General features: G+C 59.9%; 393 protein-coding genes, 9 tRNA genes, 6 pseudogenes and 1 riboswitch (2 of these 409 cut by a window edge). Of the genes and pseudogenes, 149 read left to right on the top strand and 259 right to left on the bottom strand.

Features of this window, described 5'->3' with window-relative positions; translation table 11 throughout:
* The 7 genes from JWU58_RS08490 to JWU58_RS08460 form a co-directional block, all read right to left on the bottom strand.
* On the bottom strand, positions 1-63 hold the start of the coding sequence (locus JWU58_RS08490) for an iron-containing redox enzyme family protein (RefSeq protein WP_404939496.1). Its footprint begins 699 nt before the window's first position; 63 of the gene's 762 nt are visible here — the first part of the coding sequence; it begins with the start codon at positions 61-63; the stop codon falls past the left edge of the window.
* A 79-nt stretch (positions 64-142) separates the two neighbouring features.
* Positions 143-2,602, bottom strand: coding sequence for an EAL domain-containing protein (locus tag JWU58_RS08485; protein ID WP_206421753.1), 2,460 nt, complete (start codon positions 2,600-2,602; stop codon positions 143-145).
* 137 nt (positions 2,603-2,739) lie between these two features.
* On the bottom strand, positions 2,740-4,557 hold the full coding sequence (locus JWU58_RS08480; RefSeq protein ID WP_076563770.1) for an ABC transporter ATP-binding protein: 1,818 nt from the start codon (positions 4,555-4,557) through the stop codon (positions 2,740-2,742).
* A complete protein-coding gene (locus JWU58_RS08475) occupies positions 4,550-5,152 on the bottom strand; it encodes a DsbA family protein (RefSeq protein WP_177433361.1) in 603 nt (200 codons plus the stop codon). The genes JWU58_RS08480 and JWU58_RS08475 overlap by 8 nt, the downstream gene beginning before the upstream one ends.
* A gap of 35 nt (positions 5,153-5,187) precedes the next feature.
* The gene (trhO, locus tag JWU58_RS08470) at positions 5,188-6,129 is read right to left on the bottom strand and encodes an oxygen-dependent tRNA uridine(34) hydroxylase TrhO (protein WP_016770934.1); all 942 of its coding nucleotides are present in this window, start codon (positions 6,127-6,129) and stop codon (positions 5,188-5,190) included.
* 155 nt (positions 6,130-6,284) lie between these two features.
* Positions 6,285-6,584 (bottom strand): BolA family protein, encoded by a 300-nt coding sequence (locus JWU58_RS08465; protein ID WP_122880394.1) that lies wholly within the window; start codon positions 6,582-6,584, stop codon positions 6,285-6,287.
* Between the two features lie 12 nt (positions 6,585-6,596).
* Positions 6,597-7,112, bottom strand: coding sequence for a DUF2059 domain-containing protein (locus tag JWU58_RS08460; RefSeq protein WP_206421752.1), 516 nt, complete (start codon positions 7,110-7,112; stop codon positions 6,597-6,599).
* Between the two features lie 191 nt (positions 7,113-7,303).
* On the opposite strand from JWU58_RS08460, the gene JWU58_RS08455 reads away from it, so the two are divergent.
* Complete coding sequence (locus JWU58_RS08455) at positions 7,304-8,698, top strand: class II fumarate hydratase (RefSeq protein WP_206421751.1); 1,395 nt, start codon at positions 7,304-7,306, stop codon at positions 8,696-8,698.
* Positions 8,699-8,806: 108 nt separating this feature from the next.
* On the opposite strand, the gene JWU58_RS08450 is transcribed toward JWU58_RS08455, so the two are convergent.
* Positions 8,807-9,766: a DMT family transporter gene (locus JWU58_RS08450; protein WP_206421750.1), complete on the bottom strand. Its 960-nt coding sequence runs from the start codon at positions 9,764-9,766 to the stop codon at positions 8,807-8,809.
* Positions 9,767-9,974: 208 nt separating this feature from the next.
* On the opposite strand from JWU58_RS08450, the gene JWU58_RS08445 reads away from it, so the two are divergent.
* On the top strand, positions 9,975-10,166 hold the full coding sequence (locus JWU58_RS08445) for a DUF6316 family protein (protein ID WP_123443761.1): 192 nt from the start codon (positions 9,975-9,977) through the stop codon (positions 10,164-10,166).
* Between the two features lie 49 nt (positions 10,167-10,215).
* On the opposite strand, the gene JWU58_RS08440 is transcribed toward JWU58_RS08445, so the two are convergent.
* Together JWU58_RS08440 and pap are read right to left on the bottom strand one after the other, a co-directional pair.
* Positions 10,216-11,400: a thiolase family protein gene (locus JWU58_RS08440; RefSeq protein WP_123443577.1), complete on the bottom strand. Its 1,185-nt coding sequence runs from the start codon at positions 11,398-11,400 to the stop codon at positions 10,216-10,218.
* A gap of 103 nt (positions 11,401-11,503) precedes the next feature.
* A complete protein-coding gene (gene pap / locus JWU58_RS08435) occupies positions 11,504-13,018 on the bottom strand; it encodes a polyphosphate:AMP phosphotransferase (RefSeq protein WP_016770941.1) in 1,515 nt (504 codons plus the stop codon).
* A 388-nt stretch (positions 13,019-13,406) separates the two neighbouring features.
* Here pap and mnmC point away from each other — a divergent pair, with 388 nt between their 5' ends.
* Entirely contained in the window at positions 13,407-15,386 is a 1,980-nt protein-coding gene (gene mnmC, locus JWU58_RS08430; protein WP_206421749.1) for a bifunctional tRNA (5-methylaminomethyl-2-thiouridine)(34)-methyltransferase MnmC2/FAD-dependent 5-carboxymethylaminomethyl-2-thiouridine(34) oxidoreductase MnmC1, read from the top strand.
* 3 nt (positions 15,387-15,389) lie between these two features.
* Here mnmC and JWU58_RS08425 read toward each other — a convergent pair whose 3' ends face one another.
* The gene (locus JWU58_RS08425) at positions 15,390-20,213 is read right to left on the bottom strand and encodes an NEL-type E3 ubiquitin ligase domain-containing protein (RefSeq protein WP_206421748.1); all 4,824 of its coding nucleotides are present in this window, start codon (positions 20,211-20,213) and stop codon (positions 15,390-15,392) included.
* 318 nt (positions 20,214-20,531) lie between these two features.
* Here JWU58_RS08425 and JWU58_RS08420 point away from each other — a divergent pair, with 318 nt between their 5' ends.
* The 4 genes from JWU58_RS08420 (at position 20,532) to JWU58_RS08405 (ending at position 25,810) form a co-directional block, all read left to right on the top strand.
* Entirely contained in the window at positions 20,532-22,304 is a 1,773-nt protein-coding gene (locus JWU58_RS08420) for an N-acetylglutaminylglutamine amidotransferase (protein ID WP_206421747.1), read from the top strand.
* Positions 22,305-22,307: 3 nt separating this feature from the next.
* Positions 22,308-24,056, top strand: coding sequence for an N-acetylglutaminylglutamine synthetase (gene ngg / locus JWU58_RS08415; protein ID WP_206421746.1), 1,749 nt, complete (start codon positions 22,308-22,310; stop codon positions 24,054-24,056).
* 166 nt (positions 24,057-24,222) lie between these two features.
* Complete coding sequence (locus JWU58_RS08410) at positions 24,223-25,413, top strand: osmoprotectant NAGGN system M42 family peptidase (RefSeq protein WP_024013890.1); 1,191 nt, start codon at positions 24,223-24,225, stop codon at positions 25,411-25,413.
* Between the two features lie 169 nt (positions 25,414-25,582).
* Positions 25,583-25,810 (top strand): YheU family protein, encoded by a 228-nt coding sequence (locus tag JWU58_RS08405; protein ID WP_003172962.1) that lies wholly within the window; start codon positions 25,583-25,585, stop codon positions 25,808-25,810.
* A gap of 5 nt (positions 25,811-25,815) precedes the next feature.
* On the opposite strand, the gene csrA (JWU58_RS08400) is transcribed toward JWU58_RS08405, so the two are convergent.
* The 3 genes from csrA (JWU58_RS08400) to JWU58_RS08390 all read right to left on the bottom strand — a co-directional run bounded on the left by csrA (JWU58_RS08400) (position 25,816) and on the right by JWU58_RS08390 (position 27,346).
* Positions 25,816-26,001 (bottom strand): carbon storage regulator CsrA, encoded by a 186-nt coding sequence (gene csrA / locus JWU58_RS08400; protein ID WP_024013891.1) that lies wholly within the window; start codon positions 25,999-26,001, stop codon positions 25,816-25,818.
* A gap of 133 nt (positions 26,002-26,134) precedes the next feature.
* On the bottom strand, positions 26,135-26,467 hold the full coding sequence (locus tag JWU58_RS08395) for a YnfA family protein (RefSeq protein WP_016770946.1): 333 nt from the start codon (positions 26,465-26,467) through the stop codon (positions 26,135-26,137).
* Between the two features lie 63 nt (positions 26,468-26,530).
* Entirely contained in the window at positions 26,531-27,346 is an 816-nt protein-coding gene (locus JWU58_RS08390; RefSeq protein ID WP_125926386.1) for an SDR family oxidoreductase, read from the bottom strand.
* 329 nt (positions 27,347-27,675) lie between these two features.
* Here JWU58_RS08390 and JWU58_RS08385 point away from each other — a divergent pair, with 329 nt between their 5' ends.
* On the top strand, positions 27,676-27,828 hold the full coding sequence (locus JWU58_RS08385; protein WP_003183939.1) for a DUF3309 family protein: 153 nt from the start codon (positions 27,676-27,678) through the stop codon (positions 27,826-27,828).
* A 72-nt stretch (positions 27,829-27,900) separates the two neighbouring features.
* Here JWU58_RS08385 and JWU58_RS08380 read toward each other — a convergent pair whose 3' ends face one another.
* The 10 genes from JWU58_RS08380 to JWU58_RS08335 all read right to left on the bottom strand — a co-directional run bounded on the left by JWU58_RS08380 (position 27,901) and on the right by JWU58_RS08335 (position 37,329).
* The gene (locus tag JWU58_RS08380) at positions 27,901-29,994 is read right to left on the bottom strand and encodes an LTA synthase family protein (RefSeq protein ID WP_016770948.1); all 2,094 of its coding nucleotides are present in this window, start codon (positions 29,992-29,994) and stop codon (positions 27,901-27,903) included.
* A gap of 314 nt (positions 29,995-30,308) precedes the next feature.
* On the bottom strand, positions 30,309-30,914 hold the full coding sequence (locus JWU58_RS08375) for an START domain-containing protein (RefSeq protein ID WP_016770733.1): 606 nt from the start codon (positions 30,912-30,914) through the stop codon (positions 30,309-30,311).
* Positions 30,915-30,954: 40 nt separating this feature from the next.
* Positions 30,955-31,209 carry a YkgJ family cysteine cluster protein gene (locus JWU58_RS08370; protein ID WP_016770949.1) on the bottom strand — a complete coding sequence of 85 codons (255 nt, stop codon included), beginning with the start codon at positions 31,207-31,209 and terminating at the stop codon, positions 30,955-30,957.
* A 163-nt stretch (positions 31,210-31,372) separates the two neighbouring features.
* Positions 31,373-31,846 carry a translation initiation factor 2 gene (locus JWU58_RS08365; RefSeq protein WP_123443583.1) on the bottom strand — a complete coding sequence of 158 codons (474 nt, stop codon included), beginning with the start codon at positions 31,844-31,846 and terminating at the stop codon, positions 31,373-31,375.
* Between the two features lie 78 nt (positions 31,847-31,924).
* A complete protein-coding gene (locus tag JWU58_RS08360; RefSeq protein WP_024013893.1) occupies positions 31,925-33,364 on the bottom strand; it encodes an aminotransferase-like domain-containing protein in 1,440 nt (479 codons plus the stop codon).
* A gap of 201 nt (positions 33,365-33,565) precedes the next feature.
* Positions 33,566-34,378: an OmpA family protein gene (locus tag JWU58_RS08355; protein ID WP_024013894.1), complete on the bottom strand. Its 813-nt coding sequence runs from the start codon at positions 34,376-34,378 to the stop codon at positions 33,566-33,568.
* Positions 34,375-34,737 carry a DUF4398 domain-containing protein gene (locus JWU58_RS08350; RefSeq protein ID WP_038860459.1) on the bottom strand — a complete coding sequence of 121 codons (363 nt, stop codon included), beginning with the start codon at positions 34,735-34,737 and terminating at the stop codon, positions 34,375-34,377. Before JWU58_RS08350 ends, JWU58_RS08355 begins: the two co-directional genes overlap by 4 nt.
* 9 nt (positions 34,738-34,746) lie before the next feature.
* Positions 34,747-35,568 carry a substrate-binding periplasmic protein gene (locus JWU58_RS08345; protein ID WP_206421745.1) on the bottom strand — a complete coding sequence of 274 codons (822 nt, stop codon included), beginning with the start codon at positions 35,566-35,568 and terminating at the stop codon, positions 34,747-34,749.
* 81 nt (positions 35,569-35,649) lie between these two features.
* Positions 35,650-36,579: an electron transfer flavoprotein subunit alpha/FixB family protein gene (locus JWU58_RS08340; RefSeq protein ID WP_056788298.1), complete on the bottom strand. Its 930-nt coding sequence runs from the start codon at positions 36,577-36,579 to the stop codon at positions 35,650-35,652.
* Positions 36,580-37,329, bottom strand: coding sequence for an electron transfer flavoprotein subunit beta/FixA family protein (locus tag JWU58_RS08335; protein ID WP_007908338.1), 750 nt, complete (start codon positions 37,327-37,329; stop codon positions 36,580-36,582). It lies immediately after the preceding gene.
* Between the two features lie 550 nt (positions 37,330-37,879).
* Between JWU58_RS08335 and JWU58_RS08330 the strand changes: the two genes are divergently transcribed.
* Positions 37,880-39,544, top strand: coding sequence for an electron transfer flavoprotein-ubiquinone oxidoreductase (locus tag JWU58_RS08330; RefSeq protein ID WP_024013896.1), 1,665 nt, complete (start codon positions 37,880-37,882; stop codon positions 39,542-39,544).
* A 185-nt stretch (positions 39,545-39,729) separates the two neighbouring features.
* On the opposite strand, the gene JWU58_RS08325 is transcribed toward JWU58_RS08330, so the two are convergent.
* A complete protein-coding gene (locus JWU58_RS08325) occupies positions 39,730-40,620 on the bottom strand; it encodes an AraC family transcriptional regulator (RefSeq protein ID WP_024013897.1) in 891 nt (296 codons plus the stop codon).
* Between the two features lie 190 nt (positions 40,621-40,810).
* Between JWU58_RS08325 and JWU58_RS08320 the strand changes: the two genes are divergently transcribed.
* Positions 40,811-41,863: an NAD(P)-dependent alcohol dehydrogenase gene (locus JWU58_RS08320; RefSeq protein ID WP_016770957.1), complete on the top strand. Its 1,053-nt coding sequence runs from the start codon at positions 40,811-40,813 to the stop codon at positions 41,861-41,863.
* 11 nt (positions 41,864-41,874) lie between these two features.
* Here the strand turns inward: JWU58_RS08320 and JWU58_RS08315 are convergent, their stop codons facing one another.
* The 9 genes from JWU58_RS08315 to JWU58_RS08275 all read right to left on the bottom strand — a co-directional run bounded on the left by JWU58_RS08315 (position 41,875) and on the right by JWU58_RS08275 (position 50,397).
* On the bottom strand, positions 41,875-42,678 hold the full coding sequence (locus JWU58_RS08315; RefSeq protein WP_016770958.1) for an IclR family transcriptional regulator: 804 nt from the start codon (positions 42,676-42,678) through the stop codon (positions 41,875-41,877).
* Positions 42,679-42,739: 61 nt separating this feature from the next.
* Positions 42,740-44,050 carry an MFS transporter gene (locus JWU58_RS08310; protein WP_122611459.1) on the bottom strand — a complete coding sequence of 437 codons (1,311 nt, stop codon included), beginning with the start codon at positions 44,048-44,050 and terminating at the stop codon, positions 42,740-42,742.
* 191 nt (positions 44,051-44,241) lie between these two features.
* The gene (gene dgoD, locus JWU58_RS08305) at positions 44,242-45,390 is read right to left on the bottom strand and encodes a galactonate dehydratase (protein ID WP_016770960.1); all 1,149 of its coding nucleotides are present in this window, start codon (positions 45,388-45,390) and stop codon (positions 44,242-44,244) included.
* A 60-nt stretch (positions 45,391-45,450) separates the two neighbouring features.
* On the bottom strand, positions 45,451-46,071 hold the full coding sequence (locus JWU58_RS08300; protein WP_122880402.1) for a 2-dehydro-3-deoxy-6-phosphogalactonate aldolase: 621 nt from the start codon (positions 46,069-46,071) through the stop codon (positions 45,451-45,453).
* Positions 46,072-46,090: 19 nt separating this feature from the next.
* Positions 46,091-47,080: a 2-dehydro-3-deoxygalactonokinase gene (locus tag JWU58_RS08295; RefSeq protein WP_206421744.1), complete on the bottom strand. Its 990-nt coding sequence runs from the start codon at positions 47,078-47,080 to the stop codon at positions 46,091-46,093.
* A gap of 777 nt (positions 47,081-47,857) precedes the next feature.
* Complete coding sequence (locus JWU58_RS08290) at positions 47,858-48,598, bottom strand: alpha/beta hydrolase (RefSeq protein WP_206421743.1); 741 nt, start codon at positions 48,596-48,598, stop codon at positions 47,858-47,860.
* Positions 48,599-48,604: 6 nt separating this feature from the next.
* On the bottom strand, positions 48,605-49,099 hold the full coding sequence (locus tag JWU58_RS08285) for a PAAR domain-containing protein (protein WP_073472301.1): 495 nt from the start codon (positions 49,097-49,099) through the stop codon (positions 48,605-48,607).
* Positions 49,096-49,758 (bottom strand): hypothetical protein, encoded by a 663-nt coding sequence (locus JWU58_RS08280; protein ID WP_110601673.1) that lies wholly within the window; start codon positions 49,756-49,758, stop codon positions 49,096-49,098. The genes JWU58_RS08285 and JWU58_RS08280 overlap by 4 nt, the downstream gene beginning before the upstream one ends.
* 159 nt (positions 49,759-49,917) lie before the next feature.
* Complete coding sequence (locus JWU58_RS08275; RefSeq protein ID WP_016770628.1) at positions 49,918-50,397, bottom strand: GNAT family N-acetyltransferase; 480 nt, start codon at positions 50,395-50,397, stop codon at positions 49,918-49,920.
* Positions 50,398-50,784: 387 nt separating this feature from the next.
* Between JWU58_RS08275 and JWU58_RS08270 the strand changes: the two genes are divergently transcribed.
* The 3 genes from JWU58_RS08270 (at position 50,785) to JWU58_RS08260 (ending at position 51,873) form a co-directional block, all read left to right on the top strand.
* Positions 50,785-51,129, top strand: coding sequence for a hypothetical protein (locus JWU58_RS08270; RefSeq protein WP_071173201.1), 345 nt, complete (start codon positions 50,785-50,787; stop codon positions 51,127-51,129).
* A gap of 44 nt (positions 51,130-51,173) precedes the next feature.
* Positions 51,174-51,431: a hypothetical protein gene (locus JWU58_RS08265; RefSeq protein ID WP_024013907.1), complete on the top strand. Its 258-nt coding sequence runs from the start codon at positions 51,174-51,176 to the stop codon at positions 51,429-51,431.
* A gap of 61 nt (positions 51,432-51,492) precedes the next feature.
* Positions 51,493-51,873 carry a Rho termination factor N-terminal domain-containing protein gene (locus JWU58_RS08260; RefSeq protein ID WP_206421742.1) on the top strand — a complete coding sequence of 127 codons (381 nt, stop codon included), beginning with the start codon at positions 51,493-51,495 and terminating at the stop codon, positions 51,871-51,873.
* A gap of 145 nt (positions 51,874-52,018) precedes the next feature.
* On the opposite strand, the gene JWU58_RS08255 is transcribed toward JWU58_RS08260, so the two are convergent.
* The 27 genes from JWU58_RS08255 to JWU58_RS08125 form a co-directional block, all read right to left on the bottom strand.
* Positions 52,019-52,948 carry a PfkB family carbohydrate kinase gene (locus JWU58_RS08255; RefSeq protein WP_206421741.1) on the bottom strand — a complete coding sequence of 310 codons (930 nt, stop codon included), beginning with the start codon at positions 52,946-52,948 and terminating at the stop codon, positions 52,019-52,021.
* The gene (locus JWU58_RS08250; RefSeq protein ID WP_122700192.1) at positions 52,941-54,407 is read right to left on the bottom strand and encodes a purine-cytosine permease family protein; all 1,467 of its coding nucleotides are present in this window, start codon (positions 54,405-54,407) and stop codon (positions 52,941-52,943) included. The genes JWU58_RS08255 and JWU58_RS08250 overlap by 8 nt, the downstream gene beginning before the upstream one ends.
* Before the next feature lie 202 nt (positions 54,408-54,609).
* The gene (locus JWU58_RS08245) at positions 54,610-55,608 is read right to left on the bottom strand and encodes an ADP-ribosylglycohydrolase family protein (RefSeq protein ID WP_206421740.1); all 999 of its coding nucleotides are present in this window, start codon (positions 55,606-55,608) and stop codon (positions 54,610-54,612) included.
* On the bottom strand, positions 55,605-56,318 hold the full coding sequence (locus tag JWU58_RS08240) for a GntR family transcriptional regulator (protein ID WP_016770970.1): 714 nt from the start codon (positions 56,316-56,318) through the stop codon (positions 55,605-55,607). Before JWU58_RS08240 ends, JWU58_RS08245 begins: the two co-directional genes overlap by 4 nt.
* 272 nt (positions 56,319-56,590) lie before the next feature.
* Positions 56,591-57,559: an L-arabinose ABC transporter permease AraH gene (araH, locus tag JWU58_RS08235; protein WP_122507882.1), complete on the bottom strand. Its 969-nt coding sequence runs from the start codon at positions 57,557-57,559 to the stop codon at positions 56,591-56,593.
* 12 nt (positions 57,560-57,571) lie between these two features.
* Positions 57,572-59,119, bottom strand: coding sequence for an L-arabinose ABC transporter ATP-binding protein AraG (gene araG / locus JWU58_RS08230; RefSeq protein ID WP_041479431.1), 1,548 nt, complete (start codon positions 59,117-59,119; stop codon positions 57,572-57,574).
* A 53-nt stretch (positions 59,120-59,172) separates the two neighbouring features.
* Positions 59,173-60,177, bottom strand: a complete 1,005-nt coding sequence (locus tag JWU58_RS08225; protein ID WP_016770973.1) for a substrate-binding domain-containing protein — start codon at positions 60,175-60,177, stop codon at positions 59,173-59,175.
* A gap of 137 nt (positions 60,178-60,314) precedes the next feature.
* Positions 60,315-61,133 (bottom strand): SDR family oxidoreductase, encoded by an 819-nt coding sequence (locus tag JWU58_RS08220; RefSeq protein WP_206421739.1) that lies wholly within the window; start codon positions 61,131-61,133, stop codon positions 60,315-60,317.
* A gap of 270 nt (positions 61,134-61,403) precedes the next feature.
* Positions 61,404-62,279, bottom strand: coding sequence for an SMP-30/gluconolactonase/LRE family protein (locus JWU58_RS08215; RefSeq protein WP_123443594.1), 876 nt, complete (start codon positions 62,277-62,279; stop codon positions 61,404-61,406).
* A gap of 133 nt (positions 62,280-62,412) precedes the next feature.
* On the bottom strand, positions 62,413-63,129 hold the full coding sequence (locus JWU58_RS08210) for a FadR/GntR family transcriptional regulator (RefSeq protein WP_016770977.1): 717 nt from the start codon (positions 63,127-63,129) through the stop codon (positions 62,413-62,415).
* Positions 63,130-63,230: 101 nt separating this feature from the next.
* Positions 63,231-63,791, bottom strand: a complete 561-nt coding sequence (locus JWU58_RS08205; protein ID WP_024013914.1) for a DUF1285 domain-containing protein — start codon at positions 63,789-63,791, stop codon at positions 63,231-63,233.
* A 14-nt stretch (positions 63,792-63,805) separates the two neighbouring features.
* Positions 63,806-64,411, bottom strand: coding sequence for a DUF4823 domain-containing protein (locus tag JWU58_RS08200; protein WP_024013915.1), 606 nt, complete (start codon positions 64,409-64,411; stop codon positions 63,806-63,808).
* Positions 64,412-64,538: 127 nt separating this feature from the next.
* Complete coding sequence (locus JWU58_RS08195) at positions 64,539-65,507, bottom strand: GTP 3',8-cyclase MoaA (protein ID WP_123443595.1); 969 nt, start codon at positions 65,505-65,507, stop codon at positions 64,539-64,541.
* A 138-nt stretch (positions 65,508-65,645) separates the two neighbouring features.
* Entirely contained in the window at positions 65,646-66,284 is a 639-nt protein-coding gene (locus JWU58_RS08190; RefSeq protein ID WP_016770981.1) for a TetR/AcrR family transcriptional regulator, read from the bottom strand.
* A 351-nt stretch (positions 66,285-66,635) separates the two neighbouring features.
* A complete protein-coding gene (locus JWU58_RS08185; protein ID WP_016770982.1) occupies positions 66,636-67,427 on the bottom strand; it encodes a TatD family hydrolase in 792 nt (263 codons plus the stop codon).
* A gap of 15 nt (positions 67,428-67,442) precedes the next feature.
* Entirely contained in the window at positions 67,443-67,799 is a 357-nt protein-coding gene (locus JWU58_RS08180; RefSeq protein WP_016770983.1) for a PilZ domain-containing protein, read from the bottom strand.
* A gap of 42 nt (positions 67,800-67,841) precedes the next feature.
* The gene (locus tag JWU58_RS08175) at positions 67,842-68,825 is read right to left on the bottom strand and encodes a DNA polymerase III subunit delta' (RefSeq protein WP_016770984.1); all 984 of its coding nucleotides are present in this window, start codon (positions 68,823-68,825) and stop codon (positions 67,842-67,844) included.
* Positions 68,818-69,450, bottom strand: a complete 633-nt coding sequence (gene tmk, locus JWU58_RS08170; RefSeq protein WP_206421738.1) for a dTMP kinase — start codon at positions 69,448-69,450, stop codon at positions 68,818-68,820. The genes JWU58_RS08175 and tmk overlap by 8 nt, the downstream gene beginning before the upstream one ends.
* Before the next feature lie 19 nt (positions 69,451-69,469).
* Positions 69,470-70,651, bottom strand: a complete 1,182-nt coding sequence (gene mltG, locus JWU58_RS08165; protein WP_039760154.1) for an endolytic transglycosylase MltG — start codon at positions 70,649-70,651, stop codon at positions 69,470-69,472.
* Between the two features lie 3 nt (positions 70,652-70,654).
* Complete coding sequence (gene pabC / locus JWU58_RS08160) at positions 70,655-71,470, bottom strand: aminodeoxychorismate lyase (protein ID WP_206421737.1); 816 nt, start codon at positions 71,468-71,470, stop codon at positions 70,655-70,657.
* Positions 71,470-72,714, bottom strand: a complete 1,245-nt coding sequence (gene fabF, locus JWU58_RS08155) for a beta-ketoacyl-ACP synthase II (RefSeq protein WP_038860467.1) — start codon at positions 72,712-72,714, stop codon at positions 71,470-71,472. Before fabF ends, pabC begins: the two co-directional genes overlap by 1 nt.
* Before the next feature lie 108 nt (positions 72,715-72,822).
* The gene (acpP, locus tag JWU58_RS08150; RefSeq protein ID WP_003175607.1) at positions 72,823-73,059 is read right to left on the bottom strand and encodes an acyl carrier protein; all 237 of its coding nucleotides are present in this window, start codon (positions 73,057-73,059) and stop codon (positions 72,823-72,825) included.
* A 196-nt stretch (positions 73,060-73,255) separates the two neighbouring features.
* The gene (gene fabG / locus JWU58_RS08145; protein ID WP_016770989.1) at positions 73,256-73,999 is read right to left on the bottom strand and encodes a 3-oxoacyl-ACP reductase FabG; all 744 of its coding nucleotides are present in this window, start codon (positions 73,997-73,999) and stop codon (positions 73,256-73,258) included.
* A 16-nt stretch (positions 74,000-74,015) separates the two neighbouring features.
* Positions 74,016-74,954 carry an ACP S-malonyltransferase gene (fabD, locus tag JWU58_RS08140; RefSeq protein WP_110601710.1) on the bottom strand — a complete coding sequence of 313 codons (939 nt, stop codon included), beginning with the start codon at positions 74,952-74,954 and terminating at the stop codon, positions 74,016-74,018.
* 123 nt (positions 74,955-75,077) lie between these two features.
* Positions 75,078-76,088, bottom strand: coding sequence for a phosphate acyltransferase PlsX (plsX, locus tag JWU58_RS08135; protein WP_083387041.1), 1,011 nt, complete (start codon positions 76,086-76,088; stop codon positions 75,078-75,080).
* A gap of 4 nt (positions 76,089-76,092) precedes the next feature.
* Positions 76,093-76,275, bottom strand: a complete 183-nt coding sequence (gene rpmF, locus JWU58_RS08130) for a 50S ribosomal protein L32 (protein WP_003179396.1) — start codon at positions 76,273-76,275, stop codon at positions 76,093-76,095.
* Positions 76,276-76,288: 13 nt separating this feature from the next.
* Positions 76,289-76,816, bottom strand: a complete 528-nt coding sequence (locus tag JWU58_RS08125; RefSeq protein WP_003204262.1) for a YceD family protein — start codon at positions 76,814-76,816, stop codon at positions 76,289-76,291.
* 105 nt (positions 76,817-76,921) lie between these two features.
* Between JWU58_RS08125 and JWU58_RS08120 the strand changes: the two genes are divergently transcribed.
* A complete protein-coding gene (locus JWU58_RS08120) occupies positions 76,922-77,500 on the top strand; it encodes a Maf family protein (RefSeq protein ID WP_123443601.1) in 579 nt (192 codons plus the stop codon).
* Between the two features lie 86 nt (positions 77,501-77,586).
* Here JWU58_RS08120 and sppA read toward each other — a convergent pair whose 3' ends face one another.
* Genes sppA through rluC form a run of 3 tightly spaced genes read right to left on the bottom strand, consistent with a single transcriptional unit; the run spans position 77,587 to position 80,209 of the window.
* Positions 77,587-78,576, bottom strand: a complete 990-nt coding sequence (sppA, locus tag JWU58_RS08115) for a signal peptide peptidase SppA (RefSeq protein ID WP_206421736.1) — start codon at positions 78,574-78,576, stop codon at positions 77,587-77,589.
* A gap of 24 nt (positions 78,577-78,600) precedes the next feature.
* A complete protein-coding gene (locus JWU58_RS08110) occupies positions 78,601-79,263 on the bottom strand; it encodes an HAD-IA family hydrolase (protein ID WP_041479448.1) in 663 nt (220 codons plus the stop codon).
* Positions 79,250-80,209, bottom strand: a complete 960-nt coding sequence (rluC, locus tag JWU58_RS08105; protein ID WP_016770994.1) for a 23S rRNA pseudouridine(955/2504/2580) synthase RluC — start codon at positions 80,207-80,209, stop codon at positions 79,250-79,252. Before rluC ends, JWU58_RS08110 begins: the two co-directional genes overlap by 14 nt.
* Before the next feature lie 699 nt (positions 80,210-80,908).
* Between rluC and rne the strand changes: the two genes are divergently transcribed.
* Positions 80,909-84,181 (top strand): ribonuclease E, encoded by a 3,273-nt coding sequence (rne, locus tag JWU58_RS08100; protein WP_130899996.1) that lies wholly within the window; start codon positions 80,909-80,911, stop codon positions 84,179-84,181.
* Between the two features lie 192 nt (positions 84,182-84,373).
* Here the strand turns inward: rne and JWU58_RS08095 are convergent, their stop codons facing one another.
* The 12 genes from JWU58_RS08095 to JWU58_RS08040 form a co-directional block, all read right to left on the bottom strand.
* On the bottom strand, positions 84,374-84,970 hold the full coding sequence (locus JWU58_RS08095) for a nucleotidyltransferase family protein (RefSeq protein WP_206421735.1): 597 nt from the start codon (positions 84,968-84,970) through the stop codon (positions 84,374-84,376).
* The gene (locus JWU58_RS08090) at positions 84,967-85,947 is read right to left on the bottom strand and encodes an XdhC family protein (protein WP_016770998.1); all 981 of its coding nucleotides are present in this window, start codon (positions 85,945-85,947) and stop codon (positions 84,967-84,969) included. The genes JWU58_RS08095 and JWU58_RS08090 overlap by 4 nt, the downstream gene beginning before the upstream one ends.
* Positions 85,948-88,269 (bottom strand): xanthine dehydrogenase family protein molybdopterin-binding subunit, encoded by a 2,322-nt coding sequence (locus JWU58_RS08085; RefSeq protein ID WP_206421734.1) that lies wholly within the window; start codon positions 88,267-88,269, stop codon positions 85,948-85,950.
* A complete protein-coding gene (locus JWU58_RS08080; protein ID WP_016771000.1) occupies positions 88,266-88,736 on the bottom strand; it encodes a (2Fe-2S)-binding protein in 471 nt (156 codons plus the stop codon). Before JWU58_RS08080 ends, JWU58_RS08085 begins: the two co-directional genes overlap by 4 nt.
* Before the next feature lie 299 nt (positions 88,737-89,035).
* Complete coding sequence (gene murB / locus JWU58_RS08075; RefSeq protein WP_206421733.1) at positions 89,036-90,055, bottom strand: UDP-N-acetylmuramate dehydrogenase; 1,020 nt, start codon at positions 90,053-90,055, stop codon at positions 89,036-89,038.
* Positions 90,052-90,516, bottom strand: a complete 465-nt coding sequence (locus JWU58_RS08070) for a low molecular weight protein-tyrosine-phosphatase (RefSeq protein ID WP_130927674.1) — start codon at positions 90,514-90,516, stop codon at positions 90,052-90,054. Before JWU58_RS08070 ends, murB begins: the two co-directional genes overlap by 4 nt.
* Positions 90,516-91,280 (bottom strand): 3-deoxy-manno-octulosonate cytidylyltransferase, encoded by a 765-nt coding sequence (gene kdsB / locus JWU58_RS08065; RefSeq protein WP_206421732.1) that lies wholly within the window; start codon positions 91,278-91,280, stop codon positions 90,516-90,518. The genes JWU58_RS08070 and kdsB overlap by 1 nt, the downstream gene beginning before the upstream one ends.
* A complete protein-coding gene (locus JWU58_RS08060; RefSeq protein WP_003179363.1) occupies positions 91,277-91,462 on the bottom strand; it encodes a Trm112 family protein in 186 nt (61 codons plus the stop codon). Before JWU58_RS08060 ends, kdsB begins: the two co-directional genes overlap by 4 nt.
* A 23-nt stretch (positions 91,463-91,485) precedes the next feature.
* Complete coding sequence (lpxK, locus tag JWU58_RS08055) at positions 91,486-92,496, bottom strand: tetraacyldisaccharide 4'-kinase (RefSeq protein ID WP_016771005.1); 1,011 nt, start codon at positions 92,494-92,496, stop codon at positions 91,486-91,488.
* Complete coding sequence (locus JWU58_RS08050; protein ID WP_016771006.1) at positions 92,496-92,924, bottom strand: ExbD/TolR family protein; 429 nt, start codon at positions 92,922-92,924, stop codon at positions 92,496-92,498. The genes lpxK and JWU58_RS08050 overlap by 1 nt, the downstream gene beginning before the upstream one ends.
* Positions 92,921-93,556: a MotA/TolQ/ExbB proton channel family protein gene (locus JWU58_RS08045; protein WP_016771007.1), complete on the bottom strand. Its 636-nt coding sequence runs from the start codon at positions 93,554-93,556 to the stop codon at positions 92,921-92,923. The genes JWU58_RS08050 and JWU58_RS08045 overlap by 4 nt, the downstream gene beginning before the upstream one ends.
* Before the next feature lie 101 nt (positions 93,557-93,657).
* Positions 93,658-95,892 carry a DNA internalization-related competence protein ComEC/Rec2 gene (locus JWU58_RS08040; protein WP_206421731.1) on the bottom strand — a complete coding sequence of 745 codons (2,235 nt, stop codon included), beginning with the start codon at positions 95,890-95,892 and terminating at the stop codon, positions 93,658-93,660.
* 136 nt (positions 95,893-96,028) lie between these two features.
* On the opposite strand from JWU58_RS08040, the gene JWU58_RS08035 reads away from it, so the two are divergent.
* Positions 96,029-96,547 carry a DUF2062 domain-containing protein gene (locus JWU58_RS08035; protein WP_016770668.1) on the top strand — a complete coding sequence of 173 codons (519 nt, stop codon included), beginning with the start codon at positions 96,029-96,031 and terminating at the stop codon, positions 96,545-96,547.
* 151 nt (positions 96,548-96,698) lie between these two features.
* Here JWU58_RS08035 and JWU58_RS08030 read toward each other — a convergent pair whose 3' ends face one another.
* The 4 genes from JWU58_RS08030 to JWU58_RS08015 all read right to left on the bottom strand — a co-directional run bounded on the left by JWU58_RS08030 (position 96,699) and on the right by JWU58_RS08015 (position 99,866).
* Positions 96,699-97,478, bottom strand: a complete 780-nt coding sequence (locus tag JWU58_RS08030; RefSeq protein WP_056788203.1) for an ABC transporter permease — start codon at positions 97,476-97,478, stop codon at positions 96,699-96,701.
* Positions 97,475-98,407 carry an ABC transporter ATP-binding protein gene (locus tag JWU58_RS08025; RefSeq protein ID WP_016771010.1) on the bottom strand — a complete coding sequence of 311 codons (933 nt, stop codon included), beginning with the start codon at positions 98,405-98,407 and terminating at the stop codon, positions 97,475-97,477. The genes JWU58_RS08030 and JWU58_RS08025 overlap by 4 nt, the downstream gene beginning before the upstream one ends.
* Positions 98,408-98,539: 132 nt before the next feature.
* A complete protein-coding gene (locus JWU58_RS08020) occupies positions 98,540-99,163 on the bottom strand; it encodes a glutathione S-transferase family protein (RefSeq protein ID WP_123443610.1) in 624 nt (207 codons plus the stop codon).
* A 43-nt stretch (positions 99,164-99,206) separates the two neighbouring features.
* Positions 99,207-99,866: a transglutaminase-like domain-containing protein gene (locus JWU58_RS08015; RefSeq protein WP_206421730.1), complete on the bottom strand. Its 660-nt coding sequence runs from the start codon at positions 99,864-99,866 to the stop codon at positions 99,207-99,209.
* Positions 99,867-100,113: 247 nt separating this feature from the next.
* On the opposite strand from JWU58_RS08015, the gene JWU58_RS08010 reads away from it, so the two are divergent.
* Both JWU58_RS08010 and JWU58_RS08005 read left to right on the top strand, forming a co-directional pair.
* Positions 100,114-102,561 carry an acyl-CoA dehydrogenase gene (locus tag JWU58_RS08010; protein WP_125917268.1) on the top strand — a complete coding sequence of 816 codons (2,448 nt, stop codon included), beginning with the start codon at positions 100,114-100,116 and terminating at the stop codon, positions 102,559-102,561.
* Between the two features lie 73 nt (positions 102,562-102,634).
* Positions 102,635-103,042, top strand: a complete 408-nt coding sequence (locus JWU58_RS08005) for a PA2817 family protein (protein ID WP_016771014.1) — start codon at positions 102,635-102,637, stop codon at positions 103,040-103,042.
* Positions 103,043-103,689: 647 nt separating this feature from the next.
* Here JWU58_RS08005 and JWU58_RS08000 read toward each other — a convergent pair.
* Entirely contained in the window at positions 103,690-104,688 is a 999-nt protein-coding gene (locus JWU58_RS08000; RefSeq protein WP_206421729.1) for a LysR family transcriptional regulator, read from the bottom strand.
* 89 nt (positions 104,689-104,777) lie between these two features.
* Between JWU58_RS08000 and JWU58_RS07995 the strand changes: the two genes are divergently transcribed.
* The 4 genes from JWU58_RS07995 to JWU58_RS07980 all read left to right on the top strand — a co-directional run bounded on the left by JWU58_RS07995 (position 104,778) and on the right by JWU58_RS07980 (position 108,832).
* Complete coding sequence (locus tag JWU58_RS07995; protein ID WP_123443614.1) at positions 104,778-105,404, top strand: alanyl-tRNA editing protein; 627 nt, start codon at positions 104,778-104,780, stop codon at positions 105,402-105,404.
* 90 nt (positions 105,405-105,494) lie between these two features.
* The gene (locus JWU58_RS07990) at positions 105,495-106,265 is read left to right on the top strand and encodes a 2OG-Fe(II) oxygenase (RefSeq protein ID WP_122700212.1); all 771 of its coding nucleotides are present in this window, start codon (positions 105,495-105,497) and stop codon (positions 106,263-106,265) included.
* Position 106,266: 1 nt separating this feature from the next.
* Positions 106,267-106,905: a LysE family translocator gene (locus JWU58_RS07985; protein WP_016773667.1), complete on the top strand. Its 639-nt coding sequence runs from the start codon at positions 106,267-106,269 to the stop codon at positions 106,903-106,905.
* A 187-nt stretch (positions 106,906-107,092) separates the two neighbouring features.
* The gene (locus JWU58_RS07980; RefSeq protein ID WP_206421728.1) at positions 107,093-108,832 is read left to right on the top strand and encodes a dipeptidase; all 1,740 of its coding nucleotides are present in this window, start codon (positions 107,093-107,095) and stop codon (positions 108,830-108,832) included.
* Positions 108,833-108,968: 136 nt separating this feature from the next.
* On the opposite strand, the gene JWU58_RS07975 is transcribed toward JWU58_RS07980, so the two are convergent.
* The 4 genes from JWU58_RS07975 to JWU58_RS07960 all read right to left on the bottom strand — a co-directional run bounded on the left by JWU58_RS07975 (position 108,969) and on the right by JWU58_RS07960 (position 109,381).
* Positions 108,969-109,044, bottom strand: a tRNA-Gly gene (locus tag JWU58_RS07975).
* A 3-nt stretch (positions 109,045-109,047) separates the two neighbouring features.
* A tRNA-Glu gene (locus JWU58_RS07970) sits at positions 109,048-109,123 on the bottom strand.
* Between the two features lie 104 nt (positions 109,124-109,227).
* Positions 109,228-109,303: transfer RNA gene (locus JWU58_RS07965), tRNA-Gly, on the bottom strand.
* A gap of 2 nt (positions 109,304-109,305) precedes the next feature.
* Positions 109,306-109,381 (bottom strand) — tRNA-Glu (locus JWU58_RS07960).
* Positions 109,382-109,764: 383 nt separating this feature from the next.
* On the opposite strand from JWU58_RS07960, the gene JWU58_RS07955 reads away from it, so the two are divergent.
* Entirely contained in the window at positions 109,765-110,523 is a 759-nt protein-coding gene (locus JWU58_RS07955) for a hypothetical protein (RefSeq protein WP_051600528.1), read from the top strand.
* A 254-nt stretch (positions 110,524-110,777) separates the two neighbouring features.
* Here the strand turns inward: JWU58_RS07955 and JWU58_RS27520 are convergent, their stop codons facing one another.
* The 4 genes and pseudogenes from JWU58_RS27520 to JWU58_RS07940 form a co-directional block, all read right to left on the bottom strand.
* Positions 110,778-111,641, bottom strand: a complete 864-nt coding sequence (locus tag JWU58_RS27520; RefSeq protein ID WP_371699606.1) for a methyl-accepting chemotaxis protein — start codon at positions 111,639-111,641, stop codon at positions 110,778-110,780.
* Positions 111,639-111,863: pseudogene (locus tag JWU58_RS27515) on the bottom strand (HAMP domain-containing protein); the annotation flags it as partial. The gene JWU58_RS27520 and the pseudogene JWU58_RS27515, both read right to left, overlap by 3 nt.
* 990 nt (positions 111,864-112,853) lie before the next feature.
* The gene (locus JWU58_RS07945; protein WP_123443618.1) at positions 112,854-114,254 is read right to left on the bottom strand and encodes an aminotransferase-like domain-containing protein; all 1,401 of its coding nucleotides are present in this window, start codon (positions 114,252-114,254) and stop codon (positions 112,854-112,856) included.
* 190 nt (positions 114,255-114,444) lie between these two features.
* The gene (locus tag JWU58_RS07940) at positions 114,445-115,206 is read right to left on the bottom strand and encodes an SDR family oxidoreductase (RefSeq protein WP_206421727.1); all 762 of its coding nucleotides are present in this window, start codon (positions 115,204-115,206) and stop codon (positions 114,445-114,447) included.
* A 237-nt stretch (positions 115,207-115,443) separates the two neighbouring features.
* On the opposite strand from JWU58_RS07940, the gene JWU58_RS07935 reads away from it, so the two are divergent.
* A complete protein-coding gene (locus tag JWU58_RS07935; protein ID WP_206421726.1) occupies positions 115,444-116,448 on the top strand; it encodes an NADP-dependent oxidoreductase in 1,005 nt (334 codons plus the stop codon).
* 126 nt (positions 116,449-116,574) lie between these two features.
* Here the strand turns inward: JWU58_RS07935 and pyrF are convergent, their stop codons facing one another.
* Complete coding sequence (gene pyrF / locus JWU58_RS07930) at positions 116,575-117,273, bottom strand: orotidine-5'-phosphate decarboxylase (protein WP_123443619.1); 699 nt, start codon at positions 117,271-117,273, stop codon at positions 116,575-116,577.
* Between the two features lie 262 nt (positions 117,274-117,535).
* Between pyrF and JWU58_RS07925 the strand changes: the two genes are divergently transcribed.
* Both JWU58_RS07925 and JWU58_RS07920 read left to right on the top strand, forming a co-directional pair.
* On the top strand, positions 117,536-118,285 hold the full coding sequence (locus JWU58_RS07925) for a response regulator (RefSeq protein WP_130887415.1): 750 nt from the start codon (positions 117,536-117,538) through the stop codon (positions 118,283-118,285).
* Positions 118,285-119,334, top strand: coding sequence for an ATP-binding protein (locus JWU58_RS07920; RefSeq protein WP_206421725.1), 1,050 nt, complete (start codon positions 118,285-118,287; stop codon positions 119,332-119,334). The genes JWU58_RS07925 and JWU58_RS07920 overlap by 1 nt, the downstream gene beginning before the upstream one ends.
* A gap of 1,239 nt (positions 119,335-120,573) precedes the next feature.
* On the opposite strand, the gene JWU58_RS07915 is transcribed toward JWU58_RS07920, so the two are convergent.
* The 9 genes from JWU58_RS07915 to JWU58_RS07875 all read right to left on the bottom strand — a co-directional run bounded on the left by JWU58_RS07915 (position 120,574) and on the right by JWU58_RS07875 (position 128,603).
* Positions 120,574-121,614: an AI-2E family transporter gene (locus tag JWU58_RS07915; protein WP_016773659.1), complete on the bottom strand. Its 1,041-nt coding sequence runs from the start codon at positions 121,612-121,614 to the stop codon at positions 120,574-120,576.
* A 69-nt stretch (positions 121,615-121,683) separates the two neighbouring features.
* Positions 121,684-122,490, bottom strand: coding sequence for a DUF4892 domain-containing protein (locus JWU58_RS07910; protein ID WP_206422168.1), 807 nt, complete (start codon positions 122,488-122,490; stop codon positions 121,684-121,686).
* Between the two features lie 115 nt (positions 122,491-122,605).
* Entirely contained in the window at positions 122,606-123,460 is an 855-nt protein-coding gene (locus tag JWU58_RS07905; RefSeq protein ID WP_206421724.1) for an alpha/beta hydrolase, read from the bottom strand.
* Positions 123,457-124,263, bottom strand: coding sequence for an alpha/beta fold hydrolase (locus JWU58_RS07900; RefSeq protein WP_041479594.1), 807 nt, complete (start codon positions 124,261-124,263; stop codon positions 123,457-123,459). The genes JWU58_RS07905 and JWU58_RS07900 overlap by 4 nt, the downstream gene beginning before the upstream one ends.
* 152 nt (positions 124,264-124,415) lie before the next feature.
* Positions 124,416-124,859, bottom strand: a complete 444-nt coding sequence (locus tag JWU58_RS07895; protein WP_016773655.1) for a hotdog fold thioesterase — start codon at positions 124,857-124,859, stop codon at positions 124,416-124,418.
* A gap of 31 nt (positions 124,860-124,890) precedes the next feature.
* Entirely contained in the window at positions 124,891-126,546 is a 1,656-nt protein-coding gene (locus JWU58_RS07890; RefSeq protein WP_206421723.1) for an AMP-binding protein, read from the bottom strand.
* 204 nt (positions 126,547-126,750) lie between these two features.
* On the bottom strand, positions 126,751-127,203 hold the full coding sequence (gene sixA, locus JWU58_RS07885; RefSeq protein ID WP_125926509.1) for a phosphohistidine phosphatase SixA: 453 nt from the start codon (positions 127,201-127,203) through the stop codon (positions 126,751-126,753).
* The gene (locus JWU58_RS07880; protein ID WP_122507621.1) at positions 127,200-127,547 is read right to left on the bottom strand and encodes a DUF4389 domain-containing protein; all 348 of its coding nucleotides are present in this window, start codon (positions 127,545-127,547) and stop codon (positions 127,200-127,202) included. The genes sixA and JWU58_RS07880 overlap by 4 nt, the downstream gene beginning before the upstream one ends.
* Positions 127,548-127,577: 30 nt before the next feature.
* Positions 127,578-128,603 (bottom strand): NAD(P)H-dependent glycerol-3-phosphate dehydrogenase, encoded by a 1,026-nt coding sequence (locus JWU58_RS07875; protein ID WP_024013958.1) that lies wholly within the window; start codon positions 128,601-128,603, stop codon positions 127,578-127,580.
* Positions 128,604-128,848: 245 nt separating this feature from the next.
* Between JWU58_RS07875 and JWU58_RS07870 the strand changes: the two genes are divergently transcribed.
* The 6 genes from JWU58_RS07870 (at position 128,849) to JWU58_RS07845 (ending at position 136,385) form a co-directional block, all read left to right on the top strand.
* A complete protein-coding gene (locus JWU58_RS07870; protein WP_206421722.1) occupies positions 128,849-130,924 on the top strand; it encodes a TonB-dependent receptor plug domain-containing protein in 2,076 nt (691 codons plus the stop codon).
* 1 nt (position 130,925) lies between these two features.
* On the top strand, positions 130,926-131,858 hold the full coding sequence (locus JWU58_RS07865) for an ABC transporter substrate-binding protein (RefSeq protein WP_206421721.1): 933 nt from the start codon (positions 130,926-130,928) through the stop codon (positions 131,856-131,858).
* Positions 131,855-133,759 carry an ATP-binding protein gene (locus JWU58_RS07860; RefSeq protein ID WP_137213916.1) on the top strand — a complete coding sequence of 635 codons (1,905 nt, stop codon included), beginning with the start codon at positions 131,855-131,857 and terminating at the stop codon, positions 133,757-133,759. Before JWU58_RS07865 ends, JWU58_RS07860 begins: the two co-directional genes overlap by 4 nt.
* 247 nt (positions 133,760-134,006) lie before the next feature.
* Positions 134,007-134,522 carry a 3-hydroxyacyl-[acyl-carrier-protein] dehydratase FabA gene (fabA, locus tag JWU58_RS07855; protein WP_024013962.1) on the top strand — a complete coding sequence of 172 codons (516 nt, stop codon included), beginning with the start codon at positions 134,007-134,009 and terminating at the stop codon, positions 134,520-134,522.
* 11 nt (positions 134,523-134,533) lie between these two features.
* Positions 134,534-135,754, top strand: a complete 1,221-nt coding sequence (fabB, locus tag JWU58_RS07850) for a beta-ketoacyl-ACP synthase I (protein ID WP_016773647.1) — start codon at positions 134,534-134,536, stop codon at positions 135,752-135,754.
* Between the two features lie 442 nt (positions 135,755-136,196).
* Positions 136,197-136,385 carry a hypothetical protein gene (locus tag JWU58_RS07845; RefSeq protein WP_016773646.1) on the top strand — a complete coding sequence of 63 codons (189 nt, stop codon included), beginning with the start codon at positions 136,197-136,199 and terminating at the stop codon, positions 136,383-136,385.
* Between the two features lie 68 nt (positions 136,386-136,453).
* Here the strand turns inward: JWU58_RS07845 and JWU58_RS07840 are convergent, their stop codons facing one another.
* From JWU58_RS07840 to JWU58_RS07810, 7 genes are all read right to left on the bottom strand, one after another.
* On the bottom strand, positions 136,454-136,996 hold the full coding sequence (locus JWU58_RS07840; RefSeq protein ID WP_016773645.1) for a DUF2058 domain-containing protein: 543 nt from the start codon (positions 136,994-136,996) through the stop codon (positions 136,454-136,456).
* A 26-nt stretch (positions 136,997-137,022) separates the two neighbouring features.
* On the bottom strand, positions 137,023-137,856 hold the full coding sequence (gene mazG, locus JWU58_RS07835) for a nucleoside triphosphate pyrophosphohydrolase (RefSeq protein ID WP_024013963.1): 834 nt from the start codon (positions 137,854-137,856) through the stop codon (positions 137,023-137,025).
* Between the two features lie 133 nt (positions 137,857-137,989).
* On the bottom strand, positions 137,990-140,233 hold the full coding sequence (gene relA / locus JWU58_RS07830; RefSeq protein WP_041479585.1) for a GTP diphosphokinase: 2,244 nt from the start codon (positions 140,231-140,233) through the stop codon (positions 137,990-137,992).
* Between the two features lie 101 nt (positions 140,234-140,334).
* Positions 140,335-141,711 carry a 23S rRNA (uracil(1939)-C(5))-methyltransferase RlmD gene (gene rlmD, locus JWU58_RS07825; RefSeq protein ID WP_206421720.1) on the bottom strand — a complete coding sequence of 459 codons (1,377 nt, stop codon included), beginning with the start codon at positions 141,709-141,711 and terminating at the stop codon, positions 140,335-140,337.
* Positions 141,711-142,613, bottom strand: a complete 903-nt coding sequence (cysM, locus tag JWU58_RS07820; protein ID WP_039757833.1) for a cysteine synthase CysM — start codon at positions 142,611-142,613, stop codon at positions 141,711-141,713. The genes rlmD and cysM overlap by 1 nt, the downstream gene beginning before the upstream one ends.
* 208 nt (positions 142,614-142,821) lie before the next feature.
* A complete protein-coding gene (locus tag JWU58_RS07815) occupies positions 142,822-144,246 on the bottom strand; it encodes a sensor histidine kinase (RefSeq protein WP_206421719.1) in 1,425 nt (474 codons plus the stop codon).
* Complete coding sequence (locus tag JWU58_RS07810) at positions 144,233-144,955, bottom strand: response regulator transcription factor (protein WP_206421718.1); 723 nt, start codon at positions 144,953-144,955, stop codon at positions 144,233-144,235. Before JWU58_RS07810 ends, JWU58_RS07815 begins: the two co-directional genes overlap by 14 nt.
* 206 nt (positions 144,956-145,161) lie before the next feature.
* Between JWU58_RS07810 and JWU58_RS07805 the strand changes: the two genes are divergently transcribed.
* Together JWU58_RS07805 and JWU58_RS07800 are read left to right on the top strand one after the other, a co-directional pair.
* Positions 145,162-147,915, top strand: coding sequence for a response regulator (locus JWU58_RS07805; RefSeq protein ID WP_073472548.1), 2,754 nt, complete (start codon positions 145,162-145,164; stop codon positions 147,913-147,915).
* 81 nt (positions 147,916-147,996) lie between these two features.
* Entirely contained in the window at positions 147,997-148,986 is a 990-nt protein-coding gene (locus JWU58_RS07800) for a 2-hydroxyacid dehydrogenase (RefSeq protein ID WP_197892568.1), read from the top strand.
* 6 nt (positions 148,987-148,992) lie between these two features.
* Here the strand turns inward: JWU58_RS07800 and JWU58_RS07795 are convergent, their stop codons facing one another.
* On the bottom strand, positions 148,993-149,451 hold the full coding sequence (locus tag JWU58_RS07795) for a hypothetical protein (protein WP_024013970.1): 459 nt from the start codon (positions 149,449-149,451) through the stop codon (positions 148,993-148,995).
* Positions 149,452-149,585: 134 nt separating this feature from the next.
* On the opposite strand from JWU58_RS07795, the gene JWU58_RS07790 reads away from it, so the two are divergent.
* Entirely contained in the window at positions 149,586-150,020 is a 435-nt protein-coding gene (locus tag JWU58_RS07790) for a hypothetical protein (protein WP_024013971.1), read from the top strand.
* Positions 150,020-150,424: an META domain-containing protein gene (locus JWU58_RS07785; protein WP_123443634.1), complete on the top strand. Its 405-nt coding sequence runs from the start codon at positions 150,020-150,022 to the stop codon at positions 150,422-150,424. Before JWU58_RS07790 ends, JWU58_RS07785 begins: the two co-directional genes overlap by 1 nt.
* 144 nt (positions 150,425-150,568) lie before the next feature.
* On the opposite strand, the gene JWU58_RS07780 is transcribed toward JWU58_RS07785, so the two are convergent.
* Positions 150,569-151,033 (bottom strand): TlpA disulfide reductase family protein, encoded by a 465-nt coding sequence (locus tag JWU58_RS07780; RefSeq protein WP_123443635.1) that lies wholly within the window; start codon positions 151,031-151,033, stop codon positions 150,569-150,571.
* A 113-nt stretch (positions 151,034-151,146) separates the two neighbouring features.
* Between JWU58_RS07780 and arsC the strand changes: the two genes are divergently transcribed.
* The 3 genes from arsC to JWU58_RS07765 are packed head-to-tail and all read left to right on the top strand — an operon-like array spanning position 151,147 to position 152,518.
* A complete protein-coding gene (gene arsC, locus JWU58_RS07775) occupies positions 151,147-151,500 on the top strand; it encodes an arsenate reductase (glutaredoxin) (RefSeq protein WP_130911305.1) in 354 nt (117 codons plus the stop codon).
* The gene (wrbA, locus tag JWU58_RS07770) at positions 151,497-152,093 is read left to right on the top strand and encodes an NAD(P)H:quinone oxidoreductase (RefSeq protein ID WP_041479575.1); all 597 of its coding nucleotides are present in this window, start codon (positions 151,497-151,499) and stop codon (positions 152,091-152,093) included. The genes arsC and wrbA overlap by 4 nt, the downstream gene beginning before the upstream one ends.
* The gene (locus JWU58_RS07765; RefSeq protein WP_206421717.1) at positions 152,093-152,518 is read left to right on the top strand and encodes a DUF2069 domain-containing protein; all 426 of its coding nucleotides are present in this window, start codon (positions 152,093-152,095) and stop codon (positions 152,516-152,518) included. The genes wrbA and JWU58_RS07765 overlap by 1 nt, the downstream gene beginning before the upstream one ends.
* Before the next feature lie 135 nt (positions 152,519-152,653).
* Here JWU58_RS07765 and JWU58_RS07760 read toward each other — a convergent pair whose 3' ends face one another.
* On the bottom strand, positions 152,654-153,328 hold the full coding sequence (locus tag JWU58_RS07760; RefSeq protein WP_016773632.1) for a DNA-3-methyladenine glycosylase I: 675 nt from the start codon (positions 153,326-153,328) through the stop codon (positions 152,654-152,656).
* An 81-nt stretch (positions 153,329-153,409) separates the two neighbouring features.
* Positions 153,410-154,234 carry a tRNA 2-thiocytidine(32) synthetase TtcA gene (gene ttcA, locus JWU58_RS07755; protein WP_056788114.1) on the bottom strand — a complete coding sequence of 275 codons (825 nt, stop codon included), beginning with the start codon at positions 154,232-154,234 and terminating at the stop codon, positions 153,410-153,412.
* A 425-nt stretch (positions 154,235-154,659) separates the two neighbouring features.
* On the opposite strand from ttcA, the gene JWU58_RS07750 reads away from it, so the two are divergent.
* Entirely contained in the window at positions 154,660-155,262 is a 603-nt protein-coding gene (locus tag JWU58_RS07750) for a Yip1 family protein (RefSeq protein WP_016773629.1), read from the top strand.
* A gap of 147 nt (positions 155,263-155,409) precedes the next feature.
* Positions 155,410-155,904: a SprT family zinc-dependent metalloprotease gene (locus JWU58_RS07745; RefSeq protein ID WP_024013976.1), complete on the top strand. Its 495-nt coding sequence runs from the start codon at positions 155,410-155,412 to the stop codon at positions 155,902-155,904.
* A gap of 109 nt (positions 155,905-156,013) precedes the next feature.
* On the opposite strand, the gene JWU58_RS07740 is transcribed toward JWU58_RS07745, so the two are convergent.
* Together JWU58_RS07740 and JWU58_RS07735 are read right to left on the bottom strand one after the other, a co-directional pair.
* Positions 156,014-157,195 carry a CaiB/BaiF CoA transferase family protein gene (locus JWU58_RS07740; protein ID WP_206421716.1) on the bottom strand — a complete coding sequence of 394 codons (1,182 nt, stop codon included), beginning with the start codon at positions 157,193-157,195 and terminating at the stop codon, positions 156,014-156,016.
* 145 nt (positions 157,196-157,340) lie between these two features.
* Positions 157,341-158,675, bottom strand: a complete 1,335-nt coding sequence (locus tag JWU58_RS07735) for a dicarboxylate/amino acid:cation symporter (protein ID WP_122707473.1) — start codon at positions 158,673-158,675, stop codon at positions 157,341-157,343.
* A gap of 347 nt (positions 158,676-159,022) precedes the next feature.
* On the opposite strand from JWU58_RS07735, the gene JWU58_RS07730 reads away from it, so the two are divergent.
* The gene (locus JWU58_RS07730; RefSeq protein WP_160767693.1) at positions 159,023-160,021 is read left to right on the top strand and encodes an AraC family transcriptional regulator; all 999 of its coding nucleotides are present in this window, start codon (positions 159,023-159,025) and stop codon (positions 160,019-160,021) included.
* A 95-nt stretch (positions 160,022-160,116) separates the two neighbouring features.
* On the opposite strand, the gene JWU58_RS07725 is transcribed toward JWU58_RS07730, so the two are convergent.
* The 3 genes from JWU58_RS07725 to JWU58_RS07715 form a co-directional block, all read right to left on the bottom strand.
* Positions 160,117-161,463 (bottom strand): ATP-binding protein, encoded by a 1,347-nt coding sequence (locus JWU58_RS07725; protein WP_073472181.1) that lies wholly within the window; start codon positions 161,461-161,463, stop codon positions 160,117-160,119.
* Complete coding sequence (locus tag JWU58_RS07720; RefSeq protein WP_016773623.1) at positions 161,460-162,137, bottom strand: response regulator transcription factor; 678 nt, start codon at positions 162,135-162,137, stop codon at positions 161,460-161,462. The genes JWU58_RS07725 and JWU58_RS07720 overlap by 4 nt, the downstream gene beginning before the upstream one ends.
* 148 nt (positions 162,138-162,285) lie before the next feature.
* Positions 162,286-162,891, bottom strand: a complete 606-nt coding sequence (locus tag JWU58_RS07715; RefSeq protein ID WP_206421715.1) for a hypothetical protein — start codon at positions 162,889-162,891, stop codon at positions 162,286-162,288.
* A gap of 143 nt (positions 162,892-163,034) precedes the next feature.
* On the opposite strand from JWU58_RS07715, the gene JWU58_RS07710 reads away from it, so the two are divergent.
* On the top strand, positions 163,035-163,826 hold the full coding sequence (locus JWU58_RS07710) for a dienelactone hydrolase family protein (RefSeq protein ID WP_206421714.1): 792 nt from the start codon (positions 163,035-163,037) through the stop codon (positions 163,824-163,826).
* A 143-nt stretch (positions 163,827-163,969) separates the two neighbouring features.
* A pseudogene (locus JWU58_RS07705) lies at positions 163,970-164,638 on the top strand (4'-phosphopantetheinyl transferase family protein); the annotation flags it as partial.
* 172 nt (positions 164,639-164,810) lie between these two features.
* Here the strand turns inward: JWU58_RS07705 and JWU58_RS07700 are convergent.
* Entirely contained in the window at positions 164,811-166,421 is a 1,611-nt protein-coding gene (locus JWU58_RS07700; protein ID WP_122707485.1) for an ATP-binding protein, read from the bottom strand.
* Complete coding sequence (locus tag JWU58_RS07695; RefSeq protein WP_024013985.1) at positions 166,418-167,140, bottom strand: response regulator; 723 nt, start codon at positions 167,138-167,140, stop codon at positions 166,418-166,420. The genes JWU58_RS07700 and JWU58_RS07695 overlap by 4 nt, the downstream gene beginning before the upstream one ends.
* An 855-nt stretch (positions 167,141-167,995) precedes the next feature.
* On the opposite strand from JWU58_RS07695, the gene JWU58_RS07690 reads away from it, so the two are divergent.
* A complete protein-coding gene (locus JWU58_RS07690; RefSeq protein ID WP_024013986.1) occupies positions 167,996-170,890 on the top strand; it encodes a ribonucleoside-diphosphate reductase subunit alpha in 2,895 nt (964 codons plus the stop codon).
* A 165-nt stretch (positions 170,891-171,055) separates the two neighbouring features.
* On the opposite strand, the gene JWU58_RS07685 is transcribed toward JWU58_RS07690, so the two are convergent.
* From JWU58_RS07685 to JWU58_RS07655, 7 genes are all read right to left on the bottom strand, one after another.
* Positions 171,056-175,921 carry a beta strand repeat-containing protein gene (locus JWU58_RS07685; RefSeq protein ID WP_206421712.1) on the bottom strand — a complete coding sequence of 1,622 codons (4,866 nt, stop codon included), beginning with the start codon at positions 175,919-175,921 and terminating at the stop codon, positions 171,056-171,058.
* Positions 175,922-176,211: 290 nt separating this feature from the next.
* Positions 176,212-177,558 (bottom strand): flagellar hook protein FlgE, encoded by a 1,347-nt coding sequence (gene flgE, locus JWU58_RS07680; protein ID WP_076563858.1) that lies wholly within the window; start codon positions 177,556-177,558, stop codon positions 176,212-176,214.
* Positions 177,559-177,589: 31 nt separating this feature from the next.
* Entirely contained in the window at positions 177,590-178,318 is a 729-nt protein-coding gene (gene flgD, locus JWU58_RS07675; protein WP_016773615.1) for a flagellar hook assembly protein FlgD, read from the bottom strand.
* A 15-nt stretch (positions 178,319-178,333) separates the two neighbouring features.
* Positions 178,334-178,777, bottom strand: coding sequence for a flagellar basal body rod protein FlgC (gene flgC, locus JWU58_RS07670; RefSeq protein WP_016773614.1), 444 nt, complete (start codon positions 178,775-178,777; stop codon positions 178,334-178,336).
* 3 nt (positions 178,778-178,780) lie between these two features.
* On the bottom strand, positions 178,781-179,191 hold the full coding sequence (gene flgB, locus JWU58_RS07665; RefSeq protein WP_016773613.1) for a flagellar basal body rod protein FlgB: 411 nt from the start codon (positions 179,189-179,191) through the stop codon (positions 178,781-178,783).
* 370 nt (positions 179,192-179,561) lie between these two features.
* A complete protein-coding gene (gene cheR / locus JWU58_RS07660) occupies positions 179,562-180,389 on the bottom strand; it encodes a protein-glutamate O-methyltransferase CheR (protein ID WP_016773612.1) in 828 nt (275 codons plus the stop codon).
* 46 nt (positions 180,390-180,435) lie between these two features.
* The gene (locus tag JWU58_RS07655) at positions 180,436-181,368 is read right to left on the bottom strand and encodes a chemotaxis protein CheV (protein WP_016773611.1); all 933 of its coding nucleotides are present in this window, start codon (positions 181,366-181,368) and stop codon (positions 180,436-180,438) included.
* Between the two features lie 82 nt (positions 181,369-181,450).
* Between JWU58_RS07655 and flgA the strand changes: the two genes are divergently transcribed.
* The 4 genes from flgA to JWU58_RS07635 all read left to right on the top strand — a co-directional run bounded on the left by flgA (position 181,451) and on the right by JWU58_RS07635 (position 184,056).
* Entirely contained in the window at positions 181,451-182,212 is a 762-nt protein-coding gene (flgA, locus tag JWU58_RS07650; protein ID WP_130899192.1) for a flagellar basal body P-ring formation chaperone FlgA, read from the top strand.
* Between the two features lie 162 nt (positions 182,213-182,374).
* Positions 182,375-182,701: a flagellar biosynthesis anti-sigma factor FlgM gene (gene flgM, locus JWU58_RS07645; protein ID WP_016773609.1), complete on the top strand. Its 327-nt coding sequence runs from the start codon at positions 182,375-182,377 to the stop codon at positions 182,699-182,701.
* A 48-nt stretch (positions 182,702-182,749) separates the two neighbouring features.
* Positions 182,750-183,217, top strand: coding sequence for a flagella synthesis protein FlgN (locus JWU58_RS07640; RefSeq protein ID WP_016773608.1), 468 nt, complete (start codon positions 182,750-182,752; stop codon positions 183,215-183,217).
* 92 nt (positions 183,218-183,309) lie between these two features.
* Entirely contained in the window at positions 183,310-184,056 is a 747-nt protein-coding gene (locus tag JWU58_RS07635; protein WP_041479276.1) for a flagellar brake protein, read from the top strand.
* Positions 184,057-184,129: 73 nt separating this feature from the next.
* Here the strand turns inward: JWU58_RS07635 and JWU58_RS07630 are convergent, their stop codons facing one another.
* The 4 genes from JWU58_RS07630 to JWU58_RS07615 all read right to left on the bottom strand — a co-directional run bounded on the left by JWU58_RS07630 (position 184,130) and on the right by JWU58_RS07615 (position 189,418).
* Positions 184,130-185,506, bottom strand: a complete 1,377-nt coding sequence (locus JWU58_RS07630; protein ID WP_122880442.1) for an MFS transporter — start codon at positions 185,504-185,506, stop codon at positions 184,130-184,132.
* A 69-nt stretch (positions 185,507-185,575) separates the two neighbouring features.
* The gene (locus JWU58_RS07625) at positions 185,576-186,817 is read right to left on the bottom strand and encodes a glutamine synthetase family protein (RefSeq protein WP_206422167.1); all 1,242 of its coding nucleotides are present in this window, start codon (positions 186,815-186,817) and stop codon (positions 185,576-185,578) included.
* Between the two features lie 307 nt (positions 186,818-187,124).
* Positions 187,125-187,817 (bottom strand): sensor histidine kinase, encoded by a 693-nt coding sequence (locus JWU58_RS07620; protein ID WP_016773604.1) that lies wholly within the window; start codon positions 187,815-187,817, stop codon positions 187,125-187,127.
* Positions 187,814-189,418, bottom strand: coding sequence for a tetratricopeptide repeat-containing response regulator (locus JWU58_RS07615; RefSeq protein ID WP_016773603.1), 1,605 nt, complete (start codon positions 189,416-189,418; stop codon positions 187,814-187,816). Before JWU58_RS07615 ends, JWU58_RS07620 begins: the two co-directional genes overlap by 4 nt.
* A 217-nt stretch (positions 189,419-189,635) precedes the next feature.
* Between JWU58_RS07615 and JWU58_RS07610 the strand changes: the two genes are divergently transcribed.
* Positions 189,636-190,988 carry a lysozyme inhibitor LprI family protein gene (locus JWU58_RS07610; protein WP_206421711.1) on the top strand — a complete coding sequence of 451 codons (1,353 nt, stop codon included), beginning with the start codon at positions 189,636-189,638 and terminating at the stop codon, positions 190,986-190,988.
* A gap of 184 nt (positions 190,989-191,172) precedes the next feature.
* Entirely contained in the window at positions 191,173-195,309 is a 4,137-nt protein-coding gene (locus JWU58_RS07605) for a CheR family methyltransferase (RefSeq protein ID WP_206421710.1), read from the top strand.
* Positions 195,310-195,384: 75 nt separating this feature from the next.
* Here JWU58_RS07605 and JWU58_RS07600 read toward each other — a convergent pair.
* A tRNA-Arg gene (locus JWU58_RS07600) sits at positions 195,385-195,461 on the bottom strand.
* 299 nt (positions 195,462-195,760) lie between these two features.
* Here JWU58_RS07600 and JWU58_RS07595 point away from each other — a divergent pair.
* Positions 195,761-195,994, top strand: coding sequence for a hypothetical protein (locus JWU58_RS07595; protein WP_016773600.1), 234 nt, complete (start codon positions 195,761-195,763; stop codon positions 195,992-195,994).
* Positions 195,995-196,014: 20 nt separating this feature from the next.
* Positions 196,015-196,194, top strand: a complete 180-nt coding sequence (locus JWU58_RS07590; RefSeq protein ID WP_016773599.1) for a PA3371 family protein — start codon at positions 196,015-196,017, stop codon at positions 196,192-196,194.
* Here the strand turns inward: JWU58_RS07590 and phnN are convergent.
* Positions 196,169-196,738: a phosphonate metabolism protein/1,5-bisphosphokinase (PRPP-forming) PhnN gene (phnN, locus tag JWU58_RS07585; protein ID WP_122746821.1), complete on the bottom strand. Its 570-nt coding sequence runs from the start codon at positions 196,736-196,738 to the stop codon at positions 196,169-196,171. The two genes, JWU58_RS07590 and phnN, sit on opposite strands and share 26 nt — an antisense overlap.
* 388 nt (positions 196,739-197,126) lie before the next feature.
* Between phnN and JWU58_RS07580 the strand changes: the two genes are divergently transcribed.
* Positions 197,127-197,453 carry an Arc family DNA-binding protein gene (locus tag JWU58_RS07580; RefSeq protein WP_003178899.1) on the top strand — a complete coding sequence of 109 codons (327 nt, stop codon included), beginning with the start codon at positions 197,127-197,129 and terminating at the stop codon, positions 197,451-197,453.
* Positions 197,454-197,709: 256 nt separating this feature from the next.
* Here JWU58_RS07580 and mgtE read toward each other — a convergent pair whose 3' ends face one another.
* Positions 197,710-199,152 (bottom strand): magnesium transporter, encoded by a 1,443-nt coding sequence (gene mgtE / locus JWU58_RS07575; RefSeq protein WP_016773597.1) that lies wholly within the window; start codon positions 199,150-199,152, stop codon positions 197,710-197,712.
* A 321-nt stretch (positions 199,153-199,473) separates the two neighbouring features.
* Between mgtE and JWU58_RS07570 the strand changes: the two genes are divergently transcribed.
* Entirely contained in the window at positions 199,474-199,986 is a 513-nt protein-coding gene (locus JWU58_RS07570; protein ID WP_206421709.1) for a cell envelope protein SmpA, read from the top strand.
* Positions 199,987-200,005: 19 nt separating this feature from the next.
* On the opposite strand, the gene JWU58_RS07565 is transcribed toward JWU58_RS07570, so the two are convergent.
* From JWU58_RS07565 to ltaE, 7 genes are all read right to left on the bottom strand, one after another.
* Positions 200,006-200,082, bottom strand: a tRNA-Arg gene (locus tag JWU58_RS07565).
* A 72-nt stretch (positions 200,083-200,154) separates the two neighbouring features.
* Positions 200,155-200,231: transfer RNA gene (locus tag JWU58_RS07560), tRNA-Arg, on the bottom strand.
* Positions 200,232-200,338: 107 nt separating this feature from the next.
* Positions 200,339-200,429, bottom strand: a tRNA-Ser gene (locus JWU58_RS07555).
* Positions 200,430-200,491: 62 nt separating this feature from the next.
* Positions 200,492-200,680, bottom strand: coding sequence for a carbon storage regulator CsrA (gene csrA, locus JWU58_RS07550; RefSeq protein WP_002554426.1), 189 nt, complete (start codon positions 200,678-200,680; stop codon positions 200,492-200,494).
* Positions 200,681-200,867: 187 nt separating this feature from the next.
* Complete coding sequence (locus tag JWU58_RS07545) at positions 200,868-202,109, bottom strand: aspartate kinase (RefSeq protein ID WP_016773595.1); 1,242 nt, start codon at positions 202,107-202,109, stop codon at positions 200,868-200,870.
* Positions 202,110-202,199: 90 nt separating this feature from the next.
* The gene (gene alaS, locus JWU58_RS07540; RefSeq protein WP_122612069.1) at positions 202,200-204,815 is read right to left on the bottom strand and encodes an alanine--tRNA ligase; all 2,616 of its coding nucleotides are present in this window, start codon (positions 204,813-204,815) and stop codon (positions 202,200-202,202) included.
* Between the two features lie 146 nt (positions 204,816-204,961).
* Positions 204,962-205,966 (bottom strand): low-specificity L-threonine aldolase, encoded by a 1,005-nt coding sequence (gene ltaE / locus JWU58_RS07535; RefSeq protein WP_206421708.1) that lies wholly within the window; start codon positions 205,964-205,966, stop codon positions 204,962-204,964.
* Between the two features lie 277 nt (positions 205,967-206,243).
* A riboswitch (FMN riboswitch) is annotated at positions 206,244-206,415 on the top strand.
* A gap of 103 nt (positions 206,416-206,518) precedes the next feature.
* Between ltaE and JWU58_RS07530 the strand changes: the two genes are divergently transcribed.
* Complete coding sequence (locus JWU58_RS07530; RefSeq protein WP_016773593.1) at positions 206,519-207,028, top strand: 6,7-dimethyl-8-ribityllumazine synthase; 510 nt, start codon at positions 206,519-206,521, stop codon at positions 207,026-207,028.
* A gap of 123 nt (positions 207,029-207,151) precedes the next feature.
* Here the strand turns inward: JWU58_RS07530 and astE are convergent, their stop codons facing one another.
* The 7 genes from astE to JWU58_RS07495 form a co-directional block, all read right to left on the bottom strand.
* Positions 207,152-208,159 carry a succinylglutamate desuccinylase gene (gene astE, locus JWU58_RS07525; protein ID WP_206421707.1) on the bottom strand — a complete coding sequence of 336 codons (1,008 nt, stop codon included), beginning with the start codon at positions 208,157-208,159 and terminating at the stop codon, positions 207,152-207,154.
* 12 nt (positions 208,160-208,171) lie between these two features.
* On the bottom strand, positions 208,172-208,462 hold the full coding sequence (locus JWU58_RS07520; protein WP_016773591.1) for a hypothetical protein: 291 nt from the start codon (positions 208,460-208,462) through the stop codon (positions 208,172-208,174).
* A gap of 56 nt (positions 208,463-208,518) precedes the next feature.
* Positions 208,519-209,865 carry an N-succinylarginine dihydrolase gene (astB, locus tag JWU58_RS07515; RefSeq protein ID WP_071173304.1) on the bottom strand — a complete coding sequence of 449 codons (1,347 nt, stop codon included), beginning with the start codon at positions 209,863-209,865 and terminating at the stop codon, positions 208,519-208,521.
* A 138-nt stretch (positions 209,866-210,003) separates the two neighbouring features.
* Positions 210,004-211,473 carry a succinylglutamate-semialdehyde dehydrogenase gene (gene astD / locus JWU58_RS07510; RefSeq protein ID WP_178372425.1) on the bottom strand — a complete coding sequence of 490 codons (1,470 nt, stop codon included), beginning with the start codon at positions 211,471-211,473 and terminating at the stop codon, positions 210,004-210,006.
* Complete coding sequence (gene astA, locus JWU58_RS07505) at positions 211,470-212,495, bottom strand: arginine N-succinyltransferase (RefSeq protein WP_024014014.1); 1,026 nt, start codon at positions 212,493-212,495, stop codon at positions 211,470-211,472. The genes astD and astA overlap by 4 nt, the downstream gene beginning before the upstream one ends.
* Before the next feature lie 51 nt (positions 212,496-212,546).
* Complete coding sequence (gene aruF / locus JWU58_RS07500; protein WP_016773587.1) at positions 212,547-213,566, bottom strand: arginine/ornithine succinyltransferase subunit alpha; 1,020 nt, start codon at positions 213,564-213,566, stop codon at positions 212,547-212,549.
* A 246-nt stretch (positions 213,567-213,812) separates the two neighbouring features.
* On the bottom strand, positions 213,813-215,033 hold the full coding sequence (locus JWU58_RS07495) for an aspartate aminotransferase family protein (RefSeq protein WP_122602132.1): 1,221 nt from the start codon (positions 215,031-215,033) through the stop codon (positions 213,813-213,815).
* Positions 215,034-215,337: 304 nt separating this feature from the next.
* Here JWU58_RS07495 and JWU58_RS07490 point away from each other — a divergent pair, with 304 nt between their 5' ends.
* A complete protein-coding gene (locus JWU58_RS07490; protein WP_206421706.1) occupies positions 215,338-223,101 on the top strand; it encodes a dermonecrotic toxin domain-containing protein in 7,764 nt (2,587 codons plus the stop codon).
* 13 nt (positions 223,102-223,114) lie between these two features.
* Here the strand turns inward: JWU58_RS07490 and argR are convergent, their stop codons facing one another.
* The 7 genes from argR to acs all read right to left on the bottom strand — a co-directional run bounded on the left by argR (position 223,115) and on the right by acs (position 231,197).
* A complete protein-coding gene (gene argR / locus JWU58_RS07485) occupies positions 223,115-224,095 on the bottom strand; it encodes a transcriptional regulator ArgR (RefSeq protein ID WP_024014018.1) in 981 nt (326 codons plus the stop codon).
* A 250-nt stretch (positions 224,096-224,345) separates the two neighbouring features.
* Positions 224,346-225,110 (bottom strand): ABC transporter ATP-binding protein, encoded by a 765-nt coding sequence (locus JWU58_RS07480; protein ID WP_007912705.1) that lies wholly within the window; start codon positions 225,108-225,110, stop codon positions 224,346-224,348.
* A gap of 27 nt (positions 225,111-225,137) precedes the next feature.
* Positions 225,138-226,250 (bottom strand): succinylglutamate desuccinylase/aspartoacylase family protein, encoded by a 1,113-nt coding sequence (locus tag JWU58_RS07475; protein WP_206421705.1) that lies wholly within the window; start codon positions 226,248-226,250, stop codon positions 225,138-225,140.
* A 1-nt stretch (position 226,251) separates the two neighbouring features.
* Positions 226,252-226,950 carry an ABC transporter permease gene (locus JWU58_RS07470; RefSeq protein WP_122507650.1) on the bottom strand — a complete coding sequence of 233 codons (699 nt, stop codon included), beginning with the start codon at positions 226,948-226,950 and terminating at the stop codon, positions 226,252-226,254.
* Complete coding sequence (locus JWU58_RS07465; protein WP_016773583.1) at positions 226,947-227,636, bottom strand: ABC transporter permease; 690 nt, start codon at positions 227,634-227,636, stop codon at positions 226,947-226,949. The genes JWU58_RS07470 and JWU58_RS07465 overlap by 4 nt, the downstream gene beginning before the upstream one ends.
* 91 nt (positions 227,637-227,727) lie before the next feature.
* Entirely contained in the window at positions 227,728-228,501 is a 774-nt protein-coding gene (locus JWU58_RS07460) for an ABC transporter substrate-binding protein (protein WP_024014020.1), read from the bottom strand.
* Positions 228,502-229,241: 740 nt separating this feature from the next.
* The gene (gene acs, locus JWU58_RS07455; RefSeq protein ID WP_016773581.1) at positions 229,242-231,197 is read right to left on the bottom strand and encodes an acetate--CoA ligase; all 1,956 of its coding nucleotides are present in this window, start codon (positions 231,195-231,197) and stop codon (positions 229,242-229,244) included.
* Between the two features lie 423 nt (positions 231,198-231,620).
* On the opposite strand from acs, the gene JWU58_RS07450 reads away from it, so the two are divergent.
* Positions 231,621-231,881 (top strand): DUF2790 domain-containing protein, encoded by a 261-nt coding sequence (locus JWU58_RS07450; RefSeq protein ID WP_016773580.1) that lies wholly within the window; start codon positions 231,621-231,623, stop codon positions 231,879-231,881.
* Between the two features lie 550 nt (positions 231,882-232,431).
* On the top strand, positions 232,432-233,682 hold the full coding sequence (locus JWU58_RS07445) for a ribonucleotide-diphosphate reductase subunit beta (protein WP_016773579.1): 1,251 nt from the start codon (positions 232,432-232,434) through the stop codon (positions 233,680-233,682).
* A gap of 242 nt (positions 233,683-233,924) precedes the next feature.
* Here JWU58_RS07445 and JWU58_RS07440 read toward each other — a convergent pair whose 3' ends face one another.
* From JWU58_RS07440 to dcm, 6 genes are all read right to left on the bottom strand, one after another.
* Complete coding sequence (locus JWU58_RS07440) at positions 233,925-236,762, bottom strand: Z1 domain-containing protein (RefSeq protein WP_206421704.1); 2,838 nt, start codon at positions 236,760-236,762, stop codon at positions 233,925-233,927.
* Positions 236,763-236,799: 37 nt separating this feature from the next.
* Entirely contained in the window at positions 236,800-237,792 is a 993-nt protein-coding gene (locus JWU58_RS07435) for a PD-(D/E)XK motif protein (RefSeq protein ID WP_206421703.1), read from the bottom strand.
* On the bottom strand, positions 237,789-239,303 hold the full coding sequence (locus JWU58_RS07430) for an ATP-binding protein (protein ID WP_206421702.1): 1,515 nt from the start codon (positions 239,301-239,303) through the stop codon (positions 237,789-237,791). Before JWU58_RS07430 ends, JWU58_RS07435 begins: the two co-directional genes overlap by 4 nt.
* A 36-nt stretch (positions 239,304-239,339) precedes the next feature.
* Positions 239,340-240,590, bottom strand: coding sequence for a type II restriction endonuclease (locus JWU58_RS07425; RefSeq protein WP_206421701.1), 1,251 nt, complete (start codon positions 240,588-240,590; stop codon positions 239,340-239,342).
* Positions 240,551-241,042, bottom strand: a complete 492-nt coding sequence (locus JWU58_RS07420; protein WP_206421700.1) for a very short patch repair endonuclease — start codon at positions 241,040-241,042, stop codon at positions 240,551-240,553. Before JWU58_RS07420 ends, JWU58_RS07425 begins: the two co-directional genes overlap by 40 nt.
* Before the next feature lie 146 nt (positions 241,043-241,188).
* Entirely contained in the window at positions 241,189-242,625 is a 1,437-nt protein-coding gene (gene dcm / locus JWU58_RS07415; protein ID WP_206421699.1) for a DNA (cytosine-5-)-methyltransferase, read from the bottom strand.
* 571 nt (positions 242,626-243,196) lie between these two features.
* On the opposite strand from dcm, the gene JWU58_RS07410 reads away from it, so the two are divergent.
* Both JWU58_RS07410 and JWU58_RS07405 read left to right on the top strand, forming a co-directional pair.
* Positions 243,197-243,706 (top strand): BRO-N domain-containing protein, encoded by a 510-nt coding sequence (locus JWU58_RS07410; RefSeq protein WP_206421698.1) that lies wholly within the window; start codon positions 243,197-243,199, stop codon positions 243,704-243,706.
* A 275-nt stretch (positions 243,707-243,981) separates the two neighbouring features.
* Entirely contained in the window at positions 243,982-244,971 is a 990-nt protein-coding gene (locus JWU58_RS07405; RefSeq protein WP_206421697.1) for a hypothetical protein, read from the top strand.
* 3 nt (positions 244,972-244,974) lie between these two features.
* On the opposite strand, the gene JWU58_RS07400 is transcribed toward JWU58_RS07405, so the two are convergent.
* Together JWU58_RS07400 and JWU58_RS07395 are read right to left on the bottom strand one after the other, a co-directional pair.
* Positions 244,975-245,664 carry a DUF6933 domain-containing protein gene (locus tag JWU58_RS07400; protein WP_206421696.1) on the bottom strand — a complete coding sequence of 230 codons (690 nt, stop codon included), beginning with the start codon at positions 245,662-245,664 and terminating at the stop codon, positions 244,975-244,977.
* A gap of 76 nt (positions 245,665-245,740) precedes the next feature.
* Positions 245,741-246,556, bottom strand: coding sequence for a sulfite exporter TauE/SafE family protein (locus tag JWU58_RS07395; RefSeq protein WP_206421695.1), 816 nt, complete (start codon positions 246,554-246,556; stop codon positions 245,741-245,743).
* Between the two features lie 112 nt (positions 246,557-246,668).
* Here JWU58_RS07395 and JWU58_RS07390 point away from each other — a divergent pair, with 112 nt between their 5' ends.
* Both JWU58_RS07390 and JWU58_RS07385 read left to right on the top strand, forming a co-directional pair.
* The gene (locus JWU58_RS07390; RefSeq protein WP_122700259.1) at positions 246,669-247,436 is read left to right on the top strand and encodes an AraC family transcriptional regulator; all 768 of its coding nucleotides are present in this window, start codon (positions 246,669-246,671) and stop codon (positions 247,434-247,436) included.
* A 93-nt stretch (positions 247,437-247,529) separates the two neighbouring features.
* Complete coding sequence (locus JWU58_RS07385) at positions 247,530-247,847, top strand: helix-turn-helix domain-containing protein (RefSeq protein WP_056788034.1); 318 nt, start codon at positions 247,530-247,532, stop codon at positions 247,845-247,847.
* Between the two features lie 37 nt (positions 247,848-247,884).
* Here the strand turns inward: JWU58_RS07385 and JWU58_RS07380 are convergent, their stop codons facing one another.
* A complete protein-coding gene (locus JWU58_RS07380) occupies positions 247,885-248,940 on the bottom strand; it encodes an MBL fold metallo-hydrolase (protein ID WP_206421694.1) in 1,056 nt (351 codons plus the stop codon).
* Positions 248,941-249,151: 211 nt separating this feature from the next.
* Between JWU58_RS07380 and JWU58_RS07375 the strand changes: the two genes are divergently transcribed.
* From JWU58_RS07375 to JWU58_RS07365, 3 genes are all read left to right on the top strand, one after another.
* On the top strand, positions 249,152-249,760 hold the full coding sequence (locus JWU58_RS07375) for a TetR/AcrR family transcriptional regulator (protein WP_206421693.1): 609 nt from the start codon (positions 249,152-249,154) through the stop codon (positions 249,758-249,760).
* Between the two features lie 232 nt (positions 249,761-249,992).
* Positions 249,993-251,312 carry a methyl-accepting chemotaxis protein gene (locus JWU58_RS07370; RefSeq protein ID WP_076563890.1) on the top strand — a complete coding sequence of 440 codons (1,320 nt, stop codon included), beginning with the start codon at positions 249,993-249,995 and terminating at the stop codon, positions 251,310-251,312.
* 98 nt (positions 251,313-251,410) lie between these two features.
* On the top strand, positions 251,411-252,115 hold the full coding sequence (locus JWU58_RS07365) for a CTP synthase C-terminal region-related (seleno)protein (RefSeq protein ID WP_206421692.1): 705 nt from the start codon (positions 251,411-251,413) through the stop codon (positions 252,113-252,115).
* A 148-nt stretch (positions 252,116-252,263) separates the two neighbouring features.
* Here the strand turns inward: JWU58_RS07365 and JWU58_RS07360 are convergent, their stop codons facing one another.
* Positions 252,264-252,590, bottom strand: coding sequence for a DUF2025 family protein (locus JWU58_RS07360; protein WP_123443657.1), 327 nt, complete (start codon positions 252,588-252,590; stop codon positions 252,264-252,266).
* A gap of 219 nt (positions 252,591-252,809) precedes the next feature.
* Between JWU58_RS07360 and JWU58_RS07355 the strand changes: the two genes are divergently transcribed.
* Both JWU58_RS07355 and JWU58_RS07350 read left to right on the top strand, forming a co-directional pair.
* Positions 252,810-253,943 (top strand): glycerophosphodiester phosphodiesterase, encoded by a 1,134-nt coding sequence (locus JWU58_RS07355; RefSeq protein WP_206421691.1) that lies wholly within the window; start codon positions 252,810-252,812, stop codon positions 253,941-253,943.
* Between the two features lie 156 nt (positions 253,944-254,099).
* Complete coding sequence (locus JWU58_RS07350; RefSeq protein WP_030142484.1) at positions 254,100-254,405, top strand: PepSY domain-containing protein; 306 nt, start codon at positions 254,100-254,102, stop codon at positions 254,403-254,405.
* Positions 254,406-254,587: 182 nt separating this feature from the next.
* On the opposite strand, the gene JWU58_RS07345 is transcribed toward JWU58_RS07350, so the two are convergent.
* The gene (locus JWU58_RS07345; protein WP_206421690.1) at positions 254,588-256,210 is read right to left on the bottom strand and encodes a methyl-accepting chemotaxis protein; all 1,623 of its coding nucleotides are present in this window, start codon (positions 256,208-256,210) and stop codon (positions 254,588-254,590) included.
* A gap of 276 nt (positions 256,211-256,486) precedes the next feature.
* Between JWU58_RS07345 and JWU58_RS07340 the strand changes: the two genes are divergently transcribed.
* Positions 256,487-257,509 (top strand): transporter, encoded by a 1,023-nt coding sequence (locus tag JWU58_RS07340; protein ID WP_016773564.1) that lies wholly within the window; start codon positions 256,487-256,489, stop codon positions 257,507-257,509.
* A 138-nt stretch (positions 257,510-257,647) separates the two neighbouring features.
* Here the strand turns inward: JWU58_RS07340 and JWU58_RS07335 are convergent, their stop codons facing one another.
* Positions 257,648-258,544, bottom strand: a complete 897-nt coding sequence (locus tag JWU58_RS07335) for a LysR family transcriptional regulator (protein ID WP_206421689.1) — start codon at positions 258,542-258,544, stop codon at positions 257,648-257,650.
* A 121-nt stretch (positions 258,545-258,665) separates the two neighbouring features.
* Here JWU58_RS07335 and JWU58_RS07330 point away from each other — a divergent pair, with 121 nt between their 5' ends.
* Positions 258,666-259,424, top strand: coding sequence for an SDR family NAD(P)-dependent oxidoreductase (locus tag JWU58_RS07330; RefSeq protein ID WP_130889002.1), 759 nt, complete (start codon positions 258,666-258,668; stop codon positions 259,422-259,424).
* Positions 259,425-259,543: 119 nt separating this feature from the next.
* Here JWU58_RS07330 and JWU58_RS07325 read toward each other — a convergent pair whose 3' ends face one another.
* Positions 259,544-259,981 carry a multidrug/biocide efflux PACE transporter gene (locus tag JWU58_RS07325; protein WP_206421688.1) on the bottom strand — a complete coding sequence of 146 codons (438 nt, stop codon included), beginning with the start codon at positions 259,979-259,981 and terminating at the stop codon, positions 259,544-259,546.
* An 89-nt stretch (positions 259,982-260,070) separates the two neighbouring features.
* Between JWU58_RS07325 and JWU58_RS07320 the strand changes: the two genes are divergently transcribed.
* Entirely contained in the window at positions 260,071-260,925 is an 855-nt protein-coding gene (locus tag JWU58_RS07320) for a LysR family transcriptional regulator (protein ID WP_206421687.1), read from the top strand.
* Positions 260,926-261,070: 145 nt separating this feature from the next.
* On the opposite strand, the gene JWU58_RS07315 is transcribed toward JWU58_RS07320, so the two are convergent.
* From JWU58_RS07315 to JWU58_RS07305, 3 genes are read right to left on the bottom strand one after another with little or no spacing between them, the layout of a single operon-like run.
* The gene (locus JWU58_RS07315) at positions 261,071-262,300 is read right to left on the bottom strand and encodes an RNA polymerase sigma factor (protein WP_206421686.1); all 1,230 of its coding nucleotides are present in this window, start codon (positions 262,298-262,300) and stop codon (positions 261,071-261,073) included.
* The gene (locus JWU58_RS07310; RefSeq protein WP_024014039.1) at positions 262,293-262,637 is read right to left on the bottom strand and encodes a YciI family protein; all 345 of its coding nucleotides are present in this window, start codon (positions 262,635-262,637) and stop codon (positions 262,293-262,295) included. Before JWU58_RS07310 ends, JWU58_RS07315 begins: the two co-directional genes overlap by 8 nt.
* A gap of 40 nt (positions 262,638-262,677) precedes the next feature.
* Positions 262,678-263,103, bottom strand: a complete 426-nt coding sequence (locus JWU58_RS07305; protein ID WP_024014040.1) for a YybH family protein — start codon at positions 263,101-263,103, stop codon at positions 262,678-262,680.
* Positions 263,104-263,245: 142 nt separating this feature from the next.
* Here JWU58_RS07305 and JWU58_RS07300 point away from each other — a divergent pair, with 142 nt between their 5' ends.
* Positions 263,246-263,731 (top strand): GNAT family N-acetyltransferase, encoded by a 486-nt coding sequence (locus JWU58_RS07300; protein ID WP_024014041.1) that lies wholly within the window; start codon positions 263,246-263,248, stop codon positions 263,729-263,731.
* A 142-nt stretch (positions 263,732-263,873) separates the two neighbouring features.
* Here JWU58_RS07300 and JWU58_RS07295 read toward each other — a convergent pair whose 3' ends face one another.
* The 3 genes from JWU58_RS07295 to JWU58_RS07285 form a co-directional block, all read right to left on the bottom strand.
* Complete coding sequence (locus JWU58_RS07295) at positions 263,874-264,362, bottom strand: GNAT family N-acetyltransferase (RefSeq protein WP_024014042.1); 489 nt, start codon at positions 264,360-264,362, stop codon at positions 263,874-263,876.
* Between the two features lie 88 nt (positions 264,363-264,450).
* Positions 264,451-264,936, bottom strand: a complete 486-nt coding sequence (locus JWU58_RS07290; protein ID WP_024014043.1) for a GyrI-like domain-containing protein — start codon at positions 264,934-264,936, stop codon at positions 264,451-264,453.
* A gap of 69 nt (positions 264,937-265,005) precedes the next feature.
* Positions 265,006-265,668 (bottom strand): LysE family translocator, encoded by a 663-nt coding sequence (locus JWU58_RS07285; protein WP_024014044.1) that lies wholly within the window; start codon positions 265,666-265,668, stop codon positions 265,006-265,008.
* Positions 265,669-265,806: 138 nt separating this feature from the next.
* Between JWU58_RS07285 and alaC the strand changes: the two genes are divergently transcribed.
* Positions 265,807-267,015, top strand: a complete 1,209-nt coding sequence (gene alaC / locus JWU58_RS07280; RefSeq protein WP_024014045.1) for an alanine transaminase — start codon at positions 265,807-265,809, stop codon at positions 267,013-267,015.
* Positions 267,016-267,209: 194 nt separating this feature from the next.
* On the opposite strand, the gene JWU58_RS07275 is transcribed toward alaC, so the two are convergent.
* Both JWU58_RS07275 and JWU58_RS07270 read right to left on the bottom strand, forming a co-directional pair.
* Entirely contained in the window at positions 267,210-268,562 is a 1,353-nt protein-coding gene (locus JWU58_RS07275; RefSeq protein WP_016773551.1) for a GntP family permease, read from the bottom strand.
* Between the two features lie 82 nt (positions 268,563-268,644).
* Positions 268,645-269,178: a gluconokinase gene (locus JWU58_RS07270; protein ID WP_016773550.1), complete on the bottom strand. Its 534-nt coding sequence runs from the start codon at positions 269,176-269,178 to the stop codon at positions 268,645-268,647.
* A 216-nt stretch (positions 269,179-269,394) separates the two neighbouring features.
* Between JWU58_RS07270 and gntR the strand changes: the two genes are divergently transcribed.
* Positions 269,395-270,426, top strand: coding sequence for an HTH-type transcriptional regulator GntR (gene gntR, locus JWU58_RS07265; RefSeq protein ID WP_024014046.1), 1,032 nt, complete (start codon positions 269,395-269,397; stop codon positions 270,424-270,426).
* A gap of 139 nt (positions 270,427-270,565) precedes the next feature.
* On the opposite strand, the gene JWU58_RS07260 is transcribed toward gntR, so the two are convergent.
* The gene (locus tag JWU58_RS07260; protein WP_206421685.1) at positions 270,566-271,438 is read right to left on the bottom strand and encodes a LysR family transcriptional regulator; all 873 of its coding nucleotides are present in this window, start codon (positions 271,436-271,438) and stop codon (positions 270,566-270,568) included.
* 122 nt (positions 271,439-271,560) lie between these two features.
* On the opposite strand from JWU58_RS07260, the gene JWU58_RS07255 reads away from it, so the two are divergent.
* Together JWU58_RS07255 and JWU58_RS07250 are read left to right on the top strand one after the other, a co-directional pair.
* On the top strand, positions 271,561-272,001 hold the full coding sequence (locus JWU58_RS07255) for a PACE efflux transporter (RefSeq protein WP_206421684.1): 441 nt from the start codon (positions 271,561-271,563) through the stop codon (positions 271,999-272,001).
* 125 nt (positions 272,002-272,126) lie between these two features.
* Positions 272,127-273,551, top strand: coding sequence for an MFS transporter (locus tag JWU58_RS07250; RefSeq protein WP_206421683.1), 1,425 nt, complete (start codon positions 272,127-272,129; stop codon positions 273,549-273,551).
* Between the two features lie 134 nt (positions 273,552-273,685).
* On the opposite strand, the pseudogene JWU58_RS27510 reads toward JWU58_RS07250, so the two are convergent.
* A pseudogene (locus JWU58_RS27510) lies at positions 273,686-274,111 on the bottom strand (methyl-accepting chemotaxis protein); the annotation flags it as partial.
* A 117-nt stretch (positions 274,112-274,228) separates the two neighbouring features.
* Positions 274,229-274,900 (bottom strand): annotated as a pseudogene (locus JWU58_RS27505) (PAS domain-containing protein); the annotation flags it as partial.
* Between the two features lie 826 nt (positions 274,901-275,726).
* On the opposite strand from JWU58_RS27505, the gene JWU58_RS07240 reads away from it, so the two are divergent.
* On the top strand, positions 275,727-276,149 hold the full coding sequence (locus JWU58_RS07240) for a GNAT family N-acetyltransferase (protein ID WP_125917179.1): 423 nt from the start codon (positions 275,727-275,729) through the stop codon (positions 276,147-276,149).
* A 115-nt stretch (positions 276,150-276,264) separates the two neighbouring features.
* Here the strand turns inward: JWU58_RS07240 and def are convergent, their stop codons facing one another.
* From def to JWU58_RS07225, 3 genes are all read right to left on the bottom strand, one after another.
* Positions 276,265-276,804, bottom strand: a complete 540-nt coding sequence (gene def / locus JWU58_RS07235; RefSeq protein WP_123443669.1) for a peptide deformylase — start codon at positions 276,802-276,804, stop codon at positions 276,265-276,267.
* Positions 276,801-277,757 carry a YihY/virulence factor BrkB family protein gene (locus tag JWU58_RS07230; protein ID WP_041479188.1) on the bottom strand — a complete coding sequence of 319 codons (957 nt, stop codon included), beginning with the start codon at positions 277,755-277,757 and terminating at the stop codon, positions 276,801-276,803. The genes def and JWU58_RS07230 overlap by 4 nt, the downstream gene beginning before the upstream one ends.
* A gap of 163 nt (positions 277,758-277,920) precedes the next feature.
* Positions 277,921-278,112: a CsbD family protein gene (locus tag JWU58_RS07225; protein ID WP_024014052.1), complete on the bottom strand. Its 192-nt coding sequence runs from the start codon at positions 278,110-278,112 to the stop codon at positions 277,921-277,923.
* Positions 278,113-278,306: 194 nt separating this feature from the next.
* Here JWU58_RS07225 and JWU58_RS07220 point away from each other — a divergent pair, with 194 nt between their 5' ends.
* Positions 278,307-278,684, top strand: coding sequence for a hypothetical protein (locus JWU58_RS07220; RefSeq protein WP_016775519.1), 378 nt, complete (start codon positions 278,307-278,309; stop codon positions 278,682-278,684).
* A gap of 160 nt (positions 278,685-278,844) precedes the next feature.
* Here JWU58_RS07220 and fadD1 read toward each other — a convergent pair whose 3' ends face one another.
* Together fadD1 and fadD2 are read right to left on the bottom strand one after the other, a co-directional pair.
* Positions 278,845-280,542 carry a long-chain-fatty-acid--CoA ligase FadD1 gene (gene fadD1, locus JWU58_RS07215; RefSeq protein ID WP_024014053.1) on the bottom strand — a complete coding sequence of 566 codons (1,698 nt, stop codon included), beginning with the start codon at positions 280,540-280,542 and terminating at the stop codon, positions 278,845-278,847.
* A 347-nt stretch (positions 280,543-280,889) separates the two neighbouring features.
* The gene (fadD2, locus tag JWU58_RS07210) at positions 280,890-282,578 is read right to left on the bottom strand and encodes a long-chain-fatty-acid--CoA ligase FadD2 (protein ID WP_024014054.1); all 1,689 of its coding nucleotides are present in this window, start codon (positions 282,576-282,578) and stop codon (positions 280,890-280,892) included.
* 225 nt (positions 282,579-282,803) lie between these two features.
* Here fadD2 and JWU58_RS07205 point away from each other — a divergent pair, with 225 nt between their 5' ends.
* Both JWU58_RS07205 and JWU58_RS07200 read left to right on the top strand, forming a co-directional pair.
* Positions 282,804-283,748, top strand: a complete 945-nt coding sequence (locus JWU58_RS07205; RefSeq protein ID WP_206421681.1) for an alpha/beta hydrolase — start codon at positions 282,804-282,806, stop codon at positions 283,746-283,748.
* A 43-nt stretch (positions 283,749-283,791) separates the two neighbouring features.
* On the top strand, positions 283,792-284,262 hold the full coding sequence (locus tag JWU58_RS07200; protein WP_003227420.1) for a MaoC family dehydratase: 471 nt from the start codon (positions 283,792-283,794) through the stop codon (positions 284,260-284,262).
* 140 nt (positions 284,263-284,402) lie between these two features.
* Here the strand turns inward: JWU58_RS07200 and JWU58_RS07195 are convergent, their stop codons facing one another.
* A complete protein-coding gene (locus JWU58_RS07195) occupies positions 284,403-284,870 on the bottom strand; it encodes a ferritin-like domain-containing protein (RefSeq protein WP_016773542.1) in 468 nt (155 codons plus the stop codon).
* Between the two features lie 206 nt (positions 284,871-285,076).
* Between JWU58_RS07195 and JWU58_RS07190 the strand changes: the two genes are divergently transcribed.
* Positions 285,077-285,313 carry a DUF3820 family protein gene (locus JWU58_RS07190; protein WP_003227425.1) on the top strand — a complete coding sequence of 79 codons (237 nt, stop codon included), beginning with the start codon at positions 285,077-285,079 and terminating at the stop codon, positions 285,311-285,313.
* Between the two features lie 30 nt (positions 285,314-285,343).
* Complete coding sequence (locus JWU58_RS07185) at positions 285,344-286,525, top strand: aminotransferase class V-fold PLP-dependent enzyme (protein WP_206421680.1); 1,182 nt, start codon at positions 285,344-285,346, stop codon at positions 286,523-286,525.
* Here the strand turns inward: JWU58_RS07185 and JWU58_RS07180 are convergent.
* The 4 genes from JWU58_RS07180 to zwf all read right to left on the bottom strand — a co-directional run bounded on the left by JWU58_RS07180 (position 286,522) and on the right by zwf (position 290,115).
* Positions 286,522-287,094 (bottom strand): peptidase associated/transthyretin-like domain-containing protein, encoded by a 573-nt coding sequence (locus tag JWU58_RS07180; RefSeq protein WP_206421679.1) that lies wholly within the window; start codon positions 287,092-287,094, stop codon positions 286,522-286,524. The two genes, JWU58_RS07185 and JWU58_RS07180, sit on opposite strands and share 4 nt — an antisense overlap.
* Positions 287,095-287,265: 171 nt before the next feature.
* Complete coding sequence (locus JWU58_RS07175; RefSeq protein WP_016773539.1) at positions 287,266-287,931, bottom strand: bifunctional 4-hydroxy-2-oxoglutarate aldolase/2-dehydro-3-deoxy-phosphogluconate aldolase; 666 nt, start codon at positions 287,929-287,931, stop codon at positions 287,266-287,268.
* A 17-nt stretch (positions 287,932-287,948) separates the two neighbouring features.
* Entirely contained in the window at positions 287,949-288,662 is a 714-nt protein-coding gene (pgl, locus tag JWU58_RS07170) for a 6-phosphogluconolactonase (RefSeq protein ID WP_024014058.1), read from the bottom strand.
* Positions 288,649-290,115, bottom strand: a complete 1,467-nt coding sequence (gene zwf / locus JWU58_RS07165) for a glucose-6-phosphate dehydrogenase (protein WP_016773537.1) — start codon at positions 290,113-290,115, stop codon at positions 288,649-288,651. The genes pgl and zwf overlap by 14 nt, the downstream gene beginning before the upstream one ends.
* 226 nt (positions 290,116-290,341) lie before the next feature.
* Here zwf and JWU58_RS07160 point away from each other — a divergent pair, with 226 nt between their 5' ends.
* A complete protein-coding gene (locus JWU58_RS07160) occupies positions 290,342-291,202 on the top strand; it encodes a MurR/RpiR family transcriptional regulator (RefSeq protein WP_169842436.1) in 861 nt (286 codons plus the stop codon).
* A gap of 122 nt (positions 291,203-291,324) precedes the next feature.
* On the opposite strand, the gene JWU58_RS07155 is transcribed toward JWU58_RS07160, so the two are convergent.
* The 11 genes from JWU58_RS07155 to edd all read right to left on the bottom strand — a co-directional run bounded on the left by JWU58_RS07155 (position 291,325) and on the right by edd (position 305,192).
* Positions 291,325-292,179, bottom strand: a complete 855-nt coding sequence (locus JWU58_RS07155) for a D-hexose-6-phosphate mutarotase (protein WP_039758108.1) — start codon at positions 292,177-292,179, stop codon at positions 291,325-291,327.
* 290 nt (positions 292,180-292,469) lie between these two features.
* Positions 292,470-293,819 (bottom strand): carbohydrate porin, encoded by a 1,350-nt coding sequence (locus JWU58_RS07150; protein WP_076563920.1) that lies wholly within the window; start codon positions 293,817-293,819, stop codon positions 292,470-292,472.
* A 221-nt stretch (positions 293,820-294,040) separates the two neighbouring features.
* Positions 294,041-295,201 carry an ABC transporter ATP-binding protein gene (locus JWU58_RS07145; RefSeq protein ID WP_076563921.1) on the bottom strand — a complete coding sequence of 387 codons (1,161 nt, stop codon included), beginning with the start codon at positions 295,199-295,201 and terminating at the stop codon, positions 294,041-294,043.
* 2 nt (positions 295,202-295,203) lie between these two features.
* Positions 295,204-296,049 (bottom strand): carbohydrate ABC transporter permease, encoded by an 846-nt coding sequence (locus JWU58_RS07140; RefSeq protein WP_016773534.1) that lies wholly within the window; start codon positions 296,047-296,049, stop codon positions 295,204-295,206.
* Positions 296,042-296,950, bottom strand: a complete 909-nt coding sequence (locus JWU58_RS07135) for a carbohydrate ABC transporter permease (protein ID WP_016773533.1) — start codon at positions 296,948-296,950, stop codon at positions 296,042-296,044. Before JWU58_RS07135 ends, JWU58_RS07140 begins: the two co-directional genes overlap by 8 nt.
* 119 nt (positions 296,951-297,069) lie before the next feature.
* Complete coding sequence (locus tag JWU58_RS07130; protein WP_024014061.1) at positions 297,070-298,371, bottom strand: ABC transporter substrate-binding protein; 1,302 nt, start codon at positions 298,369-298,371, stop codon at positions 297,070-297,072.
* Positions 298,372-298,489: 118 nt separating this feature from the next.
* Entirely contained in the window at positions 298,490-299,749 is a 1,260-nt protein-coding gene (locus JWU58_RS07125; protein WP_206421678.1) for a D-mannose isomerase, read from the bottom strand.
* A gap of 295 nt (positions 299,750-300,044) precedes the next feature.
* The gene (locus JWU58_RS07120; protein ID WP_071173345.1) at positions 300,045-301,514 is read right to left on the bottom strand and encodes an ATP-binding protein; all 1,470 of its coding nucleotides are present in this window, start codon (positions 301,512-301,514) and stop codon (positions 300,045-300,047) included.
* Complete coding sequence (locus tag JWU58_RS07115) at positions 301,504-302,235, bottom strand: response regulator (RefSeq protein WP_016773529.1); 732 nt, start codon at positions 302,233-302,235, stop codon at positions 301,504-301,506. Before JWU58_RS07115 ends, JWU58_RS07120 begins: the two co-directional genes overlap by 11 nt.
* Before the next feature lie 174 nt (positions 302,236-302,409).
* Positions 302,410-303,369: a glucokinase gene (locus JWU58_RS07110; RefSeq protein WP_016773528.1), complete on the bottom strand. Its 960-nt coding sequence runs from the start codon at positions 303,367-303,369 to the stop codon at positions 302,410-302,412.
* Positions 303,366-305,192: a phosphogluconate dehydratase gene (edd, locus tag JWU58_RS07105; RefSeq protein WP_071173347.1), complete on the bottom strand. Its 1,827-nt coding sequence runs from the start codon at positions 305,190-305,192 to the stop codon at positions 303,366-303,368. Before edd ends, JWU58_RS07110 begins: the two co-directional genes overlap by 4 nt.
* Before the next feature lie 220 nt (positions 305,193-305,412).
* Here edd and gap point away from each other — a divergent pair, with 220 nt between their 5' ends.
* The 9 genes and pseudogenes from gap (at position 305,413) to JWU58_RS07065 (ending at position 315,920) form a co-directional block, all read left to right on the top strand.
* Positions 305,413-306,414, top strand: a complete 1,002-nt coding sequence (gene gap, locus JWU58_RS07100; protein ID WP_024014065.1) for a type I glyceraldehyde-3-phosphate dehydrogenase — start codon at positions 305,413-305,415, stop codon at positions 306,412-306,414.
* A 199-nt stretch (positions 306,415-306,613) separates the two neighbouring features.
* On the top strand, positions 306,614-307,141 hold the full coding sequence (locus tag JWU58_RS07095; protein WP_206421677.1) for an RNA polymerase sigma factor: 528 nt from the start codon (positions 306,614-306,616) through the stop codon (positions 307,139-307,141).
* A gap of 108 nt (positions 307,142-307,249) precedes the next feature.
* Positions 307,250-308,215 (top strand): FecR family protein, encoded by a 966-nt coding sequence (locus JWU58_RS07090; RefSeq protein ID WP_024014066.1) that lies wholly within the window; start codon positions 307,250-307,252, stop codon positions 308,213-308,215.
* A 122-nt stretch (positions 308,216-308,337) separates the two neighbouring features.
* Positions 308,338-310,923, top strand: coding sequence for a TonB-dependent receptor (locus tag JWU58_RS07085; protein WP_206421676.1), 2,586 nt, complete (start codon positions 308,338-308,340; stop codon positions 310,921-310,923).
* Positions 310,924-311,032: 109 nt separating this feature from the next.
* The gene (locus JWU58_RS07080) at positions 311,033-311,629 is read left to right on the top strand and encodes a biliverdin-producing heme oxygenase (protein ID WP_206421675.1); all 597 of its coding nucleotides are present in this window, start codon (positions 311,033-311,035) and stop codon (positions 311,627-311,629) included.
* 161 nt (positions 311,630-311,790) lie between these two features.
* Positions 311,791-312,201 carry a YbaN family protein gene (locus JWU58_RS07075; protein WP_206421674.1) on the top strand — a complete coding sequence of 137 codons (411 nt, stop codon included), beginning with the start codon at positions 311,791-311,793 and terminating at the stop codon, positions 312,199-312,201.
* A 105-nt stretch (positions 312,202-312,306) separates the two neighbouring features.
* A pseudogene (locus JWU58_RS27500) lies at positions 312,307-313,650 on the top strand (methyl-accepting chemotaxis protein); the annotation flags it as partial.
* 102 nt (positions 313,651-313,752) lie between these two features.
* A complete protein-coding gene (locus JWU58_RS27495) occupies positions 313,753-314,508 on the top strand; it encodes a methyl-accepting chemotaxis protein (protein ID WP_371699605.1) in 756 nt (251 codons plus the stop codon).
* Positions 314,509-314,573: 65 nt separating this feature from the next.
* On the top strand, positions 314,574-315,920 hold the full coding sequence (locus JWU58_RS07065) for a CoA transferase (protein WP_206421672.1): 1,347 nt from the start codon (positions 314,574-314,576) through the stop codon (positions 315,918-315,920).
* Between the two features lie 105 nt (positions 315,921-316,025).
* Here the strand turns inward: JWU58_RS07065 and arcD (JWU58_RS07060) are convergent, their stop codons facing one another.
* Positions 316,026-317,453: an arginine-ornithine antiporter gene (arcD, locus tag JWU58_RS07060; RefSeq protein WP_129997499.1), complete on the bottom strand. Its 1,428-nt coding sequence runs from the start codon at positions 317,451-317,453 to the stop codon at positions 316,026-316,028.
* 437 nt (positions 317,454-317,890) lie between these two features.
* On the opposite strand from arcD (JWU58_RS07060), the gene arcD (JWU58_RS07055) reads away from it, so the two are divergent.
* From arcD (JWU58_RS07055) to JWU58_RS07000, 12 genes are all read left to right on the top strand, one after another.
* Positions 317,891-319,318 (top strand): arginine-ornithine antiporter, encoded by a 1,428-nt coding sequence (arcD, locus tag JWU58_RS07055; RefSeq protein ID WP_016773517.1) that lies wholly within the window; start codon positions 317,891-317,893, stop codon positions 319,316-319,318.
* 35 nt (positions 319,319-319,353) lie between these two features.
* Positions 319,354-320,610 (top strand): arginine deiminase, encoded by a 1,257-nt coding sequence (arcA, locus tag JWU58_RS07050; protein WP_016773516.1) that lies wholly within the window; start codon positions 319,354-319,356, stop codon positions 320,608-320,610.
* Between the two features lie 68 nt (positions 320,611-320,678).
* Positions 320,679-321,689: an ornithine carbamoyltransferase gene (locus JWU58_RS07045; protein WP_024014074.1), complete on the top strand. Its 1,011-nt coding sequence runs from the start codon at positions 320,679-320,681 to the stop codon at positions 321,687-321,689.
* 139 nt (positions 321,690-321,828) lie between these two features.
* A complete protein-coding gene (gene arcC, locus JWU58_RS07040) occupies positions 321,829-322,758 on the top strand; it encodes a carbamate kinase (protein ID WP_110602518.1) in 930 nt (309 codons plus the stop codon).
* A gap of 62 nt (positions 322,759-322,820) precedes the next feature.
* The gene (locus tag JWU58_RS07035) at positions 322,821-323,183 is read left to right on the top strand and encodes a DUF5064 family protein (RefSeq protein WP_122611762.1); all 363 of its coding nucleotides are present in this window, start codon (positions 322,821-322,823) and stop codon (positions 323,181-323,183) included.
* Between the two features lie 200 nt (positions 323,184-323,383).
* A complete protein-coding gene (locus tag JWU58_RS07030) occupies positions 323,384-324,892 on the top strand; it encodes a sigma-54-dependent transcriptional regulator (protein ID WP_110646607.1) in 1,509 nt (502 codons plus the stop codon).
* 450 nt (positions 324,893-325,342) lie between these two features.
* The gene (gene gcvH / locus JWU58_RS07025; RefSeq protein WP_016773514.1) at positions 325,343-325,726 is read left to right on the top strand and encodes a glycine cleavage system protein GcvH; all 384 of its coding nucleotides are present in this window, start codon (positions 325,343-325,345) and stop codon (positions 325,724-325,726) included.
* An 11-nt stretch (positions 325,727-325,737) separates the two neighbouring features.
* The gene (gene gcvP, locus JWU58_RS07020; RefSeq protein ID WP_206421671.1) at positions 325,738-328,590 is read left to right on the top strand and encodes an aminomethyl-transferring glycine dehydrogenase; all 2,853 of its coding nucleotides are present in this window, start codon (positions 325,738-325,740) and stop codon (positions 328,588-328,590) included.
* Positions 328,591-328,766: 176 nt separating this feature from the next.
* Complete coding sequence (locus JWU58_RS07015) at positions 328,767-330,143, top strand: L-serine ammonia-lyase (RefSeq protein ID WP_206421670.1); 1,377 nt, start codon at positions 328,767-328,769, stop codon at positions 330,141-330,143.
* 51 nt (positions 330,144-330,194) lie between these two features.
* A complete protein-coding gene (gcvT, locus tag JWU58_RS07010) occupies positions 330,195-331,319 on the top strand; it encodes a glycine cleavage system aminomethyltransferase GcvT (RefSeq protein ID WP_206421669.1) in 1,125 nt (374 codons plus the stop codon).
* A gap of 403 nt (positions 331,320-331,722) precedes the next feature.
* Entirely contained in the window at positions 331,723-331,935 is a 213-nt protein-coding gene (locus tag JWU58_RS07005; protein WP_003227496.1) for a cold-shock protein, read from the top strand.
* 98 nt (positions 331,936-332,033) lie between these two features.
* Positions 332,034-332,522, top strand: a complete 489-nt coding sequence (locus JWU58_RS07000) for an RDD family protein (RefSeq protein WP_024014082.1) — start codon at positions 332,034-332,036, stop codon at positions 332,520-332,522.
* A gap of 178 nt (positions 332,523-332,700) precedes the next feature.
* On the opposite strand, the gene nadA is transcribed toward JWU58_RS07000, so the two are convergent.
* The 19 genes from nadA to JWU58_RS06905 all read right to left on the bottom strand — a co-directional run bounded on the left by nadA (position 332,701) and on the right by JWU58_RS06905 (position 347,755).
* Positions 332,701-333,759, bottom strand: a complete 1,059-nt coding sequence (nadA, locus tag JWU58_RS06995) for a quinolinate synthase NadA (protein WP_016773509.1) — start codon at positions 333,757-333,759, stop codon at positions 332,701-332,703.
* A gap of 272 nt (positions 333,760-334,031) precedes the next feature.
* Positions 334,032-334,107 (bottom strand) — tRNA-Lys (locus JWU58_RS06990).
* 62 nt (positions 334,108-334,169) lie between these two features.
* On the bottom strand, positions 334,170-334,862 hold the full coding sequence (gene queC / locus JWU58_RS06985; protein WP_071173362.1) for a 7-cyano-7-deazaguanine synthase QueC: 693 nt from the start codon (positions 334,860-334,862) through the stop codon (positions 334,170-334,172).
* Between the two features lies 1 nt (position 334,863).
* Positions 334,864-335,511, bottom strand: a complete 648-nt coding sequence (gene queE / locus JWU58_RS06980; RefSeq protein WP_041479789.1) for a 7-carboxy-7-deazaguanine synthase QueE — start codon at positions 335,509-335,511, stop codon at positions 334,864-334,866.
* A gap of 167 nt (positions 335,512-335,678) precedes the next feature.
* Positions 335,679-336,518: a tol-pal system protein YbgF gene (ybgF, locus tag JWU58_RS06975; protein ID WP_024014085.1), complete on the bottom strand. Its 840-nt coding sequence runs from the start codon at positions 336,516-336,518 to the stop codon at positions 335,679-335,681.
* 6 nt (positions 336,519-336,524) lie between these two features.
* Positions 336,525-337,022: a peptidoglycan-associated lipoprotein Pal gene (gene pal, locus JWU58_RS06970; RefSeq protein ID WP_003178634.1), complete on the bottom strand. Its 498-nt coding sequence runs from the start codon at positions 337,020-337,022 to the stop codon at positions 336,525-336,527.
* 52 nt (positions 337,023-337,074) lie between these two features.
* A complete protein-coding gene (tolB, locus tag JWU58_RS06965; RefSeq protein WP_016773506.1) occupies positions 337,075-338,355 on the bottom strand; it encodes a Tol-Pal system beta propeller repeat protein TolB in 1,281 nt (426 codons plus the stop codon).
* Between the two features lie 17 nt (positions 338,356-338,372).
* On the bottom strand, positions 338,373-339,449 hold the full coding sequence (gene tolA / locus JWU58_RS06960; RefSeq protein WP_016773505.1) for a cell envelope integrity protein TolA: 1,077 nt from the start codon (positions 339,447-339,449) through the stop codon (positions 338,373-338,375).
* Positions 339,449-339,901 (bottom strand): protein TolR, encoded by a 453-nt coding sequence (gene tolR / locus JWU58_RS06955; protein WP_160767866.1) that lies wholly within the window; start codon positions 339,899-339,901, stop codon positions 339,449-339,451. Before tolR ends, tolA begins: the two co-directional genes overlap by 1 nt.
* A 23-nt stretch (positions 339,902-339,924) precedes the next feature.
* Complete coding sequence (gene tolQ, locus JWU58_RS06950; RefSeq protein WP_008080223.1) at positions 339,925-340,620, bottom strand: protein TolQ; 696 nt, start codon at positions 340,618-340,620, stop codon at positions 339,925-339,927.
* Positions 340,610-341,077 (bottom strand): tol-pal system-associated acyl-CoA thioesterase, encoded by a 468-nt coding sequence (ybgC, locus tag JWU58_RS06945; protein WP_041479792.1) that lies wholly within the window; start codon positions 341,075-341,077, stop codon positions 340,610-340,612. Before ybgC ends, tolQ begins: the two co-directional genes overlap by 11 nt.
* A 127-nt stretch (positions 341,078-341,204) precedes the next feature.
* Positions 341,205-342,266: a Holliday junction branch migration DNA helicase RuvB gene (ruvB, locus tag JWU58_RS06940; protein ID WP_024014087.1), complete on the bottom strand. Its 1,062-nt coding sequence runs from the start codon at positions 342,264-342,266 to the stop codon at positions 341,205-341,207.
* A complete protein-coding gene (gene ruvA / locus JWU58_RS06935; protein ID WP_024014088.1) occupies positions 342,267-342,875 on the bottom strand; it encodes a Holliday junction branch migration protein RuvA in 609 nt (202 codons plus the stop codon). It abuts the gene before it with no gap.
* Positions 342,876-342,989: 114 nt separating this feature from the next.
* Positions 342,990-343,517 (bottom strand): crossover junction endodeoxyribonuclease RuvC, encoded by a 528-nt coding sequence (ruvC, locus tag JWU58_RS06930; RefSeq protein ID WP_016773501.1) that lies wholly within the window; start codon positions 343,515-343,517, stop codon positions 342,990-342,992.
* A 155-nt stretch (positions 343,518-343,672) separates the two neighbouring features.
* Complete coding sequence (locus JWU58_RS06925) at positions 343,673-344,419, bottom strand: YebC/PmpR family DNA-binding transcriptional regulator (RefSeq protein WP_076563942.1); 747 nt, start codon at positions 344,417-344,419, stop codon at positions 343,673-343,675.
* 119 nt (positions 344,420-344,538) lie between these two features.
* Positions 344,539-346,314, bottom strand: a complete 1,776-nt coding sequence (gene aspS / locus JWU58_RS06920) for an aspartate--tRNA ligase (RefSeq protein WP_041479793.1) — start codon at positions 346,312-346,314, stop codon at positions 344,539-344,541.
* Between the two features lie 98 nt (positions 346,315-346,412).
* The gene (locus JWU58_RS06915; RefSeq protein WP_016773499.1) at positions 346,413-346,634 is read right to left on the bottom strand and encodes an FmdB family zinc ribbon protein; all 222 of its coding nucleotides are present in this window, start codon (positions 346,632-346,634) and stop codon (positions 346,413-346,415) included.
* Between the two features lie 130 nt (positions 346,635-346,764).
* Entirely contained in the window at positions 346,765-347,103 is a 339-nt protein-coding gene (locus tag JWU58_RS06910; protein WP_038861040.1) for a ribbon-helix-helix domain-containing protein, read from the bottom strand.
* 181 nt (positions 347,104-347,284) lie between these two features.
* On the bottom strand, positions 347,285-347,755 hold the full coding sequence (locus JWU58_RS06905) for a Dps family protein (RefSeq protein WP_016773497.1): 471 nt from the start codon (positions 347,753-347,755) through the stop codon (positions 347,285-347,287).
* Positions 347,756-348,066: 311 nt separating this feature from the next.
* Between JWU58_RS06905 and JWU58_RS27385 the strand changes: the two genes are divergently transcribed.
* Positions 348,067-348,669, top strand: a complete 603-nt coding sequence (locus tag JWU58_RS27385) for a cold-shock protein (protein ID WP_016773496.1) — start codon at positions 348,067-348,069, stop codon at positions 348,667-348,669.
* Positions 348,670-348,731: 62 nt separating this feature from the next.
* On the opposite strand, the gene JWU58_RS06895 is transcribed toward JWU58_RS27385, so the two are convergent.
* Together JWU58_RS06895 and JWU58_RS06890 are read right to left on the bottom strand one after the other, a co-directional pair.
* Positions 348,732-348,938, bottom strand: coding sequence for a SlyX family protein (locus JWU58_RS06895; RefSeq protein WP_016773495.1), 207 nt, complete (start codon positions 348,936-348,938; stop codon positions 348,732-348,734).
* 3 nt (positions 348,939-348,941) lie between these two features.
* Positions 348,942-349,367, bottom strand: coding sequence for an HIT family protein (locus JWU58_RS06890; protein WP_016773494.1), 426 nt, complete (start codon positions 349,365-349,367; stop codon positions 348,942-348,944).
* Positions 349,368-350,256: 889 nt separating this feature from the next.
* On the opposite strand from JWU58_RS06890, the gene JWU58_RS06885 reads away from it, so the two are divergent.
* Positions 350,257-351,606, top strand: a complete 1,350-nt coding sequence (locus JWU58_RS06885; protein WP_206421668.1) for an OprD family porin — start codon at positions 350,257-350,259, stop codon at positions 351,604-351,606.
* Positions 351,607-351,718: 112 nt separating this feature from the next.
* Here the strand turns inward: JWU58_RS06885 and JWU58_RS06880 are convergent, their stop codons facing one another.
* Positions 351,719-352,561 (bottom strand): mechanosensitive ion channel family protein, encoded by an 843-nt coding sequence (locus JWU58_RS06880; RefSeq protein ID WP_016773492.1) that lies wholly within the window; start codon positions 352,559-352,561, stop codon positions 351,719-351,721.
* Positions 352,562-352,713: 152 nt separating this feature from the next.
* Positions 352,714-353,199, bottom strand: coding sequence for a YajQ family cyclic di-GMP-binding protein (locus tag JWU58_RS06875; RefSeq protein WP_016773491.1), 486 nt, complete (start codon positions 353,197-353,199; stop codon positions 352,714-352,716).
* 140 nt (positions 353,200-353,339) lie between these two features.
* Here JWU58_RS06875 and JWU58_RS06870 point away from each other — a divergent pair, with 140 nt between their 5' ends.
* From JWU58_RS06870 to JWU58_RS06860, 3 genes are read left to right on the top strand one after another with little or no spacing between them, the layout of a single operon-like run.
* Positions 353,340-354,257, top strand: a complete 918-nt coding sequence (locus JWU58_RS06870; RefSeq protein ID WP_206421667.1) for a putative 2-dehydropantoate 2-reductase — start codon at positions 353,340-353,342, stop codon at positions 354,255-354,257.
* 45 nt (positions 354,258-354,302) lie between these two features.
* The gene (locus tag JWU58_RS06865) at positions 354,303-356,339 is read left to right on the top strand and encodes a sensor histidine kinase (RefSeq protein WP_206421666.1); all 2,037 of its coding nucleotides are present in this window, start codon (positions 354,303-354,305) and stop codon (positions 356,337-356,339) included.
* A 3-nt stretch (positions 356,340-356,342) separates the two neighbouring features.
* A complete protein-coding gene (locus JWU58_RS06860; protein ID WP_110602529.1) occupies positions 356,343-356,927 on the top strand; it encodes a cob(I)yrinic acid a,c-diamide adenosyltransferase in 585 nt (194 codons plus the stop codon).
* A gap of 123 nt (positions 356,928-357,050) precedes the next feature.
* On the opposite strand, the gene JWU58_RS06855 is transcribed toward JWU58_RS06860, so the two are convergent.
* The 4 genes from JWU58_RS06855 to secA form a co-directional block, all read right to left on the bottom strand.
* The gene (locus JWU58_RS06855; protein ID WP_206421665.1) at positions 357,051-357,995 is read right to left on the bottom strand and encodes a Nudix family hydrolase; all 945 of its coding nucleotides are present in this window, start codon (positions 357,993-357,995) and stop codon (positions 357,051-357,053) included.
* Complete coding sequence (locus JWU58_RS06850; protein WP_024014096.1) at positions 357,992-358,624, bottom strand: glutathione S-transferase family protein; 633 nt, start codon at positions 358,622-358,624, stop codon at positions 357,992-357,994. Before JWU58_RS06850 ends, JWU58_RS06855 begins: the two co-directional genes overlap by 4 nt.
* Before the next feature lie 159 nt (positions 358,625-358,783).
* The gene (gene argJ / locus JWU58_RS06845; RefSeq protein ID WP_024014097.1) at positions 358,784-360,001 is read right to left on the bottom strand and encodes a bifunctional glutamate N-acetyltransferase/amino-acid acetyltransferase ArgJ; all 1,218 of its coding nucleotides are present in this window, start codon (positions 359,999-360,001) and stop codon (positions 358,784-358,786) included.
* Between the two features lie 121 nt (positions 360,002-360,122).
* A complete protein-coding gene (secA, locus tag JWU58_RS06840; protein WP_038861039.1) occupies positions 360,123-362,864 on the bottom strand; it encodes a preprotein translocase subunit SecA in 2,742 nt (913 codons plus the stop codon).
* Positions 362,865-363,172: 308 nt separating this feature from the next.
* Between secA and JWU58_RS06835 the strand changes: the two genes are divergently transcribed.
* Positions 363,173-363,628, top strand: a complete 456-nt coding sequence (locus tag JWU58_RS06835; RefSeq protein WP_041479804.1) for a DUF721 domain-containing protein — start codon at positions 363,173-363,175, stop codon at positions 363,626-363,628.
* Between the two features lie 91 nt (positions 363,629-363,719).
* Here JWU58_RS06835 and JWU58_RS06830 read toward each other — a convergent pair whose 3' ends face one another.
* Positions 363,720-365,207, bottom strand: coding sequence for a helicase HerA-like domain-containing protein (locus tag JWU58_RS06830; protein ID WP_041480025.1), 1,488 nt, complete (start codon positions 365,205-365,207; stop codon positions 363,720-363,722).
* Between the two features lie 186 nt (positions 365,208-365,393).
* On the opposite strand from JWU58_RS06830, the pseudogene JWU58_RS27690 reads away from it, so the two are divergent.
* The 5 genes and pseudogenes from JWU58_RS27690 to JWU58_RS06810 form a co-directional block, all read left to right on the top strand.
* A pseudogene (locus tag JWU58_RS27690) lies at positions 365,394-366,425 on the top strand (HAMP domain-containing protein); the annotation flags it as partial.
* Between the two features lie 93 nt (positions 366,426-366,518).
* Positions 366,519-367,283, top strand: a complete 765-nt coding sequence (locus JWU58_RS27685) for a methyl-accepting chemotaxis protein (protein WP_425375757.1) — start codon at positions 366,519-366,521, stop codon at positions 367,281-367,283.
* Between the two features lie 216 nt (positions 367,284-367,499).
* On the top strand, positions 367,500-368,591 hold the full coding sequence (locus tag JWU58_RS06820) for an N-acetylglucosaminyl phosphatidylglycerol synthase (RefSeq protein ID WP_206422166.1): 1,092 nt from the start codon (positions 367,500-367,502) through the stop codon (positions 368,589-368,591).
* Positions 368,584-369,354 carry an N-acetylglucosaminyl phosphatidylglycerol deacetylase gene (locus tag JWU58_RS06815; protein ID WP_206421664.1) on the top strand — a complete coding sequence of 257 codons (771 nt, stop codon included), beginning with the start codon at positions 368,584-368,586 and terminating at the stop codon, positions 369,352-369,354. Before JWU58_RS06820 ends, JWU58_RS06815 begins: the two co-directional genes overlap by 8 nt.
* Positions 369,351-370,349 carry a glucosaminyl phosphatidylglycerol flippase gene (locus JWU58_RS06810; protein WP_110602535.1) on the top strand — a complete coding sequence of 333 codons (999 nt, stop codon included), beginning with the start codon at positions 369,351-369,353 and terminating at the stop codon, positions 370,347-370,349. The genes JWU58_RS06815 and JWU58_RS06810 overlap by 4 nt, the downstream gene beginning before the upstream one ends.
* Here JWU58_RS06810 and JWU58_RS06805 read toward each other — a convergent pair.
* Positions 370,333-370,509, bottom strand: coding sequence for a hypothetical protein (locus JWU58_RS06805; RefSeq protein WP_016773478.1), 177 nt, complete (start codon positions 370,507-370,509; stop codon positions 370,333-370,335). The two genes, JWU58_RS06810 and JWU58_RS06805, sit on opposite strands and share 17 nt — an antisense overlap.
* An 81-nt stretch (positions 370,510-370,590) precedes the next feature.
* Positions 370,591-371,439 carry a formyltetrahydrofolate deformylase gene (gene purU / locus JWU58_RS06800; protein ID WP_041479808.1) on the bottom strand — a complete coding sequence of 283 codons (849 nt, stop codon included), beginning with the start codon at positions 371,437-371,439 and terminating at the stop codon, positions 370,591-370,593.
* A gap of 337 nt (positions 371,440-371,776) precedes the next feature.
* Here purU and mvaT point away from each other — a divergent pair, with 337 nt between their 5' ends.
* On the top strand, positions 371,777-372,154 hold the full coding sequence (gene mvaT / locus JWU58_RS06795) for a histone-like nucleoid-structuring protein MvaT (protein WP_016773476.1): 378 nt from the start codon (positions 371,777-371,779) through the stop codon (positions 372,152-372,154).
* 98 nt (positions 372,155-372,252) lie between these two features.
* Here mvaT and sbcB read toward each other — a convergent pair whose 3' ends face one another.
* Positions 372,253-373,683: an exodeoxyribonuclease I gene (sbcB, locus tag JWU58_RS06790; protein WP_206421663.1), complete on the bottom strand. Its 1,431-nt coding sequence runs from the start codon at positions 373,681-373,683 to the stop codon at positions 372,253-372,255.
* Between the two features lie 267 nt (positions 373,684-373,950).
* Here sbcB and JWU58_RS06785 point away from each other — a divergent pair, with 267 nt between their 5' ends.
* The 6 genes from JWU58_RS06785 to JWU58_RS06760 are packed head-to-tail and all read left to right on the top strand — an operon-like array spanning position 373,951 to position 380,649.
* Complete coding sequence (locus JWU58_RS06785; protein WP_206421662.1) at positions 373,951-374,667, top strand: RDD family protein; 717 nt, start codon at positions 373,951-373,953, stop codon at positions 374,665-374,667.
* Positions 374,664-375,641 carry a stage II sporulation protein M gene (locus tag JWU58_RS06780; RefSeq protein ID WP_206421661.1) on the top strand — a complete coding sequence of 326 codons (978 nt, stop codon included), beginning with the start codon at positions 374,664-374,666 and terminating at the stop codon, positions 375,639-375,641. Before JWU58_RS06785 ends, JWU58_RS06780 begins: the two co-directional genes overlap by 4 nt.
* Positions 375,628-377,166 (top strand): DUF4129 domain-containing protein, encoded by a 1,539-nt coding sequence (locus JWU58_RS06775; protein WP_206421660.1) that lies wholly within the window; start codon positions 375,628-375,630, stop codon positions 377,164-377,166. The genes JWU58_RS06780 and JWU58_RS06775 overlap by 14 nt, the downstream gene beginning before the upstream one ends.
* Entirely contained in the window at positions 377,163-378,326 is a 1,164-nt protein-coding gene (locus tag JWU58_RS06770; RefSeq protein ID WP_206421659.1) for a DUF4350 domain-containing protein, read from the top strand. Before JWU58_RS06775 ends, JWU58_RS06770 begins: the two co-directional genes overlap by 4 nt.
* A complete protein-coding gene (locus JWU58_RS06765; RefSeq protein WP_122507718.1) occupies positions 378,323-379,324 on the top strand; it encodes an AAA family ATPase in 1,002 nt (333 codons plus the stop codon). The genes JWU58_RS06770 and JWU58_RS06765 overlap by 4 nt, the downstream gene beginning before the upstream one ends.
* Entirely contained in the window at positions 379,321-380,649 is a 1,329-nt protein-coding gene (locus JWU58_RS06760) for a DUF58 domain-containing protein (protein WP_206421658.1), read from the top strand. Before JWU58_RS06765 ends, JWU58_RS06760 begins: the two co-directional genes overlap by 4 nt.
* Positions 380,650-380,662: 13 nt before the next feature.
* Here JWU58_RS06760 and JWU58_RS06755 read toward each other — a convergent pair whose 3' ends face one another.
* The 4 genes from JWU58_RS06755 to JWU58_RS06740 all read right to left on the bottom strand — a co-directional run bounded on the left by JWU58_RS06755 (position 380,663) and on the right by JWU58_RS06740 (position 395,649).
* Positions 380,663-384,967 (bottom strand): Ig-like domain-containing protein, encoded by a 4,305-nt coding sequence (locus tag JWU58_RS06755; RefSeq protein ID WP_206421657.1) that lies wholly within the window; start codon positions 384,965-384,967, stop codon positions 380,663-380,665.
* Entirely contained in the window at positions 384,960-389,048 is a 4,089-nt protein-coding gene (locus JWU58_RS06750) for a Tc toxin subunit A-related protein (RefSeq protein WP_206421656.1), read from the bottom strand. The genes JWU58_RS06755 and JWU58_RS06750 overlap by 8 nt, the downstream gene beginning before the upstream one ends.
* A gap of 41 nt (positions 389,049-389,089) precedes the next feature.
* Entirely contained in the window at positions 389,090-392,806 is a 3,717-nt protein-coding gene (locus tag JWU58_RS06745) for a Tc toxin subunit A (protein WP_241196153.1), read from the bottom strand.
* A gap of 65 nt (positions 392,807-392,871) precedes the next feature.
* Positions 392,872-395,649, bottom strand: a complete 2,778-nt coding sequence (locus JWU58_RS06740; protein WP_206421655.1) for a hypothetical protein — start codon at positions 395,647-395,649, stop codon at positions 392,872-392,874.
* Positions 395,650-396,127: 478 nt separating this feature from the next.
* Here JWU58_RS06740 and JWU58_RS06735 point away from each other — a divergent pair, with 478 nt between their 5' ends.
* Complete coding sequence (locus JWU58_RS06735) at positions 396,128-396,505, top strand: DUF6124 family protein (RefSeq protein ID WP_123443701.1); 378 nt, start codon at positions 396,128-396,130, stop codon at positions 396,503-396,505.
* Positions 396,506-396,637: 132 nt separating this feature from the next.
* On the opposite strand, the gene JWU58_RS06730 is transcribed toward JWU58_RS06735, so the two are convergent.
* Together JWU58_RS06730 and JWU58_RS06725 are read right to left on the bottom strand one after the other, a co-directional pair.
* Positions 396,638-396,997: a PilZ domain-containing protein gene (locus JWU58_RS06730; protein ID WP_122507725.1), complete on the bottom strand. Its 360-nt coding sequence runs from the start codon at positions 396,995-396,997 to the stop codon at positions 396,638-396,640.
* A gap of 231 nt (positions 396,998-397,228) precedes the next feature.
* A complete protein-coding gene (locus JWU58_RS06725; RefSeq protein WP_125917090.1) occupies positions 397,229-397,615 on the bottom strand; it encodes a tetratricopeptide repeat protein in 387 nt (128 codons plus the stop codon).
* 172 nt (positions 397,616-397,787) lie between these two features.
* Here JWU58_RS06725 and pyk point away from each other — a divergent pair, with 172 nt between their 5' ends.
* Together pyk and JWU58_RS06715 are read left to right on the top strand one after the other, a co-directional pair.
* Positions 397,788-399,239, top strand: a complete 1,452-nt coding sequence (gene pyk, locus JWU58_RS06720; RefSeq protein WP_024014116.1) for a pyruvate kinase — start codon at positions 397,788-397,790, stop codon at positions 399,237-399,239.
* A gap of 201 nt (positions 399,240-399,440) precedes the next feature.
* Complete coding sequence (locus JWU58_RS06715; RefSeq protein WP_206421654.1) at positions 399,441-400,736, top strand: hypothetical protein; 1,296 nt, start codon at positions 399,441-399,443, stop codon at positions 400,734-400,736.
* Positions 400,737-400,873: 137 nt separating this feature from the next.
* Here the strand turns inward: JWU58_RS06715 and JWU58_RS06710 are convergent, their stop codons facing one another.
* The 4 genes from JWU58_RS06710 to JWU58_RS06695 form a co-directional block, all read right to left on the bottom strand.
* Positions 400,874-401,617: an enoyl-CoA hydratase-related protein gene (locus JWU58_RS06710; RefSeq protein ID WP_122612479.1), complete on the bottom strand. Its 744-nt coding sequence runs from the start codon at positions 401,615-401,617 to the stop codon at positions 400,874-400,876.
* Positions 401,618-401,645: 28 nt separating this feature from the next.
* A complete protein-coding gene (locus JWU58_RS06705) occupies positions 401,646-402,581 on the bottom strand; it encodes an iron-sulfur-binding ferredoxin reductase (RefSeq protein ID WP_206421653.1) in 936 nt (311 codons plus the stop codon).
* Positions 402,574-403,680 carry a GGDEF domain-containing protein gene (locus JWU58_RS06700; RefSeq protein ID WP_016773456.1) on the bottom strand — a complete coding sequence of 369 codons (1,107 nt, stop codon included), beginning with the start codon at positions 403,678-403,680 and terminating at the stop codon, positions 402,574-402,576. The genes JWU58_RS06705 and JWU58_RS06700 overlap by 8 nt, the downstream gene beginning before the upstream one ends.
* Before the next feature lie 262 nt (positions 403,681-403,942).
* The gene (locus JWU58_RS06695; protein ID WP_148046988.1) at positions 403,943-404,416 is read right to left on the bottom strand and encodes a hypothetical protein; all 474 of its coding nucleotides are present in this window, start codon (positions 404,414-404,416) and stop codon (positions 403,943-403,945) included.
* A 297-nt stretch (positions 404,417-404,713) separates the two neighbouring features.
* Here JWU58_RS06695 and JWU58_RS06690 point away from each other — a divergent pair, with 297 nt between their 5' ends.
* The 8 genes from JWU58_RS06690 (at position 404,714) to JWU58_RS06655 (ending at position 422,093) form a co-directional block, all read left to right on the top strand.
* Positions 404,714-406,237: a fumarate hydratase gene (locus JWU58_RS06690; RefSeq protein WP_024014122.1), complete on the top strand. Its 1,524-nt coding sequence runs from the start codon at positions 404,714-404,716 to the stop codon at positions 406,235-406,237.
* Between the two features lie 199 nt (positions 406,238-406,436).
* Complete coding sequence (locus tag JWU58_RS06685) at positions 406,437-410,918, top strand: SpvB/TcaC N-terminal domain-containing protein (protein WP_206421652.1); 4,482 nt, start codon at positions 406,437-406,439, stop codon at positions 410,916-410,918.
* Positions 410,915-413,680, top strand: coding sequence for an RHS repeat domain-containing protein (locus tag JWU58_RS06680; protein ID WP_206421651.1), 2,766 nt, complete (start codon positions 410,915-410,917; stop codon positions 413,678-413,680). The genes JWU58_RS06685 and JWU58_RS06680 overlap by 4 nt, the downstream gene beginning before the upstream one ends.
* A complete protein-coding gene (locus JWU58_RS06675) occupies positions 413,677-416,463 on the top strand; it encodes an RHS repeat-associated core domain-containing protein (protein WP_206421650.1) in 2,787 nt (928 codons plus the stop codon). Before JWU58_RS06680 ends, JWU58_RS06675 begins: the two co-directional genes overlap by 4 nt.
* A gap of 79 nt (positions 416,464-416,542) precedes the next feature.
* Entirely contained in the window at positions 416,543-418,303 is a 1,761-nt protein-coding gene (locus JWU58_RS06670; protein ID WP_123443708.1) for an ATP-binding protein, read from the top strand.
* Positions 418,303-419,631, top strand: a complete 1,329-nt coding sequence (locus JWU58_RS06665; RefSeq protein WP_206421649.1) for a sigma-54-dependent transcriptional regulator — start codon at positions 418,303-418,305, stop codon at positions 419,629-419,631. The genes JWU58_RS06670 and JWU58_RS06665 overlap by 1 nt, the downstream gene beginning before the upstream one ends.
* Positions 419,632-420,008: 377 nt before the next feature.
* On the top strand, positions 420,009-421,328 hold the full coding sequence (locus JWU58_RS06660) for an MFS transporter (protein ID WP_024014128.1): 1,320 nt from the start codon (positions 420,009-420,011) through the stop codon (positions 421,326-421,328).
* Positions 421,329-421,463: 135 nt separating this feature from the next.
* Complete coding sequence (locus JWU58_RS06655) at positions 421,464-422,093, top strand: flavin reductase family protein (protein ID WP_071173402.1); 630 nt, start codon at positions 421,464-421,466, stop codon at positions 422,091-422,093.
* On the opposite strand, the gene JWU58_RS06650 is transcribed toward JWU58_RS06655, so the two are convergent.
* Together JWU58_RS06650 and JWU58_RS06645 are read right to left on the bottom strand one after the other, a co-directional pair.
* Entirely contained in the window at positions 422,094-422,336 is a 243-nt protein-coding gene (locus tag JWU58_RS06650; RefSeq protein WP_016773447.1) for a hypothetical protein, read from the bottom strand.
* Positions 422,337-422,379: 43 nt separating this feature from the next.
* Complete coding sequence (locus JWU58_RS06645) at positions 422,380-422,733, bottom strand: putative quinol monooxygenase (protein ID WP_016773446.1); 354 nt, start codon at positions 422,731-422,733, stop codon at positions 422,380-422,382.
* Between the two features lie 397 nt (positions 422,734-423,130).
* On the opposite strand from JWU58_RS06645, the gene JWU58_RS06640 reads away from it, so the two are divergent.
* The gene (locus tag JWU58_RS06640) at positions 423,131-424,060 is read left to right on the top strand and encodes an AraC family transcriptional regulator (protein WP_016773445.1); all 930 of its coding nucleotides are present in this window, start codon (positions 423,131-423,133) and stop codon (positions 424,058-424,060) included.
* Between the two features lie 124 nt (positions 424,061-424,184).
* Here JWU58_RS06640 and JWU58_RS06635 read toward each other — a convergent pair whose 3' ends face one another.
* Together JWU58_RS06635 and JWU58_RS06630 are read right to left on the bottom strand one after the other, a co-directional pair.
* Positions 424,185-425,633, bottom strand: coding sequence for an aldehyde dehydrogenase family protein (locus tag JWU58_RS06635; protein WP_206421648.1), 1,449 nt, complete (start codon positions 425,631-425,633; stop codon positions 424,185-424,187).
* Positions 425,633-427,270, bottom strand: a complete 1,638-nt coding sequence (locus tag JWU58_RS06630) for a 5-guanidino-2-oxopentanoate decarboxylase (protein WP_123443712.1) — start codon at positions 427,268-427,270, stop codon at positions 425,633-425,635. The genes JWU58_RS06635 and JWU58_RS06630 overlap by 1 nt, the downstream gene beginning before the upstream one ends.
* A 218-nt stretch (positions 427,271-427,488) precedes the next feature.
* On the opposite strand from JWU58_RS06630, the gene JWU58_RS06625 reads away from it, so the two are divergent.
* Positions 427,489-428,370: a LysR substrate-binding domain-containing protein gene (locus tag JWU58_RS06625; RefSeq protein ID WP_123443713.1), complete on the top strand. Its 882-nt coding sequence runs from the start codon at positions 427,489-427,491 to the stop codon at positions 428,368-428,370.
* Positions 428,371-428,564: 194 nt separating this feature from the next.
* Here JWU58_RS06625 and JWU58_RS06620 read toward each other — a convergent pair whose 3' ends face one another.
* Positions 428,565-429,179, bottom strand: coding sequence for an NAD(P)-dependent oxidoreductase (locus tag JWU58_RS06620; protein ID WP_123443714.1), 615 nt, complete (start codon positions 429,177-429,179; stop codon positions 428,565-428,567).
* A gap of 45 nt (positions 429,180-429,224) precedes the next feature.
* Complete coding sequence (locus JWU58_RS06615; protein WP_123443715.1) at positions 429,225-430,103, bottom strand: MBL fold metallo-hydrolase; 879 nt, start codon at positions 430,101-430,103, stop codon at positions 429,225-429,227.
* Positions 430,104-430,216: 113 nt separating this feature from the next.
* Between JWU58_RS06615 and JWU58_RS06610 the strand changes: the two genes are divergently transcribed.
* Both JWU58_RS06610 and JWU58_RS06605 read left to right on the top strand, forming a co-directional pair.
* The gene (locus JWU58_RS06610) at positions 430,217-431,146 is read left to right on the top strand and encodes a LysR family transcriptional regulator (RefSeq protein ID WP_206421647.1); all 930 of its coding nucleotides are present in this window, start codon (positions 430,217-430,219) and stop codon (positions 431,144-431,146) included.
* 105 nt (positions 431,147-431,251) lie between these two features.
* A complete protein-coding gene (locus tag JWU58_RS06605; protein ID WP_016773438.1) occupies positions 431,252-431,428 on the top strand; it encodes a hypothetical protein in 177 nt (58 codons plus the stop codon).
* Between the two features lie 131 nt (positions 431,429-431,559).
* Here JWU58_RS06605 and JWU58_RS06600 read toward each other — a convergent pair whose 3' ends face one another.
* Positions 431,560-432,450, bottom strand: a complete 891-nt coding sequence (locus JWU58_RS06600; RefSeq protein WP_206421646.1) for a helix-turn-helix domain-containing protein — start codon at positions 432,448-432,450, stop codon at positions 431,560-431,562.
* Between the two features lie 175 nt (positions 432,451-432,625).
* Here JWU58_RS06600 and pobA point away from each other — a divergent pair, with 175 nt between their 5' ends.
* The gene (gene pobA, locus JWU58_RS06595; protein ID WP_206421645.1) at positions 432,626-433,819 is read left to right on the top strand and encodes a 4-hydroxybenzoate 3-monooxygenase; all 1,194 of its coding nucleotides are present in this window, start codon (positions 432,626-432,628) and stop codon (positions 433,817-433,819) included.
* Positions 433,820-433,896: 77 nt separating this feature from the next.
* On the top strand, positions 433,897-435,414 hold the full coding sequence (locus JWU58_RS06590; protein ID WP_071173411.1) for an MDR family MFS transporter: 1,518 nt from the start codon (positions 433,897-433,899) through the stop codon (positions 435,412-435,414).
* Between the two features lie 132 nt (positions 435,415-435,546).
* On the opposite strand, the gene JWU58_RS06585 is transcribed toward JWU58_RS06590, so the two are convergent.
* The 4 genes from JWU58_RS06585 to JWU58_RS06570 form a co-directional block, all read right to left on the bottom strand.
* A complete protein-coding gene (locus tag JWU58_RS06585) occupies positions 435,547-436,395 on the bottom strand; it encodes a cache domain-containing protein (protein ID WP_206421644.1) in 849 nt (282 codons plus the stop codon).
* Between the two features lie 114 nt (positions 436,396-436,509).
* Positions 436,510-437,367 carry an ATPase gene (locus tag JWU58_RS06580; RefSeq protein WP_024014139.1) on the bottom strand — a complete coding sequence of 286 codons (858 nt, stop codon included), beginning with the start codon at positions 437,365-437,367 and terminating at the stop codon, positions 436,510-436,512.
* Positions 437,368-437,483: 116 nt separating this feature from the next.
* Positions 437,484-438,476 carry an NAD-dependent epimerase/dehydratase family protein gene (locus JWU58_RS06575; RefSeq protein ID WP_206421643.1) on the bottom strand — a complete coding sequence of 331 codons (993 nt, stop codon included), beginning with the start codon at positions 438,474-438,476 and terminating at the stop codon, positions 437,484-437,486.
* Positions 438,477-438,575: 99 nt separating this feature from the next.
* Positions 438,576-439,463 carry a LysR family transcriptional regulator ArgP gene (locus JWU58_RS06570; protein ID WP_206421642.1) on the bottom strand — a complete coding sequence of 296 codons (888 nt, stop codon included), beginning with the start codon at positions 439,461-439,463 and terminating at the stop codon, positions 438,576-438,578.
* Positions 439,464-439,559: 96 nt separating this feature from the next.
* Between JWU58_RS06570 and JWU58_RS06565 the strand changes: the two genes are divergently transcribed.
* The 9 genes from JWU58_RS06565 (at position 439,560) to JWU58_RS06525 (ending at position 453,271) form a co-directional block, all read left to right on the top strand.
* Positions 439,560-440,162 carry a LysE/ArgO family amino acid transporter gene (locus tag JWU58_RS06565; protein WP_016773432.1) on the top strand — a complete coding sequence of 201 codons (603 nt, stop codon included), beginning with the start codon at positions 439,560-439,562 and terminating at the stop codon, positions 440,160-440,162.
* 176 nt (positions 440,163-440,338) lie between these two features.
* Positions 440,339-440,935: a superoxide dismutase gene (locus tag JWU58_RS06560; protein WP_016773431.1), complete on the top strand. Its 597-nt coding sequence runs from the start codon at positions 440,339-440,341 to the stop codon at positions 440,933-440,935.
* 329 nt (positions 440,936-441,264) lie between these two features.
* The gene (locus JWU58_RS06555; protein WP_016773430.1) at positions 441,265-443,316 is read left to right on the top strand and encodes a putative bifunctional diguanylate cyclase/phosphodiesterase; all 2,052 of its coding nucleotides are present in this window, start codon (positions 441,265-441,267) and stop codon (positions 443,314-443,316) included.
* 245 nt (positions 443,317-443,561) lie between these two features.
* On the top strand, positions 443,562-444,914 hold the full coding sequence (locus JWU58_RS06550) for an imelysin family protein (RefSeq protein WP_024014141.1): 1,353 nt from the start codon (positions 443,562-443,564) through the stop codon (positions 444,912-444,914).
* A 280-nt stretch (positions 444,915-445,194) separates the two neighbouring features.
* Entirely contained in the window at positions 445,195-446,619 is a 1,425-nt protein-coding gene (locus JWU58_RS06545; RefSeq protein ID WP_404940271.1) for a di-heme oxidoreductase family protein, read from the top strand.
* 27 nt (positions 446,620-446,646) lie between these two features.
* Complete coding sequence (locus tag JWU58_RS06540) at positions 446,647-447,711, top strand: imelysin family protein (RefSeq protein WP_024014143.1); 1,065 nt, start codon at positions 446,647-446,649, stop codon at positions 447,709-447,711.
* A 14-nt stretch (positions 447,712-447,725) separates the two neighbouring features.
* Entirely contained in the window at positions 447,726-448,826 is a 1,101-nt protein-coding gene (locus JWU58_RS06535; RefSeq protein ID WP_110603242.1) for a DUF1513 domain-containing protein, read from the top strand.
* A 256-nt stretch (positions 448,827-449,082) separates the two neighbouring features.
* The gene (locus JWU58_RS06530; RefSeq protein WP_206421640.1) at positions 449,083-450,231 is read left to right on the top strand and encodes an efflux RND transporter periplasmic adaptor subunit; all 1,149 of its coding nucleotides are present in this window, start codon (positions 449,083-449,085) and stop codon (positions 450,229-450,231) included.
* Between the two features lie 13 nt (positions 450,232-450,244).
* Positions 450,245-453,271: a multidrug efflux RND transporter permease subunit gene (locus JWU58_RS06525; RefSeq protein WP_206421639.1), complete on the top strand. Its 3,027-nt coding sequence runs from the start codon at positions 450,245-450,247 to the stop codon at positions 453,269-453,271.
* Between the two features lie 255 nt (positions 453,272-453,526).
* On the opposite strand, the gene JWU58_RS06520 is transcribed toward JWU58_RS06525, so the two are convergent.
* From JWU58_RS06520 to colR, 5 genes are all read right to left on the bottom strand, one after another.
* Positions 453,527-453,754, bottom strand: a complete 228-nt coding sequence (locus JWU58_RS06520; protein ID WP_016773424.1) for a hypothetical protein — start codon at positions 453,752-453,754, stop codon at positions 453,527-453,529.
* 2 nt (positions 453,755-453,756) lie between these two features.
* Positions 453,757-454,473 (bottom strand): lipopolysaccharide kinase InaA family protein, encoded by a 717-nt coding sequence (locus tag JWU58_RS06515; protein WP_130899986.1) that lies wholly within the window; start codon positions 454,471-454,473, stop codon positions 453,757-453,759.
* 3 nt (positions 454,474-454,476) lie between these two features.
* The gene (locus JWU58_RS06510) at positions 454,477-455,145 is read right to left on the bottom strand and encodes a class I SAM-dependent methyltransferase (protein ID WP_071173442.1); all 669 of its coding nucleotides are present in this window, start codon (positions 455,143-455,145) and stop codon (positions 454,477-454,479) included.
* A 149-nt stretch (positions 455,146-455,294) separates the two neighbouring features.
* A complete protein-coding gene (locus JWU58_RS06505; protein ID WP_123443727.1) occupies positions 455,295-456,578 on the bottom strand; it encodes a sensor histidine kinase in 1,284 nt (427 codons plus the stop codon).
* On the bottom strand, positions 456,568-457,251 hold the full coding sequence (colR, locus tag JWU58_RS06500) for a two-component system response regulator ColR (RefSeq protein ID WP_016773421.1): 684 nt from the start codon (positions 457,249-457,251) through the stop codon (positions 456,568-456,570). Before colR ends, JWU58_RS06505 begins: the two co-directional genes overlap by 11 nt.
* A 208-nt stretch (positions 457,252-457,459) precedes the next feature.
* On the opposite strand from colR, the gene JWU58_RS06495 reads away from it, so the two are divergent.
* Positions 457,460-458,203 (top strand): phosphatase PAP2 family protein, encoded by a 744-nt coding sequence (locus JWU58_RS06495; protein WP_206421638.1) that lies wholly within the window; start codon positions 457,460-457,462, stop codon positions 458,201-458,203.
* Positions 458,204-458,391: 188 nt separating this feature from the next.
* Here the strand turns inward: JWU58_RS06495 and groL are convergent, their stop codons facing one another.
* The 4 genes from groL to JWU58_RS06475 all read right to left on the bottom strand — a co-directional run.
* The gene (gene groL / locus JWU58_RS06490) at positions 458,392-460,038 is read right to left on the bottom strand and encodes a chaperonin GroEL (protein WP_016773419.1); all 1,647 of its coding nucleotides are present in this window, start codon (positions 460,036-460,038) and stop codon (positions 458,392-458,394) included.
* Positions 460,039-460,088: 50 nt separating this feature from the next.
* Positions 460,089-460,382, bottom strand: coding sequence for a co-chaperone GroES (locus JWU58_RS06485; RefSeq protein ID WP_007916610.1), 294 nt, complete (start codon positions 460,380-460,382; stop codon positions 460,089-460,091).
* A gap of 259 nt (positions 460,383-460,641) precedes the next feature.
* Positions 460,642-461,118 carry an FxsA family protein gene (locus tag JWU58_RS06480; RefSeq protein ID WP_016773418.1) on the bottom strand — a complete coding sequence of 159 codons (477 nt, stop codon included), beginning with the start codon at positions 461,116-461,118 and terminating at the stop codon, positions 460,642-460,644.
* Positions 461,119-461,189: 71 nt separating this feature from the next.
* A protein-coding gene (locus JWU58_RS06475) for a HugZ family pyridoxamine 5'-phosphate oxidase (RefSeq protein WP_095181796.1) crosses the window boundary here: on the bottom strand, positions 461,190-461,373 show its 3' portion. Its footprint extends 542 nt past the window's final position; only the last 184 of its 726 coding nucleotides appear in the window; its start codon lies beyond the right edge, outside the window; its stop codon occupies positions 461,190-461,192.

The following is a 461,373-nucleotide window of genomic DNA, read 5'->3' as shown; positions in this document are numbered from 1 at the left end:
CTTGCTCTCGCTGCAATCCTTGATGAGCTGTTGCGCCCAGGCAGGATAACTTGCAGCTTCCATGAGGGGTCCGGTTCGGTTGAATGTGTCGATCACTGTTCGGCTCCTTTTGAGTTGTGATGGCAAGGATCGGCGAGAGACTTCAACGGAACGTGCCAGGCGCTTTGAACAACAACGGCTGCGGTCTGGCAGGGCGACTTTGCAAACTGTCACAGGTAAATAACTGCGGGCGCTCGATGACATACCCCTGAGCGTAATCCACACCTATTTCAAGCAACGCCTGTTCGATCTGGTTAGTTTCAACAAACTCGGCAATTGTCTGCTTACCCATAACATGGCCGATGTGATTGATCACTTCGACCATTGCCCGATTAATCGGGTCGTCCAGCATATCCTTAACGAAACTCCCGTCGATCTTCAGGAAGTCTACAGGCAAATGTTTCAAGTAAGCGAATGAAGACATTCCGGCACAAAAGTCATCCAGAGAAAAGTGACAACCTAAGCCTTTGAGTTCATTGATAAAACGAATTGCGCTGCCAAGATTTGCGATTGCACTGGTTTCAGTAATTTCAAAACAAATCATTTCAGGCGGTATAGCGTAGTTAACAAACTGTTCCCGCAGGAAGTGCAAAAACGCGTCATCTCCTATAGTAATGCCTGACAGATTAATCGCACACATTGCCAGAGGAAGTTCATGTTCCTGTTCAATACACTGGGCAATAACCTTGAAAACATTTTCAACTACCCAGCGATCTAATTGGGTCATCAAACCATATCGCTCCGCTGCCGGAATAAAGCTGTCAGGCAAAATCATCCGCCCGGATTCATCATGCAAACGCAGGAGTATTTCGATGTGCCCGGCCTGGCCGGGTTGTGGCTTGAGCGGTGCGATCTGCTGGGCATAAAGGCAGAAGCGGTTTTCTTCCAGCGCCATGTGCAGGCGCTGCACCCAGGCCATTTCACCGAAGCGCATGGACAGTTCTGAATCATCGGCATGGTAGACCTGCACGCGGTTGCGGCCTTTTTCCTTGGCCATGTAGCAAGCCATGTCCGCCGCACGCAGGGAGGCCTCAAGGCTGGTGGGATTCTGTGCGATATGCACCAGGCCGATACTGACTGTGGTCAAAAACGGCCGCCCCTTCCAGACAAAATGCAGGTTCTGCACGGTCTGGCGCAGGCTTTCGGCAATCTTCTCGGCGATGTCCGGCGGGCAGTTCTCGAGCAAAATCCCGAATTCATCGCCGCCCAGTCGTGCCAGGGTATCGCCCTCGCGCAAGTCTGATTGCAGCAGCGTGCAGATGTGCCGCAGCAACTCATCGCCCGCCGCGTGCCCGCAGGTGTCGTTGACCAGTTTGAACTGGTCCAGATCGAGGAACATCAGCGCGTGCCGCCCGGGCTGGCGCGTCAGTTTGTGCAAGGCCTGCTCGAGGCGATATTCGAATTCGCGGCGGTTGGCCAGCCCGGTCAGCGCATCGTGAGTCGCCTGCCAGGACAGATTGGCGATGTATTGCCGCTCCTGAGTCATGTCGTGCAGCACCAGCACCGTGCCGCTGACATTCCCGGCATTGCGGATCGGCGCGCCGACCAGTGTCACCGACAGGGTGCTGCCGTCCAGACGCTGGATCAGCTTGGAATGTTCGCTGCCGCCGCTGAGCTGGCCGCTGAGAATGTGCTCGATCAACGTCAGGCCTTCGGTCTGGGCGTTATCGTCGAGCAGGTTGAACAGCGCCGACAACGGCAGCCCCGCCGCCTGCTCGGCCTTCCAGTGCGTCATGGCCTCGGCGGCGGGGTTCATGTAATCGATCGCGCCGTTGACGTCGGTGGTGATCACGCCATCACCAATCGACTGCAGCGTGATATGCGCGCGATCCTTTTCCAGTTGCAGCGCCTGGGCAAACTCATGGCGCTGCTTGAGCAGCTTGTGCGTGCGCCACAGCGCCAGCGCGATCAGACCCAGCGCGGTGGCCAGGTTGGTGAACAGCAGCAGGCGCATGATCACCCGCGAGCCTTCGCCCAAGGCATCGCTGAAAGCCCTGGCCGCAGGGGTGACTGCATCGTTGATGGCGAAGATCTGTAACTTCCAGCGCTGCACATCGCCGGGGCCGGCCTGGTTCTGCGCAATGCCTTGGTGCATCTCCTGCGCGACTTCGTGCAGTCGGTCGAGATAGGCATCGCCAATCGTCCAGCGATCGATCGCGGTTTCCAGATAACTGTAGTGGCGGAAATTGAGGTACAGCCAGATGACGCTGGAGACATCGTCTGGATGATTACCGCCCTTGAGAATGCCTTCGCGCGCCGCTTGCAGATCCGGCGGCTGACGATCCAGCGCCAGGCGCAATTGGTGCCCGCCTTGGGGCACGGCGATCGCCGTCAGGTATTTGCGATAGATCGCCTCGTCACGACTGTCGGCGTAGAGGTTGAGATAATAGATGGCGTCTTTCTGGCCCTTGGACCACAGGCTTTCGCCAGCGACGTAGCCACGCACGGCCGAAAGCACGTAAAGGCTCACGCCACCCAGTAATGCCTGGAACACCACGACAGCAATAAAGGGCCAGACGATACCCAACAACCGTGGTGTTCCCAGAGTCTGCTTTTGCTTCATGAGAGTCCTTGCATGAGCACTGCCCGCTCGCCTTCCGGGCGAATTCGCTATGACGAGACTAGGTGGGGTTCTCGTTCAAGGCAAGGCGCGGCGTTACACCGCGCGCAGAACCTCTGACAGGTCGGCGAGGGTTTCGATCAGTGCTGTTGCAAGTTGCCGTAGAGCTTGGCGTACAGACCGCCGTCGGCGATCAGTTGGCGATGGTCGCCGTCCTCGGCGATCTGCCCGCCGTCGAACACCAGCACGCGGTCCGCCTGTTTCACCGCCGACAGGCGATGGGCAATGATCAGCGTGGTGCGGCCATGGAGAAATTTCGCCATCGCCTGGTGCAGGTTGTACTCGGTGGCGGCATCGAGGGCCGAGGTGGCTTCGTCGAGAATCACCACTTTCGGCTCGGCGAGAATCATCCGCGCAATCGCCAGACGCTGGCGCTGACCGCCGGACAAACGCACGCCGGAACGCCCGACGATGCTGTCGAGACCAGCGGGCAGCGCACGGATGGTCGCGGCCATTTGCGCGATTTCCAGCGCCTGCCAGCAGGCTTCGTCGCTGCGCATGCGGCCCATGGTCAGGTTGGCGCGCACGCTGTCGTTGAACAGCGCCGGATGCTGCAGCACCACCGCGACGTTCTCGCGCACCGTCTCCAGACCGATCTCCTGCTGGGTCGACCCGCCAAAGCGGATGGTCCCGGCCGCTGGCGTGTACAGGCCCAACAGCAATTGCACCAAGGTGCTTTTGCCGCCGCCGCTGGCGCCGACGATCGCGACTTTTTCGCCGGGCAGGATCGACAGGTTCATCTGATCCAGCACCAGCTCGTCGCCGTAACCGAAGCTCAGGCCTTGCACCTCGATGCCGACGGTGTCGCGCCCCTTGAACGGATCGACGCCGCCGGGATACTGCGGCTCGTCGGCGCGCGCCAGCAATTCATTGATCCGCGTCAGCGCACCGCCCGCCGCGTAATAGGCGTATTGCAGATTGAGCAGCTGTTCGACCGGGCCGATCATGAACCACAGGTAACTGAACACCGCGAGCATCTGCCCGATCGACAGGTCGGAAAACAGCACGGTGAGCATCGCCGCTGCGCGGAAGATGTCGATGCCGAACTGGAACAACAAACCACTGGCGCGGTTCGAGGCGTCGGTCTTCCACTGCGAGTTGACTGCGTAGTTGCGCACCTCCTGCGCGCGCAAACCGAGGCGCCCGAGGAAATAGCCCTGACGGTTGCCGGCGCGCACTTCCTGAATCGCATCGAGGGTTTCGCTCAGCGCCTGAGTGAAGCGCGAGGTGCTGTCGTTCTCGAGTTTTTTCAGGTGTTTGACGCGCTTGCCCAACTGCACCGTGGCGTAGATCACCAACGGGTTGAACAGCAGGATCAGCAGCGCCAGCTTCCAGTGCATCCACATCAGAATGCTGGCGGTGCCGACCAGGGTCAGCATGGCGACGAGGAAGCGGCTGAGGGTTTCGCCGACGAATTTGTCGAGGGTATCCAGATCGGTGACCAAATGCGTGGTCACCGTGCCGCTGCCGAGGCTTTCGTATTCGCCGAGGGAAATGCGCTTGAGCCGCTCGATCAGGCGCACGCGAATGCGGTAGACGATGTCCTTGGCCAGGCGCGCGAACAGCCGCGACTGCAACACGCCAAAACACAGGGCGCTGCAACGCAAGGTCAGGGTCACCACCAGCATCAGGCCGATATAACCCGCCGCCTGCTGCCACATGCTCGGCAGAAAATGGTTCATGACTTTCAGCGCGGCATCGCCGTGGCCGAGCAGGACTTCGTCGACCAGCAATGGCAGCAGCAAGGGAATCGGCACGCTGCACAGCGTCGCCAGCACGGCCACGCCGTTGGCGATCCACAGGGATTTCTTGTGATGCAGTGCCAGACGCCGGACTTCAGCCCAGCTCAGCCGGTCGACACGCTCTACGGCTGGCGTGTCATCGGCACGGTCAGACACAGGCCGCGCGCTCCAGCCAGCGGCCGAGCAACGGCGACAGCTCGCTGAGCGGTTGATAGCCGTTGGTCAGCAGCGCCAGTTGCCCGTTGCGCTCGGCCAGCAGGGTCGGAAAACCGGCGATGCCCAGATCCTGTACCCAGGTGAAATCGGCCTGGGTCGCCTTGTGCTGATCGGCATGATCGAACAACGCCGCGAATTCGATACGCGGCACGCCGGCCTGCTCCGCCAGTTCGACCAGCACGCTGGCCTGGGTGACATCGCGACCTTCGGCGTAAAACGCCTGCTGGATCATCCCGACCAGTGTCCACGCGCAATCCGGCGCCAGACTGCGCGCGGTGACAATCGCGCGACAGGCAGGCTCGGTGTCGTAGACAAAACCGTCGGGCAACGCGCCATCGAACTTGAACGGCTGGCCGGTGGCCTCGGTGACCGCTTGCCAGTGCTCAAGAATGTAGCGCCGCGTGGTCGGCTCCAGCGCCGAGCCACTACCGGTGCGCAAACCGCCGACCACCAGATGCAGTTCGACCCCGGCTGCCTGCGCCTGCTCGACCAATGCCTTGGCCACCGGAGCAAAACCCCAGCACCATGAACACATCGGATCCATCACGTAGAGCAGGCGCGCAGACATGGTTAAGCCTCGGTGGATGCTTGCTTATAGTTGTAGCCGATCGGGTGCGGCTGGTTGCGCGCCTTGGCCAGTTCAATCTGCTTTTGCCGATCGATGGCGCTGCGCCGGGTTTTCTCGCTGAGCTTGTCCCAGCAGTGCGGGCAACTGATGCCGGCGACGTAGTGCTCGGAGGCGCGATCTTCAACGCTGACCGGCGTGCGGCAGGCATGACATTGATCGTAGTCGCCTTCCGTCAGGTCGTGACGCACGGTCACGCGGTTGTCGAAGACGAAGCAGTCGCCGCGCCACTTGGTTTCTTCCTGCGGCACCTCTTCGAGGTACTTCAGGATGCCGCCCTTGAGGTGGTAAACCTCTTCGAAACCTTCGCCGAGCATGTAGCTCGAGGCTTTCTCGCAACGGATGCCCCCGGTGCAGAACATCGCGACCTTCTTGTGCACGGCCGGGTCGAAGTGTTCTTTGATGTAGTCGGGAAACTCGCGAAAACTGGTGGTTTTCGGATCGATGGCGCCTTCGAAGGTGCCGATCGACACTTCGTAATCGTTGCGCGTGTCGATCAGCAGCACTTCCGGGTCGCTGATCAGCGCGTTCCAGTCCTGCGGCTCGACGTAGGTGCCGACCTTCTTGTTCGGGTCAACGCCTTCGACGCCAAGGGTGACGATCTCTTTCTTCAGCTTGACCTTGGTGCGATAGAACGGCTGTTCGTCGCAGTACGATTCCTTGTGGTCGATGTCGACCATGCGCGGATCGTTCTTGAGCCAGGCGAGCAGACCGTCGATGCCTTCGCGGCTGCCGGAAACCGTGCCGTTGATGCCTTCTTCGGCGATCAGCAGAGTGCCTTTGATGCCGTTGTCGACCATCGCTTGCAGCAGTGGCTCGCGCAGGTCAACGTAATCTTCGAGGGTGACGAACTTGTACAGTGCCGCCACGACAATCGGTTGTGTCATGGGTATTTCTCCAGGTGGCTACCCTCGCAAAGGGTGAACCGGATTCAAAAAAAACGCGCCGGCTAAGCGGCGCGTCGGGATTCTAGCAAAAAAGCAGCTTCAAGCTTCAAGCGGCAAGATGATCCGCTTTTAACTTGCAGCTTGAAGCTTGCAGCTTACAGCTTGCTTCCTCCCGCACAGGTCGGCGACGCCGGGGCGCCGTCGATCTCTGCCCATTCCTGCGGGGTGTAGGTGTGCAGCGCCAACGCATGGAACTCGCCCATCAGCTCGCCGAGCGTGCCGTAGACTTTCTGGTGGCGCTTGACCCGGTTCAGGCCTTCGAACTGCGCGCTGACCACCACCGCCTTGTAGTGGGTCTGTGACCCGCGACTGTGCATGTGGCTTTCATCCAGCACTTGCAGGTGCTCAGGCTGTAACAGGGCCAGCGTCGATTCGATGCGTTGTTGCATGGTCATCACGAACTCCGCTTACTTCTTCTTGGCTGGCGCCGCGGCCGGGGTCAGCTCTTTGGTCATGTCGTCGAGCAGCTTGTTGACCACTGGCACCGCGCTTTCCAGTTTGCCCTGGGTCATCTGCGCCGACTGCTGGGTCAGCTGCGGCATTTTTTCCAGGACTTTCTTGCCCAGTGGCGACTGGTAGAAGGCAACCAGATCTTTCAGCTCGGATTCGCTGAAGTTGCTGGTGTAGAGCTTGACCATGTCGGGCTTGAGCTTGCTCCAGCCGATGGCCTGGTCCAGCGCAGCGTTGGCCTTGGCCTGGTAGGTTTCGAGCACGGCTTTCTTCGACTCAGGGGCTTTGGTCTGTTCAAAGCGCTGGGCGAACATTTGCTGCACTTGCATGTACACCGGGGTACCCAGCTTGTCAGCGTGAGCCAGCGTCAGGAAAGCTTCGGCACTGGCGTTGTGGCTGGCGGTATCGGCAAGCACCTGGCCGCTGGCGCAAACCAGTGCAACCGCGGTACAGATGGCGCGAAGACGAGTCATCGAGTTTCCTTTAAGCAAAGCGAGGTCGAACCCCAAGGGCGACCATTCTGCGCCTAACAATCGCTGTGGCTCAACCCCCGGCCCTTGCCGCGCTTGATTGGCGGGGTTTTGCGGTCAACAATCGAGCCGATGGAACCACCCGGGCCGATGCCGGCCTAAATTGCGCCAACAGACCAACAGGAGTGTGCACGATGAGCCGTATCGAAACCGACAGCCTGGGCCAGATCGAGGTCCCGGACGACGCTTACTGGGGTGCTCAGACGCAACGCTCGCTGATCAACTTCGCCATCGGTCAGGAACGCATGCCGCTACCGGTGCTGCACGCCCTGGCCCTGATCAAGAAAGCCGCCGCACGGGTCAACGACCGCAACGGCGACCTGCCCGCCGACATCGCCCGCCTGATCGAACAGGCCGCCGATGAAGTGCTCGCCGGCGAGCATGACGAGCAGTTCCCGCTGGTGGTCTGGCAGACCGGCAGCGGCACCCAGAGCAACATGAACGTCAACGAAGTGATCGCCGGTCGCGCCAACGAACTGGCCGGCAACCCGCGCGGCGGCAAGTCGCCGGTGCACCCGAACGATCACGTCAATCGCTCGCAAAGTTCCAACGACTGCTTCCCCACCGCCATGAGCATTGCCACCGCCAAAGCAGTGCAGGAACAACTGCTGCCGGCGATTGCCGAGCTGTCCGGCGGCCTTGCTGAACTGGCGGCACGGCACATGAAACTGGTGAAGACCGGGCGCACGCACATGATGGACGCGACGCCGATCACCTTCGGCCAGGAACTGTCCGGCTTCATCGCGCAACTGGATTACGCCGAGCGCGCGATTCGTGCCGCGCTGCCGGCAGTCTGCGAACTGGCTCAGGGCGGCACCGCCGTTGGTACCGGTTTGAATTCACCACACGGTTTCGGTGAGGCGATTGCCGCCGAACTCGCAGCACTGTCCGGTCTGCCGTTCGTCACCGCGCCGAACAAGTTCGCTGCACTGGCCGGTCATGAACCGCTGGTAACGCTGTCGGGTGCGCTGAAAACCCTCGCCGTGGCCTTGATGAAGATCGCCAACGACCTGCGTCTGCTGGGCTCAGGTCCTCGCGCAGGTTTCGCTGAAGTGAAGCTGCCGGCCAACGAACCCGGCAGCTCGATCATGCCCGGCAAGGTCAACCCGACCCAGTGCGAAGCGCTGTCGATGCTCGCCTGTCAGGTGCTCGGCAATGACGTGGCGATCGGTTTTGCCGCCAGTCACGGGCACTTGCAGCTGAACGTGTTCAAACCGGTGATCATCCACAACCTGCTGCAATCGATCCGTTTGCTGGGAGACGGCTGCAGCAACTTCCAGCAGCACTGCATCGCCGGGCTCGAACCGGATGCCGAGGTCATGGCCAAACATCTGGAACGTGGGCTTATGCTGGTGACCGCGCTGAACCCGCACATCGGTTATGACAAGTCGGCGGAGATCGCCAAGAAGGCTTACAGCGAAGGGCTGACTTTGCGTGAGGCGGCGTTGCAGCTGGGTTATCTGACGGATGAAGAGTTCGATGCCTGGGTGCGGCCGGAGAACATGATCGAGGCTGGGGCCAAGGGCTGAGTCATTTAGCGCCTGAAAATCCGTCTTCGCGAGCAGGCTCGCTCCCACAGGAAAATTGCATTGCAAAGTGGGAGCGAGCCTGCTCGCGAATTCAGGCGCCGCCGATCTTCAGCCAGGCACAACCCTGGCCCGCCGCGCCTTGAGGCCGGCAATCAACGACGGCCCCAACGCCACCAGCGCCGAACCCAGCACCACCAGCACCGCCCCGCCGTAGCCCAGCGCATTGATCTGCTCGGCATGCACATAGTCCGGCCAGATCCGCGCCGCAATCGCCACCGCCACAAACGTCACCAACGGCGTGATCGCCAGCGTCGCGCTGACCCGCGATGCTTCCCAATGCGCCAGTGCTTCGGCGAATGCGCCGTAGGCGATCAAGGTGTTCATGCAGCACGCCAATAGCAGCCAGCCCTGCAACGGGCTCAGGTTCAGCGCTTCCAGCGGATGCACCCACGGCGTCAGCAATAACCCGCAGGACAGATAGATCACCATCATCACCTGCAACGAATTCCACACCGTCAGCAATTGCTTCTGGCCCAGCGCATAGAAGGTCCAGACTGTCGACGCCAGCAGCACCAAGAGCACGCCGGCGGTGTAGTCGGACAGCGAAGTCAGCAGCTCGGCCAGGCGCTGATTGAAGAACAGGCCAAAGCCGATCAGCAACACCAGCAAGCCGATGCCCTGGCCGATGCTGAAGCGCTCCTTGAACACGAACAGACTGGCGATCAGCAGCATGATCGGCCCCATTTGCACCACCAATTGCGCGGTGCCGGGGCTGAGCAGGTTGAGGCCCATCAGGTACAGCACGTAATTTCCGACCAGCCCCAGTACCGCCATCAGCACCAGCCAGCCACCCTTCGGCCCGAGCACCTTGCGACTTGGCAGGCGCTTGACCGACGCCAGATAGATGAACAGGCAGCCACCGGACACCATCAGGCGAAACCAGGTCACCGTGACCGGGTCCATCACCTGCAATACCTGTTTGAGCTTGATCGGCAGGATGCCCCACAGAAACGCGGTCAGCAGCGCCAGGAACAGTCCGTACACCCAGCGCCCCGATGAAATGTGCATGCGAACCCCAAAAGCCTGCTGACAAGAACACTCATTCTAGGCGTCCGGCTGCGCACAACACAGGGACAGTTGCCGGCAGGCCGCGAATGAAACTGTGCAGGTCGCAGCAGTAAACCGGCGCGCCGCCGTTGATCGGCCGGGCAGGCGCGCCAAGTGCTTCAGGCATAAGCTGATTGCAGACTTTTCAACGCATATCAGGGAGACCGACATGTACGCCATGCGCGCCGAGGACAGCGCCCCCGCCACCCGTTTTCGCAGCGACCGCGTGTGTCGGGTCAATGGCGAGCTGTATTTCAGCACCCGGGAAAATACCCTTGAAGGGCCGTATGACAGTCAGGTGATCGAGCGGGAGATTCAGGCTTATATAGCGCGGATGCAGCGGCAGGATTCCAGCCGCTGAACCGTGGCGCTGCCTGCTCGCGAAGGGGCCTGAACAGGCAACCAATCCTTTAGCGCACCGCCTCAAACAACCCACTCGCCCCCATCCCGCCACCCACGCACATGGTGACGATGCCGTAGCGCAAATTGCGTCGCTGCAATTCCCGGATCAGATGCCCGACCTGACGCGAGCCGGTCATGCCGAACGGGTGGCCGATGGAAATCGAGCCGCCGTTGACGTTGTACTTGTCGTTGTCGATCTCCAGCCGGTCGCGGCTGTACAGGCACTGCGAAGCGAACGCCTCGTTCAATTCCCACAGATCGATATCCGCCACCTGCAGGCCCTTGGCCTTGAGCAGTTTCGGCACCGAGAACACCGGGCCGATGCCCATTTCGTCCGGCTCGCAGCCGGCGACGGTGAAGCCACGGAAAAACGCTTTCGGCTTGAGCCCCAGTTCCAAGGCTTTATCCAGGCTCATCACCAGCGTCATCGAGGCACCATCGGACAGCTGCGAGGAATTGCCCGCCGTCACCGAACCGTCGTCGGCGAACACCGGTTTCAAACCGGCAAGGCTTTCGTAGGTGGTGTCCGGGCGGTTGCAGTCGTCGCGCTCGACGACGCCGTCGACAATCTGCACTTCGCCACTGTTCTTGTCCTCGACGCGGTATTTCACCGCCATCGGCACGATTTCATCATCGAACAAACCCGCAGCCTGGGCCTGGGCCGTACGGATCTGGCTTTGCAGCGCATAGCGATCCTGGGCTTCGCGGCTGACACCGTAACGGCGCGCCACCACTTCGGCGGTCTGGCCCATGGTGTAGTAGATGCCGGGAGTCTGTTGCTTGAGCAGCGGGTTGATCAGATGATCGGTGTTGACGCTTTTCAGGGTCAGGCTGATCGACTCGACGCCGCCGGCAACGATGATGTCGCTGCAACCGGAGGCGATCTGGTTGGCGGCAATCGCAATCGCCTGCAAGCCCGAGGAGCAGAAACGGTTGAGGGTCATGCCGGCGGTGCCGGTGCCCAGGCGCGACAGCACCGCGACGTTGCGGCCGATATTGTAGCCCTGCGCGCCCTCGTTGGAGCCGGCGCCGACGATGCAGTCCTCGACGCTGGTCGGGTCGATATCGTTGCGTGTCAGCAGGGCATTGACGCAGTGGGCCGCCATGTCATCGGGGCGGGTCTGGTTGAACTTGCCGCGAAAGGATTTGGCCAGGCCGGTCCGCACGCTGTCGACGATCACCACTTCACGCATGGCATACCTCATTGTTGTTGTCGGTTGAGAGTGGACCTGAGCATAAGTCCACCTTCTTGCCGACCGCGAGGATCATTCACCCGGCGTATGCGCGGCCATCGCCTCAGTCCTTGTGCTTTTTGGCCTTCTTGTCGGATTTCTCGAACGCGTCTTCCAGCGCGCGGTTGATGGTGCGCAACACTTTCACCCGCGCCCAGCGTTTGTCGTTGGCCTCGACCAGCGTCCACGGCGCGATCTCGGTGCTGGTGCGATCAACCATGTCGCCGACCGCCCGGCGATAGTCGTCCCACTTTTCCCGGTTGCGCCAGTCGTCCTCGGTAATCTTGAAACGCTTGAAGGAAATCTCTTCGCGCTCCTGAAAGCGCTCCATCTGCGTGTCCTTGTCGATGGCCAGCCAGAACTTGACGACGATGACGCCGGCATCGGCCAGTTGCTCTTCGAAGTCATTGATTTCGCCGTAGGCGCGCAGCCAGTCGGCCGGAGTGCAGAAGCCTTCGATCCGCTCGACCAGCACCCGCCCATACCAAGAGCGGTCGAACACGGTAAATTTGCCCCGCGCCGGAAGGTGTCGCCAGAACCGCCACAGATACGGTTGTGCGCGCTCTTCTTCGGTCGGCGCAGCGATCGGCACGATGCTGTACTGACGCGGATCGAGCGCCGCTGCCACGCGGCGAATCGCCCCGCCCTTGCCCGCCGCGTCGTTACCCTCGAACACCGCGACCAGCGCATGGCGACGCATGCGTTTGTCGCGCATCAGCCCGGACAGGCGCGCCTGCTCGGTGATCAGTTGTTCTTCATAGTCTTTCTTGTCCAGACGCTGGGTCAGGTCGAGGCTGTCGAGCAGGTTCAACTGATCGACCGGCGTGCCCAGCGGCGCGGCACTGACTTCGTGGGGATTGACGTCGGCGCGCTTGAGCGCACTTTGCAGGCCTTCGAGGAGAATCTTGCCCACCGCCAGGCTGCGGTAATTGGCATCGACGCCTTCGATGACATGCCACGGCGCGTAATCGCGGCTGGTACGGCGCAGCACGCGCTCGCCGTATTTGACGAACTTGTCGTAGGTCTGCGACTGCTGCCAGTCCAGCGGGCTGATGCGCCAACTGTGCAGCGGATCGTCGGCCAGCGATTTGAGCCGCGCTTTCATCTGCTTCTTGGACAGGTGAAACCAGAACTTGAAGATCAGCGCGCCTTCATCGCAGAGCATTTTTTCCAGACGCTCGGCGCCGGCGATGGCCTGGTCCAGACGCGGATCCTTAAACAGTCCGTGCACCCGGCCCTGGAGCATCTGGCTGTACCAGTTGCCGAAGAACACGCCCATCCGGCCCTTGGCCGGCAGCATCCGCCAGTAGCGCCAGGCGGGTGGCCGCGCCAGTTCTTCATCGGTTTGTTGGTCGAAGGTGCGCACTTCGATCAGGCGCGGGTCCATCCACTCGTTGAGCAGCTTGACCGTCTCGCCCTTGCCCGCCCCTTCGATGCCGTTGATCAGGATGATCACCGGAAAGCGTTTCTGCTGCTGCAACTCGAACTGCGCTTCCAGCAAGGCTTCACGCAGCGCAGGGACCGCCGCCTCATAAGTGTCTTTGTCGATGGCGTGACCGATTTCAGCGGATTCAAACATTGGACGGCTCCTTCCAGGGTTCAGCAAGACTAGCGGATTGGGCACGGGCGCAGGGCAGAAATTCCCATGAACTCAGGACGGGATGAGAACTTTGTGGTGAGGGGATTTATCGTTGACTGGCTGTGCAGTAGTCGTAGATACGGGAAGTGTGGTTTGGATCGGGAAACCGGGGTGGATGGTTTTGGGACTGCTTCGCAGTCCAGCGGGGATAAATCCCCTCGCCACAGGGTTCTTTTCACTGCGAGTCTTGTGGTTCTGGGACTGCTTCGCAGTCCAGCGGGGATAAATCCCCTCGCCACAGGGTTCTTTTCACCGAGAGTCTTGTGCTGGATCAGGTAGTACCGGCGCGATCGGCTAGAATGGCCGCCTTGTGTTTGCCGAGCCTGCCATGAAAGCCGAAATGCCCCACGCCCAACTCGACTGGGACGACCAGGGACGCCCACGTTCGCGGGTGTTCGATGACGTGTATTTTTCCGATCAGTCGGGGCTGGAGGAAACCCGTTACGTGTTTCTTGACCAGAACCGTCTGGCCGAGCGCTTCGCTGCGCTACCGGCGGATGGTCGGCTGGTCATTGGCGAAACCGGCTTCGGCACCGGGCTGAATTTTCTCTGCGCCTGGCAGTTGTTCGAACAGCACGCGGTGGCCGGCGCGCGTTTGCATTTTGTCAGCGTCGAGAAGTACCCGCTGGCGCCTGCGGATCTGCGCCGGGCCTTGGCACTGTGGCCGGAACTCAAGCCGTTGGCCGATCAGTTGCTCAAGCACTACGTGGCGATTCATCAAGGCTTTCAGCGCATTACTTTGGCCGAAGGTCGAGTGACGCTGACCTTGCTCATCGGCGATGCGCTGGAGCAACTGCCGCAACTCGATGCGCAGATCGACGCGTGGTTTCTCGACGGTTTCGCTCCGGCGAAAAATCCGGACATGTGGACCGCTGAGCTGTTCGTCGAACTGGCGCGCCTGGCCGCACCGGGATCGACTATCAGCACCTTCACCAGCACCGGTTGGGTCCGGCGTCTGCTCAACGCTGCCGGGTTCAAGATGAAGCGCACACCGGGCATCGGCCACAAGTGGGAAATCCTGCGTGGCGAATTTCTCGGCTGGCCCGCCGAGGTGGCGGCGCCCATACCGGCGAAAACCTGGTTCGCCCGCCCTGCTCCGTTGCGCGGTGAGCGCCGGGCGCTGGTGATCGGCGCCGGTCTGGCCGGCTGCGCGACGGCGTCGAGTCTGGCGGCGCGCGGCTGGCAGGTGAGTCTGCTGGAGCGCCACGCGGCGGTGGCGCAGGAAGCTTCGGGGAATCCGCAAGGCGTGCTCTATCTCAAGTTGTCCGCCCATGGCACGGCGTTGTCGCAGTTGATTGTCAGTGGCTTCGGTTACACCCGGCGCCTGCTGGAAAGCCTGCAACGCGGCAGCGACTGGGATGACTGCGGCGTGCTGCAATTGGCGTTCAATGCCAAGGAAGCCGAGCGCCACGGGCAACTGGCGGCGGCGTTTCCTGAAGATCTCTTGCAGTGGCTGGAACAACCCGAAGCGCAGGCTCGCGCCGGTGTCGGCGTGGCCCACGGCGGTTTGTTCTACCCCGAAGGCGGCTGGGTGCATCCGCCGGCACTGTGTCAGGCCCAGGCGATGCACGCCAACATTGAATTGCTCAGCCATCACGAAGCTTTGGAACTGCGCAAAGTCGCTGACCAGTGGCAAGCGTTCGACGGCGAGCGTTTGCTCGCCAGTGCGCCGGTGGTGATCCTGGCCGGAGCTGCCGAAATCAAACGTTTTGCCCAGAGTGCCGAATTGCCGCTCAAGCGCATTCGCGGGCAGATCACGCGTTTGCCTGAAACCGCAGACAGTCGTGCGCTGGCCACCGTGGTGTGCGCCGAAGGCTACGTCGCCCCGGCGCGTCTGGGCGCGCACACCCTGGGCGCGAGTTTCGACTTCAACAGCGACGACCTGACGCCCACGACTGCCGAGCACCAAGGCAATCTGGCGATGCTCGAAGAGATTTCCAGCGACCTGCTGAGCCGTCTGAACATCAGCGAGCAGCCAATTGAGAACCTTGAGGGCCGCGCAGCCTATCGCTGCACCAGCCCCGATTACCTGCCGATTGTCGGCCCGCTCGCTGATCTGCAAACCTTCAATCAAACCTACGCTGCGTTGAGCAAAGACGCCCGACAAGTGCCGGACCTCGCCTGCCCGTGGCTCGACGGTCTGTACGTCAACAGCGGCCACGGTTCTCGCGGGCTGATCACCGCGCCGCTGTCCGGCGAACTGCTCGCCGCGTGGCTGGACAACGAGCCGCTGCCGTTGCCGCGCAGCGTGGCCGAAGCGTGCCATCCCAACCGGTTTGCCTTGCGCAAACTGATTCGCGGCAAGTGAATATCAGATGTCCGGCATCACACAGAGGCCGAGGTCCATCAGGCGTATGGACTCTTCGGTCAGGCGCTTGATCACTGCCTCTTGTGCCTGCTCCTTTTCAAGCTGGAGGGCATTCGCCTGACTCACATAGTCGGCACTGAGCAGGGTGTCCGCCTGCTCATCGAGAGCACTCATGCGCGGCGCGAACGATTCATCGATCATTGAAAATTTGCGCGTAAACGTACGCTTCAGATAATCACGCCAGAACGTTCGCTCCTGCATGTATTTCAGCCATTGCGGGGAAAGTTCGGCAGTCATCACGCGATTCCTGGCGACCTCAAGATCAGCGGCTGTCACGCCACTCTGGGCATCGAACAGCATACCTTTCGGTTGACCGCGCAGCCCCAGCTCATCGGTCAGACCGATGCGATAAGCAAGGTTCATTTCCAGTGCATCGACCTTCGGCGCCCGGAGCGAATGCTCCAAGGCAATTTCTTCCAGCTTGTCCAGCCTGAACAGACTGCGGCCCAGTTCCAGCAGAGCTTTGGCAGTGACCTTGCGGCCGCTTGCCGCGCTGGTTACCCGCTCGACTTCCACCTCGACTTCCAGGCGACTGAACACCAGCGTTGCGTTGTCGGTGCAATGAAGCGGATCGGCAGCCGTGTCGAGCACTTGTTCACACAGCGGCCCGTCAGCTTCGGCCGCCTTCAGTACCGCCCAGACGCGTCGCTGCAATTCGGCGCTGGCCTTTTTCCCGTCCGCGGTATCGCCCAGTTGCGCCAGCACGGTGAACAAGCCATCGGCCTTCGGCTCGTTTCGCAATGCCGTCCAGATCCGCGTCTGTTCTGCCCACTCCTCGCCACTGTTCTTGGTCAACCAGAGCGAGCGGGCGTGTTGCTCGTTCATCCTGGCGATGTCATCGGGGAGGTAGTCCATACCGATGCCGAAATTATCGCGATAGTTTTCCAGATGCGTTTTGCTGCGTTCGGAAAAAGGATTCAGTCCCAGCTTGAGTGCGCTGGTGAAATGGCGTGTTTTCTGGAATAACCAGTCGGGCAGCTCTTTGATTTTATTCCCGGTCAGGTTCATCAATTCAATGTGGACGGAATTGGACAGGCCTTCTGGCAGTTCCGTGATGCCGGTGTCTTGCAGGGACAAGCGGCGCAGTTGCGTCATTTGACTGAAATCCGGGGTGGCGCCCAACGGATTCTTGTCCAGATTCAGGTAGCGCAACGTGCTCAGGTTGTTCAGCTTCGCCAGGGTCTGTTCGGTCAGCTTGAGCTGATTGTTTGCTAGGCTCAGCCGTTGCAGACGCGGCATGTGCGACAACACTTCAGGCAGCCGGGTGATCGTGTTGCTGCCCAGTTCCAGTAGCTCTAGCTGTTTGAAGGACTTGAGGAAGTACGCCACATCATCCCCCAGCGCCATGTTGCGCATCGACAATTGCTCTATGTGGTCAAAGCTCACCGACGGCGGCAATGTTGGCACCTTACCGATGCGCATGCCGTCAAGGTTGAGGGTACAGAGGCTTTTTCCCTCTTCGTTGGTGGCCCAATGAAAGCGTCGAAATCCTTCTTCGATCAACTCGGCGGCGATTTTCCGACTGTGCCGCGCTTCGGCCAGATCGCCACCCATGGCTTTCAGGGCCGCGGCATCTTCGCTCCAGACAAACAGCGCGTCACGCAGGGTTTGCAGATCCTGACGCAGGGCTTTGATGCGGGTCGCACGGCTCAACGGATCATCGCCCAGCTCATCGAGCAATTGGCTGAGCTGCTGCTGATTCAAGCGTGGATACAGTTTGCGCGCCTTGCGCAGCAGCGCCCGCGAATGCTCCGTCCCGGCAGCCTGATCGCTCTGCATGCAGGCCGGCTCGGCAAGCCGAGGCTCAAACGTGCCGCGAACCAATGTCTGCGCCGTCTCCTCGCGTTCATCCAGCGCCGCATCGAGCAATTTGCTGCGCAAGCGCACCGTGTCGGCCTGCGCAGACTCGCCCAACCCGGCGGCCGTCCGCTGACGCAACGGCAGCGCTTTGAGAATCGCGCTGTACAGATCCCCCGGCGCTGCTGCCACTTTGCCAAGTGACTTGCCGTCGCCACTGAACGCCTCGTAACCGGCAGCAGACTTCACCAGCGAGCAGGTATTTTCGGGTTTCGCAGAGGCATCGCCGATGGCTTCCAGGATTGGCCCGGCAAGTGTCTTGTCACGCACTTGCAAGCGCAATTGTGCATCCCAGCCGCTCATTCGTGGCAGCAACTGAATGGCCAGTTTGTCGGTATCGACATTGGCCAGGCGTGGCCAATGCAAACCTGCCAGAGCACGATCGAGTCGCACTGCGTTAATGTTTTGCCTGACGCGTTGCCCCATCCGTAACGGCACCTGCCCGGTCTCGCGCAGATGCAATCGTTCGATACTCGGCGCGCGCTCGATCAGCCGCTGCCCATGGCGCGTCGTAATGGCGGCAAAGACCTTGCGCAACTTCAGCACATCGTCCGCCTCGCTCCGGTCATAACGCTGATACATACGCTCAAGCACCGCCCGATGATCCGTCTTCAGCGCCGCGCCGAGCTTTTTCGCCAGCGCCGACTCTTCCAGACTGGCGGCGGTTTTACTGCCGAGCAGAGCATCGACTTCGTTCTGGTACAGGCCATCAATGACCGTTCGCAGCAACTGCCCCGCCGCCAGTTGTTCACGGCTGACTACCACGCTCAGAGCTTCGTCGGGCTCGCGGGTCAATGGATAAGTTGCCTCGACGCTGCCATCGGCGTTGGTCACCTCGATGTAGCGGTCGGTTGGCCAGCCCTTGAGCTTGGGCAATGCGTGCAATTGCTCGTCGGCGGGCTGGCCGGAATGTACTTCGCCGGCCTGCAGTTCGCGGGTTAGCTGGCGCAGTTGACGGGAGAGACGCACGCGTTCCACCGTGTCGCGCAGACGCTCCGGCAACGCCAGGTTATCGTTGAACGCCTGGAGCAATTGGTCATGACTGGTGCCACTGAGCCGACGCATGTTATCGAGGTCGCTGTCGCTGAATTCGCTCAGGTGCGGGTCGATGCGTTTGAGTGCGTACGCAGAACTGCCCCACTCCTCGGGCTCTTCGCCAGGAATGCGCCAGCCGCCCTCAACGTGTCGGGCCAACTCCGGGGCATAGGCGTCAGCGCGACTGGCATGCTCCAGACGCCACAGGCTGGCATCGGCATCGTAACTGCCGGCAAAGAATCGATGATCGACACGCCCAAGGGTTTTGCGGCCCACCTGATAAAACTCCTTGGAGCTGGCATCAATGGTGAATCCCGCCGGGAGTGAATGCTCATAGGCAACGAGATCGGGCTTCCACAAACGTGCCTTGCCTGCGTGATTGAGGATGGCCCGAAATTGCCCGAAGAACTCCGGGTGCGAGCGCAGCAGTTTGCCGCCCAGCGTGCCCAACGCCTTCTGCCCGCCGGCAAACGCCGTCATCAACGCGATGTTCTCCACCACGCTGAGCAGGTGCGAAAGCGCTTGCTGATGATCGCCACGCTGCCAGTCTTCGACCCCTTCAAACACTTCGCCGAGCAATTGCCCGACCGCAACGCCCATCATCAGCTGGCCAAGGACCGGCACAAACATGCCCGCCACTGACGCAATGGTCACGCCCAACTGGAGAAAATCCAGCAGACGTTTCTGGCGTGCGTCCTCATCGATATCTGCCGTCGGCACTGCCAGTTTGCGCGCATCGATCTGTAATTTGCCGACGTGACTCTGCACCATGAAATCAAAAAGCGGGACACTCATCGACAGTTGCCTGATGAGGCCCAACTCGCCTTTTTCCTCGAACGTTTTGAAGAAATCGGCCTTGTCATCCTCATCAAGGCATCGACCGAAATAATCCTTGTAGTCCGGTTTGCGCAGTTGTTGCGTGAGATAGTTTTTGAAGGCATTGAAGCTCGGATATTCGTACAACGCCCTCTCGGGCTCGCCCGCCATGTAGACCAGGCAACCATCCTCGGGATGCTCCTGCACCGAGCGCGCGCAGAACACCACGACGCCCCACACGCAGCTGTCCAGTATCTCGATGCCCTGCATGATCATCGGGTCGTTGCCGTGGCGCAGGGTTGCCGACGCCACGCCCTGGGCGTCAATCAGATCCTGCAGCATGCGCAATCCCTGCGGAGTGATATCAGCCTTGAGCGCGGCCAGATGAGCGTCGAGCTGCAACAGGCTTTTTTTCATCGCGCCAATGTCGCGGGTCAGGACACTGCTGGTCACGACTTTGCCGTCGGCATCGCGCAGGCCGAAGACTTGCTGGAAATGTTGCTGATATTTCTTGCCCAGGTCGAGCGTGCGGCACAACGCGGCGAACGCCTGCGGTGTCAGGCCCTGCACTCCCGCAGGCGCACTGGCAATGCGCACGACACTGCCGGACGGGAAACCATCGGCTTGCTCCTCGTCTTCAGTGAAGTTCTGCATCGCCGCCTGCAGCAGGGTTTGCGCGGCGTGTTTTACAACATCGATACCCGCCTGGTTGGTCGCCGTCGCGTCGCAGCCGCAATCGTCACCCGGCAGACTGAGCACATCCTGTTCGACGTCATAGACCGCCGGCCATTTGGCGTTCAACGCAGCGGTGAGTTCTGTTTTGCAGAAACTGCGCAACGATTGCAATCCGGCCAGATCCTTGGCCATTTTGAGCTGCAGGCGATGCAGCTCGCGAGCGGTCTGATCCAGCGTCGCCAGCGTGTCGGTCGAAGCCTTGAGCAAATAAGGCGGCAGACTTTTCTCCAGGGCCTCGGCCGTGTCGAGGTCTGCGGTGGCTTCCAGCAGCGTGCCGAGCACTGAAGATGGAGCAAGGTTTTGTTTCTGTTGCTGCACTGACATGGCAATAGTCCTTTATTGCTGTTGGGGCTTTCGACCTTAGCGATGGTGTGAATGAATTGATAATGGAAAAAACTGCTGGCAAATGCCGCAAACACACGCAGTTTTTCGGCCTATAAAACAGCCCGCTACCGCCCCGCAAAAAAAACCGGCTAACGCTGCCAGGGCGCCCTCTAGCACCGACCTGCAGAGGCCGTAGCGCCGCGCTTATAACTTATCGATCTAAAACTCCGCCTACCGTGACAGGTCAGTTTCTGAGTACCCGCACTTTTCGCGTGGTACGGCTTGACCTTCCCCAACGGAAAAACCGGTAAGGACTTTATGTGCGGATTAGCTGGCGAGTTACGTTTTGATCAACAACCTGCAGACCTTGCAGCGATCGAGAGAATCACCCATCACCTGGCCCCTCGCGGCCCTGACGCGTGGGGCTTCCATGCCCAAGGGCCGATTGCCCTGGGTCATCGACGCCTGAAAATCATGGACCTGTCGGACGGCTCGGCGCAGCCGATGATCGACAGCCAACTGGGCCTGTCCCTGGCGTTCAACGGTGCGATCTACAACTTCCCGGAACTGCGCGCAGAGCTTGAAGCACTGGGTTATGCCTTCTATTCGGGTGGCGACACCGAAGTGCTGCTCAAGGGTTATCACGCCTGGGGCGAGGGATTGCTGCCGAAGCTCAACGGCATGTTCGCCTTCGCCATTTGGGAACGCGATGCCAAGCGCCTGTTCATCGCCCGTGACCGTCTCGGCGTGAAGCCGCTTTACCTGTCGCGTACTGGCCAACGCCTGCGCTTCGCCTCGGCACTGCCGGCGCTGCTCAAGGGCGGCGACATCAACCCGATCCTCGATCCGGTTGCGCTCAATCACTATCTGAACTTCCACGCGGTGGTGCCTGCGCCGCGCACCTTGCTGGCCGGTATCGAAAAACTGCCGCCGGCCACCTGGATGCGCGTTGAGGCCGATGGCCGCACCGAGCAGAAAACCTGGTGGACCCTGCCCTACGGCCCGAATGAAGACGAGAAAAACCTCAATCTGGAAGACTGGGTCGATCGCGTCCTCGACAGCACCCGCGAAGCGGTGGCGATTCGTCAGCGTGCGGCAGTGGATGTCGGTGTGTTGCTTTCGGGCGGTGTCGATTCGAGCATGCTCGTCGGCCTGTTGCGCGAAGTCGGCGTAGAAAATCTGTCGACCTTCTCCATCGGTTTCCAGGATGCCGGCGGCGAGCGCGGCGACGAGTTCCAGTACTCGGACCTGATCGCCAAGCACTACGGCACCCGCCACCATCAGTTGCGCATCGACGAGAAAGAAATCATCGAGCAACTGCCCGCCGCCTTCCGCGCAATGAGCGAACCGATGGTCAGCCACGACTGCATCGCGTTCTATCTGTTGTCCCGCGAAGTGGCCAAGCACTGCAAAGTGGTGCAGAGCGGCCAAGGCGCGGACGAACTGTTTGCCGGTTACCACTGGTATCCGCAGGTCGACGGCGCGGCGGATCCTTATGCGGCCTATCGCGATGCATTCTTCGATCGCAGCTACGACGACTACGCGGCGACTGTGCAGCCGAAATGGCTGGTCGACCACGATGCGGCGGGCGACTTCGTCAAACAGCACTTTGCCCAGCTCGGCGCCGAGGCTGCCGTGGACAAGGCGCTGCGCCTGGACAGCACGGTGATGCTGGTCGATGACCCGGTCAAACGCGTCGACAACATGACCATGGCCTGGGGCCTGGAAGCGCGTACGCCGTTTCTCGACTATCGACTGGTCGAACTGTCGGCTCGCGTTCCGGGCAAATTCAAGCTGCCCGATGGCGGCAAGCAAGTGCTGAAAGAAGCTGCGCGCCGGGTCATTCCAAGCGAAGTGATCGACCGCAAGAAAGGCTATTTCCCGGTGCCGGGTCTCAAGCACTTGCAGGGCGACACACTCAATTGGGTGCGCGAGCTGCTGCTGGATCCGAGCCAGGATCGCGGCCTGTTCAACCCGAGCATGCTCGACAAGCTTTTGACTGACCCGCAAGGCCAACTGACCCCATTGCGCGGCTCGAAACTGTGGCAACTGGCGGCCCTGAACCTGTGGCTCAGTGAACAAGGAATCTGATTGATGAAACCCCATGCCACGTCCATCAACCAACGCCTGTTGCGTGGTCAGGCCCCCTCGTATGAACGTTTGCAGGCGCGCCTGGCCGAAGACGGCAGCGAGCCTGCCAGCGCCCCGATTGCCGTGCATTGCGGTTGGGGCCGGCTGCTGATCGGTCACACCTTTCCCGATCCGGCGTCACTGGCGCAGGAGCTGCTCAACGAGCAACCCGGCGAGCGCGATATCGCCCTGTATGTTGCCGCACCGCAGCAGATTCTCGGCCTTGAGCCGACGCAGCTGTTTCTCGACCCATCCGACACCCTGCGTTTGTGGTTCAGCGATTACCGGCAGGCCACGCGAGTGTTTCGCGGCTTCCGCATTCGTCGTGCGCAGAGCGAAACCGACTGGCAAGGCATCAACCGTTTGTACCAGGCACGCGGCATGTTGCCGATCGATCAGGAGCTGCTCACGCCACATCATCAGGGCGGCCCGGTGTACTGGCTGGCGGAAGACGAAGACAGCGGCGCGGTGATCGGCAGTGTCATGGGCCTCAATCATGAAAAAGCCTTCAACGATCCGGAACATGGCAGCAGCCTCTGGTGCTTGGCGGTCGACCCGCATTGCTCGCGCCCCGGCGTCGGCGAAGTGCTGGTGCGGCATCTGGTCGAGCACTTCATGAGTCGTGGTCTGGCTTATCTGGATCTGTCGGTGCTGCACGACAACCGTCAGGCGAAAAACCTTTACGCCAAACTGGGTTTCCGCAACCTGCCGACCTTCGCCATCAAGCGCAAGAACGGCATCAACCAGCCGCTGTTTCTCGGCCCGGGCCCGGAGGCGAATTTCAATCCTTACGCGCGGATCATCGTCGAAGAAGCGCATCGACGCGGTATCGACGTGCAAGTCGATGACGCCGACGCCGGGCTGTTCACCCTCAGCCATGGCGGCCGTCGCGTGCGCTGCCGCGAGTCGCTGAGCGATCTGACCAGTGCGATCAGCATGACCCTGTGCCAGGACAAAAGTCTGACCCACAAGGTGCTCAAGGCCGCAGGCCTGAAACTGCCGGCGCAGCAACTGGCGGGCAATGCCGACGACAACCTGGCCTTCCTCGATGAGCACCAACGGGTGGTGGTCAAGCCTCTCGATGGCGAACAGGGCCAAGGCGTCGCGGTGGATCTGCGCACCATCGAAGAAGTGCAGAAGGCTATCGAAACCGCCAAGCAGTTTGACAGTCGCGTGCTGCTGGAGAGCTTCCACGAAGGCCTTGATCTGCGCATTGTGGTAATCGGTTTTGAAGTGGTGGCGGCGGCGATTCGCAAGCCCGCCGAAGTGGTCGGCGATGGTCAGCATTCGATCGGTGCGCTGATCGAAGCACAGAGCCGCCGCCGGCAAGCCGCCACCAGTGGCGAAAGCAAGATTCCGCTGGACCACGAAACCCAACGCACGCTGCATGCTGCCGGTTACGACTACAGCAGCATCCTGCCGGCCGGCGAGCATCTGTTCGTGCGGCGCACGGCCAACCTGCACACCGGCGGGACGCTGGAAGACGTGACCGACATTCTTCATCCAACGCTGGTCGACGCGGCAGTGCGTGCGGCGCGGGCGCTGGATATTCCGATGGTCGGGCTCGATCTGATGGTGCCGGCGGCGGATCAGCCCGAGTACGTGTTCATCGAAGCCAACGAACGCGCCGGCCTCGCCAACCATGAACCGCAGCCGACGGCGGAGCGCTTTGTCGATCTGTTGTTTCCGCATAGTCAGCCGGCTGTCTCTTGAACCATCGTTGTTCCGGCTGACGCCTTCGCGAGCAGGCTCGCTCCCACAGGGGGAATGCATTCCAAATGTGGGAGCGAGCCTGCTCGCGAAGAGGCCCTGAACGTCACCACCAATTTTCCTCATCGAAACCATCGGTGTGCACAACCCATCAGGAGTTTCCATGACCATGACCACACAAATCCCTGAACCGGATCTGGCTTACCTGCAAAAAGTCCTGCTGGAAATGCTCGCCATTCCCAGCCCGACCGGTTTCACCGACACCATCGTGCGCTACGTCGCCGAGCGTCTTGAAGAGCTGGGCATTCCGTTCGAAATGACCCGGCGCGGCACCATTCGCGCGACGTTGAAGGGTAAAAAGAGCAGCCCTGACCGCGCGGTGTCTGCGCACCTGGATACCATCGGCGCTGCTGTGCGTGCGGTGAAAGACAACGGTCGCCTGACCCTCGCCCCGGTCGGTTGCTGGTCGAGCCGCTTTGCCGAGGGCAGCCGGGTCAGCCTGTTTACCGACACCGGGGTGATTCGCGGCAGCGTGCTGCCGCTGATGGCGTCCGGGCACGCCTTCAACACCCAGGTCGATGAAATGCCGATCAGCTGGGACCATGTCGAGTTGCGGCTGGACGCCTACTGCACGACCAAGGCCGATTGCGAGTCGCTGGGCATTCATGTCGGCGACGTGGTGGCCTTCGATCCGCTGCCGGAGTTCACCGAAAGCGGCCATATCAGCGCCCGCCACCTTGACGACAAGGCCGGCGTTGCCGCATTGCTCGCTGCTCTGAAGGCGATTGTCGACAGCGGCCAGGAACTGAACATCGATTGCCATCCACTGTTCACCATCACCGAGGAAACCGGCAGCGGTGCAGCGGCGGCATTGCCTTGGGACGTCAGCGAGTTTGTCGGCATCGACATCGCACCGGTCGCCCCCGGCCAGCACTCGAGCGAACACGCCGTGAGCGTGGCGATGCAGGATTCGGGCGGGCCGTATGACTATCACCTGTCGCGGCATCTGTTGCGTCTGGCCGATGAACACGAATTGCCGGTGCGCCGTGACATGTTCCGCTATTACTTCAGCGATGCGCACTCGGCGGTCACCGCCGGCCACGATATTCGCACTGCCCTGCTTGCTTTCGGCTGCGATGCCACCCACGGCTACGAGCGTACGCACATCGACAGTCTGGCGGCGCTCAGCCGCTTGCTCGGCGCGTATATTCTCAGCCCGCCGGTGTTTGCCAGCGATGCGGCGCCGGCCAATGCTTCACTGGATCGCTTCAGCCATCAGATTGAGCATGACACGCAGATGGAAAGCGAAACCCGCGTGCCGCCGGTGGACAGTCTGGTTGGGCAGCGTTCTGACAGTTGAGCCTTCGGTGAACAGATAACCGCCTTCGCGAGCAGGCTCGCTCCCACAGGGGATCGCTTTCAAATGTGGGAGCGAGCCTGCTCGCGAATGGGCCGGCAAGACCGATACAGAACTGGCAGACGAAACCCAATCCCCGTAGCATCCCGACATTGATTTGACCGAGGTGCCCATGCTCATTCCCCACGACGCGCTTGAAGTCGACACCCTCACCCGCCTGATCGAGGATTTCGTCACCCGCGACGGTACCGACAACGGCGATGACACCCCGCTGGAAACCCGCGTCCTGCGCGTGCGTCAGGCACTGACCAAAGGCCAGGCATTGATCGTGTTCGACCCGGAAAGCGAACAGTGCCAGCTGATGCTCAAGCACGACGTACCCAAGCATCTGTTCGACTGAAACCGTCAGCCAGCCTTCGCCGCGGCCTCCTTGCGCTTGATCCGGTCATAGACCTCGGCGCGGTGTACATGGACCTTTTTCGGCGCCTCGACGCCGAAGCGCACGCTGGAGCCGTTGACCGACAGAACACGCAGGGTGATGTCGTCTCCGATTGAAATCAACTCACCGACCACACGGCTGAGTACAAGCATGGGATTCATCCTTCAGGACTGGCAAACCCTGAAGATGCGCGGCTTACAGCGTCTTCACAATCCACGACGAGCAAATCAGTCTTGCCCTACAGCTGCCCACGCCCAGAGCTGTCAGACGCTTCGCACAAAAGCCTCAGGCGGCGGAAAAGCGCGGCCCGAACAGAATGATGCTGGCACCGACCACGCACAGAGCCATGCCAATCCAGTCCGAGCCCAGCGGACGCACCCGCTCGACCACCGCCAGCCAGCCAATCGAAGCAACGATGTAGATCCCGCCGTACGCGGCATAGGCGCGCCCGGCGTAGGCCGCTTCAACACGGGTCAGCAACAGCGCGAACAGGGTCAGGCTGAGCAACGCGGGAATCACCCACAACGCACTCTTGCCCTGGCGCAGCCACATGTAGAAGGCAAAACAGCCGGCGATTTCAAACAGCGCCGCAAGGAAGAACCACAAGTAATTGAGCATGGAGGCGTCTCGACAGGGTGACCGTGGCGGCCACCCTAACGACGCGGCAGGAATCGAACAAGATCAAGCGTTGTTTTGTTTGGCCTTGGCGCGCATTTTCTCGGCCATGGAAGTCATTTCGTTGTAGAGCAGTTGCGGATTCTTCTGTTTGAGCGCCCAGGCCATGCGCCCTTGTTCGTGAGGCAGAATCAGGAATTCGCCGGCGGCGACTTGCTGGTAGATGTAGTCAGCGATGTCGGCGGCACTGATCGGCGAACTTTCCAGCAACTTGCCGACCTGGGCTTTCATGGCCGGAGTCGGGCCACGGAAAGAATCGAGCAAGTTGGTCTGGAAGAACGATGGGCAAACCACATGCACCGCCACTTCCTGCTGTGCCAGTTCGATCAGCAGACTTTCCGACAACGCCACCACGCCGGCCTTGGCCACGTTGTAGTTACTCATTGCCGGGCCTTGCATCAACGCGGCCATGGAGGCGATGTTGATGATCTTGCCCTTGCTCTGTTCCAGCAGCGGCAGGAACGCCTTGCAGCCCTTGACCACACCCATCAGGTTGATCGCGATCTGCCAGTCCCAGTCTTCCAGCGACAACTCGCTGAAGAATCCGCCCGAGGCGACGCCGGCATTGTTGACGATGATGTCGATGCCGCCGAGCTTCTCTTCGCAGGCCTGGGCGAAGGCGGTGAGCTGGCTGTAATCGCGCACGTCGCAGCGCTGGATGAAGCCGTCACCGCCCGCCTCGCGCACCAGTTTCAGGGTTTCCTGCAGGCCGGGTTCACTGACATCGGACAAGGCCAGCCGCCAGCCTTCACGGGCCCAGCGCAGGGCGATTTCGCGACCCAGGCCTGAGCCTGCACCAGTGATCATCATGCGATTTTGCATAGCGGACAGCCTTGTTGTTCCGGGAGAGATGCGCCGAGTGTAGCGAAGGAACTTCGTTCACCCACGCTCCATCCAGTTGCTGAATGGAGGATCAAAAGATTCCAGCCGTCATCGTTCCGGTTGGTCTCATGCAGGAGCTGACGAGTGCAACGAGGCTGCGATCTTTTTGCTGGAAAGGAAATAACCGAGCAATCCAAATACATTAAAAAAACATTGAATTATTTTTCACCGGCGCAAGTCGGAACATGTAAGCCGGCTGGAATTTAGTTGCTCTCCAGCTGCCCACTGAGCATCAAGACTCTTCCAGACTCTGAACAAGGAAATCACCCATGGGCACAATTCTAATCATCATCCTGATCCTGTTGCTGATCGGTGGTCTGCCGGTCTTCCCGCACTCCAGAAGTTGGGGTTATGGCCCGTCGGGTATTATCGGCGTGGTGTTGGTCGTGCTGCTGGTGCTGTTGTTACTCGGCAAGATATGACGATTTGAAGCTGTAAAAAAAGAGGCCCTTTTGCAAGGGCCTCTTTTTTATTGCGTGGACTTTAAGGAGTGATCAGTCCGGCTTGCCGTGAATGACACCGGCGGTGTTATCGAGCAAGCTCTTGGTTGCGGTTTGCAGGAACGCTTCAAGTTTGAGTTTGAGTTCGGCAGTGCGCGGCGCGTCCGGTACAACTTCGGCGTGCGGGTTGGCGCCCAGCTGATATTTCCAGATTTTCGGGCCCATGTCCTTGTCACGCGGCAGCACCAGAATCTCATCGGCGGTGACGATGGCGGTGGTCTGCTCGCTGCCCGAAGGCTTGATCACGCCAAAACCGGTGTCGCCCTGCGGCAGGTTGAGCAGGTCGCGGCCCCAGCACTGGTGACGCACTTCGCCACCGAGGCGGCCCATGATGGTCGGCACGATGTCGATCTGCGTACCCACGGTGTGGTCGCGGGTACCGAACTTCTGCTGGATGCCCGGGGCAATCATCAGCATCGGCACGTTGAAGCGACCCAGGTCCATTTCGGTGATCTGGCGCTCGTTGCCGAAGCCGTGGTCGCCGACGATGACGAACAGGGTTTCGTTGAAGTACTTCTCTTTGCGCGCCTTCTCGAAGAACTGGCCGAGCGCCCAATCGGAATAGCGCATGGCGGTCAGGTGTTCGTTGAGGCTGCCACGGTCAGTGACGCGCTCGACCGGCAATGGCGTCGGCAAGGCGTACGGCGTGTGGTTGGACAGGGTTTGCAGCAGCGCGTAAAACGGCTTGCCGTTTTCCCGCGCCTTCAGTTCCTGCAGGCCACGATCGAACATGTCCTGGTCGGACACGCCCCAGGTCGGATCGGAGAACACCGGATTAACGAAGTCGTTGCGGCCAACGAAGTTGGTCATGCCCTGGTTGCTGAAGAAGCCCGACTGGTTATCCCAGGCGAAGTCGCCGTTGTAGACGTAGACATCGTCATAGTCGCGGGCGCTGAGCAGCTGCGGCAGGCCGGACAGTTTGTGGCTGCCTTCCGGGGTCTGCATCAGGTATTCGAAACCTGGCAGGTTGGGGAAGCAGGCCATGGTCGCGAACATGCCCTGATGGGTGTGGGTGCCGTTGGAGAAGAAACGGTCGAACAGCAGACCTTCCTTCGACAGCTTGTCCAGGTACGGGGTGATATTGCCCGGCGCGCCCAAAGCACCGACCGAGTGACCGGCCATGCTTTCCATCAGGATCACCACGACGTTCTTGATCGGCAGGGTCTTGTCGGCCGGCGGCATGTAGTCGCGGCGAACAGCGGCGATGTCGGCATCGACCAGTTTGTCGTCCGGCATCAGCAGCATGTCGCGCACCACTTGCTGCGCCTGTTCCTGCGGCAGGGTGGCTTTCCAGATGTTGTCGCGGTCTTCGCCCATGCGCGCCTTGGCTGCGGCGACCAGCGACAGCGTGCCGTTGAGGCCGAGCTGGTTGGCGAAGTTGGAATCGGTGGTGTAGACGTCACCCCAGCGCATCGGCGGGCCCTGACGCAGGGTGCCGCGAGCGGCGACCACGCAGATCAGCAGGCAAACCACGAACACCGCCAGGCGGGTGTACCACGGCGCAACCTGACGGGAGCTGACGCTGCCGCCGCTGAACGGTCCGCGCGGGCGGGTGGCGCGGTCGGCGCCTTTGAACGCCAGGGTCAGAATGACCGTGCCGATTACCCATGCCAGCAAGTAGCGCACCACCGGGAAACCGTACCAGAGCATGCTCATTACGGTTTTCGGGTCTTCCTTCACGTACTGGAACACCAGACCATTGAGGCGCTGGTGAAACTCGCGGTAGAAGTCCATCTCCATCAGGCCGAGGAACAGCGCGATGCTCGACGCGACGGTCAGCCACAGACGGAAGAAACCGCGCGCGGCCATGGCCCGGGCACTGAACAGTGCCAGCACCAGCGGAATGCACAGGTACACCACCAGGCGCAGGTCGAAACGCAGACCGTTGACGAACGCTTCAAGGAAGGTCGCGGCTGGGGTGTCGAGGATCATCTCGCGGTTGTAGACCAGCAGCGCAAGGCGCAGCGCGGAAAACATGACCATCATGACCAGTGCGCACAGCAGCGTGTAGGCCAGATGCGATTTGACGGTCGGTTGCAGCAGGCGAGCAGAAGATCGCTGCTGATTCAGGGCGTCCGGGTTTGCCATGTCGTTTTAGGACCCATTGGAAGTTGAAGTTGCAAAAATACAGCGGCGCCAGGCCCTCTATTGGTCAGTCCAGACCCCGGGGCGTGCGCGGTGCGCAAATGTTGCACGATCGTTCACACCATTGCCATTGATTACTGCCCTGCTCTTCGAGACTTTAATTCGAAGGGTTGGCAGCGCTATGGCAGGCAACAAGTGCGGGCGAATTGTCTTGGAGACTTTGTGAAAATTTCGTGCAACGCATATCTGGAAATACAATTTAGAGACAAAACAAAACGCCCCGAACCGGTCGGGGCGTTTTGCTTACAGCGAATTGACTATTTCTCGGCGCGTTCTTTCAGCGCTTTCAGGGTGTTGAATGGCGCATCCACCACAAACTTGTTGGCGACCATGGCCGGCACGCTACCGCCCGGCTCGGTGTGCACCTGATAAGTCACTTCAACCTGATCGCCCTTAGGCACGAACTTCCAGAAGCCTTTGACCTGCTGAACCCGCACGAAACCTTTTTCTTCCGGCAGATAGGTCGGTACGCCTTCAAGATTACGGGTCAGGCTGCCATCGGCGCCCTCAACGGTGGTGATCTTCAGCACCGAATCACGCGGGGTCACCGGCCACGGCGTGTTGAATTGCGAATAGGTCCAGCTCAGATCGCCTTCGTGCTTGAGCAGTTTCTGGCTCTTGCACTCGTGAATCCACGCGCAGGCGCCAGAGACGTCTTCCTGCAAGGCGCGCAGTTTGGCAACGGTGGTTTTCATCAGCGCGACGCCTTGGTAGGACTTGTAGTCCGAACCGGGTATTTCGCTCAGGGAAACCTTGATGCCGTCTTCGTTCTTGGCCACTTTCCAGTCTTCTGCCTGGGCGACCGAAGTGGCAAGTACGGCAGTCAGACCACACAACACAGCGATACGGTGCAGCGAACCCATAGTGTTATTCCTTATTGTTGAAGTTCCGTTCGTGAACACATCACGCCGCCGTCATCTGCTCCCACCAGCCGATCAATCTGATCGCTTCTTCCGAACTGCTGCCGCATACCTCGACATCCGCAGCGAAGCCCGAGCACACAGCCGGACGTTCCGGACGGCCGAAAATGCTGCACAGGTTATCGACCGACAGTTGCACGCAACGTTCGCCGGCGGGCTTGCCATCGGGCATGCCGGGAATCGGCGAACTGATGGAGGGGGCAATGCAGCAAGCGCCACAGCCTTCACGGCATTTCATGACGAACAGATCCTCGCGACGGGCGATGTGTAAAGAGACGGGAAACAGAGTAACCGCTAAAACGACTGTTTCAAATTGCTACAAGCGGCTTTTCAACGATAAGTGAAAGTGACCGGGCAGTCTCCGACGAAGCGCCTGCTCTGGGCGTCGCAGAGGGCTGCATCTATTGCTTGAATTCGAAATCCAGCGCCGCACCTTCCACATCGCGTCGCGCTTCGTTGCGCAGTTGCAACTGCATTTCGTTGCTGAGCAAACGGCCGTTGAGCTGGAAGCCGTTATCTTTCTCGCCAAACATCTGCGGCAGGATGGCCTCGCGTTTGGGCAGCTCAACGGTGCCCTGGGGCTTCAACTCTTCAACCATATCCTTGGGCAGGCTGAGATCGAGTTTTGCCGGCGGCAATTTGGTCTTGGCCACTTCGCTGGCGGGTTTCGATTTCGAAGCAACCGGGCGGCGCTTCTTCACCGTGACGTTTTTTTTCGCCTGGGCTTTTTTTGCCGGAGCCGCGGTTTTGGTGGCTTTGTTCGTGGTACTGGTCGCTGCCGGTTTTTCCTGGGCTGCGGCCGCCAGGACACCCGGCGCCTGGCCGATCATCAGCAAACCCAGCAGTACCCACGCGGCAGGAACAATCGCTTTCATGGACCCAACGAACTAACGGCAGAGGGCCACATGCTCGCCTGTTGTGCGTCACATGACAAGCCTCAGCGCCCTCCCCGTTCAGAATCCGCCAGCGGTTTCCTGACACAGTTGGGTGGCCAACAGACCCAGCGTCATCAGCGCCCGCTCCGCTTCGCGGTTCCACGGAATGCCGCAGTTAAGGCGGATGCAGTGGTTGAACTGCTCGGTATTACTGAAGATCAGCCCCGGCGCGATGCTGATGCCTTGTTGCAGCGCGCGGACATGCAATTCCTGAGTATTGACCCGCCCCGGCAAGCTCACCCAGAGGATGAAACCGCCCGTAGGCCGGGACATTTGCGTGCCCTCGGGGAAGTGCTGCTGCACCGCCAGCTGGAACGCGCTGAGGTTTTTCCGGTACTCCTGACGGATGTAGCGTAAATGCCGGTCATAACCGCCGTTTTCCAGATACGCGGCAATCGCCATCTGCGTAACGCTGCACGCCGAATGGGTGCTGAAGGTTTGCAGGCGCTGGATTTCCTGTTGGTATTTGCCGGCGATCATCCAGCCGATGCGCACACCCGGTGATAGGGTTTTGGAGAAGCTCGAGCAGTAGATCACCCGATCCAGGCGGTCGTAGGCTTTCAGCGCTTTGGTGCGGCCCTGCTCGAACATCAGTTCGCCGTAGATATCGTCTTCGACAATCTGAATGTCGAAATCCGAGGCCAGACGCAACAACTGTTTCTGCCTCTCTTCCGGCATGGTTCCGCCGAGGGGGTTGCTCAGGCGCGTGGTCAGCACCAGCGCCTTGATCGACCATTGGTTGGCGGCCAGTTGCAAGGCCTCCAGGCTCATGCCGGTGGCGGGATCGCTGGGGATTTCGATGACTTTCAGGCCGAGCAGATCGGCCAGTTGCAGCAGGCCGTAATAGGTCGGCGATTCGGCAGCGATCAGATCGCCCGGCCGGGTCAGCACGCGCAACGACATCTGCAAGGCGTCGACACAGCCGTGGGTGATCACCACTTCCGACGGATCGACAACCACGCCAGCGTCACGCATGCGGATCGCCACTTGCCGGCGCAGCGGTTCGAAGCCGGGGCTGAACATGTAGCTGAACGCCCGAGGGCTGTGGAAGCGGGTGACCTTGGCCAGTTGCTGATGCAGCGCGCGCACCGGCAGATAATCGACACTCGGCACCGCAGCGCCCAGCGGAAACACGCCTTCGCGGCGGGATTCGACCAATACCTGTTGAATGATGCTGCTGCGCGTCACCAGCCCCGGCCGTTCGACCCGGGCAATGTCCGGCGTCGGCGCGGTCAGCGCCGGGGTCTGGTGTACGTAGTAACCCGACTGCGGCCGGGCGCGGATCAGGCCCTGATCTTCAAGGTTGGCATACGCCTGCAACACCGTCGCATGGCTGACGTTGAGCTGCGAACTCATCTTGCGCACCGAAGGCACGCGCTCCCCCGGTTGATAGACACCACGGCGGATGTCTTCGGCCAGTTGCTGAGCAATACGTTGGTAGAGCAAGAGATTGGTCATGACGCAGCACTCGATTTCACGGGCATTTTATTCTTGTCTGAAACAATACCGGAACAGTTTAGAAGTGTACTGGGACAGTTGCCAGATTACTCGACCTTACAGTGCGGTGTCTGCCCCATCTGTACGGTTTTGCGCGGCAATCGACAGACACAAAAAAGCCCGGCACTGCATGACAGTCCGGGCTTTCCAGAGACGCAGCCCTCAGCGGGCGGCGCCGAGCTGGCCTTTTTCGTCAGAGAACACGATTTCTACGCGGCGGTTCTGCGCCCGGCCACGCTCGGAGGCGTTGGCATCGACCGGGAACTGGTCGCCGTAACCTTCGACCTGAATGCGTTTTTCGTCGATACCCAGATCGACCAGCACGTCAGCCACCGATTGCGCACGATCGCGGGACAGTTTGAGGTTTTCCTGTCTGCCACCGGTGCTGTCGGTGTAACCCTCGATGCGCACAACGCGCTTGGGATTCAGTTGCAGGAACTGGACGATCTTCAGTACGACGCGGTTGGCCGAGTTTTTCAGTTCAGCCTGGCCGGTGTCGAACAACACGTCGCCGAGGGTCATCACCAGACCCCGATCGGTCTGAGTGGTGGCCAGCGCCACGATCTGTTCCTCCAGCCACTTGCCCTGCTGCTGCACGCTGAGCAGTTTCGACTCGCGCAGAGCCAGTTGCAGTCGCTGGCGCTCAAGCTCGAGCTTGGCTGCGCGCTCCTCGTTGAGCGCCTGATTGGTGTGCTCGCGGGCGATTTCGCTGTAGCGCTGGCTCAGGTAGGCGTAATGCACCACGTCGGCACCGCTGCCCCAATAGGTCGACAGCCGATCGGCGCGGGCCAGGGACTCACCGGCGCGGATCACGTCTTTCGGCGCGATGCGCAGCACATTGGAATCTTCCTTGACCTTCTGGAAATCAGCGCCGGCCTGTTGCAGCGCAGCCTCGCTGTGCTGGCCGGCGCAGCCGTAGAGGCTGGCGCAACCGGCAAGAAGCAGAATGCCGAGAGCATTGGACTTGAGGCTCATTGTGCTTCCCCCAGTTGCAGCTGCTTGCGCAGGCGGACAATGCGGGTATTGAGCACATTCAGCTGTTCTTCACTTTTTTTCGTCAGCACCTTGGCCTCGGCCAGACGTGCATCCAGTTCGGCCTGCTCGGCACGCATGCGCGCGTTGCGATAGGACTCGTCGGCCATGCTGCCTTTGGCGCGGTTGTATTTTGTTTCGGCCAGTTGCATTTCCGGCACTTCGTCAGCGGTGGCGCCGACTGCCTTGGCCTGCACGATGGCTTGTTCGGTCAAACGCATTTGTTCACTGGGTGCCGGATCGGATGCGCACCCGGCCAGGGCCAGAACGGCCACAGCCGCGAAAAGAGGTCGAATACTCACTAAGAATCCCTACTGTTTTGGGGCACTGACAGGTAGTGGCGGCTGTTGCTGTTGCGCCTTCCAGCGCTCGATGTTGCGTTGCAACGCGGCTTCCGTCAGTCCGGACGCGGGCAATTCTGTCATCTTTTTGGCGAGCTGTCCGCGCAACCACGGATCGTTGCAGGCCGAGTTATGCGAAACCGCGAGGAACAGACCCGGGCGATCAATGGGTTGCTCGAACGCCAGCAGATCGCTGGTCATGCCCAATGTCTGCGCGGCGGCAAGGCCTGAGTAACGTCCGGCGAGGACATATTCCACCTCGCCCAACAGCAACTTCTGTAGTGCCTCGGTAAGGTTTGCTGTGCGGGTCAGGGTCAGATTCTGCTCGGCGAAAGTGCCGAATGCCTGGGTCATCCGCGACTTTTCCGACACCGCGCCGGCATGGCCTTTCAGGTCGCTGGACTCGGCATAGGTCAGCGTCGAGCCTTTGCGGGTCCACACTAGGTAGTCGTTTTCCAGCAGTGGCGGATGAATGAAGTCGAAGTTCTCCAGCTCATTCACGGTCAGCGGCGCGTCGGCCAGCATGTCCATGCGCCCGCTGCGCACTTCATCGAGGGCCTGTGAGCGTTTGCCGGCATACAGCAGGTCGACTTTGATGCCCAGATCCTTGGCCACTTGCTGCAACAGATCGGCACTGGCGCCGATCAAGCGCTTGGGGTTTTGCGGGTCCTGCCACAAGTACGGCGGCGCGTCAGGGCTGCCGGTGACGACCAGGCGCTCGCACTTGCCAGCGGCCATGGCCAAACCTGGCAACAGCACCAATCCCAACAACCATCCGCAGCGCAGATCCATGGCAAAACGCTCCCGCTTGAAATTCGAAACAAAAAAAAGCCCGACCAACAGGCCGGGCTCTTTATAAGTGAAGCCGCCGGATTAGACCAGCTTCTCCAGCTCAGGTACTGCTTCGAACAGATCCGCCACGAGACCGTAATCGGCCACTTGGAAGATCGGCGCTTCTTCGTCCTTGTTGATCGCAACGATCACTTTGGAGTCTTTCATGCCGGCCAGATGCTGGATCGCGCCGGAGATACCGACGGCGATGTACAGCTGTGGCGCAACGATCTTGCCGGTCTGACCGACCTGCATGTCGTTCGGTACGAAACCTGCGTCGACCGCAGCGCGCGAAGCGCCAACAGCAGCGCCGAGCTTGTCGGCCAGCGCGTACAGGTGTTTGAAGTTGTCACCGTTCTGCATGCCGCGACCGCCGGAAACGACGATCTTGGCAGCGGTCAGCTCAGGACGGTCGGACTTGGCCAGCTCTTCGCTGACGAAGCTCGAAGTACCGGCGTCGTGCGCAGCGCCAACGGCTTCAACGGCAGCCGAACCACCTTCAGCAGCAACCGGATCGAAACCGGTGGCACGCACGGTGATCACTTTGATCGCGGCGGTCGATTGCACGGTAGCGATGGCGTTACCGGCGTAGATCGGGCGCTTGAAAGTGTCAGCGCTTTCGACCGAAATGATCTCGGAGATCTGGTCAACGTCCAGCGCAGCAGCAACGCGCGGCAGGATGTTTTTGCCGTTGGAAGTGGCGGCAGCCAGGATGTGGCTGTAATTCTTGCCCAACTCTGCAACCAGAGGAGCAACGTTTTCCGGCAGCTGATGCGCGTAAGCGGCGTTGTCAGCATTCAGGACTTTGCTCACGCCAGCGATTTTAGCCGCGGCTTCGGCCACCGGGCCTGCGCCCTGACCTGCTACCAGAACGTGGATGTCGCCGCCGATTTTGGCAGCAGCGGCCACGGTGTTCAGCGTGGCCGGGGCCAGCACTTTGTTGTCGTGTTCAGCAATAACCAAGATAGTCATTTAGATTACCTTCGCTTCGTTCTTGAGTTTTTCAACCAGTTCAGCCACCGACTTGACCTTGATGCCCGCGCTGCGTGCAGCCGGCGCTTCGACTTTCAGGGTCTTGTTGGTGGAGGCGGTGGAAACGCCCAAAGCGTCCGGAGTCAGCACTTCGAGAGGCTTCTTCTTGGCTTTCATGATGTTTGGCAGGGACGCGTAGCGCGGCTCGTTCAAACGCAGGTCGGTGGTGACGATGGCTGGCAGTTTCAGCGAAACGGTCTGCGCGCCGCCGTCGATTTCGCGGGTCACGGCAACGCTGTCGCCGGAGACTTCGACTTTCGAAGCGAAGGTGCCCTGACCGTAGCCGCTCAGTGCCGCGAGCATCTGGCCGGTCTGGTTGTTGTCGCTGTCGATCGCCTGTTTGCCGAGGATCACCAGCTGCGGCTGTTCCTTGTCGACGACAGCCTTGAGCAGCTTGGCCACGGCCAGCGAGGTCAGGTCTTCAGCGGATTCGACGAGGATGGCGCGATCGGCACCCAGAGCCAGTGCGGTACGCAGCTGCTCCTGAGCGGTGGTCGGGCCGATGGAGACGACGACGATTTCAGTCGCAACGCCCTTCTCTTTCAGGCGTACGGCTTCTTCCACGGCGATTTCGCAGAATGGGTTCATCGACATCTTGACGTTGGCGAGGTCGACGCCGGAATTGTCCGCCTTGACGCGGACCTTGACGTTGTAATCCACAACGCGTTTGACAGCTACAAGAACCTTCATGGATTCCTCGTTACTCTCCGGTGAAAAGAAAGTCGCCTAGGCGAACCTGGCGGATGATGCTCATCGGGCGACAAGGGCACCTCTAAAAACGCCGGCTTGAATGTGAGGTGATTCACTTCGCGAAGGGAGGTGACCGTTCGTCAGGGGTGACTGTCGGGTCATTCATTCTTACGCTGTGTAAACTGCGCGCCGGACTTGCGCTGCGCATCACCGTCTACTGCCTGTGCCCTGTCTTTAGAGGTGCTCTTGAAACCGCCAGTCTGCCTACGGCGAGCGCAAAACCGCCCGTATCTTGACCGGAACGCCCATTCTGGTCAATACGCCAAAATGCCCTGTCATAAGCCGCGCTTCTTTGATTTATCAGGGCTGGAGGCGATTCAAACAAACGTTTGTATTGGACGCTCGGAGTGGTGTAGATATAATGCGCCGCCTAGAGAGAAAGGTGGATTCGCCAATATTCCCTTTGACGTTAACGTAAAGGCAATACGGATGCGAGATCAAACCTCCATATTAGAAAAAAAACTGTTGAGCCTTGAGTAGGAGATAGCCTGTGGAACGCGAATACATGGAATTCGACGTCGTCATCGTCGGTGCCGGCCCCGCTGGTCTGTCCGCCGCCTGCCGCTTGAAGCAGAAGGCCGCTGACGCCGGTAAGGAAATCAGCGTCTGCGTGGTCGAAAAAGGCTCCGAAGTCGGCGCACACATCCTCTCCGGAGCGGTGTTCGAACCCCGCGCCCTGAACGAACTGTTCCCGGACTGGAAGGAACTCGGCGCGCCGCTGAACACGCCCGTCACACGCGATGACATTTTCGTGCTGAAAAACGCTGACAGCGCGCAGAAGATTCCTGACTTCTTTGTGCCCAAGACCATGCACAACGAAGGCAACTACATCATCTCCCTGGGCAACCTGTGCCGCTGGCTGGCTCAGCAGGCGGAAAACCTCGGTGTGGAAATCTACCCTGGCTTCGCCGCTCAGGAAGCGCTGATCGATGAAAACGGTGTGGTGCGCGGGATCATCACCGGTGATCTGGGCGTCGACCGTGAAGGCCATCCGAAAGAAGGCCTGTACACCCCGGGCATGGAACTGCGTGGCAAATACACGCTGTTCGCCGAAGGCTGCCGTGGCCACATCGGCAAGCAACTGATCAAACGCTACAACCTCGACAGCGATGCCGACGTTCAGCACTACGGCATCGGCCTGAAAGAAATCTGGGAAATCGACCCGGCCAAGCATCAGCCAGGCCTGGTGGTGCACACCGCCGGCTGGCCGCTGGACATCATGGGCACCGAGAACACCGGCGGCTCGTTCCTCTATCACCTGGAAAACAATCAGGTGGTGGTCGGTCTGATCGTCGACCTGTCCTACAGCAACACTTACCTGTCGCCGTTCGATGAGTTCCAGCGCCTCAAGCATCACCCGGTGCTCAAGCAATATCTGGAAGGCGGCAAGCGCGTCAGCTATGGCGCCCGCGCCATCGCCAAGGGCGGCCTGAACTCGCTGCCGAAAATGGTCTTCAAGGGCGGCGCGCTGATCGGTTGCGACCTCGGCACCCTGAACTTCGCCAAGATCAAAGGCAGCCACACCGCGATGAAGTCCGGCATGCTCGCGGCGGAATCGGTGGCCGATGCGCTGTTCGCCGAGCAGGATTGCACCGTCGAACTGACCACTTACGTCGACGCATTCAAGAACAGCTGGCTGCACGAAGAACTGTTCGCCAGCCGTAACTTCGGCCCGGCGATTCACAAGTACGGCGCGATCATCGGCGGTGGTTTCAACTGGCTGGATCAGAACATCTTCGGCGGCAAACTGCCGTTCACCCTGCGCGACACCAAGCCGGATTACGCCTGCCTCAAGCTCGCGGCCGACTGCAAGAAGATCGATTACCCGAAACCTGACGGCAAACTGAGTTTCGACAAACTCAGCTCGGTGTTCATCTCCGGTACCAACCACGAAGAAGAGCAGCCGTGCCACTTGAAGCTGACCGATCCGAGCATTCCGATCAGCAAAAACCTGCCGCTGTACGACGAACCGGCGCAGCGTTACTGCCCGGCCGGCGTATACGAAGTGATCACCAAGGAAGACGGCGAGAAGCGCTTCCAGATCAACGCCCAGAACTGCGTGCACTGCAAGACCTGTGACATCAAGGACCCTGCGCAGAACATCACCTGGGTCGCGCCGGAAGGCGCCGGCGGCCCGACTTACCCGAACATGTAAGTCGAAACGCTGAACAACAAGGCTCCCGAAATGGGGGCCTTTTTGTTGCCCAAAATTCCTCTGCCACCACAAAACAACTGTGGGAGCGAGCCTGCTCGCGAAAAGCGGTGTGTCATAAAAAGATGATGTCGACTGATACACCGCCTTCGCGAGCAGGCTCACTCCTACAGGGGATCTTCAGCGGATCAGGCAGCGCGCTCTTCCCCCGGGCTGCGTTCGAAGTAACGCTTGTATTCGCGACTGAATTGCGACGTGCTCTGATACCCCACTCGATGCGCCACCTGCGCCACGCCCAGCCCCTCCGCCACCAGCAGCGTCTGCGCCTTCAACAAACGTAAACGCTTCAGATACTGGACCGGCGACAACAGCGTGCTGCGTTTGAAATGCTCATGAAACGTCGACACGCTCATGTTCGCGCAACTGGCCAGTGTCTCGACATTCAGCGGCTCGGTGTAATGCGCATGCAGATGGCTGATCGACGCCGCCACCCGGGCGAATTGCCCTTGTTGCTCGACCAACGCCCGCAACACATCCGCTTGCGGTCCGCGCAGCGCGACGAACAATAACTCGCGAACCCGTGCCGGGCCGAGAATCTGGCATTCCAGCGGATCGTGCAGACAGCTGAGCAGCCGTTCGACACAACCGCGCATGCCATCGTCGAGCACCACCGAGGTCATCGACTCCGGCGTCTGCGCCGGAATATGCCGACCCGGCGCCAGCCCCATGGCCAGCACCAGTTCGCCGAGCAGGACGCGATCGATCGCCACCGACACACCGAGCAATGGCGCATCGGGCAAGGCAAAGGTTTCGCATTCGAACGGCACCGGCAGCGCCTGGATCAGGTAATGCCCGGCGCCATATTCCATGGTCCGTGGGCCGAGGAACGCCAGTTTGCTGCCCTGGGCGATGATCATCAGGCTCGGCTCGTAGATATGCGGGCCACGGGCGACGTCGCAACTGGCGCGCAAAATCTGCACACCGGGCAGGCCGGTCTGGCTGTAGCCATCGCGCAGCGCCAGCGGTTCGATCAACGAAACCAGCCGGGCATTGGCATCAAGATGACGGGTCAACTGCATCGAATAGGTCTTCGTAAAATTCACGGAAAAGGGGATGAAAACATCATCGCAGATCCGCTGGCCAATGCGATCGCCGAAACCCGCATGCCGGAGGATTAGGCATGAGACCCGGAGAAATCGTCATGGCCGCACCCGCCTCTGGCGGCCAGAATTCACCGCCTCACTTGTCACTGTTTTTGCGAGGTCACCCATGTACACCGCCATCGGCTATGCCGCCCAATCGGCCACCACTCCCCTCGCCCCGATGAAATTCGAACGCCGCAGCCCGCGCGCCGACGACGTGGCGATCGAAATTCTCTACTGCGGCGTCTGCCATTCCGACATTCACCAGGCACGCAATGAATGGGGCATCGCCGTTTATCCGCTGATGCCTGGCCATGAGATCGTCGGAAAAGTCACCGCTGTCGGTGCGAATGTCACCCGTCACAAGGTAGGCGATCTGGTTGGCGTCGGCTGCATGGTCGACTCCTGCCGCAGCTGCGAAGCCTGCCAGGCGAACCTCGAGCAATATTGCCTCGAAGGCCCGACCATGACTTACGCCACCCCGGACCGGGTCGATGGCAGCAACACCATGGGCGGTTATTCCGACAGCATCGTGGTCAGCGAACACTTCGTTGTGCGCATCCCCGAGAAACTCGCTCTGGCCAGCGCCGCACCGATTCTCTGCGCCGGCATCACCACTTACTCGCCGCTCAAGCACTACGGCGTCAAGGCCGGTGACAAGGTCGGGATTCTCGGCATGGGCGGCCTCGGCCACATGGGCATCAAGTTCGCCAAGGCCATGGGCGCGGAAGTCACGCTGTTCACCCGTTCGGCGAGCAAGGCTGAAGAAGGTCGCCGTCAGGGCGCCGATCACGTCATCGTCTCCACCGACGCCGAGCAGATGAAGGCCGCGGCCGGCTACTTCGACTTCCTGCTCGATACCATTCCGGTGCAGCACGATTTGAACCCGTACCTCGACACCCTGCGTTTCGACGGCGTGCACATTCTGGTCGGCCTGATCGAGCCGGTGAACCCGCCCGTTCACGCCGGCAAACTGGTGATGAGCCGCCGCGTACTGGCCGGATCCTTGATCGGTGGTATCGCCGAGACCCAGGAAGTGCTGGATTTCTGCGCCGAGCACAACATCACCTGCGACATCGAAATGCTCGACATCCGCCAGATCAACGAAGCCTATGCGCGGATGATTGCCGGTGATGTGAAGTACCGCTTCGTCATCGACATGGCGACGCTGAAGGCTTAAACCTTCACGGCTTACACCTTCAAGCCCAGCTCCGCCGACAGCCGGGTTGTGACCCCTTTCAGCAGGGGGATCAACTCGGCCATTTTTTCCAGCGGCATGTACGGCACGGTGCTGGCGATACTGATCGCCGCGACGATGCCCTTGCTCGCATCACGAATCGGCGCCGCCACGCAGCGGATCGACGGTTCGTTGTCTTCCAGATCGAACGCGTAGCCACCGGCAACGTATTCGCCCATGCGCTGCTCAAGCTGTTCCCACGACTGCTGCGGATGCTGCGGCCAGAACTGACTTTTCCCACCTGCCGGCAGGCTGATGTCGTACAGCCGCCGCCAATCCTGCGGCGAATCATCGAGCATCAAGGCCTTGCCGATCCCGGTGCGCACCAGCGGCATGCGATGGCCAACCCGCGAGCGCATTTCCGGGCCGTTGCGTCCTGGATTCTTCAGCAGGTACAGCACTTCGTCGCCTTCGCGGATTCCGAGGTGCACGGTATCGCCAGTCAGTGCCGAGAGCTCGTCCAGATACGGCCCGGCCAGGGTCACCAGCGGCAACTCTTCACGGGCTTGAAAGCCCAGTTCGATCAGTTTCGGCCCGAGCAGATAACCGATCTGCGGCACCACGCGCAGATAACGCTCGTCGACCAGGCAACTGGCCAGACGATGGGTGGTGCTGCGCGTGGTGCCGATCAGCCGGGCAATCTCCTTGAGATCACGCGCGCCACTGGCCACCGCCTGCACCACACCGAGGCCGCGCAGCAGCGTCTGGGTGCCGGTGGGCGCGGCGTCCTTGGTTTTTTCCGGGGCGTCTTCCTGCATATCCAGCCTTTTACCGTTGAGCGAAGGAACGGGCGGCATTATGGTCGCCCGAGACTGAGCACTACAACTCGATACGCTCGACCTTGCCCACCAGCAGCACGTAGGACAAGGCACCGACCAGTGCGAGCACGGCGATGTAGGTGATCGCCGGCGCGAACGAATCGCCGCTGGCGAGGAAGCCGATCACGATCGGCGTAGCAATCGCCGACAGGTTGCCGATGAAGTTGAACACGCCACCGGTCAGACCGAGCAACCGCGCCGGTGCCAGCGTCGACACCAGTGACCAGGTGATCGACGCCAGACCGTTGCCGAAAAATGCCAGGGCGAGGAAGGCAATCACCAAGGGTGTCGATTCGACGAAGTTGGCGCCGATGATCGAAGTCGAAATCAGCAGCCCGCCAATGATCGGCAGCTTGCGCGCGAAGCCCACGGTGTAGCCGCGACGAATCAGGAAGTCGGAAAAGAATCCCGAGCACAACACGCCGACGAACGCGGCAAGAAACGGCAGCGATGCGAGCAGACCGGACTTGATGAAGTCCATGCCGCGATATTTCACCAGATAGGTCGGAAACCAGGTGAGGAAGAACCACAGCGTCGAGTTCAGGCAGAACTGGCCGAGGTAGATGCCCCACAACTTGCGCTTGCTGAGGACGATGCCCAGATCGGTCCAACTGAATTTGGCTTTGACCTTGGCCGCCTCGGCCTGGATATCGACCAGCCCGCCGCCTTCGCGGATCAGGTCGATTTCCGCCTGATTGGTGCCTTTGAAATCGCGCGGCTCGCGATACACCGCGTACCAGATCACTGCCCAGAGAATGCCCACCGCACCGGTGGCGACGAACACCATGTGCCAGCCGAATGCATGTTGCAGCCACGCCAGCACCGGGGTCAGGAAGGCCAGGCCGACAAACTGTCCGGAGGTGTAGAAACCGATCGCCGTGGCGCGCTCGCGCTCAGGAAACCAGGTGGTGACCACGCGGCTGTTGATCGGATAGGCCGGCGCCTCCAGCGCACCGACGGCCATGCGCAGCACGAACAGCGCGATGAAGCTGCTGACGAAACCGAGCATCACCGTGGCCACCGACCACAGCAGCAGCGCGACGCTGTAAAGGATGCGCGGCGGCACGCGATCGACCAGCCAGCCGCCGGGGATCTGCATGGCAGCGTAAGTCCAGCCGAAGGCGGAGAAGATCAGACCGACGTGTACCGGATCGATGCCCAGCTCACTGGTCAGCGCCGGCGCGGCAATCGACAGGTTGCTGCGGTCGAGGTAGTTGATGACCACGGTGATGAACAGCAACACCATGATGAAAAATCGCTTGCGGCTAGGCGTGACTAAAGACGCCTGCCCGGAGAGGGTGTGCGTTTGCATGAGAGATGCCTCTTTTTATGTTTGTTGAGGTCATGACGCAGATCTCCTCTCCCTCGGAGAACTGATCGTTCCCACGCTCCGCGTGGGAATGCAGCCCGGGACGCTCCGCGTCCCAGCAGCGGACGCAGAGCGTCCATTGAGGCATTCCCACGCAGAGCGTGGGAACGATCTGATGCTAGCGAGTCAGAGACTCACCACTCGGCAAAGCTGCCATCGGCATGACGCCAGATCGGGTTGCGCCAGCGATGGCCGACGGCGGCACGCTCGATCACGTACTCCTCGTTGATCTCGATGCCCAGCCCCGGGCCGTTCGGAATCTTCACGAAGCCCTGGTCGTAGTCGAACACGCGCGGATCCTTCACATAGTCGAGCAAGTCGTTGCTCTCGTTGTAATGGATGCCGAGGCTCTGCTCCTGGATAAACGCGTTGTAACAAGCCGCGTCGAGTTGCAAACACGCCGCCAGGGCGATCGGCCCCAGTGGGCAATGCAGCGCCAGCGCGACGTCGTAGGCTTCGGCCATGTTGGCGATCTTGCGGGTTTCGGTGATGCCGCCAGCGTGGGAGGCATCCGGCTGGATAATGTCGACGTAGCCTTCGCTCAACACCCGTTTAAAGTCCCAACGCGAGAACAGCCGCTCGCCGAGGGCAATCGGCGTGCTGGTCAGCGGCGCCAGTTCTTTCAATGCTTCGTAGTTTTCGCTGAGCACCGGTTCTTCGATGAACATCAGTTTGTACGGGTCGAGTTCCTTCATCAGCACCTTGGCCATCGGCTTGTGCACGCGGCCGTGGAAGTCGACGCCGATACCGACGTTCGGCCCCACCGCATCACGCACGGCGGCAACGTTGGCCAGGGCGAGGTCGACTTTCTCGAAGGTGTCGAGGAACTGCAGTTCTTCGGTGCCGTTCATTTTCACCGCCGTGAAACCACGGCTCACTGCTTCTTTCGCCGCACGCGCGGTGTCGGCCGGACGGTCGCCGCCGATCCACGAATAGACACGAATCTTGTCGCGCACCTGGCCACCGAGCAGATCGCTGACCGACACGCCGAGGGCCTTGCCCTTGATGTCCCACAACGCCTGATCGATACCGGCCAGCGCGCTCATGTGAATCGCGCCGCCACGGTAGAAGCCACCGCGATAGAGCACGGTCCAGATGTCTTCGATATTGCGTGGGTCTTTGCCGATCAGGTAGTCGGACAATTCTTCCACCGCAGCCGCTACGGTATGGGCGCGCCCTTCAACCACAGGCTCGCCCCAACCGGTCACGCCCTCGTCGGTTTCGACCTTGAGGAAGCACCAGCGCGGCGGAACGATGAAGGTCGTGAGTTTGGTGATTTTCATCTCTGCTCTCTTTTGTAAATGCAGCTTTTATTAGATGCAGCGCACACAGCGCCAAAATTCTCAACGCAGGGCTTTCCAGGCAGCCACGTAGGCCTTGGCATTGACCGCCACCTGATCGGGCGTCATGCCCGGTTTGAACAGGCCGGAACCGAGACCGAAACCTTTCACACCGGCGTCGATAAAGGCCTGCATGTTGTCCGGCGTAATGCCGCCGACCGGCGCCAGCACCGTGCCGGCTGGCAATACCGCGAGCCAGGCCTTGACGACCGCCGGGTTCATTTGTTCGGCCGGAAACAGCTTGAGAATGTCCGCGCCCTCAGCCAGTGCGGCGAAGGCTTCGGTCGGCGTAGCCACGCCCGGCGACAGGTACAGCCCCGCCGCTTTCGCCGCGCGCAACACCTTGGCATCGCTGTGCGGCATGACGATCACTTGGCCGCCAGCCGCTTTGACCTGCTCGACCTGCTCGGGGCTGAGCACCGTGCCGGCACCGATCAGGCAATCGGCGGGCAGCGCATCACGCAGGATGCGAATACTTTCGTACGGCGATGGGGAATTGAGCGGTACTTCGATGACGCGAAATCCGGCGGAATACAGGACTTCTCCGACAGCCGCCGCTTCCTGCGGTTGCAGGCCACGCAAAATCGCGATCAGACCGTTTTGTGCCAGTGCTTGCTTGAGCATGTCAGGCCTCCAGTCAGGGTTAACGGGATGAGGAATCGATCAGTCCGGCGGCGCGCGCCAGTTGCCATAAGCCACGTTCGGTAGCCTGCTCGGCCAGCGACACCTGAGCAAAGCCGCAGGCGTCGAGGGCACGGCGATAACGCGCGCACAGCTGCGCATTGCCGATGAGCACGATCGATGGAAGATTCGCTTGATTGCGCCGGCGCCGCTGCACATTGGCGAGTGCGGCGAGCTCATGGCCGATCATCAGGCCGGAGAGATAATCCGCCTGAGCGCTCGGGCTCAGTTCGCCGGTCAGGCCGAGGGTACGGGCGCTGAACAAGGTCGACAGCACACCGAGCTCGGCATCCGCCGACAGCGCGATTTGCACACCACGATCGAACGCCTGCGCATCGAAGGTCGCGCTCGGTTGTTGGGTACGACCGAGGATGCTGTGCTCGCTGAGCACGGCAAACACTTCGCCGGTCATGAAGGTGTCGAAATGGGTGATGCGGCCATCGACCACATCCACCCATTTCGAGTGGCTGCCGGGCAGGCCGATCAGCAGATCGCTACCCGCCTCGACCGGCAGACTTTGCAGCACGCCGAGGACTTGGGTTTCTTCGCCACGCATTACATTCGGCAGTCGCGAACGCTGAATCACGCCCGGGACGATATGCACCGGCGTACCGCGCAGACTGACAACGGTTTGTAGGGAATTTCCGAGATGGGCGACGTCGGCCGGCGTCTCGCAGTAAGCCGCTTCGCGCCAGCCCTGCGCACTGCCGACCATGCCGCAAGCGATTACCGGCAGATCCGGCTGCACATCAAGCCAGTCACCACAGGCCTCGTCGAAGGCCAGTTCAAAACCATCGGCGCATTCACGGCCGTGGATGATTCGCGGGGTCTTGGGCAACTGCATGATCCCGGACGACAGCGCACGCTGCTCCAGCACCACACCGTCCGCCGCGAGTTTGTAAGCACGTAATGAGGTCGTCCCCCAATCGAGCGCGATCAATTGCGCCTGCATCGCTTCACCTGTTTTGTTTTTGGCAGTGAGTGCGATGGACTATAAACCCGAGGGACGGGAAATCTCAATATATAAATAGCAATCCCACATTATGGGAAAATCAACAGTAACGGTATCACCTCACTCAAAGCGCCCCCTCTTGGGCTGCAACGATGGCGATCGAAGGGCCGAGTCAGGCTTGCACGGACAAAAATGCAAGGTTCGCCATGCCGCTGCGGTCGGGAAATACTCAGGGAGAGCGGCCCTCGAAAGAGGCAAGGCCGGACGGGATACTTTTTATTTTGCAGGTCCAGTTGTCAGCAAATCCGCGCTAGGTACCCGCATAATCTTCGAAAAATACGTCTTGTATGTAGTGGAGTGGACTCTATAAACACAGGAAAAGGAATCTCTGGCTTTTAAAAAGGGATCCAGTGTTTCCCCTTTCAGGCGCCTTTCTCCCCCCTCACCGTCTACCGACTCGTCAAAAAGGACATCTGCTCTATAGATTAACGAGTCCGGCGAAACCCTCTCGATAAACCCGAAGCCGGACTGTTTAATTCGGTGTGCCTGAGAGAAATCAAGGTCATTCGTCAACGAGCAGACCAGCCCACGCCCTATAGACGACTTGAACAGGCCGAGAAGTTCCACGTCGGACTTGAAATAAACTTGATAAATTCCGGTAGTACGAAGCCGCTCTGTCTTTTCGTATTTGAGGTTAGCAATGGGCCGACCATGATTCAAAGAACAAGCCGAGAGTACCGACATACATATTGTCAAGATTAAAACCTTCACAGGTAGTTACCCCTTAATCCATTTGAATATTGACTCCGCTACAATCTGTCGCGCTGACTTTCCACCGGGCAAGGCGTGAGCATACATAGAGTTGGCATCTGCGTGATTGATATCGAGCCGCCCCATGACGTTCGGTCCTTCGGAGATCTCCCACTGCTCACCGAAGTCTGCAACCAGATCTGACAGGTTCCAATCGACCGCAGCTGCCCTGATATTTACCCAATACTGCGCTTTAGGCTTGGGAACCTGACGATATATTTTCGAAATACCATATACGATTTTGCCGTGTCCTACGGGATCCAGGGTCACCAAAATTTTTATTTTGAAACCGCGCTCGGTTAAAATCGCAGACAAATGAGCACCGTTCCAGCCGCCCAAACTGTGGCCAATGATATAAATCGCAGTATTGCAACTTGGAATTTTTCGAATAACGTTACGCTCCAAATCCTCCTCACTCATAAATGAGTTATAACCAAGAGGCAACGTCGTACAAGATTTCTGTATTTCCAGCGCTTCGATGTCCGCGTCGACCATGTCTCGCACATAGTCGACATTGTGATTGGGACCATCAACGTAATACCGTTCCTGATCGCCAGCTCCACCAACAAGAAAAACCATTGCATCACGGACGCTTACTGTTACTTGCTTGACCGATTGATCTGTCTTGCAAGTAAGTGTATGACTCACCGGATCACTTTTCGCCATTGGCGGTGGTGGAGCCTCTGCTGTAGCACTTCCATTTGCCATCTCTAATTACTCCACAAATAATTTAATCGTCTCAGCCAGGTGCGAACTGACGGTATGGGTAAATCCCGCCGCATCCGTCACGCCAGACTCTTCACTGCCGTCACCCCGCTGAATGATGTAAGGGTGATAAGAGACCGGCTCTCCGGTGTCCTGATTGACTACTTGCAACCTGTCAGTGAAATGCACCGGCATCGGCAACAGCCCACTAAATGCGGCCCCTCCCCCACTTTGGCCGATGATCACCGTGCCCGAGCCACCGATCACGACATTGCCATGCCCACCAGTGCTATCGAGCATCGCGGCATTCAGGCCGTTAATGAAAACAGTGCCGGAGACCGCTCCGGTGATAGGGCTGCCACACGCTGATTTATCGGTCATGCGTGCAGCAGCGAGGCCGTCGAAGAATACGTTCGGCGAGCCGGAGACAATCGGATTGGTGCCGTGACCTGGCAATGGGCAAGCAGTCGGGTCGGTGACGCGTGCTGCGGGTTTACCACTCAATTCAAAGCTCCTTGCTTAAGGGGTGCCGGGGATGGCTGATAGATGTCGATGTCGGTCGCGGCAAAGCGCCAGCGATTGTCGACCGGGTCGAACAGAGCATGACAATGCTCACGGCTTACAGGTGATGTGGCGGTTTGCATGGCACGCCAGGCTTCGTCGGCTTGCCACCTCAACTCGGCAGGCGTTGCATCATCAAGTTCGTTGAGCCAGGCGTTGTAGTTGCGCAGGTGATTGCGCTCGAAAGCCGATTGCAGCAAGTCGCCCATTTCCACGCCAAGGTCCAGATGATGCCTGGAGGTCCAGCGCCCCACTTCGGAGTAGACGTGCCAGCCCATCGGGATCAACGCACCGTTTTTCAACAGAGAATGGCCGGCGAGAGCGACGAAGCCGCAACAGACGTGCAGCATCAGCCAGCCTTGATGGGCGTCGATAATCGCTGTGGGATCAAAGGTTCTCAGCGCTACCACGCGGTAGTCGCCAAGGTCGGCACTGCGCGTCATCAACTCGGCATCAAGCCGCGACACGAAAGCCCGTATAGCCACGCCGCCAGTGCGCTGGGCCATGCAGAGAATTTCCACAGCCTGTCGATTCGGGTCGTCAGAAGAGCCGGTAGTTTTCACCAGACCATACAGACGCATGGACGCCTGCAGTCCGCTCATAGCTGGTCACTCATTGACGCAGCGAGGGCTCCACAGGCGCGGAGAAATTTTGCCAGATGCATTGCAGGTGTCGTCCGTGAGCGCGCAAAAATGGCGCACAGAATGCCGGACTAGAGCGGTGGCGACAACTGAATCAGCAGTAGATTGCCATCATTGTGCTCAGCCCTCGGCAAATTCGCGCAACACCTTGCCATCCATGCGATACCGCACCCATTCCTCCTGCGGTTGCGCACCGAGCGATTTATAGAATTCGATGGCCGGGGTGTTCCATTCCAGCACGCTCCATTCGAAGCGGCCGCAGTCGTTGGCGCAGGCGATTTTTGCCAGGTGGCGCAGCAGGGTTTTGCCGGCGCCGCCGCCACGTTGTTCGGGGGTGATGTAGAGGTCTTCGAGGTACAGGCAATTGCTGCCCAGCCACGTTGAATAACTGAAGAAGAACACCGCGAAGCCGATCGGCAAGCCGTCGCGCAGGCAGATCAGGCCGTGGGCGGTGGCGCCTTCGCCGAACAGGCTGCGTTCGATGTCAGCGACGCTGGCGATGACTTCGTGACGGGCCTTCTCGAAATCTGCCAGTTCGGTGATGAAGGTGAGGATTTGCGGCGCATCGCTGGGGGTCGCCGGGCGGATTTCGATCGTCATGAACGGGCCTTGTCTGCAAATTAAAGCGCCATACTAAGGCGCGCAGCTGCGCTCGTCACATGGCAAACATACTGATCTGCCCAATTTGCTGAACACTGTTGCCCTTGTGGGAGCGAGCCTGCTCGCGAAAGCATTCTGTCAGTTGAATCAACGTCTGACTGAAATGACGCTTTCGCGAGCAGGCTCGCTCCCACAGTTGATATCGCGAATTCTGAAAGGATGCTTATGACCGTTAACTGTTTTGCGCCGCCGGAAACACTAGCGATCGGTATCGTCTGAACAGCAGCCACATGACCCCGGCGAAGACCGTTCGTCGATCATCAGGCACCAATCCGTCATCAGGGCTGACCAACCAAGTGTAAGGATTCCAATCACTGGAGAAGCCCTATGATCCCGTCAAGGTTGACCGCTTTAGTCTTCAGCGCCCTGCTCTGCCCTGCGGTGTTCGCCGCCTCGTCTACGGCAGCGGGCACTGGCCCTACCGATCCGACCCCGCCACGCGCGCCCGCCATTAACAGTGCCCCCGGTATGAATACCGATGGTTCCGGCGTGCCGCTGATCAATCAGCCACCCGCCACCGGCACCGATCCGCGCACTCAAGGCAGCGATCCGGGGCGTCAGGGTGGCATGAACACGCCTGATTCTCCTGCCACTGCGCCTGACAATGCCGGCCCCGGTGTCGGCTCGAAAACCACCACCGGTGGCTCCGGTTCCGAAGGTGCCGGTCAGTAGTTCGCCGACGCGAGCGCCCTATTCACTCCCATGAAGAGGTAACCATGAACGTCGACAAAGACCTGGAAAAAGAAGTCCTCACCCGCCTGCTGCACGCGCATCCCAATGGCTTGGGCAAGGAGGTGCTGGACAATTACCGGGGCGAGAAAGTCGTGGCCAGCGCCCTCGCCGCCCTGCAGGATCGCGGGCTGATTCATCATGGTCATGTGACCTTGAGCGAAGCGGGCGAACACTCGCTGAACCTGCCGATCAAGCTGAGTTCTGCCGGCGTCGAAGCGGCGCGCAAACTGGATCTGCAGTAGTGCCAAGCCGCTCGCCGTCGAAGCGGCGAGCGGCCGGATCCGCAACTTGAGGAGAAATCCCATGCCTCGTGGAAGCAAAGACAAATACACCAGCGAACAGAAGCGCAAAGCCGAGCACATCGAAGACAGCTATGAGAAAAAGGGCGTGTCGAAAGATGAGGCTGAGGCGCGCGCTTGGGCGACGGTCAACAAACAGTCCGGTGGCGGTGAGAAGTCCGGCGGCTCGGGGCGCAAGAAGCCCGCCAGTGCCAAATCGGGAGATCGCAAAGAGTCATCGCGCCGCGCGGTGGCCAGCCGCAAGGGCCATTCACGCAACAGCGAGACTTCGAAGGATACGCAGACTGTCGATAGCCTGATGAAAGAGGCCCGGGCAAAGAACATTCCGGGGCGGTCTTCGATGCGCAAGCAGGAGTTGATTGAGGCGTTGCGCAAGGCGAGCTAGAACGACGCCCACTGTAGGAGCTGCCGAAGATTGCGATCTTGTGCTTTTCAAGATCAAAAGATCGCAGCCTTCGGCAGCTCCTACAGAAGATTTGTGTACGACGTAGATCCAATGTGGGAGCGAGCTTGCTCGCGAAGGCCTCATGTCAGTCGCCGCAGGACTCGCGGATAAACGCATCCACCTCCGCCGTACCCGGCGATGTAGCCGGTCCCCAGCGAGTCACCGCCAGTGCCGCTGCCGCATTGGCCCGCCGCGCCGCTTCCGGTGCCTCCAACCCCTGCGCCAATCCAGCAATAAACACCCCGGCATGTGCATCGCCGGCGCCATTGCTGTCCACTGCTTTGACAGCAAACCCCGGCACCTGTCGACGCTCGCCACGCTGCTGAATCCAGCACCCCTGCGGCCCGTCACGCACAACCATCAGTACATTTTCCGGCAGCAGTTCCGCGAGGCGATCCATCGCGATACCAATCTCATCAGCTCCGGTAAACCGCAGCGCCTCGACACTGTTGCTGGTCCACACATCAATGCGCGGCAGCAACGTCTGCATCATCGGCGCGTCAGGTGACTCCACCAACGGCCCCGGGTCGAACACCACATTGACCGACGCCGGCAGCGCCAGCGTCCAGTCGAGCAACGCCTGCGCCTTGCCCTCGTGCAGCAGACTGTAACCGCTGAGATAAACGTAATCGCCGGGCTCGGCAGCCACGCTGTTCAGATCGTCCTCGGTCACCTCGCCTTCGGCGCCGATGTAGGAAATGAAGCTGCGTTCAGCAGACGCATCGGTCAGCGCCACGCACAGACCGGTATCGCGCTCGGCCGGTTCGCGGATGCCGATGCAGATACCTTCCGCCTGCATCGCTTGGCGCGCCAGGTCACCAAAACGCCCCGTGCCATGGCGACCGAGGTAAACCACCGGCAGACCGTTACGCACCGCAGCAGCCATCACGTTGAAACCGCCGCCGGCTTCGAACCCCGCCGACTGCGCCAGCACATCGCCGCCAACCTGCGGCAGTTTGTTTACGGCCATGACCAGGTCGATGATGACCTGGCCGGTGTGCAACATCTTAGGCATGAGCATTCTCGGGTTGCGCGGCGCGGCGATCTTTCGCGCCACCAAGTATCAGGTAAATGCCACCGGCGACGACGAAGGTCACGATCCAGCCGAGGCCGTTGTGGCCCAGCCAGGAGTCAGACAAAAAGCCCTTGAACCAGACGTTCTCCGCCGTGGTGCCGATGGTGGTAAAGCTGAAACCGAGGACGATAGCGATCGCCCAGGCACCAAACGCGCGCCACTCGATGCCGCCGCGATACCAGTAGGCGCTGCTCGGGCTGACGTCGAGCAGGTCTTTGGGGCTGTAGTAGTGACGGTGAATCAGGTCGACCACGAAGATCCCGACCCAGGCAGTGATCGGCACTGCCAGCAGGGAAATGAAGGTAATGAACGGGCCGTAGAAACTGTCGGCGATCAGCATGAAGTAGATCGAGCCGGCGAAGATCGCGACGATATCCACCACCACCGCGTAGACCCGTTTGACCTTGAGGCCCAGGGTCAGCGTGGTCAGGCCGGCGGAGTACACCGACAGGTTGTTCGACAGCAGCAGACCGCCGAACGCGGTGATCAGGTACGGCACGGCCATCCACGTCGGCAGCATGTCGCGGATCGCCACGATCGGATCAGTCGCCGACGCCAGATCATTGTTGCCCACCGACAACAAGCCGCCGAGAGTGATCAGCAGCACCAGCGGAATGCCCGCGCCGAACGCCGCCGACGCCACCAGGCGCACAGCCTTGACGCTGCGATGCTGATAGCGCGACATGTCAGCGCCAGCGTTGGCCCAACCGATACCAGTGCCGGCGGCCATGGTGCCGATGCCGATGATCATTGCGCTCAGCGGTGCTGGCGTGGCGTTGAACACCGCACTCCAGTCGATGGTCGCGCAGAGGAAGCCACCGACGAGAATGTTCAGCGCGCCGAACACGTACGTCGCCCACTTCTGGATCACCAGCAGGGTCGCGTGGCCGAGGCCGGACACCGACAAGGTCAGCAGGACGAAGATGGCGATAAAGATCAGCGTCAGTAGCGGCGCACTTTTCGCCTCGACCGGCGAGCCGAACAGGATCGAACACAGCGACAGCAGCACGAAGGCAGCGGTGGTGGTGTTGACGGTTTCCCAACCCAGACGCGACATCAGCGAAACCAGCGTCGGGCCGATGTTGCCGCGTACGCCGAAGATTGCCCGCGACAGCGTCAGACTCGGCGCGCGGCCACGACGCCCGGCAATCGAAATGATCCCGACCACGGCAAACGAACCGGCGGCACCAAGAATCGCGACGATGATCGCCTGCCAGATCGCCAGCCCGCGAAACGCCACCAGCGTGGCGCCCAGCGGCAGCCCGAGGATGGAAATATTTGCCGCGAACCAGACCCAGAACAGTTGCAGCGGATGACCGTTGCACTCGGCTTCCGGCACCGGCTCGATGCCACGGGTTTCCAGTTGCCCGACGCTTTGCCCGGCGGTTGATGAACTCATGAAGATGCTCCTGTTTGCCTTTTTTGTGGTTGTGGCAATGATGCAAAACGACAAGACAACCGGCCTTCCGAGGCCTGTCTGTGCGATCCATTGCTGTGTGAATTCTTTAAAAATGCGCCGCCCCTTTCGCGAGCAGGCTCGCTCCCACAAGGAAATGCATTCCAATTGTGGGAGCGAGCCTGCTCGCGAAGAGGCCAGCCAGTCAACGCAAGGCCAACAGCCCCTGCACCAACGGCTCAAGCTCGAGATGATTAACAGCTTTCACCGTCTCGATCATCGGCCGCGGCCAGCACTCAAGGCCCAGGCAAGCCCCGAGCATGGCGCCAAGAATCGCCGCGATGGTATCCGTGTCGCCGCCCAGGCTGGCAGCCATACACAACGCTTCGAATGCCGTCATTTCACCGATGGCCACTTGCTGGGCCAGGGCGAATGAAACCACCACCGACTCCTGCGACGCCACCGAAGTACCGATCACGTCGTAGAGCAGATCCGCCAGCAGCGCCTTGTCGCTGTCGACACTGATGCTGCGCGCCCAACTGATGCGCGAGGCGATGCGCCCGCCAGCCACCCAATGCCCGTGCGCTTCGGCTTGCTGCGCGATCTGCTGGCCGAGGTTCAGCGCCTCGCCGAGATCGACGTCATTGATGCCAGCGGAGACCACCGCCGCCACCGCCGCCGCACTGGAAATCCCCAGCGTGGTGTTATGCGTCACTTGGCAAGCCTGCACGACCGCCGCAATGAAGCGCTGCGGATCGGCCACGTTCGCGGCAATGCCCACCGGGGTGATGCGCATCGCCGCGCCGTTGGTGGTGCCATAACGCCCGGCTTCTTCCGGGGAATGCCCGGCGAGGATCATTTCAATGGCGCGCTTGGTCGACGGGCCGAGCAAGTCCTGCGAGCCTTTGGCCTGCATCTCGGCTTCCCATTCGATCAAGCGCTGGGCGAGAACCGCCGGTTCGATACGGCCGTGACCTTCGACCAATAACTCGCCGACCAGGATCGCCTGTTCAGTGTCGTCAGTGATGGAGCCTTTGGGCATGTTCGCGGCGATCGGTTGCAGTGGGCCGGCGTCTTGCAGATCAGTGATCTGGCCGAAGCGCGCCTTGATCGTTTCACGATCGAGCGATTGCGTCGGCATGCCCAGCGCGTCACCCAGGGCCAGACCATAGAAAGCGCCAAGCGCACGGTTGAGCGCGGTCATTTCGATTCTCCGAATTGCAGGTGCAGACGAAAGTGCACCGGGTCGAGCAGGCTTTCGACCTGCTCCATGAAACGGTTCTGCCGGTCGTAGGTGGTGCGCAGGGCTTTGAGAAACACCGTGCCGACCGGGCGACCGAGCAGCTCGGCGTCTTCGGCATTCAGCGGCTCGGCGCCGATCCACTGATCGCCGCGCTCGCCGATGTAGCCGTAGGCAGCCAGGGTGATGGTCAGGGAATTGTCGATCAAACCGACGCGAGGCAGGCTTTCCAGGCCGCCGTTGGCCGGCATCAAGGATCGTTCCAGAGACACCAGCGTACCGTCGGTGGCGCGCCGGCGACGGTCGAGGGTGATGAATTGATCAGTGCCGAAACGCACCAGCAGATCCGGGCGAGTCACCGCTTCGAGGCGCAACACTTCGGTATTGATCAGCGCCCCGCTGTCTGCCAACGCCTGCGCCCAGCCGCTGCGCTGATCCAGCGCGACACCGTCGAAAGTGACGATGGAACCGACACCGCTCTGCGTGGCGATGTAATTACGCCGCTTCAGTTCGGCCAGCGCCTCACGCAAGGTGCCACGGCTGACCTGGAATTCTTGAGCCAACTGATGTTCGCCGGGCAACAGAAAGCCGTCCTCCATGAGGCCGCTCTCGATGCGTCGGACGAGCTCGTCGACCACCCTTTGCTTCTTGTCGAATCGTACCTGTCTAATCATGTACAAATTGATAACCGAAACGGGGCGGGGCGGGCAACAAAAATTTGAGCGAGGTGACCGGTGGAGAGAGCAAAATCAAGAGCCCCTCATCCTAGCCCTCTCCCGGAGGGAGAGGGAACTGATCGGGGAGTGCTCAGGAAATGCGCCGAACTGATGTTGCTTTAGCGAATCCACAATCGACCCGATATTTCAGGTCGATGTAGAACGCAAGACACCTCGGTCGGCCCCCTCTCCCTTTGGGAGAGGGCTGGGGTGAGGGGTAGCTTTTGACTTTACCGTTGTTTCAAGCGGTCAATGACCACGGCCAGCAACAGAATCGAACCACGAATCACATACTGATAAAACGTATCGATGTTCTTCAGGTTCATCGCGTTTTCGATGATCGCCAGAATCAACACCCCGGCAATCACATGGCGAATCATGCCGATGCCGCCACTCAGCGAAACCCCGCCCAGTACGCAAGCCGAGATCACCGTCAGTTCAAAACCCTGACCAATCATCGGCTGCCCGGAAGTCATCCGCGAGGCCAGAATCACACCCGCCAGCGCACCGATCAAACCATGCACGGCGAAGATGATGATCTTGGTCCGGTCAACGTTGACGCCCGCCAGCAACGCCGCTTCCTGATTGCCACCGATGGCCATGGTGTTGCGCCCGTAGGTGGTGTAGTTCAGCAGCCAGCCGAAGAACAGGAAGCAGACAATGGTGATCAGGATCGGCACCGGCACACCGAAAAGCTGGCCGTTACCGAAGACGAAGAACGATTCCTGCGAAACACCGACCGCTTTGCCGTTGGCAAAGATATAGGCCAGACCGCGCACGATCTGCATGGTCGCCAGCGTTGTGATCAGGGCATTGACGCGCAACTTGGCAATCACGATGCCGTTGATCAGACCAACGATCAGGCCCATCACCAGTGCTGCGCTGACGCCGAGAAACACGCTGTTGGTGTCACGCATCACCACCGCCGCGACCACGCCGGCACAGGCGATCACTGAGCCGACCGAGAGGTCGAAGTGCCCGGACGCCAGGCAATAAAGCATGGTGCACGCGGCGATGCCGGTGGTGGAAATCGCCAGGCCCAGGCCACGCATGTTCAGCGGCGAGAGGAAGTTGTCGATCAGCAAGGTGCAGGCGACGAAGATGCCGATCGCCGCCAGCAGCATGACCCAGTCATCGAGGAAGCGCCGCATGTCCAGCGGTTTGCGCTCGGTCGGCAGGGTTTCGTTTTGCGTAGTCATCATAGTCACCTCTCAGTTCGCCACGCCGTCAGCGCGGTGGCGTGGCAAAGCCAGTTGCAGCAGGTTGGATTCATTAGCCTGGTCGCGGCTGACTTCGCCGCGCAGGGCGCCTTCGCACAGCACCAGGATGCGGTCGGAAATGCCCATCACTTCCATCAGATCGCTGGACACCACGATCACCGAAATACCGTCGGCGGCGAGGTTATGAATGATCTGGTAGATCTCGGCCTTGGCGCCGATGTCGATGCCACGGGTCGGTTCGTCGAGCAGCAGGACTTTCATCGGCATCGACAGCCAGCGGCCGAGAATGGCCTTTTGCTGATTGCCGCCGGAAAGAAACTTGATCTGCTGGCCGGCGTGCGGGGTTTTCACTTTCAGGGCCTTGATCTGCTTGTCGGCGTTGCCCTTTTCCCACAAGCCGCGAATCAGGCAGCCGAGCCCGGAATGCGCACCACGGGCACTGATGTTGATGTTCTCGGCGACACTGGCCAGGGGGATGATGCCTTCTTTCTTGCGATCTTCCGGGCAGAGCAGAATGCCGGCGGCAATCGCGTCACGGGGCGAGCGCAGTTTCAGCTCATGGCCGCGTAGTTCGAGACGGCCAGCGGTGTTGCGCTCCAGGCCGCTGAGCAGGCGAAACAGCTCGGTGCGCCCTGCCCCGACCAGCCCGAACAAGCCAAGGATTTCGCCCTTGTGCGCTTCGAAACTGATCGGCTCACGCAGGCCCGGGCCGAGCAAACCATCGACCTTCAACGCCACGGCGCCACGCGGGCGATGACGGTAATCGTAGATGTCCTGAATGTCGCGACCGACCATGCAGGTCACCAGTTGATCGTGGGTCAACTGGCTCATGTCGTCGAATGTACGTACGTAGCGGCCGTCCTTGAACACGGTGACGGCGTCGCAAATGCGGAAGACTTCTTCCATGCGATGGGACACGTAGAGCACCACTTTGCCTTCGTCGCGCAGACGACCGATGATCGCCATTAAGCGGTCGATCTCGCGTGCCGAGAGACTACTGGTCGGTTCGTCGAAAGCGATAACGTGGGCGCCGCGCGACAGCGCTTTGGCGATTTCCACCAACTGCCGCTGCCCCAGCGACAAGCGTCCGACCTTGGTTTGCGGATCGATTTCGTCGGCCAGGCCTTTCAGGCAATTCAAGGCTTTCTGGCGCAGCTCACTGCGATTGATCAGGCCGAAACTCGCCGGCAGATGCCCGAGAAACAGGTTCTCGGCCACGGTCATTTCCGGGACCAGATGCAGTTCCTGGTGAATCACCGCGACGCCGCTGCCGATGCTGTCAGCGGTTGACTTGAACGCCATCGCCTGCTCGCCGATCTGCAGCTCGCCGCTGCTCGGAATGTAGGCGCCACCGAGGATTTTCAGCAGGGTCGATTTGCCCGCGCCGTTCTCGCCCATCAAGGCATGAACCTGGCCGGGGTGGGCGACGAAGCTGATGCCGTCGAGCGCTTTCACGCCGGGAAAGGTCTTGCCGATCCCGTTGAAGCGCAGGCTGCCGCTGGCGCCGTGTTGTTCTTGTGTCTGTACTTGCGCGTGCATAAAGCCACCTCTTTACACCGAAAAACGGCCCGGCTGCCCGGGCCGTCGCTGCCTCAGTTCCACAAGCCGATTTTTTCCAGCTCTTGCTTGAAGTTTTCGCGGGTGATCAGGGTGACGTCATCCATGGCGGTGTACTTCGGCGGCTCTTTGCCGGCGGTGATCCACTCGTACATCATCTCGGCAGTCTTGTAGCCTTCGATGTGCGGACTTGGCAGCATCGAACCGAAGAAGCCGCTGTTAGGCTTTTTCAACTCGCCGATGGCGTCGGTGCCGTTGATGCCGATGCCGATCACGTTGCTCGCGGCAAACCCGGCCGCTTCGGTGGCGCGCACGCCGCCGAGCACGGTGTTGTCGTTCATGCCGCCGATGATCAGGTTCTTCGCCGCGCTCGGCAGTTTCACCAGCGCCGAGTTGGTGGCGTCCATGCTGCCCGGTACGTCGAGGGTTTTCAGTGCGGCGAAGAGGATGTGATCCTCGGGCATGCCGGCCTTCTTCAGGGCATCGACCGAACCGTCGGTGCGCTTCTTGCCGGTGTCGAGTTCGTTGTAGGTGTTGACCACCGCGTAGGTGTCTTTCCAGTCCCAGTTACGCTTCTTCGCTTCGGCAGCCATGGCGGCGCCCTGCTTCTGGCCGACTTCAAACGCGGCCATGCCCAGGTACGGCACGTCTTCCATGAACTTGCCGTTGGCATCGACAAAACGGTCGTCGACGGCAATTACTTTCAAGTCATTGATCTTGGCTTTGGCCATGATGGCCGGGCCGAGGGACACGTCCGGCGGGCAGATCACGAAGCCCTTGGCGCCGTTGGCGGCCAGACTATCGATGGCCGAAAGGGTCTTCTCGCCATCCGGAACCGCGATCTTGATCAATTCAAAGCCTTTGTCCTTGGCGGCTTTTTCGGCAAAAGCCCATTCGGTCTGGAACCACGGTTCTTCGGCCTGCTTGACCAGAAAACCGATCTTCACCGCGTCGGCGGCGAGCAGCGCACTGCTCAGGCTGAACGCAGTGACCGCCAAGGCAGTGCTGCACAGGGTACGAATCCCGAAACGACGTTTCATCAGATGACTCCTTGTTATTTTTTTTGAGCAAGGTTTGAAAAGCGTTGAAGCGTGTTCTCAGTGAAGCTGTTTGAAAATAGTCATATCGTATGATGATTGGATTTCAAGCGTAGTTCAGCGCTGGAGATCCGTTTTGTTCAGTCGTGGTACATCACCGAGCGACCACCATCGATGGTGATGCACGAAGCGTTGATAAACGGTGCCTCATCGCTGGCCAGAAGCACCGCCGTCATTGCCACTTCGATCGGCTGGCCGATGCGCTTGGGCGGGTGCAGGTCAAAGGCGCGCTGCCGTTCGGCGTGCGGATCGGCAAAGCCATTCCAGTAATCGACGTTCAGTTGCGTTTCTATGTAGCCCGGCGCGATGGCGTTGACGCGAATGCCCTTGGCCGCGTATTCGATGCCGAGTGCGCGGGTCAGGCCGAGCAAGCCGTGCTTGGCCACCGGGTACGGAAAGCAGCCGGGAATGATGTGGCTGGAATGAGTCGAGGCGATGTTGATGATGCTGCCCACGCCCTGCTCGATCATCTGCGGCAGCACGGCTTTGCAACCATACCAGGCGCCGTCCAGATCGATGGCGAAGCAGCGGCGCCAGTCTTCTTCGGTCATCTGCAAAGGATCGCGGAACACATTGACCCCGGCGCAGTTGACCAACACATCGATGCGGCCATGCAATTCCACAGCACGTCGGGCCAGGGCATGCAGATCCTGCTGATTCGATACGTCGACCTTGAGCGCCTGCACGTCATGGCCCTGATCGCGCCAATGGGCGGCGACCTGCTCGACCTTGTCGGCCTGGATATCGCTGATGAGTAATCTGGCTTGCTGCGAGGCGAACGCGGCAACGATAGCTTCGCCGATGCCCTGAGCGGCCCCGGTCAACAGCACGACCTTGTTTTTCAGGCGCTCGCCTTTCGGCGGCGCCGGCACTGCCGGCAATGTCAGCGCTTCAGCCATGGCTCAGGCCTCCTGCACGCTGGCGCAAAAAAACCGGGCATTGGTCGATGTCCGGTTTTGACGGCTGGGGAAAACAAACAGGCAAGCGTCGCCGACGGCATTAAGCCGTGACGAAAGGCGGATCCCGCTTGCGCGGGCGAGAAGAATTCGCTGCATCACTTCACCTGTTTTGTTCTTTTTAAGTGTGAGTGCGTGTTACTGCTGGAGCCGACTATAAACCCGACCGCCAAATAATCTCAATATATAATTTTGCATCCCATATTTTGGGATTTAACCAGCAAAACGCGTACAGAGTTTTCCTGCAACATCAACGCGCATGCTCAGCACCGCACCGTCCAAAGGATGATTCAGCGGGCTCTTCGCGCTGGTGATGAACAGGGTTTTCAAGTCTTCGCCACCGAAAACGCAACTGGTCGGGCGACTGACCGGCAAATCGAATTTGCGATCGACCTGCCCGTCCGGCGTCAGGCGCAACAGGCAACTGTCGTCCCAGCGTGCATTCCACACGTAGCCTTCGGCGTCCATCGCCGAGCCATCGGGACCACCGTGTTGATCGGACGAGTAGAACACCTGCGGTGCATCGAGACTGCCGTCGGTGCGGATGAAATATCGATTGAGCGTGCTGTCGAGGCTTTCACCGAATAGCAGTGTGGTGCCGTCGTCACTCCACAACAAGGTATTGGGAATGCCCAGACCGAGCAGCAGCGGTGTCACGCGTTGATCAGGATCGATACGGAACAGGCCACCGGAACGGCGCACCAGCGGCAGATCCTCGCCGTGCTCGCCGATGTTGTTTTGCATGGTGCCCAACCACAACCGGCCCAAGGCATCGCAACGGGCTTCGTTGGGGCGGTTGCCCGGTTGCGGGTCGGCGACGCAGAACAACGTCAAGCGTGGCTCGAGGCCGGGCGAATCGAGATCCAGCCGATAGACACCGCTGCTGAGCGTGACCAGCGCATCGCCGCTGGCGCAGGGAATGAAGGCGGAGATGTGCTCGGGCATCTGCCAGATCTGCACGTTCTGACCGATCAGGCGCAACGCTTGTTTACCGGCGATATCGACCCAGTACAACGCCTGGGTCGGCGTATCCCAGAACGGGCCTTCGCCGAGTTGCGCGCGGTGTTGGGTCAGTGCGGTGAACGGCATATCAAGTCCTTCTGAGTTGTTGTTTTACTGTGGGAGCGAGCTTGCTCGCGAAGGCGGAGTGTCAGTCAATGATGATTTATCTGACCTGACGCATTCGCGAGCAAGCTCGCTCCGACAGGATGTCTCGACATTTTCAGCTAGCTTTTCTACTGGCCATGACTTTCGGGTAAAAGCGTTTTATCGCCAGGTCGGCGTTGTCGATCAAGGTCATGCATGCCCACACGCCACGGGTCGAATCGCGCGCGGCGATGGCGTCGGCCATGTCCTTATGGATCGGCAAGGTGCGGCGCAGTTCATCGGGGTCGGCGGCGGAGACTTCAAACGACACCGCCAGCAACGCGCCGAGGGCCGGGACCATTTGTTCGATGAACTGATTATGGCTGGCGGCCAGGATGCATTCGTGGAAGGCCTGGTCGGCACGGTTGTAATCGATGCCACTGTCAACGGCACGTTCCAGTGCGTTGAAGGCCAATTGCACCGCTTCGATTTGCTCCGGCGTTGCGCGCTCACAGGCCCAGCGCACCGCCATCGGCTCGATGGTGCGACGTAAATCCAGCAAGTCATCGACGAAGTTTTCCGGCAAGCCGTTGCGCGATAGCCAACCGACCACTTGCGGATCGAACAGATTCCAGCGCCGGACCGGCAACACCCGCGTGCCGACTTTCGGCCCGACTTCGAGCATACCTTTGGCGACGAGGGTTTTGATGGCTTCGCGAATCACCGTGCGGCTGACACCAAGCTGTTCGCCCAGATCCGCCTCGACCTTGATGGTCTGCCCCGGCTTGACCTGACCGGCAGCAATCCAACTGCCCAGCCAGTCAACGGTCGACGCATGAAAGCTGCTGGACATGTACACCTCACGGCGAATCGCGATGGGTGCCTACGCTAATCATCATACGATTAACAGTCAATCGGATTTTTTTCAGCTCGCTCCCACATTTTGATGTTGTGTCAGGGTTCCAGGCCGATGCGAAAGAACTCGCCGCCACTCCACACGCCCAACCAGCGCTGACCATCGATCTCGCGGCTCACCGCCAGTTCCACCAACTGGTAAAACACATTGCGGTGAATCAGCGCTTCAAGGTTGCTGCGCACATGCACATAAGGCGCAGGCTCCTGGGTCTCAGGATTGATCTCGACGCGGATCGGATGTTCAGCCCCCGCCTCGATGGTTTCCTCGACATTGGTGGTAAAGCGCAAAACCTGCGCCTCGCCCTCGCCTTGCACTTCCACGGCAACCGCTACGAACGGCGCGTCATCGACCTTGATCCCGACCTTCTCGACTGGGGTGATCAGGAAGTAATCATCGCCGTCGCGGCGGATGATGGTGGAGAACAGTTTGACCATCGGCTTGCGCCCGATCGGCGTACCCAGGTAGTACCAGGTGCCGTCGCGGGCGATGCGCATGTCGATGTCGCCGCAGAAATCCGGGTTCCACAAATGCACCGGTGGCAGGCCTTTGGTCTTGGGGATCTGCCCCAGCAGGTCATTGGCTGTTTGCGGGTCACTCATGGCGTACTCCTTGATTACTGGTCGCCGATCCCCAGCAGGCTGCGTGCGTATTGCGCCAGCGGCGGACCGATGAGGTCTTCGGGTTTGGAGTCATGGAACGTCAGTAAACCGCCACGACTCTTGATCCGTGCAGTATCAATCAAATACTGGGTGCTGGTCTCGATCAACATGATCTGAATCACGCCGCCGTCGATACCGAGGCGATCCACGGCTTCCTGGTCCAGCCACTCGTCAGAGTTGCCGATGCGGTCGTCAGCCTTGGCGAAACGTGTGTACAGCAGATAATGCGCGCCGGCATCACGGGCTTCGCCCATGGCTTGATCAAGGCCTTCCGGCGCACGGGCGCGGCGGACCATCGGGAAATATTCGACAAAGCCCTTGAAGGCTTCTTCGGCGACCACGTTCGGCCGCGGATAGGAACCACCCGGCGGTGCGAACGCGCCCTGGGCGATGAAGATGAACGAGTCCGGCTGAATGCGGATATTGTTCACCCGGCGGCTGTCGCTGTGGTCCAGAAGCCCCGCATCGCTCATGTGATAACGAGTGCCTTCGGCCATATCGCTGACATTCATGCAGCCGCCAAGCGCCAAAACGGCCAGCAGCAAAACCAGGCTACGCATCCTATTCCTCCAGAAGCCGGTGTCGGAAAACCGGCGAATGGCCGTTGGATGCAGCTTTTGCGCCAGCTCGGCATTTTCCTTGAAAGGCGTTCCCTGTGGGAGCGAGCCTGCTCGCGAAAGCGGCCGATCAGCCGCCAATAATCTTCATGACAGTAGCGCCGCCAGAGAACGCCACCTCCTGCTTGTCACCCAACGCCTTGACCAGCAAACGTTGCAGCGCCGGCAACGCCTGGTGGCGCGGTTTGTCGAGCAGATCGCCGACATAGTGGCGGTTGCTCGACGACAAACAGCCATGCAGCCAACCGGTCGATGACAGGCGCAAACGCGAGCAGGTGCGGCAGAACGGCACGCTTTCGTTGGCGATCACCCCGAAATTGCCGCGACCGGGAATCGAGTAGCGCACAGCGGTGGCGTCCACCGGTGCGTCCGTCTGGGCGTATTCATAACGCTCGCCAATCAGGCCGAGCAACTGCTCAAGGCTGACGAACTGCTGCAGGAAGACATTGGAATCCTTGGCCAGATGGCCCATGCGCATCAGCTCGATGAAGCGCAGTTCGAAGCCGCGCTCCAGACAGTAATCAAGCAGCGGCATGACCTGATCGAGGTTTTGCCCGCGCAACGGCACCATGTTGACCTTGATCTTCATCCCGGCGGCGGCAGCCTGATCCATACCATCGAGCACGCTGGCCAGATCGCCGCCACGAGCGATGCTGCGAAAAGCAGCGGCATCAAGAGTATCGAGGGAAACGTTGATTCGACGCAGACCGGCATCGACCAGCAGCGGCAGTTTTTTCGCGAGGAGTTGACCGTTGGTGGTCAGGCTGATGTCGTCGAGGCCCATCTGGCCGACGGCAGTCATGAACGATTCGAGTTTGGGGCTGACCAGTGGCTCGCCGCCAGTGATGCGCAGGCGCTCGATGCCGGCCGCTTCGATCAGGTATTCGACGCCGCGCGCCATGGCTTCGGCCGACAGTTCATCCTGCGCAGCGACCAACCGCTTGCCGTTGGGCACGCAGTAGGTACAGGCGTAATTGCAGGCAGAGGTCAGGCTGATGCGCAGATTGCGAAAACGCCTGCCTTGACGGTCAACGATCATGAAACACTCCGGCGAAATAAAATCGAGCGAGCAAAACTTGACTGAGAAATCAGGTTTTAGCAAGCCCTATGCCTGAGTATATTCCTGCGCTATTGCGCCATGTTGTGAAAACACGGCGCAATCAGCCCGCTGAATGACTTATGTGCTCGGCGTTTCCGGGTCGCGCTTGCGCTTGTTGCCCATGCGCACGCCGATGTCCATCAGGAACTGGAAGAAGCCTTCCTGATCTTCCAGCACATTGCTCCAGAATGGCGAGTGATACAGCGCCACCGCGCCGTGCACCAGCGCCCAGGATGCGCAGTAGTGGAAGTACGGTGGCACATCTTCGAGCTTGCCTTCGCTGATGCGACCCTTGATCAGCAGGGTCAGGCGTTCGAAGTTCGAGGCACGGATCTTGTGCAGCTCCTCGACCATCTCCGGCACCTGATTGCCCTTGACCACTTTCTCTTCGAGACGGTCGAACAGGCGATAGCGCTGCGGGTCGCGCATGCGGAATTCGAAGTAGGCGCGCGACAGCGCTTCCTTGTCCTTGTCGACATCCGCCGAATGCAGCAGCTCGTTCAGATCGCGCTCGTAGTCGAGCATCAGGCGCAAGTAGATCTCCGCCTTGGATTTGAAGTGCTTGTAGATCGTGCCTTTGCCGATACCCACGGCATCAGCAATCATCTCGACGGTGACACTGTCTTCACCCTGGTCGAGGAACAGCTTGAGCGCGGTATCGAGAATTTCCTGCTCGCGGCGACGAAATTCACGGACCTTACGAGGTTCTTTATGCATAAGAAAAAGGTCTGAAGGGTCAAAATTCGAAGCCGCGTATTATGCCTAACTTGCGCAAAAAAGCACGGTTCATCGACCAAATCTGTGTTTCTTGTTCATTTCGAGAACGATTCGGGGGCAATGAGAACTCAACTGAAGCAAACGTATTCCAAATTTGTTTAAAAACCCCGACCGGCTCACTGGACTGCACGCCAGACTGATCAATACTTGAACTGTCGGGCGACATTTCCCCCAAGTGTCGTGCCGGTAAAGGTACCAACGGACCGCGTGCCTTTGTTTTACTCCTAATGGTCTTAACCCGGATTCACCCCCCAGAACCCGGGTTTTTTTTGCCTGCGATTTGGCCAGCGGTCACAGGGCAGATTTAACACTCGCCAGCGGGAACAGACGCTTGAAGTTCTCTGTGGTCTGCTCGGCAAAGCGCTCGTAGTTCTCACCACGCAGCATCGCCAGAAACTCCGCCACTTCGCGCACGTACTGCGGCAGGTTCGGCTTGCCGCGATACGGGATCGGCGCCAGGTACGGCGAGTCGGTTTCCACCAGCAAGCGATCGGCCGGCACTTTGCTCGCCACGTCACGCAAGGCGTCGGCATTGCGGAACGTAACAATGCCCGACAGGGAAATGTAGTAGCCCATGTCCAGTGCCGCTTTGGCCATGTCCCAGTCTTCGGTGAAGCAATGCAACACACCCGCCTGGGGCAGCGCCGCTTCGCGCAGCAGTTCCAGGGTGTCCGCACGGGCGCCACGGGTGTGGATGATCACCGGTTTGCCGGTCTGCTGCGCAGCTTGCAGGTGCAGGCGAAACGACTCCTGCTGCAACTCGGCGGCTTCCGGCTCGTAGTGATAGTCGAGACCGGTTTCGCCGATCGCCACCACTTTCGGATGATTGAGTTCGTGCAGCAGCCAGTCCAGCGCTGGTGCCGCGCCCGGCTGCACATCCAGCGGATGCACGCCGACCGAACAATCAACATCGGCATACCGCTCGGCAAGGGCTTTGACATCGGCGGCGTTGTCGGCACTGACGCCGATGCACAGAAAGTGTCCGATCCCACGCTCGCGGGCCGCAGCGAGTGCGGCATCCAGCGAGCCGTCATGGGCGGCGAGGTCGAGACGATCAAGGTGACAATGGGAATCTACGAGCATAAAAAGGACTGCAACTTACATCGTATGAGTGGGACGGTCGGATTTCAGCGCTCCGGCCAGATGAGTTTCGATGCGACTGCGCGCGGTGTCGTCGCCGTCGTTGAATTGCACGCCGACACCGGCGGCGCGATTGCCTTGTGCACCTTTGGGGGTGATCCAGGCGACTTTGCCGGCGACGGGAATTTTTTCCGCTTCATCCATCAGGTGCAACAGCATGAACACCTCGTCGCCCAACCGGTAGCTTTTGTTGGTCGGGATGAACAGGCCACCATTCTTGATGAAAGGCATGTAGGCGGCGTAAAGCACCGACTTGTCCTTGATGGTCAGGGACAAGATGCCGTTACGCGGCCCCGGGCTGACAGGTTCAATCATGTTCACCTCCACTGCTGATCTTCAGAGTCTAGGTACACATTCTTATCTTTGACCAGGCAATCCCACCCATTGCACCAACAATGCTTCCAGCAACAGGGCCGGATTGAGGTTGGCCTTGCTCAACACTTTCTGCCGTTGGGCGAGAATCCAGTCCTGAATATCCAGCACTTTGCCCTGCGCGCTCTTTTGGGCCAGGTACTGCACGACCTTGCGCATATCGGCCAGGCCGAGGCCGGCCTCGTCCTGAGTCAGTTGATAGCGCAGGATCAGGCTCGACCAGTCGCAGAACCAGTCGAACAGACGCAGCATCGGAATGCTTTTCCACTCTTCCGCCAGTTGCGTCGGCGATTGCTGGCCCTTGAGCAACTTCTTCACGCCTTCGACCACTTGCGCGCGCTGTTCACGCACACCTTGCGATTGCAGGCTGACCGCCATCAGCGGCGACCCGGCGGCGAGCGTCAGCAGTTCGACGCGTTCGTCTTCCGCGCAATCCGGTAGCGCCTGGGCCAGCCATTGCAGGCTCATCGCCTCGCCCGGCAGCGGGCAGGCCTGCTGCACGCAACGGCTCTTGATGGTTGGCAATAAACGGCTGGGCTGGTGGCTGACCAATAGCAGCACGGTATCGCCGGACGGCTCTTCAAGGCTTTTGAGCAAGGCGTTGGCAGCGTTGATATTCATCGACTCGACCGGCTCGATCAACACCACTTTGCGCCCGCCGAGCTGCGCAGTCTGCACGACGAAACTGACCAGATCACGAACCTGATCGACCTTGATCGCCTTGTCCGCCTCTTCCGGCTCCAGGATGTAATTGTCCGGATGACTGCCGGCCTTGAGCAGCAGACAGGATTTGCACTCGCCGCATGCCTCAGGCGTAGGGCGCTGACAAAGCAGGCTGGCCATCAAGCGTTCGGCCAGAGCACGCTTGCCGATACCGGCGGGACCGTGCAGCAGGTACGCGTGGGCATGCTGACTGCGTCCGGCCAGTTGCTGCCAGAGGCTGTCCTGCCATGGATAGGCCTCAGCCACGGGCCAGCTCCAGCAGATTCGGCAGCAAGGTGTCCAGCGATTGCTGGACCTTGGCCAATGGCTGACCGGCATCGATGCGCACATAGCGCGAAGGATCGGCTTCGGCGCGCTTCAGGAACGCATTGCGCACGTTTTCGAAAAACGCCCGGCCTTCGAGTTCGAAACGATCCAGTCGGCCACGGGCACTGGCGCGGGCCAGACCGATCTCTACGGGCAGATCGAAAATAAGTGTCAGATCGGGCCGCAAGTCGCCCTGCACGAAAGTTTCCAGGGTGGCGATGCGCTGAAGCGACAAACCACGACCGCCGCCCTGGTAGGCGTATGTCGAGTCGGTGAAACGATCACACAGCACCACAGCGCCACGGGCCAGCGCCGGGCGAATCACCTCGGCCAGGTGCTGGGCGCGGGCGGCGAACACCAGCAACAGCTCGGCGTCCGGATGCATCACTTCGTCGGCCGGGGTCAGCAACACGTCACGAATCCGCTCGGCCAGCGGTGTACCGCCGGGCTCACGGGTGAGCAGCACTTCGATACCGGCGGCGCGCAGGCGCTCGGCAAGGTATTCGCGGTTGGTGCTCTTGCCCGCGCCTTCAGGGCCTTCCAGGGTAATAAACAAGCCAGTCACAGGCAGTCCTTCATCAAAGTCATTGCGCGTTCTGTGGTGCAGCGGCGTCCGGTTCTTGGGCTGGCGCCGGATCTTGCGGCGGCGCTTTCGATGGCACTTCGGGCAGCACCTCGGGCGCGGTGTTCGGCGAGGCCGCCGGAATGGCCTCATCGGTGGCCGGCGCGGTTACTGGTGCCGGGCTGGAACGGTAATCGGCACGGCGCTTGAGCTGGTATTCGCGCACCGCGTTGTTGTGCGCATCCAGATCATCGGAGAACACATGGCTGCCATCGCCACGGGCGACGAAATACAGGCTGCTGCCTTCCACCGGATTGAGCGCAGCATGAATCGCTTCGCGCCCGACCATCGCAATCGGCGTCGGTGGCAAACCGGGAATCACGTAAGTGTTATAGGGCGTCGGTTCTTTCAGATGCGCGCGGGTCAGTTTGCCCGTGTAGCGGTCGCCGAGGCCATAAATCACCGTCGGATCGGTCTGTAACTGCATGCCCAGCGCCATGCGCCGTACGAACACTCCGGCAATCTGCCCGCGCTCCTGCGGAACACCGGTCTCTTTCTCGACCAGCGAGGCCATGATCAGCGCTTGATAAGGTTCGCTGTAAGGCACATCGGCAGAACGTTGCGCCCACTCTTTGGCGAGCACTTCGTCGAGACGGTCAAAGGCTTTCTTCAACAGCTCGGCATCGGACATGCCACGTACGAAGCGGTAGGTGTCCGGGAAAAACCGGCCTTCGGGGAACAAGCCCTTGTGGCCAATCTTCGCCATGACGTCGCTGTCGCTCAGACCATTGAGGGTCTGCTCGAGCTTGTCGTCCTTGGCCAGGGCGGCGCGCACTTGATGGAAAGTCCAGCCTTCGACCAGGGTCAGGCTGTACTGAACCACGTCGCCGCGCTTCCACGAATCGATCAGACCGTTGACGGTCATGCCCGGCTGCATGCGGTATTCGCCGCTGTGAATCGGTGTGCCGGCGAGGTTGAAGCGCCAGTAGACGCGCAGCCAGAACGCGTCCTTGATGACGCCATCGGTTTCGAGTTCAAGGAAGGTACGGGTCGGTGTAGAGCCTTTCGGCACATCCAGCAGTTGTTCCTGCGGGATGTTCAGGGGCTGTTCCAGCGCCGAATGAATTTTCCAGGCGCTGGCGCCCAACAGCAGCCCTGCCAGAACCAGTCCGGTTTCCAGCAGCAGCAAAAGTTTACGTCTCACGAATCAAGCATCCAGTAGCGCGCGGGCAATGGTTTGCAGTTTACGGGTGAGCGGGCCAACCGGCCAGCTCAGTGCAGCACAGGCGCGTACCGGCCAGACGCCATAAACGCTGTTGCAGGCAAACACTTCATCAGCCCATTGCAGCTGTTCGAGGCGGATATCGGCGATTTGCGTGGGGATGGCCAGTGACTCGGCCTGAAACAAAATTTCCGCGCGCATCACACCTGCAACGCCGCAGCGCTTCAAGTCGGGCGTGATCAAGCCACCGTCGCGCACCAGGAAAATATTGCTGTACACACCTTCGACGACGCGCCCGGCCTGATCAAGCATCAAGCCTTCGGCATGCTCGCTGTCCTGCCATTCGGCGCGGGCGAGCACCTGTTCCAGTCGATTCAGATGTTTGAGCCCGGCCAACAACGGCTGCGTAGATAAACGCGTGTTGCAGGGAAACAGGCGGATGCCGTGCTCGGCATGGGCAGCAGGATAAGCCGCCGGCGGATTGCCTTGCAGAATGCGTCGGCCCTGCGCCGCAGGATCGGGCGCATAACCGCGCAAGCCGTCGCCACGCGTGAGGATGAGCTTGAGCACGCCCTCGCCCATCGCAGCGGCATAGCTGAGCAGCTCATGGCGAACCAGCTCGAGATCGGTCGCAATGGCCAGACGCGCGCAGCCATCAGCCAGACGCGTCAGGTGTCGATCCAGCAGGACCGGCTGTCCACTGCGCACGGCAATGGTCTCGAACAGACCATCGCCGTAAGCCAGGCCGCGATCTTTCAGCGACAGCACGTCAGCCGGTTGACCGTCGACCCAGCTGTCCATCAGCCGGCGAACCGGCGGAACGCCAGCGTGCCGTTGGTGCCGCCAAAACCGAAGGAGTTGGACAGCACGACATCGATGTCCATGTTACGCGCGGTGTGCGCAACGAAATCGAGATCGCAGCCTTCGTCCGGTTCATCAAGGTTGATGGTCGGCGGTGCCACCTGGCTGTTGATCGCCAGCACGCTGAAAATCGCTTCGACCGCGCCCGCCGCACCCAACAGGTGGCCGGTCATCGACTTGGTCGAGCTGACGGCCAGCTTGTAGGCGTGATCGCCGAACACCGACTTGATCGCGTTGGCTTCGGCAAGGTCGCCGGCCGGCGTCGAGGTGCCGTGGGCGTTGATGTACTGCACTTGGTCGACGTTGATTTTCGCATCGCGCAGGGCATTGGTGATGCAGCGCGCGGCACCGGCGCCATCGGCGGGTGGCGAGGTCATGTGGAACGCGTCGCCACTGGTGCCGAAACCGATCAGCTCGGCGTAGATCGTCGCGCCACGGGCCTTGGCGTGTTCGAGCTCTTCGAGAACCAGAGCGCCGGCACCGTCGGACAGTACGAAGCCGTCACGACCCTTGTCCCATGGACGACTGGCACGGGTCGGCTCGTCGTTGCGGGTCGACAGCGCACGGGACGCGCCGAAGCCGCCCATGCCCAGACCGCAGGCGGCCATTTCCGCACCGCCGGCAATCATCACGTCGGCTTCGTCGTACATGATGTTGCGCGCCGCCATGCCGATGCAGTGCGTACCGGTGGTGCACGCGGTGGCGATGGCGTAGTTGGGTCCCTGTGCGCCCAGATGGATCGACAGGAAACCGGAAATCATATTGATGATCGAGCCAGGCACAAAGAACGGCGAGATCCGTCGCGGACCGGTCTCGTGCAGGGTGCGGCTGGTCTCTTCGATGTTGGTCAGACCGCCAATCCCCGAACCCATGGCCACGCCAATGCGTTCACGGTTGGCATCGGTGACTTCCAGACCGGCGTTGCGCACGGCTTGAAAGCCTGCGGCGAGGCCGTACTGAATGAACAGGTCGAGCTTGCGCGCTTCCTTGACCGACAGGTATTCCTCGACATTGAAGCCTTTGACCGAACCACCGAAGCGGGTCGAATAGGCAGAAAGGTCGGTGTGTTCGATCAGACCAATGCCACTGCGGCCAGCCAGAATGCCCTGCCAACTGCTCGGCACATCCGTGCCCAGTGGCGACAACATACCCATACCGGTGACTACGACGCGTCTACGCGACACAGCACTCTCCTTTTTCAAATGACGACTTTGCATCAGGCCTAAAGAAAAAACCGCACGCCATGATGGCAGTGCGGTTTTTCCATGACAGCAAGCAACGATTACAAACTGTTACGCCTGGTGGCTGGTAACGTAGTCGATTGCAGCTTGTACAGTAGTGATCTTTTCAGCTTCTTCGTCAGGGATTTCGGTCTCGAATTCCTCTTCCAGAGCCATCACCAGCTCAACGGTGTCAAGGGAGTCGGCACCCAGGTCTTCTACGAAGGAAGCGGTGTTGACCACTTCTTCTTCTTTAACACCCAGTTGCTCGGCAACGATTTTCTTGACGCGCTCTTCGATGGTGCTCATACCTTGTTTTCACTCCTAATGGACAAATTCAGGCAGCTGGCCAGTGGGTAAGTGTATAGAAAGCCTTTTCAGTTTTTCAACTGAAAGCTTCACTCCTCAAACCCTGCGGCCCTCTGCCTATAAATAGATTGCAGCTTTATAACGGATTTTAGACAGCTCGTATGACATTTTTTTGAAGCAATCCGTCACATTTTACTTACATGTACATCCCACCGTTCACCGGGATTGTAGCCCCGGTAACGTATGCCGCACCGTCGGATGCAAGAAAAGCGACCACGGACGCGATCTCTTGAGCTTGCCCCAGACGACCCAGCGGAATCTGCGTCTGCAAGGCTTCACGCTGTGCTTCAGGCAGCTCGCGGGTCATATCGGTGTCGATGAACCCTGGGGTTACCGAGTTGACCGTAATCGAACGCGAACCGACTTCACGCGCCATCGCCCGGCTGAAACCTTCCAGACCGGCCTTGGCGGCTGCATAGTTTACTTGGCCGGCGTTGCCCATGGCACCCACCACCGAGCCAATACTGATAATTCGACCCCAGCGCGCCTTGGTCATGCCACGCAAAACGCCCTTGGACAGGCGATACAGACTGTTCAGGTTGGTATCGATCACGTCGTACCACTCGTCGTCTTTCATGCGCATCATCAGGTTATCGCGGGTGATACCGGCATTATTGACCAGAATCGCCACCGGCGCACCGAACTGCTCCTGAATGCCTGCCAGCACGGCGCTGACCGATTCGTCGCTGGTGACATTGAGTTCGAAACCGGCACCCTGGATACCGTTTTCCTTCAGGGTCGCGGCAATGCGCTCGGCGCCCGACGCGGAGGTCGCGGTGCCGACAACGATGGCGCCCTGACGACCCAGTTCCAGCGCGATGGCCTGGCCGATACCGCGGCTTGCACCGGTAACCAGTGCAACTTTACCTTGCAGACTCATGCAAGTTTCTCCTGATTCAGGCCTGCGCTGCGCGAGCGGCAGCGAAGGCATCTGGGGTATTGAGATTGGAAGTCGAAACGCCTTCGGCGCAACGTTTGTTCAGGCCAGCGAGGACTTTGCCCGGGCCGCATTCGACCAGATTGGTCGCGCCCTTGGCGGCCAAAGTCTGCACCGATTCAACCCAGCGCACGGGCTTATAGAGCTGTTCGAGCAGATCGCGCTTGAGGGTTTCCAGATCGGCTGGCACTTGTGCGCTGACGTTCTGCACCAACGGGATCTGCGGCGCCTGCCAGTCGATGGCGGCGATGGATTCGGCGAAACGCTCGGCAGCCGGACGCATCAGCTCGCAGTGCGACGGCACGCTCACCGGCAACGGCATGGCGCGTTTGGCACCACGTGCCTTGCAACCTTCGATGGCGCGCTCGACGGCTGCCTTGGCACCGGCGATCACCACTTGGCCCGGCGAGTTGAAGTTCACCGCGCTGACGACTTCGCCTTGCGCCGCTTCGGCGCAGGCAGCCAGCACGTCGGCATCTTCCAGGCCGAGGATCGCGGCCATGCCGCCCTGCCCGGCCGGCACCGCTTCCTGCATCAACTGACCACGGCGCTCGACGAGCTTGACCGCGTCAGCCAGGCTCAGGCTGCCGGCAGCGACCAGCGCGCTGTATTCACCCAGGCTATGGCCGGCGACGAATGCCGGGCGCGCGCCGCCTTCGGCCAGCCACAGACGCCACAGGGCGATCGAAGCGGTCAGAATGGCCGGTTGGGTTTTGTCGGTTTGATTGAGCAGCTCTTCCGGGCCCTGCTGGGTCAGTGCCCACAGGTCGTAGCCCAGCGCAGCAGAGGCTTCTTGAAAGGTTTCGAGGATCAGCGGATGTTGCGCGCCCAGCTCGGCCAGCATGCCGAGGGACTGCGAACCCTGTCCTGGAAAGACGAATGCGAGGGAAGCAGACATGTAACAAGCCCCTAATGATCTTGTCGTCGGAAAATAACGCCCTGTTGGGGACGCCAGAAACTGACAGTTTGGATGGCCCTTTGAACCGGGCGGTCACATTTAAGCATTGTCCGACGAAAACGCCTAAGACAACAGTTCCTCCAGACGACCGTGGAGACGCTCGGGCAGGTTCTCCTGAATCTCGATCAGCGCCCGTTGAATGGCACTCTGAAAGCCCTGCACCCCTGCCGATCCATGACTTTTCACAACGATGCCCTGCAAGCCGAGAAAGCTTGCGCCATTATGTCGCGCCGGGGCCAGATCAGCTTGCAGACGCTTCATCAACGGGAGCGCGAGAGCGCCGACAGCGCGCGAGGCCAGGTTTTTCTTGAACAACGCCTCGATGCGCGCCGCAATCATCGTCGCCAGGCCTTCGCTGGACTTGAGCAGGATATTGCCGACGAAGCCGTCACACACCACCACGTCGGCCTCACCGCGATACAAGCCGTCGCCTTCGATAAAGCCGATGTAGTTGATCCCGCGCGCAGCCTGCAACAGCGTTGCGGCCAGTTTGACCTGCTGATTGCCCTTGATGTCTTCGGTGCCGATGTTCAGCAACGCAACACGTGGACGGGCAATGCCCAAAGTCTGCGCAGCCACCGAACCCATCACCGCGAACTGCAACAGGTGCTCGGCACTGCAATCGACGTTGGCGCCCAGATCGAGCAACTGGCAATAACCGGTCTGCGTCGGAATCGCCGCAACCATGGCCGGACGATCAATGCCCGGCAATGTCTTCAGCACGAATCGCGACAAGGCCATCAACGCACCCGTATTGCCGGCACTGACACAGGCCTGCACCTTGCCATCGCGCAGCAGTTCAAGGGCTACACGCATCGACGAATCCGGCTTGCCACGCAGGGCCTGAGCGGGTTTTTCGTCCATGGTGATGACTTCGCTGGCCGCAACAATCGTCAGGCGCGCGCGATCGGCAGCCGACTGGCCGTGGATCAGTTCTTCAAGAAGGGAGGGTTGACCGACGAGGGTCAGGTGCAGCGAGGGTGTAGCAGACAGGCAAGCGAGACTGGCCTGAACAATGCTGCGGGGACCGAAGTCCCCGCCCATTGCGTCAATCGCGATGACTTGAGCAGACAAGTGATTACTCGTCAGCGCCCTTGTCGATCACTTTACGGCCACGGTATACGCCTTCTGGCGATACGTGGTGACGCAGGTGAACTTCACCAGTGGTTTTTTCTACAGACAGGGTGCTAGCCTCGAGAGCGTCGTGCGAACGGCGCATGTCACGGGCAGAGCGGGATTTTTTGTTCTGCTGAACAGCCATAATTGATTAACTCCTAAACGTTTGGGTCACGCTTTAACTGCGCCAATACACTGAACGGGTTGGACCGCGTTACCTCGTCCTCGCTCGGTTCGGGCTCATCTGCTCCCGCCGGCTGCTGGCATTCTTCCGGATGATGAGCAGGCACAATGGGCAAGGCGAGCAAAAGCTCCTCCTCGATCAGTGACTGCAGATCCAATGGATCTTCGCCCAGTTCCAGCACGTCATAACCTTTCGGCAACGACTGGGTATTCGCACCCTCCTTCACCACCGCGTAACTGCATTCGCTGTGGATCGGCAGGGTGACCAGCTCAAGACAACGCTGGCAAACCATTTTGACTTCGGTGTCGATAAAGCTGTGGATGACCACAGACTTACGTTCATCTCGTTCAAAAACGAATTTTGCCTGCACCGTACCGACATCGTCGGAAAGCGGGTCGCAGAGTCTCTTCAAATCGGCCAGCAGCAGTTCACCTTGAAGGGTGGTGCCACGGTCAGCCAATTTGCGCGGGTCAACGTGAGGTGGAATCGGGTCATTCAACATAGGCGCAGCATTATAGGGATGCACCCACCCATGTCAAAGGAAATTGTGCCCTGTCCGTCACTTGCGCGCCTCCGCTAGAATCCGCACCTGCCTCAGGAGACGTCCATGCTGCCTTTATTACTCGCTTCAAGCTCGACTTATCGCCGCGAATTGCTCGCCCGCCTGCACCTGCCGTTCGTCTGCAGCTCGCCGGACATCGATGAAAGCCACCGCCCGGGCGAGTCCGCGATCGATCTGGTCAAACGCCTCGCCGAGGAAAAAGCCCGCGCCCTGACGGACAGCCACCCTGCTCATCTGATCATTGGCTCGGATCAGGTCGCCGTCCTCGGCGAACAGATCATCGGCAAGCCGCACACCTTCGAGAAGGCTCGCGAGCAATTGATGGCGGCCAGCGGCGCGAGCGTGACCTTCCTGACCGGCCTGGCACTGCTCAACAGCCACACCGGGCAATGCCAGGTCGACTGCGTGCCGTTTACCGTGCACATGCGTCAGCTGGATCAGGCGCGCATCGAACGCTACCTGCGCATCGAGCAACCGTACGACTGCGCCGGCAGCTTCAAGGCCGAAGGACTGGGCGTGAGCCTGTTTCAATCGACCGAAGGCCCGGATGCCACCAGCCTGATCGGCCTGCCGCTGATTCGCCTGATCGACATGTTGTTGGTCGAAGGCGTGCAAATTCCTTGAAAGCAAAAGATCGCAGCCTTCGGCAGCTCCTACACCGATCCGTGCAAGAGTTGCCGCCGACTGCGATCTTTCGATCTTGAACCGTCTTACCGCAACGACGGCCCGTGAAAACCCATCCACATCGCCAACTGCTCTGCCACGCTGGCGCCGAGCTTTTTCGAGAAGCGATCGAACGGCGATTCCTGCACGGTGAAGTCCACCAGCTCCTTCTCGCCAATCACATCACGCGCCACCGAACTGGCACTGCCCAAGCCATCGATCAGACCCAGCGGCAGCGCCTGCTCACCCGACCAGACCAGCCCGGAAAACAGCTCCGGATGCTCTTTGTCCTTCAGGCGATCACCACGACCCTGCTTGACGCTGTTGATGAACTGCTTGTGCGTGGTGTCGAGCACGCTTTGCCAGAAGGCGGTTTCTTCAGGCTTTTGCGGCTGGAACGGATCAAGGAATGCCTTGTGCTCGCCCGAGGTATAGGTGCGGCGCTCAACCCCGAGTTTTTCCATGGTGCCGACAAAACCGTAACCCGCTGCTGTCACGCCGATCGAGCCGACCAGACTCGCCTTGTCGGCGTAGATCTGATCCGCCGCGCTGGCGATGTAATAGGCGCCCGAAGCACCAAGATCGGAAATCACTGCGTAGAGCTTGATCTCTGGATGCAGGCCACGCAGACGCTTGATCTCGTCATAGACATAACCGGACTGCACCGGACTGCCGCCCGGACTGTTGATGCGCAGGACCACGCCCTTGACCTTCTTGTCTTCGAACGCCGCGCGCAGACTGCCAACGATATTGTCAGCGCTGGCCGGCTCTTTGTCGGCGATTACACCATCGATCTCGATCAACGCCGTGTAGTTCGGGCCGCGGGTGGCGGTTTTTTCCATGTCCATCAGCGGCGTGAACAGCAGCAGCGCAACAAACAGATAAACAAACGTCAGCAGCTTGAAGAAAATCCCCCAGCGCCGCGAACGGCGTTGTTCCTGCACGCCGGCCAGCAAAGTCTTTTCCAACAGCTTCCAGCTTTTCGCGTCACCGTCGTCGGCACTTGCCTTGGCCGGTGCTTTCCATTCGTCGGTCATGCCATCTACCCCAGCAAAAACGTATTAAGCCCGCTGACCCAGCCAGGCGTGCAATTGAGAAAAACGGTCGATCGACAGGCGCGGCTCGAACTGTTGCAGGGACTCGATCGATTGCGCGCCATAACTGACCGCCACCGAATCCATCCCCGCGTTGCGCGCCATCAGCAGATCGAACGACGAATCACCGACCATCAACGCCTGCTCCGGGCGTACGCCGCAGTGGCTGACAATCTGCTCAAGCATCAGAGGGTGTGGCTTGCTGGCAGTTTCATCGGCAGCGCGGGTGATATCGAAATAATCTTCCCAGCCATTGGCCTTGAGCACCCGATCCAGTCCGCGACGATTCTTGCCCGTCGCTACCGCCAGGTGATAACCCTGCTCGCGAAACGATGCCATCGACTCGACCACGCCCTCGAACAGCGGCGAAGGCACGGCTTCGGCAGCGATGTAGTGATCGGCGTAGTACTCGCGAAACGCGAGCATTTCTGCGTCGCTGATTTCCGGGTACAGGGTGCGAATCGCTTCCGGCAAGCCAAGACCGATGATGCCTTTGACGGCGAAGTCATCGCGCAGCTCGAAACCGGAACGCCCGGACGCCGAGTGCATCGCCTCGACGATCCGATGAATGGAATCGGCGAGGGTGCCGTCCCAGTCGAAAATCAACAGCTTGTAATCAGATGGGCGCACTCAATCGCTCCACGGTCTTGGCCCACATTTCATCGACGGGCGCTTGCAGATTCAGCTTGCCGCCGTCGGGCAGCGGCACGGTCAGCATGTAGGCGTGCAGGAACAGGCGCTTACCACCCAGATCGCGGATTTCCTTGGTGAAATCCTCGTCGCCATACTTGCTGTCACCGGCAATGCAATGGCCAGCATGCAAGGTGTGCACGCGAATCTGGTGGGTACGACCGGTGACCGGTTTCGCCTCGACCATGGTGGCAAAATCGCCGAAGCGGCGCAGCACCTTGAACAGCGTCAGGGCTTCTTTGCCCTCGTCATTGACCTCAACCATGCGCTCGCCGGAACGCAGATTGCTCTTGAGCAACGGTGCACGAACCTGCTTGATCGAGGTTGCCCAGTTGCCACGGACCAGCGCCATGTAGCGCTTGTCGACGCCATCGCCGCGCAACTGCTCGTGCAGGTGGCGCAACATGCTGCGTTTTTTGGCGATCATCAGCAGACCGGAGGTGTCACGGTCGAGACGGTGAACCAGCTCCAGCTCCTTGGCGTCGGGACGCAGCTGACGAAAGGCTTCGATCACGCCGAAATTCAGCCCGCTGCCGCCATGCACCGCAATGCCGGCGGGCTTGTTGATCACGATCAGGGCTTTGTCTTCGAAGACGATCGAGGCTTCCAGGCGCTGCAACAGCCCCTGGGCCAGCGGCACCGGTTCGTCGCGCTCAGGCACGCGAACGGGAGGCACGCGCACGATATCGCCGGCCTGCAGCTTGTATTCGGGCTTGATCCGACCTTTGTTCACGCGCACTTCGCCTTTGCGCAAAATGCGGTAAATCAAGGTCTTGGGCACGCCTTTGAGCCGGGCGAGAAGAAAGTTGTCGATTCGTTGGCCGGCATACTCCGGCGAGACTTCAAGCAGTTGAACGCCTGGAGTCGAAGGGGCAGTAGTTGTCATGCCGCGGATGATAACAATTTTTATGGAATTGAAGCACTTAATCATTGCTGCTATAGTCGCGAACGCCGCCAAAAGCGGCCTGGACAGCGGAACCACGGTCAAAGACCGGCCCTGACCAACGCAATTCACCAGGGCGCGAGGCCGTCCTACGGGGCTTTCGCTACGTAACGGTGGAGTTTGCGGTTGTAACGAGCGCAGGTGACATGAGGCCTGAATTACACCGCCGAGCAGAGTTCTCACTCGCCCGGCAGGCAACATTCAAGGCCAGTTCACAAAGTGCAGTCGACTGCGAATGACCCCGAGCGATTGCTTCGGAAACATCGCCTGAATTAGCCATGATGCGTGACCTCCCCTTTCGGAGCTCACGGTAAATGCCAACCCGCTGCGGATTCTGCGCGCGGCAGCACCCGAATTATCAGGGATACGTGTAGGGTGGAGATGCACAACCGCCGGACTGTGTAGCAACAAGCTTTGATCAAGACGCTTCATCTCGTCCACAGCCGCTGGTTGATTCCTCCTCCTGACTGAGTGCTTAAGTAGCCACAGCAAGCAGGACGCGTACGTCGCGGTATCGGCCCAATTGGCCGCACATCGCTGGACACGGGAATGGCCAACCACTCCCGACGCACCTGACACCGACCGTGAGAAGTCGTGTGTGCCGAACGCCGTTTCCGGCAGCCCGGAAACCGACGGTACTACATGAAAAGAATGCTGATTAACGCAACTCAACCCGAAGAGTTGCGTGTTGCACTGGTAGATGGCCAGCGCCTCTACGACCTGGACATCGAATCCGGTGCACGCGAGCAGAAGAAGGCCAACATCTATAAAGGCCGTATCACTCGCATCGAACCAAGCCTTGAGGCTGCCTTTGTCGATTTCGGCTCCGAGCGCCACGGCTTCCTGCCCCTCAAAGAAATCTCCCGCGAATACTTCAAGAAAGCCCCCGAAGGCCGCGTCAACATCAAGGACGTCCTGAGCGAAGGCCAGGAAGTCATCGTTCAGGTCGAGAAAGAAGAACGTGGCAACAAGGGCGCCGCCCTGACCACCTTCATCAGCCTCGCCGGTCGTTACCTCGTCCTGATGCCGAACAACCCGCGTGCCGGCGGCATCTCCCGTCGCATCGAAGGCGAAGAGCGCAACGAACTGCGTGAAGCGCTGAACGGCCTGGTCGCTCCGGCCGACATGGGTCTGATCGTGCGCACTGCCGGCCTGGGCCGCAGCAGCGAAGAAATGCAGTGGGACCTCGACTACCTGCTGCAACTGTGGACGGCCATCAAAGAAGCCTCGCTGGATCGCTCTGCGCCATTCCTGATCTACCAGGAAAGCAACGTGATCATCCGCGCCATCCGCGATTACCTGCGCCAGGACATCGGCGAAGTGCTGATCGACAGCGTTGAAGCCCAGGACGAAGCCCTGACCTTCATCCGCCAGGTGATGCCGCAGTACGCCAGCAAAATCAAGCTGTACGAAGACAGCGTGCCGCTGTTCAACCGTTTCCAGATCGAAAGCCAGATCGAGACCGCATTCCAGCGCGTCGTCGAACTGCCTTCCGGCGGCTCCATTGTGATCGATCCGACCGAAGCCCTGGTGTCCATCGACATCAACTCGGCGCGAGCCACCAAAGGCAGCGACATCGAAGAAACCGCCCTGCAGACCAACCTTGAAGCCGCCGAAGAAATCGCCCGTCAGTTGCGCCTGCGCGACATCGGCGGCCTGATCGTCATCGACTTCATCGACATGACCCCGGCCAAGAACCAGCGCGCCGTGGAAGAAAAAGTCCGTGAATGCCTGGAAGCTGACCGCGCCCGTGTGCAGATCGGTCGCATCTCGCGTTTCGGCCTGCTGGAAATGTCCCGTCAGCGCCTGCGTCCATCGCTGGGCGAAAGCAGCGGCATCGTCTGCCCGCGTTGCAACGGCACCGGCATCATCCGTGACGTTGAATCGCTGTCGCTGGCCATTCTGCGCCTGATCGAAGAAGAAGCCCTGAAAGACCGCACCGCCGAAGTTCGCGCGCAAGTGCCGATCCCGGTCGCTGCGTTCCTGCTCAACGAAAAACGCAACTCGATCACCAAGATCGAACTGCGCACCCGTGCCCGTATCGTCATTCTGCCGAACGATCACCTCGAGACGCCGCACTTCGAAGTTCAGCGTCTGCGTGACGACAGCCCGGAAGCCGCGACCAACCAGTCCAGCTACGAAATCGCTGCCGCCGCTGCCGAAGTCGAAGAAGTCCAGCCAGCCGCTGCGACTCGCACTCTGGTTCGCCAGGAAGCTGCAGTGAAAACCGCGCCGGCCCGTGCCAATGCACCGGTGCCGACTGAAGTTGCACCTGCCGCACCTGCTCCTGCACCGGTTGCCGCACCTGAGCCTAGCCTGTTCAAGGGCCTGGTGAAGTCGCTGGTCAGCCTGTTCGCCACCAAGGAAGAGCCAGCCGCACCGGTCGCGGTTGCGAAACCGGCTGCCACCGAGCGTCCAGCGCGTAACGAAGAGCGTCGCAACGGTCGTCAGCAGAGCCGCAACCGTAACGGTCGCCGCGATGAAGAACGCAAGCCGCGCGAAGAACGTGCTCCACGTGAAGAGCGCGCACCACGCGAGCCGCGCGAAGAGCGCCAGCCACGTGAAGCCCGCGAGCCGCGTGAAACCCGCAGCGAAGCGCCGGTAGCCCGCGAAGAGCGCGCACCACGTGCCCCGCGTGAAGAACGTGCACCGCGTGCCCCACGTGAAGATCGCAAGCCGCGTGGCGAGCGTGAAGAACGCGTGCGTGAACTGCGCGAGCCGCTGGACGCCGCGCCAGCCGCAGCCGCAGCTGTTGCTGCCGTGACCGCTGAAGAGCGTCCGGCCCGTCAGCCACGCGAAGAACGCGCTCCGCGTCCACCGCGTGAAGAGCGTCAACCGCGTGCCGAGCAGGCCGCTGCTGCCGTCGCTGAAGAAGAAGTGAACAGCAACAACGAAGAGCAACTGCCGGAAGACGGTCAGGATAACGCCGAAGGCGATCGTCCACGTCGTCGCTCCCGTGGCCAGCGTCGTCGCAGCAACCGTCGCGAGCGTCAACGTGATGCCAACGGCAACGTGATCGAAGGTTCGGAAGAATCCGAGTCCGCTGAAAACGCTGGCGAGCCAAGCACTGCCGATCTGGCCGCTGGCCTGGCCGTCACCGCCGCCGTTGCCAGCAGCACCATCAGCGCTCCGGCAGAAGCCGAAGCTCACGAGCAGGCTGAACGCGCCACCGCCGCCACACTGGAAACTGCTCCAGTCGAAGCGCCGGTTGTCGAAGCCACCACTCCAGTGGAAGCGACTGCTGCACCGGAAATCGAAGTCGCTCCGGTCCGCGAAGCTCAGCCTCAGGTTGAAGCGCCTGCCGAGCCGGAAGCTGTCGTCGAAGCACCAACGGCCATCACTGAGCCAGCGGTAGAAACCGTCAGCGAAAACGTGACCAAAACCGTGCGTGAAGTTCGCGAAGAGCAGACTGCGTTCAACTGGGTTGCCGAGCCAGCCGTCACCGAAGCCCCAGCGCCAGTCGCTGAAGCCGAAGTGCCGCAAGCCATGGTTTCCGAGCCAGTAGTTGCAGCAGCAGAGCCGGCGCCGACACCAGTGGTTGAAGCTCCGGTTGCCGAAGCTCAGGTTGAAGAAGCACCAGCCGCAGTCGAAGCGCCAGCGCCAGTGGTTGAAACGCCGGCTCCGGTCAGCGCCCTGACGCCGAACGGCCGCGCGCCAAACGACCCGCGTGAAGTGCGTCGTCGCAAGCGTGAAGCCGAGCGTCTGCAGAAGGAAGCCGAACTGGCTGCCGCTGCAGCGCCAGTGGCTGCCGAACCAGCCGCTGCGGCTGAAGTGGTCGAGGCAGCCCCTGCCCCGGTCGCGGAAGAAGCATCGGTTGAAGCGGTGATCGCTGAAGCACCACGCTCCGTTCAGGACGCGGTTGAACAGCGCGAAGAAGCCCAGGAAAAAGAGCACGAGCCTAAACCACTCGTGTAATTCCTGAAGCCATTAAAAAGCCCCGCCCGGTGAAAGCCTGGCGGGGCTTTTTATTGCCTCAAATACCAGCGTCATCCACAACCTTTGTGGGAGCGAGCCTGCTCGCGAAAGCGCTGGGTCAGACAATATTCATGTAACTGAACCAGCGCATTCGCGAGCAGGCTCGCTCCCACAAGGGAATTTCAACACGGCTCAGGGCTGAGGAAATACCAGAGATTCAGGCACATCGATATCCCACAACACCCCCGGATCATCCACCGCCACTTCCACCACCCTGCCCTGCGCAAACAACGGCCGTGCGCCACGATCACCGGTCAGCGCCTGCAATTGCGCGTCAAACGAACGACCAAACCCCACCGGATGACCAAACCCCCCACCCAGCACCGGCACGCTCACCGCGTCATCAGCCATCGCCGCGAGCACTCGCTCGATACTCGAAGGCAAGATAAACGGCATATCGCCGAGCACAATCAACCAGCCATCAGCGCCCGGGCAAGCGGCAACACCTGCGGCAATGCTGTCGCCCATGCCGGTCGATTCGATCGACACCACGTCGCAGCCGTAAGCCTGAGCCATGCGCATCGCCTGCGGTCGAGCCTCGGTGGTGACCAGCACACGTTTGTCGAGACTGGCCGGCAGGTTCACCAGCACCTGCTCGATGACCGAGCGCACGGCGCCGTCACGCCCGGTACAGTCAGCGAGCAATTTGTCTTTGTCGGGGCCGGCGATCTGGCGAAAGCGTTTGCCCTCGCCCGCCGCCAGCACAATCACTGCGATGGATTGGCTCATGCACCCTCCAGCGGTTTTTTCTGTTTCAGCTCCACACCGTTCTTGATCGCGACAATTTCCGCCAGCAAGGACAAGGCGATCTCTGCCGGCGAATGACTGCCGATGTGCAGGCCGATCGGCCCGTGCAAGCGATCAATCGATGCTTGCGACAAGCCTAGCTGAGCGAGGTTTTCCCGGCGCTTCTGGCTGTTGACCCGCGAACCGAGCGCGCCGACGTAGAACGCCGGCGAGTCGAGCGCGGTGAGCAAAGCCATGTCGTCCAGGCGTGGATCGTGAGTCAAGGCGACAATCGCCGTGCGCTCGTCGGTCTGGATGTTCAGCACCGCCTCATCCGGCATGCCGGGGACGAAACGGCCATGCTGCTCTTCCCAGCCGTAAACGAATTCGGTGCGTGGATCGCAGATCAGCACTTCGAAATCCAGCAGCCGCGCCATGTCGGCGACGTAGCGCGACAACTGCCCGGCACCGATCAGCAACAAGCGCCAGCGCGGACCATAAATCGCTCGCAGAGTCTTGCCGTCGAACACCAGCGAATCGGACTTGCTCGCCGGAGCCAGCCGCACCTCGCCGGTTTCGATGTTCAGTTCCCGGGCGACGATTTCATGGTTTTCGCAACGCTGCAGCAGCTCGGCCACCCACGCCGGGTCACCGACGCGCTCTTCGGTCAGGCGCAGGGTGCCGCCGCAAGGCAGGCCGAAACGCGCGGCCTCCTCGCGGGTCACGCCGTAGGTAATCATCTGCACTGGCGGACCATCGGTGGCAATGCGGCCGTCGTGCAGCCGCGCGATCAGGTCATCTTCGACACAGCCGCCCGACACCGAACCGATCACTACGCCGTCCTCGCGCAAGGCGAGCATGGCGCCGGGCGAGCGCGGCGCGGTGCCCCACGTCTGCACCACGCTGAACAGCACCACCCGCTGTCCGGCGCGGCGCCACTCGAGGACGCTGCGCAGGACGTTGAGATCGACGCTGTCCATTTACGCCTCCGCCTTCTGCCAGCCTTGTAACTGATAACGCACCGGCAGATTGCGGATACGCTTGCCGGTGGCGGCGAAGATCGCATTGCACAGCGCCGGAGCAATCGGCGGCACACCCGGCTCACCAACGCCACCCAACGGCACGTCACCCGGCGGCGTGACCAGATGCACCGCGACTTCCTTGGGCGCCAGCGACATGCGCGCGACCTCGTACATATGGAAGTTGTCCTGCTGGACCTTGCCGTCCTTGAAGCTGATCTCACCGAGCACGGCGTTGCCCAGGCCCATGACGCACGCACCTTCGAACTGCGAACGGATGCGCTCAGGGTTGATCTGCGGCCCGCAGTCCACGGCGATGTCGGCCTTGTGCACGATCAGCGAACCGTCGTCCTTGACCTCGACTTCAATCACCGCCGCCACATAGGTGACGAAGCTGTAATGCACCGCCAGACCGAGACCACGACCCTTGGGCAGTTTGCGCCCCCAACCGGCGGCCTTGGCGGCAGTTTCCAGCACCGTACGCATGCGCCCGGTGTCGATCGGATAACGCTCGGGCGATTCGCCGTAGTTCCACTCTTCGCTCAAGGTGCGTGGATCGATCTGCCGGTCCGGGCCGAGCAATTTGATCTGGTACTTGAGCGGATCTTCACCGGCCTTGTGCGCCAGTTCGTCGACGAAGCTCTGAATCGCAAAGCCGTGGGGAATGTTCGACACCGAGCGGTACCAGCCGACCCGCGTGTGTACCTTGGCTTCGGGGTTTTCCAGGCGCACGTTGGGAATCGCATAGGCCATGTTGGTAAAGCCCATGCCCAGCTCGAACGCCGCTTCGTGGTTCATGTCCGGCGCAAACAAGGCGGTGATGCTCGGCGCCACGGTGCGATGCAGCCACCCGGACGGCATGCCGTTCTTGTCGATGCCGGCCTTCAGATATTCCGCCGACACGGTGTGGAAATACGAATTGTGGATGTCGTCTTCGCGGGTCCACTGCACCCGTACAGCCTTGCCCGGAAACTCCTTGGCGAGGATCGCGGCTTCAACGACGAAGTCCGGTTTCGACTTGCGCCCGAAACCACCGCCCAGCAATGTCACATTGAAGGTGACCTTTTCGAACGGCACGCCCAGGCGTTCGGCGATGCGCTCACGGGTGACCTGCGGTGCCTGACTCGGCGCCCAGGCTTCGCAGACGCCGTCCTTGTAACGGGCGATGGCAACCATCGGTTCCATCGGTGCCTGCGCCAGATGCGGCAGGTAATACGACGCTTCGAGAGTGCTGGCAGCGCCGCTCAAGGCCTTGTCGATATCACCGGTATTGCGCACCACTTTGCCGGCCTTCAGCGACGCGGCTTCGAGTTCCTTGCGATAGGCGATCGAGTCATAACTGGCATTCGGGCCGTCGTCCCACTCGATCTTCAGCGCCTCGCGACCCTTGATCGCCGCCCAGGTGTTGCTGGCCACAACCGCGACGCCGCCCAATGGCTGGAACTCTGACGGCAACTGCCGGCCTTCGATCTGCATGACTTTTAGCACGCCGGGGACTTTCAGCGCGGCGCTGTCATCGAGGCTTTTGACCTTGCCGCCGTACACTGCCGGGCGAGCGATAGTGGCGTAGAGCATGCCGTCGAAATGCACATCAGCGCCGTACACTGCGCGGCCATTGACGATATCGGCACCGTCGATAGCCTTGGTGCCTTCCTTACCGATGTAGCGAAATTCCGACGGCTGCTTGAGTCGCAGGCTGTCACGCGCCGGCACTGCCAGCGCACTGGCCGCAGCGGCGAGTTCGCCGTAGCCCAGTTCGCGGCCGGACGGTTTGTGAATGACCTTGTGCAGTTGCGCATGACATTCGCCAGCCGGCACTTTCCACTGCGCAGCGGCGGCCTGTTCGAGCATGGTCCGCGCGGCGGCGCCGCAACGACGCATCGGCTCGTACCAGTGACGCATGCTGCGCGAACCATCGGTGTCCTGGTTGCCGAAGCGCACTTCGTCACCCGGCGCCTGCTGCACTTTGACCTGAGCCCAATCGGCCTCGAGTTCATCGGCCACTACCATGCTCAGGCTGGTGCGCACGCCCTGGCCCATTTCCGAACGGTTGCACACCACGGTGACGCTGCCATCGGCAGCAATGCTCACGTAGACCTTGGGATCGTCGATCCAGCCATTGGGCATGCCGTCGGCGCCAAATTTCTTCGCAGCGTCATCGGCCAGCGCATCCTGCCAGCCCCAGCTCGCGGCGAGGACCAGCGCACTGGTGGCACCGACGCCTTTGAGAAAACCACGGCGGCTGAGGTTGCTCAGGGCGAAATCATTCGGGACACGGCTCATGCCTTCACCTCCTTCAGGTGGGTGGAGGCCTGGCGGATCGCGGTTTTGATCCGGTTGTAGGTGCCGCAGCGGCAGATGTTGCCGACCATGGCTTCTTCGATCTGCTCGTCGCTCGGGTTCGGGTTGGTTTTCAGCAGAGCGGTGGCCGACATGATCTGCCCGCCCTGGCAATAACCGCATTGAGCCACGGCGCTGTCGAGCCAGGCTTGCTGCACGACCTTGCCTACCGGGTCGGCGTGGAGATTGTCGATGGTGGTGACGTTCTGGCCGATCACCGAGCCGATCGGCGTGATGCAACTGCGTGCCGGCAAGCCGTCGATATGGATGGTGCAGGCGCCGCACAGGCCCATGCCGCAACCGAATTTGGTGCCGTTGTAACCGGCGACGTCACGAATCGCCCACAACAGCGGCATGTCTTCGGTGACATCGAGGGAGTGGTCTTGACCGTTGAGTTTCAGGGTAATCATGGGCACGCCCGCATATTTTTTAGTGGTTATGGGTTACATCTTAGCGGCAAGCTGCAAGCTGCAAGCTCAAAGTGAAGGCGCGTCTGATTCGCTCGCAGATTGCAGCTCGCAACCGCGCCTTGGGTGAAGCAAATGATTGGTATCGTTAGGCGGCTAAGTTAACCCAGCATTAACAAAAAAGCCCTGCTTATACAGGGCTTTTTAGCTGCAAGTTTCTAGCTACAAGCTGCAAGCAAGAGCGCCAGATAGCTCATGACGCAGTGCAGCTTGCCGCTCGAAGCTTGAAACTTGCAGCTGCTTCAATACCGATTGGGCTCCATTTCCAGTTCGACATGAAACCGTTCGGCGATGTCTTTCTGGATACGTTGCGCCAGGTCGAGCAGTTGCAGGCCGGTGGCCGTGCCGTAGTTGACCAGCACCAGCGCCTGCAACTTGTGCACGCCGGCATCGCCATCGCGGAAGCCTTTCCAGCCGGCGCGTTCGATCAGCCAGCCAGCGGCCAGTTTCATCTGCCCATCGGCTTGCGGGTAAGCCACCAGATCCGGGTGCTGCGCTTTGATCTGCGTGACCACAGCGGCAGGCACCAGCGGATTCTTGAAAAAGCTGCCGGCATTGCCGAGCACCGCCGGGTCCGGCAGTTTTTCGCTGCGGATGCTGCAGATGGCGCGGCTGACGTCGCTGGGCGTCGGCTGCTCGATGCCCTGCTCGCTCAGGCGCTGACGGACCGGGCCGTATTCCAGATGCAGGTGCGCGGCGCGATCAAGCGTGAAGCGCACCCGCAGGATCAGCCAACGTCCCGGCTGCTGCTTGAACACACTGTCGCGGTAGCCGAAATTGCACTGCTCCAGGCTGAAATCCCGCAGCTCGCCGCTCTCGCGATCCAGCGCAGTCAGGCCGGTAAACACGTCCTTGATCTCGACACCATAGGCGCCGATGTTCTGCATCGGCGCGGCGCCGACGGTGCCGGGAATCAGGCTGAGGTTTTCCAGCCCGGCAAAACCCGCGGCCAGCGTGTGCTGCACGAACGGATGCCACGGTTCGCCCGCTTCCGCCTCGACCACCACGCGACTGCCATCGTCGCTGAGCACGCGGATGCCGCGCGTGGCCATGCGCAATACCAACGCCGCAATATCCGCCGTGAGCAGCAAGTTGCTGCCGCCGCCGATCACCAGCAACGGCACGTCATGGGAAGCGGCATAGGCCAGCGCTTCGCGGACATCGTCATCACTGCGGGCTTCGGCAAACAGCTGCGCGCGCACATCGACGCCAAACGTATTGAAGGCCTGCAACGATACTTGCGGTTGGACCTGCAAACTCATAAACGGCCCTTCACTTCGATCAGCAACTGGTCGCAGGCCGCTTCGATCAGATCGAGCACCTGCTCGAAACCCTGATCACCGTCGTAATACGGATCCGGCACTTCATCGACCAGCCCGGAATAACGACGCAAAAACAGATCCAGCTCGGCTCTGCCGGTGGACGGCTGCAGGGCCTTGAGATTGCGCAGATTGCTGTTGTCCATGGCGAGAATCAGGTCGTAGCTGGCGAAATCGGCCCGGCTGACCTGCTGCGCGCGTTGCGTCGACAGGTCATAACCGCGCACTTTCGCCGCGGCCTGGCTGCGCTTGTCCGGCGGGTTGCCGACGTGCCAGTCACCGGTGCCGGCGGAGGCCACTTCGACCACATCGGCCAGCCCGGCTTCACGCAACTTGTGACGCAACACGCCTTCAGCGGTGGGCGAACGGCAGATGTTGCCCAGGCACACAAACAGAACGCGCATCAGGCCCCCAGCAGGCGACGAACCCGCTCAAGGTCTTCAACGGTGTCGACACCGGTCGGCGGCGCGATCAGCGCGTCGGCAACATGGATACGCACGCCGTGCCACAAGGCACGCAGTTGCTCAAGGGATTCGGTATTTTCCAGCCAGCACGGCCCCCAGCTCACGAAGTCGTGGAGGAACCCGGCGCGATAGGCATAAATACCGATGTGGCGGCGATAGGGCACGCCTTCCGGCAGGTGCTCGCGGCTCTTGGCAAATGCATCGCGTGCCCATGGCAAGGTTGCACGACTGAACGTCAGGGCCAGACCGTTGATATCGCTGGAAACCTTCACAACGTTGGGGTTGAACAGGGTCTCCACGTCTTCGATCGGCTCAGCCAGCGTGGCCATGCGCGCTTCGGTGTGGGCAGCAAGGTTGGCGGCGACCTGGTCGATCACGCTTGGCGGAATCAGCGGCTCATCGCCCTGGACGTTGACCACGATCGCATCAGGCGCAAGACCGAGTTTCGCTGCAACCTCGGCCAGACGATCAGTGCCGGAGTTGTGATCTTCACGGGTCAGCACCACTTCAGCGCCAAAGCTTTTGCACGCCTCGACGATGCGTGCATCGTCAGTTGCAACAACGACGCGGGTCGCGCTGCTTTTGCTCGCCTGTTCCCAGACATGCTGGATCATCGGTTTGCCGGCAATATCCAGCAACGGCTTGCCCGGCAGACGGGTCGAGGCGAACCGCGACGGGATGACAACGGTGAAGGCTGTGGTCATTTATCCAGACGCTCGTCGGTGGTCAGGGTGCGCGCTTCGCTTTCCAGCATCACCGGGATGCCGTCGCGGATCGGATAGGCCAGGCCGGCGCCCTTGCTGATCAGTTCGGTCTTGTCGGCGCTGAGCTTGAGCGGGCCTTTGCACACGGGGCAAGCGAGGATGTCGAGCAGTTTGGTGTCCATGAACATTCCCAGAAATAAAAGAGTTAAGGCAGCAGACGATCCGGCAACAGGCGCATCAGCTGAGTGTCGAACCAGGCCACGAAGGCTGGCGACGGCACGGCATCGACCGCCAGATACCACCAGTCGGCAGCAGCAAAGGCACGGCACTTCACCGCGTCCTTTTCGGTCATCACCAACGGCAATGACGGGGTGAAATTCAACGCCTGCACGCTGTACTCGGCGTGGTCGGCAAATGCATGGGCGATCGGCCGCCAGTCTAGCGCTTCGAGGGTATTGAAGAAACGTTGCGGGTTGCCGATCCCGGCCACCGCATGCAGCGCTTGCCCGGGCGGGAAATGCTCCAGCGACTGACGTTCGCCGCTGCGCAGATTGACCAGCGCGGTGGGTTGCAGGCGGAAGGCGAAACCATCGTCGCGATCATCAAGGGCACCGTTGAACAGCACGCCATCGACGCTTTGCAGGCGCTCGACCGGCTCCCGCAACGGCCCGGCCGGCAGACAGCGCTGGTTGCCCAAGCCCCGTGCGGCATCGATCAGCACCAGTTCCAGATCCCGCGCGAGGCGATAATGCTGCATGCCGTCGTCAGACAGAATCAGGTCCAGTGGCTCACTGGCAATCAAGGCTTTGACGGCGGCGCTGCGATCAGGGTCGATCATCAGCGGCACGCCGGTGCGCTGGACGATCAGCAACGGCTCGTCACCGGCAATCTCGGCGCTGTGCTCGGCCTCAACCCGCCACGGCAGTTGCGGCGGTTTGGCGCCGTAACCGCGACTGACCACGCCGACGCGCAGTCCACGGCGTCGGCAATGTTCGATCAGCCAGAGAATCATCGGCGTCTTGCCGGTACCGCCAACGGTGATATTGCCGACCACGATCAACGGCACGGGCGATTGGTAGATCTCGCCTTGACCATCGAGAAAGCGCTGACGCTTGTTGATCACCACACGGCGATACAGCATTTCCAGTGGCCGCAGCAGCGTCAGGGCCGGATGCCCCTGATACCACGCGGCGAGCAGGCGATCGGACATGCTCATCAGGATTTCGGCGCCGCCTCGACCGTGGTCATGCGCAGATGGCTGAAACCGAGCTTGCCGGCCGCGTCCATGGCGGTGATCACTGATTGATGCTGGGCCTTGCCATCGGCACTGATCGACAACGGCATGTTGGTGTCGCCGTTGGATTCTTTCTGCATGGCTTCCATCAGCGTCGCCAGATCATTCTTCGGCAGAATCTTGTTGTTCACCGAGAACACGCCTTCGGCACTGATCGCGACGTCCAGCTGTTTGACCTGCTGATCTTCGGCAGGCGAACCGCTGACCGCTTCCGGCAGATCCACGCGCAACTGGGTTTCCCGAGTGAAAGTGGTAGTGACCACGAAAAACAGCAGCAGAATGAACACCACGTCAATCAGCGACGCGAGGTTGATGTCTACGGTTTCCCGGGGCTTGCGACGGAATTTCACGCTTTGCCCTCGGCCAGATCGACATCACGGTCGCCCTGCACCACTTCCACCAGTTTGATCGCTTCCTGCTCCATACCGACCACCAGCTCGTCGATGCGGCGCTGCAAAAACCGGTGGAAGAACACCGCTGGAATCCCGACCATCAGGCCTGCTGCGGTCGTGATCAGCGCTTTGGAAATACCGCCGGCCAGTACCGAAGCATTGGTGGTCATGCCGGAACCGGTGAAGGCACTGAAAATGTCGATCATGCCCAACACGGTGCCGAGCAGGCCGAGCAGCGGCGCCATGGCGGCGATGGTGCCGAGTGCGTTGATGTAGCGTTCGAGTTCATGAATGACCCGCGCGGCGGCCTCTTCGATGCACTCTTTCATGATCTCGCGACCATGCTTGGAATTGGCCAGGCCTGCGGCGAGGATTTCCCCCAGCGGCGAGTTGGCGCGCAATTCCTTGAGTTTTTCCTTGTTGAGCTGCTTGTCCTTGATCCAGACCCAGACCTGACCCAGCAGATGCTCGGGGGTGACGCGACTGGCGCGCAGTGTCCACAGGCGCTCGGCGACGATCGCCATGGCCGCGATGGAACTCAGAATGATCGGCAACATCATCCAGCCGCCGGATTTGACCAATTCCCACACAGTGACAGTCCCCTCGAAAAAGTGCGCCACTTTACCATACCGATCCGCGATTAAGAGTCGCCGCCCCGACGACCGTGAGGTGGCACCCATGCTGGCACCGATCAACGGCCAGCCACCGGCGGATCGCGCCAGAAACGCCGCTGTTGACGCATCGTCCACGGCGGTTTGAAGCTGCCCAGTTGCAGATGAATGGCACCGTGCTCGGCGCTGTCGTAGATGCGCAGACCTTGCTTGCGGTAGCGCGCCAGCACGGTTGGATGCGGATGACCGAAGGAGTTGCCGTGGCCACGGGAGATCAGCACCGCTTCGGGCTGCAAGGCTTTGAGCAGGGCCATCGATGATGAACTGCGGCTGCCGTGATGTGGCGATTGCAGCCACTGCGTCGGCACGGCCAGCGGGCTGTCGAGCAGAACGCGCTCGGCGCGAATGTCGATATCGCCGGTGAGCAGCAGGCGTTCACCGTTGGCCACGATCTGCAATACACAGGAGCGCTGGTTGCTGTCATCGGCCGCCGACCATTGCCAAAGCTGGAACTGCACGCCATCCCACTGCCACTGTTCGCCACTTGCGCAGGCTTCGGCGTTCAGCTCCGGCGGCAGGTTTGGCACATCGCCGCTGACCACGCGGTGCACCTTCAATCCCTGCATTACCGCCCGAGCGCCGCCAGCGTGATCGGCGTCAGCGTGGCTGAGCAGCATCAGGTCGAGCGCTTGCACATTGAGTTTACGTAACGCTGGCAGCACCACCCGCTCGCCGAGATCGAACTCGCCGAAACGCGGGCCGGCGTCATAGAGAAGCGCGTGATGGCGGGTGCGGATGAGGATGGCCAGGCCCTGGCCAACATCGAGTTGCCAGACATCGGCCCGCCCTTCTTCTATTCGCTCTTGAGGCGGCAATGCCAGGAGCAACAGCAGCGGCCAGCCCAATGGACGCATTGGCACGCCACGGGGCAACAGCAATAAAATCGCGCCCAGGCTGCCCAGGATCAACGCCCAGAGTGGAATGGCGGCAGGTATCCACGCCGGCCAGTGCCAGGCAATCAGCGCCAGCCCGATAAACAGCCAGTCGATCAAACCACCGGCCAGCCACAACAGCCCTTCGCCAACATAAGGCACGGGCAGCAATAGCGTGCCGAGCAATGCCGGCGGCAGCACCACGAGGCTGACCCACGGAACGGCCAGCAGATTGGCTACAGGCCCGCTGACGCTGATCGGCAAGCTCAGCGCCAGCAACACCGGACACAAGCCGATTGCGATCAGCCACTGCGCGCGGGTCCAGGTCTGCCACCAGCGCCAGGCCCCCAGCCGCCCGCCGAAAGTGAAGATCAACACTGCCACCGCCGCGAAGGACAGCCAGAAGCCGGGACGCAAACTGGCCAGTGGATCAAACAGCAGCACGCCATTGAACGCCAGCAATAACGGCCACCACGCACCAAGATGGCGAAAACGCAGGCGCCACAGCAGCACCAGCGCCACCATCACGCAGGCGCGCTGCACTGGCACATCGAAACCGGCGAGCAGGCCGTAACCCAGCGCCGCCGTGAAGGCCAGGCCGCACGCCCACGGCAACCATGGCCAGCGCAACGGCCAGATTCCGAAACGCGCCAGCCCGGCGACCAGCAGATACATCACTGCGGCGAGCAAGCCGATGTGCTGGCCGGAGATCACCAGCAAATGCACGGTGCCGGTGTCTTGCAGCACCTGCCAATCCTCGCGACTGAGGCCTGAACCGTCACCAAGCACCAGCGCCGCCAGCGCGCCCTCTCGTCCTTGTGCATCGGCCGCCAGCAGGCGCTGGCGAACGCCGTCGCGCCATGCATACCGGGCCTCAGCCAGGCGCTGGCCATCCTTGATCGTGCCGGTCGCCCCGATCCGTTGCGCCAGCAGCCAGGCCTCGTAATCGAAGGCGTCCGGGTTGAGCAAGCCACCCGGGCGCTTCAATTTCACCGCCAGACGCCAACGCTCACCACTATTCACCGCCGGCCCGGCGTACCAGGCCAGGCGCAGCAGCGACGGCAGCTTTTCGTGGCGTGAACGCGCATCAGCCAACTCGAAACGCACCACGCCATCGTTGTGTTGCGGCAAGCCGACCACACGCCCTTCAAGCCAACGGGTTTCGCCGTCCAAACTCGGTGGCAAGCGGTCATTCAGCGCCCACTGCGCGCCAACGCAGGCCCAGGTAAAGCCAAACAGCAAACATGCCAATGGATAGCTGCGAAACGGCAGCAGCATCAGCGCCACCACTGGCAGCACTACCAGCAAGCCGACCGGCGGCAAGGCCGGCAAAAAAACCGGGGCCAGCAGACCGACTGCCAGCGCCATCATCCCTGTGCGCATATGCCCGTCCTTGAGAGTCCCCTCCTTAGGCATAGCGGGTGTGCGGCACCACCGTCGTCAACAATTGTCACAAAGTCTGAATGGGCGGTTCGTAGAATCCAGACATACTTGCCGCCTTAACCGACCGAGAAGCCTTATGCCCCGGCGCTTATTCAAACGTTACATGCCCGACCCGACGAGCATCAGGGAACACAAATCCTTACGCTTTCTCGGCACGTTGCTGCATGACCCGAACCTCTGGCATCTCAACCGCCACTCGGTCGCCCGGGCGATGGCGGTCGGCCTGTTTGCGGCATTCCTGCCGATACCCGCGCAGATGCTGGTCGCGGCGGCATTGGCGGTGATGGTGCGCGGCAATATGCCGATCGCGGTGAGTCTGGTCTGGCTGACCAATCCGATCACCATGCCGGCGGTGTTCTTCTGCACTTATCAGGCCGGGGCGTTCCTGATGGATGTGCCGGCGCGGCATCTGCCGGACGAGCTGACCTGGGAATGGATCAGCGGTGAGCTGTCGACATTGTGGCAGCCGTTTTTGTTGGGCTCGGTGGTTGTCGGTCTGGTGCTGGGCGTTCTCGCGTACTTTCTGGTGATGCTGTACTGGCGCTGGTGGGTGGCGCGGCAATGGCGGCGGCGCAAGAAAAGCCGGCAGAAATGAATGCAAAACGGCCTCCGCGATGGGAGGCCGTTTTTTGTTGTCGGACGTCGACTGTAGGAGCTGCCGAAGGCTGCGATCTTTTGATGTTGCTTCAAAAGATCAAGATCAAAAGATCGCAGCCTTCGGCAGCTCCTACACGATATCGCGTGCTTCAGGTACGCATCCCGCGTCCACTTACGAGCAACCGCGCGCAGCCGAGATACAGCACCACGGTCGCCACCAGCATGAAGGTGATGGCGATGCCGATACGGATATCCGAGACACCAAGGATGCCGTAGCGGAACGCGTTGACCATGTGCAGCACCGGGTTGGCCAGCGACACGGTCTGCCAGAACGGTGGCAGCAAAGTGATCGAGTAGAACACGCCGCCCAGGTAAGTCAGCGGGGTCAGCACAAAGGTCGGAATGATCGAAATATCATCGAAGTTGCGCGCAAACACCGCGTTGATGAAGCCCAGCAGCGAGAAGATTGTCGCGGTCAGCACTACCACCAGAATGGTCACACCGAGGTGATGCACCTGCAGATGGGTGAAGAACAGCGACAGGATCGTCACGATCAGACCCACCGCCAGACCGCGCAATACGCCACCAATGGTGAAGCCGATCAGGATGGTGTGCGGTGACACCGGCGAGACCATCAACTCTTCGATCGAGCGCTGGAACTTGCTGCCGAAGAAGCTCGAGACCACGTTGCCGTAGGAGTTGGTGATCACCGACATCATGATCAGCCCCGGCACGATGTACTCCATGTAAGTGAAGCCACCCATGTCGCCGATCTGCCGGCCGATCAGGTTGCCGAAGATCACGAAGTACAGAACCATGGTGATCGCCGGCGGCAGCAGCGTCTGCGGCCATATCCGCATGAAGCGTTTGACCTCGCGGTAGACAATGGTTTGCAGGGCGACGAGGTTGGGACCGAACTCGGAACTCATACCGCCACCTTCGACAGATTTTTCTCCACCAGGGACACGAACAACTCCTCGAGGCGATTGGTTTTGTTACGCAGGCTCAGCACTTCGATGTTCTGCTGCGCCAACTGGGTGAACAACGCCGTGATGCCCATGGATTTGTCGACCTGCACCTCCAGGGTGTGGCCGTCGAGCAATCGGGCCGGGTAGCCGAGCAATTGCGGCGCCGCGCTCAAGTCGTTCTTCAGGTCAAGCAAAAAGGTCTCCACATGCAACTGGCCCAGCAACTGTTTCATGCTGGTGTTTTCGACGATGGTGCCGTGGTCGATGATGCCGATGTTGCGGCACAGCTGCTCGGCCTCTTCCAGATAATGCGTGGTCAAAATGATGGTGATGCCTTTCTGGTTCAGTTCGGTGAGGAAGGTCCACATCGAACGGCGCAGTTCGATATCGACGCCCGCAGTCGGCTCATCGAGGATCAGCAGACGCGGTTCATGCACCAGCGCACGGGCAATCATCAGACGCCGTTTCATGCCGCCGGACAGCGAACGCGACGGCACATCGCGCTTGTCCCACAGGCCGAGCTGGGTCAGGTACTGCTCGGCGCGTTCCTTGGCGACTTTCGCCGGAATGCCGTAGTAACCGGCCTGGGTCACGACGATGTCGAAGGTCTTTTCGAACTGGTTGAAGTTGAATTCCTGCGGCACCACGCCGATCGAGCGCTTGAGCGCCGCCGGGTTCTTGTCCAGGTCATTGCCGAAAATATTCACGGTGCCGCTGGTCTTGTTGACCAGGGTCGAGAGGATGCCGATGGTGGTGGATTTGCCGGCACCGTTAGGGCCGAGCAAGGCGAAAAAGTCACCTTCGGCGACGTCCAGATCGATACCACTCAAGGCCTGGAACCCGTTGCCGTAGGTTTTGGTTAGCTGCCGGATGGACAGAGCGGAACTCATATCGGATTTACGCACCAAGAAGGAAGGAAAGAAGTAAATAAGGGCGGCGGCGAGGGAAACAACCGCGGCGCAAGTTCGCAATGGTGCTTGCCGCCGCCGCACAAGTACAGTCAAGTGTGTCGATAGTAATTATCAAGTCAACGCGGTCATGACCGCCTTCTGATAGGCCGCACGCTGCTTCAAACGTTCATACCAAGCTTGCAGATGCGGTTGCGGAGCGCGCTCGATGGGCATTTCGAACCAGGCATAAATGAAACTGCCCAGCGGGATGTCGCCCATCCCGATGTCATTGCCGGAGAGATAAGGCTGGCTGATCAAGGCATGGTCGGCCATGTTCAGCAATTCATCGCATTCCTTGATCGCGGCGTTGATCGCCTTCCAGTCCTGCTTTTCGGCAGGCGTACGCAGCACACCCCAGAACACCGTGCGAAACGGTCCGGCGAAACTGGAAGTGGTCCAGTCCATCCACTTGTCCGCTGCGGCGCGGGCTTGCGCATCCGCCGGATACCAGGCGCTGTCCGGGGCGTGTTTGGCCAGCAGATAGCGCACGATGGCGTTGGATTCCCACAGCACGAACCCGTCATCCTCGATCACCGGCACCCGGCCATTGGGGTTCATCGCGCGGTACTCGGGCGTGTCGACCACACCGAACGCGCCGCCGGCATCGATGGCCTCGTACGCCAGGCCCAGCTCTTCGGCAGCCCACAAGGGCTTTCTGACGTTCGATGAATTTTTCCGTCCCCAGATCTTCAGCATGACCGCCTCTTTGCAAGTGAGTGGACGGCCAGCATACGCCGGATCAGGTGCGACTCAAATCAGTCTGCATGTCGCCCAACAGCATCGGCAGTTGCTCACTGAACAGATGCGGATAGCACTTTTGCAGGTGCTCGAAGAAGAAGGTTTCCGGCACATCGGTGAATTGGCCGTGATCGAGCAGATACTCCATCAACTGCGCGCCGTCACGGTTGAACGGGTGGAAAACGCTGTCATTGATGCCGTCGAATTCCAGCGCTGCGACGTTGAACAACTCGCACAGTTGCTGGTTGAACGCTGGCGTCGCCTTGACCCAGCGGCCGTCGAGAAACAGCTCGGTGTAGCCATGCATGGCGAACACATCGCTTTTCAGCAACTCGAGCAGACGTGGCGTCGACAGATGATTGCGCACATCGGCCAGACCGATGCGCGCCGGGATCCCGCAATGCCGCGCACAACCGGCGAGCAACGTGGCTTTCGGCACGCAATAACTCTCCCCTGCTGCGAGTGCGTAACTGCCGCGCAGGGTTTGCGGATCACGGCTGAAGGTGTACGGGTTGTAGCGCACCGCCTCGCGCACGGCGTAATACAGACTGATCGCCTGCTCACGCGGATCATTACTGGCACCGCGGTGCTGCTCGGCGAACTCCACCACCGCCGGGTGGTCACTATCGATGAAGCGGCCGGGGCTCAGATATTCGTGCATGGCGGCAATCTCCTGGATGAGTCACGAGTCTAGCGACAGCTTGAGCACAGAGATAACGACGTTTCGGCCAAACCTGAAAGCAAAGCTGCGCAGCAACGAACGATTTCCCACACGTGTTGCCCACCGAACCTACGAAAACCATCCGGGGTTTCCCACGATTTCAATCACCATGCTCTGACCACCCTTATTTGCAGATGCCGTCTAAGCTCTGGAGGGTCGATTTGCCTTGGTTCACGGAGGACTGAATATGCTGTTGTTGTGGATACTGGTTTTGATCGTCGGCGTGGCGTATCTCGCCCATCGACGCATCGCCCCGCTGCCCGCGTTGGGCATCGTTGCGGCCTATCTGGTCGCCATGGGGATTTTCAGTCACGCGCCGGGCTGGCTGCTGTTTGTCTTCTGGGTCCTGTTGGCGGTAGTGGCCGCGCCATTGTTGCTGCCTGACCTGCGTCGCAAACACTTCACCGCGCCGCTGTTCAACTGGTTCCAGAAAACCCTGCCACCGATGTCGCAGACCGAACGCGACGCGATCGATGCCGGCACCGTATGGTGGGACGGCGAGCTGTTCAGCGGCCGTCCGGACTGGGACAAACTGCTGTCCTATCCCAAGGTGCAACTGACTGAAGAAGAACAGGCTTTCATCGATGGCCCGACCGAAGAACTCTGCGCGATGGTCAGCGACTGGCAGATCGGCCAGTCCATGGACCTGCCGCCCGAGGCCTGGACGCACATCAAGGAACATGGCTTTTTCGCCCTGATCATTCCCAAGGAATACGGCGGCAAAGGCTTCTCGGCCTACGCTCACTCACAAGTGGCAATGAAACTCGCCACTCGCAGCGGCGACCTCGCCTCCACCGTGATGGTCCCGAACTCCCTCGGCCCGGCCGAACTATTGCTGCATTACGGCACCGACGAACAACGCAATCACTACCTGCCGCGGCTGGCCCGTGGCGACGATATTCCGTGCTTCGCCCTCACCGGCCCGCTGGCCGGTTCCGACGCAGGCGCGATGCCCGACACCGGGATCATCTGCAAAGGCCAGTGGGAAGGTGAAGAAGTGATCGGTCTGCGCCTGAACTGGGAAAAGCGCTACATCACCCTCGGCCCGGTCGCTACCCTGCTTGGCCTGGCATTCAAGGCTTATGACCCGGATCACCTGCTCGGTGAAGAGGAAGACCTCGGCATCAGCCTGGCGCTGATCCCGACCGATACCGCAGGTGTGGAAATCGGTCGTCGTCACCTGCCGCTGGGCGCCGCGTTCATGAACGGCCCGAACTCCGGCAAGGACGTGTTCATTCCGCTGGACTACCTCATCGGTGGTCAGGAAATGCTCGGCAAAGGCTGGATGATGCTGATGAACTGCCTGTCGGTCGGGCGTTCGATCTCGCTGCCAGCCGTGGGCACCGGCGCGGCCAAGTTCACCAGTCTCGTCACTGGTCAGTACGCGCAGATTCGCGAGCAATTCAACGTACCGCTGTCCGCGTTCGAAGGCATCCAGGAAGCCATGGCGCGCATCGGCGGTAACGCGTGGATGATGGACGCCGCCCGCATGCTCACCGCCAACGCGGTGGACCTGGGGGAAAAACCTTCGGTGCTGTCGGCGATCCTCAAATACCACCTCACCGAACGCGGCCGCGAATGCATCAGCCACGCCATGGATGTGCATGGTGGTAAAGCGATCATCATGGGGCCGAACAACTACCTGGGCCGCAGCTGGAACGGCGCGCCGATCTTCATCACCGTCGAAGGCGCGAACATCCTGTCGCGCAACCTGATGATCTTCGGTCAGGGCGCGATCCGCTGCCATCCATTCGTACTCAAGGAAATGGCCCTCGCCGGTCGCCAGGATAAAGACCAGGCGCTCAAGGAATTCGACGGCCTGCTGCTCAAGCACATCGGTTTTGCCGTCAGCAATGCCGCCAGCACACTGGTGCTGAACCTCGGCCTTGGTCACTTCGAACATGCGCCGGGCGACAGGATCAGTCAGGGCTACTTCCGCGCGCTGAACCGTCAGGCCGCCGCATTCGCCATGCTCGCCGACTTCAGCATGATGCTCTTGGGCGGCGAACTGAAACGCCGCGAACGTCTGTCGGCTCGCCTTGGCGATGTACTGAGCAACCTGTATCTGGCCTCCGCCGCGCTCAAGCGTTATCACGACCTGGATTCGCCGGCGTACATGGAGCCGCTGTTCCGCTGGGCCATGGAAGAAAGCCTCGGCCAGTCGGAGCGTGCGCTGGATGAACTGCTGAGCAACTTCCCGAACAAAGTCTTCGGCTGCCTGCTGCGGGTCATCGTCTTCCCGTTCGGTCGCCGTCACAAAGGCCCATCGGACAAACTCGGCGCCGAAGTCGCTGCGGTCATCGGTCGCGCCAAAGGCGATCCGGCGCTGGAAGAACTGCTCGCCGGCTGCTACCGCCCGCAATCGGCGGACGATGCCGTGGGCGCCCTGCAACACGCCAGTGACCTGCTTAACGCCGCGCAACCGCTGCACAAGAAACTGCACACCGCACTGAAGAGCGGCCAGGTCAAACCGGCAGCCGGCGAACACGCCATCGATGCCGCACTGGAAGCCGGCGTACTGCAAGCCGTCGAAGCACAAAGCCTGCGCGACGCCGAAGCGGCCCGCCGCAAGGTGATCGACGTCGATGATTTCGCCAAAGAAGAACTGACCCAGGCAGAGGGCAAAGTCCGCTGATCCCGGTTTATGTGAAAAAACGGCGCGAGGGCTTTATACTCCCGCGCCCGTTTTGCTCTTGAGGACTTATCTCGTGTCCAACGTCGTTGCCGATCATCTCGTGTTGCTCGACCACCTGCGCATTATCCTGGTCGCCGTAGGTGAGGCCGAACAAGTGCCCGAAGAAAGCCATGCCCTGTTCCTCGAGCGCTTCGACGAACTGCTGGCCTCCCTGCCGATCGACCCTATCGAAAGCCAATATCTGGGCCAGGACATCCTCACCCAAGTCATCAGCCGCTACCCGCAAATCGCCCACCTGATCCCGCGCGATCTGCTGTGGTTCTTCGCCGGCGACTGCCTGCACTACCTCTCCGACGAAGAAATCGACCTGTACCAGGCCCTCGAAGAACGCCGCTACGAAGCCGAACAGAACGACGAACCGTTTGACTGGAACCAGGAAAAACAACTGCTGGCCATGTCCGCACAGGACAGCAAGCACTGATTTTTCAAACGGTAATGAAAAGGCCCGCACTGGTGATTCCATGCGGGCCTTTTTTTCAAGATCAAAATCCCCTCACCCTAGCCCTCTCCCGGAGGGAGAGGGGACTGACCGAGGTGTTTGGGCGAGTTACGTCGATGTGAAAATCCGAGTTGAACTCAGGATTTGAAAAGCACACAAATCAGCTCCCTCTCCTCGGGGAGAGGGCTGGGGTGAGGGGCGAATTCAACACAGATCCAAAGCAGACCACACGCTTTTCACCACTCAAAACAATGAGCGCAAGCTCGAGTACCGCTTTTGATCTTGATTCACAGGCGACGTCGGAAGGCTGAGTGGAGGGATTGATCCGGGCGTGGGAGCGCAGCGACCGTACGACGCAGTCGTACACAGCGGAAGGAGGTGCAGCGAAGCAAACCGTAGCCGCTGCGCCCGGATCAGTCCCGGAGCGAAGGAACCCGAGCCTGCGAGGGCCGAACGCAGGAGCAAGCCTTTTCGGTTACCTTTTTGCTGGGCCGGCACTCCGGCGTTTGGAAAAGGTGACTCGCCGTAAGGGCGAAACCGCCAGCCGCAACACCCGCAGAAACGGATATTCACCCAAAACCCCAAGAACCTGGTCGGCCCCAAGGCCGCCAAGTCCCACCAAAAAAACCTCAAAGCAACCCCTCACTCTCCGGCAGCTCATACGCCACAGCCAAATTGCCCCCGCCCACCGACTTCCCGGGCCTACCCAACGTCGGCTCCTTCTGCAAACACTCCACCAGATAATCAATAAACACCCGCAACTTCGGCGGCAAATACCGCGTCGGCGAATGCAGCAACCACAACCCGCCATGGTAAGAGGCAAGAAACGTCCAGTCCGGCAACACCTGCACAATCAACTTCTGTTCCAGCGCATAACGCGCCGTGAAATACGGCAGGCTGCCAATGCCGATGTGCTGCAACACCGCCCCCAAGCGCACCCCCGTGTGATTGGCGGCATAACGCCCACGCACGCCGACCGTCACCGCTTTACTGCCCTTCTTGAACTTCCAGCGCGCATCGCTCGGCGTTTCGCCCAGATAAATACAACTGTGGTTGAGCAAATCGTGAGGATGCGTCGGCGTGCCATGTTCGGCCAGGTATTGCGGCGTGGCGCAAAGCAAATGATCGATGGTCAGCAACTGCCGCCCGACCAGACCGGCCGGTGGACGGTCAGTGATGCGAATCGCCAGATCGACATGATCATCGATCAGATCTACCTGACGATCTTCCAGCAGCAACTCCACATCAACCTTGGGATAGCGGCGCAGAAACTCCGGCATGTGCGGATGAATCACAAAGCGCCCCACCGCTTTTGGCACGCTGACCCGCACCAGACCTTCGGCTTCGTGGGTGAACTGGCCGCTGATTTCCATCACCGACCTGGCAGCGCTGACCATTTCCTGGCAACGCTTGAACACCTCCTCACCGCCATCGCTCAAGCGCAGTTTGCGCGTGGTGCGTTGCAGCAAGCGCGTGGCCAACGCCTTTTCCAAGCGGGAAATACTGCGACTGACCGCCGAGGGTGAGGAACCCAGCTGCCGCGCCGCTTCAGAGAAGCTGCCGGTCTCGACAACCTTGACGAAAATCGCCATTTCACCCAGCAGCGGCAACGGAAGATTGATGCTCACGACGCACAAGTCCTTTGATGTTGGAACGGATTATCACGTTATTGCACGATTCATATAATAAAAACAGAACTTCGATCAGGGCATGGAATATGACGCTTCGCCTGTTTTTTCACAGTGACGACCTCAAGGCGAATGTCGAAGTCCTCGACTGCACACCCCACGAGAACGAATTCGCCGTAGTGCTGCGCGCTACCCTGTTTCACCCCCAGGGCGGCGGTCAGCCTTGCGACACCGGCTGGATCGGTGAGAGTCAGGTGTCGCGCGTGGTGCAGGAAGCGGAGCGCATTGTGCATTTCGTCGACCGCCCGCTGCCGCTGGGCATGACCGTCATCCGGATCGATGAAGAACGCCGCCGCTTCAACACGCGCATGCACTCGGCCGGGCACCTGATCGGTCATTTCATTCAGGCCATGGGCTGGATGCCGATCAAGGCGCACCACTGGCCGGACGAAGGCCGGGTGCAATTCAAACCGGGCGATGGCGCAGAAGAAGTCGATGCGCCAACCGTGCAAACCGGTATCGAGCAGTGGATCGAACACGATCTGCCGCGTCTGACTTCACTGCGCGAGGGCGCGCGGGAAATCAGTTTCGGTGAGCTGCCAGCCTATGGCTGCGGTGGCACCCACGTACGCAGCCTGAAGGATCTGGGCACAGTCACGATCGCGTCCCTTTCACAGAAGAAAGGCACGCTGTCCGTCCACTACAGCGTGGATTGAGCATTTCGGACGTTGCCGTCGCGCAGCGTCCGACGCCGGGGAACCGCACTCGCCGGTTCCGTTGACTATCGATAGATGGACCTAAAACAAATGATGCTAGACGTCGAGCGTCTCGATGAGACGTGCATAAAAAAACTGGCCAACGAAGAAGTCCTCGCCATCCGCGTCAAACGCTTTCTCCCCGAGCCGCTGGCGATCGAGATCGGCGACAAGATCCTCGCCCCGGGCTTTGAAGGCTACATCAACGCGCCGAGTATCGGCCGTATCGGCATGGCCTTTTACGAGGCGGAAAACCAGCCGCTGCTGATCGAGGATTACTTCGAACGCGCCACCCGCAACATCGACGAACTGCGCCAGCGCTGCGCGCCCTACTCTTCGCCGATCGACACGTTGCGCTGCATGCTCGACGAATCCTGGCCCGCGGGCGCGCATCTGGAAAATCTCTACGGGCGCAAGATGTATGTCGGCTTGTCGCGCGTGGTCAAACCCGGCGTGTGCTTTCTTGCTCATCACGACATCTTCGCCAAGGACGCCCCGGACAGTTTTCAGGCGCGCAGCCTCGAGGCGCAATTCGCCTGCAACGTCTACCTGAACATGCCCACCGAGGGTGGCGCCTTGCAGATGTGGAACGACCACATCACCCCGGATCAATTCGACGAAATGCGCGGCGACAGTTATGGCATCGAGCCGTCGCTGCTGGGGCCGCCCGCCCTCGAAGTACGACCGCAGCCCGGCGATTTCATCATGTTCAATTCGCGGCGCATGCACTCGGTGACTCCGGGCGTGGCCGATCCGCGTTTGAGCCTGTCGTTCTTTGTCGGCTATCGCGGCAATGCCTCCCCTCTGACTTTCTGGAGCTGACATGCTTTCCAATTACCTGGGCGAGTTCCTCGCATTGGCCACCATCCACTTTCTCGCCGTGGTTGCACCCGGCCCGGACTTCGCCGTGACCATCCGCCAAAGCGTGCGCTTCGGTCGGCTCGTCGGCATCTGCACTGCGCTGGGCATCGGCGCGGGGATTTCCGTGCACGTGCTGTATACCCTGCTCGGCGTCGGCGCCCTGATGCACACCACGCCGTGGCTGCTGACTGTGGCCAAAGTGGTCGGTGGGGCTTACATCCTCTATCTGGGCGTCAGCCTGATCCGCAGCAAACCGAAGAGCAGCGTCGAAGGCGAAAAAACTGCCGATGAGCCGCTGGTTGAACAGTCACTGTTCAAGGCATTCAGCACCGGTTTTCTGACCAACGCGACCAACCCCAAGGCCACGCTGTTTTTCCTGGCCATCTTCACCACGATCATCAGCGCCAGCACACCGCTGCAGATCCAGGCGTTCTATGGCTTGTGGATGTGCTTCGTCAACGCGCTGTGGTTCGTGATCGTCGCGCTGTTTTTCTCCAGCAACAAAGTGCGCCTGCTGTTCATGCGCCTTGGACACTGGTTCGAGCGCAGCATGGGCGTCATCCTCATTCTGTTTGCCGGACGCCTGATGCTGTCGATGTAACTCGCACAAAAAAAGTCCCGGCATCAGTTGCCGGGACTTTTTCATTTGTGCGCCTCTTTTGCGTTTCTGTGCGACAGATCAAGTTTGTGACTCCCTCTTCACCTGCTCATGGTGGTAGGTTGCAAAATGTTTCTGCCGCAAGCGTCAGACATATTTTCCCAATCTCTAGCAAAGGAATGCCTGTTACATGGTCTTTTCCCTGAAAAAACTGGCCGCTGCCACGCTCGTCATGGCCAGCCTCACAGCGTTCACCAGCGCCGCACAAGCCAACATCACTGCCGAGCAAAGTGCAGCGATTCTGAAATCCTTCGGCGGCAAGAATCTGACGGACTTCCGTAGCTTTCTTGGCAGCCTGGCGAAAGGCGACCTGGCCAAGACGGATAAGCTCAACCCGTCCATCAGCGCCTTCCTCGACAACAAGACCCTGAACGCCGAACAGCAGAATGAAATTCACCGTCTGCTGGGCATTTATACCCGCGTGAAATATGGCAAGGCCGCGCTGGAAACCCTGCGCCAACTCGTCGAGATCCCGACCTTCCGCAAGGACGGCGTGGAGCAACACGACAACCCGGAATTCATCAAGATTGCCGGCGAGATCCAGAAACTCGCCGAATCCTTCGGTTTGAAGTTCCGCAATATCGATAACCGTGTCTACGAAATTTCTCTGGACGGCAAAGGCGACGAAGTCGTCGGTATTCACGCGCACGCCGATGTGGTGCCGGTGACGCCGGAAAACTGGGTGCTGAAGGACGGCACCAAACTCGACCCGTTCAAAGTCACGCTGATCGGCGATCGCATGTACGGTCGCGGCACCGAGGATGACAAGAACGCTATCGTCGTGGCGCTGTACGCCATGAAAGTGATCAAGGACGAGAAGCTGCCACTGGCGCGCAACTTCAAGTTGCTGGTCGACACCACCGAAGAAACCAGCGGCGACGCTATTCCTTATTACTTCGAACGCAACCCGACGCCGAACTACAACATGGCGCTGGACGGCGGTTATCCGGTGGTGATCGCCGAAAAAGGTTACGGCACTGTCATGGCCAACTTTGCCAAACGCAAAGGTGAAGGCAACGGCGCGGAAATCATTTCGATGACTGGCGGCAAAGCGACCAACCAGATTCCGTCCGCTTCGGTGGTCGCACTGGTAACCGACAAGCCAGCCGAGCTCGCCGCCAGTCTGCAAAAGGCCGGCGACGCTTATGCCAAGGCCAACGGCGGCGACTTCGAAGTCGCGGCAAAGGTTGATGGCAAAGACGTCAAACTGACCGTGACGGGGGTTTCTGCGCACTCCTCCGAACCAGAATCCGGCGTCAACCCGGTCGCGCGGATGCTGAGCTTCATCAACAGCCTGGACGGCAAAGTCGCGCTCAAGCACAACCAGTTCACCGACGCCGCGCGTTATGCCGATGACAACTGGGGCCTGGACTACCTGGGCAAAAAACTCGGCGTGGACTTCTCCGACTCGTTCATGGGGCCAATGACCACCTCGCCGACCTACGTCGGTGAGGATGACAAAACCTTCAAGCTGGCGGTGAATCTGCGCGTACCGAAGGGCAAGTCTCCGGAAAAGCTCAAGGCTGAGATCGCTGAGAAACTGGACGCCTGGAGCAAGAAGACTCACGTTGCCGTGGCATTCGACTACTCAGTGGCCGAACCGATGTATCGCAACCCCGAAGGTGAATGGGTCAAGGCGCTGCTTGCCGTAGCCAGCGAAAACCTCGGCATGAAGTCGGAATTCGGTACTTCCGCTGGTGCGACGTCGGTTCACGAATTGCCCAACGGCGTGCAATTCGGCCTGGCGCGACCTGAGGCCAAGTACACCGGCCACACCGATGGCGAATTCAAGACCGTCGAGCAGTTCCTGCTGGATCTGCAGATCGTCACGGAAATGATGGGGCGTGTCGGGCAGTTGCCGAAGCTGTAAAGCCCTGCCTGAGCCCGATCATTGATGACCGGGCTCAAATTAAAAAAGGACCTGTGAAAAGGTCCTTTTTTATTGCCGCCACAAAACGCGCACAAACAAAAACGCCGATCATCACTGATCGGCGTTTTTGTGAAATTGGAGCGGGAAACGAGACTCGAACTCGCGACCCCGACCTTGGCAAGGTCGTGCTCTACCAACTGAGCTATTCCCGCAAATGGCGTCCCCTAGGGGACTCGAACCCCTGTTACCGCCGTGAAAGGGCGGTGTCCTAGGCCACTAGACGAAGGGGACACGCTACCCGGAACACATGGTGTGTGTTTCGGTGTCCAGATCCGCATCCGAAGACTTGGTTCTGGTTTCACTCAGCACCGCCCGAAAGCACTGCTGTTTAAAATTGGAGCGGGAAACGAGACTCGAACTCGCGACCCCGACCTTGGCAAGGTCGTGCTCTACCAACTGAGCTATTCCCGCATTGGCGTCCCCTAGGGGACTCGAACCCCTGTTACCGCCGTGAAAGGGCGGTGTCCTAGGCCACTAGACGAAGGGGACACACTACAACATTCACTCCCTGCCGCGTTTCGCTGTGTGCTTTACGCTGCAAGTGGCGCGCATTCTATGGATGGATTGAGGGGTCGTCAACCCCCTGATATAAATTTATTTAAATCAATGACTTCGACCTGGATTACGGGCCGCGTAGGGCTTTTCCGTCGTCCGAAACCTGACGCCTATATTCCGCCACTCGCCAAGACGTTATAGTCACCGCACAGTGATGGCAATCTGCACATCAAGCGCCAGCATTCATCTATACAGCTGGCGGCCGATACAGATTGCAGCAGCCGATCAAACCCGTCGAGCGGCGCTAGGCGCCTAAATGCCCAGCCACTACACTCGCATGCGAATCCTATAAAGAGGTCTTACCGGTGACACCACTCATGATCACCCTGCTAGTCGTAGCCGGGATCGCAATTCTGATCGCCATTGGCTACATGAACCATGTGGTGGAAAACAACAAACTGGAGAAGGCCCGCACCAAAGTCGAACTCAACGACCGCCTGCGCCGCTGCGGCGAACTGACCGAAACCTTCCCCGGCCAGTTCATGACCCCGGCGCTCAAGCTGCTGCTGACCCGCCTGGAACTCAACGTCTGCCAGCGCCTGCTCAATCTGGAAAAAACCAGCGCAACCACCAAGGCCCGCATCACCGAACTCAGCACCCTCGTTGCCCAGGGTGAATCGATCCCGGTGAACAACCCGCCCGCGCCTATCCTGACCGAGGCCAAAGCCAAAGACGTGCGCTTCCTCCTCGAAGCCCTGCACGGCCAGATCACCCGCGCCGCCCACGACGGTTTCCTGCCACCGAACGAAGCCAAACAATGGATTCGCGAAGTGCGCCACATCCTCGTGCTGCTGCACATCGAATTCTTCAACAACCTCGGCCAACAGTCCCTGCAACAAAACCAACCCGGCCAGGCCCGCCTCGCCTTCGAACGCGGCGTGCAATACCTGCGCAAACAGCAGGACCCGCAGATGTATGCCGAGCAACTGCAATACCTGGAAAAACTCCTCGCCCGAGCCAACGCCCAGGTCATGGACAAGATCGCCCCGGTGGAAGGTGAAGAAAACCAACTGACCGTCGGCTTGAAGGATGTCGAAGCCGATGCGGACTGGAAGAAGAAAGTGATTTACGACTAAGGCGCGAATACTGGTAAAGAAGCCACCGTTACAGGTGGCTTTTTTGTGGCCGACTTGAAAGAGGATGTGAATTGAAGATCGCTTTCGCGAACAGGCTCGCCCCCACATTGGGAAGCAGTGTTCTCAGGTAAAAACGGGTCGGCTGTCAGGCCGCCTTCGCTGGCAAGCCAGCTCCCACAGAACAGCAAAAGCAAACCCGGGCCATCCCCACGCGGCGAAGCCGAGAGCCTGGTCGGCCCAGAGGCCGCCAAGGCTCAAAGCCGGAAATGCCCAACCATCGAGCGCAACTCCCCGCCCAACTGCGCCAGCTCAACACTCGAAGCCGCATTCCCGCGCATGGCCACGGAAGAGTGATCCGCACTCGCACGAATCTGCGTAACACTGCGGTTGATCTCCTCCGCCACCGAACTCTGCTCCTCCGCCGCCGCCGCGATCTGCTGATTCATCTGCTGAATCAACGACACCGCCGCGGCAATACTCCCCAGCGCACTTTCGGTCTGCAACGCATCACTGACCGCCAGCTTCACCAGCTCGCCACTGCTGCGAATCTGCTGCACCGACGACTGCGCCGCCGCGCGCAAGGCACTGACCAAGCGCTCGATCTCCTCGGTCGATTGCTGCGTGCGCCGCGCCAGTGCACGCACTTCATCGGCCACCACCGCGAATCCCCTGCCCTGCTCGCCGGCCCGCGCCGCTTCGATCGCCGCGTTCAGCGCCAAGAGATTGGTCTGCTCGGCCACGCTCTTGATCACCTCGAGCACCGTGCCGATATTCTGAATTTCGGCACTGAGGCTCTCGATGCTGGAACTGGCCGAAGTCGCCGAATCCGCCAACTGCTCGATCCGCGCCATGCTTTGGCGCACCACCTGCTGGCCGCTCTCGACCTTGTCATCCGCCGTCTGCGCCGCCAGCGCCGCCTCTTCGGCATTGCGCGCGACGTCATGCACGGTGGCGGTCATCTGGTTCATGGCGGTGGCGACCTGCTCGGTTTCCTCCTTCTGGCTGTTGACCTCCAGATTGGTCTGCTCGGTCACCGCCGACAGCGATTGCGCGGAACCGGCCAAGCGCTCGATGCCGGCCTGCAAGCCGCTGACAATCGTGCCGAGGCCGGCAGCCATCTGCTGCATGGCCAACATCAATTGTCCCATTTCATCGCGGCGCGTCACCTCGACCTTCGCCGTCAGATCACCCGCAGCAATCTGCTGCGCCACACGAATGACACTGCGCAGCGGCGCAACGATCAGGCGCGTGATCACCCACGCGGCAAGTAATCCGACCAACAAGGCCAGCGCCGAAGAGCCAATGATCAACACCGTGTTCTTTTTCAGCTCCGCCTGCATCGAAGCGTCTTCGGCGACGTAGGCCTGATTGACCCGGTCCACCACCTGCGCGGCACGCTGATGCAGTTGGTCATAAACCGTTTTTTCTTGCGCCAGCAACCCGGTGTATTCAGCCAGTTTTTCGTTGAATCCGGCGATATGCCCCGACACTTCGTTGAGCACAGTCAGATAGCCCTCGTCCTTGACCGTGGTTTTCAGCGCCTCGGCCTGCTCCTGCGCTTGCGCGGCCTGCTCGATGTTGCCCTGACCGGCATTGTCGGTATCGCCCTTGCGGCTCTGATCCAGACGCACCCGCGCTTCGTTCATCGCTTGCAGCATCAGTCGCGAGACCTGACTGACCTGATTCGCCTGTTCGATGAACTGGGCGCCGTCCTTGCCCTCGGTGTCTTTCAAGGTGTAGGCACCATCATCGGCCAGCCCGCTCTGCAACACATCGAGGTTATTGGCCACGCTCGACACCGACCAACTGGCCATCTCCAGCGCAAGGTCCTTGGCCTGGCTCAGCGAGACGAATTCATCGAAGGCCTTGCGATAAGCGCCCAGCGCTTGCTCGACATCGCTCATCACCGGCACATTGGCCGGGGAATGTGCCTTGAGCTCGCCGGCAAGAACGATCAGCCCATCGACGCCTTCGCGCAAGGCATCGGCGGTCTTCGGATTGCCGCGCAGGGCGTATTCCTGCTCGAGCAGGCGCACCTTGAGCAGGCCGCTGTTGAGCGCGGACATCTGCTTCAAGCCGTCGAAACGCAGACTGATGGTTTGCAGCGACCAGACGCCGATCGCCGCCACCAACGCAGTCAGCAACAAGACGAGCACAAATCCGATACCCAGTTTTTTCGCCATACCGAGGTTGGCAAAACGTCCTTGCACGGCCGAAATCATTGCGCGTAGTCCCCTGCCAAAGTCTGTTGCCGAAGATTCGCAACGGGCTCGAACCAGCACAAGACTCTGGCGTCGGAATAATGGCAAAAAGCTACGCCCGCGTCGTTTTCAGAATGCTGGAGGTCGATCCGCGCAAGTATTGCGAAAAAACTGCCGCGCCCGAGGGTCGCAGGCACAGGCCACATTGATGCGCTGCCAGTCACCGCACTCACCGCTGGGACTGAAGGCGTCCGCTGCTGATAACTCCAGTCCGCAACGCTGGGCCTGCCTGCGCACCGACGTCTGGTCGCGCAAGCGCGCCCGCGCCCAGATAAACAACCCGCCAACCGGCTTGCCGAACACTTCCCACTCGGCATCTTCCAGAGCCTGCAAGGCCGCCGCGCGATCGGCATTCAAGCGCTGGCGCTGGCGCTGCACCAGTTTGCGATACGCGCCGGTCGCCATCAGTCTTGCCAATACCGCCTCGGCCAGCCTCGAACAGCCCAGGCCGCTGATCATCTTGACCTCGGCCAGGCGCGTCAGCAGTTCGCTGTCAGCCAGAACAAAGCCGATCCGCAACGAACTGCTCAGGGTCTTGGAGAAGCTGCCGACATAAATGACCCGGCCGCCATGGTCCAGCGCTGCCAACCGCGTACCGCTGCCGGTGTGCAGATCAGCGTAGACGTCATCTTCGATCACGCGCAGGTCGTAGGTCTTGCTCAATTGCACGATGCGCTGGGCGACGGCAGGCGTCAGGCAACTGCCAGTGGGATTGTGGTGATGGCTGCCGATGAACAAGGCAGCGGGACGAAACTGACGCAGCACTGACTCGAGCATGTCGATGTCCGGCCCGCTCGGTGTCCGACGCACTTCGAGCATCTGTACGCCGTGCAGGCGCAGCAGGTCAAACAACGGTGCATAACCAGGCGTTTCCACCACCACGCAGTCGCCGGCCTTGAACAGGGTGCGCACGATCAGATCGAGCGCATGACTGGCACCGCTGGTGCTCATCAGCCGGGTATTGCAAGCGTCGATGTTCAGCAGTTTGAGACGCTTGGCAATTTGCTCGCGCAACGCTGGCAGGCCCAGCGGCGAGCTGTAGTTGAACAGGCTGGCCATGTCGGTGCGCGCCACCTCGCGCAGCGCATAGCTGAGGTCGTCGGGCTCACGCCAGCTCGGCGGCAAGCCTCCTTGCCCCAAAATCAAGCGGCCCGTCGAAGCGCTCACCTCATCGCACCACGCATGGCGGCCCTCGAACACTGCCAGTTCCGAGTCCGTTTCGCGCAACGGCGGCGAGGCCGCGACGATGAATCCCGCGCCCTGACGCGCAGTCAACACACCTTGCGAAACCAGGCGCTCGCAGGCTTCGACGACACACGACTGGCTGAGCAGATTACCCCGGGCGATTTGCCGTACGGAGGGCAACCGGGTGGCAGGCGGGATGCCGCTTTGCACAATCCAGTCAGTCATTCCGTCGACGATCTGCTGCACGACCGGCACCATTGCCTGTCGGTCAATTCTCAGTTCCATGAGCTCGCAAACTCCTGTCAGTTTTGCTGGCAGCAGTAAATCACAGCCGCGCCGCCGAGGCTGTGCGACAACGCCGCCAAATGCGGCAGTTCTAACGGTTTGATACACATTGTTTAGCGGTATTCACACGGACCAACCGCGAGGTACAAAAAACCCGCACGCAGGCGGGTTCTTAAAATTACGGCAACTTTCAGAACGCTGTCACGCCGCCATCCACCGCCAGCGAATGCCCAGTGGTGAACGCTGCGCCATCGCTGCACAGATACAGCACCGCGCTGGCGATTTCCTCGACCTTGCCAATGCGCCCGACCGGGTGCATGGCGTTGGCGAATTCGCCCTTCTTCGGGTCGGCTTCGTAGGCACGGCGGAACATGTCCGTATCGATCACTGCCGGGCACACTGCGTTGACGCGGATTTTCTTTTTCGCGTATTCGATCGCCGCCGACTTGGTCAGGCCGATCACCGCATGTTTCGACGCCGCGTAGATGCTCATCTTCGGCGCCGCACCCAGCCCGGCCACCGACGCCGTGTTGACGATCGCGCCACCGCCCTGCGCCAACAGCAATGGCAACTGATACTTCATGCACAGCCAGACGCCTTTGACGTTGACGCCCATGATCGCGTCGAACTCGTCCAGCGTACCGTCGGCGAGTTTGCCTTTCTCGATTTCGATCCCGGCGTTGTTGAAGGCATAGTCGAGCCGACCGTAGGTATCGATCACCTCATCCATCAGATTTTTTACATCGCTTTCCACCGTCACGTCGCAGCGCACGAAGGACGCTTCGCCACCGGCTGTACGAATAAGCGCCACCGTGCCTTCGCCGCCAGCCGCATCCAGGTCAGCCACCACCACTTTCAGGCCTTCGGCGGCAAACACCAGGGCTGTCGCGCGACCGATGCCGTAGGCGGCTCCCGTGATTACAACCACCTGACCGGAAAACGTCATGCTCATGGGTATGTCCTCGAATGCAAAAAAACTGGGAGATGTTGGCGTCGCAGCATAGCCAAGGGCAGCGAAAGCACGTCAGCACTATGCAATCGCTGTTTACCGGCGCATGCGCCGCAGTGATGAAACCCGCCCTGTAACCATCACTGCACTGGATCGACTCGCATTCGCCGTATCAGCCAACCTTGCGACATCGCCGTTGAAGAGCTATCAACAAGGCTTCATTCCATTCGAGTGCCTGTCATGACCAACCAGACCAATCGCCAGTTCCTGCTCGCCAAACGCCCGGTGGGCGCCGCGACCCGCGAGACTTTCACTTATCAGGAAGTACCGGTCGGCGAGCCACAGGCGGGACAGATTCTGGTGAAAAACGAATACTTGTCCCTCGACCCGGCCATGCGCGGCTGGATGAACGAAGGCAAGTCCTACATCCCGCCGGTCGGTCTCGGTGAGGTCATGCGCGCACTGGGCGTGGGAAAAGTCATCGCCTCGAACAATCCTGGCTTCGCCGTCGGCGATTACGTCAATGGCGCCCTCGGTGTGCAGGATTATTTCCTCGGCGAGCCGCGCGGTTTCTACAAGGTCGACCCGAAACTCGCGCCATTGCCACGCTATCTGTCTGCACTGGGCATGACCGGCATGACCGCCTACTTCGCCCTGCTCGACGTCGGCGCACCGAAAGCCGGTGACACCGTGGTGCTGTCCGGCGCGGCCGGTGCGGTGGGCAGCGTGGCCGGGCAGATCGCCAAAATCAAAGGCTGCCGCGTCGTTGGCATTGCCGGCGGGGCCGACAAGTGCAAATTCCTCATCGACGAACTGGGCTTTGACGGCGCCATCGATTACAAGGCCGAAGACGTCGTGGCCGGTCTGAAGCGCGAATGCCCGAAAGGCGTGGACGTGTACTTCGATAACGTCGGTGGCGACATTCTCGACGCGGTGCTGAGCCGCTTGAACATGAAGGCGCGGGTGGTGATCTGCGGCGCGATCAGCCAGTACAACAATAAAGAAGCGGTCAAAGGCCCGGCCAATTACCTGTCACTGCTGGTCAATCGCGCGCGCATGGAAGGTTTTGTGGTTATGGACTATGCCGCGCAGTTCGCCAGCGCCGCCCAGGAGATGGCCGGCTGGATGGCCAACGGGCAGCTCAAGAGCAAGGAAGATGTGGTTGAAGGACTCGAGACGTTCCCGGAAACGCTGATGAAACTGTTCAACGGCGAGAACTTTGGCAAGTTGGTGTTGGAGGTTTAAGGCCAGCCTGAAACCAATGTGGGAGTGAGCCTGCTCGCGAAAGCGGAGGATCAGTCGGTAATGATGCCGACTGACACTCCCTCTTCGCGAGCAGGCTCGCTCCCACAGTTGGATCTTCAATAAGCTTTAGGCAATTTCGGCTACGACTGCGGCCAACGCCTGGGCCGGGTTCGGCGCCTGGCTGATCGGACGGCCGATCACCAGATAATCGGAACCGGCATCCAGTGCCTGACGCGGGGTCAGAATGCGCCGTTGATCGTCTTGCGCGCTGCCTGCCGGGCGAATCCCCGGGGTCACCAGTTGCAGCGACGGGTGCGCGGTTTTCAGCGCCGACGCTTCCAGCGCCGAACAGACCAGACCGTCCATCCCGGCCTTCTCGGCCAGCGCCGCCAGACGCAGCACTTGTTCCTGCGGCTCGATATCCAGACCGATACCGGCCAGATCCTCGCGCTCCATGCTGGTCAGCACGGTCACACCAATCAACAACGGTTGCGGACCACTGCGCTTGTCCAGCTCTTCGCGGCAGGCGGCCATCATGCGCAGGCCACCGGAGCAGTGCACATTGACCATCCACACGCCCATCTCGGCAGCGGCTTTCACGGCCATCGCGGTGGTGTTGGGGATATCGTGGAATTTCAGGTCCAGAAACACTTCAAAACCCTTGTCACGCAGGGTGCCGACGATTTCCGCCGCGCAACTGGTGAACAGTTCCTTGCCCACTTTGACCCGGCACAATTTCGGGTCCAACTGGTCGGCCAGCTTCAGTGCGGCGTCACGGGTGGGGAAATCCAGGGCGACGATGATAGGAGTCTGGCAGGCGGACATGGATGGGCTCTCAGGCTGGTCGAAAACGGCGCGCATTGTAGCGGAACCGGCGGCAGCGCGGCACCCGATGATCGGTAAATCGTCGCGCTGGCGGTTATCAGCTTAGCCCGCACGGCTATTGTGTCGACTCCGATACACAGCCGACACGCCGGCAACACGCATACGGGTTAGCCTCGCCCGGCGCAACACGTCCTTACAACAGCACTTCCCGCCTCCCGGCCGGACGCCTATGCTGAAACCACCACTGGCAGCGAACAGCCCCATGCACAACACCCCGACAACCATGACGGATGAAAGCAAAGACGACAAGCGCTGGAGCATCCGCGCGCTGATCGTCGATGATGACGTGCCGATCCGCGAGCTGATGATCGATTACCTCGCCCGTTTCAACATTCACGCCAGCGGCGTCACCGACGGCGCGGCGATGCGCCAGGCGCTGCAGGGCGAACATTTCGACGTCATCGTCCTCGACCTGATGCTGCCCGGCGAAGACGGTCTGTCGCTATGTCGCTGGCTGCGCGCCGAATCGCACATACCGATCCTGATGCTCACCGCCCGCTGCGAACCCACCGACCGCATCATCGGCCTGGAACTGGGCGCCGACGATTACATGGCCAAACCGTTCGAACCACGCGAACTGGTCGCCCGCATCCAGACCATCCTGCGCCGCGTGCGCGACGACCGCAGCGAACAGCGCGCGAACATTCGCTTCGACAACTGGCGGCTGAACAGCGTCCTGCGCCAAGTGGTCGCCGACAATGGCCTGGTAGTGCCCTTGTCCAACGCCGAATTCCGCCTGCTCTGGGTCTTCATCGAACGCCCGCGCCGCGTGCTCAGCCGCGAACAACTGCTCGACGCCGCTCGCGGTCGCTCGATCGAAGCCTTCGACCGCAGCATCGACCTGCTGGTCTCGCGCCTGCGGCAAAAACTCGGTGACGACCCGAAAGCCCCGCAGTTGATCAAGACCGTGCGCGGCGAGGGTTACCTGTTCGACGCGCGGGACATCGGCTGATGAAGGCGCGCTTGGACACCCTGTTCGGTCGCCTGTTCGGGGTGCTGTTCGTGGCGATTGTCCTGGCGCACCTGCTGGCCTTCGCCTGGTTCAGGCTCTACGGCCCTCCTCCGCCCCCACCACCGCCAGAGTTCTCAACGAACATCGACGGCCAACCGCCGCTGCACAACGCCGCTTACCCACCGAGGCAAACACGCCCCTGGTTCGGTGGCCCGGTGGTACCGCTGACCTTTCAGTTCATCACTCTGATGATTGCCGCCTGGTACGGCGCCAAGCTGCTCAGCCGGCCGATCCAGCGCCTGAGCGACGCCGCCGAGCGCCTGAGCGAAGACCTCGACAGCGACCCCCTCGACGAATCCGGCCCGCGCGAAGCCCGGCAAGCGGCGCACACCTTCAACCTCATGCAACGGCGCATCCGCGAACAGGTCCAGCAACGCGCACGCATGCTCGGCGCCGTCTCCCACGACCTGCGCACGCCACTGTCACGGCTGAAACTGCGCCTGGAAAACATCAGCGACGACAAGCTGCAAAGCCAGATGCGCCAGGACCTGGACGACATGATCGGCATGCTCGACGCCACCCTCACCTATCTGCACGAACAACGCACCAGCGAAGCCTTGCAGTTGCTGGACGTGCAGGCGCTGGTCGAATCGCTGAGCGAAAACGCCCAGGACCAGGGCGCCGATGTACAGGTCAGCGGCCACTGCTCGCCTTTGCCAGTACAACCGATGGCGCTGCGTTCGTGCATCAACAACCTGCTGGACAACGCCCTGCGTTACGCCGGACAGGCACGGATTGAACTGTTGGAACAGCGCGAGGAATTGCTGATTCGGGTGATTGATCACGGACCGGGGATTGCTGAGGACCAGCGTGAAGCCGTGTTTGAACCGTTCTACCGACTGGAAGGCTCGCGTAACCGCAACTCCGGCGGCGTAGGGCTGGGCATGACCATCGCCCGCGAAGCCGCGCAGCGGTTGGGTGGGCAATTGAATCTGGAGGAAACACCGGGGGGTGGGCTGACCGCCATTGTCCGGTTGCCACGGGGCTGAGGCCCAGCCGACTTGAAGTGTGAGCGAGCCTGCTCGCGAAAGCGTCTGATGATTCAATGCCTTGGTCGAATGTATCGGCCTCTTCGCGAGCAGGCTCGCTCCCACAATGAAACTGAGTGTATTCGGTAGATATTGGTTGGATGTGAGGGCGCAATCGCTGGCAAGCCAGCTCCCACAGGGATCGAGTGGTTTCAGAGAGAGATGGGTTGGCTGCCAGGCCGCCTTCGCGAGCAGGCTCGCTCCCACAATGAAACTGAGTGTATTCGGTAGATATTGGTTGGATGTGAGGGCGCTATCGCTGGCAAGCCAGCTCCCACAGGGATCGAGTGGTTTCAGAGAGAGATGTGTTGGCTGCCAGGCCGCCTTCGCGAGCAGGCTCGCTCCCACAACGAAACTGAGTGTATTCGGTAGATATTGGTTGGATGTGAGGGCGCTCTCGCTGGCAAGCCAGCTCCCACAGGGATCGTGTGGTTTCAGCGAGAGATGGGTGGCTGCCAGGCCGCCTTCGCGAGCAGGCTCGCTCCCACAATGAAACTGAGTGTATTCGGTAGATATTGGTTGGATGTGAGGGCGCTATCGCTGGCAAGCCAGCTCCCACAGGACCGAGTGGTTTCAGAGAGAGATGGGTTGGCTGCCAGGCCGCCTTCGCGAGCAGGCTCGCTCCCACAATGAAACTGAGTGTATTCGGCAGATATTGGTTGGATGTGAGGGCGCTATCGCTGGCAAGCCAGCTCCCACAGGCATCGAGTGGTTTCAGAGAGAGATGGGTGGCTGCCAGGCCGCATTCGCGAGCAGGCTCGCTCCCACAAAATCAAAATCAAAAGCAAAAGCAAAAGCAAAAGCAAAAGCAAAGCAGCGCAGCTGCCGCGGCGAAGCCGCCCCACTCAACAATGAGCGCAAGCTCGAGTGCTCTTGATCTTGATCCACCGGCGACGTCGGAAGGCTGAGTGGAGGGATTGATCCGGGCGTGGGAGCGCAGCGACCGTCTGGCGCAGCCAGACACAGCGGAAGGAGGTGCAGCGAAGCAAACCGTAGCCGCTGCGCCCGGATCGATCCCGCAGCGAAGGAACCCGAGCCTGCGAGGGCCGAACGCAGGAGCAAGCCTTTTGGGTTACCTTTTTGGCGTTTGAAAAAGGTGACCCGCCGTAAGGGCGGAACCGTAATCCGCAACACCCGCAGAAACGGATATTCACCCAAAACCCCAAGAGCATGGTCGGCCCAAAGGCCGCCAAGCCCCCCCTAGACCCGAGCCTGACTCTTACTCCAATCCGTCAAAAGACTATAAGCCACCGCCAACAAAGTAGGCCCAATAAACAACCCGATAAAGCCAAACGCAATCAACCCGCCAAACACCCCGAGCAACACAATCACCAACGGCAGATTGCCGCCACGGCTGATCAGATACGGCTTGAGCACATTGTCCACGCCACTGATGATGAACGTCCCCCAGATCCCGAGAAAGATCGCCATCCCGTACTCACCCTTCCACACCAGCCAAGCCGTGGCCGGCACCCACACCAGCGGTGGCCCCATCGGAATCAGACTCAGCATAAACGTGACGATCCCCAGCACCAGCGCCCCAGGGACCCCGGCAATGAAAAAGCCGATCAACGCCAGCACCGCCTGCGCCGCCGCCGTACCAATCACACCGTTGACCACCCGCTGCACCGTGCCCGCCACCAATTCGATGTAATAACCGGCACGATCGCCAATCAAGCGCTGCAGCAGACTGTGCACAAACGCCGCCAGTCGTGGCCCGTCACGGTAGAAAAAGAACACGAACACCAGGCTCAGCGTCAGCTCGAGAATCCCGCCGCCGATCTGCGCACTGCGCGCCAGCAGCCAGTTACCGACCTGGCCCAGATACGGCTTGATCGAGACCATCAACGCCGCGCCCTGCTGATCGATGCTGTCCCACATCGCCACCAGTCGCTCACCGACCAAAGGCACGCTGCCAAGCCAGGTCGGCGCTTCCGGCAAACCGTCGACCTGCACATCCTTGATGAATGCCGTGGCATCGCGCACATGATCGGCAAGATTGAAACCCAGCCACACCAGCGGCGCCGCCACCAGCAACATCCAGCCCAGTGTCAGGATCAACGCGGCCAGCGATTCGCGGCCATTGAGCGCGCGGGTCAATAAACGCATCAGCGGCCAACTGGCGAACGCCAGCACCGCGCCCCAGAACAGCGCCGACCAGAACGGCGCCATCACCCACAGGCTGGCACCGAATAACACCAGCAGCAGAATCTGCACCAGCAGGCGATCGTTATTGAGCATGGAAAGTCCCGGCAAAGTCAGTCAGCGAAAGAGTAGGCGAACACCGCGTGCGTGCTCGCCCGGCACAGCTTATCGCAACAGGTCGATGCGCAGGCCAGAGCCTTCGAGATTGCCGGTTTCCATCCGGGTCGCCCGCACACCCTGAGTGATCAACGCCTGGCGCCAGGCTTCGGCCTTGGGCCCGGAAACCGTGACCCGCAAGGTCGTGTCGAGATTCAGGCCACGGGAAATCAGGCGCAACCAGGTGGCATCCGGCTCATCAGCGAGTTTCGGGAAATCCAGCTCGCCGGTGCTTTTCAACTGGCGCAGCAGGGTCGCCGAGGTCGGCAACAACTCGCCCAACGGCGCAGTCGCCTCGAACTGTTCGACATGCAGATAGGCTTTGCGATTGCCGCGAGTGATGCTGTAGAGCGCCACCAGCGTGTTGTCCTTTGGCGCCGCCAGCCTGAGCAACAGATAGGCCTGTTGTTCGTCAGCGCCATACAGCTTGGCGTTGCCGAACACCTCGTTGGCCCACAGGCTGCTTTCGCCGCAATCGCGGGCCTGGCACCAGAACAGCAATTCGGCATCCTGCTGTTGCAGGGCTTCGCGGGCGGCAGTAAAGGCTTCGGTGGCGGAATGTTCCGGCGGCAACTCGTAGGTTACCGAGGTGGTCTGGCCGCGGGCGGTGACCTGGCCGTCGAAGCGCAACTGGCCGCTGATCTTGCGGATCGAACCCAGCGGGTAGATGCGCTCCAGCTCGGCCGCCGGGCGATAGTCGACGATCTGTGCGTCGGCCAGACGCGGCACGATTTGCAGATCCTGGCTGCCCGGCACATCGGCAGCGAAGGACAAGGAGCTGAAGCAGCACAGCGCGAAAAGACTGAGTGGCCGCATAGTCAGGCTCACCGGACGGTCATGGCTGGGCGGGTCGGGGTCGCAGCGGTATAGAAATCCATCAAGTTTGTCTCCTGTTTCAACCCGCCCAGCCTCGGCAGTTGCCGGTAGCAAGTCAAGGCATGGCGAAGAAGCGATTGAAACAGTCTGCTACAAGACCTGCGCCAGCCTCGTCATTCAGGTGCAGATGATGCCCGCCCGGCAACTGTTCGTGACCGAAGGGTAGACGCTGGAGCAACTCAGGATGCCTGGCCAGCATGCCATCCGCCGCGACCACCAGATGCGCCGGGCAACCGACGCGCGAGGCAAATGCCATTGCCTGTTCTTCCGTCAGGCGCAGCGGCGATGGCAGGGTCAGGCGATTGTCGGTGCGCCAGGTGTAACCGCCGGGCACCGGCATCAAACCGCGCTGGGCCAACAGTTCGGCGGCCTCGCGACTGACTGCCACCAGGCCTTTCATCCGCGCCTCAATGGCACGCTCGAGGCTGCTGTAGACCGGTTTGCGCTTTTCGCGCAAATCGAGTTGCGCCTGCAGGGCCATGCCCATGCGCTCGGCGGCGTTTTCGCCTTTGTCTGTCGGAGGAATCACGCCATCGATGAGCGCCAGATGGCTGATGCGTTCAGGCAGCGAACCGGCCAGCACCATCGAGACAATCGCGCCCATCGAATGCCCGAGCAGGCCGAAACGCTTCCAGCCCAGCTGCTCGGCGACTTGCAGCACATCATGGGCGTAGTCCCACAGGGCATAACCGGCGCCGCTTGGCCGATGAGCGGAATGACCATGGCCGGCCATATCCAGCGCGACGATACGCAAACCGTGGAGCTTCGGCGCCAGCCGCGCGAAGCTGTTGGCGTTGTCGAGCCAACCGTGCAACGCGATCACCGGCAAGCCGTCCTCGGGGCCGAACAGATGCGCGGCCAACTCGATGTGCGGCAGGTTCAGGCGCACTTCTTCGCAGGTCGGGCTCATGCGCAATCCTTGTTCTGCCGCTGTTCCCAGCGCATGAACAGATTCTTGAGCAGCCGAGCCGTGTCCTGCGGGCGCTCCAGCGGGAACATGTGCCCGCCAGGCATGCTCAGCGCCTCGCCCTGGGGCAGGCGCGAGACGAAACGTGTGTGATGGCGCATGACCACCCGGCTCTTGTGCCCGCGCACGATGGCCAGCGGCACCTGCAACTGGCGGGTGCGCCCCGGACTGGTGTGCGGCACGCCGCGATAAATGCTGATTTCCGTGGCTGGGTCAAAACGCAGACGCAGCTTGTCGTCGACCTGATGCAAACCGTGTTGCAGGTAGGCATCGAAGCATTCCGGGTCGAAGCCGCGAAACAGGGTTTTGCCGGAAAAGTAACTGCGTGCACTGTCGAGATCGGCGAATTCTTCACGGCGTCCGAGGGTGCGCCCGGCCGGGGTCAGCCGGTCAATGAAACCAAAGCGCTTGGCCGCGCGAATCACCCACTGATCGGTGCGGGTCAGCACCGGCGAGTCGAGCATCACCACGCCGCGATACAGCTCGGGACAGCGCAACGCCGCGTGCAAGTGCAGCAGACCGCCAAAGGAGTGGCCGACGCCCCATACCGGCTGCTCCTGCTGCTCGAGGTGATGGATCAATTCATCGACCAGGTTGTACCAGTTGTCGTCTGCCGGAAAACGCGGGTCATGGGCGTGCTGCTCCAGATGCGCGACCCGATACTCCGGCGCCAGCGCCGCGAACAACTTGCCATAGGTCCCCGAGGGGAAGCCGTTGGCGTGGGCGAAAAAGATCGGTTGCGACATGCGGGCAAATCCATGAGCGGGAATCGTGGCGTTGATTGTCCGCAAGACCCGGCGCCACAGCAATGACCATAACTGCCAGAAATGGTGGTGGAGACGCTTCGCAAGCAAAAGACCACAACACCGAAGGCTGCGATCTTTTGATCTACAACCTGTCAACGCAGCGGCGGCTGTTCCCCCAGCGGCACCACCGCCATGGTCAGGCGCGATACGCAACTGGCCTTGCCTTCGTCGCTGGTCAAACGGATGTCCCAGACATGCGTGGTGCGCCCGATATGAATCGGCGTGGCCACCGCCGTCACCCGCCCGCTGCGCAAGCCGCGCAAGTGGTTGGCGTTGATCTCCAGGCCGACGCAATAGAACTTGCTGGCATCGATGCACAGATAACTGGCCATCGAACCTACGGTTTCCGCCAGCACCACCGATGCGCCGCCATGCAGCAGGCCGTAAGGCTGGTGGGTGCGATGGTCGATGACCATGCTCGCGGTCAGCGACTGTTCGTCGAAGGCTTCGAAGCGAATATCCAGCACTTCGCCAATGGTGTTCTTCTGGATTGCGTTCAACTGTTCGATGTCGGGAGTAGTACGCCACAAGCTCATCGCAGACTTCCTTTGTTGTTGTAATCGATGCTCAATCCTGCCACAGCACCGCCTCGCTGCGCGCGCTCCATTCTTCGAAGCGTGCGCCGTAGCGGTCTTCGATGACGTTGCGTTTGATTTTCAGGGTTGGCGTGAGGAAGCCGTTATCCACCGCCCAGTTGTCCTTGACCACCACCAGCCGGCGCAGGCGTTCGTGCTTGTCGAGGGCGGCGTTGACCTCTTCCAGCAGCTTTTCCAGGCTCGCGTGCAGACTGGCACGAGGCTCTTGCTGATTGACGGTGGACAGCACGCACAACCCCAGCGGTGCACTCAGGCCATCGCCGACCACGCACACTTGTTCGATGCGCGAATGCACCGCCAGGCGGTTTTCGATCGGCGCCGGTGCGACGTATTTGCCCTTGCTGGTCTTGAAGATTTCCTTGAGTCGCCCGGTCAGGCGCAGGCGCCCTTCGCTGTCCTGCTCACCCTTGTCGCCGGTGCGCAGAAAGCCGTCTGCGGTGAGTGTCTCAGCAGTTTTCTGCGGTTCCTTGAAATAGCCGAGCATGTTGGCCTGGCTGCGCACCTGCACTTCGCCGGACTCATCGATGCGCACCTCGACTTCAGGGCACGGCTGGCCAATCCAGCCTTGCTTGTATCGCCCCGGCAGGCAGATATGCGAATAACCGCAGCCCTCGGTCATGCCGTAGACCTCCAGCACATCGAGGCCAAGTTTCTGATACCAGGCGAGCAAGGTCTGCGGCACCGGCGCGGCGCCGGACAACGCCACGCGCAAGGCATCCAGGCCGAGCCCGGCCAGCACTTTGTGCCCGACCCGCTTGCCGATGAAGGGCAGGCCGAGGAGAAAATCCAGGCGCTGCGCCGGAATCTTGCTGTACACGCCCATCTGGAATTTGGTCCAGATACGCGGCACGCCGAACATAGCGGTCGGCCGCGCGCGCTGCAGATCGGTGATGAAGGTGTCGAGGCTTTCAGCGAAGAACACCGTCTGCCCGGTATAGATCGACGCCAGTTCGACAAACATGCGCTCGGCGACGTGGCACAGCGGTAGATACGACAGCAGCCGATCGTTCTCATTGAGCCCGAACAGCTGCGTGCCACGACTGGTGGCGAAACCGAGATTGGCGAAACTGTGCATCACGCCTTTGGGCAGGCCGGTGGTGCCGGAGGTGTAAATGATCGTCGCCAATTGCTCGGCGGCGGGACGTGGATCGTCCTGGATTGGCGAACAGCTCTGCAGGTCCGCCCAGCTGTAATCGAACTCGCCTGGCGGATGCAGCGGCAGGCTGATGGTCGGCAGGCCCGTCGGCACGCCTTGCGCCATGCCCACCCAGTCATCGAGCTTGCCGATGAACGCCAGCGCACTTTCCGAATGCGTCAGCACCTGCGCCACGGACTCGGCGGTGAGATTGGGGTACAGCGGCACCGACACATGTCCGGCCATCCAGATCGCCAGATCGGCGATGATCCAGTGCGCGCAATTTTTCGAGATCAGGGCGATGTGGCTGCCGGGCGGCAGCTCCCGCGCCCGCAACCAGTGCGCGGCGCAGCGGGCCTGATGGCCGACATCGGCCCACGTCAGCGTCTCCACCTGACCACCGCCGATGGGCTGCACCAGAAAGCGCTGGCGCGGGTGCCGGGCTTCCCGTTCGTAGAACACGTCCAGCGGCAAACGGAAGGCGGCAGACATGCGACTCGCTCCTGTTTTTTTTGGTCTGGAGCAAGCGTAGTCAACCAAGCAAGTGCTTGGTTGGAATTTTCAAACAAATAATTTCATGGGTTGGCAGAAATCATTGTGGGAGCGAGCCTGCTCGCGAATGCAGTATGTCAGCCCCAAAAAGGGTGAATGACACGCCGCCTTCGCGAGCAGGCTCGCTCCCACAGGGATATGGCGTTAAGGGTGCTTGAGGCTGTTGAGCTTCATCGAGCCGATCAGCAGTTCGCTGTGCTCAAGCTCCGCCAGCCCCGCTGTACTGACCTTCTCCGACGGATGCCCGGCGCCGTGCTGCAGATAGCTGAGCAGATCGCCCACCAACGGGTTGTGGCTGACCAGCAGCACATTGCTCACCGCGACCAATTGCTCGGCGACCTTGTCCGGATCGCTCTCCGGCGTCAGCCACTCGACCGTACGGATCTCCGGCTCGAACCCCAGCGCCTCGCGCACGATCTGCGCGGTCTGCTGCGCGCGCAGATAAGGGCTGGCGTAAATCGCCGTCAGCGGCTGGCCCATCAGATGCGCCGCGCTGCGCAGGACTTCTTTACGACCATGCTCGGTCAGCTCGCGCTCGGAATCGATTTTCGAGCCGTGAGGCACCGCCTCACCATGACGCAATACCCACAGTTTCATAGCTTGGGCTCCTCATCGCGCACCGGGTGCGCGGTCGGGGCGACGGTGTGCGGCGCTTCCCCTTCCGGGGTGCGCGGCGCTGGCCAGTCGGCGAACGGCCAGGGCTTCTGGTCACTGTGAAACGTGCCGAAGCGGCCGATCTGCGCGAGGAACTGGCTGAGGCTGTCGCCAAAATTCATCAGGCTGGCGCTCGGTGCGCCGTAGATCAGGCGGTAGATCAGTTGCACCAAGACCACCGCGCCGAGGATGAACTGCGCGACTTGCCAGACCAGCAGATAAACGATCATCCACAACACCCGCAGGAGGATGGATTCGTACTGGGTTTCGCTTTTCGAATCGTTCATGGCTTGCTTCCTGTCCGTGTAACAGCTGAATCAGTTGAAACCGCTGGTGGAAATAAAGTCGACGTCGGTTTTCGGCTCGGCACGCATCAGTAGACCGATCACCTGCTCCAGCGTGCGTCCCTCGAACAGGATCGCGTGCAGCCCGGCGACCAGCGGCATGTACACGCCGACTTCCTGGGACTTGGCCTTGAGCACTTTGAGGGTGTTGACCCCTTCGGCGACCTCGCCAAGACGCGACACCGCTTCGTCGAGGCTCAAGCCCTGACCGAGGGCGAAGCCCACCTGGTAGTTGCGGCTTTTGGGCGATGAACAGGTGACGATCAGATCGCCAACCCCGGCCAGACCAAGGAAGGTCATCGGGTTGGCGCCCTGATTCACCGCAAAGCGGGTCATCTCGGCCAAGGCGCGAGTGATCAGCATGCTCTTGGTGTTCTCGCCCATTTCCAATGCCACCGCCATGCCGGCGATGATCGCGTAAACGTTTTTCAACGCCCCGCCCAGCTCGACACCGAAACGGTCGGCGCTGGCGTAGACGCGGAAGGTGCGCCCGTGCAGGGCGGCTTGCACCGCTTTGCACAGTTCTTCGTCTTCACTGGCGACCACCGTGGCGGTCAGTGCGTGCTCGGCGATTTCCCGCGCCAGGTTCGGACCGGACAACACGCCGATGCGCGCCTGCGGGGCGATCTCTTCGAGAATCTGGCTCATCAGCTTGAAGGTCTGCGCTTCAATGCCCTTGGTCAGGCTGACCAGCATCTTGCCGCTCAAACGCTCGGCGTGGGCGGCGAGTACCGTGCGCAAGGCGCTGGATGGCAGCGCGACAAAGCACAGATCGCAGGCATCGAGAGTGGCTTGCAGGTCGGTGACAGCGGTCACCCCTGGCAAAATCTTGATGCCTTTGAGGTAACGCGGGTTTTCGCGATTGACCCGGATGGCCTCGGCCTGCTCGGGGTCACGCATCCACTGAAGGACTTGATGGCCGTTCTCGGCCAGCAGATTGGCCACGGCGGTACCAAAACTTCCGCCTCCCAGGACCGCAATCGGGCGCTGTTCAGTCATATGCAATCCGTTAATCCATACCAGTGGCGATGCCGGGCATTATACGGGGCGACCTGATGGCGGCCAGCCCCAGCAACAATTACCGACATTTGTAGGAAGAAGACCAATAAAACCTAGGAAAATGCCTGCAACGTCACTGGAAAAGTCGCCGCCCTCGGTTAACATGCGCGCCAATTCTTCTCTCTGCAGGCTGTGTCGTGTTTTCTGGCCCTCCTCCCCCGCGCTCGCCCCTGTTACTCGCGCTGATGTTCAGCCCGCTGGTGCTGGCGGACGATCTGTTCGTCGACAGCCAGACGCTGCCGCAGGTGCTTACCGCTACGCGCCTGAAGCAGACGCCGGCGGAAGTGCCGGGAAGCATGACCGTTCTCGACAGCGAACTGATCAGCGCCAGCGGTGCCCGCGACATCAGCGAGCTACTGCGACTGGTGCCTGGGATGATGGTTGGCAGCATCAACGGCAATCAGCCGGCGGTGAATTACCACGGCACCAACGCCAGCGAAGCACGGCGCATGCAAGTGTTGATCGATGGCCGCTCGGTGTACCGCGCCGGCCTGGCGACGGTGGACTGGAGCGATATCCCGGTAGCGATGGAAGACATTGACCGGATCGAGGTGTTTCGCGGCCCGAACACGGTCAGCTACGGCGCCAACGCGCTGATGGCGGTGATCAACATCATCACCCGCCACCCGGCCGACAGCCATGGCACGCGTTTGAAGATCACGCGCGGCCAGCGTGGCATCAACGACTTTTATGCCAGTCAGGGCACCGGGTGGGATGGCGGTGATCTGCGCCTGTCGCTGTCCGGCCAGGAAGACGACGGTTTCGACAGCGACCGCAACGGCGCCGATTATCGCGACAGTCGACGCTTGAATCGTCTGAGCCTGGCGGTCAGCCACGACCTCAATGAAGGGCAAAGCCTCGACTGGCAGCTCAACGCCAAGGACGGTAGCAATCAGCGGCCTTATACCTACCGCCCGGTGTTCTCGGGGATTACCGACGCCGGGAACAATTCCGACGTGGTGGCCAAGGATTACGCCGGTTCGGTGCGCTGGAACCTCGATATCAACCCCGAACACAGCCTTTATGTGCAAGGTTCGGCGCAGCACTGGGATCGCCAGCAAGTCTGGCGCGCCTGCGATGCCGAGGTGTCGTTCAGCCCCGAGCTGGCGCAGCTGTGGCAGCTCAACCCGAATTACACCGAACGGCTGGCGCGCAACATCAACCAGTTCACCGGCCCCGGCGCGGCACCCGGCACGCCGCAGGAAATGGCGCTGGCCAATCAAGTGCTCGAGCAATGGCGCAACGGTGCCAGCCAGACCTTGTGCGGCGATATCGACCAGAGCGCCCGCGAATCGCGCTACGACCTCGAGCTGCAGGACACCCTCAGCCTGTCCGACAGCCTGCGCCTGGTCAGCGGCCTGAATTACCGCTACGACCGCGCCGATTCCGAAACCTACTTCAACGGCACCCTCGACGACACCACCTGGCGCGCCTTCGGCCAACTGGAATGGCGCGCCACCGAGCACTGGCTGGTGCAGGGCGGAGCGATGTTCGAAGACACGCAACTGATCGGCAGTTCGCTGACCCCGCGCTTCGCGGTCAACTACCTGATCAACCCGCGTCATGGCCTGCGCGCGGTGTACTCGGAAGCGATCCGTTCGCCGGACATGTTCGAGAACAACGTCAATTGGAGCTATCAGGTCAGCAACCTGCGACCCTCGGCTTACGGCCAGTCGTCGGCGCGCTATTTCGTCAAGACCCGTGGTCCCGGTGATCTCGATCAGGAACACATGCGCTCGCGGGAATTGGGCTACAACGGCTACTTCGCCGAACTCGGGCTGGCCGTGGACGTGAAGCTGTTCTACGACGAAATCACCGGGATGATCAGCGAGCCGCTGCGCAACAACCAGTACATCGCCAGCAACGCCAACAGCTCGCGCTTTCGCGGCACCGAAACGCAACTCGACTGGCGCCTCAGCAGCGCCGACCGCTTGCGTTTGACCTACGCCTTCGTCGACGCCGAGGCGAGCAATCCGCTGGACCAACAGTTCACCTCGCGCAACAGCGGTTCCGCCGGTTGGCTGCGCAATTGGGGCCATGGCTGGAACAGCGCCCTCTTCTATTACGGCGACAACGCGCTCAACGGCTATCGCTTCGAACGCGTCGACACGCGCATCGCCAAACGCATCGCCATTGGCAAAGCTCAGCTGCAATTGGCCGGCGTGCTGCAACAGCGCCTCGACCATCAGCCGAACACCTTCGTCGACAATAATTACGATGAACGCCGGGTGATGTATTTCAGTGCCGAGCTGGAGTTCTAGGATGCGCACCGGCCCGTCACGGAAGACGCCCACCCTTGGCCACTGGCTGGCCGGGCTCTGCCTGTTCATGACCGCGTGGCTGCACGGCGTCGCGGTGCAGGCGGCGGATATTCTATTGACCGGCGCCGAGGAAAGCCCCGGCGTGCAGGCCTTCGTACAAGCGCTGAGTGAACTGCGCCCGACCGACAATGTGCGGTTCCAGCCGCTGGCGAGTTTGCCCGCACCGGGCAAACTGCCGGCCAGTCTGCGCTTGATCCTGCTCGATCTGCCCAGCCTCGACTGGCGTCTGCAAGACTCACAAGGCCCGTCGACGCTGGTGTTGCGCATCAGCCGCTTGCAGGCGCGCCAGCGTTTCGCCGATGCCCAACCGGCGCGCCTGAGTCTGCTCTGGAGCGATCCGCCGCTGAGCCGGCAATTGCAACTGATCCGGCGGATCTTGCCGCAGGCGCGGCGGGTCGGCGTGCTGTTCGATGAGCACGGCGAATTCCTCATTGACGAATTGCGCGCGGCTGCACGGCCGTTGAATCTGGAGATTGTCAGTCAGCGCTGGGACAACATTCACGACAGCCGTCCGCTGCAAGCGGTGCTGAAAAGCAGCGATGTCTTGCTCGGCCTCGACGATCCCGACCTGTACAACTCGCAGACGGCAAAAAACCTCTTGCTCAGCAGCTACTCGCGGCAGGTTGCGCTGATCGGCCCCAACATTGCATTCGTTCGCGCTGGCAGCCTTGCCAGTACCTACAGCGATCAGAGCGACTGGCTGGCGGTCCTCGACCATTTGCTCGATCAGCCCACCAGCGCCTGGCCGCGAGCGCTTTACCCCGCTCGTTTCAAAGTCTCAAGTAATGCGCAGGTGGCTCGTTCCTTAGGCATCGAACCGCTGAATGAAGCATCTGTCGCCAGTGCCTTGGCCGAAGGAGAGCGCCGCCCATGAATTTTCGCCGCCGTTGGGACATCAACACCCGCACGCAGCTGATCAGCCTCGGCCCGGCGCTGTTGCTGACGCTGCTGTTGATCAGCTTCTTTACCTTCGTGCGCATCCAGGACTTGCGTCAGGAGCTGAACCACACTGGCCAGTTGATTGCCAACCAACTGGCGCCTGCCACGGAATACGGGGTGATCTCCGGCAACAACGAAGTGCTGGAAAGCCTGCTCAAGGCGACACTGGCCACGCCCAACGTGCGCTTTCTCGAAGTGCAGGACAGCGCCAACCGAATTCTGGTTTATGTCGAACAACCGGCCGACAGCCACAGCCGCCCGCATCAGGTCGAAGTGTTCCAGGCGCCGGTGCGTTTGCAGCGGATCGCCTTGCACAATGATTTTTTCCAGGACGGCAAAGTCAGCAACAGCGCCGCCGGCGAGGATTATCTGGGGCGAGTGATCGTCGGCCTGTCCAACGATGCGTTCAGTCAGCGCCAGCAGGAGATCCTGTTCAAGGCCGGGATTCTCGCGCTGTTCGCCCTGCTCTTCACTTTTGTCGTCGCCCGTCGTTTGGCCGGCAGTCTGTCGCAGCCGATCCGCGACATCGGCGATGCGGTCAAGGCGATTCAGGAAGGCGATTACAAAACCCCGTTGCCGATTGTCGATGACACTGAACTGGGCGCGCTGTCACAACACATCAACAACCTTGCCCAAGCGCTGGAGCAGGCCAGTCGTGAGCAGCAACAGGCGATGGCGCAGCTGATCCAGACCCGCGAAGAGGCGGAAAAGGCCAACAACGCCAAATCGGATTTTCTGGCGATGATGAGCCATGAACTGCGCACGCCCATGAACGGCGTGCTGGGCATGTTGCAGTTGCTCGAAACCACCGAGATGACCGAGGAGCAAGTCGAATACGCCGCGCTCGCTTCGGAGTCGACCGAACATCTGCTCAAGGTCATCAATGACATTCTCGACTTCTCGCGAATCGAACGTTCGGAGCTGGAGCTTGAGCACATCCCGTTCAATCTCGCCGAGCTGATCGGCGCCTGCGCGCAGTCGTTCCAGCACAGCGCGGTGCAGCGAGGCCTGGCGCTGAATCTGCGCATTCCCGACGACATGCGCGGCTTGCAGGTGCAGGGCGATCCGACGCGGATCCGGCAGATTCTGGTCAATCTGGTCGGCAATGCCTTGAAGTTCACCGAGCAGGGCCGGGTCAGCATCGAGGCGCAATGGCAATCGCTGGATCATGAACTGCTGTGGTTCACCTGCTCGGTGCGCGACAGCGGCATCGGCATTTCTTCGGAAAGTCTGGAGCTGATGTTCAATGCCTTCCAGCAGGCCGACAGTTCGATCTCCCGTCGCTACGGTGGCACCGGTCTTGGTCTGCCGATCGCACGGACTTTGGCCGAACGCATGGGCGGCACCTTGCGCGCACAGAGTGAGGAAGGACGCGGTTCGGTATTCACTCTGGAAATTCCATTGGCGCTCTATAAGCAGGCAATGCCAGCGCTGGCCGCGCCGCGCACCCTGAACGGCAGTGGTCAGGGCGAGGGACGCCATGTGTTGCTGGTCGAAGACAATCCGGTCAACCAGACCGTGATCGAAGCGATGCTGCGCAGCCTCGGCTTTGCCGTCAGCGTGGCGACCGATGGCGCGCAAGCGGTGCGCAGTGCCGAGGGTGGCGAATTCGAAGTGATTCTGATGGATTGCCGGCTGCCGATCATCGACGGCTACGAGGCCACGCGGCAGATCCGCGACCTGCCCGGACGCCGCGATGTGCCGATCATCGCGCTGACCGCCAACGCCTTGCAGGGCGATCGCGAAACCTGTCTGGCAGCGGGGATGAACGATTACCTGGCCAAGCCGTTCAAACGCAATGACCTGCAGCAGATTTTGCAGCGCTGGGTGTCGTAGTGTGGGCCTTTCGACCATCTGCGACTGGCGTGAAAAGCGAAAGTGCGGCAGTCTTAGGCACCCGAACGAGCCCCAAAAGGGGCTTGATTAAAAATTTCAGTGCACAAGTGTACATTCATGTCCTTGGTGCTGTGACTTTCACCACAACGCAATAGTCTATGAGTAGGCTGCCGGTTCGAGGCATGAACGCCTTGAACGGTCGGGAAGATCTGCCCCACCTGCCGCATGGGATTATTGAGGAGCTCGCATGACCAAACAAAACGCCTTTACTCGGGAAGACCTGCTGCGCTGCAGTCGCGGTGAGCTGTTCGGCCCAGGTAACGCGCAACTGCCCGCCCCGAACATGCTGATGGTGGATCGCATCACCCATATCAGCGAAGAAGGCGGCAAGTACGGCAAAGGTGAATTGGTCGCCGAGCTGGATATCAACCCTGATCTGTGGTTCTTCGCCTGCCATTTCGAAGGCGATCCGGTGATGCCGGGCTGCCTGGGTCTGGATGCCATGTGGCAACTGGTCGGTTTCTTCCTGGGCTGGCAAGGCCTGCCGGGCCGCGGCCGTGCGCTGGGTTCGGGCGAAGTGAAATTCTTCGGTCAGGTGCTGCCGACCGCCAAGAAAGTCACTTACAACATTCATATCAAACGCGTCCTCAAGGGCAAGCTGAACATGGCCATCGCCGATGGTTCGGTCAGTGTCGACGGACGCGAAATCTACACCGCCGAAGGCCTGCGCGTCGGCGTGTTCACCTCCACTGACAACTTCTAAGGGTTATTCGCATGCGCCGCGTCGTTATCACTGGTCTGGGCATCGTTTCGTGCCTGGGCAATGACAAAGAGACCGTCTCCGCTAACCTGCGTGCAAGCCGCCCTGGCATCCGGTTCAACCCGGAATATGCTGAAATGGGTCTGCGTAGCCAGGTTTCCGGCTCCATCGACCTCAACCTTGAAGAGCTGATCGATCGCAAGATCTATCGCTTCGTCGGCCATGCAGCGGCTTATGCCTACCTGGCCATGAAAGACGCCATCACTGACTCCGGCCTGACCGAAGAGCAGGTGTCCAACCCGCGTACCGGCCTGATCGCCGGTTCCGGCGGTGCTTCCACGCTGAACCAGATGGAAGCGCTGGACATCCTCCGTGAGAAAGGCGTGAAGCGCGTTGGCCCGTACCGCGTCACGCGGACCATGAGCAGCACCGTTTCCGCTTGCCTGGCCACGCCGTTCAAGATCAAGGGCCTGAACTACTCCATCGCTTCTGCCTGCGCCACCAGTGCTCACTGCATCGGTACCGCCATGGAACAGATCCAGATGGGCAAGCAGGACATCGTCTTCGCCGGTGGCGGTGAAGAAGAGCACTGGAGCCAGTCGTTCCTGTTCGACGCGATGGGCGCCCTGTCCAGCAAGCGCAACGACACCCCGGAACAAGCTTCCCGCGCCTACGACAAGGACCGCGACGGTTTCGTCATCGCTGGCGGCGGCGGCATGGTTGTCGTCGAAGAGCTGGAACACGCTCTGGCCCGTGGCGCGAAGATCTACGCCGAGATCGTTGGCTACGGTGCAACGTCCGATGGCTACGACATGGTCGCCCCGAGCGGCGAAGGCGCGATCCGCTGCATGCAGCAGGCGCTGTCCACCGTCGACACCCCGATCGACTACCTGAACACCCACGGCACTTCGACTCCGGTCGGCGACGTTGCGGAAATGAAAGGTGTGCGTGAAGTGTTCGGCGACAAGGCTCCAGCGATCAGCTCGACCAAGAGCCTGTCCGGTCACTCCCTGGGCGCCGCCGGCGTGCACGAAGCGATCTACTGCATGCTGATGATGGAAGGCAACTTCATCGCCGGTTCCGCCAACATCGACGAGCTCGACCCGGAAGTGGCCGATCTGCCGGTGCTGACCAAGACCCGCGAGAACGCCACCATCAACACCGTGATGAGCAACAGCTTCGGCTTTGGCGGCACCAACGCCACGCTGGTGCTGAAGCGCTGGGAAGGCAAGTAATTCCCCACCGCTGAGCCGCACATGAAAACGCCCCGACTGGTTCGGGGCGTTTTTTTTGGCCTGCAGAAAATAGCAGGTACACCGCAAAACCCTGTGGGAGCGAGCCTGCTCGCGAATGCGATATTGATCGTTCCCACGCTCTGCGTGGGAATGCAGCCCGTGACGCTCTGCGTCACTGGACGCGGAGCGTCCCCAGAGGCATTCCCACGCGGAGCGTGGGAACGATCAAAGACAGGGACCCAGAGCGTTCTGGAGATGAAACTTCTGTCATGAAACTTACTACCCTGCGACCGAATGTCGCGGTTTACGCGGCCTCCAGCTTTGTTGCGAAATCCGCAACAACACCTTGCGCCAATTGGCGGTTTACTTAGCTGACTAACAAATCCTATAACAGAGTCCTGCACACGCCTTGGTGCAGTAACTTGAGATCTGGAGCTAGCAGATGACTGTAAAAGTAACTGAACGCGACGATTCACACATGTCCCACGAAGGCCTGGCCGCCGGCATCCGTATCTGGGATGTGCATCAACAAGACTTGCTGGTCGGCATGTTCCACAACGAAATCGATGCCCATAACTACAAGGCCGAACTGGAAGTGCAGGAACAGCAAAGAGAACTGAAGTCCGCCTGAAACAACACAGCATTTGAAAACGACAAACCCCGCCATGAGCGGGGTTCGTCGTTGTTACAGCCGTGGATTTACCACATCAGATCGTCAGGGATCTGGTACGCCGCGTACGGATCGTCCTCAGCGTTGACCTCTTCGGTCTGCACGTTGAGCTGAACGATGCGCTGCGGGTCGCGCTCCTGGATCTTCAGCGCCGCTTCACGGGGAATCACTTCATAGCCGCCGTTGTGGTGCACGATCGCCAGCGAACCGCTGCTGAGCTTGTTGCGCATCAGCGTGTTGACCGAGATGCGCTTGACCTTCTTGTCGTCGACGAAATTGTAGTAGTCCTCGGTGGTCAGCTTGGGCAGACGCGAGACTTCGATCAACTGCTTGACCTGCGCGGCGCGGGCCTTGGCCTCGGCCTTCTCCTGCTGCTGACGGTTCAGCTCCTGGTCGCGCTTGACCTTCTCGGCCATGGCTTCCTGGGCGGCGCGCTGCTGCGAATCGTCCAGCTCGGCCTGGCCTTTGTGGGCTAGGCGCTGTTGCTTCTGCTTGTCTTTGCTGACCTGCTTGGCCTGCTTTTGGTTGACCAGGCCTGCTTTGAGCAACTGGTCGCGAAGGGAAAGGCTCATCAATGCTTACTCACTTGGGCAACGGCTCAGCCGCAGCTGGGCTCATTCTTTTCCTGGCGTTTGGCTTCGCCCCACAGGGCGTCCAACTCTTCGAGGGTGCAATCTTCCATGGGACGGTGGGTGTCGCGCAATGCCTGTTCGATAAAACGGAAACGTCTTTCAAACTTGCCATTGGCGCCGCGCAGGGCTGTTTCCGGATCGACCTTCAGATGCCGGGCCAGATTGACCACGGAAAACAGCAGATCGCCGATCTCGTCGGCCACCGCCACCGGATCATTTTCCGACATGGCTTCGAGCACTTCATCGAGCTCTTCGCGCACCTTGTCGAGCACCGGCAAAGCGTCCGGCCAGTCGAAACCGACCTGCCCGGCGCGCTTCTGCAACTTGGCCGAGCGCGACAGTGCCGGCAACGTGGCCGGCACGTCGTCGAGCAAGGACAACTGCTCGGGCGCCGAGGCTTTCTCGGCGCGCTCTTCGGCCTTGATCTCTTCCCAGCGCTGCTTGACCTGCTCTTCGCTCAAGCGCGGCACGTCGAGCGGCGCGTACAGATCGCCCGTCGGGAACACATGTGGATGACGGCGGATCAGTTTGCGCGTGATGCTGTCGATCACCCCGGCAAATTCGAACCGCCCCTCTTCCTTGGCCAACTGGCTGTAATACACCACCTGAAACAACAGATCGCCCAACTCGCCCTGCAAATGGTCGAGATCGCCACGCTCGATGGCATCCGCCACTTCATAGGCTTCTTCGAGGGTGTGCGGGACGATGGTCGCGTAGGTTTGCTTGATGTCCCACGGACAGCCGAACTGCGGATCGCGCAGACGGGACATCAGGTGGAGGAGATCTTCGAGGCTGTACATCATTTTTCTGTCTCACCACAAAACCATTGTGGGAGCGAGCCTGCTCGCGAAAGCGCTGTGTCTGCAACAAAGATGTCGACTGACACGCCCTCTTCGCGAGCAGGCTCGCTCCCACAGGGAACAATCAATTGCATCACGGAGTACGGTTACGTCGCGTTTCGATGATGTTCGGCAATTGCGAAATCCGCCCCAGCAGCCGCCCCAGCGCATCCAGTCCGGGGATCTCGATGGTCAGCGACATCAGCGCGGTGTTGTCTTCCTTGTTCGAGCGGGTGTTGACCGCCAGCACGTTGATGCGCTCGTTGAGCAGCACCTGCGAGACGTCACGCAGCAGCCCGGAACGGTCGTAGGCGCGGATGATGATGTCCACCGGATAGGTGAGCACCGGCACCGGGCCCCAGCTGACCTGAATGATCCGCTCCGGCTCGCGCCCGCCCAGTTGCAGCACCGAGGCGCAGTCCTGACGGTGAATGCTCACGCCACGGCCCTGGGTGATGTAACCGACAATCGCATCGCCCGGCAGCGGCTGGCAGCAACCGGCCATTTGCGTCATCAGGTTGCCGACGCCCTGGATCTGGATATCGCCGCGCTTGCCCGGTTTGTAACCGGTGGCCTTGCGTGGGATCAGCTCCAACTGTTCGTTGCCGCGCTCCGGTTCGACCAATTGCTGCGCAAGGTTGACCAGATGCGCCTGACGCAGGTCGCCGGCACCGAGGGCGGCGAACATGTCTTCGGCGGTTTTCATGTTGGCCTTTTCGGCCAACTTGTCGAAATCCACCGCCGGCAAGCCGAGGCGATTGAGTTCGCGCTCGATCAGGGTTTTACCGGCCGCAACGTTCTGATCGCGAGCCTGCAACTTGAACCAATGGACGATCTTCGCCCGCGCCCGCGAGGTGGTGACGTAACCGAGGTTCGGGTTCAGCCAGTCGCGGCTCGGCGTGCCGTGCTTGCTGGTGATGATCTCGACCTGCTCGCCGGTCTGCAGGCTGTAGTTCAACGGCACGATACGGCCGTTGATCTTCGCGCCCCGGCAGTTGTGGCCGATTTCGGTGTGCACCCGATAGGCGAAATCCAGCGGCGTCGCGCCTTTCGGCAAGTCGATGGCGTGCCCGTCTGGAGTGAAGATGTAGACCCGATCGGGCTCGATGTCGACGCGCAACTGTTCGGCCAGACCGCCAATATCACCCAGCTCTTCATGCCATTCGAGGACCTGACGCAGCCAGGAGATTTTCTCTTCGTAATGGTTCGAGCCGGATTTGACGTCGGTGCCCTTGTAGCGCCAGTGCGCGCAGACGCCAAGTTCGGCTTCTTCGTGCATGGAATGGGTGCGGATCTGCACCTCGAGGACCTTGCCTTCCGGACCGATCACCGCCGTGTGCAGCGAGCGGTAGCCGTTCTCTTTCGGGTTGGCGATGTAGTCGTCGAATTCTTTCGGGATGTGCCGCCACAGGGTGTGGACGATGCCGAGCGCGGTGTAGCAGTCGCGCATTTCCGGCACCAGCACGCGCACCGCGCGAACGTCGTAGATCTGGCTGAATTCCAGACCCTTGCGCTGCATTTTGCGCCAGATCGAGTAGATGTGTTTGGCCCGGCCGCTGATGTCGGCGTCGACGCCGGTGGCCTGCAGTTCGTCCTTGAGCTGGGTCATCACGTCGCTGATGAAACGCTCGCGATCCAGCCGCCGCTCGTGGAGCAACTTGGCGATCTGCTTGTATTGATCGGGTTCGAGATAGCGGAAGGACAAGTCCTCCAGCTCCCATTTGATGTGACCGATGCCGAGGCGATGCGCCAGTGGCGCATAGATGTCGAAGACTTCGCGAGCGACGCGGTTGCGCTTTTCATCGTCGGCGGTTTTCACCGCACGGATCGCGCAGGTGCGTTCGGCCAGTTTGATCAGCGCAACGCGCACATCATCGACCATGGCCACGAGCATCTTGCGCAGGTTCTCGACCTGCCCTTGGGTGCCCATGACCATCGATTGCCGTGGGCTGAGACTGGCGCTGATGGCCGCCATGCGCTGCACGCCGTCGATCAGCTTGGCCACTACCGGACCGAAGCGCTGGCCGATGGCCGCCAGCTCGATCTGGCCTTCGCGCACGCCGCGATACAACACGGCGGCGACCAGCGAATCCTGATCGAGCTTGAGGTCGGCGAGGATCTCGGCGATCTCAAGGCCCGTGCTGAAACTGCCGGAGCCTTCGGCCCACAGGTTCTTCTTCGCATTGGACTGCTGTTCGGCCTCGCGAGCGAACTCGCAGGCTTCTTTCAAGGCCTCGCGATCCAGTGCCAGATCGACACTGACCGCGTGATCGAGCCAGGCCTCGAGATTGATACTGCCGTCGGTGTTGATCGGCTGGTGTGCTCTCACCTGTACCATGCTGCTTTACCTTCCCTACGACGCAGATTCAATGCGTCAAATCGCTGATCCTCAGTGTCCGTTCGCGCTCGCGGGGCTCAGGCGAGCGCTGCGCGGACAGATCAGACGGATTCAGACGAGCCGTCCTGGCTCGCTTCAAATAACGCCATGGCCTCGACATGCGCCGTCTGAGGAAACATATCGAGAATCCCGGCACGTTTTAACCGGTAGCCCTGCTTGATCAATTCCTGCGTGTCGCGCGCCAGCGTGGCCGGGTTGCACGACACGTATACCAACCGTTTGGCACCCAGGGTCGCGAGCTTGCGCACCACCTCGAAAGCACCGTCACGCGGTGGGTCCAAGAGTACCGCAGAAAAGCCGTTTCCGATCCACTGGGCATCGCTCAAAGGCTGGGATAAATCGGCTTGAAAAAACTTTGTGTTATGCAAATTGTTACTGACGGCGTTGGCAGCGGCGCGCTCGACCATGGTCTGCACGCCCTCCACCGCCACCACTTCACGCACGCTTTTAGCCAGCGGTAGCGCAAAATTTCCCAACCCGCAAAACAGGTCGAGCACGCGTTCTTCAGCCGTCGGTTTCAGCCAGTCCAGCGCCTGGGCGATCATCGCTTCGTTGACCCCGGCGTTGACCTGAACGAAGTCACCCGGCCGATAAGCCAGCTCGAGATTCCACTGTTCCAAGCGATAACCGAGGCTCTGTCCGGCTTCGACCGGTTGCGGTTCACCTTCGCCATGCAACCACAACTGCGCTTCATGAAACCGGCAGAAATCCTTGAGGATGCTCAGATCCGCTTCGGACAACGGCGCCATGTGCCGCAGCAATACCGCCAGTGATGAGCCGCTGAACAACTCGACATGGCCCAACGCTTGCGGTTTGCTCAGGCGCCGCAGCATCTCCGGCAAGCGAGTCATGATCGGCTGCAAGGGCTGTACCAGCACCGGGCATTCGCTGATCGCGACGATGTCCTGACTGCCGGCAGCGCGGAAACCCACTTCGAGTTTTTTTGCCTTCATGTCCCAGCGCACGGCGATCCGCGCGCGCCGACGGTAACCGAATTCCGGGCCGGTCAGCGGCGCCGCCCATTCTTCAGGTTCGACACCAGCCACCCGCGACAATTGCTCGGCGAGCATGCGCTGTTTCAGGGCGAGTTGTTCGTCGTGGGGCAAGTGCTGAACGCTGCAACCGCCACAGCGGCCGAAGTGCGCGCACGCTGCCGGACGACGCAATTCGCTGGCAGTGAATACCCGTTCGGTGCGCGCCTCGACCACTTTGCCGTGGGCGCCGAGCACCCGTGCTTCGACCTCTTCACCGGCAAGGGCGCCGAGTACGAACCAGGTTTTGCCTTCGAAAAACGCGATACCGCGACCGTCATTGGCCAGGCGCTCGATACTCAAGCGCTGCTTTTTGCCGGTCGGGATCTGTGGCGCCTTGCTGCCGCCGGTGGGCTGGAAGCGCAGGCCTCTCTCGTGTTTGGCCATCAGTTCGGCGCGTCGAAAATGCCGGTCGACAGGTAACGGTCGCCACGGTCGCAGATGATCGCGACGATCACCGCGTTTTCAACTTCTTTGGACAAGCGCAGCATCGCTGCCACCGCACCGCCCGAGGACACGCCGCAGAAGATGCCTTCTTCGCGGGCCAAGCGCCGGGTGACGTCTTCGGCTTCGCTTTGCGCCATGTCGACGATGCGGTCGACACGGTCAGCCTGATAGATCTTCGGCAGGTATTCCTGCGGCCAGCGGCGGATGCCGGGAATGGCCGAGCCTTCCATTGGTTGCAGACCGACGATCTGCACGCTGTCGCTCTGTTCTTTGAGGTAGCGCGACACGCCCATGATGGTGCCGGTGGTGCCCATCGAACTGACGAAATGGGTGATGCTGCCCTGGGTCTGACGCCAGATTTCCGGGCCGGTGGTGGTGTAGTGCGCTTCGGGGTTGTCGCCATTGGCGAACTGGTCGAGCACCTTGCCACGGCCTTCGGCTTCCATACGCTGGGCCAGATCGCGGGCGCCTTCCATGCCCTCTTCCTGAGTCACCAGGATCAGCTCGGCACCGTAAGCGGTCATCGCTGCCTTGCGCTCGGCACTGGAGTTGTCCGGCATGATCAGGATCATCTTGTAACCCTTGATCGCAGCGGCCATCGCCAGCGCGATACCGGTATTGCCAGAGGTCGCCTCGATCAGCGTATCGCCGGGATTGATCTGCCCGCGCAACTCGGCGCGAGTGATCATCGACAACGCCGGGCGGTCCTTGACCGAACCCGCCGGGTTGTTCCCTTCGAGCTTGAGCAAAAGGGTGTTGCTGGTGGCGCCGGGCAGGCGCTGCAAACGCACCAGCGGCGTGTTGCCGACGCAATCGGCGATGGTTGGGTACTGCAGGGTCATGGCGTATTCGCAATCCAGACGTGCGGGGGCGCCTATCATACCGGCAAACCCGCGCAGGCCATATCACGCAAAGTGCGGTGCTTATGGTTTATGGGAATAAGGGACAACAGTCCAACCAGTGGTGAGACATTTAAGTTCGCCAGACTTCATCTGCAGCGATGCGGATGGCCTCATCGCTGGCAAGCCAGCTCCCACAGAGACCGAGTCTTCACACGATTTGTGTTTGGCAGAAACTCCCTGTGGGAGCTGGCTTGCCAGCGATAGCGCCAGTCGGTGCGACACCATCATCCGCCAACAAGCGCAAATTCAACCGCAACCCCGCCCCGGTGTTTTCCGCCCAGAGCAACCCGCCCTGGCGCTGCACCGCGTTGCGGGCAATGCTCAAGCCCAGGCCAAAGCCACCACCCCCGGGCCTTGAGCCGTCCAATCGAATGAACGGCGAAAAGATCCGCTGCAGATCTTCGTCAGCCACGCCGCCGCCCTGATCCTCCAGCCACAAATGCCAATACTCGCCATCGCGCCGTGCATCGAGACGCACAATCCCGCCCTCGGGCGAGTGACGGATGGCGTTGCGCAGGATGTTTTCCAGCGCTTGCGCCAGGGTATTGAGGTTGCCGCGCACCCAGCACGATGCCTCGACCGAGCATTGCAGTTGCAGACTCGGCCAGCCGCTTTCATAGCAGGCGTTGTCGGTGAGCATTTCCCACAGCGCCTGAATCTGGATCGCTTCATCCGGCAACGGCGAGCGGTCGGTGTCGAGCCAGGCCAGTTGCAGGGTGTCTTCGACCAAACGTTGCATTCCGTCGACCTCGCGGCCGATGCGCTCGCGCAATTGCGCCAGGCCCTGTTCGCTTTCACTGGCCACGCGCAGGCGGCTCAGCGGCGTGCGCAGTTCGTGGGACAGGTCGCGCAATAATTGCTGCTGCAAGGCGACCGTGGTTTGCAGGCGCTCGGACATGGAATCGAAGGCCCGCGCCAGCTCACCGAGTTCGTCCGGGCGCTGGGTGATGCCGCTCGACAGGCGCACATTCAACTGGTCGGCGCGCCAGGCGTTGGCCTGTTCGCGCAGGTTGTTCAGCGGCACCACCAACAGGCGGTACAAGCCGACGCAGAGCAACAGGGTGAACAGCCCGGGAATCACGCCGTTGGTAATGACGCGCCAGAACACCCGGTACTTGCCCGGGATAAAACGTTCAGGCAGCTCGATGACGAGGATGCCGACGGCCGGATCCTGAGGGAACGGTACCCGCAGCCAGGGTCGGCCCTTCTTGTGGATCGGCCAGTCGAGGCCGCGCAAAAAGGTCAGGTGCTGCACCTCTGCCGCGTTCAACGGCTGGCTGCTCAGCGACTGCAAATCAGCGCCGATCACCCCGACCCAACTGGCCTCGCGCAATTCCATGCTCTGCAACCAGTCATCGACACCATTGCGCCCGCCGCGCTGCCACGCCTGTTCGGCTTGCGCGGCATAACGGCTGAGGGTGCTGCGCGCGTCACTGGAGAGGAACTGATTGCGCTCCTCCATGTAGCGGCCCCACGACCAGCTCAACCAGATCATCAGCAGACAGAACGCCACCAGCAGGCACGCCAGTTTCCAGAACAGCGAATGCCGCCCCGGCAGCTCAGACAGTTTCATCGGCGCCACTCAAGACATAGCCCTTGCCCCACACCGTGCGCACTTCGCGCTCGGTGTAACCGATGGCTTTGAGTTTGCGGCGGATCTGGCTGATGTGCATGTCGAGGCTGCGGTCGTGCGCCGCAAAGCCGCGTTGCAGGACATGCTGATAAAGGAAGGCTTTGCTCAGCACCTCCTCGTTGTTGCGGTGCAGGGTTTCCAGCAGACGGAATTCGCTGCGGGTCAGCCCGGCCGCTTGCTCGCGGAAAAACACGTCGCACTGTTCGTCATCGAAACGCAGGGTGCCGCTGACCACCGCAGCATTAATAGCAGGCGGGCGCCGATCCAGGGCCACCCGGCGCAGGATCGCTTCGATGCGCACATGCAACTCGGCCATGCTGAACGGCTTGGGCAAATAGTCATCGGCGCCGAGGCGGAAACCACTGATGCGATCGGCCTCGGCACCCAGCGCCGACATCAGCAGCACCGGCGTCGAATGGCTCTGCCGCAATTGCGTCAACAACTGCAGACCATCGAGCCCCGGCAGCAGAATATCCATCAGCACCACGTCGAAAGGCTGGCACTGGGCGATGTTCAGACCTTCCTGGCCGTTCTGGCACCAAGTCACCTGAAAACCGCTGCGGCCCAGATGCTCGTGCACATACGCGCCGAGGACCGGATCGTCTTCAATGGAAAGGATGCGTGGCTGGCCAACGGAAACAGGAGTCATGAGTATCTGCAAGTAATTCTCAGTTGGCGGATTATTCAAGATTGTCCGACAGCGGGCAACACAAGCTTGACCTGTCGGACGAACGAGTGCGTGGGCGGCGCTGCATTTTCCGCAAGATTGCCCGCCTGCAAATCGCTACACTGCGCCCATGTCGCGTGCCGGATGCACGCATGTGTCAACAGATCAGCGGGATGCGGGAGATAGGCGTGCTCAAGAAACTGGGAATCAAAGGTCGCGTGCTGTTGCTGACCTTGTTGCCGACCAGCCTGATGGCGCTGGTGCTGGGTGGCTATTTCACCTGGACGCAGCAGACCGACCTGCACAGCCAATTGATGCAGCGCGGCGAAATGATCGCCGAGCAACTGGCGCCGCTGGTGGCGCCGGCGATGGGTCACGGCGACGCCGATCTGCTTGAACGCATCGCCACCCAGTCCCTTGAACAACCCGACGTGCGTGCGGTGACTTTCCTCGCGGCGGACCGCTCGCCACTGGCCCACGCCGGCCCGACCATGCTCAATCAGGCCCCGAGCGGCGACAGCGCGCTGCTGCAACGACGCAGCGGCAATGACGCAACGCGCTACCTGATGCCGGTGTTCGGCAAGCATCGCAACCTCGCCGGCGAAATCATTCCCGAAGAATCCGAACGCCTGCTCGGCTGGGTCGAGCTGGAGCTGTCGCACAACGGCATGTTGCTGCGCGGCTATCGCAGCCTGTTCGCCAGCCTGCTGCTGATCGCCGCCGGACTTGCCGGCGCCGCCCTCCTCGCGTTGCGCATGGGCCGCACCATCAACCGTCCGCTGAGCCAGATCAAACAAGCGGTTGCGCAACTCAAGGACGGTCATCTGGAAACCCGCTTGCCGCCGCTCGGCAGTCAGGAACTGGATGAACTGGCCTCCGGCATCAACCGCATGGCCGGCACCCTGCAGAACGCTCGCGAAGAATTGCAGCACAGCGTCGATCAGGCCACGGAGGACGTGCGGCAAAACCTGGAAACCATCGAGATCCAGAACATCGAACTGGACCTGGCGCGCAAAGAAGCGCTGGAAGCCAGCCGGATCAAATCCGAGTTCCTCGCCAACATGAGCCACGAGATCCGCACGCCGCTCAACGGCATTCTCGGCTTTACCCACCTGTTGCAGAAAAGCGAACTGACCCCGCGCCAGCTCGACTATCTGGGCACCATCGAAAAGTCCGCCGACAGCCTGTTGGGAATCATCAACGAGATTCTCGACTTCTCGAAAATCGAGGCCGGCAAACTGGTACTCGATCACATTCCGTTCAACCTGCGCGACCTGCTGCAAGACACCCTGACCATTCTCGCCCCGGCCGCGCACGCCAAGCAGCTTGAGCTGGTCAGCCTGGTCTATCGCGATACGCCGCTGTCGCTGGTCGGCGATCCGCTGCGCCTGAAGCAGATCCTCACCAATCTGGTCAGCAACGCGATCAAGTTCACCCGCGAAGGCACCATCGTCGCCCGGGCGATGCTCGAAGACGAACACGAAGACAGCGTGCAACTGCGCATCAGCATTCAGGACACCGGCATCGGCCTGTCGAGTCAGGATGTCCGCGCGCTGTTCCAAGCCTTCAGTCAGGCCGACAATTCGCTGTCGCGCCAACCCGGCGGCACCGGGCTGGGGCTGGTGATTTCCAAGCGCCTGATCGAACAGATGGGCGGCGAGATCGGCGTCGACAGCACGCCGGGCGAAGGTTCGGAATTCTGGATCAGCCTGAGCCTGCCCAAGACCCGCGACGATGCCGAAGACCTGCCCGCCGCGCCGCTGCTCGGGCGCCGTGTGGCGGTGCTGGAAAACCACGAACTGGCGCGTCAGGCCTTGCAACATCAGCTGGAAGACTGCGGACTGCAAGTTACGCCGTTCAATACTCTGGAGAGCCTGAGCAATGGCGTCACCGGCGCGCATCAGACCGATCAGGCGATCGATCTGGCGGTGATCGGCATCACCAGCAACGACATGCTCCCGGAACGCTTGAACCAGCATATCTGGGACCTCGAACACCTGGGCTGCAAAGTGCTGGTGCTGTGCCCGACCACCGAACAGACGCTGTTTCACCTGTCGGTGCCCAACCCGCACAGCCAGCTTCAGGCCAAACCGGCGTGTACGCGCAAATTGCGCCGGGCGCTGTCCGATCTGGTCAATCCGCGCCAGACCCGCAGCGAACCGGGCGAGCCGCTGTCCAGCCGTGCGCCGCGCGTACTGTGTGTCGACGACAACCCGGCGAATCTGTTGCTGGTGCAGACCCTGCTCGAAGACATGGGCGCCCGCGTGCTCGCGGTGGAAAGCGGTTACGCGGCCGTCAAAGCCGTGCAGAGCGAATCTTTCGATCTGGTGCTGATGGACGTGCAGATGCCGGGCATGGACGGTCGCCAGACCACCGAAACCATTCGCCAGTGGGAAAGCGAGCGGCATTGCACACCGCTGCCGATCGTCGCCCTCACCGCCCACGCCATGGCCAATGAAAAACGCGCGCTGCTGCAAAGCGGCATGGACGACTACCTGACCAAACCGATCAGCGAACGGCAACTGGCGCAGGTGGTGTTGAAGTGGACCGGACTAGCCCTGCGCAATCAGGCGCCGGAGCGCAGCGGCGACAGCGCGGCGAGTCAGCAGGAACTGCCAGTGCTCGATCACGAAGAAGGCTTGCGTCTGGCGGCCGGTAAGGCGGATCTGGCGGCGGACATGCTCGCCATGCTGCTGGCGTCGCTGGAAGCCGACCGCGAAGCGATACGCGCCGCGCGTGACAGCCACGACCAGAATGCCCTGCTCGAACGCGTGCACCGCTTGCATGGCGCGACCCGTTATTGCGGCGTGCCACAACTGCGCGCCGCCTGCCAGCGCAGCGAAACCCTGCTCAAGCAGGACGATCCGAAAGCCGCCGCCGCGCTGGATGAACTGGAGCGCTCGATCAATCGACTCGCGGCGCAGGCGCGCATCAGCGCCTGATCCACGGCAAGGCACGGCGCGCGCAAAGCGCTACAGTTGTCGCGGGCCATTGCGGCCCGCGTCGATGTTCCAGGAGGATTCATGCGCACTATCATTTTCAGCAGCCAGACCTACGACCGCGACAGCTTTCTCGGCGCCGACTGCCCGGCCGGGCTTGAACTTCACTTTCAAGCAGCGCGACTGAGCCTCGATACGGCGGCGTTGGCCGAGCAGCACGAAGTGGTCTGCGCGTTCATCAATGACGACCTCAGCGCCCCGGTGCTCGAACGCCTCGCTGCCGGCGGCACGCGGCTGATTGCCCTGCGTTCGGCGGGTTACAACCATGTCGACCTGCCGGCGGCGAAACGCCTTGGCCTGGCCGTCGTGCGTGTGCCGGCCTACTCGCCGCACGCCGTGGCCGAACATGCGGTGGCGCTGATCCTCGCCCTCAATCGTCGCTTGCATCGCGCCTACAACCGCACCCGCGAAGGTGATTTCAGCCTGCATGGCCTGACCGGTTTCGATCTGGTCGGCAAAACCGTCGGCATCGTCGGCACGGGGCAGATCGGCGCCACCTTCGCGAAAATCATGCACGGCTTCGGCTGTGAATTGCTCGCCTACGATCCGTATCCCAACCCCGAGGTGCTGGCCCTGGGCGCACGTTATCTGAGCCTGCCGGAGTTGCTTGCGCAATCACGGATCATCAGCCTGCATTGCCCGCTCAACGAGCAGAGCAAGCACCTGATCAATCGCGACTCACTGGCGCATATGCAGGCCGGGGCGATGCTGATCAACACCGGGCGCGGCGGGCTGGTCGACACGCCGGCACTGATCGACGCGCTCAAGGACGGCCAACTCGGTTATCTGGGGCTGGATGTTTACGAGGAAGAGGCGCAGTTGTTTTTCGAGGATCGCTCCGACCTGCCGTTGCAGGACGATGTGCTGGCGCGTCTGCTGACGTTTCCCAACGTGATCATCACTGCGCATCAGGCGTTTCTGACCCGCGAGGCGCTGGGCGCGATTGCCGCGACCACCCTGCACAACATAGCGACCTGGGCGGCAGGTGCGCCGCAGAACCAGGTCGAGGGTTGAACCGTTTTACTTGGACAGCGAAGACGCCAGGATCAGCAAGCCCAGCCAGCCGAAACCGAGCAGGCGCTGCTTGCTCGAATGGCCGTTGCGCAGCAGGAACCAGACGAAAAACGCTGGCAACAGAAACACCATGATTTTCAGCCAGCCTTCCACCGGGCGACTGCCATCGGCGTTGAGCGGTTGTTGTTCCTGGCGTGCCTGTTCCGCAGCCTGCTGACGACGTCGGCGCCCCGCCGCTGCCGGCATCACTTTGGGTAAAGGCTCGGACACTGGCGCCGCAACCGCCTCGGGCACTGCGTTGTTGCGTGGCAGGCTGCCGAAGGAAATAGTCGCGGCTTGCACCGGTGCCGCCGTCGATTGCGCCTGCATGGCGGCGTGCTCGGCCATCGGCGCGCCGCAGTGAATGCACACCAGCGCTTCGGAACTGATGCTCCGCTTGCATTCATAACATTCGATCAGCGCCATGTTCCGTTCCTTCAGATTCGGGGGCCGGCAGTTTGCCATGACTGTCGGCGCATTTGAACCGGATCGAAGGTCGCACGCGTGCATCATTCTGCAATCGAGCCCGTGCTAGCATGTCGCGCATATTTGGAGGACCCATGGTCGAACACGATTTCCGCTACACCCTGATGAACCCGCAACACACCCTCACCGAATGCCGCGCCCTGGTTCCAGGCCGCTATCAGGTGACCGGCAACGGTGGCTCGATCCGTATCGGCGATGCCCTGTTGGTCACGCTCAAAGGCAGCAAGGATTTGTCCATGCGCCTGACCGTCGACACGGTCCGCCACTTGATCAATCCGCCAGGCCAATGGACCGCGATGACCACAGGCCCGGTGTTCGGCGAACTGGCCATTCACACCTGGCAGGTCAACTGCGACAGCTGCGCGAAAGAGCTGAGCTTCGAATTCGCCGTGGATGCCAAACTCGGCAAGTCCGCCGAGAAACCCGCCGCCACCGCGCGCATCGCCGAGCTGGGCTGGAAAGCCGTCGGCGACAGGCACCTTTGCCCGAAATGCCAGGAGCCTGCGTGATGAAACGCCTCGCCCTGACCGCACTGATCGGTGTCGGCCTGGTAGGTTGCGCCGCAGAGCCGGTGCAACTGCAGCACAACCGCAGCTACATTCTGGAATGGATCGGCGAGCGGCCACTGATGGATTACAGCCATCTGACCGTGACCCTTGGCGATGACGGCCGCGCCTACGGCAACGGCGGCTGCAACCATTGGTTCGCGCCTTACACGCAGGACGGCGACAAGCTGAGCTTCGGCAAGATCGGCAAGACCCGCAAGCTCTGCGCCCCGGCGTTGATGGAGCAGGAACAACGCTTTTTGCAGGCGCTGGAAAAAGTCGAGCGCTGGGACATTTCGCCCATCGAGCAGGTGCGCTTCTGGCCGGCTCAAGGCAAACCGTTGCGCTGGTGGCTGGAAGAGGGCTGAGCCCTTCTATGCCCGCAGGGGGTTACCTGTGGTGAGGGGATTCATCCCCGTTGGGCTGCGTAGCAGCCCTGAGTTTGCAGTTCGCCTGGAACTGCGCATGGGGCCGCTTCGCGACCCAACGGGGATGAATCCCCTCGCCACAGGTTACTTGTTCCGCAACGCCTCCAGCTTCGCCAGCACCCCCGCCGCCGTCTGCTCGCCGAGCAACTGCTCACGCACCTTGCCCTTGTCATCGATGATGAACGTCACCGGCAGCGCCTCACTGCGCGGCAGGTCGAACAGCTCGGCCGGATCCTGCGCCAGCACGGTGAACTTGATGCCGAGTTTTTCGCTCGCCTCTTTCAGCTCCGCGCCCTGAACGTTGTCGAAGTTGACCCCGAACACACCGACGTTCTTGCTCTTGAGCTCATCAGCCAAATGATTCAACTCGGGAATTTCCGTGCGGCACGGGCCACACCATTCGGCCCAGTAATTGAGCACCACCCACTGCTTGTCCAGACGTTCGGACGCTACCTTCTGGCCGTTCTGGTCGATGCCGTAATCATTGCCGCAGCCCCCCAGCATCAACGCCCCGATTATCGTCAATGCCGCTGCCAATCGCCGTGTCATGTCGTGTTCCTTGTGAAAATTCGAAAGCGCCTGCGACCCATCGCCTCTGACGGTTCTGGATTGCGCGCCGCACAGTTAGAATAGCCGCCACTTTACGCCAGAAGCGACCCGCCATGACCGATCTGACGCTTTATCACAATCCGCGCTGCTCGAAATCCCGCGGCGCGCTGGAACTGCTTGAAGCCCGCGGCTTGACTCCGACTGTCGTGCGCTACCTGGAAACGCCGCTCAGCGCCGCGCAGATCAAGGCCCTGCTCGGCAAGCTCGGGATCAGCGCGCGGCAGCTGCTGCGCAGCGGTGAAGAGGAATACAAAACCCTGAACCTGGCCGACGCCAGCCTCAGCGAGCAGCAATTGATCGACGCCATCGCCGCACACCCGAAACTCATGGAGCGGCCGATTCTGGAAGTCGGCGACAAGGCCGTCATCGGTCGCCCACCGGAAAACGTGCTGGAGTTGTTGCCATGAGCACGCCGTACATTCTGGTTCTCTATTACAGCCGCAACGGTTCGACCAACGAGATGGCCCGGCAGATCGCCCGGGGCATCGAGCAGGCCGGAATGGAAGCGCGTCTGCGCACAGTGCCGGCGATTTCCACCGAGTGCGAAGCGGTGGCGGCGGAGATTCCCGCTGAGGGCGCGCTCTACGCCAGCCTCGATGATCTGAAGAACTGCGCCGGCCTCGCCTTGGGCAGTCCGACGCGTTTCGGCAACATGGCCGCGCCGCTCAAGTACTTCCTCGACGGCACCAGCAACCTCTGGCTGACCGGCGCGCTGGTCGGCAAACCGGCCGGCGTGTTCACCTCCACCGCCAGCCTGCACGGCGGTCAGGAAACCACGCTGTTGTCGATGATGTTGCCGCTGTTGCATCACGGCATGTTGATCACCGGCCTGCCCTACAGTGAATCGGCCCTGCTCGAAACCGAAGGTGGCGGCACGCCTTATGGCGCCAGCCATCACGCCGGTGCCGACGGCAAGAACGGTCTCGACCAGCACGAAGTGGCGCTGTGTCGCGCACTCGGTCTGCGTCTGGCGAAAACCGCGCAGAAGCTGGTGGGCTGATGGCGAAGAAGCCGAAAGTCCTGCCCTCGACAGAGTGGCTTGAGCCACGGGTCAAGGCGATGCGCGTGCTCAGCCTGCTGAGCTTTTTCGCCCTCGCCGGCTTGCTCGCTGTTTATTACCTGGTGTTCGCCGATCTGCATGGCGCGCGGCCGTGGGTGATTCTGCTGGTCGAGCTGATCCCGTGGCTGGTGCTCGCCCCGGCGATGATCATGGGCAGCGCCCGTGGCCATTCGTGGATGTGTTTTGTGGTGAACCTGTATTTCATCAAAGGCGCCCTGGCGGCGTACGACCCCAACCGGCAGCTGTTCGGCCTGCTGGAAATGGCCGCGAGCCTGGCGGTATTCTGCTCGGCGCTGTTGTATGTGCGCTGGCGCTATCAGTTGAATCGCAAATTGGCGGGTGAAGGCGAGATCAGCGTCGCCTGACCGATCGCCATCAGTTGCTACACCGATCGTTCCCACGCTCTGCGTGGGAACGCATCCAGAGACGCTCTGCGTCTCAGGGACGCGGAGCGTCCCGGGCGGCGTTCCCACGCGGAGCATGGGAACGATCAGATTGACTTAATGGTTGACGGTATAGGCGAGCATCATCGAAATCTGGCTCATCGGCCGTCCGCCGCTCTGTTCGTGCCATTGGTTGAACGCGTTTTGCACCGTCGCCAGATCACGCTGGCTGGTCGGCACTTTGTCGACGATCTTCTGTGCATTCAACGCTGCGACCACGTCGTAGCTCGGCACGAACGTGTCCTTGCCGACCATGCGCAAAAAGCGTGGCGCCGACAGCCCGCCGAGTTGGTGGCCGTGCTTTTTCAGGTAGGTCCACAGACCGACGATATCGGTCACCGGCCAGTCGGCGATCAGCGCGCCGAAGCTGCCCTTGTCCTTTTCCACATCGAGAATGAACTGCGCATTGCGCGGCACGCTTTTCAGCTTGCCGAGGTGGCGGATGATCCGCGCGTCCTGCATCAGCCGCTCAAGGTGTTCGGCGCTCATCAGCACGACTTTTTCCGGATCGAATTTGAAGAACACTTCTTCGAACGCCGGCCACTTGGCGTCGACCAGGCTGTGCTTGAGCCCGGCGCGAAAAACCCGCAGGGCCATGGTCGAGAGGTAGCGGTCGTCGCGGATCTTGCGCAGTTGTGCGGGGGTCTTGGGAACGGGCAGATGGGCTTCCAGTTCAGCCGCCGAACCGAAACGGTTCAGACAGTATTCGTGCAGCCACTTGTAATCGCGCATGCCCTCTCCTGAGGTTTGGAAATGAATAACCCATGCAGAAGCTGTCCCCTCAACCACAGGGCTCGCTTCTACAGGTTGTGTTTACAGATTGACGACATTGACGAAACGCGAAGCCGCGGTCTCGTCGATCTTCAGGCTGGTGAAGTCGAACAGGTTGCGGTCGGCCAGTTGCGACGGCACCACGTTCTGCAGGCTGCGGAAAATCGATTCGGTGCGGCCCGGGGTCTTGCGGTCCCAGTCCTGGAGCATTTCCTTGACCACCTGGCGCTGCAGGTTTTCCTGCGAGCCGCAGAGGTTGCACGGGATGATCGGAAATTGCTTGAGGTCCGAGTAGGCCTGAATGTCCTTCTCGTTGCAGTACGCCAGCGGGCGAATCACCACGTTGCGGCCATCGTCGGCGCGCAGTTTCGGCGGCATCGCTTTCAGAGTGCCGTTGAAGAACATGTTGAGGAAGAACGTTTCGACGATGTCGTCGCGGTGATGACCGAGGGCCATTTTCGTCGCGCCGATTTCGTCAGCGAAGGTGTAAAGCGTGCCGCGACGCAGGCGCGAGCACAGCGAACAGGTGGTCTTGCCTTCCGGCACCAGTTCCTTGACCACCGAGTAAGTGTCTTTCTCGACGATGTGGTACTCGATGCCCAGTTCTTTCAGGTAGGCCGGCAGCACGTGCTCGGGAAAGCCCGGCTGTTTCTGGTCCATGTTCACCGCGACGATGTCGAACTTGATCGGTGCAACCTTCTGCAGGTGCATCAGCACGTCAAGCATGGTGTAGCTGTCCTTGCCCCCGGACAGGCAGACCATGACCTTGTCGCCATCTTCGATCATGTTGAAATCGGCGATCGCTTCGCCGGCCAGGCGGCGCAGGCGCTTTTGCAGTTTGTTCTGGTTGACCGTAAGAGTGCCCATGACGCGAAATCCGTGAGGTGTGACGAAAGGCCGGCATTTTACGCAAAAACCCCAGTAGCGCGAAGCATCTGTGGCGAGGGGATTTATCCCCGCTGGGTTGCGAAGCAGCCCTGAAACCCGAGAACTCGTATCGCCTGACACTGCTCGGTGAATGGCTTGGCGACTGTTGTGCAGCCGAACGGGGATAAATCCCCTCGCCACAAAAGTGTTTCAACCCCAAAAATGCCTTCCGCGCAAGACCCCGAGGCGATTATCCATCCCGTTTACAGCGCGATTTGCTCTAAGCCCGGCATACCGGTGCGTTGGAGTCCTTTCTATACTGCGACATAAGGTCGCACACATCTGAAGACCTGTATTTGCTCGGCCATCTTGGCCCGTAGGCGCTCCGTTGGGGGGCGATGGCAATGACAAGAGGAGTGAATGGCATGATCCATCACGTAGTGGGACTGTTTACCCACCCCGATCAGGAATGGAAGGAGATCCGTGGCGACCAAGAGGAAAGCATCAGCCACATGTACCTGACGCACACGCTGATTCTGGCGGCGATCCCCGCTGTCTCGGCGTTCATCGGCACGACCCAGGTCGGCTGGGTGATCGGCAATCGCGCGCCGGTGATGCTCACGTTTGAAAGCGCTCTGTGGATGACCATCATGTCGTACCTGGCGATGCTCGGCGGGGTCGCGGTGATGGGCGCTTTCGTGCACTGGATGGCGCGCACCTATGACGCCAATCCAAGCCTGGCCCGTTGCGTGGCGTTTGCCACATACACCGCGACACCGTTGTTCGTCGGCGGTCTGGCGGCGCTGTATCCGCACATGTGGCTGGGGATGATCGTCGGCACAGCGGCCATCTGCTACACGGTGTATCTGTTGTATGTCGGCCTGCCGACCTTCATGAACATCCCTTCGGATGAAGGTTTCCTGTTTTCCAGCTCGGTGCTCGCCGTCGGCCTGGTGGTGCTGGTGGCGATCATGGCGTTCACTGTGATTGTCTGGGGCCTGGGTGTCGGCCCGGTCTATACCAACTGACCTGTTTCCTGCCTGAGAAAAACAACATCTGCCAATACAGGCCGCCGCAAGGCGGCCTTCTCGTTGGGCGACGACCATTCGGCAGGTCGGCGATTCGCAAGTCGCCGGGGTTGCGGCATACTCGGCGCCTCTGGAGATCCATCAAGCATGCCCGAGCAACTCAATACCCGCGTCGAAGACTGTTACCAACTCGCTGAATCCTTTTTCAAACGTTCCTTCAAACGCCCCGTCGTCAGTCTCAAGCTGCGCGGGCAGAAAGCCGGTGTCGCGCATCTGCACGAGAACCTGCTGCGCTTTAATCCGCAGCTGTACCGGGAAAACACCGAGCACTTCCTCAAGCAGACCGTCGCTCACGAAGTCGCTCACCTGATCGCTCATCAACTGTTCGGCGACCGCATCCAGCCCCATGGCGAGGAGTGGCAACTGATCATGCGCGGCGTCTACGAATTGCCGCCGGATCGCTGCCACACCTATGAAATCAAGCGGCGCAGCGTGACCCGCTATATCTACAAATGCCCGTGCCCCGACAGTGATTTCCCGTTTACCGCCCAGCGTCACGGTCTGGTGCGGCAAGGGCGGCGGTATCTGTGCCGGCGCTGCCGCAGTACCTTGGTGTTCAGTGGTGAGATGCGGGTGGAATAGTTGGTTCCTGGGTTGTATTGACTGACCCCTTCGCGAGCAGGCTCGCTCCCACAGGGGAATGCATTTCAATGTGGGAGCGAGCCTGCTCGCGAAGGCGGCGGCATGAGCGCTACAGAATCACCTTGGCGGAACGCAACTCGGCGATCCGCTCAGCACTCAAGCCCAACTCCCCCAACACCTCATCCGTATGCTGCCCCAACCCCGCACCAACATGCCTTGGCGCCGGCAACGCCTCAGAAAATTTCAACGGACAGGCCATCTGCGCCTGCGTCGTGCCATCGCCGCGCGGTACCTGGGTCACCAGCTCCCGCGCCTGCATTTGCGGGTGGCGCAACGCCTCGCCCAGACTCAGTACCGGCTCGACACAGGCATCGACCCCGGCGAACAACTCACACAGTTCTGCAAAATCATGCCGCTCGAATTCAATGCGCAACGCCTCTTTCAAGGCCTGTTGCTGCTCAGGCCTGGGCGACAACCCTTGCGCGGCCAGTTCCGGCCGGCCCAGCGCCGTGCACAATTGCTGCATGAAGGCCGGCTCCAGACTGCCCACCGACATCCAGCGCCCATCCCGGGTACGGTAATAATCGTAAAAGCTGCCGCCATTGAGCATCTGGTCTTCCCGGCCCGGTTCCGCGCCGCAGGCCAGATAGCCAGCGCCGGCCATGGCGTTCAGGCTGAACGCGCAGTCGGTCATGCTCACATCCAGATGGGTGCCCTGCCCGGTTTGCTGACGGGCAATCACCGCTGCCAGCAAGCCGATCACGCCGTGTAGCGAGCCGCCCGCCACGTCCGCCACCTGCATGCCCAGCGGCAACGGCCCGCTGTCGGCGCGCCCGGTATAGCTGGCAAGCCCGGCCAGCGCCAGATAGTTGATGTCATGCCCGGCGCGTTCCTTGTACGGCCCGGTCTGGCCGTAACCGCTGATCGACACATAAATCAGCTTTGGATTGATCGCTTTCAACGCTTCATAACCCAGGCCCAGGCGCTCCATCACCCCGGGGCGAAACTGCTCGAGCACGATGTCGTACTCGCCCAGCAGTTGCTTGATGATCTCCAACGCTTCGGGCTGTTTGAGATCCAGCGCCAGACTGCGCTTGTTGCGGTTCAGATAAGCGTGGCTGGCCGAGACCCCGCCATCATGCGGCGGCAGCACCCGCAGCAGATCCATACGGGTTGGCGATTCGATGCGCAGCACCTCGGCGCCCATGTCCGCCAGCAGCAACGAGGCGAACGGGCCCGGCAGCAAGGTGGAGAAATCGAGAATCTTCAGTGAGGCCAGCGGTGCAGACATGGGCGAACTCCTTGGGCGATGTACTCAGCCTAGGCAGCCATCGCCGATGCGGCAATCACCGCAAATGTCAGCAGGTGTGACCGTTGCGCTCAAATTCCGGGGGCAAAAAAACCCGCCGAGGCGGGTTTTTCTGTGCAAGCGATGCTTACTTCACATTGCTCGGGGTTGGGCCTTCAGCCACACCCAGGTCGTCTTCTTCACGCTCATCGGAGATACCGCGACCGCCGGAAGCCAGCTCGGTCTGCAGTTGATCGGTGTCCAGTTCCTTGACCCACTTGGCGACGACGATGGTCGCTACAGCGTTACCGACCAGGTTGGTCAGTGCGCGGGCTTCAGACATGAAACGGTCGATACCGAGGATCAGCGCCAGACCGGCAACCGGCAGGTGACCTACCGCCGACAGTGTCGCGGCCAGGACGATGAAGCCCGAACCGGTCACACCCGCCGCGCCTTTGGAGGACAGCAGCAGTACCAGCAGCAGGGTGATCTGGTGGGTGATGTCCATGTGCGTGTCAGTCGCCTGGGCGATGAACACGGCGGCCATGGTCAGGTAGATCGAAGTACCGTCGAGGTTGAACGAGTAACCGGTCGGGATCACCAGACCCACTACCGATTTCTTCGCGCCCAGACGCTCCATCTTGATCAGCATGCGTGGCAGTGCCGATTCCGACGAGGACGTACCCAGTACGATCAACAGTTCTTCACGGATGTAGCGCACCAGCTTGAATACGCTGAAACCGTGAGCCCGGCAGATCGCACCCAGCACCAGCACGACGAACAGGACGCAGGTGATGTAGAAGCAGATCATCAACTGGCCCAGTTGCACCAGCGAGCCGACACCGTAGGCACCGATGGTGAACGCCATGGCACCGAACGCACCCAGCGGCGCCAGTTTCATGATCATGTTGATGATGTTGAACATCACGTGGGCGAAGCGATCGATCATGTCCAGCAGCGGACGACCGTACGAACCCAGGCGATGCAGGGCGTAGCCGAAGATCACCGAGAACATCAGCACTTGCAGGATGTCACCGGTGGCGAACGCGCCGACGATGGTGTTCGGGATCACATTGAGGAGGAAACCGACAATGCTCTGGTCTTTACTGGCCGTCACGTAGGTGGCGATTTTCGAGGCGTCGAGGGTGGTGACGTCGATGTGCATGCCGGCGCCCGGTTGCACAACGTTGACCACGATCAGACCGATCAGCAGGGCAATGGTGGAAACGATTTCGAAGTACAGCAGCGCGTAGCCGCCGGTCTTGCCTACCGACTTCATGTTCTGCATGCCGGCGATGCCGCTGACAACAGTACAGAAGATGATCGGGGCGATGACCATTTTGATCAGCTTGATGAAGCCGTCACCCAGTGGCTTGAGGGCCACACCGGTCTGCGGATAGAAGTGACCAAGCAGGATGCCGATGGCGATGGCAACGATCACCTGGAAATACAGGGATTTGTACAGTGGCTGACGAGTCGTCATTGCAGGTTTCCTCAAGCGTCCAGCGGCAACATCCATCTGTCGAGCGCTGAACCTTAATTGCGAACCCTCCTGCACTGGAGGGATTTGTTGTTGGAACGGCATTTTTCCCGGTCGGAGAAATGCACGCTTCTGTCGCTTGTATCGCAAACGTCGTGCCAGATTGGTGCGAATGGCAGCAAGCCTTTTGATATCAGGGGCTGGGGGATTTTCCTGTCACCAATCAGTGACTTGAGGCATGGCGGATTTCCGCCAACTGAGCGTTCGGCGTCCTGCAATTTGGCGGAAATCCGCCTTGTGGCGTTGCCGGCCCGCCGTTACGATCGGTGCCTGAACAAGGATTGCCGCTTATGCGCGAACGCACCATCGCCAGCCATTTCGCCCGTGCCGCCCTTGGCGGCGCACGCCGGCGCGGCCTGGATTATTCAGGTCTGTTGCAGCAACTGGGGATCAGCCCGGAGTTGCTCGACGAACCCCGCGCGCGGATTGCCCCGGAGCAGTTCACCCGGCTGATTCAAGGGCTGTGGCTGGCGCTGGACGACGAATACCTGGGTTTCGGTAACGCCCCGAGCAAGCCCGGCAGCTTCGCCATGATGTGCCACGCCTCGATTCACTGCCGCAACCTGGAGAAGGCTCTGCAACGTGGTTTGTTGTTCTACAGCCTGTTCCCCGACGCCCCACGCCTGACCCTGCGTCGCGAAGACGAATGGGTGCGTTTGAGCCTGGACGACGCGCAGTGGTGGGACCCGGATCACTTTCTCAGCGAGAGTCTGTTGGTGATCTGGCACCGCCTCGGCAGTTGGCTGATCGGCCAGCGGATTCGCCTCGAGCAGGCGACTTTCAGCTATCCGCGCCCCGAGCACGGCGGCGAATACGATCTGCTGTTCCCCTGCCCGCTGACCTTTGATGCCGAGCAGAGCAGTCTGCTGTTTCACAGTCGCTATCTGGCCATGCCGCTGTTGCAGGACGAACGCACGCTCAAACATTTCCTCGAGCGCTCCCCCGCCGACCTGCTCTCACGCCCGGACGACGGCGACAGCCTGAGCAGCCGCCTGCGCCGCTTGCTCAGCCGCGACGCTGCGAGTTGGCCGGATCTGGAAGCCGTCGCCGCGCATCTGCATATCAGCCCGCAGACTTTGCGGCGGCATTTGCGCGAGGAAGGCACCAGTTTTCAGGAGCTGAAAGATCAGCTGCGGCGGGATATCGCCATCTATCATCTGGGCCGGGCGGAGCTGTCGTTGCAACAGATTGCCGAGCAGCTCGGGTTCTCTGAGCCTTCGGCGTTTCACCGGGCATTCAAGAAATGGACGGGGCTGACACCGGGGGCTTATCGGGCACAGGAGTTGTGAAGTCAGACGCCTTCGCGAGCAGGCTCGCTCCCACAGGAGAATGCTTTTCAAGGTGGGATCGAGCCTGCTCGCGAAGAGGCTGGCACTGCCAACCTTTACACCGCCGGAAAATGAATCCTGAACGCCGCCCCGCCCATCGGTGAATCACCCAAAGCCAAACGCGCGTTGTAGCTTTCGATGATGTCCTTGACCACCGCCAGCCCGATGCCCTGCCCGGGATGCTGGGCGTCCAGGCGTTCGCCACGCTCAAGAATTCGCGCACGCTGATCGAGTGGCACGCCCGGGCCATCATCCTCGACGCACAATTCGATCCCGGCCAAGGACTCGCGCACGCTGACCCGCACTTCGCCGAGGCACAGGCGATAGGCGTTTTCCAGCAGGTTGCCGAGCATTTCCAGCAAGGCGCCCTGCTCGATCGGCACGTAGCAGTGCTCCGGCAGATCAAAGGTCACGCGCACATGTTTGTCGCGGTAGACCTTGTCCAGCGTATCGCAGAGGCTTTTGAGCACTGGTTGCAGACGCACCTGATGGCGCACCAGTCCGCTTTTGCGCAGGCTGGCCCGTTGCAGTTGGTAGCTGATCTGCTGGCTCATGCGTTCGATCTGGCTTTGCAGGACCCAGGCCTGGTCGCGGTCTGCGGGACGCTGGGCCATGTCTTCGCTGACGCCTTGCAGCACCGCCAACGGGGTTTTCAGGCTGTGGGCGAGGTCGTCGAGGGAGTCGCGGTAGCGGCTGCGTTGCTGGCGTTCGCTGAGCAGCAAGCGGTTGAGCGAGCCGGTCAGGCGCAGCAGTTCACGCGGGTGTTTCTCCGTCAGGCTTTCGCGGGTGCCGCCTTCGATTTCGTCGAGTTCCTGGCTCAATCGGCGCAAGGCCTTGAGGCCCCAGGTCAGGCCGATCCATAGCAGCGCCAGCAACACCAGCAATGCCGCGCCGAAGCCCAGATAGAGATTTTCGCGCAGGCCTTCGAGGGTGGTTTCGTATTCACGCACCGGTTGCAGAGCGACGATGCTGAACGCCGCACTCTTGCCGCCGAGCAGTTTGACTTCGACGTCGTAGACGAAGAACTCCTGACCGCTGGCTTCACGAATCCGCGCGAACTCGTTGCCGAGGCCGTCGTAGCGCGGTTTGTAGTTGATCTGTTCTTCCTGGGTGGCTTTCGAGCGCCACACCAGTTTGCCGTCGCGGTCGTAGATATAGCCGAGCAAGCGGAAATCGGTAAGGTTGAAACGCTCGTCGGGCAATTGCGACGGCATCACCAGCCGACCGTTTTCCACCCGCGCGGCGGAGATCAATGTGGTGACGTCGGAGGCCAGACGTTGCTCGATCGAGTCCTGCAAGGCAAGGCTGAAGGCGCCCTGCATCGCCGGCAGCAAGGCAAGCATGAACAACACCGCCAACGTGGTGGCGGCGAGCATCAAGCGAACGCGAAGGGAACGGATCAAGTGCAGCGCTCATTGAACAGGTAACCGAGGCCGCGCACGGTGTCGATCGGTTTGAACCCGGCCGGGCCTTCTAGCTTGCGGCGCAGACGGCCGACCAGCACTTCGATGACATTCGGATCGCGCTCGTCGTCATCCGGATACAGCTGCTCCATCAAGCGATCCTTGGGCACCACTTGCTGGTGATGGCGCATGAGGTACTCGAGGATGCGGTATTCGTAAGCGGTCAGCGCCAGCGGTTGCTCATCGAGGCTGGCCTGTTTGCGATTGAGGTCGAGCAGCAAAGGCCCGGCAACGATGGTCGACTGGGTGAAACCGCTGGAGCGGCGCAGCAATGCGTTCAGGCGTGCGTCGAGTTCTTCGAATTGGAACGGCTTGACCACGTAATCGTCGGCACCGGCGGCGAGGCCTTCGACCTTGTCCTGCCAGTTGCCGCGCGCGGTGAGTATGAGGATCGGGAAGGTCTTGCCGCCCGAGCGCAACTGGCGGATCAGGTCGAGGCCGCCCATGCCCGGCAGGCCGAGATCGATCACCGCCAGATCGAAGTTGTACTGGCCGGTCTGGTACAGCGCCTCCTCGGCATTGGCCACGGACTCGACCACATGACCGCTTTCCGTCAGGCGGGTTTGCAGGTGATGACGCAACAGCGCCTCGTCTTCGACGACCAACAGTTTCATGCCTTTCTCCCTATCTCTTGAACTCTCCAGGCAACTACCTGTGGGGGCGAGCCTGCTCGCGAATCCGGTGGATCAGCCAAGCAAGTGTCGGCTGATACACCCCTTTCGCGAGCAGGCTCGCTTCCACACTTCAATCGGCGACAACCGCTTAGAAATAGTAGTTGGCCGACAGGTAGGTCTGCGCGCTGCTGGTCAAGTCCAGCGAGCCCTGTTTGCTGCCGCCGCTGTCTTTCATTTCGGTGCTGGCGTTGCTGCGCAGGTAACGGTAACCGAGTTCTATCGAGGTGTTCTGCGAAACTTGCTGCAACACACCGACCTGGCCACCGATGGCGTAACCGATGTCGCTGTCACGGCTGAAACCCGGCGAATCCTGCGTCAGCTTGGTCAGACCGGCCGTGGCGCCACCGAACAACTTGGTGCTGCCGCCCACCGGGTAGAACAGGTCATAGCTGCCGAGCAGATTTTCCTGGCGCAGTTTAACGCCATTGTGCGAGCCGGAAACGTTGTCGTAGGTGGCGTAGTAGCGGCCCTGGCTGTTTTGCTGACCGAGGCGCATGCCGTAGGTGTTGTTGCCGTCGATGGCCCCGGTGACGTTGGGGTTGCCGAGATTGTTGTTGAGCGCGTGGGACTTGTCGATCTTGTCGCTGGTCTGGCCGAACGTCAGGCCGGCGAAGTTGCTGGTGTCGTCGGCGTTGGCCGCGATGCTGGAGCCTAACAGGGTAAAAGCCAGCAGCAATTTGTTTAAACGAGTCATGGGTATTTCCTCTTTCACAGTGCTGTTTGGGTATGGCGCAAGGTTACTGAGCCGCCCCTGTACGGCCCCTGAACCGTCTCTGAACCTGACCTGAACCGGATCGACTAGGCTGTTCTGACCACTTTCAATAAGGAGACCCGACCATGCGCCTGTTCCTCGCCCTCACTTTGCTGGCAGTCAGCAGCTTCACCCAGGCTGCGATCAAGACTGAAGAAATCCCCTACCAAAGCGCCGACGGCAGCCAACTGATCGGCTACTACGCCTACGACGACGCGATCAAAGGCCCACGCCCCGGCGTTGTCGTGGTTCACGAATGGTGGGGGCTGAACGATTACGCCAAGCGCCGCGCGCGGGATCTTGCCGAACTCGGCTACAGCGCTCTGGCCATCGATATGTACGGTGAAGGCAAAAACACCGAGCACCCGAAAGACGCCATGGCCTTCATGCAGGCAGCGACCAAGGATGCCGATGCCGCCAGTAAACGTTTCGCCGCCGGGCTCGATCTGTTGAAGAAACAAAAGCAGACCGACCCGAACAAAATCGCCGCCATCGGGTATTGCTTCGGTGGCGCCGTGGTGCTGAATGCGGCGCGTCAGGGTGTGCCGCTGGCCGGTGTGGTGAGTTTCCATGGCGCGCTGGCAACCAAGACCCCGGCGACTCCGGGCAGTGTGAAGGCGAAAATCCTCGTCGAGCACGGTGCGCTGGACAGCATGGTCACTCAGGACCACGTCACCGCGTTCAAGTCGGAGATGGACAAGGCCGGGGCGGACTACCAGTTCGTCAGTCTGGATGGCGCCAAGCATGGTTTCAGCAATCCGGATGCCGATCGCCTGAGCCATGGCGAGCATGGCGGGCCGGACATTGGTTACAACAAGGCGGCGGACGAGAAGTCGTGGGCGGATATGCAGGCGTTCTTCCAGAAAATCTTCGGTTGAGTCAGTAACCACCGAGGCGCGGCTTTCGCGAGCAGGCTCGCTCCCACACCGGATATCTGTCGCCCAGAAGATCCCTTGTGGGAGCGAGCCTGCTCGCGAAGGCTTCACCGCCGATCTCGACCTCGCCCCGACTAACCGGCAAAATGCCCGCCATGCATACCACCCCCGCCCTGCCCGCCTGCTGCTCCGCGCTCGACAGCCATTGGCCGTTGCCGACGGTCCTGGCCGATACCGTGCTGCTCAGTACCCACTTCGACCCGACACGGTTGCTTGGCGATGACTTCCAGCGCAGCGCTGTGCTGGCGCCGCCGAGCATTCAGCGCTCGGTGGCCAAGCGCCAGGCCGAGTTTCTCGCTGGACGCATTTGCGCGCGGGCCGCGCTGCAACAACTCGAAGGCCTGAATATCGTCCCGCCGATTGGCGAAGACCGCGCGCCGGTGTGGCCTGCGCACATCTGCGGTTCGATCACCCACAGCACTGGCCGTGCGGCGGCGATTGTCGCCAACAAACAGCACTGGCGCGGCTTGGGCATGGATCTGGAAAACCTGTTGAGCCACGAGCGCGCCGAACGCCTGGCCGGGGAAATTCTCACCCCGGCGGAAATGCAGCGCATGGCGGCAGGCTCGCAGGAGCAACTGGCGCTGCGGGTGACCCTGACGTTTTCGGTGAAAGAGAGTTTATTCAAAGCGCTGTACCCGATCGTGCAGCAGCGCTTTTATTTCGAGCATGCCGAAGTGCTGGAATGGACTGCGGCGGGTCAGGTCAGGCTGCGGTTGCTGACTGATTTGTCCAGCGAATGGCGCAATGGATCGGAGCTGGAGGCGCAGTTTGCAGTGCAGGATGGGCAGTTGTTGAGTCTGGTCAGCATTCCTGCCTGAAGTTTGCATTGCCTGTCATGGCGCCTTCGCGAGCAGGCTCGCTCCCACAGGGGATTGCATTTCAAATGTGGGAGCGAGCCTGCTCGCGAAGGCGGTATCCCGAATCTCAGCGGCGCTCCTGATTCCTCGGCCAGCTCAGACTGAAACAGGCCCCACCCAGACTCTTGCTCTTGCCAATGATCGCCCGGCCGTCGTGCCAGTGAATGATCCGTCGCACAATCGACAAGCCCAGACCATGCCCGCCCGAGGCGCGCGTGCGGCTGTCGTCGAGGCGCAGAAACGGCGTGAAGATCCGTTCCCACGCCACTTCCGGCACGCCCGGCCCGTCATCCTCGACGTCGATCCGACAACGCAACTGGCCAACCTGATAACTCACCGTCACCTGCGAATGCGCATGGCGCATCGCGTTGCCCACCAGATTCTGCAGCGCCCGATGTAGATAGCGCGGCTCGGCCTCGACCCAGGCGCCGTCATTGTCGGCAGATGAAAGACACAAACCGCGCTGCACCGTGACCTCGGCGCGCAGCGGCGCCAATTCTGCGATCACCTGATTGACCAGCGCATCCAGATCGATGCGCTGGAAAGTCAGCGCCGGCGAGCCCTGCTCCAGCCGTGCGTAAGTGAGCATCTCGTCGACCAGTTTATCGAGGTCTTCGATGTCGTGATCCATGCCTTCGCGGTATTTCTCCAGTGCCTGCGGGGTGGTCGCCGTACCGATCATCTCCAGACCGAAACGCAGCCGCGCCACCGGCGTGCGCAGCTCGTGAGACACCGCGCGCACCAGTTCACGCTGGATCGCCAGCAACTGTTGCAGGTGCTCGGCCATGCCATTGAACGCCAACGCCAGCCGCCCGACCGAGTCGGCACCGCGCGCCGGCACACGGGTTTCCAGGCTGCCCTTGGCGATGCGCGTGGCGGCTGCTTCGAGGCCGCGCAAACGTCGCTCGAGCTGACGCACCAACAGATAAACGATAAGGCCGATCAGGGTCAGGCCCAGCGCGGCAATCAATACCAGCCATTCCGGCGGATACGGATTCATCTGATACAGCGGGCCGATTTCCAGCACCCACGGCGTGCCGACCATACCGGCGAAGACGCGGATCGAATCGCCGCCCTTGCCCAGCGCCATCACCGTATCGCCCTCGGCCACGCGGCGGCTCTGGTCTTCGTCCATGTCGGCGTCATTTACCGTGACCAGACGCAAATCGAAGCCAAAGCCCTTTTCCTGTTTTATCTGCGCCAGACGCTTGGGCTGTTCGCCGACCGGTACCCGCACCAGCTCATCGGCCAGCAGGTAAATGGTCGCCCGGGCCAGTTGCTCGCTGATCTGCTGCACCTCGCCCACCAGCATCATTTGCTCTTTTTCGCTGATCAGCCGATAGACCTTGGCCGCGTGAGGCCCGGTCTGCTCGACCAGCGCCTGACCGCGCAACACACGGGTGCGCTGGGCCAGATCAAGGTCGGTTTCAGAGAACTTCTTCAGCGTCAGCGGAATACCGAGCAGCCGCTCCCACACCAGAAGCGCGCGATGACGCTCGGTCTGGTTCATCGGTTGCAGATTATCGGCCATCAGCGAGAAAGTGCCGTGGGCCAGGCGCTCGCGGTATTGCTCGCTGCGCACCTGATTGAGCAGGTTCAGCGCCAGCACGCCGAGCACCGCCACCAGAATCAGCGCGGCGCACATGCCGCCGTAGATGCGCAGGAAGATCGAATTCACAGCGCCAGGTCTGCGCAGGCTTCCGGGACGAACAGGTAGCCTTTACTACGGATGGTCTTGATCAGGCGCGGATGGTCGGGGTCGTCGCCGATTTTCGGGCGGATGCGCGAGATACGCACGTCGATCGAGCGGTCCTGGCCGTCATAGCCAATGCCGCGCAGGGCAGTGAAGATTTCTTCCCGGGAAAGTATCCGCCCGGCGTTGGACACCAGCAGCCACAGCAGGTCGAACTCGGCGCTGGTCAGCTCGATGCCGTTGTCGCTCAGCCAGGCTTCACGTAACGCGTTGTCGACCACCAGTGGACCGAATTGCAAACGCCGGGATTTTTCAGCGGCCGGCTCCGGTGTGTCACTGCGGCGCAGCAACGCCTGGATGCGCGCCAGCAACAAGCGCGGACGCACGGGTTTGCATACGTAGTCGTCGGCACCGAGGTCGAGGCCGTGGATCTGATCAGCGTCATCGGTGCGCGCGGTGAGCATCAGGATCGGCCCGTCGTACTGGCTGCGCACCTTGCGGCAGATGCTCAGGCCATCCTCGCCGGGCAGCATCAGATCGAGGATCACCAGGTCCGGCTGCTCCTTGATGATCCGCGCCGCCGCCAGCGCTCCGTTGCCTTCGATCTCCACGCGCAGGCCATTGGCTTGCAGGTAATCGCGGGTGAGCTCGGCCAGTCGCTGGTCATCCTCGACGATCAATACCTGCCAGGTTTGTTGCTCCACCGGTGACCTCTGCTTGCTGTTTTTATTGATATATGAAGGTTTCGCTGAATGAACGCGGTTCCTGTAGGAGCTGACGAGTGAAACGAGGCTGCGATCTTTTGATCTTGCTCTTGAAAAATCACAATCAAAAGATCGCAGCCTTCGGCAGCTCCTACATGAGTCCTCCCGATCATCTGTCATGTTTCAGGAGGATAAAAATGCCCATGCACCCAGCGATTGTATAAACGCCGGTCACGCGGAAAACAAGTCGGTAAATGCGTTCGGACAAGGCCGAATTCTGTGATAGGGTTCGCGCCCTTAAAAAACCGCTGAAGCGTTTTTCCAGGCAAAAAAACAGTGACAAACGGTCTGGCTCAGCAGGTTCGCGGCCTACACGCGTTTTCCCTGTTTCTTACACAAATTACGCACAGGCTTATCCACAGGTAGTACGTTGCAATCCCCCCCTGAAACGCATTATCTTGTAGCACGGCGAAAACAGAGACCCTACATATAGGGTTTTCACCTAAAACGCCCAACCACATTTCAGACCTGAAACTCAAGTGCTTTATGGCCAGTTTCCGGTAGAACAAGCGAGTTTTTTCAAGCCCAAACCGCACTGGCGGATGGCACCGTTTTATTTGGTCCGAAACGGACAAAACGGTATGGGTGTTGCAGTCATGACTGCCACCCGCGAAGGAATCCGGTGGCGAGCTTCGGCTCGTAACCAAAACTTCGGCAAGGATGCGGCGTTGCAGCCTTTTTCCTACTGTTCCGAAGTTTGTAATGCCGACGCCCGTCGGTTGCAGTGCTTCGGTACAGAACGGTGAGCACCATGACGGTGCCAAACAAACATAGAGAATGTGGAGACCACCCCCCATGCAAACCGACACAACTCGCGAGAACCCGCAGGGCACCTTGCCGCAGGCCGCCGATTCGACTTCGGATCTGGCAGCCACCGCGCCTGGCCAGCTGCGCGTGATCAAGCGTAATGGCACTGTCGTTCCTTACACCGATGACAAGATCACCGTCGCTATCACCAAAGCGTTCCTCGCAGTTGAAGGCGGCACCGCTGCCGCCTCGTCGCGAATCCACGACACCGTTGCGCGCCTGACCGAACAGGTCACCGCGACCTTCAAGCGTCGCATGCCATCGGGCGGCACCATCCACATCGAAGAAATCCAGGACCAGGTCGAACTGGCCCTGATGCGTGCCGGCGAGCAGAAAGTTGCACGCGACTACGTGATCTACCGTGACGGCCGTTCGAAAGAGCGCGCAGCTCACGCTCCTGCCGAAGCAGCAGTCAACGCGCACCCGTCGATCCGCATCACCCGCGCCGACGGCAGCCTCGCGCCGCTGGACATGGGCCGCCTGAACACCATCGTCACCGAAGCCTGCGAAGGCCTGGAAGAAGTCGATGGCGACCTGATCCAGCGCGAAACCCTGAAGAACCTGTACGACGGCGTGGCCCTGACCGACGTCAACACCGCCCTGGTGATGACCGCCCGTACCCTGGTCGAGCGCGAGCCGAACTACTCGTTCGTCACCGCCCGCCTGCTGATGGACACTCTGCGTGCCGAAGGCCTGAACTTCCTCGAAGTCGCCGAAAGCGCCACCCATCACGAAATGGCCGACCTTTACGCCAAGGCACTGCCGGCCTACATCGCCAAAGGTATCGAGTTCGAACTGCTGAACCCTGTGCTGGCTACCTTCGACCTGGAAAAACTGGGCAAGGCGATCAACCACGAGCGCGATCAGCAATTCACCTACCTGGGCCTGCAGACCCTGTACGACCGCTACTTCATCCACAAGGATGGCGTGCGTTTCGAACTGCCGCAGATCTTCTTCATGCGCGTGGCCATGGGTCTTGCGATCGAAGAGAAGCAGAAAGAAGACCGTGCGATCGAGTTCTACAACCTGCTGTCCTCGTTCGACTACATGGCTTCGACCCCGACCCTGTTCAACGCCGGTACCCTGCGTCCACAGTTGTCGAGCTGCTACCTGACCACCGTGCCGGATGACCTGTCGGGCATCTATCACGCGATCCACGACAACGCCATGCTGTCGAAATTTGCCGGCGGCCTGGGCAACGACTGGACGCCGGTTCGTGCGCTGGGTTCGTACATCAAGGGCACCAACGGCAAGTCGCAAGGCGTTGTGCCGTTCCTCAAAGTGGTGAACGACACCGCTGTGGCCGTGAACCAGGGTGGCAAGCGCAAAGGCGCGGTGTGTGCCTACCTGGAAACCTGGCACATGGACATCGAAGAGTTCATCGAGCTGCGCAAGAACACCGGTGACGATCGTCGTCGCACCCACGACATGAACACCGCCAACTGGATCCCTGACCTGTTCATGAAGCGCGTCTTCGATGACGGCAAGTGGACCCTGTTCTCGCCATCCGAAGTACCGGACCTGCACGACCTGACCGGTAAAGCCTTCGAAGAGCGCTACGAGTACTACGAAGCGCTGACCGAGTACCCGGGCAAGGTCAAGCTGTTCAAGACCATCCAGGCCAAAGACCTGTGGCGCAAGATGCTGTCCATGCTCTTCGAAACCGGCCACCCATGGCTGACTTTCAAAGACCCGTGCAACCTGCGCAGCCCGCAGCAGCACGTCGGCGTGGTCCACAGCTCGAACCTGTGCACCGAGATCACCTTGAACACCAACAAGGACGAAATCGCCGTTTGCAACCTGGGCTCGATCAACCTGCCGAATCACATCGTCGACGGCAAGCTCGATACCGCCAAGCTGCAACGCACCGTGAACACCGCCGTGCGCATGCTCGATAACGTGATCGACATCAACTACTACTCGGTGCCGCAGGCGAAGAACTCCAACTTCCGCCACCGTCCGGTCGGTCTGGGCATCATGGGCTTCCAGGACGCTCTGTACCTGCAGCACATCGCCTACGGCTCCGACGCTGCCGTCGAGTTCGCCGACAAGTCGATGGAAGCGGTCAGCTACTACGCGATCCAGGCTTCCTGCGACCTGGCCGACGAGCGCGGCGCCTACGAGACCTTCAACGGTTCGCTGTGGTCCAAGGGCATCCTGCCACTGGATTCGCAACAGATCCTGATCGAGCAGCGCGGCGAGAAGTACATCGATGTCGACCTGAAGGAAACCCTCGACTGGGCACCGGTTCGCGCCCGTGTACAGAAAGGCATCCGTAACTCGAACATCATGGCCATCGCACCGACCGCGACCATCGCCAACATCACTGGCGTTTCGCAGTCGATCGAACCGACCTACCAGAACCTGTACGTGAAATCGAACCTGTCGGGTGAATTCACCGTGATCAACCCGTACCTGGTTCGCGACCTGAAGGCTCGCGGTCTGTGGGACTCGGTCATGATCAACGACCTGAAGTACTACGACGGTTCGGTGCAGCAGATCGAGCGCATCCCGCAAGAACTCAAAGAGCTCTACGCGACCGCGTTCGAAGTGGACACCAAGTGGATCGTTGACGCCGCCAGCCGTCGTCAGAAGTGGATCGACCAGGCCCAGTCGCTGAACCTCTACATCGCCGGCGCATCGGGCAAGAAGCTCGACGTGACCTACCGCATGGCCTGGTACCGTGGCCTGAAAACCACCTACTATCTCCGTGCCCTGGCCGCGACCAGCACCGAGAAGTCGACCATCAACACCGGTAAGCTGAACGCTGTTTCCAGCGGCGGCAACCACGGCGACGATTCGGTTCTGGCCGCTCCGGCAGGTCCGGCGCCAGTGCCAAAGGCCTGCGCGATTGACGAGCCGGATTGCGAAGCTTGCCAATAAGCTGAGCTGAGATCAGGCGTTGCGAGACGCCTGATATCTCAAGGCAAAAGAAAACCCCCGACAGATTTCTGGTTTGTCGGGTTTTTTTTGCGTGGAAAAAACCACAGGCATAAAAAACGGCGAGGCCCTATTACGGGACTCGCCGTTTCAACATTGCAACCTTCGTCAGCCCATCACGGACTCGCTCATTGCCTGTCCCACTACCGGAATAGTGAAGGAATCGCCGTTGTTGGTGTAGAAGGTTTCAATGGTGTTGGCTCCCTTGTACCAGTCTTTCAGGAACACGCCAGAGTCCAGATTGCCGCTTTGCAGGTCGGCGGCATTGAAGATGTAGGCGCCCTGATCGTTTTGCATGATCCGGACATCGCTGACACTCTGGATGTTTCTGAGAGTGACCATATCGATCCCTGTGGTGCCGTCATCGAAAATCGCGACCATGGTTTTGGAAGATACAAAATACGCATCGCTGCCCTCTCCACCATAACCGTCACCGGAAGCGCTCAGATACAGCTTGTCGGCACCGGCACCACCGCGCAGCTCATAGCCATGACCCAAGCCCATTAACGTGTCATTGCCATCGCCCCCGTCGGCGATACCCGAAATGACCGTAATGTTGTCATTGCCGGCTTCGCCATAGAAAACTGAACCGACATCACGCACATACCCAATGATGTAATCATCGCCGTTACCACCATAGATGGTATCAGCCTGATTATCCGTCGAGAAAGGTACAGTCAGGGCGCCAGTATCCGTGAAGCTATGACCATAGAGAGTGTCATTGCCATCACCGCCATACAGTACGTCGTTACCGTCACCGCCCTCTAACATGTTGGCGTAGGCATTACCGATCAAGGTGTCACTGAAGGCTGAGCCCACAAGGTTATCGATATTTATGAGTGCGTCCCCTTGGGCATCACCGCCAGTGCCGAAACCTGTCAGCAGATTGACCTGTACCGCATCGGAGCTATTGACGTACCAGGCAGAGTCTCCACGCCCGACACCAATCAAACTATCCGCACCAGCGCCGCCAATAAAGGTCTCTCTCACGGCGGCGGAGCCAGTGAAGGTATCGGCATAGGCGGAACCTTGGAATGCCTCGATCGACGCATAGATATCCCCCGCCGCAATACCGGTAAGCACCGCAGCACTCAGATCCAGCGTAACGCCCGAATCCTCACCCGCAAAGCTGAGAATGTCGTTGCCATTGCCACCATCAAAACGATCCACGCCGGCACTACCGACAAAGATATCGCCGTAATTGGAGCCCCGGATCTGTTCAATACTGTTGTAGGAATCGCCGGCAGCGATACCCGTGCTGACTCCGGTTTTGGAGTTGATTGTCACGCCCGTGAGGCTGTCAACGTAGCTGACCGTGTCAAAACCATCGCCACCGAAGAATTGGTCAGCACCTGCTCCGCCCGACAGCGTATCGGCACCGGCCCCGCCCGTGATGATGTTGTCTGAGGCATTGCCGTAACCGGTAAAATTACCGGTGCCGACGTAAGTAAGACGTTCAACGTTGGCTGCCAGGGTGTGATTGAGCAAAACAGTGCGTACTTCATCATCACCACCGCTCACTGCTTCAACCACGTTCACCGAAGTGCCGTTGACGTAGTAGATGTCATCGCCAGCGCCGCCGTTCAGGACATTGCCCGTGGTTTGCCCGGTCAGGACGTCATTGAAAGACGAGCCGATGACCGTTTCAAATTCCCACAGCTTGTCGCCCTGGGCATCACCACCCACGCCTGCAACACCGCCGACCAGACTCACCGTCACACCGCTGGACGAACCGGAGTAGTCAATGGTGTCCGTGCCGCCCGAACCGAAAAACTGATCCGCAGCTTCGCCGCTGATAAAGGTGTCATTGCTGCCAGAACCTTGCAGGAACTCGATGCCGACGTATGTATCACCGAAAGCGATCCCGGAGTTCACCCCGGTTTTGGTGTTGATCGTCACACCCGAAGGGCTGTCGCCATAACTCACGATATCGTTACCGGCGCCACCGATGAACTGGTCAGCACCTGCTCCGCCCGACAGCGTATCGGCACCGGCCCCGCCCGTGATGATGTTGTCTGAGGCATTGCCGTAACCGGTAAAATTACCGGTGCCGACGTAAGTAAGACGTTCAACGTTGGCTGCCAGGGTGTGATTGAGCAAAACAGTGCGTACTTCATCATCACCACCGCTCACTGCTTCAACCACGTTCACCGAAGTGCCGTTGACGTAGTAGATGTCATCGCCAGCGCCGCCGTTCAGGACATTGCCCGTGGTTTGCCCGGTCAGGACGTCATTGAAAGACGAGCCGATGACCGTTTCAAATTCCCACAGCTTGTCGCCCTGGGCATCACCACCCACGCCTGCAACACCGCCGACCAGACTCACCGTCACACCGCTGGACGAACCGGAGTAGTCAATGGTGTCCGTGCCGCCCGAACCGAAAAACTGATCCGCAGCTTCGCCGCTGATAAAGGTGTCATTGCTGCCAGAACCTTGCAGGAACTCGATGCCGACGTATGTATCACCGAAAGCGATCCCGGAGTTCACCCCGGTTTTGGTGTTGATCGTCACACCCGAAGGGCTGTCGCCATAACTCACGATATCGTTACCGGCGCCACCGATGAACTGGTCAGCACCTGCTCCGCCCGACAGCGTATCGGCACCGGCCCCGCCCGTGATGATGTTGTCTGAGGCATTGCCGTAACCGACGAAGTTACCGGTGCCGACGTAAGTAAGACGTTCAACGTTGGCTGCCAAGGTGTGATTCAGCAAAACAGTACGCACTTCATCATCACCGCCGCCCACCGCTTCAACGACGTTTACCGAAGTGCCGTTGACGTAGTAGATGTCATCGCCGGCGCCGCCGTTCAGGACGTTGCCCGTGGTTTGCCCGGTCAACACGTCATTGAAAGACGAGCCGATGACGGTTTCGAAGTTCCACAGCTTGTCACCCTGGGCATCACCACCGACACCCAGAACACCTCCGACCAGACTTACTGTCACACCGCTGGAGGACCCAGAATAGTCAATGGTGTCAGTACCGCCCGAACCATCAAACTGATCGGCAGTTGCACCACTGATAAAGGTGTCGTTGCTGCCGGAGCCAGCCAGCATCTCGATGCCGACGTAGGTATCACCGACAGCAATCCCGGAGTTCACTCCGGTTTTGGTGTTGATCGTTACACCCGCAGGGCTGTCGGTATAACTCACGGTATCAGTGCCTGCACCGCCAATGAACTGGTCAGCACCTGCGCCGCCCATCAGAATGTCGTTACCGATCCCGCCGGTAATGACGTTGTCCGACGCGTTGCCGTAACCGACAAAGTTGCCGGTACCGACGTAGGTCAGGCGTTCGACGCTGGTTGCCAGGGTGTGATTGAGCAGGATGGTCCGTACTTCGTCATCACCGCCGCCCACCGCTTCAACGACGTTTACCGAAGTGCCGTTGACGTAGTAGATGTCATCGCCGGCGCCGCCGTTCAGGACGTTGCCCGTGGTTTGCCCGGTCAACACGTCATTGAAAGACGAGCCGATGACGGTTTCGAAGTTCCACAGCTTGTCACCCTGGGCATCACCACCGACACCCAGAACACCTCCGACCAGACTTACTGTCACACCGCTGGAGGACCCAGAATAGTCAATGGTGTCAGTACCGCCCGAACCATCAAACTGATCGGCAGTTGCACCACTGATAAAGGTGTCGTTGCTGCCGGAGCCAGCCAGCATCTCGATGCCGACGTAGGTATCACCGGCAGCAATCCCGGAGTTCACTCCGGTTTTGGTGTTGATCGTTACACCCGCAGGGCTGTCGGTATAACTCACGGTATCAGTGCCTGCACCGCCAATGAACTGGTCAGCACCTGCGCCGCCCATCAGAATGTCGTTACCGATCCCGCCGGTAATGACGTTGTCCGACGCGTTGCCGTAACCGACAAAGTTGCCGGTACCGACGTAGGTCAGGCGTTCGACGCTGGTTGCCAGGGTGTGATTGACCAGGATGGTCCGTACTTCGTCATCACCGCCGCCCACCGCTTCAACGACGTTTACCGAAGTGCCGTTGACGTAGTAGATGTCATCGCCGGCGCCGCCGTTCAGGACGTTGCCCGTGGTTTGCCCGGTCAACACGTCATTGAAAGACGAGCCGATGACGGTTTCGAAGTTCCACAGCTTGTCACCCTGGGCATCACCACCGACACCCAGAACACCTCCGACCAGACTTACTGTCACACCGCTGGAGGACCCAGAATAGTCAATGGTGTCAGTACCGCCCGAACCATCAAACTGATCGGCAGTTGCACCACTGATAAAGGTGTCGTTGCTGCCGGAGCCAGCCAGCATCTCGATGCCGACGTAGGTATCACCGGCAGCAATCCCGGAGTTCACTCCGGTTTTGGTGTTGATCGTTACACCCGCAGGGCTGTCGGTATAACTCACGGTATCAGTGCCTGCACCGCCAATGAACTGGTCAGCACCTGCGCCGCCCATCAGAATGTCGTTACCGATCCCGCCGGTAATGACGTTGTCCGACGCGTTGCCGTAACCGACAAAGTTGCCGGTACCGACGTAGGTCAGGCGTTCGACGCTGGTTGCCAGGGTGTGATTGAGCAGGATGGTCCGTACTTCGTCATCACCGCCGCCCACCGCTTCAACGACGTTTACCGAAGTGCCGTTGACGTAGTAGATGTCGTTACCAGCGCCACCGCTTAAAGTGTTGCCGGATGCTTGGGCGGTGAGAATGTCATTAAATGCAGAACCAATCACGGCCTCTATAGACGTCAAGGTATCGCCCTGAGCATCTCCGCCAACACCTGTTCCAGCGGTCAGATTGACGGTTACTCCTGCCGTCGAGCTGGCATAAGACGCGGTATCGATACCGTTCCCGCCATTCAAGACATCAGCACCTGCTCCGCCATCCAGCAAGTCATTGCCATCGCCGCCACTCAGCGAGTCATTTCCTGCAACCCCATACAACTCATCCGCACTTGACGTGCCTACCAGTGTGTCCGTACCCGACGTTCCGTTTATAACTGCCATTGTCTCTTCCTTGCCTTTTTGATGAATCGATAGTCAACGCAATACTTCAGAATCGCCTCGATAAGGCCGAGTACTTTTGAGCGTGGTCATTGATGAGACGCTTAACCGCCTTGCAACCAGAGGTCTCCATGACCTGCGAAAGTTTGACGCGCCCCTTCTTCTGCTGGGGGCAACTGGAATTACTGCACCACAGCTGCCGACGAACGGTAGGTATTTGAGAAAAGCCCGATAGCGCGCAAAAAAAACCGACGCCCTAGGACGTCGGTTTTCAGTGCAGCAATCAGATCACATCAAGTCATCTGAATGATGGTCTGCATGATGGTGCTCTGAGTGGAGATGGTCTTGGCGTTCGCCTGATAGTTGCTCTGGCCCTTGATCAGATCAACCAGCTCGTTGGTCAGGTTAACGTTCGACTCTTCCAGCGAGTTGGACACCACCTCACCCAACGTACCGGTCTTCGGCGCGTCGTAGCCCGGAATACCCGAAGCGAAAGTCTCTTTCCAGCTAGTACCACCGACAGCCTGCAAGCCCTGCTCGTTGGTGAAACTGGCCAGTGCAACCTGACCAATCGCCTTGCTCTGGTTGTTGCTGAAGTTGGCGAACAGCGTACCGGTACCGTCGATGGTCAGGTTGGTGATCTGTCCAGTGGCGTAGCCATCCTGAGTCGGTATCGTGCGCGAAGTATCAGCGTTGTACTGGGTGGTCTTGGCCATCGAAATGGTCACGCCAGCCGGATTTGCTGCCGCGCCGTTAGGCGTAAAAACACCGTTGGTCACGGTGCCTGGCTTCCAGTTACTCAACGTCAAGTCGCTGCTGATGAGCGGGTTTGGCGCCGGCGGCGGCAAAGTACTCGGTGTACTCACCTGAAGCAATTTGCCGGAACTGTCGAACGTCAATGTCGAAGCAACCGGAGGCGTGGCGGCGTTGGTTGGATCGCTACCGGTGGCATCCGGGTTGCGTCCATCAACCAGGGTGTAAACCTTCCAGGTATTCTCGCCAGTCTTGACCACGTACTGATCCATGACGTGGGAGTTACCCTGAGTGTCATAGATCGGCGTGCTGAACGACTTGGTGTAAGTCTCAGGCTTCGACGGGTCGAACTTCACGGCAGTAGCGCCGGTATCAACAATCACGGGTGCCGAAGAGTTCAGGTTGATGCTCGAAGTCACCGCCGAAGTCGACTTCGGCGCCAGGTTCGAGGTGTCGATCTTCAGATCGGTCAACACACCGTTGATGATCTTGCCGTTGGCATCCACACCGTAACCCTGCAGACGCGAGGTGTAGTCGGTGTTGGTGATGTAACCGGCGTTGTCGACCTTGAACGTACCGGCACGGGTGTACGAGATCGAGCCGTTGTTGCTCATGGTGAAGAAGCCGGAACCGTTGATGCCCATGTCCAGCACGTTGCCAGTGTTGTTGATGTCACCCTGGGTGAACTGCTGGGAAACGTTGGCCAGGCGTACGCCGTTGCCGATCACTTTGCTGCCGCTGCCCAGACGAGTCGACGAATAGACGTCTTCGAACTCTGCGCGCGAGGATTTGAAACCGGCGGTGGCGACGTTGGCGATGTTGTTGCCGGTGACGTCGAGTTGTTTGTTGGCGGCATAGAGACCGCTAAGGCCGATATTGAAAGACATATTCCACTCCTTTATGCCGGGTTAGTCGGCTCTATATACCAATGGTTTGTACTTTGGACAGGGCAACGGTGCCCTTGCCGGCCAGGTTGAGCATCAGCTCGCCACCGGTCTGGCTGATCGTCACGCTGTTGACGGTCGCTGGCAGATAAGTCGCCAGGTCCGTCGCGGTGCCGTTGATCGGTGCGTTGGCCTTGAACGTGTAAGTGCCGACCGGAACCACGGTGCCGGCGGTGTCCTTGCCGTCCCAAGTGAAGCTGGCATCGCCGGCAGCGCGGCTGCCCAGATCGATGGTGCGCACGGTTTTGCCGTCCTTGTCGGTGATGGTCACGGTGCCGCCGGCAATCGACGACGGCACGGTGACCGAACCGGTCAGACCTTTGCTCGGGTCATCGAGCTGGGCGGTGTTGGTCTGCACGATCACGTTGCGACCGACCAGCGACGACGCTTGCAGCGCCTGCGACGAGTTGTAGTTGCCGGCAAGGCCACTGACGGTGGAGTTCAACGTGGTGATGCCTTCAAGGCTGCTGAACTGCGCCAGTTGCGCAACGAACGCGCTGTTGTCCTGCGGGTCGAGCGGGTTCTGGTTTTTCAGCTGGGTGACCAGCAGTTGCAGGAAAGCATCCTTGCCCAGCGCCTGGCCGCCGGTGGCACTGTTGGTCGCCGAAGCGATGCCGCCTGACGTAGTGCTGCTGGCCTTCTTCGATGAGTTGGCCAGGATGTCGTTCATGCTCAGGCTGCTGGTGGTATCCGTAACGCTCATGGCAGTCGCCCCTTATTACTGACCGAGGGTCAGTACCTTCTGCATCATGGTTTTGGCGGTGTTCATCATTTCCGCGTTGGTCTGGAACGAGCGGCTCGCGGAAATCATGTCAGCCATTTCTTCCACCACGTTGACGTTCGGGTAGTAGACGTAGCCCTTGGCGTCGGCGGCCGGATGGTTCGGCTCGTAGCGCGCTTCGAGGTTGCTCTGGTCTTCGACGACGCCGAGCACCTGCACGCCCTGCCCGGCCGCGTCCTGGTTCTGGAACAGCGAATTGCTGCCGCCAGCCTGGCCGCCCTGGAACATGGTGGCGAATACCGGATGACGGGCGCGGTAGGTCTGGTCGATGCTCGACGAAACGGTTTCGGCGTTGGCGATGTTCGAGGCCACGGTGTTCAGACGCGTGGTCTGCGCGCTCATGCCGCTGCCGGCAATGTTGAAAACGCTGGACAGGGACATGGATTATTCTCCGCGCAGGGCTGACACCAGCCCTTTGAATTTGCTGTTGAGCAAGGTGAAGCTGGCCTGGAAGCCGACGGCGTTCTCCGCGTAGTTCGACTGTTCCAGTTGAGCGTCGACGGTGTTCTGGTCGATCGAAGGCTGCATCGGCGTGCGATACATCAGCGACTCGTCGCCATTGCCCAGCCCTTCAGCCTCGATGTGCCGGCTGTTGGTCATGTTCAGGGCAAAGTGGCCGCCGGTCTTGGTCTTCTCGGTCTGTGCTTCGAGCACTTTGGAGAAATCCAGATCCCGCGCCTTGTAGTTCGGGGTGTCGGCGTTGGCGATGTTGTTGGCCAGCACTTCGGCACGCTGGGCGCGGAAGCCCAATGCCTTTTCGTGAATGCCCAGCGCTTTGTCGAAGCTGATGCTCATGTCGGGAACCTTCAGGTGACCGGTTTTTCGTATCTGAGCTTTAGCAAGCGCCGTGCCAAATGAACAAAGCCCCGTATTCCGGGGCTTTGCGCCGAACAGGCTAAGCGGCAATGCCAGAAAAGCGGCAACCGGTTACCGCCGGATGCCGCTTTTCTGCCGCTTGCCGTCCTTGCCAGGCCAGCGCAGATCCCTGTGGGAGCGAGCCTGCTCGCGAAGGCGGCGTGTCAGGCGCCAACTGTCTTATGGACAGACCGCTTTCGCGAGCAGGCTCGCTCCCACAGGGGGTTCGTGGTGTTCGTGGAAATAATTCGGGCACAAAAAAACGGCAGGCCTTTTGGGGCCTCCCGTTTTTTGTATCACTGCAAACCGCTTATTTCGCCTTGTAAATAATCCCCGGGCTGCACTGAACCATCTGGTAATGATCCGGCAATCCGTTCAGCGCTTCCGAAGCGCCAAGGAACAGGTACCCGCCCGGCTTCAACGTGCTGTGAATGCGCAACAGGATGTCCTTCTTCACTTCGGCAGAGAAGTAGATCAGCACGTTGCGGCAGAACACGATGTCGAATTTGCCCAGCGCTGCGTAACTGTCGAGCAGGTTGAACGAGCGGAATTCCACCCGGCTCTTGATCGGCGCCTTGACCACCCAGCGCCCCGGCCCTTTCGGGTCGAAGTAGCGTTGCAGGCGTTCCGGCGACAGACCGCGACCGATCGCCAGGCTGTCGTACTCGCCGGTCTTGCAGTTGTTGAGCATCAGGCCCGACAGATCGGTGGCAACGATCTGCACACCCATCTTCAACTGACCCAGGTTGCTGCGCTCGAACTCGTCGATCGACATCGACAGCGAGTACGGTTCCTGTCCCGACGAGCAGGCCGCCGACCAGATCCGCAGACGCTGGTTGGGGCTGGCCTTGATCGCTTCCGGCAGTACCTTGTTCTTCAAGACTTCAAACGGATAGGTGTCGCGAAACCACAGGGTTTCGTTAGTCGTCATGGCATCGACCACCTGCTCGCGCAAACCGCTGCGCGGCTGGGTCTGGATGCGCTGCACCAGCTCGCCCAGGGACTTGATGCCTTGCTGCTCCATCAGTTTGTTGAGACGGCTCGAGACCAGATACTGCTTGTTTTCACCGAGCAGAATGCCACAGGCTTTTTCCAGGAAGACCCGGAACTGTTCGAAATCCAAATTACCCGTAGACAATGATGCCGCCTCTTAAATCGTGTTGACCGCCAGGGGCAGAAGGCCCCTAGCTGATATCTGCTGCTTTGATCCGGTCGACTACCCGGGATGCGAGGTCATCAGGACGGAATTTGGCCAGGAAGTCATCAGCACCGACTTTCTTCACCATCGCCTGATTGAATACCCCCGACAACGAAGTATGCAGGATGATATGGAGCTTTTGCATGCGTGCGTCGCCGCGGATTTCCGCCGTCAGGGTGTACCCGTCCATCTCCGGCATCTCGATGTCGGAAATCATCATCAGGAACTCTTCTTCCGGCTTCTTGCCCTCGTCGACCAGCTTGCGCAGGTAATCCAGCGCCTGCTTGCCGTCGTTCAGCGCCACCACTTCGACACCGATGGTCTGCAGACAACGCGTGACCTGCTTGCGCGCCACCGACGAGTCATCGACCGTCAGCACCCGCAGCGACAACGCCTTGGTCTGCGTCTCGACATCGACCACGCCCACCGAAATCGCTTCCGGCGTCGGCGCCACTTCGGCCAGCACCTTCTCGACGTCGATGATTTCGACCAACTGGTTGTCGACCCGAGTCACAGCGGTCAGGTAGTGATCGCGACCGGTACCCTTGGGTGGCGGATGGATCTCTTCCCAGTTCATGTTGACGATGCGCTCCACCGAGCGGACCAGGAAACCCTGGGTCTTGGTGTTGTACTCCGTGATGATCACGAACGGACTGTTCTTGTCTTTCAACGCACCGGAGCCCGTTGCCATTGCCAGATCCAGGATCGGAATGGTCGCTCCCCGTATATTCGCTACCCCGCACACGACAGGACTGGATTTGGGCATCAACGTCAGGGACGGGCACTGCAACACTTCCCGTACCTTGAACACGTTGATCCCGTAGAGCTGCGGCCCGTCGAGACGGAACAACAGCAGCTCGAGGCGATTCTGCCCTACCAGTTGCGTGCGCTGGTTCACCGAATCCATTACACCAGCCATGCCCAGACTCCTACACCAACGCCAAGTGTTGTTGCGACGCACATTCATTGCTAAACGGCACGGCGCTTGCTTTTTAACTCGTATGAACGCTCAAACGACATTTTCCCGACGCCTGACATCTACCCTTCGCAAAGGGCTTTGCGCGGTGGCCGCCGTTTGCTGCTCGCTTGCTGGCAGTCCTGCCCATGCAGATGCGGTTACCTTGCCTGATATGCTTATCGGCGTGACTCAGGGCTTTCTTGAATTCACCGTAGAAGACTATTTGGCTTCCAGTCAAACCGAAGGCCGCTACGAAATCGAAGTCAACCAGCTCGACCCGCGCATGCGCATGCCCATGTGCGACAAGGAATTGACAGCCACACTGGAGAGCCCGGCACGCCCGCTGGGCCGCGTCACGGTGAAGGTTCGCTGCGAAGGCAGTTCGCCCTGGACGGTGTTCGTACCCGCTCAAGTCCGCCTGTTTCGCGAGATCGTGACGACCACTCGTCCGCTGAAACGCGCCGGCATTATCGAGCCGCAGGATGTGACCTTGCGCGAGCGCGACGTCAGCACGATCAATCAGGGTTTCCTGACCTCGGTCGACGAAGCGATCGGGCAGAAACTTACCCGACCAACGGTCGCCGATCAGGTCATCACACTGGTGCATCTGGAACAGGCCGAAGTGGTGCGCAAGGGTGACCAGGTGGTGATCACTGCGCGCAGCGGCACCCTTGCCGTACGCATGCCGGGGGAAGCGCTCTCCAATGGCGGCATGAAAGAACAGATTCGAGTAAAAAACCTTAATTCTCAAAGAGTTATCAAGGCGCAGGTGATTGCGCCGGGACAGGTCGAAGTGGCCATGTAAAAGCCTCGTGGAGAAAACTGGCGCCGATCCCGTCGCTTCCCTAAACTGTGCCGCAGCAGGTCTCGCAACGGCGCATGCAAGCTTATGGTTGATTGGGCCTAAAGTTTTTCAGGGGATAGCCGAAAACATGGCAAGCGTCCAAATTCCCAGAGGTTTTTTATCATGGTTATCGATTTCAACCGATTGAACAGTTCCTCGTCACTAACCGGCAGCACACGTACCAGCAACGCCAAGGAAAGCGCTGAAAACAGCCCCTCCGCGCCGCTGAATACCCAGGCCGAACAGGCCAATGTCGCCAAAAGCGGGGAGTCGGTACACCTCAGCAATGAGGCTCAACAGTTGCAGAAGGTCACTGACAAGCTGCGCGATCAGCCTGCTGTCGACAAAGCCCGTGTGGCCGAGTTGAAAGCCGCGATTGCCGATGGCAGCTATAAAGTCGACAGCAACCGTGTAGCCAGCAAACTGCTCAACTTCGAAGCCCAGCGCTAGGCTTTTGCCGGCGCCAGGCTTTTGGACGCTTAAACCCCAAGGCCAGCCATGCACGACACTAACTTATTGCAACTGATCAACGACGACTTTGCTCCAGCGCAACAATTGCTGGAGTTATTGCAAACCGAATCCCTCGCTTTGCATGGTCGCGACATGCCGTTGCTGGAAGAAATTCTGGCGACCAAGCAAGCGTTGATCATTCTGCTCGAGCAGCATGGCCGCAAGCGCAGCGAAATCCTCGCCAGCCTCAACCTGCCGACTGATCGCACAGGTCTTGAGCAACTGGCCAGCCAGTCGAGCATTGGCGACCAGTTGCTGACCCAGGGCGATGCCCTGACCGCGCTGATCGCCCAATGCCAGGCAGCCAACATCAAGAACGGCCAGTCGATCCAGATCCAGCAGGCGACTACGGCCAACCAGCTGAAGATCCTCACCGGCGGTGAGCCGCCAGCGCTGTACGACGCCAGCGGCACCTTTGCCAAACCGGTCAAGCCGCGAACGCTCAGCCAGGCATGAGCCATTCGCTGGCACTGCACTATCCACTTGCGCAACATGCTGGCAAAATACTGGCCAGTCGTAGTCTTATTTTGTCTGGAGATTGAAGAACCGTGTCCAACACCCTAAGCGCGGATGATGCTCCGCAGCCTCCGAAGGTGCTCACCACGCCACTGGAAATCTCCAGCAACCTGCGCCAGCTGCAAGACAGCCACGATCCGCTGATCATCACCTTCCATGAACGCAGCCAGCGCTTTCAGAGCTACCTGATCAAGGTCGACCGCGAAACCGCGACGATCGCCCTGGACGAAATGATCCCGCGCGACGGCGAGCGCTTCCTCCAGGCTGGCGAACCGTTCAAGGTCGAAGGCTTTCATGACGGCGTGCGCATCGCCTGGGAATGCAACGGCACGCTGAATATCGAAGAATCCGACGGTGACCGTTTCTACACCGGCGACCTGCCGAGCGAAGTGGTCTATCACCAGCGCCGTAACGCCTTCCGCGCTGCGTTAAAGCTCACCGATCTGGTCAGCGTTGAACTGGGCGGCGAAAAGCTCAAGGTTCCTCTGCACGGCAAGCTGCTGGATATTTCTGCGACCGGTTGCAAATTCCGTTTCGAAGGCGACATCACTGATCGCCTGCAACTGGGCCAGGTCTATGATCGTCTGATCGCCCCGCCGCTGTTCGGCAACCAGCCGACGTCGGTCGAGCTGCGCTATTTGCATTTCGAAGAAAAACTCAACATCACCTTCGCCGGTCTGCGCTTCCACAACATCAGTGGCCAGGCTGCGCGCAACGTCGAGCGTTTTGTTTACCAGTTGCAGCGTGAAGCACGGCGTTTCGACAAAGACGATCTCTGAGTCGCAGCGATCAATAAAAAGGGCAGTCCTGTGCGGGACTGCCCTTTTTTATGCGCCGATGTTTATCTTCCGTTCATGGCCTGCCGCCACTGATATCCGGCGCAGGCTTGTCGTCATCAGCACTATTGGGTTCGGTTTCAACGACAGCTTCCGGCTGCGCCTCGGGCTCAGGATTGACCGGCGCCGGATCCTGCACCATCTGCTCCTGCACCACCTGCTCATCGACACGCGGGTCAAGCGCCGCCACCAGCGGCGAGCTCGACATGCTGTCCGGCATTGCCACGTGATGCAGCGGTGCGTCGTCTACCTGGTGCAGGTTGGTCACTGCTTTCGGACGGATCCGCCAGACCAGCACCAACGCGAAGAAACTGAAGAACGCATACAGGCTCTGACTGCCGAGAAACTTCATCAGCACGCCCGCCAGCAGCGGCCCGATGCTCGCGCCGACGCCGTAAGTCACCAGCAACATGGCGGTCAGCGACACCCGGCGATCGCCTTCGACGTGGTCGTTGGAAAACGCCACCGCCAGCGGATACAGACAAAACTGCACCAGCGAACAGAAGAAGCCGACGACGAACAGCACCTCCAGCGGCACCTGCGGCATGATCGCCAACGGCAACGCCGCCACCGCCAGAAACCCGGCAAAGCAGCGGATCAGCAGCGCGCGGTCATAACGGTCGGACAACCAGCCCAACGGCCACTGCACCAGCAGACCGGCAAAAATGCAGCTACCCATGAACAGACCGACCTGCTCGGTCGTCAGCCCCTGTTGCGAGGCATACAGCGGCGCCAGACCGTAGAACGAACCGATGATCAGACCGGCGCCGAGCACCGTGCTCAGCGATTGCGGCACACGCTTGATAAAGAATCGCGGCTCCATCGGCGCCGGGTGCAGAGGCGCCGGGTGAATCCGCCGGGTCAGCGTCACCGGCACCAGACACAGGGCAAAGCACAGCGCGACCAGCATCAGCAGTTCCAGGCCGAGGCCGGGGTGCATGACCAGAATCAGTTGGCCCAGCACCAGGCCCAGGTACGAGGCGATCATGTAACCGCTGAATACCAGGCCGCGTTGATTGGCATCTGCCTGCTCGTTGAGCCAGCTCTCGATGACCATGTACTGACACATCATGCCCAGACCGACGATGGTCCGCAGCACCAGCCACGCTGGCAGCCAGTCCACCAGCCCATGGCCGAGCACCGCCGCGCCGACGATCCCGGCACACGCCGAGTAGGCACGGATATGCCCGACCCGGGCAATCAGGCGATGGCCGATCTTGCCGCCCAGCACCAGACCGAAATAGTTGGCCGCCATCAGCGCACCGACCCACAGCCCGTCGACGTTGTCGGCAGCCAGACGCAAAGCCAGATAAGTAGAAAGAAGGCCTGAGCCGATCAACATCATCAGCGAGGCGAAATACAGCGCTCGAAAGGATTTCCAGATTTGGCGCATCGGCGTTCCGAGCGGCTCCTTGCAGTAAATACCGGGCGGTCAGAACGACAGCCCGGCAGCAGCGATACGTCAGGCCTGGGCGGCCAGCACACGGCGCTCCCAGGGAGTGATTTCATCAAAGAAGCTGGTCAACTCCATGGTCTTCGAAGCGATGTAGCCTTCGATGAACTCCGACCCGAACAGTTCCCTCGCCAACTGGCTACGTTTCAGACGCTCCAGCGCGGCGTGCAAGGTACACGGCAAGGCCAGATTATCCGGCACGGCGAACTCACCCTGGATTGCCGCGCTCGGCTCCAGTTCCTGCTCGATGCCATGCAAACCCGCAGCCAGACTGGCGGCGATCGCCAGATAAGGGTTGGCGTCGGCGCCCGGCAAACGGTTTTCGACCCGACGTGCGACCGGCGAGCTGGCGGGAATACGCAAGCCGGCGGCGCGATTGTCATGGGACCAGCAGGCATTGTTCGGCGACGCGTACGGATGACACAGGCGCTGATAGGAATTCACGTTGGGCGCAAACAGTGCGGTGAAATCGGCGAGGCCTGCCTGTAGCCCGCCGATGAAGTGGCGGAACATCGACGTCGGCTCGCCGTTCGAGTCAGTGAAGACATTCTTGCCGCTGCCGATTTCAACGATGCTCTGGTGAATATGCATCGAGCTGCCCGGCGTATGCGCCAGCGGTTTGGCCATGCACACCACGTTCAGGCCATGCTTGAGCGCGACCTCCTTGAGCAGGTGCTTGAACAGGAACGTCTGATCGGCAAGCAGCAGCGGGTCGCCGTGCAGCAGATTGATCTCGAACTGGCTGACGCCCATTTCATGCATGAAGGTGTCGCGCGGCAGGCCGAGGGCCGCCATGCATTTATACACTTCGCTGAAGAATGGCCGCAGACCGTTGTTGGAACTGACGCTGAACGCCGACTGGCCATCCTCGCGACGGCCGTCGAGGCCGACCGGCGGACGGAACAGCTGAGTCGGATCGGTGTTCGGTGCGAAGACAAAAAATTCCAGTTCGGTCGCCACCACCGGCGCCAGACCGTGCGCGGCGTAACGGGCGATGACCGCTTTGAGCTGGCCACGGGTCGAGAGACTTGAGCTCCCCCCGCTCAGTTCGTCGGCGTCGCAAATCGCCATGGCACGCGGCTCGTCGCTCCAGGGCAAACGGTGAATCTGCGCAGGATCGGCGACCAGCGCCAGATCGCCGTCATCGCTGCCGTAGAACCGCGCCGGCGGATAGCCGCCCATGATGCATTGCAGCAGCACACCCCGCGCCAACTGCAAACGCCGCCCCTCGAGGAAACCCTCGGAGGTCATCACCTTGCCCCGTGGCACACCGTTCAGATCCGGGGTGACACATTCAATCTCATCAATGCCGGTCAATCGCTGCGCGAGTGAACCCTGGCCATCGGTTGTCATGACGCAATCCTTGTTGTTGTGCGAGCCGCGAACGGCGACCCGGACAAAATAGGCTGCGGCTGTTCGGAATATCAAGCAGCGCCCACAAAAATCCCGATCTTGTGCAGGAGCCGTAGGAGCTGACGAGTGCAACGAGGCTGCGATCTTTTGATCTTGCTTTTTAAAATCAAAAGATCGCAGCCTTCGGCAGCTCCTACACCAGACCTCAGGGCAAGTAGAGGCTGAATACCCCACCACCCAACGGCCCGCCATTGCTGATTTCGGTGCGCCCTTCCACGCCGTTGCGCTGGTGCAGCGCGGCGATGCGATTGGCGAAATACAGACCGAGGCCGGTGCTACCGCTGCTGTGATTGATGCCCTGCACATAATCGGCCTGACGCTCGAGCATCTCTGCTGGATAGCCGTCGCCGTCGTCGTTGATGCTCAATACCAGTTGCCCGGCTTCATCACTGACAGTAATCAGCAACGACTCGCGGGCGTAACGGATCGCATTGTTGATGCAGTTACCGAGCACCGAAGCAATCAGCTCGCGATCGAAGAAACCCAGCGGGCTCAACGGATCGACTTCATAGGTGGCGATGATGCCGCGACTGGCAAACACTTCCTGATGCGCGGCCAGTTGCGCCTCGATGAAATCGTCGAGTTCGTGATAGGCCGGCTGTAGCGGCAACTGGTTGACGCCGAGTTTGTACAGCCCGAGCAACTGCACCAGCATGCCGTTGAGGTGGGCGAACTCGAAGTCGATCACGCCCTGTTCCGAGCCGTCGCGCAGCTCTTTCGGCAGACGCGCGAGCCATTGGCTGTGCGCCTGCATCAGCATGGCCAGGGAGTTCTTCATGTCGTGGACGGTGGAGGCAATCACCGTGGAAAAATCCAGCGCCGGATCAATTGGGTTCATTCGCCAAACGCCTTGCTTTTCAGCTTCTGATAACGCGCAAACCGCGCGTCGGTGTCGGGCATCAGGCCCACCAGTTTCAGGCAGGCCCGACATTCTTCCAGCTCCGCCGACGGCACACTGGTGTCGGTGCCGTGCAGCAGCGACTGGGCCAGGTTCAGCGCAATACTGATGTTTTTCGGTTGCAGCTTGAGCGCCTTGCGGAACACCTCGCGGGCCTCGACCAGATTGCCGGTCTTGTACACGCGCACGCCCTGGCGGTTGAGATCGGCCGCAGCGTTACTCGAACTGAGAATCGTCGGATCGTCGGTGAGCTTGGCAATGTCTTTCATCACCGCCGGGTCATCCCCGTAAATCTCCGCGCAGCTCTTGAGCATCGAAGTGCCCGCCTCGGCCTGACCGAGCATTTGCAACTGCTTGGCCACCAGCAACGCCGCCTCGGGGCTCATGAATTGCTCCATGCCATCGAGGCGCATCAGTGCTTGTTCGGTGAGTTTGTCGGCGGTTTCAGCGTCGTTAAGCAGCAGGCTGGTGGCTTTCATCAGGCGCGCGCGAATTTGCAGGCCGGGATCGCTCGGATTCTCCTTGGCCACGGCACTGAGGGTGGTGTTGATCTCCAGCCGCGTGCGCGTGTCGAGGCCGCGATCGCTGCCCTTGCTGATCAGCGCATGAGCCAGGCCGAGATTGCTTTCCGGGTCCTTGAAACGCGACTGCGCGCCCTGCGCCACGGCCTGACGATAAGCGCGCGAGGCGGTTTCGAAATCTTCGTTGGCCATCGCCAGTTTGCCGAGCAGCGCCTGACGGCGCACCGCCAGCGGCGACAGGCGAATCGCTTCTTCGAGCACCCGCTGCGCGCCTTTGCTGTCGCCTTCGGCCACCAGCACATCGGCCATGCCGTCATACAGCGCCGGCATCATCGGGAACACTTTCAAGGCCTTTTCATAGACCTCTTTGGCCTGCGACACCTGCCCGCGCTTGAACAGCAACTTGCCCAATCCAGCGAAGGCCCACGGCAACGGCCGGTCGGCAATGATGCCGTCGTAGAGCCGCTCCAGCGCTTCGTTCTGGTTCATGTCGCGCAGGGCGTCGGCGCGGTAGCGCAGGCACAGCGGCGAATAGCGGATGTCCTGTTTGCACAGGGCAATACAGGCATTGAGCACCTCGACCGGCTTACCGCGATCAAGGGCTTGCAGAATCGGTTTGAGCAAGGTCTTGCGTTGCTCCAGACGCTCAAGGCGCTGGGCCAGTCCGGAACGGTTGAACGGCTTGGTCAGGTACGCATCCGGCTCGTGCTCCAGCGCACTGAGCACCATCGCCTGACTGGTCTCGGCGGTGACCATGACGAAAACGGCTTCGTGGCTGATGAGCTTTTCCGACATCAGGTCTTCGAGCACCTGCTGGCCATTCTTCTTGCCGTCGCCGAGGTGGAAGTCCTGAAGAATGAAATCGTAGGACTTCTGCGAGCACATCTTCAGCGCCTGCTCGCCAGTGTCGGCAGTATCGACATCCTTGACGCCGAGCTCACGCAACATCGAACGCACGGAACTGCGGAAATCGGAAAAATCATCGACGATCAGAAAGCTTTTTTGGTGATACGACGACATCGAAGATTTCCAGGCAATTGAAGAAAACGAACCGAGGCGATTTCAGGCGCGCAGATGATAGCTGGAGGCCATGCGCCATCAAGCGATTTCGCTGGAGTCTGAACTCACCGTTCGGGTTATCGGCCAAAAATGCCCGGGCCTGAGGGTGGTGCTTCAAGAATGTTGCCTGGAGTATTACTCTGCGCGCCTGCTCAAGGATTTTCATAGGGACTGAATCGTGTACATCAAGGGACGCTACATCCTGTCGGCCTTTTTGCTGCTGTTTATCCAGCCAATGAGTGCGGCGGCAATGGACTGCACCAAAGCGGCGAACGACGTGGAAAACACGATTTGCGCGAATAAACCGCTTTATGAGCTCGACGCGCAGATGGGCACGCTGTATCGCCAACTGATGACATCTGCCACAGCGACGCAACCTGAGCTCAAGCGCACCCAGCGCGCCTGGCTAAAAACCCGCAATGCCTGCGCAGTCGATGTCGCTTGCCTGGATGGCAGCTACCGCCAGCGCCTGCAAGCATTGCAGGCACAGTGGACGCAAGCCGCAATGTGGCAGCCGGACGCCGTGGATCTTCAGGCGATGAACGATCTGCAGGAAAGCATTCGTGCCGAGAGCAAAAACCACCCGGAATTTGCGCTGGAACATGCCTTGGCCGCTCGGGCTTTGGAGTCTTCGCAGACATCGTTCGCGGGCGATCCAGTCGACAGTTACGGCGAGCAAACCAACTTCCCCAAGTCGCGTCCCAAAGGCGTGAGCGAGGATGAGTGGCAAGCATTGAAAGCCTCAAGCATCGGAGGCGCCGCCGAGACCGGACGGACTTCTTACGCACTGCTGGATCTGGACAATGATGGCCAGCGCGACCTTATCGTCGACACATACGCAGGCGGCACCGGCTTGTTCACCTACGTGGAAACCTGGCGCCGCACGGGCGAGCGGTTCGTCAAAAGATCGGTCGAGCCGGAAAGCTCGCTGTTCTACACCAACGACCGTGGCGCTAATCAGGCAATCAGCTGGATCAGGCTTCACGACAGAATTTATGCCGCTTACCGAAACGGCGCCTATGGTGTCGATAATCTGTACCTGCTCAATCCGCTGAAGATCAACCGTCAGGTACCGACGGTGTCTGTGCGTTACGCTTACTCCCTGCAAGTGCCAACCACGCAACATACGGAAGACGGCACCAGCACCTATGAGCTCGAAGCGGATTTGCGCGCGGCACTCGACCACGCCATCACTCAGGCAACGAAAGTCGCATCGGGCTCAAACCCTGACGCGCCCCTTTGCCCCATTCCTCCGACGGGCGCCGGCGAAGACGATTACTACAGCTACGGTCCAGGGCACTACACCATCGAAAAGATCACCGATTTGCCGGTAATGATCGGCGGCGAATGCTACATCGGGGCGCTGATTGACTGGTTCGGCAGTTACAGCGAAAAGACTGGGTTATTCGCCCAACTGGCCGTGCGCAAGCCGGGCGTAGAGGCCAGCGGGACTACCTACGAAGTCTTCGGCCGTCGGCATGTAACCGAGGTCAGTGGGAGCCTTGGCAAAGTCGAAATCAACGACGACTGACCACCGATCATCACGCCGGAATATTAATCGGCACGGTTGCCAATCACCGGATGTCAAAAACACAGACAGCACATTTGTCCTTCAAAAGTGCAGGCAGATTCGCAAATGAGGTTTATTCTGCTCAATTACCTGCGCCCCCGGACGTCCGCGATACGCTTGTACCGCCACAAAAAAGGCCGAAGTGATGACCTCGAAAACCCCTGCCTCGCCCTCTGCGCCCGAACGCAAGGACCTGACACCCAGCCACCTGAATTTCCCCGTGGTGGGCATCGGCGCCTCGGCGGGCGGCCTGCAAGCGACCAAGCTGTTTTTCGAGCATATGCCGAAGGACAGCGGCATGGCGTTCGTGATCATTTTGCACCTGTCGCCCGATCACCAGAGCATCGCCGACCAGATCATTCAGGAATCGACGCGCATGCCGGTGCTGCAAGTGACGCAGCCGGTGCCGATCGAAAAGAACTGCGTGTACGTGATTTCTCCGGCGCACTCGCTGACGATGAATGACGGCTACCTGCGCGTCAGCCCCGCTGGCTCACCGCAAGCGCGCCACACTGCCATCGACCTGTTCTTCCGCGATCTGGCCGATGTGCATCGCGAGCGGGCTTTTTGCCTGGTGCTTTCAGGCACCGGTTCCGATGGTGCGGTGGGCTTGTCGCGAATCAAGGAACAGGGTGGCGTGACGCTGGTGCAAGTGCCGGAAGACGCCGAGTTCGACGGCATGCCGCGTGCCGCCATCGAGACGCGCATGGTCGATCTGATACTGCCAGTGGTCGAGATGCCGCAGAAACTGATGGAGCTGTGGCGCAACTCTCAGAACATCAAATTACCCAGCGCCAATGATCCCGACTTGAAAGCCTTGAAGCCTGCAAACGAACACGAAGCGTCGATCGCCGAACAACGCCTGCATGAAATCCTGTTGTACCTGCGCAGCAGCACCGGTCACGATTTCAAACACTACAAGCGCGCCACCGTGCTGCGCCGCATCGAGCGGCGCATGCAGGTCACCAGCCAGTCTGACCTCGGCGCCTATTACGACTACCTGCAAAATACCCCGGAAGAATCCAAGGCCCTGCTCGGCGATATGCTGATCGGCGTGACCAACTTCTTCCGTGACCGCGAAGCCTTCGAAGCCCTTGAGCGCGATGTGCTGCCGCAACTGGTGCAATCGGTTGCCGACTCGTCGGAAAAAGAAGAACTGCGCATCTGGTCTGCCGGCTGCTCGACCGGCGAAGAAGCCTACAGCCTGGCGATCCTGCTCGATGATCAGATGCAGGTACAAAGCAGCAAGGCCAACCTGCAAGTGTTCGCCACCGATATCGACGAACGCGCGATCACCACTGGCCGCGCCGGCACCTATCCGCAAGCCATCGTCACCGACGTACCGCCAACACGCCTTCGGCATTATTTCGTCAAGGACAATGAGCATTACCGGATTCGCAAGGAAATCCGCGAGAAAGTGCTGTTCGCCAAGCACAGCCTGTTGTCCGATCCGCCGTTCTCGCAGATCGACCTGATCGTTTGCCGCAATCTGCTGATTTACCTGGATCGCGAGGTGCAGCGGGAAATCCTGCAGATGTTCCACTTCGCCCTGCGACCGGGTGGTTTCCTGTTTCTCGGCACTTCGGAAAGCGCCGATGCCTGCCATGAACTGTTCGCGCCCGTGGACAAGCGCAACCGCATCTTCCGCGCCAAGACCGGCACCGCGAACAGCCGCCGCACCCCGACCATGCCGCGTGGCGGTTACATGCGCACCAGCGTTTCCCGACCGCCATCGAAAGCCATCGAGCCCGTCAAGCTGTCGTTTGCCGATATCCACCGCCGCGCCATAGAACGCTTCGCCCCGCCGAGCATCATCGTCGACACCAACGCCGATATCCTTCACATGAGCGAAGCCGCCGGGCGCTTCCTTCGGCATGTCGGCGGCGAGCTGTCACGCAACTTGCTGACGCTGATCCTGCCGGAACTGCGCCTGGAAATCCGCACGACGCTGTTCCAGGTGCAGCAAAGCAACCTCACCGTGCGCTCGCGTGAAGTGCTGCTCAAGCGCGAGGAGCGTCAGTACCGCATCACGCTGATTGCGCAGCCGTACAAGGACGACGACTTCGACAGCGAGTGCGTGCTGGTGACCTTCGATGAAACGGAGATCGACGCGCACGAGCAGGCGCTGACCACGGTGCTGCAGACTGAAAGCCAAGTGCTCTCGAATCTGGAACGTGAGCTGCAACGCACCAAATTGCATTTGCAGGACACCATCGAACAGTCGGAAATCTCCAGCGAAGAGCTCAAGGCTTCCAACGAGGAGATGCAGGCGATCAACGAAGAACTGCGCTCGGCCACCGAAGAGCTCGAGACCAGCAAGGAAGAGTTGCAGTCAATCAATGAAGAGCTGTTGACGGTCAACTACGAGCTGAAGACCAAAGTCGAAGAAACGGACAAGATCAACGATTATCTGACCAATCTGATCGCTTCTACTGATATTGCTACGGTGTTCGTCGATCGCAGCATGCGCATCAAATGGTTCACGCCGCGCGCTACCGACATCTTCAGCATGCTGCCGGTAGACACTGGCCGTTCACTGCTGGATATCACCCATCGTCTGAATTACCCGGCGATGACCGAGGACGCGGCGCAAGTGTTCGAATCGCTGAACATGATCGAACGCGAGGTCAACAGTACCGATAACCGCTGGTACATCGCCCGCTTGCTGCCTTATCGCTCCAGCGAAGACCATATCGACGGCACCGTGTTGACCTTCATCGACATCAGCAAACGCCGCGAAGCCGAGGAAGAGCTGCGCCTGGGCGAAGAACGCATGCGTCTGGTCGCTGAGAGTACGCGTGACTACGCGATTATCATCCTCGATGAAATGGGTGCGATCACCAGTTGGAACAAAGGCGCTGAACTGATCTTTGGCCACAGCAAAAACGAGGCCGAAGGTCAGTACTACGATTTCATCTTCACAGCCGAAGACCGTGCTGCCGGCATGGCTGAAAGTGAATTGTCCACGGCTCGTCAGCACGGGCGCTCGGAGGATGAGCGCTGGCATGTGCGCAAGGATGGCAGCCGTTTCTTCTGCAGCGGCGAGGTCACCCGGCTCAGCGGCGACCGCTTGCAAGGCTATGTGAAAATCGCCCGCGACCTGACCGGGCACAAGCGCCAGCAGGATGAACAGAGCAAGGAACTGGCGCAGACGCGCAATACGGTGTCCCTGCGTGATGAGTTCTTCGCGGTCATGTCCCATGAACTCAAGCACCCGCTCAACCTGATCCAACTCAACGCCGAACTGTTGCGCCGTTTGCCAATGATCCGCACCGCCGGACCGGCGACCAAAGCGGTCAACACCATTTGCGATGCGGTGAACAGTCAGGCGCGGATCATCGACGACCTGCTTGATGTAGCACGGGTGCGCACCGGCAAGCTCAAACTGCAATTGGCGCGTGTCGATCTGAGCGCGGTTCTGCGTGACATCCACACGGTAGTGCTCAATGAGCAGCATGCCACGCGCATCGATCTGCAATTGCCTGAAGCACCGTTGATCATTCATGCCGACCCGACACGGGTCGAGCAGATCATCTGGAATCTGGTCAACAATGCCTTGAAGTTCACACCACCGAGCGGGCGCATTGAGTTGATTGCCAGCAAGAGCGGGAAAATGGCGCAACTGGACGTCAAGGATAACGGCGTCGGCATCGCTGCGGAAAACCTCGAACACGTCTTCGATCTGTTCGGCCAGGCGGAAAAACAGCACACCAACCATCAACGTGAAGGCTTGGGCATCGGCCTGTCACTGGTGCGGCAACTGACCGAAGCCCAGCACGGCACGGTGAAGGTTGATTCGCCGGGGCTGGGCGCCGGTTGTACCTTTACCGTTCGCCTGCCGCTGTCGACTGATGTCGAAGAAACCGCTGCAACAGCCGAGGTTGAACCGGTTTCCGGCAAGCTCGATGGCTTGAGCATTCTGCTGGTCGACGATTCTCCGGAAGTGTTGGAGACCTTGAAGCTGCTGCTGGAGATGGAAGACGCCGACGTAACGGCCTTCGACCATCCCGTGGCAGCGCTGAAAGACGCTGAGAACACGCGCTACGATCTGATCATCTCCGACCTCGGCATGCCGGTCATGACCGGCTATGAACTGATGGCTGCCCTGCGCAAACTGCCGCTGGTGAAAAACGTACCGGCGATCGCCCTCACCGGGTATGGCACTCAGAGCGACATGCAGAAATCCCGGGAAGCCGGGTTCAATCAGCATCTGGGCAAACCGGTGGCGTACGACGACCTGATTGAAACCATCGAGGCGTTGCGCCGCTCGGAGTTGCTGTAGAGCTCGCCAGCGCTCCAACGCAAAAAGCCCCGCCGCACGAGTAAGTGCGACGGGGCTTTTTGTTTTTTGAAGAGGTGGTGTCCCAGGCGGGGTTCGAACCTGCAACCTTCCCCTTAGGAGGGGGATGCTCTATCCAATTGAGCTACTGAGACACTGAATTGACGCGGGCTGTATGCGGCGCGACAGACGGCGTGCATGTTAACGGCCGGCCCCTGTTTTGTCATGTCGTCCGTAGGGCTTTTTAAGTGTAGGCAAGCGCCTTGGAAGATTGCGGGAACTTTTACCGGGCAAATTGCACTGCGCGGAAATGCGGTCATTGCAGATTGCAATCAGCGTCGCCGGAAAAAACATACCAAACCCTTGTTTTTAAAGGACTTATCAGCCGTTACACTGTTGGCACGGCGACTGCTATGCCTGTTCTATCAAAAAGAACAATTTGGAGCGTCGTGCCATGAACAGCACCCTCTTGCTTGCAAACGCAGCGGCTCTGGCTGTCTTGCTCGGATCACATTTTTTTCCCAAGGCTGACGTTGAGCAGCCAGTGGCGCAGCGCATGCCGCATTACTTGCAAGTGCAGAAAGCGCCGCAGTGGGCCGTGTTGAGTGATCGCAGCGACGCTTCTACACAAATGGTCAGCGAGCCTGAGCAAGCCTCGGCGCCAACCACCGAACGTCTGGTTTTTTGAAATATCTTCAGGAGTACAACATGTCCAAATCGGCGACAGGATTTCTGATCCTCGCTTTACTGAGTGGCGTTACCCACCTGGCGCTGTTCGAGGAGACGGAAGTCACCTTGCCTCTGGTTGGCTGTGGCGTGTTTGCGGTGCTGTTTGTGCTGGCGCTGATTGCAGGGCGCAAAATCAAGTTCGATCCGGTTCTGCGTTGAGCCGAACCAATTCCAATAACGAAGAGACCGCGATAGCAAGGTCAACAGAGTTGTCGATCTGATGAACGGGGCTGTCGCTGGATCTTCGGTCTTTGAACAACGCATTGCGAGCCAGCCTCGCATCGATTTGCTCAGGGGTCTCCCGACCACGGCTGAGCAAGCGCTTGCGCAGGACCTCATCGTTGACTGTCAGCAGAATCGGCACCAGGGTTGGATACTTCTCCATTGCTTGACGCAGGTTCGCTCTTGACCCGTTAACCAGTACGTGCCGGCCCGCTTGCAACCATTCATCCATTTCCCTTGGAATGCCGTAGGAGAGGCCGTTGGCTTGCCAGGCCAGGGAGAAAGCGCCGGCGTGCTGTCGCCGTTCGAATTCCTCAGGGGTCACGCCGATTGCATCTTCGCCGACGGACTCCGCCGAGCGGGTAATCACCCGACGCATTACTTCACAGTTCAACGCCCGCAGTGGCTCACGCGATGCATCGATCAGGCTGTCCTTGCCCGAACCGGACGGCCCCATCAGGTAAAAAAGCTTGCCATCCATCCTGTAAACGCCCTCCGACGGGTCCTGCCTCTAGTAAATCGGCAAATTGCCACTATCCTGTACACATAGGGATCAAGAATAGCGAGCCGCATAGCATGCACGTTCTGAGGTCTTCGGACATCAACAGATGTGCATGCGAAAGCGGGCAGCGATACGGAAGGATGGAAAGTTTTCCAACCAGTCCGCATTTCTGACAACTGGTGCTGGCATTACGCCTTTACCCGGCTCAATATTTGTCACAGAATTGACGCCAATGATCTGGCAATTTTGAGGCATGATGCCGGCCTCTTAACAATTCAGGTTGAACCAATTGGTCCGGATGCTTGTCCTACCACACATCCTGCGGCCAATCCCGAGAACCGCTCCCCTGAACTAACCGGTTAAATATATGCGCCCATTGAAACAGGCAATTTATTCCAGCCGTACGGCTGACAAGTTTGTCGTACGTCTGCCAGACGGAATGCGTGAACGCATTGCCGAGGTGGCTCGCAATCATCATCGCAGCATGAACTCCGAGATCATTGCGCGCCTTGAGCAGAGTCTTATTCAGGAAGGCGCACTGGGCGAAGAGCTGAGCATGCGCCTGGACAGCCCGGAGCTGTCGCTGCACGAGCGCGAGCTGTTGCAACGCTTCCGTCAGCTGTCGCACCGTCAGCAGAACGCCCTGGTGTCGCTGATCGCACACGACGCAGAAATGGCCGCAGACGCGTCCTGAGTTATACCGAACATATTGAAGCCAGCATGATTGCTGGCTTTTTTTTGCCCGCAATATGACAGATGGCCGCTTGGCAATTGAGTGTGGCGAGGGGATTTATCCCCGCTGGGCTGCATGACAGCCCCAAAAACAATGGGACTGCTGCGCAGTCCAGCGGGGATAAATCCCCTCGCCACGGTTACTTGTACTTGCGCTCATATCTGTTTGGCAGGCACAAAAAAGCCCGTCGATTTGACGGGCTTTTCATTGCACAAGGTCAGAGCAGGAAGATTGTCGCCAACCCGAGGAAGATGAAGAAGCCACCGCTGTCGGTCATTGCCGTGATCATCACACTGGCGCCCATCGCCGGATCGCGGCCCATTTTGGCCAGCGTCATCGGGATCAACACGCCCATCAACGCCGCCAGCAACAGATTGAGCGTCATCGCTGCCGTCATCACCACGCCAAGCGACCAACTGCCGTAGAGCATGTACGCGACTACACCGATCACCCCGCCCCAGACCAGACCGTTGATCAAACCGACCGCCAGCTCTTTGCGCATCAAGCGCGAGGTGTTGCCGGTGCTGACCTGATCCAGCGCCATGGCGCGCACGATCATGGTGATGGTCTGGTTACCGGAGTTGCCGCCGATACCCGCCACGATCGGCATCAGCGCCGCCAGTGCCACGAGCTTCTCGATCGAACCTTCGAACAGACCGATCACCCGCGATGCGACAAATGCAGTGATCAGGTTCACCGCCAGCCACGCCCAACGGTTACGCAGGGATTTCCATACCGAGGCGAAGATATCTTCCTCTTCGCGCAGACCGGCCATGTTGAGGACTTCGCTTTCGCTTTCCTCACGGATCAGGTCGACCATTTCGTCAATGGTCAGACGGCCGATCAGTTTGCCGTTTTTGTCGACCACCGGCGCCGAGATCAAGTCGTAACGCTCGAATGCCTGAGCGGCGTCGTAGGCGTCTTCGTCAGGATGGAAACTGACCGGATCGCTGGCCATGACTTCGGCGACCTGCTTCTCCGGATCGTTGACCAGCAGACGCTTGATCGGCAGCACGCCCTTGAGCACGCCGTCGTAATCGACCACGAACAGTTTGTCGGTATGACCAGGAAGCTCTTTGAGGCGACGCAGATAACGCAGAACCACTTCAAGGCTGACGTCCTCACGGATCGTCACCATCTCGAAGTCCATCAACGCACCGACCTGATCCTCGTCATAGGACAGGGCCGAGCGCACGCGTTCACGCTGCTGGTTATCCAGACTCTCCATCAGCTCATGGACAACGTCTCGCGGCAGCTCGGAGGCCAAGTCAGCGAGTTCGTCGGCGTCCATGTCCTTGGCCGCAGCCAGGAGCTCGTGATCGTCCATGTCGGCGATCAGCGTTTCACGGACGGAATCGGATACTTCAAGAAGAATGTCGCCGTCGCGATCGGCCTTGACCAGTTGCCAGAGCGTCAGACGATCGTCCAGCGGCAAGGCTTCAAGAATGTAGGCGACGTCGGCGGAGTGCAGATCATCGAGCTTGCGTTGCAGCTCGACGAGGTTTTGCCGGTGAACCAGGTTTTCCACGCGGTCGTGGTGCGGACCTTCCTGGCGATGAGTCAGGTCTTCAACGACACGTTGGCGCTGCAGCAACTCGACGACCTGAGCCAGGCGGTCCTGCAGGCTTTCCTGTGTTTTCTTTACTTCGATTTCGGACATAGGCGAACTCCACTCCCAGCAGCGGGGCACGCCGGAAGGATCAATCAGTCAATTCATGATTGGTGAAACGGTTTACTGAACAACTACTGGGTAAGTCCATGGAGGTTTTCCATAAGCCCCGGCGGGGCTGACGGGCGCAATGATACACGCCTGACGGTTTAAAACGTTGAAAAAATCACGGCTGAAACAAGCGCTTGCGAAACAAACCTGAGCACCTGCCTGACCCGTGCAAATGCGACGACTCATCTTGAAAAGAAAACACACCGGCAATGCAAAAAGCAGCGACTACCCTTGAGCGTAGATCGTCACGGAGGACATCGAATGCCAGCAAAACCCGCGCTATATCTACTGACCGTCCTGCTCCACACCACGCCTGCCAACGCCACCACACTTCATCGTTGCCAGGCCGGTGACGGCAGCGTCACATTCACATCGATGAGCTGCGCAACCGGCGAGCAGCTCTCAATTCAGGAGGTCCACCCGCATTCACCCGGCTGGGTCGCAATCATGCCGGAGTTCAATCACGAAGCCGTGACCGGCATAAAAGACAGCGGACGCGAACCGGGCATCGTCGGCGGCACCGAACATAAATGTGGAAACCTGATCGATAACAGGCAGCGGCGCGAAGCGATCATCAATCGGCGAGTGATTGCCGGCATGAGCCAGCGGGACGTCGAAAGCGCACTGGGCAAGCCCGACAAGATCAACACCCGCACGTCGACCACGAGCTATCGTTACGACCTCAAGCGAGGCCGCAGTGCTCAAATTGATTTTGATGAAAGAGGCTGTGTGAAGGGAAAAGCCAAATCCCGGACAGCAAAAAGCCCGCGTTGAGCGCGGGCTTCTTGGTATATGGTGCACTCGACAGGATTCGAACCTGTGACCGCTCGGTTCGTAGCCGAGTACTCTATCCAGCTGAGCTACGAGTGCATTTTGTGTTTTTAGACCAGACCACAACTGGCTGAAACCGAGTTACTCACCTTACAGCAAATAACTCTTAAATGGTGCACTCGACAGGATTCGAACCTGTGACCGCTCGGTTCGTAGCCGAGTACTCTATCCAGCTGAGCTACGAGTGCATTTGTTGCCGCGCATTATAGGCCGTCTAATCTCTATGTCAAACACTTTTTCTAGTAATTTCAATAACTTACAGAAGAAGCCAGATTACGACGTACTAAGCAAATAATGGCGGAGAACGGGGGATTCGAACCCCCGACACCCTTTTGAGGTGTACTCCCTTAGCAGGGGAGCGCCTTCGGCCACTCGGCCAGCTCTCCGCAACACGGGGCGTATATTAACCAGCTTCTTCCCCGTTTGCAAACATAAAAATCGATAAAAATTAATGGCTTGGTTCTTCGTCCTTCTCTTTCTTTATACGCAGGTAAATTTCCTCACGGTGCACCGCAACCTCTTTCGGAGCGTTGACGCCGATACGCACCTGGTTTCCTTTGACGCCGAGCACGGTCACGGTGATTTCGCCGTCACCGATAATCAGGCTTTCCGCGCACCGACGAGTCAGAATCAGCATACCTTTCTCCTTACGCCATTCATTTCAGGGACAACAGTCTGCAAAAAAAAGGCACCCGACCTACAACCGCAGCGATCGTAGCCCTACATGCCTGAGTATTGACCAGCGCGAGCAAAAGAACAGTTCCGGGGCTCGCGCCATTCAAAAATAAAGGGCGCGGTCAGACCGCGCCCTTCACAGAAGCGGATTACTCGCCCTGACGGGCCGGAGCATCCAGTTCGAAAGCCGTGTGCAGCGCGCGCACGGCCAGTTCCAGGTACTTCTCTTCGATCACTACGGACACCTTGATTTCCGAAGTCGAGATCATCTGGATGTTGATGCTTTCTTTCGCCAGGGATTCGAACATGCGGCTGGCCACGCCTGCGTGAGAACGCATGCCGACGCCGACGATCGAGACCTTGGCAATCTTGGTGTCGCCAACGACCTCACGGGCACCGATCTCGCGAGCGGTGTTTTCCAGCACGGTCTGTGCGGCCTGGTAGTCGTTGCGGTGCACGGTGAAGGTGAAGTCGGTGGTGTTATCGTGCGCGACGTTCTGCACGATCATATCGACTTCGATGTTCGCGGCACTGATCGGGCCGAGAATCTTGAACGCCACGCCCGGGGTGTCTGGCACGCCACGGATGGTCAGCTTGGCTTCATCGCGGTTGAAAGCGATGCCGGAAATGATCGGCTGTTCCATGGTTTCCTCTTCATCAATAGTAATGAGGGTGCCCGGACCCTCCTTGAAGCTGTGCAGTACGCGCAGCGGAACGTTGTACTTGCCGGCGAATTCCACCGCACGGATCTGCAGCACCTTGGAGCCGAGGCTGGCCATTTCCAGCATCTCTTCGAAGGTGATCTTGTCCAGACGCTGAGCGACCGGCACCACACGCGGGTCGGTGGTGTAGACACCGTCGACGTCGGTGTAGATCTGGCATTCATCCGCCTTCAAGGCCGCCGCCAGTGCCACGCCGGTGGTATCGGAACCACCACGACCGAGAGTGGTGATGTTGCCGTGCTCATCGACGCCCTGGAAACCGGCGACAACCACCACACGGCCAGCCTTCAGATCACCGCGAATCTTCTGGTCATCAATCTGCAAGATACGCGCTTTATTGTGCGCACTGTCAGTCAGGATCCGTACCTGATTACCGGTGTACGACACCGCCGGCACACCGCGCTTGATCAGCGCCATGGCCAACAGGGCAATCGTCACCTGCTCACCGGTGGACACGATCACGTCCAGCTCGCGCGGAACCGGTTGTGCCTCGCCACTGATTTGCTTGGCCAGATCGATCAGACGGTTGGTTTCGCCGCTCATTGCAGACAGCACAACCACCAGGTCATCGCCGGCATCGCGGAATTTCTTAACCTTGTCGGCGACCTGCTCGATTCTCTCGACAGTGCCGACCGAGGTGCCTCCAAATTTCTGTACGATCAAAGCCATTTCAAAGCCGCCTCTGCCCATGAAGGGCGCCCAATAATCTTTCGAACAGTCGCCGGGCCCGCCACTAGACTGCGGGCCCGGCGAGCCGTCTTATAAAGCCTGCTCGACGAATGGAACGGTCAGCGCCAGTGCGCCATCCAGCGCAGCGGCATCGACACCGCCGCCCTGCGCCATGTCCGGACGACCACCGCCCTTCCCGCCCACTGCCGCCGCAGCCTGTTTCATCAAATCACCGGCTTTGAGTTGGCCAGTCAGGTCCTTGGTTACGCCTGCAACCAATACGACCTTTTCCTCATGGACACCGCCGAGCAGGATCACTGCGCGGCCGAGTTTGTTTTTCAGCTGATCGACCAGCGCCAGCAGCGCTTTGCCATCCTGACCGTCCAGACGGGCGGCCAGCACCTTCACATCCTTGACGTCCACCGCCGAGGCCGACAGATCGTCGCCCGCAGCGCTGGCTGCCTTGGCCTGCAACTGCTCGAGTTGTTTCTCCAGCAGACGGTTGCGCTCCAGTACCGCCGAGAGCTTGTCGATCAAGTTGTCGCGGCTGCCCTTGACCAGGCTGGCCGCTTCCTTGAGTTGTTCTTCCGCCGCGTTCAAGTAGGCCAGCGCCGCAGCACCGGTGACTGCCTCGATACGACGCACGCCCGATGCCACGCCGCCTTCGCTGATGATTTTCAGCAGGCCGATGTCGCCGGTACGGTTGGCGTGGATACCGCCGCACAGCTCGACCGAGAAGTCTCCCATGCTCAGCACGCGCACGCTGTCGCCGTACTTCTCGCCGAACAGCGCCATGGCGCCTTTGTTCTTCGCGGTTTCGATGTCGGTTTCTTCGGTTTCAACGGCGGAGTTCTTGCGAATCTCGGCGTTGACGATGTCTTCCAGCTGCTTGATCTGTTCTGGCTTGATCGCTTCGAAGTGGCTGAAGTCGAAACGCAGACGCTGACTGTCGACCAACGAACCTTTCTGCTGCACATGCTCACCGAGCACCTGACGCAGCGCGGCGTGCAGCAAGTGCGTAGCCGAGTGGTTCAGCGCGGTGGCGTGACGCACTTCGGCGTCGACGTGGGTTTCCACCGGCGCGCCAATGGTCAGACTGCCCGAGGCCAGCACGCCGTGGTGCAGGAATGCGCCGCCGGTCTTGGTGGTGTCGCGCACGTCGAAGCGGCTGCTGCCGGCCTGAATGAAACCGCAGTCGCCGATCTGGCCACCGGATTCGGCGTAGAACGGCGTCTGGTTGAGCACGATCACGCCTTCCTGACCTTCGCTCAGCACGTCGACCGACTGGCCATCCTTATAGATGGCAACGATTTTCGCCGAGCCGCTGGTGGCGGCGTAACCGGTGAACTCGGTGGCCACGTCGACCTTGACCAGGGTGTTGTAGTCCAGACCGAACGAGCTGGCCGAACGCGCGCGAACACGCTGCGCTTCCATCTCGCGCTCGAAACCGGCTTCGTCGACGGTCAGGCCGCGTTCGCGGGCGATGTCGGCGGTCAGGTCCATCGGGAAACCGTAGGTGTCGTAGAGTTTGAACACCACGTCGCCTGGCACCACGGTGCCTTTGAGCTCGGCCAGATCCTGCTCGAGGATTTTCAGGCCGTGCTCCAGGGTCTTGGAGAACTGCTCTTCTTCAGCCTTGAGCACGCGTTCGATGTTGCTTTGCTGCTTCTGCAGTTCCGGGAAGGCTTCGCCCATCTCGGCAACCAGCGCCGCGACGATCTTGTAGAAGAAGCTGCCGGTGGCGCCGAGCTTGTTGCCGTGACGGCAGGCGCGACGGATGATCCGGCGCAGCACGTAACCGCGACCTTCGTTGGACGGCAGCACGCCATCGGCAATCAGGAAACCGCAGGAACGGATGTGGTCGGAGACGACTTTGAGCGACGACTGATCGCCGTTTTCGCAGCCGATCGCTTCAGCCGAAGCCTTGAGCAGGTTCTTGAACAGGTCGATGTCGTAGTTGGAGTTGACGTGCTGCATCACCGCACTGATCCGCTCCAGGCCCATGCCGGTGTCCACCGACGGCGCAGGCAACGGATGCAACACGCCATCGGCGGTGCGGTTGAACTGCATGAACACGTTGTTCCAGATTTCGATGTAGCGGTCGCCATCTTCTTCCGGCGAGCCCGGCGGGCCGCCCCAGATGTGCTCGCCGTGATCGTAGAAAATCTCGGTGCACGGGCCGCACGGGCCGGTATCGCCCATGGTCCAGAAGTTGTCGGAAGCGTACGGCGCGCCCTTGTTGTCGCCGATGCGGATCATGCGCTCGGCGGGCACACCGATTTTCTGTGTCCAGATGTCATACGCTTCGTCGTCGGTGGCGTAGACAGTGACCCAGAGCTTTTCCTTCGGCAGCTTGAGCACGCCAGTCAGGAAGGTCCAGGCAAAGGTGATCGCGTCGTGCTTGAAGTAGTCGCCGAAGCTGAAGTTACCGAGCATTTCGAAGAACGTGTGGTGACGCGCGGTATAACCGACGTTTTCCAGGTCACTGTTCTTGCCGCCGGCGCGCACGCATTTCTGGCTGCTGGTGGCACGGGTGTACGCACGTTTTTCCTGGCCCAGGAAGCAGTCCTTGAACTGGTTCATCCCCGCGTTGGTGAACAGCAGGGTTGGGTCGTTGCCCGGAATCAAAGAGCTGGAGGCTACACGGGTGTGGCCTTGCTCTTCGAAGAAGCGAAGGAAGGCTTCACGGATTTCTGCGCTTTTCATTAGGTTCTTCCACGGAGGCTGCGGCCAAAGGCCTGTTCGAAACGTCGTGAGACGAAGCGACGGCAAAGGGCCGCATTATATCGGCCCTGCGCGCGGGGTACAGCGTGTTTATACGATAGAAACGGTCAATTGGACGGCTGACGCTGTCACTTGCGTGAAAACTCGACGAATGTCGCGATCACTTGTTCGATTTGCGCGCGGCTGACGTCCATGTGCGTGACCATGCGCAAGCGCGCAGCGGCGCTGAGCCTGATCCCGCGTTCGCCGGCAAAGTCCTTGAGTGCTGCGGCCTTGTCGCCCATTTGCACATAGACCATGTTGGTTTGCACGGGCTCGACGACGAAACCGGCCTCACGCAGACCCTCGGCGAGCAACTGCGCATTGGCATGGTCATCCGCCAGCCGTTCGACGTGATGATCCAGCGCGTACAGGCCAGCCGCCGCGAGCAACCCGGCCTGACGCATGCCGCCACCGACCATTTTGCGCAAACGCCGCGCCTTGCCGATCAGTTGCTCGGAGCCGCACAGCACCGAGCCGACCGGCGCGCCGAGGCCCTTGGACAGGCACACCGACACCGAATCGAAGTGCTGAGTGATCTCGCGGGCATCGACGCCAAGCTTGACCGCCGCGTTGTACAGCCGCGCGCCGTCCAGGTGCAATTGCAGGCCATGCTCCTGCGTAAAGCGTCGCGCGCGCGCCAGATATTCCAGCGGCAGCACTTTGCCCTGCATGGTGTTTTCCAGCGCCAGCAAACGCGTGCGGGCGAAATGGAAATCGTCCGGTTTGATCGCGGCCGCAACCTGATCCAGATCCAGCGAACCGTCGGCCTGCACCTCCAGCGGCTGCGGCTGAATCGAGCCGAGCACCGCCGCCCCGCCACCTTCGTACTTATAGGTGTGCGCCTGTTGACCGACGATGTACTCGTCGCCCCGCTCGCAGTGCGCCATCAGGCCGAGCAGGTTGCTCATGGTCCCGGTCGGCACGAATAGCGCGGCGGCAAAGCCCAGGCGTTTGGCCAGTTCGGCCTCGAGGTGATTGACCGTCGGATCTTCGCCATACACATCGTCACCGGTATCGGCTGCGGTCATCGCATCGAGCATGGCGGGAGTCGGTTGGGTGACGGTGTCGCTGCGAAGATCGATAACGCTCATGAACCTGGCCTCTGGTCAGATGGGGAAATCCATTTGTGAAGTGGGATTACTGCGGTCATCGCGCAGATTAATCAACCCTTGAACGCGGAAAAAACCCATTCTTCCTCGAGAAAACAAAGCCCATGTGGGAGCGAGCCTGCTCGCGAAAGCGGAGTAACAGTCAGCATATTCATTGAATGTGAAGCCGCTTTCGCGAGCAGGCTCGCTCCCACAGTGTCATGTGCATGGCCGGGAAATATGTGTTACAAACTTGCCGCCGCCCGCCTATGGGCGGCAAAAACGTTCTCAGGGCGGGGTGCAATTCCCCACCGGCGGTAATTGCGCGCAATGCGCATAGCCCGCGAGCGCTTGGCGCTGCACTCGACTTGAGTCGGGTGCGTCGGCAAGGTCAGCAGACCCGGTGTGATTCCGGGGCCGACGGTCATAGTCCGGATGAAGAGAGAACGGGATCGACGCCAAAGGGCCGTCCGCGTGCACTCGTGCCTGCGTTCGCACCCTTGCATCCCTTTCGATTCATAACGCCCTGTTTTTCACACAAACAGGAGTCAGAACATGCAACCCACCGCTATCGACAGCAAAAGCAAACACCCACAGGGCGAGCGCGTCGCGTTCATCCAGGCCTGCTGGCACAAGGAAATCGTCGACCAGAGCCGTAAAGGCTTCGTCGCTGAAATGCTGGTGCAGGGTTATCAGGAATCGGACATCGATTTCTTTGAAGTCGGCGGCGCCTTTGAAATGCCGCTGCACGCCAAGCTGCTGGCCAAGTCCGGCCGTTACGCCGGCATCGTCGCCGCCGCCCTGGTGGTGGACGGCGGCATTTACCGTCACGAGTTCGTTGCGCAATCGGTGGTCAGCGGCCTGATGCAGGTGCAGCTGGAAACCGAAGTGCCGGTGTTCTCGGTGTCGCTGACCCCGCATCACTTCCATTCGGGCGAAGAGCATCAGAAGTTCTTCTTCGAGCACTTTGTGCACAAGGGCCAGGAAGCGGCGCGGACTTGCGCCGATACCTTGCAGAAGATTCGCGCGTTGCGTCGAACCGAGCCGCGTGCTGTAGCGGTTTAAACTCCGCCCGATCGTTCCCACGCTCTGCGTGGGAATGCCTCAACGGACGCTCCGCGTTCGGCTTTGGAACGGACGCAGAGCGTCCCGGGCTGCATTCCCACGCGGAGCGTGGGAACGATCACGTCAGGCGAGGTTTTCGTCGGTGCTCGGGACGATGAGGATGCCGGCGCGCAGGCCGTTCTTGACCTTGGGGTTGGGGAAGATGATCCGCGCGCCCTGCTCTTCGATCACCCAGCGGGTATTGGCCAGATCCTCGGCCAGCACATAACCCGGTTCCAGCTCGGAAAAGTTCTCGATATCCGCCGGCAGATTCAGGCGGAACGCATCGCTGTGCTTGATGATTTCCCGCGCCACGCTGAACAGTTGCAAGCCGTCCAGCCCTTCTTCTGTCTCCGGCTCAGTGCCTTCGATGATCTGCTTCAGACGGGTTTCCAGCAGTGAAACGTTAACGCCGTCGTTCTGCCCGAACGGCCGCGCCTTGCCCAGTTCCAAGGTAAAAGCTTCAGCGTCGAGCTTGTCGTAGGTGTACGAACTGAAGACGATGGATGGCTTGTTCTGCAACAGCACTGCTTCCATGCCGGCGGCGCGCAGGCGCGCCAGTTCGCGACGGGAATGCTGGCGCCCTTCCTTCCACGGGTACAAGGCGAACTGTTCGATCTTCGACCCACGAATCGCGGTGTGCAGGTCGTAGTGCAGACGCTGGCGCTCGGGCTTGCTGAAGAAACTCGCCGCCAGCCGTTCCAGCTCACAGGCGCGCAACGCTTCCGAGCCGCTGCTTTGTTCGTGGCGGCCGTTGAACAGCCGATTGACGTCCTGCTCGACGAAACGCTCGCCCTTGCGAATCGCTTCCGGGTTGCCGAACAGGAACAGAATGCGTGCGCGCGGCTTGAGATCGCCGCGTGCGATGTCGTGCAGCAGCCGATCAAGCAACTCGATCGGTGCCGTTTCGTTGCCATGGATGCCTGCCGACAGCAGCAGGTCCAGGCCATTGTCGCGCGCTTCCGGGGGCCGCACTTCCAGCGCCCCTTCGCTCAACCAGCGCATGCGCACGCCTTCGACAGTCAGTTGAGTCTTCTCCGTCGGTTCACGGCCGGCGAGGGTCAGTTCAAGCAGTTTGCCGAGGGCGAGCATAGAGCGGTTTCCTTAGTGGTCGTGGTTGCAATCCGGGCCGTGTACGTGATCCTCGTCAGCGCCGAGGTCAGCCGGTTCCATTTCCAGTTGCAGACTTACCAGATTAGTCGCCAATGGGCGCAGCAGCAGGTTGGCGTACTCTTCGTCACCTTCCTCGACGTCGACGCCGATCAGCAGCTGGCCACGGCCGTCCTGCTGGATCCACAGCTCTTTGCCTTGCCACATCACCGCGACGCGGGTGCACGAGGTTTGCAATTGCGTGCCGTCGGTGTCTTCAAGGATCAGCTGCAGGGAATCGCTCATGTTTTTACTCTCTTGGGTGACACGCCGCGCGCCGCGTTCAGGCAGCGCGCCGGCGATCAATTGATCTGGAAGGGATAAACCGCGCCCAGTTTAAGGATTTGCGTCAGTTCATCCAGTGCCGTCCGGCATTCAAGCAGCAACTGCGGGTCCGCCAGATCGGTTTCGCTCAGGCGGTCGCGGTAGTGCTTTTCAACCCATGCGGTCAACGAACCGTATAACGGGGCCGTCATGATAACGCCTGGGTTGACCGCCGCCAGTTCGGTTTCATTCAGCGCCACACGCAGACGCAGACACGCCGGGCCACCGCCGTTCTGCATGCTTTGCTTGAGATCGAAGACCTTCACTTCGCGGATCAGCCCGCCGGAACTGGTCAGGCTTTGCAGATAAGCCCAGACGCGTTCGTTGGCCTGGCATTCCTGCGGCACGATCAGCAGCATCGAGCCATCGGCACGCGAGAGCAACTGGCTGTTGAACAGGTAGGAACGCACCGCGTCATCCACAGTGACCGCCGAACGCGGCACGCAAACAGACTGGAAGTTACCGCCGACCTTGGCCAGTTTGCCTTGCAGCTCGGCAAGCATCTTGTCGGTCTCGAGGAACGCGTCCTCGTGATAGAACAGCACTTCACCATTGCCCACGGCGATCACGTCGTTGTGGAACACGCCCTGATCGATGACGTTGGGATTCTGCTGCGCGTAGACCACGCCTTCGTCACGCAGACCGTGCAGACGCGCGACGGCTTGCGAGGCTTCGAGGGTCTGGCGTGCAGGGTATTTCTGCGGCGCCGGGAAACGGTTGTCGAACGCACTGCGGCCGAACACGAAAAACTCGACGCCCGCCTCGCCGTACTCACGGCAGAAACGCGTGTGGTTGGCCGCGCCTTCGTCGCCGAACTGCGCCACTGCCGGCAAAGCGGCGTGATGGGCGAAGTGCTGTTGATTGGCGAACATCGCGCCGAGCACGCGGCTGGTGGTCGGGTGTTCGATGCTGCGGTGGTATTTGCAATTGAGGTTGGCGGCGGTGAAGTGCACGCGGCCGTCAGCGGTGTCGGCACTCGGGCTGACCGTGGCGGCGTTGGCCACCCACATGCTCGACGCCGAGCAACTGGCGACCAGCAGCGGCATCGCTTCCTTGGCGGCGCGCTCGATCACCTGCGCGTCAGTGCCACTGAAGCCCAGACGACGCAGCGCGGCCACGTCGGGACGCTCCTGCGGGGCCAGCACGCCTTGCTGAAAGCCCATGTCCATCAGCGCTTTCATCTTCGCCAGACCTTGCAGCGCCGCTTCCTTCGGATTCGAGGATTGCTGACTGTTGCTCTGCGAGGCGACGTTGCCGTAGGACAGACCACCGTAGTTATGGGTCGGCCCCACTAGACCGTCAAAATTGACTTCATAGGATTTCATCAGCGAGGCTCCACGAGAATCTGTTGTTATAGGCTTCAGTAACTATTCTTTAAGACCGAGGTGCGGCCTTCGCGAGCAGGCTCGCTCCCACACTGGAATGCATTTCCCTGTGGGAGCGAGCCTGCTCGCGAATGGGCGCTACGCCATTTTCACGCCGGGTGTCAGGGCAGCAGGCAGCACCAGGCTCGGGGTTTCCAGCGACGCCACCGGGTATGCGCAGTAATCCGCTGCGTAGTAGGCGCTGGCGCGGTGGTTGCCCGAGGCGCCGACACCGCCGAATGGCGCGCTGCTCGCGGCGCCGGTCAGCTGTTTGTTCCAGTTGACGATGCCGGCGCGGCTTTCCAGCCAGAACTGCTGGTAACGCGCTTCGGAATCGGAGAGCAAACCGGCGGCCAGTCCATAAGCGGTGTTGTTGGCTTCACTGATCGCCGCGCCGAAATCGGCATAGCGGATCACTTGCAGCAACGGCCCGAACAGTTCTTCGTCCGGACGTTCGGCCACGGCCGTCACATCGACGATGCCCGGGGTCAGCAAAGCCGACTGCGCTTGTGGCTGAGTCATTTCCAGCAGCGCCACCGCGCCGTTGGCCAGCAGTTGTTCCTGCGCATCCATCAGCGCTTTGGCTGCGCCGAGGGAAATCACCGAGCCCATGAACGGTGCCGGTTGCTGATCGAAGGCACCGACTTCAATGGTCGAACTGACTTCCACCAGACGCTTGAGCAGGCTGTCGCCCCACGCGCCTTGCGGCACCAGCAGACGGCGGGCGCAGGTGCAGCGCTGGCCGGCGGAAATGAATGCCGACTGAATGATCGTGTACACCGCCGCGTCCAGATCAGCGACCTGATCGACCACCAGCGGGTTGTTGCCGCCCATCTCCAGCGCAAGGATCTTGTCCGGACGCCCGGCGAATTGCTGATGCAGGTGATTGCCGGTGCGGCTCGAACCGGTGAAGAACAGACCGTCGATACCCGGGTTCGCCGCCAGAGCGATACCGGTTTCCCGCGCGCCTTGCAGCAGGTTCAACACGCCTGCCGGCAAACCGGCTTCGATCCAGCACTTGACCGTCAGCTCGGCGACTTTCGGCGTCAGTTCGCTGGGCTTGAACAGCACGCTGTTACCGGCCAGCAGCGCCGGGACGATATGACCGTTAGGCAGGTGACCCGGGAAGTTGTAAGGACCAAACACCGCAACCACGCCGTGGGGCTTGTGGCGCAATACGGCGGTGGCGTCGCCCAATGGGCCACTCTTCTCGCCGGTGCGCTCGCGGTAGCTCTGCACCGAAATCGCGATCTTGTTGACCATGCTGGTGACTTCAGTCGCAGCTTCCCACAAGGGTTTGCCGGTTTCCTCGCCGATGGTGCGAGCCAGTTCGTCAGCGTGGTTTTTCAACGCAGCAGCAAAAGCTTCGAGGACGCTGATGCGCTCTTCGAGGGTGCGACGTGCCCACTGAGGAAACGCCTGGCGAGCAGCCTGAACCGCCGATTCGACCTGCGCGGCAGTCGCGCCCTCGCCCGCCCACAGCACTTGCTGGGTCACCGGATTCAAAGATTGAAAGGCTTCGCCCTGACCGGCCAGCCACTCACCTGCGATGTATAGCGAATTCATTATTTCGACTCCCGTGCAGCGGACAGCGCCACGGCGCGAACCTGATCGCCGGCGCTGAGTTGAAGACGTTTCGCGGTCTGCGGATCGACCACCAGGGTGCCCGCAGCCAGGCGCGCTGGGGCAGCCGTGATGCGGCAATCCTCGCGTTTGCGGTTGTGGATGATGAACGGCGTGGCGTCATCGCCCGGCGTGCCGACGGCCAGCACCAGCGCTTCGCTGTCACGCACCGCGCGGATCTTGCTGGTTTCGCATTCGATGGCCGGGCCGGCGTCGAAGATGTCGACGTAACCCTGGTAGCTGAAGCCTTCGCTCTTGAGCATGGCCAACGCCGGCTCGGTGTCCGGGTGCACCTGGCCGATGACGTTGCGCGCGTCCGGCGAGAGGAAACAGGTGTACAGCGGGAATTTCGGCATCAGTTCGGCGATGAATGCCTTGTTGCCGACGCCGGTCAGGTAATCGGCCTGGCTGAATTCCATCTTGAAGAAATGGCGGCCGAGGCTTTCCCAGAACGGCGAGCGCCCGGCGTCATCGGACACGCCACGCATTTCGGCGATGATCTTGTTACCGAACAGCTCCGGGAACTCAGCGATGAACAGCATGCGCGCCTTGGACAGCATCCGGCCGTTGAGGCCGTTGCGGTAATCGGCGTGCAGGAACAGCGAGCACAACTCGGAATTGCCGGTCAGGTCGTTGGCCAGAAACAGCGTTGGGATTTCGCGGTAGATGTTCAGCTCTTGCGAAGCGCTGACCGTCAGACCGACGCGGAAGTTGTACCAGGGCTCACGCAGGCCGACCGCACCGGCGATGGCGGAAATCCCCACCACGCGGCCGTCATCGTCTTCGAGCACGAACAGATAGTCGGCATCGCCACGCCCGGCTTCGCCGCGAAAGGTCTTCTCGGCCCAGCCGACCCGGTGGGTCAGGCGCTCTTCGTTGGCCGGCAAGGTAGTCAGGCCGGTGCCGGTGCTGCGGGCCAGGTCGATCAGCGCGGATAAATCGCTGCTGCGTACGGGACGAACAATCATGCTATCTCCTCAAACGGGCCGCTCGCGCCACCCGTGAAACTCGCTAAGGCGTTAAACCGCCACCAGGCGCACGCTGGCACCTTCACCGACGCCCAGGGCTTCGGCTGCTTCCATATCCAGCGTCACTGGTTTGCCCGGCGCGTAATCCAGCTCCAGCAACACCGCGCGGTAATCCTGCAACTGTGCGTTGGCCACCAGGTACTGACGCCCGGCGCCTTTGACCGGCTCGCCGATCTTCACCGGCACCACGCGGCTCTGGGCGATCGAACGGATCCCGGAAACCCGCGCATGCAGGGTCGGGCCGCCGTCGAAGATGTCGATGTAGTGATCGGTCTCGAAGCCTTCGCGCATCAGGATGTCGAAGGTGATCTGCGCCCGTGGGTGCACCTGGCCCATCGCCTCTTGGGCGGAATCCGGCAGCAGCGGCACGTAGATCGGGTAATGCGGCATCAGCTCGGCGAGGAAGGTGCGGCTTTTCAGCCCGCACAGGCGCTCCGCTTCGGCGTAGTTGAGGTCAAAGAAGTTGCGCCCGATCGCATCCCAGAACGGCGAGTCGCCATTCTCGTCGCTGTAACCGACGATCTCGGTCACCACCGAATCGGCAAAACGCTCCGGGTGGCTGGCGACGAACAGCAGACGGCCACGGGAATTGAGCTCGGCCCATGGCGATCCGACCAGCTCGCGCTGCACATAGAAACTGGTCAGCAGGCTGTTGCCGGTCAGGTCGTGGCACTGCGAGAGCACGTGGATCTTGTTGTGGATCTTCAGCTCGCGGGAGGCGTGGACGAAAGTCTCGTTGCGGAAGCTGTAGAACGGCTCCGAATAACCGGCGGAAGCGACGATGGCCGAACAGCCGACCAGTTTGCCGGTAGTGGAATCTTCAAGAACGAAGAAGTAGCTCTCTTCACCGTTGAAGCTCACTTCGGCGGCAAACGAAGCTTCGCTCGCGGCGATCTTGTCGCTCAGACGTTCCACGTCATCCGGCAAGGAAGTGACACCAATCGGGCTGTCCGCAGCCAGACGCTGTACCTCGCCCAGATCAGCCATTTGCGCGGGGCGCATCACCAGCATGGTGTCACTCCTTTCTCTTCAATATTCACAGAAAAAACCGGGCCCACATAAAGATCGATGCAGGAATGGGACTTGTGGCGAGGGGATTTATCCCCGCTGGGGGGCGAAGCACCCCCAAAAATCTGGGGCCGCTGCGCAGCCCATCGGGGATAAATCCCCTCACCACAGGTTCAATCCAACAGGTGAATGTGCCCGGTATCAAAAATTGGTTCGGCGCCGGAAAAACTCCAGGCGCCGAAAGGTCCATCAGGCTTGCGTCAACTTCGCCGCAGCACGTTCGAAGCGGTCGAGACCGGCGTCGATATCGGCGTCTTCCACCACCAGGCTCGGGGCGAAACGGATCACGTCCGGGCCAGCCTGGAGAATCATCAGGCCTTCCTGCTCAGCGGCGTTGAAGATGTCCTTGGCCTTGCCTTTCCAGGCGTCGCTCAGCACGCAGCCGATCAGCAGACCGAGACCACGCACCTGAGTGAACAGGCCGTATTTCTCGCCGATCTGTTGCAGGCGGGTCTTGAACTTGTCGTGCTTGGCGTTCACGCCGTTCAACACTTCAGGGGTGTTGACCACGTCGATCACCGCTTCGGCAACGGCGCAGGCCAGCGGGTTGCCGCCGTAAGTGGTGCCGTGGGTGCCGACGACCAGATGTTTGGCCAGCGCTTCGGTGGTCATCATTGCCGCGATCGGGAAACCGCCGCCCAGGCTCTTGGCGCTGGTGAGGATGTCGGGGGTCACGCCGTAATGCTGGTAGGCGAACAGCTTGCCGCTGCGGCCCATGCCGGTCTGCACTTCGTCGAACACCAGCAGGGCGTTGTTCGCGTCGCACAGTTCGCGGGCACCTTGCAGGTAAGCCAGCTCGGCCGGCAGTACGCCGCCCTCGCCCTGGATCGGCTCGAGCACGACCGCGCAGGTCTTCTCGGACACCGCGGCCTTCAGTGCGGCCAGATCGTTGTAGGGAACGTGGGTGATGCCAGTGATTTTCGGGCCGAAACCGTCGGAGTACTTCGACTGGCCACCGACGTTGACGGTGAACAGGGTACGGCCGTGGAAGCTGTTCAGCGCGGCGATGATTTCGTATTTCTCGGTGCCGAAACGGTCGAATGCGACGCGACGGGCCAGCTTGAACGCGGCCTCGTTGGCTTCGGCGCCGGAGTTGCAGAAGAACACGCGCTCGGCAAACGTGGCGTCGATCAGCTTGTGCGCCAGACGCAGGGCCGGTTCGTTGGTGAACACGTTGGACACGTGCCACAGCTTGTTCGCCTGTTCGGTCAAGGCACCGACCAGCGCCGGATGCGCGTGGCCCAGGACGTTGACGGCAATCCCGCCGGCGAAGTCGATCAGCTCGCGGCCGGCCTGATCCCAGACCCGGGAACCGGCGCCACGCACCGGAATGAAAGCGGCAGGCGCGTAGTTGGGAACCATTACCTGGTCGAAATCGGCGCGTTGTACCGCAGCGTGCTCAACGGACATCGGAGTCTCCTGAAGAGGAACACCCGCCTGGAACTGGCGAGCGATGAGGGGATTGTAAGGACAGTTGGGTGCCCGGCCTTGTCGCCAAGCGACAACTTCTTATAGCGCAAACCCCGGATTTTCCCGGGTTTACGGCAATGCGACATATAGCGTCGCAAAGGCGCAGTTTACCGGGCGCGGCCGATTTGCGGCAGGCCGCGCAGGATACCAAGTCAGCCCCCACGGCAGAGACATAAATATCTACCGCACGGGGGGCGCTTGCTGCTGATTTGCTGAGGGTTCCTCCCAACGCCAAGGAATGGCCATGCATTTGTCTGAAGCACCCCCATCGGCAATCCCGGATGACGCAACTGACGCGCACCATGCGGACGAGCATTATCAACCACTGAAAAACGCGATTCCCGCCTGGCTGGGCGACACTTCAGCCACTCGGCGAGAAGCATTGAAAAGCAGCCTCCCGCAACAGCCGGCCGCGCTCAAGAACGCGCCAGCCGAACAGCACGCGCTGATGAAAAGCCTTGGGGCGGCGCATATCAGCGCCCAGAGCCGGGTCGATAAAAGCCTGGAGCACTTGCAGGACGCTGCGGCCTTCGCCGAGCCCCTGCTCAAGGCCGAGCTGAAAAGCTGCTTCGATCTGGAACTGGATGTCAGAAACACCTACGTGCGCCTGTACATTCCCGCCACCACCCCGTGGTTTCCGATCCGCACCGGCGCCCGCGCCTGGTCCGTGTCACTGCTCGAGGCTGCGCTGCATAACTTCGAAGACAGGGAAACCGAAGACAACGCCTTCGAAGCCGAGTCGACATTCACCAGCGCCCCCTCGGCCACAGGGCAGTTTGAAACCCTGCCCGAGATCAAGGCGAAACTGAGCATTTCCGCTTTCACAAAACTGTGCCGTCGACTGGATATCGGCGCGAAATACAAAGCCAGTCTGGAAGACAATCTGGGCTATTCCGATCCGATGGTCGCGTCGGTCTTGCGCGGCAAGATCGACGCCAGCCAGAAGGCCGCGATGAACTCTGCCCTGCAATGGGCGCGGATGAACCGCGATGTCTCGGAAAACGCGTTACGCACGATCGAGGCCATGCTCGACGGCGTGAAAGGCCTGCATGTGCATGGCGCGCCGCTGCTGTGTCATGACATGACGATGCTTTGCGCACCGCTGACCGGCATCGTGGTATTCGCCCCGGACCTGTACATGACGCGCAATGCCGCGCGCGTCGTCGCCTACGTCCCGGATGACCCCGAACATCCGTTCAAGGAGTACGCCTCGCCGTTGGAAATGGTTGTGGAACTGACGCGCCAGTTGCGCTCCAGGGACTATCAGCAATTCTTCAGCCGCTTCGTCAACCACGACCAGCGCGGTTTCTTCTTCAGCACGCTCAACAGCCGGCTGAGTGAAATCCGCTGGCATCCGCACGAACCCGGCGACCCGCTGCCGGCGTGGCGCGAAGCCCCGGTGGAGCGGCCCGACCTGCAGACTGCGCTGACGCCGTTTTACGACGATGTCTGGCAACACCTGTACCAGGCAAAGCTGAACAAGATTTTCAATGACGCCCGAACCATTGCCGTACCGACTGCCCTGGTTGATCAAAGGGCGCGCTGGGCATTCTGGGATTCGCTGGTCAACATCCTCTCTTCCATCGCCCAGACCGCCGCGATGATCGTCGCGCCGTTCGTGCCGGTGCTCGGTGAAGCGATGATGGCGTACATGGCCTATCAGATGCTCGATGAAGTATTCGAAGGCATTGTCGAGTGGGCGCAGGGGCGCACGACCGAAGCGGTCGAACACTTGATGGGCACCGTGGAATCAATGATCCAGCTGGGCATGTTCGCCGTCGGCGGTGCGATTGGCGCGGCCGAGTTTCGCAAGGTATTGCCCAAGGAAATCGTGGCGTTCATCGACCGCTTCAAACCGGTACAACTGGCCAATGGTGACACCCGCTATTGGCAACCGGATCTCGAACGCTACAAACACCCGCAGAAGCCGAGTTCTGATTCGCAACCCGATGTACTGGGTCTGCATACCCATGAAGACAAGCGCCTGCTGCCCCTGGAGGACGCGCATTTTGCAGTCAGGGAAAGTCAGGTGCCGGGGCAGTACCGCATCGAACATCCGAGTCGCCCCGACGCATACCAGCCGGTGCTGCGCCACAACGGCGAAGGCGCCTGGCACACTGAACTCGAGCAACCGCTGGAATGGGATGGCGCAACCGCGCTGCGCCGTATCGGCCCTGCGGTCGAGAGCTTGTCCGCGAGCGAGCGCGAAACCGTCCTGCAGATCAGCGGAACCAGCGAAGACGCGTTGCGCAAAATGCATGTCGAGCAGGAAAAGGTCCCGCCGCTGCTGGCCGACAGCATTCAGCGCTTCAAGCTTGATCAGCAGTTGCAACGCTTCATCGACCAGCTCGACAGCGATGACGCCGAAGTTTTTCTGCGCGCCGACCCGGCCATGCAGCTGCAGGTGCTCAGCGAATACGGCCGCTGGCCAAGCGACAAATGCCTGCGTCTGCTCGATCGTCAAGGCGAGCAACTGTGGCAATCGTCTGCCGACACAACCCTGCCCGTGACCGAACTGCGCCAAGGCGAACTGATCGGTGGCGACGTGCTCAAAACCCTGCTCCAAACCCTCGACGAGACGCAGATCAAAGCCTTGCTGGACGAGCCCTTCGCCGGACCGACGCCGTCCATCGAGGTCCGCAGCCAGAACCTCCGCAAACAAGTGGCGGACCTCGCCAGACGCAACACAAGCGCGCTGTTCGAGTCGCGCTATCAAGCCCTCCAGCACCTCGACGACCCGCTGGCGGCACGACTCAAGACCCACCCTCCGCAATTGCCGGCCAGCATTACCCGCGAACTGCTCGATACCGCGACCGGCAGCGAACTGCTGCAGATCAGCGAAGGACAATTGCCCGCGCGCCAACAGGCGCTCATGCAGATGGCCAGTGACGAGGTGCGCGTTGCCCGCGCATATGAGGGCCTTGAGCTGGCCTCGGTGAGCAACCCCGACTCTGACTCTCTGGCGCTGCACAGCCTCAAACTGCTGCCGGGCTGGAGTGGTGATGTGCGCATCGAAATCCGTGATGGGCGCTACGGGGGCACATTACTGGACACCATCGGCCGTGACGATGCGCCTGCACACAAGGTGCTGGTTCGCCGCGACGATGGCCAATATCAACCTTATGACGATCGTGGGCAGCAACTGCACTCATTCACTGATTTCTATTCCAGCCTGTTGTACGCATTGCCCGACAGCGAGCGCCAGAGCCTGGACCTGCGCATCGGTCAGAGTCAGGCGCTGAAGGCGGCCATTCGTCAACGTACGCTCGAGCGCGACGAGTGGCGTCAGGTGATTGCCGATACGCCGTCCCGAGCGCCGACTGTCGACACCCTGCGCCTGCTGGGGACCGATGGTTACGCCCATGCTCCGCGTCCGCCGCGTCCCGCTGGCCAGCCGCACACCCTCGAAGAAGACATCCGCGTGCTCTATCCACGCATGTCGAATCATGAGATGCGCTTTCTCGCCGAAAGCATGCGCAGGAGTCCCGCAGGCCCGCGCGCAGAGATGCTTCGCTTGCAAAATGACTACTTGCAATTGCAGAACGAGCTGCATGTCTGGGCCAACAATCCGCCCGCTGTACACCCGGAAACCGGCACGGCGCTGACGTCGCTGGAGAAGCGCGCCGAACTCCAGAATCGCAGGCTGCTCAGGGAGCAATTGCTCAAAGCCTGGAGGCGGGAGCACGTCACGGGTATCAGTCAACAGGGCTTCGCCGCCGGATACGCCTTGCGCCTTACACCGGCGGTGATGGGCGACTTGCCGGTGTTGTCAGCGGACTTCAGCCATATCACCTCGCTCGCCATTGATGGCAGCCCGATGACCACATCTGTCGACAGCTTTCTGCAGTCCTTCAGTCAATTGCAGAATATTGATGCGCGCAACCTCAATCTGCCCAGCCTGCCGCAAGCACTGACTTCAATGCCCTCGCTGCGCGAACTGCGTTTACGCGATTGCCGAGTGAGCCTGACAACGGTCACAGAGTCGGTGCTGGCTTCCTTGCCACAACTTACCCTGCTCGATCTGCAAGGCAATGCGCTGGGCTTGCCGCCGGACCTGCACGCGATGCCTTCGTTGCGCTACGTCAATCTGTCGGACACCGGCATTCATACGGTGCCCGACGATCTGCTGGATCATCCGCGATTGATCTCGGCGCAATTCGATCGCAACCGCATCACGCGGATACCGGAAAAGTTCTTCAACCTGGCCAGCTCCCTCAGCGACGGTTACACCTTTGCAGACAACCCGTTGACCGCGGCCTCTCGCGAACGGGTCAAAGTGTTTTACGAGCACAACGGCAAGCACTTCGGGGTCCGGCCTGTGCAGGAGGATCTGCAGCGCACCATCGCCTTGTTCCCTTCCCTTGACACCGAAGGCGCGACACGGGTTTTGTACCGATTGCCCGGGCCATTGGCCGAGTGCGGAGCACAGTTGTCACGCTGGGAAAATGAGCTCGGCGTTCTGAATCTCGAACTCAGCCAATGGATCAACCAGGCCGCCGTGACTGCCGCCGAATCGGGAGAACGTCTGCCGCTCGAGACGCAGACCCGCGAACTGGATGCCAGGCGAGACTTTGCGCAACAGATCGAACAATTCTGGCGCAGCCCGCCCACGTACCCGCGCCTTGAAGAACTCAGGGCAACGGCGGCCTTCAGTGGCGATATGCCGATACTCAGCACCGGTCTGGAGCGCGTTACCCGGTTGAACCTCGTTGGCAACGCCAATATCACCGCCGCCCTGCGCTTCGTGGAGTGCTTGCCCAACCTTGCCAAGCTGAAAATGAGCGGCTTCGAACTGGAACCGCTGGCGCTTGGCGAAGCAAAACTGCCTCGGCTGACCGATCTGGAACTGAAGAATTGTGGCGTGGTCATGACCCCGGAAAACCAGGCTGCGCTGCTGTCACTCACCGCTCTGGACACGCTGGACCTGAGCAACAATCCGCTGGGAACGTTCCCCGACCTGAACCTGTTGCCGGAATTGTTCCATCTCGACCTGTCCAACTGCGGGTTGACCGTCGTTCCCGAAGGACTGAGCAGCCATCCGGGGTTACGAATCGCAGCCCTCTCGGGCAACCGCATCACGCAATTGCCGGAGGCGCTGTTCGACCTCCCCGCCGAGCGCAGTGACGGCATTGACCTTGCCGACAATCCGCTATCGGCAGCAACGCGCGATCAGATCAAAAACTACTTCCGCATCCATCGAAACGACTTTGACGTCCTGGCGCCCGAGCAGGATGTCAGCCTCGCCCGGCAGCTGTTTCCCGGTTTGAACAAGCAGGAGGCCAGCGAGATGATCTACGACTTGCCCGGCAATCTGGGCGACAGCCGCAAACAGCTCCTTGGCTGGAAAGCGGAGCAGCAACAGATGCGCGATGACCTGACCCGCTGGGCCTCGGCAGTTCCGTCCGCGCACCCGGTCACAGGCCAGGCCTTGAGCGTAAGCGAGCATCTGGCGCAACGATCCGCACGCTCGGACTTCAAGCAATTGCTGGAGGATTTCTGGAGCGAAAGATCGATGGGAAGCGGCAAGCGCAGCGCATTGTTTGCGGCAGACCTTAAGTTCCTCGGCGAAATGCCGCGCCTGAGTGTCAACTTCGATCACGTGACCAGCCTCAAGCTCACCGGCAACGTGACGACCGCCGGACTGGAGCCGTTCGCTGCCTTGTTCCCGAATCTTCAGACGCTGAAATTGAAAGCCTTCACGCTCTATGACATACCCTCATTCGTCGGCCGCCTGCAGTATCTCAAAGAGCTCAAACTGAATGACTGCGCGCTGACACTGTCACCTGCCGGGCAGCAACTACTCGGCACCCTGCCCGAGTTGCGGCTGCTCGATCTGAGCCACAACCCACTGTCAAACGCGCCCGATCTGACCACCCTGCCCAAGGTCACCAACTTTTTACTTGGCCATACCGATCTGACGAGCGCGCCGAAGGGCATCGCCGAGCATCCGCAGCTGCGAGAGCTCTCGCTTGCCAACAACCAGATTACCGAGCTGCCGGACGCTATCTTCAGCCTGAAGCCCGATAAGGCCGACGGCATCTATCTGAACGACAACCCTCTGTCGATAAATGCCCGCGAGCGCGTCAAGTTCTACTACGCGGCACACGGGCGCAACTTCCGGATCAAGCCGCCATCGGCTGACATTGCCATGGCGCAGAGACTGTTCCCGCGACTTGGGGAAAACGCTGCGATCAACATGATTTATCGCCTGCCCGGGACATTACAGACCGGCACGGCGCAACTGATCAGGTGGGAGGGCGAAATCGCCCGCATGATTGGCGATCTCAACGCATGGCGTGAGCGTCTGCCAGTCAACAATCCATCGACAGAACGGCCATGGACTGCGCAGGAAAAAGCCGCAGAACTCGCCGAGAGACAAAAATTCAGCGAAAGCCTCGAACAACTGTGGCGCGGCAGGCGCACCGACAATTCAGCACTACGGTTCAACACCTTCAATGCCAATGCGGCATTTACCGGTGAGTTACCGCAATTGGCCACCGACTTCAGTCACATCACCCATCTCAGTCTGCAGGGCAATCCGGCACTGAAGGTTTCCGACGGTTTTCTCACAAGCTTCAGCGGATTGCAGGGCCTGGAACTGCAGGATTTTTCCCTGGGCCAGATGCCTCAAGCGCTGCAAAGCCTGCCGTCGCTGGAAACGTTGATGCTGAGCAAGTGCCAGATCACACTGGATCCTGCCGGACAAGCGGTCTTGTCCACGCTGACCCGCTTGAAATCTCTGGACTTGTACAGCAATCCGCTGCAGGTCTCGCCGGATGTGTCGGCACTGCAGAACCTGACGTTCATCGATCTGACCAGCACCGGAATCGATAGCGTTCCTGCCGGGCTGGAACAGCTGCCGCAGCTGGAAGTTGCATTGCTGAGCGACAACAACATCATCGAAGTGCCGACCGAGCTGACGCGTTATTCCGGTCGCGGCATGGAACTGGGTGCCAACCCGTTGTCGGTTGCTTCCAGAGAACGTGTCAAAGCCGCTTTCCAGGCCAAAGCCGACAATTTCGGTGTCTGGGTCCAACAGGACGACATCGATCTGGCGCAAAGCCTTTACCCGTCGCTGTCCGGCTTCGATGCCAACGATCTGGTCTACAAGCTGGCGGGTACGCTGGCCGATGGACGTTTTGAGCTGATGCGCCGAAAAACCGGCCTCACCAGCCTGCTCGAACGCCTGGATAGCTGGGCAAACGAGATCCCCAACGATCCTGACACGCAGATGCCACTTGCGAACGACGCGGCAGCCAGGGAAACACGCAATCGCCAACATTTCAGGCGAGATCTGGAAACCGACCTGCGCCGGGCGCCCACGTTCATCATGGACCCAAGAGTTACCTGCGACATTTCGTTCACCGGCGAGCTGCCGGCGCTGGCCGCAAGCTTCGACCATATCGAAGAGTTGCGACTGACAAGCGGAGCGTCCGCCCCGCCCAGGGTGGATCGATTGTTGGCGCTTTTTCCCAAACTCAAAAGCATCACCATCCGCAAATATCCGTTGCGCGAGGTTCCCCCCAGAATCTTCGGAATGGACAGATTGCACAGCCTGTATCTGCCTGGCTGTGAAATCACGCTGACTGCGCAGACCGCAGAAGCCTTCAGAATGCTGAGAAACCTGAGATCCGTGGACCTGAGCGACAATCCGCTCAACATGGCTCCGGATCTGAGTCATTTCCCGCAGATGACCGATGTGCGTCTGGGCAATTGCGCCTTGAGCAAGGTGCCTGATGGACTGTTCGAACTGCCTCGATTGATGTACGCGGACTTGTCCGGGAACGCGATTACCGAGTTGCCGGTCGGGTTTCCTTTACAGCCCGGCGAGGTGCTGACCGAATATGCCTTCGGCGACAACCCGCTGACCGCAGAAAGCCAGCAGCGCCTGCAGCGTTATGAGGCGGCGTATCAACTGCGCCTGGCGGAGCGACAGGCGAGCAACGCCACCGTGTATCAGTCGTTTGAGGACTTCCATGATTTTTCCAGCAGCATCGACACCGATTGAACTCGGCCCGCGCTCAGCCACGCTCCGGCGGCACTGACGACAATTCGAACGGGCTGCTGCTGCGTCGCTGGTTGCGATCTTCCCGCGGCGTGGCCCCGAAGAAATTGCGATAGGCGCTGGAGAAGTGCGGCCCCGAGGAGAAGCCACAGGACAGGCCGATCTGGATGATCGACTTGCTGGTCTGCATCAACATCTGCCGGGCCTTGTTCAGGCGCAGTTCCAGGTAGTACTGGCTCGGCACGCGGTTGAGGTATTGCTTGAAGATGCGCTCCAACTGCCGACGGGATACGCACACATGCTGGGCGATTTCGTCGGTAGTCAGCGGCTCTTCGATGTTGGCTTCCATCAGCAACACCGCCTGGGTGAGCTTCGGATGGCTGGAGCCGAGGCGATTCTGCAACGGAATGCGCTGACGCTCACCGCCCTCGCGGATGCGCTCGACCACCAGTTCTTCCGACACCGCACCGGCCAGTTCCGCACCGTGATCGCGGGCCAGCACCGCCAGCAACAGGTCGAGCACCGACATGCCACCGCAGGCGGTCAGGCGGTCGCGGTCCCAGTCGAACAGATGGCTAGTGGCGATGACTTTCGGGAAGCGCTCAGCGAAATCGTCCTGCCAGCGCCAGTGCACGGCGGCGCGATAACCGTCGAGCAAACCGAGCTGGGCCAGCGGATAGACACCGGCCGACAGACCACCGATCACGCAACCGGCACGCACCAGTTGCTTGAGCGCACTGCTCAGCGCCGGCGCCAGGGTGGTCGGCGGCTCGTCAGCGAGCAGGAACAGTTTCTGGAAATTCTCAAGCTTGCCGGCCCAGGGTTCGCCGGGCAATTGCCAGGCCCCTTCGCTCTGCGGCTCGGCCTGCAAGAACGACAGTTCGTAAACCACGTCCGGGTGCACCCGCTGCGCAACACGCAAGGCCTCCTCCGCCAGCGCCAGCGTCAACGCTTTAGTGCTGGGCCAAATCAGGAAACCAATTCGATGGGCAGTCATGGGCGGGCAATCCGAAACGAACAACGGTGATGAAGGCATGGGCCAATGCTAGCCCGGAAATGAACACAAATCCTGAAACCGGTGAAGATCAGAATGTGGGAGCGAGCCTGCTCGCGAAGGCGGTGTACCAGTCAACATAATTGCTGGCTGTTCTACCGCTTTCGCGAGCAGGCTCGCTCCCACAGGGGATCTGAGCCAGCCAGAAGATCGCGAAGCATGACCTAATCTGGTGCACAACGGCAGCCCTGATTTATTTCAGGCTGCCCGACAGGAACTGCTGCAAGCGTTCCGACTGCGGGTTGACCAGCACTTCGCGCGGGTTGCCGCTTTCTTCGACGACGCCTTTGTGCAGGAACACCAACTGGTTCGACACTTCACGGGCGAAGCCCATTTCGTGGGTCACCACGACCATGGTGCGGCCTTCCTGCGCCAGCGCCTGCATGACTTTCAGCACGTCGCCGACCAGTTCAGGATCGAGGGCCGAGGTCGGTTCGTCGAACAGCATCACTTCCGGTTCCATCGCCAGCGCCCGGGCGATCGCCACGCGCTGCTGCTCGCCGCCGGACATGTGCCCCGGGAACGCGTCTTTGCGATGGGCCACGCCAACCTTGTTCAGGTAGTACTCGGCTTTTTCCCGGGCTTCGTACTTGGGTACGCCGAGCACGTGCACCGGCGCTTCCATGATGTTTTCAATCGCGGTCATGTGCGACCACAGGTTGAAATGCTGGAACACCATCGACAGGCGCGAACGCATGCGTTGCAGCTGCTTCGGATCAGCGGCTTTCAGCGCGCCGTCCTTGTTCGCCACCAGTTTCAGCTCTTCGTTGTTGAGCAGAATCTTGCCGGCGTGCGGCTGCTCGAGCAGGTTGATGCAGCGCAGGAAAGTACTTTTGCCGGAGCCACTGGAGCCGATGATGCTGATCACATCGCCGGCGGCGGCTTTCAGGGACACGCCCTTGAGCACTTCGTGACTGCCATAGCGTTTATGCAGGTCTTGGACTTCAAGTTTGTACATGCGGTCGGTTCTCACAAAAACAGTCAGTCAGTCGTTGAGCAAGCGCCCGTGACGCAGCGCTTCGCGCCCCGCCACCTTGGCCAGCCAGAAACCGGGTTGGGCATAGCGCAGCCGTTCAATGGCAAACAGCACCCCGGACGTACCAGCACATACCGTGCTGACCCGATCGGACACAGGGTCGATCACTTGAAAAATCTCATCGCCCGCCTCGACCCATTCGCCGGGCCTGCGGGAAAAACTCACCACACCGGGGTGCGGCGCAAACAGCAATTCGGTGCCTTCGAACGGCATGCCTTCGCACGGTTCGAAGGCCGGGTCCGGCCACTCGCCGGTGATCAGGCCTTGCTCGGCAAGGAACGCCAGAATGCCTTCAGCATAAGCCTCGGCTTCGACGCGGCCGGTGTCGGCCTGACCGCCCAGCTCGATGGTCGTCGCCAGACACGCCAGCGGAATTTGCGCATCGGGAAACTGCCGCGACAGGCGCAGCCACGGCAACGAGCAGGCTTCATCGAACGAGCTGCCGCCGGAATCTTCCGCGAGCAAACCAACCTTGACGTTCAGGTGCGCCGACAGCGAACGCCACTGCGGCCAGTGCTGCGGCAGCGCGTACATGTGCAGCGCGGCTTCGGCATCGCAGTGCAAATCCAGCACCACATCGGCGGTGCAGGCGTGGCTGAGCAGCACACGCTGCATGCCCTGCAACTGGCTGCTCGCTTCAGGCAAGCCGGCCAAGTGGTCGGCCATTGCCTGGCGGATCAGGCGCACGTTGGCATGGGGATCATCACCGAGTTTTTCGCCCAGCGCCGCCGCGACCGGCGCGCTGAGCTCGACGAAATCACGGTTGAAATTCTTGCCGCTGCCCGCCTCGAAACGACCCTGGAAATTGCCTTGCAGCAATTGCCCGAGACCGATCGGATTGGCCACCGGCACCAGCTCGATCACGCCGTTGAGCAAGCCGTGCGCTTCGAGTTCGCCGAGGCGCTTTTTCAGCTCCCAGGCGGTGCGCATGCCCGGCAGTTCATCGGCGTGCAGGCTGGCCTGGATGTAGGCCTTGCGCTCGCCGCTGCCGAAACGGAAAACCGAAACCTTGCGCTCGCTGCCCAGGTGGCTCCACGGCAATACGCGGTCGATGCGTTGCATATCAGTGCTTCCGTGGCGCGAGGTAGCTCAACCAGCGACGCTCGGCCAGCTTGAACAGCTTGACCAGAATGAAGGTCAGGCACAGGTAGAACACGCCAGCGGTGATGTACGCCTCGAACGGCAGATAGAACTGCGCATTGACGGTACGTGCCGCGCCAGTGATGTCGATCAGGGTCACGATCGACGCCAGACTGGTGGTCTGCAGCATCATGATCACTTCGTTGCTGTACTGCGGCAGCGCGCGGCGCAGGGCCGACGGCAGCAGGATGCGCTTGTACAGTTTGAAGCGCGACATGCCCATGGCCTTGGCCGCTTCGATCTCACCGTTCGGCGTGGCCTTCAGGCTGCCGGCGATGATTTCTGCGGTGTAGGCGCTGGTGTTGACCGCAAACGCCAGGCAGGCACAGAACGTTGCGCTCGACAGCCACGGCCACAGGAAGCTTTCGCGTACCGCTTCGAACTGGGCCAGACCGTAGTAGATCAGGAACAGCTGCACCAGCATCGGCGTGCCACGAATCACGTAGGTGTACAGCCACGCGGCGCCGTTGACGAACGGGTTTTTCGAGACGCGCATCAGCCCCAGCGGCAACGCCGCGAGCAAGCCGAAGAACAGCGACAGCGCGAGCAGTTTGAGGGTGGTCAGCAGGCCGCCGAAGTACAGCGGCAGTGCCTCCCAGATGACGTTGTAGTCGAAGATCATAGATCAGCCGCCCTTACGCCTACCGAGTAGCGCTTCTCAAGGTGACGCAATGCCAGCAACGAAACACTGGTGATCACCAGGTACATCGCCGCCACTGCGAGGAAGAAGGTGAAAGGCTCGCGCGTGGCATCCGCCGCCTGCTTGGCCTTGAACATCATGTCTTGCAGACCGACCACGGAAATCAGCGCGGTGGCCTTGGTCAGTACCAGCCAGTTGTTGGTGAAGCCGGGAATCGCCAGACGAATCATCTGCGGCACCATCACCCGGAAGAACACCTGAAAACTGCTCATGCCGTACGCCATGCCCGCTTCGGCCTGGCCCTTGGGGATCGCCATGAACGCGCCACGGAAGGTTTCCGAGAGGTACGCACCGAAGATGAAACCGAGGGTGCCGATACCGGCGGCCAGCGGGTTCAGGTCGATGTAGTCGTCATAGCCGAGCATCGGCGCGACGCGGTTGAGCAAGTCCTGACCGCCGTAGAAGATCAGCAGGATCAGCACCAGATCGGGAATGCCGCGGATCACCGTCGAATACAGGTCGCCCAGCCACGCCAGCCAGCGCACCGGCGACAGGCGCAACGCGACACCGATCAGCCCGAGAACGATGGCCAGAGCCATGGACGACAAGGCGAGCTGAAGCGTCAGCCATGCGCCATCGAGGATGACAGCCCCGTAGCCTTTCAACATGATTCAGGTCCTCGAAAGTTGGGATGAAAAAATGGCGCAAACCGCAGAGATTCTGTTGCTTGCGCCATTTCGGACTTGTCGCAGAGACGTCTTACTTGCCGTAGATGTCGAAGGCGAAGTACTTGTCCTGAATTGCTTTGTATTTGCCGTTTTCGCGGATGGCCGCGATGGCAGTGTTGATCTTGTCTTTCAGGGCGTCGCCCTTGCGCACTGCGATACCTACGCCGTCGCCGAAGTATTTGACGTCGGTGAAGGCCGGGCCAACGAACGCGAAGCCTTTGCCGGCGTCGGTTTTCAGGAAACCGTCGTCCAGCAGGGTGGCGTCAGCCACGGTACCGTCGAGGCGACCGGCAGCCACGTCGAGGTAGATTTCGTTCTGCGAGCCGTACGGCTTGATCTCGGCGCCCAATGGAGCCAGAACTTCGCGGGCGAAACGCTCGTGGATCGAGCCACGCTGTACGCCGATGTTCTTGCCCTTCAGTTCAGCCAGACCTTCGCTGACCTGAGTGCCGGCCTTCATGACCAGACGCGCCGGAGTGTTGTAGTACTTGTTGGTGAAGTCGACCGACTTCTTGCGATCTTCGGTGATCGACATCGACGACAGGATGGCGTCGATCTTGCGCACTTTGAGAGCCGGGATCAGGCCGTCGAACTCTTGCTCGACCCACACGCACTTGACTTTCATTTCTTCGCACAGCGCGTTGCCGATGTCGTAGTCGAAACCGACGATGCTGCCGTCCGGTGCTTTCGAAGCGAATGGAGGGTAAGCCGCTTCGATGCCGATCTTCACAGGTTTTTCGTCAGCGACGGCATTCAGCGACAGCACGGACAGTGCCAGGGCGCCAAGCAGCACAAGTTTCTTCATCTTGGGACTCCATCGGTAAAGGGCAAAAACGGCAGAGTGAGCGACAGCCCAATATGCGAATGGGTGAATCGGAAATCGGTTGCGCATCGGCGGAAATTTCCCGTTGAAACCGCAGGCGATTTCAACGTCAGCCACGATGAGCGAGTGATCGGCATTCTAACGACAGGCCCGAAGCCGATATTTCTTCAATGCGACAACTAATTACAGATGCACCGAGAAAGCGGTTTGAGCTCATTGACAGCCCTGCAAATTCATGCAAGAGCGAAAGACAGTGAACCGATACATATTGCAAGTTGCGGGCCCATTATTCGCAAACCCTTCTAATCCGGCAAGCGCAGCGTTATGTCTTATTTTTCCGCGGGGCTTTGGCGGCTCTAAAACGGCGCACCGCGTTTCCCTTCGCCCCGGTTTGGCGCGGGCGGTTACACATTGGGTTGTGGCGGGTAACAGCGGGAAAGGTCTGACGGTGCAGATCGATAATTATTGGTTGAGTCGCTGATCGTTCCCACGCTCCGCGTGGGAACGCCTCCCTCGACGCTCTGCGTCGGCTTATGGGACGCAGAGCGTCCCTTGCTGCATTCCCACGCAGAGCGTGGGAACGATCAAAACATTTGAAATGCGCCCGTTTCCTTGTGGGAGCGAGCCTGCTCGCGAAGAGGCCAGCCCGATCGACACAAATCCACCAGACACAAAAAAGCCCCGCCCGGCATCACCGGACAGGGCTCCTATGTTTCTAACGCTTAAGCAACATTCATGGTCTTGTGCGTATCAATCAAATGCTGCACCACACCCGGATCCGCCAGGGTCGAGATATCGCCCAAGCCATCGTATTCCGCCGTGGCGATCTTGCGCAGGATGCGGCGCATGATCTTGCCCGAACGGGTCTTCGGCAGCCCCGGCGCCCACTGGATCACGTCCGGCGAAGCAATCGGGCCGATCTCCTTGCGCACCCAGTTCTTCAGCTCCAGGCGCAACTGCTCGGTCGGCTCCTCGCCATTCTTCAAGGTCACGTAGACATAGATGCCCTGCCCCTTGATGTCATGCGGCACACCCACCACCGCAGCTTCGGCAACTTTCGGATGCGCGACCATCGCGCTTTCGATCTCGGCGGTGCCCATGCGGTGGCCGGAGACGTTGAGCACATCGTCCACGCGCCCGGTGATCCAGTAGTAACCGTCGGCATCGCGACGTGCGCCGTCACCGGTGAAATACATGCCACGGAAGGTCTTGAAGTAGGTATCGACGAAACGATCGTGATCGCCGTACAGCGTACGCGCCTGGCCTGGCCACGAATCGAGAATCACCAGATTGCCCTCGGCCTCGCCCTCGATGATGTTGCCGAGGTTGTCGACCAGCGCCGGCACCACACCGAAGAACGGACGCGCCGCCGAACCCGGCTTCAGCGCGTGAGCACCCGGCAGCGGGCTCATCATGTTGCCGCCAGTCTCGGTCTGCCACCAGGTATCGACGATCGGGCAACGCGACTTGCCGACATTCTTGTAGTACCAGTCCCAGGCTTCCGGGTTGATCGGCTCACCGACCGAACCGAGCAGACGCAGGCTGCTGCCATCGGCGCCTTCCACGGCAGCCTGACCCGAGGCCATCATCGCGCGGATCGCGGTCGGCGCGGTGTAGAGGATGTTGACCTTGTGCTTGTCGATGATCTTCGCCACCCGGGTGATGTCCGGGTAGTTCGGCACACCTTCGAACAGCACGGTGGTCGCGCCGTTGGCCAGCGGGCCGTAGACGATGTAACTGTGGCCGGTGACCCAGCCGACGTCGGCGGTGCACCAGTAGATTTCGCCCGGACGGTAGTCGAACACGCGTTCGTGGGTCATCGCCGCATACAGCAGATAACCGCCGGTGGTGTGCTGCACGCCCTTCGGCTTGCCGGTGGAGCCGGAGGTATAAAGGATGAACAACGCTTCTTCGGCGCCCATCTCTTTCGGCGCGCAAACGGTGCCCGCGACCTTCATCAGGTCTTCGTACCAGATGTCGCGATGCTGGTTCCACTTGATGTCGCCACCGGTGCGCTTGCAGACGATGACTTTCTGGATGCTGCTGGTTTCCGGGTTGGTCAGCGCGTCGTCGACGTTGGCCTTGAGGGAAATCTTCTTGCCGGCACGGATGCCTTCGTCAGCAGTGATCACCACTTTCGAACGGCAATCGATGATGCGACCGGCCAGGGCTTCCGGCGAAAAACCGCCGAACACCACCGAGTGAATCGCGCCGATCCGGGTGCAGGCCAGCATGGCGACCACGGCTTCGGGAATCATCGGCATGTAAATGGTCACCACGTCGCCACGGTGCACGTCCTGACCACGCAGGGCGTTGGCCAGTTTGCACACTTGCTCGTGCAGTTCGCGGTAGGTGATGTTGCGGCTTTCGGAAGGATCGTCGCCTTCCCAGATGATCGCGACTTGATCGCCGCGCTCGGCCAGATGACGGTCGAGGCAGTTGTAGGAAACGTTCAGGGTGCCGTCGGCAAACCACTTGATGTCGACATGGTGATCGTCGAACGACGTCTGTTTCACCGTGGTGAAAGGCTTGATCCAGTCCAGACGCTTGGCTTGCTCGCGCCAGAAGCCGTCAGGGTTGACGACCGACTGCTGGTACATGGCTTTGTAGGTCGCCTCGTCAGTCAGCGTGTTTGCCAGAACCTCGGGACGAACGGGATACAGAGAAGCCGCACTCATCTTTCCTACCTCGGTGTAATAGTTGTTTTTGTATGACCCCGTTGTAGCCGGGTGGGGGCCATAGAACCATTCGACGATGGTAGTAACAAGCCCCTACAAAATGTCCGCATTCCATGTGGGAGCTGGCTTGCCAGCGATGCAGTCAACGCGGTCCGTCAGGCAAATCCCATCCGGCCAGACACCAAGACCTCAATCGATTGTTACCAAATCTATCAAAAGTGTTTATCAAAACCGCCCCTGTTTACCGACACCCCACCGCCCTAAAATTCACCTCGCCAACAAGGCAACCGCGATTAACAACGTTACAGCCCCCACGAAGGCCGTTAATCCAGCTCTCCAAGTAACGCATCAAATACTCAAGCTCCACACGCAACCCTAAAAAGGTTGCGTGACCCCACTCGACCTCAAAAAGGTGAATTAGAAATGAAAGCTTTATTGGTTCTGGCCCTCAGCAGTCTGTGCGCAACCGCAATGGCAGACGAGGTCCCGACTGATGTCGCACAGCAACAACCGGTCATCGAGGAATACACTTACTCCACACATCTGGACATCGCCAAAGTTGTATCGATGAGCGAAATTCCAAATGTCTGCGAAGTAGTACCGGCAAAAATGGAATACGACGACTCCAAAGGCCAACGCCACATCCTGCGCTACAGCATCATGGGCAACGGCTGCACGAACTGAATCAGACTGCACCGAATCGGATCGCTCAGCGCTACATTGAGGGTCGATTCCAGCCCGGCTTCGGTCGGGCTCAGTTGTGTCTGGAGCCGTGAAAAACGCTTGCAAAACACTAGATATAGTGAAAAACCTACTTTTCTGGCTATTTTTTAAACAAAAAACCACCTGCCAAAAAATTAACGAAAAAAAATCTGCTCGGGTCGATTCCGCGCAAAGCCCTGTAATCCCTCGGTCGGACCGAAATCCACCCCCTCCTCGGCCTCGCCATGAGCCGATTCGCCGCACCACGCCGGTAAAAATTTCCCTATAATGCCGCCCTATACGGGTCAGCAATATTCCCTTACAGGGAGCAACAGCCATTCTGAAGCCCCGCAACAGTGCCCGACGCTGATTGCGCCCATCAGAGGCTCTCGGAACCCGTCAAAATTTCTGTTTATTTGCCTGCGTGCAGCGCTGCAAAAAACGACATCCAACGCGGCTTGTTTGGCCGTGTGAAAAACCAACCCTTCAGGTTTCACACGGGCACAAGCCCTCACGCAGGAGACGACACGTCATGCTGAGCTGGGACGAATTCGATAAAGAAGACAGTGAAGTCGCAACCGTGAAAGGCGCCAACGCCGGCCACGCAAGCGAAGCCAACATGGACCGCCTCGACAACGCCGGCGGTGCCGCAGCGCTGGAAGCCCGCGCCGTCACCGCCGACGACTCGGCCGCCGTGGCCCGCGCCAAGGCTGCACTGAACTCCCTCGACGTCGCCGAAGGCCTCGCCGAACTCGAAGGCGCCTCCGCCCGTGTCGCCGTTGACGAAAAGCGCATGATCAACTGCCGCGCCGACCTCAACCAACTCGTACCTTTCAAGTACGACTGGGCCTGGCAGAAGTATCTGGACGGTTGCGCAAACCACTGGATGCCGCAAGAAGTCAACATGACCGCCGACATCGCCCTCTGGAAAAACCCGGAAGGCCTGACCGACGACGAGCGCCGCATCGTCATGCGCAACCTCGGCTTCTTCTCCACCGCCGACTCCCTGGTTGCCAACAACCTGGTCCTGGCCGTGTACCGTTTGATCACCAACCCGGAATGCCGCCAGTACATCCTGCGCCAGGCTTTCGAAGAAGCGATCCACACCCACGCCTACCAGTACTGCATCGAATCGCTGGCCATGGATGAAGGCGAAATCTTCAACATGTACCACGAGATCCCATCGGTCGCGAAGAAAGCGGCCTGGGGCCTGAAGTACACCCGCTCGATCTCCGATCCGAAGTTCGAAACCGGCACCCCGGAAACCGACAAAGAGTTGCTGCGCAACCTGATCGCCTACTACTGCGTTCTGGAAGGCATCTTCTTCTACTGCGGCTTCACCCAAATCCTCTCCATGGGCCGCCGCAACAAAATGACCGGCGTCGCCGAGCAGTTCCAATACATCCTGCGCGACGAATCCATGCACCTGAACTTCGGCATCGACGTGATCAACCAGATCAAAATCGAAAACCCACACCTGTGGGACGCCGAAATGAAAGAAGAAGCGACCCAGATGATCCTGCAAGGCACGCAGCTGGAGATCGAATACGCCCGTGACACCATGCCTCGCGGCGTACTGGGCATGAACGCGGCGATGATGGAGGACTACCTGAAGTTCATCGCTAACCGTCGTTTGAGCCAGATTGGTTTGAAGGAAGAGTACCCAGGGACGACTAACCCGTTCCCTTGGATGAGCGAGATTATGGACTTGAAGAAAGAGAAGAATTTCTTTGAGACGCGCGTGATCGAATACCAAACTGGTGGAGCTCTGAGCTGGGATTGATCTTCGAGGCAAAGCCCTTCATTGATCAATACCCGAAACTAAGCGTGAAAGAGCCCTGAACCATTCAGGGCTTTTTTATGAGCATGTGCTTTATAAATTAAAAAATTAATACTTTACCTATTGGCAAGAAATATATTTGAAAGAGAATCTAGAAAATACCATCCCCAAAATAAAACGTGTTGCAGCTATAGCTGCGAAAGTGCCACGCAGTGTAAAAAACGCACTGCGCGAGGCACATAAAACTAGCAGCTAATCTCAACCGTTAAATCTTCTGGCTTATCCGCGACTTTTACGCCAAAACGAATCTTTGCTTCAATGTCATTATGTGGAAACTGGAGCGCAAAGCCAGGGGTAATATTAGTAGCAGAATTGTTTTTATCAATTGTAGGATAGAACAAAAATACCCCCTGTTTAGAAGAGCGTAATTCTTGAGTAACTGAGTTATTCGATTTTCCTTCACCGAGGCCGCATAGGTATTTGGCGATATATCGATGCCAGCTTTCAGAATAAGCATTAAACCTCTCCGAACCTCCCTCCACGCGAGAGCGTCTATACGAGTTAAAATTCTGACCTAGAATTTTATATGCAACGCTATTTTTTGGCCCTTCTATATAAAGAAAAAGCCACTGCTCAACATTTGTCTTATTCGCTTTATCCTCAAGAAACTCGATCTCCCTTTCCAGAACGCCTTGTGCAGACCACTTGTACGCTTTCAAAAAATTGACCATGTCCGTTGATGAGAGAGTAGCCCACCTAGACTTATAATCTTTATTTCCTTCGTCAGAGGTTGAGATAGATAGCACTCCTTCCCCAAAGCCAGATTTGGCATTTGCGAGAAGCCGTTCGAGTAAAACTTGGTTATATTTGACATGAGAGGAATTCGTTGGTGCTAGCGTCGACTCTTTCCATTCCTCTGAGAAATTCTTGAAAGTCACAACGGCATTATACATTTTGTTAGTCGCTGTTGGGCGTAGCAAGTGCGATGGTACGAGCGGAGGAACTTGAATTGGAAGTACGGGAATTCCGGTTTTGGGATTAGCGTATCTCTTCAGTTCAGAGCGAAATTCCATTTCGTCACGACAAACTGCTTCAAATGCTTCATAAAGATCAATAGTACCTTTACCAGCTACTTCTTCACGCCCGATATAAAGCCTAACCAAATCGCGATAGCCATCGCGAAATCCAAACCAACGTCCCATTTGCATCAATGCATCTGCTGCCGCTGCACGACGTCGGTAGTAACTAATTGTCAATCCTTCGATTGTATACCCCCGAGAAAGCTTGGCCCCGCCGACGATAATTTTCCAGATACTATCACTTTCAAAATCTGGGTTATCGTTAGCCTCACCATTTACCACAAGTACTTTTTTTGAACCTTCTGACAATCGACTCCAGCAATCTCCCAGAAATGGTTTGATTTGACTAAAGCTTTTCGGTGCTGGGTAACCGTCTTCATCACTGCAAAACTTAGAATAGTCAGAGCCCCACAAAGACTCAAGACGCCCCCAAGCACTGCCCGACATATATCCTCCCTTACTAAGGCAGCGCTCTACCTCTCCCGCTATTGCATCATGATGCTTCGTTAAGTGTGATACGTGCACAAGCATCGTATGGTGCCGGTAATTTTTTGAGAGCGCCGGATCAATACTTTGCCGAAATAACTTTACGGCACCACTAAGGATAAAAGAATCTATAGCTCGTGGTAAATTTTCAGCGGATACATCATCACCTACTACATCACGCACATAGGCTTTTTCATTCGGCCCAGCGACACTTTTGTCAATGCGATCCAGATCATGAAAATCGGCGACGCCCATGTAGTTTTTAGGTCGCGACAAGCTAATAATGAAATCACGAGGGAAAAGATTTTCTTCGTTATCAGGATCGATAAAAACATTAGCAAAAGGAGTTGCAGTATAACCAACGTATTGAGCTCGCGGCAATTGCTGCAAGAGCGAAACAATTGCGGAGTTAGTAGCAGTTCGCTCCTCCACTTCCTTTCTAGTTGGCTTCTTGGTATTGACCGAAGCCTGATCCGATTCATCATCAATAATTAAAGTTGGAATATCTGCCAACCTTGACTTAATCGAATCAAGATCATCCGCTACTTTTTTCAGTACGGCGGGGACCTTCTTTACAACTAGCAACCTAACATCTTCAACATGAAGGTTATCGGGATGATTGAATGGCTTAGTTTTATCCGCCCTACGAAACTCTAAAGATTGAATACCTTGCCTCAACCGCTGATAGTCACCGCTTATATTTGTAAGGCGATGCCAGTCGAATCCTCCAAAGTCAGAGGGCAAACTTCCATGATCAATAAAACTATGAAGATCAGATGCATAACCAACCTCATCTTCAGCAGTAATAAACGGCTTACCAATTAACTCGCGATCGATCCGACGCTGTGTTTGGGCGCGTAGAATATTCATCGTGCCCGCAAGTACAATTATTAGCCGATACCCTGCATCTGCCGCTCGAGCAACAACACCAGTGAAATTCGCAGTTTTACCGCTCTGCACATAACCAACTACTAGTCCCTTTACGGGAAAAATCTCGTTCGCCTCTGGGTCTGATAGTCTTTCGGTTACTAATCTGGTACTTTCCTCCAAATCACTTACTTGATCTTGACTCCACCCCTTGCGCTCCCTTAAATATTTGGAATAAGCATCGCGGTAGAATGATCGACTCTGTTGTCTATCGGAATCGTACCAAGGCTTATGCTCTTGTGCGATAACAATCGGAGCTTCATAGGCAAGATTGGGTGGAAACCTATCATTAAATATCTGAATTAATTCATCATCAAGCTTCAGCAGATTGTAAATTAGCACCCGTCGCTCCCTTGTATTTTTAGGAGTTGTTGTTATCCACGCCGCTGCAGATTCATAATCCCAGAAACTGAGCTTTCTACTGAACAGGATAAATACAGGTGCGGATGATGGAATGGAACTTATGTACTCTTTAAAAATCGACTCAACTGACTCTTCCGCCTCAGAATTAAAATTGAGTGCCAATATCAAGTTTTTTGGCGCGCTAGCCATACCACCCAAAGTATCAGTTATTACACTTATCAGATTCATATTTTATCTTCCTTAATAAAAGCTAAACGAACTGAGACTACATTTCAAACAGGAGAGAATAACTTGGCATCCCCTCTCGAAATCCGAGACCTTCAAAATCCGCAAAATACCGAATATCTTTTATCCTTTCACGATGAGGTACATCAGATAATAAATCATCATTAAGTTTCGGACACCGTTCGTCCACGGGTATAACCAACGGTGAGTTCACTAATTGTAGTCGCTTAGGATAGAACGAAGAATGTTCTGGGCGATAGCTAAAGTATTCTCGCAAAATTATATCTAGCTTTAGTCTCACATCATTGCCCAGAAGATCTCTAGTTAGATAAATATCCTCAGAAAGTGTAGTGCCAGAATTGAGACCGGAGGGTGCAAACCTTAGTGAAAACACAAACAGATCATGTTCCAAGGATGGTTGCAACTGTGAAAACCCGTTGATGATATGAGCATGCCTTGGCCCACTAGTCGCTTTTACTTCAAACTCTTTCTTTCCAAAGCGAAAATCATGAGGCTGCCTCTGCGGACCAACCCATGCGCTGAGCGCTTCATCGCCAAGTTTTTTAATGAGAATTCGAAGAAAGTATAGCTCTCCGCGCAACCCTAGCTGCACCTCTTCACTAAGGCTTGTACGAGTCCTCAGTAGCTCCCGCCACCCCTCAAGAGTTTCCTCAACAGCAGCTATGGGTAAAACTCCATTCAACTGTATCTTATCCGCAACAGAAACGAAAAAACTATACATTTCCTGGTAAAGCGAAAGAGTACTTGTACGAACTTCCAACATGACTCCTTCCAGCGTATGTACCATTGCTATTTTAATTTCTTCTAGAGGCGACTCTTTTGGTTTCACAACGCCATAGCAATGTACTCTCAACGCCAGCTCTTTACCGAACTCCGAAACCCAGATATCTACTGCGGGGGAGAGGCCATCGATGGAAGGAATACGGTGGACGAATGGAATTCCATTTTGGATTCGCACACGCAAATCTTCCCACCCGATGTGCCGGGAGCCTTGTTGAGCTATCGGACTCATTCAGTCATCCTCGAATTTTCTTCATTCACTGCCAGCATCAGGAGCTCATTAATCTCTTCAAGTCGCGCAGTGAAACGCTTACTTTCACGCTCTCTTAATAGATCATCGCGAAGCAGCAAAAAAAGTAGAATTTTTATAGTCGGAGCATCGTTTAGGCTAGCGGATGTTCCTTTTAATAAAACTTGCCGATACATAGCATTGAGTACAACATTACAAGCTGAACGATCAATCCTAAAAAATCTATCTTCCGGCAACTTAGCCCAGACAATATTTACTTCAGTTCTCGGTGATTTTTGGCCAGCAAGGTAAGTTGAAGCTTTCCTTCTAACTGCAACACCAAATCCCCTGCCAGGTACGGGAATAAAAACTCTGTCAACGTCGACAGTTTTTCTATAAACATCTTCCGCGCATCTTAAATATTGATCCATGGCCCCATCTTTTGAGACTAGTGCCATCCTAAAATAATCAGGTACATCAAGCGCAGACTTTTGCACATTAAGACGAAATTCGGCGTCAAACTCTTGTGAAAGTTCAACTTCAACACGGGCCAAAGATAGATGATGGTCTGCGTTATTTTCCCTCCAGCCATTCCACCCCCCTGCCTGAATTAGCCGCCCATTCCTGTAAAAATAAAAGCCTTGCCGCGTGGCAACATTTGTACCGCCTAATAAATACCCACTACTAATTTGATTAGGCGGCCAGATATGTGCGATGCAGTTTATTGTCTGAAGCTCGGTGACGTGTAAAGACACCTGTAAAGGGTAGTTCTTTTCACCCGTAATGGGATAGCTGAACGGGTTAAGACTTCCAACCGTAACGACAAAACCTTGGCCACCGTCAAGCATATTTGACGCATCAATGTAAAGCTTTACGCCTGCATCAATAAATCGATGGAAAACCAAACCAAGATGAACACTCAGTTTTTTTTGCAATCGCTGCAAGACCACTTCTAGCGACTTACTTTGGATAAGTGCATGGTCAAGCTCATCAATTATGACGAGAGTGCCGCTACCACCGATTGCAAACGGCCACTGGATTTCGGCCATCCACATTGCAGCTCCTTCAGAGTCGAGCAACTCACAGTTCCATCCAGCCGCTATCGATTTTGTGGTCCAGCGGCACGAAACGACCTGCTCCGCCTGTTTTGAAATTACAGTTAAACTCCGGCCTTGACTTAACGCGGCGGTCTTCAACCCCATTCCAAATTTTCCCAATGCTTGAGGGCTGCGTTCGCGGGTAGAACCGAACTGCATAGCTGAAAGAAGCTCTTCATTACTCATCCCCAATCCATCGTCGGCAAGTACTATACGTTTAATCTCCGACCCATCATGAACAAAGCGAATGAGTATATTCGTCGCACTTGCATCGATCGAATTATCGACCAAATCTGCAATTGCCTCTTCAATTTTATAACCGATACGAGACAACGCATCTGTGACTTTCCCTGCATGTGGCTGAATCGGTACAGTAGTAACAACTTTTAGTCCATTAATTGATGTTCTCGCACTCACTATCCGACTCCACTTAAAATCGAAAAAACCTCTATTTTATAAATTCTGCATTTTCGCAAAACCTATAAAACTCTCTAGCGACATTAACCAATCACGCTGAGCGATAGAGTAGGTCGCCTGAATATCCTGAGGAACTACAAGTCGTAACCCACGTGACTTCATCTCCATCGTTTGACTGTCGCTAATTGCAGCCTCCAGAGTAATCAGATGTTTTTCAGAAACACGATTAGCCTCACTCAACACCTGCCTCCATCGGTCTTTACAAGTTGTTTTCGCGCCGGCCATAACTAATTTTCCTGCGGGAAATGAATAATCGTGATACTCCGCAAAACCAGGAAAAATAAAATCAGGCTTAGAATTATTTTCTGTTATCAATCCTTTGCCTCGTCCCCGCTGGAAGCGCAAACCATTTAAAAGAAAAATCTCTTCTAAGTGGCTTTCAAATGCGTGACCCACTCTAGATTTTCTTCGATTCTGAACGCTCAGGGAGAAACTAATAAATTCTTCAACGTCGTCCCCAAACTCGCCAAAACCAATCGCAAGCTTCTGTTGAACTAGGTGCCGTTCGTAGATCCGAAAAAGTTTTTCTTCATGCTCCATCCAAGAAAGAACCGCTTTATCTGGACAACTTATAGGATCGATCTCTTGCCCAATAGTTTTTCTAGCATAGTTAGAAAATAGTGATGTACTAGGAAACTTAGTACCGCCGAACGAATTGATTAACTTTTCAAGCCAAACATCATCATCCCTTTCACACTGACTTACTTCAATTCCTAAATCTTCAAGCATGAGCCTGAGTGGCAGAAGAAGCTGTACAGAATCTAAAGTTCCTGCGGTAAACTTTTCATCAACGTCATGAAGACCAAAGAGAAGCCTGAGTTGACTTTCAACCGATGTACCTGCTGGAGTGAAGATCATTAGTAACGACCCGTCCCGCATTTTTGCCACAAGCAGAAAATCGCCTTCGTCGATTAACTCAGTTACTGCGCTTTTATTATAATAAAGTCGGAACTCTGAACTACGATGTGGTTGTTTTCTCCGACAGTCGTACCAAGTAACAAACCCATCGCAGAAATCTGGTGCTACAGACTCATCCGTAACGTAGATCTGCTTCGCGTTGAATCGATACTCCTCATTTTTGCCTGGCGCACCTAAATATTGTTTAAATCCGGCGGCTGGAAGGCCTCCTATTTCGTGTTGGTTGGAGGAGCCTGGATCAGCATCCACGGCGCTCAAATATTTGGCAGCTACGCCTTCGAAATAGTCACTGATACGGTCGGTGAACATACGGTTTCATCTATCTGTAAATATTCATTACCGTTTATCAGCCACTCTGCTATCTGGTCAATCAATACCATAGATTTTTTTTTGTCCATTGACCTAATTGCACATTCCCAAACGATGAGCACTCGCCAACCATCGCTCAAGAGTGCAATTTCCTGAAATCTGTCTCTGGTTCGATTTTTTTCGATTTTTTCCATCCAGAAATCGGGACGCGTCCGGGGTATTTTGAAGTATCGACAGGTATGTCCATGCCAGAAGCAGCCGTGGACGAACACCACAGCTTTGTATTTAGGTAAAACCAGATCAGGTTTACCGGGGAGATTATTGACGTGAATGCGGTAGCGAAACCCACGGGCATGCAAAGCCCTGCGAATCGAAACCTCTGGCTTGGTATTTTTGCCTTTAATGCCAGACATCATTCGAGATCGGGTTACGGCATCTACAACATCGACCAAGCCTCACCTCCATGCACTCGATAGCTCAGCTCCTTTGTATACCCATAGCGACTTCAAGCTCAAGGTTCGCTTTGAGCTATCTAGTGCATTGATGGATGGAGTCGACGATCAAAATTACTCCAAACCTTGGATAGATATGCCTCTGCTTACTCTGGAAGGGCAAACTCCAACTGCGGCCTTTCCTCTTCTGCGTTTTTTTCCTTCGCGGCCAATATCCGGTCCTTCATCAACCGTGCTACAGCCTCAAAAACCGGGACTGCCACTGAATTACCAAACTGGCGGTACGCTTGGGTATCGGAGACAGGAATCACAAATTTACTTTCCCCAGGCTTGTCAAAACCCATCAGGCGCGAGCACTCATGCGGAGTCAATCGCCGAGGGCGATTGAGCTGATTCAATTCACTGTTGAAGTCCAAGGTATCGACAAACCCACGGTCAACCAGGATTTCCGAACCATCCTTGTGATATCTCGCCGAAAGTGTACGAGCAACATCGTTTGGACGAGTCAGGCCAAAGCCAAAACCATTGCCTTTCTCACGGTGCTTCTCTGCATACCGGTAGAGGTAATCCCAAAGCTTGGGAGTGAGAATGTATTTTTCGTCCACTTCCTTATCAAGCAGATCACCAAAACTAGGTCGCTGCTTCGGTATGAGTTTACTGATGTCGCTCAGTGTGAATCCTTGGTGAACATTCAAGTCGCGCCGGAAGCCGACCAGCACGATTCGCTCACGATGCTGCGGCACGAAGTGTCTGGCATCGATGACTTTGGGGTCTGAGCCTTTTGGCGCGTTGACATCTGCAACCTCGTAGCCCAGTTCATCCAACGCTTCGCAGATGATCCGGAAAGTATTGCCCTTGTCATGGCTTTTAAGGTTTTTCACGTTTTCAAGCAAAAAAGCGGCCGGGCGCTTTGCGGCAATAATCCGCGCCACGTCGAAAAACAGAGTGCCTTGGGTCTCGCATTCGAAACCGTGCTTACGACCCAAGGAATTCTTCTTGGATACACCTGCAAGAGAAAACGGCTGACATGGGAAACCTGCCAGCAGAACATCGTGATCAGGAATTTCACGATCAATATTCTTGTAGGCTTCCTCGTCACTGATTTCGGGCTTGTCTGAAAGCGTGACCGAGCGGATATCGAGATTGAAGCGATGACGAGCAGGATCGCAGTAGTGGTTCGCCTTGTACGTTTTAACGGCGTATTTGTTCCATTCGGATGTGAACAAGCACTCGCCACCGATGGCTTCAAACCCTTTCCTGATACCGCCAATGCCGGCAAAGAGATCGATAAAAGTGAATGAAGGTTTGTGGTTCAAGCGCTTGGGCAGCAGATCCTTCAGACGAGTGAACTCAATGTGAGATAGCTTCGGCGAGGCCTTTCCCTTGATCCAGCGATTGATGGTTTCACGGCACCAATGACTCGGACTTACATCGTTGAGAATTTCGGCCAATTGCCCTTGGTCGTAGATCTCCAACAGCTTGTGCAGTAGCGCCAGGTCAGTTACGGGATGGGTATCAGGCTCGTACGAACCCGAGGTTGCTTCGCTCAAGGATTCAAAAGACGGTGTTTCAAAAAGATTCATGAGCCCGAAATTCCTCTGGGTCAAAGCTGTGACGAATGGTCACCATTCTAGCCCGCAAAACTTCAAAGTAAATGAAATTTCCTGGATTCCGTGAGATGGTAGTGGCGACACATATGGGGTGCTGGGGGATTCAATGGCGATCATATACTGGATGCATACACAGCATAATTTACTATGCGTCTTTGTCCAGGTTTCCTTTCGCCTCAGGAACGGTAGGAAAAGTCGCTGGTTGACGACCATCCCTGATGCCCATACCCTCAGCTCCGAGCCTAAGAAACTCTAAAAACCAGAGCGGTCCTCCGCACCCGAAAGTCCTGCGGCTTTTTTTCGTCTGCGGTTTCTCTACGCCTGCGAAAAATCCCGTTATGTCGGGAGTGGGCGAATACAAGACCCGAAAGGGAAATATGTCCGGCCCGTCTCTGGTGGGTTTCTTAGCTCCCGACACCCTAACGAATGCCCTAAGAAAGCAGCCAGAGGTAAATGGAAATGCCTGAATATCAAACCTTCATGATGAAGGTGAATCGCTGTACCCGTACAACGCCCTCGTCGCTTCCGACCCCGGAGGCTCGCCATGTCTGAGCCACTTTTATCGACTCGATTTACTCGCAACAAAACGCACCTGCATGCCGTTCTGGTTGAGAACCAGGTGTGGTTCTGCGTCCATGATCTAGGGCGGTTGATGGGTAAACATCTTGATGAGCGCCAGCTACGCAAACTCGATGCAGATCAGCGTCAGTTGATGTGCGTGGACCTTTTCGGCGAAATAGAAGAACAGTGGATGGTGAGTGAATCCGGCGTGTACGCGTTACTGATTTATCACTACTGTCCTGAGTACCGACAGCTTCGTGAGTGGGTGACGCTTCAGGTTGTGCCAACGCTGCGTGATGCTCGACCGTCGCGATCTGTGGAGCGTCCGACGTTGAGTGTTTTGAGCTGGCCGCAGATGTCGTTGAGTACGTTGCACTGGCAGGATGAGCCGTGGATTCGCTTGCGGGATATGCCTTGTTTGTTGGCGAATGATCCGTTTAATCGTCATGATTCCTGGTGGCGTAAGGCTTCGCGATTGTTGCGTGGAGGCTGAGGGTTCCAGAGTCCGCTGTTTGAATGATCAGGCAGCGGAATTTTTTTGACTAAAAGTCCTTGGGGCAGCTTCGCTGCCCATCGGGGATAAATCCCCTCACCACAATTGAAATGTGTTGCTGTGGCCGGGAGTCTGGATTGGTTATTGAGTCGATGCCGAGAATCGCCAGCAGACTGCCTCCCACAGATTCCGCATCATCCTGAAAACAATCAGTGCAACCCGCCCCGCCTCCCGCTATTAATACCCCTCCCCCACTCAAGGACCCGAGCCCCACCATGAAATTCGATCTCGCCTACTGCCTCAGCCTCGACGACAAGTTGTCGATCTATGACGTTCGCGATCTCAATTTCGATGAGACGGTGGCGTTTGACTCGGCGAAGGAACACTTCCAGTGCCCCAACGATGCGTGTCGTTCGGTGTTCGAGGCTTCCAACGAGTTGGGCACGTTCAACGCCAAGAACGTGAATTACGTGCGCACGCCGCACTTCAAGAATCTGCCCACGACGCAGCATGTGGCGGGTTGTCCGTATGCGAGTTTGAAGGCGTCGGCGTCTGGCGTTGAGACGGCGGACGGCGAGGTGGATGACGGGCGTGAGGAGCATTTCCCATCGGAGTTATTGCTGACCCGGCCTGAGTATGTGCGCAAGCCTGTCGCGCCAGCGGGGGCGGCGGATGTGTTGCGCGATGACCCGGTGCGGGCGGCGGCGGACAGTGGTAAAGAGTCGGTGGGTCGTGAGTCGGCGCCGGACAAGACCAGTGTGTTTGCGCATCCGGTGGAGTGTTTTGTTTCCAACTTCGCCGACAAGGAGTTGCTCAAGCGCATGCCGTTGAAGATTGGCGAGCATACGGCGCCGTACAGTTCGTTCTTCAAGAAGATCGAGTATCTGACGGACAATAAGGGGCTGATTTACTGGGGGCGGATCAAGAAGATCGAGGACTTCCACAGTGGCGCCAGTTTTCGTATCGATTTCGAGGACAAGGTCTGGTTCAAGAAGCCCGAGGACAGTAAGAAGAAGCCGTATCCGGTCAGCGTTTATCTGAACAAGAAGCTGATCGACAACTACCGCAAGCGCAAGGCATTTCTGGAAGAGATCAAGCACGCGGTGGATAGCGACAAGGCGTTGTTCTGTTTCTTCTATGGCGTAACGCCGGAGTTGAAGCAGGTGCCCGGCAAGAAGAACCCCGAAAAGCCTTTCGAGGTCTTCAATGCCGATATCGAGAACCTGGATCACTTCATTATTCGTGAAGCGCCGGGGTTGGAGTGACGCTCAGTTGATGCGTGCCCCTTCTTCAAACGCTCGAATCTCCCGCTCCGCCTCCCTGCGTCGTTCAAGTGCAGCCTGAACGCCCAGATCTTCCACTCCGCAATACTGGCGCAGCCAATGAGCGAGCATTTCTTCATCAGGGCGAAAGTAATCTTTTCGGTCCTTGGTGTTTCGAATTTGCGAATTCATCCGCGCATCGAAACCGATAGCTGCACGTTCGCCTTGGGGCAAACAGCCCCACTCTGCCGCGCAATCCTCGAAAAACCAGGCGATTTGTTCGATGTGCTTTTGTGCGCTGCGATGGCCACGGCGATAAAAACGATACTCGCGACTCAGCTCGAGACGATCGGTCATTGTCCCCGCATCAACCCATTGCATGAGGTCATGATTGATTGCATCGCGGATCAGACCTTCGCGCCAACGCTCGTTAAACCACGCTACAAACCCTTCGGCGTCGGCCTTTTTGGCATCAGCCAGGATCACGCAATAGCGGGTTTTGATGTGCAGGACCAACAACACATGTTTGCGCTGCACAGTGATCGCATGAACCAACCACTGTTCGTCCGCGCCGTTCAGCTCATCATCCTCAATAACCGATGACGGCGGTTTGGTGTCCACCGGCGTGATCGTTTTGCCTTTATGGACACGGCTGAAAAACTTGCTGGCGGCTTCGGTGCAATTGAAGATCAACATCCTGGTTCTCTGCTGAAGACTGGAGGGCAACGCCCGACGCCGATTCTGGTTTCTTTCGCCTGCGTCAATCAATGATTCATTTGAGCGAAATGCTCAGCAGCACCACGATCAGCAGACCGATATAGATCCACGCATGCAGCCGATCCGGTATCCGCCCAATCCACCGCGCAGCCAATCTGATCCCCAGCAACGAACCAACCGTCAGCAGCGCAAACGCCAGCACATCGACATACCCGATATACCAGGCACCCAAATCAGACTCAGTGAAACCGGCCAGCGCCATGTACGTCAACGTCCCCGCCAACGCTACCGGCACGCTGAGCGGATTGGCCATGGACGTCGCTTGCGACATGCTCAGCCCGCAACGGCGCAGCAGCGGCACGGTCATGACGCTTCCTCCTACACCTAGGAAGGTCGCGATGGCGCCGATGCCTACACCGCCGGCGGATGTTTCCGTCGTGGTCAGTCGCCGTGGGAATGTGGTTTGGGACTGTGTGAGAAATCCTCGGCGCAGCAGGCAATCGACGATGGTCACGCCCAGGTAGGCAATGAAGGCGTAGCGGATCACTTGGCCGCTGACCCACATCGCAGCGATGGCGCCGACGACCGCACCCACGCCGATAAACCCGCCCAATGGCCAGAGGTATTCCCGGAGCAGATTGCCCGCGCGCTGGTGTTTGCGTGTGGCGATCAGGGCGTTGACGATCATCACGCAGGTCGAGGTGGCCACGGCGATGTGCATGGCCGATTGCGCGATTGGGTCGTCGGCTGCGTGGCTGGCGGTGAGCATGCGATAGAGCAGCGGCACAATGACGAAGCCGCCGCCGAAACCGAAGAGCACGGCGCTGATGCCGGTGAGGCAACCGAACAGTGTAAGCAGGAGGTAGAACATGGTGGGCGTCCAGGATCGGGGGAGCCCAGGACATTAGAGCGTGACGCACTGGCCGGCTTCAGTAGTTGGGCCAATAATGTTCGCGTTTACGCCAATCGCTGGAACACGCCTGATGCGCAATATTTCGATCAATCAGCTCGATGACACGGCTCGCCCGGTCGTGGCCATCGGTACCGATTATTCCCACGGTCACCTACTCCCGTTTCATACGCATCGCCGCGGCCAATTGCTCTACGGCGCAACAGGCGTGATGCAAGTCAGCACCCGGAACGGTAATTGGGTGGTGCCGCCGCAGCGCGCGGTGTGGATTCCGCCGGGCGTGGCTCATGAGGTGTTGATGCTCGGGGTGAGCACGCGCAGTGTGTATGTCGAACCCGGCAACGTGGATCTGGGGCCGGACTGCCAAGTGCTCAATGTGTCGCCGCTGCTGCGGCATTTGCTGATGGAAGCGGTGGACGTGCCACTGATGTACGACCAGGCCGGACGCGACGGTGTGCTGATCAACTTGCTGTTGCATGAACTGGCACGCAGCGCGCCCCTTGCCCTACACATTCCCATGCCCGCCGAAGGAAAGCTCCTCAGTCTGTGTCAGACCTTTCTGAACATGCCCAACACCCATCAATCCCCGCAGGATTGGGCCGATCAGTTACACATAAGCTTGCGTACCTTTAACAGATTGTTTCGGCAACAGATCGGGCTCAGCTTTCGTCAGTGGCGTCAGCAGGCGTGCGTCGTGCAGGCGTTGGCACGGTTGGCGGCGGGGGAAGCGGTGACGCGGATTGCCTTGGACTTCGGCTACGAGAGCCCGGCGGCGTTTTCGACGATGTTTCGGCGCGTGCTGGGACAGGCACCGTCCGTCTGGTTGGAGCCGACGAACTAGGCAAATTCGAAAAATGCGTTTGATCCCGGCCGAAAACAACTGTACAAAAACACAGTACATTTTCAATCAGCACTTTTGAGCCCGGAGCACACCATGGCCTCTCTTGCGATGAACCACGTCCTCGAACGCATTGCCCTTTTCCAGTTCACCCCGACCCACTGCGTCCAGGCCCGCGCCATGCTGGGCTGGAGCGTCGAACAACTGTCGCGCGAGGCCGAAGTGGCGGTGGCAGATATCCAGCGGTTCGAAGCGCAGCAGGACGTGGCGGACGCCGCAAGACTGGCACTGGCTTATCGGTTTGAAGCGCAGGGGTTGGTGTTCTTCCCGGGGTTTGCACCGGGGCGCAGTGTCAGGGCACAGGGTATGGCGGGGGAATCGGTGGGGCGTGGGGATTTTGCGATGGCTGATTAAGCTGGCGAGGGGGACGCCCCTCACCAACTGAACGGATTCATGCGTTCTGTACCACCGCATCACTCTCCTCTTCAACCGCCATCCACCACGCACTCCCCCGTTGTGGATGCGCAAGGCTGAACGCCTCCCCCATCCGCGGTGTGGTAATCGCAATACTGCGTTCCCATGCAAGCGCAAGGATGCGGTCAAAAGGTTCGTGCCAGGCGTGCATGGCCAGGTCGAAGGTGCCGTTGTGGATCGGGAAGAGCCAGCGGCCCTTGAGGTCGATGTGGGCTTGCAGGGTTTCTTCCGGTTGCATGTGCACGTGGGGCCATTCGACGTTGTAGGCGCCGGTCTCCATCAGGGTCAGGTCGAACGGGCCGTATTGTTCGCCGATGCGTTTGAAGCCGTCGAAGTAACCGCTGTCGCCGCTGAAGAAGATTCGTGTGTCGGCGTCGATCATCACCCATGACGCCCACAGCGTGCTGTTGCCGTCGAACAGGCCACGGCCGGAGAAGTGCTGCGATGGGGTGGCGATGAAGCGGATACCGGCGATTTCGGTGCCCTGCCACCAGTCGTACTGGCGCACCTTGCTGGCGTCGATGCCCCATTTGATCAGGGTGTCGCCCACGCCCAGCGGAGTCAGGAAGTAAGTGGTTTTGGCGGCGAGTTTGAGTACCGCTTCGTAGTCGAGATGGTCGTAATGGTTGTGCGAGAGGATCACCGCTTCGATCGGTGGCAGCTCGTCAATGCTGATCGGTGGTTGGTGGAAGCGTTTCGGGCCAGCCCATTGCACTGGCGAGGCGCGCTCGGCGAAGACCGGGTCGGTGATCCAGAATTTGTCGCGCATCTTCAGCAGCAGCGTCGAGTGCCCCAAGCGGTAAACGCTGTGATTGGGCGCTGCGAGCAGATCTTCGCGAGTAAGCGGCTGCACAGGAATGGCGGCGCTCGGACGGGTGTCGCGCGGTTTGTGGAAAATCATGTTCCACATGATCCGCAGCATTTTGCGTACCCCTTCGCGCTGCACCGGCGCATGATTGCGAAACAGCCCTTGATCCTGTCGAGAGGCTTCAGGCGTGGGAGTGTTATCCGGGAGAGAGACTGGATTGGCCATGACTGAACGACTCCGAAAAACCGTGTGCTGCACGGTATTCCACGGGAAATGAAAATGGCCAAGCTGCACGCAAAGGCCAAACGCTCTGGTTTGTAAGGTGCGAGGATTAACGCAACATTACACTGAGCGGTGTAGTTTCTAGGTTGCATCAAAGCCGACGCCAAGTAAACTGCCGAGTGTAATTTCCCCCCTTCTCTACTGAAGTCCGCTCATGACCGCTCCACAACGCCTCACCGATCGCAAACGCGAAGCCATCATCCAAGCGGCGATCGCCGAATTCCGTGCCCACGGGTTCGAAATCACCAGCATGGACAAGATCGCCGCCACGGCGGGGGTGTCGAAGCGGACGGTGTACAACCACTTCCCGAGCAAGGAAGAGCTGTTCGCCGAGATCCTTAATCAGTTGTGGGCGCGGATCATTGCCGAGCCATCGGTGAGCTACGACCGCGAGCGACCGCTGCATGAGCAGCTGCGCCTGATGCTGCAAGAAAAAGTGCAGATGATGGCTGACGAGAATTTTCTCACCCTCGCCCGGGTGGCGATTGCCGCAACCATTCATTCCCCCGAACGTGCGCAGAACATGATCGAGCGCATGGGCGAGCGCGAGGAAGGCCTGACCGTCTGGATACGCGCAGCACAAGCCGACGGACGGCTCAAGCCGGTGGATCCAGAATTTGCCGCGCATCAAGTACAAGGTTTGCTCAAGGCATTCGCGTTCTGGCCGCAGATCTCGCTGGGTCGCGCGGCCCTTGATCCAGACGCGCAGAATGCAGTTGCCGAGTCGGCGCTGGAGATGTTCCTGGCACTGTATCAGCGGTGAATCACCGGCTCGTCGAGCCGTGTACAACTAATCTCGTAAAAAGTTATACAAAATTGTGAAAAATTCCTTTCTTGTACAACTTTATTAAGTTTTGTATAAGTAGCCATCTGCCAGTAACGGAACGCTGGCATTGAGCAGTCACCACCGAATGCCGTCCGTGCATTTCGGTCTGCCGGCGCAGGAATAGGGACTGAATCCTTTTGATTTTCCCCACTTCCCGAGTATCGCAAGCATGTTTTTCAATCGCCAGAAAGCCGCCCTCGCTGAACTGCAACACACCGTTTTTGACCAAGCTGCGATGCTCGAAGCGATCAACCGTTCGATGGCGGTGATCGAGTTCGATCTTGATGGCGTGGTGTTGCGTGCCAATGACAATTTCCTCAAGACCATGGGTTACACGGCTGCCCAAGCGATCGGCCAGCCGCACCGGCATTTCTGCACACCAGAGTTCGGGCGCAGTGCCCAATACACCGAGCTGTGGTCACGCCTGAAAAACGGTCAGTTCCAGTCCGGCACCTTTGAACGGGTCGACAGCAAAGGCCAGCCGATCTGGCTCGAGGCCAGTTACAACCCGATCAAGGATGCGTCGGGACGGGTGATCAAAGTGGTCAAGTACGCGATGGATGTCACCGCCAAGGTGCAGCAGGAGAACGAGGCCAACGCCAAACTGCAGGCGATTGATCGCGCGATGGCGGTGATCGAGTTCGATCTCGACGGCAATATTCTTACCGCCAACCAGAATTTTCTCACGCGCATGGGTTACAGCCTCGCAGAGCTCAAGGGCCAGCATCACCGCTTGTTCTGCACCCCGGCGCTGGTCAACAGCGGCGCCTATCAGGATTTCTGGCGGCGCCTGAATCAGGGCGAGTTCTTCCACGGGCAGTTCGAGCGCGTGGATAAACGCGGTCAGATCGTCTGGCTGGAGGCCAACTACAACCCGGTCTACGACGCTTCGGGGCGTTTGTACAAAGTCGTGAAGTTCGCGTCTGACGTTACCGCCCGTGTCGAGCAACACGAGCAGGACGCGCGCAGTGCCAGCACCGCTTATCACATCTCGGTAGCGACACGGAAAGTCGCCGAGCAAGGTACGCAAGTGATTCAACAGGCTGCCAGCGAAATGCGCGAAATCGCCGAGGACATCAGCCAGTCCTCAACGCTGATCGCGCAACTGGGCGACCGCTCCGAGCAGATTACCGCCATCGTCAACACCATCCGCGCGATCGCCGATCAGACCAACCTGCTCGCCCTCAACGCCGCCATCGAAGCCGCGCGCGCCGGTGAACAGGGCCGCGGCTTTGCCGTGGTGGCCGATGAAGTACGGCAACTGGCGGCGCGCACCAGCGGTTCCACCGCGGAGATCTCCACCATGATCAGTCTGATCCAGAGCGAAACACGGCAGGCGATCAAGAGCATGCAAGGCACCCGCGACCGCGCCGCAGAAGGCGTGGAACTGGCCAATCAGGCCGGCACGGTGATTCTGCAGATTCGCGATGGCGCCAGTGAGGCGGTGGATGCGGTGAGCATGTTTGCCAATGAGCGGGTGTCGGGGTAATGGCGGTAGTCTCAGTCACCAGGTGAAACTCGGGATAGTGGATGGCAATCACGCGATCTATAGTGACTGCCATCCATCAGCAAGCGCAGGGAAATCCCATGGAAAATCGCGCCGTCCGCATCGCCCTGGTTGGCGATTACGACCCCCAAGTCACCGCTCATCAAGCGATCCCGGTTGCACTCGGCCTGGTCGCCGAACACCTGCAACGCACCGTGCAGTTCGAGTGGTTGGCCACTGAAGAGATCGGCACCGACACTGCGCTGACTCAATTCGATGGGTTCTGGTGTGTACCCGCCAGCCCTTATAATAGTGAAGACGGTGCGCTACGCGCCATCCGCTTTGCCCGCGAGCAAGGGCGACCTTTCCTCGGCACCTGTGGCGGTTTTCAGCACGCGGTTCTGGAATATTCGCGCAATGTGCTGGGCTGGGCCGACGCCGAGCACGGGGAAACCTCGCCAGAATCCGAACGCGCCGTGCTCACGCCGCTGAGCTGCTCGCTGGTTGAAGCCATCGACGTCATTCACCTCCAGCCCGGCTCGTTGATCGCCAAGGCGTACGAAAAGTCTGAAATTGAAGAAGGCTATCGCTGCCGCTACGGCGTGAATCCGCAGTTCGAACAGCATTTGATGAGCGATCAGCTACAAGCGGTAGGCCGTGATTCAGCGGGGGATCTGCGCGCTATCGAATTGAAAAAACATCCGTTTTTCGTCGCCACGCTGTTCCAGCCGGAACGCGCCGCACTAAAAGGAAAAATGCCACCGCTGGTTCGCGCATTTATCGAAGCCTGCGGATTGCGGGATTGAGCGTTATGCATTCGGCCATTGAGGTTGGCGGCGCCCACAACGCCGCCTTCGCGAGCAGGCTCGCTCCCACATTGGATCTGTGGCGTTTACAAAATCCCTGTGGGAGCGAGCCTGCTCGCGAAGAGGCCCGCAACCCCACTGCAAAACCTCAACCGCGCACCAGACTCCGCACCGCAACAATCTCCGGCACTTCAACCTTGCTCATGTAAACCCGTAACGGTTCGGTGATGTTGATCCGGTCGTCGATGTGTTGATCGAGCATCAGCTGAATCAATTCGCGCTTGAGGGTCATGGTGGTTTCCGACGCCTTCGCCCAGACGAATTCACTGGCCGGGATGATGCCGTCGTCGGCCACGTCCATGCCGAACGAATCTTCGCTGAAGCGCACGATGTACTGGCCGGTCTTGCGGTTGAGGCCGACGAAGCCTTTGAGATCGTCGGCAGCCTGGCAGATGAGTTGGGAGGTGATGCGCATGGTAAACCTCACGAAAGATGATCGATGGTTTACACGCAGGGCAATGTAGCGGCGCGCCCTCTGCCGGGGCGTCAGCCGAGGGCAAGCGTACTGCAAACAGCGCCACAAAAGTGCAGGAAATTTCCGTTTTGCGCGGTTTATGTCGGTCTGGCGATAGCCCTGCGGCGCGTCAATTGTTAAAAGGTACGTCTCGAAAAAACCTGCGAAAGGAACTCGACCATGCCTGCCACTTTTACCCGAAGCGCTCTGGTGCTGAGTCTGTTGTTCGGCCTCGGTCAGGCGCATGCCGCCAGCCACCCGGAGCCCAAGGCAATCGCTGCTGCCCATGGCATTCCGCATCCGGCGGTGATCGCCCACCGTGGCGCGTCGTTCGATGCCCCGGAATCCACCGCTGCGGCCTACAAACTGGCCCGTGACCTCGGCGCCGATTACCTGGAAATGGATTTGCAGCGCAGCAAGGACGGCGTGCTCTTCGCCCTGCACGACGACAACCTGCAACGCACCACCGACGTCGCCAGCAAATTCCCCGAGCGCAAGGACAGCCCGGCCACCGCGTTCACCATGGCCGAACTGAAAACCCTCGATGCCGGCAGCTGGTTCAACAGCAAATATCCTGACCGCGCACGCCCCTCCTACGCCGGGCTGAAGATTCTTACCCTCGATGAAATCATCGACATCGCCCGCGCCAACCCGCAGCACAAGCCGGGCCTGTACATCGAAACCAAAGAGCCGCAGCTGTTTCCCGGCATCGAACATGACCTCAAGGAAAAACTGCAGGATCGCGGCTGGCTCAGTCCGGCCGGTTCGAAGCTGGCGAAAAGTGCGCTCGGCGTCGGTCAGGGCAAAGGCAAAGGCAAGGTGATCCTGCAGACCTTCGATAAGAACAGCCTGCAATTGCTGGAAAAGGAAATGCCGCAAGTGCCGAAGATCCTGCTGTTGTGGGTCGGCGAAGGCAGCATCGAGCCTAAATCTGCGGTGACGTTTGCCGCGTCCGGCGAGAAAGACAAAAACGTTTTCTACGGCAAGCAGGAACCCAAGTCAGAAGCGGAATTCAAGCAATGGGTCGACTACGCCAAGGCTCAGGGCGCGATCGGCACCGGCCCTTCGGCGAAGCTGACTCAGGGTGGTGATCAGAGTTACTCCGACCTGGTGCAACCGTGGATGAATAAGTACACCCACGACCAAGGCATGCTGGTGCATGTTTATACGGTCGACGAGGCGGTGGACTACGAGAAAGTCATGGCGGCGGGTGTCGACGGCATCTTTACCAACCGCGCCAGTGAATTGTTGAAGTTTTACAAGCGTCCGGCTGTTGGCAGTGTTGATGAGGTTCTGAAGAAGAACGGTTTCTAAGTTGCTATCGAGTCGCCTGCTTCGCGAGCAGGCTCGCTCCCACAAAGAGCAGTTTTATCGCGAAGCAGAGATTTAAGGGTGAGTTAAGTTGCGCTGGTTAATCTGAACCCACTTACACAGATCAACCACTTCAACGCACTGCCAAGGAATGAACCGATGAAAACTTTGACTGCCCTGTTTACCGCCGCTGCCCTGACCCTCACCGCTGGCCTGGCTCAGGCTGATGTTCGCATCGACCAGATCCCGCAACTGGTCAAGGACGGCAAGATCAAGTCGCTGGAATCGATGAACGCCGAAGCACTGAAACTGCACCCGGGCGCAACGATTACCGACACCGACCTGGATAACCACTTCAATGGTTACGAGTACGAAGTTGAACTTAAAACTGCTGACGGCAAAGAGTTCGACGTGGACTTTGATGCCACCACCGGTAAAGTGCTGAGCAACAAGCAAGACACTTGATAGACCGCTGTTAAAGAGCCGCACGATTGAAAAATCGTGCGGCTTTTTCATGCCTGCCGTAAATCATGTGGGAGCGAGCCTGCTCGCGAAAGCGGAGTGTCAGCGACATCAATGTTGACTGTTCCACCGTTATCGCGAGCAGGCGAGGACCTACAAAAGATGCCGGACGCTTGAACTCGCAATCAAGCACTCAACCGCGCCGTCACCTCATTCAGCTGCCCCGATAATCCATGCAGGTTCTGACTGGCACTTTCGGTGCGCTGCACATTGTCGAGGTTGGTGCTGGCAATCGCAGTGATTTCAGTCAGGTTGCGCGAGATATCCTCGGCCACTGAAGTCTGCTCTTCTGCCGCCGTGGCGATCTGCCGGTTCATGTCGCGAATCGCCTCCACCGCCAAGGTGATGCGCTCCAGCATCGCGCCGGCCTGGGTCACTTGCTCGACACTTTCATCACTGCGCGCCTGGCCGCTCTCGATAGCCTGCGCGGCATCGACAGCGCCGGTCTGCACGTTCTGAATGATCTGGTTGATCTCGATGATCGACTCCGCCGTGCGCTGGGCGAGGTTGCGCACTTCATCGGCGACGACGGCAAAACCACGCCCGGCCTCACCCGCCCGCGCCGCTTCGATGGCCGCGTTGAGCGCCAGCAGGTTGGTCTGTTCGGCGATGCCACGAATCACTTCCAGCACCTTGCCGATACGACCGCTGTCGGTTTCCAGGCGACGGATCACCGTGGCGGTGTTGGCGATTTCGCCGCGCATCTGCGTGATCGAGTGAATGGTGGTCTGCATGACCTTTTCACCCTGCTGCGCCGACTGATCGGCATCGTTGGCAGCACGCGCGGCATCGGCGGCATGACGGGCGACTTCCTGGGCCGTGGCGGACATTTCATTCATCGCCGTGGCCACTTGATCAGTGCGGTTGAATTGCTCGCTGGTGCCGCCGGCCATCGTCGTGGCAATGGCATTCAACTCGCCGCTGGCGCTGTCCAGATCACCGGCGCTGCGTTGCAAGCGAGTGAAGGTGTCCGCGAGAAAATCGCGCAGAGTGTTCGCTGCGGCGGCGAGGTTGCCCAGTTCATCGCGACGCTCGCTGACAACACGTTCGGCCAACTGGCCACGGCTCAAGCGGGTGACGTAATCGATGAGGTTGCGGATCGGTTCGATCAGGTTGCGGCTGACCAGCCACAGGCTCAGCAGACCGATCAGCAAGCCTGATGCGAGCATCACCAACAGGCCAAGCCACACGGTACGGTCAGCGCTGGCACTGATCAATGCCGACTGCGCGGTGCCCTGCTCGCGCAGTTCGGCGACCAGTGCGCTCATCTGCTCGCTGGTGGCGCGATCAACGCCTTTGACCGCTGCGTCGCCGGCGCTCGGATCACCACCGGCAGCGACGTAGGCATCGCGGCCCTTCTGATAGGCCGCGCCCAACTGGCGATGCTCTTCGCGCAAGCGTTCGATGCGGGATTTGAGATTGGCCTCGATGCCTTTCTGGCCGGCCAGTTCGCCGAGAATGTTCTGCACATCGCGCTGGCGCTCTTCGAACTGGCTCCAGTATTTCGCCAGATCCGCCGGTTGCTTGCCGCGCAGCAGGACGTTTTTCCACTCCTGCACCTGCACTTTGAATTGCAGGTTGGCTTCATCGATCAGTTGCGACGTGTGCAACGGGCCGGCGATCAACTGGCTATAGCTTTGCACGCCGTTGGAGAGGAAATGAAAGCAGGCCAGCGCGATCAACAATATCGCCAGCAGACTGCCGCTCAACAGGGCGAGAATTTGCGCCCTCAGGGATTTTTGCAGCATTGCAAGGTACTCGAAGCAGGGATGAGGCACGCCCGAGCGGACGTGAAAAATGGCCGGACTTCCCTGTCGACGTACCATGGCCATAGGCCAATGGCGCGCAACCTAACTCACCTGAGATCGGCGCGCCAGAGCCGTCCTTGAGAAACTTCCGACAGCCGGTAACGCTTTGATTTGCAGTCATTTTGCTGTCACAAAACGGTCATGTTCGCTTGCGATGATGCCGCTCCGGTGAACCTGAAAATCCTGCCCCAGACACCCTCCTCGCAGCGAGCCGCCATGAACCACAGCCTCGATATCAGCCATCGCGCCCCGGACCTGTTTGGCTTGCTCTACGGCTTTCGCTTCCTGCCCGGTGAGCGCGGGCGCGAGATCGATTCGGCGACGGCTTTGCGCTGTTTGCAGGACGACGGCGACAGCGAAGAGTTTCTCTGGCTGCACCTGAACCTGGCCCACGCCGCGTGCGAGCGCTGGATGAAAAGTCATCTGCAATTGCCCGAGGAGTTTTTCGAAGCGCTGCACGAAGGTTCGCGATCGACGCGCATCGAGCATGTCGATTCGGCGCTGCTGGCGGTGGTCAACGATGTGGTGTTCAACCTCAGCAGCATGGTTTCCTCCGACGTGTCGACGCTGTGGGTCTGCGTGCGCAGCAAACTGATCGTCAGCGCGCGCCTGCAACCGCTGCATTCGGTAGATAAATTGCGTTCGTCTGTGAAGGCCGGCGAGTGCTTTCGCTCGCCCTCGGAACTGCTCGTGCATTTGCTGCGCGATCAGGGCGAAGTGCTGACGCAGATCGTGCGCAAGACAAGCTTGAGTGTCGATCAGGTCGAAGACGAACTGCTCTCCTCGCGCCTGTCGACCAACCGCGCCGAACTTGGTGCCAACCGTCGCGTGCTGGTGCGTCTGCAACGGCTGTTGGCGCTGGAGCCGGGTTCGTTGCTGCGCCTGCTCAATCGTCCGCCGCCGTGGTTGCAGAAGGAGGACGTCAAGGAGTTGCGCAAATCCACCGAGGAGTTTGCGCTGATCATCAACGACCTCACCGCCCTCGGCGAACGGATCAAACTGTTGCAGGAAGAAATCGCCGCCAACCTCAACGAACAGAGCAACCGCACGCTGTTCACCCTGACGGTGGTGACGGTCCTGGCCTTGCCGATCAACATCATTGCCGGTTTTTTTGGGATGAATGTCGGCGGTGTGCCGCTGTCCCAAGACCCGCACGGATTTTGGGTGCTGGTCGCGCTGGTGGCGACGTTCACCGTGATTGCCGGGCGCTGGGCGTTTCGCAAGCGTGGGGATTATTGAGCGCAAATCCCACACACAACACGGTCCTCCCTGTGGGAGCGAGCCTGATCGCGAAGTCGGTGTGTCAGATAAATCAATGTTGAATGACATGGCGCTTTCGCGAGCAGGCTCGCTCCCACAGGGGCAATGTGCTCAATGTCAGAGCGTTGAACGTACGACATCGCCGAGCCAATCCATAAACACCCGCACCCGCAGCGGCAAATGCCGTTGCCGCGCGTACAACAACGAAATCGCCATCGGCGGTGCGGTGTGTTGCGGCAGTACGGTCACCAGTTCGCCATTTTCCAGATGCGGTTGCATGCCGGTGCGCGGTACCTGCGTCAGGCCGAAGCCGCCCAGGCACGCCGCTTCATAGGCATCGGTGCTGTTGACCGTGACACTGCCGGCCATCGCCACGCGCCGCACCTCGCCGTTTTCCTCATAGACGAACCCCTCCGAACGCGAGCCCAGTACGCCGACGTAATGCACCAGCCGATGCTGCGCCAGATCCTCGATGGTCTGCGGCACGCCGTAACGTTGCAGGTAAGCCGGGCTGGCGCAATTGACCATCGGGAAGTCGCCAAGATGCCGGGCGACTACCGACAGATCCGGCTGCGCGCCGATGCGCAATACGCAGTCGAAACCTTCGCTCAGCAGATCGACACGGCGATCGGTGCTGCTGATTTCCATCTGCAGATTCGGGTGGCGATCCATGAATTCCGGAAGGCGCGGCATGATCAAGCGTCGCGCGAGGATGTTCGGCATATCGACGCGGATGCGCCCGGTCAGCGAAGCCTCGTCCTGACGGAACAGCCCTTCGATTTCATCCATGTGCGAGAGCAGATCTTTGCTGCGTTCATACAGCACCAGTCCATCCTGAGTGGCCTGCACCTTGCGCGTGGTGCGCTGCAACAGCCGCGTGCCGAGCAAGGCTTCGAGTGCCTGCACTTGCTCGGACACCGTGGAGCGCGGCAGGCCGAGGCTTTCACCGGCGAGGGTGAAACTCGACAGTTCGCTGACCCGGACGAAGGTGCGCAGCAGTTCCAGTTTGTTCATGACAAGCCCCGGTGATTGTTCGGCTGAGCCGATCAGTGATTCCGCTTTTGCCGTGTTTATCACCTCAGGGCGGATAAATAAACTTCTTCCATCCCCAATCACTGCAATCGAGGAAGTCAGCATGAACCGCAAAATCGCACTGATCACTGGCGCCAGTCGTGGCCTCGGCCGCAGCGCCGCCCTGCACCTCGCCGCGCAAGGCATCGACATCATCGGCACCTACAACAGCCGCGCCGACGAGGCCCAGGCACTGGTCACTGAATTGCAGGCACTCGGCGCGAAAGCGGCGATGCTGCAGCTGGACGTCGGCCACAGCGAAAACTTCGCCGCGTTTGCCGCGCAGGTTGAACAGGTATTGGGGCAAACCTTTGAGCGTCAGCGCTTTGATTTCCTGATCAACAACGCCGGGGTCGGCGTGCATGCGCTGTTCAGCGAAACCACTCCGGAGCAGTTCGATCTGCTGATGAATGTGCAGTTGAAAGGGCCGTTTTTCCTGACTCAGCAATTGCTGCCGCTGATCAATGACGGTGGGCGCATCGTCAATATTTCCAGCGGCCTGACCCGCTTCAGCCTGCCGGGTTACGGCGCTTACGCGGCAATGAAAGGTGCTATGGAAGTGCTGACGCGTTATCAGGCGAAAGAGCTGGGGGCGCGGCAGATTGGCGTGAATATCCTGGCGCCGGGTGCGATTGAAACCGATTTTGGCGGTGGCACGGTGCGCGACAACAGCGCGGTCAACGCGATGGTTGCCAGCAACACTGCGCTGGGTCGTGTAGGGCTGCCGGATGATATTGGCGGTGCACTGGCGCTGCTGCTGTCGGAGGGTGGACAGTGGATCAACGGTCAGCGGGTCGAGGCGTCTGGCGGCATGTTTCTCTGACCTCAACCAACAGACCGTTTGTGGCGAGGGGATTTATCCCCGCTGGGCTGCGGAGCGGCCCCAAAATCGGGTCTGCTACGCAGCCCAACGGGGATAAATCCCCTCGCCACAGGGCTACCTCAGCTTTCATATGTGCGGCGGGCCATGAAGCGCTCGCGCAGTACGTCATAACCCCAGTGGTAGACATAGGTGTACGGCAGGAAGAACAGCAGCACGCCAATGTCGAGTAACAACGCCTGCCACAGGCTGACCGACAGCCACCAGGCTATCAGCGGCACGCCCATCACGATCAGTCCACCTTCGAACAACAGCGCATGCACTACACGGGACCAGGCGTTGTGCGGCAGATTCATCCGCGCCAGAGCACGGTCGAAAAAACGGTTGAACACCACGTTCCACGCCAGCGCCAACAGCGCGATCAACACGGTCACCGCGCCCATGTCGAGCAGCGGCTTTTGCATGATCCAGGCGAGCAGCGGCGTGCAGATGAGGATGGCGAGAAACTCGAAACCAACCGCCTGGAAAACACGTTCGGTAATGGACTTGTGGGCAGTCATGGCCTGACTCCTTGTTTGACGATGGTTGCCATGATCCAACTGAATGCCGATACTTCAAAACCAATAACCATCGATTAAGGCGATAGTTCATGGCTTCGCAGGAAGTGCTGCTGGCGTTTGTCCAGGCAGCGACGCAAGGCTCGTTCTCGGCGGCAGCGCGCAAGTTGGGCCGCAGTCAGTCGACCATCAGCGCCGCGGTCGCCAGTCTCGAGATTGATCTGGATTTGCAGCTATTCGACCGCAGCAGCCGCAAGCCCAAGCTCACCCCCGCCGGCCACGTCATGCTGCAGAAAGCCGAGGCGATTCTGGCCGCCACCAGTCGTCTGGAAATGAGCGCACGGCAGTTGGCCCAAGGTGTGGAACCGAAGCTGACCGTGGCGATTTCCGACACTTATCAGTCCTATCGTTTCGAAGCGGCGCTGGTGGATTTCGAGCAGCGTTATCCGGAGCTTGAGCTGGAATGCCTGATTGCCGAATGCGAAGACCTGATCGAACTGGTCCAGCGCGGCCGGGCGCATCTGGCGTTCGCGGAAATGCAGGATAACTACCCGCCGGATCTTGTGACCTCCACTGTGGCCGAGCGCACGGAGATAGCCTTGTTCGTCAGCCGCGAGCATGCGTTGGCCAAGCTTGAGCATGTCGATCAGCAGATTCTCGAGCAACATCGCGAGCTGCGACTGGCGACCATCGTCAATCCGTACGACAGTCGCGGCAAAGGCCGGGTGTGGTCGGCGCCGAGTTACCTGATGCTGCTGGAAATGGCGGAAAAAGGCTTTGGCTGGGCACCGTTGCCGAGGTGGCTGGTGCAGCGTTATGCCAATGATTTGCTGATAGAGCTCGACGTGCGCGGCTGGCCGAAACCGGTGTTTGTCGACGCCTTGTGGTCGCGCTTGTATCCGCCGGGGCCGGCGGGGAGCTGGTTGCTCAGCAAGATGCTCGAATAAGCGGTGCTGCCATTCGCGAGCAGGCTCGCTCCCACACTTGAAACGCGCTCACCTATGGGATCGAGCCTCCCAAAAGTGAAATGCAATCACCTGTGGGAGCGAGCCTGCTCGCGAAAGGGCCAGCCGCACCGACGCAGCTTCCAGATCAACCCAGGTCCCTCAGTCGCCCCTCGATAAACCGCCGCTCCGGCTCCTGCCGCGTCAATTCCAGCGCCCGCTGATACGCGGCCCGCGCCTGCTCCACCCGGCCCAACTGCCGGCAAAACTCCGCCCGCGCCGAATGCGCCAAGTGGTAATCCTGCAACTCGCCACGCGCCAGAATCCCTTCGATCACCAGCAACCCGGCCAACGCTCCATCCCGTTTGGCCACCGCCACCGCCCGGTTCAACTCGATCACCGGCGACGGCACCGCGCGCAGCAGCACGTCATACAGACCGACAATCTGCTGCCAGTCCGTTTGCGCCGCCGACGGCGCTTCCGCATGCACCGCTGCAATCGCCGCTTGCAGGCAGTATGGCCCAAAGCGTCGCGTACTCAGCGCGCGCTCGACCAGCGTGCAACCCTCAGCCATCAACCGGGCATCCCACAACGAGCGATCCTGATCGTCGAGCAACACCAGTTCACCGCTCGGCGAGGTGCGCGCCGGTCGACGTGATTCGTGCAGCAGCATCAGCGCCAGCAGACCCATGACTTCCGGCTCCGGCAGCAACTCCATCAACAAGCGCCCCAGCCGAATCGCTTCGCGCGTCAGATCCTCGCGGGTCAGCTCGGCACCGACCGAGGCCGAATAGCCTTCGTTGAACACCAGATAAATCACCCGCAACACGCTGTCGAGGCGCTCGGGTAATTCGTTCAGCGTGGGCACTTGATAAGGGATTTTCGCGTCGCGGATCTTGGCCTTGGCGCGGACGATGCGCTGGGCAATCGCCGCCGGCGCCGAGAGAAAAGCGCGGGCGATTTCCTCGGTGGTGAGGTCGCAGACTTCGCGCAAGGTCAGCGGCACCTGCGCATCCGCCGCCAGGGCCGGGTGGCAGCAGGTGAAGATCAGCCGCAAGCGATCGTCTTCCACGTCTTCGCCACTCCAGTCAGCCTGTTCGAGCTCGTCGAGTTGCGCCAGCAGCAACGGTTGCGACGCCTTGAACCGCGCGCGCCGGCGCAGCACATCGATGGCTTTGAAGCGTCCGGTGGAGACCAGCCAGGTGCGCGGGTTGTCCGGCACGCCATCGCGCTGCCAGCGCTCGACCGCGACGAAGAACGCCTCGTGCAAGGCTTCTTCGGCGAGATCGAAATCACCGAGCAGGCGGATCAGCGTGGCCAGAATCCGCCGCGAATCCTCGCGGTAGACCTGCTCGACCCGCGCCCTGACGTCAGACATTCAACTGCCGCACCGGGCGCACTTCAACGCTGCCGACCCGCGCTGCCGGAATGTTGCCGGCCACCTGAATCGCTTCGTTGAGATCCTTGGCATCGATCAGGTAAAAACCGGCCAGTTGCTCCTTGGTTTCAGCGAAAGGCCCGTCGGTGATCGACAACTTGCCATTACGCATCCGTACGGTGGTGGCGGTTTCTACCGACTCCAGCGCTTCGGCGGCGATCATCCGCCCGCTGCCCTGAATCGACTCTGCGTAGGCCCAGCATTCGGCGTCTTCCGGGCTGTCCGGCGAGGTGTGCAGCAGGCGTTCATCGCTGTAGACCAAGCATAGGTATTTCATGGCGATCTCCTGATTCGAACGGATCAACTATGGCTGAAGATCAGGGGGTTACATCGAACAGCGTCGCGCCGCTCATCGGATCGAACGGTGCCGACCAGTGTTCGTGGGCAATCTTCCACGCCCCGCCGACTTGCCGATAACAGGCGGTCACGCGCATCCAGCAACTCTGGGTTTCGCCCTTGTCGTTGGTGCCGCCGCAATTGGCCACCCAGTGGGCGAAAGCGATGTTGTCGGCGCTTTCTATGGCGATTTCGTGGAACTCGAAGATGTGCGGACCGGGGCACATTTCCATGCACTCGACCCAATGCGCGCGGTACGCCGCTTTGCCTTTGAATTGCAGGGCCTTGATCGCATCGAACGAGACGATGTCGTCGGCGTACAGGGCCATGACTTTTTCGACGTCCTTGGCCATTACTGCTTCGCGGTAGGTATTGATCAGAGTCTGGATTTCGCTTTGTGCGCTCATGGTGTTCTCCGTGGTTTTTGTTGTGAAGACGTCCTTAGTCGTTTGCCCTTTGCGTAGATCGACAGGGCAAACAAAAAAATTTCGCCGACAACAATGTCGCTAGAATCCGAGCTTCAATCCTTGTAGGAAAAAGGAAATTCCCGTGTCAGCCCAACTCGTGCCTTACGACAGCCTCAGCCCTTTGCAGCGTGAGCAAGTCGAGTCGATTGAAATTCACCCCGAGCAGATCAAATTCTCCGGCGACATCCACGGTGCCTTGCACACCCTGCTGTCGAAGCCCGGCCCTGGCGTAAAGGGTTTTGCCCTGCTGGCGGACGACGTACCGGTAGCGTTTCTGCTGCTCAAGCGCCCGCCGGTATTGCCCGACTGGGCCGACGAACACAGCGCCACATTGCATGCTCTGCAGGTCGATCGGCGCGCGCAGGGCAAGGGTTACGGCAAGGCTTGCCTGCAAGCGCTGCCCGCTGTTGCCCGTGAAGCGTGGCCGGAGATCAAGGGGCTGGAATTGTCGGTGGACGCTGATAACGAGGCGGCAATTGCGCTGTATGCCAGGCATGGCTACGTCGACAGCGGCGAAGCGTACAAGGGCCGGATTGGGTACGAGCGGCGGATGGGGCTGTTCTTCTGAGTATCCCCTGATCGTTCCCACGCTCCGCGTGGGAACGCCTCTTTGTGACGCTCTGCGTCACGGTTTTGGGACGCGGAGCGTCCCCGGCTGCATTACCACGCGGAGCGTGGGAACGATCAGGCAGTTTCGATAGGTCTTGGCCTCAGAGGGTCAGGATCATCTCGTGCCACGCCATGCCGCCGTGGTCGGACTCGGATGGCTTGATGTAGGCAAAGCCAAAGCCGGCATACAGCGCAATGTGCTGCTCCTTGCACATCAGATGAATTGTCGCTTTGTCCATGGCGCGCATGCGCTCGATGAATTCGGCGAGCAGGCGCTTGGCCAGGCCCTGCCCTTGGTAATCCGGGTGCACCACCACCGACATGATCACCACGTTCGGGCCTTTCGGGTCGTGGCCGATTAGTTCCTTGAACGCCTCGTCGGACATCTGCACGTCGAACGCCGCGCCGGAATTGATGAAACCGGCGACCACGCCGTCCACCTCGGCGACGATGAAGCCGTCCGGCCAGGTGGCGATGCGCGTGGCGATCTTTTCACGGGTGGCGGCTTCGTCGCCTTCGTAGGCGACGGTTTCGATGGCGTAGCAGCGGTCGAGGTCGGCGGCGCTGACGTTGCGGATCACGGTGTTCATGGCAGCTCAAAAATCTGTGGAAACAAGGCCCGCCAGCATAATGCAGAACCAACGGGGCGGACATGCTCCACCTCGATTGTTACGCCGCTCAGGCCTTGATCGGCAGCCAGATTTCCAGGGTGCCGGTATTGAGTTTCGGGTTGTAATCCTCGCTGTAGCGCTCGAATTCCGGGGCGTCCGCCGCTTCGTGGCCGGACTGCGGCAGCCAAGTGTTCCAGATGTACTGGAAGGTGTCAGGGAGCTGCGTCAGTGACCCTTTGTGCTCAAACACCGCATATTGCTGCGGATGGATTTCAACCCAGCGGTATTTTTCCGGCAGGTCGTCAAGCTTGTCGATCTGCACCCCGGCGATGTATTCGAAACCGCCCTCACCGTCCGCATTGCAGCAAACGCCGTAGGTTACTTCGTTGACTTGCGCGGGGATTTTTCCCAAGTGCGGGATCAGTTTTTCCCATAACGCGGGAATGTCTTCGGTGGTCTCCTGAGTGAATCGCCCGCCGAAACCGGCAATCAGCAGAAATTGCCCGTGTTCGAAACGAGGCTCGGCTATCTCGACGCGTTGTTGTTCATCCATGACGCGACTCCTCAGAACGGAAAAGTGGATTCGGCTGGGAGTATAGAAAGCCCGACCCGTTTCGCACGTTTACAGCGAATGCAACTGCTCGACGGCGCCCGACCCGACAAACTCGTTGTAGCCAGAAACAATCACGTACACCGCGAAATAGCAGAAGATCGCCGCCGATGCCAGATAGGAGTAGCGCAGAAGCTTGTCGCCCAGCAGCTTGCCGCCGTGGCTTGCAGCGAAGCACAGACCGGCCGACCAGAGCAGCCCGGCGCAGAGAAAACCACCGAGAAACAGCGCCGAACTCAACGGACCACCGCCACCGGATCGGGCGATCAACGTGCCGCCGACCGCAGCAAACCAGAGAATCGCACTCGGCGACGACATGGCGAGAAAGATGCCGCGAAAGAATTCCTTGCGATGGGAGTTCTGCCCCACTTCCGCCGTTTCCGCCAGCAGCGCTTCGTGGTGAATCGCCGAGTAAACCATCTTCGCCGCGAAGTAGATCAGCAGCGCTGAACCGCCAATCCACAGCACCCAGCGCACGGTTTCGTATTGCAGCAAAACGGTCATGCCGGCCAAGGCCAGCACCGCATAGATCAGGTCACCGACGCAGGTGCCCAGGCCCAGGGCGAAGCCCTGAAAGTAGCCGCGCTGCATGGCCAGGGTGATCATTGCGATGTTGGCTACGCCGATGTCCAGGCACAGCGAAAGGCTCAGCAAGAAGCCGCTGGTGAATTCCATTGACCGATTTTCCTTGAAAAAAATGTTTACAACCGCGCTGGACAGTATGCCATCACTGCCCTTATCTTCCGCCACAGGTCACCGCAGTGACCAGCGTCGCTCGGACGGTTCCGGGCGCTTACGTTATCCGAGGCAACAATGGCCGAACAAGGTTCGCCGCGCCGCTTTGCGCGCATAGATCGACTCCCCCCTTACGTGTTCAACATCACCGCCGAGCTGAAGATGGCCGCTCGCCGCCGTGGTGAAGACATCATCGACCTGAGCATGGGCAATCCCGACGGCGCCACGCCGCCGCACATTGTCGAAAAACTGGTGCAGGTCGCCCAGCGTGAAGACACCCACGGTTACTCGACGTCCAAAGGCATTCCGCGCCTGCGCCGGGCGATTTCCAACTGGTACAAGCAGCGCTACGAAGTCGATATCGACCCGGAAAGCGAAGCCATTGTCACCATCGGTTCCAAGGAAGGCCTGGCACATTTGATGCTGGCGACCCTGGACCAGGGCGACACCGTGCTGGTGCCGAACCCAAGTTATCCGATTCACATCTACGGTGCGGTGATTGCCGGCGCCCAGGTGCGTTCGGTGCCGCTGGTGCCGGGGGTGGATTTCTTCGATGAGCTGGAGCGCGCCATTCGCGGCTCGATCCCCAAGCCGAAAATGATGATCCTTGGCTTCCCGTCGAACCCGACCGCGCAGTGCGTGGAACTGGATTTCTTCGAGCGGGTGATTGCCCTGGCCAAGCAGTACGACGTGTTGGTCATCCACGACCTGGCTTATGCCGATATCGTCTACGACGGCTGGAAAGCCCCGTCGATCATGCAAGTGCCGGGCGCCAAGGACATTGCGGTGGAGTTTTTCACCCTGTCCAAGAGCTACAACATGGCCGGCTGGCGTATCGGTTTCATGGTCGGCAACCCGGAACTGGTCAGCGCCCTGGCGCGGATCAAGAGCTACCACGACTACGGCACCTTCACCCCGCTGCAAGTGGCGGCGATTGCCGCGCTGGAAGGCGATCAGCAATGCGTGCGCGACATCGCCGAGCAGTATCGCCAGCGGCGGAACGTGCTGGTCAAGGGCCTGCATGAATTGGGCTGGATGGTCGAGAATCCAAAGGCGTCGATGTACGTCTGGGCGAAGATTCCCGAGGCGTATGCGCATCTGGGTTCGCTGGAGTTCGCCAAGAAACTGCTGGCCGAGGCCAAGGTCTGCGTCTCGCCGGGCGTGGGTTTTGGCGAGTACGGCGATGATCACGTGCGCTTCGCGTTGATCGAAAACCAGGACCGCATCCGCCAGGCAGTGCGCGGGATTCGCGGGATGTTCCGCGCGGATGGCTTGGTTACCAAATAACTGACACGCCTCTGATCGTTCCCACGCTCTGCGTGGGAATGCCTCAATGGACGCTCTGCGTCCGCTTTGGGACGCGGAGCGTCCCGGGCTACATTCCCACGCGGAGCGTGGGAACGATCAAGGTGTAAGACCCTGAAATTTCACCCGCAAAAAAACCGCATCACTGCGGTTTTTTTGTGCCTGCAAACTGCCGCTTATACGAACAGCGACAACAGCAGGATAAAGCCCAGGCCGACCACCGAGAGGATGGTTTCCATCGCGGTCCAGGTCTTGAAGGTTTCGGCCACGGTCATGTTGAAGTACTGCTTGACCAGCCAGAAACCGGCGTCGTTGACGTGGGACAGGATCAGCGAACCGGCGCCGGTTGCCAGCACCAGCAGCTCACGGTTGACGCCCGGAATCATGCCGACAACCGGCACCACAATACCGGCGCCAGTGATGGTTGCCACAGTGGCCGAACCGGTCGCGATACGGATTACCGCCGCCACCAGCCAGGCCAGCAGGATCGGCGAGATCTGCGCGCTGACCGCCATGTGGCCGATCACGTCACCCACGCCGCTGGTCACCAGCATCTGCTTGAAGCCACCGCCGGCACCGATGATCAGAATGATCGCAGCGGTAGGCGCCAGGCTTGCGTCGAGCCATTTGAGCATCTGGTTGGAACCGATGCCCTGCTTGTAGCCGAAGGTGTACAGCGACAACAGCAACGCCAGCAGCAGTGCGGAGATCGGGTGGCCGATCATGTCCATCCAGATGCGGAAGAAGTTGCCGTCCGGCAGCGCCACGTCAGCGAAGGTTTTCAGCAGCATCAGGAACACCGGCAGCAGCACGGTGACCAGAGTAATGCTGAAGCTTGGCAGGTTGGCCGAATCGTTTTCCCGGGCCAGTTGATCGACCAGTTCCTGATTCGGGTGACCCGGAATGTGCTTGGCGATGAAGGTACCGAAGATCGGACCGGCAATGATGGCGGTCGGCAGTGCAACAATCAGACCGTACAGAATGGTCTTGCCGATGTCAGCGCCGAATACGCCGATGGCCAGCAGCGGACCCGGGTGCGGCGGTACCAGACCGTGCACCGCAGAGAGGCCGGCGAGCAGCGGGATACCGATCTTGATGATCGACACACCGGTACGACGGGCAACGATGAACACCAGCGGAATCAGCAGCACGAAGCCGATTTCGAAGAACAGCGGAATGCCCACCAAGAACGCGGCGAACATCATTGCCCACTGGACTTTGTCCTTGCCGAAGGCGCGGATCAGGGTCTGGGCGATCTGATCGGCGCCGCCGGATTCGGCCATCATTTTGCCGAGCATGGTGCCCAGGGCAAGGATGATGCCGACAAAACCGAGCACGCCACCGAAGCCGTCCTGGAACGCCTTGATGATGGTGTTGATCGGCATGCCCGAGGTCAGGCCAAGGAAGGCGGCGGCGATGGTCAGGGCAATGAACGGGTGAATCTTGAATTTGGTGATCAGGATAATCAGGCCGATTACCGTGACCACCGCATCGAGCAGCAGGAACGTCTCGTGGGACATGCCAAACATGGGGGGTGTCTCCTGGATTGTTGTTGTTATTAAAGCGGGTTGAACAGAAGTCGGGAGGACAGCGCTGTCTTTTTCAACATACTCATACCGCCTGTTTCAGACCGTTGGCCTGCCACCAGACGTGAGCCTGCAGGGCCAGCTCTTCGACGCTGTGAATCGAGGCATTGAGCGGCAGAGTCAGCGGCTCGCCCTTGGGCGATTCGAGGGTGGCGAACTGGCTTTCGATCAACGTCGCCGGCATGAAGTGGCCCGGGCGGTGCGATACACGCTCGGCGGCGACTTCCGGGGTCAATTCAAGAAACACGAAACCGAGGCCCGGCAAGGCACTGCGCAGACGTTCGCGGTAACTGTGTTTAAGGGCGGAGCAGGTCAACACCGGGCGCTGGCCTTGGGCATCGACGCGACGCAGTTCATCGCACAGGCTGTCGAGCCAGCCAGCGCGGTCTTCGTCGTTCAGGGGGATCCCCGCGCTCATCTTTTCGATGTTCGCGGCCGGATGAAAAGTATCGCCTTCAATGGCAGTGGCGCCGCTCAATTGGCACAGGGCCTGGCTGACGCACGTCTTGCCGCAACCGGCAACGCCCATGATGACCAGGGCGGTGATGGGATGACTCATATAACACCTCAGCGCGCAGACAGCGCTACCTTTGCTAGCTATGACTCTAGTGCACAGGCAGAAGTTGCCGACGCCTTCTTGTCGTTTTTTTGGGTTGCAGCAGGTTTGTTCCTGACGCCAAAGAGCACTGATCAGGCAGGACCGCGCTCACGCATTTGCAGCTGCATCAGGACAGCGCTACCTTAGTGCCTTGATTTTTGTTTGGCAAGCCGCCCGATGACCTCCCCCAAGAACGATAAAAATACCCGCACCACCGGCCGTCCGACCCTCAACGAAGTAGCCCGCCTGGCCGGCGTCAGCCCGATCACTGCCTCGCGCGCCTTGCGCGGGGTGAGCACGGTAGCCACCGAACTGGTGGAAAAAGTGCAGAAAGCCGCGCTCGAACTCAACTACGTGGTCAACCCCGCCGCCCGCGCACTGGCCTCGGCGCAGAGCCATTCGGTAGTGGTACTCGTGCCGTCGCTGTCCAACCTGCTGTTCATCGACACCCTGGAAGCCATTCATCGGGTGCTGACGCCCAAGGGCTTCGAAGTGCTGATCGGCAACTTCCACTACTCGCGCGATGAAGAAGAAAATCTGCTGCGCAACTACATGGCTTATCAGCCGCGCGGCTTTTTGCTGACCGGGTTTGATCGCACGGAAAGTTCGCGGCGGATGATCGAGGCCAGCAACATTCCTTGCGTGTACATGATGGAGCTGGACAGTGCTGCCGGGGTCAATTGCGTGGGTTTTTCACAATTGAGCGCGGGTGAAACTGCCGCCGAACACCTTCTATCTCGTGGGCGTAAACGTCTGGCATACATTGGTGCGCAGCTGGATCAGCGCACATTGCTGCGCGGTGAGGGTTTCCGCAAGGCGTTGCAGAAGGCAGGCCGTTACGACCCGGATCTGGAAGTGCTGACACCGCGTGCTTCGTCGGTGGGCTTGGGTGGCGAGTTGTTCCTGCAATTGCTGGCGGCGCATCCAGACGTCGATGCGATTTTCTTCGGCAACGATGACCTGGCCCAAGGCGCGCTGCTGGAAGCGTTGCGTAACGGCATCAAGATTCCCGAGCAGGTGGCGATCCTCGGTTTCAACGATTTGCCGATGTCCGAACACATGGTGCCGCGCCTGAGCAGCATCAACACCCCGCGCGAGGCGATCGGCCGGCGCGCGGCAGAGCAGATGCTGACGTTGATGGCGGGCAACAAAGTGGCGCGGCCGGTGGAGGATATGGGGTTTGAGCTGAAGGTGCGCGAGAGTACCTGACCCTTCACAAATGCTGAGTTGCAACACAACCCTTGTGGGAGCGAGCCTGCTCGCGAAAGCGGTGGGTCAGTCAGCATTGATGCAGCTGACACGACGCCTTCGCGAGCAGGCTCGCTCCCACAGGGGATCTCTATCAAATTCAATGGCTGAGCAGGTCAACCAGGGCCTGCGCGCCCTTCTGCAAGGGCTGGCTCTTGAGCCACACCGCGTGCACCGGCAGCACCAGGCCATTTTCGATGTTGCGAAAATCCAGCCGCTTCAAGCGTCCCGCCTCCAGCCACGGCTGCACCACCGACAGCGGAAAATTACCCCAGCCCAACCCCGCTTCGACCATTTCCATTGCCGTCTCAAGATTGTCCGTACGCCAGTAAGACTCAGCCACCAATGGCCGCGTTTCGCTGATCGGCAAGTCACGGCTGGCGACGATGATCTGCCGCACCTGCACCAGATCTTCAAGAAACACATCCCGCCCCTGCAACAACGGGCTGTCCGCCGCCAGCGTGGCGATCATGCGTTCGCTGCCGACAAACTGAAACCGCTCCAGCGCATTCACGCTCAAACCGGCGAACGCCAGGCACACGCTGACCCGGCCACTGTGCAACATCGCCAGCACATCATCCTGCGGCGCAGTCAGCACTTCGATGTCGAGCAACGGATGCCGCTCGGCAATCACCTTGATCGCTGCCAGCAAGCGCCGCCGATCAACGTCCGCAACCACGCCGATCGACAACCTGCTTTCCAGTCCCAACGACAGCTCCACCGCGTGCACTTGCAGCTGCTTGAGCTGCTCGGCGATCAGTCGCGCGTGGGGCACCAACGACTGCGCCATCGCCGTGGGTTGCGGCTCGCGATGACTGCGGTCGAACAACGGGTAACCGAGTTCCGCTTCAAGATTGGCAATGCCCATGCTCACCGCGGAGGGCACCTTGCCCAACTGCCGCGCCGCAGCGGAAAACGAGCCGCGTTCGATCACCGCGAGAAATAGTTCGATGCTGTCGCTGCTGAAATTCAAATGCCTGACCTATCAATAAAACTGAAAGCTACCGACTTTTTCTGTCAGGTCTATTGAAGCTATCTTTCGCCGCCTTCGCCAGCCCTGCTGGCCAACATTCGGCAAGAAAGAGGCAAATCTGCATGCAAGGCGTGAAACGCAAACTGGTCTACGTGTCGCTCTACGAAGTGATCGGCATGACCTTCTCGGCACTTGGTCTGGCACTGTTATCGGGCACATCGCCGGGCAGCACCGGGCCGCTGGCGGTGATCATCACCAGCATCGCCGTGACCTGGAATTTCATTTACACCTCGTTGTTCGAGCGCTGGGAAAGTCGCCAGGTCTCGCGCACCCGTACGGTCAAACGACGTATCGCCCACGCCGTCGGCTTTCAACTGACGCTGATCGTGTTTCTGATTCCGTTGATCGCGTGGTGGATGAACATCAGTCTGGTGCAGGCGTTCCTGCTGGATCTGGCACTGATCATTTTCATCCCGTGCTACACCTTCGTGTTCAACTGGCTGTTCGACCGGATCTTCGGCCTGCCGAACTCGGCGCTGCCGGATTCTGCCGCTGCGACATAAATCACTAATTCGTAAGCAGATATTGCGAGAAATCAGCGGTTCAACCTGTTAAACCGCCGACATTCACAATCCGCCAACACCGATAGCAGGCTAAGCTTTTCCATCAATAAAAAATGGATCAGCTTATGACTGCTCACACTCCCGCCGCCGCGCCCAGTGATGGCATCGACCCGGTACGCGCCGCCGAAATCTCCGCCCGCATTGATCGGCTGCCCGCCGTTGCTACCATCTGGCGTCTGGTGGCGCTGCTGTCGATCGGCGGTTTTTTCGAACTCTACGATCTGTTCCAGACCGCCTACATCAGTCCTGGGCTGATTCGCGACGGCTTGTTCGCCACGGGCAAGCAAGGCGTGTTCGGTTTCTCCGATCAGGCGGCGTTTGCCTCGGCGACGTTCCTCGGCCTGTTCCTCGGCGCCAGCCTGCTCAGTCCGCTGGCGGATCGTTTCGGTCGCCGGGCGATCTTCACCTTCGCGCTGATCTGGTACACGGTGGCGACAGTGCTGATGGGGATTCAGACCACGGCGCTGGGCATCATCGGCATGCGTTTTCTGGTCGGCATCGGCTTGGGTATCGAATTGGTGACGATTGATGCCTACCTCTCGGAACTGGTCCCTAAACGCATGCGCAGCTCGGCGTTCGCCTTTGCGTTTTTCGTGCAGTTCCTCTCGGTGCCGGCGGTGGCCTTGATGTCGTGGTGGCTGGTGCCGCAAGCGCCGTTCGGCATTTCCGGCTGGCGTTGGGTAGTGTTGGCCAGCGCGGTGTTTGCGCTGTTTATCTGGTGGCTGCGCAAGCGTCTGCCGGAATCGCCGCGCTGGCTTGCGCAGCATGGTCGCTTTGATGAGGCCAACCGGATCCTCGACCATCTCGAAGCGCGCTGCGCCAAGGATTACGGCAAAGCGCTGGATGCGCCGGAACCAGTGTCAGTCGATGTCGAAGGCAAGGGCCGTTTCGCCGATATCTGGCAGCCGCCGTACCGCCGTCGCGCGTTGATGCTGATCGTTTTTCATATCTTTCAGGCGATCGGTTTCTTCGGTTTCGGCAACTGGTTGCCGGCGCTGCTTTCGGGGCAAGGCGTGAGCGTCACCCACAGTTTGATGTACGCCTTCATCATCACCCTCGCCTACCCGCTCGGGCCGTTGCTGTTCGTGAAGTTCGCCAACCGTTTCGAAAACAAATGGCAGATCGTCGGCTCGGCCCTCGGCGCGATGACCTTCGGCACCCTGTTCGCCCTGCAGAGCAGCGCGTTCGGGCTGATCTTCTGCGGGGTAATGATCACCTTCTGCAACGCCTGGCTGAGCTTCAGTTATCACTCCTATCAGAGCGAACTGTTCCCGACCAACATCCGCGCCCGCGCGGTCGGGTTCTGCTATTCGTTCAGTCGCTTGTCGACGGTGTTCAGCAGTCTGCTGATCGGCATGTTCCTGGATAATTTCGGCACGCCGGGGGTACTGGCGTTTATCGTCAGCAGCATGCTGATCGTGATGCTGACCATCGGCTGGTTCGGCCCGCGTACGCGTAATCTGGCGCTGGAGAATATTGCTCATCGTTGAAGGCCAACGCAGGACTCAACTGTGGGAGCGAGCCTGCTCGCGAAGGCGTCGTATCAGAAAGACATGTGCTGGCTGACATAACGCTTTCGCGAGCAGGCTCGCTCCCACATTGGCTATTGGTGACGTTGAACAGCTCAGTTCAATTGCAGGGTTTCATTGAACTGACTGATCGCATCCACCACATGCCGCGAGCCCTGCTGAATCTCGAGGATCACCTCGCCCGCCTCGTTCGCCAGCTCCACGCCCAGCCCGGTGCGGCTCAGGCTCGACTGCATGCTCGACACTGCGCTCAGCGACAGGTCGTGGTTCTTGCGCACCACGTCGACAATTTCCAGAGTGGCCTGACTGGTCCGCGCGGCGAGGCTGCGCACCTCATCGGCGACGACGGCAAAACCGCGTCCATGCTCACCGGCACGCGCCGCTTCGATCGCGGCATTGAGTGCCAGCAGGTTGGTCTGATCGGCAATGCCGCGAATGGTCTGGACGATGGTGCCGATGATGTCCGACTGTTTGCTGACCGCATCGATGCTCACCGCCGCTTCGTTCAGATCGCGGGAAATGTCCTGAATGATCTGCACGGTCTGCTGCACGACTTGTGAGCCTTTTTGCGCGCAGGCGTCGTTTTGTACCGAGGTGCTGTGGGCCGATTCCGCAGCGTTCTGCAGGGTGGTCATCTGCTTGGTGATGTCGCTGGCGAACTTGACCACTTTGTACAAGCGGCCCTTGGCGTCGAACAGCGGGTTGTACGAGGCTTCCAGATAAACCATCTGCCCGGACTTGTTCTTGCGCTCGAAACGGTGCGAGTGATATTCGCCGCGATTGAGCGAAGCCCAGAACGCCTTGTACTGCGCGGATTCGGCTTCGGCGCGGTGACAGAACAGGCTGTGGTGCTGGCCGACAATTTCAGGGTGCGCGTACTGCATGGTCTGCAGAAAGTTGTCGTTGGCGCGGATGACATTGCCTTCGGGAGTGAACTCGATCACCGCCATCGAACGACCGATCGCCGCCAGCATGGCTTCTTCTTCATGTTCTTTGTTGATGCGCGCGGTGATGTCCGCCGCGACCTTGATCACACTTCTGACCTGTTTGTCGGGCCCGAACACCGGCATGTAACTGGCTTCAAGCCAGATCTCCCGGCCGCTCTTGTTCAGGCGCAGAAAAGTGCCGCTGAGCGGTTCACCACGGGCCAGGTCACGCCACAACTTCGCGTAGTCCTCGCTGCGGTAGAAGCTTTCTTCACAGAAGATCCGATGGTGTTTGCCGCGCACTTCTTCGGCGCTGTAGCCCATGGTCTTGCAGAAGTTCTCGTTGGCGTCGAGAACGATGCCGTCCGGGGTAAACTCGATCATCGCCATCGAGCGGCTGATTGCCTCTATTTTCGCGTTGGCCTCGGTCAGCGCACAGCTGAAACGCTCGATTTCCCGCAGGTCAGCCTTGTGATGTAGGTTGAACATGGTTGTATCACCTTCCGCGCGTTCTTTTGATTTGATGAAAGTTCAGGTCTTGCAAGATCCATCACTACGTTCCACAGAACAGGCACACGCCTTCCTCCACGGGAGGAAGTTGTCAGGTGATAAATGATGATCAATCGGAGGGTCCCTGCAGCGACGCTCTGATCAAGACATCCTTTTCTTGATAGCCCGCAAGCGGGCCAGCCCTAACGTGTAGAAGAACTTCCATTTAGATGACGCTCCTTGTTGGTTCAGTGTCGGTGCCTTGGATTGCGCACTCTGGCAGCATGAATCACGGACCAACCTGGTACCGCCGCCCTGTTGGCATGACGGTCGACATGGTTAGTTACCTGCAAAGCATAGCCATCCCGACGCCGGGCGCAAGGCCACTAGTCGGCCAGTATCTGGCATTTTTTGCACAAGAAACGGTTCAGCGCGGGAGACAGTGTGGTGAAAACGGGCGTTTTCGCCAGCGAAGCGGAAGCCCGCGAAACGGGCTCCCGTAGAGATTGCTTAATGGCCGAAGATGTCGACCTTCTTGGCTTTCTTCTCGGCACGTTTTTCAATCGCAGTTTTGGCCGGCTTCTTCTTCGCGGCTTTCTTTGAATCCATACCTTTGGACATGATCGGTACTCCACTCACAGGGGTGTGAGTTCAGGTATACACCTATCCCGAGGCGCGCGTTCTTTTATAATCGGCGCTTTTCGCAGCGACAGCCCGAACCATGTCCGATATCCACTACAGCCAGCTCGACGAATCGTTGTGGCCGCTGATGAACAAGTTCTACCGCAGCCACCAGTCGTCGATGAAAGCCGTGCGCGAGGCACAGTTGTGGGTAGCGCGGCGCGGCGAGATCGTTGCGGCGCTGTGCCTGCGGCCGGTAGCGGGCGGGCATTGGCTGACGGGGGTGTTTGTTGATCCGGGGTGTCGCAAGCAGGGAATTGCTGCGCAACTGATCGCGGCGGCGGTTGCTAAGGTGGAGGAGCCGGTGTGGCTGTTTTGCCATCCTGATTTGCGCGGTTTTTATGAGCGACGCGGGTTCAGCTTCGATCCGCCGCTGCCGCAGGCGATGGCCGAGCGGTTGAGCCGGTATGCGCGGAGCAAGCCGATGATTGCGATGGAACTCAATCCCGCAGATTTACGCTGAACCCTTGTGGGAGCGAGCCTGCTCGCGAATGCGGTGTGTCAGCGCCGAAGTTGGTTCTGATACTCCGCGTTCGCGAGCAGGCTCGCTCCCACAGGGGTTGATGGTGTTCTGACAATCAGTCGTCAGCCATGGGATCAAGGTCCGGAAACAGCACTTCGGTAAAACCGAACTTGCTGAAATCGGTAATTCTCGACGGATACAGCCGGCCGATCAGGTGATCGCATTCATGCTGCACCACCCGTGCATGAAACCCCGAGGCCACGCGCACGATCGGCTCGCCCTTGGGATCAAAGCCTTCGTAGCGAATCTGCTGATAACGATCCACCGCGCCGCGCAGCCCCGGCACCGAAAGACAGCCTTCGAAGCCCTCTTCCATCAGCGGATTCAACGGCGTGATCAGCGGATTGATCAGGATCGTCTGCGGCACTGCTTCAGCATCCGGGTAACGCTCGCTGTGTTCGAAGCCGAAGATCACCAGTTGCAGGTCGACGCCGATCTGCGGCGCCGCGAGGCCAACGCCGCCGACGCTTTCCATGGTCTGGAACATGTCGTCGATCAATTGCCAGAGCTCGGCGCTGTTGAACATTTCCGGTGGTACCGGCGCGGCGATGCGCAGCAGGCGCTCATCACCCATTTTCAGAATTTCACGAATCATGGTCGCGCTTCGTCAGTGTCCGGCTTGAGCGAATGATCGCGGCCCAGGCCCGAGACGTGTTGTTTGGGGGATTCGTCAGGCTCGCCAGGGGCTTTTTCGCCCTTTTCCTTGCCTTCGGCGGACATGTGCTCAATCACCGCGTTCATCTCCGCGCCAAGCAACAGGACTGCGGAGGAAATGTAGAAATACAGCAAGAGCACGATGATCGCCCCGATGCTGCCATACATCGCGTTGTAGTTGGCGAAGGTTTTCACGTAGAAGGCAAACCCCAACGAGGCGAGGATCCACACCACTACAGCCAGCACCGAGCCTGGGGTGATGAAACGGAATTCCTGTTTGACGTCGGGCATTACGTAATAGATCAGCGCCACCGCGACCATCATCAGAATCACGATCACCGGCCAGCGGGCAATCGTCCACACCGTGACGATGAAGTATTCCAGCCCCACTTGTGCGGCAATCCAGCCCATCACCTGCGGCCCGAGCACCATCAGCGCGGCGGCGATCAGCAGCATGCCGGCGATGCCGACGGTGTAGACGATCGACAAAGGGAAACGCTTCCAGATCGGCCGGCCTTCGACCACGTCATAAGCGGCGTTCATCGCGCTCATCATCAGGCGCACGCCGGCGGACGCGGTGTACAGGGCGATGACGATACCGATGGACAGCAGGCCACCCTTGGATTGCTGCAACTGATCGATCACCGGATTGACCTGCTCCAGCGCCTGCGGCGGCAGCACCAGCTCGGATTGCAGACGCAGCCAAGAGAAGAAATCCGGCAGGTGCAGGAAACCGATCAGGGCGATCAGGAAAAGAATGAACGGGAAGAGCGAGAACAGCATCTGGTAGGCCAGTGCCGAGGCGTAGGTCGACATTTCGTCATCGACGAACTCAGTGACCGTGCGCACCATCACCCGGTGCAGGGGCAGACCTTTCATGTCCGGGAATATCATTCGCGTCTCCTTGCGCCGCAAAAGGTTGAAGTCGTGGCGACTCAGGGGCCGTTTTTTACCTCAAGGTAGCCTACTTGGCGATCCTTTGGCGGATGACCGCAGGGTTCTGATACAAAAACGGCCATCCTTGGATGGCCGCTCGTGTGATTCGTTCAAGGCTCGATTACGCCTTGTCGACGCCCTTTTTCACAGCGTCCTTGGCGTTGCCGACCGCTTGCTGGGCTTCACCTTTTTTCTCTTGAACCTTGCCTTCCGCACGCATCTTGTCGTTGTCAGTAGCTTTGCCGACGCCTTGTTTGACGTTACCGACGGCTTCGTTGGCCATGCCTTTTACTTTATCGCCTGTGCTACTCATGGTGTTTCTCCGTGAAGCATAAAGGGAAGAAAAGTCATTACGTAACGATTGACCGGTGCGCTTTGCGCCGAGTTTCATTTATTTTGCTGGCATTTCGTCGTGGCATGCAGGTTGCGCTTTATGTTTGCCGGCGTTGCCCCGAGAATGCTCAGCCTACGGGCGCTGAGCCCGGCACACCGATTCGCAGGAATGTCATGAAGCTCAATAAAACCCAGGCCATCGCCCGTCGCAACCAGGAACTGGGCGGCGCCGTGCTCGGCACCAACAACTGCCACTTCGCCGAACTGAACCGTAACCGCAATATCTGGTGGTTCGACCTGCCGGTGTCGCGCTTGGCCATCGGTCAGTACGAGTGGATTCACTTGCTGCTGCACACCCCGGCCACCGATGAATTGCTGCACCTGAAAGTGCCGACGGTGTTCCTGCGCGAAAAGCTCGAAGGCCTGGTGATTCGCAACGAAGGCAAACGCAAGGCGGCGCTGAGTCTGGAATTGAGTGCGGACAAGGATTCGTATCTGCAGGACATGCGACCGGCCGGAACCAATGTGAATTTTGCGCCGTTTCGTCAGTAGGATTGCACTTGATCGTTCCCACGCTCTGCGTGGGAATGCATCTCGGGACGCTCTGCGTCCCTGCAGTGCTGGACGCGGAGCGTGCGGGGCGGCATTCCCACGCGGAGCGTGGGAACGATCAGTTCACCAACAAAAAGCCCCGCATCCGCGGGGCTTTTTATTACGCGGCAGACTTGGCCTTGATCTTCTTCAGTTCTTCATCCCGCAATTCGCGGCGCAGGATCTTGCCGACGTTGGTGGTCGGCAGCGCATCGCGGAATTCCACCGAACGCGGCACTTTGTAGCCGGTAACGTTGGCGCGCATGTGGTCCATGACCTGTTCTTTGGTCAGGGTCACTCCCGGTTTGGCGACGATGAAAATCTTGATCGCCTCACCCGACTTCTCGTCCGGCACGCCGATCGCCGCACACTGCAACACGCCCGGCAAAGTCGCCAGCACGTCTTCCAGTTCGTTCGGATAGACGTTGAAGCCAGACACCAGAATCATGTCTTTCTTGCGATCGACGATGCGCATGTAGCCGTCCGGCTGGATCAGCGCGATGTCACCGGTTTTCAGCCAGCCGTCGCTGTCGAGCATTTCATCGGTGGCTTCCTGACGCTGCCAGTAACCCTTCATCACTTGCGGGCCTTTGACGCACAACTCGCCGATTTCGCCCAGCGGCTGCTCGACACCGGCATCGTCGATGACTTTGCACAGGGTCGACGGTACCGGAATGCCAATGGTGCCGATCTGGATGTGCTGGATCGGGTTGACCGTGGCCACCGGGCTGGTTTCGGTCATGCCGTAGCCTTCGCAGATGGCGCAACCGGTCACGGCTTTCCAGCGCTCGGCTGCGGCCAGTTGCAGGGCCATGCCGCCGGACAGAGTGACTTTCAGCGCGGAGAAATCCAGCTTGCGGAAACCTTCGTTGTTGCACAGCGCCACGAACAGCGTGTTCAGACCGACAAAACCGCTGAACTTCCACTTCGACAGTTCCTTGACCATCGCCGGCAGGTCGCGCGGGTTGCTGATCAGGATGTTGTGGTTGCCGATCAGCATCATCGCCATGCAATGAAAGGTGAACGCATAGATGTGATACAGCGGCAGCGGCGTGATCAGGATCTCGCAGCCTTCGTTGAGGTTGGAGCCCATCAGCGCCTTGCATTGCAGCATGTTGGCGACCAGGTTGCGGTGCGTCAGCATCGCGCCCTTGGCCACGCCGGTGGTACCGCCCGTGTATTGCAGCACCGCGACATCGCCGCTGTCCGGGTTGGCTTCGGCCACTGGCTGGCCGTGGCCCTTGCTCAGGACGTCGTTGAATTTGATGGCTTTGGGCAAGTGATAGGCCGGGACCATTTTCTTCACGTACTTGATGACGCTGTTGATCAGCAGGCGCTTGATCGGCGGCAGCAGGTCGGCGACTTCGGTGACGATGACGTGCTTGACGCCGGTCTTCGGCACCACGGCTTCGGCCAGGTGCGCCATGTTCGCCAGGCACACCAGGGCTTTGGCGCCGGAGTCGTTGAATTGGTGTTCCATTTCCCGCGCGGTGTACAGCGGGTTGGTGTTGACCACGATCAGCCCGGCGCGAATGGCACCGAAGACCGCGACCGGGTACTGGAGGACGTTGGGCAGTTGCACGGCGATTCGATCACCGGGCTGCAAGTCGGTATGCTGTTGCAGATACGCGGCAAAGGCCCCGGACAGCTCGTACAGCTCACCGTAGGTGATTGTCTTGCCGAGGTTGCTGAAAGCCGGTTTGTTGGCGAAGCGTTGGCAGGATTGCTTCAACACTGCCTGAATGTTCGGATACTCGTCTGGATTGATCTCGGCTGCGATTCCAGCCGGGTACTTATCCTTCCAAAAGTCTTCGATCATGGAAGCCCACTCCTCAGCAACGCGAATTCTTCACCGCATTTGATGCGATTATTATTGGTGTGTGTTTTGTATTGGTGAATCCGGCGTTTTACAGGCCGAGAAGTCACAAAGCGCGCCGAGAGTAGCAGCTTTGCCAAGGGTCGACCAGAGCCAAAAGAGGCCCCTACAGTCATATTGATGACTCAAGACTTGCCAGCGGTCATTTTAGAGCAAAAATCCTATAACTCCCCAAAACCCCCGAATTCAGCGGGCACAAAAGATTCGCGAGCAGGCTCGCTCCCACAGAAACCATCGATACCTGTGGGAGCGAGCCTGCTCGCGAATGTCACAAGCGCTGCGGTTCAGACCTAGGCGATATCCCGCAACTCGCGCCGCAGAATTTTCCCTACAGGCGTCATCGGCAACGACTCACGCAGCACGATGTGTTTCGGCACCTTGTAGGCCGTGAAATTCTCTTTGCAGTACGCCTTCAGCTCTTCCAGGCTGACCCCGCTCTCCCGCGCCACCACAAACAGCTTCACCGCCTCTCCCGAACGTTCGTCCGGCACGCCGATGACCGCGCAGTTGGCGACTTTCGGGTGGGCCATGACCACGTCTTCGATTTCGTTGGGATAAACGTTGAAGCCGGAGACGATGATCATGTCCTTCTTGCGATCGACGATGCGCACAAAACCGTCCGGGTCGATCACGGCGATATCACCGGACTTGAACCAACCCTCGGCATCCAGCACTTCGGCGGTGGCTTCGGGTTTGTTCCAGTAGCCCTTCATGATCTGCGGGCCTTTGATGCACAGCTCGCCGCGCTCGCCCAGCGGCTGTTCGACGCCGTCATCGTTGATGATTTTCACCAGCGTGCCCGGCACCGGCAGGCCCACCGTACCCAAGCGCGACTGATCGCCGTAGGGGTTGGTGCAGGCCACTGGCGAGGTTTCGGTCAGGCCGTAGCCTTCGGTAATACGGCAACCGGTCATCTGCTCCCAGCGCTCGGCGGTGGCCTTGACCAGCGCGGTGCCGCCGGAGTTGGTCAGCTTCAGGCTGGAGAAATCCAGGGTCTTGAAATCGGGATGATCCATCAGCGCAACGAACAAGGTGTTCAAACCCAGCAGCGCCGAGAAGCGCCAGTTCTTCAGTTCCTTGATGAAGCCGGCGATGTCGCGCGGATTGGAAATCAGCACGTTGTGGTTGCCCGAGACCATCATGCACATGCAATTCGCGGTGAAGGCATAGATGTGGTACAGCGGCAGCGGCGCGATCATCACCTCCTGGCCTTCGCGCAACAGCGGCTGACCGTCCGGGCCGAGCTGAGCCAGACAGGCGCGCACCTGCTGCATGTTCGCCACCAGATTGCCGTGGGTGAGCATCGCGCCCTTGGCCAGGCCGGTGGTGCCGCCGGTGTATTGCAGCACGGCGATATCATCGAGGCCGACGTTCAGTGGCTTGATGCCCAGGCCGCGGCCCATGCGCAGCGCGCTTTTGAACGAGGTCGCTTGCGGCAGCGAATACTCGGGAACCAGTTTCTTCACTTTGCTGACCACGGTGTTGACCAGCCAGCCTTTGGCGGTGGGCATCAGGTCGCCCATCTTCGCTTCGATCAAATATTGGATGTCGGTGTCGGGCAGCACTTCCTGGACTTTCTGCCCGAACAGATTCAGGTAGACCAACGCGCGCGCGCCGGAATCCTTGAACTGGTGGCGCATTTCCCGTGGCGTGTACAGCGGGTTGGTGTTGACCACGATCAGCCCGGCGCGCAGGGCGCCGAACACGGCAATCGGATAATGCAGAACGTTGGGCATCTGCACCGCAATGCGATCCCCCGGCACCAGATCGGTATGGGCCTGCAGATAACCGGCGAACGCCGCGCTCTGGCGCTCGAGTTCAGCGTAGGTCAGGGTGATGCCCATGCTGCTGAACGCCGGGCGGTCAGCGAATTTCTTGCAGGAACGCTCAAACACTTCAATGACCGACTTGAACTCGCCCATGTCGATGTCCAGCGGTACGCCGGCCGGGCGTTTGTCATTCCAGAAATCAGGTTGCATTGTTCTTGTCCTCTTTACCTGAGCCGATCCGGGAGCCGCTTTCTGTCGTTTCTGCTTCGTCCATGGAAGGCGAAAAGCACAAAGCGGAGCTTCACGGACACTAGCAGCTATGGCCATTGAGGCAAATATGACGCAAGCCCTCATTGATCCCGTGAATCTTCCTGCCGTGGCGTGAGCTGATCAGACGCGCTATACACTGTGGCGATGCTGAGCAAAGGAATCGCCATGACCCACGACACCTTCTGGCTGGACGCGAGTGACCGCAGCCGCCTGTACGTCAACCGCTGGCTGCCGGCCACGCCATTGAAAGCGGTGATTCTGCTGGCCCATGGCATGGCCGAACACAGCGCTCGCTACGCGCGGCTCGCTGACACGTTTTGCGACAAAGACTATGGCGTCTACGCCCCGGATCTGCGCGGCCATGGCCGCACCGCCGACAACGGCACCCTCGGCCATTTCGCCGATGACGACGGTTGGTGCAAGGTCGTCGGCGATCTGGCCAGCCTCAATCAGCACATCGGCCAGCAACATCCCGGCGTGCCGATCATCCTGCTCGGCCACAGCATGGGCAGCTACATCGCCCAAGGCTATTTGTTGCACCACAGCGCCAGTCTGCACGGGGCGATTCTCAGCGGCTCGAATTTCCAGCCGGTGGCCCTCTATCGCGTCGCGCGGCAGATCGCCCGGCTGGAAAAACTGCGCCAGGGCGGCAAGGGCCGCAGTGCGTTGATCGAGTGGCTGTCGTTCGGCTCGTTCAACAATAAATTCAAACCGGTGCGCACCCGTTTCGACTGGCTGAGCCGCGATCCGGCCGAAGTCGACAAGTACGCCGCCGACCCGTTGTGCGGCTTTCGCTGCACCAATCAGCTGTGGATCGACCTGCTCGGCGGCTTGCAGCAAATCAGCAAAGCGTCCAATCTCGCGCAGATCGATCCGGGCCTGCCGTTGCTGGTGATTGGCGGCGAATGTGATCCGGTGAGCGAGGGCAAGCGTCTGACAGATCTGGCCAATGCCTTGCGCAGGGCCGGCAGCCAGCATCTGCAACTGAAGATCTACCCGCAGGCCCGGCACGAATTGTTCAATGAAAGCAATCGCGACGAAGTGACCACCGATGTGCTCGCCTGGATCGACCAGGCCCTGAGCCACCGGCGCCCACAGCGCAGCGAATAATTTTTTGTGGATTGACTGAAATCCGTCACAGGAATCGAAACCGATGACCCAGGTTACCAACATCCCTTACGAAGCCCTTGAAGTCGGCCAGACCGCCAGCTACAGCAAGACTGTCGAAGAGCGCGACATTCAGCTGTTCGCCGCGATGTCGGGCGACCACAACCCGGTGCACCTGGACGCCGAGTTTGCCGCCGCCAGCATGTTCAAGGAGCGCATCGCCCACGGCATGTTCAGCGGTGCGCTGATCAGCGCCGCCGTTGCCTGCGAATTACCAGGGCCGGGCACTATTTATATCGGTCAGCAGATGAGCTTTCAGAAGCCGGTGAAGATCGGCGACACGCTGACGGTGCGCCTGGAGATTCTGGAGAAACTGCCGAAATTCCGCGTGCGCATTGCTACTCGCGTATTCAATCAGCGTGATGAATTGGTGGTGGATGGCGAGGCGGAGATTCTCGCGCCGCGTAAACAGCAGACGGTGACGTTGCCGACTTTGCCGGCGATCAGTATCGGTTGATCGAAAAGATCGCAGCCTGCGGCAGCTCCTACTTTGGAATTCATTCCCCTGTAGGAGCTGCCGCAGGCTGCGATCTTTGCTTTCCAGACGCGCACAAAAAACGCCAGACAAGCTGGCGTTTTTTTTCAGCCGACTAACTCTTACGAGTTCGCACGAGCCTGGTTACGCAGGGCCTTCACTTGGTCGTGGTTACGTTGTACGCCGTGGTACTGACGCTCAACCAGATCCTTGATGCCCACCAGATTGTGCTTGTTGATCTTCTCGATCGCTTCACGATAAGCCTTCAGCGCATGGTCTTCACCGCGCTCGGCTTCGTTCAGCACAGCCTCTTCGTCTTTACCGGTGAACATGGATTTGACGTCGACCCAGCGACGGTGCAGATCACCGGCAACACTGGTCGAAGTTTCCGGATCACCGCCCAGCGAACGTACCTGAGCCTGCAGCTCGGCTGCTGCGGTGGCGCAATCGGCGGAGCGCTGCACGAACAGGGTTTTCAGTTCTGGGTGCTTGATGTCTTCGGCGCAAGTCTTGAACCCTTCCTGACCGTCCTTGCAGGTTTCAATCAGGTCGTTGAGTACAGAAATGGCTTCTTTATTCATGTCGGTCATTTTTCAATTCCTTGCGATGGGTTGAAGATGCAAGGGATATTGCAGTGTGCGTGCCAGCTTCACCTAAGGTAAAAATATCTTTGTTTTCAGTGACTTAAGAAAGATTGAACCATCTGTATGCTGGTTTTTTGCATGATCTGTCATTTGGCCTGCATGCAGAATGCCTGTATTTTCCAGGCTGTCATGTGAATCGATGAAGCGTGCTGATGAATCCGGAAAAACTCGAACTGCTGATCACCCGCGAGATGCCCTTCGGCAAATACAAAGGGCGGATCATTGCCGACTTGCCTGGCCCCTATCTGAACTGGTTCGCCCGTGAAGGCTTTCCCCACGGTGAACTCGGTGGCCTGTTGGCGTTGATGCAGGAGATCGACCACAACGGCCTGTCCGACCTGCTCGAACCGCTGCGCGCCAAACACGGCAAACCCGCCCCGCGCCACTGACGCGCCCATCCCTCTTGAGCCTTGCCGACCATGCCTGACAACACCCGCCGCGCCCGTGACGAAGCCTTCTGGCAGACATTCGCCGACCGATACGATGTGCAGCCCGGCCCGGTCAATCTGGAAAACGGTTACTTCGGGCGCATGTCGCGCACGGTGATCGAGGAGTACCAGCGCAATATCGAGCTGATCAACGCCAGCAACTCGATTTATGCGCGCCAGCGCTTTGAACAGCACGACAACCTTGAAATCCGCGCGCAACTGGCCGAACTGATTGGCGTGCGCGCGCAAAGCGTAGCCCTGACACGCAACGCCACTGAAGGCCTGCAATCGCTGATCCGCAATTACAATCGCCTGCAACCGGGCGATCAGGTGCTGATCTGTGACCTCGAGTACGACACGGTCAAGGGCGCCATGCGCTGGCTGGCGAAACAGCGTGGCGTTGAGGTCATCGAGATCACCCACCACCATCCCGCCAGTTTCGACAGCCTGCTGGAAAGCTACCGCGAAGCTTTCACCCGCCACCCGAAACTCAAACTGATGGCGCTGACCCATGTTACCCATCGCACCGGTCTGGTCATGCCGGTGCAAGCCATCGCCGCACTGGCCAAAGAGCACGGCGTCGACATCATCCTCGACGGTGCCCACGCCCTCGGCCAGATTGAATTTGACCTGCAAGCGTTGGGCATCGCTTTCGCCGGTTACAACCTGCACAAATGGATCGGCGCACCGCTGACCCTTGGCTTCATCTATATCGCCCCGCAGCGTCTGGCTGATATCGATCCGGACATGGGCGAGATGCATTACCCGATTACCGATATCCGCGCGCGCACCTCGTACAGCACGCCGAACATCCCGGCGCTGATGACTTTGCCGCTGGTGTTCGAAGAGCACGACGCGCTCGGCGGCGCCGCAGCCAAAAGCCCTCGCCTGAATTACCTGCGCAACCTGTGGGTCAGCGCCGTGCGACACCTGCCGGGCATCGAAGTGCTGACGCCTGACGACCCGCAACTGTATTGCGGGATCACCGCGCTGCGCTTCACCCGGCATACCGGTCAACAGGCCATGGCCGAGCGTCTGCTCAACGAATTCAACCTGTTCACCGTGGTGCGCTCCGGCGCCGCGTGCGGGCCGTGCATTCGCATCACCCCCGGGCTGACCACCACGGCTGGCGAGATGGAGCAGTTGGTCCACGCATTGAACCAGCTGCGCTAGAACGGCACACCGGAGTTCTTTTCGTAGCCTTCAAGACCCAACTGCGCCGACACGGCGAAGGTGTCGATGCCGAGGATCTGGCTGGCGAAGGCGCCGTCTTCAAGATCGGCGCCGGCGATCGGCTGCAATACCAACTGCAAGGCGTCCTCGGCGGCAGCTTCACAGCCGCAGCGGCCTGGGAGGTGCAAGGTGCCGGCCCAGGCCTCGTGGTGAGCTTGCGCTCCTACTTCGTCGCCGGGAATGAATACGTTCAGCTTCAGGCAAGCAGCGCCGTGCGCAGGTCGATCCGGATAGACACTGGTGAAACGGACGATGCCATGGCTATCAGTCGATTGACTGCCGCCAAGGCTGGTGTCGCCATCGACACGCTGTTGAATGCGCACCAGCGCGCCGATGACTGGCTCGCTGGTCATCGCATCGACCAGCGACAGACGCAGGATCAGCGGCAGGCCTTGGACACCCTGGCTGATATTGCGCCCTTGGGAATCGGCTGCGGGGCGGCCGAGGGGAAGTTGCTGCGGTTGATAACGGGATTGTGGTGTAAGGGTCAGAGACTGACGGTCGTCCATGAGGCGTTCTCTCTTCCATAAGATGGACGCAGATTAACCCCGTGAAAAAGCCAGCGTGCAGTAACTATGTATCGCGGCATGTACCGGCAGTTTTTTCAGCGCAAAAAAAAGGTGCGCCGACCAAGCGCACCATAAAGCTGTAAAGCACACAACGAGGTGTAGGGGTAAAGATCAGTCCAGCAGCGCCAGGGCCTCGGCGGTGCATTCCTGAATGCGGGCCCAGTCGCCGTTCTTGATCCACTCCGGATCAAGCATCCAGCTACCGCCCACGCACATGACGTTTTTCAGCGCCATGTAGCTCTTGATATTGGCCGGGCCGACGCCGCCCGTCGGGCAGAATTTCACTTCGCCGAACGGGCCGCCGAGCGCCTTGATTGCCGCCACGCCACCGCTGACTTCCGCCGGGAACAGCTTGAAGCGGCGATAGCCCAGACCGTAGCCTTCCATGATCCCCGAGGCGTTGCTGATGCCCGGCAACAGCGGAATCGGGCTGTCGACGCTGGCTTCGAGCAGGTCACGAGTGATGCCCGGGGTGACGATGAATTGTGAGCCGGCCGCTTCCGCCGCTGCGAGCATGTTGCGGTCGAGCACGGTGCCGGCACCGGTCATCAGTTCCGGGCGCTGTTCGCGCAGGATCTGAATGGCCTTGAGGCCGAACTGCGAACGCAGGGTCACTTCCAGCGCAGTCAGGCCACCGGCAGCGAGGGCGTCGGCCAGTGGCAGCACGTCCTGTTCGCGGGCGATGGTGATCACTGGCAGGATCCGCGCCTTGGCGCAGAGACTGTCGATCAGGGCAACTTTGTCCGCCATGGAAACGGTCGGGGATGGGGTTGTCATAGCGGCTGTTCCTTGGCTCATGGGCACCAGTAAATCTCTAACGTAGGTTGCAGAAACGCGCGCACCGGCATGGCCGCAACGTCATCGGATGCCAGCGCGGCATTCAGGGTGGTCAGTTTCGATTGACCGGAAATCGACAGAATCTTGTGCCGGGCCGAGGCCAGCAGCGCGCGGCTCATGGTCAGGCGCTGACGTGGCACGCTGGGCGCCAGCATCGGCCAGCAACGGCGCGTGCCATCGGCTTGCAGGGCTTCGGCGAGGTTCGGGCTGTCGGGGAACAGCGACGCGGTGTGACCGTCATCGCCCATGCCCAATACCAGCACGTCGATCGGCGGCAGTTCGCCGAGCAGACGATCGGCCTGTTCCGCAGCCTGCTCGACGTTGGCCGCCGCGCTGTAGAGGCTGAGGAACTGTGCCTTGGCTGCCGGGCCTTTGAGCAGATACTGCTTGAGCAGGCCGGCATTGCTGTCGGCGTGTTCGACCGGCACCCAACGCTCGTCGGCCAGGGTCACAACGACCTTCGACCAGTCCAGCTCCTGCTTGGCCAGGTGCTGGAAGAACGCTACCGGGCTGCGCCCGCCGGACACCACCAGCACCGCGTTGCCGCGTGCAGCAATGGCGTCGCTCAGTTGCTTGGCAACGTTCAGCGCCAGACCTTCGGCGAGCAGCACCGGGCTGTTGAATTCGCGGGCAGTCACGCCCGTCGGCAGTTGCACATCAGATATCGCCATACCACGACCTCCCGTCCCGCGTGATCAAAGCAATGGAGCTCATCGGCCCCCACGACCCGGCCGCATACGGCTTGGGCGCGTCACCGGATTTCTTCCACCCGGCGATCAGCTGGTCACACCACTTCCACGCGGCTTCGATTTCATCTTTACGGACAAACAGGTTCTGATTGCCGTTCATCACTTCCAGCAACAACCGCTCATAGGCATCGGGGATCCGCGCGCTACGCCAGGTGTCGGAGAAATTCAGTTGCAGCGGCCCGCTGCGCAGTTGCATGCCCTTGTCCAGGCCCTGCTCTTTGGTCATCACGCGCAAGGAAATGCCTTCGTCCGGTTGCAGGCGGATGATCAGTTTGTTGCTGATCTGCAGACGCTGCTCCGGGGCGAAAATGTAGTGCGACGGTTCCTTGAAGTGGATGACGATCTGCGACAGCTTCTGCGGCATGCGCTTGCCAGTACGCAGGTAGAACGGCACGCCGGCCCAGCGCCAGTTGCGGATGTCGGCACGCAGGGCGACGAAGGTTTCGGTGTCGCTCTGGGTGTTGGAATTCGGTTCTTCGAGGTAACCCGGAACGGATTTCCCCTCGCTGTGGCCGGCGATGTACTGACCGCGCACCACTTGTGTGGTCAGGCCTTCCGGGCTGATCGGCGCCAGCGCCTTGAGCACTTTCACTTTCTCGTCACGGATGCTGTCGGCGGACAGGTCGGCCGGCGGATCCATGGCAATCAGGCAGAGCAGCTGCAACAGGTGATTCTGGATCATGTCGCGCAGCTGGCCGGCTTTGTCGAAATAGCCCCAACGGCCTTCGATGCCGACCTTTTCGGCCACGGTGATTTCCACGTGGGAGATGTAATTCTGGTTCCACTGGGTTTCGAACAGGCTGTTGGCGAAGCGCAGGGCGATCAGGTTTTGAACGGTCTCTTTGCCCAGATAGTGGTCGATGCGGTAGGTGCGGTCTTCCGGGAAAAACTGCGCGACGGCATCGTTGACCTTGCGCGAGGACTCCAGGTCAGAGCCGATCGGTTTTTCCAGCACTACACGGGTGTTTTCGGCCAGACCGACTTTCTCGAGGTTCTCGCAGATCGCGCCGTACACCGCCGCCGGAGTAGCGAAGTAGGCAATCATGCGCTGGCTGCTGCCGGCCAGTTCCGCCAGCGCCACGTAATCCTCAGCCTTGAGGAAGTCGACATGCAGGTAGGTCAGGCGCGCGAGAAAGCGCTCGGCTACGGTTTCGTTCAGCTCTTTACCGACGTAACGGCGCAATTCGGCGGCGATGAACGCCATGTGCTGCTGCTCGCTGCCGGGCTCACGGGCCAGCGCGATGATGCGCGTGTCCTCGTGCAGCAGGTCGGCACCGTCTAGGTGATACAGGGCAGGAAACAGCTTGCGCAGGGCCAGATCGCCAAGCGCGCCGAACAAGGCAAAGGTGCACGGTTCAACCGTAATGGAAGGCATGATGTTTGTTCTTTTATCAAGTTAAGCTACAAATACCTTTTTTCAAGGCATCACTCAAGGGAAAATGTAGTAATAACCACAACATTTTCGCAGAATACTCAATCCGAGTGGTGGTCGCCCGGACGCATCAGTAGGATAGGCCACCGTCACGGGCCATATCAAAGGCCCAATTTGCATAGCCCGACGCAACTCTGCGTCGGTGAATCAGGAATTCCATATGGACCGCGTGCGAAATTTACTGGAACAGATCCAGAGTCGCCTTGAAGAGCTGAACAAGGCCGAACGTAAGGTCGCCGAGGTGATCCTGCTCAACCCGCAGCAGGCCACCCGCTTCAGCATCGCCGCCCTCGCCCAGGCCGCCTCGGTGAGCGAACCGACGGTCAACCGCTTCTGCCGCTCGTTCGGTGTCAGCGGCTATCCCGAGCTCAAGCTGCAATTGGCGCAGAGCCTGGCCAGTGGCGCGGCGTATGTCAGCCGCGCGGTCGAGGCTGACGACAATCCCGAGGCGTACACGCAGAAGATTTTCGGCAGCGCCATCGCCTCCCTGGACAGTGCTTGCCAGGCGCTCGACCCGAATCTGATCAGCCGCGCCGTCGACCTGTTGATCCAGGCCCGACAGATCCATTTCTTCGGCCTCGGCGCCTCGGCCCCGGTTGCACTGGATGCGCAGCACAAGTTCTTCCGCTTCAACCTAGCGGTTACCGCGCACGCCGATGTGCTGATGCAGCGGATGATTGCTTCGGTGGCGCACACCGGTGAGCTGTTCGTGATCATTTCCTACACCGGGCGTACCCGTGAGCTGGTGGAAGTGGCGCGGATTGCCCGGGAGAACGGTGCTTCGGTGTTGGGTTTGACGGCGGAGAATTCGCCGCTGGCCAAGGCGAGTACCTTGAGCCTGAATATTCCGTTGCCGGAAGACACCGACATTTATATGCCGATGACGTCGCGGATCATCCAGTTGACCGTGCTGGATGTGCTGGCGACGGGGATGACCTTGCGCCGTGGCGTGGATTTCCAGCCGCATCTGCGCAAGATCAAAGAGAGCTTGAATGCCAGCCGGTATCCGGTGGGTGACGAGTTCAATTGATCTCTGAAGGCTGATCGTTCCCACGCTCTGCGTGGGAATGCCTCAAGGGACGCTCCGCGTTCCGGCTCCGAAAGGGGCGCAGAGCGTCCCGGGCTGCATTCCCACGCAGAGCGTGGGAACGATCAAGCCGCGGCCCACGCCTGCAAACTCAAATGCGCCTTCTCGCCCGGCGCCAGGTGCAGGCTGTCGGTGCCGCCCGCCGCTGCTTCCACGCAGACGAATTCGGAAATCTCGTCCCAACTTACCCCCAGTAACGGCCGCGCGCCGGGATGCCAGACGACGGTGTCGCCGCTGTCACCGGTATCGATGCACAACTCGCGCTGCCAGGCGTGATCCTTGAGCTGCAATTCGCCGTCATGCTGGAACACCCGCTGACAGCCGCCATCGACGCGCAACTCGCCTTCCTGCTGGCAAACCTGGCGATTCAACTGATCATAACCCTGCGCGCCTTCGAGCCCAGACAGCGCTATCTCACCGACATCACCAATACGCCAGTAAGCGTGCAAAGCCTGGCTCAACTGGCACGGCATGTCGTCCTGATGCTCGGTGCTCAGGCGTAATTCCATGCGTTCGCCCAGATGCGCGTGCAGGTCGACCTGCCAATCGCACAGCTGCAGTTGCCAGTGCAGGCGCACGCCATCCTCGGCGCTGCTGCTGTCGAGCAGTTTCCAATCGAGCAGTCGCGCCCAACCATGGGACGGCCACGCGTTTTCGCTCGGATGACGGCCATACCACGGCCAGCACACCGGCACGCCACCGCGAATCGCGCCGACATGCGGCCACTTCGCCGCGCACCACAACCACGGCTTCTGCCCGCGCGGCTGAAAATGCAGCAACTGCGCGCCCTGACGACTGAACACCGCCTGACACAGCGGATGATCGATCACCAACACGTCGCGCATCTGATAGCGCTCCCAGGCGAACACCGGTCGCTCGCGCAGGGATTTGAAGAAGCGTTGCAGCGGATGCTCATGCATTGGCTACGGTCCTGAAAATCATGGGGGTACAATTACCTTTGTGACCCTTGAATACTGTGGCGAGGGGATTTATCCCCGCTGGGTCGCGAAGCGGCCCTGAAAACCATTCACCGAGGTGTATCAGCCAGATTGTGCTTATCGGATTTGGGGCCGCTTCGCAGCCCAGCGGGGATAAATCCCCTCACCACAATGGGTACGACATAACTCTTTCTGCGGTTCTCGCAAAAAAAAGCGGACAGCCTTGGCTGTCCGCAAAATGCGCACATAGAGAGGAGCTTATCGCAGACGCGTCAGAACGTTGACTGAATTTTCAGGCCAGCGACCAAAGCGTTGTCCACTTCATCCACACCGCCCGGATGGGTGATGTATTGCAGGTTGGGACGCACGGTCAGCCAGTTGGTGACATGAATGCCGTAGTTGAGTTCGTAGTTGTACTCGGTCTCACGAATCGGCGAGAACGCGGCGTTGTCGTAGTCGGACACACCGTTGGCAGCGTTCAGCAGTTCAGCGTTGCGCTTGACGTCCTTGTTGACGTGGATACGCGCAGCGCCGATACCGATGTCATCCTTCGGACGTGCATCGAACGGGCCTTTGTAGACAAACATCACCGACTGGTAGTTGTCGATGAAGTTGGTGTCCTTGTCGTGGAATGTCGCGTTGGCAGCGATGTTCAGACCGCGAGTGGCATCACCGTTGTGGCTGGTGAGTTGCTGTTGCGCGACGAACCAGTAACCGCTTTTGCTGTTGTGCGACTTGTAGTCGTCACCGGTAGTTGCCGCGTCGAAACCGTTGACGTCTTCGCGAACGTCGTCGGCGTCCGCCGTGCTCTTGTAGTAACCGACGCGGTATTCGCCCGGCAGGCTGTTGACCTTCGGCGACCAGACCAATTCAACCGGCAGCACGGTACCTTTGGTGCCGCTGCCGCTGAGCTTGAAGCCGTTGCCGTGTTCCAGTTGCGACGGGTTCTGGTTGTACGCACCGATTTGCGCGTAGAGCTCGTCGTTGATGTTGTACTTCACACGGATCGCGGCCTGGCTGACGGGCCAGTTGTACCAGATGTTGGTCGCCCAGTTACCCACTTGCGAACCGCAGAACGCCAGGTTCTGGAAGTCGCACGGGAAGGTGTTGAAGTCTTCGCCTTCGCCGAAGTAACCGGCCTTGACGTCGAGCTTGTTGTCGAAGAACTGGTGCTGGATCCACAACTGGGTCAGACGCACCATGTGGCCACGGCCATAGACTTCCTGCGAGGAACTGAGGGTGCCGGCACGCGGATCGCCAACGCGGTCGTTGGAGATGTTGTAGCCGTTACGGTTGGTCAGCTGGATCTTCGCCTGGGTGTTGTCCCAGCCCCACAGTTTCTGCAGGTCGAGGGCCACGCCGAGACCGAACTGGTCGGCGTAACGCGCGGTCTTGTCGTCGTTGTAGCCGCCGTTCAGGTTGGCGCCCATCTCGCCAACGTAGTCGGCCTTGATGTCGATACCCTGCTCGATCAGCTTGGTGCGCTCGCCGCCCCAGTCGCCGGTCATCCACTTGGAGTCGGAGCTGAACGCATCCGCCGCCATTGCATTACCGGCCAGCACCAGTGCAGCTGCCGCTGAAACCTGGCAGATCAACCGGGCATTGACGTGTTTCTTTTTCATCCCTACATCCTCGTCTTTATTGTTATTAACTGTTTTTATCTAACGCGGTTTACATAAAGTGCGACGAATGACAGGCCATTCACCGCGTGCTCCTTTTTGTGGAACCGGCCCTTGTGGGAGCCGGCTTGCCAGCGATGCGAGCGACTCGGTCTGTCGCCAAACCGGTTTGATGCCATCGCTGGCAAGCCAGCTCCCACAGGACCGCATTCCAGCATTGTTTTTCAGCGGCCTTTGAACTGCGCCACATTCGCCGACCGGGTTTCTGTCTGCACCTGGCCCGCAACGCCCAGACGCTCACCGGTATTGGCATCGAACAACAACACTTTCGATGGATCGAACTGCAGCGTCAGGCTTTCGCCTACCTGCGGTGCCACGTCCGGCGCCAGTCGGCAGCAGACCTTGGTGTCGTTCAAGTTGACGAACACCAGGGTATCCGGACCGGTCGGTTCAGTGACCTGCACTTCGGCGCGGATGCTCGGCAGACCATTGCCCTCGCCGCTCGCAAGCACAATCTGCTCCGGGCGCAGGCCGAGGATCACTTCGCGGTCTTCAAGCCCGGCATCCTGCATGCTCATCGGCAATTCACAACGCGCCTGACCGCTGTCGAGCAGCGCCAGCAGACGACCGTCCTTGCGCTGCAAACGCAGGGGGATGAAGTTCATCGGCGGCGAACCGATGAAGCTCGCCACGAACAGGTTGGCCGGGTTGTTGTAGATGTCTTTCGGCGTACCGAACTGCTGAATGATGCCGTCCTTCATCACCGCGACCTTGTCGCCCAGGGTCATCGCTTCGATCTGGTCGTGGGTCACGTAGACCGTGGTGGTTTTCAGACGCTGGTGCATCAGTTTCATTTCGGTGCGCATCTCGACGCGCAGCTTGGCGTCGAGGTTCGACAGCGGTTCGTCGAACAGGTAGATCTTCGGCCGCCGCGCCAAGGCACGGCCCATCGCCACGCGCTGTTGCTGACCACCGGAGAGCTGGCCCGGCTTGCGATTGAGCAGGTGTTCGATCTGCAACAGCTTGGCGACGCGGGCGACTTCTTCGTCGATCGCTGCTTGGGGCATCTTGCGGATTTTCAGGCCGAACTCGATGTTCTCGCGCACGCTCATGGTCGGGTACAGCGCGTAGGACTGAAACACCATGGCGATGTCACGATCCTTGGGGCTCATGCCGCTGACATCCTGATCACCGATCATGATCGCGCCGCCGGTGATGGTTTCCAGACCGGCGATGCAGTTCATCAAGGTCGATTTGCCGCAGCCCGACGGGCCGACGAGGATCAGGAATTCACCGTCCTTGATCGACAGTTCGATGTTCTTCAGGGTGTCCGGCAGGCCGGCCCCGTAGGTCTTGTTTACGTTGCGAAGTTCAAGCGTAGCCATGATTACCCCTTGACTGCGCCGGCCGTCAGCCCGCGCACGAAATACTTGCCTGCGACCACATAGACCAGCAGGGTCGGCAGGCCGGCGATCATCGCCGCTGCCATATCCACGTTGTATTCCTTGGCGCCGGTGCTGGTGTTGACCAGGTTGTTCAGCGCCACGGTGATCGGTTGCGAATCACCGCTGGAGAACACCACCCCGAACAGGAAGTCGTTCCAGATCTGGGTGAACTGCCAGATCAGGCAGACCATGATGATCGGCGTCGACATCGGCAGAATGATGCGGCGGAAAATCGTGAAGAAACCCGCGCCATCCAGACGCGCAGCCTTGACCAGCGCATCGGGAATGCTCACGTAGTAGTTGCGGAAGAACAGCGTGGTGAACGCCAGACCGTAGACCACGTGCACGAAGACCAGGCCGGTGGTGGTGCTCGCCAGGCCCATCTTGCCGAGGGTGAACGAGGCTGGCAGCAGCACGGTCTGGAACGGCAGGAAGCAGCCGAACAGCAGCAGACCGAAGAACAACTGCGAACCACGGAAGCGCCACATCGACAGCACGTAACCGTTCAACGCACCGATGGCGGTGGAGATGATTACCGCCGGTACGGTGATCTTGATCGAGTTCCAGAAGTAGCCGTCAACCGTGGCCCAGGCCTTGACCCAGCCAATGCCGCTGACCACGGTCGGCCAGCTCAGCAGGTTGCCGGTGCTGATGTCTTCCGGGGTCTTGAAGCTGGTCAGCAACATCACCACCAGCGGCACCAGATAGAGGAACACCGCAAGGATCAGCACCGCGTAGATCGCGATGCGACTGAAGCTGATCGCAGGTTTGGCAGCGAGACTAGTCATGACGCTTGGTCCTCAGCTCGGAATACAGGTAAGGCACGATGATCGCGAGGATCGCACCGAGCATCAGAATCGCACTGGCCGAGCCCATGCCCATCTGGCCGCGACTGAAGGTGAAGGAATACATGAACATCGCTGGCAGATCGGAGGAATAACCCGGACCGCCGGCGGTCATTGCCGCAACGAGGTCGAAGCTCTTGATCGCGATGTGCGCGAGGATCATCACCGCACTGAAGAACACCGGACGCAGGCTTGGCAGCACGACTTTCCAGTAGATGCGCGGCATGCTCGCGCCGTCGATCTGCGCAGCACGGATGATCGATTGATCGACGCCACGCAGGCCGGCGAGGAACATCGCCATGATGAAGCCCGAGGCTTGCCACACAGCGGCAATCACCAGGCAGTAGACCACGCGATCAGGGTCGATCAGCCAGTCCAGACGGAAACCTTCCCAGCCCCAGTCACGCAACAATTTGTCCAGGCCCATGCCCGGGTTGAGCAGCCATTTCCACGCGGTACCAGTGACGATCATCGAGAGCGCCATCGGGTACAGGTAAATGGTGCGGATAAAGCCTTCGCGACGGATGCGCTGGTCGAGGAACACCGCCAGCAACACGCCGATCACCAGAGTGATGCCGATGAACATGCCGCCGAACACGGCGAGGTTCTTGCTCGCCACCCACCAGCGATCGTTGTCGAACAACCGCGCGTATTGCGCCAGACCGGCCCACTTGTAGTTGGGCAGGAAAGTCGAGGTGGTGAACGACAGAATGAACGTCCACAGGATGTAGCCATAGAAGCCCACCAGCACGATGAACATGCTCGGCGCCAGCACCAGTTTCGGTAGCCAGCGCTGCAATGCATCGAACGGCGAGGCCTTGCTGAACACAGCAACAGAACTCATGAGCAAATCCAGAAAAGAAAGAGAAGAACAGCTGCAAGCTGCAAGCTACAAGACCAGCAGCGCGCAAGCCTTTAACTTGCAGCTTGAAGCTTGAAGCTTGCAGCTCGCCGTCAAGGCGCCTATTTGGCCGACTGAACCGCCGCGCCGAGTTTCTTCGCCGCATCGGCCGGGTCGGCTTTCGGGTCGTTGATGTAGTTGGTGACTACGTCAAAGAACGCGCCCTGCACGGCCAGCGTGGTCGCCATGTTGTGCGCCATGCTTGGTTGCAGGCCGCCGGACTTGGCGTCCGCGAGGAAGTCCTTGGCAGCGGTCTGCGCGCAGGAATCGAAGCCGAGCTTGTCCATGTTGTTCAACATGTCGTTGCGCACCGGGATCGAGCCTTTGTTGATGCTGAAGACTTTCTGGAAGTTCTCACCCAGCACGACTTTGGCGATGTCCTGCTGACCGGCCGCAGTGCCTGCGTCCTTCTGCTTGAACACGGCCAGCGAGTCGATGTTGTAGGTGAATGCCTTGTCGGTGCCCGGGAACGCTACGCACTCGTAGTCCTTACCGGCGACTTTCTTGGCGGCGGTCCATTCGGACTTGGCCCAATCACCCATGATCTGCATGCCGGCCTTGCCGTTGATGACCTTGGCCGCTTCCAGGTTCCAGTCCTGGCCTTTGCCGTCCGCGTCCATGTAGGTCGCGACTTTCTTCAGCTCGGTGAGCGCCTTGACCATTTCCGGGCCGGTCAGCGCTTTGTTGTCGAGATCGACCAGGGCTTTCTTGTAGCCATCCACGCCCATGACCGAGAGCACCACGGCTTCGAACACGGTGCTGTCCTGCCAAGGCTGACCGCCGTGGGCGAGCGGAATGAAGCCCGCCGCTTTCAGCTTGTCGCCGGCTGCGTAGAACTCTTCGAGGGTGGTTGGATTCTTGGTGATGCCGGCTTTCTTGAAGACTTCCGGGTTGATCCACAGCCAGTTCACGCGGTGAATGTTCACCGGCACGGCCACGTAATCACCGTCGTACTTCACGGTATCGGAGACTTTCTTGTCGAGCAGGCTGTCCCATTTTTCCGACTTGGCGACGTCTTTCAAAACGTCGGTGTCGAGCAGGCCGGTCGACGCCCATTCCTGGATGTCCGGGCCTTTGATCTGCGCTACGCCTGGCGGGTTGCCGGCGACGGCACGGCTTTTCAGCACGGTCATGGCAGTCGCACCGCCACCACCGGCGACAGCGCCGTCTTTCCAGGTGAAACCGTCTTTTTCGACTTGGGCCTTGAGCACATCGACAGCGGCTTTTTCGCCACCGGAAGTCCACCAGTGCACGACTTCCACCGAACCTTTGGAATCGGCAGCGGAGACACTGAGCGGCAGGATTGCGAGCGGGAACAGGGAGGCGACAGAAATGACAGTAGCGAGGCGAGAAATCGCATTCATTCGAGATGTACCTTTCTTGTTGTTATGCATTGCAAGTCTGGTGCTTGCGCTGCACGGAGTTTAAACAGAGCGTTTCGCTTCGCAGGTAACGAAGGGACGCGTAAATGTCACGACATGGTTACACAGGCACAGGCCGGGATAGCTGCGCCAAAGCCGTGGCCATGCTCGGCGCCAGCGGCAATCGCGGAATCAGCACAGCCTGCCAGGCGTGATACAGATCGGGCTTGCCCGGCCAGATATCGGCACTTGGCACATTCTGAGGATTGAGTTCGTGGTGCCAACTGCCGTTGCAGCGGTCGATGAAATTCGTCTCGCAGAACTCCCAGAACAGCCGGTACCAGGTTTCGTATTGCCCGTCGCCGGTGCGCTTGAGCAAGGCGCTGGCGGCGGCGCTGGCTTCGGCGTGCGTCCAGTGCAGACGATGGCGAACGACAGCCTGGTTATTCCAGTCGAGGGTGTAGACGATGCCCGGCGCGCCATCGACATTCCAGCCGTGGCGGCAATTGTTTTCGAAGAGTTTTTGCGCATCAGTCGCCAGCCAGCCCGGCGTAAGCATGCCGGCCTGTACCCGTGCGGCTTCAAGGTGCAGGAGCAAGCGCGCCCACTCGAAACCGTGGCCCGGCGTGGTGCCGTAAGGACGGAAACCGTCGGCGGGGTTGTCGTGGTTGTATTCGCGCAGCGGTTGCCAGTCGCGATCGAAGTGCTCGATGACCAGGTAATCGTTGGCTGCAGCGTGGCCATGGATCACTCGTTCGACGATGCGCTGGGCGCGTACCAGCCAGCGCGGATCTTCGGTGACATCGGCCAGCGCGAGGAATGCTTCGGTCGCGTGCATGTTGCTGTTGGCGCCGCGATAGGCTTCTTCTTCGCTCCAGTCGCGATTGAAGAATTCGCGCATGGCGCCCTCTTCTTCGCTCCAGAAATAAGTGTCGATGATGTCGATCGCGTCATCGAGCAAAGCCTGGGCACCGGGCCGTTGTGCGACCACGGCGGAGCTGGCGGCGAGGGCGACAAAGGCATGCAGATAGGCGTTCTTGCCGGTGTTGTCGTCGCGGTGTTCGGCCACCGCAAACCAGCCGCCGTGCAGCGCATCACGCAGTGGCCCGCGCAACGCGGCGATACCGTGGTCGACCAGCTCGGCAAACCCCGGCAGGCCCTGAATGTGGGCCATGGCGAAGCTGTGGGTCATGCGCGCGGTGTTCATGGTTTCGGCTCGTGCGTTCGCCGGCAAACGGCCGCGCTCATCGAGGTTGCCGAAGCCTTCGGGCAGTCGTGATGCCTTGGCGAAATCCAGCAGACGCAGGCCTTCGGCGGCTAGCCATTGCTGGTGGGCAGGGGCGTTCAGCCAACTGCTGAAGTCTGGGTGAAAGGTGTCCATGGCGTGACCCTTTTTTGTTGTTAGGACTGCGGGCAGTCTAAACAACGGGCCGGGGCGGGCTTGTAACGAAGGGGACGGGGTTTGTCACCAGTCCGTGACAAAGAGCAGCCCTCACCCCAACCCTCTCCCGGAGGGAGAGGGGGCTGACCGAGTTGTAATGAGCTTTCCGCCGACCTGAAATACCGAGTCGATTATGGATTCGGCGTTGTACGGTCAGGTCGGCCTATCTCTGCAGCATCCCCCGATCAGTCCCCTCTCCCCCCGGGAGAGGGTTAGGGTGAGGGAAAGCTTTGACTCAATCCACAGACCGCGGCAACTGCAACGTCACCCGCAACCCACCCTCACGCAGGTTCTGCAACGTCACCTCGCCGCCATGGCTATGGGCGATGTTGCGCGCAATGCCAAGGCCCAAGCCATAACCCTGCTGCTGCCCCGCCAAACGGAAGTGCGGTTCGAACACTTGCTCCAGCCGCTGCTGCGGCACACCCGGCCCTTCGTCGTCGACATGCAGAACAAAGGCGCTGTCATCGTCATCGATGTGCAGATGCGCGTTCTGTCCATACTTCAAGGCGTTGTCGATCAGATTGCCGATGCAGCGCTTGAGCGCCAGCGGCTTGCCTGGATACGCCGACAGCGCACGGCCATGCTGGGTGACGCGGCCATTGCCGTTCGGCGCCAGATACGGCTCGACCAGACAATCGAGCACATGATTGAGATCCACCGGCTCGATGTTCTCGTGGATGTCGGTGTCTTTCACGCATTGCAGCGCGCCTTTGACCAGCAGCTCCAGCTCATCCAGATCGCGGCCGAATTTGGCTTGCAGCTGTTCGTCTTCGAGCAGTTCGACGCGCAAGCGCAGGCGGGTGATTGGCGTGCGCAGGTCATGGGAAATCGCGCTGAACAACTGGCTGCGTTCGGTCAGGTAACGGCTGATGCGTTCGCGCATGGTGTTGAACGCGCGGCCGACTTCGACCACTTCACTGCCACCGCCCTCCGCCACCGGCTCGACGTCGGCACCCAGCGACAGGTCCCGCGCTGCCCGCGCCAGACGCTTGAGCGGCCGGCTCTGCCAGTGCACCAGCAGGCCGATGAACAACAGCAAAAAGCCGCTGGTGAGGACGATAAACCACACCTGCTGCGCCGGCAGGCCTTGCTCTTCGAGACTGGTGTACGGCTCGGGCAGCAACGAGGCGATGTACAGCCACTCGCCCGGGGCCATTTGAATCTGCGTGACCAGCACCGGCGGATTCACCGGTTCAAGCGTCAGGGCGTAATGCGCCCAGGAGCGCGGCAATTCATCAAGTTTCAGTCCGGCGTTGAAAATCCGCAGGTCTTCGGGGCTGACGAAGGTCACCGAAATATCCGTGTCATGGCCCAGAGACTGGCGCAGCACTTCGTCCACCGCCTGCATCACCGCAGCCTTGCGCGGCGTCACCGGCAGCACGTCCATGCCCAGCGGTTTGTCATTGAGCGTCACGACAAATCGGGTGCCGCCCATGCTGCGCAATTGATCGAGCACCAGCGGCCGATAGGCCACCGGCAGGGAACGAAAATAGCTGACGCTGGCGGTCATCGAATGCGCCAGGCTGCGGGCACTGGTGACCAAGCCTTCGAGCTGGGTGGCGCGCAGTTGCGACACCCAGATCACGCTCGACAGCGTTTGCGCGAACAGCACCGCCAGCAGAGTCAGCAGCAGCATCCGCCCGAGCAGTGAGCGCGGCACCGGTATGCGACTGGCGAATTTGCCCAGCGCCTCAGTGAGCATTGCCGGCAACCACATTGGCTGCCAACTGATAACCGCTGCCGCGCACCGTGCGGATCAGCCGTGGCGGTTTTTCGGTGTCGCGCAGGCGTTGGCGCAAACGACTGACGGCCATGTCGACGATGCGATCGAGCGGCATCAGATCGCGGCCACGGGTGGCGTTGCCGATGGTGTCGCGGTCGAGGATTTGCTGCGGATGATCGAGGAACAGTTTCAGCAGAGCGAAATCGGCGCCGGAAAGGATCACTTCCTCGCCGTCAGTGTGGAACAGCCGATGGCTGACCGTGTCCAGGCGCCAGTCGTCGAAGACCAGCACTTCGCTGCCGCTGCGTTCGTGGGCGAACTGTGCGCGGCGCAGCAGGGCCTTGATCCGCGCTTGCAGTTCGCGCGGGCTGAACGGTTTGCCGAGGTAGTCGTCGGCGCCGAGCTCCAGACCGATCACCCGGTCGGCTTCGTCGGAACTGGCGGTCAGCATGATGATCGGCACCTGCGCCTGACGCGGATGCTGACGCACCCAGCGGCACAGGCTGAAGCCGTCTTCGTCGGGCAGCATCACATCGAGGATCACCAGATCGCTCGGCGCCTCGTTGAGCGCCTGACGAAAACCGGCACCATCGGCGGTGGCCCTCACCTGAAACCCGGCGCGGGTCAGGTAGGTTTCCAGCAACTCGCGTATTTCCTGGTCGTCATCGACCAACAATATCGACTTGTTGACTGAGCTCACTTCGAAGGCATCCTTGTTGTTGGAGTTGGGGCGGATTATGCCTGATGAACCTGGAAAATTTGTCGCCTGTTGATCGTTCCCATGCTCTGCGTGGGAATGCAGCCCGTGACGCTCCGCGTCACTGGACGCGGAGCGTCCCTTGAGGCATTCCCACGCGGAGCGTGGGAATGATCTCTATGCAGGTGTTGCTTGATCCAGCGCCACACCGGCGCCGACCAGGCCGGAGTACGGCGCGGTCACCAGCCAGACCGGGATGCCTTTGAAGTAATCGCTCATGCAGCCCTTGTCGGCGAAGCAGCGGGCGAAGCCGCTGGCGAGGAAGAAATCGGCGAAGCGTGGAATCACCCCGCCAACGATGAACACGCCACCGCGCGCGCCGGTGGTGAGCACGTTGTTGCCGGCGACGCGACCGAGCCAGCAGCAGAACTGCTCGAGCACTTCCAAAGCAATCGGATCACCGGCCAGACCGGCGGCGGTGATCGCTTCCGGCGTCTCAAGCTTCGGCTCATGGCCATCGACCGCGCAGATCGCCCGGTACAGTCGAGGCAGGCCGCCGCCGCTCAACACGGTTTCCGCGCTGACATGGCCGATCTCGTTGTAGATGTGTTGCCACAGTTGCGTTTCGCGCGGGCTGCTCAGCGGCAGGTCGACGTGGCCGCCCTCGCCCGGCAGCGCCGCGAAGCGGCCTTCACCGAGATCGAGCAAGGTGCCGACACCCAGACCCGTGCCCGGGCCGATGACTACTGCCGGGCGCAGAGGCTCCGGCGTGCCTTCGCAAACCACGCGGAATTCGCCCGGCTGCAAGCGGGTCATGCCCAGCGCCATCGCCGAGAAGTCGTTGGTCAGCAACAACTGCTCGACCTGCAAGGTCTTGCAGAACGCGCTGCGGCTGAGCCGCCAGTGATTGTTGGTGAATTTGAATTCATCGCCACTCACCGGACCTGCCACCGACAGGCACACTGAGCCGATCGAGCCCGGCGCCAGACCGAGCCCGCTCAGGTACAAGGCGATTGCCTCTTCCGGGGTGGCAAAGTCGGCCGTGGCCAGCACCTGAACCGATTGCAGTTGCTGGTTTTGCCACAACGCGAACCGCGCGTTGGTGCCTCCGATGTCACCGACCAAAGCCAGTTTCAATTAAGCGTCTCCAGGGCAGAAGTGAAGGCGCTGGCGCCCTGCTCCGCCGAGCTGAAGGCCATGCGCATGAAGCCAAACAGCTCGCGGCCGCTGCCAATGTTGTTGCCCAACAGGCCCTTGGCAGGTTCGCGCGCTGCAAATTCGGCGGCGTCGACCTTCAGTTCCAAGGTGCCTTTGACGCCATCGACGCGGATGATATCGCCCTCTTGCACGCGCGCCAAAGCGCCACCGACATAAGCTTCCGGGCTGACGTGAATCGCTGCGGGGATTTTCCCCGACGCGCCGGACATGCGCCCGTCAGTCACCAGCGCCACTTTGAAGCCGCGATCCTGCAGCACGCCGAGGAACGGCGTCATCTTGTGCAGCTCGGGCATGCCGTTGGAACGCGGGCCCTGGAAGCGCATCACGGCGACGAAATCCTTCTCCAGCAGACCGGCCTTGAATGCGTCCGCCAGGTCCTGCTGATCCTGGAAGACCATCGCCGGTGCTTCGACGATCTGGTTCTCCAGCGCAACGGCAGAAACCTTCATCACCCCGCGACCGAGGTTGCCTTCCATCACCCGCAAGCCGCCCTCTTGCGAGAACGCACGGGACACCGGACGCAGGATGTTTTCGTCGAGGCTGTCGGTCGGGCCTTCGCGCCAGACCAGCTCACCGTTATCGAGGAACGGTTCTTTGGTGTACTGGCTCAGGCCATGGCCGAGCACAGTGTTGACGTCCTCATGCAGCAGGCCGGCGCCGAGCAGTTCGCGGATCAGGAACGACATGCCGCCCGCTGCCTGGAAGTGGTTGATGTCGGCTTTGCCGTTCGGGTAGACGTGGCTCAGGGTCGGGACGACTTCGGAAAGGTCGGCCATGTCCTGCCAGGTCAGCTGAATGCCCGCCGCCATGGCGATGGCCGGCATGTGCAGGGTGTGGTTGGTCGAGCCGCCGGTGGCGTGCAGGGCAACGATGGAGTTGACCAGCGCCTTCTCGTCGACGATTTCGCCGATCGGCATGAAGTTGCCGTTCTGCTTGGTCAGGCGCGTGACCTGATGCGCGGCTTCGCGGGTCAGGGCGTCGCGCAGTGGTGTGTTCGGGTTGACGAAAGACGCGCCCGGCAGGTGCAGGCCCATGACTTCCATCAGCAACTGGTTGGTGTTGGCGGTGCCGTAGAAGGTGCAGGTGCCCGGGCTGTGGTAGGACTTCATCTCCGATTCCAGCAGCTCTTCACGGGTCGCCTTGCCTTCGGCGTACTTCTGGCGGACGTCGGCTTTTTCCTTGTTGGAAATCCCTGAAACCATCGGCCCGCCCGGTACGAAGATCGTTGGCAGATGACCGAAACGCAGCGAACCCATCATCAGGCCCGGGACGATCTTGTCGCAGATGCCGAGCATCAGCGCGCCGTCAAACATGTTGTGCGACAGCGCCACGGCGGTCGACATGGCGATCACTTCGCGGCTCGGCAGGCTCAGTTCCATGCCCGGCTCGCCCTGGGTCACGCCATCGCACATCGCCGGAGTGCCGCCGGCGAACTGGCCGACCGAGCCGATCTCGCGCAGGGCATTCTTGATCTGTTGTGGAAAGACTTCGTACGGCTGGTGCGCCGAAAGCATGTCGTTATACGAAGACACAATGGCGATGTTCGCCGAGTTCATCATCCGCAGGCTGTGCTTGTCTTCGCTGCCGCAACCGGCCACGCCGTGGGCGAAGTTGGCGCATTGCAGCTTGCCGCGCATCGGGCCGTCGGTGGCGGCGCCGCGAATCAATGCAAGGTAAGCCTGACGCGTGGCGCGGCTGCGGGCGATAAGCCGTTCGGTGACCTCAAGAACGCGGGGATGCATGTGTAGAACTCCAGGCTAACGGATGTGGCGACCTGATTGTCTATGCTGGTCAAACGCCGTTGTTGTTGGAATGACAGACGGCTTTTTTGACCATTCGGACCAGTTGATTCAGGTCACTCGTTGTAGATAAAACAAAATATTGCCACTAAAAAGGCTTGTTTTCTATTTTTATGCGAATAATCTTGTAATTCCAACAACAAAACGACGGCGGCGCTGTTCCATGACTCTTCGAATTGCAATCAATGGTTTCGGCCGCATCGGCCGTAATGTCCTGCGCGCACTGTATACCCAAGGCTATCGTCAAGACCTGCAGATCGTCGCGATCAACGATCTGGGTGACAGTTCGATCAATGCCCATCTGCTCAAATACGACACCGTCCACGGCACTTTCGACGCCGACGTGGCGCACGACAACGAAAGCCTGACGGTCAATGGCGACCGCATCGCAGTCAGCGCCATTCGCAACCCGGCCGACCTGCCGTGGGCCGCTGAAAAAATCGACGTAGTGTTCGAATGCACCGGTCTGTTCACCGACCGTGCCAAAGCCGCCGCGCATATCAGCGCCGGCGCCCGCAAGGTGATCATTTCTGCCCCGGCCAAAGGCGCCGACGCCACCGTCGTTTATGGCGTCAACCACGACATTCTGCGTCAGTCGCATCAGATCATTTCCAACGCTTCGTGCACCACTAACTGCCTCGCGCCAGTGGCGCAGGTGCTGCATCGCGAGTTGGGCATCGAAAGCGGCCTGATGACCACCATCCACGCCTACACCAACGACCAGAACCTCACCGACGTTTATCACAGCGACCCGTACCGTGCCCGCTCGGCCACGCAAAACATGATCCCGAGCAAGACCGGCGCAGCCGAAGCGGTAGGCCTGGTGCTGCCGGAACTGGCGGGCAAACTGACCGGCATGGCTGTGCGCGTACCGGTGATCAATGTGTCGCTGGTCGACCTCACCGTGCAACTGAAGAAAGAAGCCAGTGCCGACGAAGTCAACGCCCTGCTGAAAGCGGCGAGCCAGCATTCGAAGATTCTCGGTTACAACACCTTGCCGCTGGTTTCCAGCGACTTCAACCACAACCCGCTGTCGTCGATCTTCGACGCCAACCACACCAAAGTCAGTGGCAAGTTGCTGAAAGTGCTGGCCTGGTACGACAACGAATGGGGCTTCTCCAACCGCATGCTGGATAACTGCCTGGCGTTGTGTAACGCCGAATAATCTCAGCCGGCCCCCAATCCCTGTGGGCGCGAGCCTGCTCGCGAAAGCTTTCTGTCAGTCGATATGGAATTGACTGACACGACGCCTTCGCGAGCAGGCTCGCTCCCACAGGAGATCCGATTTCAATTCGAAATCAGCACTTGACCATTCGGCTGGATGATAAGCATTATCATTCGCTCGAAATGGATCAGGTCCTCCCGTGAGTCAATCGCGCTTCAACCACGTCTTCCTCGCCCAGCGCACTTCCCTGCTGCGCACGCTGGAACGGATGGTCAACAATCACAGCACCGCTGAAGACCTGTTGCAGGAGACCTACCTGCGCGTGACCCGGGCGTTGAGCGAACGGGCCATCGATCACCTTGAACCCTTTGTCTTCCAGACCGCGCGCAATCTGGCGCTGGATCATTTGCGTGCGCGCAAGATTCATGCGCGGACCATGGTCGACGATGTACCTCAAGAGGTAGTGCAGAGCATCGCCGCGCCCGCCAGCAGCGCTGAAGACGCCGCCCACGCCGAACAACTGCTGGAGCGTTTGAACGTGAGCCTCAGCCAACTCAGCCCGCGTCAGCAGCAGATCTTCATCCTCAGCCGTTTGCACGGGCACAGCTATCAGGAAATCGCTGATGAACTTGATGTTTCGCTGAGCACCGTGCAGAAGGAACTGAAACTGATCATGTCGATCTGCATCGGCGTTGCCGAACGGCATAACGGCAGCGGCAAGTTTTGAGCTGCAAGCTACAAGTAAAAACAAAAAGCAGTATTGCATCCGGCTTGCAGCTTGCAGCTTGCAGCTTGAAGCTAGAAACTGCTTCGCCAGAAGCCCTGAGGAACCACCGTGACGGACACCCACCGCTCGCCTTCGCCCGATTCGGCGCGGGACGCTGCAGCTGCAATGGACCAGGCGCTGGACTGGCTCATCGTGCTCGGCAGCCCGGATGAGGAACAGACCCGGCAATTTCATGCCTGGCTGGCGGCTGATCCGTTGAATGCCGAGGCGTTCGCCAAGGCCCAAGCGATCTGGGACGGCCCGCAAGTCGCGCTGTGCGCCGAGGCTCTGGCAGCAAAACCTGTAAAAATCACTTTTCTCAAGCGCTTGCGCCCGCACTGGAAACCGCTGGCTACCGCTGCGGTGCTGATCCTCGGGCTGTTCAGTTTCAGTAACTTGCCGATGCGCATTCAAGCGGATCACCTGACCGTGGTCGGCGAGCGTCAGCGTCTGCAACTGGAGGACGGCTCGAAGGTTCTGCTCAATACCAATTCGGCGTTTTCCAGCACCATCAACGATCAACAGCGCGTGGCCCGACTGTTTCAGGGCGAGGCGTTTTTCGAGATCGCCAGCGGGCGTAATCAGCCGCTGGAGATCGACGCAGGTCCGGTAACGGCCAGCGTCCACGACACCGCGTTCGCCGTGCGCTACCTCGACGGGGTCGCGCAAGTGAATGTGCAGCGTGGCGATGTCGATCTGCGCGCCACCCACAACGATGCCCGGGTGCGCCTGCGTGCCGGGGAAAGCATTCGCATCGGCCCCAACGGTTTTGATCGCCCGGCCAAGCTCGACGCCAATGCCGATCTGGCCTGGGTTGAAGGCCGCCTGGTGTTCGAGAACTGCCCGCTGAATCAGGTGCTGGCCGAGCTACGCCGCTACTATCCGGGCTGGATCATCAACAACAACGAGCAATTGGCCGACGTCGCCGTCACCGGCAATTACCGTCTCGACCAGCCGCTCGACGTGGTCCGCTCCCTCGCTCACATCACCTCGGCACGCCTGCAGGAATTCCCTGCGCTGGTGATTCTGAACTGAATGAGAATTATTTTTACTCGATAGCCAACGACAGTACGTCTCGTTATAGCCAATGCAATTGATTCGCATCTAACCATGCCGATCAGCACCTATAAAGATTCGTGCGACACGGAGCGCTATCGATGTCCTCACGCCTTACCCGCCAGACTGCTTCCCCTTCCCGCGTACTGTCGCTGCTGACTGCGGCCATCCTCATGGCTGGCACCGCACAGCTGCTGGCGGCCGCCGAGCAACCGACACGCAACATGGGCGATTACGCGTTCGCCATCGGCCAGCAACCACTGGTTTCGGCATTGAATGCCTTTACCGCCGTGACCGGTTGGCAGGTCGGCCTGCCGGCCGAGTTGGGGCAGAACGTCTCGTCGCCGGGCGTGCGCGGTTCGCTGCCGCCGGAGAAAGCCCTCGAGCGCCTGTTGGTGGGGACCAACCTGAGCTTCCGCAAACTGAGCAACAACAATGTCGTGCTGGAAAAACGCAACAGCAGCGGCACGCTCAATCTCGATCAGGTGACCATCAGCGCCACTCGCCAGGAACAATCGGTCAACAGCGTGCCCTCGACGGTCAGCGTGCAGGATCGCCAAGCGCTTGACCGCAACAACGTCAATACCATCAAGGATCTGGTGCGCTACGAACCGGGCGTTTCCGTTGGCGGTGCCGGTCAGCGCGGCGGCATCAGTGGCTACAACATTCGCGGTATCGACGGCAACCGCATCCTGACCCAGGTCGATGGCGTGGAGATCCCCAACGGCTTCTTCAACGGCCCCTACGCCAAGAGCCAGCGCAACTACGTCGACCCGGAAATCGTCAAACGCGTGGAGATCCTCCGTGGCCCGGCCTCGGTGCTGTACGGCAGCAACGCCATCGGCGGCGCGGTCAGTTACTACACGCTGGACGCCGACGACATCATCAAACCGGGCAAGGACGTCGGCGCGCGTCTGAAAAGCGGTTACAGCTCCGCCGACGACAGCTGGCTGAAGTCCGCCACCGTCGCCGGCCGCAGCGGTGAGTTCGACGGTCTGCTGCATTACAGCCAGCGCGACGGTCACGAAAGCGAATCCTTTGGTGGCAACAATGGCACCGGCCTTGCGCGCACCGCCGCCAACCCGGAAGACGTGCGCGCGACCAACGTCCTGGCCAAGCTCGGCTGGAACTACAACGACGATTCGCGCCTGGGCCTGACCTACGAAAAGTACAAGGACGATCGCGACACCGACCAGAAAAGTGCCTACGGCGGCCCGTATTTCAACGGCGCGCCGACCATTCCGAGCAGCGTCCTGCCCGGCGGCATGTACCAGTGGCGCACCGGCAACGACACCATCACCCGCGAGCGTTTCGGTATCGAACACTCGTTCGCCCTCGACAGCCTGCTCGCCGATAACGTCAAGTGGAGCCTCAATCACCAGATCGCCAAGACCGACCAGAGCACCGAAGAGTTGTACTACCCGATCACTCGTACAGTGCTGCGTACCCGCGACACGATCTACGAAGAAAAACAGTGGGTGTTCGACGCCCAACTGGACAAGGCTTTCGCCATCGGTGACACCGATCACCTGCTGACTTACGGCACCACTATCAAACAGCAGAAAGTCACCGGTTCACGCAGCGGCGACGGCACCTGCGTGGCCGTCGGTCGCGGCTGCACGGCGATTGGCGCGACCAGTGCGGCGGACGTGCTGGCCAAGGCCTCTGATTTCCCCGATCCGACCATCAACACCTACAGCCTGTTTGCTCAGGATCAGATCAGCTGGAACGACTGGACCTTCCTGCCGGGCCTGCGCTACGACTACACCCAGCTCAAGCCGCACATCACCGAGGAATTCCTCAACACCGTGAATGCCGACGGCCAGGGCACGGTCAGCGACAAGAACAAGACCTGGCACAAAGTCTCGCCAAAATTCGGCCTGACCTATGCACTGACGGACAACTACACCTGGTACGGCCAGTACGCCGAAGGCTTCCGCACGCCCACGGCAAAATCGCTGTACGGGCGTTTCGAGAACAACACCACCGGCTACACCGTGGCGCCCAACTCCGACCTTGAGCCGGAAAAAAGCAAAGGTTTCGAAACCGGCCTGCGCGGGAATTTCGAGCAGGGCTCGTTCGACGTCGCGGTGTTCTATAACAAGTACCGCGACTTCATCAACGAGGATGCGGTCAAGCCGGGCGACGATCAGTTGACCTTCCAGAGCAACAACATCAAGCGCGCCACCATCAAGGGTGCGGAAGTCAAAGGTCGCTTGAACCTGGATGCGTTCGGCGCGCCGCAAGGCCTGTATACCGAAGGCTCGATCGCCTACGCCTACGGGCGCAACAACGACAGCGGCGAGCCGATCAACAGCGTCAATCCGCTCACCGGCGTGTTCGGTCTCGGTTACGACCAGGACAACTATGGCGGCCTGCTGAGCTGGACCGTGGTGAAGAAAAAGGACCGCGTCGACGACAGCAACTTCAAGTCGCCGGACGGCGTCAGCAGCCAGTTCAAGACCCCGGGCTTCGGCATTCTCGATCTGGCCGGCTATTACAAGGTGACCGACGACGTCACCGTCAGCGGCGGCGTCTACAACCTGACCGACAAGAAGTACTGGCTGTGGGATGACGTGCGCGGTTACGACAGCGTCGGCGAAGCCTCGGTGACGCAACCGGCCAACCTCGATCGGCTGACCCAACCGGGACGCAACTTCGCGATCAACCTGATCTGGGACATCTGATCCGCCCGGCCTCACTGCGCGTGTTCTCGCCGCGCAGTGAGGTTTTTTTACTGTCCGGCGCCCGCCCGTACGTCTTGTTATCAAGCGCCTCATTTATCAAGGACACCCCATGACTGCCTCGGAAAAAACCCTGCGTTCGCAACGCCTGAACCAGATCACCCATGAGCCGCACAGCAAACTCGATGCCCTGGTCAAAGCCCACGCACCATTCGAAACCCGCGCCAGCTTCGCCCGTTTCGTCGTCGCGCAATACCTGTTCCAGGCGGAACTGGTCGAGCTGTACAACGATGCCGAACTGACCGCGATCGTCCCGGATCTGCCAGCCCGTTGCCGCGCCGAAGCGGCCAGGGCTGACCTCGCCGACCTCGACACCGAAGTCCCGGCGCCGGTGGCCGGCGCGCTGAAAAACCCGAGCAAGGCGAGGGCGCTGGGCTGGATCTTTGTTTCCGAGGGTTCCAAGCTCGGCGCGGCGTTCCTGGTCAAGCGTGCCGTGGCACTGGAGCTGAGCGAAACCTTCGGTGCCCGGCATCTGGCGGAACCGCAAGGTGGCCGCGCCGAGGGCTGGAAAAGCTTTGTGCGCACCCTCGATGCGTTGCCGTTCACCGCTGAGGAAGAGGCTGAAGTGGAGCAAGGTGCACTGGATGCGTTCAACCGCTTTACCGTGCTGCTGGAACGGGCTTATGCCATAGAAGCCGAAGTGGCCTGAAGCAACTCTTATCCCCTGTGGGAGCGAGCCTGCTCGCGAAGACGGCAGCACATTCAACATCAATGTGCCTGATCAACCGCTTTCGCGAGCAGGCTCGCTCCCACAGGGCTCACCACAAATCTGTAAGATCCCCGTTCCGCTTCAGAAGCCACCGCTGAGCCATGCCCGCACCCGCCCCATCAAAACTCGCCCGTCTGCTGTTCGGCCTGCTGGCCTATGTCAGCCTCGGCATTGGCCTGATCGCCATCGTCGTGCCCGGTCTGCCGACCACCGAGTTCATCCTCCTTGCCGCGTGGGCCGCGACCCGCAGTTCGCCGCGCTTGAGTGCGTGGCTGGAAAATCATCGCCTGTTCGGGCCGATCCTGAGTAACTGGCGCAACGGCAGGATCATCGCGCGCAAGGCCAAGGTCAGCGCCACCGTCAGCATGCTGCTGTGTGCGACGTTGATGCTGGTGATGCTCGACCACGGCTGGCCGATCTATCTGGCGATTGCCGGCATGGGCCTGGGCAACCTATGGATCTGGTCGCGCCCGGAGACGCCCGTCGCGGTAGTGAAACATCCCTGTAATTAAAGCCTTTTCAGCATTTTCCCCTGCGCAAACGTTTAGCAGCGACCGTCCGTCGGCAAGCGCCTCATGCCGTTTCGCTTAACGCCGATGAGGATTGAATGGCGCTGAATGGATTTGGCAAACCGGGCTCCCGGCCCAGCCACCTGTTTATTCCATTCGCGAGATCGCCCCATGTTCGACTCTCTTTCCATTCGCCTGAAAATCGTCCTGCTCTCCGGTCTGTGCCTGCTCGGAGTGGTGGCGCTGATTGTCAGCATGAACATCTACCAGACCAACCAGAACGACGCGCTGGTCAGTCAATCCAGCAACCAGTTGCTCACCGCCAGCGTGCAGAACCTGTTGCAGGCCAAGGCCGCCGAGCAAGCGGTGCGGGTGCAGAAAACCTTTGGTGAAAGCCTGCTGGTGGTCACCGCCCTCGCCGATCAGATCAAGGATCTGCGGACGATGGCGGCCAAGCGTTCACTCGAAGCCGGCGCCGTTCGGGAAGAGTTGAACCAGAGTCTGAAAACCGCTTTCGAGCGCAACGATAAAGTCCTCGGTATCTGGTTGGCCTTCGAACCCAACGGCCTCGACGGCAAGGACAGCGAATTCGCCAACGATGCCGCGCGGCAGTCCAACGAAGCCGGGCGCTTCGCCTCGTACTGGAGCCGTGCCGCCGGCGCCGCGCTGAATACAATCATGGTCGAAGACGACCTGACCAAAACCACCCTCAGCGTCAGCGGCACGCCGTACAACAGTTGGTACACCTGCCCTCGCGACAACAAACGCACCTGCCTGCTAGACCCGTATGCCGACACCGTCGGTGGCAAGGAAATGCTCATGACGACCATTTCCGTGCCCGTGATGGTCGACGGCAAAGCGATCGGTGTGGTCGGCGTCGACATCGCGCTCGACGCCCTGCAAGCCGCCGCCGTCGACTCGCAGCGCAGCCTGTTCAACAACGCCGGGCACATGCTGATCGTTTCCGGCAGCGGCGTGCTCGCGGCCGACAGCGCTGACGCAACGCGGGTCGGTAAAAAAATCAACGACGCCCTCGGCGCTGACGGCCAAGATGTATTGCAATTGGTCGGCAGCGGCACGGCGAAAATCCTTGAACAGGGCGATTTGATTCGCGCGGTTTACCCGGTCGATCCGATCGGCAATTCGCGCGCTTGGGGCGTGGTCATCGACCTGCCCGAACACGTGCTGTTGGCCGACTCGGTGAAACTGCAAGCGGTGCTGGATGACGCGCAACAAACCGGCGTCATCACTGCCCTGCTGGTGGCGGGCGTGGCCGGTCTGGTCGGCCTGCTGCTGATCTGGCTCACCGCCTCCGGCGTCACCCGTCCGATCAACAGCGTCGCCGACATGTTGAAGAACATCGCCAGCGGCGAAGGCGATCTGACCCAGCGCCTGAACTACAGCAAGAAAGATGAACTGGGCGAACTGGTGAACTGGTTCAACCGCTTCCTCGACAAGCTTCAGCCGACCATCGCGCAGATCAAACAGAGCATCACCGAAGCACGTGGCACGGCTGATCAGTCATCGGAAATTGCCCGCCAGACCAGCGAAGGCATGCAGGTGCAATTCCGCGAGATCGATCAGGTCGCCACCGCGTCCAACGAAATGAGCGCCACTGCCCACGACGTCGCCAACAGTGCCTCGAACGCCGCCAACGCCGCCAAGGGCGCCGATCAGTCGGCGAAGGACGGCATGGCGATCATTGAGCGCAGCACCCGCGACATCAATCAGCTGGCCGATGAAGTCAGCAAAGCAGTGACCGAAGTCGAAGCGCTGGCAGTGAACAGCGAGCAGATCGGCTCGGTGCTGGAAGTAATCCGCAGCATCGCCGAACAAACCAACCTGCTGGCTCTCAACGCCGCCATCGAAGCCGCCCGCGCCGGCGAAAGCGGTCGCGGTTTTGCCGTGGTCGCCGACGAGGTGCGCAACCTCGCCAAGCGCACGCAGGATTCGGTGGAAGAAATCCGCATCGTTATCGAGCGCATTCAGACCGGCACCCGTGGCGTGGTCGCGACCATGCACTCGAGCCAGACCCAGGCGCACAACAACGCCGGGCAGATTCGTCAGGCGGTCGATGCACTGGGCAAGATCAGCGACGCGGTGACGGTGATCAGCGACATGAACCTGCAGATCGCCAGCGCCGCCGAAGAGCAAAGCGCCGTGGCCGAAGAGGTCAACCGCAACGTCTCGGCGATTCGCACCGTCACCGAAACCCTGACCGAACAGGCTACCGAATCGGCAGCGATCAGCAGCCAGCTCAACAGCCTGGCGAGCCAGCAGATGAAATTGATGGATCAGTTCCGCGTGTAACGATCCTCAATCCAGCCCGGTTATGTTTTGCACTATCATCGCCCTCTCGTTCCGGAGGGCCTTCGATGACTGATCTGCTCACGTCCATCCAAACCGCACTCGGCCTGCCCCACACGCCGATCCCCTTCAACGGTGACGGCGCCCTGCCCTCGGCGTTCGCCGTGACCGAGCTGGCCTGCGCCAGCATCGCCGCTGCCGGGCAAGCGCTCAGCGAATTGCTTCACCAGCAAACCGGGCACTTGCCTGCGGTTGCAGTCGACCGCCGTCTGGCCTCGTTGTGGTTCTCCACCTCGCTGCGCCCGATCGGCTGGCAGGTGCCGCCCTTATGGGATGCGATCGCCGGCGACTATGCGACCCGGGACGGCTGGATCCGTCTGCACACCAACGCCCCGCACCACCGCGCCGCCGCTGAACGCGTGCTCGGCGCCTGCGCCGATCGTGCCGCAATGGCGGCGAAAGTCGCACAGTGGGCGAGCGCGGAGCTTGAGCAGGCGGTGGTCGACGCCAAGGGCTGCGCCGCCGAGATGCGCAGTTGGGCGCAGTGGCAGCAACACCCGCAAGGGCTGGCGGTGAATGCCGAAGCGCTGGTGCAGTTCATCCAGCAGACGGAAGAGAACCGCAGCCCATGGCAAGGCTCGCTCGCACGACCGCTGGCCGGGATCAAGGTGCTCGACCTGACCCGCGTCCTCGCCGGCCCCACCGCCAGCCGCTTTCTAGCAGGGCTCGGCGCAAACGTGCTACGCATCGATCCACCGAGCTGGAACGAACCCGGCGTGGTCCCGGAAATGACCGTCGGCAAACGCTGCGCGCGGCTGGATCTGCAGACTCCTGCGGATCGCGCGGTGTTCGAAGGCCTGTTGAAAGACGCCGACATTCTGCTGCACGGCTACCGCGCCGATGCGCTGGAACATCTGGGGTTTGGTATTGAACGCCGAAGGCAACTGGCACCGGGGCTGATCGACGTCTGCCTCAATGCCTACGGCTGGAGCGGCCCCTGGCAGAACCGCCGGGGTTTCGACAGCCTGGTGCAGATGAGCAGCGGCATCGCCGAGGCCGGACAGCATTGGAAGCACAGCGATAAACCGACGCCGCTGCCGGTGCAGGCGCTGGATCATGCGACCGGGTATCTGATGGCGGCGAGTGCAATAAGGCTGCTGACTGAACGACTGGCCAGCGGTCGCGGGGGTTCGGCGCGGTTGTCGCTGGCACGGACGGCGAAGCTGTTGGTCGAGCATGGGCCGGGGACGCATGACCTGCTGCGGGCTGAAGAAGCGCTGGATCAGGATCCGGCGATTGAACACACCGCGTGGGGGTCGGCGCGGCGGTTGCGCGTGCCGGTGCAGATCAGCGGGGCGGTGGTGGAGTGGGATTTGCCGGCCGTCGAATTAGGGTCACATCAGGCGCAGTGGTGACTTTGAGGCCGCCTTCGCGAGCAGGCTCGCTCCCACATGGATTCGCGTCGTCCTGTGGGAGCGAGCCTGCTCGCGAAGGGGCCTGACCTGCCAAAGCAAATCCGCCTACAAACTCAACACTCCGCTATACAACCCATACGCCGCCAGCCCCGCCCCGATCACCACGCACGCAAAAATCCCTTTCTCCACCGTGGTAAAAACCGGCTGCCCCTGTTCATGCTTGGCCTTGGCAAACAGAATCACCCCCGGCGCATACAGCAGCGCCGACAGCAGCAGATACTTCACCCCGCCGGCGTACAACAGCCACACCGCGTAAACCAGGGCGATGCCGCCAATCAGCAGATCCTTGGTGCGCTCGGCCGACGCGTGTTCGTAGGTTTCGCCGCGCCCGCTGAGCAGTACCGCGTAGGCCGCCGACCACAGGTACGGCACCAGAATCATCGACGAGGCTAGGTAAATCAGACTGGTGTAAGTGCCCGCCGAAAAAAGCGTGATCAGCAGGAAAATCTGGATCATCGCATTGGTCAGCCACAGCGCGTTGACCGGCACGTGGTTCTTGTTTTCCTTCTTCAGGAACGCCGGCATGGTCTTGTCCTTGGCCGTGGCGAAAAGGATTTCCGCGCAGAGCAAGGCCCAGGACAACAATGCACCGAGCAGGGAAATCGCCAGCCCGACGCTGATCAGCAATGCGCCCCACGGCCCGACGATGTGCTCAAGCACCGCTGCCAGCGAAGGGTTCTGCAGATTGGCCAGTTCCGGCTGGCTCATGATCCCCAGCGACAGCACGTTGACCAGCACCAGCAGCGCCAGCACGCCGAGAAACCCGATCACCGTGGCGCGGCCGACGTCGCTGCGTTTTTCTGCGCGAGCCGAATAGACGCTGGCGCCTTCGATGCCGATGAAGACGAACACGGTGACCAGCATCATGTTGCGCACCTGGTCCATCACCCCGCCGAAGTTCGGGTTGCTGCGGCCCCAGATGTCGCGGGTGAAGATGTCAGCCTTGAACGCGACGGCAGCGATGACGATGAACATGATCAGCGGCACAACCTTGGCCACGGTGGTCAACTGGTTGATCAGCGCCGCCTCCTTGATCCCGCGCATCACCAGAAAATGCACCGCCCACAACAGCACCGAAGCGCAGCCGATGGCGATCGGCGTGTTGCCCTGACCGAACACCGGGAAGAAATAGCCAAGGGTGCTGAACAGCAAGACAAAATAGCCGACGTTGCCCAGCCAGGCACTGATCCAGTAACCCCACGCTGATGAAAATCCCATGTAGTCGCCAAACCCGGCCTTGGCGTAGGCGTAGACGCCCGAGTCCAGCTCCGGCTTGCGATTGGCCAGGGTCTGAAAGACGAACGCCAGCGTCAGCATGCCTATCGCAGTAATGCCCCAACCGATCAGGATCGCCCCTGCATCGGCGCGTGCCGCCATGTTTTGCGGCAACGAGAAAATCCCCCCGCCGATCATCGACCCCACCACCAGCGCGATCAACGCACCAAGGCGCAGCTTTTGCGTCGGTTGCGACATGCAGATCTCCTTGAAAGAGTCGTTGTTGTTTATTTGTAACAACAGCCGACTAAAAGCCTAAGGGTAGATGACGTTTATCAGGTAATGCCGAATCTCGCAGCGTTATATATAGCCGACCACGATAAGGCGTAGCACATTAAGTCAGTTTTGTGCGCCGATCTTGATTATTCGATTCTGTGCTGAAAACAGATGACCGACATTTGCCAATCGCTGAAAAGCAACTAGCGTCATAGTTCGAAAGCATTAATAGCTATTCTCGACTGCCTCAGCGAAACGGCTCTGGAATGGGCCTTTGAGGCTACAGCGTTATGCCCGCAACGGGCGCACAAGTCATTCATTAACAATGGAATGTGACCATGCACTGATCCATGTCAGCTGTTCGAACAGACAACAGTACTAGGCTGTGAGCTCTCCTTTCCTGCAATGGAGTCATGCAAATGTCTGAAGCGCCCGGAAAACTAAGACTCGGTGCACTGGTTGCACTGGTAGTCGGTTCAATGATTGGCGGCGGGATATTTTCGTTGCCACAAAACATGGCCGCCAGCGCCGACGTCGGTGCAGTGCTGATCGGCTGGGCCATCACCGCAGTCGGCATGCTCACCCTCGCATTTGTCTTTCAGACCCTCGCCAATCGCAAGCCTGACCTGGACGGCGGTGTCTACGCCTACGCCAAGGCCGGATTCGGCGACTACATGGGTTTCTCATCAGCCTGGGGTTACTGGATCAGCGCCTGGCTGGGCAACGTCGGCTACTTCGTTCTGCTGTTCAGCACCCTCGGCTATTTCTTTCCGATCTTCGGCGAAGGCAATACCCCGGCGGCGGTGATCGGCGCGTCCTTGCTGCTGTGGGGCGTGCATTTCCTGGTGTTGCGCGGGATCAAGGAAGCGGCGTTCATCAACCTGGTGACCACCGTCGCCAAGGTCGTGCCGCTGCTGCTGTTTGTATTGATCGCAGTCTTCGCGTTCAGACTGGACATCTTCACCGCCGACATCTGGGGCGTGAAAAACCCCGATCTGGGCAGTGTGATGAACCAGGTGCGCAACATGATGCTGGTCACCGTCTGGGTGTTCATCGGCATCGAAGGCGCGAGCATCTTCTCCGCCCGCGCCGAGAAACGCTCGGATGTCGGCAAGGCCACCGTGATCGGCTTCATCACCGTGCTGCTGTTTCTGGTGCTGGTGAACGTGCTGTCGCTGGGCATCATGACCCAGCCGGAACTGGCGAAACTGCAGAACCCGTCGATGGCCGCCGTGCTTGAGCATGTGGTCGGTCACTGGGGGGCGGTGCTGATCAGCGTCGGCTTGATCATCTCGCTGCTCGGTGCGCTGCTGTCGTGGGTGCTGCTGTGTGCCGAAATCATGTTCGCCGCCGCCAAAGACCACACCATGCCGGAGTTCCTGCGCAAGGAAAACGCCAACCATGTGCCGGTCAACGCGCTGTGGCTGACCAACGCGATGGTGCAGGTGTTCCTGATCATCACCCTGTTCTCGGCCAGCACTTACCTGTCACTGATCTACCTCGCCACCTCGATGATTCTGGTGCCGTACCTGTGGTCGGCGGCCTATGCCCTGCTGCTGGCGGTGCGCGGCGAGAGCTACGAAGGCTTCGCCGCCGAGCGGCGCAAGGATCTGATCATCGGCGGTATCGCCCTGATCTACGCGGTGTGGTTGTTGTACGCCGGCGGGGTCAAGTACCTGCTGCTGTCGGCCCTGCTCTATGCGCCCGGCGCGATCCTGTTCGCCAAGGCCAAGCTGGAACTCAAACAACCGGTTTTCACCAACGTCGAGAAGCTGATTTTCGCCGCAGTGGTCGTGGGCGCCGTGGTGGCGGCCTACGGTCTCTACGATGGCTTCCTGACGCTGTAACCCCTGATTGAATTGTCATCTGGAGGAACACAGAAATGACCACGGAAAAAGTGAAGTACGGCGTCCACTCCGAAGCCGGGAAACTGCGTAAAGTCATGGTTTGCTCCCCAGGTCTGGCCCATCAGCGGCTGACCCCGAACAACTGCGATGAACTGCTGTTCGATGACGTGTTGTGGGTGGCGCAAGCCAAGCGCGACCATTTCGACTTTGTCACCAAGATGCGCGAGCGCGGCATCGACGTGGTGGAAATGCACAACCTGCTGACCGACATCGTCGCCATTCCCGAAGCGCTGGACTGGATTCTTGAGCGCAAGGTGACCGCCGACTCGGTGGGCCTGGGCCTGATCAGCGAAGTGAAATCCTGGCTGAAAAGCCTCGAGCCACGGCACATCGCCGAATTCCTGATTGGCGGCGTCTCGGCCGATGATCTGCCGGACAGCTTCGGCGGCAAGACCATCCAGATGTTCCGCGACTTCCTCGGCCACTCCAGCTTCATCCTGCCGCCGCTGCCCAACACCCAGTTCACCCGCGATACCACCTGCTGGATCTACGGTGGTGTGACGCTGAACCCGATGTACTGGCCGGCGCGCCGTCAGGAAACCCTGCTGACCACCGCCATCTACAAATTCCATCCGCAGTTCACCAACGCCGAATTCGAGATCTGGTACGGCGACCCGGACAAGGACCACGGCAACTCCACCCTTGAGGGCGGCGACGTCATGCCGATCGGCAACGGTGTGGTGCTGATCGGCATGGGCGAGCGTTCATCACGTCAGGCCATCGGCCAACTGGCGCTGAACCTGTTCAACAACAAAGCGGTGGAAAAGGTCATCGTCGCCGGCCTGCCGAAATCCCGCGCCGCAATGCACCTGGACACCGTGTTCAGCTTCTGCGACCGCGACCTGGTGACGATCTTCCCGGAAGTGGTCAACCAGATCGTCGCCTTCACCCTGCGCCCTGACGAAAGCAAACAGGGCGGCATCGACATCCGCCGCGAAGAAGGCAGCTTCCTCGACACCGTCGCTGCGGCGCTCAACCTGCCGAAACTGCGCGTGGTGGAAACCGGCGGCAACAGCTTCGCCGCCGAACGCGAGCAATGGGACGACGGCAACAACGTGGTGGCGATGGAGCCGGGCGTGGTCATCGGCTACGACCGCAACACCTACACCAACACCCTGCTGCGCAAGGCTGGCGTGGAGGTCATCACCATCAGCGCCGGCGAACTCGGCCGCGGCCGTGGCGGCGGCCACTGCATGACCTGCCCGATCATCCGCGACCCTATCGATTACTAATCTTTGAGCCTTCGCCGCGACTTATCGAGCGCGGCCAAGGGGATAACCGAAACCCAAGGAGATCCATCATGGCTTTTAACATTCACAACCGTAACCTGCTCAGCCTGGAACACCACACCCCACGTGAGCTGCGTTACCTGCTCGACCTGTCCCGCGATCTGAAACGCGCGAAATACACCGGTACCGAACAACAGCATCTGAAGGGCAACAACATCGCCCTGATTTTCGAGAAAACTTCGACCCGTACCCGTTGCGCCTTCGAAGTGGCGGCCTATGACCAAGGCGCCAACGTCACTTACATCGACCCGAACTCCTCGCAAATCGGCCACAAGGAAAGCATGAAGGACACCGCCCGCGTGCTCGGGCGCATGTACGACGCCATCGAGTACCGTGGCTTCAAGCAGGAAATCGTCGAAGAGCTGGCCAAGTTCGCCGGCGTGCCGGTGTTCAACGGCCTGACCGATGAATATCACCCGACCCAGATGATCGCCGACGTGCTGACCATGCGCGAACACGCTGACAAGCCGATCCACGAAATCAGCTACGCCTACTTGGGCGACGCGCGCAACAACATGGGCAACTCGCTGCTGCTGATCGGCGCCAAGCTCGGCATGGACGTGCGCATCTGCGCACCGAAAGCGCTGTGGCCGCTGGACGATCTGGTGGCGCGCTGCAAAAAGTACGGCGAGGAAAGTGGCGCACGCATCACCCTCACCGAAGATCCGAAAGAAGCGGTCAAAGGCGTGGACTTCATTCACACCGACGTCTGGGTGTCGATGGGTGAACCGGTGGAAGCCTGGGCCGAGCGCATCCAGCAACTGCTGCCGTATCAGGTCAACGCCGACCTGATGAAAGCCACCGGCAACCCGCGTACCAAGTTCATGCACTGCCTGCCGGCCTTTCACAACAGCGATACCAAGGTCGGCAAACAGATCGCCGAACAATATCCGCACCTGAAAAACGGCATCGAAGTGACCGACGACGTGTTCGAGTCGCCGGCCTGCATCGCCTTCGAGCAAGCGGAAAACCGCATGCACACGATCAAGGCGATTCTGGTCTCGACCTTGGCTGATCTCTAACTGGTTGAAGATGATCGTTCCCACGCTCCCGCGTGGGAATGCATCCCGTGACGCTCTGCGTCACAGCGGACGCAGAGCGTCCGTGGCGGCATTCCCACGCAGAGCGTGGGAACGATCAACACGAAAAAGGACATGCACCATGCGTATCGTCGTAGCCCTGGGCGGTAACGCCCTGCTCCGCCGTGGTGAGCCGATGACCGCTGACAACCAGCGCGCCAACATCCGCATCGCCACCGAGCAAATCGCCAAGATCCATCCCGGCAACCAACTGGTCATCGCCCACGGCAATGGCCCGCAAGTCGGTCTGCTGTCGCTGCAAGCGGCGGCCTACACCTCTGTCACTCCCTACCCGCTGGACGTGCTCGGCGCCGAAACCGAAGGCATGATCGGCTACATCATCGAACAGGAACTGGGCAATCTGCTCGACTTCGAAGTGCCGTTCGCCACCCTGCTGACCCAGGTCGAAGTCGACGCCAACGACCCGGCATTCAAGAACCCGACCAAACCGATCGGCCCGGTCTACGAGAAAGCCGAAGCGGAAAAACTCGCCGCCGAGAAAGGCTGGGCGATTGCTGCCGATGGCGACAAATTCCGCCGCGTCGTCGCCAGCCCACGGCCGAAGCGCATCTTCGAAATCCGCCCGATCAAGTGGCTGCTGGACAAGGGCAGCATCGTCATTTGCGCTGGTGGCGGCGGTATTCCGACCATGTATGACGAAAACCGTAACCTCAAGGGTATCGAGGCGGTGATCGACAAGGATCTGTGTTCGTCGTTGCTTGCCGAGCAATTGGAAGCCGACCTGCTGGTGATCGCCACCGACGTCAACGCGGCTTTTGTCGACTATGGCAAACCCACCCAGAAAGCCATCGCCGAAGCCCACCCGGACGAACTTGAGCGCCTTGGTTTCGCCGCCGGCTCCATGGGACCGAAGGTGCAGGCAGCCTGCGAATTCGCGCGCCATACTGGCAAGGTCGCGGTGATCGGTTCGCTGGCCGATATCGAAGCCATCGTCCAGGGCACCGCCGGTACGCGGGTCAGCACGGCGAAGCCGGGGATCAGCTACCGATAACAATAAACGCCGGGGCAGATTCAACACCTGCCCCGCTTCCATGCCTTGAAAGGAGTAGCTCAATGGCCCAGTTCGAACCCGGTCATCTGCATATCGAGCGGCACGCGTTGACCGACGATGACGTCAATTACAACGTGCATCTGGACTATGAAGTGTTCACCGATCCGCAGAAAGGCAAAGGGATTCAGTTCACCCTGCACGGCAGCATGCAGGGCAAGGACATGAAGGAGACTTTTTTCCTGCCCAAGGAAGAGGCCTACAACTTCGCCCGCGATGTCACGCAGATTGCCGAGAAGTACGGAATCCCCAAGACCCACAGCCAGATCGGCTCGGTGCACAAGCATTACGATCTGATGTTTGAAGACATTCGGCAGAAGTTGAATATGCAGTCGGGGGATCCGGTCAATCTCGAGCATTTCGAATAACTTCCTTTCCACTGATCGTTCCCACGCTCCGCGTGGGAATGCATCCCGTGACGCTCCGCGTCACAGCGGACGCGGAGCGTCCGTGGCGGCATTCCCACGCAGAGCCTGGGAACGATCAGCGCAGGGACACAGATTTCACCATTAGCCCGCCCCAAGGCATACTTGCCCCCCTCCGCTCTGCAGATCACTGAACCGCCCCCATGCGTATCCACGTCAGCTTCATCGACCGCGTCGGCATCACCCAGGAAGTCCTGGCTATCCTCGGTGGGCGCAATCTCAATCTGGATGCGGTGGAGATGATTCCGCCGAACGTCTACATCGACGCGCCGACCCTCAGCCCGCAAGTGCTCGAAGAACTGAAAGATGCGCTGTTTCGCGTGCTCGGCGTGGAAGCGGTGACCGTGGTCGACATCCTGCCCGGCCAGCGTCGGCATCTGCAGCTAGATGCCCTGCTCGCGGCGATGACCGACCCGGTGCTGGCCCTCGACAGCGCCGGCAAGGTGCTGCTGGCCAACCCGGCGCTGATTGCCCTGTACGGTCGCGAACCGGCCGGCGAAAGCGTCTCGGCGCTGTTCAATGATCCCGGTCTGCTCGACACCCTGCTGGAAAACGGCTTTCGCCTGCCGCTGCGCGAGATCACCGTCAACGGCCAGACCCTGCTGCTCGACGCCACGCCGATCACCGACGCCGGCGCCCTGCTGACCCTGTATCAACCAAATCGCATCGGCGAACAACTCTCGGCACTGCATCACGATCACGCCGAAGGCTTCGACGCCCTGCTCGGCGAATCCCCGGCGATCCGCACACTCAAGGCCCGCGCGCAACGGGTCGCCGCCCTTGATGCACCGCTATTGATTCAAGGCGAAACCGGCACCGGCAAAGAATTGGTGGCCCGTGCCTGTCACGCGATCAGTGCCCGGCACAGCGCTCCTTTTCTGGCGTTGAACTGCGCGGCGCTGCCGGAGAACCTCGCCGAAAGCGAACTGTTCGGCTACGCCCCCGGCGCCTTCACTGGCGCGGCGCGTGGCGGTAAACCGGGGCTGATGGAACTGGCCAACCAGGGCACGGTGTTTCTCGATGAGATCGGCGAGATGTCGCCGTACTTGCAGGCCAAACTCCTGCGTTTTCTCAACGACGGCAGCTTCCGCCGCGTCGGTGGTGATCGGGAAGTAAAGGTCAACGTGCGCATCCTCAGCGCGACCCACCGCGACCTGGAAAAAATGGTCAGCGAAGGCCTGTTCCGCGAGGACCTGTTCTATCGCCTCAACGTGCTCAACGTCGAAGTGCCGCCGCTGCGTGAACGCGGTCAGGACATTTTGCTGCTGGCTCGCTACTTCATGCAGCAGGCCTGTGCGCAGATCCAGCGCCCGGTCTGTCGCTTGGCGCCGGGGACTTATCCGGCGCTGCTCGGCAATCGCTGGCCGGGCAACGTGCGGCAATTGCAGAACGTGATTTTTCGCGCAGCGGCGATTTGCGAGAGCAGCCTGGTCGATATCGGCGACCTCGACATCGCCGGCACTTCGGTGGCCCGCCAGGCCGATACCGATGTCGACAGCCTCGAGCAAGCGGTCGAATCGTTCGAGAGAGAGCTGCTGGAAAAGCTCTACGTCAGCTACCCCTCGACCCGGCAATTGGCGAGCCGCTTGCAGACCTCGCACACCGCCATTGCCCATCGCCTGCGCAAATACGGCATTCCCAATAAACCCTGACTCACCGCGCATCCCTATTGCAGGAAATTCCCCATGTGGGAGCGAGCCTGCTCGCGAAAGCGGTCTATCAGCAAAATAGCTGGCGCCTGACACACCGTCTTCGCGAGCAGGCTCGCTCCCACAGGATTTATGGCGGATTCGAAATCCGTCCAAAAACGACCTCCATCTGTACCGAAAGCGCTACAGCGGAACGATATCGCTACACCCGCCTGTGACCAGCGCTGCGCAACGCTTTGATCCGATTAAGCTTTTCTCCTCGCCCCAAGCTGTAGCGATTTCGCTACAACTACAACATTCCAATAAATACAAAAACCACTCAATCCATTGATTTATATAGATAAATCAACCTTGGCCGCATTCTTGCTACCTGCCTCCTCATCTATAAAGGGCTTCTCCGCCCCAAGCTTTCCACCGCGTCCACCAGACGAGTCTGGCCCCTGAGGAGTTTCCATGAGCGAGTTGCGTTTTACTGAAGATCACGAATGGCTGCGCACCGAAGCCGACGGCAGTGTCACTGTCGGCATCACCGCATTCGCGCAGAACGCCCTGGGCGACGTGGTGTTCGTGCAACTGCCTGAGCTGCAGGCTTACGAAAAAGGCGCTGAAGCCGCCACCGTGGAATCGGTGAAAGCCGCCAGCGGCGTGTACATGCCGCTCGATGGCGACGTGCTGGAAGTCAACCCGGCGCTGGAAAACGCTCCTGAGCTGGTCAACGAAGATCCGCTGGGCGAAGGCTGGTTCTTCCGCTTTCAGCCAAGCGACGCCGCCGCTGTCGGCAAACTGCTCGATCAGGACGCTTACGACCGTCTGATCAAAGCCCAAGCCGAAGCCTGAGGAATTACGCCATGACCGCCATCAATCTCGGCACCGCCAACGAATTCATCGCCCGTCACATCGGCCCGCGCGCCGGTGACGAGCAAGCCATGCTCAACAGCCTCGGCTTCGACTCGCTCGAAGCCCTGAGCGCCAGCGTCATCCCGGAAAGCATCAAGGGCACCAGCGTGCTCGGCATGGACGACGGCCTCAGCGAAGCCGACGCACTGGCGATGATCAAATCCATCGCTGGCAAGAATCAGCTGTTCAAAACCTACATCGGCCAGGGCTACTACAACTGCCACACGCCGTCGCCGATCCTGCGCAACCTGCTGGAAAACCCGGCCTGGTACACCGCTTACACCCCCTACCAGCCAGAAATTTCCCAGGGCCGTCTCGAAGCGCTGCTGAACTTCCAGACCATGATCAGCGACCTCACCGGCCTGCCGATCGCCAACGCCTCCCTGCTCGACGAAGCCACCGCCGCTGCCGAAGCCATGACCTTCTGCAAACGCCTGAGCAAGAACAAAGGCAGCCACCAGTTCTTCGCCTCGATCCACAGCCATCCGCAGACCCTCGACGTGCTGCGCACCCGTGCCGAGCCGCTCGGTATTGACGTGGTCGTGGGCGATGAGCGCGAACTGACTGACGTCACGCCCTTCTTTGGCGCGCTGCTGCAATACCCGGCGAGCAACGGTGATGTGTTCGACTACCGCGAGCTGACCGAGCGTTTCCACGCCGCCAACGCTTTGGTCGCCGTGGCCGCTGATTTGCTGGCCCTGACGCTGCTGACGGCACCGGGCGAATTCGGTGCCGACGTCGCCATCGGTTCGGCGCAACGCTTCGGCGTGCCGCTGGGCTTCGGTGGCCCGCACGCCGCTTACTTCTCCACCAAAGATGCGTTCAAGCGCGACATGCCGGGCCGTCTGGTCGGTGTCTCGGTTGACCGTTTCGGCAAGCCAGCCCTGCGTCTGGCGATGCAGACCCGCGAGCAACACATCCGCCGCGAGAAGGCCACCTCGAACATCTGCACCGCGCAGGTGCTGCTGGCCAACATCGCCAGCATGTACGCCGTCTACCACGGCCCGAAAGGCCTGACCCAGATAGCCAACCGTGTGCATCACCTGACCGCGATTCTGGCCAAGGGCCTGACCGCGCTGGGCGCTCAGGTCGAGCAGGCAAACTTCTTCGACACCCTGACCGTTGCTACCGGCGCACACACCGCCGCGCTGCACGACAAGGCGCATGCTCAGCAGATCAACCTGCGTGTGATCGACGCTGAACGTCTGGGCCTGTCGGTCGACGAAACCACCACTCAGGCTGACATCGAAACCCTGTGGGGCCTGTTCGCCGACGGCAAGACCCTGCCAGACTTCGCTGCCCTCGCCACCTCGGTGCAGAGCACCATTCCTGCTGAGCTGGTGCGCCAGTCGCCGATCCTCAGCCACCCGGTGTTCAACCGTTATCACTCGGAAACCGAGCTGATGCGCTACCTGCGCAAACTGGCGGACAAGGACCTGGCGCTGGATCGCACCATGATCCCGCTGGGCTCGTGCACCATGAAACTCAACGCCGCCAGCGAAATGATCCCGGTGACCTGGGCCGAATTCGGTGCGCTGCACCCGTTCGCCCCGGCCGCACAAAGCGCCGGTTATCAGCAACTGACCGATGAGCTGGAAGCGATGCTCTGCGCCGCCACCGGTTACGACTCGATTTCGCTGCAGCCGAACGCCGGTTCGCAAGGTGAATACGCAGGTCTCCTGGCGATCCGCGCCTACCACCAGAGCCGAGGCGATGAGCGACGCGACATCTGCCTGATCCCGTCGTCGGCTCACGGCACCAACCCGGCCACCGCGCAAATGGCTGGCATGCGCGTGGTCGTCACCGCGTGCGATGCCCGTGGCAACGTCGACATTGAAGACCTGCGCGCCAAAGCCATCGAGCACCGCGAACACCTCGCCGCGCTGATGATCACCTACCCGTCGACCCACGGCGTGTTCGAGGAAGGCATCCGCGAAATCTGCGCGATCATTCACGACAACGGCGGCCAGGTGTACATCGACGGCGCCAACATGAACGCCATGGTCGGCCTCTGCGCACCGGGCAAGTTCGGCGGCGACGTCTCGCACCTGAACCTGCACAAAACCTTCTGCATCCCGCACGGCGGTGGCGGCCCGGGCGTCGGTCCGATCGGCGTCAAATCGCACCTGACCCCGTTCCTGCCGGGCCACGGCCAGATGGAACGCAAGGAAGGCGCGGTCTGCGCGGCACCGTTCGGCAGCGCAAGCATTCTGCCGATCACCTGGATGTACATTCGCATGATGGGCGGCGCTGGTCTGAAGCGCGCTTCGCAACTGGCGATCCTCAATGCCAACTACATTTCCCGTCGCCTCGAAGAGCATTACCCAGTGCTGTACACCGGCAGCAACGGCCTGGTGGCGCACGAGTGCATTCTCGATCTGCGCCCATTGAAAGACAGCAGCGGCATCAGCGTCGATGACGTCGCCAAACGCCTGATCGACTTCGGCTTCCACGCGCCGACCATGTCGTTCCCGGTCGCTGGCACGCTGATGATCGAGCCGACCGAAAGCGAATCCAAGGAAGAACTGGACCGCTTCTGTGACGCGATGATCCGCATCCGCGAAGAAATCCGCGCAGTGGAAAACGGCACCCTGGACAAGGAAGACAACCCGCTGAAAAACGCCCCGCACACCGCAGCGGAACTGGTTGGCGAATGGACCCACCCGTACAGCCGTGAGCAAGCCGTTTACCCGGTCGCGTCGCTGATCGAAGGCAAATACTGGCCGCCGGTCGGCCGGGTCGACAACGTCTTCGGCGATCGCAACCTGGTGTGCGCCTGCCCGTCGATCGAAAGCTACGCTTAAGAGCGGCAGCTGCAAGTTTCTAGCTGCAAGCTGCAAGTAAGGGCTGATCTGCTTTTAACTTGCGGCTTGTGTCTTGCTGCATGCACTGAGGCCTTATAGAGGCCGCAAGGAAAACCCGATCCGCTTTTACTTGCAGCTTGCAGCTTGAAGCTCACAACTGCTCCGCAGGAGCCCCCATGTCGTTAAGCGTGTTCGACCTGTTCAAGATTGGCATCGGCCCCTCCAGTTCCCACACCGTCGGCCCGATGCGTGCTGCTGCGCGCTTCGCCGAAGGTTTACGCCGTGAAAACCTGCTGACGGCCACCGCCAGCGTTCGCGTCGAGTTGTACGGTTCCCTTGGCGCCACCGGTAAAGGTCACGGCAGCGACAAAGCCGTGTTGCTCGGCCTCGAAGGCGAACATCCGGACACTGTCGACACCGAGACCGTCGCCGCGCGCCTGCAAGAAATTCGCGGCAATGGCCGACTGAATCTGCTCGGTGAACACAACATCGCGTTCAACGAGAAAGAACATCTGGCGATGATCCGCAAACCGTTGGCCTATCACCCCAACGGCATGATCTTTCGCGCCTTCGACGCAGCGGGGATTCAGATCCGCAGTCGCGAGTACTACTCGGTCGGCGGTGGTTTCGTTGTCGATGAAGATGCGGCCGGTGCCGATCGCATCGTCGAAGACGCCACGCCACTGACCTTCCCCTTCAAAAGTGCCAAGGATTTGCTCGGTCATTGCGCTACCTATGGCCTGTCGATCAGCCAGGTGATGCTGACCAATGAAAGCGCCTGGCGCCCTGAAGCGGAAACCCGTGCCGGCCTGCTGAAAATCTGGCAGGTGATGCAGGACTGCGTCGCTGCCGGCTGTCGTAACGAAGGCATTTTGCCGGGCGGCTTGAAGGTCAAACGCCGGGCGGCGGCGCTGCATCGGCAATTGTGCAAGAACCCGGAATCCGCGCTGCGCGATCCGCTGTCGGTGCTCGACTGGGTCAATCTTTATGCGTTGGCGGTCAACGAAGAAAACGCCAACGGCGGGCGCGTGGTTACTGCGCCCACCAATGGCGCGGCGGGCATCATTCCGGCGGTGCTGCATTACTACATGCGTTTTATCCCCGGGGCGAATGACGACGGCGTCGTGCGCTTTCTGCTGACCGCTGCCGCAATCGGCATTCTCTACAAGGAAAACGCTTCGATCTCCGGCGCCGAAGTCGGTTGTCAGGGTGAAGTCGGTGTGGCCTGTTCAATGGCGGCCGGCGCCTTGTGCGAAGTGCTCGGCGGCAGCGTGCAGCAAGTCGAGAACGCCGCGGAAATCGGCATGGAACACAACCTCGGCCTGACCTGCGACCCGATCGGCGGTCTGGTGCAGGTGCCTTGCATCGAGCGCAACGCGATGGGCTCGGTGAAAGCGATCAACGCCGTGCGCATGGCCATGCGTGGCGACGGTCAGCATTTCGTCTCCCTCGACAAAGTCATCCGCACCATGCGCCAGACCGGCGCCGACATGAAAAGCAAATACAAGGAAACCGCCCGCGGCGGCCTGGCGGTCAACATTATCGAATGCTAATTAGCCCCCTCTCCCTGTGGGAGAGGATTGGTATGAATCAAGGAGTCCCGCATGACCACCGAACAACTCTCGAAAACCCCGCTGCACGCACTTCACCTCGAACTCGGCGCGCGGATGGTGCCGTTCGCCGGCTACGACATGCCCGTGCAATACCCGCTCGGCGTGATGAAAGAACACCAGCACACCCGTGAGCAAGCCGGGTTGTTCGACGTTTCGCACATGGGCCAGATTCGTCTGACCGGCGCCAATGCGGCCAAAGCCCTGGAAACCCTGGTGCCGGTGGACATCGTCGACCTGCCGGTAGGCATGCAGCGTTATGCGATGTTCACCAACGAAAGCGGTGGGATCCTCGACGACCTGATGGTCGCCAATCTGGGCAATGACGAGCTGTTCCTGGTGGTCAACGCCGCGTGCAAGGATCAGGATCTCGCGCATCTGCAAAAACACATCGGCGATCAGTGCACCATTACGGCGCTGTTCGAAGAGCGCGCCCTGCTCGCCTTGCAAGGTCCGGCAGCCGTCACCGTGCTGGCGCGTCTTGCGCCGGACGTGGCGAAGATGACGTTCATGCAGTTCAACCGTGTGTCGTTGCTGGGCGTGGACTGCTTTGTCAGCCGTTCGGGCTACACCGGTGAAGACGGTTTCGAAATCTCGGTACCGGCCGCTGAAGCGGAGAAACTCGCCCGCGCCCTGCTCGCCGAACCAGAGGTCCAGGCCATCGGCCTTGGCGCCCGCGACTCGCTGCGTCTGGAAGCCGGCCTGTGCCTGTACGGCCATGACATGAACACCGAGACCACACCGATCGAAGCCAGCCTCCTGTGGGCGATCTCCAAGCCCCGCCGCGCCGATGGAGCGCGGGCCGGCGGTTTCCCGGGCGCCGAGCAGATCTTCGCGCAGCAACAGAACGGCGTCGCACGCAAACGTGTCGGCCTGCTGCCACAGGAGCGTACCCCGGTGCGTGAAGGCGCAGAGATCGTCAACGAGGCCGGCGAGATCATCGGCGGCGTCTGCAGCGGTGGCTTTGGTCCGACCTTGGGCGGGCCATTGGCGATGGGTTACCTCGACAGCGCTTACGTCGCACTCGATACACCCGTGTGGGCCATCGTCCGTGGGAAAAAGGTGCAAATGCTTGTAAGCAAAATGCCATTTGTTCCACAACGCTACTATCGCGGTTGATCGACTGTTTCTATAAGTAACGCGATTGCGTTATACGTGCACTAATGTGTAACGCAATCGCCATAAAACAGTGCGTTTTTTAACATCCGTTTCGAATATGAACGTTGCTTATAACGTTTGCTGAAAATAGAACCAGACAATCGTCTAAGACTGAACTAGTTTGCTGACGAACTGCCATGAAGAGCAGTAAAACCGGGGCCTTCGCAGGGCTTGTTTTTTCTCCCGTAGTTGGCGTAGAGTTTGTCCACTGTGTTTGCATGGGTCAGCTTGGAATCGTGACCTGGGCAGTAGCCTACAAGTTAGCTACATCCCGCTCGACGTCTTCTTACTCCTTGCAACCAGCTCCAGTACTCTTTCATGTGAAAGGGGCTGTCATCAATTTATGCGTCAAAGGAAATAAGAAATGTCCACACGTCAGAGCGGTACCGTCAAGTGGTTTAACGACGAGAAAGGTTTTGGTTTTATCACTCCAGAAAGCGGTCCGGATCTGTTCGTACATTTCCGCGCCATTCAGGGCAACGGCTTCAAAAGCCTGAAAGAAGGCCAGAAGGTGACTTTCGTTGCCGTGCAAGGCCAGAAAGGCATGCAGGCTGACGAAGTACAAGCAGAAGCCTGATCTTCTGATACGAAAAAGCCCCTGATTATTGATATCAGGGGCTTTTTTGTGCGCGCTAATCCGTAAAATGGCGCTTCCATTCACGCCGTGAGGCTGCCATGTCGAAACACCTGCTCACGCCGCAAGGGGACTTTCCTCCCGTTGCTCTCGGTCGTCGTCTGGCGGCGATGTTCTACGACTTCCTGCTGTGCACCGCTCTGCTGATCGTCACCGGATTCATCTACAAGCTGATCCAGGCCGCAATCATTGGCGAAGAACGTTTGCGGGTGATGACCGACGCCGGCCAGCTCGATGGTGACCCGCTGTATTCCACGGTGCTGCTGTTGGTATTGTTCGGCTTCTTCGCCAAGTTCTGGACCCATGGCGGGCAGACACTCGGCATGCAGGTGTGGGGCATCCGCGTGCAGAACGCCAACGGCACAGCGATCAGCCTGTGGCAGGCGCTGCTGCGCTTTATGGTGTCGATCGCGTCGTGGTTGTGTGTCGGGCTGGGGTTCTTCTGGTCGCTGTTCGACAAGCAGAAACGCACCTGGCATGACATCTATTCGGATACGCGTGTGGTGCGAATCCCGAAAAAGAGCAAATAATTTCCATACTCAGGAGTCCCCCCCTGTGGGGAGGGGATTTATCCCCGTCCGGCTGCGTAGCAGCCGTAAAGGAGCCCACGCGGTATCCCTGATATGCCGCGGTGTTTGATTTAGGGCGGCTTCGCCACCCAACGGGGATAAATCCCCTCACCACAGGGCTCATTTCTACAAGGGGTACTCAGGCGTTACCGGCCAGCTTCATCCGCGCTGCCTGGGTGAAGTCGAGCATGCGCTTCAACGGGCGGATCGCTTGGGGAATCAGCGCCGGATCGACAAAGATCTCGTTGGTGCCTTCCTTCAAGCTCTTGAGCGTGCGCTCAAGGGTGTTCATGGCCATCCACGGGCAATGTGCGCAACTGCGGCAAGCCGCGCCGTTACCGGCGGTAGGCGCTTCGATGAAGACCTTGTCCGGGCACAGCTGCTGCATCTTGTAGAAGATGCCACGGTCGGTGGCGACGATCAGGGTCTTGTTTGGCAGGCTTTGCGCGGCGGCGATCAACTGACTGGTAGAACCGACGGCGTCCGCCAGCTCGATCACCGAAGTCGGCGACTCCGGATGCACCAGAATCGCTGCGTCCGGGTACAACGCTTTCATGTCCTCGAGCTGCTTGGACTTGAACTCTTCGTGGACGATGCAGGCACCATCCCAAAGCAGCATGTCGGCACCGGTCTTGCGCTGAATGTAAGTGCCCAGGTGCTTGTCCGGGCCCCAGATGATCGTTTCGCCGTTGTCCATCAGGCTTTCGACGATCTCCAGTGCGCAGCTCGAAGTCACCACCCAGTCAGCCCGAGCCTTCACGGCGGCGGAAGTGTTGGCATACACCACCACGGTACGCTCCGGGTGCTGATCGCAGAACGCCGAGAACTCGTCGACCGGGCAGCCCAGGTCCAGCGAGCAGGTCGCCTCCAGAGTCGGCATCAGCACGCGTTTTTCCGGATTAAGAATTTTTGCCGTCTCGCCCATGAACTTGACGCCGGCGACCACCACGGTCTTGGCCGGATGGGCGTTGCCGAAGCGGGCCATTTCCAGGGAGTCGGAAACACAGCCGCCGGTTTCTTCGGCCAGGGCCTGAATCACCGGATCGCAATAAAAGTGGGCCACGAGCACCGCGTCCTGAGCCTTGAGCTCGGCGGCGATGGCGGAACGGTAGTAAGCCTCCTCTTCTGCCGTCAGCGGTTTCGGCTGTTTGGCGTCGAGGTGGGCTTGAACCAGGAGGCGTTCGGAAATCTGCGTCATGTTCGCAAGACCTGCAGGCGCATTCGCGCGAAAGTCGAGTATACACCCGGCTCCGGACCGCTAGAGGGTACCGCCGGGAGAGTGAGTATCATCAGGCAAGGGACAGCGTTGAAGCTGCGCAAGGCTACAGAATATCCCGAGGATACAAAAGATGATTCTGACCTGTATCAGGTCGGGCCGCACTTGAACATCGAACGCCCGAATTGCAGGCAAAAAAAAACCCGGAAATCCTCACTTTCGTGGGCCTTCCGGACTTTCTAAACCGCCAAATATGGTGGGTCGTGTGGGATTCGAACCTACGACCAATTGGTTAAAAGCCAACTGCTCTACCAACTGAGCTAACGACCCGCTGTGTGGTGGCGCGTATAATACTGATTTTTAAGGACTATTCAACACCTTTTTTGAAAAAATCAAAAATAAGGGGTTGGATCGTCCACACCAGCCGCCGCGAAGCCTTCTGCACGCAGGCGGCAGCTGTCGCATTTGCCGCAGGCGCGGCCGTCATCGTCTGCCTGATAGCAGGAAACCGTCAGACCGTAATCAACGCCAAGCTTCACGCCGGCCTGAACGATCTGCGCTTTGCTCAGGTTCTGCAGCGGCGCCTGGATGCGGAAGCCGTTGCCTTCCACGCCGGCCTTGGTCGCCAGATTGGCCATGCGCTCGAACGACTCGATGAACTCGGGACGGCAGTCCGGGTAGCCGGAATAATCCACTGCATTGACGCCGATGAAGATGTCGCGGGCGCCGAGCACTTCGGCCCAACCCAATGCCAACGACAGGAAAACTGTGTTGCGCGCCGGCACGTAAGTCACCGGAATGCCTTCGCCCAGCTCTTCCGGAATGTCGATGCTGGTGTCGGTCAGCGCCGAGCCGCCCATGCCATTGAGGTTCAGTCCGATGACCTTGTGCTCGACCACACCCAGGTCGCGAGCAACGCGGGCGGCGGCGTGCAATTCGGCATGCGAGCGCTGGCCGTAATCGAAGCTCATGGTGTAGCAGGCGTAGCCTTCGGCGCGTGCCATCGCCACGACGGTGGCCGAGTCGAGGCCGCCCGAAAGCAGGATAACGGCACGTTTTTCGGTAGTGTTCAGTTGTTCAATCATCTCAGCGCCCCGGCTCATCATTCCATAGATATTTATGCAACTGCAGTTGCAGCCGCACTGGCAGGTTGTCTGCCACCACCCAATCCGCCAGATCCCTGGCATTGAGGTCATGATGACTTGGGGAGAAAAGCACTTCACCCGCACGTCGATCAAGCCCGTACTGGATCAGCTTCGATACCGCCCAGTCATAGTCTTCCCGCGAGCAGATGACAAACTTCACCTGATCGTTGCGGGTCAGCAGTTCGATGTTCTCGTAACGGTTGCGATGGGCTTCTTTCGAGCCCGGCGTTTTCAGATCGACGACGCGACTGACACGCGGATCGACAGCGGATACGTCTAGGGCGCCGCTGGTTTCCAGCGACACCTCGTAACCGGCATCACACAACCGCTCAAGCAAAGGAATGGCGTTCGGCTGAGCCAACGGCTCACCGCCGGTGACACAAACGTAGCGCGGACGATATCCGGCCACTTGCTCAAGGATGTCGTCGAGGGTGCGGACGGTGCCGCCGCTGAACGCGTAAGCGCTATCGCAGTACTGGCAACGCAACGGGCAACCGGTCAGGCGCACGAAAACCGTGGGCAGCCCGGCAGTCCGAGTTTCACCCTGCAACGAGTAGAAAACTTCGGTGATTCTCAATGTGTCTTGCATAGTCGCCACGGGCGTAACAGCTAAACAGGCTGTCCGCCTCCGTCAGGCACTTCAGGCAATCCCGCCAACGCGTAGACCACAAGAAGCGTGTTTCAGAAAAAGGGCGTGAATTCTAACGAAAAAACCCGCGACAAGCGCGGGTTTCTTCAAAACACGGATGAACAGGCTTACATACGCTGTAAATCACGCTGGGCCAGCTGCGCGGCGGAAGTGCCCGGATATTGGGACACAACCTGCTGCAGAATGCCTTTGACCTTGTCGGTGTGACCGAGGCGGCGTTCTACGTCAGCCAGCTTGTACAGCGAATCCGGCACTTTGTTGTGCTTGGGATACAGCTGCGAAACCTTGGCAAAGGCCTGACCTGCACCTTGCAGATCACCCTTGGCCAGGTTCACTTCGCCCAACCAGTACTGGGCGTTGCCCGCGTACTGGCTGTTGGGGTATTTGCGCAGGAAAGCGGCGAAGGCCTGGCTGGCCTTGTCGAAATCCTTGGCTTTGATCAGGTCGAAAGCGGCATCGTAATACAGCTTTTCCTTGGCCGGATCAGCCGGTTCGCTACCCGCGGCAGGTGCCTGGGCTGCCGCAGCAGCACCCGCGCCTGCGGCAGCACCGGCAGCAGCACTTGCATCGCCACCGGCAGAAGAATTCTCGGGAGTCGCGGCTGGTGCAACGCCGGATCCTATGCGCCGATCAAGATCCTGGTATCGCTCCAGGGATTCCTGCTTCATGCGCGAAACCTGATTCTGCAGTTCTTCGATCACGCCCTGTTGGCGCGAGATCTGATCCTGCATCTGTTGCAATTGGTTGAACAGCATGCCTTGTGCCGAGGCAGGGGCCGAAGCCGCTCCCCCGGCATAGGCGCCGTTCGTACCGTAACCCGCAGGCGGATAACTGCTCCCGCTATTGTTATAACCGGAGTTGTCATCGACCACAGGAACCGCAGCCCACGCCGCAAGCGGCGCGAGGCTGAGAGCCAGAACAGTTACAGCACGACGGCACGTTCGCATATCGAATTACTTACGCAGTTCGACGCGACGGTTCTGGGCCCAGGACTGCTCGTCGTTGCCGGTAGCAACTGGACGCTCTTCGCCGTAGGAAACCAGTTCCAGCTGAGCTGGGGAAACACCTTGCAGTACCAGGTAGCGCTGAACGGCTTTCGCACGACGCTCGCCCAGTGCCATGTTGTACTCACGAGTACCACGTTCGTCGGTGTTGCCTTCCAGAACAACGCGAGCGCCGTTTGCTTTCAGGTCTTTGGCATGAACGTCCAGAGCGCGCATGGCTTCTGGCTTCAGGTCCGAGCTGTCGTATTCGAAGTAGAAGGTGGTGATTGCGCGCAGAGCAGCTTCTTCGCTCAGGGAACCGTCAACGGCACCAGTGTTTGCGCCGTAACCAGCGTTTGGATCAACAGCGCCTTCACCGGCGTTGTCGCCGCCTTTGGACGAGCAACCTACAGCTACAGCCATGGCCAGAGCCAGCGCAGCAAATTTACCAAACTTCAGCATTTCCATCGTGAAACTCCTAATGAACCCCAGTGTGTTAAGTAAAACGTGTAGCGCCCGCTCACTTCAGGTAAGGGGACCAGGACGGTTCTCTGACTTCGCCTTGAGCGGTAGGAAGCGGGAGCCTCACGCGTCCATTAATGGACACGAGCATCAAGACTCCCCGGCCCTGTTGGCGGGTGGCGTAGATTACCATGGTGCCGTTGGGCGCAACAGTAGGTGACTCGTCCAGAGTGCTATCAGTGAGGATCTTTACACTACCCCGCTGCAGATCCTGAGCTGCCACCTTGAAATTGGTGAAGCCATCCTGACGATGGATCATCACCAAAGTCTTTTCATCAGCCGAAAGTTTCGGGTTGGCGTTGTAGTTGCCCACGAACGTCACACGCTCGGCACCACCGCCACCGACGCTGGTTTTATAGATTTGCGGCTTGCCGCCACGGTCCGAGGTGAAATAGATGGTCGAGCCATCCTTGCCCCAGAACGGTTCGGTATTGATGCCTTGGCCATTGGTTACGCGGCTGATCTGACGCGAACCGAGGTTCATTACGTAGATGTCCGGGTTACCGTCTTTCGACAGCACGAACGCCAGGCGATTGCCATCCGGCGACCAGGCTGGCGCGCCGTTGAGGCCTTCGAAGTTGGTGATCTGCTCACGGCGACCAGTGTCGATGTTCTGCATGAAGATACGCGGACGCTTCTGCTCGAACGACACGTAGGCGATACGCTTGCCGTCCGGTGCAAAACGCGGCGACAGGATCGGCTCGCGCGATTGCAGCAGAGTCACTGCGCGGGCACCGTCATAGTCGGAGCGTTGCAGGGTGTAACGGGTGTTCTTCTCGGAAAAACGCTCGGCCGTCACGTACAGCAGGCGCGTCGAGAAGGCACCTTCAATGCCGGTCAGCTTCTGGAACGACTGATCGGAGATGAAGTGCGCCATGTCACGGATCTGGTCGGTCGTACCGGAAACACTGCCGTCCGCCACTTTCTGCTCGGTGGCGACGTTGAACAGTGCCCACTGCACCTGCAGGCGACCGCCCGCTGGAGCGATGCTGCCGACCATCATGTACTGAGCACCCACCGCCTTCCAGTCACGGAAGATGATTTCGCTCGGCTGGCTTGGCTGGCTGATCATGTTGGCTTTCGGAATCGGCGAGTAATAGCCCGAGTTGCGCAAATCGTTGCCAATGATTTCAGCCATGTCATCCGGCAGCACGGCGCCGCCCTGCATGCCGAACGGTACGACGGCGATCGGAGTAGCCCGATCGCTGCCGCTGGTGACCAGAATGTTCTTTTCATCTGCCGCCGCGATCCCTGCCATGCAGCAGATCACGACCAGCATTCCTCGAAGAAGGTTTCTCACAAGGCTAGATCCTCAGGTGTGAATGTCATCTTGAATGAACGATACGGAGCGAAATCGCTCGGCTTCATTCCCTGCATTTCTGTCAAACGTCCAATATTCTTCACTGCCGCGACTGCCGAAGCATCGAACGGACCGTCACCGCTGGACTTGGCCACGCTGACCGAAGTCACCGTGCCGTCCGGCAACATGCCGATTTGCAGCACGACCGTCATGCCTTTGCGCGCCGAAGGAGGACGAGCCCAGCCTTCTGCTGCGCGAGCGCGAATCAGGTCATCGAAACTGCCGGCAACCTCGTCACCCTGCTCATCGGCCAGGGCCTGCTGACGCTGCGGCGTGTCGGAAAGCAGATCTGCCAGGGCCTGGGCCTTTTTGTCTTCGGCGGATTTGCGTGCCGCTTCCTGCGCTTTCTTCTTCGCAGCATCGGCAGCAGCTTTCTTCTTCGCGTCTTCGGCGACTTTCTTCTTCGCCTCTTCAGCTTCAGCTTTCTTCTTGGCGTCTTCGGCGGCTTTCTTCTTCGCGTCTTCGACGATCTTCTTCTTGGCTTCTTCGGCAGCGGCTTTCTTCGCCTCTTCCTCAGCAGCCTTCTTCGCTTCGTCTTCGGCCTTCTTCTTGGCTATATCAGCCAATTGTTTCTCTTCGGCCTTTTTCGCTTCGGCTTTCTTCGCGTCGTCGGCTTTCTTGGCTTCATCAGCCTTTTTCGCTTCGTCCGCTTTCTTCGCCTCGTCGGCCTTCTTGGCTTCCTCGGCCTTTTGAGCCGCTTCCTCTTTCTTTTGTTCCGCCGCCTTCACCGCTTCCTGCTCGATCTTTTTCTGTTCCATCTGTTCGACTTCGGTCTGGCGCGCGGCGGATTTCTTCGCCTCACCCGCAATCTTCTGATTGGTCTGGGTGGTCGCCTGACTTTTCGATTTCAGCTGGTACAGAGTCGCCTGGACGATCGGCTTGGCCGGCGGCAGTTCGGGCGTGAAGGCAAAACTGACGAACAGCATGCCGAACACCAGCACGTGCAGGACAATCGCCAGAACACTAGGCCAGAAGTAGCTTTCCGAGGCGGACGGCTCTCGCTGTTGCTGCATCAGGGGGCCTCGGTAATCAGACCAACGTTACCGACCCCGGCTTTCTGCAACCCGCCCATGGCACCCATGACGGCGCCGTAGTCGACAGTCTTGTCACCACGAATGAACACCTGGGTGCGTTTGCCGCCCTCGGTGCCGGCGCGGATGATCTTGGTCACCGCGTCAGTCATCTGTGGCAGGGTCATGGCCCTGTCCTGTTGCTTCTCGGTGTCGACTTCGCTGCCAAGGTTCCAGTAGTAGGTCTTGTCAGCCTTGATCGAAATGGTCAGGACCTGGGTGTTGTTGTCCTGCGGCAAGGCTTCGCTGGAAACCTTGGGCAGATCAACTTTCACGCCCTGATTGAGCATCGGCGCGGTCACCATGAAGATGACCAGCAGCACCAACATCACGTCGATGTAGGGCACTACGTTCATCTCGGCGACCGGCTTGCGCTTTTTGCGAGCTCGAGCGATTAAAGCCATCGGGAAATACCTGCTTATTCTTCGCTGGTGTGCACTTTGCGGTGCAGGATCGCCTGGAATTCATCGGCGAAGGTGTAGTAGCGGCCCAGCAAGGTTTCGCTGCGCGCAGCAAAACGGTTGTAAGCGATGACCGCCGGGATCGCAGCGAACAGGCCGATCGCGGTGGCGATAAGGGCTTCGGCGATACCCGGAGCAACGGTGGCGAGGGTCGCTTGCTGAGCGCTGGCCAGACCGCGGAAGGAGTTCATGATCCCCCACACGGTACCGAACAGACCGATGTACGGGCTGACCGAACCAACAGTGGCGAGGAACGGCAGGCTCTGCTCGAGTTTCTCTTCTTCGCGCGAGATGGCCACGCGCATGGCACGGGCGACACCTTCCATCACGGCTTCAGGATCGACACCTGGCTGCTGCCGCAGACGGGAGAATTCCTTGAAACCGGCACGAAAGATCTGCTCCACGCCCGAATCCGGATCAGGGTTGCTGCCAGCCTGACGGTACAGTTTGGACAGGTCGATACCGGACCAGAAGCGCTCTTCGAAGCTCTCCAGGGCGCGTCGACCGGCACGCAGCAAGTTGCTGCGCTGAAAGATCATGATCCATGAGGTCACCGATGCGGCCACCAGGGTCAACATTACCAACTGCACCACGATGCTGGCATTGCTGACCAGGCTCCACATGGAGGAATGGTCGACGACGTTAGCTTCCACGCTTTATCTCCTGCTTTGAGTGTGTACCCGGGCCGACCGCGTCGGCGAAGGCCGCACGCAGGTCTTCGGGAAGGGCCCGGGGTTTCAAACTGTCGGTGCGCACGCAGGCCACCAAAAACTGCCCTTCGCAGAGCAGCACATTATCCGTGGCCCGCCTGACCTGCTGCTTGAAGCGCAGGCTGGCACGGTTCAATTCGATTACATCAGCGCTTACCAGCAGTTCGTCATCCAGTCGCGCCGGCGCGTGGTAGCGCGCTTCGCTGGAATGCACGACGAACAACAGGTCCTCTCCGGCAAGCACAGATTGGGCAAAGCCCAGTTCCCGTAGCCGCTCGGTTCGAGCCCGTTCCATAAACTTGAGGTAATTAACGTAATACACGATGCCGCCCGCATCGGTGTCCTCGTAATAAACGCGACAACGATGTGCGAACGGCTCAAGCCCGTTTTGCGCGCGCATACTCTAGTGCTTACTCCTCAGGTTGCCAATCCGGCCAGACAACTGTTTTTCGTGGTTTCAAAGCTTTAACGCAAAAGTACCGTCGTCTGACAGTACAAACCCTGAATAAATCACCAGCAAATGTGTATCAATCGTCGACGGCGTCGAGAAACTCGTCTGCCACGGGCATCTCGCCCATGCGTGACGGAACATTCAAACCAAAGTGCAGGTAGGCATGCCGCGTCACCACCCTGCCCCGTGGCGTGCGCATGATATAGCCCTGCTGGATCAGATACGGCTCGAGCACGTCTTCAATGGTGTGGCGCTCTTCACTGATCGCCGCCGCCAGACTGTCGATACCGACCGGGCCGCCATCGAACTTCTCGATCATGGTCAGCAGCAGTCGCCGGTCCTGGTGATCGAAACCGTGTTCATCGACGTCCAGCAGGTTCAGCGCCAAATCCGCCACCGCTTTGGTGATGTGGCCCTTGGCGCGTACTTCAGCGAAATCGCGTACCCGACGCAGCAGACGGTTGGCAATTCGCGGCGTGCCACGGGCGCGACGAGCGATCTCGAACGAACCTTCCGGATCCAGCGGCAGACCGAGAATCGCCGCCGAACGACTGACGATGGTTGCCAGATCCGCCGTGCTGTAGAACTCCAGGCGCTGGACGATACCGAAGCGGTCTCGCAAGGGGTTGGTCAGCATGCCGGCGCGGGTGGTGGCGCCGACCAGAGTGAACGGCGGCAGATCGAGTTTGATCGAACGCGCCGCCGGCCCCTCGCCAATCATGATGTCGAGCTGGAAATCTTCCATCGCCGGGTACAGCACTTCTTCAACGATCGGCGACAGACGATGGATTTCGTCGATGAACAACACGTCGTGCGGCTCAAGATTGGTCAGCAACGCGGCCAGATCACCCGGACGCTCCAGCACTGGCCCGGAGGTGCTCTTGATCGACACACCCATTTCCTGGGCGATGATGTTGGCCAGCGTAGTCTTGCCTAGCCCCGGAGGGCCGAAGATCAGGGTGTGATCGAGGGATTCACTGCGGCCACGGGCAGCCTGGATGAACAGCTCCATCTGCTCGCGCACGGTCGGCTGGCCAATGTAGTCGGCCAGACTGACCGGGCGGATGGCCCGATCCTGGACTTCTTCGCGCTCGCGCGGGCTGTGCGCGGCGGCGATCAGACGATCAGCTTCAATCACTTAAATCATTCCCTTCAGAGCGCGGCGGATCAGGTCTTCGCTGCTCAGGTTCTTGTCTTTGATCGCGGAAATCGCCTTGCTCGCTTCCTGCGGCTTGTAGCCCAACGAGATCAACGCGCTGACCGCATCGGTCTCGGCGCTGTTGACCGGCGCCGGGCCGTCCGGCTGATTCGGCACCAGCGCGAACATCGCCGGCGAGGTTTCCCAGGCCTTGAAGCGATCTTTCAATTCCACCAGCAGACGCTCGGCGGTCTTCTTGCCAACCCCCGGCACCTTGGTCAACGCCGAAGTGTCCTGAGACTGCACGCAGCGCACCAGCTCATCGACTTCCAGGCTCGACATCAACGCCAGCGCCAGCTTCGGTCCGACCCCGTTGAGACGGATCAGCTCGCGAAAGAAGTCTCGCTCACGCTTGCCGGCAAAACCATAGAGCAATTGCGCATCTTCGCGTACGACCAAATGGGTGTGCAGGGTCAGCGGTTCACCGACCGACGGCAACCGATAAAGCGTGGTCATCGGCACTTCCACCTCATAGCCGAGGCCATTGACATCGAGAATCAGGTGCGGCGGCTGTTTCTCAGCCAGGGTGCCGCGCAAGCGTCCAATCACGTTTTGAATCCTTGAGCGCTGGCCAGCCGTGGGCTGGCGACGATTGAAGGTGGCTTGCGCGCCGGCAACACAGGCACCGCAAAGCCACTTTCAGGAAAATTGATGCTGATGCTATCAGAGACGCAGGCGCCCGCCACGACTGCGTGCGGTTCCCAGCCCGTGCGGTAGCAGGCTTGAGCGCGTGTGCGCATGGCAAATGGCGATCGCGAGGGCGTCGGAGGCGTCGATCTGCGGCTTGCTGGTCAACTTGAGCATGTGCATGACCATCATCTGCACCTGCTCCTTATTGGCCGCACCGGTGCCGACCACCGCCTGTTTGACTTGCGTGGCGGTGTACTCGGCGATTTCCAGACACTCTTCGGCGCCGGCGACAATCGCAGCGCCGCGCGCCTGACCGAGTTTCAGCGCCGAGTCGGCGTTTTTCGCCATGAACACCTTTTCGATGCCCATGGTCACCGGTCCGTAGGTCTTGATGATTTCGCGCACGCCGCGATAGACGATTTGCAGACGCTCATGCAGCTCGCCGGAGCCGGTGCGAATGCAGCCCGAGGCCACATAGATGCAGCCGCCCCGCCCGGTATCGCGAACGATCCCGTAACCGGTGATGCGCGAACCGGGGTCGATACCAAGAATTAGAGTCATAACGCCTGCAGATTCATAAAACGATTTACCTGACAGCCAATAGCAAATGTGGGAGCGAGCCTGCTCGCGAAGGCGGTATGTCAGCACATACAGGTGCTGAATGACACACCGCTTTCGCGAGCAGGCTCGCTCCCACTGGGAAGACTAGTCGCTTATCAACCAAGCTGAGCGGCGACGTCTTCCGGGATATCCGCGTTGGAGTAGACGTTCTGCACGTCGTCCAGGTCCTCAAGCATGTCGATCAGCTTGAGCACCTTCTCCGCCCCTTCCAGATCCAGCTCGGCGCTAGTTGTTGGCTGCATGACGATTTCCGCATCATCGCCCTTGAACCCGGCCGCTTCCAGCGCGTTGCGCACCGCATAGAACCCGGTGAACGACGTAAACACGTCGATCGAACCGTCGTCGTGGGTGACCACGTCATCAGCATCGGCTTCCAGCGCCGCTTCGGTCAGTGCGTCTTCATCGACACCCGGGGCGAAACTGATCTGGCCCTTGCGCTCGAACAGATAGGCCACCGAACCGTCGGTGCCGAGGTTGCCGCCACACTTGCTGAACGCGTGACGCACCGCTGCGGCGGTACGGTTGCGGTTGTCAGTCATGCACTCGACCATCACCGCCACACCGCCCGGGCCGTAGCCTTCATAGGTCAGCTCTTCAACGTTGTCCGCTTCAGTGGCGCCGGCACCGCGCGCGACGGCACGGTCAATGATGTCGCGACTCATGTTGGCGCTCAACGCCTTGTCCAGAGCCAGACGCAGACGCGGGTTGGAACCCGGATCACCGCCACCCTGACGGGCCGCAACGGTCAGTTCACGGATCCACTTGGTGAAGATCTTGCCCCTCTTGGCATCCTGACGTTCTTTGCGGTGCTTGATGTTTGCCCACTTGGAATGACCTGCCATAACTTGCTCCGAATGCTCTTTGAAACCTTGCCCGCCCCGCCAAGGCAGCGGCCGGCAATTGAAAAATTCGACCTGAGAAAGAAAAAAGGCGCATCCGAAGATGCGCCTTCAGGCCCGTCTTACTCAGCCTTTGGCGTTTCGCGCAGGCGAATGTGCAGCTCGCGCAGTGCCTTGGCATCCACTACGCCCGGAGCCTGCGTCATCACGTCGGCAGCACTCTGGGTTTTCGGGAAGGCGATCACTTCACGGATCGACTGGGCGCCGGTCATCAGCATCACCAGACGGTCCAGGCCGAAGGCCAGACCACCGTGCGGCGGTGCACCGTACTTCAGCGCGTCGAGCAGGAAGCCGAACTTCTCTTCCTGTTCCGCTTCGTTGATGCCCAGCAGGCGGAATACCGCTTGCTGCATTTCCTTGCGGTGGATACGGATCGAACCGCCGCCCAGCTCGGTGCCGTTCAACACCATGTCGTACGCACGGGACAGTGCGCCGGCCGGGTTGGCTTCGAGCTCCTGCGGGGTGCACTTCGGTGCGGTGAACGGGTGGTGCAGCGCCGAGAAGCTGCCGTCGTCGTTCTCTTCGAACATCGGGAAGTCGACGACCCACATTGGTGCCCACTCGCAGGTCAGCAGCTTGAGGTCGTGACCGAGCTTGATACGCAGCGCGCCCAGGGCTTCGCTGACGATCTTGGCCTTGTCGGCACCGAAGAACACGATGTCGCCATCGACTGCGCCAACGCGATCGAGGATCACGTTGAGCTTGTCTTCCGGGATGTTCTTCACGATCGGCGATTGCAGACCTTCAACACCGGCAGCACGCTCGTTGACCTTGATGTACGCCAGGCCCTTGGCACCGTAGATGCCGACGAACTTGGTGTAGTCGTCGATCTGTTTGCGCGGCATGCTCGCCCCGCCTGGAACGCGCAGTGCGGCAATGCGGCACTTCGGATCGTTGGCCGGGCCGCTGAACACCTTGAAATCGACTTCCTTGAGCTGGTCGGCAACGTCGACCAGTTCCAGCGGAATACGCAGGTCCGGCTTGTCCGAACCGTAGCGGCGCATGGCTTCTTCGAAGGTCATGTGCGGGAATTCGCCGAACTCCAGGTTCAGCACTTCCTTGAACAGGTTGCGGATCATCTGCTCGGTCAGGCCCATGATCTCTTTTTCATCGAGGAAGCTGGTCTCGATGTCGATCTGGGTGAATTCCGGCTGACGGTCGGCACGCAGGTCTTCGTCACGGAAGCACTTGGCGATCTGGTAGTAACGGTCGAAGCCGGCCACCATCAGCAGTTGCTTGAACAGCTGCGGCGATTGCGGCAGGGCGAAGAACGAACCGGCGTGGGTACGGCTCGGCACCAGATAGTCACGCGCGCCTTCCGGGGTGGCCCGGGTCAGGATCGGCGTTTCGACGTCGAGGAAGCCGTTCTCGTCGAGGAAGCGACGGATGCTGGTGGTCATGCGCGAACGCAGACGCAGCTTCTCGGCCATTTCCGGACGACGCAGGTCGAGGAAGCGATAGCGCAGGCGGGTTTCTTCGCCAACGTCGGAGAACTCGTTGAGCGGGAACGGCGGGGTTTCCGACTCGTTCAGCACTTCCAGTTCATAACCGAGCACTTCGATCATGCCCGAGGCCATGTTGGCGTTGGTCGCGCCCGCCGGACGCAGACGCACCTTGCCGGTGATCTTCACGACGTATTCGCTGCGCACGCGATCGGCGGCGGCGAAGCTCTCGGCGCGATCCGGGTCGAACACCACCTGGGCCAGACCATCACGATCACGGATGTCGAGGAAAATCACCCCGCCGTGGTCGCGGCGACGGTGAACCCATCCGCAAAGGGTAATTTCCTGGCCTTCCAGGCTTTCGTTCAGTTGGCCGCAATAGTGGCTGCGCATCATGGTGTGGTTCGCTTCTCGTAATTCGAAATTCGGTGGAGATCCCGCCGCCATCAAGCAAGGCGGAAACTCACGCGTGTCGTTCGTTCAGGGTTGGAACCCTAGTCAGCTTTGTCGCCACCGGCCAGATTCTTCTTGGCTCCGGTCTTGAAGTCGGTCTCGTACCAACCGTTGCCGCTGAGGCGAAAACCCGGCATGGACAGCTGCTTCTTCAGTTCGGGCGCCTGGCAGGCAGGGCAATCGACCAACGGTGCGTCGCTGATCTTCTGAATGGCTTCCAACTGATGACCACAGGAAGCACATTGGTAATCGTACATTGGCATGGAGGTGTCTCGGCGATCAGATTGCTGCCGCGCGCAGGGCTTTGCGGCGAAAGCGCGGGATTATATCGATTAAATGCAGGCTGTGCAGCCGTAACGCTGCACAGCCTTCAACCTCGTTGCAACCGCCGTTTCAGCGCGAAACGGCGGGTGCGAGATCTTTGATCCCGTTCATGACACAAACCACCCGTACCAGCGCACTGAAATTCTTCACCCCGCCGTAACGCAGATGCACCTCGCGATCGACGTGGGATAACAGTGTGCTGACCGAACAATGATTGTCCTCGGCCATGCCGCCGAGAATATTCCAGTAGACCTGCTCGAGTCGCAGGCAGGTCGCAAAACCGTTGAGGCGAATCGACCGCGACAGCGGCCGGATCAGATTCATGTCGAACTCGCTGACAAACGGGTCGACTTTAATTACGTGCCGCGAAGCCGACATCCTGTCGCTTCGCCTGTCTCCTTCTACCATAGCGTTGACACTCCTTTGCCATGACTGCTGATTTATAAGGCAACATCCTGCGCCTTCATAAAAACCCAGTGACAAAGTTAGCGCCATACGACTTGTTGACCAGCCTCGTAGGATAAGCCAACGACAACGGTAAGAGTCTGGAGAGCATGCGGACGACCTCACGCCGTCCGCAGCGTCTGGATCATTCCTCGAGCAGTGCGCGCAGCATCCACGCAGTTTTCTCGTGCACTTGCATGCGCTGGGTCAGCAGATCGGCGGTCGGCTCGTCGCTGACCTTGTCCAGCAGCGGGAAAATGCCGCGCGCGGTACGCGTCACCGCTTCCTGGCCTTCGACCAATTGCTTGATCATGTCTTCGGCGCTCGGTACACCGACTTCTTCTTTAATAGAAGAAAGACGCGCATAGGTCGCGTAAGCACCCGGCGCCGGGAAGCCCAACGCACGGATACGCTCGGCGATCGAATCGACGGCCAGCGCCAGCTCGTTGTATTGCTCTTCGAACATCAGGTGCAGCGTGCGGAACATCGGGCCGGTGACGTTCCAGTGAAAGTTATGGGTTTTCAGATACAGCACGTAGGTGTCCGACAGCAGTCGCGACAGCCCTTCGACGATGGATTTGCGGTCTTCTTCACTGATACCGATATCAATTGCCATGCTTACCCCCTAACAGTGATTGAATTCATCCAGCAGGTTCAGCCCCACTTTAGCAAGGCAAGCGCCCGCTCGCAGCTATCAATCCGTGATCTGACTGCGACAAATCGACCGTTTCTCTGCCGCTGGCCGGGCTGATTTGAGTAGCCGCAGGCTTTGCTGTTAAATAGGCAGTGTGTCGCCATGCCCTATTTTCCGGGGCGTTGCGCATAGGCTGATGCCGTGTACGTGTCCACCGCCTCTTATTTTGTCCTGAAGCGAACCGTGCGCCTTCAGCTCTTCCTTGTGAGCCGTCATAACGTGAGCCAATCAAAATGTTGAAAATCGTCCACCTGCTAATGGGCGCAGCAGCCTTGCTGCTGTCGTTCATACCCAGCCTGAAAGCCGAAGCCGTTCCTTACCTGCAACAGCCCGATGCACTTTACCTGGCCTTTTTCGGCCTGCTGAACCTGGTCATCGCTCCAGTAATTCCCTACTGGAACAAAGGCCCGCGCCAGCATCTGCAAAATCTGGTCAGCGCCCTTCTGGTACTGACTGTCGTCCTGCAAACCTTGACCCTGATCGCGCCGATGCCGGTCATCGCTGGCCAGCCGGCGGTGTTGTTCAGTCTGGTGATCGCCCTGGTTGCCGTGCTGCTGCATTTGGCTGTCAGCTTCTACAAATCGTCACCGGCCGCTGCGCCGACTACCTATGACATGAGCAATCGCGATACCGGCACCGTGAAGTGGTTCAACACTTCCAAGGGTTTCGGGTTTATCTCCCGGGATTCCGGCGATGATATTTTCGTGCACTTTCGCGCCATTCGTGGCGAAGGCCACCGCGTCCTGGTCGAAGGCCAGCGCGTCGAGTTCTCGGTGATGAACCGCGACAAAGGCCTGCAAGCCGAGGACGTGATCGCCGCTCTGCCGCGTCGCTGATCCAAAGCAAAAAACCGCGAACAGCCTGGCTGTTCGCGGTTTTTTTATGCCTGCCGAATGACTCAATAATGCGGCGGTGGCGCATCTTCTTCAAAAGCACCGAACTGCCCGACCATTTCTTCGTGACGCTTGATCAGCGCTTCCATCTGCAATTGCAGGCGCTCGATGACTCTCTGCTGGGCCACCAGCACATCGTTCAATGCCTGAATGGTGTCATCCTGAAAGGCCAGACGGCTTTCCAGATCGGTAACGCGTTCTTCAAGGCTCATGACTCAGCCCTCCACAAAGGTGAATTCTTCAGTCAGCACCAGACGCAAGCGCTCGCGAATGGCTGCTACCTGTTCCGCGCTGTACGGCTTGGCCGGGTGCCTGCCCCAGACCGGCGCCGGCCAAGCGGCGTCGTCGCGTTTACGCACAATGACATGCATGTGCAACTGACTGACAACGTTACCCAGGGTTGCCACGTTCAGCTTGTCAGCATCGAAGGAATCCTTGAGCAATTCGGCAAGGGTGGTGGTTTCCCGCCATAGCTGTTGCTGATCGGCGACATCCAACTGAAACAACTCGCTGATATCCTCGCGACGAGGTACCAGGATGAACCAAGGGTAATTGCTGTCGTTGGACAGCAACAGCCGGCACAACGGAAAGTCGCCGATGACCAGGGCGTCCTGTTGAAGTCGTGAATCCAAAGCAAACACTGTGAGCACTCCCGCTGATCCTATGACTCAGCTTAGCGGCGGCGCCGTAAAAGCAGCGCGCCAAGCGACAGAACGGCAGCATACCTGCGAATGCAGCGGGCTTCACGCTTCCCTCCGACAGTAATTCAGTAAGCGCGCCGACATAAGACATTTATCTCGCCGACGCACCAATACAGCCCCGGACATGAGCCTTGACGTGAAGATCCGCATGAAAACCCCTGATCTGTCGACCCTCGAATCGGACGGCGCCAGTTTTACTCGGGCCCGATTGTGATTTTTTTGCACCAAAACTGCACAACACGTCTACGCTCAGTGGGTCGGGCATCCGCCAAATACTCAATGCGGGGTGAACCGGTAACGTTTTTGGTTGTCCTGCGCGCCTTTGGTGCGTTGCAACACCATTGGGAAATCGTCGTCAAGCCCGCAACAAAACTGGCCCGAGGCCCCGTTTTCACAAGGTTTTCACATATCCGGACGCCAAAGAAAAAAATAACCGTATCGATTTTGCGGTTTGTGCACGCTTGTTGCATTCGTAACGGTATGGACTATAAGCGCACCACTGGAAGTGGTCGTCTGAAGCCAATAAAAACAGTGGCAGGGTTGCCCGATGGAGATTCAAGTGTTTTGCCAGGGACTCTTTTTTAGCGATGCAAAAAGGCCCGGAAACAGCGATAAAGTTGTCAGTCCGGCTGCATCGGTACTGTGAATTTGCGACATCCAGCGCTCCTTTTGCGACAACGCCGTAAAGAAGCTGAAAGGTTGGTTTCGCAAGTATCGCCAACATTGTCGGCGTGATATAAGTTTGCGCCGACACAAAAAGAAAGAGCCGCCCAGATAATAAAACAGGTGGGACGGCAGTACTCTTCTAAAACCAAAGGAGCAAATCACGATGCGCGTGATGAAGTGGAGCATGATCGCACTGGCAGTTGCAGCAGCAGCCAGTTCGCAGTTGGCTACGGCCGCCCCGTTCGTAGATGACCAGGCAGAAGCCAAAGGTTTTGTTGAAGGTGCGAAACTCACCGAGACGTTGAAGAACTACTACTTCAACCGCGACAACAAGAACGGTGGCCGTGACCAGAAAGACTGGACCCAGGGTTTCCTCGGCAACTTCACCTCCGGTTATACCCAGGGCACCGTGGGTGTAGGTATTGATGCATACGGCTATCTGGCCTTGAAACTGGATGGCGGTGACGGTACTTCCGGTACTGGCAACATGAGCCGTAGCGATACCGTCAAGGCCAACGGCTATGCCCGCGACGTCAACGACAGTCAGGGCAAGGCAGGCGCTTCCATCAAGTTCCGTGTCTCCAAGACCGAACTGAAATTCGGCGACATGCAGCCAAGCACTTCTCCAGTGTTCGCTGTCGGCGGTTCCCGCATCCTTCCGCAAACTGCCACTGGCTTCCAGTTGCAGAGCAGCGAAGTGAAAGATCTGGACCTGGAAGCCGGCCACTTCTACTCCGGCTCCAGCCAGGACAAGAACGCACGCGATGGCGGCCTCTACGCTACCTACGCCGGTGTTGAAGCGAACAACATCGACTACTTCGGCGGCAAATACTCGATCACTGACAACCTCAGTGCATCGCTGTACGGCGCCAAGCTGGAAGACATCTGGAACCAGTACTACGCCAACGTGAACCTGACCACCCCGTTCGGTGGTGATACTTCGCTGAACACCGACTTCAACATCTACCGCACCACCGACACCGGCAGCGCTGAAGCGGGCGACATCAGCAACACCGCATTCTCGCTGGCTACCGCGCTGTCGTTCCTGAAGGCACACACCTTTACCCTGGGCTTCCAGAAGGTCAACGGCGATACCCCGTTCGACTACATCGGTGTGGGCAAGAACAACCGTGGCGGCGACTCGATCTTCCTCGCCAACTCGATCCAGTACTCTGACTTCAACGCTCCTGGCGAGAAATCCATCCAGGCTCGTTATGACCTGAAAATGGCCGAGTACGGCGTTCCTGGCCTGAGCTTCATGGTTCGTTACGTCAAAGGTTGGGATATCGACGGTACCAACACTCCAGCGGGCAGCGCTTACGCCGGTCTGTATGGTGAAGATGGCAAACACCACGAAACCAACTTTGAGGCCAAGTACGTTGTTCAAAGCGGTCCGGCTAAAGACCTGTCCTTCCGCATTCGTCAAGCTTGGCACGTTGCCAACGCCGACGAAGGTGAAGGCGATGTCAAAGAGTTCCGTCTGATCACCGAGTACCCGCTGAACATCTTGTAATTGTCAGCGGTTAGTTTCAAAGCATAAAAAAAGGCCCATCTCCGATGGGCCTTTTTTATTTTCAATTATTTAAAAGACTGACTAGCAAAGCAAGTAGTTAGCTAGCAACCTATCATTGTGTCGCCGATTCCTGCACTACGCGTATAACCCGCTGCGGAAACGGAATATCAATCCCGGCAGCCTTCAAACGATCACGCGCCTGCTCATTGAACATGAACATCACATCCCAATAATCCGCAGTTTTAACCCAGACACGCAGGGAAACCGTGATCGAGCTATCACCCAATGTCGAAATCACCGCCTGTGGTTCCGGGTCCTGCATGACGCGGGGATCCTTGGCCAGATCCAGCAATACCTGACGGGCTTTCTGCAGATCCGCCTCGTAATCCACGCCGACATCAAACACGACTTTGCGAGTTGGCTGGCGGTTGGTGTTGGTGATGATGCCGTTCGACAGGTTGCCGTTGGGCAGGATGATGGTCTTGTTGTCGCCGGTACGCAGCACGGTGTGGAAAATCTGGATGCTGTCGACGGTACCCGCTACACCTTGGGCTTCGATCCAGTCACCGATGCGGAACGGGCGGAACAGCAGAATCAGCACACCGCCAGCGAAGTTCGCCAGGCTGCCCTGCAAGGCCAAGCCAATCGCCAGACCCGCAGCACCGATGGCCGCGACGAACGAGGTGGTTTCGACGCCGATCATCGACGCGACGCTGACAATCAGCAACACCTTGAGAATGATGTTGGCCAAGCTGCTGATAAAGCCTTGCAGCGCGAGGTCGGCATTGCGCAGGGCGAGCAGACCGCCGAGTTTTTGCGTGACCTTGTTGATCAGCCACCAGCCGATGGCCAGGGTAATCACTGCCAGCAGCACGCGGCTGCCGTATTCCATGATCATCGGGATCCACGCCTGGGACGCCTTGACCAGGTGGTCCACTTCCGCATTCAAATCCATGTTCTATCTCCTGATTTCCGGCTTCCCGGGGTGTATTCAAAACAACTGTGGGAGCGAGCCTGCTCGCGAATGCGGCGTGTCAGTCAACTTTTCGCTGAATGAAACACCGCATTCGCGAGCAGGGTCGCTCCCACATAGCCTTCAGACCAAGCTTAGTCGCGGAAGTTGTTGAACTGCAGCGGCATGCCGAATTCCTTGGCACGCAGGGCCGCGATGGCTTCCTGCAAATCGTCGCGCTTCTTGCCGGTGACACGCACCTGCTCGCCCTGAATCGCGGCCTGGACCTTGAGCTTGGCTTCCTTGATGTGGCCGACGATCTTCTTCGCCAGCTCTTTGTCGATGCCCTCCTTGAGGATGGCGTCCTGCTTCATCAGTTTGCCCGAAGCGTAGGCGTCCTTGACCTCGAGGCACTGCACGTCGATCTTGCGCTTGGTTAGCGCCAGCTTGAGGATTTCGATCATCGCTTCGAGCTGGAAAGCGGCTTCGGCGGTGAGGCTGACGGTCAGGTCTTTTTCCTTGAACTCGAAGCTGCCTTTGCCTTTCAGGTCATAACGACGATCGAGTTCCTTCACGGCGTTCTCGACCGCGTTGGTGAGTTCGTGTTTGTCCAGTTCGGATACCACGTCGAACGACGGCATGTAATCTCTCCAATAAAAAGGCGCGCTCGATGTGCATGGAGCGCGCTTGGCTTGCGGTTAAAATCGGGCTCATTATAACGGGTCTTTTCCTACCGATACGGCGAGCCGCACATGCCTGCAAGCAATCGAGCAAAAAACTGATGTCGACCACCTGGCACGTACTTGGCGCCGGCAGCCTCGGCACACTCTGGGCAACCCGTCTGGCTCGCGCCGGCTTGCCGGTGCGCCTGATCCTGCGTGATGCGGCGCGCTTGCAAAGCTACGAGACAGTGGGCGGCTTGACCCTGGTAGAAAACGGACAAGCTCATACCTATGCAGTTCCCGGCGAAACCCCGGACAGCCCCGAGCCGATTCGCCGATTGCTGGTTGCGTGCAAGGCCTATGACGCCGAAGAGGCCGTCGCCCGCCTCGCTTCCCGCCTCGCGCCGGACGCCGAACTGATCCTCCTGCAAAACGGCCTCGGCAGTCAGGACGCCGTCGCCGCGCGGGTGCCACAGGCGCGCTGCATCAGCGCCTCCAGCACCGAGGGCGCGTTCCGTGATGGCGATTGGCGCGTGGTGTTCGCCGGTCACGGGTTCAACTGGCTGGGCGATGGCGCAAATCCGCTGGCGCCGGTCTGGCTGGACGATCTGCAAGCGGCGAACATTCCCCATGAATGGAGCGCCGACATCCTTACTCGCCTGTGGCGCAAACTGGCGCTGAACTGCGCGATCAACCCGCTGACCGTGTTGCACAACTGCCGTAACGGCGGGCTGAACGAGCATCACTGCGAAGTCGCCACGCTCTGCGCCGAACTGGCGGAACTGCTCCAACATTGCGGCCAGCCGGCTGCGGCGGACAATCTGCAAGCGGAAGTCGAACGAGTGATCCACGCCACCGCCGCCAATTACTCTTCGATGTATCAGGACGTCGCCAACCAGCGCCGCACCGAGATCAGCTATCTGTTGGGACACGCCTGCAAAGTTGCCGAGCGCCATCAGTTGCATCTGCCGCATCTGCAGCAGTTGCAGCAACGTTTGGTGGCGCATCTGCGCAAGCGTGGATTGCCCAGCGACTGAGCAGCCGCTAGGCTGACGACTTGTTCCCCTGCTGCGATAAACCTGATGCCATTGCGCCAGCGCCTTGAAAACCTGCCGGTCGGCCAGAAACTGCTGGCCGCCCTGCTGGTGTTGTTGACCACGGTTCTGCTGGTCGCCAACCTGACCTTTATCAGCGCCGCCTACTACATTTCTCAGGAAAGCATGGCGCCTCAGGCCCTGCAGACCATCGGCCGGCTGATCGCCAATCCGAGTCTGGTCAGCGATGCGCTGGAGTCGCCGCGCAGCGCCGAGCGCCTGCTCAAGGAGCTCGACAGTTATTCACCGCTGCGCGCCGCCGCCCTGTATGACGGCAAGGGTGAACGCCTGGCGCAAGTGCAGCGCGGCGAGAAACTCAGTCTCCCCGAGCGCTACCGCCACGTCGAAGCCTGGCAACTCACCGAGTTTCGCAGCAATCAACTGATCACCCTGCCCCGCCCCGGTGCCGCGCCGGGGCATCTGTTGCTGGTCGCCAGCAGCGAACTGCCGATGGCGTTCTACACCGGCACTCTGACCGCCAGCCTCGGCATCCTGATCTTCAGCGTACTGCTGTGGCTGGTGATTGCCCGGCAGATCAAACGTCTGATTACCCGGCCGATTCATCAGCTTGAGGAATTGTCCCGCCAGGTCACCCGCGAAGAGAACTACGCCCTGCGCGCCGCGCGCGGCAACCACGACGAAATCGGCAGTCTGGCCGAGGCGTTCAACACCATGCTTTCGCGCATCGAAGCCCGCGAGCAGCAGCTCAAACGCGCACGCGACGACTCGCAGGCCGCCTACGATCAGGCGCAGGGGCTGGCCGAGGAAACCCGCCACACCAACCGCAAACTGGAGCTGGAAGTCCAGGTGCGCAGCAAGATCGAGAAGAAACTCACCGGCTTCCAGAATTACCTCAACAGCATCATCGACTCGATGCCCTCGGCGCTCATCGCTCTCGACGAGCAGCTTTACGTCACTCAATGGAATCAGGAAGCCAGCGCGCTCTCCGGCACACGCCTGGATGAGGCTTTGAACCAACCGATCTTCCTCGCCTTCGAACCGCTGAAACCGTTTTTGCCGCAGCTCAAGGCCACCGTCGAACAGCACACCGTGGCCAAAGTCGACCGAGTGACGTGGTTCAAGGACGATGAACCCAAGCATTACGCGCTGACGTTTTACCCACTGATGGGCGGTGCCGGGCGTGGCGTGGTGATCCGTATCGACGACATCACTCAGCGTCTGTCGCTGGAAGAAATGATGGTGCAGTCAGAAAAGATGCTCTCGGTCGGTGGCCTTGCGGCCGGCATGGCCCATGAAATCAACAACCCGCTTGGCGCGATCCTGCACAACGTGCAGAACATTCGTCGGCGTCTGTCGGCGGATCTGCCGAAGAACATCGAGACCGCCGAGCAACTGGGCATCGAACTGGACACGGTGAACCGCTATCTGCAAGGCCGCGAAGTCCCGCAACTGCTCGACGGCATTCAGCAGGCCGGCGCCCGCGCGGCGAAGATCGTCACGCACATGCTCAGCTTCAGCCGCCGCAGCACCCGGCAAATGGCGCCGTGCGATCTGCCGGCATTGATTGATCAAGCCGTGGAAATCGCCGGCAACGATTTCGATCTGGCCATCGGCTTCGACTTCAAGGGCCAGGCGATCATTCGTCAGTTCGACCCGGCCCTCGGTCCGGTGCCGGGCACCGCCAACGAGCTGGAACAGGTGTTGCTCAATCTGCTGAAAAACGCCGCACAGGCGATTCACCAGCGTGAAGACGACAGCGAACCGGGCCGGATCATTCTGCGCACCCGGCTCAATCCGCCGTGGGCCGAGATCCAAGTCGAAGACAACGGCATCGGCATGAGCGAGAACGTGCGCAAGCGTACCTTCGAGCCGTTCTTCACCACCAAGGAAATCGGCCAGGGCACGGGGCTTGGTCTGTCGGTGTCGTACTTCATCATCACCAACAATCACAAGGGCCAGATGGAAGTGCAGTCGGCGCCCGGCCAGGGCACTTGCTTCACCCTGCGTCTGCCGCTGGCGCAACCTGCGCCGCTGACCACCGAAACCAATCCACTATCGAGGTAACCCATGGGCTTTCGCTTGTCGAAGATCTACACCCGCACCGGCGACAAAGGCGAAACCGGCCTCGGTGACGGCCGTCGCGTCCCCAAGGATCACCCGCGCATCGAGGCGATCGGCGAGGTCGATACGCTGAACAGTCAGGTCGGCGTGCTGCTCGCCGGTTTGCTCGCCGAGCGCGCAGTGCATCCGGGGCTGAATGAGATCATCGAAGTGCTGGCGCCGTGTCAGCATCGCCTGTTCGACCTCGGCGGTGAACTGGCGATGCCGGAATATCAGGCGTTGAACGAGGCTGAAATCGAGCGGCTGGAAGCGGCGATCGATGTGTGGAATGAAGAGCTGGGGCCGCTGGAAAACTTCATCTTGCCGGGTGGTTCGATGCTGATTGCGCAGGCGCATGTCTGCCGCAGTCTGGCGCGCAGTGCCGAGCGCCGCTGTCAGCATTTGAACTCGGTTGAGCCATTGGCCGGGGTTGGCCTGGCGTATATCAATCGGTTGTCGGATTTGCTGTTTGTTGTGGCGCGGTTGATTGCGCGGCGGCAAGGGGTGGCGGAGATTTTGTGGCAGCCGGCTGCGAAACCTGAAGGAAAGTAGCGCCTTACAGGACGCCATCGCGAGCAGGCTCGCTCCCACATTTGCCTGCATTCTGACTGGAGAAATGCAATCCACTGTGGGAGCGAGCCTGCTCGCGAAGAGGCCGCTAGCCTCAATCGAGAATCAAGCTTCTGGCCAGAACGCCCGAATCCCCGCCACACCCTGAGCCCCAGCACCCCAGGCTTTCTCGCGCTCCGCCGGGCCTACTCCACCGAGCAGAAACACCGGTTTACTGAAACCGTCGATCAACGCCTGCGCCTGCTCCCACCCCAACGGCTGTGCATCCGGGTGCGTCAGCGTCGGCTGTACCGGCGACAGGGTGACAAAGTCGACACCCATCTGCTCGGCCAGCGCCAGCTCTTCAGCGTTATGGCACGACGCCGCGAGCCAACGCTCCGCCGGCAACGGACGCCCAGCCGCCGCGTATTTACGCAGTTGTGCAGCAGTGATGTGCCAACCGGCAGACGGGAAATCACCGAGCCATTCGAAGGGCCCTTTGATCATCAACTGTGCCTTGCCCGCACACAGGCCCACCGCGTCGACCGCCAGATCACGGTATTTCGGGTCGTAGCCGTTGGGTGCGCGCAGCTGGATCAATTTGATGCCGCCGGCGATCGCCTTCTGGATGCCGCGCAACAGTGCCGGGCCTTCCACATCTTCCGGTGTGATCAGGTATTCGGCAGGCAAGCGCGCCGCCGCGACGATCGGCTGATTGGCCGCCGGGAACTCATAGTCGATCAATTCCCTGGCAGTGACCCAAGCCAGTGGCTGGCCTTCAGCGCCGTGGGGTTCGCCGCTGAACGCTGAGACTTCCCAGACATCCAGCAACACCTGTTTGTCCGGGTAATCGTGGCGAACCTTGATCAGCGGCCGCGCAGCATCAACGATGATGCCCAGCTCTTCGTGCAGCTCGCGAGCCAGTGCCGATTCGACAGATTCGTCAGCCTCGACCTTGCCACCGGGAAACTCCCACAAGCCGCCCTGATGCTGAGTGTCGGCACGGCGGGCGATAAGAATTTTGCCGGCACCGTCACGGATGACGGCAGCGGCGACGTGGACGCGTTTCACGGATTCAATTCCTCCAGTCCAGCCTTTTGCCACGCTTTGAAGGCGGGCCATTGGTAGATGGTTTCAACATACGCTTCGTCGACTGCCGGCAACTTCACCTGATAGGTGCGCAAGCGCACGGCGATCGGCGCGAAAAACGCGTCGGCAAGACTGACGCGACCGAACAGGTAAGGCCCCTCTTCCGTGGCTGCCGCGCGGCATTCGGCCCATAGCGCGAGCATGCGTTCGATATCGACCTTCACTTCTGGCGGCACCGGGTTCAGCGGTGCGTCCTGGCTCAGGTTGAACGGCATGTGGTTACGCATGGCGAAGAAGCCGCTGTGCATTTGTGCGCAGGCCGAGCGGGCCTGGGCGCGGGCAAAGGTATCGCTCGGCCAGAGTTGCTCGGACGGAAACTGTTCGGCGAGATATTCAGCGATGGCCAGCGAATCGGCGATGGTGCCACGGGTGGTTTGCAGCAGCGGCACCTTGCCGGTCGGCGAATGCTTGAGCAGGCGCTCACGAGTGTCGGGCTTGCCGAGCTTGATCAGCTCTTCGCTGTAGGGTGCGCCGGTCAGGTCCAGCGCCAGTGCCGCACGCAGGGACCAGGAGGAAAGCAGTTTGTCGCCGATGATCAGGTGCAGGGACATGGTGTGGCGCCTTTTCGTCAGAGGAACGCTTCTGAATGGGTTGTGTCCGGATCGCCGTTTTCGCGAGCAGGCTCGCTCCCACAGAAAACCGAACTGCAGCGAGAATACCCTGTGGGAGCGAGCCTGCTCGCGAATGGAGCGGCTCGGTCCCGGATCAGGTCAAGTACGGTATTCAGCGTTGATCTTCACGTACTCATGCGACAGGTCGGTGGTCCAGATGGTTTCGCTGCAATCGCCGCGACCCAGTTCGATGCGAATGGTGATTTCTTCCTGCTGCATCACCGCCGCCCCCTGTGCTTCAGTGTAGGTCGCTGCGCGAGCGCCGCGGCTGGCGATGCACACGTCGCCGAGGAACACGTCGATCTTGCTCACGTCCAGGTCCGGCACGCCGGCACGGCCCACGGCAGCGAGGATACGGCCCCAGTTCGGGTCAGAGGCGAACAGCGCGGTCTTGATCAGCGGCGAGTGGGCCACGGTGTAACCGACGTCCAGGCATTCCTGATGGTTGCCGCCGCCATTCACTTCAACGGTAACGAACTTGGTCGCGCCTTCGCCGTCGCGCACGATGGCCTGAGCGACGTCCATGCACACTTCGAACACCGCTTGCTTCAGCTTGGCGAACAGCTCGCCTTCAGCGCGGGTGATCTCAGGCAGCGCGGCCTTGCCAGTGGCGATCAGCATGCAGCAGTCGTTGGTCGAGGTGTCGCCGTCGATGGTGATGCGGTTGAACGACTTGTTGGCGCCGTCGAGCATCAGGTTGTGCAGCACCTCGCGGGAGACTTTGGCGTCGGTGGCGATGTAACCCAGCATGGTCGCCATGTTCGGGCGAATCATGCCGGCGCCTTTGCTGATGCCGGTGACGGTGATGGTCACGCCGTCATGCTCGAACTGGCGGCTGGCGCCCTTGGGCAGCGTGTCAGTGGTCATGATGCCGGTGGCGGCGGCTTCCCAGTTGTTCTCCGACAGGTCGTCCAGCGCGGCTTGCAGTGCGCCTTCGATCTTCTCGACCGGCAGCGGCTCGCCGATCACGCCAGTGGAGTACGGCAGAATCTGGCTGGCATCGACGCCGGTCAGCTCGGCCAACTTAGCGGTGGTGCGCTCGGCAGCCGCCAAGCCAGGCTCGCCGGTGCCGGCGTTGGCATTGCCGGTGTTGGTCAACAAGTAACGCACGGCGTTCTGTACGCGTTTTTTCGCCAGGATAACCGGCGCGGCGCAGAACGCGTTCAGGGTGAACACGCCAGCCACGGTCGAACCTTCAGCACAGCGCATCACCACTACATCCTTGCGCCCCGGGCGCTTGATGCCGGCCGAGGCGATACCGAGTTCAAAACCGGCAACCGGGTGCAACGTTGGCAAAGGACCAAGACCAACAGCCATGAATGCGCTCCTTACTCAATGATGTCACCACCGTCACGGAATAGGACGGTGGGATAAATGGCAAAACGCCGCGACGGCAGGAGCCGGTCGCGGCGCGGGTGTTCAGCGATTGAAACGGGTTTTACTGGATCTGCCCGTGGCAATGCTTGTATTTCTTGCCCGAACCGCAGTAGCACAGCTCGTTGCGGCCCAGCTTCTGCTCGTTGCGCACCGGGGCAGCGGCAGTGGCCAGTGCCACATCGACCTCTTCACCCAGGGCTTCCGGCTGATCCAGCCCAGGCGCTTCGGCATGTTCGAACTGCATGCGCGCCGCCAGTGCTTCGGCTTCCTGACGCAGGCGTTGCTCTTCGGCTTCCGGATCTTCGCGGCGAACCTGAACGTGCGAGAGCACGCGGATCGAGTCGCGCTTGATCGAATCGAGCAGCTCGGAGAACAGCGTGAACGACTCGCGCTTGTATTCCTGCTTCGGGTTCTTCTGCGCATAGCCACGCAGGTGAATGCCGTGACGCAGGTGATCCATGGTCGACAGGTGGTCTTTCCACAGGTCGTCGAGTACGCGCAGGACGATCTGCTTCTCGAACGAGCGCAGCGCCTCGGCACCGGCCTGGTCTTCTTTCTCGTTGTACGCCGCCATCAGCTCGGTCATGAGCTTCTCGCGCAGGGTTTCTTCGTACAGGTGATCGTCTTCGTCGAGCCATTGCTGGATCGGCAGTTTCACGCCGAAATCGCTTTCGATCGACGCTTCCAGACCGGCCACGTCCCACTGCTCTGGCAGCGATTGCGGCGGAATGTGCGCGCTGACGGTAGCGTTGAGCACGTCCTGACGGAAGTCGGCGATGGTTTCACCGATGTTGTCGGCGGCCAGCAACGTGTTACGCATGTGATAAATCACTTTACGCTGTTCGTTGTTGACGTCGTCGAACTCGAGCAGTTGCTTGCGGATGTCGAAGTTGCGGCCTTCAACCTTGCGCTGCGCCTTCTCGATCGCGTTGGTCACCATGCGGTGCTCAATCGCTTCGCCCGGCTGCATGCCCAGGGCTTTCATGAAGTTCTTCACCCGGTCGGAGGCGAAGATGCGCATCAGGCTGTCTTCCAGCGACAGGTAGAAGCGGCTCGAACCGGCATCGCCCTGACGGCCGGCACGGCCACGCAGCTGATTGTCGATACGGCGCGATTCGTGACGCTCGGAAGCAATTACCTGCAAGCCGCCGGACTCCAGCACTTGCTGGTGACGCTTCTGCCAGTCGGCCTTGATCTGGGCGATCTGCTCGGGAGTCGGGTTTTCCAGCGAAGCGACTTCCACTTCCCAGTTGCCGCCCAACAGGATGTCGGTACCACGACCGGCCATGTTGGTGGCGATGGTCAGCGCACCCGGACGACCGGCCTGAGCAATGATTTCAGCTTCTTTTTCGTGGAACTTGGCGTTGAGAACCTTGTGTTCGATGCCTTCTTTGACGAGCAATTCGGACATGTGCTCGGAGGTCTCGATGGTCGCGGTACCCACCAGCACCGGGCGACCGGCAGCCATGCTTTCCTTGATGTCGGCCACGATCGCCGCGTATTTCTCTTCGGCGGTGAGGAACACCAGGTCGTTGTAGTCTTTACGCGCCAACGGCTTGTTCGGCGGGATGACCATGACTTCCAGACCATAGATCTGGTGGAATTCGAACGCTTCGGTGTCGGCGGTACCGGTCATGCCCGACAGCTTGGTGTACAGACGGAAGTAGTTCTGGAAGGTGGTCGAGGCCAGGGTCTGGCTCTCGGCCTGAATGTTCAGACCTTCCTTGGCTTCGATAGCCTGGTGCAGGCCTTCGGACAGACGACGACCCGGCATGGTACGACCGGTGTGTTCGTCGACCAGCACGACCTGACCGTCCTGGACGATGTATTCGATGTTGCGGTTGAACAGCTTGTGCGCACGCAGACCGGCGTAGACATGTGTCAGCAGGCCAAGGTTGTGCGCCGAGTACAGGCTCTCGCCTTCGGCCAGCAGGCCGACGCGGGTGAGCATTTCTTCGATGAACTGGTGACCGGCTTCGTTGAGTTCGACCTGACGGGTCTTTTCGTCAACGGTGTAGTGACCGGCCTTGGTGACCTGGCCTTCGACTTCCTCGACGTGCAGTTCCAGCTGCGGGATCAGTTTGTTGATCTCCATGTACAGCTTGGAGCTGTCCTCGGCCTGACCGGAAATGATCAGCGGGGTACGCGCTTCGTCGATGAGGATGGAGTCGACTTCGTCGATCACGGCAAAGTTGAGTTCGCGCTGGAATTTTTCATCCATGCTGAACGCCATGTTGTCGCGCAGGTAGTCGAAACCGAATTCGTTGTTGGTGCCGTAGGTGATGTCGGCGGCGTAGGCGGCACGCTTTTCTTCCGGCGGCTGGAACGGCGTCACGACGCCGACAGTCAGGCCGAGGAATTCATACAGCGGACGCATCCAGTTGGCGTCACGGCGGGCCAGGTAGTCGTTCACGGTCACAACGTGCACGCCCTTGCCGGACAGTGCGTTGAGGTAAACACCCAGGGTGGCCACGAGGGTCTTGCCCTCACCGGTGCGCATTTCGGCAATCTTGCCCTCGTGCAGGGTCATGCCGCCGACGAGTTGTACGTCGAAGTGGCGCATGCCCATCACACGCTTGCCGGCCTCGCGGGCGACGGCGAAGGCTTCCGGCAACAGCTTGTCGAGGGTTTCCCCTTTGGCGATACGGGCCTTGAACTCGGCGGTCTTGGCGCGCAATTGATCGTCCGAAAGGGCCACCATTTGCTCTTCGAAGGCATTGACGAGCTGCACCGTCTTGAGCATGCGTTTGACTTCACGCTCGTTCTTGCTTCCAAAAAGTTTCTTTAACAAAGGCGCAAACATATCGGCAGGATCTTCCACACTAAAGGGATGGAGGGCGGCCCCGTGAGTCGCCCGTGCAGCCCTCATGGCCGCATGCGAACGAGCATTCTACCCGGAAACGGTGGTGAGGAAAGTGGCGATGTTCCACGATGCTGGCACTGCGCTTTGACGGGGCTCACTTAAAATAGGGGCGTTTTGCTCAACTTCAACCCGTCGGGGGAAAGAAGTCAGGCGTTGATTTAATGAGCAAATCAGGGACAAAAGCAATGGCCCAGAGGTTCCGCAGCTTTCTGCTACCATGGCGCCTCTGTTCCTTCAGGTGTTCGATCATGGCGTTTCGCCCTCTCACGGCCAGAGCACCCGCCGTTCTGTTACGTGAAGCCAAACCGCTCAAAGCCATCCTCGGCCATGCCCAGCGTCTGGAGCATTTGCAGCGCCTGCTCGAAAGCCAGCTGCAACCGGCCGCCCGCGAGCATTGCCGGGTAGCCAAGTGGCGCGAAGGCGAGCTGTCGCTGGTGGTCACTGACGGCCATTGGGCAACGCGCCTGCGCTATCAGCAGAAACGTCTGCAACGACAGCTGCAATTGTTCGAAGAGTTCGCCAACCTGACGCGGATCAAATTCAGCGTGCGCCCGCCGATCGTCCAACATCGGGCGGTTGGACACACCATGGATTTGTCCAGCAGTGCGGCGGAGACGATTCAGTCGACGGCCGACGGGATCAGCGATCCGGGATTGCGCGCGGCGCTGGAGCGGTTGGCGGCGCATGCCAAAAGCAAAACCTGAAGCAAAAGCAAAAGATCGCAGCCTGCGGCAACTCCTACAGAATGAATGCATTTCAACTGTAGGAGCTGCCGAAGGCTGCGATCTTTGATTTTTAGCGGCGCTTGCTGCCTCCGAGCAGAGACCCCATCAACCCGCGCACCAACTGCTTGCCAAGGTTATTGGCCGCCTGGCGCATCGCTGATTTCAGCGCCTGGCCTGCCGCCGTGCCGAGGAATTCTCCCGCGCGGTCAGCCAGGCTCGGCTCTTCGGCCGCCGCTTTGCCCGCTGGTGTTTCAGCCTCGGGCGCCAGCCCTTTGCGGCCCATCAAAATCTCGTAGGCCGACTCGCGATCGATCGGCTTGTCATAACGGCCCTTGAACGGCGAGCCGGCGATCAGCACGGTGCGCTCGGTTTCGGTCAGCGGGCCGATCCGCGACTGCGGCGGTGCCACCAGCACGCGCTGGACCATTTCCGGGGTGCCCTTCTCGGTCAGCGTGCCGACCAGCGCCTCACCAATACCTAACTCAGTCAGCACCGACAGACTGTCGAACGCCGGATTCGGCCGAAAGCCATCCGCAACCGCACGCAGGGACTTCTGCTCTTTGGCGGTGAACGCACGCAGGCCGTGTTGAATACGCAAGCCCAACTGCGCCAGCACGTCATCCGGCAGATCCGCCGGCGACTGGGTGACGAAATACACGCCAACACCTTTGGAACGAATCAAACGCACCACTTGCTCCAGGCGTTCCTGCAACGCCTTGGGCGTGTCGCCGAACAACAAGTGCGCCTCATCGAAGAACAGCGCCAGCAGCGGCTTGTCAGCATCGCCGCGCTCGGGCAGTTGCTCGAACAACTCGGCCAGCAGCCACAGCAGGAACGTTGCGTAAACCTTCGGCGCCTCGTGCACCAGACGGCTGGCGTCGAGCAGATGGATGCGTCCCCGGCCATCGGCGCCCGGTTGCAGGATGTCTTCAAGTTGCAGCGCCGGCTCGCCGAACAGGGCTTCGGCGCCCTGCTGTTCCAGCGTCGCCAAACGGCGCAGCAGCGCCTGGCTGGAACCGGTGGTCATCAGCGCCGCGTCTTCGCCGAGCAACTGCGGGTTGTCCTTGAGGTGATTGAGCAGCGCTTTCAGATCCTTGAGATCCAGCAGCAACAGCCCTTCGCGATCCGCCACCTTGAAGGCCGCGTAAAGCGCCGACTGCTGACTGTCGGTCAGCTCGAGCAGGCTGCCGATCAGTAGCGGACCCATTTCGCTCAGCGTGGTGCGCAGCGGATGACCGGATTCACCGTGGATGTCCCACAGCGTCACGGGATAAGCCTGCGGCGTGTGACCGAGCCAGGGCATGCCGGCGATGCGCTCGGCCACTTTGCCCTGCGGGTTGCCAGCAGCACCGAGGCCGCACAGGTCGCCCTTGATGTCGGCAGCGAACACTGCCACACCGGCGTCGCTGAACGCTTCGGCTAGGCGCTGCAACGTCACGGTTTTACCGGTGCCGGTGGCGCCAGCGATCAGCCCGTGGCGGTTGGCCAGGCGCATGGCCTGAGCGATGGGTTGCGCGGCCGGATCAGCGCCGATAACGAGTTGCGAAGAGTCAGGCATTTTCTCACCCAATGGTTAATCTTTGATGACACATGGCCGATACATAAATTGGATAGACCCATCAGAAAATCGGGTCGGACATTTCCCTAAGGAGAGCCGGAAATATCAGTTTTTCAACCTTGCCCATAGTGCGCGTCTCTATCAAAGCACGCCCAGGACATTAAGACCTTAGCGGAACCCCAAGCCATGAACAAAAACCTGCGCTTCAGCCATAAGATTTTGCTTGCCGCCGCTCTCATCGTCATTGCCGCTTTCGCCTCGTTCACGTTGTACAACGACTGGCTGCAACGCAATGCGATCCGCGATGACCTGAACAACTACCTCAATGAAATGGGCGAGGTCACCGCCGGCAATATCCAGACCTGGCTCAGCGGGCGCATCCTGCTGATCGAGAACGCCGCGCAGAACATCGCCATCAACCCGGAACCTGCCACGGTCGCCAGCCTGCTGGAACAGAAAAGCCTGACCTCGACGTTCATGGCCACCTATCTGGGCGATGCCACTGGCCACTTCACCATCCGCCCGGACGTGAAGATGCCGGACGGTTTCGATCCGCGCGTACGCCCTTGGTATAAAGGTGCCGAAAGCAGCAGCACCTCGACCCTGACCGAACCCTACATCGATGCGGCCACCGGCCAGTTGATCATTTCCATCGCCACCGCGTCGAAAAAGGCCGGGCAGAGCGTTGGCGTGGTCGGTGGTGACCTGAGCCTGCAATCGCTGGTCGACACCCTCGCCGCGCGGGATTTCGACGGCATGGGTTATGCGTTTCTGATCAGCGCCGACGGCAAGATCCTCGTCCACCCGGACAAGGCACTGGTAATGAAGTCGCTCAAAGAAGCCTACCCGCAGGACACGCCGCGCATCAGCAGCGATTTCAGCGAAGTGAGCGTCGACGGCAAAACCCGCATCGTCACCTTTGCCCCGATCAAGGGCCTGCCGTCGGTGAACTGGTACATCGGCCTGTCGATCGACAAGGATCAGGCCTACTCGATGCTCAGCGAATTCCGTACCTCAGCGGTAATCGCAACCATCATTGCCGTGGTAATCATCATTGCCCTGCTCGGCATGCTCATCCGCCTGCTGATCCAGCCGCTGCACGTGATGACCCGTGCCATGGAAGACATCGCCGACGGCGAAGGCGACCTGACCAAACGGCTGATCATCGTCAATAACGATGAATTCGGCATCCTCGGCACCGCGTTCAACCGCTTCGTCGAACGTATTCACGGTTCGATCCGCGAAGTGTCCTCGGCCACCGGCCAGGTCAACGAAGTCGCGCTGCGCGTGGTCGCTGCGTCGAATTCGTCGATGTACAACTCCGACCAGCAAGCCTCGCGCACCAGCAGTGTTGCCGCCGCGATCAATCAACTCGGCGCCGCCGCCCAGGAAATTGCCCGCAACGCCGCGCAAGCGTCGAATCAGGCCAGCGATGCCAGGGGGCTGGCCGAAGATGGTCAGCAGGTGGTCGAGCGCAGCATCAAGGCGATGAACCAGTTGTCGAGCATGCTCAGCGCGTCCAGCACCAACATCGAGTCGCTGAACAGCAAGACCGTCAACATCGGCCAGATTCTCGAGGTGATCACCAGTATTTCCCAGCAGACCAACCTGTTGGCGCTGAACGCAGCGATCGAAGCGGCGCGCGCCGGTGAGGCCGGTCGTGGTTTCGCCGTGGTGGCCGACGAAGTGCGCAACCTCGCGCACCGCACTCAGGAATCGGCACAGCAGGTGCAGACCATGATCGAGGAGCTGCAAGTCGGCGCCCGGGAATCGGTGAGCACCATGAGCGACAGCCAGCGCCACAGCCAGGACAGCGTCGAGATCGCCAACCTCGCCGGCGAACGCCTGAACAGCGTGACCCTGCGCATTGGCGAGATTGATGGGATGAACCAGTCGGTGGCAACCGCGACCGAGGAGCAGACTGCGGTGGTTGAGTCGATCAACGTCGATATCACCGAGATCAACACGCTGAACCAGGAAGGCGTGGAAAACCTGCAAGCGACCTTGCGCGCGTGCTCGGATCTGGAGCAGCAGGCTTCGCGTCTCAAGCAACTGGTGGGCAGCTTCAGGATTTAAGCTGCGGCGACTGGCCACTTCGCGAGCAGGCTCGCTCCCACAGGGAAAATGCATTCCATTGTGGGAGCGAGCCTGCTCGCGAATATCTACCTTTCAACGAAACCCGACTGACACCCCACCGCGCAATCCCGACCGAACATCTATTCTGGATAAAGGTCAATCAAGGGAGAACGACACAGCGGAGGGTTGCTCACCGTGCATATCGCCGACATCACCATGTTTTACGCCCCGGCCAGCGGAGGCGTGCGGACTTATCTGGATGCCAAACACCGTCGCCTTGGCGAGCGCAACGCCATTCGCCACAGCCTGCTGATCCCCGGCGCGAGACTGGGTGAACATGACGGCATTTACACGGTTCCGGCGCCTGCCCTGCCCTTCGGCAAAGGTTATCGCTTCCCCCTGCGCCTGGCGCCATGGCGAAACGTCTTGCAGGATCTGCAGCCGGATCTGATCGAAGTCGGCGATCCCTACCTCACCGCATGGGCAGCGCTGGATGCGCGGCGGCAGCTGGATGTGCCGGTGATCGGCTTTTATCACTCGGATCTGCCGCTGCTGGCGGGCAATCGCATGGGCCATTGGGTCACGCCGAATGTCGAGGCTTACGTGACTCGTCTGTACGGCAATTTCGATCGTGTGCTCGCGCCTAGCCAGGTCATGGCCGACAAGCTCATCGGGCTTGGCGTGCGCAATGTCCATGTGCAACCGCTGGGCGTGGATCTGCACACTTTCCATCCCGACGCCCGCGATCCTGGCTTGCGGGCTGAGCTGGGCATTGCCGAAGACACGCGCCTGCTGATCTTTGCCGGGCGCGGTTCCAAGGAGAAAAACCTGCCGGTGCTGCTCAAGTGCATGCAGCGCCTTGGTCCGCGTTATCACTTGTTGTTGGTCGGCTCGTCGATGCCTGCGGCGGTGCCGGACAACGTCAGCGTCATCGACGAATTCTGCCCGGCGCCGAAAGTCGCGCGGCTGATGGCCAGTGCCGATGCGCTGCTGCATGCCGGCGACCAGGAAACCTTCGGGCTGGTCATCCTTGAGGCCATGGCCTGCGGCATTCCCGTGGTGGCGGTGGCGGCCGGGGCGTTTGAAGAAATCGTCAACGATTCCTGCGGCCTGCTCTGCGCGCCGAACAATCCCCAGGCCATGGCCAACGCCGTGCGTGAGCTGTTCAGTCGCGGCTGCGCCCGCCTCGGTCAACAGGCGCGCCAGCACGTCGAACGGTATTACGCCTGGGACACCGTGGTCGACAGTCTGCTCAGCCACTATCACGCGGTGCTCGGCCATACGCTGCCACGGGTGGCCAATGGTTGAAGAAATGAAAGCCGTATGTCTGGTGTTGCATGATGTGGCGCCCTCGACGTGGGCGGATTACCAGCCCTTCGTCGAGGCTGTCGATGCCTTGGGTGATGTGCCAATGACGTGGCTGGTGGTGCCGGATTTCCATCGCCACGATGCGCTTGACGCCAACCCGGCGTTTCGCCGAGTGCTCGATGCCAGGGTCGCCCGAGGCGATGAACTGGCGCTGCACGGCTACTACCACGACGATCAGGAACCCCTGCCGAACAACCCGCGCGACTGGTTCATGCGCCGGGTCTACACCCATGAAGGCGAGTTCTACCGCTTGTCCCGCGAAGCAGCCCTGAACCGCCTGCACGCGGGTCTGGAGATGTTTCAGCGCTACGACTGGCCGGTGCAGGGTTTCGTCGCCCCGGCCTGGCTGATGAGCGACGGCACGCGCCAGGCCTTGCGCGAATTGCCGCTCAGCTACACCAGCGATCCGCAGCACCTTTATCGCTTGCCCGACTTCAGCGCTATCGCTGCACCGGGGCTGGTGTGGAGCGCGCGCAGTGCCTGGCGGCGCGGCTTGTCGAAAATCCTCAGCGAGCAGCGTGAACAGCGCTGGCGCGAGGCATCGGTGATTCGCCTGGGGCTGCATCCGGTGGACATGCGTCACCGCTTTTCTCGCGATTACTGGTTGCACACGTTGCAGCGGCTGCTGGCGGAAGGACGCATGCCGCTGACCAAAATCGACTGGCTGGCCCGACAGCGCGGACAACTGGAACGCGCAGCATGAAGCGCAGCCTGTTGTTGCTGATCGGCCTGCTCGCGGCGGTGCTGATTCCGGTGCTGCTCGGCGGCGGCGAAACCTGGGCGCGCCTGCGCAGCTTCCCGCTGAACTGGCTGTTGATCATGTTCGGCATGATTCTGCTCTGCTGGGGCATCAATACGTTGCGCCTGCGTTTGTTGCTCGGCGACCAGCGTGAAAAGGTCGCGCCATTGAAAAGCCTCGGCGTGGTGATGGCGGCCGAGTTCGCGTACTGCGCCACGCCGGGTGGCAGCGGCGGGCCGCTGACGATCATGGCTCTGCTCGCCCGTTGCGGCGTGCGTCCGGCGCGGGGCAGCGCGGTGTTTGCCATGGATCAGCTCAGCGATCTGCTGTTCTTTCTCTGCGCCCTGAGCGGGATTCTGATTTACGCGCTGTTTCAGCACCTGAGCGATCGTCTCGAGTGGCTGCTGACCGTCAGCGCCGTTTCGCTGTTTGGCGGTTTGTTCAGTTGCGTGTTGATCGCCCGTTATCACCGTGCCCTGATCCGCTTGAGCGGGCGGCTGTTGGCGGGAATGAACATTACGGCACGCACTCGCCGTCGCTGGGCGCGCAAGTTGCTGCACTTCCTCGCGGCATTTACCGATACCTTGAAACTGCCCTGGCAAACGCTGGTTCAGGTTTTTGCTCTGACCTGCGTGCACTGGCTGCTGCGCTACAGCGTGCTGTATCTGGCCTTGCGCGGGCTCGGCGCGGATTTGCAGTGGGCATGGAGTTTTCTGGTGCAGATGCTTTCGCTCGGCGCCGGTCAATTCAGCCTGTTACCTGGCGGCGCGGGAGCCGCAGAATTGACCTCCGCCGCGCTGCTCGCACCCATGGTGGGCAAGTCCACCGCAGCGGCGGCGATCCTGATCTGGCGCGTGGTGACGTATTACTTCTATCTGCTGGTGGGCGGGCCGGTGTTCGTATTGATGCTGGGCAAGCCGTTGCTGAAGAAGTTGATGAACGTCAGGCAGGCTTCTTAGGTTCGTCCTGCTCTTGCTGGAGTTGCTCCCAAAGTTCGGCGGCCCCGGGGAATTCGGTGCCGTCGTCCGGGCTCATGTCATCCGGGTCGTAACGACTCAGGCAACCTTCACCAAGGGTGGCGGGGGCTTTGGAAGTGGCTTTGTCCAGTGGATCGCTCATGGCTTTTCCTCGGGCTCAAATGACAAGGGCCTGAGCGATTCAACGCCCAGGCCCCTGGTTTTTCAAGCGTGGCGTGCTTGATCAGAACACAACCGTCTTGTTGCCGTGCACCAGCACGCGGTCTTCCAGGTGATAACGCAGGCCGCGGGCCAGCACCATCTTCTCGACGTCACGGCCGAAACGCACCATGTCTTCGATGCTGTCGCTGTGGCTGACACGCACCACGTCCTGCTCGATGATCGGGCCGGCGTCCAGCTCTTCGGTCACGTAATGGCAGGTTGCGCCGATCAGTTTCACACCACGCAGCGACGCTTGGTGATACGGCTTGGCGCCGACGAACGATGGCAGGAAGCTGTGGTGGATGTTGATGACTTTGTGCGCGTATTCGCGGCACATGTCCGGCGGCAGGATCTGCATGTAGCGCGCCAGCACTACCACTTCGGCGTCGTGCTGTTTGACCAGCCGCGACACTTCGTCGAATGCCGGCTGCTTGTCCTGCGGATTGACCGGCACGTGGTAATAAGGGATGCCGTGCCACTCGACCATGCTGCGCAGGTCGTCGTGGTTGGAGATCACGCAGGCGATTTCGCAATCCAGTTCATCGCTGTGCCAGCGGTGCAGCAGGTCGGCCAGGCAGTGGGATTCGCGGCTGGCCATCAGCACCACGCGTTTTTTCTGCTCGGTGTCGGTGATGCGCCAGTCCATCGAGAACTCTTCGGCGATCGGCGCGAACTTCTCGCGCAACTCTTCAATACCGAACGGCAGCGAATCGGCACGGATTTCGTGACGCATGAAGAACCAGCCCACTTGATTGTCAGAGTGGTGGCTCGCTTCGGTGATCCAGCCATTATGAGAGGCCAGAAAATTACTGACTTTGGCAACGATGCCAACGCGGTCCGGGCAAGAAATCACCAGCCGAAAAGTGCGCATGAGGGGGAAACTCCAGAACTTCACAAAGGCCGCCATTCTAGCGACTGCGCAGGAAAACTGCAGTACGCATACGCGCCGGGTGGGACAAAGCATGGCGAAACGGCTTTCTGACGCAGGTCTTACGTCAAGACCGTGACGCTTTAGTGGGGCTTTTGTCAGACAACTGTAAATATCTGTGCTGACTGCATCACATTATTTAACTGAACATTCAAAGCGCGGCTAATTCCTGTAACTCATTTAAATAAAAAGCCGATCTAAATGTTTACTTGATGAAACAGCCTGACTATTATTGCGGCACTGTCCCCTGTCATTCAGCATTCTACAAAAGGTAGTACTCATGTCCTTGATCAACGAATATCGCGCCACCGAAGAAGCCATCAAAGAGCTGCAAGCCCGTCTGAAGAACCTGTCCGAAGACGACAAACTGCAAGCCGAACTGGAATTCGAAGGCAAACTGCGCACGCTGATGGGTGAATACTCCAAGTCGCTGCGTGACATCATCGCGCTGCTGGATCCAGAAGCCAAATCCAAGGCTCCACGTGGCGGCGCAGTAAAAACTACCGGCACCAAGCGTGCACGCAAAGTTAAGCAATACAAAAACCCGCACAACGGTGAAGTCATCGAAACCAAAGGTGGCAACCACAAGACTCTGAAAGAGTGGAAAGCCAAGTGGGGCGGCGACGTGGTTGAAGGCTGGGCGACCCTGCTGGGCTAAGCCGCAACGCCTTCGCAGAGCGATCCGCGAACAAAAGAACGCCAGCCAGCGCTGGCGTTTTTTTATGCCCGTAATTTATTGTCCGGGCATGTTCGATTTCACAGATTCAAACGTTTGCGTAATGCCTGGACATAATTCTGCCAGTCATTGAGCACCTCTCGCTGCATCGGTGACGCACTAAGCGACCATTGCTCGGCGGCCTCGATAAATGACTGCACGGTATTCGGCGCACCTGCCTCGGGTTGCGTCAGGCGCTGCTGACAGAATAATTTCCAGCGCTCTTGCTCGGCCACATCCAGGGTGTCCGGAAAGTTGCGTGCTCGATATCGAAAAAGTAATTCAGGCAAACGTTCATCATCGAAAGGCCAGTGCTCTTGCGCCAATTGCGCAGGGTCGGCCGTTCGAACTTGTTCGCATAAACGACGATCACGATCACCGATAAATCCATCGTACAACTGCTGCTCGGGATCTTCGCTGGGAGTGAAATCTTCGCTGGCATAAATCGCCGCGACTTTATCTTTCCAGACTTGTTGTGCGTCAGTTAGTCGCACTGTCCGCTCCTGATAAAGCGCCATGTCCAGCCCAAGGCGCTGCTGGTCTTGTGCGCGCAATACCGCCAGCGGCGCTACAACCGGGCAACGATTGATATGAATCAGCTTGAGCGGTACCGGTAACTCACCTTCGGCCAACTCATCGCGACGGGTATAAAGACGCTGACGCAGGGCTTGCGCATCGAGGTCCAGCAACCCCTGCGGATCAAGATGCAGATCACAGACGATCAGGGCGTTGCGATTCTTCGGGTGCCAGGCCAGCGGCAGCACCACGCCGACATAACTGCGCGCCGCCGAGAAACGCCCGGACACATGCACCAGTGGCTGCAACAGGCGGATCTGATCCATCACCTTCTGTTTGCTGCGCAACTGGAACAGCCACTCGTAGAGCTTGGGTTGTTTCTCGCGAATCAGCCGCGCCAACGCGATGGTGGCGCGCACATCCGATAGGGCTTCGTGGGCGTGGCCGTGATCGATATTGTTGGCCGCTGTCAGGCGTTCGAGCTTGAGGGTCACGCGGCCTTCATCATCGGTCGGCCAGACCAGACCGTCCGGGCGCAATGCGTAAGCGGCGCGCACCACATCAATCAGATCCCAGCGACTGTTGCCACCCTGCCATTCACGGGCGTAGGGGTCGAAGAAATTGCGATACAGGCTGTAGCGAGTCATCTCATCGTCGAAACGCAAGGTGTTGTAACCGGCGCCACAGGTCCCCGGTGTGGCCAGTTGCGCATGCACGCGAGTCATGAAATCGGCTTCGCTCAGGCCTTTTTCAGCGAGCTGACCGGGGGTGATGCCAGTGATCGCGCATGCCGCCGGGTGCGGCAGGATGTCTTCGCTGGGTTGGCAATAGAGGTTGACCGGCTCGTCGATTTCGTTGAGCGCATGGTCGGTGCGAATCCCGGCAACTTGCAGAGGTCGGTCGTTGCGCGGATTGATGCCAGTGGTTTCGTAGTCGTACCAGAAGATTGAAGTCACGGGCGAATCCTGAACAGAAGATCGGCGAAGTCTAGGCGTTTCAGGGTTGCCACGGCCAGCCTCGCAGCCCTGGACCAGCAATTTCTCCAGATTCCTACAACTGGAATGCATTGCCCTTGTGGGAGCGAGCCTGCCCGCGAAGGCGTTCTGTCAGTTGCCCACAGGCTGACTGACCCACTACATTCGCGAGCAGGCTCGCTCCCACACCCGAGAGGCTGCTAGCATCAGGCGCACTTGCACCCCGAACAGGCGAAGATCAGGTAGCCCATGCTCGAGCCCACAGCACCGCGAAGGAAAGCACCGCTGGATACGCGCCATCAGGTCGAAACGCCGGAAGGCATCGACCTGCCACTGCGCCCCGCCGGGTTGATGGTGCGCGCCGTGGCGTTTGCCATCGATCTGGGCATTCGCGGCTTGATCCTCGCTGTGCTGTTCATCGCGCTGGCATTTCTCGGCAAGCTCGGCATGGGCCTCGGTTCTTTGCTGCTGTTTGCCATCAGCTGGTGGTACATGGTGTTGTTCGAGGTGCTGCGTCAGGGCCGTTCGCCGGGTAAGCAATGGCTGGGTTTGCGCGTGGTGCACGATGACGGCACGCCGATCGGCTGGTCGGCCTCGCTATTGCGCAACCTGCTGCGCTTTGTCGACTTGCTGCCCTTCGGCTATTTCCTCGGTGCGCTCAGTTGCCTGCAACACCCGACCTTCAAACGCCTCGGCGACATCGCCGCTGGCACCTTGGTGGTTTATAGCGAGCGCCCGCTGAGCCGCCCGCAACTGCCTGATGCCGAACCTCGTCGCAGCCCCGTTCCGCTGACCTTGAGCGAACAACGCGCGGTACTCGGTTTCGCCGAGCGCCAGGCCGAACTCTCTCCCGCACGGGTCAACGAGCTGGCGGCATTGCTGGCGCAGCCGCTGCACATCTCTGCGCCCAAGGCCGTGTCTGGACTCAACGGCATCGCGCGCGGTTTGTTGGGGCCGACCCCATGAAGCAGAGCCTGTTCGAAAGTCGCCACAAGGCCGAATGGGAGCGTTTCGCCGTGGCGCTCGAACGCCTCGAACAAGACAAGGAGACAGCGCAAGTCAGCGATTTTCCCAAGGCCTATCGGCGTCTCTGCCAACATCTGGCTCTGGCCCAGGCGCGCGGCTACAGCAGTTTTCTGATCGATTCATTACAGCAGCAAGTGCTGCGCGGCCATCAACAGCTCTATCGGCATCGCAGTCGCCTCGGGGCGCTCATCATCAGCTTTATTCTCGCCGACTTCCCGCGACTGGTGCGCGAACAGTGGCGCTTCGTTGCGGTCGCCAGCCTGTTGTTCTTCGGCAGCCTGATCGGTTTCGGCGTACTGGTTTATCTGAACCCGGAACTGATCTACAACCTGATTCCGGCCGAACAGGTGCGCGAGATGCAGGGCATGTACGACCCCGTTGTCGGCCACCTCGGACGCTCGGCCGAACGGGCGGCCAGCGAAGACTGGGTGATGTTCGGCTATTACGTCATGCACAACACGGGCATCGCCTTTCAGACGTTCGCCAGCGGTTTGTTGATGGGCGTGGGCAGCGGTTTTTTCCTGCTTTACAACGGCATGATCATCGGCGCGGTGGCCGGGCATCTCAGCGAGATCGGTTTCGGCCAGACCTTCTGGTCGTTCGTGATCGGCCACGGCGCGTTCGAACTGAGCGCCATCGCCCTCGCCGGAGCGGCGGGCCTGAAGTTGGGCTGGGCGCTGATCGCCCCCGGACGCCTGACATGGGGCGAGGCGCTGCGTCTGGCCGCGCGCAAAAGTGTGTTGCTGGTGTGTGGGGCCATGCTGTTCCTGTTGATCGCAGCCTTTATCGAGGCTTACTGGTCGTCGAAAACCAGTGTCACGCCGCTGACCAAATACGCCGTCGGCGCCGCGCTGTGGCTGGCCGTCGTGGTTTATCTGTCGTTTGCCGGAAGGATTCGTCATGCGCCTGAGTGACGCCAGCGTAGTGATCCGCCCGCGCACGACCTGGGAAGCCATGGACCTGGGCGTATTGATGAGCCAGCAGCATCGGCGGTTGTTGATGACCAGTTGGGCGATCGTCACCCTGCCGCTGTTCGCCCTGCTCAGCCTGTTGCTGTGGGATTCGCCATCGCTGGCGGTGTTCATTTTCTGGTGGCTGAAACCGGCCTACGAACGCCTGCCGTTGTACATCCTCTCCAAAGCGCTGTTCGGCGAAACCCCGACGCTCAAGCAAGCCTTGCGTGAATGGCCGCGCCTGCTCAGGCCGCAACTGTTGGCCAGTCTGACCTGGCGACGGCTGAGTCTGAGTCGCAGCTTTGTGCTGCCGGTGACGCAACTCGAAGGTCTCGACGGCGAGGCCAGACAACAACGTCTGCAGGTGCTGCTGCAACGCAACGGCGGCGCCGCGCAATGGCTGACGATTATCGGCGTGCATCTGGAAACCGCGCTGTGGATCGGCTTGATGCTGCTGTTCTACATGCTCTTGCCGCAGCAGATCGAAACCGACTGGGACTGGCAGTCACTGCTGCTCGCCGCCGATCAGGACTGGCGCTGGCTGGAGCACCTGACCAACGTTTTTTATGCGCTGATCCTGGTGGCCTGGGGACCGGTGTATGTCGCCTGCGGTTTCAGCCTGTACCTGAACCGCCGCACACAACTGGAAGCCTGGGACATCGAGCTGGTCTTCCGCCGTTTGCGCCAGCGCTTGAACAACGGCGTGCTCGGCGTGTTGCTGGCGGCGTGTCTGCTGCTGCCGAACCTGCAACCGGTGTGGGCCAGCGATGCGCCGGATGCTCCACGGTTGCTCAATCAGCCGCTGACCAGTCAGGCATCGCGCGACAGCATTGAGTCGCTGCTCGAACAACCGCCGTTCAAGAACAAGGGAAGCGTCACCCGTTATCGCTTTGGCGACGACCCGGCAAGTCCGGCCAAAGACGCGCAAGCGGGTGAGGCACCGCAGTGGCTGAAAACCCTGCTCGGCTGGCTCGACGGTCGGCACCTTGATGCCTTGGCGAACGTGATTGAGGTGCTGTTGTGGGGCGCGCTGATTGCCGCGCTGGGCTGGCTGGCCTGGCGTTATCGCGAATTCCTCGGGGCTTTCGTCAGCCGCCGCCCGAACCTGCCAGCGCGCAGCAAACCGCCGGCGCCGCCACAGGTCTTCGGGCTGGATCTGAACCGTGAAACCCTTCCCGATGACATCGCCGCCAGTGCCGAACAATTGTGGCTGAGCGAACCTCGCGCCGCGCTGGGCCTGCTCTATCGCGGCCTGCTCAGCCGTCTGCTGCATGATTTCAACCTGACGCTGAAAGCCGCCGACACGGAAAACCAGATCCTCAAACGCATTGAACAACTGCAACGCCCGGACCTGCTCGCCTACAGCCGCAACCTCACCGTTCATTGGCAGAACATGGCCTACGGGCACCGACTTCCAGCCGCGCACCTGCAAGCAGAGCTGTGTAACGGCTGGCGTGAATTGTTCGGCAAAGGATCCAGGCATTGAACCGGCGCATCGGCGGGTCGTTGGCTGCGCTGGCGCTTGTGCTGCTGGGCGGCTTGAGCCTGTTCCTCTACCTCAAGGCCCGGCCCTATCAGGAAACCGTCGATCACGGCCCCTCGCCTGCCGCGCAAGCCAATCCTTATCTGGCGGCGGAAATGTTCCTGCGCGAGCGCGGCCTCGCGGTCAGTCACGCCGAGACCCTGGCGGTGCTGCCGCAGATTGATCCGCACAGCCACACCTTGTTGTTGTTCGGCGAGCGCGCGCGGATGACGCCGCGTGAAGTCGATCAGGTGTTGAACTGGACTCGCGCCGGAGGACGTCTGGTGTTCGTCGCCGAATCGTTGTGGGATGCGCAAACCGGGCAAAGCAATGATCTGCTGCTCGATAAGGTGCAACTGCACCAATCGCTGAGCAAGGACTTGAAAGATCCACCAAGGGACGTGGAAAAGGACCGCTTCCCGAAACTGACCAAACTGTATCTGGAAGACGAAGACGCGCCGGCCTACGCCGGTTTCGACACCGACTTCCACCTCGACGACCCGAACAATGTCGCGCAAGCCTGGGCCAACAGCGCCAAAGCCACGCACATGATGCAACGGGTGTACGGCCTCGGCACGATCACCGTGGTCACCGATGCCGAGTTATGGAAAACCGGCGCTATCGGCAAATACGACAACGCCTGGCTACTCTGGTACCTGAGCGCCGACACCGACGTCACGCTGATTTACAACACCGCGCACGATGGCTTGTGGACCTTGCTCTGGCGCTACTTCCCGCAGGCCATCGTCGCCCTGCTCGCCTTGATCGGCCTGTGGTTGTGGCAGGCCGGCGTGCGTCACGGCCCGGTGCAAATGCCAGCCCCAGCGGGTCGCCGCCAACTGCTGGAGCATCTGCGTGCGAGCGCCGACTTCCTCCTGCGCCACAACGGCCAGCAGGCGCTGCTGCAAGCCTTGCAGCAAGACATCCTGCGCCGCGCCCGCCGCCGCCATCCCGGTTTCGATCAATTGAATGTGGCCGAGCAATGGCTGGCGTTATCGCGCCTGACCCGGCAACCCACCCGGGCGATCAGCCAGGCCCTGAGCCCACGTCCGAACCAGCGTTTGTCCAGCGCCGAATTCAGCCGTCAGGTCGCTCATCTGCAAACCTTGAGGAACGCGTTATGACTGAACAGATCGAGCCCGGCAGCGTGACGCACGCCGCCCAGCAACGCCAGCGCGCCAGCCAGCTGGCGCAGGCAGTGCGCAATGAATTGAACAAGGCGCTGATCGGCCAGGATGCGGTGGTCGACGATGTCCTGACCGCGCTGATCGCCGGCGGCCACGTGCTGCTCGAAGGCGTGCCCGGGCTGGGCAAGACCTTGCTGGTGCGGGCATTGGCGCGATGCTTCGGCGGCGAGTTTGCACGCATCCAGTTCACCCCGGATCTGATGCCCAGCGATGTCACCGGCCATGCCGTCTACGACTTGCAGACCGAGCAGTTCAAGCTGCGCAAAGGACCGCTGTTCACCAACCTGCTGCTGGCCGACGAGATCAACCGCGCCCCGGCAAAAACCCAGGCGGCATTGCTCGAAGCCATGCAGGAGCGCCAGGTGACGCTCGAGGGTCGCGCCTTGCCCATCGCGCAACCGTTCATGGTTTTGGCGACGCAGAACCCGATCGAACAGGAAGGCACCTATCCGCTGCCGGAAGCCGAGCTCGACCGTTTCATGCTCAAGGTGCGCATGGATTATCCCGACGCCGATCAGGAGCTGAACATGGTCCGTCAGGTCTGTCGTTCGACCCGCGCCGACATGCTCGATGTGCAACCGTTGCGCACGGTGTTGCAAGCCAAGGATGTTCAAGCCTTGCAGCGCATCGCAAGCGATCTGCCGCTGGACGATCAGGTGCTCGATTACGCCGTGCGCCTGGCGCGCAGCACGCGGACCTGGCCGGGCCTGACCCTCGGCGCCGGACCGCGCGCCTCGATTGCACTGGTTCGCTGTGCCCGGGCCAGGGCGCTGTTGCGCGGCGGCGAGTTCGTGATTCCGGATGACATCAAAGGCTGCGCGCTGGCGGTGCTGCGCCATCGCGTGCGCATCGCACCGGAGCTGGACATCGAAGGCCTGCAGGTCGATCAGGTGCTCGCGCAATTGCTCGATCAAGTGCCGGCGCCGCGCCTGTGAAACCCTCACGGCTGCTGCTGATCTGGCTGGCGTTGCTGCTGGTCGTCAGCATCGTGCTCGGCGCCTTTCAGGCACTTGGCAGAGAGCTCCCTTCGAGCCTGATTTCGATCAACTGGGGGTTGCTCCTGGCGCTGTTGGCCTTGGCGGTTATCGACGCCGTACGCCTCAGACGCCTGCCCTCGCCGCGCATCAAACGAAAGATGCCCGGCAGCCTGGCGCTCGGGCGCTGGGGAGAGGTGAAGCTGGAGGTCGCCCATGAGTTTGCCGAGCCACTGAACATCAATCTCTTCGACCACGTACCCGACGGCCTCGCGTTTGAATATCTGCCAACAGTCGTCGAGCTTCAACCCGGCCATGTCAGTCAGCTCACCTACCGTCTGCGACCTCTCGAACGCGGGCATTTCTGCTTCGAACAGTGCGAAGTCCACCTGCCCAGCCCCTTGGGATTATGGTCCGGCAAACGCCTGCTCAGCGTCCGCGACGAGACCCGTGTCTACCCGGACTTCGCCCGGCTTTACGGCGGTGAGTTGCGCGCCGTCGACAACTGGCTCAGCCAGCTCGGCATACGTCAGCGACAACGTCGCGGTCAGGGTCAGGAGTTCCATCAGTTGCGCGAATTTCGCGAAGGCGACAGCCTGCGCCAGATCGACTGGAAAGCCACCGCCCGCCAGCGCACGCCGATTGCCCGCGAGTACGAAGACGAACGCGATCAACAGATCATCTTCCTGCTCGATTGCGGCCGGCAGATGCGCAGTCACGATGGTGAGCTGTCGCACTTCGATCACGCGCTCAATGCCTGCCTGCTGCTCAGTTATGTGGCGTTGCGCCAAGGGGATGCGGTGGGCATGAGTACCTTCGCCGTTGATCCGCCACGCCATGTAACCCCCGTCAAAGGCAGCGGCCAGTTGAACGTCTTGATCAACGCCGTGTATGACCTCGAACCTACGCAACACCCTGCCGATTATCAGGCCGCCGCCAGCCAGTTACTGGCCCGACAAAAACGCCGGGCACTGGTGGTGCTGGTGACCAATCTGCGCGATGACGATGATCAAGTGCTGGGCGCGGTCAGACGGTTGAGCGCGCAACATCGGGTGCTGGTGGCGAGCCTGCGCGAGGAAGCGCTGGATACGTTACGCCAGACGCCAGTGCAAACACTGCCCGAAGCATTAGCCTACTGCGGAACGGTGAACTATTTGAATGAACGGGTAGAACTCCATGAGCAGTTGAATGCTCATGGAGTTGTCGTGATGGATGTTCGGCCCGCGGAGTTGGGAGCCGCGTTGGTGAGCCGCTATCTTGACTGGAAAAAATCCGCCACGATCTAGCGCGACCGCACGCTCAGATTACGACCAGAGTCAATGACATCTGGGTTGTTCCCACAGGGTTTTTCACGCTTGCACTGACAACAACCGAGCCAGTTTCAACAGGTTCGAAGACGATCTTCGACCATCCTTTATCATCGCTGACAGTCCCTCTCAGCGGAACATCATCAACGGTCCAGAGCACGCTCATATCGACCACTGGCTCGGTCAGGTTTTTAACGACCTGCACTGCGATCGTCACAGGCTTGCCTACTTGGCCGATGAGGGGCACTGCATAAATAGAACGCAGGATAACGCTGGGTCGGGCAACCACGTTGATCTTTCCTAGCGAAACCGTGTCCGGATTCAGCGAAGCCACGAGATCAAATTCCCCGACCTCAGTCGCGATGAATTTTACCGGAGCGACTCCTTGCTCGTCGGAAACCGACGAAGGCAGTGATTTGCCGGCGAATTGCCAATTGACTGGCACGTCTCCTACGGGAATTCCTTGCGGTTGTTTTTTCACAACTGCCCAAGCGGTTACTTCTTCTGCACGATAAATTATTGTCCTGTCGCAACTGAGCGATTCAATCACCGGCACTTGCCCGGTATAGGTCAATACAGCCATATCCCAACCGGCCAGCCCGCCTTCAACGGTCGCTGACAGAACGCCGTCACTCAAACCCATGAAAGTCCAGTCGGCAATTCCCTCGTCATCGGTTACCGAGCTCACTACGTGCCCGCCAAACTCCCACGTCACGAGCACTCCGGCCAAGGGCTGTGCGGTCAACGTAGACACCACTCTGGCTTTCGCATGCACCCGGGGTTCGTCGGCAGACTGCCGGGTGTCGGACGGTTCATAAAGTTCTGCGATCTGCCTCGGTTGGGCGAGGACAAGATCCGTTGCAATCGAAGCCGAATTACCAGCATCGCCAACTGTTGCGATGACCTGACTGGAACCTGGCGTTGTGGGAACAAAGCGTACTGTTGCCCTCCCGTAAAAGTCGGTCTCGGCGTTCAAAACGCCAAGGTCAGTGTGCGTAAATGTCACCAGCACCCCTGCCATGGGTTTTGCGCTGATGGACGAGACGACCTGGATCGTCTGTTCAAAGACATCTCCCCAAAGCAGCTGCGAACCGGCATTGCAGGCCGTCAAGCCGATTTTCATCACCCGCGAACCTGCACCCTGCGACATCGCGTTGGTCGGCGACAGCCGTGCCAGCCGTTCGGCGCAAAGTCGCAAGGCGAAACTGCCGTCCGTGGAATCTCCCGCGCGCAACCCGAACCTTGCCATTCCATTCCTGACAACCTGCGCCACGCCCAGCTCTGGCTCATAGCTATTGCCCAGTACCGCAGGCGCAGTGCCGATATGCCCCATACGTACGGTCTGCCCGTTAAATTCTTCCGGGAAAAACGCCACGATACTGTGCCTGCCTTTGCGACGGGGGAAACCGGTGGTGTCACCCCAGACCTGACTGGTCTGACCATCGAAACTGACGTTGACTCGAGGCCAGAGATCTTCTGCCAACGATTTGAAGGTGGCGCTTCTCTGCTCTGAGGTATTGTCGTAAAGACTGAGCAAAGTGGCCTGCACCGTATGCATGTCGATGGTCGCGGGAAGCACGGCGAAGCCGCAATTGCCATCGCTGTCCGTGTTGACCACTACGGGGCCTGCGCCCGAGTGCCAGGTGACCGGCACGTCGGCAACTGCCTCTGCGGTAAAACGCGACACCACATTAGCCCATGTCCAGGCCTGATCGAGATCGACTACCGGATCCACCGGTGACTCGAGTATGAAATTGAAACTCAAGGCGTTATGTCCCAATTCCATTGGTGTGACGGGTGCGAGGAATGCCAATTGGGGCAGGTTTGCAGCGAGCGCAAAGTCGCCCGCTTTTGTGCTGCTGCGCAAGTCGAGTTGCCAGAAAGCGCCCTCTGCACCAAGCGCTTGAGATTGCGCCAAGGGCGGACTCACGATCGCATTCAGTTCGTCGGCAGGCGTTCCCGACCACTCCAGCGCTGCTGACAGGCCCACCAGCGGGCTTAGCTCATTGAGACAGACGGTAAACTGATGATCCGCACCGAGGCAGGGATATAGCTTCTGCCCGTCGAGTGCTGCCGTTACCCGATCCAGCCTGACGCCAAGCTCACGGGTCAGATCCGGATTGATGAATCGCCCGCACAACTCGCGATCATCTGCAACGTCATCGGCCCGCAAACGCAACTCAAAGGGGCTGCTGCGACTGTCGGCACCGCTGGAAGACAGGCTCCATGTCAGTCCATCAGCCCCCAGCGGAAAAGAAATGCCCGGATCAGCCGGTTTCAGGCCGATCTGTGGGTCGTTCTCTCGCCAATCAAGGCTGATGCGTTTGATGCCGATCCATGGGCTGCCGGGAACAGGGGTGACCCTGAGAGTGTGCGTATGGCCATGCCGGCACACCAGACCAATGGTCTGCAGATCGACGGCTTCGCCGTCCAGGGTTATTGCGACATGCTCTTTCCAGAGGCTGGTCGCAATTGCCTTCACGATGAATTCCTTCTCGCTCGGCTCGGCTTCTTCGTGAGCCTTGATGGTGGCAATGACGCGATGGTCTCCGGCACTTGCAGGCTGATACTGATGACTGGCCCAACCGCCAGTGCCTGTCAGAGTCATCGGCATGCTCCCATCCGGCTCCTTCCAGAAAACCAACGCGCCCTCTACCGGTTCACCTGTTCCTGATGTCGTCCTGTGCAGCACCTGCACCCACATCCGTGCGCTTTCGTTTTCATCCACCACGCAAATCCTGTCAGGCCCCCGCACCTGACCGGGCATGACCACGTTGCGTGCCAGCGACATCGGTTTGGCAGGCGAGCCTTCCAACAGGTGGCCAGAGGTCAACCGCAAGGAAAATTGGCCATCCTGTTTGTCATCGTTATCCAGACGATAGGCAAGTAATCCATCCGCCCCTATACGAACAGGTATTTCGAGCGGCGGCGAAACAGTAACGCCCAGTTTCTCCGCAGGCTCGCCATTCCATCGCAGCGCCACCTCGGTGCCTCGAAGCACGTCGGGGAACCGGATCTGCAAATGCCAGGTCGTCCCGCGATTGGGGTAGCCCTTCAGTTCCCACGGCTGCTCGTCTCCGGCTTCAGTGATCGTGCGAACCTCCTTCAACGGGTCGGTCGCGAGGACCTTGACCTCAAAGACCTCCGTCACTGCGCCGCTAGCGTAATAGAGACTCTCGACCGAGGCTTCAATACGCACATCACCGGCAGCGCTCGGTTTTTGTTCAAACCAGGCCCAGCCCTCGTGATCGGTCGACGTCGTGGTTTTGACGTCAGTGTCTTTTACCGTCCAGGTGACTGTCCTTCCTTCCTGTGCCTTGTCGGTGTAATGCGAGCCAACGCAGACGCCGACCCTCATGGATTGGTCATACTCCATCACCACGTAATGCGCCGCCTCTTTCAGTTGAATGAACTTCAGGCGGTGGTCACCCAATGAGACCGGAATATCCAGCACGGGTGCATGGAACTCGTTTGATAACTGCAGGTTGAAAAGGTACGGGGGATCGCCGTCAATCTCTGGGCAAACCAGGCTCCAGGAGTCATCCAGCGGTTTATCCTTGCCCCAGTCTGGATCGGCGACAATTGCGCCCTGCGGATTGGCTTTGTTGTGCAGGGACGCCCGCGTGCCCCGCCACGCATCATCCTGAGCATGGATGCATTTGAACCGATGCGCTGCCAAACCCAGCGCGCCCAGACAAAGAGGCACGGCACGGCCCAGTGGCAATTGTTGCCCGTCCAGTTCCAGGGTCAACACCTGCGCCGCCGGCAAGTGCAACTGAAGATTGATCCGGGTGATACGCAACGAGGAGAAGTAGTCGCCCTCTTTGTTGACCGGACTGATGGCGTGGACTTTGAGAATGTGGGTGTCCACAAGCGGCAATGTCACATCCACTTGGTACGAGCGCGGTTTGAACAGGCGAGGCAGGCCAGCGCGCTGGCGCAGAAGATCGTCATGCCGATCACGGCGCCCGCCTGGGTGCAAGGGAATTTGCTGGGTAACAGGCAGTCCGGCCACACTCAGCTCCAGCAGGCCCTCCTTCTCGTGGTCCATTTCACAAAGAAAGCTGATGACATACCTGACGTCATCGCTGGCGCTCTTGAACAAGGTGACTTCCTGATAAGCGGAAGAACCGTCGAGAGCAGACAGGATATTCACGCGCTCGCCACCCTCCAGTTGCTCTCCCTTGGTTACGACGTAGCTTGGGTTGACGGGCCCCCTTTTCCACTGCGCGAGGCTCTGAGAGAAGTCACCATTGATGATCAAATTCCGCTCGGCCTGAATGCTGGGATCAAGCATGATGATGGCTCCGTTCGGCATTACGTTGCAGAGCATTCGCTTTGGCTTCTGTCACCAGATTTTCCACCGCCAGGGTAAAGGTCGGTTCACCGGCCCTGGCCGTATAACGGAGGGTGACAATGAGGTCTGTAATGGACGCAAGTACCGCAGACTGTGCCGGTTCGCGACACCACGGAAAATGGATTTCCCAAGAGGAAACGGCCCCGGAACACTCAAAGGCACGAAGCAGACCCGCATCCTGGTCTTCCATGACGCGTCCATCATCGGCAACACCACTGGAAATACCGATTTGCTGTCCCGAGCGCGTATTGAACAGCACATCGGCAGGTGGCGTGGTGCTGTCGGGCTCATGCAGATATTCCACCGCCCGCGGCACTGGCCGAACCACGGTACGACTGCCGATCTGGGTCAACGTGGCCCTGACGTTTTCGTAGGGTCCGAGCAATGCTGGGCAGTCCACTTCAACCGATCGGATCAGCCGGCAGTACTCGCCGGGATGGTCGCGATTGAAGTTCAGCTCACTTACAGAGAAGGCCAGCCTGCCGCCATTCTGCAGTTGTTCAAGCGCCTGCGCCCAGTTGGGGGCAGCAGCCTGAGGCTCGACCGCATCATCGAAGAGCTGCCTCAAGGAAATCGTTTTGATCCGCTCGATGGATCGCTCGAAGCCTTGCAAGTGATTGCGTTGCTCACGCATCAGAAAGCCGATCAACTGCTGGCCAGCGACCAAACCGTGATGCTTCTCGGACCAGGCCTGAGGCAAAGGTGACTGTGAATCGTAATCACCGGTTTGCGCGATGCGCGATGCCTGGGCACTGATGCACAGACTGTAAGTTGCATCATAAGCCTGGTAGTACAACGCCTTGAGTTGTGCCAGCAGCCAGTCGTAAAGCTGACTGTGGGCAGTGCGTTTTTGCAGGAAGTCGTACACGGCCATGGATTGGAGATTGGTTTGCAGGACCAATTGCAGACTGGCCCGGGCGGCATCCACAGCTATCACCTGCGCATTGATCTGCTCATCCAGCGCCTGCAGTTCGGCGAGTGCCAGATTGCGTTGCAAACCCCACTCGCGGCGACGCAGACGATAGCCTTCGGTCACCCCTCTTTTTTCCGCATCTGCCTGTTTGCCCAGGGAGGCAATCTGCAAGCCCTGTGCGATGGCATGCAAAACACCTTCTGGAAAAGCATTGCCGTTGGCCACGCCAAAAACTTTGGGAATGACCGAAATCCCCCCCGCAGCAGCCTGAACGGCGACCGAGCTCTGATTGAGTTCTTTGGCAGCGTGAAGGTCATCCATGACCTTGTATTCTTCTGCCGTGACGTTCTCGTCAAACCAGGCGGCGTATTCATCGGCACGTTGCTTTACGGCTGCGTGACTTTGGCGCAAGGCCGCCAGCGTCGCATTCATCTGAGCCAGGGATTTTTCCTGGATGGCTTTCGTCCACTCGGCTTGTTCCACCAGATGCCGTTGCTGCAGCTCTACCTGTTGTGCCGTGTCGCGCTGTTCCATGAAGCGCAGCATCTCACTGCCGAGACTCTGCAGCTCTTGCGCAGAACGCAATGCAAATTCGCTGGTGACTCGCCAGCTATAGCCGTTGATCACTGGCCGCCCCCCCATGCGCTGTGGCCCGGCGCTGCTTCCGGCAGCGAGATTGAGCAACAGTTGCGCAGGATCACCCGGCGGCTCATACACCGGCAGTTCGAGCGGTTTGCCGTCAATGGTCAACCAATGACGCAAGTTGTACAGGCGTTGCCCAAGCAACTGGAACAGCGTCAGCAAGCGCTCGTTGGTCGGCAGTTTGAATGGTGAGGTCGCCAGCAGACCCATCACGGGTGCGAAATCAGCCGAAGGCGGCACGTCTGCAAGGGAATACACATGCGTTCTCTCGAACGCTTCCAGCGTCGGGCGCGCGCCGCTCTTGTCAATCAGCGCGCCGAGCGTTTGTGTCTGCCAGTCGGTCACTGAGCGCGACGATGGCGGGTCGCCCATCAAGTTCTGGGCCTGCACGTAACACTCCTTGGCCAGCACCAAACTGTCCCGAGTCTGTTGGCGGTAATACCAGTCCCCTTCCTCGACCAGATTCTTGACGTACTCCATGAAGGTCAGGATCTGAAAATGCTTTGGCGCCGCGTAACTGATGGCGTACGGATCATCTTCCACCAAGCACTCAGCGCCGGCATGACCGGGACTCACCAGCGGCCGGCAGCGCCAATAGTACGGTTTGTCGCTTGGCTGCCCGGGATCTGAAAGCTGCTCAATGGCTTGCGGATCAAAAATCCTGCGCCACCAGACCTCCGCCTCACGATACCGATTTTCGTCGCGAAAGCGGATCGCCACCAAGTGAATGAGATGGAAGAACAGTTCCCAGAAATACAGACCATTGGCACCATTGAAGGCACCGTTAGGCTCACTGACCGGCCCGGCTTCAGAGGTCGGTTCAGGCAGAAACTGTGTCGTCCAGTCGAGCACAGCATCCACGGAAACGTTGGCGAGGCCCACAAGATGCGGACCAAACAGCGAATTGAGGCGTATCCGTGCCAATGTTCCCGGCTTGTTGAAGGCAAGAAACTGTGCCGCGTCATATCGATTCTTTTCCAGCACCGCAGGGTCGAAACCCACGATGGCGGTCATTGTCAGCACGAAATTTTTACGGCCGTAGGTTGCAGAGGCAGTAGTGGCGCCGAACGAGAAGGTCATGGGACTGACGAAGCCCCCCGAGCCACGCTTGTAGATCAGCCAGTCGCTAGCCCATCCGCCAGCTATTGGATGCTCGCCTGTAGTTTGCTTCGGATCCTCTGCTGCGGGAGTGCTGAGCAGCGTCAGATCGAAAACGGCGCAGCCATCCAGCCTTGCGCCATTGGCTTTGCAAATCCCCCTGACAGCCAGGATGTCTCCTGTGGAGTGCGTCAGTACAAACGCATCCAGTTCATAGAAATCAGTCAATGTCCCGGGCGTCGGGATCGTCGTGACAATTTTGGGCCGGGTTTGCTCAGTCAACGAATGCTGGACCGTCAGAACGCTGTCGAAACGCTGCTCCAGCATTATCAGCCAACCGTCTTCATAGGTCGGAACATAGCGAAACAGCGCATCGCGCACCACCGGCGTCTGCGCTACAACCCCGTTGAAAAACAGCACGCCGAGAACGCCATTGGGCTGACTTGGGGTAACCCGGACCGTGGCAATCAAACGGCTGCCGGCGGCCGGAGGGTCGTCTGGATCTACAATGCTTTGCAGATTTGTTGCAGGCGACCAGTCTCCATTCTGCGACTTGAAGGCTATGTTGATGTTTACCTTGTACGGAACATAGCCATCCTTGCCTTTGTCCCCGAGTTTGTCCGAAAGCTCAGCCCAGATCAGACACGGCCGACCGTTCCAGAACACCGGCCGCATATCCAACACGGTTCCGGTCGCCCCCACATCGACCATCTCCCACTCGTTCCATGCCGCAGGGTTGACGTCGGTGCAGGTCGGCGTCAATTCGATCCGCGCTTCGCGCCAAAAGTATCGATAAGGCGCAACGCGCTCGCGGCCGACAAAGAAATAGCGTCCGTCCACCGCGGTAGTTCCATGCAGGAAAGCACTGATGACTTCCAGGTTGCAGACTTCTTCAAAGGACTTCAGGTAATTGCGCAAAGCGATCAATACCGAATCGCTGCTCAGCCGCGTCTGATTCAGATCCGTTATCAGCGTCTGGAACAAACGAGTCGTGCGTGGCCGTGCGAACGGCGTCATGAAGTTTTCCGGCTGGACGAGGAGCGACATCGAGGCCGACCAGCCCGAATAATTGCTTAGCAGTTTCCAGCGTTTCAGATCTTCTTCGGGAAATTCTGTTTTCGAATAACCCGGCTCAAGCTTGCGGTAGGCGGCGTTGATGAATTTCTGCGCGCAACTGATCGCCTCGGCACCCAGGGCACCAGGTACTTTCTGCGTGTCGAGTGAGTCCAGACGCAACAATTCATTCAGGTGCTCAGCGTTTCTTATGATCTTGAACCGACCAACGCTCTCGCCGAAATGGCCCAGGCAATAATCCGTCAACGCAGCGCGACGTTGTTCCAGCAAATCATTGATGATGCTTTGGCTCATGATCTTTACCTTCTGGCGGGGAGATACCCAAACGTCATGCTTCATTCGGAAGCAGGAAGAGGTGCGAACCGAATCACTTCAAAATCCACACTTTTTTCGCTGGTTTCCGAAAGCACCCTGCAAATGAATGTGCCTCCGGTGGGACTTGAGACGACTGCTCGGGCAACGCCTTGCTGAGTGGTCTGCCCCTGCTGGGGCTGAATCACCGCCTCAACGGCCAGTAAAGGCTCGTCACCGATGGCTGTTGCGGACCAACTCACCCAGCGGTTTTTGCCCAGATTGCCGAAGCGATCCATGAGAACCGCGGTCAACTCGACCGCTTGCCGTTCTGGAACCACGCTCGTGGGCACTCTGGACATGAAGGCTGAGGGGAAATCCAAGAGCAGACCGTCGTCGGTCAACTGGATGAGCGGCCCCTCCTGCGGCGTGATCAATGGCACCCAGAACAGGGGACGCTCAGCCCCCATGACCTTCCCGGGCTTGTATGTTGCCGTGGCAATACCCGTTGGCTGGGTTTTGCCGATGACCAGCGTGCCGAGACTGGCCTGTCCGCGAATGACCACACCGCTGAGCGGTTTGCCATCCTGGTCAGTCAGCTTGATAGTGAAAATGATCTGGCCTGGACTACCGGCAATCACCTCGGTGTTATCCACCTCGATCTGCATGTTGATGAGCGGCGCGCGAAGCTCTGTGGATGGGCGAACTGCAGGCGCCGTTTCCGACAGGCTCAATGAGGCATGCTCGGCAGCGCTTTTGTAAAAAGCCTTGTCGACGGCCTCGGGCAGCGTCCCGAGCAGAAAAATGGTCAGCGCATCCATATTGGTATGGGCAGCGAGTTCGAGCACCCGAACCAATAAGTCGAGCTGCTTGAGGTTCTTCAAGAGTCCATACTGCGGGTCGATCCGACCGATGCACTCGTGCACCTCCTGCTCGCTCCAGTCGAAGAACCGTGCCAGCCAGACTTCCGATGCCTGCTGTGCCAGGCGCAGCGCATCGGTGGATAAATCCTTCGGATCACCCCATTCCCTGATCTGCCTCAGGTACTCAAGCATCTCGGTATGAGGCTGCTCGCTGATCTTCAAGGCATGAGTCAGAACCGTCAGGTAATACAGGGTAGCGACGCTAAAGGCATGGGGCTGATCCTGCTCCCACCAATCGTTGAGCCCGTAATCGAGAAGCGCATCCAGTGTTTCGAGGCTGATGTCGAGTTCGGCCACGACAGCGCTGCGCCGACGCATGTCAGCCAGCAATGAAAACAAAGGATCAAGAGATTCCTCCGTCAGGCCGCGTGACAGTGCCCAGTCGTCTCCCGCATGCTCGACAATTCTGACCAACAGCTCATAAACGCTCGAATCTGCCCAGTTCAAAACCCTCAGCGCCCGCTCTGCATCGAGCCCGGTATAAACAGCCAGACATTCACGAGCGACCGAAAGCTGAGCGGCACGCGCCTGCAGCAGAACCGTGAGCATGAGCTCGACAATGGGAGTACGCACGCTGATGTCATCTTCATCCAGCCCCTCCCTGACCGCTTTGTCGAGTTCCACCCTGGCGAAGCCAACGTATTGGTCATCGGTTCCGTCTCGAGATTTCACCAGGCCCAGAGGGTCGGTTAACGAAGACAGCAGATCCGTCCAGTTGCGGCCTACCAGCGCGGGCACGCCGGCGGTCAGGAAACCGGTATGAGTCAACAATGCCTCGCCGAGCAAATTGCGGACCTGCTCGAACAAACGCAGTTCAGGCTCGTCCGCCACATTGGACACCTGAGGATCCGCCACCTGCTGCAGCATCCACAGCACCGGAAAATCGCGCGTTCCACACCAGTACCGGCATGCAGCCAATGCCGAAATGAGGTTCAGTACATCGGGCACAGTGTCACCGGCCGCGGTTTCTCCTTTGATCACCGGAACGCCCGCCAGACCGTCAGCCCAGGCCTCCCGGCCAAGCAACATGAGCATCAACAGCCCCTCGACAGGCGTCATGCTCAACAGGCGTGGCAATTTCACCAGTCGGTAAAACGCCGACAGAATCTCCGGGCTGCGCACGAGCGTGTCGGTTCGGCCATGGGCACGGGCAATCGCCAGCGCCAGGTACTGGTATGTCTGCAGGTCGATTTCCAGCGCGCTGCAGATTCGGCTGACGGTAAGTTCCGGCACACCTTGGCGCGGCAGCAATGGAAACTCGCCGTTATCAAGCAGCAACGGATCGCGGTAGTCGCCCTCGACGTTATTGAAGATCTGATCAAATTGTGAAGGTGCCTGCCCGCGCCCATAGATCGAGAGCTTGTCGATGAACACCGCGAAATCCGCAGCCTTGCAGTCGAAGCCTTCACGCAGGGTCTGGAACAGCCCCAACGCATGCACGGTATGGTCGGTCAGCCGGATGGCGGGTTTCTCGGGTTTGTCAGGGGCATCCGGGATGCCTGCCCACTCGGCATTGAAAGCGGCCACCAGTAGCGAGTCCACCTCCTCGGGTGGCAGCTTCAGCCATAGATCCAGGCGCCGCTTGCGGTTCATCCGGTCGTATCGCCCCGGGACCATGGGGGATTCGCTCAAACGGTGCAGAAGATTTTCGTAATTGACACTGACGGCGGGTGATTCGCCGCCGTTGATGTACACCGAACCGGAACGCTCGCTTTCCTGATAGTCGGTCGGCACATAGATTTTCACGTTAGCCGACCGTGTTGGTGCATAACGACGAATCGACAGAAAAGCCTCCACTCCTTCGGCATCCAGTCTGGTGCGCTGAGCGAAAAAGGCGACTTGATTGAGGTTCTGCCAGTCCAACCCGGTTGTACCGTAATTCCTTAAGTAGAATGCCTCTCTGATGTCTGTGCCGACGTCGTCGGGAATGAGGTCCTCGGTCAACAATTCTCGCTGGAACGGCCCCAGCCGCGAGGCATGAGCCAGCGCACGGCCGGCATCGTCATCCCAAGCGTGCGGAAGCAGAAAGTTGGGGTATTCGATATCTGTCCAGCGGGCAAAATGGCCCACTGAAAGACCGCGATCAGCAACCAGCGCATTGATGGTCGCCCAGTGTTTGAAATACGGCAGACCATTGGGGTAGCGCCGCTGGATCAAGGCGTCTTCCAGCTCCAACTCTGTTTTGTCGATAAACCTTTCCAGCACCTTGATGATAATGTTGACAGCAGAAACCGTCTGGTGCATCGCGTTGTGGTCGATGGCTAATTCCTTGATATCGGCACGACGCGTATGGATTGGAATCTTGCCAATGGCCTCATCCGGATTACCATATGCTTCGACGTTGTCCTCGACCCACCTCCACAGTTCTACCAGATAAGCGACTACGCCCGTGGCATCTTCAAGCGCGCCAACGGGTGCGTACTGGTCATATGCCGGGCTGAACAAAAGCTCGTAATTGGGCCCGGTATTGAACCCCCCCGCCGCGTAAAGTGCCGGTCGAGCCTGGGCGGTCAATGACTGCTCGATAAACTGCCGGCGCAGATAAATGGCCAGAGCATTGGCCCGACGCAGAAACCTCCTCGCCTCCTCGATGCTGATTCCAAAGTCTCTGACCAGTCCCACGGGCCCCTTTTCCACCAAGGGAAAAATCGAGCCGCCGCTTTCCAGCCAGTTTCTCAGACCGGCGAGATTTTCCTGGCTCTGCTGCTCGCCGAAGACCTGCTCGAACAACTCCAGGCTGGGGCGTTTCGCGGTATTTTTCATGGCCATGCTGTCAGTCCTTGAACAGGTGATGTGGCGCTGGCGAGCAACCTCACCGGCACCGGCTGATACGCCCATTCAATGCTCCAGCACAGCAACGGTCTACTGTCATAAATGACAGGTTTTATGACCGTTTATCGGAACTACCTGTGAGAATGGTCAGGCGACTCGGCCGGCACATCAAAACGCCCGCTTTCTGCATCGTCTGATATCGGCATCCCTGTGCTGGACGTTTGCCGGAAACGGCACCATTGGGCGCCGTTGGGCAGCGGCTCCGCCGGCGTAGCTGTCCAGCCGGCGTCAGTGACCGCAACGGGGCCGGCAAGCACGACATCCGGGTTGTACCAGCTCATCAGCATTCCCGTGCCCGGTCTGCCCGAGCCCGTGAAGGCCGCCACCGGAGAAACCCAAGAACCTGGCCTTGGGTATGTGAATTGCGGGACGAAAAGCCTCACCTGACTCTCCCACTCGCTGGGAGCCGAATGAAACTCACCCCTGGAGGCCACAACGCTCAATGTCACCGTCCCATCGGGTAGCTCCAGCGTTGCCGGGATTGACCAGCTCGCGTCGTCAAGCACCGGGGCCGTGCCCAATACGTATTCCCCGCGTTTGAGCGTGATCACGTCACCAGCAACACCGAACCCGGACACTGTCACCGTCGCGCCAAGGAATTCTTCGGGAGTCGGTGATTCGGGCGTCACCGCGACGGGTACGACTCGACATGGCACATCAAGGCTGGGTTTTGACGTTTTGCCCTCGAAGGTCTGAGTTGCCCAAAGGATTTCGTCTCCGACCTCCAATGCAACCCTGGCCTCCCAGGCACCGTCCGCACCGACCTGGATATCGCGCAACAACGGCTCAGCGAGCCCGCGGCGCCAAACGGTAACCAACCCCTCTGGCCGCCCCGTACCCGAGAGGATTGCCCTGCGCGTCAGATCGCCTCCGGGAAGCGGCAGCACGAACTCTGGCGGCATGACCACGACGTCGAACTCGCGCACCTCACTGTCCTCCGATGCCCGGTCGCTGAGGGTCTGCTGCGCGGTGATGAACCATGTCTTGATGGCAAGTCCGGTGAGCGACACCGACCACGGGCCGTCCTGCCCGAGAATCACGGGCTCACCCAAGCGCTTGCCTTCCTGCGCGTCCCAAAGCTGCATCGAAGCGCCTGCCATGCCGAAGTCACCGGTCACCGTCAGATCGCTGTCGGTTTCCTGTCCGGGCAGCGGCGTTCTGATCGCGGGTTTGAGCCGTTCCCTGTAGACCGTGAAGCTTGTGGAGGCAGGCTCTGAAGTCTGACCGTTCAGCGTCTGAGTCGCCTGAACGGCGTAAGCCACACCTTCAGTAAAAAAGAGGTCGCGCTGAAAGCGCCAGGTTTCTCCAGATACATCTGCCTCAAAAAAGCGCTCGTCATCACTGAACTTGAGGAGGACGCTCGCTGTGCTGTGGCAACTTCCCGTGAATTCGGGTGAAAGCGAGTCTTGGTCGAACGGATGTATTTCAGGCTTTCGCGGCCGGATGGTGACTTTAAACGTCACCCAGGTGGGGGATGCATGTACATCCTTGAACTGCCTGATACAAACCTCACGATCGCGCACCGGGCCCCATTCGTCGATTGTTCGGGTAGACCACTGACCCGAAGCGGGCACAAGTGCAGGTTCAGCCGCGACCGTGTCATCAGGGTTAAGCAGCCTCACCGTTGCGCCGGGATAGCCCATCCCGGAAATGGTCGGCTGATAATCCTGGTCATGTTCTATTGCCGTCGGATTCGGCAATTGCAGCGCAATCGTTATTCGCGCAGGCTCAGACTCGATCCACCCGGTAGGGACATCACGGATTTTTTGCACAACGTCCAGAATGACAGTCTCAAGCGGCCAGTCATTCACCTGTGTTTGAAATCTCCCCCCTATGACCTCTGCAGGCGCTGGAGCTTTGGCTTCAGGCGGACTGACAACCTTGAACTCGACCGTAGCGTCATCAATACCCTCGCCCGACAACGTTACAACGGTACCCTCTACTACTACATCGACTTCCCCCAGCCTCGGCGGGCGGATTCTGAAATAACGAGCCACACTGGATGAAGATGGGGGGCTGCCGTCGAATTCCTGCCCGGCGACCAACGAGTGACGACCGGGGGAGAGCTCTAACTCGACCTTCCAGCTACCTGCCATATCGGTGATGATCGACGATCCGAGGACCGGACCGGTTTCCAGATCGGGATATATGGAAATCTTCGCCCCGACCGCGCCCTGATCGCCTTCCAGAGTAAATTTCTGATTCTGGAGCGTGGCCTCCAACGGTTTTGTAATGCGAGGAGTACCCATCGAGACAAACGTGCGCTCCACAGGAGCATGGGAGCCACCAAACCCGTCATGAGAAGCCTCGATGGTCAGCGAGGCAGCTGGCGGGGGGATGATGCTCACTTCCCAGTACCCATATATACCGGCTACAGAAGTACCCAACGTTTGGCCTGTTGCAACATTCTTTACCGTAACCGTCGAGCCCGTTATGGCTTGACCTCTCAATGGAAAAGGCTGAGCCGGCGGTACGAACGCGCCTGCAGCAGGAGATGTAAATGAGGTCCCGCAATTCTTCTGCCAAATAATGGCTACCGATACACTCTGCAAAGGGTCGCGGATTCTTGCCGCTATGGTCAGATTCGGATAGGGCAGACTCTCAAGATCATCTTCTACATACCAATACCCGTTACCGTCTCGAGGTGGATAAAGTGTCCGGTTAACCTGCACCACCACCTCTTCAGAAGGATTCTGCGGAACAGCTCTGCCTCGCACGATTACCTTGCTGCCCAGCAAAGCGTTTGGAGGAGGGAAATCGATCTGAAGTATCTGCGCCTTTTCTTCATTCAGTTGCGGGGAGGACGCGCTTTCGGTCTGCGGATCGACATTCTTGTCAAAGTCTTCCATCTAGCTTTCCTCGACGGGTCAAGAGCTGCTGCAAGCGGTAGGCGGAGCCTGAGTGTTTAATACCCGCTCGTGCCTCGGCCGCCACCTGTCAACTCTGACAGTCCCGACCAGCGGTAACTATTCCCACGCCGCAACATGCTGACGTCCTTCAGCCGTTAACACGCGGCTACATCAGGTTGCGCCGTTGCCTACACATCACTCAGAATCCGCCGGCTTGTGCGCTTTGAAGCTGCCCCGTAACGTGATCCGTGCCGCTGCCAATCAGTGGTCGGGTTTAGTCGCCCGGTAGGCATATGAAGGTGCATAAGCGTCATCCGGTCGGGTAATCCCTATCCCCGCACTTGATGGTGGCTGTGCGCAGGGCGCCTTCGGGCGCGCCGGTAATTCGTATGCCTCCCGGTCGACTAACCTGCGTTCAGCCGCCACCCTTTTCGTTTAGTCGCGAACAGGTATTGGCCCTCATCGAGGCAATACGACAATGATCAAACCAACACCCAATCCCCCTGAAACCGAAGACTCCACCTCCCCGTACGCTTCCCCCGATTCCACCAGACTCCACGAGGCCGCTGAAAAACCCCTCGATCACTACCTGAAAAACCCCGGCGCTGCGCCGTCGTGCAATTCCGTCGATCGCGGCATGCAGATGTTCATGGTTGCGCCCGACGTCAACCCCGAAGCGATGGCCATTCAAACCTACGAGACCTTTTCTTCGGTCAGCATTCTGCTGCTCGACCTGGCGGACAGCCTCGAGGACAAGCCGCGACATCTGGCGATGGCGATCTATCAGTTGAGCGAGATGGGGTTATTGCTGGCGGAGAAGGCGCTGGATCAGGAGCGGGCGATCGCGGTGGGCTGATTCTGCAGAGAGAGGGTGCATGAACCGGGCCCTTCGCGAGCAGGCTCGCTCCCACACTTTGACCTCGTTCCTTCAGTTGGAACGCCATTCAAAGTGGGAGCGAGCCTGCTCGCGAAGCTTGCAGATATCGAATCAGGCAGAAGCGGGCAACGGCTGAAAACTGAAGTACTGCTTCAGCGCCAGCACCAGCTCGCCGAACTCCGCCGGCGCACGCCGCAGGATGAAACCAGCGTCGTAATGCAGCGGTGTGGCGTCTTCATGGCACCACACGCAGCAGGCGCTGAAATCGATGACTTGCTGGCTGCCATCGCGGGCGGGGACTTTGAGGCGTAACTGAAAATCCACCCCGATCATCATCGGCAACTGGCTGATCAGCATCAGCCCGTCCGCAGACACGTTGCCGAGAAAGCCGACGGGTTTGTCGGTGATGCTATTGAACACTCTGAGGTAATACGGCAACTGGTGCCGTTCGATCCGGCGGTCGGTAAACATGATGTGCTGTACGCCATGCAGGGCTCCGCCAGGGAGCCGCACCTGTGCTTCGGAACGAGCCTGTAGGCAGGCCCGCTCTCCCCGCTTCCGGTGTGACGGTCGCGACAATCGCCGTCACTTTTACCACTGCCAGTCGCAGGTGTTGCGCCGCCATCGAGACAAGCCTCGCAAGCGGTTTCCTTGACTATAGCGGAGCTTGTACAGACGGCCAGATTTTGTACGACAGTACCGTCAGAAGCGTGTCGGCCGTACCACCGCAGCGGCGCTGCGTGTCGGGTAATGGCCCAGGCTCTGCAAGGTTTCCAGACGCGCGCGGGCGCGGTAGGCGTATTCGCTGTTGGGGTACGAAGCGATGATGAACTGGTAGGTCTGCACCGCGTCGATGTACAGCTTCTGCCGTTCCAGGCACTGGCCGCGCATCATCGACACTTCCGGCCACACGTACGGGCGGGCGCGGCTGGCACGTTCTACTTTGGACAGTTCAAGCATGACCTGCTCGCAATTGCCACGTTCATAGGCGCTGTAGGCGTTGTTCAAATGATGGTTCATCGACCAACGGGTGCAGCCCGTCGCGGCGAGGACGCTGAGGGCAAGGACGGCAATGGGCAACAATCGCATGGGGGTTCTCCTGTCTTGTGCTCTGTATCGACCCCTGGTCGAAAATCTTCAGGCGCGTTTGTCCCGAAGTTGCCACGTTCAATAAAGAAAACGATAAGTAGTGCATTCGAACAATGACTACACCCTTCGAGCATAGTAGCCTCTGCCTGCGCTTGAACTCAGGAGTCTTTGCATGTCCGTCCGTCGTACCAAAATCGTCGCTACCCTTGGCCCGGCCAGTAACTCGCCGGAAGTTCTCGAACAGCTGATTCTGGCTGGTCTGGACGTTGCCCGTCTGAACTTCTCCCACGGCACCCCCGACGAGCACAAGGCTCGCGCGAAACTGGTGCGTGACCTCGCTGCCAAGCACGGCCGCTTCGTCGCCCTGCTCGGCGACCTGCAAGGCCCGAAAATCCGTATCGCCAAATTCGCCAACAAGAAGATCGAGCTGAAGATCGGTGACAAGTTCACCTTCTCCACCAGCCATCCGTTGACCGAAGGCAACCAGCAAGTGGTCGGCATCGACTACCCGGATCTGGTCAAGGACTGCGGCGTGGGCGACGAGCTGCTGCTCGACGACGGCCGCGTGGTGATGCGCGTTGAAACCGCCACTGCCACCGAGCTGCATTGCGTGGTGACTATCGGCGGCCCGCTGTCCGACCACAAAGGCATCAACCGTCGCGGTGGTGGTCTGACTGCCCCGGCCCTGACTGAAAAAGACAAGGCCGACATCAAGCTTGCCGCCGAAATGGAAGTCGACTACCTCGCAGTGTCCTTCCCGCGTGACGCCGCCGACATGGAATACGCCCGTCAACTGCGTGACGAGGCCGGCGGCACAGCCTGGCTAGTGGCGAAGATCGAACGCGCCGAAGCCGTGGCCGACGACGAAACCCTCGATGGCCTGATCAAGGCTTCCGACGCAGTGATGGTTGCCCGTGGCGACCTCGGTGTGGAAATCGGCGACGCCGAGCTGGTGGGCATTCAGAAGAAAATCATTCTGCACGCACGCCGCCACAACAAAGCGGTGATCGTCGCGACGCAGATGATGGAGTCGATGATCCAGAACCCGATGCCGACCCGCGCTGAAGTGTCCGACGTGGCCAACGCCGTGCTCGACTATACCGACGCTGTGATGCTCTCGGCAGAATCCGCCGCTGGTCTCTACCCGCTGGAAGCCGTGCAGGCGATGGCGCGCATCTGCGTCGGCGCCGAGAAACACCCGACCGGCAAGACCTCCAGCCACCGCATCGGCAAGGAATTCAGCCGCTGCGACGAAAGCATCGCGCTGGCCACCATGTACACCGCCAACCACTTCCCGGGCGTGAAAGCGATCATTGCGTTGACTGAAAGCGGCTTCACCCCGCTGATCATGTCGCGTATCCGCTCCTCGGTGCCGATCTACGCGTTCACCCCGCACCGCGAAGCCCAGGCCCGCGCGGCGATGTTCCGTGGCGTCTACACCATCCCGTTCGACCCGGCCTCGCTGGAACCGCACGAAGTCAGCCAGAAAGCCATCGACGAGCTGACCAAGCGCGGCGTTGTGGAAAAAGGCGACTGGGTCATCCTGACCAAGGGCGACAGCTACCACACCACTGGCGGCACCAACGGCATGAAGATCCTGCATGTCGGTGATCCGCAGGTCTGAGTGACCGGCCGCTGAAACGCAAAAGCCCCGCCATGTGAATGGCGGGGCTTTTTGTTGTCTGCATGTCGCTGAAAACCAGTTTTCACAGAACGTCAACTGTCAGTTCTGTCAGTTGTTGCAAGAGCCATTCTTGACTAGCGTGCTACCTCACCACCCAACCACTCAAGACTGGACACGAGTCGTGATCAAGGAGGATTGAAGATGGACGCTGCGGCAAACATCTCGCCAGGTAAATTCGACCCAACGTTTGGCAATCAGGGCGTTGCCACTCCGAAAAAACCTCCCGATTTTTCAGGAAACCTTGTCCTGCGGGGGGTGATGGTCGACAAATCAGGGCGCACCTATATCGCGGGAAGCGTAGGCCAATCGAACGGTGATGCCTACTACTTGATCAGACTGGATAGCAATGGCGTACACGACACTCAATTTGGCCAGAGTGGCTACGTAACCGGTCAATTTGAGGACGGAGAAGGATCGCATTCCTTCGCTAACGAAATAGTGGAACAGGCCGACGGCAAACTGCTGCTCATCGGCAGTTTCTTTCAGGCTAACCTCAAGCGTGCCATAGGAGTCGTGCGTCTCGACATCGCTGGCAACCTTGATCCGGCATTCAACGAAACCGGCAAAGTCGCTGTTTACCTCACGGATGACGACACGGCAGATCAGAAGCACCAGCAACTACCCAACGCAGCGAACTCAAAAACCGCTAGCCAGCGGTCGACCGTTCTGCCTGACGGCAAGATCGTATTGCATACCACCGTAGATCGGGATGGAAACAAAGTGGCGACAGCCGTCATTCGACTCTTGCCTGACGGCACACGGGATATTGAATTTAACGAGGGAGAAATCGCCTATGTTCTCCACCCGAATTTCACTCACACGGAGCTATACGATCTATTGGCAAAACAGGATGGGACCTACGTGCTCGCGGGCTGTGTACGTGGCAATGATCCTTACCGGGCAGTACTCAACCGCTTGACTGCTACCGGGAAAATTGATGACTCGTTCGCCGTTGATGGCTTTGAAGTGATGGATCCGATAGAGAACTCGCTGAGCGTCAATGTCTTGAAAGTTATCGGGCAGACGAATAAGCGGCTGTTATCCGTTGGGTATACCGAGCCTGCACACCATGGCGTATTGATCAGCCGGGAATCCGACGGCAAACCCAACATCCAGTTCAACGCAGGCAAACCACTTCTGAGCAGACTGCAAGGCATTGACACCTTATGGCTTGACGCGTCCATCCAGAGCAGCGGACACATACTTGTTGCCGGGCTGAGTCAACTGTCCTCTGGTTTTAACCATGTTATTGCCAGATTCACCGATGACGGCAAATTGGACACGGATTTTGCGGATGGCAAAGGCTGGCGAGTGTTCGACCTGGAGAGGGGGATCTGGACCGGGGTTGCAATCGGTGAAGGTAAAATGACGTTCCTCGGCCAAAGGCAAGTCGACGGGCAACGGGTTCAATACGTCGGCCGTGGATTGATCGAGTGACCTGGCGACGAGTTTACCGGCTGCCCCTGATTGAGAGTTTTATGGTCTGGTCAACCCCTTTCGCGAGCAGGCTCGCTCCCAACTTTGAAATGCGTTCCCCCGTGGGAGCGAGCCTGCTCGCGAAGACGTCTTGACCGTCACCGAAAAAACCTGCTCAACGCCGCCACCGCCTCCGGCGAACGCAGGCGCTGGGTGAACAACGCACCCTCCTCCTCGATCACCTTGCGCAGCAGATCCCGATCCGGCGCTCGCATCAATTGCTTGCTGATGCGCACCGCTTCGGCCGGCAATTCATCAAACCGCAGCGCCACTTCTCGCGCCTTGCTCAACGCCGCTTCACCGCTGTCCAGCGCTTCGGTGGCGATCCCCCACTGCGCAGCCTGTTCGCCGTTAAAGCCTTCCCCAAGCAGCAATAACTCAGCCGCTTTCGCCTGCCCGAGCAAACGCGGCAGGATCAGGCTGGAACCGAATTCGGGACACAATCCGAGGTTGACGAACGGCATGCGCAGCCTGGCGTCGCGGCTGACATAGACCAGATCGCAGTGCAGCAACATCGTCGTGCCGATGCCTACCGCTGCACCAGCGACGGCGGCGATCACTGGTTTGCGGCATTCGAGCAGGTTAAGCATGAAGTGGAACACCGGGCTGTCGAGGTCGCTCGGCGGTTGCTCGATAAAGTCGGCGATGTCGTTGCCGGCGGTGAAGCACTCGGCACTGCCAGTGATCAGCACGGCGTTGATTGCCGGGTCACCGTCGGCCTGTTTCAGTGCTTCGGCGAGGCGGCTGTACATGGCGCGGGTCAGGGCGTTTTTCTTGCCCGGGCGGTTGAGGCGCAGGGTCAGCAAACCGCGTTCGCGTTCCAGCAGGATGGCTTCGGTCATGGCGTGTCTCGCGTCTGAAAATCAGCGCTCAACCACGGCTCACAAACACGTCGGCCAGCAGTTGATTGCGCGGCAATCCGGCCAGGTACAGACGCTTGGCGAAGGCGTCGACACTGGCCGTCGAGCCGCAGACTAAGGCCAGGGTCTGCCGGGAAACAAGGCGCAGTTGCGCCAAAGCGGCGGCCGACTCGGCCGCCGTCCACAGCTCGACACTGAGGTTTTCCCGCTGCGCAGCCAGTGCGGCAAGGGGTTTGGCCAGATAGTGCTCGCGTTCGTCATGGGCCAGGTGAATGACGCGGATGGCGCCTTGGTGATCCTGACGCAAGGCTTCGCGCAGCACACCGAACAACGGACCTAAACCGGTACCGGCGGCCAGCAGCCACAGCGGGCGCGTATGCCAGTCCGGGTCATAGTGCAGAGCACCACCGCGCAGCTCGCCGAGGCGGATCGAGTCGCCGATCTGCAGCTTGCGGGCGGCATCGATGAATTCGCCGGGCTGGCGGCAATCGAGGTGAAACTCGAGGAAGCGGTCTTCTTGCGGCAGGCTCGCCAGCGAGTAAGGGCGGGCGATGTGGCCGATCCACAACACCAGATGCTGGCCGGCGCTGTAGCGCAATGGCCGCTGCGGTGTCAGGCGCAGGCGCAGAACGCTGTCGCTGAGCCAGTCCAGCGCTTCGACCAAGGCCGGCAGACCGTCAGTAATCGGGTCGAAGGTATGCACCTGCAAGTCTTCGACCACTTGGCATTGGCAGGCCAGGCGCCAACCGTCCTGACGTTGCTCGGCACTCAAGGCATCCGGGCGGTTGTCGCTGGGCACACCCTGGATGCATTGCACCAGACAGGCATGGCAACTGCCGGCGCGGCAGCTGTAGGGCACGGCGACGCCGTTGTGGTTGAGGGCATCGAGCAGATTGCTGCCCGCCTCAACCCTCCACTGCCGATCACCGACACGCAATTCAGGCATCGACGTTCTCCCACGCGGCGGCACAGCGATTGCGCCCGTCACGCTTGGCCCGGTACAGCGCCTGATCGGCACGCTGCAACGCCTCATCCAGATCATCGCCAACCGACAGCAGGGTCATGCCCGCCGACAGGCTCAGGTTGCGCACTTGCAGGCCCATCAATTCCACCTCGCTGAAGGCGATGCGCAAACGCTCGCAACACGCGGTCAGGCGTTCGGCATCGCAGTCGGGCACTAGCACCACGAATTCTTCGCCACCATAACGCGCCAGCACGTCACCGTCGCGCAGGCAGGCTTGCGCCACACCGGCAAACGCCTGCAATACCTGATCGCCGGCGGCGTGGCCGTGCAGATCGTTGATGCGTTTGAAGTGGTCCAGATCGATCAGCGCCAGCCCGTGCATTACGTCGCCGTCCAACGCGTTGAGCTCGCGCGAGGCGATGCGCAGAAAATGCCGGCGATTGAACAGCCCGGTCAGTTCGTCGGTGGCCACCAGGTCTTCAAGCTGGCGCATCATCCCGCGCAGGGTGTCCTGATGCGCCTGCAAGGCAAACCGGCGCTGACGCTGACGTTGCCGCGAGACCTGGACAAAACGTGCGTAAAGCACCAGCCACGCCAAAACCATCGCCAGAATGCACACTTGCAACGCCGCGAGCGCAGGCTCGGCCAAGCGGAAGTGGTAAGCGTCCCACAGGGTAATCGCGGAGAAACTGAAGAACACCAGCAGCGCGCAGCGGATGAACACCCGCCGGGTGAGATGGAACAGGCCGAACAGCAGGATCAGCACATAGAACACCAGAAACGCGCCGCGTGCCTCGTCGACATGGGCGATCAGCCACGTCTGCCAGCCGAGGCCCATCAACACTTGCGCTTCGGTCAGGCTGGGGTCGGCGAAGCGCTGGTTGCGCCCGCTCCAGAACATGGCGAAAAGGCTCGCCTGACTGATGACCACCAGCGCGCTTCCGATGGCCACTCCACTGAGCGATTGCTGATAATGCCCGGTGAAAAATGCCAGCCACAGCAGCAGCAAAGCCAATCCGTAGGTGGCCGCAGCGAGGGCGAAGCGTTTGAGCAAAAGGCGTTGAATGGCGTTATGGGTCAATCGTTGACTCACCGTGCGATAGGAGGCTGACCGAGTGTCCTACTCTACAGACCGGATGCCACTTTAGAGGGCCGGTCGCTAAATGACCACCGATTTTCGGGCCGGGAAAATGGCGTCAAAAGTATGTTGCCGAGACTCGCTCAGCGAGCCTCAGCACTTAACATCTATCGCAATACGCGGTGATTTTCGGTTTTTCGAAAGAAGATTGCTTTCTGGAGAATACTGCTTACATTGCAGTTTCCTACTGGATGCCTGTCGATTTTTACAACGTCACTTCAAAAGTTCCTTTTGACAAAAGGAGCTTCTCGCATTTGAACGTACCTTTGTAATATTTTTCGGACGCGAAGCTTTCCAATTTGAATTCTGGCCCTAGACCAATAAGTAATGGGTTGACGTTAAAAAGCAGCGAAGCCAGCCGGTTAGTCAAATCAAAGTCAATGGGTTCAGAGACTGCAAGCGAGTTCGGGAAAGCTATAATGATTGCGCCTGCCTTGGGGTACTCAGGACTATCAAAAGGCACTACGGAAGCAATCAGTAACGTCCGCGCCAATACGACGAGTGTGACATTCGTCCACTTGTGTTCCTTGTCACCAATAAAAAATGACACGAATCCGCCGGCAGCTTTTGCTTCGCCCCTGGCAAGCATGCCCGGCAAAAGTTCTATATCCAATTCCATAAATGTAGCCCCGGTGAGTCGGGTGGAGGTTTCCACCTGCCCCCTTACATTACTGCGCAAGAATTTTTCCCTGTACTGTCAACTCTAACAGTCGAACAGACTGTTTTCGTCTAGACGGACACTCGGTTATAACCTTGATCACCTACCGCCGTAGCGCAATTTCCCCCCGACGCTGATAGATGTGCCCGTCCACAAGCCGCGGTATACTTCCGCGCCTTTTTAGCGTCGCGCCACAGAGGGACAGCTACGAGCCGCAAGCTTCAAGCGGCAAGCTCTAGCTGTTCGCGTACTGCTTTAACTTGCCGCTCGAAGCTAGAAGCCTGTAGCTTCCCCACCGTTTTCAGAGGAGCGCGACTCATGACCGTGATCAAGCAAGATGACCTGATTCAGAGCGTTGCCGACGCCCTGCAGTTCATTTCCTATTACCACCCCGTGGATTTCATCCAGGCGATGCACGAAGCCTACCTGCGCGAAGAATCGCCAGCGGCCCGTGATTCGATGGCGCAGATCCTGATCAACTCGCGCATGTGCGCCACCGGCCATCGCCCGATCTGCCAGGACACCGGTATCGTCACCGTGTTCGTCCGTGTCGGCATGGACGTGCGCTGGGATGGCGCCACCATGGGTCTGGACGACATGATCAACGAAGGCGTGCGTCGCGCCTACAACCTGCCGGAAAACGTCCTGCGGGCCTCGATCCTTGCCGACCCGGCGGGCGCTCGCAAGAACACCAAGGACAACACCCCGGCCGTAATTCACTACTCCATCGTCCCGGGTAACACCGTGGAAGTGGACGTGGCGGCCAAGGGCGGCGGTTCCGAGAACAAGTCGAAAATGGCCATGCTCAACCCGTCCGACTCGATCGTCGACTGGGTATTGAAGACCGTGCCGACCATGGGCGCCGGCTGGTGCCCACCGGGCATGCTGGGTATCGGCATCGGCGGCACCGCCGAGAAGGCCGCAGTGATGGCCAAGGAAGTGTTGATGGAATCCATCGACATCCACGAGCTGAAGGCCCGTGGTCCGCAGAACCGCATCGAAGAAATGCGTCTGGAACTGTTCGAGAAGGTCAACCAGTTGGGCATCGGCGCCCAGGGCCTCGGTGGCCTGACCACTGTGCTCGACGTGAAGATCATGGATTACCCGACCCACGCCGCATCCCTTCCCGTGTGCATGATCCCGAACTGTGCCGCCACCCGTCACGCGCACTTCGTGCTCGACGGTTCCGGCCCGGCCTCGCTGGAAGCGCCACCGCTGGACGCCTACCCGGAAATCGTCTGGGAAGCCGGCCCGTCAGCCCGTCGCGTCAACCTCGACACCCTGACCCCGGAAGAGGTGCAGAGCTGGAAGCCGGGCGAAACCGTGCTGCTCAACGGCAAGATGCTCACCGGTCGCGACGCCGCGCACAAGCGCATGGTCGAGATGCTCAACAAGGGTGAAACCCTGCCGGTGGATCTGAAAGGTCGTTTCATCTATTACGTCGGCCCGGTTGATCCGGTCGGTGACGAAGTGGTTGGCCCGGCCGGCCCGACCACCGCAACGCGGATGGACAAGTTCACCCGCCAGATCCTCGAGCAGACCGGCCTGCTGGGCATGATCGGCAAATCCGAGCGCGGCCCGACCGCGATCGAAGCGATCAAGGACAACAAGGCCGTGTACCTGATGGCTGTCGGCGGCGCCGCTTACCTGGTTGCGCAAGCGATCAAGAAGTCCAAGGTGCTGGCATTTGCCGAGCTGGGCATGGAAGCGATCTACGAGTTCGAGGTCAAGGACATGCCGGTCACCGTAGCGGTGGACAGCAAAGGTGAGTCGGTACACATCACTGGCCCGGCGATCTGGCAACAGAAGATCAGCGAAAGCTTGGCGGTAGAAGTGCAGTAAGCTTCTGGCGTCATGAAAACGGCCGGTGCATCCGCAAAGATGCCCCGGCCGTTTTTGTGTGTTCAAACCAATTGCGATAAAAGAATCGCCCAAGCACAGAAAACGATCTTGCGCACCTGTCAGATCTGACAGGTCCATTAGCGGCCCACTCCTGTTAGCGTCTATCCATACGCCCTATGTAGCGCGAATGGATTCGACCATGGCCGATCAAGACCTCAGCATCACAGCTCCTTCCATCGCCAAAAGCTCATCGATCGCCACTATCGGCAAAAGCTGGAGCGCCGTAGGGCCGACCGCCTCGGCTGGATGCGAATTGCTGATCCCGCTATCGAGCGGTCGTGGCTACGGTCCGCAAATACCCTTGGCAATCAACAGCCAGAGCGGTACCGGCCCGTTTGGCCTCGGTTGCCACCTGGGCCTGAGCCAGATCAGTCGCCGCACCAACAAAGGTGTTCCACGTTATACCGAGCACGATGAAATCATCGGGCATGACGGCGAGGTGTGGATGGCAGAGCTCGATGATGCCGGAAACCTGAAGTCGCGCACGGAACACAGCTACAGAGACCGCCCCATCCCCGAACACAACGTCGTGACTTACCGGGCGCGGATCGAAAGTGATTTTTCCCTGCGCGAATGCTGGCATCCGGCTGACGGAGGAGCCCCTTTCTGGCTGATCCACGGCGCCGGCGGTACGTTGCAGGTCTACGGCAAAACCAGCGCCTCCCGCCGTGCCGACCCCGACGACCCATCACGCATCAGCAGCTGGCTTTTGTGTGAAAGCATGAACGCCCATGGCGAACACATCTGCTACGAGTACAAGGCCGACGATCAGCCTGACGAGCAAGACCCGATTCACGACTACCGCGCCCAGCGCTATCTGCGACGAGTGTGTTACGGCAATGCCACGGCGAGCGATCACCTTTACAGCTGGGACACTGACCGACCGACGGATCTGCCATGGCATTTTCAACTGGTGTTTGATTACGGCGAACGCAGCGACTCGTTGACGGAGATTCCCAGCTACGAGGAAGTGAACCGCTGGCGGCTGCGGCCTGATCCGTTTTCCACCTATGGCCAGGGTTTTGAGCTGAGCACCCGCAGGCTCTGCCAGCAAGTGTTGATGTTTCATCACTTCCCCGGGGGCCTGGCGACAGAGGCGAAGCTTGCACGTCGCCTGCTGCTGGAATATCGACCGATCCAGAACACTGCGCAGTGGGCCTACAGCCAGATCAGCGCGGCGCACTATCAGGCCTTCGATGCGCAAGGCAATGTCGAGCACTCACCGCCGCTAGAGTTCGAATACTCGCCCTTCGAGATCAACAAGGCACCTGCACGCCTGTTGGAAAACGAGACTCAACCGGGCATCGAAGACGGCGGGTTCTATCAATGCGTCGACTTGTATGGCGAGGGCGTGCCGGGCTTTCTCTGCCGCTACGATAACGCCTGGTATTACCGAGAACCGCTACGCGCGGCGCCTGGTACCGAACTGATCGGTTACGGCCCATGGGTTTTGCTGGACAGGATCCCGGTGGCAGATCGCAACCGTGCCGTGGCGCAACTGCTTGATCTGACCGGCGACGGCCGCCTGGACCTGATCATCGCCCGGTTGGGTTACTGCGGGTTTCATGCGCTGAATGCGCAGCGGCAATTCGAACTGTTCAGCGCGTTCGACACGTTTCCCCGGGAACACCAGGATCTGACTTTGACCATGGGGGATTTCAGCGGGGACGGGCTGATGTCAGCGGCCAGCATCAGCCCCGACCGCGTGCGCCTCTATGCCAGCCTGCGCGAAAAAGGCTTCGCCGCCGCACAGGAAATACCCCATGAATACGCAGACGACCGTCTGCCGGTGTTCAGCAACTCGCGAACCGAACTGGTGCTTTTGGGCAACCTGCTCGGCAGCGACATGCCCGAGCTGTGCCGCATCCGCCATGACGAGGTCCGTTGCTGGCCGAATCTTGGTCATGGCAAATTCGGTCAAGGTCGCAAGATCAGCGCCCTGCCCTTCACCCATGAAGAATTCGACGCCTCGCGAGTACGTCTGGCCGATCTCGATGGCTCCGGCGCGCCGGCATTGATCTATCTCAAATCCGAAGGGTTCGACATTTACCTGAACCGGGGCGGCAACGGCCTGGAGCAGATTCCCGTCAGCGTGCCGTGGCCTGAAGACGTGCGCTATGACCGTTTGTGCCAGGTCAGTTTCGCCGACCTGCAAGGCCTCGGTTGCGCCAGCCTGATTCTGACGGTGCCGCATATCCAGCCGCGGCATTGGCGCTACGATTTTGTTGCAGCCAAGCCCTACCTGCTGGTCAACAGTAACAACAACATGGGCTGTTCCAGCAGCGTGACTTATCGCAGCTCGGCTCAGGAATGGCTGGATGAAAAGGAGCGGCTGCTGGCACTTGAGCGTGCACCGGTATGTCACCTGCCCTTTCCGCTGGCCGTGGTGAAGAAGCAGGAGCAGCACGACGAGATCACCGGCAACCGGTTGACCCAGTCGTTCACTTGGCGCGAAGGGTTCTACGACGGCAGGGAGAGGGAATTTCGCGGGTTCGGCTACTTGCAGCAACTTGACTGCGAGGTTGGAACCGATCCTTCAGAGCCTGGCTTCAGCGAGCCGGTGCAAACATGCACCTGGTTTCACAACGGTCAGGAAATCAATCGCTCCCGCGACGATTATTTCAGCGCGGATGTGAACGCCTGCCCGTTGGGCGAAACCCTGTTCAGTCGTTACCACCCCAAAGGTGAAATCGATGAGCCCGTCACTCCGGAGGAGTCCGACAGTCGCTATCGGATTGCGCAGGCACTGGTTGGCTCGGTCGCTCGAACAGAAATTTTTCCCTACCGCGCCGATGCGCAGGCGCCCGGTGCAGCCGCACTGTACTCGGTAGAAGAGAAGCGCTATCTGGTTCGCGAGGTGCGGCCACAGGGGCCATATGCCGCAGCCGTTCTGCTGCCCCTTCAGGTCGAAGCCATCAGCTATCAGTACGACGGTTTTATCAACGACCCGCTGTGCCGCCACGATGTCACCCTGCGCTGGAACGCTTATGGCGCCGCGACCCACGCACTTACGGTGAGCTATGCGCGCAGGTTGACCGCCCAGAGCCCGCCCCCCTTCACCGAAGACCATCTGAATCAATGGTGGTCCGACGCTCACGACGAGGCGCAACAATACTTTTACATCAGTGAAACCCGTGCACGTCTGATCAATCTGCCAGAGCCACAGCAATGGCGATTGGGCTTGCCGTATCTGGAACGGGGCGATGCGCTGAAATTGGCCAAAGGTACGCTCCCCGGCGAGTTGAACCCGGCACGGGTGTCTTTCGAATCACTGAGAGAGCTGCAGGATACGCAAGAATGGGCCATGGAAAGGGTACTGACTTCGCAATCCATACAGCGTTATGTGGACGTAGAGGGTATTGAACTGGATGACGGCGTCGCCGGATTCGAAGCGCTGTCGCACTCTCTGGAGCTTGCCCTGCTGGATAAAACCGCGCTGGACGCTTACAGCATTGTGCCGGACCTGAATATCCGCGAGGCCCTCGCGGCAATTGGTTACTCACCCATGGCGCTGCTGTTCGAAGCACCGCCCAGCGAGGAACCAAACCTTTGGTCGTCGCGGTTCAATCTGGCCCGGTACGGCGGCTTGCAAGCGTTCTACAACGTGCTCGATTTCAATGAAACGCCAAGCCATGGCGTGACCAAAGCCGAATACGATCAACGCTATCTGACAGTCATGCGCATGGAGTTGCCCGACGGTTGTGCCGTCCAGGTCGCGGAGTTCGATTATCACGCCCTGAAACCCAAGCGAATCACCGACGCCAATGACAACACTGAAGAAGTCATCTACGAGCCTTCCGGTCAGCCACTGATCATCAGCTTTCACGGTACCGAGAACGGCAAACCTGCCGGATTCGACAAGCTGACCGATGACTGGACCTTGCCGGATCCCAGTCCGGAATACGCCATTCAGTTTCCGGAAGATACCGTAGGACACGCAGCGAGCACTCTGCACAAAAACCTTTTCAGCTGGATGGGCCTGATACCCGCCTCCACACTTCAAAGCCGCGCGATCAAGCAAGGTGACCTGTTGCCCGGCGGGCAGATCCGTGCCAGCGCACGTCGCCGGCTTGCGCGAAATCCCGGCCCGACGCCTGAAGACCAGCAATTGCTCATGGCCATTGAACTGGCTTACCGAGAACCGGTTCACACCGTAGTGCTCAGCGCCGACCGCTATCCCTACGACGCCATAAAGGCGCAGATCCAGATCGTCAAAACCTGCGTCGACGGCTTTGGTCGGGTCCTGCAAACCCAGCAGAAGGTCGATCCGGGGTTGGCTTATGTGGTGGGTGAGGATGGTGAGTTGCTCATCGAAGAAGGTGAGCAACCGACGCAGTCACGCTGGCGCATCAGTGAACGCGTCGAATACAACAACAAAGGTCTGCCGCAGCGCCAATACCGGCCGTTTTTCGCCAACACCCACCGCTACGTCAATGATCAATCGCTGCGCCAACTCGGGTTGTTCGATCAGCTGTTCTATGACGCAACGGGGCGTCCGATCAAGCTGATCAACGCCAAGGGCGACTTTTCCCGCGAGACTTATCATCCCTGGTATCACGCCAGCGAAGACTTCAACGACACCGCTGAAGAGGTGATGTCTACGCGCGGGTCAGGCTCATGAGCGCCTCCACACATTGGCGCACGCCTTCGCTGACAGCCAGCGACGGACGTGGCCTGCCAGTCCGTCAGGTCGCTTATTTGCGTACCGTGGCGGGTGACACGCCTAGCGCACTCGTGACCCGCCAGCACCACGATGTCGCCGGGCGTCTGGTCGCGCAACAGGATCCGCGCCTGCCGACAGCAAACACAACCAGCGTGTTTGCGCTGAACGATATCGCCGTGTTTACCAACAGCCGGGATAGCGGCTGGCGCCTGCTGCTGCCGGGCAGGGCCGGGGAGCCCGGACACCGTTGGGATGAGCGCGGCCACGTCTGGCAGTCGACCTTCGACGAGCAATTGCGCGTGGTGCAGCTTGAAGTCTCGGGAAACGGCGAAAATCAGCTCGATACCTTCACGTACGCCCCAGGCTCTGCCGAAGCAGACTCCAACCTGCGCGGCCGGTTGATCTGGCAGACGGATCCGTCAGGTTCGCTGGACATCACCGGCTATGCCCTCACCGGACAGGCACTGGTGGAAAAACGCACTTTTCACGATAACGAAGCGTTCACCAGCCATCAGGTGTTCAGTCCGCTTGGCGCCGTACTTGAACAGACCGATGCCGGCGGCCATCGCAGAGCATCGCGCTATGGTCTTGCCGGGCAGCTCAGGCAAATGGAGCTGCAAGTCGAGACGAAAGTCACGCAGGTCTTGCTGGATGCGCAGTACAACGCGAACAATCAGATCATCTCGCAGCTGGCCGGTAACGGTGTCCTGAGTCAGTGGACGTATGACCCGGCCGACGGACGCCTGCATACGCGCACCAGTCAGAAAACTGCTCACCCCAGATTGCAGGATCTGCATTATTTCTACGATCGCATCGGCAATATCATTCGCATCGAAGACTACGCCTTCGAGCCCGTCTGGTTCGCCAATCAACGGGTCGACGGCCACCGCGAATTCAGCTACGACTCCCTGTACCGGTTGGTCCGCGCGACCGGTCATGACGACGCGCTGCCCCCGGACATTCCCGGCTTGCCGCAACCGCCCGACGAGAAAAACCGCCTCAACTACACCCAGACGTATAGCTACGACGATGGCGGCAATCTGACCGAATTGCGTCATCAGCGCGACGGCGCCGGCCGCACCCGGCGCATGTGCATCGACGCTCAAAGCAATCGCGGGGTGCGTTGGGAAACGGGCGACGAGCCGCCGGACTTCGGTACCTGGTTCGACCCGCACGGCAATCAACGCAAGCTGCGCCACGGTCCGTCATTGCAATGGAGCAGGCGTGATGAGCTGGAGCGCGTGGATCTGGTTATCCGTCAGGACGGCGATAACGATGCCGAGTATTACCAGTACAGCGCCGGCCAGCGGGTCCTCAAATGTCATGAATGGTTCACCGACAAGATCCGCCACTTCCACCAGGTGCGCTACCTGCCGGGGCTGGAAATCCGCAGCAAAGACAACGGCGAAGAGCTGCACATCATCAGCCTCGGTAACGCGCGCTGCCTGCATTGGGCGCAACGTTCAGCGCCGATAGACGACCAGATACGTTACACCCTCGAAGACCACCTCGGCTCTTGCGTGATGGAGCTCAATGAAAACGCTGTGGTCACCAGCGCAGAAGGCTATTACCCGTTCGGCGAAACCGCGTGGATGGCCCCGGAATCGGAAATCGAATACCGCTTCATCCGATATTCCGGCAAGGAAATGGATGTCAGCGGTTTGTACTACTACGGCGCCCGCTATTACGCGCCGTGGTTGCAGCGCTGGATCAGTGCCGATCCGGCGGGGGATGTGGATGGGTTGAATGTGTATGCGTTTGTAGGAAACAACCCGGTCTCTTTTGTGGATGTGCAGGGGAACAGCCGAGAAGGACATGAGATTGTCAACTTCGCAAACTTTCTGAGCGTTCTTAGTGATTACTCTGTTACTGCTCAAGAACAGATTCAGAACATCTCACACGGACAATACGGTGTCGAATTGCTGGCGAATTTCGCGGGAGAAGGCATCAATGCCGCAGCCAGTTTCCTCGGCGGCCTTCACCTCGGTCCGAAAATAGGCTCAATGCTTCCCGACAATCCGCACATGGTCAATTTTACTGAACAGGGTAAACCACCATTTCTCGAAGGGTTTGTTGGCGGGAACATCGCCGGCACCATCACGGGGGAACTTGCTGATCGCCTCATGTCCCCTGCAAATCTGATCAAGCCCTTGATTCCACAAACGTCAGCAATGAGCGTCGCAGCCATTGATGAAAAGATCGGTCTCACACAGGGTCGACTGGATACCAGCCCGGCCAACGCAAGCCTGATATTCATGAACTACGTCGTCGGATCAGTTATTGGAGGCGTCGGCGCAACGCTCAATATGGGGCAACGTGTACAAGAAGCCGAGGACATCAAAAACGGATTGGATCCGGTAAAGATTCAGAAAATCGAAACCATGCTTGCAGACTGGAAAGAAGCCCTCACTTCCCGAATGGCCATCGCCGAAAAAGCGTACAGGCGTCTGGGGCGAAACACGTTCGATGCAGGTCTTGTGATACCTAATGCAGGCCACTCAACAGCTGCGGGGCCTATCCGACTCGAAGCCCTTCGAGAGGAAACCAGTAAGGTTTTGGGATTTATCGAAACCAGCCAGACCATGATGAGTTGGTACAAGGAAGACGCACTCACAGACAACCGTTTTTTGCGCAAACAAGCTCAACCGAAACCCAGGTTCAAAGCGGCATTTCAGGATTTTGTCAGGCCATTCACCCCACATACAAATCCACACCAATGAAATTCGATACCGTTCATTCGCGCACTCCTGCGTTGACGGTCACCGACGCACGTGGCCTGCCAGTCCGACAGGTCGCTTACTTACGTTCGGTAGCCGGTGCTACGCCAAGCGTCCTGGTGTCCTGCCAGCACTACGACGTGCTCGGTCGTCTGGTCGCGCAAAGAGATCCGCGTCTGCGAGAGACTCATGCGAATACTACCACCGTGTATTCGCTGAACGACGCTGCGGTGTACACCGACAGCGTGGACTCCGGCTGGCGTCTGGTGCTGCCGGGGCTGGCCGGCGAGCCGCGGCAGCGTTGGGACGAGCGCGGTCACCACTGGGCGTCGACCTTCGATACGCAGCTGCGCGTGACAACGCTCAAGGAAGACGGTGACGCTCGGATCGACAGTTACAGTTATGGTGAAAGCTCTGCCGATGCCGGCCACAACCTGCGCGGCCAAATGATCCAACAGACTGACTCTTCAGGCTCACTGGATATCACCAGTTACGCTCTCACCGGTCAGGCGCTCGCGCAAACCCGAACCTTTGACGATGGCGAGGCGTTCACCAGCCATCAGGTCTTCAGCCCATTGGGCGCTGTGCTGCAGCAGACCGATGCCGGTGGTTATCGCAGAGCGTCAAGCTACGGTCTTGCCGGCCAGCTCAAACAGGTGGAGCTGCAAGTCGGGGAGCAGATCACACAGGTTCTGCGGGATGCGCAGTACAACGCCGATGATCAGATCATCTCGCAACTGGCCGGTAACGGGGTACTCAGCCAATGGACGTACACCGCGACCGATGGCCGCCTGCAAACACGGATCAGCCATAAAACCGGCCAGGCCAGGTTGCAGGATCTCGCCTATTTCTACGACCGCGTCGGCAACATCATCCGCATCGAAGACCACGCCTTCGAGCCGACCTGGTTCGCCAACCAACGGGTCGATGGCCAACGCGAATTCAGCTACGACTCCTTGTACCGGTTGATCCGCGCGACCGGTTACGACGACGCCCTGCCTCCTGATATCCCCGGCCTGCCGCAACCGCCCGATGAGAAAAACCGCCTTAATTACACCCAGACTTACACCTACGATGACGGGGGTAACCTGACCGAGCTGTGCCATCAGCGCGACGGCGGCAGTCGCACCAGGCGCATGTACATCGACGAGCAAAGCAACCGCGCAGTGCGCTGGGAAACCGGCGATCACGAACCGGACTTTGGCAACTGGTTCGACCTGCATGGCAATCAACGCAGGCTGCGGCACGGTCCGCAACTGCACTGCAACAGTCGCGACGAGCTGGAACATATAGATCTGGTGATCCGCAAGGACAGCGTCAACGACACCGAGAGTTACCAATACAGCCAGGGCGTACGGGTACTCAAGCGCCGTGAAACGTTCGCCAAAGGTGCCAATCACTTCCAGCAGGTGCGCTACCTGCCCGGCCTGGAAATCCGCAGCAAAGACAATGGCGAAGAACTGCACATCATCAGCGTAGGTAACGCGCGCTGCCTGCATTGGGTGAGCAATCCACCTGCCGCCAACACTCAACTGCGTTACACCCTCGAAGACCACCTCGGCTCATGCGTAATGGAGCTCGATGACAACGCTACGGTCACCAGCGAAGAAGGCTACTACCCGTTCGGCGAAACCGCTTGGATGGCACCGAAATCGGAAACCGCATACCGCTTCATCCGTTACTCCGGCAAGGAAATGGACGTCAGCGGTTTGTACTACTACGGCGCCCGTTATTACGCGCCGTGGTTGCAGCGCTGGGTCAGTGCCGATCCGGCGGGGGATGTGGATGGGTTGAATCTGTATGCGTTCGTAAGCAACAACCCCGTCGGCTATATAGACGCCGACGGCCAAGGCAAAGTACTACCGACAAAAGCGGACTATGACTCCGCCTGGAGCAGGCACTTTTCGCGGGAAAACGCCAGTTATGCAAAAAGAGGTCAAGGGATGGCTTCTGATCGCCTGCGCAATGCTCTGGCGAATCAGATACTCAAGCATGTGAATATTTTGGCAATCACCCGACTGCGTTCCAACAATGTGCAGCAGCAGATTCGCAACCAGAATTCAACGTCCCAATTTGCGAAAGCGACCGCCCGCAGGACAGCCGTTCATTTGACGAATCAGACCCTTAGTTATGGCGCGGGAATACTGGTGGGGCTGGGCGCCCAAGCTCTGGGGGCAGCCGCTCCTGGCGCAGGAAATGTGGTTGGTATCGGCATGGGGGTAGCCACAAAAACCGCCGTCAGCTTCGCTATTGACTACATTGCCGAACAAAGTGGGCTGAGCACCTCGGTCAAGCTCAAGACAAGTCCGCTTGATCCCGACAAACTCATCCGGCAGGCAGAGTACAAGTCCATGAACCTGCTGAATTATCTGGGCCACAAAGTCGTCAAGAATTTCGACATTCGAAAAACCAAAGGCCAGGTAGGCACCGGAAAATTCGTCACCTCTGTGGGGCTAAAATTTATTACGCCAACCGTTGCCTCTGAAGCAAGTGCAGCGATCTCCTTAGCGGTTGGAGCAGTAGAAATCGCCAAAGAAGTCAGCGATGCCAGTTCGGAAATATCCGCCGAGAAATACGACAGGCTGTTCACGTATATTCCAGAATTGGTCCAGCAGATCAACGATAACCTGCAAACCACAAGAGAGCACTTCGCTGCACTTTCCATCGATTCGCTGGCGGGTATCAATCTTGCCGACCTTGAAGCGGAAACGGAGAAAATTACCGAACAATTGCAAGAAACAATGAACATGGCAATCTCCTATTCGAAGAAACCCAGGGCGGCATGACCCCCATGGATCTCAAGTAGCAGGCAAGGGGTGATGGCATGCTATCGTGCCCGCCCGTCCTGCCGACCTTTGATCCAGCATGCTGCCGACTTCCCGTACCCTGCGTCTGTCGTTGTATTCCCTGCTGATCATCGCCGGCACGGTCATTGCCGCGACGCTCGCGATGCGTCACGCCGAGCGTCAGGCGCTGGAAGAAGACGCGGCCCGCGCCAATCAGCAACTGGGGTTGTACGCCAACTCCTTGCACACCCTGATCGACCGCTATCGCGCCCTGCCCGCCGTGCTGGCGCTGGACCCGCAATTGCGTTCGGCCCTGGCCGGCCCGGTCGATGCTGCGCAGCAAGCGGCATTGAATGTGAAACTGGAAAAGATCAACGGTGCGGCGCAGTCCTCGACCCTTGAACTGCTGGATCGTACCGGCCTGGCCGTGGCCGCCAGCAACTGGCGCTTGCCCAGCAGTTACGTTGGCCACAATTACGGCTTCCGCCCCTACTTCAGCCAGACCCGCACCCAAGGCACCGGGCGTTTTTACGCAGTGGGCGTGACCAGCGGCATTCCCGGCTATTTCCTTTCCAGCGCCGTACTTGGCGACAACGACGAGTTTCTCGGCGCGATGGTGGTCAAGCTGGAATTTCCCGAACTGGAACGCGAATGGAGTCAGGGCAGCGACACGCTGCTGGTCAGCGATGCACGCGGGATCATCTTTATCGCCAATCAGCCGGGCTGGCGTTATCGCGCCTTGCGGCCGTTGAGCGCCGATGATCTGGCCGAGATCAAAACCACGCGTCAGTACGACAAGCAATCGCTGCTGCCGCTGACCCATTTGCCGCTACGGCGCTTCGATGACAACAGCGATCTGCGCCGGGTCGAAGGTCCGCAGGGCACGGCGGACTATCTGTGGGAATCGCTGCCGCTGGCGACCGAAGGCTGGACCCTGCACCTGTTGCGCCGCCCGCAAGTGGCCTTCGAGGATTTGCGCAACGCCGCACTGGCCGCCGCTGGCGTGTGGCTGGCGCTGGTCTTCTTGTTGCTGTTCCTCAATCAGCGCTGGCGGCTGGCCAAGGTCCGTCAGCGCAATCGCGAAGAACTCGAGCGTCTGGTCGAGGAGCGCACCCGCGACTTGCGCACCGCGCAGGAAGGTCTGGTGCAGTCGGCCAAACTCGCCGCGCTGGGGCAGATGTCCGCCGCACTGGCCCACGAAATCAATCAACCGCTGACCGCCCAGCGCATGCAACTGGCCACCCTGCGCCTGCTGCTCGAACATGGCCGTGTCGATGACGCCTACAAGGCGCTGAAACCGGTGGACGATATGCTCACGCGCATGGCTGCCCTCACCGGCCACCTCAAGACTTTCGCCCGCAAAAGCCCGAGCGGTCTGCGCGAACGTCTGGATCTGGCGACGGTGGTCGATCAGTCGCTGCAACTGCTCGATGCGCGACTGCGTGACGAGCAGGTCAGCCTGGTGCTGCATCTGACCCGTCCGGCGTGGGTGCGCGGTGATGCGATTCGTCTGGAACAGGTGTTGATCAATTTGCTGCGCAACGCGCTGGATGCGATGCAGGGTAAAGCCTGCAAGCGCCTGGAAATCCGTCTGGAGGCCGATGAGCAATTGTGGCGGCTCAGCGTCAGCGACAACGGCGGCGGGATTGCCGAGGAACATTTGGGCCAAGTGTTCGATCCGTTCTTTACCACCAAACCGGTGGGCGATGGTCTCGGCCTGGGGCTGGCAGTATCCTTCGCCATCGTGCATGAATCCGGCGGGCGCCTGAGCGTCGAGAATGGCGACCACGGCGCAGTGTTCAGCCTGACCCTGCCAATCGATCTGGAGGCACACATCTGATGCTCAATTCGGTGATGGTGGTCGACGACGAAAGCAGCATTCGCGACGCCGTTGAACAGTGGCTGAGCCTGTCGGGGTTTCAGGTGCAATTGTTCAGCCGTGCCGAAGAATGCCTCGCCGCGCTCCCGGAACATTTTGCCGGGGTGATCCTCAGCGACGTGCGCATGCCCGGCATGGACGGCTTGCAATTGCTCGCGCAAGTGCAACAGCGCGACAGCGATCTGCCGGTGATTCTGCTTACCGGCCATGGCGATGTGCCGATGGCGGTCGAAGCCATGCGCGATGGCGCCTACGACTTTCTGGAAAAACCGTTCAGCCCGGAAACCCTGCTCGGCAGCCTGCGCCGGGCGCTGGACAAACGCCGCCTGGTCCTGGAAAACCGCGCCCTGCACGAACTGGCTGACAACCGCGCTAGGCTGGATGCGACGTTGCTCGGCGTGTCCCGCGGCTTGCAGACATTGCGTCGGCAGGTGCTGGATCTGGCGACGTTGCCGGTCAACGTGCTGATCCGTGGTGAAACCGGCAGCGGCAAGGAACTGGTCGCGCGTTGCCTGCATGATTTCGGCCCGCGCGCCGGCAAACCTTTCGTGGCGCTGAACTGTGCGGCGATCCCGGAGCAATTGTTCGAGGCCGAACTGTTCGGCCATGAGAGCGGCGCGTTTACCGGCGCCTCGGGCAAACGCATCGGCAAGCTGGAATATGCCGATGGCGGCACGCTGTTTCTCGACGAGATCGAAAGCATGCCGCTGGCCCAGCAGGTGAAATTGCTGCGGGTCTTGCAGGAACAGAAACTCGAGCGGTTGGGTTCGAACCAAAGCATTCGCGTTGATTTGCGTATCGTCGCGGCGACCAAACCGGACCTGCTCGACGAAGCTCGCGCCGGGCGTTTTCGTGAGGACCTGGCGTATCGCCTGAACGTCGCCGAACTGCGCTTGCCGCCGCTGCGCGATCGCCGCGAAGACATTCCGTTGCTGTTCGAGACCTTCGCGCAGAATGCCGCTCAGCGTCTGGGCCGGACCTTTCCGCCGTTGACCGGTGCGCAGCTCAGTCACTTGCTCAGCCATGACTGGCCGGGCAACGTCCGCGAACTGGCTAACGTTGCCGAGCGTCAGGTACTGGGGCTTGATGAACCGGTCGCCGGAATCGATCCGGGGCAGTCGCTGGCGGCGCAGCAGGAAGCCTTCGAAGCGCAATGCCTGCGCGCGGCGTTGACCCGGTATAAAGGTGATGTCAAAGCCGTGCTCGAAGAACTGCAACTGCCGCGCCGCACGTTCAATGAAAAGATGCAGCGGCATGGATTGAGTCGGGAGATGTTTCTGGCGGAGTGAGGCAGAGATTTGTGGTGTAGCTGAAATCCATCCCCCTCACCCCAGCCCTCTCCCCCAGGGGGCGAGGGGGAAGGGAGCCGATCTCCATGCTTTCCCGAATCTGTATTCGACTCGATATTGCAGGTCGATGTAACCCACAAGAACACCTCGGTCAGTCCCCTCTCCCTCTGGGAGAGGGCTAGGGTGAGGGGCTTTTGATCTTCACGCGGTAAGCGGAAATCCGCTCACTCAGCCCAATCAGTCGGCACAAATCCGCTCACTCCTCCCCGCCACCCCTTCTAAACCGGCCCCTCACCCCTTGGCACACCTCCTGCTATAGCCCTGGCAGGCTGCGTTCCGACGCGCTCCACAAAAACAATTAAACGAAGGATCCTTCAATGGATAACTCCAACGCCCTGCCCCTTGGGTCGGCTGCCGTGCCGGCCAAACCGAGAACCACCGCCAGCCGGATCAAATCGATCTTCAGCGGCTCTGTCGGCAACATGGTCGAGTGGTACGACTGGTACGTGTACGCCGCCTTCTCCCTGTACTTCGCGAAAACCTTTTTCCCCGCCGGTTCCACCACCGCGCAACTGATGAACACCGCAGCGATCTTCGCCGTGGGCTTCCTGATGCGTCCGATCGGTGGCTGGCTGATGGGCATGTACGCCGACAAGGTCGGGCGCAAGAAAGCGCTGATGGCCTCGGTATACCTCATGTGCTTCGGCTCGCTGCTGATCGCCCTGAGCCCGAACTATGAAACCATCGGCATCGGCGCGCCGATCCTCTTGGTATTCGCCCGCCTGCTGCAAGGCCTGTCGGTCGGTGGCGAGTACGGCACCTCGGCGACTTACCTGTCCGAGATGGCGACCAAGGAACGTCGCGGCTTCTTCTCCAGCTTCCAGTACGTGACCCTGATCTCCGGCCAGCTCATCGCCCTCGGCGTCTTGATCGTGCTGCAAAACATGCTGACCACCGAACAGCTCTACGCGTGGGGCTGGCGTATTCCGTTCGCCATCGGCGCGCTCTGCGCAGTGGTAGCGCTGTACCTGCGTCGCGGCATGGAAGAAACCGAGTCGTTCACCAAGAAAGAAAAATCCAAGGAAAGCGCCATGCGCACCTTGATGCGCCACCCGAAAGAGCTGTTGACCGTGGTCGGCCTGACCATGGGCGGCACCCTGGCGTTCTACACCTACACCACCTACATGCAGAAGTATCTGGTGAACACGGTCGGCATGAGCATCTCCGACTCGACCACCATTTCCGCCGCCACGCTGTTCCTGTTCATGTGCCTGCAACCGATCATCGGTGGCCTGTCGGACAAGATCGGTCGTCGCCCGATCCTGATCGCGTTCGGCGTGCTCGGTACGATCTTCACCGTGCCGATCCTGATGACCCTGCACACCATCCAGACCTGGTGGGGCGCGTTCTTCCTGATCATGGCGGCGCTGATCATTGTCAGCGGCTACACCTCGATCAACGCGGTGGTCAAAGCCGAATTGTTCCCTACCGAAATCCGCGCCCTGGGCGTCGGCCTGCCGTACGCGCTGACCGTGTCGATCTTCGGCGGCACTGCCGAATACATCGCGCTGTGGTTCAAGAGCATCGGCATGGAAACCGGTTACTACTGGTACGTCACCGCGTGCATTGCCGTGTCGCTGCTGGTGTACATCACCATGAAAGACACCCAGAAGCATTCGCGGATCGTGACTGACTGACGGGGCTACATCGCTGGCAGGCCACAAAATCTGTGTCCTGCCACGAACCCTACGGGGTCTCGCGTCTGGCTGGAAATATGCGCCGGGTCCTTGCACTATGGCTGCATCCGAATGCAGCTCAGGAATCCGCTCCCCATGCCCGATGACATCCATTTCTACGAACCCGCCAACGGCCACGGTCTGCCCCACGATCCGTTCAACGCCATCGTCGGCCCGCGCCCCATCGGCTGGATTTCCTCCCAGGATGCCGAAGGCCGACTCAATCTCGCGCCGTACAGTTTCTTCAACGCCTTCAACTACGTGCCGCCGATCATTGGTTTTTCCAGTGTCGGGCGCAAAGACAGTCTGAACAACATCGAGCAGACCGGGGAGTTCGTCTGGAACCTCGCCACGCGCCCGTTGGCCGAGCAGATGAACCAGAGCTGCGCGATGGTCGCGCCTGAGGTCAACGAGTTTGAACTGGCAGGGCTGACGACCGTGGCGTCAAAGGTGATTTCGGTGCCACGGGTCGCCGAAAGCCCGGTGTCCTTCGAGTGCAAGGTTACGCAGATCATCCAGCTGCAACGCGCCGATGGCGAAACCGTACCGAGCTGGCTGATCCTCGGTGAGGTGGTTGCGGTGCACATCGCCAAATGGCTGCTGAAGGACGGCATCTACGACACCGCCGCCGCACAACCGATTTTGCGCGGCGGCGGGCCGGCGGATTATTTCCAGCTGGGGCCTGAGGCGCTGTTCAAAATGTGGCGCCCGGGCGCACAGAAGTAATTACCAGATCAGCTCGGCGTCATCGGTGACGCCCTTGAGCTTGTCCAGCTCGTTGATGGCTGCGTCATCGGCAGCAATGGCGCCGGGAAACACTTGCTCATCGAGCAACTTGTGAAAGCGTGGGGCGCCGCCATCGACCAGGGCCTTGACCGCGATCGCCGCGTAATAACCCTTGTTGCCGCCCAGCTCGACGGGGACGACTGCGGAGACTGCTTCGAAGCGTTCAAACTCTTTACGTGCCATGTCGCGGATCCTGGCTCAATCAAATAAGCCGGACATTAAACCCTCAACCGGCGAGTTTGTGTATCGGCGCGGCGCATTGACCGAGGGCCTGCGCGGCGGAAACGTCCCTGAAGGTGTGGAAGTCGAGGCTGTTGACCACCAGGTCCTGCACTAGCTCGGCGAAGACTTCCATCGACGGACTGTTGAAATACGTCGTCATCATTTGCTGACTGCTCCAGTAGCCGCTGACCAGCCATAGGTCGGCGTCGCACTGCGATTGTTGCAGGGAAAAACTCAGGCAGCCGGGCGCCGCGCGCGAGACCTCGATCAACGCGCTCAGGCGCACGCCGAGTTCCGCCGAACGCCCGGCCTGGGCACGAACGAAGGCCATATGACTGACAGGCATTTGCTTGGACATGATCAACCCTCCATGAAATCGCGTGGCAGCCGGGGGACGGGCTGCGACTGAAGCAAAGATTAAGGGCCGGGGCTGCCGCGCCGTTAGTCGATTCCTGCCTTCGCGTTGCACAATCCTGCGAGACTGCGCAGATGACCTGTAACAACCTGTAAACACGCGCAACACGCCTGTCATACGCGTTTTGTGTAGGAGCTGCCGAAGGCTGCGATCTTTGGCTTTTGCCTTGAAGATCAACGGATCGCAGCCTTCGGCAGCTCCTACGGAATCGTCTGGCGGGAGACCTGCGTGCACCTGCGGGCAGAATCAGGCAAGCATTTGGCAGAATGTGTCTACCGCTGCTGCTTGCACAAACATATGCTCTGCTGCATTCCCCCCTCACTTGCCGAGGATGCCGTGCATGACGTCATTCGATCGTTTTCAAGCCGAACCCAGCGCCGACATGGAAAAGCAGCGTGCGGAGCTGGCGGCGATCATCCGCCGCAACACCAGCGACGATGGCAGCTACCAGACCGCGATCGGTTCGCTGGTGATGTCGCGCCACACCCAGTCCCATGACTTTGCCCCGGTACTCGCGCAGCCGGCGCTGTGCATCATGGCGCAGGGGCGCAAAGAGGTCCGCCTGGCCGATGAGTTCTTCAACTACGACCCGCTGAATTATCTGGTGGTGTCGGTTTCGATGCCGCTCAGCGGGCGCGTGGTCAATGTCTCGCCGGAAGAACCGATCCTCGCCGTGCGCCTTGACATCGACCCGACCGAAATCACCGCACTGATCGCCGACGCCGGCCCGATGGGCGTACCGACGCGGCCGACCGGACGTGGTCTGTACGTGGAAAAAATCGACAGCGCCATGCTCGACGCGGTGCTGCGTCTGGCCCGGCTGCTCGACGCGCCGAAAGACATCGCCATGCTCGCGCCGCTGATTCGCCGGGAGATTCTCTATCGCCTGCTGCGTAGTCCGCAGGGTCATCGTTTGTATGAGATTGCGATTGCCAACAGTCAGAGCCATCGCATCAGCCAGGCCATCAAATGGCTCAACGGCAACTTCGAGCAGCCGCTGCGCATCGATGATCTGGCGCGGGAAGTGAACCTCAGCGTGTCGACGTTGCATCACCGTTTCAAGGCGATGACCGCGATGAGTCCGTTGCAATATCAGAAGCAGTTGCGCCTGCAAGAGGCGCGGCGGCTGATGTTGACCGAAGGGCTGGAAGCCTCGGCGGCGGGGTATCGGGTGGGCTATGAAAGTCCGTCGCAGTTCAGCCGTGAGTACAGCCGACTGTTTGGCGCGCCGCCGTTGCGGGATCTGGCGCGGTTGCGGCTTTCGGTCTGATCCGGAACCTGAAGTGGGGCTTATGGCGCTTTCGCGAGCAGGCTCGCTCCCACAGGGAAATGCATTCCAATGTGGGAGCGAGCCTGCTCGCGAAGGGGTCAGTCCAAGCGCTACATATCTATGATCAGACCGCGCGGATCACATGCTTGATCTCCTGAAACGCCGCCAACCCCCAAGGCCCCAGTTCGCGGCCGACACTGCTCTGCTTGTAACCACCCCAAGCCGTCTGCGGGAAAATCACCTGCGGAGCATTGATCCACACCAGCCCTGCCTGCAAGGCATTGGCCACGCGATCCGCCGTTGCAGCATCGCGCGTCACCACACTCGCGACCAGGCCGAACTGCGTGTCGTTGGCCAGCGCAATCGCCTCGCTCTCACTGGCGAAACTGCGCACACACACCACCGGGCCGAAAATCTCTTCACGCCATAACGCGCTGTCCAGCGGCACGTCGGTGAACACCGTCGGCTGCAAAAAATAACCGCGCGGCAAATGCGCCGGACGATTACCGCCGCACACCAACCTCGCCCCGGCGCTCAAACCGCGATCAATATGCCCAAGCACCCGTTGGTACTGCGCCTGATTGACCAGCGCGCCCATCTCCACATCCGCATCAAACGGATCAGCGACCCGGATCGCCTCCACACGTTTTTGCAGGCGCTGAAGAAATTCATCCATCAATGTCTCGGCGACAAGCACGCGACTGGTGGCCGAGCACATCTGCCCGGCGTTGAAGAACGCCCCGCCACAGGCCAGTTCCACCGCCAGTTGCAGATCGGCATCCGCCAGCACCAGCAAGGAAGATTTGCCACCCAGCTCCAGGCTCACACCCTTCACCGTTTCGGCAGCGCGTTGCATCACCTGCACGCCAACCGCATTGCTGCCCGTGAAGGAAATCCTGGCGATGCGTGGATCCGCCGACAACGGCGCGCCCACCGCCAGACCAGTGCCGCAGACCAGATTGAACACGCCGTCGGGCAAACCGGACTCAGCGATGATCGCGGCCAGTTCCAGCTCCGGCAGCGGCGTCACTTCAGAAGGTTTCAGCACCACGCAGCAACCGGCGGCGAGCGCTGGCGCCAGTTTCCATGCGGTGGTGACCATGGGGAAATTCCACGGCACGATCAGCCCGACCACACCGCATGGCTCACGACGCAGGCGTGCGCTGAAGTCATCGCTGGGCAGCGGCACGTTGCTGTCCTGACCGGCGTCGAAGCCTTCGGCGAGTTCGGCGTAATAGTCGAAAGTGGCGATCACATCATCGACATCGATGGCCGCTTCGAACTGCGGTTTACCGTTGTTGCTCGACTGCAGGTTCATCAAGTGATCGCGACCGTTGCGCACGCCGTTGGCAATGTTGCGCAGGATCGCAGCGCGTTCGGCGCCGGTGGTTGTCGACCAGTGTTCGAACGCCTCGGTCGCCGCGCTGATCGCCTGGTCGACGGCGTGTTCGTCACCGCCATTGACGGTGGTCAGCAGCGCTTCGGTAGCGGGATTGATCACCCGTAGATGCTCGCGGCCCGACGACCATTGACCGTTGATGAAGAGCCCATCAAGTGTGGTTGGAAAACTCATCATTGGGCCACCGCCTGCATCCACTGGTTCTGGTCGATTTCAATCAGCGTCGGGCCTTGCCGGTCCGTCGCTTTACGCAGCGCTGCGCGCAATTCGTCGATGCTGCTGATGGCTTGCGCGGCGCAACCGAGGCCCTTGGCCACGGCGACGAAATCCGGGGTGTAGATGTCCACGCCGACCGGTTCGATGGCGCGGTTGACCATGTACTTTTTGATCTCCTCGTAACCCTGGTTATTCCACAGCAGCACGATCACCGGCACCCGTGCTTCAACGGCGCTGGCCAGTTCCGGCAGGGTGAACTGCAAGCCGCCGTCGCCGATCAGGCACACCACTGGCGGGCGCGCGCCGTTATCGAGTTGGCCGCCGAGCCACGCACCAATCGCCGCCGGCAACGCATAGCCGAGGGTGCCGTAACCGGTGGATGCGTTGAACCAGCGACGCGGACGCTCGGGGTTGAACGTGAGGTTGCCGGTGTACACCGGTTGCGTGGAATCGCCGACGAACACCGCTTCGGGCAATTCGTGCAGCACGGTTTCGAGCAAACGCGTCTGCGCCAGCGTTGGTGCATCCCAGCTCGCCGCCAATTCATTACGCAGACGCGCGGCGCGGACCTGGCCCCAATCATTGCGGCGCTCGGCCAGAGGTTGGTGCGACAAGGCGCTGAGCAATGCTTGCGCGGCATTGCGCGAATCAGCGACCAGTGCGACGTGCGGCGGGTAGTTGCGCACGGTCTGATCGGCATCGATGTCGATGCGCAGCAGCTTGCCGGGAATCTCGAAGCCGCCGGCAAAAGTCACGTCGTAATCGGTCTCGGCCAGCTCGGTGCCGATCGCCAGCACCACGTCGGCTTCAGCGACCAGTGCGCGAGTGGCGACCAGGCTTTGCGTCGAACCGATCAACAACGGATGGCTGGTCGGCAGCATGCCTTTGGCGTTGATGGTCAGCGCCACTGGAGCGTCGAGCAGTTCGGCGAGTCGGGTCAGCTGCGGCGCTGCGTCAATAGCACCGCCGCCGGCGAGAATCAGTGGACGTTGCGCCGTGGCGAGCAGTTCGCTCATGCGGGCCACGGCAGCCGGTGCGGCGCCGGCGCGATCGATATTCACCGGCAGGCTGGCGAGCAATTCATCGGCCTCTTCCACCAGCACGTCCAACGGAATTTCGATATGCACCGGTCGTGGTCGTCCGGCCTGAAACAAGGCAAACGCACGGGCCAGCACCACCGGCAATTCGGCAGCGGACATCAGCGTGTGCGAGAACGCTGCGACGCCGCCGACCAGTGCGCTCTGGTTCGGCAGCTCATGCAACTTGCCGCGCCCTCCGCCCAACTGACTGCGCGACTGCACGCTGGAGATCACCAGCATCGGAATCGAATCGGCGTAAGCCTGGCCCATGGCCGTGGTGATATTGGTCATGCCCGGGCCGGTGATGATGAAACACACACCGGGTTTGCCGCTGGTGCGCGCGTAGCCGTCAGCCATGAACCCGGCGCCCTGTTCGTGACGAGGCGTGACGTGGTTGATGCTTGAACGCGCGAGGCCTCGGTACAGCTCAACGGTATGCACACCGGGAATGCCGAACACCTGCTCGACCGCGTAATTCTCCAACAGCTTGACCAGTACTTCGCCGCACGTTGCCATGTTGATTGCCCTTTCATTCACTGAACACTCCCTGTGGGAGCGAGCCTGCTCGCGAATAAGCGGTCCAGCCAACATCCGTGTCGAACCTTGAACCGTCTTCGCGAGCAGGCTCGCTCCCACAGGGTCCGTGGAGTGCCCATTGGACCGGTGCACAACTGGCAGCAACAATCGATTAAAAGTCATACTAGCCATGTCTCCACGTCATACCTCGGATCGCCATGAAACGCCTGCCACCCCTGCCCGCTCTGCATACGTTCTGGATCACCGCGCAATGCTGCAATTTCACTCGCGCCGCCGAGCAGTTGCACATCACTCAGGGCGCGGTGAGCCGGCAGATCGCCGGGCTCGAAGAACAGCTCGGTTATCCGTTGTTCATTCGTCTGGCCCGGGGTCTGGCGCTGACGGCCGAAGGCCGCGAATGGCTGCCGCGAGTGGAAAAGGTCTTCGGGCTGATCAGTGAAGCGACCGAGCAGATCGGTCTGACGCGGCAAACCTTGCAACTCAAGGCACCGAGCTGCGTGATGCGCTGGCTGCTGCCGCGTCTGCTGCAATGGCAGAAGGAACGCCCGGACGTGCCGGTCAAATTGACGGCGTCGCTGCAACACGGCGTGGATTTTCAGCGCGAGCAATTCGACGCCGCCGTGATCTACGGCCCGCCGCCGGACCATTCGCCAGGCGCGCTGCATCTGTTCGACGAGCAACTGACACCGGTCTGCTCGCCGCAATTGCTCAAGGGTTCGCCGGCGCTGAATTCACCGCAGGATTTGCAAGAGCATCTGTTACTGCACCCGACCCACGACATTCAGGATTGGTCGGTATGGCTCGATGCAGCGGGATTGCGCCTGGGCAACCTTGGCAGCGGGCAGCATTTCGAAACGCTGGATCAGGCGATGTCGATGGCCTCGCACGGGACCGGGGTGGCGATCGGGGACTGGTCGCTGATTGGTGATGATCTGGACGCCGGGCGGCTGTTGATGCCGTTTGCGTTGAAGGTGAAGACGGGGTTGGCGTATTACGTGGTGGTGCCTGCTGGAGCCGAACCCTCACCGCAACTTGAGGAGCTGATGCTCTGGCTGGTTGAGCAGGCTCATTTGCGCTGAAGCCTCTCCCCTCACCCTAGCCCTCTCCCCAGGGAGAGGGAACTGATTGGGGATACTCAAGAAATTCATCGACCTGACACAGCCACGCCGAACCCATAATCGACACGGTCGTTCAGGTCAATGCGTGACCCAAGACAACTCGGTCGGCTCCCTCTCCCCCGGGAGAGGGCTGGGGTGAGGGGAAAAGGCTTGACTCAATACCCGACCGTATAACGCTGCCGCAAATGCTTCGGCGTCTCCACTTCGTCAATCAGCGCAATCGCATAATCGGCAAAGGTGATCCAGCTACGCCCATCGGCACTGACCAACAGATGATCCTTGCCGACGCGATACTGGCCGCTGCGTTCACCCTCGACAAATTCCGCCGACGGCGAGAGGAAAGTCCAGTGCAGTTCCTGCTCCTGACGCAACGCATCAAGAAACTCAGCACCTGCGCTCGCCTCGGCTTTGTATTCAGCCGGGAAACCGGCACTGTCGATCACCCGCGTGTCATCCGGCAGCAACAGCGAACCGGCGCCGCCGACCACCAGCAAGCGCTTCACGCCCGCCTGTTTTACCGGTCCGACAATCGCCGAGGCCGGGACGGTGGCGAAATGCGCTGCGCTGATCACTGCGTCGTGACCGGCCACCGCCGCTTGCAGCGCCGCCGAATCCAGCACGTCGAGGCTCTTGCTGACGACACCGGCGCGATCACCGACCTTTGAAGTATCGCGGGCAATGGCGGTGACGCTGTGGCCGCGACGCAGGGCTTCTTCCAGCAGTTGGCTACCGGCACGGCCGGTGGCACCAATGATTGCGATCTTGCTCATGACATTCTCCAGTTGGCTTGAAAATGCTGTGTGTTCAGGTTCGGCTTACCACTGCATCTCGCCCTTGGCGACTTTCGCGCTGAGCTCCAGCGAACTTTCTTCGCCCAGTTGCGGGTAGCGTTTTTTCATCGCTGCGATCAGTGCAGCAGAGTCTTTGGCCTTGGCGGTTTCGGCATCGAAGGCCTTGATGTAATCGGCGGTGAATTTCACGCTGGCCAGCGAGCGGCTGCTGTCACCCAGGTAATGACCGGGCACCACGGTTTGCGGTTTCAGGCTTTCGATGGTGTGCAGGGTGTTCAGCCAGTCGGCGTGGGATTGCGCGGTCTGGGTGTCGGCCATCCACACATGAATGTTCTCGGCGACCACTACGCCACCGACCACTGCTTTGAGCGACGGGATCCATACGAAGCTGCGATCCGGTTGCTTGCCGTCGAGGCCGATCACCTGCAATTGCTTGCCTTCGAGGGTCAGGCTGTCGCCCTTGAGCACGTCCGGGACGATGGTTTTCGCCGGCACGTCGGCGCCCATTTTCGGTCCCCAGTAGGCCAGTTTGCCGTCGACGGTGTGCTTGATGTGATCGACGGTCGGCTGCGAAGCCAATACTTTCGCCTGCGGGAATGCTTTGGTCAGGGTGTCGAGGCCGAAGTAGTAATCCGGATCACCGTGGCTGATGTAGATGGTGGTCAACTGTTTACCACTGGCGCGGATCTTCTCCACCACCTGTTCGGCCTGGGATTTGCCGAATTGCGCATCGACCAGAATCGCTTCTTTCTCACCGCTGACCAGCACCGAGCTGACCGGGAAAATCGCCTGGGTGCCCGGATTGTAGACATCAAGGCTCAGCTCGGCGGCGGATGCATGGGCGGCAAAGCCGAAAAATGCCGCGGCGAGCAGAACGCGTTTGAAGGGGGTGAAGCCGATCATTTGTTGCTCCGGATTACCAATGCCAGTCTGGCGATGCAACAGAGCTTAGTTGCCAGACTCAGTACAAAAAATGCGATGCTTGGACATAGTTTGTTTCTGAAAGCGGGCAAATCATGGATCGGCTTCAAGCAATGCGGGTATTCGTCACGGTGGTGGACCTCGGCAGCCAGTCGGCGGCGGCCGACCACCTCGACCTGTCGCGGCCGGTGGTGTCGCGCTATCTGGCGGAGCTGGAAGACTGGGTCGGCGCGCGGCTGATGCACCGCACCACGCGCAAATTGAGCCTGACCGCCGCTGGCAGTGAAATCCTCCCGCGCTGTCGGCAGATGATCGACCTGTCGCAGGACATGCAGGCCGCCGTCAGCGAACCCGATGACGCGCCGCGCGGACTGCTGCGGATCAGCGTCAGCACCTCGTTTGGCCAGGCGCAACTGGCCGATGCGATGGCGGCATACGTCAAGCTTTACCCAGGCGTGAGTATCGATCTGCAAATGCTCGACCGCACGGTGAATCTAGTGGATGAACGCATCGATCTGGCGATTCGCACCAGCAATGATCTTGATCCGAATCTGATCGCCCGGCGCCTGACCGTGTGCCGCTCGGTGGTCTGCGCAGCGCCGGCTTATCTGCTTGAGCATCCGGCGCCGCAGACGGTTGAGGATTTGAGCCGACATAACTGCCTGACCCATTCCTATTTCGGCAAAAGCCTGTGGCATTTCGAGGAGGATGGCGAACCGGTTTCGGTACCGGTGCAGGGCAATATCAGCGCCAACGAGGCCAGCACCCTTCTGCGCGCAACCCTGGCCGGCGCGGGCGTGGCGATGCTGCCGACCTACCAGGCTGGCGTGCATATTCACAACGGCGAACTGCTGCGTTTGCTGCCACACGCAGAACCGCGCCAGATGAATATCTACGCGGTGTACGCCTCACGTAAACACATGCCGGCGGCACTGCGCAGCATGCTCGACTTTCTGGTTCGACGGTTTCCCGAAAATCCCGCGTGGGATGAAGCTGCGAGCCTCAAGCCACAAGCGCCAAGCTGACCGCGTCGTGACCGCTTGCCGCTTGCCGCTTAAAGCTTGCAGCTGCGCCTGCCTGACCTATGCTCAAAGTAATACCGCAAGGTAGACGTTCAGAGGTCGAACACCATGAACATCAAAACAAAAAGATACGCCGCCATTTTCATCACCTGCGCCGCCACGCTGGCGCTGTACGGCACCGCTGCCTGGCGGGTCGAGCAGTTGCGCCAGCTGCCGCGCGAGTATGCGAGCTGCAACTATGAGCGGTGCATTCCGCACAATGCCACGCTGAACGCATTGCGCTGACAAGACTGACTTGGAATGCATCCCTTGTGGGAGCGAGCCTGCTCGCGAAAGCGGTGTGTCAGTTAACCACGATGCTGAATGAAAGACCGTATTCGCGAGCAAGCTCGCTCCCACAGGGCTCATCAGCGCTTTCAGGATTGTTGCTCGGCCTTGAGTCGGTCGCGGAATGCCTTTGGCGAAATTCCCACCCGGCGGCGGAACAGCCGGGTGAAGTTGGTCGGATCGGAAAAACCCAACAGCTCCGACATCTCGTAAATCGTCATGCTGGTGTAGGTCAGCAGGCGCTTGGCTTCCAGCAACTGACGCTCGTGCATGATCTGCAACGCCGGTTGCCCGGCCAGTTCACGGCATGTGCCGTTGAGGTGCGACACGGAGATGCCCAGGCGATGGGCGAGGTCTTCGACCTTGACGTGCTGGCGGTAAGTCTCCTCCACCAACTGAATGAAACCGTTGAGGTATTCGCGTTGGCGTTGCGGTCGTTGGCTGGCCTTGTGGCGGACGATCGCCTGGCGGCTGACCCAGACCATGATCACGCTGACCAGCGAATGCATGAGCATTTCCCGCGCCGGTTGATGGCCGTTGTACTCGGCCTGCAACGCTGAAAACAGGCTGTTGAGATAATCGCCATCCTTGCCGGCCGGGTAGTTTTCCGCCCGAGCCAACGCGTGTACCGAATCGCCCAATTGCGCCTGCAAATGATTGATCATCGGCGTGGCCAAGGTGACGATGAAGCCTTCAACATCCTCGGAAAAACGAAAGCCATGCACCGATAACGGTGGCAGCACCTGAATCGCCGGCGTCTCGAGTTGCGTGCGCTGGCCTTCGATTTCAAGCTCTGCCTGACCTTTGAAAACGAACAGCAGCTGGCACAGATCCGCGTGGCGGTGAGGTTTGATTTCCCATTGATGTTCGCGACTGCGCGAGGAAATGGTTTCACAGTGCAGCAAGTCCGGGGTCGGCCAGTCCAGGCTTTCACCGTAGAGCTTGAACACCGGAATAGAAGGCAGGGCAGGCTTGTTCATACTTCAATCCAGGCCTCTGGTTTTTGGGCGATAATCGCACCGATTGGCAGAATGTACAGGTATCGGCTCAGTTTTCACCTTCAATTGACAGACCCGCAAGGGAAAAATGCAAGCACTCGATCCATAAAATCATTCACCGGCTGTTGCTGCGTGAAGCTTGCGAGTCATAAAAACAATGAAAACCCTGAAAACCCAAGTCGCCATTATCGGCGCCGGTCCTTCCGGACTGCTCCTTGGCCAGTTGCTGCACAACGCTGGCATCGACACCCTGATCCTTGAACGCCAGACGCCCAATTACATTCTTGGGCGCATCCGTGCCGGTGTGCTTGAACAAGGCATGGTAGAGCTGCTGCGTGAGGCCGGGGTCGGTCAGCGAATGGATGCCGAAGGTCTGGTTCATGGCGGCTTTGATCTGGCGCTGGACGGGCGTCAGGTGCACATCGACCTGCACGCGCTGACCGGCGGCAAAACAGTAATGGTCTACGGCCAGACCGAGGTCACCCGCGACCTGATGGCCGCTCGTCGGGAGGCCGGCGCGCCAACAATTTATCAAGCGAGCAATGTCGTTCCCCATGACATGAAAAGCGACGAAGCTTTTGTCACCTTCGAAAAGGACGGTGAAAGCTGGCGCGTTGATTGCGATTACATCGCCGGTTGCGATGGTTTCCATGGCGTCGCGCGGCAGTCGATTCCGGCCGATTGCCTGAAGATTTTCGAGCGGGTCTACCCGTTCGGCTGGCTGGGCATTCTCGCCGACACACCGCCGGTCCACGACGAATTGGTCTACGCCCGCCATGAGCGCGGCTTCGCTTTGTGCAGCATGCGTTCAGCCACGCGCACCCGCTATTACCTGCAAGTGCCGGCGGATGAAAACGTCGATGACTGGAGCGATCAGCGTTTCTGGGATGAGCTGAAAAAGCGCCTGCCGGATGCCCTCGCGGAAAAACTGGTGACCGGTCCTTCGATCGAAAAAAGCATCGCGCCGCTGCGCAGTTTTGTCGTCGAGCCAATGCAGTACGGGCGCATGTTTCTCGTCGGCGACGCTGCCCATATCGTCCCGCCCACTGGCGCCAAGGGCTTGAACCTGGCCGCCAGTGATGTCAGCACGTTGTTCAATATTCTGCTGAAGGTGTATCGCGAAAATCGCACTGATCTGCTGGAAAAATACTCGGAGATCTGCCTGCGCCGAGTATGGAAAGCCGAACGGTTTTCCTGGTGGATGACGTCGATGCTGCATCGCTTCGACGATCACGATGAGTTCAGCCAGCGCATCAGCGCTTCGGAACTGGACTATTTTGTCAGCTCGCAAGCCGGGCAAAAAACCATTGCAGAAAATTACGTCGGGCTTCCGTACGAGGCTATCGAATAGCTTCCTACCGACTTACACTGCGAGCATCCACCCGCGCGCGAAGGCCGCGCGGGTCCATCACCGCCCGCAGGTTTTCCGTGACCACTCTCAATCAGCCTGAAACGCCCAAACCGGCCATTCGCAGCGTGCTGGTCGCCTTGATGATGGCGATCTTCCTCGGTGCGCTGGACCAGACCATCGTCGCCGTGTCGATGCCGGCGATCTCTGCGCAATTCAAGGACGTCAGCCTGCTGGCCTGGGTGATTTCCGGCTACATGGTGGCGATGACCGTGGCGGTGCCGATCTACGGCAAGCTCGGCGACCTGTACGGGCGGCGCAAACTGATGCTGTTCGGCATGGGCCTGTTCACCCTCGCCTCGCTGTTCTGCGGCATGGCGCAGAGCATGGAACAGCTGGTACTGGCGCGGATTCTTCAGGGCATCGGCGCCGGCGGCATGATCTCGGTGAGTCAGGCGATCATCGGCGACATCGTCCCGCCGCGTGAACGCGGCCGCTATCAGGGTTACTTCAGCAGCATGTACGCGGTGGCCAGCGTCGCCGGTCCGGTGCTCGGCGGCTACATGACCGAATACCTGTCGTGGCGCTGGGTGTTTCTGATCAACCTGCCGCTCGGGCTTGGCGCCTGGTGGGTGGCACGGCGCAACCTGCGCGGCTTGCCGATTCCGCAGCGCAAACCGGTGATCGATTACCTCGGCACGGTGCTGATGATCATCGGCCTGACCGCGTTGCTGCTCGGCATCACCGAAGTCGGCCAGGGTCATTCATGGCGCAGCAGCGAAGTGCTCGGCCTGTTCGCTTGCGCCGTGGTGGTATTGGCGCTGTTCGTCTGGCATGAACGCCGGGCACGCGAGCCGTTGCTGCCGATGCACCTGTTCGCCAATCGTAATGCCCTGCTGTGCTGGTGCACGATCTTCTTCACCAGTTTCCAGGCCATCTCGCTGATCGTGCTGATGCCGCTGCGCTTTCAAAGCGTCACCGGCGCTGGCGCCGACAGCGCGGCGTTGCACTTGCTGCCACTGGCGATGGGCTTGCCGATCGGTGCCTATTTCGCCGGCCGGCGCACCTCGATCACCGGACGCTACAAACCGCAGATTCTCACCGGGGCGATCCTCATGCCGATCTCGATTCTCGGCATGGCCTTCAGTCCGCCACAAGCGACGCTGCTCAGCGGTTTGTTCATGCTGCTCAGCGGCATCGCTGGCGGCATGCAGTTCCCGACCTCGCTGGTCGGCACGCAGAACTCGGTGGAACAACGCGACATCGGCGTCGCCACCAGCACCACCAACCTGTTCCGCTCACTGGGCGGCGCGGTGGGCGTGGCGTTGATGTCGGCGCTGCTGCTGGCGTTGCTGCACGATTCCAGCTTCGCCCATCTGGCAAACAGTTCGCTGATCAGCGAGGGGCATTCGGGCAACGTCCTGCTCGATGGCCTGAACGCAGCCCCAGGCGAAGCGCAGAACGCTTTGCGCGCGGAGCTGCTGGTGACCTTCCGCCACTTGCTCTGGGTCAGCACGGCAGTGTCGTTGCTCGGGCTGGCAGCGGCGATTGCCATGCCGAACAACCTGCTGCGCGGCCGGGAGCACGGCGCGAAATGAGCCTTTTGCGCTGATCGTTGCCACGCTCTGCGTGGGAATGCCTCAACGGACGCTCTGCGTTCGGCCTTGGATGGGACGCAGAGCGTCCCGGGCTGCATTCCCACGCGGAGCGTAGGAACGATCATCGCGCGCTCAAGGGCTGTAGTAACCCACCGCGACGAGGAAGTGCCCGACCTTTTTCAGGTACGCATGCTTGTCCTCGATCTTGCCGGTCACCGGGTTTTTCCAGCGGTATTCATATTCGCCTTCATTCTGCTTGCCGATCAGTGCCAGAATCGGCTCGCCCACCGGTTTGCCTTCCGGATCCTTGACCTTGCCAAAATCAGTGTTGATCAAGCGTAGATTGGTGCCGTGGGCGACATAGCGCTGGTTGTTCAGATCGACCACGAAGACATACAGGTCATCCTGCAAGTAACCGCCCTTGAGTGAGTTGATCGCGGTCAGCGTGCCCTTCTCGTCCTTGGTCAGATCCGTCGCGGCTTTGTCCAGCAAGGTCTTGGCCTGCTCAGCTGAGGCCCGTGGCAGGTAGTAACCCACCGCGAGAATGCGCTGCCCGACGCGCTGATAGAACACATGCTTGCGCTCGACCTTGCCGTCGGCCCAGTTCTGCCAGCGGTATTCGGCCTGCTGGATGCCATTGCCTTCCGGCACTTTCAGCGCATCCTTGAACGCCTTCTGCAGATCCGGCCCGAGCACTTCGCTGACATCGCGGCCGATCAGCGCCGATGAAGGCCCGCCACTGGCAAGCATGACGCCTTTGGTGTCGAGGACGAACACGTAGCGATCCTTGTCGACGAACTCACCCTGGCGGCTGAACGCGGCGAAGGCCTTGTCGCCATTGTCGTGGTAGTAGGCCAAGGCTTTTTCCAGCAGGGCGATGGCGGCCTGACTGTCATCCTTGGCGGCGGTGGCGGCGCTGGCCTGGCCGAAGCCGGCCAACAACATCAGGCCGAGCCAGGCCACTTTATGCAAAAACCCCATAGCGCATCCCTCGTTCTTTTTGGTGTTTCAAGAGCGTAGACGGCTTGCGGTCATGTAGAGATGAACATTGTGCCGTGAAGCTGGCAAGCAACGCTCGCCAGCCTCGCTCAGCGCTTACGGGCGGGAATTGATCTGCTGCTGCAGGTTCTGGATCTGCGCCTGCAAGGTATTCAGGTTGCGGGTCATCTGCGCGCGGAACGCATCGAACTCGGCGGTATTGCCGCCACCCTGTGGCGCTGTCGGGCGGTTGTCCTGCTGACTTTTCAGCACCACGATGTCCTGCTCCAGACGATCGATCGCCGCGCTCGGATTGCCCTGTTTCTTCAGCGCGGCGATATCGGCGCCGAGGCTTTTGAACTGGGCGTCGAAGGCTTTCAACTGGGCATCGACCTTGCTGGTATCGGCCGGGGTGCTTTTAATGGTCGCCAGCTCGGCACTCAAGGCTTTGACCTGAGCCTGCAACTGCGTATTGGCGTTCTGTTGTTCGGTGGTCTGCGCGGTCATCTGCGCCAGCCGCTTGTCCAGCTCGCTGGCCTGCCCGGCCACGCCTTGCTGCTGCTTGCTCTGGTCGAGCAGCTTGCCTTCGAGTTGCTTGATTTGCAGCTTCAGCGCTTCGCTGTCGCTGCTGACGTTGCTCTGGCTGGCGACGACCTTGCCGGAAATATCCTGCAGGCGCCCTGCCGCTTCTTCGCTGATCCGCGCGAAGCTTTCCTGGGTGGCGACCAGTTGCTGCTCCATCAGCGAGATCTGCTGGAAGCTCCACCAGGCCAGACCGATGAAGGCAAAAAACAACGCGCCGACCAGCGCCCACAGCGGCCCGGTGCTGGCGGCCTTGACCTTGACCACTGGCGCGCTGCGCGAATGCACGGAAGTGCGGGGGCCGGGCGCGATGTCATCGTCATCGAACGGGTCGGCGCGCAGGCTTGGCACGTTGTCGAAATCGTCGTCGTGGGCATCGTTTCGCATGGACATTGAGGCAACCTTTGGCAAACGCGGTGATGGCTAAATGCTGCGAAGTATAACCGCCGCAGCCGCAGGCATTGACCCTCAACCCGCAAGGCGGTTCATTGCCGCCCGGCCGAATCGTTTCAACGGATGTCCTGGGCTTTCCACCAAGCACAGAACTCATCGAGGGCCGCCCACAGGCTGACTTTCGGATCGTAGTCGAGATAATGCCGGGCGCGGCTGATGTCGAGGGTGAAATTTTTTTTCATGACCTGCATGCCCAGGCGCGACAGGGTCGGCTCAGGGCGTCCCGGCCAGAGCATGCACGCGCCTTCGTTGAGCGCCGCGACGCTGTAGGCCAGACCGTAGGAGCGATATTTGCGCACCTGATCGACGTCCATCCGCCGCATTACGTAATTGACCACATCCCACAGCGGCACCGGCGTGCCGTTGCTGATGTTGTAGGCCTTGCCCAGCGCCGAACCTTGCGCCAACAGGCTGCTGAGCATGGCTTCGTTGAGGTTCTGCACGCTGGTGAAATCGACCTTGTTCAAGCCGTCGCCGATGATCGCCAGCCGACCCTTGCGCTGCATCTTCAGCAGGCGCGGGAAGATGCTCATGTCGCCGGCACCGGTGACGAAACGCGGGCGCAGGGCGATGGTTTCCAGACCGAATTCCTGCGCGCCGAAGACTTTCTGCTCGGCCAGATATTTGGTCGCGGCGTAGGGATGCTTGAAGCTTTTGGGCACTTGCTCTTCGGTCAGACCGAGATGGTCGCGGCCATCGAAATAGATCGACGGCGACGACAGATGCACCAGCCGCCGCACCCGCTGCTTGAGGCACGCTTCGACGACGTTTTCGGTGACTTCGACGTTGCCCTGATGAAACTCCTGATAACGCCCCCACACGCCGACAGCACCGGCGCAATGCACCACGGCTTCGACATCGTTGCACAGGTCGTGCACCAGATCGGCGTCGGTCAGATCGCCCGGCACGAACTCGGCACCGCGGCGCACCAGATGCTCGACGCTCTCGGCCCGGCGACCGTTGACCCGCACTTCAAGGCCCTGCTCCAGGGCGAAACGCGCAAAGCGCCCGCCAATAAAGCCGCTGGCGCCGGTAACCAAAATCTTCATCAAAAACTCCAGGGAAGCAGCTGCAAGCTTCGAGCTTTCAGCTGCAAGTTGAAACGGTGCGTGTTCTTGCCGCTTGCAGCTTGACGCTTGTTGCTGCGTTCAAGCCACTAGCCATTGCTTTGAGGAGCGCAGCAGTTGTTCGGTCAGTAGATTGAGCAACTGGCCGCCATTGCGCCAATGATGCCAGTACAGCGGCACGTCGATCGGTTTATCTGGCAGCAATTCGCGCAGCACCCCGCGTTGCAACTGTTCGCGCACCTGCAGTTCCGGCACCAGCCCCCAACCCAGACCGGCCTCGGTCAGGCGAATGAAGCCTTCGGAAGACGGGCATAAGTGATGCTCGAACGCGCCGTCGACGCCCAACAGCGCCAGATAGCGATGCTGAAGAAAATCGTCCGGGCCGAACACCAGCGCCGGGGTGCGCGGCAGCTGTTCGGCGCGCACGCCATCGGGAAAATGCCGGGCGATGAAGGCTGGACTGGCCAGCGCCCGATAACGCATGGCGCCGAGCAATACGCTGCGTGCGCCGGCCACCGGGCGCTCGCTGGCGCACAGGCACGCAGCCACTTCACCGGCACGCATGCGTTTGAGGCCGACGGTCTGGTCTTCGACGATCAGGTCGAGCAACAAATGCTGCTCGGCGCAGAAATCGCCGACGGCCGCGGCCCACCAAGTGGCGAGGCTGTCGGCGTTGAGGGCGATGCGCAGGCGATCGGGCAGGCCTTCTTCGTCCAGCGCTGGCACCGCCGACTGCAAGTCGCGCTCGAGCAAACGCACCTGCTGCACATGGTTGAGCAAACGTCGGCCGATTTCCGTCGGCGCTGGCGGTGTCTCACGCACCAGCACGGGTTGGCCGATCCGCGCCTCGAGCAATTTGATGCGCTGGGAGATCGCCGACTGCGACAGACCAAGGACCTGTGCAGCGCGATCAAATCCGGCCTGTTCGACCACAGCAGCCAGCGCGGAAAGCAATTTATAGTCGAACATCAGTTTTCCTAATGGGCGATCAGCACTATTGGTTTTTCTTATACAGCGTCACACCGGAGAATAGCCAGCAAGCACTCTCTTTCAAGGATCTCTCCCATGTGGCAAAGCTATGTAAACGGCCTGTTGGTGGCGTTCGGCCTGATCATGGCGATCGGCACGCAGAACGCATTTGTCCTGGCGCAAAGCCTGCGCCGTGAACACCATTTGCCGGTGGCGGCATTGTGCGTGGTATGTGACGCAATTCTGGTCGCGGCCGGGGTGTTCGGCCTGGCAACGATCCTGGCGCAGAACCCGACCCTGCTGGCGATCGCCCGTTGGGGCGGCGCGACGTTTCTGATCTGGTACGGCAGCCAGGCGCTGCGCCGGGCCTGCTCGAAACAGAGCCTTGAGCAAGGCGAAAACCAGACCGTGCGTTCGCTGCGCGCAGTGATGCTCAGCGCTCTGGCGGTGACCTTGCTCAACCCTCACGTTTATCTCGATACGGTATTGCTGATCGGCTCGCTGGGTGCGCAGCAATCGGTGCCGGGCGCTTATGTAGTCGGCGCGGCCAGTGCATCGTTGCTGTGGTTTTTCACCCTGGCCCTTGGCGCGGCGTGGCTGGCACCGTGGCTGGCCCGCCCGAGCACCTGGCGCATTCTCGATCTGGTGGTGGCGTTGATGATGTTCGCCGTGGCCGCGCAGTTGATCATCGCCGGATGAATTATTGCTGAAGGCTCTGGAACCTCTATCCCACACAGTTGTTGCGTGGTTAAGGCGCGACCCCGGTGCTATGATCCGAACCCTGCGCCGCAAAGAGTAAAAACTCGCCGGTGCATTTCCGGCCGCCCGTGATCGGCCTTGCGCTCACCGCAACAGACCTGATTAGGAGAATCATCATGGCTTTCGAATTGCCGCCGCTGCCTTACGCACACGATGCCCTGCAGCCGCACATCTCCAAGGAAACCCTGGAGTTCCACCACGACAAGCACCACAACACCTACGTCGTGAACCTGAACAACCTGGTGCCAGGCACCGAGTTTGAAGGCAAGACCCTGGAAGAAATCGTCAAGACTTCTTCGGGCGGCATCTTCAACAACGCCGCTCAGGTCTGGAACCACACTTTCTACTGGAACTGCCTGGCGCCAAACGCCGGCGGTCAACCAACCGGCGCCCTGGCAGATGCCATCAACGCAGCGTTCGGTTCGTTCGACAAGTTCAAGGAAGAATTCAGCAAAACCTCGATCGGCACCTTCGGTTCCGGCTGGGGCTGGCTGGTGAAAAAGGCTGACGGTTCCCTGGCCCTGGCCAGCACCATCGGCGCCGGCAACCCGCTGACCAGCGGCGACACCCCGCTGCTGACCTGCGACGTCTGGGAACACGCTTACTACATCGACTACCGCAACCTGCGTCCGAAGTACGTTGAAGCGTTCTGGAACCTGGTCAACTGGAAGTTCGTGGCCGAGCAGTTCGAAGGCAAAACCTTCACCGCTTAAGCTGCGCGCCCGATGAAAAGCCCGGCTTCGGCCGGGTTTTTTTATGCCCGGCGCATGGCGTTTCTCGCACGGTAAAAGCAGCTTCACGCCGTTTGCCGCCAGCCCCCAGCCGTCTACCATCACAGAAAGGAAAAAATCTTTGGCCCAGTGCTCAAGTTGAAGGCAATTGCAAACGACACAGTTGATTCAGAGCTATTACTCAAATGACGACAATGCGGCCAGGATCACGGCGACTTTTCCCGTGCCTGATTGTCCCTTTGACTGCCAACCCGGGATTGCCAATACTCATGGCAACTTGACGCTACCCGCACGGAACAAGGAATAACCCTTTGAAGCTGGAACTCAAGAACAGCTTGTCGGTGAAGTTGCTCCGGGTCGTGCTCCTGTCGGCATTGATCGTAGGCGTAGTCTTGAGCTGCGCGCAGATTGTCTTCGATGCCTACAAGACCCGTCAGGCGGTTGCCGGCGACGCCGAGCGCATCCTCGACATGTTCCGCGATCCATCGACCCAGGCCGTGTACAGCCTGGATCGGGAAATGGGCATGCAGGTGATCGAAGGGCTGTTCCAGGACGACGCCGTGCGTCAGGCCTCCATCGGCCACCCCAACGAAGCCATGCTGGCGCAGAAATCCCGCGAACTTCAGCATTCCAACAGCCGTTGGCTGACCGACCTGATTCTCGGCCAGGAACGCACCTTCACCACGCAATTGGTCGGCCGCGGTCCGTACAGCGAATACTACGGCGACCTGAGCATCACCCTCGACACCGCCACTTATGGCGAAGGTTTCATCGTCAGCTCGGTGATCATTTTCATTTCCGGGGTGTTGCGCGCACTGGCGTTGGGCCTGGTGCTGTATCTGGTCTATCACTGGCTGCTGACCAAACCGCTGTCACGAATCATCGAGCACCTCACCGAGATCAATCCGGATCGCCCCAGCGAGCACAAGATTCCGCAGATCAAGGGCCACGAAAAAAACGAGCTGGGCCTGTGGATCAACACCGCCAACCAGTTGCTCGAGTCCATCGAACGCAACACCCACCTGCGCCACGAAGCGGAAAACAGCCTGCTGCGCATGGCCCAGTACGACTTCCTCACCGGTCTGCCGAACCGCCAGCAATTGCAGCAGCAACTGGACAAGATTCTCGTCGATGCCGGCAAATTGCAGCGCCGCGTCGCGGTGTTGTGCGTCGGCCTGGATGACTTCAAGGGCATCAACGAGCAATTCAGCTACCAGACCGGCGACCAATTGCTGCTGGCCCTGGCCGATCGTTTACGTGCCCACAGTGGTCGTCTTGGCGCGCTCGCTCGCCTGGGCGGCGATCAGTTCGCGCTGGTGCAGGCCGACATTGAACAGCCTTACGAAGCAGCAGAACTGGCGCAGAGCATTCTCGATGACCTCGAGGCGCCCTTCGCCCTCGACGATCAGGAGATCCGCCTGCGCGCGACCATCGGCATCACCCTGTTTCCGGAGGACGGCGACAGCACCGAGAAGCTTTTGCAGAAAGCCGAGCAGACCATGACCCTGGCCAAGACCCGCTCGCGCAATCGTTATCAGTTCTACATCGCCAGCGTCGACAGCGAGATGCGCCGTCGTCGCGAGCTGGAAAAGGATTTGCGCGATGCGCTGATCCGCGACCAGTTCTACCTCGTCTACCAACCGCAGATCAGTTATCGCGATCACCGCGTGGTCGGCGTCGAAGCGCTGATTCGCTGGCAACATCCGGAACACGGTCTGGTGCCGCCGGACCTGTTCATTCCGCTGGCGGAACAGAACGGCACGATCATCGCCATCGGCGAGTGGGTGCTCGATCAGGCCTGCAAGCAATTGCGCGAGTGGCACGATCAGGGTTTTGTCGATCTGCGCATGGCGGTCAATCTGTCCACCGTGCAACTGCACCACGCCGAGCTGCCACGGGTGGTCAACAACCTGTTGCAGATGTACCGCTTGCCGCCGCGCAGTCTGGAACTGGAAGTCACCGAAACCGGCCTGATGGAAGACATCACCACCGCCGCCCAGCATCTGCTCAGCCTGCGCCGCTCCGGTGCGCTGATCGCGATCGACGACTTCGGCACCGGCTACTCGTCCCTCAGTTATCTGAAAAGCCTGCCGCTGGACAAGATCAAGATCGACAAGAGCTTCGTTCAGGATCTGCTCGATGACGACGATGACGCGACCATCGTTCGCGCGATCATTCAACTGGGCAAGAGCCTGGGCATGCAGGTGATTGCCGAAGGCGTGGAAACCGCCGAGCAGGAAACCTACATCATTTCCGAGGGTTGCCACGAAGGTCAGGGCTACCACTACAGCAAACCGCTGCCGGCGCGGGAGCTGGGCATTTACCTCAAGCAGGCGCAACGCAGCAACGCGGCTATTTTATAAGATCAAAAGATCGCAGCTTTTTTATAAAAGCAAAGATCGCAGCCTTCGGCAGCTCCTACATTTGAAATGCGTTCCCCCTGTAGGAGCTGATGAGTGAAACGAGGCTGCGATCTTTTGATCTTCTTGCGCAAATAAGAAATATTTCCAAGCACGCCTTTACACATAATGCGAAAGATTTGCATTATGTCGCAGTTTTGCGCGCCCCCGGCGCCAGTCCACTCAACTACCGAAGCAGGATGTTCGCCATGATTCGTATGCCTCTGGCTACCGCCAGTCTGCTGGCCATCGCTATTTCCCTCGCCGGTTGCGGCGAAGGCAAGGACAAAGAAAAAGCCTCCGAAATGACTCCGGCTTCCAGCAGTGCTGCTCCAGCCCCTGCCGCTGCACCTGCTCCTGCCGCCGGTAAAGTTGACGATGCCGCCGCCAAGGCTGTGGTCGCGCACTACGCCGACATGGTCTTCGCCGTTTACAGCGATGCCGAATCCACCGCGAAAACCCTGCAAACCGCCGTCGACGCGTTCCTCGCCAAGCCGAACGCCGACACCCTCAAAGCCGCCAAGGCTGCCTGGGTCGCCGCACGCGTGCCGTACCTGCAGAGCGAAGTATTCCGCTTCGGCAACACCATCATCGACGACTGGGAAGGTCAGGTTAACGCCTGGCCATTGGACGAGGGCTTGATCGACTACGTCGACAAATCCTACGAGCACGCACTGGGTAACCCGGGCGCCAACGCCAACATCATCGCCAACACCGAAGTGCAGGTCGGCGAAGACAAAGTCGACGTGAAAGAGATCACCCCGGAAAAACTCGCCAGCCTCAACGAGCTGGGCGGTTCCGAGGCCAACGTTGCCACCGGCTACCACGCGATCGAATTCCTGCTCTGGGGCCAGGATCTGAACGGCACCGGCCCTGGCGCTGGTAACCGTCCGGCCTCGGACTATCTGGAAGGCGCCGGCGCCACCGGTGGTCATAACGAGCGTCGTCGTGCCTACCTGAAAGCCGTGACCCAACTGCTGGTCAGCGACCTGGAAGAAATGGTCGGCAACTGGAAGCCGAACGTGGCCGACAACTACCGTGCCACCCTGGAAGCCGAGCCAGGCGAAACCGGCCTGCGCAAAATGCTCTTCGGCATGGGCAGCCTGTCCCTGGGTGAACTGGCGGGCGAACGCATGAAGGTTTCCCTGGAAGCCAACTCCCCGGAAGACGAGCAGGATTGCTTCAGCGACAACACCCACTACTCGCACTTCTACGACGCTAAAGGCGTGCGTAACGTTTACCTGGGCGAGTACACCCGTGTTGACGGCACCAAGCTGACCGGCGCCAGCCTGTCGTCGCTGGTAGCCAAGGCCGACCCGGCTGCCGACACCGCGCTGAAAGCCGATCTGGCCGCGACCGAAGCGAAGATCCAGGTCATGGTCGATCACGCCAACAAGGGTGAGCACTACGACCAGTTGATCGCTGCCGGCAACACCGCTGGCAACCAGGTCGTTCGCGACGCCATCGCCGCGCTGGTCAAGCAGACCGGCTCGATCGAAGCGGCAGCGGGCAAACTGGGCATCAGCGACCTGAACCCGGACAACGCCGATCACGAATTCTGATCGCAGCGTCCGCGTCAAAAAGAGGCGACCTTCGGGTCGCCTTTTTCATTATTGGCACACCACTATCCCTGTGGGAGCGAGCCTGCTCGCGAAGGCTTGATCCGGCGCAGCATTTACAGCGCGTCGGGCATCGCTTTCGCGAGCAGGCTCGCTCCCACAGTGTTGGCATGCGCTTCAAGGCTTGCGCGATATCAAGCAAACGATAATTCCTCTTATTCAAACTCCCCCGCCCTGTTAGACTTTGCGCCTTTGTTTTCGCCCGTTTGCAGGATGTCTGATGCTGTCGTTGCCGCTTCGCTTGTCCGCACTGTTGCTGGCCCTGGGCCTGAGTGCCTGCGATGACGCCCCGCGTTTCACCAAGGCCGAGCCGGGGGAAGCGCGTTCGGGCGGTGCGGCGACTGTGCGCAAGAGCGATCAGAACGCCTTCTCCCTGCCATCGGCCAACCTGCCGCCCTCGCGGCGCGTGGATTTCAGTGTCGGCAACAGTTTCTTTCGCAGCCCGTGGGTGATCGCGCCGTCGACCACCACGGCGCGCGACGGCCTCGGCCCGTTGTTCAATACCAACGCCTGCCAGAACTGCCACATCAAGGACGGTCGCGGGCATCCGCCGGCACCTGACGCATCCAATGCGGTGTCGATGCTGGTGCGCCTGTCGATTCCCGACGCGCCGCAATACGCCAAAGTCATCGGACAGCTCGGCGTAGTGCCGGAGCCGGTGTATGGCGGGCAATTCCAGGACATGGCCGTGCCCGGCGTTGCTCCGGAAGGCAAGGTGCGGGTCGACTACACGCCGGTGCCGGTACGCTTCAAGGACGGCACTGAAGTCGAGCTGCGCAAACCGACCCTGCAGATCAATCAACTCGGTTACGGCCCGATGCACCCGGACACGCGTTTTTCCGCGCGGGTGGCGCCGCCGATGATTGGTCTGGGCCTGCTCGAAGCGATCCCCGAGGAGGCGATCCTCGCCAACGCCGCCGCCCAGGCGAAAGAGAACAATGGCATCAACGGCCGGCCCAACCAGGTCTGGGATGACCAGTTGCAGAAGACCGTCATCGGCCGGTTCGGCTGGAAAGCCGGGCAGCCGAATCTCAATCAACAGAATGTTCATGCGTTCTCGGGTGACATGGGCCTGACCACCAGCCTGCGGCCGTTCGACGATTGCACCGAGGCGCAAACCGCCTGCAAACAGGCGCCGAACGGTAATGGCCCGGACGGCGAACCGGAAGTCAGCGACAACATCCTGCGGCTGGTGCTGTTCTACAGCCGCAATCTCGCAGTGCCGGCGCGCCGTGGCGTCAACGATCCACAGGTGCTGGCCGGCAAGAATCTGTTTTTCCAGGCCGGTTGTCAGTCGTGCCACACGCCGAAATACACCACTGCCGCCGATGCCGCCGAACCGGAATTGGCCAATCAGGTGATTCGTCCATACAGCGACTTGCTGCTGCATGACATGGGCGAAGGCCTGGCGGACAACCGCACGGAATTCAAGGCCTCCGGCCGCGACTGGCGCACCCCGCCGTTGTGGGGGATTGGTCTGACGCAAGCGGTCAGCGGTCACACCCGGTTTTTGCATGACGGCCGCGCACGCAACCTGCTCGAAGCGGTGCTCTGGCATGGCGGCGAAGCGACGGCGGCGCAGCAACAGGTTTTGTCTTTCAATGCCGAGCAGCGCGCTGCGTTGCTGGCGTTTCTGAACTCACTTTAAATACTGAAAAAGCATCGGGAGCCCGACATGTTCCGTCCCAAGTTACTGTTCACCAGCCTTGCCGCGCTCGCCCTCGGCGCCTGCTCGCCGCAGGATCCGCAAGCGGTCACCTCGGCGGCGATCGCCAAATCGGTGATCCTGCCGACCTACACCCGTTGGGTCGAAGCCGACCGGCAACTGGCGGTCAGCGCCCTCGCCTACTGCCAGGGCAAGGAAAGCCTGGAAACCGCCCGTGCCGACTTCCTCCACGCGCAGAAAGCCTGGGCCGAGTTGCAACCGCTGCTGATCGGTCCGCTGGCAGAGGGCAACCGTTCGTGGCAAGTGCAGTTCTGGCCGGACAAGAAAAACCTCGTCGGCCGTCAGGTCGAGCAACTGGTCGTCGCCCAGCCGCAGATCGACGCCGCCGCGCTGGCCAAATCCAGCGTCGTGGTGCAGGGCCTGTCGGCTTACGAATACATCCTCTTCGACGCCAAGCCTGACGTCGCCAACGATGCGCAAAAAGCCAAATACTGCCCTCTGCTGATCGCCATCGGCGAGCGCCAGAAGCAACTGGCCGAAGAGATCCTGCAGGGCTGGAACAACACCGATGGCATGCTCGCGCAGATGAGCAAGTTCCCCAACCAGCGCTATGCCGACTCCCACGAAGCGATCGCCGATCTGCTGCGCGTACAAGTGACTGCACTGGATACCCTGAAGAAAAAACTCGGCACGCCGATGGGCCGCCAGAGCAAAGGCGTGCCGCAGCCGTTCCAGGCGGATGCGTGGCGCAGCCAGTCGTCGCTGACCGCACTGGAAGCCAGCCTTGCCGCGGCCAAAACCGTCTGGGAAGGCGTCGACAACAAAGGCCTGCGCGGTCTGCTGCCGGCCGAACAGAAGCCGTTGGCGGACAAGATCGATGCCGCTTATGCCGCGTCGCTGAAGCTGTTCGACAGCACCCAGCGCTCGCTGGGCGAAATGCTCGAAGACGACGCCGGTCGCCAGCAACTCAACGATATCTACGACAGCCTCAACGTCGTCCATCGCCTGCATGAAGGTGAGCTGGCCAAGGCGCTGGGCATCCAACTGGGCTTCAACGCCAACGACGGTGACTGATGAGGGCGAGTGCCATGCTGCGACGTCAGGTTCTGACTTTAGGTAGTGCACTGCTGGGAGCAGTGACGCTGGGCGGCTGGACGCTGTTCAAACGCAAGGATCAGAGCCCGCTGCTGCTGTCGGCGCGTGACGATACTGACGGCAAGCATTACGCCGTCGGCTATCGGCTCGACGGTACGCGGGTGTTCGCTACCCACGTCGGCCAGCGTTGTCACGACATCATCAACCACCCGACGCAGCCGCTGGCGCTGTTCGTTGCACGGCGTCCGGGTACCGAGAGTTACCTGATCGACCTGCGCGACGGCACGTTGCTGCAGACCGTGACCTCGCAGCCGAACCGGCACTTCTACGGCCACGCCGTGGTGCACAAGGACGGCGAATACCTGTACGCCACCGAAAACGATACGACCGATCCTGGTCGCGGTTTGCTCGGTGTGTATAAGTTCGAAGGCGAGCGGCTGGTGCACACGGGCGAGATTTCTACCCACGGCCTCGGCCCGCATCAGGTGTCGTGGATGCCCGACGGCGAGACGCTGGTGGTGGCCAACGGCGGCATTCGCACCGAGGCGGAAAGCCGCGTCGACATGAATCTCAACGCCATGGAACCGAGCCTGGTGCTGATGCAGCGCGACGGCACATTGCTGAGCAAGGAAACCCTCGCCCAGCAGATGAACAGCGTGCGCCACCTGGGCATCGCCAGTGACGGCACCATCGTTGCCGGCCAGCAATTCATGGGGCCGTCCCACGAGCGCTCGGAGCTGTTGGCGATCAAGCGACCCGGGCAAGCGTTCGTGGCGTTCCCGGTAGCGGAAGATCAGTTGCAGGCGATGGGTCACTACACCGCCAGTGTTGCGGTGCACAGCGATCTGCGTCTGGTCGCGTTGACGGCGCCGCGCGGCAATCGTTTCTTTATCTGGGATCTGGACAGCGGCGAACTGCGCCTCGATGCGCCTTTGCCTGATTGCGCCGGCGTTGGTGCGGTAAAGGATGGCTTTGTCGTGACCTCGGGTCAGGGCCGTTGCCGTTACTACGATTGCCGGCAGGAACAGCTGCTGGCCAAGCCGCTGGAATTGCCGGCGGGGCTCTGGGACAACCATCTGCACTTGATGGCCTGATACCCGCTCATTTTTGAGATGCCCCCCCATCCTGTGGCGAGGGGATTTATCCCCGTTGGGTGGCGCAGCCGCCCTTAAAACTGCAATTGCGGTATGACTGAAGGATTCAGGGGGCCGCTTCGCAGCCCAACGGGGATAAATCCCCTCGCCACAGGGTTCATATCCGGCCTTCACGTAATAACTGCCAGTTGGAATCCCCACCTGACTCGGAGTAATGTGCCCGCCTGTCTCATGATTTATCCAAGGAACTGGACATATGCTGCGTCGCCGCATGCTGATCATGTTGGGTGTTGTTTTGCTGCTCGTCCTGGTGCTGGGCGGTTATAAAGCCTTGTCGATCTACACGATGATCCAGGGCTTTTCCAAGCCCAAGCCGCCGATCAGCGTCGCCGTAGCCACTGCCGGCGAACAGCCGTGGCAGATGCGTCTGCCCACCGTCGGCACGCTCAAGGCGCTGCAAGGTGTTGACTTGAGTCTGGAAGTCTCCGGCACCGTCACTGAACTCAAATTCGAATCCGGGCAGAAGGTCAAGGCCGGGCAACCGTTGCTGCAACTCGACAGCGCCGTCGAGACCGCTCTGTTGGAAACCGCCCGCGCCGACCTCGGCCTGGCGCAACTGGACTTCGGCCGTGGCGCGCAACTGGTCGACAGCCGCGCGATCTCCAAAGGCGAGTACGACCGCCTCTCCGCCGTGCTGCAAAAGAACAAGGCCACGGTCAATCAGCTCAACGCGTCGCTGGCGAAAAAGCGCATCCTCGCGCCATTCAGCGGCACCATCGGCATCCGTCAGGTCGACGTTGGCGACTACCTCGCCAGCGGCACCAAAATCGCCACGTTGCAGGATTTGAGCAGCCTCTACGCTGACTTCTACGTGCCGGAACAAGCGGTGCCGAAACTCGCTATCGGTCAGCCCGTGCAGTTCACCGTCGCCGCTTATCCGGGGCAGAACTTTGCCGGCAAGATCAGCGCGATCAACCCGATCGTCGAAAGCACCACGCGCAATATCCTCGTCCGCGCCACCCTGGCCAACCCCGACGGCAAGCTGCTGCCGGGGATGTTCGCCAGCCTTGAAGTGCTGCTGCCTGATCCGCAAAAGCACATCGTCGTGCCGGAGAGCGCGATCACCTACACCCTGTACGGCAACTCGGTGTACGTGGTCGGGCAGAAGAAGGCCGAGGACGGCAGCGTCGCCAAGGATGACAACGGCCAACCGCTGCTGATCGCCGAACGTCGTTTCGTCGAAACCGGTGAACGCCGCGATGGCCTGGTGATGATCAACAAGGGCGTGCAGAGCGGCGAACAAGTAGTGACGGCGGGCCAGATCAAACTGGACAACGGCGCCAACATTGCCATCAGCGACGACAAGACCCTCGGCGAGCAGAACAGTCCGCCTCGCGTCGACTGATCAAGGAATTCCCATGGCTTTTACCGATCCGTTCATCCGCCGCCCGGTGCTCGCCACCGTGGTCAGCCTGCTGATTGTGCTGCTGGGCTTCCAGGCCTGGAGCAAGCTGCCGCTGCGCCAGTACCCGCAAATGGAAAACGCCCTGATCACGGTGACCACGGCTTATCCCGGGGCCAACGCCGAAACCATTCAGGGCTACATCACCCAGCCGATGCAACAGAGCCTGGCCAGCGCCGAAGGCATCGATTACATGACCTCGGTCAGCCGGCAGAACTTCTCGGTGATTTCGATCTACGCGCGCATCGGTGCCAACACCGACCGCTTGTTCACCGAACTGCTGGCCAAGGCCAACGAGGTGAAGAACAAGCTGCCGCAGGACGCCGAAGACCCGGTGCTGAGCAAGGAATCCGCCGACGCTTCGGCGCTGATGTACATCAGTTTCTTCAGCAAGGACCTGAGCAACCCGCAGATCACCGACTACCTGTCGCGGGTCATCCAGCCAAAACTGGCGACGCTGCCGGGCATGGCCGAAGCGGAAATTCTCGGCAATCAGGTGTTCGCCATGCGTCTGTGGCTCGACCCGGTGAAACTCGCCGGCTTCGGCCTCAGCGCCGCCGACGTGACCGCGGCGGTGCGCCAGTACAACTTCCTCTCCGCCGCCGGCGAGGTGAAAGGCGAGTACACCGTCACCAGCATCAACGCCAACACCGAACTGAAATCCGCCGAGGCCTTCGCGGCGATTCCGCTCAAGGTCGATGGCGACAGCCGTGTGTTGCTGCGTGATGTCGCGCGGGTGGAAATGGGCGCGGAAAACTACGACTCGATCAGCTCGTTCGGTGGCACGCCGTCGGTGTACATCGGCATCAAGGCCACCCCCGGCGCCAACCCGCTGGACGTGATCAAGGAGGTGCGCAAGCTGATGCCCGAGCTGGAAGCGCAGCTGCCGCCGAACCTGAAAAGCGAAATCGCCTACGACGCGACGTTGTTCATTCAGGCCTCCATCGATGAGGTGGTGAAAACCCTGTTCGAAGCGGTGCTGATCGTCATCGTCGTGGTGTTCCTGTTCCTCGGCGCGCTGCGTTCGGTAGTGATCCCGGTGGTGACCATTCCGCTGTCGATGATCGGCGTGATGTTCTTCATGCAGATGATGGGTTATTCGATGAACCTGCTGACGCTGCTGGCCATGGTGCTGGCCATCGGTCTGGTGGTGGACGATGCGATCGTCGTGGTGGAGAACATCCACCGACATATCGAGGAAGGCAAGACGCCGTTCGACGCAGCCCTGGAAGGCGCGCGGGAAATTGCCATGCCGGTGGTGTCGATGACCATCACCCTGGCGGCGGTGTATGCGCCGATCGGTTTCCTCACCGGGCTGACCGGGGCGTTGTTCAAGGAGTTCGCCCTGACCCTGGCTGGAGCAGTGGTGATTTCTGGCGTCGTTGCCCTGACGCTGTCGCCGATGATGTGCGCGTTTCTGCTGCGCCACGAAGAGAATCCCGGCGGACTGGCCCATCGCCTCGACCGCGTCTTTGAAGGCCTCAAGCGCCGTTATCAAAGCATGCTCCACGGCACGCTCAATACCCGGCCGGTGGTGCTGGTGTTCGCGGTGATCGTGCTGTGCCTGATTCCGGTGTTTCTCAAGTTCACCAAGTCGGAACTGGCCCCGGACGAGGATCAAGGCATCATTTTCATGATGGCCAGCGCACCGCAGCCGACCAACCTCGACTACCTGAGCACCTACACCGACGAATTCATCACCATCTTCAAAGAGTTTCCCGAGTACTACTCCTCGTTCCAGATCAACGGCTACAACGGCGTGCAGGCCGGTATCGGCGGCTTCCTGCTCAAGCCATGGAACGAGCGCAGCCGCACGCAGATGGAAATCCTCCCCGAGGTGCAGAGCAAACTGGAGAGCATTCCCGGCCTGCAGATCTTCGGTTTCAACCTGCCCTCCCTGCCCGGCACCGGTGAAGGCCTGCCCTTCGAATTCGTGGTCAACACCGCCAATGACTATGAACTGCTGCTGCAAGTCGCCGAGCGCATCGAGAAACGCGCCATGGAGTCAGGCAAGTTCGCCTTCGTCGACCTCGATCTGGCATTCGACAAGCCGGAAGTAGTCGTCGATATCGACCGCGACAAGGCCGCGCAGATGGGCGTGTCGATGCTCGACCTCGGCAGCACGCTGGCGACCTTGCTCGGCGAGGCGGAGATCAACCGCTTCACCATCGACGGGCGCAGCTACAAGGTCATCGCCCAGGTCGAACGGGCCTACCGCGACAACCCGGACTGGCTGAACAATTACTACGTGAAAAACACTCAGGGCGAATTGCTGCCGCTGTCGACCTTGATCAAGGTCAGCGACCGCGCACGACCGCGCCAGCTCAACCAGTTCCAGCAGCTCAACGCGGCGAAGATTTCCGGTTTCCCGCTGGTGAGCATGGGCGAAGCCATCGACACCGTGCTGCAGATTGCCCGCGAAGAAGCACCGGCCGGGTTTGCCTTCGATTACGGCGGTGCCTCGCGCCAGTACGTGCAGGAAGGCAGCGCATTGTGGGTCACGTTTGCCCTGGCGCTGGCGATCATCTTTCTGGTGCTGGCCGCACAGTTCGAAAGCTTCCGTGATCCGCTGGTGATTCTGGTGACCGTGCCGCTGTCGATCTGCGGCGCGCTGATTCCGCTGTTCCTCGGCTGGTCGAGCATGAACATCTACACCCAGGTCGGGCTGGTGACGCTGATCGGCCTGATCAGCAAGCACGGCATCCTGATCGTCGAATTCGCCAACCAGTTGCGCAAGGACAAGGGTTTGAGCGCCCGTGAAGCGGTGGAGGAAGCAGCGGCAATTCGCTTGCGCCCGGTGCTGATGACGACGGCGGCAATGGTGTTCGGCATGGTGCCGCTGATTCTGGCCACCGGTGCGGGAGCCGTGAGCCGCTTTGATATCGGCATGGTGATTGCGACGGGGATGTCGATCGGCACGCTGTTTACGCTGTTCGTGCTGCCGTGTGTTTATACCTTCCTCGCCAAGCCAAATGCCAGATAATGCACATTTCCCTGTGGGAGCGAGCCTGCTCGCGAATGCGGTATTTTGATCGTTCCCACGCTCTGCGTGGGAATGCAGCTCGGGACGCTCCGCATCCCATTGGAACGCGGAGCGTCCTTTGAGGCGTTCCCACGCAGAGCGTAGGAACGATCAAGCAAGATCAAAAGATCGCAGCCTTCGGCAGCTCCTACACAATCCGTATCCCAAATAAAAGGCCTCGCAATTGCGAGGCCTTTTATTTGGGCTTCAATCGTTTCAACTGGCTGGCCTCATTCCCTGAGACAGTCCGAACATGAACAACAGCAAATCATGATCGGGCTGGGTCGCCACGGAGGCTTTCGCCACCCGTGGAACCGAACAATGAGCGTCGTTCCCGGACGCTCCTATGACCTGCATGCGCGGCTGCTCCCAGGCAGCCACCGCCAGTGAAGCAACTGCCAAGGCCCCGACCAGGAACAAACCTCGTGCAATTTCGAGTTTCATCGCTATAAACCTTTGATAGCGCTGCCAAACGCCGTCTCATAAAAGTAGACGAGTTTTTTCCAGTCGGCATCGCGGAACGACGAATGGCGACGCAGTTGCTTCATATCATGCTGCGCGGCGCGATAGGGTGTCAGACGCTGACGGCACTTCTCCAGATCGATCAACGCCACTTCAACCTGCGCCGCTTCGCCTTCACCGGTGACGCGCACGAAAACGTGTTTGATGTAGATGCAGCTGTGCTGCCAGCGCCCCTTGTGCATGCGCGCCAGGTTTTCGGCGAGATCCTTGAGGACTTTCTCGTAAACCACGTCGCCACATTGATCGCGACCACCGGCGGCAGCCAGCCACTGTTCCAGTTCCTGGAAACCGTCGAGGGATTTGGTGACAAGCAGGGCGCGCCACTTGTGTTGCGGATCCGGTTGCGCGCCGCAAAAGACGATTTGTGGTACGCGCACGCCGAGTTTGCTCACGCCGGTCAGCGCATCGAGTTCGCGCAATACGGTCGGGCGACCGAAGGGGTGCAACCAGCTGCGATAAATGTGCCCGGTCTGGCGCTTGGCGTACAGCAACTGGCCGTCACGGCCGACGATGCGCTGCACACCACTTTCGCCACCGCGGCGCACGTTGGGCTCTTCAACCCAATCGCCACGCTGGGCCCAGTAATAATCGAAACCATCCTGTGGAGCGACATTCGCTTCAACTGCTGCTTGCACTGCCATCCTCTACCTCTTGCGTAATACGTAAACCCGCCACATCGCATAGAGCGGTATAAAGTCCAGTTGTTCCTGAATGCGGAAACCCGCCTGTTCAAATTCTTTTTCGATCGTGGCCGCCGGAATCAGAAAGCGGTTCTGGTAATCACGATTCGGCCGGTCGAGCTCGGCGCGCTTGCGCTTCCACGCCTTGAAGTTGCCATCGACCCACAATGAAACAATCACGCTGTCACGGGTTACCCGCTCGAATTCACGCAGGATCACCTTGCGGTGCTCGGCTTCACCGATGTGGTGAAGAAGGCGCATGCAGAAGATGCTGTCGACCGCGTTATCCGGCAAAGCAATATCGAAAGCCGAGGTGTGCAGCGGTTGTACACGCTTGACCACATCGGCTGGCTGCCCTTGCAGCGCGGTGTTGATCATCGACTCGGAATTGTCCGCACCGATGATTACCCGGTTGGGTTTCTCCGCGAGCATTGGCCAGAAGCGTCCGGCACCGCAGGGCAGATCCAGCACCAGACCGGGATCCCCCGCCAGCGCCAGAGCCTTGCGACCCAATTGCTCGTCGCGCCAGTGCGACAGGCGGCGGCCAAGGCTTTCCTTGTGCTTGCGCAGGTAACGTTGTGCGTGTTGGTCGTCGTACTTTTCGGAAAAATCGAGCTTGATCGGGTCGGCCATCATCTGGACTCCTGTTCTGATGACACCACCTTAAGCAGCGGTGTGTCAGCGTCAGGTCATCCAATTGTGAAAATTCTGTCAGGTAAATCTGCAAAGTATTACAACGTTATACAGGATTTAGACAGGTGGGCGGGAGTAGCCTCGAGCCACTATTTGCCGGTATTCACGCCAAGATCTACCTCGAATCGGCAGCCATTGGGGTCCATCGTGCTCAGGCTGACTGTCCACCCCTGGTTTTCGCAAATGCGCTGGACCAGCGACAGGCCTAGGCCCAGACCCTCGCCACGTTTCTCGCTACCGCGCACAAACGGCTCGAACATCGCCTCGCGTTTTTCCTCGGGAATGCCTACCCCTGAGTCCTCGACGATGAAGCCGCTGGCGGTAAGGGTAAGGCGAATGAAACCCTCTTCGGTGTAATGCAGTGCGTTACGCAGCAAGTTGCCCATCACCGCATTGAGCAAGGTCGCGTTGTAACGAGTGTCCGGTGGATCGCCCGGCTCGAACATCAGCTTCAGGCCCTTGCGCTCGATCGGTTCGCGCCACAGGCACAGCAGGCTTTCGGCGACTTGTGAGAGGTTTTGCTGCGGCGCGGCGCCGGCCTCTTCGTTCTGTGCGCGCGCCAGCATCAGGAAGGTCTGCACCAGCTCGCGCATCTCCTCGCTGGCCCGGGCAATACGCTCGACCTGAGCGCGACCGCGCTGATCGATACCGGGGTTTTCCAGCAGCAGTTCGCAGGAACTGGCGAGGACCATCAGCGGCGTGCGCAATTCGTGGCTGACGTCGCTGGTGAACAAACGCTCGCGGTTCAGCGCCTGACGCAAGCGCCCCAGCGTGGCATCGAACGCCACCGCCAGTTCACCGACTTCATCCGCTGCATAATCCGGCGCCAGGGGCGGCGCCAGCCCGAGCAACTGGTCGCGATGCCGAACCTGCCGCGCCAAACGCACCACCGGCGCCATCACCTTGCGCGCGAGCACCCAGCCCAGGAACACCGCCAGTGCCAGGCTGAGCACGAAGCCCACCAGCACCACGGCAAACAGCACGCGCTCGCGCTCTTCGAAATCACTTTGATCCTGCAGCAAAACATAACGCCGACCATCCACCACTTCGACCATGGCGTGATAGGACAGCTGCTCGCGAAAGACCTCGTGGAAACCGGCATCGAGGTGACGCAGATCCTTGGGCAGGTCGAAATCCCCCGGCCCGCCGCTGAAATAGAACAGCTGATCCGGCTCGGGGCGATGGCTCCAGTCGGAGACGTTGTCCATCAGCAGCAAACGTTGCAGGTCACCGCCCAATCCCGCCGAAATGAGTTTCTCCTCCACCAGGTGCACCGTCGCAACAATGCCCATGGCGAAAGCGCCGGCGACCAGTGCGCTCATCAGCGCAAAGGCGATGATGATCCGCTGGGAAAGACTCTGCTTAAACTCCATCTCGCCCCTCGGCCAAGCGATAACCGACACCGTGCACGGTGTGCAGCAGTGGCTTGGCGAATGGCTTGTCGATAACCTGGCGCAACTGGTGAACATGGCTGCGCAGGCTGTCGCTGTCGGGGCAGTCATCGCCCCACAGCGCTTCCTCGAGAATCTCCCGACGCAGCACGTGCGGACTCTTCTGCATCAGCACTGCGAGCAGCTTGAGACCGACCGGGTTGAGCTTGAGCAGCTTGCCTTCGCGGGTCACTTCCAGGGTGTCGAGGTCGTAGCTCAGATCACCGACCTGCAATGCCCGGCGACCGCCGCCCTGAGCACGGCGCATGACCGCTTCGACGCGGGCGGCCAGTTCGGACAGCGCAAATGGTTTGATCAGGTAATCGTCGGCGCCGGACTTGAAGCCCTGCAGCCGGTCGTCGAGTTGGTCGCGGGCGGTGAGCATGATCACCGGCGTATCACGCCGGGCATCTTCACGCAGGCGCTTGCACAAGGTGTAGCCGTCGATGCCGGGCAGCATGATGTCGAGCACGATCAGGTCGTAATGCTCGGTCGCCGCCAAGTGCAGACCGGACAAGCCGTCTTGTGCGCAATCGACGGTATAGCCTTTCATGCCCAGGTAATCGGCCAGATTGGCCAGGATGTCACGGTTGTCTTCGACCAGCAGAATTCGCATGGACATCTCCTCCGAACGGGTAACGGCCGTCTTGGCCCGCGCAGCTTACGGCCAAGTGTGGCTCAGGGCTAGGGGCGTTTTTCGATAAACCTGCACTGCGCGCGCTGCGACGTTTTTTTCACTTTCGGTTAACAAATCGCCGACGCCAGCGCGCGCAGACTCCGCGCGATTACGCTCTCTCCTCCGTTCATCGACCAAGGAACCTGTCATGGTGTCGACCTCTGCCCTTCCCGCTTCAAGACCGCTGAACTGGTGGTTGTGTCTGGGCATTCCCGCCGTGGCGGCGATCATTCTGCTGTTGCTCGAACTGACCGATCTGGACATGGTTCTGGCGCAAATGTTCTACGACCCGGTCGCGGGGGATTTCATCGGGCGGCACAGCTATTTTCTTGAAGACATCCTGCATGACCGGGCGAAACAGCTGGTGATCGGCTTCTCGGTGTTTGCCATTCTGGGTTTCATCGGGGCGTTTTTCATCGAACGGCTGAAACCGTTCAAGCGTGAACTCGGTTGCCTGGTGCTGTCGCTGGGGCTGGCGACTTCGTTTGTCACTCCAGTCAAAGCCGTCACTGCCGTGCAATGCCCGTGGAGCCTGGAGCAATTCGGCGGTCACGAGACCTACAGCAAACTGATGGAGCATCGCCCCGCCACGGACAAGCCGGGACGTTGCTGGCCGGGTGGCCATGCGGCAACCGGGTTCACCCTGTTTGCACTGTTCTTCGTGTTGCGTGACCGCCGCCCGCGACTGGCGCGGCAGGCGTTTGTGTTCGCCTTTGCGCTGGGCTCGGTGTTCTCGATCAGCCGCATGATGCAGGGTGCGCACTTCTTTTCGCACAACGTGTGGACGGCGATTTTCTGCTGGCTGATTTGTCTGGGGGCTTATTACTGGGTGCTGTATCGCCCGGCTGGCAAGACTTCGACGGCGATGAACACACAGCCGATCAACGCCTGAAATAAACAACCTGTGGGAGCGAGCCTGCTCGCGAATTGGCGGCTCAACTGGCTTGCATGTCGGATGACAGACCGCTTTCGCCGAGCAAGCTCGCTCCCACATTGGTTCGGGTGGATGCTGAACTTGGGCAATAAAAAACCCCGCTGACTTTCGCCAGCGGGGTTTTGCGTTACAGGGCCAGGGCTGGCTTACATCATGCCGCCCATGCCACCCATGCCGCCCATGTCTGGCATACCGCCGCCAGCTGCACCTTCTTTCTTCGGTGCGTCGGCAACCGCTGCTTCGGTGGTCAGGATCAGACCGCCGATGGAGGCTGCAGCTTGCAGAGCCGAACGGGTTACCTTGGTTGGGTCCAGGATACCCATTTCGATCATGTCGCCGTATTCGCCGGAAGCAGCGTTGTAACCGAAGTTACCTTTGCCGTTCTTCACTTCGTTGACGACTACGCTTGGCTCGTCACCGGAGTTGGCAGCGATCTGACGCAGCGGCGCTTCAACAGCGCGACGCAGCACAGCGATACCGACGTTCTGGTCAGCGTTGTCGCCGGTCAGCTCGGTCAGCGCTTCCAGAGCACGGATCAGCGCCACGCCACCGCCAGGTACCACGCCTTCTTCAACGGCTGCGCGGGTTGCGTGCAGGGCGTCTTCAACGCGGGCTTTCTTCTCTTTCATTTCAACTTCGGAACCAGCGCCAACCTTGATCACTGCAACGCCGCCGGACAGCTTGGCCAGACGCTCTTGCAGTTTTTCACGGTCATAGTCCGAGGAGGTTTCGGCAACCTGGGCGCGGATCTGAGCGATACGGCCTTCGATGTCTGCCTGCACGCCAGCACCGTCAACGATGATGGTGTTTTCCTTGGACAGGGTCACGCGCTTGGCGTTACCCAGGTGTTCCAGGGTGGTGCTTTCCAGGCTCAGACCGATCTCTTCGGAGATAACGGTACCGCCCGTCAGAACAGCGATGTCCTGCAGCATGGCCTTGCGACGGTCGCCGAAGCCCGGTGCCTTGACGGCAGCGACTTTGACGATGCCACGCATGTTGTTCACAACCAGAGTCGCCAGGGCTTCGCCTTCAACGTCTTCGGCCACGATCAGCAGTGGGCGGCCGGCTTTGGCAACGGCTTCCAGCACTGGCAGCATTTCGCGGATGTTCGAGATCTTCTTGTCGACCAGCAGGATCAGCGGGCCGTCGAGCTCGGCAACCATGGTGTCCGGCTTGTTGACGAAGTATGGCGACAGGTAGCCACGGTCGAACTGCATGCCTTCTACAACCGACAGTTCGTTTTCCAGGCCCGAGCCTTCTTCAACGGTGATCACGCCTTCTTTACCGACTTTTTCCATGGCTTCGGCAATGATGTCGCCGATGGAGTTGTCGGAGTTGGCCGAGATGGTGCCGACCTGAGCGATGGCTTTGAAGTCAGCGCATGGCTTGGACAGGGCTTTGAGCTCTTTGACAATGGCGATGGTCGCCTTGTCGATGCCGCGCTTGAGGTCCATCGGGTTCATGCCGGCAGCGACGGCTTTCAGGCCTTCGTTGACGATCGACTGAGCCAGAACGGTAGCGGTGGTAGTACCGTCACCAGCGTCATCGTTGGCACGGGAGGCAACGTCTTTGACCAGCTGCGCGCCCATGTTTTCGAAGCGGTCATCCAGTTCGATTTCTTTGGCGACGGAAACGCCGTCCTTGGTGATGGTCGGAGCGCCGAAGCTCTTCTCGATAACCACGTTACGGCCTTTCGGGCCCAGGGTCGCTTTTACCGCGTCAGCCAGAACGTTGACGCCTTTGAGCATCTTGGTACGGGCGGCATCGCCGAACTTAACTTCTTTAGCAGCCATGATCGATATTCCTTAAATACTTTGTAGTAGCGGGAAAATGAACGGGGATATCAGCCTTCGATAACCGCGAGGATTTCGTTCTCGCTCATTACCAGCAGGTCTTCGCCATCGACTTTCACAGTGTTGCTGCCGGAGTAAGGACCGAACACAACCTTGTCGCCTTCCTTCACGGACAGTGCACGCACTTCACCGTTTTCCAGAGCTTTGCCCGGGCCTACAGCGAGAATCACACCGTGGTTGGCTTTTTCAGCAGCCGAACCTGGCAGGACGATACCGCCAGCGGTTTTCTTTTCTTCTTCGCTGCGACGGATGACGACGCGGTCATGCAGAGGACGAAGCTTCATTGTCGATCTCTCCTAATTGTGGTTTTCATCGGCCGGTGTAGTCCCGGCGGGTTTAACGAATCCGGCCTGCGCCGGTTGCGGTCCGTCGAGCGAACCGCGCAAGTCTGTCCGGTTTGAATACCGGAAACCTTTCGGTGACCGATACATAGGGGCGTACAAGCCGATTACAAGGGCTGGCGGAAAAAATTTTTCATCCAGACACGGCAAATAACAGCCATAAACGAGCACGGCACCCGCAGGTGCCGTGTCGATGCTGATATCACTTGTTGTCGCGGTGTTCGAACTCGCCTTCGATCACATTCGGCTCCCGACCGAGCGGCTCGCGCGGGGCGGGGCCGCCACGGGGTTGCAGGTCGTCGGCGAAGGCACGCTGGCGCATCGCCTGGTCTTCAGCGCGCTGGCGCATCTTGTTCGCCAGCAGACGACGGGTGACCGGCAACAGCATCACCAGACCGACCACGTCACTGATGAAGCCGGGAATGATCAACAGGCCGCCGGCCAGTGCCAGCATCAGGCCTTCGAGCATGGTCTGCGCGGGCAATTCGCCGCGATTCAGGCTTTCCCGGGCACGCAATGCGGTGGCCAGACCGGCGACGCGCAGCACGAACACACCGAACATCGAGCCGAGAATGATCAGCAGCAGGGCCGGGAAGAACCCGATAGAGCCTGCCACTTTGACGAATACGAACAGCTCCAGCACTGGAAACAGCAGAAAGAGCAACAGAAAAGGGCGCATCAAAGTTTCCTCAACGCAAGAAATGCCTTGCAGTAAGCCTTAGATGACGTCGCCCTTGCGTGAATTCAAGCTTAACTTTGCGCTTTTTTCGGCCAGGACTGGGCGTGAGCCAGAGAAACCAAGGCCTCGCGCACTTGTGTCGGCGTATTACATGGCGCCGCGAAGGGCAACCAGTAGACGGCCTGACCGATGCGCAGGTGCATGCCCTCGCTGTCGATGCCGGCCAGTTGCGCCGGCGTGCTGTTGGGCAGCCCG

Source organism: Pseudomonas atacamensis (genome assembly GCF_017167965.1).
Taxonomy (GTDB): Bacteria; Pseudomonadota; Gammaproteobacteria; order Pseudomonadales; family Pseudomonadaceae; genus Aquipseudomonas; species Aquipseudomonas atacamensis.
This window is presented reverse-complemented; position numbering and strand designations above follow the sequence as displayed.

Coding starts and splice junctions, on each gene's coding strand:
- JWU58_RS08485 (WP_206421753.1), bottom strand. CDS start 2,602: ATGAAGCAAAAGCAGACTCTGGGAACACCACGGTTGTTGGGTATCGTC.
- JWU58_RS08475 (WP_177433361.1), bottom strand. CDS start 5,152: ATGTGTTCATGGTGCTGGGGTTTTGCTCCGGTGGCCAAGGCATTGGTC.
- trhO (WP_016770934.1), bottom strand. CDS start 6,129: ATGACACAACCGATTGTCGTGGCGGCACTGTACAAGTTCGTCACCCTC.
- JWU58_RS08465 (WP_122880394.1), bottom strand. CDS start 6,584: ATGACCATGCAACAACGCATCGAATCGACGCTGGCCCTGTTACAGCCT.
- JWU58_RS08460 (WP_206421752.1), bottom strand. CDS start 7,112: ATGACTCGTCTTCGCGCCATCTGTACCGCGGTTGCACTGGTTTGCGCC.
- JWU58_RS08455 (WP_206421751.1), top strand. CDS start 7,304: ATGAGCCGTATCGAAACCGACAGCCTGGGCCAGATCGAGGTCCCGGAC.
- JWU58_RS08450 (WP_206421750.1), bottom strand. CDS start 9,766: ATGCACATTTCATCGGGGCGCTGGGTGTACGGACTGTTCCTGGCGCTG.
- JWU58_RS08445 (WP_123443761.1), top strand. CDS start 9,975: ATGTACGCCATGCGCGCCGAGGACAGCGCCCCCGCCACCCGTTTTCGC.
- JWU58_RS08440 (WP_123443577.1), bottom strand. CDS start 11,400: ATGCGTGAAGTGGTGATCGTCGACAGCGTGCGGACCGGCCTGGCCAAA.
- pap (WP_016770941.1), bottom strand. CDS start 13,018: ATGTTTGAATCCGCTGAAATCGGTCACGCCATCGACAAAGACACTTAT.
- mnmC (WP_206421749.1), top strand. CDS start 13,407: ATGAAAGCCGAAATGCCCCACGCCCAACTCGACTGGGACGACCAGGGA.
- JWU58_RS08425 (WP_206421748.1), bottom strand. CDS start 20,213: ATGTCAGTGCAGCAACAGAAACAAAACCTTGCTCCATCTTCAGTGCTC.
- JWU58_RS08420 (WP_206421747.1), top strand. CDS start 20,532: ATGTGCGGATTAGCTGGCGAGTTACGTTTTGATCAACAACCTGCAGAC.
- ngg (WP_206421746.1), top strand. CDS start 22,308: ATGAAACCCCATGCCACGTCCATCAACCAACGCCTGTTGCGTGGTCAG.
- JWU58_RS08410 (WP_024013890.1), top strand. CDS start 24,223: ATGACCACACAAATCCCTGAACCGGATCTGGCTTACCTGCAAAAAGTC.
- JWU58_RS08405 (WP_003172962.1), top strand. CDS start 25,583: ATGCTCATTCCCCACGACGCGCTTGAAGTCGACACCCTCACCCGCCTG.
- csrA (WP_024013891.1), bottom strand. CDS start 26,001: ATGCTTGTACTCAGCCGTGTGGTCGGTGAGTTGATTTCAATCGGAGAC.
- JWU58_RS08395 (WP_016770946.1), bottom strand. CDS start 26,467: ATGCTCAATTACTTGTGGTTCTTCCTTGCGGCGCTGTTTGAAATCGCC.
- JWU58_RS08390 (WP_125926386.1), bottom strand. CDS start 27,346: ATGCAAAATCGCATGATGATCACTGGTGCAGGCTCAGGCCTGGGTCGC.
- JWU58_RS08385 (WP_003183939.1), top strand. CDS start 27,676: ATGGGCACAATTCTAATCATCATCCTGATCCTGTTGCTGATCGGTGGT.
- JWU58_RS08380 (WP_016770948.1), bottom strand. CDS start 29,994: ATGGCAAACCCGGACGCCCTGAATCAGCAGCGATCTTCTGCTCGCCTG.
- JWU58_RS08375 (WP_016770733.1), bottom strand. CDS start 30,914: ATGGGTTCGCTGCACCGTATCGCTGTGTTGTGTGGTCTGACTGCCGTA.
- JWU58_RS08370 (WP_016770949.1), bottom strand. CDS start 31,209: ATGAAATGCCGTGAAGGCTGTGGCGCTTGCTGCATTGCCCCCTCCATC.
- JWU58_RS08365 (WP_123443583.1), bottom strand. CDS start 31,846: ATGAAAGCGATTGTTCCTGCCGCGTGGGTACTGCTGGGTTTGCTGATG.
- JWU58_RS08360 (WP_024013893.1), bottom strand. CDS start 33,364: ATGACCAATCTCTTGCTCTACCAACGTATTGCTCAGCAACTGGCCGAA.
- JWU58_RS08355 (WP_024013894.1), bottom strand. CDS start 34,378: ATGAGCCTCAAGTCCAATGCTCTCGGCATTCTGCTTCTTGCCGGTTGC.
- JWU58_RS08345 (WP_206421745.1), bottom strand. CDS start 35,568: ATGGATCTGCGCTGCGGATGGTTGTTGGGATTGGTGCTGTTGCCAGGT.
- JWU58_RS08340 (WP_056788298.1), bottom strand. CDS start 36,579: ATGACTATCTTGGTTATTGCTGAACACGACAACAAAGTGCTGGCCCCG.
- JWU58_RS08335 (WP_007908338.1), bottom strand. CDS start 37,329: ATGAAGGTTCTTGTAGCTGTCAAACGCGTTGTGGATTACAACGTCAAG.
- JWU58_RS08325 (WP_024013897.1), bottom strand. CDS start 40,620: ATGCAGTTGACCCGTCATCTTGATGCCAATGCCCGGCTGGTTTCGTTG.
- JWU58_RS08320 (WP_016770957.1), top strand. CDS start 40,811: ATGTACACCGCCATCGGCTATGCCGCCCAATCGGCCACCACTCCCCTC.
- JWU58_RS08315 (WP_016770958.1), bottom strand. CDS start 42,678: ATGCAGGAAGACGCCCCGGAAAAAACCAAGGACGCCGCGCCCACCGGC.
- JWU58_RS08310 (WP_122611459.1), bottom strand. CDS start 44,050: ATGCAAACGCACACCCTCTCCGGGCAGGCGTCTTTAGTCACGCCTAGC.
- dgoD (WP_016770960.1), bottom strand. CDS start 45,390: ATGAAAATCACCAAACTCACGACCTTCATCGTTCCGCCGCGCTGGTGC.
- JWU58_RS08300 (WP_122880402.1), bottom strand. CDS start 46,071: ATGCTCAAGCAAGCACTGGCACAAAACGGTCTGATCGCGATTTTGCGT.
- JWU58_RS08295 (WP_206421744.1), bottom strand. CDS start 47,080: ATGCAGGCGCAATTGATCGCGCTCGATTGGGGGACGACCTCATTACGT.
- JWU58_RS08290 (WP_206421743.1), bottom strand. CDS start 48,598: ATGGCAAATGGAAGTGCTACAGCAGAGGCTCCACCACCGCCAATGGCG.
- JWU58_RS08280 (WP_110601673.1), bottom strand. CDS start 49,758: ATGAGCGGACTGCAGGCGTCCATGCGTCTGTATGGTCTGGTGAAAACT.
- JWU58_RS08275 (WP_016770628.1), bottom strand. CDS start 50,397: ATGACGATCGAAATCCGCCCGGCGACCCCCAGCGATGCGCCGCAAATC.
- JWU58_RS08270 (WP_071173201.1), top strand. CDS start 50,785: ATGATCCCGTCAAGGTTGACCGCTTTAGTCTTCAGCGCCCTGCTCTGC.
- JWU58_RS08265 (WP_024013907.1), top strand. CDS start 51,174: ATGAACGTCGACAAAGACCTGGAAAAAGAAGTCCTCACCCGCCTGCTG.
- JWU58_RS08260 (WP_206421742.1), top strand. CDS start 51,493: ATGCCTCGTGGAAGCAAAGACAAATACACCAGCGAACAGAAGCGCAAA.
- JWU58_RS08255 (WP_206421741.1), bottom strand. CDS start 52,948: ATGCCTAAGATGTTGCACACCGGCCAGGTCATCATCGACCTGGTCATG.
- JWU58_RS08250 (WP_122700192.1), bottom strand. CDS start 54,407: ATGAGTTCATCAACCGCCGGGCAAAGCGTCGGGCAACTGGAAACCCGT.
- JWU58_RS08245 (WP_206421740.1), bottom strand. CDS start 55,608: ATGACCGCGCTCAACCGTGCGCTTGGCGCTTTCTATGGTCTGGCCCTG.
- JWU58_RS08240 (WP_016770970.1), bottom strand. CDS start 56,318: ATGATTAGACAGGTACGATTCGACAAGAAGCAAAGGGTGGTCGACGAG.
- araH (WP_122507882.1), bottom strand. CDS start 57,559: ATGACTACGCAAAACGAAACCCTGCCGACCGAGCGCAAACCGCTGGAC.
- araG (WP_041479431.1), bottom strand. CDS start 59,119: ATGCACGCGCAAGTACAGACACAAGAACAACACGGCGCCAGCGGCAGC.
- JWU58_RS08225 (WP_016770973.1), bottom strand. CDS start 60,177: ATGAAACGTCGTTTCGGGATTCGTACCCTGTGCAGCACTGCCTTGGCG.
- JWU58_RS08220 (WP_206421739.1), bottom strand. CDS start 61,133: ATGGCTGAAGCGCTGACATTGCCGGCAGTGCCGGCGCCGCCGAAAGGC.
- JWU58_RS08215 (WP_123443594.1), bottom strand. CDS start 62,279: ATGCCGTTCACCGCACTGACCCAACACCGCGCGCAACTCGGCGAAGGC.
- JWU58_RS08210 (WP_016770977.1), bottom strand. CDS start 63,129: ATGTCCAGCAGCTTTCATGCGTCGACCGTTGACTGGCTGGGCAGTTGG.
- JWU58_RS08205 (WP_024013914.1), bottom strand. CDS start 63,791: ATGAGTGACCCGCAAACAGCCAATGACCTGCTGGGGCAGATCCCCAAG.
- JWU58_RS08200 (WP_024013915.1), bottom strand. CDS start 64,411: ATGCGTAGCCTGGTTTTGCTGCTGGCCGTTTTGGCGCTTGGCGGCTGC.
- JWU58_RS08195 (WP_123443595.1), bottom strand. CDS start 65,507: ATGATCGTTGACCGTCAAGGCAGGCGTTTTCGCAATCTGCGCATCAGC.
- JWU58_RS08190 (WP_016770981.1), bottom strand. CDS start 66,284: ATGCATAAAGAACCTCGTAAGGTCCGTGAATTTCGTCGCCGCGAGCAG.
- JWU58_RS08185 (WP_016770982.1), bottom strand. CDS start 67,427: ATGCTCGTAGATTCCCATTGTCACCTTGATCGTCTCGACCTCGCCGCC.
- JWU58_RS08180 (WP_016770983.1), bottom strand. CDS start 67,799: ATGATTGAACCTGTCAGCCCGGGGCCGCGTAACGGCATCTTGTCCCTG.
- pabC (WP_206421737.1), bottom strand. CDS start 71,470: ATGGACAGCTGGGTCGACGGTCAACCGGCTGACGTGCTGTCGCTGAAA.
- acpP (WP_003175607.1), bottom strand. CDS start 73,059: ATGAGCACCATCGAAGAGCGCGTCAAGAAAATCGTTGCCGAGCAACTG.
- fabG (WP_016770989.1), bottom strand. CDS start 73,999: ATGAGTCTGCAAGGTAAAGTTGCACTGGTTACCGGTGCAAGCCGCGGT.
- fabD (WP_110601710.1), bottom strand. CDS start 74,954: ATGTCTGCTTCCCTCGCATTCGTCTTTCCAGGACAGGGTTCGCAGTCC.
- rpmF (WP_003179396.1), bottom strand. CDS start 76,275: ATGGCTGTTCAGCAGAACAAAAAATCCCGCTCTGCCCGTGACATGCGC.
- JWU58_RS08125 (WP_003204262.1), bottom strand. CDS start 76,816: ATGTTGAATGACCCGATTCCACCTCACGTTGACCCGCGCAAATTGGCT.
- JWU58_RS08120 (WP_123443601.1), top strand. CDS start 76,922: ATGCTGCCTTTATTACTCGCTTCAAGCTCGACTTATCGCCGCGAATTG.
- sppA (WP_206421736.1), bottom strand. CDS start 78,576: ATGACCGACGAATGGAAAGCACCGGCCAAGGCAAGTGCCGACGACGGT.
- rluC (WP_016770994.1), bottom strand. CDS start 80,209: ATGACAACTACTGCCCCTTCGACTCCAGGCGTTCAACTGCTTGAAGTC.
- rne (WP_130899996.1), top strand. CDS start 80,909: ATGAAAAGAATGCTGATTAACGCAACTCAACCCGAAGAGTTGCGTGTT.
- JWU58_RS08095 (WP_206421735.1), bottom strand. CDS start 84,970: ATGAGCCAATCCATCGCAGTGATTGTGCTGGCGGCGGGCGAGGGCAAA.
- JWU58_RS08090 (WP_016770998.1), bottom strand. CDS start 85,947: ATGGACAGCGTCGATCTCAACGTCCTGCGCAGCGTCCTCGAGTGGCGC.
- JWU58_RS08085 (WP_206421734.1), bottom strand. CDS start 88,269: ATGAGCCGTGTCCCGAATGATTTCGCCCTGAGCAACCTCAGCCGCCGT.
- JWU58_RS08080 (WP_016771000.1), bottom strand. CDS start 88,736: ATGATTACCCTGAAACTCAACGGTCAAGACCACTCCCTCGATGTCACC.
- murB (WP_206421733.1), bottom strand. CDS start 90,055: ATGAGTTTGCAGGTCCAACCGCAAGTATCGTTGCAGGCCTTCAATACG.
- JWU58_RS08070 (WP_130927674.1), bottom strand. CDS start 90,516: ATGCGCGTTCTGTTTGTGTGCCTGGGCAACATCTGCCGTTCGCCCACC.
- kdsB (WP_206421732.1), bottom strand. CDS start 91,280: ATGACCACAGCCTTCACCGTTGTCATCCCGTCGCGGTTCGCCTCGACC.
- JWU58_RS08060 (WP_003179363.1), bottom strand. CDS start 91,462: ATGGACACCAAACTGCTCGACATCCTCGCTTGCCCCGTGTGCAAAGGC.
- lpxK (WP_016771005.1), bottom strand. CDS start 92,496: ATGAGCATGTCCGATCGCCTGCTCGCCGCGTGGTATCAGGGGCATCCG.
- JWU58_RS08040 (WP_206421731.1), bottom strand. CDS start 95,892: ATGCGCACAGGGATGATGGCGCTGGCAGTCGGTCTGCTGGCCCCGGTT.
- JWU58_RS08035 (WP_016770668.1), top strand. CDS start 96,029: ATGCCCCGGCGCTTATTCAAACGTTACATGCCCGACCCGACGAGCATC.
- JWU58_RS08030 (WP_056788203.1), bottom strand. CDS start 97,478: ATGAGTTCCGAGTTCGGTCCCAACCTCGTCGCCCTGCAAACCATTGTC.
- JWU58_RS08025 (WP_016771010.1), bottom strand. CDS start 98,407: ATGAGTTCCGCTCTGTCCATCCGGCAGCTAACCAAAACCTACGGCAAC.
- JWU58_RS08020 (WP_123443610.1), bottom strand. CDS start 99,163: ATGCTGAAGATCTGGGGACGGAAAAATTCATCGAACGTCAGAAAGCCC.
- JWU58_RS08015 (WP_206421730.1), bottom strand. CDS start 99,866: ATGCACGAATATCTGAGCCCCGGCCGCTTCATCGATAGTGACCACCCG.
- JWU58_RS08010 (WP_125917268.1), top strand. CDS start 100,114: ATGCTGTTGTTGTGGATACTGGTTTTGATCGTCGGCGTGGCGTATCTC.
- JWU58_RS07995 (WP_123443614.1), top strand. CDS start 104,778: ATGACGCTTCGCCTGTTTTTTCACAGTGACGACCTCAAGGCGAATGTC.
- JWU58_RS07990 (WP_122700212.1), top strand. CDS start 105,495: ATGATGCTAGACGTCGAGCGTCTCGATGAGACGTGCATAAAAAAACTG.
- JWU58_RS07985 (WP_016773667.1), top strand. CDS start 106,267: ATGCTTTCCAATTACCTGGGCGAGTTCCTCGCATTGGCCACCATCCAC.
- JWU58_RS07980 (WP_206421728.1), top strand. CDS start 107,093: ATGGTCTTTTCCCTGAAAAAACTGGCCGCTGCCACGCTCGTCATGGCC.
- JWU58_RS07955 (WP_051600528.1), top strand. CDS start 109,765: ATGATCACCCTGCTAGTCGTAGCCGGGATCGCAATTCTGATCGCCATT.
- JWU58_RS27520 (WP_371699606.1), bottom strand. CDS start 111,641: ATGGCTGCCGGCCTCGGCACGATTGTCAGCGGCTTGCAGGCCGGCATC.
- JWU58_RS07945 (WP_123443618.1), bottom strand. CDS start 114,254: ATGGAACTGAGAATTGACCGACAGGCAATGGTGCCGGTCGTGCAGCAG.
- JWU58_RS07940 (WP_206421727.1), bottom strand. CDS start 115,206: ATGAGCATGACGTTTTCCGGTCAGGTGGTTGTAATCACGGGAGCCGCC.
- JWU58_RS07935 (WP_206421726.1), top strand. CDS start 115,444: ATGACCAACCAGACCAATCGCCAGTTCCTGCTCGCCAAACGCCCGGTG.
- pyrF (WP_123443619.1), bottom strand. CDS start 117,273: ATGTCCGCCTGCCAGACTCCTATCATCGTCGCCCTGGATTTCCCCACC.
- JWU58_RS07925 (WP_130887415.1), top strand. CDS start 117,536: ATGCACAACACCCCGACAACCATGACGGATGAAAGCAAAGACGACAAG.
- JWU58_RS07920 (WP_206421725.1), top strand. CDS start 118,285: ATGAAGGCGCGCTTGGACACCCTGTTCGGTCGCCTGTTCGGGGTGCTG.
- JWU58_RS07915 (WP_016773659.1), bottom strand. CDS start 121,614: ATGCTCAATAACGATCGCCTGCTGGTGCAGATTCTGCTGCTGGTGTTA.
- JWU58_RS07910 (WP_206422168.1), bottom strand. CDS start 122,490: ATGCGGCCACTCAGTCTTTTCGCGCTGTGCTGCTTCAGCTCCTTGTCC.
- JWU58_RS07905 (WP_206421724.1), bottom strand. CDS start 123,460: ATGAGCCCGACCTGCGAAGAAGTGCGCCTGAACCTGCCGCACATCGAG.
- JWU58_RS07900 (WP_041479594.1), bottom strand. CDS start 124,263: ATGTCGCAACCGATCTTTTTCGCCCACGCCAACGGCTTCCCCTCGGGG.
- JWU58_RS07895 (WP_016773655.1), bottom strand. CDS start 124,859: ATGAGCTTGTGGCGTACTACTCCCGACATCGAACAGTTGAACGCAATC.
- JWU58_RS07890 (WP_206421723.1), bottom strand. CDS start 126,546: ATGTCTGCCGCCTTCCGTTTGCCGCTGGACGTGTTCTACGAACGGGAA.
- sixA (WP_125926509.1), bottom strand. CDS start 127,203: ATGAAACTGTGGGTATTGCGTCATGGTGAGGCGGTGCCTCACGGCTCG.
- JWU58_RS07880 (WP_122507621.1), bottom strand. CDS start 127,547: ATGAACGATTCGAAAAGCGAAACCCAGTACGAATCCATCCTCCTGCGG.
- JWU58_RS07875 (WP_024013958.1), bottom strand. CDS start 128,603: ATGACTGAACAGCGCCCGATTGCGGTCCTGGGAGGCGGAAGTTTTGGT.
- JWU58_RS07870 (WP_206421722.1), top strand. CDS start 128,849: ATGTTCAGCCCGCTGGTGCTGGCGGACGATCTGTTCGTCGACAGCCAG.
- JWU58_RS07865 (WP_206421721.1), top strand. CDS start 130,926: ATGCGCACCGGCCCGTCACGGAAGACGCCCACCCTTGGCCACTGGCTG.
- JWU58_RS07860 (WP_137213916.1), top strand. CDS start 131,855: ATGAATTTTCGCCGCCGTTGGGACATCAACACCCGCACGCAGCTGATC.
- fabA (WP_024013962.1), top strand. CDS start 134,007: ATGACCAAACAAAACGCCTTTACTCGGGAAGACCTGCTGCGCTGCAGT.
- fabB (WP_016773647.1), top strand. CDS start 134,534: ATGCGCCGCGTCGTTATCACTGGTCTGGGCATCGTTTCGTGCCTGGGC.
- JWU58_RS07845 (WP_016773646.1), top strand. CDS start 136,197: ATGACTGTAAAAGTAACTGAACGCGACGATTCACACATGTCCCACGAA.
- JWU58_RS07840 (WP_016773645.1), bottom strand. CDS start 136,996: ATGAGCCTTTCCCTTCGCGACCAGTTGCTCAAAGCAGGCCTGGTCAAC.
- mazG (WP_024013963.1), bottom strand. CDS start 137,856: ATGTACAGCCTCGAAGATCTCCTCCACCTGATGTCCCGTCTGCGCGAT.
- relA (WP_041479585.1), bottom strand. CDS start 140,233: ATGGTACAGGTGAGAGCACACCAGCCGATCAACACCGACGGCAGTATC.
- rlmD (WP_206421720.1), bottom strand. CDS start 141,711: ATGGCCAAACACGAGAGAGGCCTGCGCTTCCAGCCCACCGGCGGCAGC.
- cysM (WP_039757833.1), bottom strand. CDS start 142,613: ATGACCCTGCAGTACCCAACCATCGCCGATTGCGTCGGCAACACGCCG.
- JWU58_RS07815 (WP_206421719.1), bottom strand. CDS start 144,246: ATGAAACTGTCTGAGCTGCCGGGGCGGCATTCGCTGTTCTGGAAACTG.
- JWU58_RS07810 (WP_206421718.1), bottom strand. CDS start 144,955: ATGACTCCTGTTTCCGTTGGCCAGCCACGCATCCTTTCCATTGAAGAC.
- JWU58_RS07800 (WP_197892568.1), top strand. CDS start 147,997: ATGCGCACTATCATTTTCAGCAGCCAGACCTACGACCGCGACAGCTTT.
- JWU58_RS07795 (WP_024013970.1), bottom strand. CDS start 149,451: ATGGCGCTGATCGAATGTTATGAATGCAAGCGGAGCATCAGTTCCGAA.
- JWU58_RS07790 (WP_024013971.1), top strand. CDS start 149,586: ATGGTCGAACACGATTTCCGCTACACCCTGATGAACCCGCAACACACC.
- JWU58_RS07785 (WP_123443634.1), top strand. CDS start 150,020: ATGAAACGCCTCGCCCTGACCGCACTGATCGGTGTCGGCCTGGTAGGT.
- JWU58_RS07780 (WP_123443635.1), bottom strand. CDS start 151,033: ATGACACGGCGATTGGCAGCGGCATTGACGATAATCGGGGCGTTGATG.
- arsC (WP_130911305.1), top strand. CDS start 151,147: ATGACCGATCTGACGCTTTATCACAATCCGCGCTGCTCGAAATCCCGC.
- wrbA (WP_041479575.1), top strand. CDS start 151,497: ATGAGCACGCCGTACATTCTGGTTCTCTATTACAGCCGCAACGGTTCG.
- JWU58_RS07765 (WP_206421717.1), top strand. CDS start 152,093: ATGGCGAAGAAGCCGAAAGTCCTGCCCTCGACAGAGTGGCTTGAGCCA.
- JWU58_RS07760 (WP_016773632.1), bottom strand. CDS start 153,328: ATGCGCGATTACAAGTGGCTGCACGAATACTGTCTGAACCGTTTCGGT.
- ttcA (WP_056788114.1), bottom strand. CDS start 154,234: ATGGGCACTCTTACGGTCAACCAGAACAAACTGCAAAAGCGCCTGCGC.
- JWU58_RS07750 (WP_016773629.1), top strand. CDS start 154,660: ATGATCCATCACGTAGTGGGACTGTTTACCCACCCCGATCAGGAATGG.
- JWU58_RS07745 (WP_024013976.1), top strand. CDS start 155,410: ATGCCCGAGCAACTCAATACCCGCGTCGAAGACTGTTACCAACTCGCT.
- JWU58_RS07740 (WP_206421716.1), bottom strand. CDS start 157,195: ATGTCTGCACCGCTGGCCTCACTGAAGATTCTCGATTTCTCCACCTTG.
- JWU58_RS07735 (WP_122707473.1), bottom strand. CDS start 158,675: ATGACGACTCGTCAGCCACTGTACAAATCCCTGTATTTCCAGGTGATC.
- JWU58_RS07730 (WP_160767693.1), top strand. CDS start 159,023: ATGCGCGAACGCACCATCGCCAGCCATTTCGCCCGTGCCGCCCTTGGC.
- JWU58_RS07720 (WP_016773623.1), bottom strand. CDS start 162,137: ATGAAACTGTTGGTCGTCGAAGACGAGGCGCTGTTGCGTCATCACCTG.
- JWU58_RS07715 (WP_206421715.1), bottom strand. CDS start 162,891: ATGACTCGTTTAAACAAATTGCTGCTGGCTTTTACCCTGTTAGGCTCC.
- JWU58_RS07710 (WP_206421714.1), top strand. CDS start 163,035: ATGCGCCTGTTCCTCGCCCTCACTTTGCTGGCAGTCAGCAGCTTCACC.
- JWU58_RS07690 (WP_024013986.1), top strand. CDS start 167,996: ATGCAAACCGACACAACTCGCGAGAACCCGCAGGGCACCTTGCCGCAG.
- JWU58_RS07685 (WP_206421712.1), bottom strand. CDS start 175,921: ATGGCAGTTATAAACGGAACGTCGGGTACGGACACACTGGTAGGCACG.
- flgE (WP_076563858.1), bottom strand. CDS start 177,558: ATGTCTTTCAATATCGGCCTTAGCGGTCTCTATGCCGCCAACAAACAA.
- flgD (WP_016773615.1), bottom strand. CDS start 178,318: ATGAGCGTTACGGATACCACCAGCAGCCTGAGCATGAACGACATCCTG.
- flgC (WP_016773614.1), bottom strand. CDS start 178,777: ATGTCCCTGTCCAGCGTTTTCAACATTGCCGGCAGCGGCATGAGCGCG.
- flgB (WP_016773613.1), bottom strand. CDS start 179,191: ATGAGCATCAGCTTCGACAAAGCGCTGGGCATTCACGAAAAGGCATTG.
- JWU58_RS07655 (WP_016773611.1), bottom strand. CDS start 181,368: ATGGCTGGTGTAATGGATTCGGTGAACCAGCGCACGCAACTGGTAGGG.
- flgA (WP_130899192.1), top strand. CDS start 181,451: ATGAACGCTCAAACGACATTTTCCCGACGCCTGACATCTACCCTTCGC.
- flgM (WP_016773609.1), top strand. CDS start 182,375: ATGGTTATCGATTTCAACCGATTGAACAGTTCCTCGTCACTAACCGGC.
- JWU58_RS07640 (WP_016773608.1), top strand. CDS start 182,750: ATGCACGACACTAACTTATTGCAACTGATCAACGACGACTTTGCTCCA.
- JWU58_RS07630 (WP_122880442.1), bottom strand. CDS start 185,506: ATGCGCCAAATCTGGAAATCCTTTCGAGCGCTGTATTTCGCCTCGCTG.
- JWU58_RS07625 (WP_206422167.1), bottom strand. CDS start 186,817: ATGACCTCCGAGGGTTTCCTCGAGGGGCGGCGTTTGCAGTTGGCGCGG.
- JWU58_RS07620 (WP_016773604.1), bottom strand. CDS start 187,817: ATGAACCCAATTGATCCGGCGCTGGATTTTTCCACGGTGATTGCCTCC.
- JWU58_RS07615 (WP_016773603.1), bottom strand. CDS start 189,418: ATGTCGTCGTATCACCAAAAAAGCTTTCTGATCGTCGATGATTTTTCC.
- JWU58_RS07605 (WP_206421710.1), top strand. CDS start 191,173: ATGACCTCGAAAACCCCTGCCTCGCCCTCTGCGCCCGAACGCAAGGAC.
- JWU58_RS07595 (WP_016773600.1), top strand. CDS start 195,761: ATGAACAGCACCCTCTTGCTTGCAAACGCAGCGGCTCTGGCTGTCTTG.
- JWU58_RS07590 (WP_016773599.1), top strand. CDS start 196,015: ATGTCCAAATCGGCGACAGGATTTCTGATCCTCGCTTTACTGAGTGGC.
- phnN (WP_122746821.1), bottom strand. CDS start 196,738: ATGGATGGCAAGCTTTTTTACCTGATGGGGCCGTCCGGTTCGGGCAAG.
- JWU58_RS07580 (WP_003178899.1), top strand. CDS start 197,127: ATGCGCCCATTGAAACAGGCAATTTATTCCAGCCGTACGGCTGACAAG.
- mgtE (WP_016773597.1), bottom strand. CDS start 199,152: ATGTCCGAAATCGAAGTAAAGAAAACACAGGAAAGCCTGCAGGACCGC.
- JWU58_RS07570 (WP_206421709.1), top strand. CDS start 199,474: ATGCCAGCAAAACCCGCGCTATATCTACTGACCGTCCTGCTCCACACC.
- csrA (WP_002554426.1), bottom strand. CDS start 200,680: ATGCTGATTCTGACTCGTCGGTGCGCGGAAAGCCTGATTATCGGTGAC.
- JWU58_RS07545 (WP_016773595.1), bottom strand. CDS start 202,109: ATGGCTTTGATCGTACAGAAATTTGGAGGCACCTCGGTCGGCACTGTC.
- alaS (WP_122612069.1), bottom strand. CDS start 204,815: ATGAAAAGCGCAGAAATCCGTGAAGCCTTCCTTCGCTTCTTCGAAGAG.
- ltaE (WP_206421708.1), bottom strand. CDS start 205,966: ATGAGCGTTATCGATCTTCGCAGCGACACCGTCACCCAACCGACTCCC.
- JWU58_RS07530 (WP_016773593.1), top strand. CDS start 206,519: ATGCAACCCACCGCTATCGACAGCAAAAGCAAACACCCACAGGGCGAG.
- astE (WP_206421707.1), bottom strand. CDS start 208,159: ATGCTCGCCCTCGGCAAACTGCTTGAACTGACCCTCGCCGGCCGTGAA.
- JWU58_RS07520 (WP_016773591.1), bottom strand. CDS start 208,462: ATGAGCGATTCCCTGCAGCTGATCCTTGAAGACACCGACGGCACGCAA.
- astB (WP_071173304.1), bottom strand. CDS start 209,865: ATGAAATCCTATGAAGTCAATTTTGACGGTCTAGTGGGGCCGACCCAT.
- astA (WP_024014014.1), bottom strand. CDS start 212,495: ATGATTGTTCGTCCCGTACGCAGCAGCGATTTATCCGCGCTGATCGAC.
- aruF (WP_016773587.1), bottom strand. CDS start 213,566: ATGCTGGTGATGCGCCCCGCGCAAATGGCTGATCTGGGCGAGGTACAG.
- JWU58_RS07495 (WP_122602132.1), bottom strand. CDS start 215,033: ATGTCCGTTGAGCACGCTGCGGTACAACGCGCCGATTTCGACCAGGTA.
- JWU58_RS07490 (WP_206421706.1), top strand. CDS start 215,338: ATGCATTTGTCTGAAGCACCCCCATCGGCAATCCCGGATGACGCAACT.
- argR (WP_024014018.1), bottom strand. CDS start 224,095: ATGACTGCCCATCGAATTGGTTTCCTGATTTGGCCCAGCACTAAAGCG.
- JWU58_RS07480 (WP_007912705.1), bottom strand. CDS start 225,110: ATGTACAAACTTGAAGTCCAAGACCTGCATAAACGCTATGGCAGTCAC.
- JWU58_RS07475 (WP_206421705.1), bottom strand. CDS start 226,250: ATGCAACGCATCGACCGCGTATTGCCGTGGAGCCACCTGGGCAGCGAG.
- JWU58_RS07470 (WP_122507650.1), bottom strand. CDS start 226,950: ATGATCTTCGACTACAACGTCATCTGGGAGGCACTGCCGCTGTACTTC.
- JWU58_RS07465 (WP_016773583.1), bottom strand. CDS start 227,636: ATGTTGAAAGGCTACGGGGCTGTCATCCTCGATGGCGCATGGCTGACG.
- JWU58_RS07460 (WP_024014020.1), bottom strand. CDS start 228,501: ATGAAGAAACTTGTGCTGCTTGGCGCCCTGGCACTGTCCGTGCTGTCG.
- acs (WP_016773581.1), bottom strand. CDS start 231,197: ATGAGTGCGGCTTCTCTGTATCCCGTTCGTCCCGAGGTTCTGGCAAAC.
- JWU58_RS07450 (WP_016773580.1), top strand. CDS start 231,621: ATGAAAGCTTTATTGGTTCTGGCCCTCAGCAGTCTGTGCGCAACCGCA.
- JWU58_RS07445 (WP_016773579.1), top strand. CDS start 232,432: ATGCTGAGCTGGGACGAATTCGATAAAGAAGACAGTGAAGTCGCAACC.
- JWU58_RS07440 (WP_206421704.1), bottom strand. CDS start 236,762: ATGAATCTGATAAGTGTAATAACTGATACTTTGGGTGGTATGGCTAGC.
- JWU58_RS07435 (WP_206421703.1), bottom strand. CDS start 237,792: ATGAGTCCGATAGCTCAACAAGGCTCCCGGCACATCGGGTGGGAAGAT.
- JWU58_RS07425 (WP_206421701.1), bottom strand. CDS start 240,590: ATGTTCACCGACCGTATCAGTGACTATTTCGAAGGCGTAGCTGCCAAA.
- dcm (WP_206421699.1), bottom strand. CDS start 242,625: ATGAATCTTTTTGAAACACCGTCTTTTGAATCCTTGAGCGAAGCAACC.
- JWU58_RS07410 (WP_206421698.1), top strand. CDS start 243,197: ATGTCTGAGCCACTTTTATCGACTCGATTTACTCGCAACAAAACGCAC.
- JWU58_RS07405 (WP_206421697.1), top strand. CDS start 243,982: ATGAAATTCGATCTCGCCTACTGCCTCAGCCTCGACGACAAGTTGTCG.
- JWU58_RS07400 (WP_206421696.1), bottom strand. CDS start 245,664: ATGTTGATCTTCAATTGCACCGAAGCCGCCAGCAAGTTTTTCAGCCGT.
- JWU58_RS07395 (WP_206421695.1), bottom strand. CDS start 246,556: ATGTTCTACCTCCTGCTTACACTGTTCGGTTGCCTCACCGGCATCAGC.
- JWU58_RS07390 (WP_122700259.1), top strand. CDS start 246,669: ATGCGCAATATTTCGATCAATCAGCTCGATGACACGGCTCGCCCGGTC.
- JWU58_RS07385 (WP_056788034.1), top strand. CDS start 247,530: ATGGCCTCTCTTGCGATGAACCACGTCCTCGAACGCATTGCCCTTTTC.
- JWU58_RS07380 (WP_206421694.1), bottom strand. CDS start 248,940: ATGGCCAATCCAGTCTCTCTCCCGGATAACACTCCCACGCCTGAAGCC.
- JWU58_RS07375 (WP_206421693.1), top strand. CDS start 249,152: ATGACCGCTCCACAACGCCTCACCGATCGCAAACGCGAAGCCATCATC.
- JWU58_RS07370 (WP_076563890.1), top strand. CDS start 249,993: ATGTTTTTCAATCGCCAGAAAGCCGCCCTCGCTGAACTGCAACACACC.
- JWU58_RS07365 (WP_206421692.1), top strand. CDS start 251,411: ATGGAAAATCGCGCCGTCCGCATCGCCCTGGTTGGCGATTACGACCCC.
- JWU58_RS07360 (WP_123443657.1), bottom strand. CDS start 252,590: ATGCGCATCACCTCCCAACTCATCTGCCAGGCTGCCGACGATCTCAAA.
- JWU58_RS07355 (WP_206421691.1), top strand. CDS start 252,810: ATGCCTGCCACTTTTACCCGAAGCGCTCTGGTGCTGAGTCTGTTGTTC.
- JWU58_RS07350 (WP_030142484.1), top strand. CDS start 254,100: ATGAAAACTTTGACTGCCCTGTTTACCGCCGCTGCCCTGACCCTCACC.
- JWU58_RS07345 (WP_206421690.1), bottom strand. CDS start 256,210: ATGCTGCAAAAATCCCTGAGGGCGCAAATTCTCGCCCTGTTGAGCGGC.
- JWU58_RS07340 (WP_016773564.1), top strand. CDS start 256,487: ATGAACCACAGCCTCGATATCAGCCATCGCGCCCCGGACCTGTTTGGC.
- JWU58_RS07335 (WP_206421689.1), bottom strand. CDS start 258,544: ATGAACAAACTGGAACTGCTGCGCACCTTCGTCCGGGTCAGCGAACTG.
- JWU58_RS07330 (WP_130889002.1), top strand. CDS start 258,666: ATGAACCGCAAAATCGCACTGATCACTGGCGCCAGTCGTGGCCTCGGC.
- JWU58_RS07325 (WP_206421688.1), bottom strand. CDS start 259,981: ATGACTGCCCACAAGTCCATTACCGAACGTGTTTTCCAGGCGGTTGGT.
- JWU58_RS07320 (WP_206421687.1), top strand. CDS start 260,071: ATGGCTTCGCAGGAAGTGCTGCTGGCGTTTGTCCAGGCAGCGACGCAA.
- JWU58_RS07315 (WP_206421686.1), bottom strand. CDS start 262,300: ATGTCTGACGTCAGGGCGCGGGTCGAGCAGGTCTACCGCGAGGATTCG.
- JWU58_RS07310 (WP_024014039.1), bottom strand. CDS start 262,637: ATGAAATACCTATGCTTGGTCTACAGCGATGAACGCCTGCTGCACACC.
- JWU58_RS07305 (WP_024014040.1), bottom strand. CDS start 263,103: ATGAGCGCACAAAGCGAAATCCAGACTCTGATCAATACCTACCGCGAA.
- JWU58_RS07295 (WP_024014042.1), bottom strand. CDS start 264,362: ATGAACACCGTGATCCGCAACGTCAGCGCCGCCGACCTCGACCGCTGC.
- JWU58_RS07290 (WP_024014043.1), bottom strand. CDS start 264,936: ATGGATGAACAACAACGCGTCGAGATAGCCGAGCCTCGTTTCGAACAC.
- JWU58_RS07285 (WP_024014044.1), bottom strand. CDS start 265,668: ATGGAATTCACCAGCGGCTTCTTGCTGAGCCTTTCGCTGTGCCTGGAC.
- alaC (WP_024014045.1), top strand. CDS start 265,807: ATGGCCGAACAAGGTTCGCCGCGCCGCTTTGCGCGCATAGATCGACTC.
- JWU58_RS07275 (WP_016773551.1), bottom strand. CDS start 268,562: ATGTTTGGCATGTCCCACGAGACGTTCCTGCTGCTCGATGCGGTGGTC.
- JWU58_RS07270 (WP_016773550.1), bottom strand. CDS start 269,178: ATGAGTCATCCCATCACCGCCCTGGTCATCATGGGCGTTGCCGGTTGC.
- gntR (WP_024014046.1), top strand. CDS start 269,395: ATGACCTCCCCCAAGAACGATAAAAATACCCGCACCACCGGCCGTCCG.
- JWU58_RS07255 (WP_206421684.1), top strand. CDS start 271,561: ATGCAAGGCGTGAAACGCAAACTGGTCTACGTGTCGCTCTACGAAGTG.
- JWU58_RS07250 (WP_206421683.1), top strand. CDS start 272,127: ATGACTGCTCACACTCCCGCCGCCGCGCCCAGTGATGGCATCGACCCG.
- JWU58_RS07240 (WP_125917179.1), top strand. CDS start 275,727: ATGTCCGATATCCACTACAGCCAGCTCGACGAATCGTTGTGGCCGCTG.
- def (WP_123443669.1), bottom strand. CDS start 276,804: ATGATTCGTGAAATTCTGAAAATGGGTGATGAGCGCCTGCTGCGCATC.
- JWU58_RS07230 (WP_041479188.1), bottom strand. CDS start 277,757: ATGATATTCCCGGACATGAAAGGTCTGCCCCTGCACCGGGTGATGGTG.
- JWU58_RS07225 (WP_024014052.1), bottom strand. CDS start 278,112: ATGAGTAGCACAGGCGATAAAGTAAAAGGCATGGCCAACGAAGCCGTC.
- JWU58_RS07220 (WP_016775519.1), top strand. CDS start 278,307: ATGAAGCTCAATAAAACCCAGGCCATCGCCCGTCGCAACCAGGAACTG.
- fadD1 (WP_024014053.1), bottom strand. CDS start 280,542: ATGATCGAAGACTTTTGGAAGGATAAGTACCCGGCTGGAATCGCAGCC.
- fadD2 (WP_024014054.1), bottom strand. CDS start 282,578: ATGCAACCTGATTTCTGGAATGACAAACGCCCGGCCGGCGTACCGCTG.
- JWU58_RS07205 (WP_206421681.1), top strand. CDS start 282,804: ATGACCCACGACACCTTCTGGCTGGACGCGAGTGACCGCAGCCGCCTG.
- JWU58_RS07200 (WP_003227420.1), top strand. CDS start 283,792: ATGACCCAGGTTACCAACATCCCTTACGAAGCCCTTGAAGTCGGCCAG.
- JWU58_RS07195 (WP_016773542.1), bottom strand. CDS start 284,870: ATGACCGACATGAATAAAGAAGCCATTTCTGTACTCAACGACCTGATT.
- JWU58_RS07190 (WP_003227425.1), top strand. CDS start 285,077: ATGAATCCGGAAAAACTCGAACTGCTGATCACCCGCGAGATGCCCTTC.
- JWU58_RS07185 (WP_206421680.1), top strand. CDS start 285,344: ATGCCTGACAACACCCGCCGCGCCCGTGACGAAGCCTTCTGGCAGACA.
- JWU58_RS07180 (WP_206421679.1), bottom strand. CDS start 287,094: ATGGACGACCGTCAGTCTCTGACCCTTACACCACAATCCCGTTATCAA.
- JWU58_RS07175 (WP_016773539.1), bottom strand. CDS start 287,931: ATGACAACCCCATCCCCGACCGTTTCCATGGCGGACAAAGTTGCCCTG.
- pgl (WP_024014058.1), bottom strand. CDS start 288,662: ATGGCGATATCTGATGTGCAACTGCCGACGGGCGTGACTGCCCGCGAA.
- zwf (WP_016773537.1), bottom strand. CDS start 290,115: ATGCCTTCCATTACGGTTGAACCGTGCACCTTTGCCTTGTTCGGCGCG.
- JWU58_RS07155 (WP_039758108.1), bottom strand. CDS start 292,179: ATGCATGAGCATCCGCTGCAACGCTTCTTCAAATCCCTGCGCGAGCGA.
- JWU58_RS07150 (WP_076563920.1), bottom strand. CDS start 293,819: ATGAAAAAGAAACACGTCAATGCCCGGTTGATCTGCCAGGTTTCAGCG.
- JWU58_RS07145 (WP_076563921.1), bottom strand. CDS start 295,201: ATGGCTACGCTTGAACTTCGCAACGTAAACAAGACCTACGGGGCCGGC.
- JWU58_RS07140 (WP_016773534.1), bottom strand. CDS start 296,049: ATGACTAGTCTCGCTGCCAAACCTGCGATCAGCTTCAGTCGCATCGCG.
- JWU58_RS07135 (WP_016773533.1), bottom strand. CDS start 296,950: ATGAGTTCTGTTGCTGTGTTCAGCAAGGCCTCGCCGTTCGATGCATTG.
- JWU58_RS07130 (WP_024014061.1), bottom strand. CDS start 298,371: ATGAATGCGATTTCTCGCCTCGCTACTGTCATTTCTGTCGCCTCCCTG.
- JWU58_RS07125 (WP_206421678.1), bottom strand. CDS start 299,749: ATGGACACCTTTCACCCAGACTTCAGCAGTTGGCTGAACGCCCCTGCC.
- JWU58_RS07120 (WP_071173345.1), bottom strand. CDS start 301,514: ATGCTCACTGAGGCGCTGGGCAAATTCGCCAGTCGCATACCGGTGCCG.
- edd (WP_071173347.1), bottom strand. CDS start 305,192: ATGCATCCCCGCGTTCTTGAGGTCACCGAACGGCTTATCGCCCGCAGC.
- gap (WP_024014065.1), top strand. CDS start 305,413: ATGACTCTTCGAATTGCAATCAATGGTTTCGGCCGCATCGGCCGTAAT.
- JWU58_RS07085 (WP_206421676.1), top strand. CDS start 308,338: ATGTCCTCACGCCTTACCCGCCAGACTGCTTCCCCTTCCCGCGTACTG.
- JWU58_RS07080 (WP_206421675.1), top strand. CDS start 311,033: ATGACTGCCTCGGAAAAAACCCTGCGTTCGCAACGCCTGAACCAGATC.
- JWU58_RS07075 (WP_206421674.1), top strand. CDS start 311,791: ATGCCCGCACCCGCCCCATCAAAACTCGCCCGTCTGCTGTTCGGCCTG.
- JWU58_RS27495 (WP_371699605.1), top strand. CDS start 313,753: ATGCAGGTGCAATTCCGCGAGATCGATCAGGTCGCCACCGCGTCCAAC.
- JWU58_RS07065 (WP_206421672.1), top strand. CDS start 314,574: ATGACTGATCTGCTCACGTCCATCCAAACCGCACTCGGCCTGCCCCAC.
- arcD (WP_129997499.1), bottom strand. CDS start 317,453: ATGTCGCAACCGACGCAAAAGCTGCGCCTTGGTGCGTTGATCGCGCTG.
- arcD (WP_016773517.1), top strand. CDS start 317,891: ATGTCTGAAGCGCCCGGAAAACTAAGACTCGGTGCACTGGTTGCACTG.
- arcA (WP_016773516.1), top strand. CDS start 319,354: ATGACCACGGAAAAAGTGAAGTACGGCGTCCACTCCGAAGCCGGGAAA.
- JWU58_RS07045 (WP_024014074.1), top strand. CDS start 320,679: ATGGCTTTTAACATTCACAACCGTAACCTGCTCAGCCTGGAACACCAC.
- arcC (WP_110602518.1), top strand. CDS start 321,829: ATGCGTATCGTCGTAGCCCTGGGCGGTAACGCCCTGCTCCGCCGTGGT.
- JWU58_RS07035 (WP_122611762.1), top strand. CDS start 322,821: ATGGCCCAGTTCGAACCCGGTCATCTGCATATCGAGCGGCACGCGTTG.
- JWU58_RS07030 (WP_110646607.1), top strand. CDS start 323,384: ATGCGTATCCACGTCAGCTTCATCGACCGCGTCGGCATCACCCAGGAA.
- gcvH (WP_016773514.1), top strand. CDS start 325,343: ATGAGCGAGTTGCGTTTTACTGAAGATCACGAATGGCTGCGCACCGAA.
- gcvP (WP_206421671.1), top strand. CDS start 325,738: ATGACCGCCATCAATCTCGGCACCGCCAACGAATTCATCGCCCGTCAC.
- JWU58_RS07015 (WP_206421670.1), top strand. CDS start 328,767: ATGTCGTTAAGCGTGTTCGACCTGTTCAAGATTGGCATCGGCCCCTCC.
- gcvT (WP_206421669.1), top strand. CDS start 330,195: ATGACCACCGAACAACTCTCGAAAACCCCGCTGCACGCACTTCACCTC.
- JWU58_RS07005 (WP_003227496.1), top strand. CDS start 331,723: ATGTCCACACGTCAGAGCGGTACCGTCAAGTGGTTTAACGACGAGAAA.
- JWU58_RS07000 (WP_024014082.1), top strand. CDS start 332,034: ATGTCGAAACACCTGCTCACGCCGCAAGGGGACTTTCCTCCCGTTGCT.
- nadA (WP_016773509.1), bottom strand. CDS start 333,759: ATGACGCAGATTTCCGAACGCCTCCTGGTTCAAGCCCACCTCGACGCC.
- queC (WP_071173362.1), bottom strand. CDS start 334,862: ATGATTGAACAACTGAACACTACCGAAAAACGTGCCGTTATCCTGCTT.
- queE (WP_041479789.1), bottom strand. CDS start 335,511: ATGCAAGACACATTGAGAATCACCGAAGTTTTCTACTCGTTGCAGGGT.
- ybgF (WP_024014085.1), bottom strand. CDS start 336,518: ATGCGAACGTGCCGTCGTGCTGTAACTGTTCTGGCTCTCAGCCTCGCG.
- pal (WP_003178634.1), bottom strand. CDS start 337,022: ATGGAAATGCTGAAGTTTGGTAAATTTGCTGCGCTGGCTCTGGCCATG.
- tolB (WP_016773506.1), bottom strand. CDS start 338,355: ATGCTGGTCGTGATCTGCTGCATGGCAGGGATCGCGGCGGCAGATGAA.
- tolA (WP_016773505.1), bottom strand. CDS start 339,449: ATGCAGCAACAGCGAGAGCCGTCCGCCTCGGAAAGCTACTTCTGGCCT.
- ybgC (WP_041479792.1), bottom strand. CDS start 341,077: ATGCGCGCGCAAAACGGGCTTGAGCCGTTCGCACATCGTTGTCGCGTT.
- ruvC (WP_016773501.1), bottom strand. CDS start 343,517: ATGACTCTAATTCTTGGTATCGACCCCGGTTCGCGCATCACCGGTTAC.
- JWU58_RS06925 (WP_076563942.1), bottom strand. CDS start 344,419: ATGGCAGGTCATTCCAAGTGGGCAAACATCAAGCACCGCAAAGAACGT.
- aspS (WP_041479793.1), bottom strand. CDS start 346,314: ATGATGCGCAGCCACTATTGCGGCCAACTGAACGAAAGCCTGGAAGGC.
- JWU58_RS06915 (WP_016773499.1), bottom strand. CDS start 346,634: ATGCCAATGTACGATTACCAATGTGCTTCCTGTGGTCATCAGTTGGAA.
- JWU58_RS06910 (WP_038861040.1), bottom strand. CDS start 347,103: ATGGTAGAAGGAGACAGGCGAAGCGACAGGATGTCGGCTTCGCGGCAC.
- JWU58_RS06905 (WP_016773497.1), bottom strand. CDS start 347,755: ATGGCAATTGATATCGGTATCAGTGAAGAAGACCGCAAATCCATCGTC.
- JWU58_RS27385 (WP_016773496.1), top strand. CDS start 348,067: ATGTTGAAAATCGTCCACCTGCTAATGGGCGCAGCAGCCTTGCTGCTG.
- JWU58_RS06895 (WP_016773495.1), bottom strand. CDS start 348,938: ATGAGCCTTGAAGAACGCGTTACCGATCTGGAAAGCCGTCTGGCCTTT.
- JWU58_RS06885 (WP_206421668.1), top strand. CDS start 350,257: ATGCGCGTGATGAAGTGGAGCATGATCGCACTGGCAGTTGCAGCAGCA.
- JWU58_RS06880 (WP_016773492.1), bottom strand. CDS start 352,561: ATGGATTTGAATGCGGAAGTGGACCACCTGGTCAAGGCGTCCCAGGCG.
- JWU58_RS06875 (WP_016773491.1), bottom strand. CDS start 353,199: ATGCCGTCGTTCGACGTGGTATCCGAACTGGACAAACACGAACTCACC.
- JWU58_RS06870 (WP_206421667.1), top strand. CDS start 353,340: ATGTCGACCACCTGGCACGTACTTGGCGCCGGCAGCCTCGGCACACTC.
- JWU58_RS06865 (WP_206421666.1), top strand. CDS start 354,303: ATGCCATTGCGCCAGCGCCTTGAAAACCTGCCGGTCGGCCAGAAACTG.
- JWU58_RS06860 (WP_110602529.1), top strand. CDS start 356,343: ATGGGCTTTCGCTTGTCGAAGATCTACACCCGCACCGGCGACAAAGGC.
- JWU58_RS06850 (WP_024014096.1), bottom strand. CDS start 358,624: ATGTCCCTGCACCTGATCATCGGCGACAAACTGCTTTCCTCCTGGTCC.
- argJ (WP_024014097.1), bottom strand. CDS start 360,001: ATGGCTGTTGGTCTTGGTCCTTTGCCAACGTTGCACCCGGTTGCCGGT.
- secA (WP_038861039.1), bottom strand. CDS start 362,864: ATGTTTGCGCCTTTGTTAAAGAAACTTTTTGGAAGCAAGAACGAGCGT.
- JWU58_RS06835 (WP_041479804.1), top strand. CDS start 363,173: ATGGCGTTTCGCCCTCTCACGGCCAGAGCACCCGCCGTTCTGTTACGT.
- JWU58_RS06830 (WP_041480025.1), bottom strand. CDS start 365,207: ATGCCTGACTCTTCGCAACTCGTTATCGGCGCTGATCCGGCCGCGCAA.
- JWU58_RS27685 (WP_425375757.1), top strand. CDS start 366,519: ATGTACAACTCCGACCAGCAAGCCTCGCGCACCAGCAGTGTTGCCGCC.
- JWU58_RS06820 (WP_206422166.1), top strand. CDS start 367,500: ATGTTTTACGCCCCGGCCAGCGGAGGCGTGCGGACTTATCTGGATGCC.
- JWU58_RS06815 (WP_206421664.1), top strand. CDS start 368,584: ATGGTTGAAGAAATGAAAGCCGTATGTCTGGTGTTGCATGATGTGGCG.
- JWU58_RS06810 (WP_110602535.1), top strand. CDS start 369,351: ATGAAGCGCAGCCTGTTGTTGCTGATCGGCCTGCTCGCGGCGGTGCTG.
- JWU58_RS06805 (WP_016773478.1), bottom strand. CDS start 370,509: ATGAGCGATCCACTGGACAAAGCCACTTCCAAAGCCCCCGCCACCCTT.
- purU (WP_041479808.1), bottom strand. CDS start 371,439: ATGCGCACTTTTCGGCTGGTGATTTCTTGCCCGGACCGCGTTGGCATC.
- mvaT (WP_016773476.1), top strand. CDS start 371,777: ATGTCCTTGATCAACGAATATCGCGCCACCGAAGAAGCCATCAAAGAG.
- JWU58_RS06785 (WP_206421662.1), top strand. CDS start 373,951: ATGCTCGAGCCCACAGCACCGCGAAGGAAAGCACCGCTGGATACGCGC.
- JWU58_RS06780 (WP_206421661.1), top strand. CDS start 374,664: ATGAAGCAGAGCCTGTTCGAAAGTCGCCACAAGGCCGAATGGGAGCGT.
- JWU58_RS06775 (WP_206421660.1), top strand. CDS start 375,628: ATGCGCCTGAGTGACGCCAGCGTAGTGATCCGCCCGCGCACGACCTGG.
- JWU58_RS06765 (WP_122507718.1), top strand. CDS start 378,323: ATGACTGAACAGATCGAGCCCGGCAGCGTGACGCACGCCGCCCAGCAA.
- JWU58_RS06755 (WP_206421657.1), bottom strand. CDS start 384,967: ATGCTTGATCCCAGCATTCAGGCCGAGCGGAATTTGATCATCAATGGT.
- JWU58_RS06750 (WP_206421656.1), bottom strand. CDS start 389,048: ATGAGCCAAAGCATCATCAATGATTTGCTGGAACAACGTCGCGCTGCG.
- JWU58_RS06745 (WP_241196153.1), bottom strand. CDS start 392,806: ATGGGCGTATCAGCCGGTGCCGGTGAGGTTGCTCGCCAGCGCCACATC.
- JWU58_RS06740 (WP_206421655.1), bottom strand. CDS start 395,649: ATGGAAGACTTTGACAAGAATGTCGATCCGCAGACCGAAAGCGCGTCC.
- JWU58_RS06735 (WP_123443701.1), top strand. CDS start 396,128: ATGATCAAACCAACACCCAATCCCCCTGAAACCGAAGACTCCACCTCC.
- JWU58_RS06730 (WP_122507725.1), bottom strand. CDS start 396,997: ATGTTTACCGACCGCCGGATCGAACGGCACCAGTTGCCGTATTACCTC.
- JWU58_RS06725 (WP_125917090.1), bottom strand. CDS start 397,615: ATGCGATTGTTGCCCATTGCCGTCCTTGCCCTCAGCGTCCTCGCCGCG.
- pyk (WP_024014116.1), top strand. CDS start 397,788: ATGTCCGTCCGTCGTACCAAAATCGTCGCTACCCTTGGCCCGGCCAGT.
- JWU58_RS06715 (WP_206421654.1), top strand. CDS start 399,441: ATGGACGCTGCGGCAAACATCTCGCCAGGTAAATTCGACCCAACGTTT.
- JWU58_RS06710 (WP_122612479.1), bottom strand. CDS start 401,617: ATGACCGAAGCCATCCTGCTGGAACGCGAACGCGGTTTGCTGACCCTG.
- JWU58_RS06705 (WP_206421653.1), bottom strand. CDS start 402,581: ATGCCTGAATTGCGTGTCGGTGATCGGCAGTGGAGGGTTGAGGCGGGC.
- JWU58_RS06690 (WP_024014122.1), top strand. CDS start 404,714: ATGACCGTGATCAAGCAAGATGACCTGATTCAGAGCGTTGCCGACGCC.
- JWU58_RS06685 (WP_206421652.1), top strand. CDS start 406,437: ATGGCCGATCAAGACCTCAGCATCACAGCTCCTTCCATCGCCAAAAGC.
- JWU58_RS06680 (WP_206421651.1), top strand. CDS start 410,915: ATGAGCGCCTCCACACATTGGCGCACGCCTTCGCTGACAGCCAGCGAC.
- JWU58_RS06675 (WP_206421650.1), top strand. CDS start 413,677: ATGAAATTCGATACCGTTCATTCGCGCACTCCTGCGTTGACGGTCACC.
- JWU58_RS06670 (WP_123443708.1), top strand. CDS start 416,543: ATGCTGCCGACTTCCCGTACCCTGCGTCTGTCGTTGTATTCCCTGCTG.
- JWU58_RS06665 (WP_206421649.1), top strand. CDS start 418,303: ATGCTCAATTCGGTGATGGTGGTCGACGACGAAAGCAGCATTCGCGAC.
- JWU58_RS06660 (WP_024014128.1), top strand. CDS start 420,009: ATGGATAACTCCAACGCCCTGCCCCTTGGGTCGGCTGCCGTGCCGGCC.
- JWU58_RS06655 (WP_071173402.1), top strand. CDS start 421,464: ATGCCCGATGACATCCATTTCTACGAACCCGCCAACGGCCACGGTCTG.
- JWU58_RS06650 (WP_016773447.1), bottom strand. CDS start 422,336: ATGGCACGTAAAGAGTTTGAACGCTTCGAAGCAGTCTCCGCAGTCGTC.
- JWU58_RS06645 (WP_016773446.1), bottom strand. CDS start 422,733: ATGTCCAAGCAAATGCCTGTCAGTCATATGGCCTTCGTTCGTGCCCAG.
- JWU58_RS06640 (WP_016773445.1), top strand. CDS start 423,131: ATGACGTCATTCGATCGTTTTCAAGCCGAACCCAGCGCCGACATGGAA.
- JWU58_RS06635 (WP_206421648.1), bottom strand. CDS start 425,633: ATGAGTTTTCCAACCACACTTGATGGGCTCTTCATCAACGGTCAATGG.
- JWU58_RS06630 (WP_123443712.1), bottom strand. CDS start 427,270: ATGGCAACGTGCGGCGAAGTACTGGTCAAGCTGTTGGAGAATTACGCG.
- JWU58_RS06625 (WP_123443713.1), top strand. CDS start 427,489: ATGAAACGCCTGCCACCCCTGCCCGCTCTGCATACGTTCTGGATCACC.
- JWU58_RS06620 (WP_123443714.1), bottom strand. CDS start 429,179: ATGAGCAAGATCGCAATCATTGGTGCCACCGGCCGTGCCGGTAGCCAA.
- JWU58_RS06615 (WP_123443715.1), bottom strand. CDS start 430,103: ATGATCGGCTTCACCCCCTTCAAACGCGTTCTGCTCGCCGCGGCATTT.
- JWU58_RS06610 (WP_206421647.1), top strand. CDS start 430,217: ATGGATCGGCTTCAAGCAATGCGGGTATTCGTCACGGTGGTGGACCTC.
- JWU58_RS06605 (WP_016773438.1), top strand. CDS start 431,252: ATGAACATCAAAACAAAAAGATACGCCGCCATTTTCATCACCTGCGCC.
- JWU58_RS06600 (WP_206421646.1), bottom strand. CDS start 432,450: ATGAACAAGCCTGCCCTGCCTTCTATTCCGGTGTTCAAGCTCTACGGT.
- pobA (WP_206421645.1), top strand. CDS start 432,626: ATGAAAACCCTGAAAACCCAAGTCGCCATTATCGGCGCCGGTCCTTCC.
- JWU58_RS06585 (WP_206421644.1), bottom strand. CDS start 436,395: ATGGGGTTTTTGCATAAAGTGGCCTGGCTCGGCCTGATGTTGTTGGCC.
- JWU58_RS06580 (WP_024014139.1), bottom strand. CDS start 437,367: ATGTCCATGCGAAACGATGCCCACGACGACGATTTCGACAACGTGCCA.
- JWU58_RS06575 (WP_206421643.1), bottom strand. CDS start 438,476: ATGAAGATTTTGGTTACCGGCGCCAGCGGCTTTATTGGCGGGCGCTTT.
- JWU58_RS06570 (WP_206421642.1), bottom strand. CDS start 439,463: ATGTTCGACTATAAATTGCTTTCCGCGCTGGCTGCTGTGGTCGAACAG.
- JWU58_RS06565 (WP_016773432.1), top strand. CDS start 439,560: ATGTGGCAAAGCTATGTAAACGGCCTGTTGGTGGCGTTCGGCCTGATC.
- JWU58_RS06560 (WP_016773431.1), top strand. CDS start 440,339: ATGGCTTTCGAATTGCCGCCGCTGCCTTACGCACACGATGCCCTGCAG.
- JWU58_RS06550 (WP_024014141.1), top strand. CDS start 443,562: ATGATTCGTATGCCTCTGGCTACCGCCAGTCTGCTGGCCATCGCTATT.
- JWU58_RS06540 (WP_024014143.1), top strand. CDS start 446,647: ATGTTCCGTCCCAAGTTACTGTTCACCAGCCTTGCCGCGCTCGCCCTC.
- JWU58_RS06535 (WP_110603242.1), top strand. CDS start 447,726: ATGCTGCGACGTCAGGTTCTGACTTTAGGTAGTGCACTGCTGGGAGCA.
- JWU58_RS06530 (WP_206421640.1), top strand. CDS start 449,083: ATGCTGCGTCGCCGCATGCTGATCATGTTGGGTGTTGTTTTGCTGCTC.
- JWU58_RS06525 (WP_206421639.1), top strand. CDS start 450,245: ATGGCTTTTACCGATCCGTTCATCCGCCGCCCGGTGCTCGCCACCGTG.
- JWU58_RS06520 (WP_016773424.1), bottom strand. CDS start 453,754: ATGAAACTCGAAATTGCACGAGGTTTGTTCCTGGTCGGGGCCTTGGCA.
- JWU58_RS06515 (WP_130899986.1), bottom strand. CDS start 454,473: ATGGCAGTGCAAGCAGCAGTTGAAGCGAATGTCGCTCCACAGGATGGT.
- JWU58_RS06510 (WP_071173442.1), bottom strand. CDS start 455,145: ATGGCCGACCCGATCAAGCTCGATTTTTCCGAAAAGTACGACGACCAA.
- JWU58_RS06505 (WP_123443727.1), bottom strand. CDS start 456,578: ATGGAGTTTAAGCAGAGTCTTTCCCAGCGGATCATCATCGCCTTTGCG.
- colR (WP_016773421.1), bottom strand. CDS start 457,251: ATGCGAATTCTGCTGGTCGAAGACAACCGTGACATCCTGGCCAATCTG.
- JWU58_RS06495 (WP_206421638.1), top strand. CDS start 457,460: ATGGTGTCGACCTCTGCCCTTCCCGCTTCAAGACCGCTGAACTGGTGG.
- groL (WP_016773419.1), bottom strand. CDS start 460,038: ATGGCTGCTAAAGAAGTTAAGTTCGGCGATGCCGCCCGTACCAAGATG.
- JWU58_RS06485 (WP_007916610.1), bottom strand. CDS start 460,382: ATGAAGCTTCGTCCTCTGCATGACCGCGTCGTCATCCGTCGCAGCGAA.
- JWU58_RS06480 (WP_016773418.1), bottom strand. CDS start 461,118: ATGCGCCCTTTTCTGTTGCTCTTTCTGCTGTTTCCAGTGCTGGAGCTG.